The organism is Enterococcus sp. FSL R5-0957 (assembly GCF_038008005.1).
In the GTDB taxonomy this organism is placed as follows: Bacteria; Bacillota; Bacilli; order Lactobacillales; family Enterococcaceae; genus Enterococcus_B; species Enterococcus_B faecium.
In genome coordinates this window covers 605,344-1,066,716 of record NZ_JBBOYG010000001.1, presented here as the reverse complement: position 1 = coordinate 1,066,716, position 461,373 = coordinate 605,344, and the positions used below count along the sequence as shown (strand labels likewise).

Below are 461,373 nucleotides of genomic sequence, written 5' to 3'. Positions count from 1 at the left end.
AGTTTATGTATAAAACTAAAATCTTCATTCAGTTGTCTCCCCGCTTTTTATACGATTGTATTAAAAAACAATAGAAGCCTTTCAAAATTATGTTACTCCAGTAAAGTTGGAATTATAGTTTGACGGAAGAAAAGCAAGTATAGCTTTTAAAAAAAACTGATACATTCGCATCTCCTGCTTCATGTATCAGTTTTTTCTTTGGATTAAACTGCTTCTTCACGCAGTTTTTCCGCAAATTCATTTATTTTGCGAATTCGGTGATTAATTCCCGATTTTGATATTGCACCTGAGGGAATCATTTCCCCTAATTCTTTCAAGCTGACCTCTGGATGTTGAAGCCGAAGTTCTGCGATTTCCTGAAGTTTTTCAGGAAGGGCATGTAGACCGACCTTTGCTTCGATCAATTCGATGTTTTCGATTTGTTTAGAAGCCGCATCAATCGTCTTGTTCAGATTTGCTGTCTCACAATTGACTAGACGATTGACCGAATTTCTCATATCCCGTACGATTCGAACATCTTCAAATCGGAGCATTGAGTTGGTTGCACCAATCAATGTTAAGAAATCAGCAATTTTTTCTGCTCCTTTTAAATAAGAAATATAGCCATTGCGCCGTTCAAGCGTTCGAGCATGTAGACCGTAATAATTTAACATATCGCAAATGTCTTGGTTATGCTGTTCATAAATAGAAAATATTTCCAAATGATAACGGCTCGTTTCCGGATTATTGACTGAACCTGAGGCCATAAAAGCACCACGTAAGTAAGAACGTATTTTTTGCGAATTTCCCATAATCTCGTCCGAAACGTGTCCATTGAACATCATACCATCCATGATATCAAGATCCATCAACACATCTTTTGTGCCTTGCTTCAACCGGACGATATAGACATTGTTCTTTTTTAATTTCATTTTTTTACGAACGAGTAGCTCACTTCGTACCTGATAATGATCTTTCAAAAGAGAATAGATACGTCTGGCAATTGCAGCATTTTCTGTTTGGACGTTCAAAATAAACTGCTGGTTCACAATACCTAAAGAGCCGTTCATTCGCAGCAAAGCAGCTAATTCCGCTTTCGCATGTTCTCGATGAACTTCCAAACCAGTTAGTTCTTTCTTCACATCTGCAGCAAATGACATCCTATTCTCCTCCTTTCTCCAACAATAAATTGCTTAATATTTTGAACCGAAAACTAAACGGAACAATTCTTCTACTACTTTGTCTCCATCGTGGAAGACACCACCATCTTTCAATTCTAAAAAGTCGGTGGAAATCACTCGACATCCTTCATTTCTCAATCCGTTGAAGTCGTGTGCGACTTGTACTAGATACTCATCATAGATCTCTGGGTCCATATAATCTTCAGGCACTTTTTCCGTATTGACCAATACTGTATCGATAAAAGGCTGATTCAAATGCTTGTGTAAAACACGTATATGATCGGCATCTGTGAAATGTTCCGTTTCCCCTTTTTGGGTCATGATATTACAGATATAGACGGTTTCAGCAGTTGTCTTGAGCATTGCTTCGCCGATTTCTGGTATCACTAAATTTGGAAGGATACTGGTGAATAAACTTCCGGGTCCCAAAACGACCATGTCGGCGTTCATAATTGCTGAAACGACTTTTCGAGCCGCTTTGGCTTCACTTTTATCATTTGTGTTGCAGACATACACACGGTCAATAGTTTTACGGTTGATCGCGATTTTAGATTCTCCTACTGCAGTCGTTCCGTCTTTAAAAACAGCATGCAAGGTCAAAGGAGTTTCTGAAGAAGGATAAACATGTCCATCTACATGCATCATTTTTGCTAATAATTGAATCGCCTCATAAGTGCTTCCCCGCATCTCGGAAACTGCGGCAATGATCAGATTACCGATCGTATGATTGGCTAAAAACTGATCTTCCTTTTTGAAACGGTATTGGAAAATATCTTCATAGAATTGTGGCATATCCGATAACGCCACTAAGACATTTCTCAAGTCACCAGGAGGAGCCATAGCGATCGATTCTCTGATTGCACCGCTGCTTCCACCATCATCTGCAACAGTCACTACTGCTGTGATATCTGCTCCTTGATTTCGTAAACTTTTCAGGATAACTGGCAGACCAGTGCCACCGCCGACCACTACGATCTTTGGTTTTCTTATCCGGTAGGTTTTCATTTTCACGACCGGTTCACCGTCTCTTTCCTTTTATCCTTGTCCCGATGTGTCACATTGACTTTATAGTTTTTCCCTAAAGCATTTGCCAAACGTTCAGTCAATGCCACAGAACGGTGTCGACCGCCTGTACAGCCGATTGCAACTGTCAAGCTGCTTTTTCCTTCTTTAATGTATCCAGGCAATACAGTTTCCAGAAGATCCAAAAATTTATGGTAGAATGATTGCGTTTCATCAAAGGACATCACATAATCATAGACTGGCTGATCTTTTCCGGTCAATGGTCTTAGTTCCGGGATATAATGAGGGTTGGGCAAAAAACGCACATCCATCACAATATCCGAATCGATCGGCAACCCGTATTTAAAACCAAATGATACAAATTCGATCCGAAATCCTTGGTCTCCCTTTGATTTGAATGACTCATTGATTTTTTCACGTAATTGTCGTGGTGTCAATGTTGTCGTATCAATGATCACGGAAGCTTGGGCTTTCAAGTCGTCTAGTATCGCCCGTTCTTTACGTATCCCTTCAGTGATCAAACCGTCCATCGCCATTGGATGTGCTCGTCTTGTTTCTTTGTAGCGAGCCACTAGTTCTTCGTCTGAAGCATCTAAAAATAAGATAGAAGTGTCGATGAAGTTCGTATTTTCGATTTCGATCAGCATGTTTTGGATTTCTTCAAAGAAGGAACGAGAACGCAAATCCACTCCTAAAGCCATTTTTGTGACTTTACCTGATTCTTTGATCAATTCCCAGAATTTTGGAATCAATCGAGGCGGCATATTATCGATACAAAAATAGCCCATATCTTCAAAACTTTGGATAGCTACTGTTTTCCCTGCACCACTCATACCTGTTATGATGACTAATTGCAAATTATCTGTCATATTTACGAACCCCTCTCACATTGTGCATAATAAAATTATATCATTCCGGGCGTATCATTACCAGTTTTCTTTTTCTTTTACAAAAAGATTTGGACCAAATATCTTTTAGGATATTTGCCCCAAATCCAATTTTTTTACTTTTCCGATGCTGTATCCAATGCCTCGCTTCTTTCAGCTAATGCACGTTCGATCGTTCGATCCGCTAAAATAGATTGAGCATCGATCACTGGGTAATGATTATCTTCAGCAAATTCATGCATCAAAGATAATTCTGTGCAACCTAGGATGACTTTTTCACAGTTTAGGCGCTCTACCGCTTCCTCTAAGATTTCGTAATAGAGCTCTTGATTCAAATAATCCGATTCCTTGATCTCATGATAGATCAGGTAATTGATTTTTTCTTGAAGCGCAGTATCAGGAATCACTGTTTCGAAACCAAGATTTTTGACTTCGCGTTCATAGATTCCAGCTTTCATACTTCCTTCTGTTCCTAGAATCGCTACTCTCCCTGTCGTATGCTGACGGACAAGTTCATTTGCTGCTTCTCTTGGCATATGCAGGATAGGAATATCCGTTGCCGCTTGTAATTCTTCAAAAAAGTAGTGTGCGGTGTTACAAGTCAACACAATGAAGTTTGGTCGCAATAAATTTTGTTTCTCAATATCATCCAGCAGAAACGGCATTGGATTTTCTTCTGATCGATCTAAAATATAAGCTGTACGATCAGGAACTGTTGCATGATTGAATAAGACATAATTCAAATATTCTTGATCTTTTGTAGCTTTCGTTCGGTGGTTGATCAAGCGAACAAAACTTTCTGTCGCCATCGTGCCCATTCCGCCTAAAATACTGAAAAAATTCTCCATGAACTAGCCTTCTTTCACATGAAAATACTTTTTGAATCTTGGAATATAGTTATGGAACATATATTTCATCAACAACCAGCGCTTGATTGACCGGTCTTTTTCATAAAACACAGTAGTACCGTAACGATTTTCTTTGATCATTTGCTCAGCTAGTTTTTTGTCTTCATTTTCCCTAGCATATTCTAAAAAGATTTTTTTGGGCACACCCATCCATAATCTTGCTTTATCTGATTGATTCGTTCCATAGGTCGTTTCAACAAAGGGTTTGTTGAACACTCGATCTTCTGTGACAAAACGAGCCAGATTCAAGCCGTTCAATGTCACAAAGAAACTGCTACGACCTTGTCTCAAATTGATTTCAAATAATTTATATTCTCCATCTCTAGGATCATACTTCATATCGAAATTGGCAAAGCCTGTATATTCGATTTTTTCCAAAAATGCCTTAATGGTTTGATAGATTTTTTCGTTATAATCTGGCATGATCACAACGTAATTACCAATCGATGCTGGTGTAGGATCTTCTAACAGTGGATGACCAAGACACATCATCCGAACTTGATGATCTTCATCTACATACGCATTTAGCACACGCATATTACTATCATCACCCGGGATAAAATCTTGTACAATCATTTCACTTTTATAACCGGCTTCGTATATCCGGCCTAAAATTAAATCGAACTCTTCTCTAGTCTCTAAAATAAAAGCTTTTTTTCTTCCTTCAAATTGGACAGAAAGATACTCCACACTGTTTGCAGGTTTCAAAGCAACTGGGAATTCAAAAGGCAATTCCTGTTCCAAATGTCCATTTACTAACATTTCTTCTCTGACGATCAATGTTTTAGGATACGGAAGATCATATTCTTCACAAACTTCATAAAAGCTTACTTTATTGATCAGTCTTTCAAATAAAGAATAATCAATATATGGACAGATAAAATATTCTGACAGCTCTTGTTTATGTTGGGAGATCAATTCTGCATATCCATCACCACAAGCAATCAAAAGATATTTTTTACTCTTATCAGAATATCTTTCTTTTGCCAAACGAAGCATCGTCTCGATAAATACAGGGTCTTTATCAAATCCTGGAATAACTTCTACATTGACAATTTTACTGTAGCGGGTAGGGGCTAACTGATCCGAAGCATATGCTTGGCAGATTTTGCCGTATGCTTCATTAAAAGAACGTGCCATACCATAAACGTTCATGTCGCTTCCTAATAATATAGGGATAAATTCTTCATTTTCAATACTGTTCATCATTATCTCTCACTTACTCATAATCTCTTGTTTTTCTTTTCCAACTACACAAGCAATATCATACCATAAAGAAAAAAGCAATCAAAGGAAACTCCTCCGATTGCTCAATTCTTTTTTGAACGGATTGAACTTATAGGAAGTTTTTATCTATACCAATCAGTGTAGAAAGAACTACCATGTAATGATTCTAGAACACTGATATTAATAAAACAAGCAAAAATTCATTTTTTTATGTTTTTTTAACTATCTCAGCTATCTATCCTCTTTATACCATTATTTTTTTCAAATAGTGACCTGTATAACTTTCTTTTACGTTAATGATTTCTTCTGGTGTTCCAGTCGCAAGGATCGTTCCTCCACCTTCTCCACCTTCTGGTCCTAAATCAATGATATAATCTGCTGTTTTGATTACATCTAGATTGTGTTCAATCACTAAAACTGTGTTACCAGCATCTACTAATCTTTGTAATACATGCAACAAGCGGGCGATGTCATCGCTATGAAGTCCTGTCGTTGGTTCATCTAGTATATAGAAATTCTTTCCATTAGAGATTTTGTGCAATTCACTGGCAAGTTTCATCCGTTGTGCCTCACCACCGGACAATGTCGTTGCTGGTTGCCCCATCGTCACATAACCTAAGCCAACATCAACAATCGTTTGCAGTTTGCGATGAATCTTTGGAATGTGCTTGAAGAATTCTACAGCATCTTCTACTGTCATTTCCAAAATATCAGCAATGCTTTTTCCTTTGTAATGCACTTCTAATGTTTCAGAGTTATATCGTTTGCCATGACATACTTCACAAGGAACATAGACATCAGGCAAAAAGTGCATTTCGATCTTAATAATTCCATCCCCGCGACAAGCTTCACAACGACCGCCTTTTACGTTGAAACTAAAACGCCCTTTCTTATAACCCCGCATTTTTGCCTCGTTCGTTTGAGCAAATAACCCACGGATATCATCAAATACACTTGTATAAGTCGCTGGATTACTTCTCGGCGTCCGGCCGATTGGGCTTTGATCGATATCGATGATCTTTTCGATACTTTCGTAGCCGGAAATTGTCTTGAATTTACCTGGCTTAGCAGAATTCTTATTTAATTTTTGCGCTAACGATTTCTTTAAGATACTATTGACCAATGTACTCTTTCCAGAACCAGACACACCTGTGACTGCTACAAATTCTCCTAATGGAAATTCAACACTAATATTTTTCAGATTGTTTTCTGAAGCACCAGTGATCTTGATTGCTTTCCCATTACCTTTGCGGCGTTCTTTTGGTACAGGGATTGATTTTTTCCCTGAAAGATATTTCCCTGTCAAAGAATTTTCATCATTAGCTACTTCTTCAGGAGTGCCTGCAGCCACGATTTGTCCGCCTTGTTCTCCGGCCCCAGGTCCGACGTCAATCAGATAATCTGCTGCCCACATCGTATCTTCATCATGTTCGACTACAACGAGGGTGTTGCCAAGATCACGCATTTTCTTTAATGAGCCAATCAGTCGATCGTTGTCGCGTTGATGCAATCCGATCGATGGTTCATCTAAAATATACAAAACTCCAGAAAGATTCGATCCAATTTGTGTAGCCAATCTGATTCGCTGCGCTTCTCCCCCAGATAATGTTCCGGAAGCGCGACTCAAAGTTAGATAGTCTAGTCCCACATTTTCCAAGAATGAAAGTCTGTCATTTACTTCTTTTAAAATCGGTTTGGCAATTACTTTCTCTTGTTCAGATAACGTTAAGTTTGAGAAGAAATCTACTGCTTTTTGAATAGACAACTCATTTGTTTGCCCGATATTCGTTCCATTGATTTGAACAGATAGAGCTTGGGGATTCAATCGATAACCTTTACATGTCTGACAAGTTAATTCTGTCATATAAAGACGCATTTGCTCACGCGTGAAATCACTGTTCGTATCATGATAACGACGCTCGATATTCTTTAATACCCCTTCGAAAGTCGTTTCTACATCGCGAACGCCACCAAAATCATTTTCATAATGGAAATGGAAAAGATCATCTGTCCCATTCAAGATGATCTCCTGATGCTCTTCCGGTAATTCTTCGAATGGTGTATCTAAATCGATACCGAAACTTTCACAAGCCTGCGCTAACATTTGAGGATAATACTGAGAGCTGATTGGATTCCATGGAACGATAGCACCTTGACTAAGTGTCTTCGTTCTATCTGGAATCACTAAATCTTGATCGACTTCTAATTTGACACCTAAACCATCACAGTCTGGACAAGCTCCAAAAGGCGCATTGAATGAGAACAGTCTTGGTTCTAGTTCGCCAACAGTAAATCCGCAATAAGGACAGGCATAGTGTTCGCTAAACAACATTTCTTCTTCACCGATCACATCAACCAGAGCATAGCCGTCTGCCAATCGCAGGGCCGCCTCTAAAGAATCAAATAGACGAGAACGAATCCCTTCTTTCACAATGATCCGGTCGATGACGATCGCGATATCATGTTTTTTGTTTTTCTCCAGCTCAGGCACTTCACTTAAATCATAGATCTCACCATCGACTCGAACGCGGACGTATCCCTCTTTTTGGATTCGTTCGAATATTTTTTTATGTTGTCCTTTTTTCTTTACCACGATCGGTGCCAACACTTGGATCTTTGTGCGCTCAGGCAAAGCCATTACTTGATCTGCCATTTGATCTACTGATTGACTGGTAATCTCGATATGATCGTTGGGACAAATCGGATGTCCTACACGTGCAAACAACAAGCGTAAATAGTCATTGATTTCCGTCACAGTACCTACTGTCGACCGAGGATTTTTACTTGTTGTTTTCTGATCAATAGAAATCGCCGGACTCAATCCGTCGATGCTATCTACGTCCGGCTTATCCATTTGTCCTAAAAACTGACGAGCATAAGCAGAAAGGCTCTCTACGTATCTCCGCTGCCCTTCAGCGTACAGCGTATCAAATGCTAGGGAACTTTTTCCAGAACCGGACAAACCTGTAACGACCACGAATTTATCTCGTGGAATCGTTACATCTATATTTTTCAAGTTATGGGCACGTGCACCGTGAATCGTAATTTTATCGTTAGCCATGTTGTCCTCCTACTTTGAAGCTTTTAATTCTAAAATCATATCTCGCACATTAGCGGCTGTTTCAAAATCCAATGCTTTCGCCGCATCTTTCATTTCTTTTTCTAATTTCATCAATAACGTATCTTTTTCTTCTTTCGTCATTTCTTCATACGAGACTTGTACCGCTTCTTTTGTATCATCTTCCGATTCTTTCGTAATAGAAATCAAATCTCGGATTTCTTTAATGATCGTTTTTGGAACGATCCCATGTTCTTCATTGTACTTCTGCTGAATCGTACGGCGTCTTGATGTTTCATCCATCGCTATACGCATAGAATCTGTTACTTTGTCTGCGTACATGATTACTTTACCTTCTTCATTCCGAGCAGCTCGTCCAATCGTTTGGACTAAGGAACGTTCACTACGTAAAAAGCCTTCTTTATCCGCATCCAAGATAGCAACAAGGGAAACTTCAGGTACGTCTAATCCTTCACGAAGCAAATTGATTCCAACTAACACATCAAATTCACCTAATCGAAGATCTCGAATGATTTCTGTTCGTTCCAGCGTTTTGATATCACTATGCAAATATTTGACTTTGATCCCTAATTCTTTGAAATAATCTGTAAGGTCTTCTGCCATTTTTTTCGTCAATGTCGTTACAAACACCCGCTGGTCTTTTTCGACTCGTTCATTTATTTCGCCTACTAGATCATCGATTTGTCCCATGATTGGACGAACTTCGATCACTGGGTCAAGCAGCCCTGTCGGACGGATGATTTGTTGGATAACGGTATCTGTTTGTTCATGTTCATATGGTCCTGGCGTCGCAGAGACATAAATGATCTGATTGACATGTTTTTCAAACTCTTCTAACCGAAGTGGCCGATTGTCTAAAGCAGATGGCAAACGGAAACCGTAATCTACTAGCATCTGTTTTCTCGCTCGGTCACCATTATACATTCCTCTGATTTGAGGCATGGTTACGTGCGATTCGTCCGCCACGATCAAAAAATCTTCAGGAAAGAAATCCAATAGCGTATAAGGCGGTTCACCTTCTTTACGTCCATCCATATGCCGAGAATAATTTTCAATTCCCGACGTGTAGCCCATTTCTAACATCATTTCAATATCGTAATTGGTTCGCTGTTCTAAACGTTGAGCTTCCAGAAGTTTGTTTTCATTTCGCAAGACAGTTAAACGCTGTTCTAATTCCGCTTTGATATTCGCTACGGCATGCTCCATATGTTCATCATTCGTCACAAAGTGAGTCGCCGGGAAGATTGCTACGTGTTCCGTTTCTCCTAAAACTTCACCTGTCAGTGCATTGACTTCTCGGATACGTTCGACCTCATCTCCAAAAAACTCCACACGTAAGGCACGTTCATCTCTTGAAGCCGGAAAAATCTCCACGACATCACCGCGCACTCGAAAACGACCGCGCTGAAAATCTATATCATTTCTTTCGAATTGGATACTGACTAAGTCACGAATCAACTGATTGCGATCTAGTTCTGTTCCCTGTCGAATCGAAACTACTTGTTTTTGGTACTCAAAAGGCGAGCCTAATCCAAAAATACATGAAACGGATGCAATGACGATCACATCATTTCTTTCTAATAATGAACTAGTAGCCGAATGTCGTAATTTGTCGATCTCATCATTTACACTTGAATCTTTTTCGATATACGTATCGCTTGAAGGCACATAAGCTTCAGGCTGATAATAATCATAATAAGAAACAAAATATTCAACAGCATTGTTAGGGAAAAATTCCTTGAATTCCCCGTACAGCTGACCAGCCAATGTTTTGTTATGGGCAATAATCAGTGTTGGTTTATTCACTTTCTCAATAAGATTGGAAATCGTATATGTTTTCCCTGTTCCAGTCGCACCTAATAAGATTTGTGCTTTTTTCCCGCCGACTACGCCATCCACTAATTGGTTAATCGCTTCAGGCTGATCACCAGCCGGTTGGTATTTCGAGACAAGCTCAAAGTGTTGGGAGGTATCTCTCTCAATCATTCTTCGTCCTCCTTTTCATTCATTCCTTTTCATTTTACGACCAATAAAAAGAAAAGGAAAGCAAAGGCATTCCTTAATAAAAAATTATACCACACCGAACATACTTTCGCCACTTTTTTATCTTATTATATATGTTACGTTTTATAACATAAAATGTTAGAAACTCGCATTTTTTTCATTTTTTCGAGCTTACAGTCTTGTCAGATTCAGCACTTTTCGCCTATAATAATAAAATATTGGAAATTTAGGAGGTTGATTATGAAAAGAAAGCATTTATTTCACTCATTTGTTTTCTTAATGACAGGACTTGTGACACTTGCGTTTGGTCATGTTGCACAAGCTGACAACACTACAACGGCAGAGTCAAGCACAAGCGAGACAATGCAAAAAATAGAGCCCAAAAAAGACGTATACGTAATTGCCAGTGACTCTGCTTTTGCTCCATTTGAATTTCAAAACGCAAAGGGCGAGTACGAAGGCATCGATGTAAAATTGATGGAAAACATCGCCAAACTGCAAGGATTTAACATCCGAATGGACTACCGTGGTTTCTCTGCTGCTTTGCAAGCTTTGGAATCAGGACAAGCAGACGGAATGATTGCCGGAATGACTGTAACAGATGAACGAAAGAAAAGCTATGATTTTTCTGATTCTTACTTTGATAGCGGGATCCAATTAGCTGTCAAAAAAGGAGATACTTCGATCAAGTCTTATGAAGATTTGAAAGGAAAAACAGTCGGAGCAAAAGTTGGTACCGAAAGTGCTGAATTTTTAAGCGACCATGAATCTGAATATGGCTATTCTATCAAATATTTTGATGCTGCTGATCAATTGTACGACGGGTTAAAAGTTGGCGCAATCGATGCAATGATGGATGATTATCCGGTAATCGGTTATGCGATCAAACAAGGACAAGAATTGGAAACACCGATCAAAAAAGAATCTGGCGGAAAATATGCATTTGCCGTTAAAAAAGGACAAAATCCTGAGCTTCTTAATATGTTCAATGAAGGATTGAAAGAATTAAAAAGAACAGGCGAATACGATAAGATTATTAAAGAATATGTAGCGGATGGTTCAGAAACTTCCAGTGAGTCTTCCACTGCTGATGAATCAACATTTCTTGGACTTATCCAAAACAACTATCAAGCATTGTTGAAAGGACTTTGGAGAACAATTCTCCTAACTTTGATCTCCTTTGCTTTGGCTATAGTAATCGGTGTGATTTTTGGATTATTCAGTGTAGCACCAATACGCGCTCTTCGCACAATTGCTAGTATTTATGTCGATATCATCCGAGGAATTCCAATGATGGTTCTTGCGTTCTTTATTTTCTTTGGGTTGCCTGGTATCGTTGGATTTACGATTCCTGACTTCCTTGCTGGTGTTATCACCTTGACTCTTAACGCAAGTGCTTATATCGCAGAGATTGTTCGAGGCGGGATCAACGCCGTTCCTGTCGGACAAATGGAAGCTTCCAGAAGTTTAGGTCTTTCTTATAATCGGACAATGCAAAAAATCATTTTGCCGCAAGCGATACGCATCATGATCCCATCATTCGTCAATCAGTTCGTTATCTCATTAAAAGACACAACGATCATTTCCGCAATCGGTGTAGTCGAATTGCTGCAAACTGGTAAGATCATTGTTGCACGTACAACACAAAGTACGTATGTTTACTTGATCATTGCGGTCATGTACTTGATTTTGATCACAGCATTGACAAAATTAGCAAAAGTTTTAGAAAAGAAGGTGAAGTAAGATGGCAGAAAAAATCTTAGTTGAGCATTTAGTCAAAAAATACGGCGATAACACAGTATTAAACGACATCAATGTATCCATCAACGAAGGAGATGTCGTCTGTATCATTGGCCCTTCAGGTTCAGGAAAAAGTACATTCTTGCGTTGCTTGAATCGTTTAGAAGAACCTTCTGACGGTGAAATTATTATTGATGGCGCCCACTTGATGGATAAAAGCACAGATATCAACTTGGTGAGACAACATATCGGAATGGTATTCCAACACTTTAACCTATTCCCTCATCTTTCTATTTTGGAAAACATCATTTTAGCACCGATGGACCTGAAGAAAGAATCTAGAGAAGAAGCAGAGAAAAAAGCAATCAAATTACTGCAGACAGTTGGTCTAGAAGATAAAAAAGATATGTATCCTGAAATGCTTTCTGGTGGACAAAAACAGCGTGTGGCTATTGCTCGTGCTCTAGCGATGAACCCTGACATCATGCTTTTTGATGAGCCTACTTCTGCACTCGATCCTGAAATGGTCGGTGATGTCTTGAACGTCATGAAAAAGTTAGCAGAACAAGGTATGACGATGGTTATCGTTACGCACGAAATGGGGTTCGCTAAAGAAGTGGCCAATCGCGTCATGTTCATTGACGACGGAAACTTTTTAGAAGACGGAACGCCTCAACAAATCTTTGAAAATCCGCAAAATGAACGGACAAAAGATTTCTTGAATAAAGTATTAAATATTTAATAAAAACCAAAAATGCACGGTCGCCATGAAGGGACCGTGTATTTTTATCTTCTTATTTTCTCACCTAATCGTATCATCAGCCGCATCGCTTGTTTTCCTGCACAAACAAGCAATCGCTCTACCTGTTCCATCGCATAAGAAAGTACCATCGGTTCATTGATGATATCAAGTACATAGTCGATACCACCCTCACTTAATTGAGCTTGATTTTTCTTCTCCATATTATGTAGTTGTGGGACAACTTTCTGACAATCAGCAATTGTGTCAAGAACGGATCAATCCTTTATTGGAGTTGCTCGAAAGGATCTTCTCTTATTACGGACAGGCTTTGTTCACTGTACATAGACAACAAATCATTATCCTAGTCAATCGGATTTCCAGAGCCTCATTGCTATCATTGCTTGACAAAATCCAGACAAAGTTTAATAAAATTTATCAGTTACAGCTAAACTTTGGAATTGGGTCGCTTTGTTATACAGAGCAAGAGACACCGCAATCTTTCCTTCATGCCCAACACGCTGTGAACGGATAACTTTCCATCAATCTGTGAACGAGATCCGCTTTTTTGAAGATTTAGACCTCGGGATCATTTTACCAGCAATCCCGTCAGATCAACGAACATTATATGTAAAACGTATTTTGAAAAGCCTGACAGAAGAAGAAGTACATTTGTTCAAGAAGACTTTGGCATGCTTCAGTAAAAATAACGGAAGCATCAAAAATTGCTCAGAAGAATTATTTATTCATAAAAACACCTTGCAATATCGATTGAACAAGTTCCATTCTCTCACTGGTTATACCCCTAGAAACTATGACGATTATCATATTCTAAAGCTGGCTTTTTTGTTGGTACAAACATGACAACTACAAAAAAACCAGGCGAACATATGATTGTTCGTCTGGTTTTTAATTATCTTAATTGTCAAATTAAGTTAGACAAATCATCAATACTTACGTAACTCAAAAATACTTCCAAAGGTGTTCGATAATTCAGTGATTTTCTAGGAATATTATTTCGTTTCGATGCGACAGATTGAATAAAAGATTCATCTACTGAATTGAAATCCATAGATTTCAATAAACCATCTCTACGTAACAATCCGTTAGAATTCTCGTTTAGGCCTCTTTGAGACGGCGTTCCTGGATCAGCGAAATAAATGGCAATATCATTGGCATTACTGATCTGTTTCCAATTTGAAAATTCCTTTCCACAATCAAAAGTGATGGATTTGAATAGATTTTTCGGTACAGATTCAAACCAATGATTTAATTTGTTTTCAATATCAATCGCTTGTCTACCACACGGTTTCAATGTGATGATAACTTTTGATAATCGCTCAACTAAGGTAATTACAGCACTTTTATGTTTCAAACCTACGATAGTGTCACCTTCAAGGTGACCAAACTCATTTGAGAATTGGCTATAATCTTTTTCACGTTCATGAATAGAGCGACGGAAAGCTTGTTTTCCACGTCTTTCTTGATGTCCATTTGGTTTACGCTTGCCTTTCATCGGTAAGTCAGAAGGATTAAATAGCCCCTTTTTGAACATACGATAAATGGTACGAGCAGAACAACGAATAGGAAACGCTGCACGACCAACAATCACATCGGGTGTCCATCCTTGAACAACCTTTCTTTGAATATATTCTGATTGTTCCTCAGGTAAAACAAGCGGGCGTCTACCACAGTTTGATTTGTTTTTCTTATACTGTTGATAGTACTCTAAGGCTGATTTTCCTTGCTTGAAGAACAGGTATACTTTATGGATCGTTTGTCTTGAACGATTCAAGCAATGCGCAGTTTTCGCAACAGATTGATTTATTTTGAAATAAGACTCTATCATTACAAGTTCATCCGTTGTAAGATGGGTATAGGTCATTTGTACTCACTCCTTATAATTCTTTGGACGGAACTATTTTGAGTGTAGCACAAATGACTTTTTTAGTTGTCTAGCTTAATTTTACAATCGGCGTTATTAATGACTTAGCGTTTTTACTAGAAAAACTACTTCCGCTTTTTCCCACCAAAAGCATCTTTAAACTTATCGAAGAAACCGTCTTCTTGCTGTTCTTCAACTTTGATGCCGCCAGCTTCAGCGAATGCACGTAATGCTTCTCTTTGTTGTTCATTTAGATTTTTCGGTGTGATCAGTTTTACTTTGACATGTTGGTCGCCTGTTGCACCACCACGTAACTTCGGAGCGCCTTTTCCACGTAAACGGAAGTTCGTACCTGTCTGTGTTCCAGCAGGGATCTTCAATTTCACATCTCCATGGACAGTTGGTACTTGAACTTCATCCCCCAAAGCTGCTTGTACAAAACTTAAAGGCAATTCATAGTAAATTTCAGAACCTTCACGATCAAAGATATCACTTTCTTCTACACGGAAGACCACATACAAATCACCAAATGGTCCGCCGTTTTCTCCAGCTTCTCCTTGACCAGCTAAACGCATTTGTTGTCCTTCTTCTACACCAGCTGGTACATTCACTTTAACTGAATGTGCTTTCTTCTCATGTCCTGAGCCATGACAGGTTGGACAAGGTTCTTTGATTTCTTTCCCTGTGCCATGACAAACATCACAAGTTTGACGGCTCATCACTCGTCCAAGTGGTGTTTGGCGTTCTACATTGATCGTACCTGCACCATGACATTTATGACAAGTAGTTGGTTGTGTGCCTGGTTTTGCACCGTTCCCACCACAAGTATGACAGATTTCTTCCCGATTATACTTGATTTCTTTTTCTACACCAAAAATCGCTTCTTCAAAAGACAAGTCGACCGTATATTGCAAATCAGCACCTTGACGAGGCGCATTTGGATCGACTGACCGACCGCCTCCTCCAAAGAAAGAGTCGAAGATATCTTCAAAACCACCGAAGCCGCCACCAGAGAAGCCGCCGAATCCACCACCAGCTCCACCAGCACCGTAATTTGGATCTGTGCCTGCATGCCCGTATTGGTCATATGCAGCGCGTTTTTGCGGGTCACTTAAAATCTCATATGCTTCTGATACTTCTTTGAATTTTTCTTCCGCATCAGGTTCTTTATTGATGTCAGGATGGTATTTTTTCGAAAGCTTACGATAAGCTTTCTTTATTTCATCTTCTGATGCTCCTTTTGAGAGCCCTAAGACTTCATAATAATCACGTTTTGTTGCCATAGGCTTTCCTCCTATTGGTTCTCATCATTTTCACGTCGCTTGTTATCATATCATATTTTGTTTGAAACAAAAACCGATACTTCAAACTAATTTTCAAAAGAAAAAGCCAAAGTAGCAACTTTGGCCTTCTCTCGAAATTCAGTGAACTGATTATTTATCGTCGCCATCGACTTCTTCAAAATCAGCATCAACGACATCATCTGCTCCGCCTTGAGCTGCTTCTGGGTTTTCTTGAGCTTGTTGTTGTGCCGCTTGTTCGTATAGTTTAACAGTCAAGTTTTGAACGATTTCGTTCAATGCATCGCGTTTAGTTTTCATTTCTTCGATGTTGTTTGCTTCAACAGCGGCTTTCAATTCATCGCGAGCTGTTTCTGCTTTTTTCACTTCTTCTTCGTCCACTTTGCCTTCTAATTCTTTCAATGTTTTGTCCACAGAGAATAGCAATGCATCTACATCATTACGTAGGTCAACTTCCTCTTTACGAGCTTTATCTGCTTCTGCATTTGCTTCTGCATCTTTTACCATACGTTCGATTTCTTCGTCTGTTAGACCTGAAGAAGATTTGATCGTGATTTTTTGTTCTTTTTGTGTACCTAGATCTTTCGCAGATACATTTACAATCCCGTTTTTATCAATATCGAATGTTACTTCGATTTGTGGAATACCACGAGGAGCTGCTGGAATATCTGTCAATTGGAATCTTCCTAGAGTTTTGTTGTCAGCAGCCATTGGGCGTTCACCTTGTAATACATGGATGTCTACTGCTGGTTGATTATCTGCCGCAGTTGAGAATACTTGTGATTTACTTGTTGGAATCGTTGTATTGCGGTCAATCAATTTAGTGAACACTCCACCCATTGTTTCGATACCTAATGACAATGGTGTAACGTCAAGTAAAACAACATCTTTCACATCACCAGTGATCACGCCACCTTGGATAGCAGCACCCATAGCAACTACTTCATCAGGGTTAACTGATTTGTTTGGTTCTTTTCCTGTTTCTTTACGTACTGCTTCTACAACTGCAGGGATACGAGTAGATCCACCGACTAAAATAACTTCGTCGATTTCTGATTGTGATAAACCTGCATCTTTTAGCGCTTGACGTACTGGTACTTTTGTACGTTCTACTAAGTCAGCTGTTAATTCATCAAATTTTGCACGTGTCAATGTCATTTCCAAATGCAATGGTCCAGATTCTCCTGCTGTGATAAATGGCAAGCTGATTTGTGTGCTTGATACGCCAGATAAATCTTTTTTCGCTTTTTCAGCAGCGTCTTTCAAGCGTTGTAAAGCCATTTTGTCTTGAGACAAGTCAATGCTATTTTCTTTTTTGAATTCTGCTACCATGTAGTCGATGATTTTGTTATCAAAGTCGTCCCCACCTAGATGGTTGTCGCCAGCTGTTGACAATACATCAAAGACACCGTCTCCTAGTTCAAGGATAGATACGTCAAAAGTACCGCCACCAAGGTCGAATACTAAGATTTTTTCGTCGCGATCTGTTTTATCTAAACCATAGGCAAGAGCAGCTGCAGTTGGTTCATTGACGATACGTTCTACTTCTAGACCAGCGATCTTACCAGCATCTTTTGTTGCTTGACGTTGTGCATCATTAAAGTAAGCTGGCACAGTGATAACTGCTTTTTCGACTTTTTCACCTAAATAGTCTTCTGCAAATCCTTTGATATATTGAAGGATCATTGCTGAGATTTCTTGTGGTGTATATGATTTACCTTCTACATCTACTTTGTAACCTGCTTCACCGATATGGCGTTTGATTGATGAAATCGTATTTGGGTTTGTCACAGCTTGACGTTTTGCAACTTCCCCTACTTGGATTTCTCCATTTTTGAATGATACAACAGAAGGTGTTGTACGGTTTCCTTCTGGGTTAGCGATGATTTTTGCTTCGTTTCCTTCCAATACTGCTACTGCAGAGTTAGTCGTACCTAAGTCAATACCGATAATTTTACTCATAATTAACGTCTCCTCCTTTAATTGAAAGTGTAAGTTTTATATCCGCACAATTATTGTGCAACAATGACCATAGTTGGTCTTAACACGCGATCATGTAATTTGTAGCCTTCTTGTAGTACTTCTACAATCGTATCGGCTGGTGTATCTTCAGTCGCTGGAACAGTTTGTACTGCTTGATGAAGATTAGGATCAAAGGCTTCTCCTTTAGCAGGGATTTTTTCAATTCCTTCTTCTTCCAGTGCGTTACGCAAACTTTCCAAGACCATTTCCACGCCTTTTTTCAAACCTGCCCCTTGATCATCTGACACTTCTGTGGCTAATGCACGTTCCAGGTTGTCAATTGATGGAAGTAATTTTTTGGCTAAATCTTGTGAACGGTATTTTTGTAATTGCTCACGCTCATTTTTTCCTCGATTTGCCATATTTGCGATTTCAGCACGAGCCCGCAAGTATTTATCTTCCATTTCTTCTAACTCAGCTTTTAATTTCGCTGTTTCGAATTCTTCCGCTTCAGCTTCTGAAATACCCGAATCTTCTGCAGCTTCGACATCGATTTCCGGTTCTGGCTGAGCATCTGTCATTTCTTTATCTAGTTCTTCTTGATTTTCTTTCACGATACAGTCTTCCTTTCATTATTCAGTCAGCTGTTTGATTGCTCTTACTAAGAAAGAGAGAACGATCAGCTGCAAATAGCTTCGTTATTCACATTACGAGTTTGACAAGTCAAGCGAATGGTAGTAATCAGCAAGTTTAGCTGCTAGTTCTCTTCGATAAACATCGACTAGACCGAACATCCGAGAATAAGGCATACTAGTAGGCCCTAACAAGGCTATTGTACCACTTCCATGACCATCTATCTCGTAACTTGCTTGAATCATACTCATATTCTGCAATAAATCATTGCCTAATTCAGCACCAATCTTGATATGAATATTGCTATCCATCGGAGTGATCATTTGTGTAAGTCCGTCTGAGTCTTTCATAAAAGAAAACATCGATTTGAACTGATCAAGATCTTGACGGGGCTCATAATCCAAGAGATTCATTTGTCCACTGACATAAACCTTATCTTCAAAAACATGACCAAGAACGGTGTCAAATAACTGAGACATCCCTTCTGTCGTTTGGAAATATTTATGAAGAATCATCGGAATCTCCGTACGAAGTTTATGGTACACCGTCATCAGAGGATCTCCGACTAGACGGTCGTTTACAATCTGTACCATTTTTTCTAGTTCCTGACTTCCCATATATTCGGGAAGAGTGAACACTTGGCTTTCTACATTCCCCATATCTGTTACGACGATAGCAATAATCTGTCGATTATTCAAGGGTACGATACGAAAGCCAGTCAGTCGGCGGTCTTTTATTTCAGGTCCCAATGAAAAAGTCGTATAGCTTGTCAGCTCAGATAATATCTCAGCAGATTGCTTAATAATCTCATTGATTTCATGAAATTCTCTGCCTAGAGACTGACGAATCAGTAGCAAATCATCTTCTGCTACGCGAGCAGGTTTTAACAAATGATCCACGTAATAACGATAGCCTAAAGCAGATGGAATCCGCCCAGAAGAAGAGTGAGTCTTCAACAGCAATCCTTCATTTTCTAATGCTTTCATATCATTGCGAATCGTTGCTGAGCTGGCCTTGACTCCCTCAGACATCAATGTTTTGGAACCAACGGGCACGCCACTACTCGTATAGTGTTGGATGATCAGACGTAAAATGTCGTTTTGTCGCTTTGTTAACATCTTCCTCACCTATCATTAGCACTCATATATTCTAAGTGCTAATCCACTTATAAATATAGCAAGAAGCCCTTCTCCTGTCAAGAGAAAGACTCCATTTTTTAGCACTCTAAACACAAGAGTGCTAACTCTAAATAATTGATGTAAATCCAGTTATATCAACGTTTCAATAGTCCTTTATTGTATTTTTGAACTTTTTTTATTTAAATTCAGATAAAAAACAAATATTCTTTAAACTATTTTTCAAACAAAAAGCGCTCAAACACATTGTTCCCCAAAAAGGTCCCTCTTGGTGTCAAATAAACACGGTCTTCTTCATTAACAAGTAATCCTTCTTGCTCTAATTCCCTTAGCACATCACCGTACACCGATTCAATTGTTTTTTGATAGCGATCATAGAAATGTTTTTTAGTAATCCCTGTTTTTTTTCTTAGTCCTAAGAACATTTCTTCTTCTATTTGATTTTTTCGTGTCAATTTTTCTTCTTCCAATACCGGGCGTTCATTTGCTCGTAATGGGCGTAAATAGTGTTGGATTGGTCCTTTGTTGCGGTAACGAATATCTCCAAGATAACCGCTAGCACCAGCTCCAAACCCAAAATAGTGGTCATTGTTCCAGTACATGAGGTTATGTTGAGATTCATGTCCGGAGAGCCCAAAGTTACTTATTTCATATTGGTGACGTCCATGCTTTTCCATTGCTTCAATCGTCTCTTCAAACATTCTGGTTTCCGTTTCCTGATCAGGCAGTTCGAGTCTTCCTTGTCGTACCCAGTTCATGAACATTGTTTTGTTTTCGAGGATCAATGAGTACAAAGAATAGTGAGGCAGATCCAAAGCCAAAGCTTTTTCCAAAGTATCCAGATATCCTTCTAGTGTTTGTCCCGGTAATGCATAAATCAAATCGATGCTTACATTGGTAAAATTTTCTGCTTCTAAAAATTGCATAGTTTGATACACATCTTCTGCGGTGTGTTTACGTCCAATTTTTTTCAATAAGCGATTATCAAATGTCTGCACTCCCATGGATAAACGATTGACGCCATAGTTTTTCATTACTTGAAGTTTTTCACGGGTCAAATCACCTGGATTCGCTTCTACAGTAAACTCATTACCATTTTGAAAAGGCAGGATCTCTCTAGCACCTGATAATAGTCGATCAAGTTGTTTAGCAGATAAAGAAGTTGGTGTTCCGCCTCCTACATAAAGTGTTTCCAAACTCGCTGTAGGATGACTTTCCAGCATTAATCTCATTTCATTCAGCAGCATTTCCACATACTCATCTACTGGCTGCCCTTCTAAAAAAACTTTATTAAAGTCACAGTAATAGCAGATATGCTCGCAAAATGGGATATGAATGTACGCAGAAACCTTGTTTTCTGCGGGATTTATTGTTTCTATCATTGAAATTCTTTCTCCTTACGTCGAAAAGTCGTGCCTGTTTTCGACCTTCTTAAAATCGCGTTCAAGCACCAACTCATTGAAATAAGCCGCATATTTAGAATCAAGGAAACCTAGCTCTAAAAATGCTTGCTTATTGTCATCGGAGCTACACGGTGCTTTTACAGCCTCTCGATAAACGGTAATCGCAAAGCTGACCTTCGGCATTAAGTCAAAATCTGCAAAAATATGAAAAGCTATTTTCACAGATTCCTCCTTAAGTGCTCAGACCACAACGCTTTGCTTACAACCTCTCATATACGCATACTAAACGTATTTGGCGAACAAATCCACTAAAAAATCCAAGAATCGACTTCTTGGATGATTTTTTCTTTCATTAAACTGGTTACCTAGTTATATATTTCTAGGGTTGTTTTCATGTCTGAGTGCCCGATATGATTTATTTTTCGTTTCTATAATTACTTTTTGCCTTCCAGTTTCTTTTAATATTGTACTCAAGCAAGTGGGAATTGGTTCTTTTGTCATCCATGTATGCAAAATGTTATAATGCTGGTAAACAAAAATGATTACCTGTCATTTTTATTTAGTTCGTATTTAATTAAGTTGACTGTCTGTATACTCTGTCTAAAACTTAAGAATTGTTGTTTTCGCTGTCGCTACCCAATTTTAATGAATGTCTGTAGGTTAAAACTGTTGTCCTTGTTATAGATAGTAAAGGAGAGCTTGAAAATGAAAACTGCGATTACGTTTCTATTAGAGGAATATGCCGATTGGGAAGGTGCTTATATTACTAGCACACTAAACCAAAATGAGAAATGGCAAAACAAAACTGCTTCTATCCAATCAGAGGTCGCTTCCATTGGAGGATTAAAAACAAAAATCGATTACTTAATCGAACAAATACCTGAAAAAGTTGACCTCTTTATTATGATCGGTGGCAATTCATGGGACATAAAAAATCATCATTTATATCAAATAATCGATAAATTGTTAAAAACAGACGTACCAGTAGCTGCTATTTGTGGGGCAGTTGATTATTTAGCTCAGAGCGGATTATTGCAAGGTTACAAACACACCGGAAATGCGCAATTTCCTTGGTTAGAATCGGAAAATTATCAGAATAAAGAAGATTTTATAGAACAACAAGCTGTGAAAGATCGTAATTTGATTACTGCGAATGGAACGGCTCCTATAGAATTCACAGACTTGATTCTTCAAGCAGTCCATTTTGAAACAGAAGAAATAAGAGAAAAAACGATTCGTCTATACAAACTCGGATTCTATGATTACTATAAAAAGTACGGATATCCTTTCTCCTAATCATTCTCTTCAATTAAATACTCCTTATCAATAGTGTGACAAGTAATTTTACTGATGATTATTTGTCACACTTTTTCTGACATTTATCAAAGAAGATACACTCTATTTATATTCATAGACAAGGTTTTACGGATTCAAAAATTCAGGATTATGCTATACTGGTATTAAAAAAATAATGAGGTATTTTATATGAAAAAGTTAGGTTTTATTTTATTGATGGTCTCTTTATTCCTTGTAGGATGTACGTCTCCTAGTAAAGAAAATAGTGATCCATCTGCGACCACAGACAAAAGTTCAATCAGACAAACCAGTTCAGCTGAAAAATCAAGTACTCAGAAATCAGCTTCTACTGAAACGAATACATCTTCAACAAGCAGTAAAGTCTCAGAGTGGATTTGAGTCAATATCTTGGACACATTTTAGTAGAGACGGTTAAGCCATTTTTTCTTTTGCTAATTCTTCAAATTCCTGTGGGGTTAGATAGTGAATCGAGCTATGGATTCGATTTCGGTTATAAAATCCTTCAATGTAGCTAAATAGCGCTCGATTTGCTTCTTCAAAATCTGAGTAGCTAGTCGTGTAGACTTCTTCTTTTTTCAATGAGGCATGGAAAGATTCGATTCCAGCATTATCATAAGGTGTTCCTTTTCTACTATAAGAATGCCTTATTTTGTTGGTTTTAAGCCATTGTTCCACTTCTCTTGCTGTGTATTGGCTGCCCAAGTCAGTGTGTAGAATCATTCCTTCTGGAATGTGATAATGTATTTTTGCTTTATTCAATGTTTGAATGACACAATCCACAGTCATTCGTTTTGAAAATGTATAACTAATAATTTTTTTCGTGTGTAAATCCATGATTGAAGATAAGTAACACCAACCATTTTTCTTAGTAGGAATGTACGTAATGTCAGCTGCCCATTTCTCACAGATCGTTTCAGTAGAAAAGTCCTGATTTAAGAGATTCTCTTTTGAAATGATCGGTTTATTAGACCTTTGAGGTCTATATTTTTTAACTACAATCGACCTTAAATTTAATTGTTTCATTAGCTTTTGGACATGTTTAAGAGATACTGAAATCCCTTCTTTTAATAAAACTTGATGGATCTTTGTGGCACCATAGCGTTGTTTATTCGTAAAAAAAATTGTTGAAATCTTCTTTTTCAACTTATTATTTCTGATTTCTGTAGCTGTCAACGGTTTATTCTTATAAAAATAATAGACACTTCTAGGGATTTCTAATAACCGACACAACAAAGAAACAGTGTAATCCTTACACCATTTTTCAATAAATTGAACAAGCGAATTTAGGTTTTCCGAGAGAATATGGCTGCGGCTTTTTTTAAGATTTCAAGTTCCTCATTTAAACGAGCATTTTCTTTTCTCAGTTCAGCTACTTCTTTTCCAGTCAGTCCTGTGGACTGATCAGGTAAATATAAATTCTTCCATTTGTAAATCGTTGCTTCAGATAAGCCATATTCTTTCGCTAACCCTCGAACAGAACGTCCAGTTTGATTCAGTTCAACAATCATTTGTTTAAAATTTTCTTCATATCGGGTCATAAAAATTCATCCTCTCGTAGATAAGTTTAATTTATTCTTGTCTCTACGAAAAGCTGTCTAAGATTTGATACTAACACCATTTTGGTTGTAGAGCATCAAAATCGACAAAATCGAGAATCTCAATCAATAATTCTCCTCCCCAAGACGGAAAGATCATTTGGATATTTTCATCTTGTATCATTTGATTGAATTCATCTGCTCGTTTTCTTGCTGGACCTGATTTTTCCTTATCTTGCGTCCAAAGCGTCTTTCCAGTAACTACTTGGAAAGATTTTTCTTCCATTCTCTTTAAAGCTGATTCGAGTAACGAATGGTGTTCCTCTGATACGCCTGAGGATGGTGCAGTAACCCCAATCGTTGCATTTCTTTCTAATAATGGATAACTTATCATGTTGCTTCACCTCCAAGTATGCACTATTTTACTTGGTTAATTGTTTTTTTCGTTTGCCGGCATCAAAAATATCGGCATCTCAAGTAGCTGGATGATTTTGTTTAAGTCAACCGTTTGGATGACCATCGTTTGATCTGGTCTACCTGGTGCAAAAACAAGTTTTTCATTTGATAAGAGCTCTTCATCAATAATAATCGGAATCTGTTTTTCATAACCAAACGGAGAAACAGCGCCCTGCTTTTGTCCCGTTTGTTCTTCCATGCGTTCTGATGAAACAATAGAAAGCCTTTTACCGACGATCTTCCCTAATGCTTTGAAATCCGTTTGTTTCGTAGTAAAAGTCAGATATACGTAGTTATTATCTTTTTTATCTTTTAAGAATAAGCTTTTGGTCTCTGTACCTGTAAATCCTTGTTCTTTCTTTATTACCAAAGCATCTTCATTTGTATAAATGGCTCGATGATGATACAACTCAAAATATATATTTTCGTGTAAGAATTTCTTTGCCAAGTCAATCATTTTTATGTCTCTTTTCTATTTTATTATTTGAGACATCTTATCATATAAATATAGCGGTTACAACATTACTTGTGTTTTGTTCGTTTTTTATACATAACTATTGTTTTTCTGGTAAAATAAATCAAACCACTTAATGGAGGCGTTTTAGAATGGAAAAATTTCAGCCGATCATCAATCAGATCAAAGAAAAAGAACATCAACAAAAGATCAAAGACCTTTTTGCTAAGATAACAGAAACGTATCCCCAGCTAGACACAACTGTAAAATGGAACCAACCTATGTTTACTGACCATGGTACCTTTATTATTGCATTTAGTTTTGCTAAAAATCATTTTTCTATCGCACCGGAAAAAGCAGCGATTCGTGCCCTTGAAAAAATATCCAAGAAGCAGGCTACGTATATACGGATAACGTCATCAAAGTTCCTTGGAAAAGTGTAATCAACTGGGAATTGATTGAACAATTGATTTCATTTAATATTGAAGATAAAAAAGGTCATGATAAATTTTGGCGATAAAGCTTTATACGAATAAACCCTTTACTGGCGAGGAAACTATTCATCACCTTATACAGGTTTTGTTCAATCCTATCCTTTTTATCATCCCTGGTTAAACACTTAATTTACAAAGTATCTGCTATTTTTATAAGGAGTCTTTCTTGTGCTGAAAAAAATCACTGATTGAATGGCTTTGAATTTTCCACTTAGTAAAATTATTTTTTCAGCAATTTTCCTGCAAAACTTTTGAATAAGGAAAAAATACGAGAAAATATCAGCGATCTTTCATAATACTGCCCATTATTTTCAGGTATATTTAAATATAATATCACTTTAGGAGAGAAGGAATTTCTTTAGAGAAAGAAAAGTTAGAATTTTCTGACTTGATTTTTACAATGACCTTAATTAAAATCGTTCTTTCTACATTTCGTGATTAAGCAAATATCAACTAAGTCAGTAGAACCATTCACATAGGAGGGTGAACATTGAAAGATTTTTACTCAGTAAATGAATTAGCCGAACAATTAGGTGTTACTACACGTTCTATCAGAAATTATCTTCATGAAGGAAAACTAAAAGGAACAAAGGTTGGCGGGCAATGGAAATTTTCTGAACGTAATCTTTTTGAGTTCCTTTACGGAGATCAAGCAGAGGAAGCAGCAAAAGAAATGCAGCGATTCATGCTAAATGCACCAATCACGATGCGTTTCAACCTTCAGTATCGTGATTTTACAGCAATCAATCAATTCCGAGAACAATTAGTCCAGTACCATAACGATGTTTACGCAAATAAAAAAGACCGTCTTTTACAATACGATCTTTATAAAGACAATCATGCGGAGATACTAATCGGTGGTAACTTCAATTATGTCGTAAACTTTAGTCAATGGATCAATGAAAAATTATTGATCCAGACAGATATTTCTCTTGTATCTTAAACAATTAAAAAGCGCTAGAAATTCCAGAGATGTTGGAAATTCTAGCGCTATTTTTTTATAAGTACTTACTGTTTGGTTCAAACAAATATTTTTTTAATAAATGAGATTTTACCATCTTTATCCTCAAATAAAGACCGTGACCATGCTTCCTACTACGATCAGCAATAATCCGATAATCGTTAATTTTTTTTCTTTTGGTGTCTTATTTTCATGCAGGATGTACATACCGCCTAATGTAGAGATAACTACGTTTAGCTGTGTAATGATATATGCAGTAGCAACCCCATTTTCATTTGCTGAAAAAATATAAGCCAATGCTGACACACTAAAGATGGCTCCAACGATCGTTGCTTTCCAACTCTTGTCTTCAGAAAATGCGGTTGGTTTACGGAAAATCACATAAATCACTGCCCCTAAAAAGACACCGATCATTTGCGGAAAGAAAATGGAAAGTCCGCTTGCATCAACTAGTTTAGGCAATGCACTGTATACCCAATAACCAATACTTGTTGATGCTAATAGACTAATTCCTTTTGTGATACCGCCTTTTTTTCCAGGATCATCACTGATTGCCGTTAAAGCAGAACCAAATACAAGAAGAATGATTGCTGCTGCTCCAATGATTTTCCCCATACTTCCAGACCATTCTCCAAAAGCGAAGACACCAATCAACGAGGTTCCGACTAACTGTAATGCAGTCGAAATTGGCATCGTTTTAGAAACACCAATCAAGTTGAAAGATGTATACTGTCCTGTTTGTCCAATAACCCAAAATGCACCAGAAAGTAAACTAATCAAAAATGTAGTCACTGAAATACCAGCTGGAGAAGCGAATAATTGAACGAGTAAGCCGACAAGCACCGCTCCAATACCAGTTCCTAATATCTCATTTGTTGGTCTGCCACCAATCTTTTTCAAAATCAGTGGCTGGATCCCCCAGCCAACTGCCGGGATCAATGCAATCAATAAACCCATTTTTATTCACCCTTATCCTTTTCCACCTTGGAAAGAAGGATATAAAGTCATCCCACCATCTGCAAATAGTGTAATACCTGTAACATAACTGGATTCGTCTGAAGCCAACCATGCAGCTGTCGCCGCTATTTCTTTTGGTTCACCTACGCGTCCTAGTGGGATCATACTTTCCAAGAGTTCTTTTTGTTCAGGATCATCAAATTTTGCCGCATTAATAGGTGTACGGATAGCGCCAGGGCCTATACTATTGATTCTGATTCCCTTCGGTGCATACTCCATTGCTACCGTTTCGGTAAATAATTTTACCCCGCCTTTTGAAGCAGCGTAATGAGCAAACGTTGGCCATGGGATCTGTTCATGAACAGAAGACATATTGATGATATTTCCTTTTTTATTATTCTCTGTAAAGTAATTTAAAGCCGCTTTCGTTCCGATAAAAACGCCAGTCAAATTGACTTTTAACACTCTTTCCCAATCTTCAAGGCTAAGTTCATGGGTTGGATGCTGATTTTCCATCCCAGCATTATTAACCCAAACGTCCAGTGTCCCAAAATTTTCTAAAGCCGTATCAAGTAAACGCTGTATTTCTTCTTCAGAACTGACATCTGCTTGTACAGAGACTGCTTTTCCGCCTGCCTCTTCGATTGCTTTGACTGCTTTTTCTGCTCCTTCTTTATCCGAGTTATAGTTGACAACTACATTCATTTTTTCTTTCCCGAATCGTTGAGCAATCGCTGTTCCAATCCCCTTTGAGCCACCAGTTACTACTGCGACTTTGTTTTCTAATTCCTTATACATAGTACCCACTCCTTTTTCATACCTAAACCTGTTATTACGGATAACTTTTATTTCCGTCTTAAAGTGAGTGTACACCAAGATATATAGTCTAAAGCAAATGATACGCTCTAGCAATCGTTTTCATGAATTGCTAGTGTCCTTTTATTTCTATAAAGAAAGAGGTTGTGACAGAAGTGGTCAGCTTCAAGAAATTTCGGCTTATTTCCGAAGAAGCTACTTCTGAAAAACCATTTATTTGGAAAAAAAGGCTGTGACAATGTAGTGACCCCCAAAAGTTAGACTTTTTTGGAGTGGAGAAATCCACTCCTTTTTTCATGCTCTAAAATGATATTTTTACACAACCGTTACGGTTGTTTTACGAAATTGGACGGGACTTTGCCAGTTTAATTTCTGTTTTATCCGTTCATTATTGTAGTAATAGATATAGCTATCGATGGCTGATTTTAATTCCTCGAAACAGTTATAAACTTTCCCGTGAAAAATCTCTTGTTTTAATAAGCCAAAAAAATTCTCCATAAGTGAATTATCTAAGCAGTTCCCTTTCCGAGACATGCTTTGAAAGATTTTGTACTCCTTCAATTTGTTTCTATAAGCTTTCATTTGATACGCCCAACCTTGATCTGAGTGAAACGTACGACGATAGGGACAATCGTTAGTGGTCTGGATAGCTTCCTCCAAACCTTCCATTACCGCTAATGCATTGGGTTTTTCAGAGATACGATAGGATAAAATCTCACTATTGAACATATCCATAAAAGGATCTAGATACAATTTATTTTGACGGATAATGCCTTTGGCATCCACTTCATGGTATTTAAATTCAGTTGTATCCGTCGTGATTTTCTGATGGCAGATACTAGTGTAGAAACGACGATGGATCCGATTTTTGGCTACTGCTCCGACTTGACCTCGATAAGAATTGTAGCGCCGTGATTTACGTGTGTATGCCGTTACTTTTATTCCTAGCTTCTTGATCAGGCGCTGAACTTTCTTTTTATTGATAGAGAAACCGCGGTTTCTTAGTTCATTGGTCATCCGTAAACAGCCATAATCCTTGTGCTTCTCCCGAATTTTAAGCATTTCCGCTTCAATCTCTTGATCTGGATTTTTACGGTCCAATCGTTTTTGCCAGTACATAAAGGTTGCCTTAGGGAACTTTAAAGTTTCTAGAAGCTCAACTAATTTAAACGGTCCTCGGAGGCTTGCGATGATTCGTGCGATTGCTTCATTCGTCGTTGTTGGGCTTCCTGTTTTCGCAGCTTCCTCAATTCTTTTAAAAAGGCATTTTCAATTTGAAGGGAACGGACTCGTTTCTCCAACTCCTCGATGCGTTCACGTTCTTCAGACGTTGCTTTAGTTGTAGATTTTTTCTTATTTTTGGGTTCATTTTTCTTAGACAAGATAGGTGGACATCCTTTCGTTTTTGAGAGTCCATCGATCCCACCCTCACGGAATTGATGCATCCAACTAGCGATCAAATTAGGGTTGTTCATGTTAAGTGTGTTGGCAACTTCACGATAGGACAGCTCACTTGTTAGATATAACTCTATCGCATCCAGCTTAAATTGAACAGAATATTTTTTCTTTTGTCGCTTTCTTACTAGACCCTCTTCACCAAATTCTTGATAGGCATTGATCCAGCGCTTCACTTGTGATGGAGCCTTAATGGAATACTTCTTTGCCAGATAATCACTTCCGCCTTTGCCATCCAAATAATCATGAACGATCTTTAATTTAAGTTCAAAAGTATACTTAGCCATAAAAAATACCGACCTCCAAAAGTTAGATTTTTTGGTCTAACTTTTGGGGGTCGGTACACAAGACTTTTGTCACAGCCCCTTTCCTGGGCTTATTTATCACCCATTTTATTGTAATTGCTAGTTATACATAAACAAGAGATTTTATGCATAATGTTTTATTGCTGAGAAAAATATTCAGCTGTTGCTTGTTCATCCTCTTTGAGTTGTTCAATCAATTCCTCTACACTAGAAAATTTCACTTGATCTCTTAAAAATTGATTCCAGCGTACTGCGACATGTTCACCATAGATATCTTGATTAAAGTCCAAAATATACAACTCTACAGTCAGCTCCCGTCCTTCACCGAATGTATCATTATGTCCAATTGAACCCATGGCGGGATACCAAGTTTCCCCAATTTTTATTTCCGATACATAAACACCTTCTTTAGGCAAATGAACTGTGCTCTTTACTTTGACATTTGCTGTAGGGAATCCTAGTAGTCTGCCTCGTGCATCGCCATGGACAACTACCCCTTCTACCTCATATGTGCAACCTAATAGTTTTGCTGCTTCTTTTACTTGTCCGTTGTCTAGTAATCCTCGAATACGGGTAGAGCTGATTTTTTCACCTTGTTCTTCTTCTTTAGAAACTGTGACGATTTTGAATCTTCCTTTGGCATATTCAGGAAAATGAGCGACATCTGCAATGTCTTTTGGTCCATACGTATAATCAAAACCGGAAACAGCATATTTTGCATGTAACCCTACGATGTATTGATCAACAAATTCCTGCGGTGCTAAATGAGCAAAAGAAGAAGTAAAATCAACTTCATATAAATAATCTATACCCAAAGCGGCCATTTTTTCTTCTTTTTGCTTAAGGCTAGTCAAATATTTCACGCTGCTAGGATCGATCTTTTTAAAGACAATCGATGGATGCTGATTGAAAGTCATCAATGCTAATTTCAATCCTTCTTTTTGTGCAATTTCCATACCTGTCTTTATGACTTTCTGGTGTCCGATATGCACGCCGTCGAAAAATCCCAGCACTAAAACGACATCGTCTTCTGGAATTTGTTCTGATTGGTAAGGATGTCTGATCTTGATGATATTCATTCGTTATTCCTCATTTCTCAATACTTTACTAGGTTTTAATTTGTTTTTTTCTTTCGGGTTTGGCTGATAGATACTGATAACTTTTCCTTTATAAAACAAAGCAATTTCTTCTGACGGCATTTCTGGGAGCGCAAATACAGTATAATTAAGTCTCATACCGTTTTTTACTTTCTGCCATACTTCATCAGTAATATCTACTCGTTTGAACCGTTCCACTCCTTTTTCTATTGGCAGCAAACAATCATCGATTGTCCCATTTTTCACAGCTTGAGCTACTTCTTCTAATGTCAGAGCATCCTTCTGGGACATACCGGCACTTGCTGTTCGGGTCAGATCAGACATGTGCGCAGGGTAACCAAGTTTCTTGCCTGTATCTACAGCTAATGTGCGGACATAGGTTCCTTTCCCGCATTCTACTTCGAAGCGCCAAGAAATAGTTCCTGTCACTTCGTCTCTTGTCAATTCACTTGTCCGGATAAAACGGTAAATCTGAGCCTTTCTAACAGGCCGCTCCACTGTTTCATTATTGCGGGCATATTCATATAACCGCTTACCGTTGACTTTTACCGCTGAGTACATTGGTGGTATCTGGGTGATCTCACCAATAAATGAAGCCATCACTTCATCTATTTTTTTTTCAGATAAAGACATATCTACTGGTTTTGTTTCTACCCGTTCTCCGGATCGATCTTCCGTCGTTGTACTGAAACCTAGAGTTATCTCGCCTACATAGATTTTCCCAGAATCTGTCAAGTATTCGATAACTTTTGTGGCTTTTCCAATACAAATGGGCAACACACCGTCTACGTCTGGGTCAAGCGTACCCCCATGTCCGATTTTTTTCGTATGTAAGATTTTTCTTAATTTGAATACGCAATCATGACTTGTCATTCCGCGTTCTTTCCATAAAGGTAATAACCCGTCCATGTCTTTTCTCCATTTCATTTTTGATTTAACTGAATTATTATAACACATTGCATCAATTACTGACGAATTTGACATCATAATGAACGGTTTTTATTTTTCGGCAATAAAAACGTAACAAAATTCATGCTCACGTAAATAGAAATCATGTTATGCTTTTTTTAAAGGAGGGAATAGAATGGAAGATTTTTTCTTTGCACCATTTGATTGGGTTTATGGGTGGCTTACAGGTAAATAGATTGGTTTTCACTTCCCAAAAACGAAAAAAAAGACTGGCCATTCTTCCAGTCTTTTTTCCGTTTTTTTTATTTATTTTTTCAGTTTCTTAATCAATGTAAAAAATTCTGTTTTGCGGGATCGATTTTATCATTTTATTGGTCAAGATTTTTCCATTTCCAATCCAATACTTCTGGCAGATCAATACCATTTTCACGAATATAGTTTTGATGTTCTTGTAATTTCTGATCCATTTTTTTCGCAAAATCTTCTGCTTGACTTCCTTTGATTTTTAAAGCTGCGTCTTTTGCCAAATGATAACGATCAAGTTCATTTACTACACGCATGTCAAATGGTGTCGTGATATCTCCATTTTCTTTGTAGCCATGAATCATTAAATGATGGTTATGACGATCAAAGAAAATCGTGCGGACCAATGTTTCATAACCGTGGAAAGCAAATAAGATCGGTTTGTCTTTTGTAAAATATTGATCAAATTCTTCATCGCTCAACCCGCGCGGATCTTGACTTGGATGACGTAATTTCAATAAATCTACGACATTGATGAACCGAATTTTTAGTTTTGGGAATTCTTCCAGCAACAAAGTTACAGCTGCTAATGCTTCTAAGTTAGATTCCGTTCCTGCAGCAGCAATGACCAATTCAGGTTCCTCCTCTTTTGCTGTCGAAGCCCAATCAATGATTTTCAAGCCTTCATTCACTAAGACGGCTGCTTCTTCTGCTGAGTAAAATTGAGCACGCGGATGTTTGGAAGAGATGATCAAATTGATTTTTTCTGACGAGAGGAATGCTTTATCCATGACTGCAAGCAATGTATTTGCATCCGCAGGCAGATATTCACGGATGAACTCCGCCTTCTTTTCTGCCAAATGTGTCAATATTCCTGGATCTTGGTGGCTATATCCATTGTGATCTTGCTGGAAGACTGTTGAGCTTGCAATGAGATTTAGCGAAGGATAATCATTTCGCCAAGAAAGGTCATGTGATTTCCGCATCCATTTGAAGTGCTGAGTCAACATAGAATCAACCACTCGCAAGAATGATTCGTAACTTGCAAAAAAACCATGCCGTCCAGTCAGAACGTACCCTTCTAAGAACCCTTCATCTTGGTGTTCCGATAATTGACTGTCGATGACGCGACCAGATGGCGAAAGCCATTCATCATTTTCTGGTTCGATTTTTTCCATCCATTGGCGATTTGTCGTTTTGAAAACTTGATTCAATCGGTTTGATTTTGTTTCATCTGGTCCAAATATACGGAAATTTTCTGGATTTTTCTCAATGATCTCGCGAACGAATTTACCAAGTTCGGTCATATCTTCTGCTTTAATGGAGCCTGGTTTTTCAAATTGCAAAGTATATTTTTTCCAATCTGGCATAATAAGCGGTTTTGGATCGATTCCACCATTGGTGATAGGATTTTTTGCCATTCTTTGGTCACCAGTAGGCGCGATTTCTCTGATTTCTTCTAAAATACGTCCTTGTGCATCAAATAATTTTTCTGGTTCATAGGATTTCAGCCAACGGAGTAAAGCATCTGCATGATCCATATGTTCTTGATCTACAGGAATCGGTACTTGGTGTGCTCGGAAGGTTCCTTCAATTGGTTCCCCGTCCCATTCTTTTGGACCGGTCCATCCTTTTGGTGTGCGTACGATCAATACTGGCCATTTTGGCATTGCGACATCTGTTTCTGTCTTCAGGCGAGCTTCTTTTTGGATGGATTTAATTTTCTCGATTGCTTGATCCATTTTTTCAGCCATAACAGGATTTAATTTTTCTGGATCATTTCCTTCAATAAAGAAAGGTTCCCAGCCAAGTCCGTTAAAGTAATTTGCTAATTCTCCATCTGATTTACGTGCCAAGATCGTTGGGTTGGCTATTTTTGCACCATTTAAATGAAGGATCGGTAAAACAGCTCCATCTATCACTGGATTGATAAAGACATTTGAGAACCAGCTTCCAGCTAAAGGACCGGTTTCTGCTTCACCATCACCAATCACGACAGCAGAGATTACTTCAGGATTGTCTAATACAGCTCCGACTGCATGTGAAAGAGAGTATCCAAGCTCTCCGCCTTCATGGATAGAACCTGGTGTTTCTGGTGCTGCATGAGAAGCAATGCCTCCAGGAAATGAAAATCGTTTGAATAATTTTTGCATTCCTGTCTCATCCTCCGTTACTTCTGGAGAGATCTCTGTGTAACTTCCATCTAAATAAGCATTCGATACCATGACTTGTCCGCCGTGTCCTGGCCCTTCAATATAAAACATGTTCAAATCATATTTATTGATGACTCGGTTCAAATGGACATAAATAAAATTTTGGCCAGGAATCGTTCCCCAATGACCGATTGGATGTTTTTTGACATCTTCTGGTTTCAGTGTACGTCTCAGTAAGGGGTTATCTTTAAGATAAAGTTGCCCAACAGAAAGATAATTAGCAGCACGCCACCAAGCCGTCATTTTATCAAAGTATTCTTTACTAGAATAATCCATACATAACACTCCTTTTCATTATTACTCTTATTCTAGCGCAGATGCTCCTAATTGAAACCTAATAAGCACTTCTGTTCATTTGTTTGGATTTTATATATAGCCAAATGAACAGGTATAAAAAACCACGAAATTTTTCCTTTCGCTGACGTTTTTTACATTGATCCAAAAAACTTATCGTTATCACAATGGCTGTTCCGCAGTTCATTTCGCTCCTCATCATGCGTAATTTGCTGAATGACGCTGGGCCAGTTAACACATTGCTGGAAAACTGGGGCTGGATCGAGCAATTCCTTCTAGCTTCCGTTATCGGTATCTTGATCTTTATCTATATGCAAAAATTTATATACTACTAGAAAAAAGAAAGTCGAATTTTTTACTTTTCTTTTTCTCTTTTTTGGTTAGCTGACACGCTACCAGACTAAAGTCATGGAACTCTTAGGTAATACGTCTTAATGAAAACAAAAAAATCCCGCAACCCCTGATTTCACAGGTTTTGCGGGATTTTTTGATTAGTCTTTGTTCAAGTCGCGAAGCAATTCATCGATATGGTTGCCATAGACAACTGATTCATCAAGTTCAAAGAACAATTCAGGTGTCTTATAAATACTTAGATTGTGCCCTAACTCTCGACGAATCAATCCTGATGCTTTATTCAATCCATCTTGTGCTTTTTTCTTATCTGATGCTAAGTCAGATAAAATGCTGTAATAGATCGTTGCTTGCTGTAAGTCCCCCGTAACTTTCACATCTGTGATCGTTACGTTCTCCACACGAGGGTCACGCACCTTTTTGCGCAAAATATCATTGACTTCTTTTAAGATTTCTTGACCGACTCGGCGATCACGGTAGTTAGCCATAATGATTGGCCTCCTTTTATCAGTTTTTAGTCATTTTTGACTTCTTCCATGATAAATCCTTCAATTACGTCATCTACTTTGATGTCATTGAATTTTTCAATCATTGCACCACATTCATAACCCATTTTGACTTCTTTCACGTCATCTTTGAATCGTTTTAGACTTGCAAGTTGTCCTTCATAGATTACGATTCCGTCACGGATTACACGGACACCGCTATCTCTACGAATATATCCTTCTGTTACATAGGCACCTGCAATCGTACCAACTTTAGAAACTTTGAAGGTTTCACGAACGATCATTTGACCAGTGATTTTTTCTTCAAATTCAGGGTCTAGCATCCCTTTCATCGCAGTTTCGATTTCTTCGATGGCTTTATAGATGATACGGTGAAGACGAATATCGACTTCTTCAGTATCAGCTTGTACTTTTGCCTGCGGTGTAGGACGAACGTTGAAACCGATGATAATAGCGTTGCTGGCTGCTGCTAAGGTTACATCACTTTCATTGATTGCTCCGACAGCTGAATGGACGATTTTTACACGGACACCTTCCACATCAATCTTCTTCAATGATGCAGCCAGTGCTTCTGCTGAACCTTGTACATCTGCTTTGATGATTACGTTAACTTCTTTCAATTCGCCTTCTTTCAGGCTTTCAAATAAGTTGTCCAAAGTCACACGGCTTGTGGCAGCACGGTTTTCCAATAATGCACGTTTTGCGCGTTCTTCACCCGCTGCACGTGCTGTCTTTTCGTCTTCGAAGACTACGAAACGGTCACCTGCTTGAGGTACATCATTCAAGCCAGTGATTTCTACTGGCGTTGCAGGTCCTGCTTCTTTATCGCGACGGCCAAGATCGTTTGTCATTACACGGACACGTCCGTAAGTATTGCCTACAACGATTGGGTCACCAACATGAAGTGTTCCTTCTTGGACAAGTAAGGTTGACACAGGACCTTTACCTTTATCAAGACGTGCTTCGATCACTGTTCCGATTGCGCGTTGTGTTGGATCTGCTTTTAAATCTTCTACTTCTGCGACTAACAGGATCATTTCCAGCAATTCTTCAATGTTTTGGCCGAATTTCGCTGAGATCTCAACAAAGATTGTTTCTCCACCCCATGCTTCAGGAATTAACTCATACTCACTTAATTCTTGCATAACATGTTGAGGGTTTGCACCTGGTTTATCAATTTTATTTACAGCGACGATGATTGGAACGCCTGCAGCTTTGGCATGGTTGATTGCTTCAACTGTTTGTGGCATGACACCATCATCTGCAGCAACAACTAAAATCGTGATATCTGTGATACTTGCTCCACGTGCACGCATACTTGTAAAGGCAGCATGTCCTGGTGTATCCAAGAAAGTGATTGGTTTACCATCAATATCGATCTGGTAGGCACCGATATGCTGCGTGATTCCGCCTGCTTCTCCGCTTGTTACACGTGAATGGCGTAATGTATCCAATAAAGTTGTTTTCCCATGGTCTACGTGTCCCATAATCGTTACTACTGGCGGACGTGAGACTAATTTATCTGGATCGACTTCTTCTGCCTCGAAGAATTTATCGATATCAGCAATGTCAACTTGGACTTTTTCTTGTGGTTCCATGCCATAGTCCGTCGCTAACAGTTCAATCGTATCTTTATCCAGTGCTTGGTTTTGATTGACCATGACACCAAGCATAAATAATTTTTTAATGATTTCTGCTGGCTCACGATGAATTTTTTTCGCAATATCTGCTACGTTCATACCTTCAGTATACTCTAATACATCTGGCAATTCACGGAATTTGCGTGGTGGTACAGCTGGTTTAGTTGATTGTTGCTGTTTGCCTTTTTTACCTTTTTTATTATAACGATTACGGTTATTATTATTAAATTTGCCGCGATTGTTATTGTTTGGTTTGTTGTTATTGTTAGTACGGTTTTGATTGCCGCCTTGGCTCGTTCCTTGACGATTTTGGCTGCTGGTATTTCCCGTATTATTTTGGTTTGTTGTTGGTTTTTTTCCTTGATTCACTTGACCGCTCCCTTGACCGCGATCTTGATAACTGCGGTTATTTTTATTTTTTTGTTGATTGTTCGTTGTTTCTTTTTTACGTTGATCGTTCGGCTGTTGATTGGCTGGTTTTCTGCTTGCTTGTTGTGCAGCTTGTTGTTTCGTGCTTGGGTTTTTGAACGCTTGTTGCAATTTCTTCTCATCACTGCTAGTAATCGCACCCATATGGTTTTTCACATCGATGCCAAGTTGTTGTGCTTTTTCCACGACGTCTTTACTAGATTTTTTGAGTTCTTTTGCTAATTCATAGATTCTTTTGTTGCCCATGCGATCACCTTCCTAACCTTCAATTAGCTCCTTGGTCTTCTTCGCAAATCCGGCATCCATTATTCCGAATACCTTGCGAGGTTTTCCGATCATCTGCGTGATTTCTGCTTCAGAAAATAGCTCAAAGCAAGGAACTTCATAATATGAACTCTTATCTTTTATCTTTTTTCTTGTATTCTCGCTTGCATCGGTTGCCACAAACACCAATTTTGCTTTTTGTTTGCGGATTTCAGCAATGGTCAGTTCTTCACCCGTGATTAGTTTTCCCGCGCGCATCGCTAGACCGATGAGATTCATGGCTTTTTGCCGATTAACTGTATTCATTTTCCAAATAACTCTTTACGTGCTTTTTGGTGAGTGACATAGTCAAGAAGTTCTTGATAAAACTCATCTGTTAATGTTGTTTCGAGTACTCGATCGAGAATTTTTTTATCCCAAGCTTGTTGTACTTCTTCCGGCTCAAGTGAGACATACGCTCCTCGTCCAGGCATTTTTCCAGTTGGATCGATCGATACTTCCCCTTCTTTTGAACGGGTGATTCGGACCATCTCTTTTTTAGGTTTCATTTCACCTGAAACCACGGATTTGCGTAAAGGAATTTTCCTTTGTTTCATCTCTTTGCCTCCTTACTAAAGTTAAGCTTCTGGTTTTTCTTCGACCGTTTCATTGTTGAATGCAATTGTTTCATATTCATCGTCTGTTAAATCTGACTGAACGATTGCTTCATCATGCAGTTCTTCTGTTTCTTTTTGTTGTTCTTGATTTTCATAAAATTCCGTCATGTCAGATTCTGATTTGATATCGATTTTATGGTTAGTCAATTTAGCAGCTAAACGTGCATTTTGTCCGCGTTTACCGATTGCTAGCGATAATTGGTAGTCTGGAACGACAACTGTGCAGGCCTTTGGATTTGTCTCATCGAAGATCACATCCATGACTTGTGCAGGATTCAATGCATTTGCAATGAATACAGCTGGATCTTCATTCCATTCGACGATATCCATGTTTTCGCCTTTTAATTCATTGACGATTGCTTGAACTCGTTGTCCCTTTGGCCCGACACATGTACCGACTGCATCGATATTTGGATCATTTGAGCGAACTGCCACTTTTGAACGATCGCCAGCTTCACGGGCGATGCTGACAATTTCAACGATTCCATCATAGACTTCTGGTACTTCTTGTTCAAATAAGCGACGCAATAGGTCTGGATGGCTGCGGCTAACAAATACTTGCGGACCTTTAGACGTATTTTCTACTCGGGAAACATAAACTTTGATTCGATCATGTGGTTGATAAAATTCATTTGGCATTTGATCTTGTTTAGAAAGAACTGCCTCAATTTTACCAAGATTGACATAAATATAACGTTTATCCTGGCGTTCGACGATTCCTTGCATGATGTCTTTTTCATAAGCACTGAATTCGTTATAAATAATCGTTCTTTCTGCTTCACGTACACGCTGTAAAATAACTTGTTTAGCCGTTTGCGCAGCGATCCGCCCAAAATCTTTTGGTGTTACTTCAAAACGGATCGTATCACCGATCTCATATGCTGGATTGATTAAAAGTGCATCTTTCAATGAGACTTCCAACTGTGAATCCATCACTTCTTCCGTTACTTCTTTTACCGCATAGACATGGATCTTTCCTTTTTTCTGATCAAATTCCACTTCGACGTTTTGTGCTTGGCCATAGTGACGTTTGTATGCAGAAACCAATGCTGCTTCTAAAGCATCGATCACGATTTCTTTTGAGATCCCTTTTTCAGCTTCTAAAGCGTCTAACGCATTTAACATTTCTTTACTCATTTTTTTCTGATTCCTCTCCGTGATTAAAATTGGATAGCTAAGCGAGCTTTTGCAATATTTTTTCGGTCAAAAGTCAATTCTTTTTCTCGTGTTTTTATGCGTATTTTCAATGTAAGCTGTTCAGCATCAAATGATTGAAGAAATCCTTCATATTGTTTTTCGCCATCTACTGGTTGGTATAAGGAGACATGGACATAATCACCAAGTGCCTTTTCATAGTCGCTTTCTTTTTTCAATGGCCGCTCTGCTCCCGGGGAGGATACCTCCAGGAAATAAGCTTGAGGAATCGGATCTGGATCTGCTACATCAAGTTTTTCACTCAGTTTCTCACTGACAAAGGCGCATTCTTCGATATCGATACCGCCTTCTTTGTCAATAAATACTCGTAAGAACCAGCTTTTTCCTTCTTTTACAAATTCGACTTCGACAAGTTCAAAATTTTGTTCATCTAAAATCGGTGTCACCATTTCTGTGACTGTTTCAACGACGCTACTCAAAAGTTTCGCCTCCTTAAAAATTAAGTGCGTAATTCCATTAAAAAGAGTGAGCGAAAAATCCGCTCACTCACAGTTAGTATCATTACCTATAAGAACTATACCATACTCTGCTTAAAATTACAAGCAGACAGGAAAACAGATGCTTATAGCATATCGAATAACGATAATTGGTTTTCATCTGGTAGATCTTTCAATACGCCATTGTCGTTCATATATTCGATCAATGTTTTTGAAACTTTACCGCGGGTGGCAAGATCTTCTTTGGATAAAAATGGACCGTCTTTTCTTGCTTCAACGATTTGTTTTGCCACGTTGGTTCCCAAACTTGGGACAGCTCTAAATGGTGCGATCAACGTATCACCTTCAATAACAAAGTTAACGGCATCCGATTTATACAAATCAATCATTCCAAATTTGAATCCTCGTTCCAGCATTTCATTGGCTAACTCCAGCACTGTCAGTTGATTCTTTTCTTTTACGGAAGCATCTAATCCTTTGTCCGTGATTTCTTTCATTGCTTGTTTCACAGCATCTTTTCCTTTGCACATGGAGACTAGATCAAAGTCGTCTGCACGTACAGAAAAGTATGCACAGTAATACAAAATAGGGAAATAAACCTTGAAATAAGCGACACGAAGAGCCATCAATACGTAAGCTGCAGCATGGGCTTTCGGAAACATATATTTGATTTTTGAACAAGAATCGATATACCAGTCGGGCACCTTATTTTCTTTCATCGCCGATAGATAGGTTTCTCGCAATTCATCAGGGATCTTGTTCCATTGTCCTTTACGAACAGTTTCCATGATTTTAAATGCCATCCCGCTATCTAATCCAGCATGGATCAAATAAACCATAATATCATCACGACAGCCGATTACTTCCGCCAGTGTCGCATCTCCTCGTCGAATCAATTCTTCCGCATTTCCTAACCATACGTCTGTACCATGAGATAGTCCGGAAATTTGCAGTAGTTCTGCAAAAGTTGTAGGATGCGTTTCTTCTAGCATCCCTCGAACAAAACGAGTGCCGAATTCTGGAATACCTAATGTCCCTGTTTTGGAATAAATTTGTTCCTGACTTACTCCAAGTACTTCAGGACCGGCAAATATCCGCATCACTTCCGGGTCATCCGTAGGGATCGTTTGTGGATCGATCCCTGATAAATCTTGAAGCATCCGAATAACAGTTGGGTCATCATGCCCTAGAATATCTAATTTCAATACATTATCGTGAATCGAGTGGAAATCAAAATGAGTCGTTTTCCATTCCGAATTTTGATCGTCTGCTGGATATTGGATCGGCGTAAAATCATAGACATCCATATAATCGGGAATAACGATGATCCCCCCTGGATGCTGGCCGGTTGTCCGTTTGACTCCAGTAGCGCCTTTTGCTAATCTGTCGACTTCTGCACTTCGAAACTGCAGATTATTGTCCCTTTCGTATCCTTTTACATAGCCATATGCTGTTTTGTCGGCGACTGTACCAATCGTTCCGGCACGGTAAACATAGTCTTCGCCAAACAATACTTTCGTATAGTTATGGGCTTCTGCTTGATAATCACCTGAGAAGTTCAAATCAATATCGGGCACTTTGTCTCCATGGAATCCTAAAAATGTCTCAAATGGAATATCATGACCGTCTTTGTTTAAGCGTGCACCACATTTTGGACATTGTTTTTCTGGCATGTCAAATCCAGAACCATACGTACCATCTTCAAAAAACTCGGAATATTGGCACTCTGGACAATAATAATGAGGGGCTAACGGATTAACTTCAGTGATTCCTGTCATCGTCGCAACAAAGCTAGAGCCAACAGAGCCACGTGAACCTACTAGATAGCCATCTTCATTACTTTTATGCACTAGTTTTTGGGCGATCAGATAAATAACCGAGAAGCCATTACCATTAATAGAATTCAACTCTTTTTCTAATCGTTTTTGAATGATCTCAGGTAACGGATCTCCGTACATTTGTTTTGCTTTTGTGTAACTCAATTCTGATATTTCATCTTCTGAACCTGGAATCTTCGGTGTATAAAGTTCATCTTTGACTGGAATCACTTCTTCGCAGATATCTGCGATTTTATTCGTATTTTCTACTACGATCTCTATCGCTGTTTCTTCCCCTAAAAAGTGAAATGCAGTTAGCATCTCATCGGTTGTTCGGAAATGGACATCCGGCAAACTATGACGATTCAACGGATTCGCTCCGCCCATAGAATTGATCAAAATTTTTCGGTAAATGGCATCTTCTTCGTTCAGATAATGTACATTACCTGTTGCAACAACGATTTTATCCAAACTTTTTCCGATTTCTACCAAATTTTGGATAATTTCTTCCAAATCATGTTCATTTTTTACCAATTCTTGCTCGATCAAAGGCGCATAGACCGCTTTTGGCATAACTTCAATATAATCGTAGAATTTTGCTCGGTTTCTTGCCTCTTCTACCCCTTTTTGCATCATGGCTTCGAATATTTCTCCCTTATCACAAGCTGAGCCGATCAATAGATTTTCACGCATCTTTTTCAATTGGGAGCGTGGTATTCGTGGGACGCGTTCGAAGTATTCGACATTCGACATTGAAATCAGTTTGAACAAATCTTTCAGTCCTGCCTGATTTTTTGCTAAAATCGTTACATGGAAAGGTCGGGCTCGTTTGTAAGAATCTCCTTCTCCGATATGCTCATTTAGCTGATCATGATAAAGCATGTTATGATTGTCCATTGCCTCTTTCACAAAGATCCATGCTAAGTGACCAGTTGCTTCAGCATCATAGATTGCTCGGTGATGCTGTTCCAAGCTGACACCAAATTTTTTAGATAACACTCCTAATCCGAAACGTTTGAATTGAGGATACAGATATCTAGCTAACTCCAACGTATCAATGACTGGATTGGCCGCTTCAGGAATACCATACCTTGCGTAGCTAGTATTCAAGAACCCCATATCAAAAGCCGCGTTGTGGGCTACTAAAATTGTATCTTTTGAAAATTCAAGGAACATCCGCAATACTTCTTCTTCCGACTTTGATCCTCGAACCATTTCATCCGTGATACCAGTCAGATCTACCGTTGTTCGTGACAAAGGATGTCCTGGATCGATAAATTCATCAAAGCTTTCGATCACATTTCCTTTATACATTTTGACTGCGGCTAGCTCGATGATCGTGTCATATACTGCAGACAATCCTGTCGTTTCCACGTCAAATACGACATATGTGGCTTCACTCAATGCTTCATGTGCATCATTATAAGCAATTGGGACACCATCATCTACGACATTCGCTTCCACGCCGTATAAGATTTTCACACCTGCTTTTTTTCCAGCACTATGTGCTTCCGGAAAGGCTTGCGCACCACCGTGGTCTGTAATGGCGATAGCTCGGTGTCCCCATTTCCCTGCCTGTGCCACAAGATCAGAGATGCTGTTTGTTGCATCCATCGTACTCATATTGCTATGAACATGAAGCTCTACTCGTTTTTCCCCTTCAGGAGCATAATCTTTGCGAGGTGTATGTTTGACTTCTATGATATCTTGCGCATTCATGACCAAATCACGGACAAACGTATCTTCTTGAATACTTCCCCGTACCTTTAACCAGCTACCGACACTGATCGCATCAAATACTTGTTCATCTTTTTCGCCGTTCGAGAATTTTTTGACGATAAATGATGAAGTATAATCTGTGATTTTCAAAGTCAAGATCTTGCGTTTTGAACGTAGTTCTCTGACTTCTTTGTCGAATACGTACCCCTCAAGTGTGACTCTTCGTTCTTCTTCAACGATACTGATCATTGGTGTCGTTGGTTCATCGGCTGGAATATTTCGTCCTAGCTGGATGGGTCCTTCAAGAGCTGGCGATTGCTCTTTTCTTTCCTTTTTCTTTTGTTCGTGGACAACTAGACTTTCAGCTGCTTGCTTCATAAAGGCTTCTGCCTGTTCTTGTTTGCGTTCTTCAAAAAGTTTCAATACACGTTCCGCTTGCTGCTCATCCACTTCTGGTTCGATACGAAATTTTGGGAATCCGTAACTGACGAACAACTCTTCTACTAATGGCAAGTATTGTTGCTTCAAATAAGAAATAGCTCCTGTACTGTCGATTGGCAAGATGACTTTACGATCTTTTATCACAGGTACCTGCGTTTTCAATACTTGCTGTGCTAGTGGTGTATCGCATTGCTGATTTTCCAAAGCTTGGGCCCAGTAATCTTGCAAGAGCTGTTCATCGAATGTCTGGTCATCTGCTAAGATATTCAGTTTGACTTGTGCAATATCTTTAAAAGCGATAGTCAGATGCTGAGTCAATGACCGATATAGCATAATAGGCAAAATTTTGGAAAAATGCAGCGTAAATTCCCATAAACGCGATTTACGATGGACCACTACACTATCCATTTCACCAGCAGTAAGCAGTGGATGATTTCTTTCTGCTTCCTCTAGTTGGATTTGTTCCAACAGTTTTTCAAATAAATCTCGTTTTTCTGACAAAGATATACGCCCTTTCTGATGAGAAACAATGCAATTGATCGCATCTTATCCTCTTCTTTTTCAGTACCTTTTAGTATACTCGTTTTTTCTGAGTTTTACATTAAAAAATTGGAACTGCGATTTGAATCGCAGTTCCAATTTTAAAAGCGAATCATCAGATTGTCAAAAACAGCTGATTCAGCTATTTTTATTTTCTGTGTTTTAACGCTTATTATTCGCCTTGGTTCAAGAGGATTGGTAAAGTATTCGCCAATTCTTCTTTACGTACTTCAACCATTTCGCCAGTTTTCTTGATTTTCACTTCTACGATTCCATCCACTGCTTTTTTACCGACAGTGATTCTTATTGGACAGCCAATCAAATCAGAATCCGCGAATTTCACTCCTGCGCGTTCATTTCTGTCATCAACCAGTACTTCATAGCCAGCTTTTGTCATCGCTTCTTCTAGTTCATTCGTCAGGTTTGTTTGGTATTCGTCTTTTAGATTCATTTGGACGATATGCAGATCAAATGGCGCAATTCCTTTTGGCCAATTGATTCCTTGTTCATCTGAATGTTGTTCTACGATTGCTGATAATAAACGACTTACACCGATACCATAACAGCCCATAATCACAAATTTTTCTCGTCCATTTTCGTCTAGTACAGTTGCTCCCATAGATTCACTGTAACGAGTGCCGATTTTGAAGATATGTCCGATTTCGATTCCTCGAGTAAAGGCAAGAACACCATTGTTGTCTGGTGAAGGATCTCCTTCTTGTACAAAACGAAGATCTTCATAAGAAAGTACAGTGAAATCGCGTTCTGGATTCACATTTTTATAGTGGAATCCTGTTTCGTTCGCTCCAGTAATGGCATTCGCTAAATCTTGGACATAACGGTCTGCATATACTTTTACGTCATCTGAAACACCGACTGGTCCGACAGAACCAAACTCAGCACCTAGATATTTTTGTGCTTCTTCTTCTGTTGCTTCTTCTAAAAAGTCAGCAGATAAAAAGTTTTTCAGTTTTACGTCATTGACTTCATGGTCTCCACGTACCAAAACAAGGACAGGTTGTTCATCCGCAATGAACAATACAGACTTGATGATTTTTTGAGGTTCAACAGAAAAGAAATCTGCTACTTCGTCAATTGATTTTACGTTAGGTGTAGCTACTTTCTCCAATTCAAGCTGTGTTTCATGCGATTTTTTTGATACATAGTAGCTTGTAGCCATCTCCAAGTTTGCAGCATAATCACTTTCAGTCGAATAACAGATCGTATCCTCCCCAATTTCTGAGATCGCCATGAATTCTTTTGAGTCTTTTCCGCCCATTGCGCCACCGTCTCCGATGATCGAGCGAAATTCTAAGCCACAACGCTTGAATACTTCGGTGTAGGCTTTTTCGTAATCTTTATATGTCTCGTCCAAACTTTCTTCCGTTGCATGGAAAGAATACGCATCTTTCATGATAAACTCTCTTCCGCGAAGCAAACCGAAGCGAGGTCGTTTTTCGTCACGATACTTAGGTTGGATTTGATAAAGATTTAAAGGTAATTTCTTATATGAATTGATTTCATTACGCATCAAATCAGTAAAAGTTTCTTCGTGAGTTGGTCCAAGGATCATTTTTCGATCATTGCGGTCTTTGAAACGATACAAGTTTGGTCCATATGTTTCGTAACGCCCGGATTCTTCCCAAAGTTCTGCTGGCAAGATCGCAGGCATCAGCATTTCTACCGCTCCGATTTTTTCAAATTCTTCCCGCATAATGCGTTTCAGTTTTTCCAATACACGATTTGCTAATGGCAGATATGAATAAATACCCGCTGATACTTGGCGGATATATCCAGCTCTTAGCAAGATTTGATGGCTTAATACTTCTGCATCATTTGGAACTTCGCGTAATGTTGGAATCAACATTTTTGATTGTCTCATTCTATATACTCCTTTATTTCCTCAAAATAGTTATCGTTTGTTATTATACCCTATTTGTCAACTTTTTCTAGAAAAAGAATCGTTGAATATCGTTCCATGTAACTAGCACCATCAACAACATTAAAAATCCAAAGCCAGCTAATGTCAATATTCCTTCTTTTTCTTGACTTAATGGTTTCCCGCGAATCCCTTCAAAAATATTCAAGACTAATTTCCCGCCATCTAAGGCAGGAATCGGAAGCAGATTGACGATTCCGAGATTCATTGAAAGAAGCGCCATCAAACTAATAACAGTTGTTACACCTTGATTTGCTGCTTCTGAAGACAATTGGTACATCATGACAGGCCCGCCTAATTTATCTAAACTGAAACCTGTAAATAGTGATCCTAAGGCTTTGAAAATTTCCAATGAACCGCTGAAAGCTTGACGCGTCCCTCCAATGATCTTATCCACAAAACCTGTATTCATTGGGGCTTTTATACCAAGTTGGCCAACTTTTTCGCCATTTGACTCTACAGATTTCGGTGTCACGTCGACAGATTGCACCTGACCTTCTCGTTCGATCTTAAAGTCTAATGTTTTACCTGGATTTTTCGTAATAACTGTTGTCAGATCATTCCATGAATGGATTTCTTTTCCGTCCACACTGACTACCTCATCATTTTCTTTTAAGCCTGCTTCTGCCGCAGCTCCATTAGGCATGATCTCTCCTACGCGGTTAGTGTTCGTCACTTGAACACCACCTTGCATAAATGCCAGAATGATGAATAACACGATTGCCAAAATAAAGTTATTCATGGGTCCAGCAAAGTTGGTCAGCATACGCTGCCACAATTTAGCCGATTGGAACTGTACGTCTTTTGGCGCAATTCTGATTTCTGTTCCGTCGTTTTCAATAATCGTCGCATCGTGATCAACAGGGTAGGTTACTACTTCTGTTTCGTCTCCATTCACATAACCAGTGATAGTCAGCTCATCTTCTAAATCATAACGGCTCAATTCCATCGGGATAGCATTTGTCAATTGGATTTTCTTACTTAAATTTATCTTCTCTACGATGCCGTCAGAATTTAGTAAAAGAGAAAGAGGCATTCCTGGTGCCATTTCTGTTTCATCATCCCCATTGCCTGCCATTCGAACATAACCGCCAATAGGTAATAGGCGAAGCGTATATGTTGTCCCGTCTTTTGCTTGATGCCCATAAATTTTCGGACCCATACCGATAGCAAATTCGCGAACGAGGATTCCTGATCGTTTCGCAAAGAAGAAATGACCAAACTCATGAACAATCACTAATATACCAAAAACGATGATAAATGTCAGAATCGTTTTCATAGCTTTTTTCTCCTTTACTTGTTTTTTGTGTTTTTTATAAAACAACGATAAAACACTATAATTTTACCATAGTATACCAAAGACACCAATAGTATCAATATAATGAAAAATAAAAACCTGCGTCTTTTATGAAATTCACAAAGAAACGCAGGTATACTTACTAAATAATGCCAAATAAATGCATGATAGGAAATACAAACAGCAAACTGTCGAAACGGTCTAAGATTCCACCATGGCCTGGTAAGATATTTCCCGAGTCTTTCACATCATAATGACGTTTGATTGCAGATTCGACCAAATCACCAAATTGTCCGACTGCTGAAAAAATAATCGTCATCAGAAGCATGACAAACATACCATGATTGAATAGTTCTTTTGCTGGGTATAGCAATAAATAAAGAAATGCGACTACAACAGCACTACCGATACCACCGAGCGCACCTTCAATCGTTTTGTTGGGCGAAATATCAGGACTTAACTTATGCTGACCATAACGTCGACCAACCATATATGCTCCGATATCAGTTGCCCAAACAATAAATAGACCAAATATCAAAACAGCCAAGCTTTCTGTTCGTGCATTGACAAAATTCTGGAAACCTATTCCCACATACAAGCTGACAAGCACAGGAAAACCTGCTTCATCAATCGTATACGTATTTTTAGAAATAACTGATGTTCCTAAAAGAATCATAACTATAAGATAAAATAACATAAATGTACTTACATTCTCTGGAAGAAAGAAAAACCATCTTTCTTTTGGCAAAACAAGTAACACTGCACCAACGGCGGATAAAACTCCTTCAAAACTTAAGAGTGTCAATCCTTTCATCCGGAACAGCTCGTAAACTCCTACTACCGCTAAGATTGCTGCTGTAAGCTCAACCGCTATGCCTCCGATCCATATAATCGGAATAAACAAGACTAGCGCCACAGCTGCTGTGATCACACGTTGTTTCATGACTGATCCCCTTTCTCATCTTCTGTTTTTTTTACACCGCCGAATCGACGGTCTCGATTTTGATAAGAGGCGATTGCTTCTTCAAGATGCGCACCATCAAAATCAGGCCAAAGCGCTTTTGTAAAATACAGCTCACTATATGCGATCTGCCATAACAGAAAATTACTAATTCGCTCTTCTCCACTTGTACGGATCATCAGCTCAGGATCTTGTAACTCTTTAGGCAAGAAACCTGTCATTAAATGCTTAGCAATCAATTCATCATCGATTTCTTCTGCGTGTATTTCTCCTTTTGCTACTTCTTCGGCAATTTCTTGGACAGCAGTCACGATCTCTGCTCTGCTTCCATAATTCAAAGCAAAATTCAATACCATTCCAGTATTGTTTTTTGTTTGCTCAATTGCACGTCTTACAGCATCTTGCGTATGTTCTGGCAATACGTTTTCATAACCCATGACATGAACTTTGACATTTTCTTTAATCAATTCTGGTACGAACGTATCAAAGAAGTCGACAGGTAGTTGCATGAGAAAACTTACTTCATCTTTTGGTCGCTTCCAGTTTTCAGTTGAAAAGGCATAAAGCGTCAACACTTTCACTCCAAGCCTTGATGCTTTTTTTGTGACTTTCTTTACTGTTTCCATGCCTTCTTTATGGCCAGCAACTCGTGGTAAACGACGGTTTTGCGCCCAACGACCATTGCCGTCCATGATGATGGCAATGTGCTGAGGAATTGGTCCATCGGTATTAAATTGAAATTCGCTTTTTTCTTGAATATATTTGTTTTTTTGCGGAAAAAAACGTAACATTCTTTTTCCTCCTATACTTAAAAGATTCCCACTATCTTAAGTATTATAGCAATATCTAACTGTTTTTCCTATGAAATCATTGTTTTTTTTATTTAAAAACTGAATAATTTTTTCTTTTTTTAATTTCGCCGATTGTAAAATTAAGCTAGACAACTAAAAAAGCCATTTGTGCTACACTCAAAATAGTTCTGACCAAAGAATTATAAGGAGTGAGTACAAATGACCTATACCCATCTTACAACGGATGAACTTGTAATGATAGAGTCTTATTTCAAAATAAATCAATCTGTTGCGAAAACTGCGCATTGCTTGAATCGTTCAAGACAAACGATCCATAAAGTATACCTATTCTTCAAGCAAGGAAAATCAGCCTTAGAATACTATCAACAGTATAAGAAAAACAAATCAAACTGTGGTAGACGCCCGCTTGTTTTACCCGAGGAACAATCAGAATATATTCAAAGAAAGGTTGTTCAAGGATGGACACCCGATGTGATTGTTGGTCGTGCAGCGTTTCCTATTCGTTGTTCTGCTCGTACCATTTATCGTATGTTCAAAAAGGGGCTATTTAATCCTTCTGACTTACCGATGAAAGGCAAGCGTAAACCGAATGGACATCAAGAAAGGCGTGGAAAACAAGCTTTCCGCCGCTCTATTCATGAACGTGAAAAAGATTATAGCCAATTCTCAAATGAGTTTGGTCACCTTGAAGGTGACACTATCGTAGGTCTGAAACATAAAAGTGCTGTAATTACCTTAGTTGAACGATTATCAAAAGTTATCATTACATTGAAACCGTGTGGTAGACAAGCGATTGATATTGAAAAAAAATTAAATCATTGGTTTGAATCTGTACCGAAAAATCTATTCAAATCCATCACTTTTGATTGTGGAAAGGAATTTTCAAATTGGAAACAAATCAGTAATGCCAATGATATTGCCATTTATTTCGCTGATCCAGGAACACCGTCTCAAAGAGGCCTAAACGAGAATTCTAACGGATTGTTACGTAGAGATGGTTTATTGAAATCTATGGATTTCAATTCAGTAGATGAATCTTTTATTCAATCTGTCACATCTAAACGAAATAATATTCCTAGAAAATCACTGGATTATCGAACACCTTTGGAAGTATTTTTGAGTTACGTAAGTATTGATGATTTGTCTAACTTAATTTGACAATTAAGATTTTTAAATAAAAGAAATATAAATAAAAACAGAGGAAGCGGAATGATCCGCCCCTCTGTTTTTATAATTTTATTAAACTTCCAATAATTCTTTTTCTTTATCAGCAGCGATCTTATCTACTTCTTTAATGCTGTTATCTGTCAATGTTTGTACGTCTTTTTCTAATCCGCGCAAATCATCTTCAGTAATATCACCATTTTTTTGTTGTTTTTTATATTCATCGATCGCATCACGACGGATGTTACGAATCGCGATTTTTGCATTTTCTGCTTCTTTTTTAACATCTTTAGCTAATTCTTTTCTGCGTTCTTCTGTCAGTTGCGGGATAACTAAGCGAATGACATTTCCATCATTGGTTGGACTGATTCCGATATCACTTGCCATAATAGCTTTTTCAACATCTTGAAGAATGCTCTTGTCAAAAGGTGTGATCATTAAAACACGTGCTTCTGGAATTTGGATTGATGCCATTTGGTTCAATGGTGTTGGCGCACCGTAGTAGTTCACAGTAATACGGTCCAAAAGGCTAGCATTCGCACGGCCTGCGCGGATTTGCCCAAGTTCACGTTGAAGATTTTGTGCTGCTTTTTTCATTTTTTCTTTTGCTTCTGTCATAATTGCATCTGCCATTTTTATTTCCCCCTTACAGTTGTTCCGATATTTTCGCCTAAGATTGCACGGCGAATATTTCCGTGTTCATTTAAATTGAAGACAAGCAGTGGAATATCATTATCCATGCTTAGTGAACTTGCAGTTGAATCCATGACTTGTAATCCTTTGGCAATAACTTCCAGATGAGTCAGTTCTTCAAATTTTACTGCATTTGCATCTACTTTCGGATCAGCAGAATAAACACCGTCTACATTGTTTTTAGCCATCAGGATAACATCTGCGCCGATTTCTGCCGCGCGTAATGCTGCTGTTGTGTCTGTCGAGAAGTACGGGTTGCCGGTACCGCCTGCAAAGATAACGATCCGTCCTTTTTCTAAATGACGTTCTGCTTTACGGCGAATATATGGCTCTGCGATTTGACGCATTTCAATCGAAGTTTGCACGCGTGTCGGTACACCCACGTTTTCCAACGTATCCTGTAAAGCTAAGGCATTCATAACTGTAGCTAACATACCCATGTAATCAGCTTGAGCACGTTCCATGCCCATTTGTGCTCCGATTTGTCCGCGCCAGATATTTCCGCCGCCCACAACGATTGCCATTTCAACGCCCAGCTCGTGAACTTCTTTGATTTCTTGGATGATTTCTTTGATTACTGGTGGTTTGATTCCAAATCCTGCATCCCCAGCTAAAGCTTCTCCACTCAATTTTAAGACTACACGCTGATATTTCGGTGTGACCATGTTCATTCCTCCAATATTTTCTATTGCCATTTTACCATACTTAGATGATTTCGACACTCTAAGACTGGTTTTTCTTGTTTTGCTTAAAAAAAGGGAGCGCACAAACCGTGCGTTCCCGTCTGTTATTCAACAGAATTATTTTTTCACTTGGCTCATAACTTCTTCTACAAAGTTATCTTCGCGTTTTTCGATACCTTCGCCAACTTCGAAACGTACGAATGTTTTAACAGTTGCGCCTTTTGATGCAACGTATTTTTCAACAGTCATATCAGGATCTTTAACGAATGGTTGGTCCACCAAAGCGATTTCTGCTTTGAATTTCTTCAAGCGTCCTTCTACCATTTTTTCAACGATATTCGCTGGTTTGCCTTCGTTCAATGCTTGTTCTGTAAGAACAGTTTTTTCATGTTCTAATTCAGCTTCTGGAATTTGTGATTCGTTTACATAACGAGGATTGATAGCTGCTACGTGCATAGCTACGTCTCTTGCAACTGTTTCGTCAGTTGTTCCATCTAGAACAGTCAATACGGCAATACGTCCGCCCATATGCAAGTATCCACCAAATGCAGCATTGTCGTCTTTTTCTACAACTTCAAAGCGACGGAAGCTGATTTTTTCTCCGATAACTTGAGTTGCTTCGATCAAGTCAGATTCAATTGTACCTTTATCTGTTTTGATTTTCATTGCAGCTTCCATGTCTGCTGGTTTGTTTTCAGCAACAAGTTCTGCAATTTCTTTTACTAAATCTTGGAACATTTCGTTTTTAGAAACAAAGTCTGTTTCTGAGTTTACTTCAACGATTGCTGCAGTGTTACCTTTCACAGCAACTGAAGCCAATCCTTCAGCTGCAATGCGGTCATTTTTCTTCGCAGCCTTTGCCATTCCTTTTTCACGTAAAAGATCAACTGCTTTTTCCATGTCGCCTTCTACTTCAACTAATGCTTTTTTCGCATCCATCATTCCTACGCCAGTCATTTCGCGTAGTTCTTTTACCATTTTAGCTGTAACGTCTGCCATGTTTAACTCCTCCTGTGTGTTTTTCTTTTTAAAAAAAGCTGCTTCAAAGGAGAGTGAGGCTTGTCGCCCAGCCTTTGAAACAGCTCCATCATTCAAAATTATTCTGCTGAAGAATTGTCGCCTTCAACAACATCTACGATTTCTTCGATTGATGTTGCTGTGTTTTCTTCTGTGAAATCTTCTTCAACTACTTGATCTTCACCTTGGTTTCCTTCGATGAAAGCATCAGCCATTTTTGAAGTAATCAATTTAACGGCACGAATTGCATCGTCGTTTGAAGGGATTACTACGTCGATTTCATCTGGATCGCAGTTTGTATCAACCATAGCTACGATTGGGATATTTAATTTGTGTGCTTCTTGAACAGCAATACGTTCTTTACGTGGGTCAACGATGTACATTACATCTGGGATTCTTGGCATATCAGCGATACCGCCTAAGAATTTTTCAAGACGTTCACGTTCTTTGTTCAAACCAGCAACTTCTTTTTTAGGTAGAACTTCAAAAGTTCCATCTTCTTCCATTGCATTGATTTGTTTCAAACGGCTGATACGTTTTTGGATAGTATCCCAGTTTGTCAATGTTCCGCCTAACCAACGATGGTTAACGAAGTATTGTCCTGCACGAGTTGCTTCTTCTTTGATTGCTTCTTGTGCTTGTTTTTTTGTACCTACGAATAATGCTACGCCACCTTCTTCAGCAACGCTCTTCATGTAATCATAAGCTGCATCTACTAATTTAACTGTTTTTTGCAAGTCAATGATGTAGATTCCGTTTCTTTCTGTGAAGATATATTTCTTCATTTTTGGATTCCAGCGACGAGTTTGGTGACCAAAGTGTACGCCGGCTTCTAGTAATTGTTTCATAGAAATTACTGCCATGTTTGTTTCCTCCGATTTGGTTTTATTTTTCCTCTTCTTATCTTCTACCTTGCCGGCAAACTTTTTCAAGCACCTACCGACAATCCAATAAGAATGTGGATTTGCTGATGCATAAAGCACCCTCAGCTATTATACAGACAAAAGATCCGTATCGCAAGAGCAAATATACTTTTCTGCTCAACATTCAATAGTTTACCTGAAAGATAAAAAGAATTCAAGAAAAACAGTAGATTTCTCTTTGTTTCTTTATTATCCTTTTTCCATAAAATAATTTTAGGTATAAAAGACGAATATTATTGGGCAATCCTTCTTTTTTTTGTTATGATACATGTGAAATCTTTCGTAAAGGAGAAAGAAAATGCGCAAAGCTCAAAGACATTTGCTGATTAAACAAGTCATTGAAGAATTCCCGATCCGTACGCAAGAAGAACTATTAAACAAGCTTGGGCATTATGGCGTTACCGCCACGCAGGCAACGATTTCTCGAGATATCCGTGATCTAAAAATCGTGAAGGCACCTGATGAAAATGGCGTTTCCCGCTTCGTATTGTTTCGCGAAAAAGGAACTCCTGAGACTAGGACTGAGGAAGAGGATCGGCTGGTTCAAATGATTGAAGACATTGTATTGAAAGTCGAACGAGTCCACTTTTTGACGATCGTCAATACCTTGCCAGACAATGCTCATTTATTTGCATCTGTTTTAGATGAGATCAAACCTCCCTCTATTGTCAGTACAATTGCTGGATTCGATACGATCATGGTCATCTCGGAAAATGAGGAGGACGCAAAACGAGTAGAAGAATTTCTTCACCATCCAACTGAAGTATCACTTTTTTAATCAGAGCACGTATTCCTAATATGGAATGCGTGTTTTTTTATTTTCAATATTTTCCTTATTAAATAAACCTTTACACTCTTTACAAAAATACATCATTTTTTATTCAAATTTTTCAACACCTTGATTGAATCACAATAATCATCATTTATATTGGATGTTAACAAGAGCAGCTTCTTGCTCTTTGTGTATTTCAAAAAAGAAATGAAAGGAAATCATATGTATAAATTATTAACTCCTGGACCATTGACGACTTCTGAAACAGTGAAAAATGCTATGCTGATCGATCATTGTACTTGGGATCAAGAATACAAAGAAATTACACAATGGATAAGAAAAAAATTACTGGATCTTGCTCAAGTATCGGAAGGAATATACACAACGGTCTTAATGCAAGGTAGCGGCTCCTTCGGGGTAGAATCGGTATTAAGTTCTGTGATCAGGCCAGAAGATACTGTACTGATTTGTTCAAACGGCGCATATGGACAACGAATGATCAACATGTGCGAATGTCTGAAACTGAACTATACCGTTTATGAGGTATCGGAACATCAAATCCTCCAAGCTCATGTGATTACACAGCTGATTGAAGAGAATCCGTCTATCTCCGCACTAGCAATGGTCCATAGCGAGACTACTCCCGGTATTTTGAATAATTTGGAAGAGATTGCTGCTGTCACACAAGAAAGAGATCTTTTGTTTATAGTGGACGCGATGTCAAGCTTTGGTGGGATACCGATTCGTGTAGCCGAACTAGGGATTGATTTTTTGATTTCCAGCTCAAACAAATGTATTCAAGGTGTTCCGGGCTTTTCTTTTGTACTTGCTAATAAAGCGGAACTGGAAAAACGAAAAAATGTTAGCCGAAGTTTGTCACTTGATCTATATGACCAGTACCGCATGATGGAAAACGAGAATGGCAAATGGCGTTTCACTTCCCCTACCCATACGGTTTTGGCTTTTCAACAAGCGCTGAAGGAACTAGAGGCAGAAGGAGGGATCGAAACTCGATATTCACGTTATCTCGCCAATAATCATGTACTACGACAAAAAATGACAGAGATGGGGTTCCAGCCTTTCATTCAAGAATATCAGGGGCCATTCATCACCTCTTTTCTTTACCCTAAGGACTGGCGATTTGATTTTAATCATTTTTATCAGTATTTAAAGCAAAATGGATTTGTGATCTATCCCGGGAAAATCAGCGATCATGAATGTTTTCGTATCGGAAATATTGGCGAGATCTATCCGGAAGATATTTTGGAACTGACAGCAATTATCAAAGACTATAAGGAGAACGTTAATAATTAAAACTGTAATTTTTGATTGGGCAGGAACAACTGTGGACTTTGGCTGTATGGCTCCTGTCCACGCTTTTAGAAATGCTTTTCTAGAAAAAGGAATCCAACTGACTGACAAAGAAATCCGCGAACCGATGGGAAAATTAAAATGGGATCATATCCAACAGCTTCTTTCCCTCCCTTCTGTCAAAAAACAATGGATAGCTATTTATGGACAACTACCTCAGGAAAAAGAGGTGGAGGAATTGTATCAACAATTTGAACATTATCTGTTTAAAGATTTGGTCAAGCATTCTACCTTGAAACCCGACACATTGGAAACGATCGAACGGTTGAGAAACGCTGGGATCAATATTGGTTCCACGACTGGATTTACTGCTCCTATGATGACGATCGTAGCAGAAACCGCAAAAAAAGAAGGGTATTCACCAGACTTCATGGCAACTTCTGAAGACGTCGAAGGGTATGGTCGACCGTTTCCTTATATGATCCATAAAAACATGCAGTACTTCAAAAACAAGTCGGTTGATGAAGTAATCAAAGTCGGAGATACGGTCTCAGATATCCAGGAAGGGAAAAATGCCGGAGTGTTGACAGTAGGTGTAATTGAAGGTAGTTCGCTAATGGGGATTTCTTATGATGAGTACCAAAAATTAGAGATGGGGAAAAAAGATCGTTTAAAACAGTCTGTTGCTCTTAGATTCCAACAAGCTGGCGCTGATATTTGTGTAAACAATTTAAAAGAGTTAACAGAATACATTTTGTACGCTGACAAGAATACAGAATGACTTTTATACAAAATAAGAGGTCGTGAAAAAGCTGTCCTGTATCAAGTAATAAGAACAGCCAAACAAAAATAGCTCCTCATATTTTTCGTTTGGTTAGGCTTATTACCGCAGATGCAAGCTTTTGAACACCGTTTATTCGAAAAAAAAAGGGAGCTGTGACACGACTTTTGTCACAGTCCCCTTTTTTGCAAACAAACAGTGTTTAAGAGACAACCTCTCCACTAAACGGTGTTCATTCAGCTGACTCTCGGTATTTGCTCAAAAAACGATAAAATTTGAAAAGCTATTTTCTCTTTTGTTTCTCTAATACTCGGATCAGAACGCTGATTTCACATTCTCTTTTTCTTACATCTTATCTGGTGCATGAAGTCCTAGCAAACGAAGGTCTTCTTTCAATAATACAGTCACTGCATAAACTAGAGCTAAGCGTGCTTCTTTTTGTTCATCATCAGCTAAAATCTTCGTATGAGCATAGTATTTGTTGAATGCTTGTGCTAATTTGATTGCATGTTTCGCAATCACTGACGGTTCGTATTTTTCCCCAGCAGACAAGACCGTTTCAGGGTATTTTTGAACTAATTTAACCACTTCCCAGCTGGTATCGTCATTCAATGCATAGTCTGCTGTTTCTGAAGGGACAAATACTGCTTTTTCCAACAGGCTGACTGCACGAGCATGTGTATATTGCACATAAGGTCCAGTTTCTCCTTCAAATCGAACAACTTCTTCCAGGTTAAAGTCAAATGTATTCAGTCGATCGTTTTTCAAATCGTGGAAAATGACTGCCCCAACCCCAACTTGTTTAGCTACAGCATCTTTGTTTTCCAAATCAGGGTTTTTCTCGCTGATTTGTTCTTTAGCAGATTGGATTGCTTCATTTAATACTTCTTCTAATAAGACGATCTTTCCTTTACGAGTTGATAATTTTTTACCACCTTGTGTGATCAAACCAAATGGAATATGGTGCATGTCGTCAGACCAGTCAAAGCCCATTTCCTTCAAGACAGCTTTCAACTGTTTAAAATGATAGCTTTGTTCATTCCCTACTACATATAGAGATTGTTTGAAGTCGTAAGTACGTTTACGGTACAATGCAGCAGCTAAGTCACGTGTAATGTATAGTGTCGCACCGTCTGACTTCTTAATCAACGCTGGATTCAGGTCATAAGCAGATAGGTCAACGATCTCTGCACCTTTATCCTCGTTCAGCAAATGTTTTTCTTCTAAAAGTTTGACGATTTCATCCATCTTGTCATTGTAGAAAGCTTCACCGTTCAACGAATCGAAACGTACTTCCAGCAGATCATAGATTTTATTGAATTCTTTCATCGATTCATCACGGAACCATTGCCATAATTGAATAGCCTCTTCATCGCCTTCTTCCAGACGTTTGAACCAAGCACGAGCTTCTTCATTTAATTCTGGTTCTGTTTCAGCTACTTCATGGAATTGGACATATAAACGAAGCAATTCATTGATTGGTTCTGCTTTAACAGCTTCTTCTGTACCCCATTTTTTGTAAGCGACGATCAGTTTTCCAAACTGTGTTCCCCAGTCACCTAAATGGTTGATGCGGATTGGCTGATAACCGATTTTTTCCATAATGAAACCGATCGAATTACCGATAACTGTCGAACGCAAATGTCCCATTGAGATTGGTTTGGCAATATTAGGAGAAGACATGTCGATTGGTACTGTTCCTTGATTCCCGATATTGCTATCCCCATAATGTTCTTTTTCTTTCACTACTGTTTGCAAAACTTTTTTGCTGATAAGTTCTTTATTCATGAAAAAGTTCAAGTAAGGTCCAACCACTTCGATTTTTTCAAAGTTGGCAGAGTCGATTTTTTCTGCTAAATCTGCAGCGATTTGCTGTGGTGCTTTTCGGTAAACTTTTGCTAATGAAAAGGCTGGAAATGCCACATCCCCGTGTTCGGCTGATTTTGGATTTTCTAGTAATTGTTCGACTTGTTCAAGTGTCAAATCGTCTTTGACAACGTCATAGACGGCTTTTGCGACAAGATCTTTATTATTCATCTTTATTCCTCCTAAAATGCTCTCTTATTTGTTCAACAAAAAAATCTCTAATGACGACATACTTAGTATGCCATCATTAGAGACGAGATTTCCCGCGGTACCACTCCAATTGTCCTAAAAAAGGACCAGCTCCATCTGATATCGGTAGACGACCGTCTGTTTAAAACAGAATTCTCCAAGTGCGCTTCGTTGTATCTCCTTCATTCGGCTTCCACCACTTCCGAATTCGCTAGCCAAGAATGATACAAGTACTCTCTTGTTCAACAAATCTTAATCTTATTAAACTTTCTTGAATTATATCAGAAAAAAAAACGAAAGGCTAGTCGTTTCTAATAAAAAAACAATCCAGATGGCCTAAAGGAGAAGAAATACCACCTGGATAGTTATAAATCATTTCGTAAATACGAAAGACTTAACAAATTAATCAGCTACGATAATCGTTCCTTCTTCAGAAGCTAAAAGATTTTCGATATTTTCTAAAGAAGTGATGATTGCCTTAGCGCTCGGTTTTGCTTCAACAAATGCAATAGCTGCTTCTACTTTCGGAAGCATGCTTCCTGGAGCGAACTGTTTTTCATCAATGTATTGTTTCATTTCTGAAACAGTAACAGTTTCTAGTTTCTTTTGATCCGGTTTTTGGTAATTGACATACACATTGTCTACACCTGTCAATACGATCAGCAAATCCGCATCGATGATTTCGGCTAATTTTTCTGAAGCAAAATCTTTATCGATCACGGCTTCTCGTCCTTCTAATCCGGTCGCTGTTTCTACAACGGGAATCCCGCCACCGCCGACGGACACTGTGATAACTCCTTGATCGACCAGCGTTTCGATGACACGTGCTTCTTTAATCGAGATTGGTTTAGGGGAAGCGACTACTTTTCTCCATCCACGTCCAGCGTCTTCTTTGAATGTCACAGTAGAATCAGCATTCATTTGTTCTTTCGCTTCTTCTTCCGTGTAGAACGGGCCGACTGGTTTACTTGGATTTTTGAAGGAAGGATCATTTTCATCCACAATGACTTGAGTGACTAAAGAAACTACATCTTTATCGATTCCTTTTTCCTTCAGTACTTCACCCATCGCGTTTTGGAGCCAGTAGCCGATTGACCCTTCCGTCATTGCGACACATGTATCTAAAGGCATTGCTGGTGTTTTCTCAGAATCAGCAGCTTGCTGCTGAATCAATAGGTTGCCGACTTGCGGACCATTTCCGTGAGAGATGATTAATTCATCTCCTTGTTCGATAAATTTCACTAAATACTTTGCTGTTTCCAATAACGCTTCTTGTTGGGCTTTTGCACTTGCATCCGTAGACAAGATGGCATTGCCTCCTAAAGCGACAACTACTTTTCGTTTGGCCATTTCATTCGTCCTTTCTTCAGTTCTCCTGAATTTTCTAGATAACAAAACGAGCCAGCGTTTTGTGATTTTCCCTCAATGCTGACTCGTTTTTTCGTGAGATGAATGTGGTTATGCTTAAACGCGAGGGATAAACAAGTTACCTAATGTTGCTGCCATGATTGCTTTGATTGAATGCATACGATTTTCTGCTTGGTCAAATTGACGAGCATATTTGCTGCGGAAGACTTCATCTGTTACTTCCATTTCAGTGATGCCAAAGCGTTCTTTCATTTGTTCACCGTAAACAGTGTTTGTATCATGGAAAGCTGGTAAGCAGTGCAAGAAGATCAAACGATCTGTATTATGTGTTTTTTCTACCATTTCCATATTGATTTGGTAAGGTTTCAACAATTTGATCCGTTCTTCAAATTTATCTTCTTCACCCATTGATACCCATACATCAGAATAAAGCACGTCTGCTCCGTCTACACCTTTATCAACATCGTCGGTAATCATCAATTGTGCCCCTGATTTTTCAGCAAAACCTTCTGCCATTTTGACGATTTCTTCTTCAGGTTGTAATTCTTTTGGTGCAACGATACGCATGTTTGCTCCCAAAATTGCACCTGTTACTAATAAAGAGTTAGCCATATTGTTTCGACCATCTCCACAGTATGCAACAGTGATACCTTCTACAGTTCCAAAGTTTTCTTGGATAGTTAAAAAGTCAGCGATCATTTGTGTTGGATGCCATTCGTCAGTCAAGCCATTCCAAACTGGAACGCCAGAGAATTCTGCTAGTTCCTCTACCATTTTTTGACTGAATCCACGGAATTCGATTCCGTCAAACATACGACCTAACACTTTAGCTGTATCTTCTGTTGATTCTTTTTTACCTAATTGGATGTCATTCGCACCTAGGTATTCAGGATGTGCGCCTAGATCGATTGCTGCAGTGGTAAATGCAGAACGAGTACGTGTAGATGTTTTTTCAAATAAAAGCGCAATATTTTTTCCTTCTAGATAGTGATGTGGGATACCACGTTTTTTCAAGTCTTTCAAGTGTTCTGAAAAATCGATCAAATATTGTAATTCTTCTTTTGTAAAGTCTTTTTCTGCTAATAAGCTTCTTCCTTGGAATACTGATTCTTTCATATTAAACATTCTCCTTTAGATTGTTTTTATTTAAGATTAAAGAGGAAATCCCGACGGCAGCTGACAGTAAGACCGCCGTCAGGAAACAAATTACTTCAAGTCTTCACGGACAAGTGGTTGGCTCATGCAGCGTGGACCACCACGGCCTCGTGACAATTCACTTGAATTGATTTCTAACACTTTGATGCCATAGCTACGAAGCAATTCGTTCGATACATAATTTCGGTTATAAGTGACTACAACACCTGGAGCGATTGCCAATGTGTTTGATCCATCATTCCATTGTTCTCGAGGTGCAACGATCTCATCTCCATTACCAGTTGGGATCAGTACAAGATCATCTAATCCAAGAGCAGCTTTCATCGTTTCGTGTAAGTTATCTGAATGAGTAATCTTGATATCATCACCATCTGGTTCGATTGTAAAGACATCCATCTTACCGTCTTTACTTTGAATTGCTGGATGGATAGTGAATTTATCGTGATCTACCATTGTAAATACGGTATCCAAATGCATCATTGCACGGTTGTTTGGAATTTTGATTGCTAACACTTTTTCAAATCCTGCATTTTTTGCGAATAGGTGGCGTGCTAATTTTTCTAAAGCTTTCGCATTAGTTCGTTGAGAAATCCCAACAGCTACTACTTTATCGCTTAAGATCAATTCGTCTCCGCCTTCGATATGATCTGGATTTTCACGATCCAACCATACTTCGATTCCTTTATTTGCAAATCTTGGATGATGTTTCAAAATATATTCTGTAAACATCGATTCACGACGACGTGCTTCAAAAGTCATCTTATTGACTGTCATCCCATTTCCCATTGATGCGGAAGGGTCGCGTGTAAAGTACAAGTTTGGCATTGGGTCCATGTAAAATGGATAGTCATCGTCTGCTGACAGATCGTATAGACTGCTAGAACGTACTTCAATATCTTTTGTACGAACCCCAGCCATGATTTTATCTACCATTTCTTGCGTTTCCATTGATAGAAGGAACTCATGAAGACCCTCTCTTACAGCATTCGATGCAATATGAGATTCATCCAACATTTTATTCAAGAATTGTTCTTTGACATTGCCTGCGTCAATCGCTTCTGCCGCTAATTTTTCCAAGTAAAGAGTCTCGACGCCTTCATTTTGCAATGTCTTTGCAAAGTTGTCATGTTCTTCTTGAGCAATCGGAAGATATGGAATATCATCGAACAACAGACGATCCATAATATCTGGTGTCAAATTTTCCACTTCTTGTCCAGGCCGTTTCAGTAAAACTGTCTTTAATTTCCCTATTTCAGAGAAAACGTGAATAGGTTTATCCATGTTGTGTTGCCTCCTTCTTTTTGATTACATGTATAGGATATCCTCCTTTTGTAATCACTTTCATAATTTTGTCTCATTCAAAATGAGACATTCCTCACATTAATATTCGATAATTAAATAATTAAACGTTTTTCTATTTTTAAGCGTAATTTATTCATTTTTTATTCTGTATACACTTTCAAAAAAATATTTATTCATTGAAAAAATTTTTTTGAATAAATTAAAAAAATAAATTATATTAGCGTTGTTAGCGTTTACTATATGTATTATTGTTGTTTTTTATACACAAATCATTCGCTTCAAAGCAAATTATTCAATACCATTGTATATTTTTTACATAATAACAAATTATATTTGTAAAGTATTAAAACTTGTTTCTAATGTTGGTATGTTAAAACTTTACAAATTCTTTAAAAAAAGTGACAATAAATATAGTGAACAATAAGGAGAGGACTTTTTAATGCGTGTTAATAAAATCGATTTTCACTTTTCAAAACTCAGATATCAACCTGATTTTGAACATTTCTCGGATGAAGAGTTCCAACAGATCAAGGAACATACTGTTCTTCGTTCTTATAAAAAAGGACAGATCCTTTTCGACGATGGTGATCCCAGACAACGGTTGTATATCTTGACCAAAGGACTCGTTCGTTTAGAACGTTATGATGAAAGTGCAACTTATTACTACTATGACTATGTGAATACAAATAACCTTTTTCCTATGTCAGGAATGTTTGGAGAAGAGACCTACACTTATACAGCTCAAGCGATGACTGATATTGAAACATTCTACCTTCCTGTTTCCTACTATGAAAAATTAGCACGAAAAAATCCCGAACAGTTGATCTATATGATACAAAAAATTTCTAAAGTAGTTGAAATACATGAATTGCGTATCCAAATCGGATTGACCTCTAGCGCCTTTGACCGGGTAAAACAAAATTTATTCATTTTGAAAGAAGAATTGGGCGTACCAACAAAAGATGGTCATATCACCATTCCTTATCCGATCACCTTAAAAGAATTAGCAGTGAATAGCGGCACGACACGTGAAACTGCTGGACAAGTAATCAAACAACTACGTGATTCCGGACTGTTAGATTATGACAAAAAGCGTTTTACTTTCTGTAAGACAGCTACTACTCCAGCTATGAGAGAATAACGCGATCAAAAATAAGCAGTGACCCTGATATTTATCAGGGTCACTGCTTATTTTCCTCCCTAAAACTTCTGAAAGATCCGGCAGTTTTAGATCACTGGGCAAGACTCAAAGATTTTCTATGTGTGTTTCAGTTATGTAATATTCACTGTTTGCAAAAAATACTGATAGATTAACTAGAGGAAGCGTCTTATCCTCATCCGACCTAGATTATTCGATATTCCTCGACAATAAACGATTAATCAGTGAGTGCAATCAGAGGAACGGATAATGATGAATAAGCTGTAAAAAATAGGGCTTTGACAAAAGCGTGTCACAGCCCTTATTTCGATTAAACGGTGTGTACCTGTCAACTCTTCGGTCACAAGTCATAATGTTCATAAACATGAGGAGCTGTTTTTTGAAATTGTTCCTTGTGAATCAGAGTTAAACGACAGGCTTACGAACTCTTGATTAAACGGCGTTCAAAAGCTTGCATACGCGGTAACAAGAACAGCCAGGTCAAAAACATGAGAAGCCGTTTTTCCTGGGCTGTTCTTATTACTTGATGCAGGGCAGATTTTTCACAACCTCTTTATTCAGATAAAACCAAGCTTGGATCAGCATTCAACTGATAGCTAGCAAAATTTCTTTTTTGCATTTCCACATGTGCTGCTGCTCCAATCATTGCAGCATTATCTCCACAAAGTCGAAGAGGGGGAATCACTAATTCTACCTCAGGGAGTTTAGTTGCCAAAGCATCCTGCAATCCTTCACGCAACCCTTGATTGGCCGCTACACCTCCAGCTACAATCAGTTGCTTGACTGGATAATTTTGACAAGCTCGAAGTGTTTTAGTAATCAATACATCGATCACACTTGCTTGAAAGCTAGCTGCTAAATCATTTTTGTCTAGATCTTCTCCACGCTGTTGTGCATTATGCACCAAATTGATAAATGCACTTTTTAATCCGCTAAAACTGAAATCATAATTATCTTCATGGATCATCGCTCGTGGAAAATGGTAATTATCTTTTCCCTGATGAGCTAGCTGATCGATTTCTTTTCCGCTTGGGTAAGAAAGACCTAATACTCTTCCAACTTTGTCATAAGCTTCTCCTGCTGCATCATCTCTTGTCTCCCCAATGATTTCATATGATCCATCTTCTTGCATATAGACTAATTCTGTATGTCCTCCGCTAACAAGAAGTGCCATCAATGGAAACTGGAATGGTTTAACCAGACGGGCTGCATAGATATGCCCTGCCATATGGTTTACAGGAATAAGCGGCAATTGATGTGCCCAAGCAAAAGCCTTAGCTGCAGAAATACCAATCAGCAACGAGCCGACAAGTCCTGGTCCATAAGTGACAGCGACTGCCGATAAATCTTCTGCCGACACACCAGCTTCTACCAGTGCATCTTCCAAGCATAAGGTGATTTGTTCAACGTGATGGCGGCTAGCTACTTCAGGAACTACGCCACCAAAACGTTTATGACTGTTTATTTGAGAAGCAACGATGTTAGATAAGATCTCTGTTCCATTTCTAACGACCGCTACACTCGTTTCATCACAACTTGATTCAATCGCCAGAATCAATTCTTCATTCATTTCATCGTCTCCGTTTTTAACTTTCTGCTCATAATGATCGCATCTTCCGTCGGATTGCGATAATATGATTTCCGTTTACCTAATATACGAAACTTTTCTGATTCATAAAGTTTTCTTGCTGCTTCATTAGATAGACGTACTTCTAAAAAAACATGCAGCGAATCTTTTATTTGTTCCGTAATCAGCAATTGTAACAAATGCCGTGCATGCCCTTTTCCTTGTTCTGAAACTGCAACAGCAATATTTGTGATCTCGACTTCATCTATTACTTTCGAGTATCCAATAAAGCCACAGATCTGGTTATCTTCAACTAAAAGCAGATAATCAGAGTGAGGCTGTTGGATGTCTGCCAAAAACTGCATTTTCGTCCAAGGTGAACCATGTGGATAAGCATTTTCGCTAATCACCCATACGCATTCTGCCAAGTACGCTTCATCAAAATCTTTTTTTCTGCAAATCAACTAATCTCACTCATTTTCTAAAAGTTTTATCATATCCAATGCATCTTCTTTTGTTTCAGTGTAATATCTTTTTTTGATCGTCGTTGCTTGAAAACCTAACTTCCGATAAAGTCTTTGTGCATCTTGATTACTCATACGCACTTCTAATGACATCGTCTCACAGCGATTCATTATAGCAAAGTTCTCGATTTCGTCAATAAGCAGCGAACCGATTCGTTTACGCTGATATGCCGGTCGAACGGCAATATTCGTGATATGGCAATCTAAACCGAACGCTCTTGAACCGATAAAACCAATCATTCTTCCATTATCAAAGATACCTAGATATAGATGAGGAAGCGGTGACTTCAATTCTGATATAAAGGCACTTTTTGTCCATGGCAATTCGCCATTATAGACTTCTCGTTCGACATCCAGCAGCTCTTTGATATCTTCTGTAGTCAATTCTCTTAGTACGTAACGACGATCGATTTGTTCGATTGTTTTTTCTGTATAAATCATTTTATCTTGAAAAAAGCTTCTGGCATACGCTCTAAATTTTTTCAACATAACTTTCGTCTCCAGGTGTGTGCGTCTCCAACCATTTTTCTTCTGCTTCTACCCGTTTTAAATAGCGAGGAAGAAAAGCTTGTTTCTCTGCAACTGGTTCAGCTAAAGCACCTAATTGAGCCACAGTTACACCACTTGGAATATCCCATGCTGGAACTGTATTAATCGTCGCACTAGGCAATATTTCCTTTATTTCAGAGAAGAATTTGTGACAATCACTCCCGATGAAACAAATAGCTTCATTCAGCTTTTGTAGTTGTGTGAACAAATCAGAAGCAGAAATATGTACATCTTCAAGTACAGTTTCTAATCTATTTTCTTTCCAGCGGTATGCCCCAGCGTATACATTTTTTCTTCGAGCATCAAACATGGGCACAATAATTTTATTCACACCGATGCAATTAGCCGCGATGGTTTTCAGACTAGATACTCCTACTAGCTCTTTATCTAATGTATAAGCAATCGTTTTTGCTGTCGTTACACCTATACGAAGCCCTGTATAAGAACCGGGACCATCAGAAACCGCGATTCGGTCAATGTCTTTTGGACTTATTTGAAGATCTGAAAACAATTGGTCGATTGCAGGCATCAGTGTTACACTGTGGTTGCGTTTGATATTTGTTTGTATTTGTCCAAGAATTTGTTCGTCTTCTACCACACCGATCGCCAAAGTTTGGTTTGCAGTATCTATTCCTAATGTAATCATATATTTGATCCTTTCTGCTATGACATTCTCGCCTTCCATTGTAGCATACTTTTTTATTCCGAGGATGAAAATACCAAAGGCAAAACTAGTACAATGATACATGATTATCTGCTGGCGGGCAAATTTTGCCCCTTCCTGAAACACAAAAAAGCTGCGGTATCACTCCATTTCCCCACAGCTTTTCCATCTTTTATTTCGTTGATTCTCGAATAATCAACTCTGTTTCCACAATAATCTTTCTTGAAACCGGTGCTTTGGAATTACTTAATTGAAGAATCGTCTCCACTGCTAGCTCTCCCATCCATTCGGTATAAACTTTTACAGTAGAAAGAGAGGGCGTTACATATTTCGCTACACTGACATCATTGAAGCCCATCACAGAAATATCTTCTGGTACCACTAAACCTTTTTCTTGAATCGCTTTCAGTGCGCCAATCGCTAATGCATCATTAGCTGCAAAAAGCGCATCAGGAACATGCGGATTCGTTTTTAAATACTGCTTCACTGCTTGATATCCTGACTCGACAGAAAAATCTGCTTCGATAATTGGACCTTCGTCGTAGCCTTTTTCTGCCAAAACTTGTTGAAATGCCATAATTCTGGGATCTTTTAGCCGCTGATGGTTTTTCTTCGTATATTCTGTTCCAGCAAGCATAGCGATATGTTGCGCTTTATGGGAGACAAAGTGTTCAATGACTTTTTGAACACTTGACTTAAAGTCGACAACTAGAGAGTCGATTCCTTGAGAAGTGCCGTCAGAATCTACCAAAAGCAAGGCATTTTGGGATCCTTTCATTTCTAATAACTGAGCTTCGTCGAATTTTCCTAGTGCGATCGTTCCATCTGCCGGAAGATCACTAATGGAATCCCACGTTTCTTTCAATAAAGTAACGTTTGCTTCTTCTGCCTTTTTTTCGATTCCTAGGCGAATAGATAAATAATAAAGATCTTCAAGCTCTTCCGTATCGTCGTACCACTGGATCAGGCGAAGCGTTTGCTTAGTATTTGCTGCATTTTTACGATGTTTCGTATAATTTAAGCGTTCTGCTGCTTCAAAAATTTTTTGCTTTGTGGCTAAGCCAACGGAAAGATCAGGATCATAGTTGAGAACTCTTGAAACAGTAGCAGGAGAAACTCCTGCCAACTGCGCAATGTCTTTAATTGTTGCCATTTGTCTCTCCTCCTTTTTTACGTTTATAAAATCGCAGTAAATCGTTCAAACGCTGCCTGTCCTTTTTCATCTCGCTTGAATACTCCAGCGTCTTCCAGTACACGTGCAAAAACCTGACCTACAGATTTTTGTACGACATCGGTGACCGTATCTTTCGTCAAATCAGGATGTTCTTTTTTTAATTGTTCTGCCCACGGACGATGATATTCAGCCATCTGGTTTTCTTCTCTTAATAAGAAATGCTCTACTTCTACTAGTTCTGGTTTCAAACGAGGTGGTAAAACAGCAAGCCCCATTACTTCGATCAACCCAATGTTCTCCTTTTTGATATGTTGGACATCTTTATGTGGATGAAAAATCCCATCAGGATGTTCTTCTGAAACATTGTTGTCTCGAAGGACAAGGTCCAACTCAAAGTAATTGTCCCTTCTTCGTGCAATTGGCGTAATCGTATGGTGTGGTGTACCATCTGCTGAAAAAGCTCTGATAGATACTGTTTCATCCGAATATGCTTTCCATTTTTCCAATACTGAGTTAGCTGCTTCAATAAGCAAGTTTTTCTCTGTTGATTGCAAACGGATCACAGACATCGGCCATTTCACGACTCCTGCGATGACTTGCGGATAATCTTCTAGTTTGATAAGTTTTTCTATCGGTGCTTTTGCCATAGGAAATTCATGACGTCCTGCCTGATAATGATCATGAGAAAGAATGGATCCTCCAACAATTGGTAAGTCAGCATTCGAACCAACAAAGTAATGAGGCAAGACTTCAGTAATCCGAAGCAGTCTAGCAAATGTTTCCTTTGTGATTTTCATCGGGCGGTGTTGTTCTGATAAAATGATCGAATGTTCATTGTAATAAGCATAAGGGGAATATTGGAATCCCCAGCTTTCACCGTCTAGATTCATTCGAATAATCCGGTGATTGGTGCGGGCTGGATAGTTCAAGCGACCTCTATATCCTTCGTTTTCCATGCAAAGCATGCAGGTAGGATAGTCTACTTTTACCGCCTCGCGTTCTGCTGCGATTTGTTTTGGATCTTTTTCTGGCTTAGATAAATTGATTGTGATTTCCAGTTCACCATACTCCGACTCTGCCGGAAATTTGATGTTTTTTGCGATGGCTCTTGTTTTGATGTAGTCATTTTTCTTACTTAAATTAAAGAAATACTCAGTTGCTTCCTCTGGGCTTTTCGAATAGTGCTGTGCAAAGAATGCATTGACGACTGAAGGTGGCGGTGTGAGAAAATCCATTAATTGCGCTTCAAAAATCTCTTGTTCTGCTGGCAATTCTGAAAGAACACCATTTTCTCTTGCCTTAGCGACAAGCTGATCCAATAAGTCTACAGATTCTTCCTTAACTGGTCTTACTTCAATGCTTTCTAGAGCATCTTCTCCTACCATCCCTAAAAGACGATTCTGTAAATATAAGCGGTCCATTTCCATCCATCCGCCAGCTTCGATCGCAAGTGTGGCAAAATCACAAATCGTTTGACTGATTGACATATCTCATTCCCCTATTCTTCATAACCATTTGGATGGCTGACATGCCAATCCCATGCTGTTTTGATAATTGCTTTGATATCTGTGTATTCAGGTTTCCAGCCCAGAATCTCTCTCACTTTTTCACTTGAAGCGACTAATCGGCTAGGATCTCCAGCTCTTCTTGGTGCTATTTCTGCTGGAATTTCTTTTCCTGTCACTTCTCTAGCTGCTTCTAGCATTTCCTTGACTGAGTATCCTTTGCTGCTGCCTAAATTGAAGAAGTTGCTTTCATTTCCTTCTTTCAAGTATTCCAAAGCTAAAATATGTGCAGCAATCAAATCTTCTACTTGAACATAATCTCTGATACATGTTCCATCTGGTGTATCATAATCGTCTCCATAAACAGCCAATGCTTTTCTTTGACCAAGAGCTACTTGTAAAATGATTGGGACAAGATGCGTTTCTGGTGTATGATCTTCTCCGATAGATGCATCTGCTTTTGCTCCGGCTACATTGAAGTAGCGCAAAGCGACATAGCGCATGCCATATGCTTGGTCACACCACTTCATCATTTTTTCCATCATCAATTTACTTTCACCATACGGATTTTTAGGATTAGCTGGTGTATCTTCTGTGATTGGAGACTCTTTTGGTTCTCCGTAAGTTGCTGCAGTAGAAGAGAACACGATTTTATTCACATTGAACTCGTGCATGACTTCAAGTAAGATTTGCATACCGTATACGTTGTTGTTGAAATACATCAATGGTTTTTCGACAGATTCTCCTACTAAAGAGCTTGCAGCAAAATGGATTACTCCTTCAATCGGTTCCTTTTCAAATACGGAACGTAGAAATTCTTTATCCCGGATGTCTCCTTCATAAAAATGAGCATCTGGATGTACTGCTTGTTCGTGACCTGTGAGCAAATTATCTACCACAGCTACTTGATACCCCTTTTGAACTAGCTGGTCTACAGCGTGCGAACCGATATAACCGGCTCCGCCTAGTACTAAAATTGTCATAAAAAACACTCCTTTGATTAGTAAAATTGTGTTTGTTGATTCTATATAATTTAAAAAAACGAAGTTTACTTTTATGGTGAAAATAAACAAAGTAAAATTTCGTAAATTCATATGGTAAATTTATAATAAAACATTTAGTAAACATTTTCAAGGATTTTTTGCAAAGGTTTACAAACAAACGTAAAACTAGCCTTTTTTTCTCTTTTGTTCCATAATAGATATAACAAATAATAAATGAGGTGGATTCAATGAAAAAATTTGTATCTGGAATATTAGTAGGAAGTCTGGCAACAGCCGCTGCCGTTGCTGGTTTGGTCGCTTCTGTGAAAAAAACAGTGATCGATCCAATTGACGAAAAAGAAGCAATGATCGAAGAAAACCGTAAAAAAGCAATGCGCAAACGCGTTTCTCGTTAATAATTATTTAAAAATACGCATGAAGACTTTTGAAAGAACAGATAAGTCACTATGCGTATTTTTATTTGTCAGTCAATATAAGTTGTGCTATTTTATCTGCCTGTCTCAGATTCCATGGATCTGTATAAGGTCTAGCTACTGCTGCAGTTAGCCAATCCACACCTTCAACAGGTATTCCATAGCAATAAAAGTCAGACTGGATTTCCCCTGAAGCATCAATCACGCGATTCGTACCTCGCTCAACATCTATAGCTTCTGAATGATAACTTCCTGTATTATCTGAAAATGAAAAAGGGCGAACAAGTTTGTTTTCCTTCAAATTTTTTATGACAGGATTACTTGAACGAGAAAAGCTTGTTTGTGGCAATCGAGCTTCAATCAAATAGCGACTGCTAATTTCTTTATCTTGTAGAGAAATAACATAGCGGTTGTGCTTTTGCTGAATATCAAATGGCGGTTCGATCAAATGAAAAATACCCGCATCTATCAGTGCTGCTAATTCTTTCGTCCGAATGACTGGCGGACCGATCGTTAAAAAGCTATTTAGATGAGTAAACCATCCCCATAGTATTTCTTTGTATTCCTTTGCAGAAAAAACGTGCCATTCAATAGCCTGCCGGATTGGATCACGCCAGTCTTTTAATGCATCAAATGTTGAAGCAAATGCTCCTGTGCAATTGCCTTTTTCCGCTTCTTTTATCTGCCCTTCAATAAATGCTCGGCTAGCTTCTGCAAAGGACTCATCCTGGTAGGTAAGAGGAATTTCTAAATACGACCAATCCCATCTATAAGGGATTAGTGCTGGATGCTTTCCGAGACACTCCTCTGAAGATAGGGAGAGAAAATCATGCTCAAAATTTTTCTTTGGAATCGGCAAATGATATTCTTCGATGATTTTCTTGTAATAAAACAACTCAACGTCTTTTTTCAGATAGTCAAAAAATGTTTCGCCAGTCAAAAATCCCGACTGATGCCATTGCTCCAGGTTTTCTTTTGTTAGTAACCGTGGCCATGCCATTGCTCCGCCTTGCTTTTGGTTTCTTCCTAGAGGGTAATAAGGGAGCCCCCTTCTTGATCCACTGTATACAATCGGTTCCTTGCCTGATGGATGATAGACAAGTTTTCCCTTTTCGTTCTCGAAGCGCCCTCCTCTTGATACTGTAAACAATCCGACATAATCAAAAAAACTTAAGCCTAGACCTCTTAAAAAGACATTTTCTTTAGGCGGTATCTTCGAAAGATCGACATCTGCAGGATTAGAAGGAAGCTGATACAGTAAATCATTTTTCTTTGCGTAGTCTATCCACACTCTTTCTTCTTCTGTCTCATCATTTTCCCAGTGACCGCTTGCTAAAACAAGCTGATCGATAGAATAGCTTTGCTGATCTGTCTGTAAAAGATAACCATCTTTTCTTTTGCTGACTTTTTTTACTAAAGAATAAACAAACTGAATAGAAGCTGGAAATTCTTCTTGCAACTTTGAGAAAAACCAGCGTTGATAGAGTCCGTATAAACATCGAGTAGATTGCTGATCTTTTTCCAGACGATTGATTTCTTCTATAATTAGTTGCTTATTTTTGGTTACCGTCTGTTCGATATAATCTGTAGCAGGTCCTTTACTCCATTGAAACAAGTTGGGTCCCTGTGTTACCAATCCTCCACTGGACAATGTTTCATCTGTAAAAAGCGTCACTTGTTGAGAAACAGAATTCATTAATAACTCCGGTGGCTGATTCAACCGCCAAACTCGACCTCCAGGACCATTGGGATCGAAAAGAAAAAGTTCAAGAGAATGTCTGTCCTGATTATTATGGAGAATCCTTTCTGCTACACTTAATCCTCTAGGTCCGGCACCAATGATCCCTATTTTCATTTGCATGCCTCCATTTCGATAAATTTTTTCAATAAAACAGCATGGTTCTGATGTTCATTTTTTGCACCATAAACAAAAGTAATGACTGGATGTTCTTTCATAAGTTGACTGAGTTTAAAAATAGCTTGCTTCTTTTCTTCTTCGAAAATCAATTCTTGCTGGTATTTCTTTGCAAATGAAGCAAATCGTTCTGGTACATGGTCAAAAGTTTTGCGTGCTTCATTACTAGGTACAATTTCTTTCAACCACAGATCTAACTGCGCTTTTTCTTTTGAAATTCCTCGTGGCCAGAACCTATCCACGAGTATTCTATAGCCATCCTCTTTTTCAGCATCAAGGTAAACACGTTTTAATTTGATCATAGTTGTTTCCTTCTTTCTGCCTTTTCGCTTAGCTTATATATGTAGATAATAGCAAAAAATAAAAAAAATGAACGGCACAACTATCCATTGCGCCGTTCATGTGATCTTGGTCAAAATCTAATGATTGATTCGGTTTTTAAAGCTGTCATACAATCATCTGTTTTATACTTTTTTACTTTTGATTTTTCCAGACCATCCGTCATATCCACCCTTAAGTAAATAAATCTCTTGATAACCTGCTTTACGTAATTTATTTGCTGTACGGATGCTCAAACTTTTCTTTTGATCGTAAATATAGACAGGCTGGTCTTTTCGAATAGATCCTAATGAATCTTTCAAAACAGTGTAAGGGATGTTTCTTGCACCTAAAATATGCCCAGCATCAAACACATCTTTTTCGCGAACATCGATTACTTGTGCTTTTCTCATTCCTTCTCGAAATTCTTCTTCTGTCAAAGTCGTTGCTGAACGCTTGGCCATTACTCGTAGATAGACTTCCCAAAAGATGATTGCAAGCACAATCAATAGCAAAATGATATTAATTACCCATAAAACCATGTAATGCCTCCGTTTTTTTAAGCAAATTTCAAGGCTAATGAGGCAGCGCCAATGACACCAGCTTCATTTCCAAGCTCTGCTAATTTGATTTTTGTTGATTCTCTTACTTGCGGGAAAGTAAATTCTTTAAAATATTTCTCTACATGGCTGCGTAAAAATTCTCCTGCTGCCGATACTCCTCCACCTAACACAATACTTGACGGATTCAATGTATTCCCCAAGTTGGCGCAAGCTAAACCTAAGTAGAAGCATACGCGATCAACAACCATCAATGCAAACGGATCGTCTTCTTGAGCCATTTCAAAGATATCTTTACTTGTTACTTCTTCACCGTTGTCTAACATTGCTTTCAGTTTTGAATCTCCTGCGTATTCTTCTGCCAAGTAACGACCTAGACGTACCACACCAGTAGCGCTAGACACAGTTTCTAAACATCCGCGTTTACCGCAAGTACATTCGAACCCTTCAGGATCCACAGTGATATGGCCGATCTCTCCGCCTGCTCCGCTCACGCCGTGAATCAAATTTCCGCCAGCAACGATACCACCGCCAACACCTGTTCCTAGAGTAACGAATACAACGTCTGGATCATTTTCTCCAGCACCTTTCCATCGTTCACCTAAAGCAGCAACATTCGCATCATTATCGATAGCGAATTTGATTCCTGTTCCTGCCTCGATCAGTTTTTTCACAAATTGAACTTCTGTCCAGTTTAAGTTATACGCACCAATAACCGTTCCAGCTTCGCTGTCCACGCTTCCTGGGGTACCCATGCCGATTCCGATAAAGTCTTCGGCTTTCATATTATATAAATTCAAACGATGGTTGATTGATTCAATGATTTCAGGAACGATATGCTTACCATCATCCAAAATATTGGTATCGATGCTCCATTTTTGTTGAATCTCTCCTTCTGGTGTTAAAATTGCAAATTTTGCTGTTGTTCCACCTAAATCAATCCCAATAATCTTCTTGTCCATTACAAATTTCCTTTCTTTCGGCTTTCTTCAATTCGGTGCTCTCTTTTTAATATGCGCCACGCTGTCATGTATGTATCATGATCAATCAAACGGCTATCATACAGATTACGCAATTCGATAGTCATTAATTCAATGTCATAGATGCGTGCACCCACATAGATAAAGATGCCAAATTTTTTGAACAGCTGCTGTACATCATATAAGCTCTCCATCTTTAAGCACTTCCTTCATATTATACAAGTAAACCATATTTTTTTAAACCCAGTAAAATACATATTACAAAAAGAAATACAAAAACTAGTGTAGAAAGAATCCTTTGGTGTATCGAATAGCTTGTCTGTTGTTTCGGTAGACCCAAAACATTCCCTAACACTAATCCGCCAATTAGCCCACCGACATGTCCCCAAACATCTACAGAGGTATCCAGAAGACCAAAAACAAATGTCAACACAATAAATAAAAGAAAATGTCTGACTAGCTGCTGGATCGCTGGGTTATGTTTAAAATGAAACCCTAAGATAAACAACGCACCGAACAAACCGAATATCGAAGTACTCGCACCACCAGACAGAACATTCGTTTCGTTAAAAGCAAAGCTTGCTGTATTTCCCATTATCCCGCTGAACATATAAATCAAGAAAAAACGCCAATGGCCATAGATTGCCTCGATTTGCTGCCCCATAAAATACAATATCAGTGAGTTCATTACGAAATGCATCAGTCCAAAATGGATGAAGATTGGTGTCACTAAACGCCACCATTCATTGAAGTGAACAAGATAAGGACCATACATTCCGGCATAATAAGGGATCTCAAGTCGCGGAAATAATTCCATCATGAGGAAGACCGCTGTCTGTATCCCTAAAAAAGCATAGGTCCATAACGGTCGTCTTAACCATGCACGCAATTTTATTTGCTGTTGATAATTCATGAAAACCTCCCATTTCATTTTAGTCAATAAACAATTGTTGGATCTTCTGATCAAAGCTCTCCGGTTGCCATTGTTCATTCAATTGTTCACGAAAAACAAGGCTACATGTTTTTTTATGAAAATTATTTAAATACCGGTCGTAATAACCACCGCCAAAACCGATTCGATAACCGGCTCTATTGTAGATAATACCTGGTACAATGAGGAGATCGATCATCTCCGGCAAATAGAGCTTCTCTGATTGTGACTCAAGAACACCAAAACTCGAACGTACAAGAACGGACTGTTCATCCATTTCATAAAACGCCATCTGACGTTTCGGCAAAGTTTTAGGTACAACTATTTTCTTTTGTTCTTTTTCTGCTCGTTGGATAACCGGCTGTGTATCCAGTTCAAATTCATTCGATAAAGTCGTCCCTATCACTTTTGCTGACTTCCAGTACTCGCTGGCGAATAGCTGTTTATAGATTCGCTGTTCTTTTTCCTTTTTCTTGCCACTTTTGGCCAGATTTTTCAGCTTTTCGATTCCTTTCCGGCGTAATCTTACTTTCAATTGGTCCAAAAACTCACCCTTCCTTCTCTCATAAAATGGTATAGGAAAAAAAGAAAAATAGCAATCGAACTTTCAAATAAATGCATAAATAGAATAAAAAGAAGACCTAGAAATGATTGGCCTTTCTTTTTTAATGAATTTCAACTGTTCAGCGCGTGTTTTTGTCTGATAAAAAGTGCATACAGAAAATATGGCGCACCAAAAAGGGCAATCAAAATTCCTGTAGGTACTTCCCCACTTGGTAGAATCACTCTAGCAACCATATCTGCACTAAGCACAAAAATGGAACCGAACAAACCGCTCAGAACAAAGGTCCAGTTATTTTCTTTACGTACGACTAGCTTCGCAGCATGAGGAGCTAGTAGTCCTACAAAAGATAAACTACCTGTCACCGCTACACTACCGCTTGCCAAAGCAACAGCTAACAACAAAAGGATTTTTTGACTTTTAGCCACGTTAAGGCCTAATCCTTGCGCGCGTTCTTGACCAAATGATAGCAATCCAATCCTCTGTGCATAAAGTCCTCCTAGCGGAATTAAGATAACCGCCCATGGAAGCAATGCCCAAACATAAGGCCAGCTCGCACCCCAGATTGATCCCGCTAACCATGCATTCACAAATCCATAATTTTCCTTAGATAATTGGATCGTGCATAGCAATGTTAATGCAGAAAGGCCGGCATTAACGGCAATACCGGACAATAAGATTCGATTCATACCCAAAAAGCCATTTCGATCATAGGCCGCAAGATAGACGCAGCAAGCAGCTAAAACACCACCTAGAAAGGCTACAACTAGCAATAGAAACGGCAGCGAATAGTGTGAAAAGAAACCTAAATAAAGCATCACTAAAAATCCTGCTCCGGCATTAATGCCCAATATACTAGAATCTGCCAATTCATTTCTTGTTACTCCTTGCAAGATATAACCAGAAACGCCAAGACAAGCTCCTGCTAATAAACTGATCAGTAATCGAGGAACTCGAAATTCTCTAACAATCAGCGCCAAAGAAGATGATTCTTTCCCTATGAACGTGGCAAAAAGCTGATCCAGGTAAATAAAAGGCGTACCAATCATCAAACTACCTATAGACAGGATGACAAGTACAAAAAGCAAGAAATAGAACGTCCAATATATTTTTTTCACCGTTGTTCCCTCCTTACTTGTATCAGTAAAAACGGAACGCCAATCAATGCAATGACTAATCCAAAAGGTGTTTCAAAAGGGGGATTGATCATCCTCGCTGTAAAATCCGCCAACATAACCAATCCACCGCCAACTAAAAAAGAGACAGGTAGAACATAACGATAGTCCGTTCCAACCATTCCACGAACAACTGGCGGAACCAACAGTCCAATAAAGGAGACTGGACCGACTAACGAAACTGCTATGGCTGCCAACACTGCGACTAGACAGAAAACAATCAACCGCGTTCGTTTAGGATGACTTCCAAGAGCTAATGCATGTGTTTCACTCAAATGAATCAAAGATATTGCTTTTCCTAATGAAAAAGAAACCAAAACAGCAAGTATATATAAAGGAAACAATACTGCTAATTGTTTCCATGTGATATTGGCAGCTCCGCCTACAAACCAAAAAGCAAGATCCTGCTGCAGATTAAAGAATTGGGTAAGTGCTTGGCTGATAGCAGTAAAAAAAGAACTAATAGCTACGCCAGCTAAAATCAGCTGTAAAGGATTCATGCCCATTTTCGAAAACTGCAAAAAACCAAATACGAGCAAAGTTACAGCAAAAGAACCTGCCAATGACATTAGAAACACAGAAAAATCAGAAGCTTTAGGCCAAAAAGCAAAACTAAGGGCCATTGCCAACGAAGCACCCGCGTTGATTCCTAGTAAGCCTGAATCTGCTAAAGGATTTCTTGTCACTCCTTGCATCAATGCACCGCTCAATGCAAAACAACTCCCTACAAGAAATGCTCCCGCCACACGAGGCAAACGAATATTTCGTATGATTTGGTGACTTTGTTTTGATCTATCAAAATCAAACAACGCCTGCCAAAAATCTGCTTTTCCCACAGTCGCTGCGCCATTTGAAAGAGCAACAAAAAAAATAATCAAAAGAACAAAACAGACCAAAAGCAGGAGTCTATTTTTCTTCATAGTCCTCATAATTGATCCTCCTGCTCTTTTGGCAACAAATCATAGGTTAGAAAAACTGGTTTATTTGTTCTTGGAAGCGTGACAATCGTTGCATCAATCTCAAATATTTTTTTCATACACTCTTTTGTAATCACTTCTTCAGGTGTACCTTCTGTGATCAACTTACCGTTTTTCATTGCTAATAAATAATCTGAAAAACGTGAAGCATGATTAATGTCATGAATCGACATCAAGATCGTTGTTTGTTTCATTTGATTGATTTCAGTCAATAACTGTAGGATCTCTAATTGGTGTGCCGGATCTAAAAATGTTGTCGGTTCATCCAAGATCAAGATATCTGTTTCCTGAGCAAGCGCCATAGCGATCCAGACACGCTGGGTTTGTCCACCAGACAGCGTTGCGATATCCCGCATACGAAATCCAGCTAGACCTGTAGCATCCAACGCCCACTCGATTGCTTCATGATCTTGCGTGTCCATGCCACTGAACAGTTTTTGATAAGGGTATCGTCCGTAAGATACTACTTCTTCTACTGTCATACCTGTAGGGTGTTCACTAGTTTGTGCTAATAATGCAATTTTTTTTGCAAGTTCTTTTGAACTGTATGTAGAGATATCAGAGTTATTGACAATGATCTTTCCTGATTTCACAGGTAGTATACGGGTAAAACTTTTCAATAAAGTAGATTTTCCACTTCCATTTGGCCCAATCAAACTAGTGATTTTCCCTTCAGGAATCGTAACAGACATGTTTTCAATGATTTTTTTGTTTTCGTAGCCGGCTGCAATGTCAGCTGCTCTTAATCTCGTCATTTCACCCATCCTTTCACTGAAAATCATTCTCAATTATGACGCTGTTTCAACATTTCGTCAAGCGCTACTTTCATATCTATAGCCAAATGAAGCGGTTGACAGCGTTCGAAATATCAGGAATAATAACCAATGAGAAAGATTCTCAATTATGTCAGGAGGAAAGAAATGAAATTAAAAACAAAAGTATTCACATTATCTAGCATATTGCTGCTGGCTGGAATACTGAGCGCTTGCTCCCCCTCTTCAGATAAAGAAACAGCTACAGCTGCCAATTCGACGACTTCATCCAATAGTACTCATACAGTCACAGATACACTTGGACATAAAGTAGAGATTCCAAACGCGCCCAAACGGATCATCGGCAGTTACTTAGAAGACTATCTGATTGCACTAGGGGAAAAACCTATCGCCCAGTGGACTGTTGGCAGTGGTTCCATTCAAGATTATCTGCAAGATGATTTAAAGGATGTCCCAACGATTTCTTATGACCTTCCTTATGAGAAAGTGTTAAGCTTTGAACCTGATTTGCTGTTGATTTCTTCTTCCGCTACTGTCGAAGGCGGGAAATACGAACAATATAGCAAAATCGCGCCAACTTATGTTGTAAAAAACGGAACAGATGTCACATGGGAAGAACAACTAAAAGATGTCGGCAAAGCTTTGGCAAAAGAAAAAGAGGCAGAAAAAATCATTTCCGATTATCAAAAATCCATCAAGAAAACTCGAGAAGAACTAGCAGATAAAATCGAGAACAAGACAGCTGCAGTGTTGTGGGTGACCAACAACTCAGCCTTTATGGTCAGCAAAAATCGGTCAAGTGGAAGAATCGTATACGACGATCTGGAATTTGGTGTTCCTGATCTAGTGGAAGAGGTCTCCAAAAAAGCCACTTCTGACTGGTCTGCTGTTTCCTCTGAAAAGCTAGCTGAATTAGATGCTGACTACATCATCCTTGTGAACAGTGACAAAGATGCTGCCATGTTCAATGAACCAAGCTGGAAGAATCTTAAAGCAGTGACAGACAATCATGTACTGCAATTCGGACCTGAATCTAGCTGGCTATATAACGGACCTATTGCCAGTCAGGAAATGGTCAATGATATCAAAGAAAAACTAAATTGATTTTAACTAAAAAAAGCATCTTCACGATTAGTCGTGAGATGCTTTTGTTCTTATTAACAAACTAGACGCATAGATTTTATTCTTCTTTTGAAGCAACCCTATTTTTTACTCTTTCCCATTTTTGAAAACGATGGGCATATAGATTTTCTTGATCCGTTATCCCCTCATACTCCTCTATAAGGGTGAAGTCTGAAAAATCAATATTCCCAATATACGTATCGCCTTCAAACGTGCTATTGATCAATGTTCGCCAGATCCGACCAGTGTAAGGAAGAAGTTCTTGAAAAATCTGACTACCACCCGAAACATAGATATCTTCTGAGATCGTTTGACTATACGACAAAAGTTCATCGATCGAATGCATTACTTCCGCATTTTCTTTCGTACGAAAATTTGGTTGCGTTGTCAACACGATGATATGGCGATAAAGAAGTGAAAGATCCCCCATTCCTTCATAGGTCTTTCTTCCCATCACTAAAATTCGATCCATTGTATGTTCGCGAAAGAAACGCATATCATTTGGCAATCGCCATGGTAACAAACCATTTTTGCCGATCAGACCATTTTTATCTTGTGCCCACATGGAAATAAACATATTATCCGCTCCTTATGATTTTAGATGTTTTGAGATAAAAAAAGTCTCAATTCTTTGACCAGCAAGGAATTGAGAACTTTAAAAACATTATTTTGTTTCACGGTGCAAAGTAACTTTGCGTTCGCGTGGGCAATATTTTTGTTTTTCCAAACGATCAGGATTGTTACGTTTGTTTTTGCTTGTTAGATAGTTACGTTCTTTACAAGAAGTACACTCTAAAGTGATGTTTACGCGCATGATTTTCCCTCCCATTTTTACAAGAATCCTCTAAGATGACTCTCAGACTTGATTATCTTACCATGATTTTTTCCAGATTGCTAGTGTTTTTCACGATTTTGTTAAGTAAAACTACTTGACGATAAATACAACGGTTTTACTTCTCAGACAAAATCTTTTTCTTTTTGTATAAATACCCTTACACTTGTTTATAGAGACTATGTTTTTTTAAATAAAGGGGGATACTAATATGCCATGGAACATGAAGGACTTTCCTGCATCAATGAAAAACTTAGATAAACTGACAAGAAAAAAGGCGATCGACATCGCAAATGCTCTATTAGACGAGGGTTACCCTGATAGCCGTGCGATCCCAATTGCCATTGATCAAGCAAAAGAGTGGTATGAAAATGCTAGTGAATCAGAAAGACGAACATTCGAAAAAGAAAAAAATCCAAGTAAGTCGGATAAACATGATACGAATCCTCGTGCCGGAAAATTGCTTGATTCAGATGTGATCGTAGAATATGCCGAAGAACAATGGATCGTGAAATCTAAAGGAGCAAAAAAGGCTAGCAACCATTTTGATACAAAGAAAGAAGCGATCGAAAAAGGAAAGCAAGTAGCACAAAACAAAGAATCAACTTTGGTCATTTATAAAAAAGATGGGACAAAAGAAAAAGAAATCGATTATTGAACATATGTAAAGGGGTTGTGACGAAAATCGTGTCACAACCCCTTATGTTCGAAACAATGGTGTTCCTCTGCCAACTCCGAACCACAAGTCATAATATCTATAAAACGGGAAGAGCTGTTTTTTTTAATTGTTTCTTATCACTCGGTGTTAAACGGTAGGAGCAAACCTATTTTTTATTGATATTTGATTTTCATCAAACAGTCACATAGTCGATTGCTTCTGCTTGCGGAATCGTTTCATCTACAAAGTAGACTTTATACCATGTCAAGAAACTGAAGATTGTCCAGATTTTTCTTTGCTCTTCTTTACGTCCTTCGTGATGGTCATCTAGCAACTTCATGATTTTTTCTTGATCAAAAAATTCTTTTGCAAAATCTGCTTCGAATAATGCTTTGACTTGTTCGTAGCCGTGTTCTTCTTTCAACCAAGCTTTGATTGGCACAGGGAATCCTAATTTCACACGATTCGACCATTCTTCCGGAAGATGTTTGTTCGCAGCTTGTCTGAAAATATCTTTTGTGTTGTTTTGATTCAATAAGAACTTACTTGGTATTTGTTGAGCCAATTTCATGACTTCGATATCCAATAAAGGTACTCGGACTTCCAAAGAACTTGCCATAGAAAGTTTATCTGCCTTCAACAAGATATCTTTTGGCATCCATTGATGAAGATCGACATATTGCATCTTATTGACTTCATCTTTGATTCCTTCTGTTTTCTCGTAATGAACAGTCATGATTTCATCCACAGATGGTGCTGTTTGATATTTTGGTGTCAACACTTCTGATGCTTCTGATTCTTCGAACACTCGAGCATGACCGATAAAATATTCTTTTGCAGGAGCAAGTGATTCATATAAATGGATCCGTCCATGGAAATTTTTCATTTTTCCGATTTTACGTCCTAAATTATAGCGTGTTCCTTTTGGTAATTTTTTCAATCCTTGAGCAATCACACGGATGAATTTTGAATTCGTATGGAATCCATACGTTTGGTATCCCGCAAACAGTTCATCCGCCCCTTCTCCAGATTGGACTACCCGCACGCTTTGTGAAGCAAGATTTGCTAAAAAGTACAAAGGTACGCAAGAAGGATTTGAATCAGGTTCATCTAAGTGATACTGGATCAAAGGGAATGCTTTGAACGACATGTCTCCGTCGATCACTGCTGCTGTATTATCTAAGTCCAATAGTTCGGTTAGTTTTCTGGCTTCAATCGCTTCATTATAGGTTTTATCATCAAACCCGATTGAGAAAGAATGATCTGGTTTCAATACAGAGGTTACATAACTGGAATCAACCCCGCTGGATAAGAAAGAACCAACTTCTACATCACTGACCGTATGTGCTTCAATAGAAGCTTGAACGGTTTCGTCGATTTTTTCGATCCATTCTTGTCGGGAATGCGTTTCTTTTGTTTCAAAATCTGCATCCCAATATTGCTGAATGTCTAGTTTTCCATCTTTATACGTATAATAATGGCCTTCAGGCAAACGATAGACATCTTTGAAGAATGTTTCGCCGTTTAATGGAGAATATTGGAAAGTCATATAAGGTTTCAACGCTTCTTTGTTCAATTCTTTGTTAAAATCAGGATGAGGCAGAAAACTTTTGATTTCTGAACCAAACATAAATGTTCCGTTCATTTCTGCATAATAATATGGTTTGATCCCAAAGTGGTCTCTTGCACCGAATAACTCATTCTTTTCATTATCCCAAATAGCAAAAGCAAACATTCCGCGGATCTTTTGCAATAATTCTGTTCCCCATTCTTCGTAACCATGCAAAAGGACTTCTGTATCTGCATGTGTTTGAAAAACGTGGCCAGCTGCAATCAATTCTTCTCTCAAAGGCTGGTAATTATAGATTTCGCCATTAAAAATAATGATCTTTGTCCGATCTTCATTGTAAATAGGCTGAGTACCGCCCTCTAAGTCAATAATACTTAATCTTCTGAATCCTAAAGCAACATGTTTATCGATATATTCTCCTGAACTATTAGGTCCACGGTGAACGATCCGATCCATCATTGTATTAATAATTGTTTTTTTGTTGTCCTTGTCGTTAACAAAACCTACAATACCGCACATTTAACTTTCACATCCTAATATAAAATTACTGTTTATTTCATTCATATGCATCTTATCATAGAATAAATAGCGGACGAATATTTTCTCTCTTACAGTTTCGTCACGTGAAAACAAAAGATGAAAGTTTCTGTTTTTACAGAAAATAAAGTCCCAATATCTAATTTACCATGTTTTCTTTTTTGAGGCTATCTTATTCTCTTCGTGTTAAAAAAATATTAGTGGATACCCGTGGTGCTAGTTAATTTTTTCCTAGAGGAAAATGTCTAAACATGTTGGTAAATCAACAAAAAAACGCATATAGTAGTCTCAAAACTCCCAAGAAATGAGGACTACATATGCGTTCATCAAAATATACTGAACATTATACAGATACTTTTATAACATTCAAGGAAATTATGAGAACTGTTTCTAACATATACCACAATTGTGTACCAGATAAGATTAAAAACCGAAGAAATACTGATCAACTGAAGCAACGCGATACAGTGATTATTGCTTGTGTTATATGGGGCATAATTAATGGCTATACTAGCCAAAGAGCCACGTATAGAGCGGTTTGTTCCGTCTTATTTCCTAATGGTGACTTTCCTAGTAGGAGTCGATTCACTCGCTTAAGTTCAAACTTAGCTTACACTATCAAGATTATTCGATACTTTTTCATCAAGAAGCTCACCAAAGGTGAACTAGTCGGAATTATAGATAGTTTTCCTAGTCCATTATGTAAACCAGTTAGAAATAGACAAGCAAAACTATTGAATCAAATAGCCAAAGTTGGCTATAACTCAACAAAAAAATCTTATTTTTATGGTCTTAAAATTCATATGATCGTTACTAAGACTGGCTTTCCGATTACTTACTCAATCACGAATCCAGGTGTCCATGACGTGAAAGTGTTAGAGACTTTATCGGAAGAAGCGAATCTTCCCAATATCCTAGGGGACAAAGGATATATTAGCCATAAAATCCATGAAAAGCTTGCCCTTAAGGGCATTACTATATCCGTTCCGCCACGTAAAAACATGGATAAATCAGAAAAACTAGACCACAGCTTACTTGGAAAACAAAGAAAAACAGTTGAGACTGTTTTTTCTTCCTTAGAAAAATTAGGTTGTCAAAATTTCAACTCACGTTCTGTTAAAGGGCTAGAGAGTAGATTTGAAAGCATATTACTGGCTTACAGTGTTTCTATTAAGTCGAGCACAACGACGTTTTGAAGGAACTTTGAGATATTCTTTAGGATATTAAAATTAACTAGCACCACGGGTTAGTGGATGCTATTTCCAAAAAAACCAGCAAAAAAAGACACGACCTAAAGATCGTGTCTAATTATGACTGTATCAGAAAATATGATACCAAACGGATCTATTCATTAATTAATTGACATAGTTTATCTGTTGCTCTTTTATGACTGGATAACTGACCAATTCATGACGATCCAAGTCTTCTTTATTCATATTTACAGCAGTAATTTGACTGTCTTCATACGTACGATAATAATAAATCCCTTTATCAACGTTACAGCAAGAAGAATAAATCGTATATTCGTATTTTCCTTCTCCAGTATCGCATACTCCTTTTTGTTGCTCGACTGAGCCTAGTATATGAAAAAATTGACTGATACTTTCAGATTCTGAATCACCTGATGCAGCATTCATTTTAGTAAATGTGGCTTTTACAAATCGAGAAACAGAAGAGAGATCTCCAGGTAAGCCCAATCCTCCCATCCCACGACTATAAACATTCAAGCTGATCTGGTTTGAAAAATGATTTTCTGGTGTTCCATTTGATAGCGAGCGATAATTGTTCAGATTAAATAATTGATAATCAAATGGCGGATTATTTGTCAACACACCGACAGGATTATCATATAAATGAAGTCCATCTTTCATACTTTCAATTACTATCGATTTTTCTTTATCAGCTAATAACCAGTGTAAAGGTGACAAGGGTAGTTTTTCACTAAAATCGATATTGACTAGATTGATAGTAGCCAATAATTCTTTAGCTTCGTCTATGGTTGAGCATTGCCCTAGTATCCATGGAATAAACTCAAATGGTGCAACGTTATCTTTTCCTTCTTGTAATTCTTTATAATCAGCATTGCCAGGAAAATTCAGTCCTGCCATACTCAACCCTTTTTCATTTGTAGCCTCATAATAGAGTGGATAGTTGGCTACCCCAGCTGCTATCCCAATCATTGCATAATGTTTATCTAAATTTTTTACCTTTCTAAAATCGAAACGATAATTTCTTGGAGTAATAGTGACTACTTCATTATAAGACATCTCATAATCAAAATTCTTTCCAAAATAATGGTCTTTCGTTGCATAAGTGATTGCGCGGTACACATCGTTTCCCCTCCTAAAACAAATCGTTTTTACACTTTTATCTTACATCTAGTATTTTTTTTTATCAAAAAAAAGGCCAAAGAAGATTAATTTACTAGCATTTATAAAAAATAGTACTCAGGGGGAATCAAAAAATATTGTAGGCTAAAAGTACAACAAAAATAAGGGGCTGTGACAAAAGCATTGTCACAGCCCCTTATTCCGAACAAACGGTGTTCAAAAGCTTGCATCTGCGGTAATAAGCCCAACCAAATGAAAAAATAGGAAGAGCTATTTTTGTTTGGCCGTTCTTATTACTTGATGCAGGACAGTTTCTTCACAACCTCTAATCGTTGATATAAGGAAGGTACAGGATTTGAACCTGCGCGCCGGTATTAGCCGGTTCGCCGGATTTCGAGTCCGGTGCATTACCACTCTGCCAACCTTCCGTAAGTACTATTTTTAAACTTTTTCCACGAAATGTCAAGCCTATTTCTAATAGATAAATAACAGAAATCGCTTTTTTTAGCAAAAAAGTCCATTGACAGTTTGCAGCCAACGGACTTACCGATCAAATTCATACTGATAGAACACTATCTGATTATTTCAGGATTATCTAATGCTAAAATCGAGTCAATTGTCCGTTTGATCAGTGCAATGATTTGTTCTTCTGTTGGATGCATGATATTTGATGACATCAATGACGCTAAGCCAGTCACTGCTACCCACGTACCAGTATGCAGAGCATCGACATATTCATCCGATAATTGATTGTATCTTTCATCTTCTTTAACTATTTCACAGAAATAATTGTATGAAAAATCATGCATTTTCTTTCCGTCCCCATGTTCATCAATGTACAGTGCCATGTAAAGACTATGATTCTTTTTTGCAAAGTAGATATAGTTCAAACCGAGATCAATGATTTTATCACCAGTACGTTCAATAGGGAAAACATCTTCTTTTAGTTGTTCAAAGATAGAATCCAGCAACGTATTTTTTAAATCTTCCATGTTTTTGAATTCCAGATAAATCGGCTGTGTCGAAATCCCCATCTTTTTAGCAATATTTCTCGCAGTAAATCCTTTAAACCCTTCCTTTGCAACAACATCATAAGCAGCTTTTAGAATTTGATCCTTGGTATAGACTTTTCTTCTCATTAAAACTCCCCCACTTCTTTACTGCAGTATATGTTGTTTTATTGTACCCTATTTTTAGCATTTTTTGCAAACATTTTACTCAAAACGTTATATTTTAAATTTTTTTCTCAGTCTTCTTTAACTTTTTTTGCAAAATTAAAAAAATTTGGTTAAATTCAATGGGTTCCCTTACATTTTTAGTTTTGACCTAAATGATAGTTGACCAAATCTTTCATTTCAAGTTATAGTTAAAGAAAATGAAAAAGAAGGTGTGTAATGGAAAACGAAACTGACGTTATTTATATTCATCCTCAAAAACGAATCGTTTCACAGAAAAGAAAGTATTTTTATCTTGGTTTTACAGGTGCTTTTTTTCTTTTTATTGGCTTGCTTTCTGGTACTCCTACTGATAATTGGAGTGGATTGCTAACTATTCTTACCTCGCCAAGCAATCTTTTGACAGATTATTTTGCTTTAGGCGGTTTCGGAAGCGCATTCATAAATGTAGGGATTTTGACCTTACTTTCTGTGCTTTTAGCTTATCGGCACAAGGTGATTTTAAACGGTCCCTTATTTGCTTCGATTCTAACAGTTACCGGTTTCTCTTTTTTTGGCAAAAACCTTTATAATTCTATCTCAATCATTTTAGGTGTGTATCTATACGCTGTATTTGTCAATAAACCTTTTTCTCAGTACATCATGATCGGACTGTTTGGTAGCGCATTATCACCGGTCGTTAGTTATATCACTTTTGGTATGCGTTTTCCTTTACTGATAGGTATTTTATTGGGGAATTTAGCTGGCATAGCAATTGGTCTACTTCTTCCGCCCTTAGCTGCTCAAACTTTAGTTTTCCATCGTGGATTCACACTTTATAATATTGGATTCACCTCTGGGTTGATTGCGATGACTTTTACTGCTGTTTTGAGGTTATTCAGCTATTCAATCGTCGAAAATACATTGGTTTCCAATGAATATCACTTTCTTCTCATTTGGATTATTTTTGGCTTTTTTTCGCTGACAGTCGGAATTGGTTTCTATTATAATTCCTTTCGGCTTTCGGGGATTCGAGAGATTTTCGATTCATCTGGAAAATTGATAACTGATTTCATTGCTAATTCTGGTATTGGTGCTACTTTGATCAACATGGGCTTAGTTGGTCTGATGCTGTCTTCTTATGTTTTACTGGTTGGCGGTCAGTTAAATGGACCTGTCATCGGTGCTATTTTATCTGCGGTTGGTTTCAGTGCTTTTGGTTGTCATTTAAAAAACAGTTTTCCGATACTAGTCGGAATATTTATTGCTTCTTTGTTTGGAACTTTTCATGAGATCACCAGTACTGGCATGCTTGTTGCAGCTGTGTTGGGAACAGGTCTCGCGCCCATAAGCGGTTTTTACGGCAGTTTTTACGGTGTAATAGCTGGTGTGCTACATATTGCTCTTGTCCATAACGTCAGCACTTTACAGGGAGGACTAAATCTAAATAACAGTGGTTTTTCAACTGGTTTCGTTGCAGGTATCCTTGTACCGATACTAGATAACTTTACCGCTGTCAGAAAGGAAAAAAAGACACTTGGAAAAAGAATTATCAAAAAGAATCATCGATGAGCTTCTTACTTATTTATATTCCCATGAAATAACTGAAATACGTATTGGAGTAGAATTTGCTGAGGAAGGACTTTTCATAGAGATACAGGGTACGGCAGAAACTCAGCCAGAAGATTTAGATGTACTTGCTGATTTGCTGAACAATCCTCGGGACCCTAGTATGGAAATCTACTATCAGGAACTATTAGGTAATCCCCGACATGATCGGGAAGATTATCATCTGTTAGGTAGTTTGATTGATGACGTGGAAATCATGTACGCCCAGCCGATTATCAATATTAAGATCTTTCGACGTGCTTCTCCTCGTTCCTATTATTAACCCTATTTTCTATTTATAAAAGACTGAATCAAAAAAGCAGCTCCTGAAAGTTCGATTAAAATCTACTTTCAGGAGCTGTTCAAGCTTGACATTATTGATTTCCCAATCCTTCATACACTTCATCTGTTACAGGTTCTAAAAACTCTGAGTTTCCGGAAGTGATCGCTAAATGTTCAAACCAACTGTCTTTTGTAGCACCATGCCAGTGTTTGATTCCTTTGTGCGTCACCACAACGTCTCCAGCTCTTAATCGTCTTGCTGGCTTTCCTTCTTCCTGGTACCATCCTTCTCCGCCAGTCACAAGTAAGATTTGATATCCATCTGTATGGACATGCCAGTGATTGCGACAACCTGGTTCAAATGTTACATTCCCTACACCAACAGAAACTTCGGGATCATTCACTAACATATTCAGATAGCTTTGCCCAGTAAATACCTGAGCGTAAGCTTCGTTTTTTTCCCCTGCTGGAAAAATCACGCCATTGTGTATTTCTTCGTATTTTGTCATCATTTACGCCTCTTTCTTGTTTACGCTGTTTCCTTCTAGATAGATTTCTTTTGCTAAGTTAAAAGCTGACCAAGCTTTTGGCCATCCTACATAAAAAGCTAAATGGGTAATGATTTCTGCTATTTCTTCACCAGTAATGCCATTTTGTTTGCCAATCTTCAGATGAGCTGGCAATTGTTCAAAATTTCCTCCTGAAATTAATGAAGATATGGTGATGATACTACGCTGATGAGCAGATAATTCTTCTCTGGACCATACTTGTCCAAATAAAACATCATCATTCAATTCTGCAAATTTTGGTGCAAAATCTCCTAATTGATCTCGTCCTGCGGTTTGTTTTTCTGCCATTTCTCTTATTCTCCCTTCACGACTGTTAGGTGATTCAACTATGGTTCTAAGGCAACTTTATTTTCTATTGTTTCTTCGCATTTCATTTTAAATGTAGTCTTCCAGCCTGTCCAATGCTTAGTTTATTCAGTCGATATGCTTTTTAAGCATAGTTGCTAACGCTTTTTTTATTTCGCGAATTGTAAAATTAAGTTAGAAAAATAAAAAGGCATTTATGGTACACTCAAATTGTATTTCCGACGAAAGAAAACAAAGGAGTGTAACCATAAATGACCTACAAACATCTTACCATAGACGAACTGACAATGATAGAATCATATTATCTTCAACATAATAAGCCGGTTGAAATCGCTAACCGAATGGGACGTGCTATACAAACTATTTATAATGTAGTCAATAAGTTCAAGCAAGGTAAGACTGCTCTTGATTATTGGCACCAGTATAAAGAAAATAAGAAAAAATGTGGTAGAAAAGTCATTCAATTACCTGCTCATGAAGTAGATTACATTAAAGAGAAAGTCACTCTTGGTTGGACGCCTGACGTCATTATCGGGCGAAAAGAAAGACCTGTTTCATGCGGTATGAGAACACTTTATCGTTTATTTTCTAAAGGAATATTTGATATTGACACACTACCGATGAAAGGTAAAAGAAAACCCAATGGCCATCAGGAAAAACGGGGAAAACAACAGTATCAGCGCTCAATCCATGATCGACCTGATAATTATCCTGATTTCAATTCTGAGTTTGGTCACCTTGAAGGTGATACGATCGTTGGCATTCATCATAAAAGTGCCGTCATTACTTTAGTTGAAAGATTATCTAAAGTCATTATCACGATTAAACCCAACGGCCGTAAGGCATTAGATATTGAAACTGCCCTTAATCAATGGTTTTCTCGCTTCCCTAAAAACTTCTTTAAATCTATTACGTTTGACTGTGGAAAAGAATTTTCTAACTGGAAAGCCATTAGTAACCAACATGATATTGATATATATTTTGCGGACCCTGGAACACCTTCTCAACGCCCATTAAACGAGAATTCTAACGGGATTCTGCGTCGTAATGGACTGCCGAAATCAATGGATTTTAGAGAAGTGAATCAGACATTTATTTCCAGTGTCAGCAATCAACGTAATCATATTCCAAGAAAATCATTGAATTACAGAACACCAATCGAAATATTTTTGAGCTATGTACAAGAAGCATTTTATTCTAGCTTAATTTGACAAATCATATTTTAAAAAAAACAAGTTATTAAATAAGTCTTTAGTTGGATGTTTTTTTGAGATCAATCTTTTATACTTATGATGAACTTACAAAATTGTTTGTTTTCTGTCATATCAAAAAATGGCGCAGTTAGTTGCTTTTCTAGTAAAGTATAGTTAACAAAGAACCTCTAAGGAGTTGATGAATAATGAATATTGCTGCCTCTCGAAAACTGATAAATTTCATATCCATTATCGGATTAGGCCTATCAATCGCGCTGACGATTTATTTTATTAATTTAGGTGTTTTCAAAGATTTGAATGCGTTAAGAGGATTAGTAGGTGATTCCATCATTTTAGGACCGATTATTTTTGTCTTCATCCAAATCCTGCAAGTAGTTATTCCAATCATTCCTGGAGGGATCAGTACTGCAGCTGGTGTCCTGATATTTGGCCCTTATGCTGGATTTATCTATAACTATATTGGAATCTGCATTGGTTCGATTATCATTTTTCTGCTAGGGCGTCGTTATGGAAAGCCATTCATACTTTCCATGATTAGCGATAAGACATATAACAAATATATTGGCTGGCTGGATAATCAAAACCGCTTTGAGAAGCTGTTTGCTCTAGCTATTTTTCTTCCAGTTGCTCCTGACGATGCGTTATGTTTGATGGCTGGATTGACAAACATGTCAGTGAAACGATATACACTAATCATTTTGATTGCTAAACCACTGTCGATTTTCTTATATAGTATGGCCTTGATTTATGGAGGCCAATATCTAAGTGGTCTTCTTGGATAATATTTATTTTGCAAAATTAGTCATTGATTGACAATGTTAAATCTGGGAAAGGGGCTGCAAAACACACTGCACCCTTTCCTTTTTCATTAGATTTGCGCTACAATGTGAAGAGCAGGTGATAGGATGAATTATTTAAAACGTAGCTTAGGTAATGCTTGGGACTTTTTAAAAGGAACACAAGCTTATTTCCGTGATGTCTTGCTGATGCATGGCTTTATTTTATTTATTTGTTTACCCTTATTGAGCAGTACGACCCGTTTTATTTTACACCGAGGGGCAATTGACTATTTGTCTTATGACAATATTCCTTCAATTTTTTCTCAACATCCTGGAGTTCTACTCTCGTTAATCGTAGTTTTGATGATGATTTTACTGTTAGTTTATTTCGAATTTACTTTTCTTTTGATGAGTGTCTTTTTTATTAAAAAGAAAGAACCAATCTCTTTGAAGCAACTCTTACACTTGACGATACTTCAGCTGAAGAAAGTGAGACCCATTACTTTTTTGTTTTTCCTTGCTTATTTTTTATTGATTCTACCGATCAGCGGATTAAGTTTTAATTCTGATCTACTGTCAAAAATAAAAATCCCCGCTTTCATTATGGATTTTATTTTTGCTAACCGTTGGATCATCGTCAGTTCCTTTTTACTCGTTTATATTTTCCTTGGCTATATTGGGATTCGACTGATTTTTGCTTTACCGGAAATGATTCTACGAGATCGTCCTTTTCGAGCAGCCATTCGGGAAAGCTGGTCATTGACCAAATCGCGTCTTTTGGCCATCACGGGCCAATTTATTGTGATTGGCGGTACGATTTTACTCCTTTCTTCTTTAGGATATATCGTTGTTATTTTGGCACAAAGTATGGTTGAACAATTTTTCCCAGACTATGCATTGATCAGCGCTGTGTTTGCTATGACGCTTTTACAAGGGATTTTATTATTCAATATCGTGATGTCTACCGTAGGGATTTTTTATATCATTGTTGATTTCATGGATGACGAAGGCTTCTTGCCTGAGATCCCTAAGTGGTTTATCCCACAAGCCCCCAACTTGCGTTTCTCTGCGCTGAAAAACACTGGTTTGACTCTTTTTGCAGTTTTTTTCGGTATTGGCGTCTGTCTTTACAATATGGATTATCTGACTTCAGCTGTTCAGACAAAACCAGTGACTGTCTCTCACAGAGGTGTGAGTACCCAAAATGGGGCGCAAAATACTTTAGAAGCACTTGAAAAAACAAGCAGAGACTATCATCCTGATTATGTAGAGATGGATGTTCAGGAAACAAAAGATGGTCATTTCGTAGTGATGCATGATGCAAATCTTCGTCACTTAACAGGGGTAAATGGAACACCACAGGATCTTACATTGAAAGAATTGACAAATCTTACAGTTACTGAAAACGGAGTGCAAGCCCCTGTTTGTTCTTTTGATTCTTATTTGGAAAAAGCACATAAGCTAAACCAAAAATTACTTATTGAGATCAAGACCTCTAAAAAAGATTCGGATGACCTTGTCGAACGATTTGTCCATAAATACCGCAAAGTTATCTTAGAGAACCATCATATTTTGCAAAGTTTGACGTACCAAACCGTTTCAGATTTAAAAGAAGCAGAACCAAACTTTTATGTGGGCTACATCTTACCTTTCAATATTGTTGGGCCCCCTGTGACACCTGCTGATTTTCTGACAATGGAATATAGTACGATCAACCGTAACTTCATTAATTCTGCCCACCAAGACGGAAAAGAAGTATATGTATGGACAATCAACGATTCAGATGCCATGAGTCGCATGATGTTTTATGGTGTGGATGGTATCATAACCGATGAGATGGGACTACTAAATGAAAGTGTGAAACAAACAGATGAAGAAATCACTTATTCAGATAAACTGCTAAATTTTGTTTTGGGAGTCGGCTAATCAAAAATCGTTAATGAAAAAAGTCTTTATACAACAAAAAACGCATATACCTGCGGTGGCAGGTTATGCGTTTTTTGTTTGACGCTCATAATGTGTGCTTAACTTTCTCTTGATTCCTTCATCGCACGAACAATAGCTAAAATAGCAGGAATTGCAGAGATCACTGCAAGAATAATTCCCATTTTCCCTGAACTTTTTCTTTTTGGCATATCTTCTCGCTCCCTTCTGTCTTTATTTATATTATAAGGGAGTTCTTGCGAATTCTCAAAAATACTGTTTAAAAAACCAATTCAGCAGGTGCGCTAATATCACAGAATTTTACGAGCATGCGATACTTGCTTTCATTGATAAGTTGATAGTCTCGTTGGTCATAACTTTCAACATACACGACAGCCGTGTTGATATATGTACGTTCAATACAGCCGATTAGTTCATGAGATACTCCGATCGGTTTGCATATATAAGATCTTCCTACTTCTGCTTTTACCATTTCATTCCCTCTTTTCTTTATTTTTATTTTGTTTTTCTTTATTTTATAATAATAAATTACCTTATATTTGAAAACGTTTTTATTCATTTTTTTATTTTTTATTTTGAGTATCTTTCTGCTTTTTAGATAACTATTTTTTAACACGATCTTAGACGTTGTGACAAAAACGTTTGTTTATATTCCTATGTTGTTCGTGCGTTTTTTTCTTTATATTGCTAAGTTATTTATAAAGAGGTGAGCATATGATTTATATTCAAGCAATAGTATTTGTAACCTTGATGATTGGGCTACTTATCGGATTAAAAGAAAATAGCTAAACCATTTAAGAAAAAATAAATAAGGAAAATGATAAATGCTTTTTAATTGCATCAAAAAACGTACGATGCTAAACTTGGTATAAGTTCGAAAGTTTAAAGGAAACTTTCAAGAACTAAATTACATTACAAAGGAGATGGATTTTATGACGTTTACAAAAACGAATATGCAATACCGCGTAGCTTTTGATACAACTTCTAACCGTTTTATGGCGATTGATGCACAAAACGAAAATAACGTTGCGTTTGGTATTACAATCGAACAAGCAGTCCGAGCATTAAACGAATCTAGATAAGGAGTGAACCATTCCAAATGGCGACTGATGAGATCTCGGAAAATCAATAAAAGACGTTTGTAACGGTAATCCGCGACAAACGTCTTTTTGTATTCATTACATATATTTGGAAATTGTATCTCTTTATCTCTAGATCTAAACAAAAACACAAGTTCTAATATCAACCATCTCGTTTTTTATGACAATTTTGTTAGCTGTTTCGATGATAATATTCCGTTATTATCTGTATAATATTTAATATTCTTAATTGTCAAATTAAGTTGAATAATCAATACCCGTAACTCAAAAATACTTCCAAAAGGTGTTCAGTGATTTTCTAGGAATATTATTTCGTTTCGATGCGACAGATTGAATAAAAGATTCATCTACTGTGAAATCCATAGATTTCAATAAACCATCTCTACGTAACAATCCGTTAATTCTCGTTTAGGCCTCTTTGAGACGGCGTTCCTGGATCAGCGAAATAAATGGCAATATCATTGGCATTACTGATCTGTTTCAATTTGAAAATTCCTTTCCACAATCAAAAGTGATGGATTTGAATAGATTTTTCGTGCAATTCAAACCAATGATTTAATTTGTTTTCAATATCAATCGCTTGTCTACCACACGGTTTCAATGTGATGATAACTTTTGATAATCGCTCAACTAAGGTAATTACAGCACTTTATGTTTCAAACCTACGATAGTGTCACCTTCAAGGTGACCAAACTCATTGAGTGGCTATAATCTTTTTCACGTTCATGAATGAGCATTGAGCTTGTTTTCCACGATCTTTCTTGATGTCCATTTAGTTTGTTGCCTTTCATCGGTAAGTCAGAAGGATTAAATAGCCCCTTTTTGAACATACGATAAATGGTACGAGCAGAACAACGAATAGGAAACGCTGCACGACCAACAAAATCACATCAGGTGTCCATCCTTGAGCAACCTTTCTTTGAATATATTCTGATTGTTCCTCAGGTAAAACAAGCGGGCGTCTACCACAGTTTGATTTGTTTTCTTATACTGTTGATAGTACTCTAAGGCTGATTTTGCTTGAAGAACGAGTATACTTTATGGATCGTTTGTCTTGAACGATTCAAGCAATGCGGATTTTCGCAACAGATTGATTTATTTGAAATAAGACTCTATCATTACAAGTTCATCCGTTGTAAGATGGGTATAGGTCATTTGTACTCCTCCTTATAATTCTTTGGACGGAACTATTTTGAGTGTAGCACAAATGACTTTTTTAGTTGTCTAGCTTAATTTTACAATCGGCGTATAATAAGCGCGAATTGTAAAATTAAGTTAGAAAATAAAAAGAGCATTTATGATACACTCGGTGTATTCCGACGAAGAAAGCAAGAAGTGTAACCATAAATGACCTACGAGCATCTTACCATAATGAAACGACAATTGATAGAATGCATATTATCTTCAACATAATAAGCCAGTTGAAATCGCTAACCGAATGGGACGTGCTGTAACAACTGTTGCGTGTGATCAATAAGTTCAACCAAGGCGGAGCTGCTCTTGTTATTGGCACCGAGTATAAAGAGAAAGTAAGAAAATGGTAGAAAAGTCATTCAATTACCTGCTCGCAAGTAGATACATTAAAGAAAGTCACTCTTGGTTGGACGCCTGACGTCATTATCGGGCGAAAAAAGAGCCTGTTTCATGCGGTATGAGAACACTTTATCGTTTATTTTCTAAAGGAATATTTGATATTGACACACTACCGATGAAAGGTAAAAAAACAATGGCCATCAGGAAAAACGGGGAAAACAGCAGTATCAGCGCTCAATCCATGATCGCGACCTGATATCTGATTTCAATTCTTGGTTTGGTCATGAAAGGTGATACGATCGTTGGCATTCATCATAAAAGTGCCGTCGTACTTTAGTTGAAGAGTTATCTAAAGTCATTATCACGATTAAATAGCGGCCGTAGGCATTGAATATTGAAACTGCCTTAATCGGTTTTTCTCGCTTCCTAAAAATAACGTCTATTACGTTTGACGTGGAAAATTTCTGAAGCCGATAGTAACCAGCATGATATTGATATATATTTTGCGGACGTTTACCTTCTCAACGCCCATTAAACGATTCTAACGAAGTTAAGATCGTAATGGACTGCCGAAATCAATGGATTTGAAATTAGATCAGACATTTATTTCCAGTGTCAGCAATCAACGTAATCATATTCAGAAAATCGTGGATACAGAACGCAAATCGAAATATTTTAGGCTATGTACAAGAAGCATTTTATTCTAGCTTAATTTGACAAATCATAAAAAATAAAAAGGAGATCTTTCATGAAAAAATTTTAGGGTTGATCGTTATCATATTGATTGCTTTTATGGATGGAAGGTTGGACTACTATCAGTCTACTTATGTAGGTAAAGATTATTATGCGGTAGTCAAAGCTCCAATGCCTGCAGAAACTGATATCAAAGCAGATAATGGGAAGTAATTGGAAGAGGTTTTAAATACAACGTAAATTATGAAAACGGTGAAAAGTGATTCGATGTCATTACTTCTGGTGACTCTGCCAATGGTTCTGCTTGCCCCGAAGGAACGATCTTACGGATTGAAAGCGAAGCGAAAGCGGATCATAGAAAAAAGTAATTGCAGCAGTAGGTACCCTCATCTGTAAAAGAAAAATTGTTTATCTTAGTAAGAATATATCGTAAAAGCACTCAGTGAGTGCTTTTTTTGTTGATTTTAGAAAACAAAAAATAGAATGGGTCTTCAAGTCAATATATTCCAGTCCTTATTAGAAGATATCAAAGATTTTTAGGTCATAAAGATATTTCTACTACACAAGTCTATGCCCATATTTCTCCCGAAGTGAAAAAAAGATCAATGAATCAACTAAACTATATAGAAGAGCAAATAAAGCATAAAATTGAGTGCTTTTTTTAAAGTTCGCTATCACTAATTTTATTTAGAAGCGAACATGTTTCTAATACTGATTTTTTAAATTTAGCGAAAAATCCTTATCTTACGAGCGTTCGTTCAATTCTTTAGCAAGATCTTCAAAGCCTGGTTTTGCCTAGAATGCGAACATGTTTCTTGTAAGCTTCTACACCTGGTTGGTCGAATGGGTTGATTCCATTCAAGTAACCTGAAATACCTACAGCAATTTCAAAGAAGTACATTGTATAACCCAATGTATAAGCATCCATTTCTGGAATTTTGACTAGCAAGTTAGGCACGTCACCGTCTGTATGAGCAAGCAATGTTCCTTCAAATGCTTTTGTATTTACGAAGTCCACTTCTTTTCCTTGCAAGTAGCCTAGACCGTCTAAATCTTCTGCTTGTTCAGGAATTGTGATTGATTTACGAGATTTTTCAACCTTCACAACTGTTTCAAAAATATTGCGACGTCCTTCTTGGATGAATTGTCCTAAAGAGTGCAAATCAGTTGAGAAGTTTGCGCTTGAAGGATAGATGCCTTTTTGGTCTTTTCCTTCAGATTCACCATACAATTGTTTCCACCATTCTGAGAAGTATTGCATTCCTGGTTCATAGTTGATCAACAACTCAGTTACTTTGCCTTTACGGTAAAGAATGTTGCGCATTGCTGCGTATTGGTAAGCTTCGTTTTCTTCTAGTTTGTCGCTTGAGTATGCTTTGCTTGCATCAGCGGCACCTTGCATCAATGCATCGATATCTGCACCACTAACAGCGATTGGTAACAAACCAACAGCAGTTAATACAGAGAAACGTCCGCCGATGTCATCAGGAATCACGAAAGTTTCCCAACCTTCTGCATCTGCTTCTACTTTAACTGCACCTTTTGCTTTATCTGTTGTAGCGTAGATACGTTTGTTTGCTTCTTCTTGTCCATATTTCTTAACAAGAAGCTCTTTGAATACACGGAACGCAATCGCTGGTTCAGTAGTTGTTCCAGATTTTGAAATAACGTTTACTGAAAAGTCGCGATCACCGATTACTTCGATCAAGTCAGCAATATATGTTGAGCTGATTGAATTTCCGGCAAAGAAGATTTGTGGTGCTTTTCTTGTGTTGCTATCTAATAAATTGAAGAATGTGTGATTCAAGAAGTCGATCGCTGCACGAGCGCCTAAATAAGAACCACCGATACCGATAACAACTAATACTTCAGAATCAGATTGGATTTTTTTAGCTGCTTCTTTGATACGTGCAAATTCTTCTTTGTCATAGTTCGTTGGTAAATCGATCCAGCCGCGGAAGTCGCTTCCTGCGCCAGTACCTTCCCGTAATTCGTTGTGGGCTGCTGTTACTTGGCTTTGCATGTACCCTAACTCTTGTTCGTTGACAAACGGTGCTACTTTTGAATAGTCAAAATGAATGTGTGCCATTTGTTCTCCTCCTTATAGGTTTACTCTACAGGTAATACTTTACGTTTTTTTTTATTATTTTTCAAGCAAATAAACAAAATGCTGACAATATTTCCAAGAAAGTTTCATTTTTCAAACTAAACCTTCTGCTGCCATTGCTTTGGCAACTTTTTCAAATCCAACAACATTTGCTCCAAGAAGCAGATTTTTTTCGTCGCCGTACTCGGCTGCTGTTTGGCGACACGTATGGTAAATCGTTTCCATGATTTGATCCAGCTGCTCATCCACTTGCTCTCTTTCCCAAGTCAATCGCTGGGCGTTCTGACTCATTTCTAAAGCAGATACTGCCACTCCTCCAGCATTAGCAGCTTTTCCTGGACAATGCCACACGCCTGCTTCATGAAGAACAGAAACAGCTTTTACTGTACATGGCATATTAGCGCCTTCTGCTACGATTTTGATCCCATTTTCTACTAAGATTTCGGCCAAGCTTTCGTCTATTTCATTTTGAGTAGCACATGGCAAAGCGATATCCGCTTTTTCTTTCAATGTCCAAACAGATTCTCCAGCATGATAAATAGCAGAAGGACGTTGGTTTGCGTATTCCGTCAAACGTTGTCTATTGATTTCTTTGACTTCTTTCAATAGTTTCACATCTATTCCTTCTGGATCATAGATGTACCCGCTAGAATCTGAACATGTAACAACTTTCCCGCCTAGCTCTTGCACTTTTTCGATTGCATAAATGGCTACATTCCCGCTTCCGGAAACAAAAACTGTTTTTTGATTAAATGAATCTTTTTCTTCGTTCAATAGATGTTTGACATAATACACTAATCCATAACCAGTAGCTTCCGTACGTATCTTACTTCCCCAAAAATCCAAAGGTTTACCTGTCAACACACCAGTATCATATTTTTTCAATCGTTTATATTCGCCGAACAAATAGCCGATTTCTCTAGCTCCTACACCGATATCTCCCGCAGGAACATCAATCGATGGGCCGATATGTTTTGACAATTCCAGCATGAAACTTTGACAAAAACGCATGATCTCATTATCAGATTTTCCTTTAGGATCGAAGTCACTTCCGCCTTTTCCTCCACCGATTGGCAGACCGGTTAAACTATTCTTGAAAATCTGTTCGAAAGCCAAAAATTTCAAGATACTTAGATTGACACTAGGATGGAAGCGCAATCCACCTTTATAAGGGCCGATAGCTGAGTTGTATTGGATACGGTACCCTCTATTTACTCGCCAGTTTCCTTCATCATCTTGCCAAGGCACTCGAAATTGAATAACTCTTTCTGGTTCCGTTAAAAGTTCTAAGATATTCTTTTCGATATATTCGGGATGAGTGTCCAAAAAGGACATAACCGTGGGCATGAATTCATCGATTGCTTGTAAAAATTCTTCTTGCCCTTGATCCTTTTGATGTAGCTTTTCTTGAATTGCTTGAACATATTCTGTTGCGTTTGTCATCGTTCCACGCTCCTTTGCTTATCTTCCCTCATTTTAGCTCATTTTCTCTTTTGGCTCAAAACATTTTTTTCTGTTTTCTTTCTTCAGATATGCTACACTTTCCTTGAGGTGAGGGAATGGAAAAACTGTATGATGTGATCGTAGTCGGCGCTGGAACAAGCGGGATGATGGCAGCGATCATTGCAGCTGAACAAGGCGCACGCGTACTCTTGATCGAAAAAAACAAAAAAGCAGGAAAAAAACTACTGATGACAGGTGGTGGTCGGTGCAATGTTACGAACAATCGTCCTGTTGATGATTTGATTGCACATATTCCTGGAAATGGAAAGTTTTTATATAGTACGTTTGCGCAATGGAATAATTTCGATATCATGAACTTCTTTGAATCACAAGGCGTACATTTAAAAGAAGAGGATCATGGACGGATGTTTCCTGTAACAAATAAATCAAAAACGATTATCGAAGCATTGCTCAATCGTCTGAAAGAACTAGATGTGACGCTTCTATTCTCTACTCGAGTAGAGAAATTGATCCACAAAGAACATAAAATTTACGGTATACGCACGGAATTCGAAGAGTTCCATGCTCCTGCCGTTATCTTAACAACTGGTGGACGGACTTATCCATCTACTGGTTCTACTGGAGATGGGTACAAGATCGTGAAGCGAGTGGGTCACACGGTGACGCCTCTTTATGCGACAGAGTCCCCCTTGATATCGGATGAACCGTATATTCAGGAGAAAACACTTCAAGGGCTTTCTTTACAAGACATCACTTTACGCGTTTTAAATAAAAAAGGTCGTGTATTGACTGAACATACGATGGATTTACTTTTCACCCATTTCGGTATTTCTGGTCCGGCTGCACTGCGTTGTTCAAGTTTTGTCAATAAAGAATTAGAGAAAACGGGAGAACCAGTGACACTTTCTCTGGATTGTTTCCCTACACAAACCAAACAAGAGCTTATTCATTTATTGACAGAAAAAAGTAAAACCACCAAAAAGAACTTGGTAAATGCCTGGCACGGTTTATTACCTGAGCGATTGTTAGTTTTCTTTCTTGAGCGGCTTGAAATGGATCATCTGACAGGACAACAAGCCTCTCAAAAACAAATTCAAGATTTCGTTCAATTATGCAAAGAGTTTAAGCTATCAATCAACAAGACTTTTCCTATTGAGAAATCATTTGTAACTGGTGGAGGGGTTTCTCTAAAGGAAATTCATCCTAAAACGTTGGAGAGTAAAATCATTGATGGTCTGTATTTTGCGGGAGAATTACTGGATGTCAATGGTTATACTGGCGGCTTTAATATCACAGCGGCTTTCGCTACAGGGCATGTAGCAGGAATGAATGCTGGGCAAAGAGCATAATGTATAAAAAAGAAAGAAGAAGACTGGGCAAACAACATCCCGGCCTCCTTCTTTCTTTTATACGTATGATTTATTGTTTTATATCTGCAAATTGTCCGCTCGTTAATGCACAGATATCTTGAGGTGCTAACTCCATCTGTAGCCCTCTTCTGCCAGCCGAGACAATGATTTGTTCATAGCTTTCTGCAATTTGATCTAAATAAGTAGGAAATAGTTTTTTCATACCTATAGGCGAGCAGCCACCACGTATGTATCCGGTCGTTGCTTCCAAATCTTTTAAATGGAGCATTTCTACTTTTTTATTCCCTGAAACTTTTGCTAATTTTTTTAGATTCAATTCGGCTTCTCCCGGTATCACAGCAACAAGAGGCCCCGTCACATTGCCCCCAGCAACCAGTGTTTTAAATATACGAGATTGGCTTTCTGGAAGCTGTTCAGCGACCGATGACGCACTTAGGTGGTTTTCGTCCCACTCATATTCGTGCTCTGTATAGGGAATCTTTTTTTGTTCGACCATACGGATTGCATTCGTTTTTACTATTTTTTTCTTTGCCAAAAAATATCACCTCAAACTTGTTCTAAAACGGTTCATTTAATAATTGAATAATTTGCTTCAATGCTTTGACCGGTAATTGTCCTGGAGCAGAAGTAGAATCGCTGCTTAAGGAACCAAATGTCATAACGGAACCCGTCGTTCCGCCAGCCAGACGAGAAATTTTACCAAGATTTCCCATGGACATCGTAATAATAGGCATGGAGACAAAAGCATTTGCCCGTCTAGTCAACTCCATCAACCGCAAAACATCTCGTTCATTATTGGGAGTTACTGCCAGTTTTCCGATATCGGCTCCAAAATGTTCCATAACATTCAATCGGTAAAGCAAGACAGGGTCTGCTGGTGTTTCTTTAAAATCATGACTACTGATAATTAAAGGAATGTTTAAAGACTTGATTTCCTCTATCAGTCTTTTTCCTAGACTTTCTACTTTGAACAACTCGATATCGACCATATCTACTAATCCTGTGTGTATCACATGTTCATAAAGGTCGCGATACTGACGGATCGATATGTCTTGTTCTCCGCCTTCAGCTAAGGTACGAAACGTAAATAATAACGGCAGTCCATCAAGCATCTCATGGATAAGAACCAATGTTTCTGCTACTTCATCAAAAGAAAAAACTTCACGATAATGATCGACTCGCCATTCGACTAAATCGGCCCCTGCTTCACGTGCAAGAACTGCTTCACGTAATACTTCCTCTCGGACGGCCCCGATAAGAGGCGCACAAATCTTTGGTCTACCGCTTCCTATATTCAATCCCTTTACCCGAACCATTCTGCATCGCTCCTTCTAATGGTTATTTTTAATTTGATAAACAAACACTTTCAGATAATTGCCTTCTAAAAAGGTATCCGTCGTCTGGAAATCTTTTGGCAGACGATATAAAGCAAGTTGTTCAAAAGAAACATTTTTGGCATGGAATTCCTCTTCAATCATTGTTTGGAATTGTTCTATCGAGACATTCGCAGCATTTGTAGACGCAATAAGTATCCCGTCTTCTGCTAAAATATCCAGACTATCCTTGACCAGTTCCCCATAATCTTTTGCTACGCGAAAGACTTTTTTCTTATTTCTGGCAAAACTTGGTGGATCCAATACAATCATGTCATATAAAAATTGTTTTCTTTTGGCGTATTTGAAATACTCGAATACGTCCATAACAATGATTTTTTGCTGATCGACATCCAAACCATTCACTTCAAACTGTTCCTGTGTTTTTTTTAAACTGCGTTTTGCTAGATCGACACTTGTTGTTTCGATTGCCCCTCCCATTGCGGCAGCAACAGAAAAGGCGCCGGTATAACTAAACATGTTCAAAACTGTTTTCCCAGAAGCGAAACCTTCTGCTAATGATCCCCGTACTTCTTTTTGGTCTAAAAAGATCCCAGTCATTAATCCTTCATTTAAATAAACGGCAAATTTTACTCCGTTTTCTTTTACGATCAAGGGTTCCGGTGCCTCTTTTCCGTAAATGAACTGGCTCTCAGGCAGATTTACTGATTCAAATCGAATTTTCTCATAGCCTCCTATGATTTCCGGGTAGATTTCACGAAAAGCTTGAATCAATAATTCACGATGTGCATATAACGTTTCGTTATACCAAGAAAAAACAGCATAACCTGCATAATAATCAACAATCAGACCGCCGATCCCGTCTCCTTCTCCATTGAATATACGAAAAGCGGTAGTAGAATCATCTGAAAAAAAGAAAGTTCTTTTTTCTTTTGACTTCACAAAAAATTCTTCAAAAAAAGATTGATCAAATGGGATGTTCTGCTGGCTCAATACCCAACCGATTCCCTTATTCTGCTTTCCTAGATATCCTTTTGCGATAAATTGGTTTTGCGAATCAACTAATTCCACCCATTGCGTAGTTTCTTTTTGGGGATGAGCAAGGTCTTCTTTTTGGATCAGTGGATATCCTTTTTTCAATCGATTGCTTGCTCTTTTTTTTACTTGTACTTTCATTCCTTCACCTGCTTTAGCTTTCTCTTCCCAAGTATAACAAAAAACATAGGACTTGTCTTACTGCTCATTTTTTCATGAAGCTTAAAGAAAACCTTAATGAAACAGCATAAACTTCTGGTTTCAATTGACACTATATTGTCATACTAGTAAAATAAATGAGAATAAGTGAGCTGTGTAACATGGTTTCATGACACTTCTGTGATTAAGAAGTGCAGAAAGGAAGATTATCTTGAAATATATAAAAACACCTGCCTTTTTGAATAAGAGGCTCGGATTTTTTTCTTTACTAGTCGTTTTACTTTGGTTGAAAACGATTTTTGCCTATTTAGTTGATTTCCATCTCGGAATCGAAAGTGGCATTCAATACTTTATCTTGTTTATCAACCCTATTGCAACTACATTGTTATTACTTGGAATTGCTCTTTATATCAGACGCCCTAGAGTTGCTTATATCACGATGATGGTCATTTATTTTCTTTTGACATTGCTTGTTTTTTCGAATGTCACTTATTATCGAGAATTCACGGACTTCATTACGATCAACACGATTTTAGGTGCTGGGAAAGTAGCGAGTGGTCTGGGAGAAAGTGCCATTCGACTGTTTCGCCCATATGATGTGATCTATTGGATCGATTTTATTATCTTGACTGTTCTGCTGATTGCAAAAAAAATCAAGTTGGACCCTCGCCCGATCCGAGCAAGAATGGCTTTTGCGATCTCTACATTAGCAGTTATGATTTTCTCAGGAAATCTTTTTATAGCGGAAGCTGATCGTCCAGAATTGCTGACTCGAACATTCTCTCGTGATTATTTGGTCAAATATCTTGGCTTGAATGCTTTCATGGTTTATGACGGTGTTCAAACTTACCAGACAAACCAAGTGCGGGCAGAAGCAAGTCCCAATGATATGAAAGAAGTAGAAAATTATGTAAAAGAACATTATGCAGCACCAAATGACGATTTGTTCGGGCTCGCTAAAGGAAAAAATGTGATTTATATCCATTTAGAAAGCTTCCAGCAATTCCTGATCGATTATAAATTGACAGATGAGAATGGTGTCCAGCATGAAGTTACACCTTTCATCAATAGTCTTTACCACAGCAACAGCACGTTCAGTTTTGACAACTTTTTCCATCAAGTAAAAGCAGGAAAAACAAGCGATGCGGAAACGCTGATGGAAAATTCATTGTTTGGCTTGAATCAAGGCTCCTTGTTCACACAATTAGGCGGAAAAAATACTTTCCAAGCTGCACCTGATATTTTAAGTCAAACACAAGGTTACACTAGTGCGGTATTCCATGGGAACGCTGGTACATTCTGGAATCGAAACGAGACATATAAGAATTTAGGATATGATTATTTCTTTGATTCTTCTTATTATGATGTTAATGATGACAATTCGTTCCAATACGGGTTGCATGATAAACCATTTTTCCAACAATCCGTACAATACTTGGAACGTCTGCAACAACCATTTTATTCAAAATTCATTGCTGTATCTAACCATTATCCTTATTCAAAATTCACCAATGACGAAGCAGGATTCCCGTTAGCCAATACAAATGATGAAACGATCAACGGTTACTTTGCGACAGCCAATTATTTAGATACCGCCGTACAAGAATTCTTCAATTATTTGAAAGAAAGCGGCTTGTATGATAATTCAGTCATCGTCCTTTACGGTGACCATTACGGTGTCTCGAATTCAAGAAATAAAAATCTAGCTGAATTAGTTGGAAAAACAAGTTCTACTTGGACAAACTACGACAATGCACAAATGCAGCGTGTCCCTTATATGATCCATATCCCTGGACAAACACAGGGCGGAATCAATCACACTTACGGCGGACAAGTTGATGCCTTGCCTACATTACTTCACTTACTAGGTGTAGATACAAAAAATTATATTCAGTTAGGACAAGATCTATTCTCGAAAGATCATGAACAGCTTGTTTCTTTCCGTGATGGTGATTTTGTTACACCAAAATATACTTACTACGGTGGTACGATCTATAGTAACGAAACTGGTGAAGCTATTACTGAACCTACTGAGGAAGTACAGAATGAAATTGATTCACTGAAAGAAAAAGTTGATAAACAGTTAGCTGTTTCTGACCAAATCAATAATGGTGATCTTCTTCGGTTCTATACGAATAGTGGATTAGACCCAATTGATACCAGTGATTATGACTACAAGAATGGCTTAGAGAAATTAAAAGAAGCTGAAAAATCTCTTGGTGACAAGTCAACTAGTGTCTTTAGTGAACACAACGGACAATCAACTGTTGATCTTTATAAAACGCAAACGTACCAAGAACTTCACGGAACGACCACAAGTTCTTCCGAATGATAAAATAAATTTAAAAGGAGCAGCGACAAAATTAGGCTCTTTGTCAAATGATGTTGGTAAAGAGAAATCTTAGAATAATTGGAGATCAAGTGGATCAGTTCCTCTTGATCTTTTTTAGTTGAAAATCAATGCGTTGCCATGACGAATCATGATGCGCAATTTGAAATTATAAAAGCTACGAAAGCCATATGCATTTCGTTTTAACACTTTGATATGGTTGTTCAGACATTCAAGTGGGCCATTTGAATAACTTTGTTGTAAAGCATTTTTGATTTGTGGCAGAAATTTCTGGAACGTTCTCAAGGTCGTCTGATAGCCTTCGGGAAGCATGATATTATTGGTAAGTAGTTCTTCAAACGATACGTAGTCTCGTTCCTTTACAGCGTAAAGAAAGTCTTGATATAACTGATAGCCTACACGCAAAGCAGGGCTCCCTTTCAGTAAGCGATCCACAATATCGGTCTCTGTTAAATGAGCTTTGAAGCCAGGTCGCCAAAGGCGTCGAGTATAATCAAGCTTGCGTTCATCTTTTTGAAGAAGTTTCCAGTATCTTTTTAATTGCTTACCTAATTGATAGTGTTTTTGTTCTTTGCTTTTTAATAGTTGGTTCGTTTCTTTGATTCGATGATTGCGAAAGGTACGACCAATATGTTGGACGATGTGAAACCGGTCAATAATCAGCTGTGCTTTTGGAGACAGCTTTTTAACGAGCGATACATAAGGAGCGTACATATCAATCACGATCCATTCGACCGCTTCACGAATTTCTCGTGAAAAATGACTAAAATAACGTTTTAAAAAAGGCAGTTGTCGGTTCTCGACAATGTCCAATAAGCGCTGTGTTTGTCCATCCATCATGATGAAACTCATAGCACCTGAAACACCCCGAACTGATTTGAATTCATCAAAACAAAGTACCTTAGGTAACGGTGTCCGAAAAGGATTCAACGGACGATAAAATCGCTTCATAATACGGTAAACAGAAGAGACCGATAGATTTTTCTGAGCGGCGATCTCTGTCATTGAGGTATTTTTTTTCAGACGAGTCACGACAGACCAGCGGACTTTCTCACTGATGAAACAGTGTTTTTTCGCAACAGAAGTATCTGCGACAAAGGTCCGCTGACAAGCTTTGCATTTGAAGCGTTGCTTTTTCAATTCGAGGTAGGTACGGTATTCAGAAACATCGTTCATTAACAACCGGACGGTTGTTGTACCCCAACGCACAATATCTGAAGCAATCTGGTGTTTACAGTGGATGCATTCTTGGGCTGTATAAATCAAGTTTCCACGATAAATATGACAGATTTGCCCTTTGTATTTTTCTTTTGTGAGACAATTTTCGTTAAAAGTAACTGATAAGTCTAGAATATCTAATGTTTCTTTGATAAGGTGAGTGTAAGACATCTTGATTCCTCCTTTTGGGTTGGTTCGCCAAATTAATTCTAAAGGATTTCAAGGTGTCTTTTCTATATGTTTTGGAAAATAAAAAAGATGCTGGTGTCATCCACCAACATCAAAAAGTATAGAGCCCAAAATTATTGTCGCTGCTCCTTTTTTCGAATAAACAGTGTTCAAAAGCTTGCATCTACGGTAATAGAATAGGGCAGCTTCTTCACAACCTCTTGCTTTTTACAAAATATTTTCTGGTTTTAATTCGTGATTTCACTAAAGGAATTTCATACTTTATTCATATTCATTTTCTATACTTTTTATAGAGGTGAAAAGTATGAAAATAATCCGCTATGCTACTGCTCGATTAATTTATTACAAAAAGCAGACAATACTCTATTGTTTATTTTCAAGCTTTTCTGCTTTTTTATTGATAGCATGCCTGACTCTTTACCATTTGCAATCGGCTTTAGCCAATCAAGTCCAAGATCGGCTTTCATTTATTGGCGCTTCTGCATCTACAGAGCTTCTTCCGGCTTTAGAATTAGCTAGCCGATTTTATATAAAAGGCATATTCAGTTTATTTTTTCTATTTGCCTTCCTTTTTATCTTTTTCTTTTACTATTCAGTCAGGCAAAACAAGCAGGAATTGATCAATTGGCGCCTGACTGGTCTTTCTAAAACCAAATTATTCCTTTTTATTTTCTGGCAGCTGTTCTTTCCTCTCTTTCTTTGTTGTATCTTGGTTTTATTGTGGATCGTCAGCTTCCAGTCAGTTTATGAAGCGCTTCTTCAAAGGATCAATTTTCTTGTCTTAAAGACTACTGAACTGCCAGATATCCGTGATATCTTGACTTCGGTAAGCGGACTTACAATTCCGATGGATCAACAGACTTTTTTTACCATCGATTTCCAAAATGATCTTTTTTTCACAGATATACTTAAGGGATTTGCCCAAACTCTTATTGGGCTCAGTGGATGCTGTCTCATTCTTAGTCTATTACCTTTCACTTTTTTTATCCATCATTTGCAAAGTAGGAGGCCTGGACGTAATGAAACCTGAATATTTGATTCATGCTGAACACTTGACCGTTATTTTGTGTCCTCTCGAAAAACAGCATAAAATATTGGAGCACTTGAAAAAAGAGGTTCTTGTTGCAAAACTGGATAATTTTGCGATCATCCAAAAAAATTGGCCGATGTTTCCTTATCTGAATCTTAAAGACCATGTCCTGTTGGATGTACCCGAAAAAGAAATCAAACAAGATCGTTTTGCCTATCAAGAAAAACTTGATATCTCTCCTTCCTTGCTTAATTGTGCGGCAGCTGAGTTGACGTCTTTTGAAAAAGTAAAGCTGCAATTACTTCATGCCTTGCTTTCCAAGCGAAACAATATTGTTATTGAAGATACATTTGATGAACTTAGTGTATTGGAGATCCAAGAGCTACTCCACTTGCTTTCTTATTTAGCTCATGAAGAAAATCAAGGTATCTTACTCTTTACTCATGATGCTACTATTGCCCAAAGTCCTTATATTGATCGTTTAGAGCCCGCGGGCTAAATCAATCATTTTATAGTAAAAACAAGCGGTATAGAAGATCGATTCATGATCTTTTATACCGCTTGTTTTTTACTCTTCTTTGATTTCTACGTCAGGCAAACGAACAGTGAATTTTGTTCCTTTTCCTAGTTCGCTTTCTACTTCTAATTTTCCTTTATGCAAGCGTACAAGTTGCTGCACGATTGGTAAACCTAATCCTGATTCACCATATTTTGTATTTTTTCTTGAAGGATCTACTTTATAATAACGATCCCAGATACTTTTCATTTGTTGTTCAGACATTCCAATTCCCGTATCTTCAATCGTGATGATCGTTTCAAGATAGCCTTTTTCTAAAGTAATCGTGATTTGGCCGTTTTCAGTAAACTGTATCGCGTTTTGAATAATATTGACCATGATTTGGACAAATCGGTCATAATCAGCGTAAACATCAATATCATCAACGGCTTTCAATGTCAATGTATCTCCTGCTGCTTCTGCTTTAGCTTCTAACTGTGCAACAATATTTTTCAATGTTTCTGTTCCATTGAATTTTTTAATGACCATACTGATTTGATTCGTACGGATTTTTTCATAATCCAAGTTTTCATTCACCAAACGGATCAGACGCTCTGTTTCATTTTTCATCAATTTAATCGCGTTTTCTCGCTGATTTTCAGGGATTGCATTGTATTCTAACCCTTCCAGAAGTCCGTTGATTGTCGTAAGAGGTGTTCTCATCTCGTGAGAAGCATCTGCCATAAATTGTCTTCGACGATTTTCTTGTTCTTCAATTTCTGCTTGAGATTCTTTCAATGAATTCGTCATTTTATTGAAATCATCTGCTAACTCATCAAATTCATCTTTGTCATGTACGGGGAGCTGTACATCAAAATTACCATTCGTCACTTCTTTCGTCGCATTCCTTAACCGATTGATACGCTTAACTTGGAATGCTGCAAAAGCATAGCTGGCAATAACTGCAACGATACTGGAAAAAATAAATCCTTTGAACAGGTTCAGTGTAATTGGACGAACGCTGTCATCGATATTTCGCGCAGGTTGACTAACTACAAGTGCTCCATAGAATTCATGATTCAAATTAAATGGCACAAGTGCGTAAGAGGTCGCCTGTGCTTGTCCTAAAATATTTTTATTCGATGTGAATTTTTCTTGACGTCCATTCCTCAGATTTTTCCATTGATCAGCTGTTAAGGTAAAATTCAGTAAAGCTGTATTAGTCGGATAAATGACACGTTCGTTTTTATCGATAAATATAAAGTTCACATTTTGTTCTGTCAGTACTTGCTCTGTCAGCAGCAATGCATTTTGAAACGCCTGATCTTGACTAAACTGCGGGAGCGTATCGGCATAGGTTTGCGTTGTCTTTTCAACTGATTCAGCATATCCAAACAGTTGCTGGTAATTGTTTTCTTCAATCGTTTGTTTTGTCAGTTGTGTAAAAGAAACTCCAACGATCAATAAGATCAACGCGACCATTCCGCAAAAAGCTAAGAGTTGCTGATACAAATAACGCATTAGGCAACACCAGAATCATCGAATTTGTAGCCGACTCCCCAAACAGTTTGGATGACTTGTGGTCCGACCTTTTCGATTTTTTGTCGTAATTTCTTGATATGAGCGTCCACTGTCCGTTCATCACCAAAGTACTGATAATCCCAGACTAATTCAAGCAGCTGCTCTCGAGAGAATACTTGACGTGGTTTTTTTGCTAAAGTAAACAATAGATCGAACTCTTTAGGCGTTAGTCCTTCAATTGGCCGGTTGTCCAGATACGCTTCTCGTGTTTTCGTATTCATCTTGAAATGACTAGTCTCGATATCAAAATGATCATCTGAAACTGCTGCTTCTTCTCTTGCTTCTGCCAACTCACTACGACGATGCAAAGCTTTCATTCGAGCAATAAGCGTCAGAGGACTGAAAGGTTTTGTGACATAATCATCTGCCCCCATCTCTAAGCCGATCACCTGATCACTTTCAGAATCTCTAGCTGTCAGCATGATAATCGGCACAGTACTTGAAACTTTGCGGATCTCTCTTCCTACTAGCATACCGTCCAGCGTGGGCAAATTCAGGTCTAGTGTAATCATATCCCAATGTTGTGGGTTTTCTAAAAAGGCATCGAGCCCTTCTTTTCCATCATACTTGAAAGTTGCTTCCCAACCTTCATTTAAGAAAAACATCTGCATCATTTCAGAAACAGATTGATTATCTTCAATCATTAAAATATTCATTATCGTTCCCTCCAGTTTCCAGGTCATATTTCTGTAATTTCTTTTCTGTCATAATAAAAATAGGCATAATTGGAAATACTAGCAAAAGCATTTCAATCAGAAAATAATTCGTATGCCCAGATGTCTTTAAATAATAGCCGATCAATGCCATCAGTAAGCCCATAAGAAAAAACCAGTTTCCGCTTGTCTTTTGAGCCAGCCGCCAATGAGCGTCTGTTTTTGCGGCAAGAGGCGAATGGTACCCATAAAAAGGCAGATTTCCTTTTGAGGGCAGAATCCGAAAAAGACTGCCAATTATTAAGAATAAGATACCAATACTGAAAAAAATCATTCTTTCCCTCCTAAATTCTCTTCTTATAGTATACTCTAAATTGTTGACTGAACCAATATGTTCAGGAATTCTTCACGAAAGGTTTGTCTTTTGTTCATTCTTTGTTAAGATAAACTTATTCCAATAAAAAAGGAGTTTTATTTGTGTCAAATTATCGTGCAATCACTTTCTTTGATCTTGATGGAACATTACTAGATGCGAAATCAAAAATCACACCCGAAGTGGCAAAAGCTATGAACGCATTAAAAGAAAACAATGTTCTCCCCGTCATCGCTACAGGACGTACAGAAGCAGAAATCCACTCTATCATGGAAGATGCGGGCATTACTTCTGCGGTCACCATGAATGGTTCTTTCATTCGAGTAGACGGCGAAGAAATCTATTCTCAAACATTTTCTTCAGAAGAATGTCAAAAAATGTATGATCATGTACAGTTGAACGGTCATGAACTTTCTTACTATAACGATCAGAAAATCTGGTGTACCGGTCATAGCCAAACAATGATCAATGCTTACGACTTCATTCATTCAGATGTTCCGGAATTTGATCCTTTAGGCTTTAAAGAAAACACAGTAAATATGTTGCTGATCTTATCTCAATCAGGTGACGAATACTATCACGAACATTTTCCTGAGCTAACTTTTTATCGGAATGGTCCTTACTCGATCGATACAGTGAAGAAAGGAATCTCAAAAGGGGCAGGTGTCAAACGTCTGCAAAAAGAACTTCAGCTGGAAAAAGTTCCTACTTTTGGATTTGGCGATGGTCCGAATGATTTTGCCTTGTTGGAAGCTTGCGACAACAAAATCGCTATGGGCAACGCCTATGACGGATTAAAAGAACTTTCTACCTTTATCACAAAGAAAAATACAGAAGGCGGAATTGTCCACGCATTGAAGTATTTTGATCTGATTTAAGATCTTTTTTTGAAGCTACCTCTTTTCTTAAGAAAATCGCTTATTTTTTCTTAAGAAAGGGGCAGTTATTATATAAATAATGGGATATGATTCGCTTTTTTATTGAATTTATCCCAATATATGCTATACTAATTTTGTATGAAAAATACACGTAACCCTTGTTAGCTAACGGGGACGTTACGGATTCGACAGGCACAGTCGAGCTTGAATTGCGTTTCGTAGGTTACGTCTACGTAAAAACGTTACAGTTAAATATAACTGCTAAAAACGAAAACAACTCTTACGCTTTAGCTGCCTAAAAACAGTTAGCGTAGATCCTCTCGGCATCACCCATGTGCTCGAGTAAGGGTCCTAACTTTAGTGGGATACGTTTCAACTTTCCGTCTGTAAGTTGAAAAAGAGAACATCAGACTAGCGATACAGAATGCCTGTCACTCGGCAAGCTGTAAAGTGAATCCTTAAATGAGTTGACTATGAACGTAGATTTTTAAGTGGCGATGTGTTTGGACGCGGGTTCGACTCCCGCCGTCTCCATATATGTATGTTTGAGACAGATAAACATGTATGAAAAACGTTGTTAAATCAACGTTTTTTTATTTTGGTCAAGGAGAGAAAAGTAGAGAAATACAAAATTTTTTGCATTGATTTTGCATTCAAAAAAACATTCAAACATTTAGAAATCCCCAATACGTATTCAGGAAAATCTATTTTAAGGTTTACAAAAAGAACTTTTGTTCGTACACTCTTTTTGAGGTGAACTTTTATGCTGATGGAAGGAAAAACACAATTATGGTTTAAGCATGTTCCTTCAAATAAGTTTTTTAATTATAAACTCTAGAGAAATTAATTCATCCTAACATAAAATAATTGTTCACTCAAAAGTTTTTCTAGAACAATTAAAACAGCAGGCTTCACATTCGCTATACATTTGTAAGAAGTAATAATTCCTGTACTAAAAGGCATAATTGCTTTAATTATTTTTTGACTTCTCTTCAAACACAAGAAGTAGTTGTGTAATAATTGCAGAAATAAGGATTCCAATAATAGATATAAAATTTGACATGGAAACGTCTATAACATTAAAAGAATAAAGTGTTGAAGAAAGTAAACTGATTGAAATAACCCCTCCGTAAAAAATAGTCTGTGAATATACCCACTTTTTTTCAGAAGACGTACTTCGTTTGGTTCTAAAACCTATCCCTGCATTTCTACTCTTATCAAAAAACCAAATATTTAGAAGTAATAATATTGCTATTATTAAGATAAAATTACTGTAAAAATCCAAAAGCTATCCTCCTAGCAACTATTTAAATACCCAAAAAAATTACCTCTAGATAATATCATACCTACGTTTTCACTTATAAATTTTTTCATAAAAAAAGCGTTTAGAGGCATAATCGTTAATACAGATGGTAACCAATGTATCTGGTTTGAACTGGGATATCACCCTCTCCATATATGTATTACTAAGACTAATAGATACTATAAAAGACTTGATAGTTTTGCATTGATTTTGCCTAATACTGAGCATAGGTGTATGCTAAACGATACTATAAGGAGTGTGTACATAATGAAAAGAATTCTGTTTATCAGTTTATCAAATTTATTGTTACTTACTGCTTGTGGGACTTCTGCATCAAAGAACATACCTTCAGATACGCAAATTTCGAATAGTATCGATTCAACAATTTCTACAAATGAGAAAAATTCTCCGGTAGAAACTTCCGATATAAAAGTTTCTACCTCTGCAAAAAACAGGGTAAAGAAACTGTCAGCACGTCTCCTTTATTTCAAACAAACTCTGAATTAGCTTCTTCATCTTCTTCAGCAAATAATGATGATAGTTTCGCGTTTACTCCTAACTAAATGCAACCTTTACAAATGCTTTACGATAACAAGCCTGAGCTAAATGATCCTGATATCAGTTTTGCATTTTTTGAAATGATTGGATCGGATGATCTTTTTAAAACTACTAGTTTGTCTATCCGAAAATAGGACAGTTCTGGCAGTATAGGTTTTTATCGAGTTTCTCCACCAGGCCTCGTTACAGAGACAGATTCTCTAGGCGAACCTTTTGAATAAATCAAAAATCATGAACAATCACTGCCAACTAAATAAAGTGCCTTCAAAAGCTTGGTCTTCTCGCTTTTGAAGGCACTTTATTTAAATCTTTATGAAACTAAAGTATGTTCATATTTGTTGCTATAGTTATATAGATATTCTGTTGTTTCCAACTCATAAACGTGAGTATATTTTGCCACTACTTTTCCGCATTTTTCTAATATTTCATTGCGATCGACGTCATGATATTCGTCTACGCAGATCACAACACAATTTTCTAATTTACTGATTACTTCTCCAACCACTTTTTGTTTCAAGCCAATAGGTTGGCAAATATATTTTTTCCTAAAATGATAGTTTCGTTATTCATATTTCATCCATCCTTAATGTTTTTTCATTATTTAAAATGATAATACCATTAAAATATGATTATGAAAATCAATAACACTTGTGATTTTATAAAAAAATAAAAAAACCGAAAAACAGAAATGCCCACTGTCTTTCCGGCTCTTTTTATTCTTGATTTCTCTTCTTTTTTGTTTCAATAGACGATTTTAGTTATTAATAAATGAAAAAGCATTTATATTAAAATTTGCTAATAAAAGATCTACATATTTTTCTAGAAATGCTTGATCGATTTCATCATACCCTTTCGTTACTCCGCAATCGATATCTAAAACACCGATTAAATTACCTTCTTTTACCATTGGCACTACGATTTCTGATTGTGCGGCTGAATCGCAGGAAATGTAATTTGCATGGGTTTTGACATCATCAACGATCAATGTTTCTTGTTTTTCAGCTGATTCTCCACAAACTCCTTTTCCCATCTTGATACGTGTGCAAGAAACTCGCCCTTGGAACGGTCCTAAAATCAATTCATTACCATCGAATAAATAATATCCTGCAAAGACAGTCTCAGGCAAAGTCTCATTCAACAATGCAGATGAATTTGCTAAATTTGCTAACCAGTTATCTTCTGCTTCTAATAATCCTTGTTGCTGTAATAATAAAATTTCGTATGCATCTTTTTTCTGTTTTTCTGTCCACATGATAAAAACCGCTCCTTTTTGATCTATGGAGAAGATTATAGCTCAGTTTTTTTGTAAACGCTAGGTTTCCTCCTCAAAAAAACGAGATACGTCAGGTTAATCACCTTGAACGCATCTCGCTGTCTTTTTCTATTCTGCTTGTTGGATTTCTGCTGCTAAATCAGCATAATCAATCGTTTCGTGAACAAAAGTCGGATCATCAACTGGAAAATGCTGTACAAGGGACGAGATGCGGCTAATCTCAACTTTTCCTTCAGCCACTTCAAAATCCATTACATGTCCGCCAAATGTATGTGTATCATCGATAAAATGCAGGTGAAATCCCGCTGCAGCAACTCCTTGGAATAATTCAGGCGTAAAGAACCCGACTAATGTTCCTTGGACATTGCTTTGTTGGAATTCTGGTTGAGACTCTGAAATTTTTGCTAGTCTTCTGTAAGGTTTTTCTTGCTTCGGCATGATACGGATGTGCATATTTTTGAATAATCCAGTTATCTTCACTGCCAAAAATAGGTTTTCCCCGGCTTCTCTTACTAATATGTCTTTTTTCAATTGTTCTCCATCTGCAGTTTTTGAGACAGAAAAACTAGTATCCGGCGTAAAATCTGTAATTGCTGCATAGGGGGTAAGTTCACTTCCATCTAATTGGGCAACTGAGCCATCTGATCTTCCTTGATAAGCTACGCCATCTAAAAAGATGACTTCACCATCAAGCCCATGCAATGTTCCCAATCCCAGAGTTCCTTTTTCTAATATATGAGCAATCGTTTCTGTTCCATCCATCAAGCCGGCCATCAAAGCTCCTAATGTCCCGTGCTGGTATAAGATTTTTTCAGTCATGTCGACACTTCCTTAATAGAATTGATCTGGTAAGATTGTTTCTCCCAATTTCTCATTATCACGGTAATCAATCGGAATATCAATAATTACGGGTCCTTCTGTCGCAAATCCTTCTTCTAAAGCTTTTTCTAATTCCTCTACACTTGTAGCTCGGATTCCTTTAGCGCCAAAAGCTTCTGCATATTTCACAAAATCAACTGGACCAAAGTCTACACCTGACGCCCGCTGATATTTCATTTTTTCTTGGAACTCTACCATATTGTAGTGTCCATCATTCCAAATCAAATGAACGATATTCAATTTTTTACGTACCGCCGTTTCTAAATCCTGGGCAGAGAATAAAAATCCCCCATCGCCGGAAACTGATACGATTTGTGTATTTGGACGCACCAATGCAGCAGAAATCGCCCATGGCAATGCAACACCAAGCGTTTGCATACCATTACTGAATAACAAATGACGAGGTTCATAACTTCTAAAGTGGCGTGCCATCCAAATATAATGACTACCTACATCTACGGTAACAGTCATATCATCTGTTACTTTTGACTGAAGCGTGTTAATAACTTCTAAAGGATGCAAGATACCTGCTTCTCCTTTTGATTGAACAATGTCCCGCTCCGTTAATTTTGCTTGAAGAGATGCTAAATATTCTTTTGCATCTTCTGACACTTGTTGAGGCTCTAATGAACCTGTCAATAAATCAAGAGTGGCTGAGATATCACCGATCAATTCTCTTTCAGGCTGCATAAAAGGATCGATTTCAGCTGGCGCTTCATCGATCACAATGATCCGCGCATCTTTTTCCGCATTCCAGTTTCTTGCTTCATATTCGATTGGATCATAGCCAATTGCAATAACTAGATCACTTCGTTTCAAAAGCATATCTCCTGGTTGGTTTCTAAATAAACCCACACGACCAAAGAAATGCGCTTCTAATTCACGTGAGATCACTCCAGCTGCTTGGAATGTCTCTACAACAGGCAATGCTGTCTTTTCAACTAATTGCCTGATGGCTAACGTTTCTTTTTCACTTGATCCTCGCATACCTACTAATAGTACCGGTAGTTTTGCTTCTCTAATGCGTTCAGCTAGGTAACGGATATCATCTGCAGAAGCAGAACCTAATTTAGGATCGCTCAATGGCTTGATGACATTACCTTGGACAGGTGCATCCACTACATCTTGCGGGATACTGATAAAGCTCGCGCCTTTTTTTGAACTCTTAGCCATACGATAAGCATTGGCAATCACTTCTGAAATTGTTTCTGGATCTTGGATTTCTGCACTGTATTTTGTGATTGGCTGGAACAGTGCTGCATTATCCATGCTTTGATGGGTCAACTTCAATAGATCGCTTCGTTTTACTTGTCCGGCAATTGCTAAAACTGGGTCACCTTCTGCTGTCGCTGTTACCAAACCTGTAGCTAAGTTACTAGCACCAGGACCACTTGTTGCGATAACTACTCCTGGCTCTCCTGTAATACGTCCGATTGCTTGTGCCATAAATGCAGCATTTTGTTCGTGACGAGTCACGATTAATTCAGGACCTTGATCCTCTAATTCATTAAATACACCATCGATTTTTGCACCTGGTATACCGAATACATAATCAACATGATGATTAATCAAACTTTCTACTACAGATTTCGAACCTTGTTTCATTTTTTCAGCCATTGAACATCGTCCTTTTTATGCTTTATTTTTAATTATTAGTTAGAAATAATCACAAATAAGTGATACAGTTTCTAAACCTGTTTCATTCAAAAGTATAGCACGTTTTATTTCATTTGTTTAGCCATATGTTTCAAAAAATGAAAAAGAATGACAGTTTTTACATAAAAAACTGTCATTCTTAATTGAAAGTTTCAATTTATAAAGTCTACAGATCCATAGTTCTCATCAATTTACGATTGTTGAAGTAAATCAAACCAAATACGATAGAAGGACCTAGTAGAATACACCATTGGGGCTTTACGAAAAAGAAGAGAAACAAACTTGTCAATAGTAAAAAATCTAGTAAACTCACATACCATTTTTTCAACGTATAGTAGAACGCTATCCGTAGAACTTGATTTGGTTTCGACGCTGGATTTCTCACCTGAAAATACCAGCAGTTGATGCTAAAGGAAACTGATAAACAAGCAAGTAAAACAAACAACGGAATCAACCATTTTCCATAAGAAAAACGTATAAAAAAGAAACAATCAAAAATCATTATCACACTAACTATCCAAGCAAATAGCCAATAAAAAAATCCCTTTAGCCAAAATTGGCGAAACGTCTTTATGAACAAACGTACTGGTGAAAAACTTTTTTCTTTTGCTAATTCTTCTGTCATACCTATCATCACGATGCAACCTGGACCAATAAAAAGTAAAGAAAAAATAAAGGAAAAGACATTCCTTCCATCTATCGACAAAAGGAACGCAGCTGCTATATACAAGATATTGACACACCAAAAACAAAGGCTACTTGCCAATGATTGATACAACCAATAAAAGAATTCCATATAAATATTTTTGTCAAAACGCTGCTCTTTCATAATCACCTCCTATTCCTTCATTCCTGATGAAGCGATCCCTTCTACAAAATATTTTTGCATCGCTAAAAATATAAAAGCAACAGGAAGAACAGAAACAACTGAGGCAGCCATGATTAATGCGTACTCTGCATCAAATAGCCCAATAAACATTTTCAACCCTAACTGGATTGTTTTATTTTCCGTAGAAGACAAATAAATGAATGGCCCCATATAATCGTTCCATGTATTAACGAATGTGATGATCGTCAAACTGGCAATCGCCGGTTTTGTAAGAGGTAAAATGATCTTGCGATAGATTTCCCACTCTGATAAGCCATCGATCCGCGCACTCTCACATAACGAATCTGGGATACTACTTGTAATATTGCTTCAACAAGAACACACCAAAAGCATTGAACGCTTGTAATAGCACCAACGACCACAACGTATCTGTTAAACCCACTTTTCTCATCACAATGAACTGCGGGATCATATAAGACTGCCAAGGGACAGCAATCGTGCCGATATATGCTAAAAATAAAATATCGCGCCCTTTAAAATTTAGTTTAGAAAACCCGTAAGCAGCAAAACTAGAAGTAAACAACTGAATCAACGTGATCACAACGCTTAAAAAAGCTGTATTCTTAAAAAATGTCACTAAAGGAATACGAGACCAAATAACCAGATAATTCTCTAAATGCCAAGTTTTAGGGATCCATTGAATCGGAATCGTGAACACTTCATTATTTGCTTTGAATGAAGCAGAAACCATCCATAAAAAAGGAATGATCGTCAATAAAGCTAATACAATCAGCAGAATCATACCCAACCATTGAATAAAGGGCATGTTTTTTGAACGAATTTTTGCTTTTTTTCTTTCATTTCGAACACTCTCTTCCATATCACACCTCCTAAGTACGACGCTTATTCCAAGAAAATTGAACAACCGTAACGCCCAAAACAATTACGAACAAAACAAGTGAAATAGCTGAAGCATAACCAAAATCAAATTTTTTGAATGCTTCATTGTAGATTTGGTAAACCAGCACATTTGTCGCTCGACCAGGGCCGCCATCCGTCATCACTTGCACAAGGTCAAACACCTTGAAACAATTGATGACAAGCATGATCGTTACAAAGAAGGTTGTTGGTCTCAACGAAGGTAATGTCACATTCAAAAATTGTTTCCAACGGTTTGCTCCATCTAGCGAAGACGCTTCATATAGTTCTTTTTGGATACTTTGTAGTCCTGCAAGGTATAGAATCATGTAATAACCCATCCCTCGCCAAATACTGACAATTACAATTGCCCAAAGCGCCCAATTTGAACTTGAAGTCCAACCTGGAGGTGTTCAATAAATCGTCTTAAAAAGATATTAATAGGTCCCACTGTTGGATGAAACAACATATTCCAAACAACAGCAATTGCTACTAAGGAAGTAACATACGGAAAGAAAAATATCGTACGAAAAAGCTTCATCCCTCTAATTTTCTGATTTAGTAGTAAAGCTAGCCCTAACGAACAAACAAGTGTGCCAGGCACTACAGCAGCGGTATATAAAAAAGTATTTTTCAAAGAAATCCAAAATGTCTCATCGTTGGCCATTTTACGAAAGTTATCTAGTCCAGCAAATTCTGGCGTTGAAAAAGAATCCCATTTCATAAATGCTAGTACAAGCGAAAACAGGATTGGTATTAATGTAAAAACGAAAAAACCAATGAAATTCGGGGCGATAAACGAATAAGCGATCCACGTTCGTTTTCTACGCAAATGATTTGTAGCTTTCTTATTTATACTATTCTCCATTTCGATGACGAAACCAAGAGTGTTTGATCTCTTGGCTTCTCTCCTTTCATGATTATTCTTTTTCCGCAGCTACACGTTTCTCCATATTTACCGTTCCTTTTTCCGGCGTTTCATCTCCAACCAAAACTAAGTCATGTTCTTCTTGTAAAATCTTATCGATTGCAGGCCCATACGTATCAATCGGAAATTCAAGTTTGATTTCATCAGGAGAAAAAGCTTTTTTAGAAATTTCATCCGTTGGCATTCCAGCGAGATTAAAATAAAGCTGATCAATCTCATCCGTACGATATGAAGGAACTACTCCTACTCCTGCTAATACTTTTGCTCCTTCTTCACTGGCTGCAAATTCAATAAATTCTTGCGCCGCTTTTTGTTTCTTTGAGTTTTTATTGACAGCAAATGCTGTTGGTGAGCCAAACGTCGTGACCGATTCTCCTTTTTTCTTCTGAGGAATAGCTGTAATTCCCCATTCTACTTCTGTCTTACTTGCTTCTTTGTTTGCGAGTATGCCAGCCATATAACAAGTTCCCATGTACATCATTGCTGCTTTTTGTTCTTCAAATTGAGACTGATAGGTTACTTTCGTTGATTTAGCCGTGCCAAAATCCATCTGCGCGCCTTCTTTTTGCATCCTCAATGCTCGATCATAATAATCAGTCATATATTGATAATCTGGTTCAACAAGATTCGCCTCGTTTTGAGCAGCTGCAATAGCTTGGATTGTCGAACGCCAGATATGTTGATATGCTCCGTAAACTTGTCCGTCATTTTTACTAAGTTTTTTTGCTAAATCTTCATATTCGTCCCAAGTTAGATTTTTTGGATATTCGATTCCTGCATCATCAAACATTTTCTTATTGTAATATAGTACCCAAAAGTCCGTTCGATATGGCAATGCATATGTTTTTCCATCGATATCATACATTTCATATGTTTCTTCAGCAGCATCAGTGTCTAATTCTCTAATTCGTTCTGTTTGATCGACTAACTGATCTCGTAAAGCATAATTTGAATACGACAAAAGATTTTTCATCGTCAATACATCTGTCGTGTCTCCAGAAGAAAGCATCGTGGTGAGTTTCGTATCATAATCATCTGAAGCAATATCTACTGCTTTCACTTTGATTCCCGTTTTCTTTTCGAATGCTTCAAAGAGCGCTTTGAATTCAGGTGTTGTTTCATAATTCCATGTCGAAACGGTAATTTCATTTGCTGATTCTTCACTACTGTCTTCTTGATTACCACAAGCACCAAATACGAGTGACATTCCTAAAACTATTGATCCAATCATCATTTTTTTCCATCGCTTCATTATATGAATCCTCCTCTTCTCTTATACATCACCAGTAACAGTACCATGTTTTAGCTAGACGAGTGATCCCTTCTACATAAAAGTAATCGCCCCAGATCACACATTCATCTACACCTTTTAAGCTGTTTTTATCATAAACGGCATGGAGAAGCAGACCGTTTGATCCGTTAACTCGTTTCGTTGTATAGTTTTTCTGTAATTCTTCCAAGATTTTGATTGCTATCTCTTCGTAATCGAAATGACGAGGATCTGAAACAGGCAGTTGTTTGGAAAGTTCTAGCAATCCACATGCCGCTATAGCTGCTGCAGAACTATCTTTTTCCTCTTTGCTATCTTCTTTGAATCTAATTTTAGGAGGTACGTTTTGGTATTTATTCGTACAAATAAAAGAGAATTATCTTTATTCATGTAACGCATCCAATTGATTTTTTCATGTACGCTCCTGGAACGATTTTACTGACGATTGCTTATTTAACTGCGAATCGCTCATTAGCTTTTATCATAGCTATCCATATTTTGAATAACGTTCTTGGCTTTGTATTATAGATACAGATGACAAAAAAAGTTCAAGTATGCGGTGTAGAACCAATATCGCATACTTGAACTTTTTTCAATGAGTATAAATTAAAACTTCTAATTTTCAATTCCCATCATCTGATATGCCCGACCGTCTGAACTTCTTTTGAAAAAGCCAAATGTGATTAGATAACGTCTTTGTTCGACATAATCGCCACTAGAAAATACGTTCAGCAGTATCGAATTAACCTCTGTTTCTGTATAAGTCACTCCATGGTCAAAGCGTTTCAAGACTTCTTTCAATAGGATGTTTTTCTTTTTTGTTGAACTTGGTACTTGTTTTACTTTTCCATCATTCATGAATGTGTCTAAAACTTTCATTTTTTCTTGCTCCGTATAAGTATAAACCATCTTCTTTCTCCTTTTGATTTTAAGAATACTCCATTTATGTTAGAATATTCTGGATTTTTTATTAAAGCGGTTACTCTTAAGAAAGATATTATCATAGTGCTCTTTTTTTACTACTACTTATAGGTAGATTTATTCTAATCCATTATTCTCCCCTACCAATAATTAAAGAAAAAAACTGGATCAGGGTGTTCAAATTACATGCTAAGAAAAAAGAACCCTTGAATACCAAGGGTTCTTTCTCAGTCTGATAACAATGATTAACGACGGATTTCTTTGATACGAGCAGCTTTTCCGTGTAATGCACGTAGGTAGTACAATTTTGCACGACGTACTTTACCGTAGCGAACTACTTCGATTTTTGCAACACGTGGTGTATGCAATGGGAATGTACGTTCAACGCCCACTCCGTTAGAAACTTTACGTACTGTATAAGTTTCGCTGATTCCAGCACCGCGGCGTTTGATAACAACACCTTCAAATAACTGGATACGTTCACGAGTACCTTCAACAACTTTTGCGTGAACACGCACAGTGTCACCAGGGCGGAACGCTGGGATGTCAGAACGTAATTGTTCTTTTGTTAATTCTTCGATTAATGGATTCATGGTTTTCTTCTCCTTATTCCAAATATTCTTATGAGCTTTTCTCACAGCGGAATATCGTAATAGTTAAGTGCTTTTGCACTCACCATAAAATACTAACATATTATCAACCTACTGTAAAGAATATTTTAGAAAAAGTCACTTGGCTTCATCTGCTGTTTTTTCTTGTTCTTCTTTCTTGATTTCTTCTAAAAATTTCGTCATTTGAGGTGTCCATTCAAGTGTTTCCAAAAGATCAGGCCGACGTTGATAGGTCCTTCTTAGTGATTCTTTTAATTGCCATTCTTCAATCAATTTATGATTTCCATTTGTCAATACTTCTGGTACTTTCATCCCTTTATATTCTGCCGGGCGAGTATATTGGGGATGTTCCAATAAACCGGTTGAATAAGAATCCGTTTGAGCTGAAGTCTGATTCCCTAACACATCTGGCAAAAGCCGAACTGTTGCATCGATCATGACCATCGCACCTAATTCTCCCCCAGTAAGGACATAATCTCCTAAGGAAACTTCATCTGTCACTAATGTGCGGATACGTTCATCATATCCCTCATAATGACCACAAATGAATACTAAGTGTTCTTCTTGTGAAAATTCTTCTGCCATTTTCTGATCGAATCGTTTACCAGCTGGGTCAAGAAGAATTACTCTTTTTTTGACATCCGGTGCAGCTTTTTCAATGGCTTGGATGTTATCATAGATGGGCTGGACTTTGAGCAGCATACCTGCTCCACCGCCGTATGGATAATCATCTACTGTCTGATGTTTGTTATCTGAATAATCGCGGAAGTTAGAGATATTGATATCTAATAATCCTTTATCTACAGCCTTACCGATGATGGATTCCCCCATAGGACCTTCAAACATTCTTGGAAATAAAGTCAATACATCAATCTTCATCGTCAATCAGTCCTTCTGGAATTTCTACACAGACCACTCCAGCTTCTAAATCGACTTCTTTGACGACAGAAGCGATATATGGAAGCAATATATCAGCTTTTTTCGGACGTTGAACGACCCAAACATCATTGGCACCTGGTGACAAGATTTCTTTTACTTTACCTAACTCAGTTCCATCTTCTAATACATGCAGACCGATGATCTCATGGTAATAGAATTCATTTTCAGCTAGATCTACAGAGTTGTCTTTTGACACTTTTAATATGCCATCCCGATATTTTTCCACATCATTGATAGAAGGATGTCCTTCAAAACTCAATAAGTCAAAATTTTTATGTTTGCGATGACTTTTGACTGTTAATTCCACAGGTGCTTTTCCGTCTTGGAATAGTGTTAACACCGTTCCTTTTTTGTAACGTTCTTCTGGGAAATCCGTTGTTGAGATAACACGGACTTCGCCTTTGATACCTTGTGTGTTTACGATTTTTCCTACATTCAAGTATTCAGTCAACTTATATCCCCATTTCTTTTTTGTCTGTTTTATTTTAGCATGTGTGAAGAGGCAATTCTAGTTTTCTTTTAAGGTATTAAGCCAAAATTATGCAAAAATGCGGCGTGCTATTTTTGATTACTTCCTGTGACTTGGAGTTAAATGATGGGCTCAGATCAGCGCGCTGATTTCACAACCTCTTCATAGAAACTGCCATCTTCAACGCAGACATAGGATCTTGATGAGTGATCGTATAGGCATTTTTCGGTTCTTGCCAGCTTACTTCTACGGCTCGATTCGTCGTATCTCCCATATCAATAGTTATCTTACCAAATTGTTCAGGTGCTGGCAGCCTGTTTTCTTCCAAGTAGGCTACGATTTCTTTAGCTAACGGTAAGGGTTCTTGACCATCTATATTATTCCCACGGATCCGAATACGCCAATTTCCTTCTTGCCATTCAAGGTAGCTTGAACCTGCTGCTCCTTGCTGATACCCCGTGATTTGATGACCTAAATCCATTTTCTGCCCATTTGTATCGATCTCAAATGGCTGCAAGACTTGTATCGTTTCTTGACTAGAAGCAAACCCATATTGATAGAGATAAGTTGCAATAGGCGTTTCTTGATTCAATTCGTCAGCATTCAACCTGAGGGGACGATCTGATCCGTAATATAAAATAGAATAGCCTTGCTTTGTTTGTGCCGCTGCGACATTGAGATAGCCAGAAGAAATCGGTATATCTAAAGGCATGGGCACGTTTGGTTGTTGTTCTTTCAATTGGTTTAAAGCAGTCTTTTCCTCATTATTTGAGGTAGTCCTTGTTTGTTCAGTAGATGAAGCCGTTTTAGTACTACTTTTTTCTGTACTTGCAACAGTTTCAGATGTACTGCTTGATGGTTGCGTATTGTCTGATTTTCCAGTAATCAAACTGCAGGCGCTTAACAATAAGACAAACGGAATAAATAACATAGTATTTCTCATTATCTGCTCACTCCCTCCTATTATAAGGATACGCTTTCTTGCTTCTTTTGCCAAATAATCATTTCTTCAATTAATAAAAAAACAAAAAAGCTGTACTCGAAAATTCGAGTACAGCACGTTTATTTACTTTTCCTTATCATCGATGATATTCAAACGCACTTTTTTTGGTGCATTGATCCGAACACCGTAAACGATTGTGCGGATTGCTTTAGCAACACGCCCTTGTTTTCCGATGATACGGCCGATATCTTCAGGTGCCACTGTTAGGTTGTACTCGTAAAAATCTTTCGACTCTACGACATCTAACTTGACTTGATCAGGATAAGTGACTAGCGGACGAACGATTGTTAAGACTAAGTCGCTTAAATCTTTCATATCCGGTCACCTTATTTCTTTGAGAATTTAGCTTCGTGGTGTTTTTGCATAACGCCTTCTTTTGAAAGGATGTTACGTACAGTGTCAGAAGGTTGTGCACCTTTTGATAACCAGTCAAGAACTAAGTCTTCTTTTAAAACTACTTCTGCAGGGTCTTTCAAAGGATTGTAAGTACCTACAGTTTCGATGAAACGTCCATCACGAGGAGAACGTGAATCAGCTACGACGATACGGTAAAAAGGACTCTTTTTAGAACCCATACGTTTTAAACGGATTTTAACTGCCATTATTTATTTCCACCTCCATTGTTTTATTCACAAGATGTAGTGTAACAGTTTTTTTTTACCCTGTAAAGCTTTTTTTCTTTACAGCTTGATTAAATTCGATTTTTTTTAGGAAATAGCAGATTTTAGACTTCTTTTTTGTTAAAAACAAGCCACCCAGCTACGATGGATATGACGATAGAACAACACGTCACTGCTAATGACTGAGTATAATCTGTAAGGTGGATTTCTTTCGTAAGATAATTTGAGGAAGAAATCAAATAAGTCGGTACATATTCTGCTACTTTAGAGAACAACCCAGCACCATAACTCAGAATGACCGTTCCCCCACTAGCCAACAGAACCGCATAATTGGAAGAAAGAAAAGCTGAATAAAATAAAATCAATGAATAAAGCCAACAGCCAAAAAAATAATAAGTAAAACTGATAAATAAAGGATGGGAGATAATCGACTGGTCCCAATAATAAATCGTGTATGCTAGCGTAATACTATAACAGCACCAATAGCTGACACTCCAAAATAGTATACCCATGATCCATTTCGACAGAAATATCTTCCATCGCTTCATCCCTTTTGTCAGCAAGTTGATGATTGTTCCGTTTTGGTATTCGCTTGTCAATATCCCGCTGAATAAAAGAAGAAAGAAAATCAACAGCATCGGAATATTTTTATAAAATTGTGTCCATGAAGTCGTTGCATCAACTATGATTTTCTGAACAGAAATCCCTGACTCTGCCAGAGTTGTTGACATAGCTTGCACTAAATAAGGAGTCAATTTAGCTAGCAATGGATTCATTATACCGAAAATCACTGTGAGCGCACTTAGCGTGATGATTTTTCCAGTACGCCAGTTTTCCTTGAGCTCCTTTTTGGCGAAGGCAATGAGTTGTCTCATGATTGAACGACCTCCAAAAAGAGTTTTTCTAGCGTAGGTTCTTCCATCTGGACTGATTGGACTGGCAATTGATATTTGGCTAGCAAATCCATAGCAAAAAGCATTTCTTCTTTACTTTTTTGTGGATAAGCTATACGCAGGTCACTTCGGATCATCCCTCCAGGTAAAAGCTCTTCAAATTGTTCGCGCTCTTTTTTGGAAAAAAATACGATCTCAAACCCACTAGCATTTGTTTGCTTTTTCAATTCGTCCACTGATCCAGACAACACGATTTTTCCATTATCCAAAAAAGCAACTTTGTCACAGATACGCACCACATCAGATAAAATATGAGTAGAAAATAAAATCGTCGTTTGCTCTTTCACAGAGGATAAGATATCTAAGATTTCTTTTCGACCAACAGGATCAAGAGCAGAAGTTGGTTCATCGCAAATGAGTAATTTGGGCTCGTTCAACAATGCTTGAGCAATCCCTAAACGTTGTCGCATCCCTCTGGAAAATTTTTTGATCCGCTTCTTTTCATTCGACAGACCGACAAGTGACAACAGTTCATTGGTTTTTTCCTTTATCCGCTGTTTAGGCATTCCTGTGAGTTCGCCGCAAAAGATCAAATACTCAGAAGCGGTCATATAATCATAAAAAACCGGTACATCAGCTAAATAGCCGATTTCTTGATTGGTCGTTGTTTGTCCGTACCCTACTTCTTTTCCGTTCACTCGGATCGTTCCGCTGTCTTTTTTGATAAGACCTAAGATCAGTTTCATAGTTGTCGTTTTTCCAGCACCGTTTTTACCGATGAAACCAAAAATCGTCTGTTCATCTACAGAAAAAGATAAATCATCCAGCAATTTGTTTGTACCAAAAGACTTTGAGACTTTTTCAAGTGTCAAGATAGCCACTACGCATCCTCCTTGCCAAAAATCAAATAAAGGACAGGACCGATGAACTGCATACCAACAATAACAATAATCACCCATATCATTCGATTTCCATGTTTATATGCAGAATGTGTAAAGATATGATGAAGTACATAAATAAGTAATCCAAACTGTACAATGATTAAAGGAATTAAAAACGGAAGAAATTCTTTGATGTCCATATTACTCGCCTGCCAATCGTTTTTTTAGTTTTACAATTTTTGATTTCTCAATTTGTTGAAAAATCGGATTTTCTAATGCACTCAATGCCCCTTCCCTAATGATTTTCGTGTCTCTTATTTGCTGTACCCCAAGATCTGCTCCTTCAAATATCTCAGTTATCTCATCAAAATACCTATCACCATGAAGGATCCTGCCTTCCTCACTTAAAAGTATAAGTGTCAAATCCACAAACTGTTTTAAACACTTTATTACTTGTTCTTTTTTTTCATGTTTCGCATAAGCACAGGCTGCAGCGTAAGAAAATTGAGCACAACTGTTGGGATGGACCGCCGTCAGGTTGAATGCTTGGATCACAGCATCTATTCTATTGACAGTTTCTTCTATAACTGGTAATTGAATGATTTGAATCAATAGATAATGAGTGGCTGAAGATACGAGATTGATTAAATGAGAAAACATGCTGAATTGAGTATAGCTTACCGCTTTTTTTGTTTGACCAGCGGCTCGGTACGCTTGGATAAGTAAGGTGTCGCTTTGCTGGGCAAAACGATAAGGGTCCGCTTTTTCTTCGATTTCAGATAAAGCTTCTTCTGGTTTGCCTAACTGGAGCATGACCGCTACTTTTAACAAAGAAGCATTATTGCATAGAGATAATTCTGTTGATTCTTCAACGATTTTCGTACATAACGCTTCTGCTTCAGACAGAATTGCTTGTTGTTCCTCCAGATCCTTTGTTAGCATAAAATGATTCAACCACAAAACGACTACTTGTAGAAGAAAAGGATAACATGAGTAATATTGTTTGACCGCTTTTCTACAGTCCTCCATCACATATTCAAAGGGCTCTTTAGAAAAAGCGGTGGTCCACTGCTGATAAAAGTGTCTGATTTGCTCTTTCGTCAATTGAGGATGATAGCCGAGCAGTTCATCAACAGACACATCAAAAAAACTGGCTAATTTAGGCAATATGAGTACATCAGGCATACTTTGGCCTGTCTCCCATTTGGAAACAGAAGCTTTTGTCACACCTATGAATTCGGCTAGAGTTTCTTGAGTCACGCCTTTTTTCTTTCGTAAATTTGCTACATTTTTCGATAATGATAATTCTTCCATCTTATCCCTCCTTTTTCTTCATTATATAGACTTTCTAAGAGGGTTGGCAATGGAGACTAACGATACTTCGCGATCATTTGTCAACTAAAACGAAACTTTTGCCAGTAAGTGTTTTTGTTTGCTCCAATTACTTATTTTTTGTAAGATTATTATAGATAGTTTGAAGGAGGAAAAATCGTATGACAAAAAAAATTGGATTTTTTATTGGTAGTTTAAGAAAAGATTCTTACAACAAAAAAGTAGCAGAAGCTTTTGCGAAATTGCTTCCTGAAGGGTACGAAAGTGTATTTGTAAAATTCGATGATCTGCCATTTTACAATGAGGATCTTGAAACCCCAGAAAAAGCTCCTGCTGAATGGACTCGTTTTCGTGAGGAAGTGAGCGGATTAGACGGTGTCGTTTTCGTTACTCCTGAATACAACCGCTCTGTGCCAGCAGTATTGAAAAATGCTTTAGATGTAGGCTCAAGACCTTATGGACACAGTGTTTGGGATCATAAACCAGGTTTAGTCGTTACTGCATCACCAGGTGGGATCGGCGGCTTTGGCGCAAACCACCATCTACGCCAATCACTTGTCTTTTTGAATGTGCCAACCTTGCAACAACCGGAAGCATATATCGGAAACGTTGCGAATCTAATTGATGAAAACGGCAATATCGTTGAAGGAACATTAAGTTTCTTCCAAACGATTTTAGATGCGTATCTAGATTTTTCTAACAAATTAGCAGAATAAAATCAGAACAATAATAAAAAAAGAGGCTGGGACAGAAGCGTTTAACTCCAAGAAATAAGAAGGAATTCACGAAAATTGCTTTTCAAATTTTTGTGAATTTCAGCTTATTTCTTGGAGTTGCTTCTGCTTCCGCCGTTTATATGTGTTTAGAGCGTGAGACAAAAGTAAAGAACACTTTTGTCTCACGCTTCTTTTGTTTTATTTGCTTCTACTTTCGTACATAATGTAATTCGATAAATTCACCGAATCGTGTCGTATCTAGCAATTCAAAACGTGCTTCATAGGTTCCTTTTTGGAATAAAGGGATTCCGTCCCCTAATAATACAGGGGCAATCTGGATATACCATTCATCAATCATTTGATGTTCTACTAACGGTTTGATCAATCGACCGCCACCCACGACCCATATATCTTTTCCTTCTGTCATTTGTAGATTTTTTAGAAAAGCAACAGGCTCTTCGTGTACGACCTCAGCATCTGGCAATTGTAATTGTGCATTGGTTGAAAAAACGAAATTCTTTTTCTCTGGATAAATTGCTTCGGTTTCCAAATATTTTTTTGCTTCTTGATAAGTTTTCCTGCCCATGATGGTCGTATCGATTGTTTCATAAAAAGCTTCATAAGTGGTTTGCTCACCTGTCGGAGTGTCAAAAAGCCATTGAAGGTCATCCGTTTTCGTTGCCAAATAACCATCTAAACTTACAGCGCCATAAAATATGATTTTTCGCATGCTTTATTCGCCCTTTCTTTATTTTCTGCCGATACGTACGACCTCCTCTTTGCGGAAACAACTGTCAAGGTGATCATTGATGATCCCGACTGCTTCTAAAAAAGCATAGATTGTCGTACTGCCAATAAATTTAAATCCTCTTTTCTTTAGATCTTTTGCTAATTCATCTGAAAGAGGACTTGTTGTTGGGACTTCTTCTTGTGAATGATAAGAAGAATCAACGATTTTTCCATTAGAAAACGACCAAAGATACTCTGAAAAACTGCCGATTTCTTCTTGAATTTTCAAGACTGCTTTGGCGTTTTGGACGGCTGCTTCGATTTTTCTTCGGTTACGAATAATTCCTTTGTTTTCCATTAGTTCACTGATTTTTGTTTCTCCATAATTTGCGACTTTTTTGATATCGAATCGATCATATGCTTCATCGAATGCTTCACTTTTATTTAAAATCGTCTGCCAGCTCAATCCGGCTTGATTAATATCAAGCATCAATTTTCGGAACAGCTTTTGGTCATCATATTCAGGAACACCCCAGACAGTATCATGATATTGCCGCATACTTTCTGTTTGTTCACTCCACGGACATCTCATCTGTGCCACCTCTTCGTTTAGAGTAATTGTATTAGTAAAGAATAAAAATTGCTGATAGAAAAGCTCCGGCAGTAGACATTTTCAGTCTGTACCGAAGCTGTTTTTTTCATCTTATTTCCGTTTTTTCTTTTTCTTCTTATTTTTCTTGATCATTCGATTCATCGCCATTTTGCCTAGTTTCCCTTTGACGCCTGAACCAAACATTTGGTCCATACCTGGGATGTTCATATCCCCTTTGGACATTTGCTGCATCATTTTTCTTGATTCCTTGAATTGTTTGATCATTCGATTCACTTCAACAACACTGTTTCCAGAACCGGCAGCAATTCGGCGACGACGGCTTGGGTTCAACAGATCAGGATTTGCTCTTTCTGCTGGCGTCATAGAATAAACCATCGCTTTTTTGCGTTCAACATCTTTTGGATCTACCTTGACGTTTTCGATTCCAGGGACTTGATTCATTCCTGGGATCATTTTGATTAGATCTTCCAGTGGGCCCATACCCATCACTTGATCAAGCTGTTCAATAAAGTCATTGAAATCGAATGAATTTTCCCGCATTTTCTGTGCAAGTTCTTCCGCTTTTTTCTCGTCATAGTCTTGCTGCGCTTTTTCAATCAATGTCAGCATATCCCCCATACCAAGGATACGGCTAGCCATACGATCTGGGTGGAATACTTCTAAGTCAGTCAATTTTTCACCAGAACCGATGAATTTGATTGGTGCGCCTGTCACTGAGCGGATCGATAGTGCTGCCCCGCCTCGAGTATCCCCATCAAGTTTAGTGATGACGACCCCTGTAATACCTAATTGCTGGTTGAAGCTATCAGCTACGTTGACGGCATCTTGACCAGTCATGGCATCGACAACAAGCAAAATCTCATTTGGTTGCGTCAATTCTTTGATTTGTTTCAACTCATCCATCAATGTTTCATCGATATGCAGACGTCCTGCCGTATCGATCAATACATAGTCGTTTTTCTTTTCTTTTGCTAACTCCATCCCTTGACGGACGATCTCTACCGGGCTGACTTCAGTTCCCATATCAAATACAGGAACGTCTAGCTGTTGACCTAATACTTTCAATTGGTCGATCGCAGCTGGTCGATATACGTCCCCTGCGATTAGGAGCGGACGAGCATTTTCATTTTTCTTTAAATAATTGGCTAATTTACCAGTAAAGGTCGTTTTACCTGCCCCTTGAAGACCAGCCATCATGATAACAGTTGGTATTTTTGGTGATTTATTTAACTCTGCTGTTTCAGAACCAAGTGTGATCGTCAATTCTTCATCAACGATTTTTACGATTTGTTGTGCAGGTGATAAACTTTCCAGCACTTCTGCCCCTACCGCACGTTCGCGTACGCGCTTAGTAAAATCTTTGACTACTTGCAAGTTAACATCGGCTTCTAGTAAGGCAAGGCGGATTTCCCGCATCATTTCTTTTACGTCAGCTTCTGATACTTTTCCTTTTTTTCTTATTTTTCCCATCGCCTGCTGGAGACGTTCAGTTAAGCTTTCAAATGCCATATTTTCTTCATTCCTTTTATTTATTCTTCGATTGCTTGAATTTGCTGTACATATTCAAGTAGTTTTTTATCTTCCGGGTACTTATCTGTAATATATGCAGTCATATTTTCCAATACCTGTTCTCGAACAATATAATTAGAAAAAAGATGGAGTTTTTTTTCATAATCCTCCAAGATCTTGCTTGTCCGCTTGATATTGTCATATACTGCTTGTCGGCTTACTTCGTATTCTTCCGCGATCTCACCTAATGAAAAATCATCTGCATAATATAATTCCATGTAGTTCATTTGTTTTTCTGTCAATAAGGTCGAATAAAATTCAAAGAGCGCGTTCATTCGATTGGTCTTTTCGATTTCCATTCTGCTCACCTCTAGTTTTCAGCCATTCTTCATCAGAGAGCACAGTCATTTTTTGCTGAATAAAATAAGCAGTAGCCACTCCGGCACCATTTTTTTTATTCCGGAAAAACTCCCGTCATAAATCGAATGGGTTCCGCATGAAGGGCTTTTTTCCTTCATGATGACTAGATCAATGTGTTTTTCCTGCAATTTTTGATAGGCTTTGATCGCGCCATTTTTGTACGCTTCCGTTACATCTTCGCCGCTTGTCGTCCATACTTTTGCTTGATCTTTCCACACATCGAATCCATTTCCACCAATGATTTCAGCGGGATCTCTAGGAATTGGTAATCCGCCGATCACTTCTGGACAGACCATGACAGCTTCTCCAGTTTCAACTAGTTCCATCAATTCTGGTACTTCTTTTTTCTGTCCATCATAGCGACAGGCCAGACCGCCTAAACATGCACTGATTCCAATCATTGACTGCTCTTCCTTTCTATTCAGCAAAGTGCCTTCCTATTATACCATTTATTTCTTTTGTAAAATAGCCCTTTGTACTGATTCTATGCTAAAATATAAACAGAATGAAACCTATTTAAAGGAGATTTGAATGAAAAAAATACTAGTTGTTGATGATGAACCTTCTATTGTAACGCTCTTGACGTTCAATTTGGAAAAAGAAGGCTACAAGGTAACCAGTGCCACAGATGGAGGCGAAGGATTAGAATTAGCATTAGAACAATCATTTGATTTCATCATTTTAGATGTGATGCTTCCAACGATGGATGGCATGGAGATCACTCAGCGGCTGCGTCAAGAAAAAAATGAAACACCGATTTTGATGCTGACGGCTAAAGATGACCAAGTGGATCGGATCATTGGCCTAGAAATAGGTGCTGACGACTATTTGACCAAACCATTTAGTCCTCGCGAAGTATTAGCCCGTATGAAAGCAATATTCAGACGGATTGAACCTCGTAAGCAATCAAAAGATGAAGCTGAGCCTGAATATCTATCGATTGGACAAATCACTGCTGATTTGACCAATTATCAAGTGACCGTAGACGACCATCTGATTGAACTAACACCGAAAGAATTTGAATTACTTGTTTATTTCATGAAACGAAAAGACCGTGTGATCGACCGAGACACATTGCTAGACCGCATTTGGAATTTTGACTTCGCAGGACAAAGCCGAATCGTAGATGTACACGTTAGTCATTTACGAGAAAAAATCGAGCGAGATCCAAAACATCCAAAGTACTTGGTGACTATTAGAGGATTTGGCTATAAGTTTCAGGAACCAAAACGATGAAATGGAAAAAAATTTATGAACGTCTCTTCTTTCTTATTCTTTTAGTTAGTTTGTTTTTTGGTGGCTGGCAATTGATTTCCCATTATTTTCAACAGCAGATCGTGGAACAGCAAGAAAGCTACCTGACAAAAAAAGCACAACTGCTGATCCGGCAATTAGATGTCGAAAACCTCCAAGCAGCGCAAAACAAAACTGCTTTGGAAGAATTCGTCCATCAGCCGAACGAACGGATTACTTTAATGGATGCTACTGGAAAGATCTTATTTGACACAAACAATGAAACATTGAATGAACAGCGAAACTCCCGTCCCGAAATCAAAGCCGTATTGAATGGTGGGAACCTAGGTAGCGCTTTGCGCAAAAGTACTACTTTGAATGAGGATCTTTTATATGTCGCATTACCAGTCAAAAAAAGTGGCCAGTTAGAAGCCATTTTACGTATCGCAGAACCGACAAGCGGTTTTTTACCGAGAACTGAGAGTTTTCGCCGTTGGGTCTTTTTCTTCTTTCTGTCTTTCTTCCTTGTTCTTGCAGGAATGATCTATTATCTGATCTATCAAAAAAACCAGCCATTGAAAACCGTGCTGCCCGTACTAAAAAAAATGGTGCAAAATCCTAATCAGGCGGAAGTAATCATGCAAACACCCGATCAATGGGAAGAATTGTATCAGACGATCAATGCGTTGAGCGAACAAATGAGTAAGATGTATCGGGCGTATACTACCACAGAAGAGCAATTATATACGTTACTGAACGAACTGATGATTGGCGTATTCCTGATTGATGATGCTGATTCTCGTTTACTACTGCTTAATCCAAAGATGCAGCTACATTTAAACGTGGTAAGCTATCAACCTGAACAGCGGTACACAGAAGTCATTCAAGAGCCAAAACTCATTCAGCTGATTCATCAAGTGACTCCTGAGCATCCGCTGATCCATCAGGAGATCACCCTTACAGAAGGTCGGCAGACATTAGACTTGAGTTTGCGCTACTTTACTAATTCAGAAGGTACCGGACAGATTCTAGGGGTGGCGTATGACTTAACGAAAGTGCGACGTTTAGAAAAGCTACAAAAGGATTTCGTTGGCAACGTCTCTCACGAATTAAAAACTCCTGTGACTTCACTGATTGGTTTTACCGAGACTTTACTGGATGGTGCAAAAGATGACCCGCAAACTCTGACTTCTTTTCTTGAGATCATGCAAAAAGATGCGATCCGGTTAGATAAACTGATTCGGGAAATCATCCAGCTGTCAAAAGATGGCGAGAATTCTTACGAGATCCAGACAATTTATACAGAACCTTATTTCCAGCAAATCGTTCAAAATTATCAGCCAATCATCGAAAAGAAACGGTTGACGATTCGATTGATTGGAAAGAACGAACCATTTACTACTAAAACAGATATCCTTTATCCAATTTTCAAAAATCTGATTGAAAATGCTGTCCAATATTCAAAAAGCGACAGCGAGATTATTATCCGCTATCAGGCAACAGATGATCTATCGTTTTCTGTCCAAGACTTTGGTATAGGTATCGACATTGAGGATCAGGAACGGATCTTTGAGCGTTTTTACCGCGTAGACAAGGCGCGAAGCCGGCATTCAGGCGGGACCGGATTAGGGTTAGCGATTGTAAAAGACTACGTGCAACTCCTTCATGGTACGATTACTGTAGACAGTCATCTTGGAACAGGTTCGACTTTCACCGTTACCATTCCGAAAATGTAAAAAAGAGCAACTGCTCGTGCGTTTTAAAGTTGGATGACTCATCCTGCTTCGAAAGATACACGAGTGGTTGTTCTTTTTTACTCTTTTTTGAGATACTTTTCGTCAATTTTCTCGTTTAAATATCGATAGAAATTTTTTAACTACGCGACTAAACGGCTTTTGCTCTTTTTCATTTTTACGTTCAAACAAATATTCTACCAATGTGGTCAAATGCCTAAAAATCGAATCTGCCGAGAAAAATAGAATGCTCAACAGCAAAAGTGATACAGCTGAGATACCGGTGATTGAAAACAGCTTATGCAAAAAGATGACCGAAAAAAAGTTACCGCTAGCACAGAAAAGAATGATCTGACTTCTGAATTTATTCAGCGGTGAACAGATTTTATAGAGAACGAGGAACCCTACTGCAATCAAAAGCATGGTAGATGCTGTAGAAACATCTGTTTTATTTAGATTCAAAGTCACCCCGCAGATCACCAACGCACCGACTACGATCATATCTGTTAGTCCACCTGGCACAGCTTTTTCCATCACATTCATGATGAATTTCCCTCTGATTCGCTTTTTGTTTTCTTCTAGAGCAAGCAAGAAAGATGGAAGTCCGATAGTAAACAAACTAATCAATGTGATTTGTGATGGTTCTAAAGGATAGGTCAGAGCAAAGATCACTGAAAACAGTGAGAGCAAAAAGGAGAAAATATTCTTCACTAAAAACAAGCTGGCTGATCGCTCAATATTGTTCACAACGCGCCGTCCTTCTGCAACAACTTCTGGCATGCGTGAAAAGTCAGAATCAAGTAAGACCACTTGTGAGGCCTGCATGGCGGCTTCATTTCCGGAAGCCATCGCTATACTGCAGTCTGCTTCTTTCATGGCTAGAATATCATTCACGCCATCACCTGTCATAGCTACTGTATTGTTACGACGCTTTAGCAATTGAACGAAGATTTTCTTTTGTTCTGGCTTGACGCGTCCAAAAACTGTATATTTTTCGACAGCTGCTTCATATTCTTCTTCTGATAATTTAGATGCATCAACGTACTGATCAGCATGTGAAATCCCTGCTTGGACAGCTACATTGGATACGGTGAGCGGATTATCTCCAGAAATCACTTTGATGGCTACTTGCTGTTTTTTGAAGTAATCAAATGTGGCTCTTGCTTCTTTTCTGATAGGATTAGCAATCAGAATATAGCCTAATGGTGTGACTGCTTCTGTCAATACTGGTTCTTCAAGAATCCCATCGTACACACCAAAGACCAACACGCGATAGCCTTTTTCAGCGAAAGAAATAAACTCTTCCGCATATTCCGGCAATTGATCGCGCAAAACCATTTCGGGCGCTCCTAAAACATACACCTTGTCTGCCAACGCTACACTGCTGAATTTTTGGACAGAAGAAAAAGGAATAACATGGTGATAGGATTGATCAGTGGTTTTTGTAAAATATGCTTTAACAGCTTCCATTGTTGCATTGTCTCCTGCCATCGCTTTTGCATAGTCAGCAATGCATGCTTCCAATTGATCTGACTGACTGATTATTTCTTGTTTTTTAGAGACGATCACTTTTTGAACAGACATTTTATTTTCTGTGATCGTTCCTGTTTTATCTACACAAAGGACATTTACCCTTGCCAATATCTCAATGCTTTTCATATTGTGTAAAAGAACTCTTTGCTTTGCTAGTTTAGTCGCACTTAATGCTAATGCAATCGTCGTCAGCAAGTACAGTCCTTCAGGTATCATACCGATCAATGCTGCTTCCATTGCAACGACACTTTCTTTGATCGTGTTTCCATTAAAAAAGTAACTTTGAGAAAAAAGCAGGATACCGATAGGAATAATGATGATCCCAATCCATTTGATCAATTGATTAAGAGAAGCAATCATCTCCGACTGTTCTCCTTCTCCCATTGTCTTGGCTTTGACTGTCAGCTGGGAAATATACGAATCTGCTCCAACTTTGTCTAATCGGGCGTAAGCTTTTCCGGAAACAATGAAACTGCCGGACATTAATGGATCGCCTATTTCTTTGGTTATTTCATCTGCTTCGCCTGTCAATAAAGCCTCATTAACTTGCAGTTTCCCTTCCACGACCTCTGCATCTGCTGGAATTTGATGTCCAGTCTCTAAAATAACAATGTCATCTATTACAAGGTCTTCTATATCTATTGTTTGTTCTATCCCGTCTCGTATGACATTGACTTTTGCTGTATTTAAAACATTTAGTTCGTCCAAGATCTTTTTGGATCGAATTTCCTGAAAAATGGCGATTCCTGTATTGGCTATGATAACTGGTAAAAAAGTCAAGTTCTTATAGGATTCTACTAAACAAAGCAAAATGGCTAAGATAAGAAAGATCAAATTGAAATACGTAAATATGTTTTCCAATACGATTTGCTGATTTGTTTTGAATGTGGGATCGACTGAATTATTTGCTGCACCTTTTTCTATTCGTTCCTTGACTTGATCTGCCGTTAATCCTTCTTTATACGATGGAAAAAGACGGATGACTTTATCTGATGATCTTTGTGTTACTTTCTTTTTTTTACTTCGATTTATCCATTTATTCTTCATGTGGCTACCTCGATTGATTTCGTTTTCTGGATATTTCCAAACTTCTCCTATCCAGTATAGAACAGATATGGAAAGTGTTCCTCACATTAAGCTTGCAAACACCTTTCATTCCTGTCATATAGCAAAAAAAAGCTACGACAGTTCTATGTCGTAGCTCTTTTTTTCGAATAAACGGTGTTCAATCAGCTGACCCTCGGTATTAGCTCAAAAAACGGCAAAATATGAGGAACTATTTTTCACAATTAAAGGAAAAATGTATATGTGGGGAAACATAGTTGATTTTTCCTTAATAGTAACGACTACCGTGGCATGTTTATCTGCTAGTTATTTGATATTTCCTTCGTGATCACGTTCTACTTCCATCATTGTGATTGGTAAATAGCCCAATTCTTTGACAGGTCCTTCTTGGATTTCTTCTGTCATCATGTAGTCTAAGAATTTTTGGACTTCAGGGGAAGGTTTTCCGTTCGTGTACATATGTTCATATGACCAGATTCCCCAGCTGTTATCTGCTACATTCTCTTCTTTTGGTTCTACACCGTCGATACTTAGTGCTTGTGTGGAATCATCGAGATATGAGAAAGCTAAATAGCTGATTGCTCCTGGTGTTTGACTTACCAGCTGCCGAACTGTTCCTGATGAATCTTGTTCTTGGGACTGCACAGGGGTAGCACCATCCAGTCCCCATTTTTCGAATGTCGCGCGGGTACCGCTGCCGTTTGCACGGTTCACGACGTTGATTTTTTGATCTTTCCCGCCAACTTCCTTCCAGTTAGTGATTTTTCCTGTAAAGATATCAATCAATTCCTGTTTGGTGATATCTTTGACATCTGTATCTTTATTGACGATTGGTGCCATCCCGACCACTGCTACTTTATGATCCACTAATTTTGAAGCATCAACTCCGTCTCTTTCTTCTGCAAATACATCAGAGTTTCCGATAGTAACTGCTCCAGCTTCGACTTGGCTCAAACCAGTTCCGCTTCCTCCTCCTTGTACAGAGATTTGATAATTTGGATTTTCTTGTACAAAGCTTTCTTGTGCTGCATCGACTAACGGCTGTAATGCTGTCGAACCTACCGCAACGATTTTTACTTGTTCATTTGAGTCACTTGAATTATTTTGTGTGGCAGAGCCATCTGTATTTCCTGATCCTGAGCCGCATCCGGCTAAAAGAATTCCCATCATACCTAGAGTAAACAATACTTTTTTCATTTTATTGCTCCTTTCTTAATTACAACTAAAGTTTATCAGTCGACTGTAAATCCCTCGTATGGTTGCTGTAAAAATATAGTTAAGTTATGTAAAAATCATGTAAACGTTTTTCGCATTCTTTACATAATAATAAAAAAAGCATATGAGAAACATGCATTTTACGCAGCTCATATGCTTTTTTACTGATGATCCACCATCAATAGTTATTTTTTATAGATACAGATCGTTCACTTTTTATCCTGATTTCTGTCCAGAAGTAAAAAAATGTTGCAAGAATAAATGAGGCAATTACTAAATAGAACCATGGTTTGATCGTCAAGAAATACATGGAGGAATAAGCTGAATCCTTCAATCCACTCTCGCTCAAACCATTAGGGCCGATAATCAAGCGAGGCAGCAAAGAAAACATAGATGTAAATACTAATAAGCAAGAAAAGTAAAGCAGCTGCCAATTGTAGTGATTGATCAGAGATTTTGGTAATAAGAGACCTACACTTATCACTAAATAGAAAACAGTCAAAGCTGGAAAATTCCTAGAAACCACAAATCCGCTTCCTTGGATCAGGCCTAATATCTCCGCACCTTGTACAACAGCATTTACCCATGTAAAAGGTAGCAAAACGATAGGAAAAAACCAAAAAAATAAATAAAGCCGATCGATTACTGCTTTTCTTCTCATTAACGTTCCCCCAAACTACTTTTTCTCTCATCATACTATACAATTTTCTATCTAAAAAAATTAGGGGGAAAAACTTTTTTTTTAGAGATAATGGCATGAGAGTTTATTCATTTAATCTAGAAATAATGAAAAAGTAATTGATTATTGCAGGATTCAATTTACAATAAAACTAACAAAATAATAACACTTGTTAGGTGGTGATGAAAGATGATAAAAACTTGCTGGAAAAACCTTCCGTTGCTTTTATCTTTTGTTCCTTATGTGCATTTCGCCTTACTTCTTGATTTTCGTTATCATTCCGTAAGCGGGTTCATCACATTGATATTTTTATCTCTTTTTGCTGGATATTATTTTCAAAGGAACAGGCGTATTATATCTTTATTCATTGCCAATATTATATCTACTGTCACTTCCTATTTATTTTGCGCCAATTTTACTGAATGGCGTTACTTCTATCATCCTTTAAAACCGACCCAGCTGATCTTGCTTCTTGCAGGTATTTACTTAGTTCCACAAATCCTTGGGTCGTTATGGGCGGTAGCCTTATCTTATAAAAAAGCTCGGCATCCATAAAAACAAACCATATATGTACAAAGAGAAGCTACTTTCTTCTTTTTATACATATATGGTTTTCTTATAGCTCATGTAGAAAAATTTTCTTGATGATGATTTTATCCATCAATTGAGATTGACTGTTTTGCTCTCCTATGATTTCAGCTATGATTGTCCGATTTTGCGGTTTTCTTCTTAACTGGTAGTTGATTTTCCCAGTTTCCATCAACTCGCTAAGCATATCCACGACTCCGCCAAATCCGGTCTTTTTCGTAATAAAACCTAGTGCTACCATTCGTTCATCTAGATTTTTTGCTGTAATCGTCACACCAGTAATGAGCGAGTGCTGTAATGTTTGGGCCAGCTCTTCCATCCCTTCAGCATTGGATACGACGGAAGCTGTTTTGTTAATAGGTTCTTCGTTTATTTCTTTTGGTTCTTTCCTCTCCACTTTCACTGTTTGACGAAGGACATCTAGTTCTTGCAAGAGCGTTTCGTATTGTTCTTGGGTCAGCATCACGCCAGCTACTTTTTCACGATTAAATATATATACGCCAGTTCCCGCGTCTCGCGCTTGAGCAAATACATCCATCGGCGATCGTTTCACTTCTGTGATCGAAGATGTGGGAACTTCTAATTTCTTTAATTCCAATGGATTTCCTCCTTTACTAATCGCTTTTTATTATAGCACAGACTGACTTGTTTTGATCTTTTTTCCAAAGGTTTTATCGGTTTTTGCCTAACCAGTAATTGATATCGGTAAGAAGTCTTTCGATACCAAATGAAGGATGTTACAGATACGTTTTTTGATCTTCGTTATGGTCTAGTGGAAAAAAATGATCGGTGATCACTAGATCTGCATACCGAGGCGGCTTATTTCGAGTACATACATGTATAGAGATCCGTTTTCGATGTCTTAGCGTTTTGTTCAGTACCCCAGCAAGTCTTCTTGCTTCTTGGTGTTCATAGCGAAAAAAAAAGACGATTTTCACTTCAGGAGGGTGGACATCTAAATACCCTCGTTCCTGGAGTGTTTTCAGTAAAAGCATCCCCCACTCTACTGCGGGGTGTGCAAGTGCTTGTTGGATCGCTAGCCGAAATTGATATAGTTTATCTTTGGAATTGGGAAATTTTTCTAATGTTTCCTGATAATAACGAACTTCTTCTATCAGCCGGTCATGGATACCAATTACGTAACGAAGCCATTCTTGGTAAAGTACTTTTGTCAGCTTTGATTTGCTTTCGCTCTCAAATTCGCTATTCAGCCAAAACAGCGAATCAAGCTTTTCAGTCACAATCGTCAATTTCCGATAGTCTTGTGTCTCTTCTATCCGTTTCCACCGCTTTTCAGTAATCTGGTTACAGCTCAAGCGCAAAATTGCTAGATAATTTTTTTCTTTTATTGGCAAAATCTGCTCCTCTCTAAATAGCAATTCAGGAAACAATTCAAAGAATAGTGTTCGACTGTCTCCTAAAATCTCGATTTCTGCCGGATCCTTTCTTTGCTTCAATAATTGGATGAACATCTCAGAAAAGGACTGCTCTCCATCATCTGCAAAAAAATGCGGAAAATCTTTCAAAAAGCAAAACAGCAGATATCTTACTTTTCTTTCTGAACCAAAGATCTGTGCTTTTTTATAAGAAAAAGAAAGGTGGTACTCGCCAAACCACTTTCTCAATCGCTCTTGCGTAGAACGATCGTACTTCTGCTCTTAAGGTTCATTCAATAGCAGATTTTTCAGTAAACAAAACGGGGGTGATTGGATCAGAAAAACAAACAAGAGATAAGGTTCGCTATATCCTTGATCATAAACTAACTGAACGGTTTTCTTATGAAGAATCAGCTGGATGGGACAATCGCTTTCCGCCAAACGTTTCAGATGCCGATCCACTGTTTTAACATCGATTTTCAGTTCTTCAGCTAAATCAGCTTTTCGCCAGATCAAATCTTTCATTAGATTGATTAGTGAAAATAAATTCTGTGCATTTTTTGATAATAGTTTTTGCCATCTCATCGATCATTTCTCACCTGATTTCTAAACATATTGTTTGATCAAAATGGGTTCACTCCTAAAAAGATAAAAAACTCCCTTTCTATTTATTTAAATACGCAAATTTTCCTCATTATTTTTTATTTTACTCAATTTAATCGTATTCTCATTTCAAAACGAATGTACTTTAAAAAAACATAATAAAATCACTTTGCTTGTAGGATGTATTCCCTTCCATTACAATGAAATAAATAGCAATTTTATGAGAAGGTGATGTGAAAATGGAAGAAAAAATCGAAGAATCCAAACAAAAAATCGATCAGTTGATACAAGAATTAGAAAAAGCGGTCATCGGCAAACGTTCAACTATCCAATTGATGATCGTGGCCCTATTAGCAGGTGGTCATGTCTTATTCGAAGATATTCCCGGTGTAGGTAAAACGTTACTGGTCAAAGCACTAGCAAAAGCTGTACAGGGAACCTTCAGCAGAGTCCAATGTACTCCTGATCTGCTGCCTAGTGATATTCTTGGTTTTTCCGTATACAATTCACAATCAAAAGAGTTTGAATTTCGTCCGGGACCGATCTTTACCACGATCTTGTTGGCAGATGAGATCAATCGCACGACTCCTCGTACTCAGTCAGCACTTTTAGAAGCAATGGCCGAGAATCATGCAACGATCGACAACAATACATACCCTCTAGACAATCATTTTTTTGTCTTAGCTACTCAAAATCCAATCGAGTACGAAGGAACATATCCTTTGCCGGAAGCACAGCTCGATCGTTTTTTATTCCGACTACAAATCGGTTATCCTTCTTTTGATGACGAACTTTTGCTACTTTTAGATAGATTCGAAAAAGTGTTGGATAACTTAAATGAAGTATTGAACAGTTATGACATAGAAGAAATAAAAACAAATGTGGCGAATGTCTTTGTCAGTCCCGAAGTGGCATCTTATGCCTTGCAGTTAGTGTCAGCAACAAGAAGCCATGCTGCCATCCAGCTTGGCATCAGTCCACGAGGAAGCCTTTCCTTTATTCAGGCAGCAAAAGCTTATGCTTTAATCCATGGGAGAAATTACGTCACGCCCAAAGATTTGCAGGATTTAGTTCCTTACGTGTTTTCCCATCGCCTGATTTTTTACGATCGTTCATTGAAGGAAGACGAAAAAAAACAAATCATTCATACTCTTGTTGCACAAATTCCTATTCCTGTGAGGTAGATTGAGGTAGATAATGGAAAAAATCAAAGATTATTTCATTAATTTTGTGTTATTTCTGGTATATTTCATCATTGTGCTTTTTGCTCTTGTATTCAACAATTCTTTAGGCTGGTTCTTGTTGGCCTTTTTTACTCTTTATGTATCATGGAGCTTGATTTCATTAAGCAGCTTTCTAAAGAAACTTTCGGTTACTTGTACATTGCAGCCACTCGTTTATCGCAAAAAAAGTATGCAGGTTATTTTTTCCATAGCAAAAAAGAGAACTTTTTCTTTACCTCTCCCTCGTTTACAAATCGGCTTCCCAGCAATCTTTGCAGAAAAAAACAAGAGATTTTGATTCTTACAAATAAACCGCAAGAAGTCCAATTGCTTTGGCAGCCAAAAGAAAGAGGATGCCATGAAACATTAACTGTCATTTTTACAGCCTATGATAGTCTAGGACTTTTCAGAAAAAGTGCAAAAAGAGAGATCTCTTTTCCTGTGACTGTTCTGCCTGCTTTTTGTAAGATTCAAGCAGAAAAATTACAGAGAGTTCTGGAAAAAAAACAGCAGCTGAACGCGTACCAAAGAGGTCTTGATTTTCGGGAACATCGCGCTTATCGTCCAGGTGATTCTTTCAACCGAATCGATTGGAAATTGTCTGCTCATACTCAAGAGTGGTTATACCGTGAATACGATTATCAAGAAGAAGAATGTTCTCCTCTTTTTTGCTTTTGGGGTTCGCCCAGTCCAAAATTTGAACCTCTGCTAGACTTGTATTTTTCTTTATGGCATTTGAGAAAAGAAAAGCAGCCGGAACTTCTGATATTAGGCAACCGCGCCTTTCATGGCAAAGACCCCGGTCATACCTATTTTGCTTCTTTGGAAGCTGGCGATGAGAAAGCTTTTTTCGCACACTTGAAAAAATATGCAAAAAAACAAATCGTCCTCTTTGTTCCTGAGAATTCTCCTGAAGTCTCAGAAGCTATTGAAACATTGTCAAAAGATCGAACGGTTTATCTTGTTTATTTCGTAGAAAAACAACTCATGGTCCAAGAAAAAGACAAGATATGTTCATTGCCAGGAGGTGAATGGATTGACGATTAAACGGGAAAAATGGCTGCGTGGCGTTTACTCCTTTGTGATACTAAGTGTAGGTGCTCCGATATTTGTAGTAGCTAATCAATTGCAAAACAGCTACCTTCTTATCCTAACTATTGGTGTCCTATGCCTTATTGTCTGCTGTATTCCTAAAAAATGGGTACGTTTGCTGCTTTCTTTGCCAGTAATGATAGGTTGTTTGTTTTTATATTTTCCTTCGAAGACATTTTCCATATTATGGATCTTACAGTTTTTTTCGTCAGTCACAGAGGAATTCTTCCATCTATCCCAAGGTAAACTTTATTATTTGCCAGAAAAGACAGCTTTTTTTCTCATAATGTTGCTGATCTATTTATTTATTACATTGACCGTGGATTACGACTATTGGTACGCACCCTTTCTTTCTTTGATGGCTTACTTCATGATGCTTACCGTTTTTCGGAAAAAAGATTTACTGTACGAAATGATTGCGGTAGTAACTGTTTTGTTCGTGTATCTGGCAGCAAGGCAATTTTTCTCCATCCGGTTGTTGTCGGGAAACACTCGATTCCAGTCATTGACTACAGTTCTGCTTATTTGTTTCTTAACTTTTAGCGCTATCTTGCCTTTATATCTTCCGAAAGTACACCAATCTCTCGAGGAAACGAGTGAACCGATCCGAGAATATCTTAATGATGAAGGGCTTTATGACACACTCCATGAGTATCAATTAACCGGAAGTGCAAGAACAGGCTTCAGTGAGAATGATGAACAGCTTGGTGGACCTTTATATGATAATGGCGAAGTTGTTTTTACAGCGAACCAAAAAGGAAATGGCTATTGGAAGATCGAAAATAAAAATCATTACACCGGTTCTGGATGGATAGAAGATCAGGACGCACCCATCCAACCAATCCAAGAATTCCCTGTTGACATCACGAGCTACCAAACCGTTATAGAAGACAAAGAAAACATTACATTGACCCTAAAAAAACAAGCTTTCTTACCTTATCCTTATGGAAATACTACCTTGACTGATTTTTCATTAGCTAGTGGACAAACGCTTTACTATTTGCCTGAAAGCCAGCGATTCATTCCTGTCCCGAATGAATCGACACGTTCTGCAACTTTACAAACAGAAAGGTTAGTTTTTACGAGAGAAGAATTAAAAAGCAGTCAGTTAAAAGCTGATGATTTAGAAAATCAGCAGACAAATCTTCAATTGCCAAAAAGTTTGCCTAAACGTATTGAGGACTTGGCGGTCGAATTGACCAAAAATGAAGCAACTTTAATTCGTAAAGTCGAAGCTGTCTAACAGTATTTAAAAACAAGCGGAAATTTCCGCTATTCCAAAACGGATACCGGGCATACTCCGAAAGAACACGATTATGTGGATTATTTCCTCTTTGATTCAAAAGTCGGCTATTGTGACAAATTTTCAACTTCTATGGTCGTCCTTCTTCGAACACTTGGTATCCCAGCTCGCTGGACAAAAGGTTTTACAAATGGGCTCAGAACAGGCACAGATAATCAAGGGAATGAGGAATACAGCATTCTCAATAGTCATGCTCATTCTTGGCCAGAGGTATACTTTCCTGGATTTGGCTGGCTTTCATTTGAACCAACCCCTTCATTTGCCAATCCAATGGGTTCACAACCAGTTGCTGAAACAACCGAAACCGTCCAGCCTGCTATCGAACAACCAAATGAAAGCGAAAATATGGCAGAAACTATTTCCAGTGAGAGATCTGAGGTCATTCCATCAGAAGAAACAACACTCACACCAGCTTATAAAATCGTCTTATTCAGCCTTGGAGTGTGTTTATCCGTCTTGTTGTTCTTTCTATTGTTATTCAGAAAATCTCTGCGCTGGACAAGTTATCTTATCTATCTTCATTTTTTTGCTTCTACTAATACGATTGCATATCAAAAACTTCTTAACCCTTTGGAAACATTGGTACCGCGCAAACCCGCAGAATCTTTGCAGGAATATAGCCTGCGAATAGAACAAGAATTCAAGCTAGATCTGCGTTTCATTCGATTAACTACTCAATATGAAGCAGAAATATATGGACGACAAGCAGATCCGGTAAAATTCGATAAAAAAACCTATTTAGAAATAACGCGTATAATAAGAAAAACGGTATACAAAAAAATTCTGACAAAAGGGAGCCGCTTCAAAAAATAAGATAAAATTTCTGGAGAATCTACTTCTGGAATGCCGAGAACCAGCTGATTGAGTATCGATTACTCGAAAAAAAGGTTGTGACACGTTTTTTGTCACAACCTTTTTTCATTATTATTTGATTTTCAATGTCAAAGCATTTAGAGCTACAACTACCGTACTTAACGACATCAAGACAGCACCAACTGCTGGACTTAATATGATACCAATTGGCGCAAGAATTCCGGCTGCTAGCGGAATTGCAAGAATATTGTAACCTGCCCCCCACCAGAGGTTCTGGATCATTTTCTTTCGCGTTTGCTTGGCTAGATCAAGAAAATGCAAAATATCTTTTGGATCGCTGTTTGTCAATACGACATCCGCAGAATCGATTGCGATATCTGTCCCTGCACCGATTGCCATCCCGATTGAAGCACGGGCTAAACTTGGCGCATCATTGATCCCATCACCCACCATGATTACTTTTTTCCCTTGGTCAAGGTATTTCTGGACAACAGCTTCTTTATCATCTGGTAATAAACCGCCATAATATTCTTCGATCCCTAAATAATCTGCTACTGCTTGGGCAGCGTTTTTATTGTCACCAGTAAGCATGACAGGAGTGATTTTTCTTTCTTTCAATGTTCGGATAAATTCTTTTGCTTCTGTTTTTACTACGTCACCTAAAGCAACGATTGCAGCTAGATGATTTTCTAAAATCAGGAAGCTGATGGTATTTCCTTGTTCTTGGTAAGGTTTCAATAATGCTTGTTCTACGTTTAATCCGAGACGCTCAACTTCTTTTTCATTAACTATTTTCACTTGTTGTTTTTTGACTGTTGCCTCTAGCCCGACTCCTGAAAGATTTTTTAGATTTTCAGCTTGATAAGGCTTGATTTCATGTTCTTTCAAATAATTCATAATGCCAACAGCCAATGGATGATTGGCATTCGCTTCCAAGGCTCCTAGATATTGAAGGATTTCATTTTTATTGAACGCATCATCAAGTACTTCGACACCCGTTACAGTAAATTTTCCTTCTGTTAGTGTTCCTGTTTTGTCCAGCATGATCACATCTAGATCATTGGCTTGCTCCAGTGCATTGCGGTTTTTCAAAAGTAATCCGTTTTTAGCTGCTATTGATGTGGAGCGAGCAACAACTAATGGGATAGCTAAACCTAGAGCATGAGGACAGGCGATGATAAAGACTGTTACCATACGTTCTAATGCATTAGGAAGATCTGTCAAGAACAACCAGGCGATGAATGCCAGGATACCCACAATTAATGCGACATAAAACAGCCATTTTGCCACTTTGTCAGATAATGACTCTAGCTTGGATTTTTCTCCTTGTGCTTTTCGCACCATTTCCATAACCTTCGCTAGATAACCATTTTCACCAGTTCCAGTTACTTCGATTTCGATCGTTCCATCCCCATTGATAGAACCGCCAATCACTTTGTCATTGGCTTGTTTTTTGATTCCTCTTGATTCGCCAGTCACAGCTGATTCGTCAACAATTGTTTCACCTTTCAAGATTACACCATCTGTTGGCATTTTATCACCAGACCGGACGATCAAACGATCACCTTCGTTTACTTCTTTCAATGAAACTGTCTCTTCTTTTCCATCTTTCGTCAAGCGTTTCACTGATTCTGGCAGTAATTCTGCTAGTTTTTGTAAAGCATTGCTGGCATTCGACACAGCATTCATTTCAATCCAGTGACCTAGTAGCATAATAACGATCAAAGTAGCCAATTCCCAGAAGAAATCCATGACGTGTGTATGTGGATTGAGCAGATTTGCGATAAACGAATAGACACTATAAATATATGCAACTGTAATCCCCATCGCGATCAGTGTCATCATAGCAGGACTTTTTTGTTTCAATTCCATCTTAGCTCCACTTAAAAATGGCTGACCGCCATAGATAAATAGTATAGTTGCTAAGATCAATACGAGCCAATCAGAACCAGGAAACGTTACTTGAAATGGAAATTCCATTCCCATCATTGGTGAAAAAAGAATGATTGGGATAGCTAGGATAAGCGATAGCCAAAATTTTTGTTTGAAATTTCCCATGTGCATGGAATGATCCATGCCGCCATGATCGTGATCCATGTGCATCGAATGGTCCATTTGTTTGCTGTTTGCTATATCTCCATGGTTATGTCCCATGTGCATGGAATGGTCCATCTGGCTATGGTCATGTTTCATCTCCATCTGTTTTTCATGAGATTCTGTACTTTCTTTGTTTACTACTTCTTTTTTATGTTCATGTTTTTTCTCCATATCGTTCCCATTCATTTTTACTCCATCCCTTCTCTTACTTTTTCATGTGCCGATTTAAGCTCAGGGAGTTCAACAATACACTGACGGAACTAAACGCCATCGCTCCTCCTGCAATGATTGGATTCAAAAAGCCTAGTGCGGCAAAAGGAATACCAATCGTATTATAGACAAAAGCCCAGAAAAGATTTTGTTTGATTTTTCTCAATGTCACCCTAGACAACTCGATTGTTTGTGCAATGGATGCCAAACTGCTACTCATCAGCGTCACATCGGCTGTTTCCATCGCGATATCCGTTCCACTTCCCATTGCCATACCAACATCAGCTAATGCTAAAGCCGGTGCATCATTGATTCCATCGCCTGCCATACCGACTTTTTTTCCATCTTTCTGAAGTTTTTCTACGTAGGCTGCTTTATCCTCTGGAAGTACTTCAGCAAAGATATGCTTTGGATCAATACCAACTTGTTTACCAATCGTTTCGGCTGCCAGTTTGTTGTCTCCTGTCAGCATAAAAACATCTAATCCTTTATTCTGGAGCTGCTTGATTGCTTGTTTGGCTTCTAGTTTGATTTGATCAGCCACGGCAATCAACCCGATCACTTGCTTTTCATCAGCTAAAAACATGACTGTTTTTCCCTGCTGTTCTAATTCTAACGCGTGTTCTTGGTATTCATCAAATGATAGGTTCAATTCAATTAATCGTTTACGTGTACCCGCAAAATAGCGTACTCCGTTAATCGTACCGCTGATTCCAGCACCTGGGTGAGCTGTAAAATCAATCATATCGTATGTTGCTGCTTCTTGCAGTTTTCCGTATTCCACGATTGCTTTACCTAGTGGATGTTCAGAAGCTTGTTCTAAAGTATAAAAAATAGATAGGACTTCTTTAGAACCGACTAGATCTGTAACTTTGGGCTTTCCTTCTGTAATCGTCCCAGTTTTATCCAAAACAATGCTGTCTAAGTGAGCAGCTGCTTCTAATGCTTCTCCGCCTTTAATTAAAATTCCATTTCGTGCACCAACACCCGTTCCTACCATAATAGCTGTTGGAGTCGCTAAACCTAATGCACATGGACACGCAATGACTAATACAGAGACACTATGGATCAATGCGAGTTGCCAATCACCAGTGATCAAACCTGTAGCTATGAGCGTGATAAACGCGATGACTAATACGATCGGAACAAAAATCCCTGAGATCCGATCTGCGATTTTTTGGATTGGGGCTTTGCTCCCTTGAGCATCTTCCACCATTTGAATGATTTGCGCTAATACTGTCTGCTTGCCGACTTGTGTGACTTCCATGTGTAGCAGACCATTCGTATTGATTGTCCCGCCAAAAAGCGTGTCATCCGGATTCTTTTCTACAGGAAGATTTTCACCAGTAAGCATACTTTCATCTATCGCACTGCTTCCTGAAATAATTCGACCATCTGCTGGAATCTGCTCACCAGGACGGATGACTAGTTGATCACCAACGACTACTTCTTCAATCGCTAACGTTTCTTCTTTCCCGTTTCTTATCACTTGGGCGGTTTTTGTTTGAAGAGACATCAATTGTTTGATTGCATTACCTGTTTTCGTTTTTGCTGTATGTTCCAAATATTTGCCGAGCAAAATCAGCGTGATGATCATACTGCTGCTTTCAAAATAAAGATCTTGGGGGTGTCCACGGAAAAATCCGTTGTAAATGCTCAATGCAAAGGCAGCCGATGTTCCAATTGCTACCAATACATCCATATTTGGTGCTTTCGTCTTGATTGCATGGTACGCACCTTTATAAAAACGAGCACCGACATAAAATTGGACAGGAGCAGACAGCACTAACTGGACGATTGGAAAATGAAAAAAGTGAACAATCGCCGCATGGCTTCCTAACATCATAGCAATCATTGACAACATCAACGGCAAAGTCAAAACCGTACTCAATATAAGATCGAATAGCATTTTTTTCAAATACGCTTGCTTTTCTTCTGCAATTTTTTGTTTGTGGGCTTCATCGTACAAAATTGCACCATAACCGATGTTTTCTACGCTTTGAATTAATTTTTCAGTGGTCGTCCCTTCATATTTGACACTTGCTTTTTCAGTGGCCAAGTTGACTGTGGCATTGACCACACCAGGTTGTCCGTTCAGCTCTTTTTCGATCCTAGCAGAACAATTTGCACAAGTCATACCTGTAATGACGAACGTATCCATTTTGGTTTCTGCTGTTGCCATCAAATCACCTCTGCTTTATAACCCAATCCATTGATTGCTTGACAAATCTTTTCGGATTGAACTTTTGTTTCATCAAACTTGACCGTACCGTTTGCTTTTTTCAAATTTACTTTCACTTTTTGCACGCCGTCAAGTGCGCTTACTGTTTCTTCTACTCTTGCTGCACAATGATTGCAGCTCATACCTTCGATTGAAAATTGTTGTTTCATTTTTTCTTCCTCCTATTGATGTTGTTTACATTCACATTGACCTGGGATACAGTTACATTCGATCGTATCTACTGGTTGCTTTTGTTCCAGTTGTTTCAAAATCTCATTGATATCTTCTTGAGTCAAAGTGGCTTCTTCTACTAGATCCGCAATCGTCTCTCCAATCCTTTTTGCACAGATATGGGAAAAAAGATTTTCCGTCGCACTGCGAACTGTTTCCATCTCCGAGACAGCTGGATGATAAATGAATTTTTTTCCTTCTTGTTCTGTCCAGATCACTTCTTTTTTTACCAAACGACCCAGCAAAGTTTTGACCGTTGCTGGTTTCCAATCCATCGAATCAGCTAAGATCTGCGTGATTTCTTGGGCTGTCGTCTGTCCAAGTGTCCAAATAACACGCATGATCTCCCACTCTGAATCACTGATCTTTACTGGCGTTTTGACTTTTTCCATTTATTTCACACCTTTCGTTTACAAATGTAATCATTATCTTATGAATACAGATTACACTTGTAAACAAAAACTGTCAATTATTTTTGCTCTCTATTTTCAATTTAGTTAAAAATTCTTGTTTCTCTCGTCTTGTTTTAAGGATGATCAGTTTATTTCTTGCATTAGCTACTTGGATCAGCTGCTGTATTTTTGGTTCATTGTTTTCTTCAAAATGCCAGATAAAAGATAAAAATTCTAAGTATTCCCTGTTTAGTTTCTCCGAAAATGATTCAGGCATATCTGGCCGAGATTTTTTGTTTATCTTTCTTTTTAGAGAACGCCAAACTACTCGGTAGATGGCGAGATAACGCGGTACTTTAAGCCAAATGATCTTATCTGCTTCTTTAATCCTTTCCTCTAACGTAGAAGTATAATTTCCTTCAACGATCCATGACGGATTAGATACCATAAACGATTGCTGTTCTTGCAAAAACCACTTTTTTGCCTGAATACTGTAGTCTGTTGTATGCCATAAAAGGTCTAGCGGCAGTAGCGGAAAGCCGGTGATTTCTTTGATATTCCTTGCGAGGGTCGATTTTCCCGACCCACTTTGTCCAATCACGATGATCTTCATTCTTCTCCCTCACTTCTCTTTGGAATTTGGTTCGATCATACCACTTATAACGCCGCAAAAAAACAAGGGACTGTGACAAAAGTCGTGTCAAAGTCCCTTGTTTCGAATAAATGGTGTTCAATCAGCTGACCTTCAGCATTAGCTCAAAAAGCGGCAAAATATGAGGAGCTATTTTTCCGTTTGTTTCTCTAATACTCAGGTCAAATCGCTGATTTTACAACCTCTTCCTTAAACGGTGTTCAAAAGCTTGCATCTGCGGTAATAAGCCCAGCCAAACGAAAAATATGAGGGGCTATTTTTGTTTGGCTGTTCTTATTACCGCAGATGCAGGACAGCTTTTTCACAACCTCTGATTCACGGTGTTCCAGAAGTAGCTTCTTCGAAAAACAAGCCGAAACTTCACAAAAATTTGAGAAGCAATTTTCGTAAATTCCTTCTTATTTCTTGAAGCTGACCACTTCTGTCACAACCTCTTGTAACAAGTATTTCTATTTTAAGGCTGAACCACTGTTTCTGGTTCAGTGATTTCTTTGTTTTTGTCTCGACGAGCAATTGCTGGCAAGATCATACCTAATAAGATCAAGACAATTGGTGTGATGATATTCGTGAATAATTGGAACCACCATGCTTTAGGATCAGCAGTATAATCTACTTTTGGCACCATTCCTAGGATACATGCAAACGCAGTGAAGGCAAAGCACCAAGCACCAAAGATAAAACCGATTTTTGGATTTTTAACAAATTTATATTCAGAATTGAATTTCTTATAAGCTTTATTCAACATCATATATGCCAAGAACACCCATAGGTAACGCATTGGCATGACAACTGAGTTCAAGTTCGTCAACCATTTTACTAATTCATTCATATCTTTGATACCAAAGATCGGCAACAAAATAATGATTCCTACTAGTATACCTGTCAGAAGATAACCATTCACCAATGTACCTTTACGATTACGTTTACGTAGCCAGTTTGGTACAAATTCTGGATCCGCATCTGCTAACAAGATTTTTAGTGGTGCATCAATTGAAAAGGCTAATGCGGAGATTTGTCCAATCATGTTTGTCAATGCGTAAATGATCATCAATGAGTTACCGATACCATAGTAATTACCTAAAATTTGAAAAGCACTGTATGCCCCATTTGCCATCAAGTCTTTAGGGATATTATCGCTAGCAAACAGCATACCCATTGCGACTGAGCCTAATACAGCACAAATCCCTACCATTGCTGCTAAGAAGATCATCCCTTTAGGAAATTCCTTTGCAGGATTTCTTGTAGAGTTGACATAAGGGGATATTTTTTCCGCCCCTCCAACTGCAAATACTAGCATCGAAACGGTTGTGAAATAACTGAAATCAAATGTTGGAATATATGCTTTCACTTGATTCATATGTGGTGTGGCAAATTCCATCGTTGGATTGATGAACGGTGCCGTTACAGCTAAAAGAATAAATAAGATCGACATGACGAACATCGCTGTTCCGGCCAGTCCGCCAATCACTTTCAAAGTAGAAAGTCCTTTTGTTGATAAATATAAAAAGGCAAGAAATATAATAAGTGAAATAACTGCTACCATTTGTACTGACATCGTATTTACGATATTTCCATTTCCTTGGACTGCCCAACCACCAGCAATCAGAATTGCTTGAGGCTTTTGTGCCAAATAAGGAATATGGACGACCCAGTAAGTCCAAGCGGCATAGTATGCCAGTCGTTTATTAGATGTCGTATTTTCGACCCATGAACTGACGCCTCCTTTACTATCCTTGAAGGCTGATCCTAATTGTCCAACGATCAATGCGTATGGAATAAAATAAATGGCCAAAATCAATAGCCAAGAGGTGACAACTGATACTCCTTGCTGAGCATAGTTATTAACTACATTCCCCATGCCCCAAACCATGTTAAATGCAATTAACGCAACAGTAAACCAGCGTAATTGTTTGTTGTTCATTCGTTCTCTCCTTTATGATAAAAATTTGTTATCCAGATGTAATCATATTCAATTTTTAACAAACTTACAAGACAGTGTTATTTTATGTGTGTATTCTTTTATTTAATACACATCGTTTTTTCATATTTTTTCCATCAAAAAAATAAGTTATTTTCTTTTATTTCATTGACCTTATTGAATTTAAAGCTATTTTGAATTTTCTGCAAAATTAAAAACATTAGTTATTTTATAATCCTATCTATTTTCTTTACATTTTTCATTAAGAAAAGGATATAAAAAAAAGAGGACGTTCATTCGTCCTCTTCATTGATCAACGTTTATTTTTTACATGCAAGCTTCGCATGGCATTCAAAACAGCTAATACTGTCACCCCAACATCTGCAAATACTGCATCTCCCATTGATGCAAAACCAAAAGCACCTAAGGAAAGTACCAAAATTTTTATCCCAATAGCAAAGACAATGTTCTGTTTGACGATTTTCAATGTTTTCTTTGCTAAATGGATTGCTTCTGCAATCTTCGATGGTTGATCATTCATGATGACTACATCTGCTGCTTCAATTGCAGCATCGCTTCCCAATCCACCCATTGCGATTCCTACATCTGCTCTTGCTAGCACCGGTGCATCGTTGATTCCATCTCCGACAAATGCGGTCTTTTTATTGTTACTTTGTAAGATTTCCTCTAACCGCTGCACTTTATCTTCTGGAAGCAATTCGCTATATATCTTGTCCACGCCTATTTGCTTCCCGATATGATCAGCAATTTTTTTAGAGTCGCCCGTCAACATGACTGTGTTCTTCACACCAGCCTGTTTTAATTGAACCAATGCGTCTACGGCATCTTCTTTCAAGGTATCTGCAATAACAAGATAACCACTGTAACTTTGATCGATCGCTAGATAAAGCAATGTACCGATTTCTTGACTTGAAGGAAAAGAGATTTCAAATCTTTCCATCAATTTGTGATTACCTACTAATACTTGTTTGCCATCAACTTCAGCTAAGATCCCTTCACCTGCAAATTCTTGGATATTAGCTGTTGGTAAAAGCGGACCTGCGTAGCCTTCTAAAACAGATTGAGCAATCGGATGTGTAGAAAACTGTTCTGCACTTGCAACATATTGCATGAATTTCTTTGGATCAATTCCTGTTGGATCGATCGTCTGGATCGAAAAGTCACCTTTCGTTAATGTGCCAGTTTTATCGAATACCACTGTCTCAGTTTGTGCAAGCAACTCCAAGTAATTTGAACCTTTTACTAATACACCGATTTTACTTGCTCCTCCGATACCGCCAAAGAAACTAAGTGGCACGGAAATCACTAATGCACATGGACATGAGATCACTAAAAATGTCAATGCTCGATAGATCCATTCAGAAAACGCCGCTCCAGAAACAACAAGTGGAGGTAAAACAGCTAATAAAACGGCCAATCCTACAACGACTGGTGTGTAATAGCGCGCGAATTTAGTAATGAAATTTTCAGCTGGTGCTTTTTTACTGCTGGCATTTTCTACTAATTCTAATAATTTGCTGATAGTAGAATTTTCATAAGATTTTTCTACTTGAACTAAAAATGGTTTATTTTTATTGATAAATCCGCTTAATACTGTTTCACCAACATATACAGATTTAGGGACTGATTCTCCTGTAAGTGCTGACGTATCGACTAATGATTCTCCTTCGATGATCGTTCCATCTAACGGTACACGTTCACCAGGCTTCACAAGTACAAACTGACCGATCAGCACGTCTTCAGGGTTCACGGTCATCAATCCTTCCGCCGTCTGCACGTGAGCTGTTTCTGGACGGATCGCCATCAATTCGCGAATCGATTTTCTTGAATGACTGACTGCCAATCCTTGGAAATACTCGCCGATTTGATAAAATAGCATCACTGCTACGGCTTCTGGATATTCACCCATCAACATAGCGCCAATCGTAGCAACAGACATGAGGAAATTTTCATCAAAGATTTGTCCTTTGACGATATTCATCACCGCTTTTTTCACTACATCATATCCTATCAGCAGATAAATCAATAAATGCCCTATCAAACGAACTGGTTCATTAAAATCAAATAATAGCAAGACAGCGATACCTGCAAGTGAAAATAAAATCCGGATCAGCGTGTTTCTCTCTTTTTCATTTCCATGTTCAGATACTTTTTCCTTGTCTATTTCTGTTACCTTGACATCTGGTTCTAATTCCCTCACTACTTTTTTTGTTTCCTGTTCAACCGTAGCTAATCGATCTTCCTCTACGTCAATCGTTAGTTTGCCAGAAGTGAAATTTACCGTTGCTTCCTTGACTCCATCGATTTGCTGGACTCCTTTTTCGATTTTCATCGCACAGTTCGCACAGTCTAAACCTTCTAATCTGTAACTTTTCATTTTAATGACCTCCTCGCCTCAACATATGAATATCTCTTCATAACTAATTATAAATGAATGGTTATTCATATGTCAAGGTATCCGAAAGAAAAAATGAAAAACATCTGCATCGGAAAATTTCTTCCATACAGATGTTTTGGCTTATTCTTTCTTTTTCTCTTCGATCATTGCCACTGCTCTTATCCAACCCGCACTTGCCTTCTTGATCTTGACAGGATAGCAACTAAGTTTGAAGCCTGTTGCTGGCAATTTGTCTAAATTCATTAATTTTTCGATAGGACAATATCTTTTTTCAATCCCTGCAAAATGTCCTTCCCAGATATACGAAGCTCCACTACGCTTTCAAAAATATAGAAAGAGTTCTTTAATGAAAATTATTTCAACTTTCCATAAACAGTAACCCCATATAAATAAAAGACGTAAAAGTCACATGGAAGAACTTATACAGGAAAACGCATAGAGTCAGGTGAAATACATGTATCCCACCTGACTCTATGCTTTATCTAACCTTTATTATTCTCTTTTATACAATTTCTGCACCGAATGGCATCAACGCCAATCGAGCAAGTTTGAAAGATTGCTTGGCAAAAGGTATCCCTATGATCGTGATACATAGAAGGATGCCGCTGACGACATGTGCGAGAGCAATTGGTAGGCCTGAAACGATCAACCAGATGATATTAACGATCAATGACATGCCAGACTGGTGATAAATTACTTCTTTGCCAAAAGGCGCAAAAGAAAGGGAGGCGATCTTAAAACATTGCATACCGATTGGGATACCTATGATCGTGATACACCAAAGTATCCCCGCTGCTAACCAGCTAAGACCACCGATTAGTCCGCCGAATATAAACCAGATGACATTTCCTAAACAACTCATTGTATTTCTCCTTCTATTACTGTTTTTGATTAAAACTGGGCAAAAATTGATTTTATTCTTCTTTTTTTAGCTTCCAGCATCAAGTATTCTGCAAATTTTTTTTGGATTTATTCCGTATTTTCTTTTGTTACTAATGTGTGTTGGATTAGTTTTCCTGATGGTCGCTGATCCAATCGTTCTTCTGACTGTTGCACGTCCGCTTGCGCAAATCCGATAATCCGTTTTTCTTTTGTTACAGCAACGAGCAATAGTTTATTCTTATCATTTAGGTCAGCTGCCGTTTTTGCTTTTACGAATGATTCTGGATGATCAGTAATCAGTTGATTGATTTGAGGTAAATCTTCTTTTACTGCCCACCTTATTTCCATCATTTTTCACTTTTCTTTCGCTCATTTTTATCTCCACTAAAAAAATCGACTGCGGCAATTGCATCTATCCAGCTTTGTGCAATGATCTCATGTCCGCCAATCGTTGGGTGGACCCCATCTTCTCTTGTATATTTCGAAAAACCATAAGCAATCCCTAAAGCATTGAATATACCATCTAAAGGAACCAGCAATGCGCCATATTCCTTAGCAAGTTTACGAACAATTTGGATTTTAGGGTCTAAGTCTTTACGCCAGCCATGACGGTCGTCGGTTATAGGAAGTACAAACGGCTCCATCAAGATGATGTTGCAGATTTCCGCTGTTTGAAGTTCATTTAGTAATTTTCGATAAACGGATTCAAATTGCTGAGCAGATTTCTCAGTTCCGAATATAGCCTGATCGCTAGTATTATGCCAGGTATCATTGATTCCGATCAAAATCGATACATAGTCAGGTTGTAAAGCTAAACAATCTTCTTGCCAGCGTACTTGCAGATCTGCAATTTTGTCTCCTCCTATCCCACGGTTCATGCATTCAAATTCCATCGTTGGATATTGGGAGATTAGTTTTCCGGCAATCAAAAGTGGATAACCTTTACCTAGATCAGTTGCTTCTGCTCGGTCTCTTCCTGCGTCTGTAATGCTATCACCGATAAATAATATACGTTTTTTCATTTGTCAAAAACTCCTTTTTGAATAAAACGATGATTTTCTTCCTTATATTATCCCATAAGCCCTATCAAGACGAAAGAGAAAATATATGTATAAAAAATGACACCAGCCTAGTCCCTTCAAACAATTGAATGAACGCTCATCAAGTGTCTAGTTTTTTATGCTATTTTTTTCTTAACGTGCCGGATTCCCCTTGATTCCTTCGTTGTTTGGTCCAGAGAGATCGATCACACCCAAACTTCCGTCAATCAGACCACTGATGACGCCATCGAAACATATATTTATAGGCTCATCTAAGACTTCTAGTAAATGTCCCTTTACTAATATCTCTTCTAGATTGCTTGGGATAGATTGGTCATAACTTTATCTGGTCCGATGATTTCAAGGGTGAATTGAACTTACATATGGATTATTGCATGCTGAAAATACGGACCTACTCCATCTTCGAATGTTACTATTAGTTTGTTTTCAGGTGCTAGATGCTGCTTTATTTCAACAGCAGAAGCATCATCAAATTAGATTTCCATTTGAATTACCTTCTTTGTAAATGTTTGATTGATTGCGATTTCGTTATAGAACCTTGTGAATCAAATAGCAATTTCTTTTGCTTTCTTCTCTTGTCTGCTGGAAACTTTCTTTATCCCGTATTTAAAAAAAAGAACTGCGAGAGTTCGCAGTTCTTTTTTTTAAATAAACGTTGCTCTCCGGCCAATTCCTTGGTCACAAGTCACAATAGTCATCAAACATGAAAAACTGTTTTTTGAAATTACTCCTTGTGACTCGGAGCTGAACGGCAGACGCACAACCTCTTATGGATAAATTCGGTTCAACAAACGTGGGAATGGAATAGCTTCACGTACATGGTCGATACCAGCAATCCAAGTGACTGTTCGTTCAAGGCCTAGACCAAAACCAGAGTGCGGAACAGAACCGTATTTACGTAGATCAAGATACCATGAATATTCTTTTTCATCCAAACCGTGATTACGGATTTGTTCTAGCAAGAAATCATAGTCCGTTGCCCGTTCGCTTCCGCCAATAATTTCACCGTAACCTTCTGGTGCGATCATATCTGCACAAATTACCACGTCTTCTCTTGTTGGATGTGGTTTCATGTAGAATGGCTTGATGGCTTTTGGATAGTTTAGGATAAAGACAGGCTGTTCGAATGAATTCGCAATGAACGTTTCATGAGGTGAACCAAAGTCTTCGCCCCATTCGATGTCATCAAATCCATTTTTCTTCAGTAATTCGATTGCATCATCGTAAGTAATACGAGGGAATGGCAATTTTGTATAAGTTTTTAAGACTTCTTTGTCTCGTCCTAGTACATCTAATGCGTATTCGCAATGATCTAAAACATTTTGTACTAAGAATGCTACATATTGTTCCTGTACTTCTAAACTTTCTTCTTGATGAGTGAAAGCCATTTCTGGTTCGATCATCCAGAATTCGATCAAATGACGTCGTGTTTTTGATTTTTCAGCACGGAAAGTCGGACCGAATGAAAAGACTTTTCCGAAAGCCATAGCAGCAGCTTCCATGTATAATTGGCCACTTTGAGATAAATAAGCTTTTTGATCAAAGTAATTTGTTTCGAATAGATCCGTAGTGCCTTCTGGTGCAGAACCAGTCAAGATCGGCGGATCAATTTTGACAAAATGATGTTGATTAAAGAATTCATACGTTGCACGAATGATTTCATTTCTGATCTGCATAATCGCATGTTGTCTTGAAGAACGCAGCCATAAATGACGATGATCCATCAAGAAGTCTGTTCCGTGTTCTTTTGGTGTGATCGGATAATCGTGGCTCTCGCTTACCACTTCCACATTTGTAATTCCGATTTCATAACCAAATTTTGAACGACTGTCTTCACGGATTTCTCCAGTTACTAACACGGATGTTTCTTGGTGTAGATTTTTAGCTGTTTGGAAAACTTCTTCCGACACTTCGCTTTTTACAACTACACCTTGGAAAAAGGCTGTTCCGTCTCTTAATTGTAAAAATGCGATTTTTCCGCTTGATCGCTTATTTGCGACCCAAGCGCCGATTGTTACTGTTTCTCCCACATGGTTTTTCGAATCGATGATTTGAATTTGTTCCACGTATGACTCTCCTTTTATATTCCTTGAATTTCTTCAGGATTAATTTTGACTTTTACTCTCAATAAATTGCTTGATTCTGCGTACCGCTTCTTCTAACGTAGCGCGATCAGTAGCATAACTCATGCGGACATTTTCTGGTGCCCCAAAGCCTTCGCCAGTCACAAGCGCTACCCCTGTCTCTTCTAAAAGATCTTCTACCCATTGTGTGACATTTTCATATTTACACATGCGTAGCGTTTCTTTTACATTAGGAAAAAGATAAAAAGCTCCTTGCGGCTTTTCAAGAGAAACACCCGGCAGTTCTGCCACAAGCGGATATAACGTATTCAGGCGTTCTTCAAAGGCGTTCCGCATTTCTTCCACTGTATCTTGCTCGCCTTTCAATGCTTCAACAGCTGCATATTGACTGACTGCTGTCGGATTACTGGTTGACTGGGAAGCAACAGCGATCATTCCATTGATGATCATAGGATTTCCCACCGCATAACCAATACGCCAGCCTGTCATCGCATATGTTTTAGACACGCCGTTGATGATGATGGTCTGATTTTTGATTGCTTCTGAAATCGTTGCAATTGGAGTAAACTCATTGCCATTATAAACTAAACGACCATAAATATCATCAGCAACTATCAAAATATCTTTTTTTACTGCCCATTCACCGATTGCCTGAAGTTCATTCTTGCTATAAATCATTCCAGTCGGATTCGATGGAGAATTGATGATTACGGCTTTTGTTTTTTCTGAACGTGCTTGTTCTAGCTGTTCAACAGTAACTTTCCAGCTATTGGATTCTTCCCCTTTCACAAAGACAGGAAGTCCTTCTGCCAGTTTTACTTGCTCACCGTAACTGACCCAGTAAGGCACAGGAATGATGACTTCATCTTGCGGGTCAAGGATCGTTTGGAAAAGGGTATACAAAGCAAATTTCGCTCCGTCTGTTACGACTGTTTGTGAAGGTTCATAGACAAGTCCATAGTTTTTCTTCAGATAATCAACGATTGCCTGTCGAAGCTCTGGGATTCCTGCTGTTGGTGTATAATAGCTAGCTTTCCAATTGCGGATTGCTTCGATTGCTGCTTCTTGGATGTTTTCTGGTGTCGCAAAATCCGGTTCTCCCACAGTCAAACTCAGCACATCTCTGCCTTTTGCTTTTAATGCCTTGGCCTTTGCCGCAGCTGCCAAAGTGACAGACGGTTCTAATCGTTTTGTTCTTTTTGATAACTCCATCCCATTCATTCCTTTACCTTTTAAATTCCCTTGATTGTCTTGACTTCATCTCCAGATTCAAAGCCAATCAGGTAATAATTCAGTTTCCCATTTGTTTCTTTTCCTACTACTTCCCACACAGGCTGATCATCATACATCCCTAAAGCAGCTTTTTCGATTTGGATTTCAGGATGGGCCGCAGCAATTGTCTGTTTTGCTTCGTTTTCAGTCAGTCCCTTTGTTTGATCCAATACTTTTACTTTTTCACCAGATTTAGGAATGATAACGGCGATTTCTTTTCCTTTATCATTTGTACCTGTCAGTGAAAAGTATGTCTTCTTTCGAGTAAACCAATAAAAATGATCGGTTTCCTCAAGATTTGCATATTTCTTTGCGATTTCTACTGCTTCTTTCTTCGCCTGCACCGCCGGACGACTGGAACGCAAGTAAAAAATCGAGCTGATCACGATGACCGCTAATAAAAATACGATCAAGCCAAGTAACACGCAATTAATCGTTTTTTCCTTTGTCTGTTTTTTCTTCAAGGGTCGTCGCTCCTTTATCTTCATTCCTTTTCATTATAGCAGATTTTAATTATGAAAAAAGACAGCTCCTCTAACTTCCTTCTTCATTTTTCTTTAAGAATTCATGGATATCCTGATAGATTTCCTCCATAGCTAGCTCTTTGATCGGTACTTTTTTCGGTAATGCATGGATGATCCGTGCGCCATATTTTGCAGTGACTAGTCTTCGATCCAAAATAAGCAATACGCCACGATCTGTCTCCGTCCTTATCAAGCGACCTAATGCTTGGCGTAACTTCAAAACTGCTTTAGGTACGGATTCCTGGTAAAAAGGATTGATCCCCTCTGATTCTAAATAAGCGTTCCTAGCTTTGACCATCGGGCGAAGCGGATTATCGAAGGGTAAACGTGTGACTACAACGATCTGCAAAGCGTCTCCAGGCAAATCTACACCTTCCCAAAAGCTGTCAGCGCCAAACAATACGCTTTTTTCTGACAAAATGAAGCGTTTCAAAAGCTTCTCCCGGCTTCCACCAAACCCTTGAGCTAGTATTTCTCGTCCTTTTTCTAGCATAGACAGATGCATTTTCTGATAGACCTTCTGCAAAACATCATGAGAAGTGAATAACACAAGTATTGGCCGATCTTCTTGTTCGATCAGACCTGTAAGTGCTGTCTCTAAATAATCGATATATGCTTGATTGCTGACTTGATGGACGGCAGGTGCCTCTTTTGGCACATAGATCCTTGCCTGTTTCTCATAATCATAAGGAGAGGCAATCACTTTAAGAGGTGCTGCTTCAATGCCAAGCCTCTTAGAGAGATAGTGTCGATTAGGGCCGATCTTCAGCGTTCCTCCAATATAAAGAATACGATCATATCGAGGATACCAAACAGTCGACGGCAACATAGCCGCTTGAAAATCATGGAGATGAAAAATCATCTGCTGCGCTGTGTTCCCAGGAACGAACCAATGGATCAAATGATCTCGCCAGTCTTCCAGCCATTGATCCATCAGCAAGTACTGCTTGTCTAATTGATCAAATAGGCTATATAAACTTGCTAAATCGATCCGCATCTGGTTTGTCCAGCTTTCTTGGATAATCTCAAAAGTCAGACGCATTTGTGACTGTAGCTGCTGGATCTCCTGATAAAAAAGCTGCAGGTGATCAATGGCTGTCCCAGATTCCAGTGGCAGCTTATCCAACATCTCTTTTGTCATCATGACTTCTTCTGGATACTGTCCGTTAGGTTGCTTGCCGCTCACTAAACTCATTAATCCTTCTGCCATACAAATCTGTGCTTCGCATAGCGCAGAAAGTTCTTCTCGATAAATCGATAACCAGCGTAAGGCTTCATGTTCTTTCGGTAAATAGCTTTGTATTCGGTCAAACAGCTGATTTGGTCCTTCTAATTGCTGGATTTGTTTATGGAAATAGTTAATACTTAATCGTTTGTCATTTACTTTTTCAGCGATTTCCGGCAAATGATGTACTTCATCGATCAACAAAAATGGACTAGCTGGAAGCAATGGTTCTTTTCGCTGTGTTTCTTGTACTAAAAACGCATGATTGACAATCAAAAAATTACTTTGCCTGATTTTCTTTTGCAAGAAACGAACAAAGTCTTGTTCGTAAAATGACTGATTTCTTGCTAAAAATCCAATACCTCTGTGCGCGATATCTGCAAAGAATGAATGGTTCAAATTTGTTAAATGTAATTCATCCAAATCACCGGTCTTCGTTTGCGTCAGCCAAACTAAGACCGCCATTTGATACAAAGCATATTGTTTTTGTTCTGGCGGTTCCACAAGTGTGCCTTTAAAACGCTGTAAATCAATATAGTGGCGATAGCTTTTGATAATTACAGGTTGTATGGGCTGATCTAGCAATTGATTCAGCAATGGAATGTCTTTTTCTATGATCTGCTGCTGCAAAACTAGCGAAACGGTACTGATGACAGCGGGTTTTTCAGGTGTAGCCAAATAACTCAATGGCAGCAGATAACCGATTGTTTTACCCATTCCTGTAGCTGCTTCGATCATCAAATCTTTTGATTCATCTTTTGTGAAATGGTCGTAGACCGCATTCATCAGTCTGTTCTGTTCTTTTCGATACATCAGTGTTTTACCAAACATTTTTTCTTTTGCTTGTTTTTTTCTTGGATATGTCCGCTCGCCATAATGGACGGATGTGAATAGTTCTACTTCTTTTTTCTGCAAAGCTAGCCCATCGACGATTTCTAATGAGGGATCAAGTGGCTCTGGTTTTTCTTTCATTTCTTCAATCACATGATAAATGAAACGACTCGTATCCATACCTGTGTGTCTACTTAATCGCGCAATCTGCTCTAACGTGATGATTGGCAATTTTCTCATCCGTTCTTCGATCAGCAAAAGAAGTTGACCTGTCACTTCGGCATCACTATCTGCCTGATGAGGATTCTCATGAATAAATCCAAGGCTTTCTGACAAATCAGCTAAGCGAAAGCTTGGTTCCGTCGGCAAGAAAATTTGTGCAAGTTCTACTGTATCGATGCCTGGTGTCTTCAAACTAGGAAGTCCGCATCGCATGAGTTCATGGTTCAAAAAATTATAATCAAAATAAATATTATGCGCGACAAATATGGTGTCTGCCAAAAGATTGTAAATCGTTTGGGCGACATCTTCGAAATAAGGCGCTTTTTGGACGCGTTGATTCGTGATCCCTGTTAAATGCTGGATTTGTTTTGAAATCTTCCGCCCTGGATGAATATCGATCGAAAAACGTGAAGTGATCCGACCTGATTCAATCATGACGCAGCCAAATTGGATGATCCGATCTTCTTTTGGATTCGTCCCAGTCGTTTCGATATCAACGACTGCATAAGTTCTTGGTTTCAAAATATCTTCCTCTTCTCCTGCCTCTAATGTTCTTTTGAAATTATACTACAAAGTGCAGAAAAATACTCTCATCGCTTTTTAAAGAAAATAGACAAAAACGCCCAGACACGCAAATGTCTGGGCGTTTATTTTTTAGTATAGGTTAATTAAGCTTTAGTAACGTTTGTTGCTTGAGGTCCGCGTTGGCCTTCTTCAACATCGAAAGTTACTGCTTGGCCTTCTTCTAAAGTTTTGAATCCGTCGCCTTGGATAGCTGAGAAATGAACGAATACATCGTTTCCGTTTTCTGCAGTGATGAATCCAAATCCTTTTTCTGAGTTAAACCATTTTACTGTACCTGTTTCCATAATAAAAATCCTCCTTGTGTATCAACACATATTTTGCAATTACTTGAATGGTGTATATCTGGAAGATGTTTATTTGAAACAAGCTACCACAGATTACCGAACAAAAACTACTCCTATAGTATATCATACCGTTTACAAAAAAGCTAGAGTTTTTCGACTTTTTTTATTAAAAAAAGTTTTCTCAGCGATTACATAAAGTGAAAAACCGAACTTTTTTTAAAATAAACGACATATTGTTCAGTTGGTGTTTTTTTGCTCTGATGTTCTTCTTTAAACTAAAAAAATTATTCTTTCTGACTACTTATCGGTTCTGTTTCAGCGGTCGAGGCTGGGGAAGATTCTTTAGTAGGTCTGATGTTCTCATGGTATTTCTGATAGCCTATGACAGTGACCAGAAGAACAAGGCAAACCAATACGATCAACGAGATTAGTTTTTCTTTTTTGCCCATATCTATACCTCATAAATAACAGGATGATGTCCATCATATTTCTGAGTATGAGTAAAAGCAAAAGCTGCAGCTGTAGAATGTAAGAAATGCCAGCAACTTTCATAATCACAGGTCGGACAGTACCAAAAGTAACCAAATCTTGGCTGCAAAGACCGTTCTTCTGTTTCAGGAATCGCAGAATCAAGATCTGTTGTCTGTACATAAACATTTTTGTACAGACGTGTGCCTGTAATAGGAGACCGCTGTGTTTCTTCAGCAAAAACTGGCTGACTTGTTAAACTTAGGGATAGAAACAGCAAACACCATAACAGTCTTTTTTTCATAAAGACCTCCTTATCGATAAGTTTTTCCCAATTAAAATCATATCTCAAGAACGCCCGTTATTCACATTTTGTTCATAAATGATGTTTTTTGTATCATAATCGTCAAAAAGAGGTCGTGACCACGTCACAACCTCTTTTTTAAACGGTGTTCAAGAAGTAGATTCTTCGGAAATAAGCCGAAATTTCACAAAAATTTGAGAAATAATTTTTGTAAATCTCTTCTTGTTTCTTGAAGCTGACTACTTCTATCACAACCTCTTCCTTAAACGGTGTTCAAAAGCTTGCATCTGCGGTAATAAGCCCACCAAACAAAAAATATGAAGAGCTATTTTTGCTTGCCGTTCTTATTACTTGATGCAGAACAGCTTTTTCACAACCTCTCATACACGGTGTTTAATCAGCTAACCTTCGGTATTAGCTCAAAAAACGGCAAATTATGTGAAACTATTTTTCCGTTTGTTTCTCTAATACTCAGGTCAAAACACTGATTTCACAACCTCTTTTAATAACGAAGAATCGCTGTCAGACTCTTTTCATCTGGCGCATCTTTTTGATCCAAAATAAACACTTTCCCGCCATTAATGATCACATCATCTGCTAATGCATTCAACACTTGACGCCGATCATATTCTATTTCAGGATCTTCACCGAAACCATCAGCTAAGTTTGACGTAGCGATAAATAGATGCGACACTTTTCCTTCTTTCGCAGCTGGAACGATATCAACTAACTGATCGATGAATTTCTTATCTAAGAGTTTATTGTATTCTTTTGATTCTTGAGCTGCGAGTTCACTTGACAGCTTCTTCGCCCCTTCTTCGATATCTCTAAAGGATAGCTGCGCAGGAGAAGCAGAAATCGCAACGTCTGCACAATAATAGGGATTTTTAGCAATTTTTTTGAACATCGTCTGATTTTCTGGTAATGCAAATAAATAAATCGGCCATTGTTCAGGATTTTCGAAAGAATCCTTCAAGTACGTATCAACTGCTTGGTAATAGTTGACCCAATCGATCTCTACCTCTTCATCTTTTGGATTTACGCCATGGAAAGTTACTCCATCTCGGGCTCCGCCTCCTCCATTAGAAGAGAAGTTCAAACCGCCACCTGTCAGTTCAGATCCCAATGCAGTAACGACATCAACCGGTGCCCCTTCTGGTAGAGATACTTCTTTTACTTGTTTGTTGCTGACCTCATACAATTTCATGGAGTCGCGGTTCAATCCCAATAAATAATAAGAATAGTTGAACTGCCCATTTTTGATAATAGCCAGTAAATAGGGAAGATCACTTACATAGTATTGATCGTCTACCGGGATACTCAAACGATGGATATAGGTTTGGTCAGCAGTTATAATGACCGCTACACTCGTAGTTGCACTACGCCAAAACGAAGGATCTCCTAACAAATTTTCAATTTTTTCTTGGAACGGGGACCAGTCATGTTCGGAATATTTTTTCTCAAAACGTTTCTTTGCTTCTTTCGCAAAATTTTTGAATTTGATCTGATCTTTTTCCACATCTTGATGGGCGACATGCGTATTCAGCATGATCGTGACGAATGGTCCTTTAGCGCCTTCTGAAGTCAATTGTGACAATAATTCTTTATCCTTTTTTGCCATAAACGTACCCCTCCTAAAAAAATCATTCATTTGTTTCTATCTAAAGTCTACCACAACACTATTTTTCCATACAATAAAACGTATCTAAAAAAATAAAACGGTTTCTACGGTTTTAAATTTAGCTATTTTTTAAGTATTATCAGTTTATTTGCTTTCAGCGCTTCCCGCTTATTAGATGCGGAAACACAGCCTATTCCTGTAAAAGTACGTAAAAACGACCGCTAACCTTCCATAACGTGCGTTCTTATCCTAAAGTTTTTTCAGAAACATTGAAACTCTCTCCCCTCTCTGATAAAATTTTAATTTGTAGCGAAACAAATTAATTACAAGGAGATCGGATATGTCCATAAAAAAAACACGTCTAGTCCTATTATTGGCTAGTCTCATTCTTTGCCTTGCTTCTTTTCTACCAGCTGTTGCTGTGCAAGCTGAAGATACGTTCAAAGTAAATTCAAAAGCAGCTTTTGCTGTAGATGCGCAAAGCGGTAAGATTCTTTATGATCAAGATGGAGAAAAAACCATGGGGATCGCTTCAATCACAAAAATCATCGGTCTTTACATCGTTCTTGATCAAGTAAAAGAAGGAAAACTATCATGGGATGATAAAGTTTCGATTTCAGATTATGCAGAAAATTTGAGTATCACCCCAGATTTATCGAATGTTCCTTTGCATAAAGAAAACACCTACACTGTCAAAGAATTATTCGACTCTGCAATCATCCAGTCAGCCAATGCTTCAATGGTGGCCTTGGCAGAAAAAATCTCTGGCAGCGAAGCTAAATTCACTGAACGAATGAAAGAAAAATTGAAAGATTGGGGAATCAAAGATGCAACAATCGTTAATGCATCAGGATTGAACAACTCTTATCTTGGCGAAAACCGACCAGAAGGCACTGGAGAAAACGACGAAAATCAAATGTCTGCTCAAGATGTGGCCATCGTTGCCCGCCATTTGATCTTGGATTTCCCAGAAATACTGGATGTATCAAGTACTACGACCCAAATGTTTGGCGAAAATACGCAATCACCAGTGGAAATGGTCAACTGGAACTGGATGCTCCCAGGATTCGTTAATTACAAGGAAGGCGTGGACGGATTAAAAACTGGTACGACTGAGCTTGCAGGTGCTTGTTTCGTTGGTACGATCACTAAAAACGATCAACGGATCATCACTGTCGTATTGAATGCGGACGGCCATGCGGAAAACCCGAGTGCCCGCTTCAATGAAACAGACCGTTTGATGGACTACTGCTATGACAATTGGTCAGAAAAAGAGCTCGGAAAAGCTAACGCAAGTATTCCTAGTCTAAAAACCATTGATGTAAAAGACGGAAAAGAATCAACAGTTCCTGTTGTGCTTAAAAGCCCTGTAAAAGTATGGGTACGAAACGATATGGATACTGGCAAATTAACGATCACGCCAACACTTGACAAGAAGCAAGTCACTGACAACGAGATCCAAGCACCTATGGATAAAGGTACAAAAATCGGTACCGCTACGATCACCTTGGCAGACGATAAATTAGGCTATTTAGAAGACAACAATGCGCCATCAACAGAGATCATTACGGATAAAACAGTGGAAAAAGCGAATATGTTCGTGATTGGCTGGCGACGCGTCGCAGAATTTTTCGGCAACTTGTTTTAATTGAACAATAAGAAAAACATCTTTCCATCGGAAAGATGTTTTTTTGCTTTTTCTAGTTTAAATAACAGCTTTTTTCATCTATTTTCGTTATACTGTATAAGAAAAAGGAGTTGAATTTATGAATCTAACCAGAGATCTGATCTTTTTAGTTCTCTATCTTATTGGGGTATTCTCTATCGTTTATTGGCGAAAACAGAAGAAGGATCCTTCCTTGTTCTTTTACGGCAGTACGTGGACATTTACGGTAATCTTAACTTATTTTGTCGTGTTGGAAATTTTTTATTCGACCTTTTATTTTTTGATTCCATTGTTGTTCTTTAGTATCTTTGCTTTTTCTTATTTCACAGAAAAACGAAGGCTGCTGAATGGTCTTTTATTCAATGTTTTCCTCATCAGTTTCGGCATCTACTTGTTTGTCTTGCTGTATGAAACGCAAAATATTTTCCTTGGCGGACTGATCGCCTTGATCACGATTCCATTGCTACTTGTCCTTTTATTTGGTATTTATGGATTGATTGTTTTTCTTTTTTGGAACGGGGTCACAGTTTTACGTAGAGAATTGCATTCATTAGCTAATCTTTTAACGTTGATACTAGCCATTTTTCTTACACTGTTTCTTGTTTTTGACTTTTTCTTGTTAAAATATTTGCCGCAATGGATAAATGCTTTGTTTTTCTGCGTTCCCCTGATCTTGATCTATCTATTTATCGTATTCTACAACTTTTTGACTGTCTCATTCTTGTATCAGTTCAACCGGCCTCGATACAATCAAGACTTCATCGTTGTGTTAGGCGCTGGGTTGATCAATGGAGAAACAGTGTCTCCTCTTCTAGCTAAGCGAATCAATAAGGCAATTGCTTTTTATCGGGCTCAAAGCCGTGCTACATTAAATCCCCCCATCTTATTGATGTCTGGTGGGCAAGGAGCAGACGAAAAAGTACCAGAAGCCATTGCGATGAAACAATATGCCATGGAACAAGGAATTCCTGAAAGAGATATTCTTGTCGAAACCAATTCGACAACCACTTTGGAGAATATGCGCTATTCAAAGGAAATCATGGATCAGCAAATGAAAGGTCCTTATCGCGCGATCTTCAGTTCTAACAATTACCACATTTTCAGAGCTGGTCTCTATGCACGACAAGCGAAACTGAAGGCAAATGGTATTGGGGCAAAAACAGCTTTCTACTACTTGCCTAATGCGTTTTTAAGAGAATACATCGCCATCTTGATGATGAACAAAAAAAGACATATGATCATTTGCGGATTGCTTTTCGCAGGCTCCGCATTCTTATCGCTGATTACTTTACTTTTCTAAAAAAACAAGGTGTGACAAAACATATGTCACACCTTGTTTTTTTCTTTCATTCTCTTAACTATTGGCAAAAAGAGTATCCCTTTTTTGACCGCTACTTGCTGAGCAGAATAAATACCGCTGTTGCCTGAACACATAAAGCTGATCAAGCAGATCATAAAGAAGTATACTGCCGCTTGTGAACCGAACAATTCGATCCCCATCACAAAGCAGGCAATCGGTGTATTTGTCGCACCAGAAAATACTCCGATAAAGCCCAATCCTGCAAGAAAAGGAACAGAAACATGGAGCAAAGGCGCTAGTGCTGTACCAAGCGTTGCACCAATTTCAAACAATGGTGTCACTTCTCCCCCTTGATATCCCGCGCCTAAAGACAAAACTGTGAAGAATAACTTCCCAATAAAATCATAGACATGTGCCTGTCCATTAAATGATTCTTGAAGTAACGGAAGACTCAATCCGAGATAACGTTGTGTTTGCAAAATCAATGCTGCTGCCACAACTACAGCTCCACCTATCGTATTTCGCCAAACAGGATGAGGAATCCATTGTGCATATCGCGCTTTTAAAAAGACGATCGAACGGCTGAATACCCAACCAATCAAACCAAAAGCAATCCCAGCAACAAAAACTTTGAAGAACAGCAACATACTCCATTCAGGAATCACACCCATTTGGTAATGTAGATGAGAAACACCATAGCTTTCTGTCATGAAATTTGCAAACAGTGCAGCAAAGAAGCTAGGGAAGATCGCTTCTGTTCGGACTTTCCCGATTGCCAACACTTCTAATCCAAATAATGTTCCAGCTAAAGGTGTGCCAAATACAGAACTAAAACCCGCACTGATTCCACTGATAATCAAGATTTCCCGTTCTGATTTATCCAATCGGAACAAACGTGCTGTATTATCTGCTAACGCTCCCCCCATTTGGACTGCTGTTCCTTCACGGCCAACAGATCCCCCAAATAAATGGGTAGTTATGGTTCCAAACAGCGTAAGTGGAATAAGCCGCAACGGGATTTTTTCTTCTCCACCATTTCCTTGATCGATCACTAAGTTGTTTCCACGACTAGAAAGACCGCCGTGATACGCATAGAGATAAGCAAAAAGCGCACCACTAACTGGTAGTAGATAAAGGAGCCAAGGATGTGATAGTCGGATATCTGTCACAACTGTCAAGCTATTTAAGAAAAAAGCAGACAAGCTCCCCATGAATATACCGAGAATCGCTGTGATCACCAGCCACTTCAGCATGTACACTAAAATGCGTACTGGACTCGGTAATTGTTTTTCCATAAAAAATTCCTCCTCAATAAAAAAACGCCTACTAAAGAAAGGGGCTGTCCCCAGACTTTAGTAGGCGTCATTAGCTATCTTTCGTTAGCATTTAAAGGCGAACACCATCACCTATTCACTTCCATTAAAAGATAGCATATTTTTCTGTAAAAAACAATAAAATTATCGTTCTTTCTTTACACGTTCAGCAAATTCATAGAAAGGAGCCAATTTCGTTAACTGTTGATTACATTGGTCACTATCATGACAAATATAATTCCCCTTTTTCGTATACGTGCCATCAGAACCTGCTTTCGTTGTAGAAAGAAAAAGCGACACATTCGATGTTTTCTGACAGATTGCACAGATTCCCTTATTTATCGTTGGTGATAAAGTACCGCTAATCCCTTTTAATTTTTCATCTTCGTAATAGACCATGAATTTTTTCTGCGTACCTGGATCATTCCAGCCGATGTACGTATGTTCTTGCAAGTCGATTTCATTCCAAGCTGGTTGTTTGAGTTTTTTCACTTTTCGGAATAATTTCTCGATTTGTGGTTTGCTAGGCTGCATAAACGGCTGGACGATTTCGATTTGCTTCAGCTCCTCCAATGCTCTTTCTGCTTGCGCTTTTGTCAGTTTTACGTCTAAAACTGTCGTTAAAAATGTATCGATTTCTGGCAGTTCGTGTTCTAATATGTCTCGAATCTTTTCAGCTGCTAGTGCCTGAACTGTTTGTACCGTTTTTGGATCATTGACAGATGAGTACGCATTTAATAACTGATCTACTTCTCTTTTTATAAAAAAATATTGGTATGGTTTTATTGTTTGTTCCATGATTTTAAAGTCCTTTCTTCTAACCAAAGTGCATACTTTGTAGAAAAAAGTGATCTTCTGCAAAGTATGTGTTACCTGAAGATCCCGGACTCTTTTAAATAAGATACGTTTTGCATCTTATCATCACCCCCTTTAATGCTTATTATTCTATGTACATGATTCATTCGATAAATAAAAGTAAACCGTATCTTGAACAGATAGTCAACTGCAAACAGAAAAAAGGACTGTGACAAAAGTCGTGTCAAAGTCCCTTGTTTCGAATGAATGGTGTTCCAGAAGTAGCTTCTTCGAAAAATAAGCCGAAATTTCACAAAAATTTGAGAAGCAATTTTCGTACATTCCTTCTTATTTCTTGAAGCTGACCACTTCTGTCACAACCTCAATATGGTCTATATTGGTTTTACCTATTAAATCGAGGATTCTTTCCCAAAGTAATGTTGCCATCTCTTACGCATACTTGCAGACATGGGCTGAGCCGCTTCTTTGACTGCGCAGTATTTGTCCACGAATGTCACGATATATCCTTCTTTGTACTTAGGCGGTGCGATCGTTGCGCCCCACATGTGCTTCAAAATGATATCTCGCTCAAGATCAGACAAATCGGTGATTTTTTCTGCATTCTTTACAGCAATTCTTGGATGGATATACGCATGTGTCCCCTCGTCAAATTTCGTCGTACGCCAATCATAGTAGAACAGATCATGCAAAAGTCCAGCACGCGCTGTTGCTTTAGCATTGCCACCCCATTTTTTTGCGAGCAGATAACTATAGTAAGAAACACTGATGGAATGCTCCAATCGAGTGGAATGAACATGCTGTGTGTAATTCGCTAATTTTTTCACTGCTTCTGTTTCTAAAAGATCTTGTACATAAGACATATATTCTTCGTCTTCACGCCATTTTTCTGTCATAATTATCGATCTGCCACCTTTTTGAATTTCATTTTCTTCTGAAATTGATCTAAGTATACCACCAGTGTTCGGATTATTCTAGTTGCTCTAGATAAAATAGCTAAAGCTTAATAGTTCCTTAATCATAAAGAAAAATGATAAAGAACGATCCCTGCTGCGACTCCGACATTCAATGATTCCGCATTTCCTTTCATTGGGATATATACGTTCTGATCACTCAAAGACAAGATTTCCTGACTTACTCCCTGACCTTCGTTTCCCATGATTATAGCGAAATCCTCTGTTTTTTCTACTTTGTCTAATGCATGTGCTTCTTCATTTAATTCTGTACCGTACACCGTAAACCCTTTGCCTTTCATCACAGGGATCACTTCTGCCAAATTTTTTTGTAACACAGGCAAATGATAATTGCTTCCCTGCATGCTTCGCAGCACCTTTGTACTATAAATATCTGCCGTTCCTTTACCTAATAAAACACCAGCCATACCAAACGCATCTGCCGTACGGATCATCGTTCCCACATTTCCAGGATCCTGTACATTATCTAGTAAAAGCCAGCCTCCTGAAAAATCTGGCGTATCTTCAGATGTTAACGTCATCACTGCTAAGATCCCTTGCGGTGTAGGTAGATCTGACATAGCGGTCATGACCTCATCTGAAACTAGAAAAGTAGAAATCTCTTTGTTTACAGCCAGCCAGTCTCCCCATTCTTTCATACCTCTCTGTGTCACAAAAAGTTCTTTTATTTCTGCATTAGACGACGCAGCTTCTTCGATCAGATGGAACCCTTCCAAAAGATATTCTGCCTTTTCTTCTCTGTATTTCTTTTTATGTAGTTTTTTTAATTCTTTGATTCTTGGATTTTTTGCTGATTGGATCTCTTTCACATTCCTCACCTCACCTGATTATATCATGGAATAGGTGCTTGAGCTTGTTTCATCCTAAAAAAATCGGTATCATTGATGTATAAAACAGGAAAGAAAGGTGACGAACATGCGCAAAGTTAAAATGAATGTCCAAGGACGTGTCCAGGGCGTGGGATTTCGCTATATGACCAAGATGGTTGCTGATCAGTTAGGCGTGACCGGAACGGTAAAAAACGAAGACGACGGCTCAGTCACAATCGAAGCAATCGGAAATGACGACATCATCCAAAAATTTATCGAAGAAGTCAAGAAGTCTCCGAGCCCAAGTGGACGAGTGCAGTATGTGGATGTCCAAGAAGATCCGATGATTGAGGAACGAAAGAAATTTGATGTGGTGGGATAAGGTTGTGAAAAAGCTGGTCTGCATCAAGCATTAAGGACTGGTTGTGAAAAATAGCTCTCCATATTTTTCAACAGGCTGGACTTAATGCCGTAGATGCAAGCTTTTGAACACCATCGATAAGGTTGTTTTTGAAGCGCTTTGCCTCGAGTATTAAGGAGAAACATTTTCAAAATAGCTTCTCATATTTTGAAATGTAATGACTTAATACCGAGAGGCAGCTGATAAAACACCGTCAATAAGGTTGCGAAAAAGCTGATCTGCATCAAGCATTAAGGACTGGTTGTGAAAAAGTCACTTAGTTTTGAGTATTAAGGAAAATTTTGTGAAAATGGCTTTCCACATTTTTGCATAAATTTGACTTAATACCGAGAAACTGACTTTTGAACACCGTCGATAAGGTTGTTTTTGAGCGCTTTGCCTCGAGTATTAAAGACAGGGAGTAAAAAAGCTGATCTATCACTTGCAGTGAGTTCATTTGACTCCGCTATTTCGGGCAGAATAAAAAAAGTTTTTAGTTTTTTTAATAAGAAAGAAACACTTGGAATCACTCTTTTCTTTCTAAGTATTTCTTTCTTGATTTTTTGTCTTTTTTCAAAATTTTCCGCTACGAAAAAGAACGAATATTTATATGAAATTTCTATGAAGTTGATTGAATTCCATGCGCTTTTTTAGTATAGTTAAGTTTGTGTAAAAATTATAGAAGAGGAAGTATTCTATGAATAAATGGAAAAACTGGTTATTGGGATCCGGACTTGTCAGTATCCTGCTCTTTTTATCTGGCTGTGTGCGGATGGATTCAAACGGAAACCCTGACACTTCAGGAATCGTTTATCGAGTACTCGTCCATCCTATGGGCCAAGCGATTACATATCTAGTTGAGAATTTCAATTGGTCTTACGGCTGGGCAGTTATTGCAATGACTGTGATCGTTCGTATCATCATCTTGCCACTAGGTATCAGTCAATCGAAAAAAACAATGATCCAATCTGAAAAAATGCAAGCGTTAAAACCACAAGTTGAAGCAGCACAACAAAAGCTAAAAGCTGCAACAACACGTGAAGAACAAATGGCAGCACAAGCAGAAATGCAGCAAGTATATCGCGAAAATGGATTGAGTATGACCGGCGGAATCGGCTGTCTGCCTCTATTGATCCAAATGCCGATCTTCTCTGCCTTGTATTTTACGGCACGCTACACAGAAGGTATCCGGGAATCATCTTTTTACGGCATCGATCTAGGCTCACCAAGTATGGTGCTTGTGGCCATTGCAGGGGTCGCTTATCTGCTTCAAGGATATATTTCAACAATCGGTATTCCTGAAGAACAGAAAAAGACGATGCGTACGATGCTGATCGTCTCTCCTGCTATGATCGTCTTCATGTCAATCAGTGCGCCAGCCGGTGTTACACTTTACTGGGTAGTCGGTGGTGTGTTCAGCTGTCTGCAAACATTCATCACAAACGTTATGATGAAACCACGTTTGAAAGCACAAGTGGCAGAAGAGTTGAAACAAAACCCGCCAAAACAAGTCGTCACTCCAAGAAAAGACGTGACAGAATCAGCAAAGCCAGCTAACAACAAACAAGCAACAAAACAAATCAAACAACCAAAAAACAGTACAAACAACAAAGGCCGCAACGCAGGAAAGCAGCAGAAGCGGAAGTAAATGGATGGATACCCCCCATACAACTATCAATTGATAGTTGTATGGGGGGTTACGCATAGTAAAAAGATATTTTTATTTTTTAGTTCATGGTAATATTTAAACAAAATTCGTTTTAATAAAATATTCTATTTTAAGTTAATATATAAACTAATATCATAAAAGATGTATAGGTATAAATCCTCTACAATAGTGAATGCCAAAAATACAAATGCCGAGAATAATTATTTTTCCAAATGATCGTACTATAAATTTTGTAAAAATGGTCCTTAGTATTTTAAAAGAAATTCTCTCCTCTATTTCTTCGAATAAATTTAGTATAAACAGAGATAATCAATTGAGGAAGTCTACCACACCAAAAATTAAATTTTTTAGTCTAATTTTTGAGGAATACAAAAATATATTTTTTCAATTTTTTTTAATTCTACTTAATATTTTATACATTCTTAATTGTCAAATTAAGTTAGACAAATCATCAATACTTACGTAACTCAAAAATACTTCCAAAGGTGTTCGATAATTCAGTGATTTTCTAGGAATATTATTTCGTTTCGATGCGACAGATTGAATAAAAGATTCATCTACTGAATTGAAATCCATAGATTTCAATAAACCATCTCTACGTAACAATCCGTTAGAATTCTCGTTTAGGCCTCTTTGAGACGGCGTTCCTGGATCAGCGAAATAAATGGCAATATCATTGGCATTACTGATCTGTTTCCAATTTGAAAATTCCTTTCCACAATCAAAAGTGATGGATTTGAATAGATTTTTCGGTACAGATTCAAACCAATGATTTAATTTGTTTTCAATATCAATCGCTTGTCTACCACACGGTTTCAATGTGATGATAACTTTTGATAATCGCTCAACTAAGGTAATTACAGCACTTTTATGTTTCAAACCTACGATAGTGTCACCTTCAAGGTGACCAAACTCATTTGAGAATTGGCTATAATCTTTTTCACGTTCATGAATAGAGCGACGGAAAGCTTGTTTTCCACGTCTTTCTTGATGTCCATTTGGTTTACGCTTGCCTTTCATCGGTAAGTCAGAAGGATTAAATAGCCCCTTTTTGAACATACGATAAATGGTACGAGCAGAACAACGAATAGGAAACGCTGCACGACCAACAATCACATCGGGTGTCCATCCTTGAACAACCTTTCTTTGAATATATTCTGATTGTTCCTCAGGTAAAACAAGCGGGCGTCTACCACAGTTTGATTTGTTTTTCTTATACTGTTGATAGTACTCTAAGGCTGATTTTCCTTGCTTGAAGAACAGGTATACTTTATGGATCGTTTGTCTTGAACGATTCAAGCAATGCGCAGTTTTCGCAACAGATTGATTTATTTTGAAATAAGACTCTATCATTACAAGTTCATCCGTTGTAAGATGGGTATAGGTCATTTGTACTCACTCCTTATAATTCTTTGGACGGAACTATTTTGAGTGTAGCACAAATGACTTTTTTAGTTGTCTAGCTTAATTTTACAATCGGCGCATATAAATTTTTAGGAACAAAAATTCTTTTTTATTATGATAGATCAACCATAAAATAAAATTCGAAATAAAAAAAACAATAATACCAATTATAATAATGGATATTACCTGATGGTTAACTTTAAATATTGCAAATAAAGTTTTTAAAATTAACGAAATAACTATGCCCTGTCCAAAAATAACTGATATTCTTTTAAAATACTGATATAGATATATTTTTACGCTCTTCTTAAAAGTGTATTTGTAAAGAACCAAAGGATCAAACCAAGTCTGTGTTATTAATCTTGAAAATACTGTTCCCCATATTGCTCCTTCAATGCCTAAATATATTACAAGAACAATTGAAATAATAACATTTAAAATTGCCATTGCTAATGGGCGATATTTTCCCTGAATAAATAACCCATTTGCATTTCTATATGCAGCTACGGGGCGTACAAGGTTCACTAAAATATAGTCAACGACAAAACCTATTAAAATCCACTTATTTAGTATAAATTTTTTACCCAACCATACAGATATAAAAGGATCTGTTAAAAAATAAAGCAACAATGCCGTGACAGCTGTGATCCAAAATATCAAAAAATTCAAATTGTCAAAATTTTCTTCTTGCTTTTCTTTATCATTTAACGCTAAATTTCCTAATGTTGGGGTTATAGAACTAGTAATTTGAGCCATAAAAGTATCTACACTTCTTTCGATAAATCTATAGTTAGCGAAGAAGGCAACACTTCCTGTTCCCATAATTGAAGAAATAATTATACTATCAGTTCCACTGACAATAACATTAGAAATCTGATACAATGCCAAAGCGTGGATATCCCCCAAAAGACGCTTTCGCTCGGTTGAAGGAAGATCTGCATTAGACACACTCTTTATTTCTCTAAATTCATTATTTGCGAAAAAGAAGATTATTATATTTTGGAATATAATAAGAAGTATATCGAAAGATAAGTAAAGAAGAAAATTTTCGAATAAAACAATCATTACAACACCTAATGCTGTTCGGACGATACTAAAAATAACCTGTATAAAACTAATAACATAATTTTTCTGGTTAGCCGTTAATAATGCAGATTTATATATTAAAAAATATGAGCTCACCGTATTTATTAAATACAAAAGGTATATTAATGTTATACTTTCTGAAATATTAGGGACATTTTTTACCATAAATGGTAATCCAGGAATTAGTGCCACGCCTATAATAAAGATAAAAGATCCAATAAGCATGTAAGCTTTTTTATAAAAGTTCATTAGCTGTGCTATCTTTTGATAATCTTTATCATTAATAGGTTTATAAAGAGCAAAAGTTATTGCCGAACCAATTCCTAGTTCTGCAAAAGAAAAAATAGTTAATATATCAGTAAACAGACTAGATAAACCTGTATATTCAATTCCCATATAATGTATCATTACTGTTTTCATTATAAATGAAGACAGTAATGTCATTAATCTTACTAACATGTTCATACTTGTATTATAAAGAGCTTTTTTTGAATAAGAACTACTTTTCATTTGCATCCTCAATTAGATTTAGAAATCTTTCCAAGCAATAAATCATCCACTTCTGATCGCCTTTCATATCATTCAATGGAATATCTTTTCTAAATTCTGTTCTAACAGGCCCTTCCCATTTTTCAAACCATTGATCCACAGGTCGTGGCATAGGTAATTTTTTTCTTATCTGTAAATTTGGATATTTTTGCTTGAAAATCTCTCTCAAAATATATTTACTTTCACCTGAGCGCACTCTCTCTAAATCAAGAGGAACATCCAATATCATCCTATTGAACGGAGAAATAAATTCGATATCTGCTAATTTACATGCATTATAATAAGAGTTATTGCTTTCAGAAAAGAAGACAGTATTGAGAAAACCATGTACATCTACTATATTATTCCCATTCATAAATGGTATTATCGGTTCTTTAATCTCCATGGGCTCCTTTAAAACTTTTGATGGATCTACAAACATGAATCGTTCATAAAACTCAGCTAAATTAAAATCTTTTGATAAAAGTCCATCTAAACCACCAAAAACAGCATCAGCAGCTTCTCCAAAAAGTAAAGTTGTATAACCTTCTTTTCTTGCAACATCGGCAGCTTTAAATATTTGTGGTTCAATAGAGTGAACAGGTGCTCCCTTTTGCAACATCAGTTTATCCATTGAATTATCGAAGTCAGTCCAATCATAACTAATAACAGAATGCTCCAATTCATTTATCTCTGCATAGATTTTTGCATACCTCACTTCATCATTAGCACCTTCTACATCAGGTTGGAAAGTGTAGGCTTTTGTACCCTTAGGAACCATTGCTGCTAATATAGCGGAATCAATACCACCACTTAACATCAATGCAACTTTTTTTGTTTTATCAGAAAAAAGACTATCAATTGTTTTCTCTATTTCTTTAACTGTGTCGTCTACGTTTTTAACAGGAACTCTATAAGGCATATCGTAAAAATTTGGTTCGATGTCTTTTGAAAAACTTTTTTCTCTATCCACAATACTTCTATATATTAAATAAGAATTATTGCAATATTTCTTGTTAATTTCCATGTGTATCACTCCTTAAATCTTTTAATGCTTTTGTGATTTTTGTTGACGATACTCCCTTTGTATATGGAAAATAAACTACACGCGTTCCAATTTCCTCTAACTCTTTTTCAAATTTCTGCCATTTTTCAGTACCATACCAGTCATCTCCCACGAAAAGAACATCTGCTTTTAATTTCTGACACATTTCAACTTTATTCATATCATATTGAGGAACCACAGCATCAACCCACTTTATGTTTCTTACAATCTCAGCGCGATCTTCGAATGGAATAACTGCTTTTTTCCCCTTATAAGTTACTAATTCATCTACTGTTACTCCAACAACTAATTTATCGCACATCCCTTTAGCATTTTTTAATAAGTTTAAATGCCCAATATGAAAAAGATCGTATACTCCAGAAGTATACCCGATTATTACTCCATCCTTCATTGATTATTCTCCTTAATATATTCCTTATATGATTTTGAAAAATCTATTATCGCGTTATTATGTTGTACTTGATTTTCCTTTTCTGGAATTATCATATAATCACCAAAATGATTCTTTAAATATCTATCATACCCAATAGGGCACGGCATTATTGTATCTTCAAATTCAAAATCAATAGACCTAGAGAAATCTTCTTTATTTAAAAGAAGCTTGTCTCCTCTAAAAGACCAAGCAAAGCTAGAAAGCTTATTTCTTTCAGAGTCAAAAGAATATAATTTAACAAGTTTTAAGTAAATATTTAAAAAAATATTTTTTGGAAACAGTTTAATAAAAGAATATATAATTCTTTTATTATTTAAGTTAGAATCATTCAACTCTTTTTGAACTCTATTTAATCGCATTAAAGTAATGAGAGTTTTCAAGTGTACTTTTCTTATAATTTTATTGTTTGGTAATCCATCTAAAGGCATAATGTCAATATAAACTCCAGAATAACGATCCTGAAATTGTATCAATTCTTTATGCAATAAAGCTGTATTGATATCGTGTACTTTTATAAAAACATTTTCATTATGAAATGCAAATTTTTCATCTAGCACTTGAAGATCTTTTTCTAGACAAGTAATTGCAATTTTTTTGAATTTTTCATAATCTTTTCTTGGCATAGCAATATCTAAATCATCATCCCATGGAATAAATCCATGATGTCTTATTGCTCCAATACATGTTCCTCCGATTGCAAAATATCTGATATCATTCTCCTCACAAACTTTTTTTACTCCTTTATAGATTTCAAGTATCTTTACCTGTAATTCATTCATTAGTTTGACCTCTTTAAGCTCTACGTTTTAGTTTAAGTAAAAAATATAACATAAAATACTTTTTTTTATCTAATAAGAGAAAAACTATTTTTTCTTTTATTTGGATAGAACAATCTTCTTTCATATATTTTTTTAAAGTAGAAAAAAATATAGTATTCGTTATGATGGCACACATTTTTTTGAATTCATTAAATGTGGACATATAGTAATAAAGAGTTGTCCGTATAATTTTAAGATTAATAGAGATATAGCCTATGGAAAAATGCCTATCAGTCCCATAATATACATATGCTGTACTAGCAATTTCTGACTGATATTCCCACATATTATTTATAGTTATTCGGCTAAGACCATTAGGTGATTCAACAATATTATATAAGGCTTTTGGCAAAAAGAAGACATCTTCTACTTTACTTAAATACTTTAGATTGAAATCCAAATCTTCTCCATATCTTATTTTTTTATTAAACTTTAAATCATTTTCTTTAATTATTGTACTATCATACATTTTACAATATGGGGTATTTAAAAAATTACTTAAATTTCCATAGTTATTGATAGTATCAATGTAAGATAATTTTTGTGGTGTAGGCATAACTTTTTTTTGGTTTTGAATATAGCCTGATATAATAAAATACTCAGAGTATTTAACAAAGCTCTCAACATAGTCTTTTGAAAGATAATCATCAGCATCTACAAATAAGATTTTCTTTCCCTTTGAAATACTTATACCTATATTTCTTGCTTCAGAAACACCATTATTTTTAGTCTTAAGATATTTTATTCTTCTATCATTCCTAGAAAATTCTATGCATATCTGTTCGCTCAAATCTGTCGATCCATCGTTAACTAGGATAATTTCTAAATTTGAATAACTCTGGTTTAAAATTGTTTCTATACATTTACTTAAATAATCTTGTTTATTATAAATAGGTACAATAACTGAAATTAACATCTGTTCTCCTTAGTAAAAAAAATCTAATATTCTATTATATTCAAATATTGGTTTAACAAGATAAGAAAAACCTAAATCTCCAAAAAAAACATAGAAGAACATAAATAGAGAAAATAAAAAACTAATATAAACAATATTTTTTATTAATACACTTTTTGTAAAAATATATCCAACAGACTGAAAATTGGCTACATTAGCATAGAATATAATTAATAAATTACGTACAAATCTAAAAAAAGTCGAATTATAATAATATAATGGAATGAATAATAATGAAAAGAAAATTACTTGAGTAAATAAACCATTATATTTATTAACTCTGCTTCTATTAAAAACAGATTTTTTTTCTTGATTAAACCATAATGTAATAAAAACTAAAATACAATGAAGTACTATAAAGACACCAACCTTAAATATGCCTAATCGATTACTTGAGTCTTCAAGATATAGTGAAATTTTCGACTGAGTAAAAAAAACCATGATATGTGAAAAAAACCAAGGAAATATAAATATAAATACTACATCAAATAGAAGCATGTATTTTTTTATAAACTCAAAGTTAACCCAAGGGAGTATAGCAAGAATAATATAAAATAAAGCAGATTCATGGAAACCAAAAGCAATAACACAAAGAATTAAATACTTGATCGTTTTTGCTATTTCTTTTTCTCTCAGATATTTAATTGCATATATTATAATTGCCATAGCTATAAAATTACGCTTTTGTATCACTAAGTCTGTAAAAGGATAGATAAACAGTAAGGCATGTACAAAATTAATATTTTTTGTATATCTTTTTATTGAGATATGCAATAAAACCAGCGCAAAAAAACTTATTATAGCATTAGCTGACACAAAGTCTAATCTTAACAGGCTAAAAAGAAACATCAAATTTTGATATAGTCCCCCATTCATCAAAGAAAGATCTATACCGCCTTTATTTCCATAAGTTTGATACAGATTTAAATAATCGTTCATATCTGCACCAGCATAATTAAACCCTATAAGGATATACTGCCATAAAAAAATTATTCCTGATAGAAAATAAGATCTTTTGAAATATAGTCCTAATAATATTAATAGAACTGTTATTGTCATTCCAATATATATCATTTCATTAATGCCCTTTTTATTTTTATATATAGATTTTTTGTTCTGAGTTTAAAATAATGAAAATTAGGGTTCCATTTTTTCTCTAAAATAAAACCTTCTTTCTTTGTGACATCTTGGGTTATATCTTCGAAGGCGTTTGGTATTATTTTATAATAATCTCTGTTTCTTCGTTTTACTTGCATTTTTCTACTCTGTAAATGAATATACATAAATTCTTCATTGACAAGCAAACCATCTCTTAAAGAAATGTTCCAAATTTGTCCATCTTTATAAACAAAAATTGTATTTTTCTTACTAAAAATTTCATATCCCTTTTTTTCAAAATTATAGTTTGTTAGTTTAAAGTGAGAAGACTTAGTATATATATTTGCTTCTACCTCAGACATATAAATTCTTCTCTTTTCTTCTAAAAATATATTATTTATACTTTTATTAAATTCTTCATCGAATGAAAAGTTTTTCTCTTGAGAATATACTTTTTTAAATAATATTTCGTCATTTAATTTTTCCATAAACAAACGGTTTAATGTCGGGGTATTTCTGATAAGAGTACAATGTCCTAAAAAAAATATTTTATCATATTTCAATTTTATAGGGTCTTCAACAAATCGATTGATATTGCCAAAAATTATATCTGTATCACAATATCCCCAGTATTGATAATCTTTAGTATATTCTTCGAATAAATATCCGTATGCTGGTTTAAAATCACATAATTTATATGGCTTAGCCAGATCTATTGTGAATTCAAACTTATTTTGAAACATTTTTTTTAAGTCGTCAAAAGTCATATAAATTACTCTTACATTTTGAGGATAATCAAAGCTTCTTCTATCATCAGTAAAAATAATCCAATTTATATCTTTATTTTTTTTACAAGAATCAAGAAATAATTGAAAATAGTTATTAAACCTTCCGAAATAAGGTATTAAAAACACTGCCTTTTTCATTTTTTATCCTCCATAATTTAGTTACAGTTTCTACTAATATAAAAATAGGCTTACTCTTTTTATTTATTAATAAAAAATAAAATACTTTCCATGAGTTTGATATATATTTTATATTACCAGCAAATTTTTCATATTCTTTACTGTTAAATTGATCCTCAACAATATAAGTTATATTTTTTATTTTTTCAGTTCTATTTAAAGTACTGTTACATATCATGTAAATAAAAGGAAAAATAGATAGTATTTTTCTATTTTTTAAAGCCTCCTGATATTTTTTATCAAAATCATTTCTTATTAAAAAGTTTTCAATCTCAGCTATTAATTGCTTTTTTCTTTCATAACTTTGTATATTGAATTTTTTTGTTAAGGATATGTCATTAGTTTTATTATAATGATAATACGTGGAGGAAGTGTATTTTACGCGACGTGCATTTATTAGATTCATAATATTAAAGAGTAAATCTTCTGTTCCAATTTTTTTTGTATCAACAAATTTATTCTCCAGCAAATCTTTTTTGTATAATTTTCCCCATACAGTCGAATAAATATCTATTTCTGAGGGATTTTTTAGTTCCTCTTCCACAGGACCTACTAATCGACGATAAAATTCTTTATACTCGTAATCGCTAAAAGTTAATACATCCTTTGTAAATAACTTTCTTTTATAAGATTTATCTCTATATTCTCTGACATAAGGAAAAATTATCAAATCAGAATTATTTTCTTTTTGTTCTTTTACCAACACTTCGCAACAGTTATCATCTAACCAATCATCTCCATCAACAAACAATACTAAATCCCCTGTAATATGCTGGATTCCTGTATTCCTAGCACCTGACAAACCTTGATTTTTTTGATTAATTAACTTTATTCTGTTATCTTTAGCCGCATAACTTCTACATATAGATGGACTTTTATCCGTAGATCCATCATTTACGATAATTATTTCAATGTTTTTATATGTTTGACTTACTAAACTTTCCAAACATTTTGCTATAAATTTTTCAATATTATATACAGGAATAATAATACTGACGAGAGGACTTATATTCATGTAATCAATGCTTTCTCCTTTTATTAATTCCTTTAACAAGCTTATTTCGGAATATAATTTATTGAGTCTTTATAAATTTTTTTCATTACTTTATTAACATTTTCTTGGCTATATTTATTTGCTAGTATTTTGCAATATGCAGACATCTCATTTTTTTTATCTTGATTTAAATTAATCCACTTATTAATAGCATTTTTAACTGACATAAAATCTACTGGATCTAAAATTGTAAAGCCTGTTTTACCATTCTCTGTATAATCTTTTATTCCACCAACATATGAAGAAATTAGAGGGATCCCTGCTGCCATGGCTTCTAAACCAGCTAAACCAAGCCCTTCTCTTTTGGATAGGAATAAAGAGATATCCGATATTGCAAAATACTTAGATAACTCCGTTGTATATCCTGTAAAAATAACTCGGTTAGCTACGCCAAGTTTTTCTGCTTCATATACTAAACTTCTCTTTAATTCTCCTGAGCCACAAATAATATAATAAACTGATTTATTCAAATGTGCTAAAGCTTTAATTCCAGTAATATGATTTTTTAAATCTCTAAGTTCTCCTACAGAAATCATTACAGTAGAATCTTTCCCAATTCCTAATTCTTGCTTAACTTTATTTTTGTCTAAAGTTATCAAATTAAACTTACTTTTCTGTACACCTACTCCTGGAATTTGTAATGTTTTTTTAGCACTAAATTTTTTAGCAATAGATGTATCTTCATTATTGATGGTTATTAATACATCAGTATATTTTGATAAATATTTTTCAATAGGGTAAAATAGCAACCAATCTCTTATTGGTCCTCCTTTATAAAAATGAAATCCGTGAGCTGTGTAGATTATTTTAGTTTTTGTATTTTTAAAAGCTAGTCGAGTCAAGACCCCTCCAATTGGTGAATGGCAGTGTACTAATGTATAATTATTTTTAGAAAGTGTTTTTAATTTTTTATAGCATTCCCTATCGACTTTAATGCTGCCTACACCTCTTGGAAAATCAACTTGAAAACAATTAACATTTAATTTATTTAGTCTAACTTTTAGCTGACTCAAGGTTTTTTCATCTATTGTCCCAGGGTTTAAAAAATTAGTTGCAACATCTACCTGATATCCTAATTCTTGTAGGATTGAAATATTATTCATATTAAATTGCTCTATCATTGATGCAACTGAAGCAACAATTAAAGCTTTCTTCATTTATATTTCCCCCTACTTTTCCTCTTTCTCATACACTAAATTCCCAAATGCCTTATTTGTCAATCGTCCAACTTTCCCCGGTACATACCCAAGCAAACATATCGCCCAGTTCATCCAAGAAAAGAGGTATATCTTTTTCCCATTAGCTTGTGCAATATCACGAACCATATGGCTTGTACGAACATACTGATCATTCTGTGGAAAAAATACACCACTATCCTGATCATCTATTCGTTCTTTAACGAATTCAGACAGTTTTTCAATATGCAGCATGGAACGTTCATTCTTTACATCTGGGAAGATGGGCAGCTTATTAGCCAACTTCACCAACTGCTGATAATTCCCTTTACTTCCTGGTCCATAGATCATTGGCGGACGTAAGATAGCAATGTGGAAGGTAGCATCATTCAATGGTTGCAAACCAATCTCCGCTTGCAGTTTGCTGTCTCCATAGAAATTAGATGGATTTGGTTTCGTTTCAGGTGTGATGACACGCTTTTTATTGATACTCGTTTCCTCTCCATAGATAATGATCGAACTCATATAAATGAATTGTCCGTTCTTTCCTGATAGATCTTGTTTATATTTTTTTGCTGTCTCAATTGCAAGGTCTCGATTGACCGCATAATAGAGTTGCTTTGTTTCTTCGCTTACTTTCGATACATCTGCGTGCGCGATACCTGCTACATGAAAAACCGTATCATACTCCGAAAAGTCATGTTCTCGCCACACGTCACCTCGTACACTTAGTGTGTCGATTTGATACTCGTCTTGAAATTGTGTCATCCATTTTTTGAAGGATGTACCGATATAGCTGTTTGCACCAGTAATCAGGATCTTTTTCATTTTGCATCCTCCTTTTTCACCGAACCAGTTCCGCCTTCGACAACGCCGTCGATTTTAAAGACGGAGATTATGGTTCCAAAAAAGCATTTTAGATCCATCCATGGCGTGATATTTGCTGTGTACTGTCCATCTAAACGTGCTTTGTAGTCGATCTCTAATTCATCTCGTCCACTGATCTGTGCGAGCCCTGTTAGTCCTGGACGGATATCATTTGCATGGTACTTGTCTCGTTCTTCAATCAAATCATATTGGTTCCATAGTGCTGGACGTGGTCCGATGACTGCCATGTCCCCTTTTAATATATTAAATAATTGCGGTAGTTCATCCAGACTTGTTTTTCTAAGGAATTTTCCTACTCGTGTAATAAAAAAGTCAGGATTTGATAACAAATGAGTTGGTGTCTCTTGAGGCGTATCTACTTTCATCGTTCGGAATTTATAGATATAAAAATGGGATTTGTTTTTTCCTACCCGTTTTTGTTTGAAGATGACTGGACCTTTTGAATCGATTTTGATAGCTATACATAGAATCAAAAGGATCGGTGATAATACGATGATACCAACTAAAGATAATAAAAAATCTATCCCTCTTTTTAAACCGTCTTTATACACTTTACTCCCCCTACTTATTTGAAGCATTTGCAAAAGTGACAATATCTTTAGCCAATTGTTCATCGTCTTGCGGCAGGCTCTTGACAAAATCCATCACTTTTTGTATTGAGTAGCCTTTGATGTTTCCTACAAAGATTTTCTCATAAACTGCTTCATCATTTCTTTCCTTATCCAACAATAGTTCTTCATATAGTTTTTCCCCTGGACGGATACCTGTTTCAATGATTTCGATTTCGTCTTCGCTATACCCGCTCAATCGGATCATGTTTTTCGCTAGGTCTACAATCTTCACTGGTTCACTCATATCTAGAATAAAAATTTCGCCACCTTTTGCTAATGCGCCAGATTGAATAACTAAACGACTAGCTTCAGGAATCGTCATAAAGTATCGAGTCATACGAAAGTCTGTTACAGTGATTGGACCACCTTGAGCAATTTGTTCTCTGAATACTGGAATCACACTACCTCGAGAACCAAGGACATTCCCAAATCTGACAGCTGAGAATTTCGTACAGCCTTCTTCATTCAATCCAGTCACGATCATTTCAGCGATTCGTTTTGTTGAACCCATGACATTTGGAGGATTGTTAGCTTTATCTGTCGATACCATGACGAAGTTTTTCACTTTTGCTGCTTTAGCTGCTTCTGCTACATTTTTTGTACCGAAAATATTGTTTTTGACTGCTTCTTTTGGATTATATTCCATCAGTGGTACATGTTTATGAGCAGCTGCATGGTAGACGATATCTGGATGATATTGTTCCATGATCTCATTGATTTTCTCGCGATCTTGGATATCTGCGATGATCGGTACGATTTCTGTAGGACAATTTTGATGATGCGTGCGTAACTCACGGTCAATCAAGTAGATCGAGTTCTCCCCATGTCCTAAAAGCAATAGCTTTGCAGGATTGAATTGAATGATTTGCCGACAGATTTCTGAACCGATCGATCCTCCTGCGCCGGTGACAAGAATGACTTTGTCTGTGATCTGATCTTTGATGGATTCAATATCCAGCTTTACCTCATCTCTTCCCAGTAAATCCACTACGTCAATTGTTTTTAATTTTGATACGCTAATTTTTCCTGAAGCAAGTTCTTCTATAGAAGGCATCGTGTTGACTTTCACACGAGCGGATTCGACTAACTCGAAGATTCTTCGTAATTTTTTTCTTGATAAGGAAGGGATAGCGATCGTTACCATTTGAATGTCATATTTTTCAATCAATACCGGAATATCTTTTAATGCACCTAATACTTTTTTTCCTGAAAGATACGTATTTCTTTTATTTGGATCATCATCTACAAACCCGACAACGTGGATATCTTGAGCCGTTTTGGATCCAAGAAAGCTGTTGTATAAAATACGCCCGCCTTCGCCAGCACCAACGATCAAGGTATTTTTAGCAGAATCTGCTGATACATATCTCATATTTTTTGTTTCGATGTAGATACGCCAGATCAATCGGCTACCGATGATCAATAAGAGCGAAAGCAGATAAGCAAAGATAACTAACCGTAAACTGTATCGCCGATTAATAAACAGCAGTATGAGGATACTTGAGGCAGCACTTGCAGATAGTGAACTAAAAATTGCAATGATCTCTCTTAAATTTGTATAGCGATTGATCCGAGTGAAAACTTTGAATAAACTACCATAAAATAAATAAAAACCAATCGACAAACCGATAGAGATTAAAATAAGATCCATTGGTATAGATACAAACGGCTTCATGAATTTAGCTGCTGCAATATTTGCAGCGATTAATAACAAGCTGTCCACAACAACCAATGTGGCAATTTTTCTTCTTCTTGTTAATATAAACACTTTTTAACTCCCCCTAAAATAAACCAAACTTCTTCTTTTTTACCTCTTCATAGACTGGATAACTGATTTCATCCCCGTTGATCAGATCCTTTGCGACTTGTTTCATCTGTACTACTTTTTCCTTACCAAAGTCCTTGGCAATCTGCTCATAGCACTCTTTTAAGTAAAAGGTGCGCTTAGAGACTCCGTGTGCATCAGAAGCAGCCATCTGCACGAGATTATGTTTGACCATCGTTTTGGCTGTTTTCTGGATGTCTTTGCCAAATACCCCAACATAACTTGGCGCAGTAAGTTGGGCCAAACACCCCATATCTAGGAACGGAAGCAAATGATTCGGGTCTTCGCGAAAATGCGCGTTGCGTTCTGGATGGACGATCACTGGTGTCTTTCCTAGTTCTAACAACTCAAAAAAAAGCCGTTCTGCATATAACGGCACTTCCAGTGTCGGAAATTCGATCAGAAGATATGTATCATCTAAATCTGTAAATAAAATTTCATCTCGGTGGATGTCTTCGATGAGCGTTCCGGTAATACGTACTTCTTGTCCTTCCAATAACGTCAAAGGCAACTGTCTTTTCTCTAATTCGGCTTGTAACGAAGCGACTAGAGAAATGACTTGTGATTTTTCATTGCTGTATTTTCCATTATTGTGGTGTGGTGTGCATAAAATATGAGTGATGCCTTGCTGAATCGCTTTTTCAGCCATTGCAATACTTGCTTCTAAGTTTTCTGCCCCGTCATCGATTCCTGGTAGGATATGGCAATGTAGATCGATCATTTCTCTTGTCTCCTCTCTTCTTATTCCTTAATTTCCGTAGTAATAACCAGCATCTTTGCTATGTTCTGCTCCGTTGTACACAACACCTAAGACTCGTGCTTGTACCATCTCTAGCAGTTCTTTTGCTTTAGACAAGGATTCTTTACGTGATGTATTTTCACGTACGACCAATAAAGTGCCATCCGTTTTTGAAGACATGATCTGTGCATCTGTTACGGCTACTACTGGTGGCATATCGAATATCACCACGTCTGGATAGGCTACAATTAACTAGACAGAAAAATTAAGGTGTGTAGACTAGAAGAAAACATACCAGGAGGAATTTTTATGTCTAAGAGAACACGAAGAACTTTTTCACAAGAATTCAAGCAACAAATCGTCAATCTTTACTTAGCTGGAAAGCCACGTGTAGAAATCATTCGAGAATATGAACTAACGGCTTCAGCATTTGACAAATGGGTAAAGCAATCTAAAACGAGTGGTTCATTCAAAGAAAAAGATAATCTTACGCCTGAACAAAAAGAATTGTTAGAACTACGTAAAAGAAACCAGCAATTAGAAATGGAAAATGATATTTTAAAGCAAGCAGCGCTGATATTCGGACGAAGAGACAAGTAATCGATGCGAATAAGCATCTTTACCCTATATCAGCGATGTGCAGAATATTAGGTCTATCACGTCAGTCCTATTATTATCAATCAAAACCAAAGAAAGACGAATCAGAACTTGAAGAAGTAGTCGCTGAAGAATTTATCCGCAGCCGAAAGGCCTACGGCTCAAGAAAAATAAAAAAAGCCTTATCAAAACGAGGCATTCAGATCAGCCGACGAAAAATTAGTAGAATCATGAAAAATAGAGGATTAAAATCGAGCTATACTGTTGCTTATTTTAAAGTACATCATTCTACTTGCAATGAAGCCAAAACGACAAACGTATTGAATCGTAAATTCTTAAGAGACAACCCATTAGAAGCGATCGTAACAGACTTGACTTATGTACGAGTCGGGAAAAAATGGAATTATGTCTGTTTCATTTTGGATCTGTTCAATCGAGAAATTCTCGGCTATTCTTGTGGAGAACATAAAGATGCCGTTCTAGTAAAAAAAGCATTTAGCCGTATCAAACAACCTCTGACAGAGGTTGAGATTTTTCATACTGATCGTGGAAAAGAGTTTGATAACCAAGCTATTGATGAATTATTAACAACTTTTGACATCAATCGATCATTGAGTCATAAAGGCTGTCCTTTTGATAATGCCGTAGCTGAATCAACTTATAAGTCGTTGAAAGTAGAATTTGTCTATCAATACACATTTGAAACCTTACAACAATTGGATTTGGAGTTATTTGACTATGTCAATTGGTGGAACCACCTTCGGTTGCACGGTACACTTGGCTACGAGACACCGGTTGGTTACCGTAACCAGAGATTGGCGCAGCGAATCCTTGATAATGAGCTCGGATGTGCTAACGCTAGCGAGGCAGTCTAACTTTAACTGTTAGCTCCTGCCGAAGATCGTCACATCCGAGGAGGCTCATTGTCAAGGACAATCGGAATAGCATACGGAAAGAAGTTCTACACCTTATAAAATTTGTCAAAAAAACTGTTGCCATTCCACGTCAAATAACTGTCTTGCTTCGGCTAGAATCTGATCCATTCTTGGCGAGCTTAACAATTCTGATGGGTTGGGTGGCTTAGGTCCACTAGGCAAAATTGACAAGTTCTCGACTGGCGTTCGTTGGATCACATCTGCTACACTTCCTGATGAACTAAGTGCTGTACTTAATCCACTTGCATTGTTTAGCTGGAATGTTTTATAGACGACAGGTTTACGTAAATCTGCATCGACTAGTAGAACCCGTTGACCGGATTTAGCAAAAACGACTGCAATGTTTGCTGCAGTGGTGGATTTCCCTTCTCCAGGACCTGATGAAGTCACGACAATCGTTTTGATTTGCTGACCAGCTGCGGAGGCAAACTGGATATTCGTCCGGATCGTACGATATTGTTCGGCGATTGGTGAAGATGGGTTTGTTAATGTGATCAAACTGACTGCATGAGTTTGTGTTGCTTTTTGTTTCTGTGTTCGTGCCATTTTTCTTCCTCCTAGACTCTTGAGCGGCTTCTGCGTGATGGGGCTGTTTTATCGTTTGTAGCTTTTGGTCGTGCAGGAGCTGTTCCTTTTTTACGGATACCAGCGTTCAATTCTTTCGCTGACATTTCTGGAACTGTTCCTAAGATTGGGAATCCTAATGTATCCGTCACATATTTTTCATCTTTCACTGTCCGATCAAGTAATTCGAATAAGAATGCCAGACCTACGCCTACCATCATTCCTAACACTAAGCCAATCACTAGATTCAATTTATTATTTGGCGAAACAGGTGTCGTATTGGCAACTGCACCTGAAATAATCGAGATTTTATCGACATTCATCACGTCTTCTGCGTTTTCTTGAAAAACTTGTGAAGTTGTATTAGCGATCTGTTGAGCAGTCACTGCATTCGTGCTTATTGCCTGGATCGAGAACATTTGTGAATTTTCTGACTGATTGACGGAGATCGCATCTTTGATTTGTCCAGCGGTCATTTTCACATTGTCTTCTGTTTCTAAACGATCTTTGACTTCATTTAGCACTAGATCACTAATGATCATATCTTTATACGTATTGATCATTTGCAGGTTCGTATTGACATCATTGACATTTGCTGTGTCTGATTGTGGCAGTGTCACGATCAATTGTGCTTGTGAACTGTATTTTGGTGTCAAGATGAAAAATGTTACGATTCCTGAGATGGCCAAGCCAGCAAACATTGAGATGATGATTGTTACCAAGTGTTTGCGTAATGTTTCAAAAATTTCTTTCAAGCTGATTGTCTCTTCCATTTTTTCTCCACTTTCCTATTTATTCTCTAGATTCATTTGATCTTTTAATTCTTTTTTCACACGATCAAGTTCTTGATCACTGACTTTTTGATAGGAGATATTATCTTGCATGAAGCCCTCTCCTTGCAGCTGATCTTGCTTGATCGTACCAAATGCCTCCCGATAATCTAAAGCGATTTTTTTCATTTCATCAAAGCTCATGTCTGTTTTCATATTCGACTCTAGAGCATTCAAAACGGATTGATAGTTGCTGACACCATTTAGACTCAATACTTTTTTTGCTACGCCTTCTACGATCTTTCTTTGACGCTCTTGTCTACCATAGTCACCATTGGGATCTTCATAACGCATACGAGAATAAGATAATGCCTGATCCCCGTTCAATGTGATTTTACCGATTGGAAAGTCATAGCCATCTTGTGAGAAAGTGAGGTCATTATTGACTTCGATACCACCAACTGCATCAACGAGTTCCTTTAGCCCTTTCATATTGATAGAGACATAGTGATCGATTGGGATGTCTACATATTTTTGTACGGTATCCATCGCCATGGCAGCTCCGCCGAATGCGTAAGCGTGGTTGATCTTGTCTTTTGTGTCACGACCTACGATGTCGACATACGTATCTCGAGGAATGCTGACGATCGTTGTCTGTTTGTCTTCAGGACTGACTGTGGCAACCATCATCGTATCTGATCTTCCTTGATCGACCCGACCTAAATCTCCAGTATCAATCCCCATCAATAGAACAGAGAAAGATTCTTGTTTGTCCAGATCAACTGGTTTCGTTCGTTCTCCTTGGGTTCGTTCCACTGATTCGTAAGTTTTCTCAATAGAATGTGAGAGATCCAGATATAATTTTGCTCCTACTCCTACAATTGCTAATACTAATACGATAAGAACTGCTAAAATAATCAGAAATATTTTTTTCCCTCTTGATTTTCTTCTTCGTCTTGCCATAGTTTCCTCCGTTTGCTAACCTTGCTTGAATCAACGTTTTAACTGTCAATAGCTTATATTGCTATAGCCCATTTGCTCAGCAACAGTTTGTGCTTTTGTTGCGTATGCTGCGCTTATTTTTTCATTCCGGATCTGCTCTATTTGACTGAGCGCCGTCAAATATTGATCGTAAGTAGCGGTGGCAGTCACTTGACCATCCTTTAACATCGTATCGAATAACTGATCTAGTTGCGTGACTTGCGCGATCTGAGTATCAGCGAATCCTAGATATTGCATAACAACCGTTTTCCAAGGACTATCTTTAAAAAAGCTCATATTTTCACGTACACGAGCGACATCTGCACTGGTCACCTTTTCTTTGATGACGACATCGTCTACAGCTTGCTGCCAGTTTGATACATTTTTAGTAAATAAATCGTTGACAGCTGTCTGGATCTTCAGTTTTGATTCTGCACTATCTAACTGTGTCACGATTGCTTTCTTCTCATCTTGGATTGCAACAGCTTCTTTAGGCAATTCTGATTCTTTGATGTCGTAATCATCTGCTGAAAGTTTGACAGAGGATAGCTTATTGGACAAACTTGTGATTGTTTCTTCTGTTATTTCAGGGTTTAAAAAAATTTTTTCTTTTGTACTATACAGCTTGTCTACTTCTTTTGATAAAGAAGTCAAGGTGTCTTTTTGATTGGTGATGGCAGATTCTGCATAATTGATCCGTTGCTGATGTTGCTGCTGATTATTGATGTGGTATCCAAACAAACAGATCGCAATAGCACCTGCACCTACCGCCACAGCAGTCAATGACTTGACGAATGGCTTTTCCATAGATTCACTCCTAAGTATTGATGATAGATAAATTAAGATATAATTCACTTACATAAAAATGACAGCTTTTTATTTAAAAAAACATAATTAAACTAATATATTCACAGAAATATTTGTAAACAAGTTTTCCCTATATAATCATACCACAAACTGTTTTCTTGACTAGGGCAATTTACGATTAAAAAGTAAATAAAACATTAATAAGATAACAATTAATCGATTTCATTTTTATTTCCTTAATTTTCATAGGTATTTTTAAAAGTTACACAAAAAATAAAATAACAAAAAAATTAACATTGAATTAATAATAGTTATTTATATTTATAACAAATAAACCAGAGAAACAGCCTATTTTTTGCCTGTTCTCTGGTTTATTTACATATTAGAAATTATTTTGTGATGATTTGATCCAAACTTGCTAGTGACAAAGCCATGGCAGCAATTTGACTTAATTGCGTTAATCGGTTCTTACGTACTGCTGGTTCTTCTGCCATGACCATCGTCTGATCAAAATAATTTTCGATCAGTGGGCGAAGGCTTACAAGCTGATCATAATTTTCGTTGATCGTTTGGTCAGCAAAGCTTGTTTTCATTGCCTCTACTGCTTTGTGCAGTTCTTTCTCCGCTTCGTTTTCGAACAGTTCAGGGTCTACTTCTGATTGTTTTTCAAGCTCCGCTTTTTTCGCTAAGTTCACGACACGTGTCAAAGCTTCCATCGATGGTTTGAAGTCTTCATCTGCAAGATGCTGCTTGAACAATTGTGCTGCTGCAAATACTTTTGTCAGATCTTTTTGTTCTGCGTTCAAAACAGCTTCGATGACATCATGACGAATATTCTTCGTTGTCAATAATTGGCGCAGACGGCCTTTGATAAAGTCGATCACCTGTTGTTGTCCCGCTGACAAGCCAATGCCAAAACGATCCGCATCTTTACTGATAACTTCACTAATCGTTTCTTGCAGAACAGACAAAGGAAAGGCCCATTTTTTCGATTCGATGATTCGAACGACACCATATGCTTGACGGCGCAAAGCATATGGATCGTTTGAGCCACTTGGGATCATCCCAACTGCAAAGAAAGAAAAGATACTATCTAATTTATCAGCAATCGCTAAAACAGAACCTACTGTAGTCTCAGGTAGATCTCCTTCACTGGATATAGGCATGTAATGTTCACGGATTGCTGTTGCTACGGCTGGTTTCTCGCCTTTAAGCAGAGCATATTTTTCTCCCATGATCCCTTGTAGTTCAGGGAATTCTCCTACCATGTTGGTTACTAGATCAAATTTATAGATTTCAGCAGCGCGTTGCAGATCCATCAATTCTTCCTCAGATAGTCCTACTTGTTCGCCTATGATGCGAGCGATGACTTGTACCCGTTGCATTTTCTCGTAGATGCTACCGATTTTTTCATGGAAAGTAACAGTTTTTAATTTTTCAACGTATTGGTCGATTGAAGCTTTCTTGTCTTCATTATAAAAGAATTCCGCATCTTCTAAACGAGCAGTCAATACTTTTTGATTGCCTCGTACCACATTTTCCAATTTTACCCGATCGCCATTACGAGCAGAAATAAAATGAGGAAGCAACATACCTTGATCGTTCCGTACTTCGAAATAACGTTGATGTTCTTTCATAGAAGTGACTAGTACTTCTTCAGGAACAGAAAGATATTTTTCCTCGAAGTCGCCAGAAAAGACAGTTGGATATTCGACTAGATTGTTGACTTCTTCTAGTAAATCTTCGTCTAGATCAATGATCCAGTGATTTTTTTCTGCTAATTCGTTTGCTTGTGTGATGATCATTTCTTTTCTTTTTTGTGGTGAAGCAATAACAAATTGTTCATTTAATTTTTCTTCGTATTCTTTTGCATGTGTAAATGTCACATCTTCGCCTAAAAAACGATGACCTCTTGAAGCTCTGTCTGTTTTGATATCCAAGATCTCAAACGGGATTACTTCGTCATCTAACAATGCCACGATCCAGTGAATAGGGCGGATATATTCAAAATCGTATTCTGCCCAATGCATCGTTACTGGGAAAGTGAGGCTTTTAATGACATCTGCTAAACCTGTCAATACTTCTTTTGCTTCTTTGCCGTGAGTGTATTTCGTTACATAGACATATTCCACGCCTTTTAATTCTCTAAAAGTGATAGCATCTGTCGTCAGACCTTGTCCGCGGACAAATCCTTCAGCTGCTTTCGTCCAGTTTCCATCTGCGTCCAAAGCAATTTTTTTGGCTGGTCCTTTGACTTCTTCTTCGCTGTCTGCTTGACGTTCTGGAATGTTTGTTACTTTGATTGCTAAGCGGCGCGGTGTAGAAAACGTTTCGATCGTATCATAAGTCAATTGGTTTTCATCTAAAAATTTTGCTGTTTTTTCTTCTAATTGTTTCATGCTTGGTGTGACTACATGAGCAGGCATTTCTTCCAGCCCGATTTCAAGTAATAAGTCTTTTACCATCTTATTCAGCCTCCTTCACGTTTTCTGGATTTGCTGTGTTTTTATTCAATAAAGGGAATCCTAATTTTTCGCGTTCTGCCACAAAGATTTTGGCTACAGCACGAGCCATGTTGCGGATGCGGGAAAGATAACCTGCACGCTCTGTTACGGATACTGCACCTCGGGCATCTAATAAGTTGAATGTATGGCTGCATTTCAAAATATAATCATACGCTGGATGAACAAGATTTTCATCGATACAGCGTTTAGCTTCTTTTTCAAAACGATCAAAGTTACTTAGTAGCAAGTCTTGGTCGCTTACTTCAAAAGAATATTTGGAATGTTCATATTCTGGTTGTTTGAAGATCTCGCCATATTTCACGCCATCAGCCCATTCCAAGTCATAGACACTTTCAACTTCTTGAATATATGAAGCAAGACGTTCTAGTCCATAAGTGATCTCAGAAGTAACTGGTTTACAAGGTAGTCCTCCGACTTGCTGGAAGTACGTGAATTGTGTGATCTCCATCCCATCAAGCCATACTTCCCAACCCACACCGGCACACCCCATCGATGGGTTCTCCCAGTTGTCTTCAACAAAACGAATATCGTGTTCTAATGGATCAATTCCTAAAAGACGCAAGCTTTCTAAATAAAGCTCTTGGATATTTTCAGGTGAAGGTTTCATTACGACTTGAAATTGATGATGCTGATACAAACGGTTTGGGTTTTCTCCATAACGCCCGTCAGCTGGTCGGCGGGATGGCTCTACATAAGCAGCATTCCATGGTTCCGGTCCGATTGCCCGTAAGAATGTATATGGGCTCATCGTACCTGCTCCTTTTTCTGTATCATAAGCTTGCATCAGCATGCAGCCGTTTGATGACCAAAATTTTTGTAATGTTAAAATCATATCTTGGACGGTCAATTTTTTACTCATCTGTTTTGCCCCTTTCAATTTTTAAGCGTTGCTGTCAATAAGAATACAGGAAAGAAAACGACAAAAAGTCCCTATGTCTGATTACAGACATAGGGACGAATAATTTCGCGGTTCCACCCTACTTCCGAATAAAGATTCGGCAGCTTCATTTATCGTACTCGCAAGTGCCTCTTCAAAAATCGTTTGGGTCCGGCTTCCACTCTCCCGAACTCGCTAAACCACGTGTTTTTTACTGATCTTGGTCAATGTACGTATTCATTTTGCAGTTTTCTTGTTTGTATAATAGATCCTCTCAGTGAACGATCTATTTAATCTACGGTTAATAATAGACGGAAGTCCCTGTATTTGTCAAATAGTTTTGATTTTTTTGTTGTATCTTTCATTTATTCTTCTTTTTCAGGTATCTCTTTTTCAGGCATATTTTTCTCTGGCGTCTTTAATACGTGTGCCCAAGACTTCATTTGATCAATGAACTTTTTGCTTTTTAGATGAATACCGACATATTCATCATACAACTGGTCAATGAGGTCACGGATTGCCTGCTTCGTTTCTTCTTTCAAGTGGATTCCACTGATCTTATCATAAGAAATAGCCGAAAACATTCGAACGAAATAAACAGCGCGAGGATCTGCATGATAACGGTGTTCGTCCATTGGCCAGTGTTTCTCGCATATCACACCGCCATATTTGGAAGAATAGTCAAATTTTCCTTTTGTTTCCCCGCATACGACACAGTGCGTCCAAATTGGCGCGATTCCGAAGCGTTGCAGTATTTGAACTTCAAAGATATTCCTGATGATTTCTGCATCATCTCCTTGGTCCATCCGCTGCAGAGCTTGTTGCGTAAATTGGAATAAGTGCGGGTCATATTGATGATCTTCGATTGCTGCATCTACTAGATTTAGCAAATACGTACCATAACCGCTCAAAAAGATATCTTCTTGGATGTTCCGAAACGCATGGACGTCTTTGACACTGCTTAAAAACGACAAACCTTCACTTCGAAAATTACCGATATAGACTGCTTCGGTAAAGGGGAGCAAAGCCGGAGCTAATGGCTGATTTTGCCGATGGATTCCTTTGATATAAAACATCATTTTGCCAGAAGATTCCGTAAAGATTTTGACTAATTTATCTTTTTCTTTGTAATTACGGCTAGATAAAATCAAGCCTTTCGATTCTGCAAGCTGGCTCATATTCTCCCTCCTAAAAAATAAATCTGGAAAAGCAGATTCTGCCGATCCAGATTATTTATGTTTCGATCTTCCGCCGTTTTTCTCAACGTGCGGATTTTTATCCAGTTTATTTCTATACTTAACCTATAAGAAGTTCAGAATATCAGTATTCATCTTTTCGGTAGCCGAAGTCTTGCAGATAGACTTTTTTGTCTCGCCAGTCTTTTTGGACTTTGACCCAAAGTTCTAGAAATACTTTGTCTCCTAAAAGATTTTCGATATCCTTTCTTGCTTTCGTTCCTACTTGCTTCAGCATTTTTCCGCCTTTGCCGATAATGATTCCTTTTTGGCTATCTCTTTCGACGATGATCGTGGCCTGGATATGGATTTTATCATTCTCGTTTCGTTTCATCGAATCAACAACGACTGCGACAGAATGAGGCACTTCGTCTCGTGTTAAAAACAAGACTTTCTCACGGATCAATTCAGAAACGATGAAGTATTCAGGATGATCAGTCACTTGATCATCTGGAAAATATTGTGGGCCCTCTGGCATTTCACTGACTAATACATCCATTAAGCGTTCGACATTGTTTCCTTCTGTAGCAGAGATCGGAATCACTTGTGCAAAAGGCATCTGCGTCGAATAATCTTCGATGATTCCCAGCAACTCGTCTGGATGGATCTTATCGATTTTATTGATAATCAGATAAACAGGAGAATGCACGTTTTTTAGACGTTCAATAATAAAATCGTCTCCCCGGCCGCGTTTTTGATCAGCACTGATCATAAATAAGACTGCATCCACTTCTTTCAACGCACTGTAAGCTGCTTCTACCATAAAATCTCCTAGACGATGCTTTGGTTTATGGATTCCTGGTGTATCGATAAAAATCAGCTGAGCTTCTGGTGTAGTATATACTCCTTGGATTTTATTTCTAGTTGTCTGTGCCTTGTCACTCATAATGGCAATTTTTTGACCCACGATTCGGTTCAATAATGTGGATTTTCCTACATTCGGGCGGCCGACGATTGCGACAAACCCTGATTTATGTTCTGACATATACGTTCTCCTTTTTAATTAAACAACAAATGATATATTTTAGGGACAAATAAAATCAACCCAATGATGACAGCAAAACAAGCGGTCACTAAAACTGCTCCAGCTGCCATATCTTTGATTTTTTTCCCAATCGGATGAAAATGAAAATCCGTAAACATGTCCACTACATTTTCAAAAACAGTATTGATGATCTCTACTATCCAAACGAGAAAAACAGCTAAAAGCAGCCATAACCACTCTATCCGATCAAGCTGGAAAATCACGCCCATAAATAAAGCAAGGATACCGAACGCAACATGTTTCCTCATATTGCGTTCTTCCTCAAAAACAGTTTTGACTCCTTGGACAGCAAATTCCACAGACATCAGGAAATGTTTGTTTTTCTCTACGTTTTTATCTTTTGAGTCCATAGGCATCCAAGATCTCTTTCTGTAAACCAAACATTTCTTTCTCATCTTCTGGTGTCATATGGTCATACCCGTTGATATGCAAGAATCCATGTACCGCTAAAAAGCCAAGTTCCCGATCATATGAATGGCCGTAAGCTTCTGCTTGTTCAGCAGCACGTTCAATAGAGATCATGATGTCTCCTAGTACACGAGGCAATGGATTCTCTCCATCTTCAAAAATCACTGGGATTTCGTCTTCGCCTTCTTCTTCCAGAGCAAAACTGATGACGTCTGTCGGTGCATCTTTTCCACGGTAATCACGATTGATTACTTGGATTGCCGCATTGTCCATGAAAGTAACAGACATTTCTGTTTCCTCTGGCAGCTTTAAATAAGATGCTGCAAATTGCAGCAAGTCATCGATTTCTTTCATTTTCTCTTCTGAGACTTGGTTTGTTTCATCCATAAAGGTAATATCCATTATACATCGCTTCTTTCTATTCTTCTTGTTCTTCCTTTATCTTCTCAACTTCTGTTTTCATTTTAGGATATTTGATCCGAGAATGGAAGGTGCTACTTAAACCGCTGATCAATGATTTTTCCACTTTTCGGATTTCTTTCAAGGTCAGTCCACTATCGTCTAATTGACCATCGGAAATACGCTCTTCGATAAGATTATGGACAAAACTTTCGATTTTTTCGCTCGTCGGATGATCCATTGCCCGTACTGCAGCCTCACAACTGTCAGCAATATTGACGATCCCTGCTTCGCGACTTTGCGGTTTTGGTCCAGGGTAACGGAATTGCTCTTCTGTTACTTCCGGATTGCGTTCTTTCGCTTTGATGTAGAAATAACGCATTAGCGTGGTTCCATGATGCTGTCTGCAAATATCGATCACCATTTGCGGCATATTATAATCTTCCAATATTTTGGCTCCATCTGTCACATGTCCAAAGATAATATGTTTACTGTCTTCTGGCAATAAGAAATTGTGCGGGTTTTCCGCTCCTGAAGGCAAGTTCTCAACGAAAAAGCTAGCATGTTTGATCTTGCCGATATCATGATAATAGCAAGCTACTCGAGTTAGCAAAGAACGTCCGCCGATTTCTGCTACAGCGTTAGCACTTAGATTAGCTACCATCATACTATGATGATAAGTACCTGGCGCTTCTTCCAGCAACTGTTTCAATAAAGGATGATTTGGATTGCTGAGTTCATTTAATACAATTACACTGTCATCATTGACCATCAATTCAATATATGGGTGTAGACCGATCGTCAGCAAGAATGAGAAGAGTGCACCAGTGAACCCGCAGACAAGCATTAACCAAGTCGTTGCATCACCAAAGCTCATTCCTTGATAGACGATCAAAATGACATCCATCATCACAGGAAAAATAATGACCCACATGGCAGCAGATAATCCTTGTTCTGAGATCCGTTTACGTCTGACAATCGTTGCCATGAGCCCAGAGAAAACATAAGACATCAAGATAATCGTTAGAAAGTTCGTGCCAATCGAATCATAAAAAATGAAAAGTGCAGATACTGCTTGGAAAATACCAGCCATGATCCCTGCTCTTCGATTCAAGAAAAAGCTTAAAACAAGTGGTGCAAAAGCAGCGGGATAAAACAGCGGGATATAAGTAGCTTGTTCCGTTTGGAATAATTGGAAAAATTTCATCAGCACTATGCTGACTGACATAGCTGTCACATAGAAAAGCACGTATTTTGTTCTTTCTCCTGCATTTTGGAATTGAAGTGAATTATAAATCAGTACGCCGATTTGAAGCAAAACAGCTAAAACCATGGCAATTAGCGGAAAAATCGAAGTTGTTTGATTAGTCAGTCCTAGTAATTCCAATTTTTTCATAGCTGAAGCATCGATTTGATTACCTTCACGAACAATGATTTCTCCTTGGAAGATCATCACTGGTTGTACAGCTTCTCGTGCGGATTGTTTCAATTCTTCTGTCTTTTTCTCATTCAATACGTCATTCACTACGATACCTTGATCCACTAAGTAGCGAATCATTTGTTGTTGTGCTGGTGTGACATTCAAATATTGGATTTGCTCTTCTGCTTCTTGTTTAAAAGCTTCCAATTCACTTTCACGAACTTGTTTGCTCATCTGTTCGTCAATGAGCTTCAGACTCTCATCCCTCACAGTATGGATCTCAGTTTCAGTCATTTCAAATATCGTCGAATAAAAATTGTTCGGTAGTTTTTGATAAAACGCAACATTTTCTGCATTCACATTTTCAAAATTTTTCTTCAGCGCGGCGATCCGCTCTTCTGTAGTAGGCTTTGGGATATTTTCATCTTCCTTTGCCTTATCAATCTTTTCGTCATAAGATTTGTTGATGGCATCATTCGTCTTATCGATCAATTCAAATAGTTGCTTGATCCGATTGTTCTGGTCATCTGCAAGATCTTTTTGGTAAGTGTATTCTGGAGTGACTGCTTCTGCTGCCAGTTTTCTTTTTTGTTCGGTTTCTTCCGTGTTCTCGATCGTTTTGTTTGCACGGATACTTTCTTCTGCTACTTGGCCTTCTCTGAAATCATTGGCCTTTTGTTTGACACTACTAAATGTAACGCCGCAGATAATGATAAAAAACAAGAACAGCAGGAAAGGCAATGCTGCCTTTCCAAGTTTTTCTTGTAGTTTCTGCAGTGTTTTATTCAACATGTGCTTATCCTCCTAAGCAAAGCTTATTCTTGATGGAGATCTGCCTTTTCATAAGCTTTGATGATTTCGGCAACTACAGGGTGCCGAACAACGTCACTTGCTTCAAAATTAACAAAATCGATTTTCTTGATTTGCTTTAATGTTCGTTCTGCATGAACAAGACCACTTGTTGTCCCTCGAGACAGATCAATCTGACTCGTATCTCCATTGACAATCATTTTTGATTGATAACCAAGACGTGTCAGGAACATTTTCATCTGAGCAACTGTCGTGTTCTGTGCTTCATCCAAAATAACGAATGCATCATCCAATGTCCGCCCCCGCATGTAAGCTAAAGGAGCAATTTCGATCACGCCTCGTTCCATCAATCGGTTCGTATGATCTAATCCAAAAATTTGGTATAAAGCATCATAAACAGGACGCAGATAAGGATCTACTTTTTCTTTTAGATCCCCGGGAAGAAAGCCTAGATTTTCCCCTGCTTCCACAGCAGGCCGCGTCAAAATGATTTTTTGCACTTCACCTTTTTTCAAGGCAGCGATTGCTAATACTACTGCAAGAAAAGTTTTTCCTGTCCCGGCTGGTCCTACGCCAAATACGATATCATGTTTGGCTACCGATTCGACATATTTCTTTTGGCCGCTGTTTTTTACCCGTATAGGTTTTCCATTACGGTCTTTGACGATCTCTTCCTCATACATCTCAACAAAATAATCTAATGTGCCTTTTTGCCCCATTTTCAGTGCCGTCACGACATCTGGTGTACTTACATGGATTCCTCGTTTGATCAATTCCTGCAATGTCCGAATGACTGAGGCAGCCAAGGAAATCTGGGATTGTTCACCAATGATCTGAATGATTTCTCCACGTGTATGGATGGTTGTTTCTGTTGTTTCTTCAATCAGTTTTATATGCTTGTCGTGTGCACCTAAAAGCATGCTGACATCATCAGCAGCCGTCAATCTAATCTCTAAAGAACTAGACTCTTCCGTCAAAAATAGACATCCCCTTTTTTTCGATTCATTCTTTCCTATTTTACCATACTCAGAAGAAACTATATAGCAAATAAGAAAAGGTTCTAAAAGAGTTGCTTAACCATAAGTACTAAGAAACGTTAAAAAATAGCTGCTTCCATTCTCTAAAGGACTCGTTTGAATAAAAAAAGCTGATCATGTAAGCTATGCATAAGATAGAGGACAAGTATTCCGTCTAACTTAGCAAGTATTCTCTGGGTATTTTTCTTGTTTCAAAAAAAGAAAACAAAATATTTGAAATATTCTTGCATTTCAAAAAAAACAGGTGTATTATAACGTCAACAAATAAATATACAGCAAAGCGTCGAGGAAAACAGTAGGCTATTCAGCGATTTATTCCCAGTGAGTCATGTAAGTGAGAAATGACAATAAATCGAATAGACGAACATCATTTCCGAGTCAATGTCGAAAACGTAGATCATTGTGGCTGCCTCCATTATCAGGCTAGCGGATAACTTTATCGAAAAGCGTCCGTGAATGAAGAAGCTTTTTTAAGCGAAAAAAGGTGGTACCGTTCTAGAATCTAGAGCCCTTTTCCCAAGTGGAAAAGGGCTTTTTTTATATTTTAAGGTGGTGGTTTTCATGGAATCTGATATTAGTGGCATTTCTAGTTTCTGCAACGTTTATTTGGTTACTCAAAATGATAATTATTGGAGGAAAAATTTATGGAAGAAACAAAAACTTATTCATGGAAGCAATTATTGATGGTCAGTTCACTTATCTTCGGGATGTTCTTCGGGTCAGGTAATCTGATCTTTCCTGTCCACTTAGGTCAAATGGCTGGATCAAACTGGATCAGCGCTGGTGTAGGATTTGCCATCTCAGGCGCTCTTTTCCCATTATTAGCTATCTTAGCTGTAGTAGTGACAAAAAGTGATGGTCTGTATGACCTAGCTAAACCTGTCGGAAAATGGTATGCTGCCTTGTTCTTGATCCTTGTTCATTTAACGATCGGACCATTCTTTGGTACACCGCGGACAGCAGCAACTGCTTTTGAAATGGCTGCTAAACCCTTTTTGCCTGAAAAATATGATTCATTAGGTATGTTTTTATTCTCTGCTCTTTTCTTTTTACTTGCTTATTTCCTTACTGTACATCCAACACGTTTGGTCAAATATGTCGGAAAGTATTTAAACTCCTTGTTTCTTGCATTATTAGCTATCATTTTTGTCTTTTCTTTATTCCAACCCATGGGGAATCTAAACCAATCTGCTGCAGATTCTTATCAGACGAACGCTTTGACAAATGGCGTTTTAGAAGGATACAACACGGTTGATGCAGTAGCTTTACTTGCTTTAAGTGTCACTTTTGTCCATGCAGTTCGTGATCTTGGTTTTAAAGATAAAAAAGTCACAGAATTAACAGCAAAAGCTGGTAGCCTGAGCGTTGCGTTAGAAGTCATGATTTATTTTGGTCTGGTCCTTCTCGGTGCGATGAGTTTGAATAAGATGTCTTTATCAGAAAATGGTGGAACTGCACTTTCTCAGATCACTAATTTTTATTTAGGTAACTTCGGTGCTAGCTTCTTAGGGGTAATGGTCACATTAGGTGTCTTCACTACCGCTATGGGACTCGTTGTTTCTTTTGCACAAGATTTCCATAAACTGTTCCCTAAAGTCAGTTATATGACATGGCTGCGGTTAACGACTTTTGTCTCTTTTGTCGTTGCGAATGCCGGATTGGATAATATCATCCAATGGTCTTTACCAGTATTGATGCTTTTGTATCCATTGTCACTTGCGTTAATCTTACTTTCCTTAACAGCAAAATTCTTCCAAAAGAGTCCATTTGTCTATCAAGTAACGATGTTTTTTTCTGCCGTTCCAGCCGTATTGGATATGTTGGCAAATTCGCCTGCATTAGTGAGTCAGCAAACTGTCGTAGCAAGCTTACTAGGATTTTATCATCATTATGTTCCTTTTGCTGCATTAGGTCTTGGCTGGGTCGTCCCAACGTTGCTTGGTTACGCTGGCAGCTTGCTCTTTTATTATGTATATCGCGTATCAGGATATAAACAAGAAGCAAGTGAGTTACCAGAAGAATAACCAAATCAAACACAATTTAACATAAGAGATATTAAACAGGAAAAAAACAGCTAGAAGAAAGAATAAGATTCTTTCTTCTAGCTGTTTTTTAGTTCTTTTTTTACGAACACAAAAAACTGCGGACAATCACTGTCCGCAGTTTAAATGATAAAATTAAGATTGTAATAGTTCTTTCACAATCGCATTCACTTGGTTTCCATCTGCTTTTCCTTTGACTTTAGGCATAATTGCACCCATAACTTTGCCAAATTCTTTCATTGATGAAGCACCAGTTTGAGTGATTGCTTCTTGAACAAGTTGTCGAATTTCTTCGTCGGAAAGTTGTTCCGGCATATATTTTTCGACTATTACAATTTCACTTTTTACTTTTTCAGCTAAATCGTCACGTCCTGCTTCTTCAAACTCATGCAAAGAATCACGTCGCTGTTTCATTTCGCGAGACAACACCGTTAGTTCTTCTTCTTCTGTCAAGTCGTGACCTTCTTTAATCTGCTCGTTTTGTATAGATGACTTGATCATTCGGATGACTTGTAAAGATTCCTTATCTTTCGCTTTCATCGCTGCTTTCATGTCATCGTTTAATCTACTTAGTAGTGACACACTACCAACTCCAATTCATCACAGAACTAGAATTTTTTGCGTTTTCTAGCTGCTTCAGATTTTTTCTTGCGTCTTACACTTGGTTTTTCGTAGAATTCACGTTTACGAGATTCTTGTAAAGTACCCGCTTTTGACACGGAACGTTTGAAGCGACGAAGAGCATCGTCAAGTGATTCGTTTTTGCGAACGACTGTTTTTGACATGTTAATTCCCTCCCTCCGAGCTTAAAAAGTAACCGTAATTGTTATTGAAATATATCTCAAAAAACAAGACTGTCCTGTAAATATTATATCTAATGCTGTTTTGACCGTCAAGGAAATCTTGCTTTTTTTTAAAATTATCAAATGTTATTTTATTTAAATCCTTATTGACAATTTTCACATCTTCCGAAAATCTCGAATCTATGCCCTTCGATCGTGCATCCACCTAGCTGTTCTTCGAAATAATTCATCGGACACATATGGATTTCTTTCGTTGTTCCGCACACTGTACAGATAAAATGATGGTGATGGCCGATTTCCCCCTGACAGCAATGAAAACGAAACTTCATTTCTCCATTTAAATCGGTTTCTTCCAGTAAATCGATCTCTGCAAAATCATGGAGATTCCGGTAAATCGTATCATAACTTACCCCTTTGAATTCCTGATTCATATAGTCAAAAACTTCTTTAGCAGATACGTAGCGGTTACGCTTCACTAAATAAGTTAACAATGCTTCTCTTTTTTTAGTATATTTAAAACCGTTATTTTTCAATGTTTCTAATGATTGTTCGATCAATGTCTGTTTTTTCATGACTTATTCCTCCAAATCAAAATGATTACGAAGTACGCATTCTAGAGTATGGTATAATAAACATAAAAAAAATGCAAGTGAGGTTTTATCCATGTCTTCCGATTCTACAGAAATCGTTACTTTTTTTGTCATCTCCGACTCTGCTGGAGAAACTGCGACAAAACTAGCGCAAGCTACTATGGCTCAGTATCCTACCGTTGAGTTCAACCTATTCCGCAGAACGTTCGTGACAGATGAAAAAACATTAAGGCAGGCATTGCAAGATGCATTAGAAGAAAAAGCACTTGTCCTGCATACATTAATCAATCAAGAACTGATCGAGATAACACGTTCTTTTTGTGAAGAACATCAATTATTTAGTTTCGATGTGATGACGCCACCGATATCAGAAATTGAACGTTTAACTGGTATCAAGCCAATTCGGCAACCTGGTGCCCTCCATTTATTGAATGAGAACTATTTCAAACGGATCAAAGCAATGGAATTTGCTGTAAAATACGATGATGGGAAAGATCCTCGTGGTTTTTTAGAAGCAGATGTCGTTTTGCTAGGCGTATCCCGAACTTCCAAAACGCCTTTGAGCTTGTTTTTAGCAAATAAAAATTTAAAAGTTGCCAATTTACCTTTGATTCCCCAAGCACATATTCCCAAACAGCTGTGGGAAATCGATCCTAAAAAAATCGTGGGACTGACGAATAACCCAGATATTTTAAATAATATCCGTAAAGAACGGATGCGCTCTTACGGATTAAACCCTGATACTGCTTATTCCGATATCGAAAAAATTAGAGCTGAACTCGATTTTGCGAATGATCTTTATGAAAAACTAGGATGTGTAGTGATCAATGTGGCATCTTTATCTATTGAAGAAACGGCTTCGCTTATTTTGAATGCTTTAGACCTAGAAGATCATAGTTATTATGGAACTGAAACAACAGAAAAAAGCGATTAATCATTTTTGTCTTTTTCTTCGCCGATTGTAAAATTAAGCTAGACAACTAAAAAAGTCATTTGTGCTACACTCAAAATAGTTCCGTCCAAAGAATTATAAGGAGTGAGTACAAATGACCTATACCCATCTTACAACGGATGAACTTGTAATGATAGAGTCTTATTTCAAAATAAATCAATCTGTTGCGAAAACTGCGCATTGCTTGAATCGTTCAAGACAAACGATCCATAAAGTATACCTGTTCTTCAAGCAAGGAAAATCAGCCTTAGAGTACTATCAACAGTATAAGAAAAACAAATCAAACTGTGGTAGACGCCCGCTTGTTTTACCTGAGGAACAATCAGAATATATTCAAAGAAAGGTTGTTCAAGGATGGACACCCGATGTGATTGTTGGTCGTGCAGCGTTTCCTATTCGTTGTTCTGCTCGTACCATTTATCGTATGTTCAAAAAGGGGCTATTTAATCCTTCTGACTTACCGATGAAAGGCAAGCGTAAACCAAATGGACATCAAGAAAGACGTGGAAAACAAGCTTTCCGTCGCTCTATTCATGAACGTGAAAAAGATTATAGCCAATTCTCAAATGAGTTTGGTCACCTTGAAGGTGACACTATCGTAGGTTTGAAACATAAAAGTGCTGTAATTACCTTAGTTGAGCGATTATCAAAAGTTATCATCACATTGAAACCGTGTGGTAGACAAGCGATTGATATTGAAAACAAATTAAATCATTGGTTTGAATCTGTACCGAAAAATCTATTCAAATCCATCACTTTTGATTGTGGAAAGGAATTTTCAAATTGGAAACAGATCAGTAATGCCAATGATATTGCCATTTATTTCGCTGATCCAGGAACGCCGTCTCAAAGAGGCCTAAACGAGAATTCTAACGGATTGTTACGTAGAGATGGTTTATTGAAATCTATGGATTTCAATTCAGTAGATGAATCTTTTATTCAATCTGTCGCATCGAAACGAAATAATATTCCTAGAAAATCACTGAATTATCGAACACCTTTGGAAGTATTTTTGAGTTACGTAAGTATTGATGATTTGTCTAACTTAATTTGACAATTAAGACTTAAAAAACACTGGAGTGTGACAACGAAATTTCTTCGTTGTCACACTCCAGTGTTTATCTATTTGCACCTATCGTTATTGATGTTCCACATGTTTGAGTGTCTGGTTCAAAATATCCAGTACATGAGAATCATCAAGACTATACAAAATCGCTTTTCCCTCGCGATGAGACTTGACGACATGATTTTCTCTTAATAAACGTAGTTGATGCGATACAGCGGACTGCTCCATTTCCACTGCTTGGGTGATTGCTGTCACATTTTGTTCCCCGTCTTTCAGATATAGCAGAATTTTAAGACGAGTGGGATCACTCAACATTTTGAATAATTGACTGACTTTCTCTACTTTTGATTTTTGCGTGTCTGGCAATCCATTCACCTCCAACTTGAAAAAAGACTGACTTCTAAAGTTTACCACTTTTTCCATCAGTCTCAAGTTTTTTATTCTTCTGTCATCTTTTTGATAATCGCTTCATAAGAGGCTACTTTTTCGGCTGCGTCTTCTGTAGAGCTTCCTTTTACACCAATATAAAACTTGATTTTCGGCTCAGTTCCTGAAGGGCGGATAGCGATCCAGCCATTTTCTTCCAATGTATACTTCAATACGTCGGATGGCGGTGTTGTTAGTTTTTCTACGTTTCCTTCACGGTCTGTTCTCGTCAATTCTTTAAAGTCTTCTGTTTGAATAACTTTTGCTCCGGCAAATTCTGTCGGTGCTTCTTTACGGAATTTTTCCATCAAAGCAGAGATTTTCGCAGAACCTTCTTGTCCGCTCATTGTCACAGAAATCGTTTTTTCTGCGAAATAGCCATAGGTTTCAAAAATCGTTTGCAAGCCGTCATACAACGTTTTGCCTTGTTTTTTATAGTAAGCTGCTACTTCTGCTAATAAAAGCAATGCTTGGATCGCGTCTTTATCGCGAACAAAAGGTTTAACTAAATAACCATAACTTTCTTCGAATCCAAACATAAAAGTATGTGAATGGTCTTCTTCAAATTGTTGGATTTTTTCAGCAATGAATTTAAACCCTGTCAACACATTGAACATGGTAGCACCGTAGTGTTCCGCAATTGCTGTAGGCAATTCGCTGGAAACGATTGATTTCAATACCGCTGCGTTTTCTGGTAAAGTCCCCCGTGATTGATGTGCTTCCAAAATATATTGAGCAAACAATGCTCCGATTTGGTTCCCAGTCAATACTTCATAAGAACCATCTGGCAAACGAACCGCTGCGCCTAAACGGTCTGCATCAGGATCTGTTGCAATCAGCAAGTCAGCTCCTTCTTTTTCTCCAAGTCGTATAGCATATTCAAAAGCTGAATGTTCTTCTGGATTTGGCGATTTGACCGTAGTGAAATCTGGATCTGCCACAGCTTGTTCGGGAACTAGTACGAATTGTTCAAATCCAGCTTGTTTCAACGCACGTTCGCCCAACATTTTCCCTGTTCCATGAAGTGGTGTGTACACAAGTTTCAAATCTTTCCCCATTGTTTCCACCAATTCACGATCAATCGTCACTGCTTTGATTTCTTCTAGATAAGCAGCGTCCACTTCTTCTCCGATGATCGTGATCAACCCGCTATGTTTAGCTTCTTCGTCAGATAATACTTCGACTTTTAGCGGATTGCTGACTTCACGGACATATTTCGTCAATGCATCTGCGTCTGCAGGAGGCATTTGTCCGCCATCTTCTCCGTAGACTTTATATCCATTGTAAGCCGCTGGGTTGTGAGATGCGGTTACCATGATTCCCGCAAACGTCTTCAAATGACGAACTGCAAAAGAAAGCTCTGGTGTTGGACGCAGACTTTCGAATACATAAGACGGGATATTGTGATGTGCCAGTGTTTTGGCTGCTTCCATTGCAAATTCTGGTGACTGATGGCGTGAGTCATAAGCGATAGCGACACCTCGGCGTTTTGTTTCTTCACCTTGTGTATCCATGAAACGTGCTAGTCCTTCTGTTGCTTGTCTTACCGTATAGATGTTCATTCGATTGATCCCAGGTCCTAAGATTCCCCGCATGCCTGCAGTACCGAATTCCAACGGTGCATAAAAAGCATCTTCAAGTTTTTCAGGATCTTCACCCAGATCATTTAATTGTTTTTTTAAGTTTTCTTCTAAATTTTCTTCATGTACCCATTGTTCATACACTTGTTCCCAAGACATGAAAATAACACCTCTTTCTGAAATATAGTTCTTAATAAGTATAGCATTCACTTATTAGATATGAAAGTATGAGGACCAAAAAACGCTTAAATCAAGAAAGGATTCTTTTATCAAAAGGTGTTGGACGTGTTCGCATAAATCAGATTCAGTAAATTTCACGCGAAAAAAAAGAGTAAAAGAACAATTGAACCCGTTCTTTCACTCTTTTTAAACTTATGCTGTTGTTTCTTCTAAAGACTCCAAGTATTTATACACTTGTTGTCCAGCAATACCGCCGTCACCAACAGCTGTAGTGATTTGTCGCAAATCTTTTTCACGAACATCTCCGATGGCAAAAACGCCTGGCATATTCGTTTTCATTTCGTTGTCTGTTGGAATCCAGCCAGCCTCGTTCGTCAAACCTGCTTCTCTAAAAGGTGCAGTTAATGGATCCAGTCCAACATAGATGAATACTCCGTCTGCTGCTAAATCAAATTCATTGCCGGTTTTGACATTACGTGCTTTCACACCTGTCACTACTATTTCGTTTCCAACGATTTCGTCAACGACTGTATCCCACATAAAGGAAATTTTTTCATTTGCAAATGCACGGTCTTGGATGATCTTTTGTGCACGTAATTCATCTCTACGGTGGACGATCACTACTTCAGAAGCAAATTGTGTCAAATAGATGGCTTCTTCTACTGCTGAGTCCCCACCCCCGATGACTACTAGACGTTTGTTACGGAAAAACGCACCATCACAGACTGCACAGTAAGAAACGCCTCGTCCAGCAAATTCTTCCTCGCCAGGTACGCCTAATTTACGGTGGATACATCCTGTTGCGATAATGACTGTTTTTCCTTCGTAACTTTTATCTTCACAGATGACTTCTTTATGGCTGCCGTGATCCTTGATATCTTGAACGATTCCATAAGCATTTTCTGTCCCAAATCTTGAGACACTTTCATACATCTTATAAGCTAGATCGGGGCCCATGATCGAATCGAATCCAGGATAATTTTCGATTTCTGCCGTATTGTTCATTTGGCCGCCAGGGGCACCTTGTTCGATCATCAATACGGATAAGTTTGAACGTGAAGCATATAAAGCAGCAGTCATCCCAGCAGGACCTGCGCCAATAACGATTACATCATACATATGTAGATTCTCCTTTACTTAATCAAGTAAGCATACTTTACAGCCAATGCGAAAAAAAGTCTATTGTTCTGCTTGCGTTTCTCGAATAGCTTTATTATACTCGAAAAATCCGCTGAAAAACAATAGACTTTTATAAATCATTGATCAATCGTTCGAAAGATTTTCTCCATTTGAATCAATTACTTTTTTATACCAGTTGAATGATTTTTTCTTTGAACGGGCTAATGTGCCATTTCCTTGGTTATCACGATCGACATAAATGAATCCGTACCTTTTCTTCATCTCACCGGTACCAGCTGATACTAAATCAATACATCCCCAAGTCGTATAGCCTAATAGATCGACTCCGTCTAGTTCTACTGCATCCTTCATCGCCTGGATATGCGCTGCCAGGTAATCGATTCGGTAATCATCTTCCACATAACCATTTTCATCTGGCGTATCGACTGCACCTAAGCCGTTTTCTACAATAAATAATGGTTTTTGATAACGATCATAAATATCATTCATCGTTATTCTCAAGCCTAATGGATCAATTTGCCACCCCCATTCACTTGCTTGCAGATATGGATTTTTGACAGAAGCAAAGATATTTCCTGCAGTCTGTTCCAAGAGTTCGTTGTCGGTAGTCGAAACTCGGGAAGAATAATAAGAAAAAGAGATAAAATCAACAGTATGTTCTTTCAGCAATGCGGCATCCCCTGGTTCCATTTCGATCTGAATGCCATTTCGCTCCATTTCTTTCAATGCATAAGCGGGATATTCTCCTCGTGACTGGACATCAATGAAGAAATAATTTTCTCGATCTGATTTTCTAGAAGCCCAAACATCTTCAGGATTGCAAGTGTATGGATAATATGCTCCTGCTGCCAGCATACAGCCTACTTTGTTCTCCGGATCTACTTCATGAGCAATCTTCGTTGCGATGGCACTTGCAACCAACTCATGATGTGCCGCTTGATATTTGATTTGTTCTTCATTTTCTCCTTCTTCAAAATACAGCCCTGCGCCCATGAATGGTGCATGAAGGATCATATTGATCTCATTGAATGTCAGCCAATATTTGACAAGTCCTTTATAGCGATTGAAGATGACTCGACACAGATTTTCATAAAAACCAACGAGTTCTCTGGAACGCCACGCACCATATTCTTTGATCAAATGCATTGGACAATCAAAATGCGTAATCGTCACAAGTGGCTCAATTCCGTGCTTTTGGCATTCTTTAAAGACATCCTCATAAAATTTCAAGCCAGCTTCATTCGGCTCTTTCTCATCCCCCATTGGAAAAATACGACTCCAGGCGATAGACATTCGATAAGTCTTGAACCCCATTTCTGCAAACAAAGCAATATCTTCCTTATAACGATGATATATATCGATTGCAATTTTTGCTGGATAAAAATGATCCTCATCAAATTCAAACATTTTTTTCTTTCCGGTGATAACAGGAAAACGGTCTTTTCCGATTGGCACAACATCTACGTTTGCTAGTCCGCGTCCACCTTCATCATAACCGCCCTCACATTGATTGGCTGCTGTAGCACCGCCCCATAAAAAATCTTTTCTGAATCCCATTATACTTCCTCCATTATATGTGTATTACCTGATAATTCTCTTGCCAGTTCATCTTGAACTTCGATTCCTTCTTCTTTTAATCGGCTGATTGTTTCCTTGAATTGCGGTAAATACTGCTGGTGTGCAATAAACAACTCATCCATGATCCGTTTTGCTGTCTTTCCTGATCGTATAAGTGGATTGATCGTAAACGCCTGTAAAGCTGTCCCATAATCACCAGTCACAGCTGCTTCGATCGTCAGCAATTCCATATTCTTCATTACTTGCAACCAGCCTCTTTCAGCAGCAGGAAGAGAACCAAACGCTACATTTCTCGCTCCTTGTGCGCCAACATAGGCAGTGACTTCTACTACACAATCTGCCGGCAGGTCAGGAACAGCTCCATCATTCTTTGTAGATACCACGATCTGTGTTTCTTTATTTCCATAGATTGAAGCAATCGTTTCACAGGCAGCGTCTGAATAATAAGCGCCACCTCGTTTTTGCAATTGTTCAGGTTTATGGTCTAATTCTGGATCTTTGTATAATTCAAATAGCTCTGCTTCTGTTTCTTTCACTTGCTGCGCTCTTGTACCAATCGTTTGATATTCTTCTAAAGCATGTTCCAGCATTTCTTCTTCACGATAGTAATAGCGGTGGTAGCCACAAGGGATCATGTTCATTTGTTTTAATTGTTCTTTGAAAAACGGGATATCAAAAATATTTTTCGGCAATCCATTATCTTCATCGTATAAACGATCAATCAATTCTGCCGTGCGGTCATTTCCTTTATTATCTGCTACTTTGTGCCAATGGAAATGATTTAGACCGGCAAACTTGTAGATCAGCTCTTCTTTTTTCTTGCCAAGCATTGCTGGTTCTGTCATCATCGCCATTACTGGCACATTGCATAATCCAATTACTTTATCCCATTTGCCATATCTGATAACTGCTTCTGTCACCATCCCACTTGGGTTCGCGAAATTGATCAGCCAAGCATTTGGACATAAACGCTTCATGTCTTCAACGATTGCCAAAACGACTGGCACGGTACGAAAAGCTTTGAATATCCCGCCAGCACCATTTGTTTCTTGCCCAATCATCCCATAATAACTAGGGATCCGCTCGTCTTTGATTCGTGCATCTAATTGACCGACACGAAACTGAGTCGTAACAAAATCCGCATCTTTCAATGCTTCTTCCCGATCCAGAGTTGCATAGATTTTGACTTCATACGGAGAAGCATCCCACATACGCTGAGACATCTGACTAACGATCTCAAGCTTTTCTTTTCCTTCTTCTACATCTACGAGCCAGATTTCTCGTATCGGTAATTCCTCATATCTTTTGATAAATCCTTCCATCAACTCGGGGGTGTAACTGCTGCCTCCACCAATCGTAGCGATTTTGATTCCTTTTGCCATGTTCTCACTCCTTTACTTTTTTACACTTTCATTATCTTTTTTGTAAACAAAACAAACAATAGAAATCCGTTTCTTTCCAGTAACATTTACAAAAGTTAGTGTTTTCTAATGGATTTTTGTAAATATCTTGTCAAAAAATGTCTATTTTAAGTTATATAGTATAAATCCGTTTACAAATAATTTTCAAAAAAGTTATAATTTACGTAAAAAAATAAGAAGAAGGTATCTACATGTTATTACGTGAAAAAATCAAAGAAATCTCCTTTTCTCCTTCAGAAAATGAAGTGATCCAGTTTCTCTTAAGCGATTCTCCAGCACTTGGCGAAATGACCATCCAAGCGATTGCTGAGCGATGTTATGTCCACCCGTCCACACTCATCCGTGTAGCAAAAAAAATGGGTTTTGATGGCTGGGTCAGTTTTCGTAATGCTTTTTTAGCTGAAACAGCCTATCTTGAAGGGAATTTTCAAGACATAGATGCGAATCTTCCTTTTTCCACCACAGACGGTATTATGACGATTGCAAATAAAATGGCTTCTTTAGAACAGATGACGATTCAAGATACACTGTCTCTCATTCATCATGACCAACTGCAAAAAGCTAAGTATTTACTGCTCCAGGCAAAAAAAATCGTGATCTTCGCCAGTAACTCGAATACTTTGATTTCTCAAGATTTCATGCTGAAAATGAAGCGCATCAAAATGGATGTCACAATTGTCACCACTTTTGGTGAATCATTCTATGAAGCGTACAATTGCACGAGCGATATGTGCGGGATCCTGATTTCTTATACGGGTGAAAATAAAGTGATTCTTCGTACCGCAGAAATATTGAAACAAAATCATGTTCCAATTTTAGCTTTGACCAGTATCGGTGATTCAACGCTATCTGCAATGAGTACAGCCGCTTTGCGACTTACGACACGCGAGCGACTGTATTCAAAAATTGGTAATTTTACGATCAATACATCAATTTGTTATCTTCTAGACGTGTTATATAGTTGTGTTTTTGCAGAAAATTATCAACAGAATTTAGTCCATCTAATTTCTGTCGGTCAAAAATTCGATAAACGCCCTATCAGCTCAGCCATCATGAAAGAGCCTTTCAATTTTGAAAATAAAGAAGTGGAATAAAAAGAATAGTCAAGCCTAGTCCATTCTTCACCTAACCGTTCAGGTCAGTGCGGTGATAAGTGCATCGTCTGGCCCGACCGTCTCCCCTTGGTTTTCCAAAATATCCAAATAATCCGTGTAATTGGTGACGATCACAGGTGTTTCTAAACTGTATCCTTCCTTTTCGATTTTCTTTTTGTCGAAGCGTAGCAACAGATCGCCTTGTTTCACTCTTTCTCCTTGCTGCACTAAGCTTTCAAAATATTTCCCTTCCAACTACACAGTATCCAATCCGACATGAATCAACAATTCCAGCCCTGTTTCAGAAACCATTCCGATTGCATGTTTCGTCGGGAACAGGGTCATGACTGTTCCGTCAAAAGGGGCACGTACTTCTCCTTTTTCAGGGTAGATCAAGATTCCTCGACCTAGTGTTCCTTGCGCAAAAGCTGCATCCTTCGCTGCATTTAGTGGAGCGATTTGTCCTTGTATCGGTGTTTTTACAATTTCTTTACCTGATTTTTTCTGTATATCATCTGTTTCACCTGCTTCATCCTTCCAAAAGAAAAAAGTCAGCGAAAACCCGATTACCGAAGCAATAGCAATGCCGATAAACGCTTGAAACATACCACTGGCGTCTGTTTCCGTGATGTAGTTTACCACCCCAAAAATCCCTAATCCGCCCATTGTGTAGCTGATTGTTCCAGATGCCATCAAATAGATTCCTGAAACAGCACCACCAATCATCGAGTAAATAAATGGCTTCTTCTTCGGTAAGGTGATTCCATAAATGGCCGGTTCTGTTACGCCGAAGATTCCTGAAATCACAGCTGGCATGCAAAGCGCCTTCATTTTTTGATCCTTGAACTTGAAATACATCGCCAATACCACTGCTGTCTGTGCAAAACTCGCGCCATAAACGCCTACTAACATCTGACTCCACCCATTTTGCGCTAGCTGCATAATCGCAAGAGGGATAATACTCCAATGAAGTCCGAAAATCACCAGTACTTGCCAAAGAAATCCTAGAACTGCACCATACACAGCTGGAGAAAAGTCCATCAATGCTTGGAATCCCGTGCTTAATAGATCTGTCAGTATACTGACAATCGGACCGATAATCAAAAAGCCAGCAGGAAGTGCGATTAATAACACAGAAAAAGGAAGCAAAAAGGTCTGGACGACTGCAGGAATCCATTTTTTTGCAATTTTTTGGACTTGTCCGGCAAATGCGATAATGAAGATAACAGGTACGACGCTACTGGTATAACTGCTGCCCACCCATGGGATACCCAAAAATGTTTCATAAGCCGGAAGACCCAGCAAGCTATAAGGCGCAGGACTGCCATCAGGGAAACCACTTTGTAGTGCTGCTCCTTGTACAGTCGGATAACAAAGTGCTGCACCAATCACGAGCCCCACCATCGGATTCAGATGAAATTTTTTCGCTGCTGTGTACCCTAAGATCACTGGCATGAAATAAAAAATTGCATCCCCTATCCCATTCAGCATGATGTACGTACCCGATCCTTCAGTATAAAATTTGAGAAACAAGAACAAAGCATTTAATCCTTTGACCATTCCCGCTGCAGCCAAAGCACCTAAAAAAGGCTGGAAACAGCCACTTAATATGTCGATTAATCGATTGAACAGATTACTACTTGAAGAAACCTCTTCTTCTGCTTCATCGGAAATCCCGGCTACTGTCAGTACTTCTGCATAGACATCTGGCACATGATTCCCGATTACAACTTGATATTGCCCGCCGCTTTTCATGATGGTGACTATCCCTTCCATCTTTTTCAAAACATCATCCTTTGCTTTATTTTCCTCCTTTAGTTTGAAACGAAGTCGCGTCACACAGTGTGTCAAGCTACGGATATTTTCTTTTCCTCCGATATTCTTTACGATGTTTTCTGCTAATTCCTGGTATTTTCCCATTTCTATTCCCTCCAATTAATTAGTGGAAGGTTTAGCCAACTGAATGTCACTACCCTTATTTTCATACGTTCTTGTTAATTTGTCCTCCTTTTTTATTTATTTACAACGATTCTCATGCACTAAACGCGCAGTATGGATCGTTAAATACATTTTTTCATCCGTGGACATCTGGTAGTCGAAAGCCCCGGTTAAAAAGTCTGCTATTTTCTCAACGCAACCAAACGTATCCTTATATTTTTTTTGAATAACTTGGAACAATTCTTCAGAAACTTCTCCATCTTCTGATTTTGCTCCATCTAGGACACGTGTCAGAAAAAAACGCAGGTGTGTGACGAATCGAAAAAAGTGGACTGAATCTTCATCAAATGTAATCTTATAGTAATAGCGGACGATATTTAAAATATCCTGTATTGTTGTGGTAAACAGGTAGGTATTGTCTTGCTGGCTTTGAATGCCTTGTGCATTGACTAAATGCAATGCGATAAATCCGGCTTCGTCTTCTGATAACTTGATGTGGTATTTATCCGAGATTTTCTTCACTGTTTTTTTCCCAATGGCATACTCTTTAGGAAACAGTTGTTTGATATCATACAGCAATACATTTGGCACAAAGATCCCCATTTTTTGACGTTCGATAGCTGTATACAAGTGATCCGTCAATGAAATATACACAGAATCATTTAAATGGACTTGCAGAGCCTCTTTTGTATATTCAATGATTTCACAAGAAATTTCTAAGTACTCAAGAGGAATCGCTTGTGCCAATTCTTGGAACTGTTGTGAAAGTCCGTCATTTGTCAACTGAAATTTTTTGTCGATGCATGAGTCAAGAATCGGGTCACCCACCTTCTTTTTGAATGCCAATCCTTTTCCCATCACAATCATTTCTCGATCTCTTTCATCCCTTGTTATTACGACGTTGTTATTCAGTACTTTCTCAATCAGCATGTTTTGCTCCTTTCCATGATATATAGGGCTGTATCCAAAACAAAAAGAAAAACCCAAAAAGCCGTCCATGAAACCATGGGAGACTCATCAGGTTTAGCTTGCATTAGGCAATCACTATCCAAGTTGTATCGTTTTCTTTATATTATCGAAAGCAAACGATTTTGTCAACGCTTTCTTAGGGGCTATTAGGCACTTCTGACTAGCTGACGTCGTCTTTTTTAAATCTGGTAACTACGACACTAACTCTCACAGATGAAAAATATGGGAAGCTATGTTTTATTTTCACTCTAGTGCTTAGGTCAAAATGCTACTGTCACAACATCTTTTATATACCACTGCTTTGCAGTTTGTACATATCTGCATACAAACCATTTTGCGCTAGAAGTGTTTCATGATTCCCGTGTTCTACTATATGACCTTTGTCTAAAACTAAAATCAATTCTGCATCTCGAATCGTTGACAGCCGATGGGCAATCGCAATCGTTGTCCGTCCTTGTCGCATTTTCGCCAATCCTTCTTGGATCAATCCTTCTGTTTCAGTATCGATATTTGCTGTTGCTTCATCCAATACTAGAATTTTAGGATCAGTCACGATTGTTCGCGCAAAAGTGATCAGCTGTCGTTGTCCACTAGAATAGCTGGCACCATGTTCGATCACTTTTGAGTGATATCCTTTTGGTAATTCATCGATGAATTTGTTTGCTTGAACAAACTCAGCCGCATGGCGTATCTGTTCGTCTGTGATAGCTGGATTCATCATCCGAATATTTCCTGCGATATCCCCATAAAACAAGAAAGCATCTTGCAAGACCAGCCCCATTTTCTTACGTAACTCTTCCATTGGATATTCTCGAATGTCATGATCATCAATCAATATCTGACCTTCATAAAATTCGTAAAATCGCATCAACACATTGATGATCGAGCTTTTCCCACTTCCGGTGTGTCCCACTAATGCAACGGTCTCTCCCGGATTAGCAACAAAAGAGATATTGTTTAATACATTGTGCTCTCCATCATAAGAAAAGCTTACATTGCGAAACTCAATCTTACCTGAAGTAATCATTTGATCTGCTCCAGGGTTTTGTTGTGGTGCATATTCTTCCGTATCCATAATCTTCAAGATACGACTACCAGCAACCATCCCATCTGTGAAGATGCTCAAAAAGTCCATCATTTGAGACATTGGATTAAAAAATCCCTGGACATAGGTCGTAAATGCATAGATCAGTCCAACTTCTACGGGAGAATGCAACGCATCGATCCCAAACAAAGTCAACACCAACGCAATCGCCAATGCATATAGAAAATTGATGATTGGACTTAACAGAATCGAATTCGTTTTGATCATCGCATAACGCGTGTCTAAATACTCATTGTTCACTTGTTCAAATTCTTTAGCTAAACGAGCTTCTTGGCGAAACTGCTGGATAATACGCATGCCGGAAATCGATTCATTCAATTTCGTATTCAGCTGACTTAATTTTTCTCGCATATTCCGGTAAATACGAGAACTAAATTTCTGGTAATACCAGATGACGATTCCTAAAATTGGCAAGAACACCAAAGTCCACAAGGCAATTTCTCCATTGATTTGAAACATGGCAATGAATGAAGAAACGACTGCAAAGATCCCAGTCAATACCATCAAAAAGACGTACCAAAATTCAAATAGCGTTTCTGTGTCATTCGTCACTCGAGAAACGGTTGATCCTGCCGGTGTCTGATCAAAATAACGCATACCTAGTGTATGCAGCTTTTCAAATAATTTTACCCTAATATACTGATAGGTCTTCAATGAAGCCATGGAATACAAATACCATTGGAAAAACCAAATGATACTTTTTACTATGACTCCAAATAAGTACATACCAGCAAAAAACAAAATAACTTGTGTCGTAGCCGACTGTTTAGCCAGATGATCATCCATAAAAGTTTGGATGATCCTTGGCAATAGGACATTGATCACAGACAGAGCAAACGCAAATAAGATAGCAACGATGAACGTTCTTCTAAAAGGTTTGGCGAACTTCATCAGTCGTGTGATGATCTTTTTCTGTTCTTTAAGTGGAATCGATTTTGTCCATTCCGATTGATAATTTTCATCCATCAGGCCTCGCCTCCTTCTATCTTCGCTTCTAATTGCTGTTTCTCCCACATTTGTTCATACCAGCCCCCTAGTGCAAGCAGCTCATGATGGGTTCCTCGTTCAATGATTTTCCCTTGATCGACAACAATGATTTCTTTTGCATGCATTACGCTACTTAAACGGTGAGCTGAAATGATAGTTGTTTTCTCTTTTCTTATTTCTTTTAAATTATGCAAGATAGCTTCTTCTGTTTTGGCATCTACTGCAGAGAGTGCATCATCTAATATTAATAATTCAGGATTTTTGATCAATGCTCGAGCAATCGAAATCCTTTGTTTCTGTCCGCCAGATAAAGAGACTCCACGTTCTCCAACTAAGGTATCATAACCTTTTGGTAATTCCTTGATTTCATTGTTGATAAATGCTAAAGAAGCCGCATGCTCTACTTCTTCTTCTGAAAGTTTTGGATTAGAAAAACGGATATTATCTCGAATGGTCATCGAAAACAAGAAGTGATCCTGAGGCACATAGCCGATTGATCCTAATAAAGCATTCAATGAATATTCTTTGATCGAACGTCCGCCAAATTGGATTTTCCCTTCATAATCATCGTATTCACGCATCAGTAATTTGATGATCGTCGTTTTTCCCGCACCAGTTTTCCCAACAATACCTAATGTTTCTCCTTCTTGGATTGCAAACTTGATTTGTTCTAATGCTGGTGATTCTTCTTTCGGATAATTAAAAGAGGAAATAGCTACATTCAGCTCGCCTTTTGCCGGGGTCTGCACTGCACCCAGTTGTTCCACGATATGCGTTTTTTCATGCAAAAGTTCATTGACGCGATCATAAGAAGCATTTCCTCTTTCCAATACGTTGAACAATCGACCAATCGCAAACATCGGCCAAACAAGCATACCGATATAACTAATAAATGAGACCATCTGCCCGATCGAGATCGTGCCTTCCAAGACATACTTTCCACCTAAAATAATTGTTGCAACATAAGACAGACCGATAATCAAGGTAATGAATGGATCAAATAAGGAGTCTAAAAAATTGACTCGTTTGTTTTTAATAATTGCATCTTCAATCTTTTCTTCAAAATCCGCTAGATCTTCTTTTTCTTGTCCAAATGTTTTAATGACTTTGATCCCAGTGATACTTTCTTGTGTCTTATCATTGATACTAGAAAAAGCTTCTTGCGAATCACGAAAAGCATCATGGAGTTTCGACCCCAGCACTCGTGAAGTGACGGCCAGCAAAGGCAGAGGAATCAGCGCAATCAGTGTTAAGCGCCAATCAATAAACAAAATCATCGCAATGATCGTTGTTCCGCCCGTAATCACTGAATCTGCAAAGGTCAAGATACCAGCTCCTGCTACATTCTGGATCGCATTCAAATCATTCGTTGCATGAGCCATCAAATCCCCAGTCCGATATTTTTGGTAAAAGAGATTGTCCATTTCTGTAAAATGTTTGAATAACTGCTGCCGAAGTTCTTTCTCCAACCGAGCTGCACTTCCCCAAATATTCGTCCGCCAGATATAACGAAAAAGATATTGTAAAAAAGCAGCGATAATCAATAGGAAGATCCACCCGAAAATGATCTTTACTGATAAATTTTTATCGGCAATCTCATCAATGATGATCCCAATCACTTTTGGAGGAACTAACTGTACCAAGGCCACTGCGAATAGCGAGAAAACCCCAATTAAATAATGTTTCTTTTCCTGACGAAAAAACCAGCCTAACTTTCTAAAAATCGACATTTTACTCCTCCTTTGTCTTTATCAAGAGCCTAGGATTGTTTGTGCTTGTCTTTTTGCTGAATAATCTGAATAGTCTAACAAATTACGAAATAAAAAACGGACTGAAAAAATCAGCCCGTAAAAAGTCGTTGGGTCAGAACCTATTTTTTCCCTTGGTTCTTCATTTGCTGCATCATCTGGCGAATTTTCTTCTCAGATGGTTTTTGCCCCATTGACATCATCATTGATCGCAACATGTCCTCATTAACGGGAGGATTTTTTTCTAAATAGTCTTTCATATATTTACGCGCTAGGAAAAAGCCACCTACTGCGCCGATTAGCAAAGCAATAATAGCAATAAGTACGACAATACCTGTTGATAACATATAAATCTCTCCTTTCTATTTCCGAATTGCTCTCAATGACTTATTTTACTAAAGTTTATTGAAAAAAGAAAGGCGTATTCGTTAGTTTCATGCAAAAAATAGTGGTTTTTTTAGAGGAGAACAAAATTTCTTTCGTCATTCAGCAAGACGCGCCACGAAAATAAATTAGGCATACCGAATCTTTTTCTTTAATTTTTTCTTTTTGAGGTGTAGAATGTAATCGTAGATAAATAGGAAAGGTGGTTTTTTCTTGAATAATCAATCCAACAAACAATTTCATAAGCATCGACTTATTGAACATACAAATGGTTTATCTTTAGCTGAAGTAAATGGAACAGTTGATGTACCAAAAGGGAAAAGTTTTTTTAAAACACTTCTTGCTTACTCTGGACCAGGTGCATTAGTAGCAGTTGGTTATATGGATCCAGGTAACTGGTCCACTTCGATCACTGGTGGACAAAATTTCCAATATTTATTGATGTCAGTTATTTTGATGTCTAGTCTGATTGCTATGCTTTTACAGTATATGGCAGCAAAATTAGGAATCGTGACCCAAATGGATTTGGCACAGGCAATCCGAGCACGCACAAGTAAGACATTGGGTGTCATTTTATGGATCTTGACTGAATTAGCCATTATGGCAACAGACATCGCAGAAGTCATTGGTGCAGCAATCGCCCTCTACTTACTTTTTGATATTCCATTGGTGATTGCCGTCTTTATTACTGTATTAGATGTTTTCGTTCTCTTACTACTGACAAAAGTCGGGTTTCGTAAGATCGAAGCACTGGTTGTCTGCTTAATTTTCGTCATTTTATTCGTTTTTGTCTATCAAGTTGGCTTGTCTAACCCAGATTGGCACAGTTTATTTGCTGGCTTTATCCCTAACAGTCATACATTCTCAGACTCACCGGTCATCGGCGACGAAACTCCGCTGACTGGAGCTTTAGGGATTATTGGTGCAACAGTCATGCCGCATAACTTATATCTTCATTCAGCAGTTTCTCAAACTCGGAAGATTGATCACCAAGACGAAGAAGATGTAGCACAAGCTGTACGTTTTTCTACTTGGGACTCTAATATCCAATTGTCGATGGCTTTTCTAGTCAATGCACTGCTATTGATCATGGGTGTCGCTGTCTTCAAAACCGGTTCTGTCCAAGATCCTTCCTTTTTTGGTCTGTATGAAGCTTTATCTGATCCATCAGCTATGAGCAATGGTATCTTGATTGCTGTAGCAAAATCTGGTATCTTGTCCACTTTATTTGCTGTAGCACTTCTTGCTTCTGGCCAGAACTCTACTATTACTGGTACGTTGACTGGTCAAGTCATCATGGAAGGATTCATCCATATGCGTATCCCGATTTGGCTAAGAAGACTGGTCACACGGTTGCTTTCTGTGATTCCTGTATTGATTTGTGTTTTGTTTACAAGTACAAAAGGAACGATCGAAGAACATACCGCTTTGAATAACTTAATGAATGAATCCCAGGTGTTCTTGGCTTTTGCGTTGCCGTTTTCGATGATCCCTTTACTGATGATGACCAACAGCCAAGCGGAGATGGGGAGCCGATTTAAAAATTCATTCATCGTAAAACTTCTTGGCTGGTTCTCTGTGATTAGTCTAACTTACTTGAACTTACGAGGATTACCAGGACAGATCGAAAGTTTCTTCGGCGAGCAAGCCACTTCAGCTCAACTAGCATTGGCTGATCAAATCGCTTATGTAATCATTGTTCTTGTCCTTCTCCTGTTGGCATGGACGATTGGTGATTTATATAAAGGAAACAAAAAATATGAACAGCGTTTGCAGGAAACGGTAGAAGAAATCGAATAGAAACTGATTTTTCCACACAAAGACCCTTGATAGTTAGGTTAAAAATCTAGCTACCAAGGGTCTTTTTATTTAGAAGATAAAGCTTTTTTCAGATTTAATTTACTGAAAACTAGCATGCTTGTTACTACGATGAATTGCGTTAACGGCACGCCTGCGCCAGTGTAGACACTTAAAAAATAATCCTTTTTTTCTGGCGCATAAGAACAAAACCACGAGACACCGAAAAGAAAAACCAATTGTGTCAGTATTAATCCGGTGACCACAATCAAAGAGGAACTATAATAGGCACGATCAGCTTTTGCAAATACGGTTCCTAGTATCATAAGTAATATCCCTGCTATTGAGGCAATCAGCACGAGAATAGCCAGAACTTGGTAAATTTTTATGATGACATTCGCGACTTTTGCTGATTTTGTTAATTGGAAATTAGGTGTTCTCGGTTCATTACTATCGATCCAATTCTCCATTAGCGGAAGGTTTAATAATTCTTGAGCCTGTTTGACTTGTTCTTGCGTTCCGAAACTATAATTTCCTCCTTGATGGAAATCTTTATATCGCCATGCATAAGCGTATCCTGATTGAAGGAAATCGAATACGATTGGCAGATCACTCATCGTCTTTCCATCTCCTGATCCCATCAGATAGAACTCTTTTTTCTTTTTGATGGTTCCCTTGTGATAGGCTTCTTCTAATTCTTGGTTGACTTTTTTCCAAAAATCATTGGTTTCTTTTGCATTGTTTTGGTAATAACCAGATTCGCTTACCACATCTCGCAATGCCCAAAAGATGATATCTCCGGGTAATTCTTTTACTTTTCCACCTTGAGTCCACGCGTGAGTCGTATATAATTCGTCAATACGGGTAGAAACAGTATGGAATGTAGGAGATGCGGCTAATGCTTTATTTAGTGCAGCATGTGAGACCCATATCTCACTGTTTTCTTTATTCAAGTTCGTTTCATCATCTATTCGGATCAGTTGTTTCATCAAAAGTCCAAATTCTCCACTGGAACGGTCATTGATGGTTGCAATACCGTATGTTGTCTCATTTTTATATTCGATCCACTGATAGACGATGGAAAAGCCAACTATAGGAAGTAAAAACAATGAAAGTTTCAGCCATTCCCGTTTCGAGAGAAGAAAGAGTCGTTTTTTTAACTTCTTTACTTCTTTGAAAGAAAAGTCTTGCCCTAGCAAGATCTGGACGAAACTGATACCCAAAGCTACTACAGTAAAAGGAAGAAGCCAGATAGAATCTTCGCGAATGAACCAAAAGAAAGGAAAAGCGACAGAAAGCCCTAAAAACCATGGCAGCAATTTTCTGCTAGAACCGTATTTGCGGTAATAAGTAGCTAGTAAACAAGCGATAATGATCTCAACAGCCGGAATCACGAGGGCATTACGATACGTTCGAGTGGAATATTCATGTGTAAAACTAATCGGAGAAAACAAAAAATAAAAATAGATACTTAAAAGAAGATACTTGTTCTTCACGACCGGTTTAAACGCGAGTGCAACCAATATACTGGCAAAAATACTGAACATGCCGAACAAAACTGCATAAGAAAGATGCAGTTTATGTGCAAGTACTAAAAATAAGCTGTAGGAGATTCCTTTGGAAAGTGTTGTAGTCGTATACTCCCCTAGCCATTTACCGTCCAAAATATTTTGAGCATAGCGAATCAGCAGCTGGTCATCATAGGTTGCCGACATGTCTGTTCCATAGATTGCTTTACTATATAAATACAAACGAATAATTGTAAATAATAGGGCTATGCCAAGAATAAAGTATGTATGTTTCTTTTTTAGTTGGTTGATCAAGGGTTTTAAAGTGTCCAGCATCTTTTCGTCCTTCCAATCACGTTTTGCCACTTGCTTGTGAAACTTTTCGTTTTTTTACTTTTCTACCAGTATACCCTGTTTGTCTAAATTTAAAAAGAGGGGGGAGAAGATGCATGATGAAAAAGACTGCAAAAAGTACTCCTTTGTTTCTTAAACCAAAAAGGACAAGGCAATGTTGTAGTGACCCCCAAAAGTTAGACTTTTTTGGAGTGGAGAAATCCACTCCTTTTTTCATGCTCTAAAATGATATTTTTACACAACCGTTACGGTTGTTTTACGAAATTGGACGGGACTTTGCCAGTTTAATTTCTGTTTTATCCGTTCATTATTGTAGTAATAGATATAGCTATCGATGGCTGATTTTAATTCCTCGAAACAGTTATAAACTTTCCCGTGAAAAATCTCTTGTTTTAATAATATGATTTGTCAAATTAAGCTAGAATAAAATGCTTCTTGTACATAGCTCAAAAATATTTCGATTGGTGTTCTGTAATTCAATGATTTTCTTGGAATATGATTACGTTGATTGCTGACACTGGAAATAAATGTCTGATTCACTTCTCTAAAATCCATTGATTTCGGCAGTCCATTACGACGCAGAATCCCGTTAGAATTCTCGTTTAATGGGCGTTGAGAAGGTGTTCCAGGGTCCGCAAAATATATATCAATATCATGTTGGTTACTAATGGCTTTCCAGTTAGAAAATTCTTTTCCACAGTCAAACGTAATAGATTTAAAGAAGTTTTTAGGGAAGCGAGAAAACCATTGATTAAGGGCAGTTTCAATATCTAATGCCTTACGGCCGTTGGGTTTAATCGTGATAATGACTTTAGATAATCTTTCAACTAAAGTAATGACGGCACTTTTATGATGAATGCCAACGATCGTATCACCTTCAAGGTGACCAAACTCAGAATTGAAATCAGGATAATTATCAGGTCGATCATGGATTGAGCGCTGATACTGTTGTTTTCCCCGTTTTTCCTGATGGCCATTGGGTTTTCTTTTACCTTTCATCGGTAGTGTGTCAATATCAAATATTCCTTTAGAAAATAAACGATAAAGTGTTCTCATACCGCATGAAACAGGTCTTTCTTTTCGCCCGATAATGACGTCAGGCGTCCAACCAAGAGTGACTTTCTCTTTAATGTAATCTACTTCATGAGCAGGTAATTGAATGACTTTTCTACCACATTTTTTCTTATTTTCTTTATACTGGTGCCAATAATCAAGAGCAGTCTTACCTTGCTTGAACTTATTGACTACATTATAAATAGTTTGTATAGCACGTCCCATTCGGTTAGCGATTTCAACCGGCTTATTATGTTGAAGATAATATGATTCTATCATTGTCAGTTCGTCTATGGTAAGATGTTTGTAGGTCATTTATGGTTACACTCCTTTGTTTTCTTTCGTCGGAAATACAATTTGAGTGTACCATAAATGCCTTTTTATTTTTCTAACTTAATTTTACAATTCGCGTAAGCCAAAAAAATTCTCCATAAGTGAATTATCTAAGCAGTTCCCTTTCCGAGACATGCTTTGAAAGATTTTGTACTCCTTCAATTTGTTTCTATAAGCTTTCATTTGATACGCCCAACCTTGATCTGAGTGAAACGTACGACGATAGGGACAATCGTTAGTGGTCTGGATAGCTTCCTCCAAACCTTCCATTACCGCTAATGCATTGGGTTTTTCAGAGATACGATAGGATAAAATCTCACTATTGAACATATCCATAAAAGGATCTAGATACAATTTATTTTGACGGATAATGCCTTTGGCATCCACTTCATGGTATTTAAATTCAGTTGTATCCGTCGTGATTTTCTGATGGCAGATACTAGTGTAGAAACGACGATGGATCCGATTTTTGGCTACTGCTCCGACTTGACCTCGATAAGAATTGTAGCGCCGTGATTTACGTGTGTATGCCGTTACTTTTATTCCTAGCTTCTTGATCAGGCGCTGAACTTTCTTTTTATTGATAGAGAAACCGCGGTTTCTTAGTTCATTGGTCATCCGTAAACAGCCATAATCCTTGTGCTTCTCCCGAATTTTAAGCATTTCCGCTTCAATCTCTTGATCTGGATTTTTACGGTCCAATCGTTTTTGCCAGTACATAAAGGTTGCCTTAGGGAACTTTAAAGTTTCTAGAAGCTCAACTAATTTAAACGGTCCTCGGAGGCTTGCGATGATTCGTGCGATTGCTTCATTCGTCGTTGTTGGGCTTCCTGTTTTCGCAGCTTCCTCAATTCTTTTAAAAAGGCATTTTCAATTTGAAGGGAACGGACTCGTTTCTCCAACTCCTCGATGCGTTCACGTTCTTCAGACGTTGCTTTAGTTGTAGATTTTTTCTTATTTTTGGGTTCATTTTTCTTAGACAAGATAGGTGGACATCCTTTCGTTTTTGAGAGTCCATCGATCCCACCCTCACGGAATTGATGCATCCAACTAGCGATCAAATTAGGGTTGTTCATGTTAAGTGTGTTGGCAACTTCACGATAGGACAGCTCACTTGTTAGATATAACTCTATCGCATCCAGCTTAAATTGAACAGAATATTTTTTCTTTTGTCGCTTTCTTACTAGACCCTCTTCACCAAATTCTTGATAGGCATTGATCCAGCGCTTCACTTGTGATGGAGCCTTAATGGAATACTTCTTTGCCAGATAATCACTTCCGCCTTTGCCATCCAAATAATCATGAACGATCTTTAATTTAAGTTCAAAAGTATACTTAGCCATAAAAAATACCGACCTCCAAAAGTTAGATTTTTTGGTCTAACTTTTGGGGGTCGGTACATGTGCCTGGTCCTTTTTTGCTGCTGTCAGATAGAAAATCTTAGAGTATCACTTCTTCTGCTAATAACTCAGGAAACACTTCTGGATCAAATGTTTGCGCTTTGAACATGGCGATTTCTTTTGCATATGGTGCGTAAGCTTTCTTTTTATCTTTGCCGACATAGGGAGTTTCCAAGATTTTCGAAATATTGTCAAACATTGGATCATGGACGATCTTATTCAGCGTGTCGAATCCGATTGTTCCAAAACCAATATTGGCGTGCCGGTCTTTATGCGAACCTTGCGGATTTTTAGAATCATTGATATGGAGTACTTTAAGCCGATCTAACCCGATGATCTTATCAAACTCTTCCATTACACTTGAAAAGTCTTCTTTAATATTATAACCGGCATCATTCGTATGACAGGTATCAAAAGTAACGGATAATTTTTCATTCAATTTTACTCCATCGATGATTTGCGCTAATTCCTCAAATGTTCGACCTATTTCCGTACCTTTACCTGCCATTGTCTCCAAAGCGATTTGTGCCGTCTGTTCTTTTGTCAAAACTTCATTCAAGCCTTCAGTAATTCTAGCAATTCCGGCTTCTGTTCCTGCCCCTACATGAGCACCTGGGTGAAGTGTAATTTGAGTAGCGCCTAAAGCTTCCGCACGAACAATCTCTTCTCTCAGAAATTGGACGGCAAAAGGAAACATTTCTGGTTTGATCGTATTCCCCAAATTAATGATATAAGGGGCATGAACGACGATATTTGTTAGACCTTTTTCTGCCATGTACGCTTTTCCGGCATCAATATTCATCTCTTCGATGGCTTTTCTTCTAGTGTTTTGAGGGGCGCCTGTATAGATCATAAAAGTCGAAGATCCATAACTGGCTGCTTCTTCTGCTGCTCCTAACAGCATTTTCTTTCCGCTCATGCTGACATGTGAGCCTAATAACATGGATGGATTCCTCCTTGAAAGGCAATTGTTATTAACAATTCCTATATATTGGTAAGATGATATACAAAGAAAATGATTGATTTTTCTTTGCCCTGTTCTCCATAGTAACTGAAATTTTCTCTAAAGAAAAGCTTAAGAACTCTTTTATAAAAAAGATCATTTTCTCACGTTTTAACTCCTTTAAAAAAGAAATTCCTGCCAAAAACAGCCTTGTCTGTTTTTTTGTTCTATTATTTGCTATAATTAGCGAAATAAAACCATTAGTTGAGGTGACCCTTTTGCCACGCAAAAATACTCGAAAAAAACAGAATAGAAGAAAAAAAGAAAAATGGTTTGTTCCTAAGATTATTTTTAGAGTTTTTCAATCATTGACTGTTTTTATTACTGTTCTTCTTTTGATGTTCGCAGCTCTAGGTATTGGAATAGGCGCTGGCTATTTTGCCTATCTCGTCGAAGACACACAATTGCCGACTAAAAAAGCACTGCAGACAGAACTAGGAAACATTACAGAAACGTCAAAGATTGTTTATGCAGATAATACAGAGATATCAAAAATCCAGACAGATCTGATGCGCACGACTATTTCATCTGATAAAATTTCACCTTTATTGAAAACTGCAATTATCAGCACAGAGGATGAATACTTCGATAAACACCAAGGTTACGTTCCTAAAGCTGTTTTACGAGCATTAGTATCTGAAGCTACTGGTATTGGCTCTTCTGGTGGATCAACTTTGACACAGCAATTAGTCAAACAGCAGATCCTTACAGATGAAACAACATTCAAACGTAAAGCAAACGAGATCATTCTTTCTGCACAAGTAGAAAAATACTTTTCAAAAGATGAGATCATTGCTACGTATTTGAATGTCTCACCATTTGGTCGTAATAATAAGGGACAAAACATTGCTGGAGTCCAGGAAGCTGCAAGAGGAATCTTTGGTGTAGATGCAAAAGATGTGACACTGCCGCAAGCTGCTTACATCGCTGGATTACCCCAAAGCCCGATCACGTATAGTCCATACACGAACACAGGCGCGCTAAAAGAAGATCTTTCTGCCGGCCTTGCCAGAAAAGATTTTGTTTTATTCAGTATGTATCGTGAAGGCCAAATTACGAAAGAACAATACGAAGAAGCAAAAGCCTATGACCTTACAAAAGACTTTCTACCACAACAAATCGCAGAACAGACTGACAGAGAATTCTTGTATTATACTGTGATGAATGAAGCAACAAGAATCATTGCACAACAATTGGCTGAAAAAGACAACGCTGATATGTCTGATTCATCGATCAGTGACGCTTATTATCAAAAGGCACAGCAAACGATCCAAAATAAAGGATATACAATCCATTCGACAATCGATAAAGATGTCTATGCTGCATTGCAAAATGGCGTAGAAAATTATGGATACATGTTAGATGATGGTGCTGGCAGTCAAGTAGAAACCGGAAATGTATTGATGGATAACAGAACTGGCCGCATCTACGGATTCGTTGGCGGACGGAATTACAGTCAGAATCAAAATAACCATGCCTTCGATACAGAACGTCAAGCTGGCTCATCAATCAAACCAGTTCTTATTTACGGACCTGCAATCGACATGGGGCTTATCGGATCAGAATCCCGTGTATCAGATTATGCAACAACTTGGCAAGAAGGAGAAAATGCTGGCGAGAAAATCGTCAATGCTACTAACGAAGGATCGAACACCTTCCAAACCGTCCGTGAGTCACTAGAATGGTCCAACAATATCCCAGCTTATCACTTATATCAAGATGTGTTGAATTCCGGTGGATCGAAACAATATGCTTACGAGCACTACTTGGCAAAGATGAACTACCCGGCAAATGACAATTGGGGCGTTGAATCTGCTCCTTTAGGTACAGTAGATGTCACGACGCTTCAACAGACCAATGGATTTCAGGCTTTAGCAAACGGCGGCGTCTATGAAGAAGGCTATATCATCGATTCCATCACAGATAACGCAGGAAATGTAATTTATAAACACGAAAGCAACTCTGTCCGGATCTATTCGGAAGCAACGGCATCGATCATGAATGACATGATGCGCAGTGTGATCAATGCAAAAATCACTACACCATTCAAAGATGCCATCTCAAGCTTAAACGGAAATCTAGGAAAAGCAGATTGGGTCGGAAAAACTGGTTCTACCAATGAATACCGAGATTCATGGCTAATTGTCTCTACTCCGTCTATTACCATCAGTAGCTGGGCAGGGCACGATGACAATACTGGAATGGACAGCAAAGCAAGGATTCGTTCGGCTAATTATCTTGCCAATCTGATCAATCAAGCTTACCAAGCAAAACCTGACATTTTTGGCACTGATGAGAAATTCGAATTATCATCTGATGTGATGAAGAAAAAAGTATCTGGATTTACTGGTCAAACACCTGGAAAAGTTACTGTCAATAAAAAATCCATCCAAACACCAGGAAAAACAGTTGAATCGCTATGGGCGAAAAATGGACCGAAGAAAAGCGCCTTTAAATTTGGTGTTGGCGGTACCGATGAAAACTATACAGATTACTGGAACACCGCTTCAGCTTATGCAAGAGCGAATCAAGCAACCAAAGAATCAGATGAGAAAGATGATTGATTTAATAGAATACACAGTAATAAGGGATTGTGACAATAGTATTGTCACAGTCCCTTATTTTTTTGATGGTGGTGAATATAATGCAGCATCTATACACGGATTGTTTTATATACGATAAATGTAATTTCAACCACTTTCTCTCTTTTTTAAGACAAAAAAAAGGATTATAACAAAATTTTGTCATAACCCCTTTTCCCGAATAAACGGTGTTCTCCTGCCAACTCCGAATCACGAGTCACAATATTCATCAAACATGAGATGCTGTTTTTTGAAATTGCTCCTTGTAACGTAGAGTTAAACGGCAGGCTCACAACCTCTGAATGGTTGTCCTTTTATTATTTTGTAGATCCTTTTTCTTCGATTCCATAAGGCAAGATAATCGTTTTTTCTTCGACTTCTTCTTTATTCATCATTTTTGTCAATAGGCGCATAGATACCGCCCCTAAATCGTATAATGGTTGTGTGATACTTGTTAAACGAGGACGAGCTACTTCTGTCAGTAGTGAATTGTTACTTGTGATGATTTCGAATTCTTCCGGTACTTTCACGCCACGGTCTAATAAACCATCCAAAATACCGATGGCTAATTCATCATCTGAAACATAGACAGCTGTTGCACCGCTATTATGGATCCGATCGACTAGAGATAGGCCATCTTTGAAGTTGTATTGTGCTTCAAAGATCAATCCTTCGCTATATGGTAGGTTATTTTCGCTTAATGCTTCTTTATAGCCTTTCAGACGATTTTGTCCATTGATAGGATCGATCAACGCACCACTGACAAAAGCGATTTTTTTATTGCCGCTTTTTGCCAATTTGTTTACTGCATCTTTTGTTGCTGATACATAATCAATGTTTACGCTACCTACTTGTTCATCTGGATCAATAGAGCCAGCTAATACAACAGGAGTTTTTGAACGTGAAAATTCTCCACGGATTTCGTCTGTGATATGGTGACCCATGAAGATCACGCCGTCCACTTGCTTAGCCAGTAAGTTATTCAATACATTGACTTCTTTTTGGTCGTTACCATCTGAATTTGCTAAGATAATATTGTATTTGTACATTGTTGCCACATCATCGATACCACGTGCTAAAGAAGCAAAGAACATATTGCTGACATCAGGGATGATTACCCCAACTGTTGTTGTTTTCTTACTTGCCAAGCCACGCGCAACTGCGTTTGGACGATAATCCAAGCGATCGATAACTTCCAAGACTTTTTTTCTTGTTGCTGGTTTGACGTTTGGATTGCCATTTACGACACGTGAAACAGTAGCCATCGAAACATTTGCCTCTCTCGCTACATCATAGATAGTGATTGTTTGCTTTTCCATTTGTGTTCTCCTATTCATATTTTATATGTTTTCTGAAAATACGTCTTACATTTCTAAAATAGAATATCAAATAATCTCAAGAATTGCAACCGTTTTATCTCTGTTTTCATGAAAATTTTTACTTTTTTCAGTTTTTAGAACGTTGGTCTTTTAATAAATCAGTGGTACAATTATTGAATACAAAATTAATTTAGAAAGTAGGTTGCCAAATGAATAACGTAAAAATCAATGAACTACGTCAATGGATGGCACAACACCAAGTCGAATTGGCTTATATCAGCGACCCTGGCCACATCGCTTACTTTTCCGGATACGAAAGTGATCCTCATGAGCGTGTACTAGCTCTTTTTATCCCTCTTGAACAAGATCCTTTCCTTTTCACTCCTGCTTTGGAAGTTGAAGATGCTCAAAACAGTAGTTGGGCGTATGATGTCCGTGGCTATTTAGACAGCGAAAACCCTTGGGAGATCATCGGAAAAGAGCTTCGCGCACGCTATGGGCAACCTGGTAATGTAGGGATTGAAAAGAATGCTCTGACTGTCGATCGCTTCGATGCTATCTCTGATATCTTGACGGGAACGGATTCTTACACTGATCTAACTTCCATCATCCAACGTCTACAACTGATTAAAACTCTAGAGGAAAAAGATAAACTGATCGAAGCTGGTAAATGGGCCGATGTTGCATTTGAGATTGGCTTTAAAGCAGTGAAAGAAGGCGTGACTGAACAAGCGATCATTGCAGAAATTGAATACCAATTGAAAAAACAAGGTGTTTCACAAATGTCTTTCGACACATTAGTCCTTGCAGGAGCAAATGCTGCAAGCCCTCATGGTACACCAGGAAACACGAAGATTTCACCGAATGAACTTGTGTTATTCGATCTTGGCGTTGTTTGGAATGGCTATTGCAGTGATGCTACTCGTACAATTGCTTATCAAAAACCAACCGACTTCCAAGAAAAAATCTACAACATCACTCTTGAAGCACAGCTTGCCGCACAAGAAGCCGTCCGTCCAGGTGTGACAGCAGGTGAACTTGATCAAATCGCACGAAACGTGATCAACAGCTATGGCTACGGCGAATATTTCAATCACCGTTTAGGTCACGGGATCGGAACAACCGTCCACGAATTCCCTTCCCTTGTAGAAGGAAATGACTTAGTAATCGAAGAAGGGATGTGCTTCTCTCTTGAACCAGGAATCTATATTCCTGAAAAAGTAGGGGTACGTATCGAAGACTGTGTATATGTGACAAGCGATGGCTGTGTGCCATTCACGACTACACCAAAAGAATTACTTGTTTTAGAAAAATAAGAGTAAAAAAGGTGAGAGCTAGTCCGCTCCCACCTTTTTATTCTATAAATTTGTGATTTTAGTGATTTGTAGATGAATCTGTCATTGTATCTTTTATTTCTTTTTTAGCTTCTTTCGCATCTTCTTTTGCCATTTTCATCATTTCTTTTGTGTCATCTGCAACTGGTTTTGCTTCTGACATTCCTTCATTGACAGTGTCTCCTGCTTTACCAGCAGCGTCTTTTACATCAATCATGATATCTTCTGAAGTATCTTTAGCAATACTTCCTAATTCATCTGCAGGTTTTTTCATATCTTCTGCCGTTTTTTTGAAACGATTAGATAAGTCAGCTGATTGTTCTTTAAGATTTAACAAGATATCGTCAGATTCACTTCCTGCTTCATCTGCTGATTCACTTACTTTTTGTTTGACACTACCTGCTAGATCACCTGCTTGTTGAGAAAGATCTTGCGCTTTTTCTTTTGCAATACCTGTTAACTCAGTCGATTTTTCTTTCGCCATATCTGTGTAATCTGAAGCCATATCCATCAAATCATCCGCTTGGGCAGCTAATTCATCCCGAAGTTCTTTACCAGATTTTGGTGCTAACAATAACGCGGCGATTGCTGCGGCTGTGCCTCCGACTACTGCACCTAATAAAAATCCACCTTTTTTAGCCATTTTTATTTTCCTCCTGTCGTTTCAGTATGTTTTTTGTTTTTAAAAAATTTCATCGCTGTCCCACCGACTTTTCCGGCAACCGTCGCTTTAGCTGTCGTTTTACCGATTCCGCCGACTTTCGTCGCGATGTTTTTACTAGAATGATTAAGTTCTGATACACTTTCACTTAAATCAGCAACTGCTGTGAACAATGGATCGATCGTTGCGACTTTTCCATTGATATCCAAGAGCAGTTCATTACTTTTGACCAGTAAGCCTTCTACTTGTCTAGACAAAAGATCTACGTCTTTTGTGACGATTTCGATCGTCGTATTTGCTTCTGCTACAGTCTGATCTACTTTTTCTAAAGTTTTAGAAACTTGCAACAACACACGAACGATAAAAACGACAAGTATCGCAAAGGCGATTGCTGCGATCAATCCTGCAATTTCTCCTCCTGACATGATCAAACTCCCTTCTTGTCTCTCTTTTCTATAAGGATAGCATTTTCGTGTTTTTTAAACAAATAAAAACGAGCTTCAACTACTTTTTATTCAATTAGCAGCTGAAGCTCGTTAGAAAAAAGGGTTATTTTTTCTTTTCTTCTTTGATTTCTGTTATTCCTTTTGGATTATGATCGATCTTGCTTCCTTCTGCTTCTAATGTTTTACCTAAAGACAGGATGTACTCACGTAAAGGTGCACCTACTTCTGGATGTGTTAGACCATATTCAATACTTGTTTTCATAAAACCAAATTTGTCACCGACATCGTAACGTTTACCTGTGAATTTACGGGCAAATACACGTTGTGTTTTATTCAATGTATCGATTGCGTCAGTTAGTTGGATTTCATTTCCGGCTCCTGGTTGTTGCTCGGACAATACATCAAAAATTTCTGGAGTCAATAAGTAACGTCCAATAATAGCTAAATCACTTGGTGCTTTGCTTGGATCTGGTTTTTCAACAAAGTTTTTGACATTGTATAACCCATCTTCCAATACTTCTCCTGGATTGATAATTCCGTATTTTGAAGTTTCATCATGAGGAACTTGCATAACGGCGATCGTAGAAGCATGAGTACGTTCGTAATCATCGATTAATTGCTGTGTCAATGGTACTTCGTCTTCCATGATATCATCGCCTAGCATAACGACAAATGGTTCATTTCCAATAAAGGCTCTTGCTTGAAGAACGGCATGTCCTAAACCCTTTGGATGAGATTGACGGATGAAATGCAAATTGACATCTGTCGTTTCTTCTACTAATTTCAATAATTCGGTCTTTCCTTTTTCACTTAGGTTTGTTTCTAATTCAATATTTGAATCAAAGTGATCTTCGATTGGTCGTTTAGCTTTTCCTGTAACGATCAAGATGTCTTCGATTCCTGATTTCAACGCTTCTTCAACGATGAACTGGATTGTTGGTTTATCAACAATTGGCAACATTTCCTTTGCCATAGCTTTTGTTGCTGGTAAAAATCTTGTTCCTAATCCTGCTGCTGGAATAACTGCTTTTTTGACTTTCATATACATTCGCTCCTTCAAAAAATTGTTAATGAGAATTCATTTTCTTTTTTCCCATCACGTAACATGATTTCTTTTGCGGCTGTTTTGATTTCTTTTTGTTCATACAGCACTTCATAGATTGTTTGAGTGATGGGCATTTCGATTTCCATCATTTGGGCTAGTTCCATCGCTGCTTGGGTAGTATTCACACCTTCAACGACCATTCCCATATTGGCTAGCACCTCTTCTAGGGGCTGCCCTTGTCCTAACAAGTTGCCTGCGCGCCAGTTCCTAGAATGAACACTTGTGCAAGTAACGACTAGATCGCCTACTCCGCTTAATCCGATAAAGGTCAGCGGGTTGGCACCCATTGCTACACCTAAACGGCTGATCTCAGCTAATCCGCGCGTCATGATTGCTGCCTTTGCATTATCGCCAAACCCTAAGCCGTGAATAGCGCCAGCACCAATAGCAATAATATTTTTCAAAGCTGCCCCCATCTCTACACCGATCACATCAGGATTGGTATAGATCCGAAAATAGTTATTCATGAACAGCTCTTGTACATATTTTGCTGCTTTTGCATCTGTACTTGCAGCTGTGATCGTAGTGATGTCATGTTTCGCTACTTCTTCTGCATGGCTTGGTCCAGAAAGAACAACAACAGCTTTTCTTTTTTCTGCTGGGATTTCCTCTAACAAGATGTCAGAGATCCTTTTATGTGTTCCCTGTTCTAATCCTTTACTTGCATGGATGATCACTGGCTTTGTATTCAATTTAGGCACTAGTTCTTTTGCAACAGAACGTATTGCTTTCGTTGGAATGACGAATAGCACCGCATCTGCATCTTTTACTGCATCTTCCATATTGGTGAATGCTTGGATGGAATCGGGTAGATAATGATCTGGTAAATAACGTTGATTCGTGTGTTGGGTGTTGATTTCTTCTACTTGTGAAGCACGATGTCCCCAAATCCGAACGTCATGTCCGTTTTCGGCGAGGACTTGTGCCAAAGCAGTACCCCAAGAGCCTGGTCCTAAAACCGCTACTCTATAATTCATTTTACCACTCCTGAAATTTTTTTCATTTTTTACGCTCTAAAAATCAGATAATTTGTTGATTTTTTCCTAATGAGCGGTCATAATCCGGTAAATTTCCTTTTTTTCTGCGCCAAATAAATAGAATCAATGTACCGACAAATAACACAGCAGATAATAATTGAGAAATACGGATCACACCTAAAAAGTAAAGACTGTCTGTACGTAATCCTTCAATAAAGAAACGCCCGAAACTATACCACATTAGATAACATAAAAGGACTTCGCCTTTTTTCAAAAGGTGTGGTTTCTTTCGTAAAAACAAAAGCAAAATAAATCCAATAAAACTCCAAAGTGATTCATAAAGAAATGTTGGTTGACGATAGATCCCTTCGATATACATATTATCAATGATGAATTGCGGTAAATGCAGACTTTCTAAGAAGCTTCGCGTCGTGTCTGGTCCATATGCTTCGTGGTTCATGAAATTTCCCCAACGACCGATTGCCTGTGCTAATAATACACTTGGTGCAGCGATATCTAAAAAAGTCCACAAAGAAATAAAATGATATTTAGTAAAAAAATACAGCGTGATCGCGCCTGCAATCAGTCCGCCATAAATAGCTAAGCCTCCTGAACGGATATTGAATATTTGGATTGGATCAGCTATATACTGGGGAAGATCAAATAAAACATAATATAAGCGAGCGCCAATAATGGAGATAGGCAATCCCCACAACATAAAATCTGTCACATCATCTGCTTTTAATCCTACCCGAACAGCCTCTCTGCTGCTAAGCCACATGGCGATAATGATACCTGATACGATGATCAATGCATACCAGTAGATAGGAATCCCTACAAGCTCAAAAGCAACTCGATTGATTTGTGCTAACATATTGTCACTCCTTGCTAGTCGTTGCCTGAGTTTTCTTCAATCAAGCGACTTAATCTTTCTTCAAATGTTTTCGTTGCGTCAAAGCCCATTGTACGTGCACGGAAATTCATCGCGGCTACTTCAATGATGATTGCAACGTTTCGTCCTGTTTTGACAGGGATTTTTATTTGTGGAATGCCCACTTCCGCGATTTCAACGGTCGTGTCTTCAGAGCCCAGACGGTCGTATTTCTTATCTTTTGCCCATGCTTCCAGATAAACAGCCAACTGGACTTGCATAGAGCCACGTACCGCACTCGCACCAAAAAGATTCATTACATCAATGATCCCTATTCCTCGGATTTCAATCAGATGTTCCAGGATTTTAGGCGGTTCTCCGATCACCGTTAATTCATCTTGCTGATAGACATCTACTCGATCGTCTGCGATCAATCGATGACCGCGTTTGATCAACTCCAACGCTGTTTCACTTTTTCCTATCCCACTATCACCTTGAATCAGTACACCTAATCCGTAAACATCCACTAAAACACCGTGGACACTTGTTCGAGGGGCAAGGCGACCATCTAAATAACTGGATAATTCTCCTAATAAACGAGAAGTTGAGATGGGAGAACGCAGTACAGCTATCCCATTTTCATTTGCTGCCTGGATCATTTCTTCTGGAGCTGGTAATCCTCTTGAAATAATAAATGCGGGCATATCTTCACTACATAATCTTCTCATGATGATCAAACGCTCTTCTGGGATCATCCGTTCCGCAAAACTGATTTCTTTACTGCCAAATAGCTGTAAACGATTATGGGAATAATAATTAAAATAACCAGTCAACTCTAGTCCTGGGCGTGAGATGTCCCCAGTTACGATGACACGGTCTAAGCTTTTCTCGTCGCCTGTCACGATTTCCAAAGATAATTTTTTCACTAATTGGCTAACTTTTACAACTTCTGACATTCATGCTACCTCATTTCTATTAGAGTGTTCTCTATCATTTTATCATTGTCTAGCCAAAAGTACTACCAATTAAAAAAAACGTTTTTATTTAATTACCAATGTAATAGAAAACGCATTCCTGATTCTAAATAAAAAAACTGCGCCGATAGTTCGGCACAGCTTTCTTTTATTTTCTACTGTTATGTTCGCTGACAATTACATTGACAAGCGACATCAAGATAGCTACTAACAACGCTGCACCGAATGAAGAAAAACTAAAATGTTCTGCTCCCACAAAAAAGGAGGTCATTTTAAGAATCGCTGCATTGATAACAAACGTAAACAAACCCAATGTGACTAATGTAAAGGGCAGGGACAGTATCGTCAAAATCGGTTTGACAAACATATTCAACACAGACAATACGAAGCTGGCAAGAACGGCCGTCCAAATACTGCTTACATGGACCATCGCAGGAAAAAGAACAGCCAATGATATGAATGTTAACGTATTAACTAAAATACGTTGAAAGTACGACATTAAAAGTCACTCCATTCGTCATCATCGATTTTTTCCGCTTCTTTGCGTTTTTTTGTTTGTTCACGAGTTTGTTCACGATAATTGTTTTTTTCATAATATGCATTGTTATGTCCATAGTTTGTTCGTGCAGAACGCGCCGATGGGATAATCAAAGCTAATAAAATGTATAAAATGATTGGACTTCCAAAAGCAACTAAGCTCAGGAATACATAAAGCACACGGATAACAGTCGGATCAATCCCGATGTATTCTCCTATTCCTGCTAAAGTCCCTGTCAAAACAACATTTTTATTGGATTTTGTCAACTTTTTTTTCATCATGTCTCACCTCTGTTCTACTATTTTAAATGAAGAAAATCGTTGTGACAACCTTCTTCTTAATCGGTGTCTCTCTGCAAAATTCTCGGTCACAAATTACCATATTCATAAAACGTGACGAGCTTTTTCTGAAATTATTCCTTGTGACTCGGCGATAAGTGGCAAGTTCATAATCTCTTGGTAAACGGTGTTCAAGAGATAGCCTATCGGCAATAAGGCACAATTTTGTAAAATAGGGGAAGCTATTTTACAAAATCGCTTCTTATTGCTCAAGGCTGAACATCTCTTTCACAACCTCTTTATTTATCTGTATCTTTTAAATAGATACTTCCTGTTGTCGTTGAAAGTTGCACTTGCGCGATTTCACCCTCTGAAACACGACGGAATTGCAACATTTGGTTTGTCCGTTCTTTTTTCTCACGAACTACTTCGTAATTGGACAGACGGCTATTGATACTTCCAAGACTTGTTTTAGCATGTCCTTCCAAACCGATGCTATCTGGTAAAGCGACTTTGACATTTCCGTTCACTGAACTTGCTTCTATTTTTTTCAAATTATCTTCTTTAATCGTAAGACGTACATCACCATTTACTAAAGACACAGAAAGATTTTCTGCTGTCGCACCAAATGTCACTGTACCATTTACTGTTTCGATAATAGAATCTAAGATGTTCCCGTTTCGAATATCGATATTGCCGTTTACACCTTCTACTTCCAGCATCGTTGCAGTTAATTGGTCCACGATGATGTTACCATTCGTAGATTTTGTATAAATATCTTTAGCTTCCAATGTTTCAATCATGATGTTGCCATTTAGAAGTTTAATAGCTGCGTGGTCGTATACTCGTTTAGGTAAGTAGAAAACAAGGTCTGCACGCACACGTTTATTTGGAATTTGGAAGGAGATATGATCTTCATTAACCTCAATCTGGCTCCGTTCAGAGAATGCTTCAAATGGTTTAGCACCCATTTTTCCGTAAAGTTTGATCTTAGCTTCAACTTTCACATCGTTGCTGTCCCACGTTTTTAACGTCACGTTTCCGTTTGCTGCCTTGATATCAAGGATACTTGCTGCAGGAGCTTCATAGTAAAATTCATGCTCAAATTTCGTTGTCGCAATCCCAGGGACACGTAAGCTGACATCTTTCCATTCCATGTTGTCATTCACTGTTTCTGAAACAGTTTGGAATGTTTTCTTCAAGAATTTTCCTAACTGTGATCCAGCTTCTGACATTTTTTCGCCTACTTGATTCAGTGTATCTGTTGCTTGATCTTTCCAATCATCTGGCAATTCAAACTTATCAGTAAACGTTTCTCTTTTCTCAGACCATTGATTCTTACGGATATCTTTTAATTCTGCTTCTAATTTCAATTGTTCTTCTAACAGTGTATCGCCACTAGCTTCTAACTCTTTGATTTCTGCTTCTAACGTCTGACGCTGTGCTAATTCTTCTTCTGTCAACTCGCCTAATTCTTCTTTTGTATTCAGCTGCATCAATGCTTCCTGTTTCTCATTGCGTGCTGCCTTATTGTCAGCGAATTGAGCATTTACTTCATCTAGACGCGCCGAAGTTTTATTCACTTCAGTTGCTAGTTCATCTAAGATCTTTTCTAAGTTTTCTTGATCTTGTCTTTCTCTTTCCTTTGGATCAACTGGCTCAGAAATTTCTTCTTCGCCGTTTTCAAGTTTATCGATCAATTGACTTGCCTGATCTTTTTCTTTATGACTAGCAGTTACCTTGTCTGCTTCTTTTTTGATTTGCTTTTCGTCTTTTTCAGTTGCCATGCTTTCTAATAAATCTAAGCCTTCTTCAGTCGAAAGGATTCCTTTTTTCACTAAATCTAAAATACGTTCTCTTTCTTTCATGGAAATTGCCTCCTTAAGCAAAATTGTTTGCAAGCTTTTCCTTACATCCATATTATGCACTGATTCAGTAAAAATGTCATAGGACTTAAGTTGTAACTTTTACTCCATCTTGAGTTGTTCTTTCTTTTTTGTAAAGAGATATGCTGTAGTCATGCAGGTTAAAGGAAGAACAAGTAGTGCGGACAATGTGGTAAGAATAGCCATCGTATATTCTAGAACAAATGATTTTTCATTGATCACTTGCTGAAAAGGAATGTCTAAATCAATAAACCAGAGGATCAACGCTAAAGAACTTCCCATGAATGCAAAAAGAAGTGTCATTACTGTTGACGCCAATATTTTTTTAGCAATAGCGAAACTAGAATGGCGCAATTGGTAAAAAGATAATTGCGGATTTGCCTGATATACTTCGAATGTCCCACTAGAAATTGCTACACTAGCATCTAAAACAGCACCACTAAGACTAATCAGAAGCAACGATCTCGTAAGTAATCTAAAATCAATCGCTAAAGTCTTATCTAAGCCAGATAATTCTTCTAGTTCTACCGATGTAAAACCTTGGATCGCTAAAAAATCAGTGATAGGAAGCAATAGTAGGAAACAAAATAAAAAGATCAGTATACTCACAAAAGCTGCACGCATTTTTAGATTATAACCGTTGATAAAAAATAAGATAACCACAGCAATCAATAAAAATCCTATGACCGACAATGCCAGTATCGGCCACTTCTGATGATAACCGAATAACAACAGGAAAAAGATCCCTAAATTGATGAATAAGCCTAAAATAATATACATACCTTGCGTACCGCCAATAAGTAGCACGCTGATTGCTAAAATCCCAACAAGTATAATAAGTACATTCATCGTTTCAGCCTCCTTACAGTCAGAAAAAAGAGGACCGAGACAGGGATCGATAATACTATTCCTAAGTTGCCAGCAATGACGCGTAAAAATTCCAATGATAAATGCTGTTCTATCGTTTCTTTGAATGACCATTGATTTCCTAAATATAAAAGAAGCGATGGAACTGACCCACTGATATAGACGAACAAAAGGATATTGGTCACCGAGCCAATCACATCTCGACCCACTTGCCTTCCTGAAAGCCATAACTGTTTCGCTGTTATTTCTGGTTGTCGCTTAGTCAATTCTTCTAATGTCGCAATGACTATGATAACGGTATCGAGTGTTCCTCCAGCTGTTCCAATCAGTACGCTAGAAAGAAAAACAGAACGATACGGTCGTGTCAGATAATTCAGTTCCTCATAGCGCAGTCCTTGGCCTTTCCAATGATTCATTGTCAAAAGACAAATAAAAAATGCTAAAAAAACACTCGTAACCGCAGCTGAAATTTTGATTATACTGCTTCTATTCCATCCATCTAAAGCCAATATGCTAATAATCATCCCTATAACGACGAACAGGATAGATATATTTAATAGAGAAATCCCTTCTGTTTTAGTAAAGATGAGCAACAAAAGTAAAAGTAAAACGATATTGATGATGAGACTTCCTAAAGCAAATAGACCCTGTTTTCCGCCAATAAGCAACATGGCGCCAATGAAGATACTTGTGAAGAAGAAAAGCCAGCCATCATTTTTTTTTGCTACTAGCTGCCATTCATCTCCATGCATTTGGACTAGATACATTTGTCTCGCTTTTATATTTGCTGTTTCTATTTGATTTTTTTGATAAGGAACCGATAAATAAATCGATTCTCCTTTTTGATCCGTGTTCATCAGTTTTCCTGTAATCAATTGATGATCCTCTTTTATTCGTACTTTTTCGATCTCGATGACAGGTACTTCATATAAAGCAGCTTGATGCTGAATAACCCATGAAGTAAGCACACAAATAAAAAATATAGTGATGATGCTAATTTTTTTTTGCATTCTTTATCCTTTCTATGAAATGATGAAAAGGGTTTGTGACATGTTTTGTCACAAACCCTTTCCCGAATAAACGGTGTTTAAAAGCTTGCATCTGCGGTAATAAGTCCAGCCAAACGAAAAATAGGAGGAGCTATTTTTTGTTTGACTGTTCTTATTACTTGATGCAGAACAGCTTTTTCACAACCGCTGATTTCACAACCTCTTTTCCTAAACAAACGGCAGAATCACAGCTTCAGTTTAGAAAATCTCATTGTGGTTCGTATTTAACTCAGTGATTTTCCCTGTAGCCAAGTAGACGATCCATTCACAGATGTTTGTCACATAGTCTCCGATCCGTTCTAGATAACTGGCAACATTCAAGTAGTCTGTTCCACTGATGACTGTCTCAGGATTTTCCTGCATATTTTTGATTGTTGCATTATAGATTCGATTGAAATAGTCATTGACTCTTTGATCCATATTGGCGATCGTACGTGCGTCTTTTTCGTCTGTTTTGACATAAGCAACTAGGACGTTGTCCACCATTTTTTTCACATAATCGGACATATCGGAGATCTCTTTTTCGATTTCCGGTATTCTCGTCTGCCCTTTTACGCGAATCGTGGATTTAGCAACAGACACCGCATGATCGGCCATACGTTCTAAATCCGAGCTAGCTTTCATGACCGTAATGATCATACGCAAATCAGTTGTAACTGGCTGTTGCAATGCGATCATTTCAAAACTTTTCTTCTCCAAGCGTGTTTCCATGTTATTGATATTTATATCGTTTTCGATAACTTCTTGGGCTAAGATTTTATCGTGTTTGATGTATGCACGAACTGACTTGTGCACGGCGCTGCTCACCATCATCCCCATTTCGTAGAACTGATTATGGAGATTCAGCAATTCTTCTTCAAATTGTGTACGTAGCATTCCGTTTCCTCCTTATCCAAATCGACCTGAAATATAATCTTCTGTCTCTTGTTTTTCTGGATTCATGAATATCTTCTTCGTATCATTGTATTCGATCAAGTGACCATCTAGAAAGAATGCCGTCTTATCTGAAATACGTGAAGCTTGAGACATATTATGGGTCACGATGATCATCGTATACCGCTCTCTTAATTCTAACAGCATACTTTCGATTTTCCCAGTAGAAACAGGATCAAGCGCACTTGTTGGTTCATCCAATAAGATGATTTCCGGATTAACTGCCAAAACACGTGCGATACATACACGCTGCTGCTGCCCGCCGGATAAAGATAAAGCACTTTTATGCAATTTGTCTTTCACATCATCCCAAACAGACGCTGCCTTCAGGCTTTCTTCAACTACTTGATCAAGGACTTTTTTATCTTTTTCCCCTTTTAATTTCAATCCATAGATGACATTTTCATAGATAGAAAAAGGAAATGGGTTTGGCTGCTGGAATACCATGCCGATTTCTTTTCTTAGTTCAACAACATCTGTTTTTGGACCATAGATGTCTTTGTCTTTATATAAAACACTTCCGGTGATCGTTACATTCGGAATCAGGTCATTCATCCGGTTCAAAGAACGCAGATAAGTGGATTTCCCGCAACCAGAAGGACCGATCATCGCAGTGATTTCCCCTTGATTGAAACTTAGATCGATCCCTTTTAGTGCTTCTTTCTTTCCATAATACAGATGAAGATCTTTAGATGAAATAATTTCTTTTGTCATGTTGAGGCCTCCGTCTTAACCAAAATGACCGGACACATAATCTTCGGTTGCCTGAATTTTTGGTCTGGTAAATATCTTGTTAGTTTTGTCATATTCCATTACTTTTCCTAGATAGAAAAAGGCAGTATAGTCGCTGATACGAGCTGCTTGTTGCATGTTATGCGTCACGATGATGATCGTATAGTCTTCTTTCAAGTTTACAAGTGTTTCTTCAACCGTTCCTGTCGAAATAGGGTCCAAAGCACTTGCCGGCTCGTCTAGCAGCAAGATATCAGGTTTCATCGCGATCGCACGAGCAATACATAAACGTTGCTGTTGCCCACCAGATAAAGCCAAGGCACTTTTGTCCAAGCTGTCTTTTACTTGGTCCCACAAGGCAGCTTGTTTCAAGCTTGTTTCAACGATTTCATCTAATTTCTTTTTGTTTTTTTCGCCGTGCTGTTTCAAAGCAAATGTAATATTGTCATAAATCGACTTGCTGAACGGATTAGGACGTTGAAAAACCATGCCAATCCGTTTGCGCATCTCATAAACATCCACTTGAGGCGCATTAATATCTACGCCTTGATACATGATTTTCCCAGTGATTTTCGTATTAGCGATCCCATCATTCATTCGATTCAACGAACGAAGATACGTAGATTTTCCGCAGCCGGAAGGACCAATCAGTGCAGTGATCTTATTTTTTTCAAATTCCAGATCCACTCCTTTGATTGCTTCATTGTCGCCATACCAGACATGTAGATCATCCGTATATAGTGCTACTTCTTTCTCTTTTGGCATGGTGATGACATTTGTTTCATTCCAGTTATATTTTTTCATTTTGCTTCTTCTCCTTAGGCTGAAGTCATTTTTTGGTATAATCGTTTGCCAATCGCACGAGCGCCGAAGTTGAACAGTAAAACAGCAATGATCAACACGGCAGAAGCGCCAGCCGAAACAGAAACACCATCAGGCATCGTGCCTTCTGTATTGATCTTCCAAATATGGACAGCTAATGTTTCAGCTTGACGGAAAATGCTGATCGGGCTTGAAACACTTAATGGATTCCAGTTCGTAAAATCTAACGCAGGTGCACTTTGTCCAGCCGTATAGATCAATGCAGCTGCTTCACCAAAAATTCTTCCAGAACTTAGGATCACACCAGTCAAAATCCCTGGTGTCGCTTCTGGAATCACCACTTTTATCACTGTTTCCCAGCGTGACAAACCTAAGGCCAATCCTGCTTCTCGTTGTGTGTAATGGACCGCTTGTAAAGACTCCTCAACTGTTCTAGTCAAAAGAGGCAAGTTGAATACAGTCAAAGCCAATGCACCAGAAATAATCGAGAAACCATACTGGAATTGAATAACGAAAACCAAGAAACCGAATAAACCGACAACGACAGAAGGCAATGAGCTCAAGATTTCAATCGACGTGCGAATCACATCTGTTAGCCAGTTTTTTCCAGCATATTCTGAAAGATAGATACCCGCACCTAAAGAAATAGGAAAACTGATGAGCATCGTGATCAAAAGCAAATAAATCGAGTTAAATAGCTGGATCCCGATTCCACCGCCTTCTTGGTAGGCTTTGGAAGGTTCGGTCAAGAAGGACCATGAAATGTGCGGTATTCCCCGAACTAAGATATAAAGTAGTAAAGCTGCTAAAATCAATACGATGATCCCCGAAACTACATATAAAACACCTGTAGCAATTTTATCTGAGCGTTTTGCGTTCATTATTTCAGCTCTCCTTTCTTCCCAATCATACGGATCACGATATTAAAGAATAATGACATCAATAGCAAGATCAGCGCTAATGACCATAACACATTATTTTCAACTGTTCCCATGATTGTATTTCCGATTCCCATTGTTAAGATGGACGTCAATGTAGAAGCAGGAGTAGTAAGTCCTGTTGGCATCAATGCTGCATTACCGATGACCATTTGGATAGCTAAGGCTTCACCAAACGCACGAGCCATACCAAAAACGACTGCTGTTAAAATCCCGGGCACGGCTGCTCGTAGCACGACTTTGTAGATTGTTTGCCATCTTGTGGCACCAAGCGCTAATGAAGCTTCCCGATAGTGCCGTGGTACTGCCTTTAATGCATCAACAGTCATCGTTGTGACAGTCGGCAAGATCATAACGAACAACACAAATGTACCAGCTAAGATACCAAACCCTGTCCCGCCAAAAATACTTCTGACAAAAGGCACGATAACTGATAAACCGATAAAACCGTAAACGACAGAAGGAATACCTACAAGCAGCTCGATGACCGGCTGTAAGATCTTCGTTCCGTTTTTAGGAGAGATCTCCGTCATGAATACTGCTGCACCAATGGCAAATGGCGTGGCAACGATAGCAGATAAAAAGGTCACAATAAACGAACCTGTGATCATAGGCAATGCCCCTACCATTGGTTTCCCATTTGCTCCGATTTGGCTTGGATTCCAATCTGTACCAAACAGAAAATCAAATACATTGATCTTATCAGTAAAAAAGGTGGCCAATCCTTTACTAGCTACAAAATAAAAAATAGATAATACAACCAACACGATCAGCGCGATACATAAAAAACTGATGAATTTTCCACGCTGTTCCATTTTTGAACGTTTTGATTTTGTTAATAATACTTTTTTCACATCTTCCACAGATGACTCCCCCTTAATCAGGTTTAACATACTCACTCAGTGTACAAATTGAACATCAATTTGGTTTTAATAACATGTAAAAGTTTAGCTAAGTTTGTAAATTTTGTGTAAAGATTACTCTTTAACGATATTTCCTTGCCAATCACGTTCGACTTTCATATGAGAAACAGGGATATAACCTAGTTCTCCAACGATGTTATCTTGTACTTCATCAGATAAGATATAGTCTAAAAATTCTTTTGTCAGTTTTTTTGGATGATCTCTTGTGTACATATGCTCATATGCCCAAATCGTCCATTTGTTCGTTGTCACATTTTCATCTGTCGGTTCTACACCGTTAACATTCAACGTATCTACATCATCGGAAACATAAGAAAAAGCAACATAGCTGATTGCACCGGGTGTGTCGGCAACGATCTGGCGCACCATTCCGCTTGAATCTTGTTCTTGTGCCTGAACAGCTGTTTCTCCGTCCAATACCCATTTTTCAAACGTGCTACGGGTTCCGCTTCCTGAAGCGCGGTTCAATATAGCTACTGGCTGATCTTTTCCACCGACTTCACTCCAGTTTTTGATCTCGCCTGTAAATAGTTTTTTCAGGTTTTCCATACTGATGTCTTTTACGCCAATATCCTTGTTCACAATAGGAGTGATCCCAACAACTGCTACTCGATGATCGACTAATGCTGAGGCATCGATCCCCGATTTTTCTTCCGCAAACAAATCAGAGTTTCCGATGTCGACTGCTCCTGACTGTACTTGAGACAAACCAGTTCCGCTTCCGCCCCCTTGTACATTGATGAATTTTCCAGGATTTTCTGTCTGGTAAGTTTCAGCAACTGTTTCTACTAAAGGCTGTAAAGCAGAAGAGCCAACAGCCGTAATGGATTCTCCTCGATCAATCCACTTTGAACAGCCTGATAAAAGAATGGCTAATCCTATTATTGGTAAGAATAATTTAAGTTTTTTCATTAGAAATCTCCTTTAATCCTAAAGTATGTTTATTTTATCATTTTCATTACTTGATGAAAACGGATCAAAATCATTAAATAACAAAATAAATTCTCATAATTGTAAAAAAACTATCTCATTAAAAATTTCTATGCTATACTGGCTTTGAAATGTGTCTCTTTTAATAGCATATATTAGCTTATTTCTTGCTTTCCCCAAAAAACAAGAGATACCCCAAAGTTAATTTCGCTCATGCGAGACGCTTTCTCCATTTCTGACGTACTCTCAGAAATGGCCCCGTTAGAAAAGGACACGAGATCTCCATCTGTTGATGGTTCTCATGTCCTTTTTGTGTTTTAAAGGAGCGGCGAAATCAATCTTGCTAATCCTTCTTTCATCTTGATGATTATTCCTCGGTTTTCATACATTTCTTTTGTGAGATGCGTAGAAATTTTCGAGTCTTCAAAAAAAGCTTTTCTTACACGTGAAGCCATTCGTTCATCATAAATCAGTGTATTGACCTCAAAGTCCAAGCGAAATGAACGAACATCGATATTTGCTGAGCCAACTGAAACAATGCCACCATCGATAATCATCGTCTTTGCATGAATAAATCCATTCTCATATGTTTCGATCCTTGCTCCATACTCGATCAGCTCTGCAGCGAAAGAATACGTTGCCCAGTAAACGAGAAGATGATCTGGTTTGTTAGGTATTTGGATATGAACTTTTACGCCTGAAAGAAGAGCCAACTTCAGTGCTTCATGAATCGATCCATCCGGTATGTAATAAGGCGTTTGGATCAATATCTCCCGTTTGGCTAACGAAATCATTTTCAAATAAGTCATTTTGATTTGTTCATGTTCGGTATCTGGTCCGCTTGTCACGATTTGAACAGCTATATCACCAGTAGTGTGAATGGACGGAAAAAATTTGGGAGAATAGCCTACTTCTTTTGTATGCTGAGAATTCCAGTCCATCAAAAAACGGTTTTGCAAGGTATACACCGCTTCTCCGTAAATACGCAAATGATTGTCTCGCCAATAACCAAATTTCTTTACCAATCCTAGATATTCATTTCCAACATTGAACCCACCTGTATATCCGATTTTCCCATCAATAACTACGATTTTACGATGATTGCGATAATTGATCCGAGGATTAATATACGGAACAAATAGAGGAAAGAAAAATGCGACTTCTCCGCCTGCTTTTTTCAAATTCTGAAAAAAGCTGGAAGAAACTTGTGTGGAACCCCATGCATCAAGAAGGACTCTGACTTTTACCCCTCGTCTTGCCGCCTCTGTCAATGCATCTCGAACTTCTTCACCTAATGCATCACTGCGATAAATATAATACTGGAAGTGGATATGGTCTTCTGCTTGCTTGATATCTTCAATCAGCGCATCGAATTTTTCACGACCATCTGTAAATAAAGTGATTTCATTTTTAGTCGTATAGAGCGTACTTTCAAATACCGTGAGCATATAGATCAATTGTTTCACATCTACTTGTCCAGTAGGCGGATGAGGATAAAGCCCTCGCATCAATGCCTGTTTGTCTTCTTCAATTTCCAGGTTCTTACCGATTTTCCCTTGGATCTTCAAATCAAAGATTTTCTCTTTGGAAATCCCTCTTCCTAAAAAAATATATAAAATAAATCCTACAACTGGAATGAACATCAAAACGAGCAGCCATGCCCATGTTTGAGCAGTTTCCTTTCTTTCTCGAAAAACGATGATAAAGGAAAGCAAAATATTCATAATCAAAAGGATCGTAAAAAAATTGTCAACGATAATTTTCACGGCTTCACCTCTTCTTCTACCAACTTAAGAATACCCAAGTTATTTTTTAAAGTAAAGGAAAAAAAGCCGCTTCCTTCTATTCTCCTAGCCAATAAAAAAAGAAAGCTGGAACGAAACTGTCCAACTTTCTCATTTTATTTATATTGTGGTATTAGAATTTCAAGAAACGTCTCATAGAAATGATCGAGCCAAGTGAACCAATGATCACACCAATGCCGACCATTAAAAGATTGATTTTCCAAACGATATTTTGTGGATGAATCAATGAATAATGGGAACGTAATAATGATGGATTGATCAATTGGAAAAACCATGCATAACCAAATGTGATGATCAAAATCGGAAGAATCGCACCGATCAGACCGATCCAGCCACCTTCAAGGAAAAACGGCCAGCGAATATATCCATTTTTTGCACCGACTAAACGCATGATTTGAATTTCACGCTGTCTAGACAAAATCGTGATCCGAATCGTGTTCGAAATGAGAAACATCGCTACGAACAGCAGCAATGCCGCTGCAACTAATCCCCATGTCCGAACTGCACCAGCGATTTGGAAAATCCGATCTGAGGAAGCTCCACCGTAATCAGAACGAGAAACATTCTTCAAATCTGCTGCTTCTTCTGCTACTTGTTTTGTATAAGAAGGATCAGTAGCACTTACTACATACACATCATATAACGGGTTATTGTCACCTTCAAACAATTTCCAGGAATCACCCATTTCGTTTTGGATTTTTTTCAATTCCTGTTCTTTGCTTGAAAATTCAACTTTTTTAACATGATCTAAGTCATTCAATTCTTTTTCTAGCTTTTTCATCTCTTCGTCTTTTGTACCGATATCTACGAATACAGATACATCAACGTTTCCTTCTATATCCTGAGCTAATTTAGTTGCATTCATGATAACTGCCATGAATACACCGACTAAAGTCAACGTGATCGTTACCGCACTGACTGAAGCAACTGTCATCCAGCCGTTACGTTTCAAACTCTTGATACTTTCTAATAAATGGCGGAAAAAGGTTCTAATCATCGTATCCATATTCCCCTTCCGCTTGATCTCGAATAATGCGGCCGTTTTCGATAGCAATTACTCGGTGCCGAATCGTATTTACGATCGTACTGTTATGTGTAGCCATCACGACAGTAGTTCCTTGGGCATTGATCCGATCTAATAATTTCATGATTTCCCATGAGTTTTCTGGATCCAGATTTCCTGTCGGTTCATCCGCGATAAGTACTTTAGGCGTATTCACGATTGCCCGAGCAATAGAGACACGTTGCTGTTCCCCACCGGATAATTCGCTAGGAAAGACTCGAACTTTGTGTTTCAAACCAACAAGGTCCAGCACTTCCATTACTCGTTTTTTGATATCTCGAGGTTTTCTGCCGATAACTTGCATAGCGTACGCAACATTTTCATATACTGTTTTTCTTGGTAATAATTTATAGTCTTGGAACACCACGCCGATTTCTCTGCGTAGATAAGGAACTTCGCGGTTTTTGATTGCTATTAGATCATGACCTGCGACGTTCAAAGTTCCTTTTGAAGCTTTTTCTTCTCGATACATCAATTTGATGAATGTAGATTTACCGGCTCCAGACGGACCAACCACATAGACAAACTCTCCTTGTTCGATGACAATCGAGAGATTGCGGATAGCGGTCGTACCATTTGAGTACTTCTTCATTACATCCTTCATTTCAATCATGGCGTTCTCTCCATATCTTTTTCAGTCTTTAGCTATTATAGCATGGCAATGTTTCAACATGCTTGCAAAATCTTACAATTTTATTTCAATTTAACAATGGGTTCTTATTGTAGATGCATTTTTAAATAGCCGTCAATAAATAAATCAAGGTCACCGTCCATAACTGCTTGGACATTTCCTGTCTCTACGTTTGTCCGATGGTCTTTTACCATAGAATAGGGATGGAAAACATAAGAACGGATCTGTGAACCCCAGCCGATTTCTTTTTGTTCTCCTCGAAGTGCAGCTGCTTCTTGTTCTTTCTTTTCCACTTCTAATTGATAAAGCTTAGCTTTTAACATCCCCATCGCTTGCTCACGGTTTTTCAATTGTGAGCGTTGTGCCTGACTAGCTACTACTGTTCCTGTAGGCAAGTGAGTGATCCGTACAGCAGATTCTGTTTTATTGATGTGCTGACCACCTGCACCACTTGCTCGGTACGTATCGATTTTCAAATCATCTGGATTGATTTCTATATCGATCGTTTCATCAAGCTCTGGCATCACATCTACCGAACAAAAAGAAGTATGACGTCGTTTCGCTGAGTCAAAAGGCGAAATCCGTACAAGGCGATGAACACCTTTTTCTGATTTTAGATAACCAAAAGCGTTATGTCCTTTAATCAGCAGGGTCACACTCTTGATCCCTGCTTCATCACCTGCTTGATAATCTAGTGTTTCTACTTGATAGCCATGCTGCTCTGCCCAACGTGTATACATACGTAAAAGCATGCTGCCCCAGTCTTGGGACTCCGTTCCGCCAGCCCCTGGATGCAATTCGACGATCGCATTGTTTCGATCATAAGGTCCGTCTAACAGCATAGATAATTCATACGTCTTCATTTTTTCATCTAATGCATTGATACGTGTTTCTGCTTCTTCTTGCATTGCTGCATCAGGTTCTTCTTGCAGCATCTCCACCATCAATTCGATTTCTTCTAGTTCTTCGGCAAGAGAATGGAATTGGTCATAAGTTTCTTTATTAGCGTTATTTTCACTGATCACTTTTTGTGCGGCTTCGCTGTCATCCCAAAAACCAGGTTCAGCCATTTTTGCTTCTGCTTCCGCGATGTCTTCTTCCAGCTGATCTAAGTCAAAGAGACCTCCTGAAACTTGTGACCTTTTCCTGCATTTCTGTCAGGAGATTTCGAATTTCGGATATTTCCATGTTTTTTCCTTCTTTCACTATACTTTTTTCATTATATCTAGTCTAACAGAATCAGCAAATAACAGAAAGAAGGTGAGACGAATTCTTAAAAAAAGAATTTGTCTCACCAATCCTGCTGTCAGAAATTAGTTTGCATTTTTTCCATGACAGTTCTTATATTTTTTCCCGCTTCCACAAGGACAAGGATCATTTCTTCCGACCTTATTCACATGGATTGGCTGTTTTTTCGCGCTAGTATTACTATTTTCTTTGGCATCTCCGTCTTCTGAGTGAGAAGCTGTTCCTTGAGAAACCTGTTCACGCTGTACGTTTTGACGGATCTCAGCTTTCATAAAGATTCGAGTGACTTCATACTCGATGGCGCCTACCATATCTTCAAACATCTTATAGCCTTCTGTTTGATATTCGACTAATGGATTGTTCTGTCCATAAGCACGTAAGCCGATTGACTGACGTAATTGATCCATTGCATCAATATGGTCTGTCCATTTAGAGTCCACAACACGCAAGATCACGACTTTTTCAAATTCCAACAGTTGCTCTGGACCATTTAGTTGAGCCGCTTTGGTATTAAATACTTCTTGTGCTCGTTCGTTTAGATACTCTTTGATCTCCTGAGCTGTTTTTCCTTCGATATCTGCAAGAGTAATGCTATCTTCATGGACAAGAGTACTGCCGGCAAAATCGATGATACTTTCCAAATTCCAATTTTCTTTCTCTAATTGTGTATGCGCATCTACTACACGACTGATTGTCCGTTTGACCATGTTCATTAGTGGCTTGGATAAGCTTTTTTCTTCCATGATTACTTCTTGTCGCTGTTTATAGATTACTTCACGTTGTTCACGCATCACATCATCGTATTGTAAGACGTTTTTACGTGTGTCATAGTTATTTCCTTCTACACGTTTTTGTGCAGATTCTACTTGTTTCGTCAGCATCTTGCTTTGGATAACAGCATCTTCCTCACCGATCTTCATCCGATCTAAGAAAGCTTTGATTCGTTCTGAACCGAATCGTTTCATCAAATCATCTTCCAATGACAAGTAGAACTGTGACATACCAGGGTCTCCTTGACGTCCTGCACGTCCTCGAAGCTGGTTATCGATACGACGAGATTCATGTCGTTCTGTCCCGATAACTGCTAGACCACCAAGTTCTCTTACCCCAAGTCCTAACTTGATATCTGTTCCCCGACCAGCCATGTTGGTAGCAATCGTCACAGCACCTTTTTGACCAGCATTCATGATGATCTCTGCTTCTTTAAAGTGATTTTTCGCATTCAGCACTTCATGAGGAATACGTTCTTGATTCAGCATATCTGATAATAACTCAGATGTTTCAACCGCAACAGTTCCGACTAACACAGGTTGACCTTTGCGGTAGCGATCTTTGATATCTTGCACGACAGCGTGGAACTTGCTTTGTAATGTTGGGTAAAGCAAATCTGGACGATCATCACGGATAACCGGACGATTTGTCGGAATCTGGTATACTTGGATGTTATAAATTTCTCTGAATTCTTCTTCTTCTGTTTTAGCTGTACCAGTCATTCCCGCAAGTTTCTTGTACATACGGAAATAGTTCTGGAAAGTGATCGTCGCCATGGTTTTCGTTTCGTCTTCGATCTCTACGCCTTCTTTAGCTTCGATTGCTTGGTGAAGTCCATCTGAATAACGGCGTCCATCCATGATCCGACCAGTGAACTGGTCAACAATCAGTACTTTTCCGTCTTGGACAACATAATCGATATCTAAAAGCATGATATAGTTGGCTCTCAATGCTTGATCCAAGTGATGGGTCAATGCAGTATTTTCAATGTCGTATAAGTTATCCAAACCGAATGTTTCTTCTGCTTTTTCGATCCCTGCTTCGGTTAAACTGATTGTTTTTGATTGTACATCGATTTTATAATCTTCTTCTTCTTTCAAACGTTTCACGAAGTTGTCTGCTCTTGTATATAAAGCTGTGGATTTTTCTGCTTGCCCTGAAATGATCAGCGGCGTTCTCGCTTCATCAATCAAGATTGAGTCAACTTCATCGACAATGGCATAATTCAGCGGACGTTGTACCATTTGATGGCGGTAAACGACCATATTGTCTCTCAAGTAGTCAAATCCTAATTCATTATTCGTACTATAAGTGATATCACAATTATAAGCCTCGCGTTTTTCATCCGAAGATTTTGAGTTGATATTCAACCCCACTGTTAATCCTAAGAAATTATAAAGTTCGCCCATTTCCGTCGAGTCACGGGTTGCTAAATATTCATTGACGGTAACTACGTGTACCCCTTCGCCAGTCAGAGCATTTAGATATACTGGCATCGTTGCGGTCAAGGTTTTACCTTCACCAGTACGCATTTCAGGGATATTTCCATCGTGAAGCACGATTCCACCCATCAATTGTACGTGGTATGGATATAAACCTAATACACGTTTTGCTGCTTCTCGGACGACTGCAAAAGCTTCCGGAAGTAATTGATCTAATGTTTCTCCTTTTTGGTATCTGCCCTTGAATTCAGCAGTTTTTGCCTGTAATTGTTCATCAGTTAATGCTGCCATTTGGTCAGCGTATGCTTCAACTTTTTTTGCAATGCTATCTAAACGTTTTAGTTCTTTCTTATCGTTTTCGATAAGTGAACGAATCAAATTGGCCATGCGTTGTGTAATCTCCTTTTCCTTCTGTGTATTATCCAGACTATGTAGACTTTACTTTTCATTTTATCATTAGTTATAGATAATTGAAATATCTTAAGCGTATTAAAGTAAGAACTTCATAATTTATTCATATTTCATCTAAAAGAGGAGGAAACTCAAAAAAACTTGCGGCAGCTGTCAGTAGCTGCTGCAAGTTTTCGTTGTTATTTAAGTAAGACTGATCAGTCTGTTTCAATCAGTCCGTATTTTCCATCTTTACGGCGGTAAACGATACTTGTACCATTTGTTTCTGCATCTTCAAAAATAAAGAAGTTATGTCCCAGCATGTTCATTTGTAAGACTGCTTCTTCACTATCCATTGGTTTCAATGAAAGGCGTTTCGTACGTACGATATCTAATTCAGAATCATTTTCGTTTTCGTCCTCTTCATTGAATAAAGCAGCAGCATCTGCAGTATTCATGCCCGTTTCACGGGATTTACGATTAATTTTTGTTTTGAATTTGCGGATTTGGCGTTCCAATTTGTCAACAACCAAATCGATACTTGCGTATAAATCTGGAGAAGTTTCTTCGGCACGTAATACAAGATAAGGTAATGGGATCGTTACTTCCACTTTTGCTGTTTTTTCTGTATAAACTTTTAAGTTCACATGCGCCGTTGCATCGGGTGCGTCACTGAAATAGCGTTCTAGTTTGCCTACTTTTTTCTCAACGTAGTCGCGAATCGCTTCAGTTACTTCGATATTTTCGCCGCGTACATTATATCTAAACATAAAAATTACCCCTTTCGTCTACCACAATCAAGAAGGAGAAGGACCACTCTTTCCCTCTTCTTAATTCTATTATATCGAACTCTAGGTTATTTGCAAATTAAATCGCTATCAAATTTCCACATCTAATTCATCTCGCCAAAGAAATGGTTCGGATGATTTTCGGCTGTGCGACCTGCAAACAATCTGCTGCGTGGAAAAGAGTCTGTCCTGTTGTATAGACATCATCAATAATCAATATTTTTTTATTTTGTATCTTAGAAAAGGTGACTGCAAGTTCAAAAGGTTGAGGCATCTCCAATCTTTCCTTTCGCGTGTTTTTTGCTTGAGCCAGCAGATGCTTCTCTCTTTTGAGTAGCATCTGAAAAGGAATTCTTGCTGCTTTCAACATCTCGCTTACTTGATTGAATCCTCTTTCTGTTCGCCTTTTTTCAGATAAAGGTATTGGACAATAGATGTATGTCGGGTATTCTTTTTTTATCTGCGTCCATTTATATGCAAAGGTGCCTGCTAGTCGGATATCTCCCATAAACTTGTATTGATTGAGCCAGGCCTTCATATTTTCATCGTACACAAAAAAGGCACGGTGCTGAAAATCATAGGTCGGATATTTCTTCTTCCATTCTTGACAGTCACTGCAGTAAACGGGAATAGACTTTACTTTCTTTTTCGTACTCTCTAGATTGAAATGGATTGGTTTTTGACAGCCAGAACAGCCTCTTGTTTCCAATAAATGAAATTGTGCGCGACAAACTGAACAAGTCTGAGGTAATCTGTATTTCGAAACACCAATAATCTCGCTGAATGTTAAATTTTGGACGATATCTTTACTGCAGCAACTGCACCTCACAGCATCTTCTTCCCTTCTTCATTCATTTCTTTGATTTCCTGACAAGCTTTTCGAATAGCTGCAGTTTTTTCTTCATAGAAAAAGTATACTTGACTGTTCGTATAAGGCCCTTTACGATCGGCTCTTCCTGCGATTTGTACCAAAGAAGATTTAGTAAAAACCGGATGATCCGCTCCTAAAACGATAACGGATATTCTTTCAAATGTGACTCCACGTTCAAGGATCATCGTGGTTAACAGTATGTCATATTTTGCTTCTCGCATTTTCTGGACTTTTTCCGCCCGCTGATTGTCTCTTGAAGAAACATCTGTGATCTCATATCTCGGAAGAGCCTCTTGAAGTGTGGCTTTCAAACGATGCATCATCGTGATACTTGGACAAAATAAAAGGATATGGTTTTCTTTAATTAATTGATGAATGATCCGCACCAAAGATTTTATCTTCTTCTTTGTTCTTGCATTTTTGTCGCCAATTATTCATGAAAACCAAGACGGGTTCAGGAAGCAAACGCCGATGAAAGCGTAAAGCAAGTTTGTGGATGTCAAACGTCTGCTTGATTTCCTTTAGCAACTTTTTATCAGGTGTGGCACTTAAGTAGATGAATCGTCCGTCTGGTTTAATCGCTGTTTGCACAGCATGAGCTAATCCTGCATCCCCGTTATAAGGAAACGCATCGATCTCATCGATCACTATTAAATCAAAGGACCGATAAAAACGGTATAGCTGATGAATCGTACAGATAACAAAAGAAGTAAAGGTATAAGCCGTTGCTGTATTCCCATGGAGCAACGTGATTTTTTCTTCTGGAAAAACATAACGATAGCGTAAAAACAATTCATTACAAACATCGACTCGCGGTGTACAAATCGCTACTCTTCCTCCAGCTTTTAAAGTTTCCACTAAAATAGGATAAAGCATCTCTGTTTTCCCTACACCTGTTACAGCCCAAATAAGATGATGTCTTTTTTCTGAATGGCAAAGTATTCTCTTTGCGATTTCCGTTTGTTTTTCAGTAAGCTGTCCTGTCCAAAAAAAGACGACTTCTCGAGGTTTTGCTTCAGGCTGATCAAACAAATATAAATCTTGTTGAGTGTCGCATCGCCCTAAATATAGACAATGTGTACAAAAATAACCGTAATCTGCAAGCTGTCCAACAATGACGGACGTCCTCATTCCACAGCGATGACAAAGAATCCAGTTGCCCAAACGTTCCACTGCTGCGATCTTCTCATAATTTGGTAAATTTACCTCCTCACAGTCTATTGCTTTAATATCTCTCGTCAGAAGCCTTCTACCCCAAAAATGATTCATATTATTCGCCCTAAAAAAATATACGAAAAAACAAGCGATCTATTTTTTGGATCGCTTGTTCGATAGTTATACTGTTCTATTTATTCACCTATGAGCGTGATTGCTTGATCTAACACTTTTTCGCCATTCATCATACCATAATCAGCCATATTGATGACATCTAAAGGAATGCCTTTTGGTTCCAGACGTTTCTCAAAATCAGCTTTCATAAAGCGAACTTGTGGGCCTAATAACAACACATCCACGTCTTTATTTGCAAGATTGTTATCTGCGTCAGAAGCGGACACAGCGAAAATATCAGAGTCGATTCCTTTTGCTTCAGCAGCTTTTTGCATTTTTGTTACTAGTAAACTTGTGCTCATACCAGCCGAACATACAAGCATGATTGTTTTTTTAGCCATACTTTCTCTCCTTTTTAAAACAAACTACGCAAACGTTTTCTTCGCGTCTGTTACTCTATTATATAAAAAGAAAGAAATTTGTCAACGCTTTCTAAACGCGGTTTATTTAATCAAATAGCCAACTAGATTTCACTAATTTATTGAACACGACATATTCTTTGTCCAAATTGATGACAACTACTTCATAGCCTGCATTTATCCAGCCATAGGCACCTTTTTCAGGGTGTTTATAATCATTTGCCCACCAATCTGTACTTTCCCTTGCTGTTTTGGGAAGTCCGTTACTGGGAAACAGCAGTTCGTCAAATTGGGTAAAGGTCAACGTTACTTGAGAGCCGCCATTGTTCTTCAAATAATGCGTAATTGCATCGTACTTTTTCATTCGTTCCTGCATCCCCAGATCCACCTGCCTTTGTCTTTATTATCGCATACTACAGCAATTGCGCAACCGTTACAGTGTTGAAACAACCTAGAACTTTATTTATACTGAATAAAGAAAATGAAAAAAAGAGGTGACAAGATGATCGAGCGCTATCGTACAATAAAAGAAAATGGACAAAGTGAGATTGAGATCAAAAAATCACGCTTTATCTGTTCTCTTAGACGAATAGAATCAGAGGACCAAGCAAAAAGTTTCATTCAAGAAATAAAAAAAGAACATTGGAAAGCGAACCATAACTGCAGCGCCTTCATCATTGGAGAAAAAAATGAAATCCAGCGAAGCAGCGATGATGGAGAACCAAGTGGAACGGCGGGCGTACCGATGTTGGAAGTCCTCAAAAAAAATCAACTGATCAATGTAGCTGCAGTAGTCACTCGATATTTTGGAGGAACGAAACTCGGCACAGGCGGATTAATACGAGCATACACTCATGCTGTCTCTCAAGCATTGCCTGACATTGGAATCGTAGAAGGTACCTTGCAACAGGAGATCTCTGTGATGATCACGTATCCGCAACTAGGAAAATTACAGAATTATCTTGAACTCCAACATTTTTTTATAAAAGAAATCCAATATACTGATCAAGTTAGCGTCATCTGTGCTGTAGATGAAAAAAGTGCTGACCACTTTAAAGAATCCATCATTGAGCTGCTGAACGGACAAGTCCAATTTAAAGAGGGTCCTGTTTCTTATCACGAGCAACTGGTAACTGATCATATATAAAAACAGGTGATTCTGATTCTCTTTTATTTCTAATAAGGAATCAGGGATCACCTGTTTTTTATTTTTCCAAATAAAACTCAAAACGATTTCCTACGTATTGCGTACGCACATACTCAAACGGCGTACCGTCTTCAAAATAAGAAATCTGGCGCAAACGAAGAACTGCATCTCCTCGTTTTACCTCTAAATAGTCAGCAATTTTCTCAGAAGCCAACACAGCAGTAATCGTTTGATTCGCTGGACCGATCTTTTTCCCGCCTTTTTCTTCTAGCGTGCGATACAACGATTCAGTAATCTCTGCTTTGCTGTAGCCATCGATCAGCTTTTGTGGCACACTGGCAACTTCAAAACAAATAGGGACATCATCTGCGAAACGAATACGTTCCATTCGCAAAATCGTGTCATCTTTACTCAAGTTTAGTTTTTCCATTTCACTCGAGCTTGGCGAAGTCAAGAAATAAGAGATTGTCCTACTAGACGGTACTCGATTTTGCGATTCCATAATTTCTGTAAAACTTGTTGCACCAGACATTTTTTCTTGTACTTTTTCTCGCGCAACATATGTACCCGAACCGATCTTTCTTTCTAAGATTCCTTCATCTGCCAAGTTTTTAATTGCTTGTCTCAACGTCATACGGCTGACATTGAATTTCACTGCTAATTCTCTTTCTGAAGGAAGACGGTCTCCGACTTTCCATATACCTTGTTCGATTTCATTTTTTAATTGGTCATGAATCTGTATATATACAGGTAATTGATTCGACATAACGTACACCCGTCCTTTCGTTTCTTCTATTATAACTGGTATATACCTGATTCACAACTGAAAAAGATAAAGGTTTCTATCCATCAACAGAGGATTTAGACACACATCGTTCTCCCTACTCCTATTGTCAGAAACAATTTTTTAGATATGTTCAACCTAGAAAATAACAAAAGACCCTAAAATCGATGAAAATGTCGACTTATGGATCTTTTGTTATTATTAGCGGTTTTTAGCCATCCATTTTTTTGTATGATTCGTTGGGCGTTTTGATTTTACCTGGACCGCTTTTCCGCCTTTTTTCGGAATATTCACTTCAATATTGTATTTTTCTGATTTGACCAAATCATATAACTTTTCAGCTGCTTCGTCTACTTTTTCTTTCCATTTCATGTGGATCCCTCCAATTCTTGTAGTTAACTTAACTCTATCTTAATTCAGCAGAATCTTCAAGGAACAAGGTAGCAAAGCAAAAAAAGAGCTCTCGAACTAACGAGAGCTTACGATTGTGGTATACTGGGGTAGCTGGATTCGAACCAACGCATGAGGGAGTCAAAGTCCCTTGCCTTACCGCTTGGCTATACCCCAATGAAATGGAGGAGAGTGGATTCGAACCACTGAACCCTAAGGAACGGATTTACAGTCCGTCGCGTTTAGCCACTTCGCTACTCCTCCGAAAGGTTTGTATCAACCTGACTTAGTTATAATACCTAATTTTCCAGATTTTTGCAACCCTTTATTGAAAGTTTTTTTGATATTTTTTTATTCGTGCAGATTCCAGTGTCGAATCACTGTTTCTATCGCATTTTCAAGACTTTTTTCTTTTCCAAAATCTTCTTCACCAAAGAAAATTTCATATTCTTTTGGCCCATAGGCTAAGATCTCACCAATCATTTTTTTCCCTATAAATAACTGAGTGACTTCATAATTCTTACCTTTGATATCTTTTTTCACTTCTTCTATACGCACTTCAATATCTTTATTTTTTTTTGACATCATTTTCACCTCTCAGATATTTTATCATACTGCAGCAAATAAAACATTCCTTAGGTAAAAATCTCCTATTCATTTCATTCTCTTCTTTTATGCAAGCTGCACCTTCTCTAAAGCTCTTAATTCTCTCCTTGACGTACAGCGAGATAGTTTGCTGCTGCACCTACAAGATTAGCATCGTTTCTGTACTCACATAATAAAATCTGCGGTTCGAAATCATGCAGATCGAATTGTTCTGTCAGCTTCTTCATTCGGCTTTTGATCTCATCAATGAGCCCTTCTTTTGCAGAAACCCCGCCGCCTAATACGATCACTTCTGGATCAAACGAAAATTGAATACTGAATAATCCCTTTGTAAGATACGTATAAAAACTCTCAACTTCTTCTTTTGCTATTGCATCTCCAGTTTCTGCTAATTCAAAGACATCTTTTCCGGTATAAGCATTTTTATCGAGACCTTTGCGTTCACAATAACGCCAAGCCATCTGTACCGCTGTACCAAGTTTACTGAATGTCTTATCGCCATCTAAGAACATCAACCCAAATTCTCCACCGTAAAGATGTGCCCCTTTATTTATTTGTCCTTTCGTGAACAACGCCCCGCCAATCCCAGTTCCTGCCACAACAAAAGCAACATCTTGATAATCACGGGCAGCACCTTCATAAAATTCAGCCATTCCGGCACAGTTGGCGTCATTTTCAATCGTTACTGGGAGTTGAAACAGAGTTTCCAAATCTCGGAAAATATTAAATCCATGAATATAAGGAATCGCACTGATTCCCTCAATCACCTGTTTCTCATTATTCACTACTCCAGGAGAGCTGATTCCAATTCCTTCGACTTCAAAAGAAACGAGTATTTTTTTATAAACTTGAAATAATTGCGTTTTCATTTCTTCCCAAGATTCAGGCGTTGCAAATTGTCCCTTACCTTTAATCTCTTTGCCATCCCAACAACCATATTTGACAGCCGATCCACCAAAATCAAAAACTAATATTCCCATAAAAATATTCTCCTTTTTGTTTGCTAAAGCTATTGTAATGTATCTATTTAGCATTTGAAAGCATTTTCTCGAATTGAAAGTTTATTAGTTAAAGCTATTTTTAGGTAAGTGAATTGCTAAAATCACTTGATCCCTTAATTGATCTCCATTTTCAAAAATGGGCTCAGAGTAATGATGGATAAAATAGTCTTTGACTCGACCAATCTCCACATAGCCCATTTTTTGATAGAGGTGTAACGCAGCGCTACTAGTAGTGCCAGTACGTATAATGATCCGAGTTTGGCTTGAAGCTAGCTGTGAAAGCTTCTGAAAAGCTGTCTCAAGTAATTTTCCGCCAATCCCCTTTCCTTGATACGTTGGGGTTACTGCTACATTGACGATTTCGTATTCTTTTTTCCTTGCCACATAGATCAGTACACCTATTGTTTTTTCTTTTTCTTTCCATATCCAGCCACTCCCTCTGGAAACATATACTTGAACTTTTTCTTTATCAGGATCTGCATCTAATAACAAGGACCATGGTAAATCTTTCTTGTTTAGTTCTTCGATCATTTTTTGTCCCCCATATAAGTAGTTGCGGAGTTGTTACTTTGACAATAAATTTCCTCTTTTTCTTTATCGCTCAGTGCTACCCGTATTTTTCACAACCTTTTTATAATCTGGTTCTTTTTTATCTTTCTTATTTCGCGTTAATCGGAATGTCAATGGTACATAATCGATACCGCCTTTGACAAAAGGATGACAGCGTAAGATCCGTGCAGTCCCCATTACCGTCCCTTTTAGCGCACCATGGGTTTGAATTGCTTTTATCATATAATTGGAACAGGTTGGGTAATAACGGCAGCTAGGTGGAAATGCAGGCGAAATAAAGCGCTGATATCCTCTAACTAAATAAATCAATATCTTCTTCATCAATTAGATTCCTTCTTTTCTTTTACTAAAAAAAGGGATCGCGACTAACGTCAACGTTCCCTTCTGTTTTCTTTTATCATGTTCTGCTTCATGGCTCACTTCATATCGACTAGAACCACTGTGATTCTTATTTATCAATGAAAAAAGTCTCGAATATGAATCCACAAACTTGGCTGGAATACTTTAAATGGATTGCCGCCACCAATGACACCATATCCGATCATCGTTCCGGCCACAAAAAGAAGGATAAGCAATAAGATCACCACTAAAATCTTTATCAAAGTTAATAAGATATATCGTTGGTTACTCATTCAGCCACTTCCTTAAGCAATCGTTTGTGCTGTTTTTTCAGCAGAAGTTTGATCCATGTCTACACGTTCGACGTCTGCACCTAATTGCTGTAGTTTGATATGGAAATTATAATATCCACGGTCTAGATAATTCAAGTTACGCACACGTGTGATTCCATTTGCTTTCAAGCCAGCTAAAACTAATGCTGCTGCTGCCCGCAAGTCTGTTGCATATACTTCTGCACCTTGCAATTCATGGTTTCCATCCATGATTGCTACATTTCCGTCGATTTTGACATGAGCGTTCATACGGCGCATCTCTTCTAAATGTTGGAAACGATTTTCAAACACTGTTTCAGTCACCACACTTGTACCTTCTGCAACTAATTGGATAGCTGTCATTTGAGCTTGCATATCTGTAGGGAAACCAGGATGAGGCATCGTTTTTACATCTGTAGGTAAGATATGTTTTGGTCCGATGACACGGACTCCGCCTTCTTCTTCAATGATTTCTGCACCCATTTCGATCAATTTAGAAATCAATGGGCGGTTATGTTCAGAGATAGCATCTGCAATCAGCACATTGCCTTGTGTCATTGCAGCAGCAACCATAAAGGTACCTGCTTCGATACGATCTTGTACGATTGAGTGGTTGACTGCATGTAAATGATCCACGCCTTCAATACGCATTGTTTCAGTACCAGCTCCATAGACTTGAGCGCCCATTTTATTCAAAATGTTTGCTAAATCAACGATTTCTGGTTCGCGAGCTACGTTTTCAATGATGGTTGTTCCTTTTGCTTTTACGGCAGCCATCATGATATTTTGAGTAGCACCTACACTAGGGAAATCTAAATAAATCGTGTTACCGATCAATTCATCCGCAATTGCTTCGATATAGCCGTTTTTTTGAATAATTTTTGCTCCTAAAGCTTGAAATCCTTTTAAATGCAAATCGATTGGTCGTTTACCAATCGCACATCCACCAGGCATAGCTACTTTTGCATGTCCATTTCTGGCAAGTAGCGGACCCATCACAACGATTGAAGCACGCATTTGACTAACATACTCATAAGGCGCTTCGATTTCTAATTGTCTTGAAGCGTCGATTGTTACTTGATTCTTTTGTTCATCAAAATCTACATCTACGTTTAAGTGACGAATCACTTGATTCATAGTGAAGACATCAGAAAGAATCGGAACGTTGTCTAATGTCGTAATACCTTCTTCTGCTAACAAACTAGCAGCTAAAATAGGCAAAACAGCATTTTTAGCTCCTTCAATTCTTACTGTTCCATTTAATTGATTGCCACCTCTTACGATGATCTCTTCCATGTTGTTCCCTCCAAAAAATTCCAATGAGCATACACTTACTCAAAATCTTTTCTATTATAACATCCTTGCTTTTAAAATAGTACCTTTTTTTAAAATTTACAGGCTAACGAAAAGATTTCGGCATAAAGCGATAACTTCTAAGAAAAAATTACTTGCAGTGTACCCTAAAAAAATTGAAAAAAGTACGATTGCCATTCTAATTTGCGTATTATGCATTGGTCTGAAAAAAGTTTCAATGCGTAACGAACGTAAAGACCAGAAGGCTAAGTAGATAAACGCCAAATGACTCACGATTCGAAGCACCGCATCAATTCCGTATACTTGCATAATGACGTCCTTTCTAACGATTGTTTTATAATAACTAATAAAATGATAATACCATAAAATGTATAAAAGGAAAAACAAGTATACTTAAAAATATAGGAATCCCCTTACATTTTTTAGGAAATAAATGCTAAAAATATGCAAAAAAAGGGACTGAGACAAAAGTCTTGTCGCAGTCCCTTATTCCAAATAAACGGTGTTCAATCATCTGACCCTCGGTATTAGCTCAAAAAACGGCAAAATATGAGGAACTATTTTCCATTTGTTTCTCTAATACTCAGGACAAAACGCTGATTTCACAACCTCTGATATACGGTGTTCCAGAAGTAGCTTCTTCGAAAAATAAGCTGAGATTTCACAAAAATTTAAGAAGCAATTTTCGTAAATTCCTTCTTATGTCTTGAAGCTGACCACTTCTGTCATAACCTCTTTTTACTGTTCTTAAACACGGATAAACATCCGCATCTCATTTTATGAGTGCTTAGATACTTTGATACGATTGATTGCTCGGTGCAACGCAACAGTTGCCCGTTTCAATTCGTTCGTATCTTGTTTTGCTTTTGCTTCTTCGATTTGGCGTTCTGCGCGTTGTTTTGCACGTTCCGCACGAGATACATCGATATCACGTTCACGTTCCGCACTATCAGCAACGATTGAAACAACATTATCACGAACTTCCATGATTCCGCCATTAACAGCGATCCAATCGACGTGGGTATCTGAATCTGTTCGTTTTACACGAACTTCATCAATCGTCAATGGAACGATGATTGGTGCATGTTTAGGCAAAATCCCAAGCTCACCAGCTGTCGTACGTGCAACGACGATAGCTGCATGGTGATCATAGACCAAACCGGCAGGAGTTACCACATTTACTGTTAAATATTGATCCATGGGGCACCCCTTTCTAGTAGCCTAGTGTTTTCGCTTTTTCTACGACGTCTTCGATTCGGCCAACACTTCGGAAAGCTTCTTCAGGAAGATCATCGTATTTGCCTTCCAAGATTTCGCGGAATCCTTTCACTGTTTCTTCTACAGGGACATATGAACCTGGAAGACCAGTAAATTGTTCAGCCACGTTAAAGTTTTGTGACAAGAAGAATTGGACTCTGCGGGCACGAGAAACTAACACTTTTTCTTGATCGGATAATTCATCCATACCTAAGATAGCAATGATATCTTGTAATTCACGATATCGTTGCAATACGTGTTGGACTTCTGTTGCTACTTTATAATGTTCTTCTCCCACGATTTCAGGTGCTAAAGCACTTGAAGAAGAAGCCAATGGATCTACCGCTGGATAAATCCCTTGTTCTGTTAATTTACGTTCCAAGTTGGTTGTCGCATCCAAATGGGCGAATGCTGTTGCCGGCGCCGGGTCAGTGTAGTCATCGGCTGGCACATAGATTGCTTGGATCGATGTGATCGAACCTTTTTTCGTAGATGTGATACGTTCTTGCAATTGACCCATTTCTGTTGCCAATGTTGGTTGATAACCAACCGCAGAAGGCATCCGTCCTAACAAGGCTGATACTTCAGATCCAGCTTGAGTGAAACGGAAAATGTTGTCGATAAACAACAGTACATCTTGACCTTCTACATCACGGAAATATTCCGCAATCGTCAAACCAGTCAAAGCAACACGCATACGTGCACCTGGTGGTTCGTTCATTTGTCCGAACACCATGGCTGTTTTTTCGATAACTCCTGAATCTTTCATTTCATAATACAAGTCATTACCTTCACGAGTACGTTCACCTACACCGGTAAATACAGAAATACCACCATGTTCTTGGGCGATATTATGGATCAGTTCTTGGATCAGTACGGTTTTACCAACACCGGCACCACCGAATAGTCCGACTTTCCCACCTTTTAAATATGGGGCAAGCAAATCGATAACTTTGATCCCTGTTTCCAAAATTTCTGTACTTGTACTTAATTCGTCAAAGGCTGGTGCTTTTTTATGAATTTCGCTTCTTTCCGCATCTTCTGGGAAAGGTGTTTCTAAATCGATCGTATCTCCTAGTACGTTGAATACGCGACCTAATGTTTCTTTACCTACAGGAACAGAGATTGCTTTGCCTGTATCAATGACTTCCATTCCTCTTTGTAAACCATCTGTTGATTCCATCGCAATGGTCCGGATCACTCCGTCCCCTAATTCTAACGCTGCTTCAAGAACAACTTTTGATTTATTTTCGTCATTTTTATAAACAACTAATGCGTTGTTGATATCTGGTAAGGATTGGTCTAAAGAAAATTCCACGTCGACAACGGGACCGATTACTTGAACAATCTTGCCTGAACTCATCTTTTTTCCTCCAATCTCAATACTATTCTAGTGCCGAAGCTCCGGCAACAATTTCGGTAATTTCTTGGGTAATAGCCCCTTGTCTTGCACGGTTATAAGAAACCGTCAGCTCATCAATGATATTAGCAGCATTATCAGTTGCTGTTTTCATTGCTGTCATACCAGCAGCATGTTCTGCTGTTTTGGCGTCAACGATCGCACCGTAGATCAAACTTTCAGCATACTGAGGCAATAACTGAGACAAGATTTCTTCTTTTGAAGGTTCAAAAATATATTCTTGTTCGAAAGTAGTTGCTTCTTCTGGATCTAAGTCTGAGATTGGCAGCATTTTTTCTACACGAAACTGACTAGTTAGCGAATTGATATGATGGTTATAACATACGTATAATTCATCGAATACTTCGTTTTGGAACATAGTTGTTGCCATATTTACGATTTTGCGGACTTCATCAAAGCTTGGCTGATCAGATAGATTGCGCAGCTCATATGCTAGATTGATACCGCGTGCTTTAAAGAAGTCTGCACCAGTTCCGCCAATTGCGATCATCACGTAATCATCGGGTGATTGGTGGTCTTCTTCTAAAATAGACATCGTTTGTTTCAATATCGAGCTGTTATATCCACCGACTAAACCGCCATCTGCAGTGATGACGATATAACCAGTTTTCTTAACAGGACGGCTGAGCAGCATGCTGTTGTAATTGATATCCCCTCTAGGATTTTCTGAGGCAATATCATTTAACTGAGTAGCAGTCAAATGCGTAACGATTTCTCTTACTTTTGTTGCATAAACCTGAAACTTCTGTGAAGAAGCTTCAGATTTTGTCAACTTAGAAGCAGACACCATCTGCATTGCCCGCGTGATTTGGCTCGTTTTTTTCGTTGAAGCGATACGTGTCTTGATTTCATTTAATGAAGCACCCATTCATCTCACCTCACTATGCATTTTGAATGGATTTCAATTTATCTTCTGTAGAGGAATTACTTCCTTTTGTAGCTAAGAACATGTCTTTATATTCCTGAATCGCACTGTTCAACGCTTCTTCTTCTGGAAGATCTTTTGTTGTATGGATTGTTTCAAAGATATCTGAATGATTGGTATCCAGATATTCGAATAATTCATGTTCGAAGTCTAAAATACTGTCTACAGGGATACTATCTAAGAATCCATGTGTCAAAGCATACAAAATCACTACTTGTTTTTCAACAGCTAGCGGTGCATGCAATTTTTGTTTCAAGATTTCTACTGTACGGCGTCCACGATTTAGTTTTGCTTGTGTTGCTGCATCCAAGTCAGAACCGAATTGTGTAAATGCTTCTAATTCACGGTAACTTGCTAAGTCTAGGCGTAAAGTCCCAGCAACTTTTTTCATTGCTTTGATTTGCGCAGAACCCCCTACACGAGATACAGATAGTCCGGCATCAACCGCTGGACGAGTACCTGCGTAGAACAAGTCGCTTTCTAAGAAGATTTGTCCATCAGTGATCGAAATAACGTTTGTTGGGATATAAGCAGAGATATCTCCAGCTTGTGTTTCAACAAATGGTAAGGCAGTCATTGAACCGCCACCTAAATCATCACTTAATTTTGCTGCACGTTCCAATAAGCGTGAGTGTAAGTAGAAAACATCCCCTGGATAAGCTTCACGACCTGGTGGACGGCGAAGTAGCAAGGAAAGTTCACGATAAGCAACAGCTTGTTTTGAAAGATCATCAAAAATGATCAAGACATGTTTACCGTTGTACATGAACTCTTCACCCATTGCAGTACCAGCATATGGTGCGATATAAAGCAACGGCGCTGGTTGAGACGCACCGGCATTCACAACGATTGTGTAATCCATTGCGCCATATTTTTTCAATGTTTCAACTTGTGTACGAACTGTAGAATCTTTTTGTCCGATTGCTACATAGATACAGATCATATCTTGACCTTTTTGGTTGATGATCGTATCGATCGCAATAGAAGTTTTCCCTGTTTTACGGTCACCGATAACTAATTCACGTTGGCCGCGTCCGATTGGTACAAGAGCGTCGATTGCTTTTAGACCTGTTTGCATTGGTTCGTTAACAGATTTACGTTGCATAACGCCTGGTGCCATTGCTTCTACTGGACGAGCTTTGTCAGTAACGATTTCACCTAGTCCGTCGATTGGCTGACCTAGCGGATTAACTACCCGTCCGATCAAGGCCTCTCCAACTGGAACTTCCATGATCTTTCCTGTTCGTTTTACTTTATCTCCTTCACGAATGGACTCGAAATCGCCAAGGATAATGATACCTACATCATTTGATTCTAAGTTTTGCGCCATTCCGTATGAGCCATTTGAAAATTCAAGCAACTCACCACTCATCGCGTTTTCTAAACCATGTGCACGAGCGATCCCGTCACCTACATAAGTTACGGTACCGATTTCTTCGACTGAAAGCACGTTTTGATAATTTTCAATTTGTTCTTTAATCAAGGCACTAATTTCTTCTGCTTTGATGGCCATTCGATTCACCTACCTCTTTGTACTATCTATTTAATTGATTACGCATATTTTCTAATTGCGTGCGAATGCTTCCGTCGATTACTCGATGGTTAGCTTCAACAATCGCGCCACCAATAATAGAAGAATCAACGATTTGTTTTAATTCGACTGATTGATAGTTCATTGTTTTTGCAACATTCTTTTCTAATTGTATTCGTTGTTCGTCTGAAAGTGGAACTGCTGTTGTGACACTTCCCAACAGCAAACCTTGATGTTCATCATATCGACGTTCATATTCTTCGATCATGAACAAAAGATCATCCATTCGGTTATACGCATAAACAACTTCTAAAAAGTTTTTAACGATTCCATCATAGCCACTAACAAGCTTGTCCATGATTTCTCGTTTTTCATGAGGTTCTAGACGAACATCACTTAACATATTACCTAATCCAGGTACTTGTTCATAGATTTGACGTAAGCTTACGAGATCTTGATAGATTTCTTCTGCTTGATTTGAATCGATCGCCAGTTCAAATAAAGCTTTCCCGTAACGTCTTCCTACTGTATATTTATCTAGTTTCATTTGAAGAACCTAGACCTTCGATATATTGATTGATTAATGATTCGTGCATTTCTGGAGATAATTCTTTGTTCAAGATTTTTTCCGCGATTTGAAGAGATAGTTCTGCAACATCGTCTTTTACAGATTTCAGCGCTGAATCACGTTCTACAGTGATATCAGCTTGGGCTTTACTTTTTAGACGAGCTGCTTCTTCTTGAGCATCCTTCAAAATATTTTGGCGGCTTAATTCTCCACTTTCTTTCGCATTTTTGATGATATCAGCTGCATCAGAACGAGCGGCTAACAATTGTTGTTCGCGTTCTTGTTCCATTTTCGCTGAGTTGATGCGAGATTGTTCTGCAGAATCCAAATCATTGGCGATCTTGTCTTCACGTTTTTTCAAAATATCGCTGATTGGTCCCCAAGCAAAATGCTTCAAGAGAGCCAGTAGTATCAAAAATGAGCCGCTGACAACGATGACATTTCCTAACATCGCATTGCCAACTTCTGCAATTGCCAATTGATTCAGCATAGGCGAGCCTTCCTTTCTTTGAAGTACTTCTAGTTTTCATGTAAAAAAGCAGTAACAAACCAAATTGTTTCTGCCTTAATACTGATTCAATTAAACACCAAAAACTAGAATCAAGGCGACAACTACCCCTAAGATAGGAACAGCTTCGACTAGAGCTACCCCGATAAACATTGTTGTACGGAATTGACCAGACATTTCAGGTTGGCGAGCCATTGATTCGATTGTTTTAGAGATAACTTGACCGTTACCATAACCGGCTCCGATTGCTGCTCCCATGATTGCGATTGCTGCTGCGATATAATTCATAATTGTTTTCCTCCTAAATTAGATAAATAGTAGTTTGTTTTTAAAACGAATATTATTCTTCCACTTCAATCTTATGGCTCATATAAACCATAGATAAAGTAACGAAGACAAATGCTTGGATGCTTCCGATAAACAAGGAGAATGCGATCCAGACCATCTCTAATGGAATTGCTAACGGAAATGAGAACCAGCCTAAGCTTATTACCATTTTTGCAATCAAGGTTAGCAAAACTTCCCCCGCATAAATATTCCCATAAAGACGTAAAGCAAGTGTTAATAAGTTTGTAAATTCTTCAATCAGTTTCATCGGAAACATAAAACTATATGGTTTCAAGAACGAATTTACGAAATATCCTTTGAAGCCTAACTTTTTCACCCCAAATAAGTGAGTAAGTAAGATCATTATAAATGCCAAAGTTAAAGTAACAAACGGGTCTGCTGTCGGGCTTTTCCAAAGTGTTGTTTCGTTAGGTAAAACGATTTTTGTTACTAAACCGATGTTGTTTGCAACAAAAACAAATAAAAACAATGTAAATGCCAACAAATGGAAATTGCTCAATTCTTTTCTAGGCAGATTATCTGTTACGATTCCTCGACTAAAATCAATGACCCATTCTATCGCATTTTGTTTGCCTGTTGGTTTCAACTTAAGATTTCTTGTAAAAAAGTAAGCTAAGAAGAAAACAATCAAACAGGTCAGTAACACCATTATACAAACTGTACCATCAAACCAAATTGGTCCAATGTGGAACGTTAGCGAGCGTTCATCCAATCCATTTCACCTCTTTTCCCCGAAATTCACATAAAATCAATTCATGTGCGTATCTGGTTTTTTCCAATCGGTTTCTAACCACACGGTATCATACCACCATGAAACAGAAAATTCAAAACATTTTCATGAAAATTAGACACTTTTTTATTTCAGTCAAAAACGAAGCGAATTTTTCTTTATACACGGTGCTCCTGATCTAAGAAAAAACCTATGATAATCATGTTTTATCAGATTAAATGCTAACAAATTTTATCATTAAGTAAAAGCAAAAGCACCGAATATGCGAAAAAGGATAATGAAATTATCTAGAGAAATTTTTTAATGTTCGATCAATTTGTCGATCGATATCTTTTCGTTTCAAATCTTCCCGTTTATCATAAGATTTTTTCCCTTTCGCCAGACCAATCAATACCTTGGCATAGCCGTTACGAATATAGACTTTTAAAGGAACAACAGTGATTCCAGTATTTTTCAATTCATTTTCAAGCCGGATGATTTGTTTTTTGTGTAATAATAACTTTCTCGTGCGCAACGGATCATGATTAAAAATATTTCCTTGTTCATAAGGACTGATATGAACATTATGCAAGAAAGCTTCTCCGTTGCGAACGCGAATAAATCCATCTTTTAGATTGATCCGGCTGTTTCGTATCGACTTGATCTCGGTTCCTTGCAAGACCATCCCTGCTTCCATCGTGTCGATGATCGAATAATCATGGCGAGCTTTCTTGTTTTGTGCAATTAATTTTCCCTCGCCTTTTGGCATAGCTGTTTCCTCCAACTCATTTTATTTTTTCTTTTTCTTCTTTTTAACACCTTTGTAAAATGGCTTCTTCCCTTTTTTCTTACCGAACGTTTGCTTACTATCGCTATATCGTTTGTTCTTCTTGCCATTTCTTTCTGGGCGTTTTCCTGCTTGTTTTCCTTCGCGTTTTCCTGATTTTCCATTTCGTGTTTTTGGCCGTTCCAACGCTGTAACCTCTTCTGCGGAAACAAGTTCAAAATCTACTGCTCGTTCATCTGGATCAGCTTTGACTACTTTTACTCGCACTTTCTGTCCGATTTTAAAAGTCAGACCAGTTCTTTCACCTACAAGAGCTAAATGATTTTCAACAAAATGGAAGTAGTCCTGTTTCAATTCATTGATATGGATCAATCCCTCTACTGTATTCGGCAGTTCGATAAACAGGCCGAATTTCACAACAGAGCTGATGATCCCATCGAATTCTTCTCCCACTTTGTCCATCATGAATTCTGCTTTCTTCATGGAATCTACTTCACGTTCTGTTTCTACTGCACGACGTTCCATCTTAGAACTATGATCTGCAATTTCAGGAAGTTCCGCAGCCCACGAACTTTGATTGCTTTCACTTTTATCTTCACTGTAAGAACGGATCAGACGATGGACGATTAGATCGGGATAGCGTCGAATAGGAGATGTAAAGTGTGTGTAGTAATCTGCCGCTAAGCCATAATGCCCAAAATTGTCTTCTGAATAGCGTGCTTGTTGCATGCTTCTTAGCAACATAGTATTGATAACTGCAGCTTCTGGTTTGTCTTCTACTCCTTCGATCACATGCTGTAAATCTTTTGGTGTGATCGTTCCTTTCGTTCCTCGGACCAGAATGCCCAAAGCTGAAGCAAAATCAAAGAAGCGCTGCATTTTTTCTTCTTTTGGCTGTTCATGGATTCGGTAAATAAACGGCAGATTTAATTTATTATAATGTTCAGCTACCGTTTCATTGGCCGCAAGCATGAAAGATTCGATCAAGCGTTCACCAATTCCTCTGCTTCTTAGCTGGATGTCATTTGGGTGTCCTTCAGCATCAACAAGGATTTTCGCTTCGCGATCCTCAAAAGAAATCGCGCCACGTTTGATTCGCATCGTTTCAAGGATTCGATGCAATTCACCCATTTCTTGGAACATAGGTACGAGCTGAGCATAGCGTTGCATCGTTTCTTCGTCTTGATCTTCTAAGATTTGATTGACAGCTGTGTAGGTCATCCGTTCTGTTGTTTGGATCACACTTGGGAAAATATCATGAGAGACTACTTGTCCATTTGGATCAATCTCCATTTCGCAACTCATGGTCAGCCTTGGAACATGGGGATTCAGTGAACAGATACCATTCGATAAACGTTGCGGGATCATCGGAATCACTCGATCAGTCAAATATACACTTGTCCCTCTTTCATATGCTTCTCTGTCCAATTGACTGCCTTGTGTCACATAGTAAGAAACATCTGCAATGTGTACCCCAAGAAAATAATTACCGTTATCTAATTTTTTAACCGTAACTGCATCATCTAGATCTTTTGCATCTTCTCCATCAATCGTAACAATGAGCTGATTTCTTAAATCTCTACGTCCAGTTATATCCTTTTCGCTGATTTGATCTGGAACTTCATCTGCTTCAGACAATACATCATCAGGAAATTTCGTAGGGATACCATTAGCCACGACAATTGAGAGGATATCCATGCCAGGGTCATTCTTATGACCAATCACTTGCTTGATTATCCCTTCTAAACTAGTCGCATACCCTTTTTCAGGGTAATGGGTCAGTTCGATCAGCACAATACTTCCGTCAACTGGACGAACTCCCTCTGCTGCTGCATATACTTTAAATTGGTTGAGCTTTCTATCTTTCGGGATAACAACGCCGTAAAGATCTGTTTCTTGTATTTCTTCTTCTGAATAAGCAACGAATTCCCCTGCTAACTGAGTAGTCGCCCGGTCTCGAATCTCGATTACTTTCCCCTCTGCTCCGCGATCCATATCTGTATTTGCTCGCTTCATGATATCGATTGCTACGGTGTCTCCATCCATTGCAAAACCAGTCGCTTCTTTTGGGATATAGATGTCATCTTCTTCGGGATCAATCGTTACAAATCCAAATCCTCGTTCATTTGCTCGAAATGTTCCTTCGATCAAGATTGGTTTTAAAGGAAGTTTCACTTTTCCTTTTTTATTGAAAACTATACTCTGTTCTCTTTCCATTTGAGCAATCGTTTGTACTAGTAATTTAAAATCATCGCTTTTTTGGAACCCTAAACCTTCAGCGATTTCTTCCATAGAAAAACTGCGTTTGCGACTGCTTTCCATGAAAAAGAGAATTTTCTCTTTTATCGTTTCTTTTGTCATATTTATTCCTCATTCCAAGGTAATTTTTCTAAAAATTCCAAGACGTCTTTTTCTAATTCGCGTCTTGCTGTACCAACTGTAATCACATGACCACTTTCAGGATACCATTGAAGTGTCACTCGCTGACGGATCAACTTGCGTGCAGTTTCAAATACGCCATTAGGGTCGACCATTTCATCTTTCCCAGCTTGAGCTAAAAATATCGGCTGTTGGATATCTGACAACCTACTTTCTACGATTGCTGCCTGAGCTTGTATATCCATTAATTGTTGTTCAGCTAACGAGCGGTAAGCAACTGCTTTTTCATTGATTTCTTTCTCTGATTTACCTGCTGTCTTCAGCACTTGACGTACGTATTTTTCAAAGTTTTCAGGCACGTTTGTTTTTACAGGAGACAAAGGCGAACAGAAAAAACCGCCGCCAATCACTGATTCTTCTTCTAGTGCTCGTACAGCAAAGATGCCGCCCATCGATAATCCTAATACGGCAATATCAGAAAACTGCTCAGACTGTAAAAAATGGATGGCTTTTTTAGTGTCTGCCCACCAGCTTTCTGCTTTTTCTTGCAAGATATCATATGGCTCCATTGTTCCGTGTCCTTTAAAAAGCGGCGCATAAACTGTATAATCTGCTTTTTCCAAAAATCGTGCGAGCATTCGAACATCGTTTGGACTTCCTGAGTAAGCGTGAAGCAGCAAAACCGCTCGCTTTCCATGTTTTGCATAAAGGGGTTTTGGTAATTGTCTCACTCGTCTCACCTCTTTCGCCTCATTTTACCATAGTTTCTTTCATAACTTCTTCTTAAGCGTTCTCTTTGCAATAAAAAAAGCCGCCCGCCGTTTTGCGAGAGGCTTATTCAACTACTTCGAAGATAAATATGCTAGGACAAATAATAAGATCATCCAGATAGCTCCCATAACTGCAGTTGATCGCTGCATGACAGCTTCAAAGCCGCGAGCTTTTTGTTTGCCGAATAGTTGATCCGCACCGCCGGTAAATGCACTCGCTGCACTATTTTGCTTGCTTGGCTGCATCATAATCGCAATGACCATAACAATCGATAAAACGATCACGATTCCCAAAATTAAATTATACATATCGCAGCCTCCTTCCCAAAAGATATCGTCTCTTTAACTTTATCATAGATAAAAGTCCGTGACAACTCTATATAAATGGAATAACAGCTGAAAGTTCAAAACTTTCAGCTGTTATTCTTATGACTGACGTAAGACGTCTTGATATTCTGGTTTCTTTTCAAACTCTTTTTTTACATAAGGGCATAAAGGAATGATCTTTTTCCCGTCTCGTCTTGCTAATTCTACTCCAGTATACACTAGCTTTTCAGCTAACTTTTGACCACGATATGCTGGATCTACAAATGTATGGTCAATGATCATGATGTCTGGGCCCGCATCTGACCATGTCATTTCTCCAATCTCTTGTTGCTCATCATTGAATAAAGCAAGACGATTTTTTTCTTCTTTGATTTCCATATGCCGCACTCCTCAAATAACTGATATTTTTTTATTCCTACCTTATTTTAGCAGTCTCCTGATCTATAAACAATTATTTATCCTCAAATTACTTACAAAAAAGAAGAGAAAATTAATTCATCGTTATTATTTGTTCAATAAACGAAAAAATCACTGTCCAATAGGTTTTCGGATCTTTCATCGATGCTTCCAAGTGTTCTGCTTCTGGAACAAGCAGCAGTGCTTTATCCCCTGCCGTAGCACTTTGAATCGTGTACGCTGCTTCTGTAGGGACAAAATGATCTCTTTCACCATGGATGACTAATAAAGGCAGATGATTGCTGCCAAGCTGTCTCGTAGCTGATGCTTGCTTTAAGGAGTAACCGGCGTATTTCTGGGCATAATGATTCGCATATCTCATGACCATTTTTTTAGGAAAGACAGTGATTTTACTTAACATATATCGGAATTCTGCATAAACAGAAACATATCCGCTGTCTAAAATAAATCCTTTGACCGCTGATGGAAGTTTTTCACCACTTGCCATCATGATCGTAGAAGCTCCCATTGATCCGCCGTGTAAAATAATGGACGCATTCGGCTGTTCATCTAAGATGAGTTGGATCCAGGCAATTAAATCTAGCCGATCTAGCCATCCCATTCCGATGATTTCTCCTTCACTTTCTCCGTGCGCACGTAAATCAGGTACAAGAACGTTGAATCCTTTCTCTGCATATCTTTTACCTATATGAGACATGTCTCTTTTCCCTGTGCTTCGGTAATCATGTACGCAAATGACCCATTTATTCTGCTTATTTGGATGGATGAACATCTGACCAGCTAGTTTCAACCCGTCATAACTTTTGATTGTTTTGGGTGTTCCCTGCTCCCAAAAGCTTTCACACTCTTCTTCTAATTTTTGTCGTTTTTTTTCTACTGACGTGACTGCAGCAGGGTCCATCAAACGATGACCAGTGTCTTCATACCAGTCATATCCTCTCTGTACTCCCGCTCTTACTAATTTCTTTGCATAAAAATAAGAAAGAAAATGGTAACTGATCCCTATAATTATCAGAATAAGAATGAAATAAAAAATAACCATTGTACACCCGCCGCTTTCTGCCAAACTATAATCTATCTATTATCCAATGTACCGATCCATAGGATTCTCTATTTTCGGCACACGTAAATTCCATTTCTTTTTCATTGTATCATTTACTTAAAGTTCTCCTCAATAGATTTACTTGTAAGAGAGCATTTACATTCGCAATAAAAGCCAGTATACTAATTTCGTGCATTATAATCAAGACGCTCGTCTTGGACTGGTTCGGAAACTTCCCAGAATAAAAAACTAAGTATCTCTAAAGAAAGGAGATTGGAAATAATGCGAAAAGTAATTATTGATTGCGATCCAGGGATCGACGACACTTTAGCTTTATCATTAGCTGTCAAATCCCCTGATATCGAAGTAGTTGCTATTACCGTAGTTTGTGGGAATGTCCCTGCAGATATAGGTACGCAGAATGTGCTGAAATGCCTGGAACGCTGTGATCGTTTAGACATTCCTGTTTATCAAGGAATGGAAAAACCTTTGAAGCAACCTTTCATCAGTGCACAAGACACTCATGGTATGGATGGTTTAGGGGAAACAAATTTCCCGATGATCTTGAGAAAACAGGCAGAACCTCTCCATGCCGTTGATTTTTTGGCTGATTATTTCAAAGAAAAGACAAATACATCAGTCATTGCTTTGGGTCCTTTGACCAATATCGCTTTTGCTTTGAAAGTCAACCCAAATATTGGGAAACATATAGATCGTTTTGTCTCGATGGGTGGAACTTACAAAAGCCATGGTAACTGTTCGCCAGTTGCTGAATACAATTACTGGTGTGATCCTGAAGCAGCTTCTTATGTATTCGAGAATCTCAAACAAACGATAGAAATGGTTGGGTTAGATGTGACAAGAGAAATCGTCTTGACACCGACTATCCTCGAATACTGCTGTCAAATGAATCCTGAAGAGGGAGAGTATCTAAAAGCGATCACTCGTTTTTATTTTGACTTCCACTGGAAACAAGAAAGAATTTTAGGATGTGTCATCAATGATCCGTTAGCTGTTGCTTATTTTATCGAGGAGGCCATCTGTGAAGGTTTCGAAAGCTTCACTGCTGTGGAAACTCAAGGAATAAGTCGTGGACAAACATTGGTTGATCGTTATGAATTTTGGCAGAAACCTGCTAACAGTAAAATTATGACAAAAGTAGATACTCGTCTTTTTTTCCGAAAGTTTTTAACCGTTCTTTTAAATGCACAAGAAGAAACGATTATGAAAGATTTGGAAAGGTTAAAGATGGGCTAACAAAATGAATAAAAACAAAATGGCAACTCGCGTACTTACAGTGATGGCTTTGTGTATTGGGATCAATTATATTGGAGGAACGATTGCTTTATGGCTTCGTTTGCCAATCTATCTCGATTCTATCGGAACGATTTTTGCTGGTGCATTGCTTGGGCCTGTACCTGGAATGCTGACAGGATTGTCCAGCGGTATTTTAAGTGGAGTGACTACAGATATTTTTTCTCTGTATTATTCGCCAATCCAAATTCTCACAGGCTTGCTTGCTGGATTGATTTTGCCAAGATATCTCGGCAAAGATAAAAACAGCTTGAAACTGTTATTACTCGCTTTGATTTTGTCGGTACCTGGAACGATCGTTTCTTCGATCATTACCGTTCAGTTATTTGGCGGGATCACCTCCTCAGGATCCAGTATGATCGTTCAGCTATTACATGGGTTAGGTTTAAGTCAGACAACAAGTGTGATCTTGGTACAGGCAGGTACAGACTACCTTGATCGTTTGTTGTCTATCGTCGTTGTTTCATTAGTTATCACTATGTTGCCACAACGCTTGATATATTCAAAAAGAAAAATAGGCTGAATAAACAGAGCTGGATTAGCAAAATAATGCTAATCTGGCTCTGTTTTTTCATTTATTAAAAAAATCTTACGCTAAGTAGGATAAAATAATTCCTTGATATTTTTCGATCATATCCAAATAATTATCGATTTCAACATACTCATCTACTTGATGAGGCAAAGTAACGACACCAGGCCCAAAGACGACAAAGTCGAAGGAATGGTTAGCTTTCGTAAATTCGGCTGCATCCGTTGTTGCTGCCGCTCCAACTAAAGGTAATGGCTGGCTGAATTGTTGCTGAATGCAATGAATCAAAGGAGAATCTGGATCAGCTTTGACAGGTATTTTGTTGTAATCGATCATCAATTCCAAATGATAGTCTGTCTCTTGATTCAATTCATTGACGATTGATTGCAGCAATGCAATGATTTTATCATTTGGGTATTCTGGAATCGATCGAATGTTCCCTTGGAGCTGCGCATGGCTTGGGATGCTGTTGACTTGATTCCCGCCACTGATCAATGTAACATTATGGATTGTTTTTCCTAGGACAGGATTCTCGATTGTTTCAGCGAGGTGATTCATTTCAGCATTTGCTTTCGTAATGAATTCATTTAGGTGATTGATTGCATTATAACCTTGGTCTGGCATAGAGCTATGCGCTTCTTTTCCGTGCGAGGTGACTGTATAGTTGATTGATCCCATGTGCGTATACATCAAACTGTAATTGGTTGGCTCTCCGATGATCAAGGCATCTAAGTCATCTACATAGCCTGCTTTCGTGAGCTGTTCCCCACCTAGTTCACCCACTTCTTCTCCGACAGTGGCTAATAATTTGACTGTTCCGTTAAATGGTTTTCCTGACTCTTTCAATTCGATCATGGCAATCACCATTGCTGCCAAGCCACTCTTCATATCTGTAGCACCACGTCCGTACAAACGGTTCCCATGGATTTCTGCTGCAAAGGGTGCATAGGTCCAAGACGATTCATCACCAGCCGCCACGACATCCATATGCCCAGATAGGCCTAACACTTTTCCTGATTGGCCCTTTTGGTAACGAGCAATCAAATTATCTCTACCATCTCTGTAAGAAACAATCTCTCCTGTTATGTCATGCTTTGCCAAAAGCTTATTCAAATAGGCTGCTACTTCACCTTCGTTTCCATTCACTTATTTAATTCGGATGTTCTCTTGTAAAATCGCGATTTTTTCTTCTTTTTTCATCTAATCCTCTCCCTTGCCATTTCTTTTTATTGTATTTGAGTGTGCTCGAATTTTCAAATAGGAGCAACCAAAGTAAAAATGAAGAAAGAGAGCCACTTTATGAAAAATATGCTGCTACTTCCCTCCTATTTTATTTATACGAGAGGACTTGCTCATAGATTCCTATTCTACTGTTCTATCCTTAAAAGCTCTTATATGATGCTAGTTATTGTTAGCTTTCCTTTTTCAAGGATGATCTTTTCTTGTACCATTCTTTGTAAACATCATATACAGAAGCTAGTTGCAAAAAAACTCTCTACCTGCTGATATTTCAGCAAGTAGAGAGTTCGATTACTTAACTAAGTGATCATACTCGACTATCTTTCAATAGTCGATCATGTATCTTCATTAGAAAAGAATTATTTGTTTTTTAAGTTGTAGAAAGATTTCAAACCTTTGTATTCTGCAACTTCACCAAGTTGGTCTTCGATACGTAGTAATTGGTTGTATTTAGCAATACGGTCAGTACGTGATAGAGAACCAGTTTTGATTTGGCCAGCGTTTGTTGCAACAGCGATATCAGAGATTGTTGAATCTTCTGTTTCACCAGAACGGTGAGATACAACTGCTGTGTAGCCAGCTTCTTTAGCCATTTCGATAGCTTCGAAAGTTTCTGTTAATGTACCGATTTGGTTCACTTTGATAAGGATTGAGTTAGCAATTCCTTTTTCGATACCTTCAGATAATTTTTGAGTGTTTGTTACGAACAAGTCGTCACCAACTAATTGAACTTTGTCGCCTAATACGTCAGTTAATTTCTTGAATCCGTCCCAGTCGTTTTCGTCTAATCCGTCTTCGATTGAGATGATTGGATATTTAGAAACTAATTCTTCGTAGAATTTGATCATTTCGTCAGTTGTTTTTTCGCCTTCGCCTGAATCAGCTAGTACGTAAACACCTTTTTCTTTGTCGTAGAATTCTGAAGAAGCAGCATCCATAGCAAGAACAACGTCTTTACCAGGTACATAGCCAGCTTTTTCGATTGCTTCGATGATTACTTCAAAACCTTCTTCGTTTGAACCAAGGTTTGGAGCAAATCCACCTTCGTCACCAACAGAAGTTGCTAATCCGCGAGCTTTCAAGATTGAAGCTAATGCGTGGAATACTTCAGCACCCATACGTAGAGCTTCTTTGAATGTTGGAGCGCCAACAGGCATGATCATGAATTCTTGGAAGTCGATTGAGTTATCAGCATGTGATCCGCCGTTGATGATGTTCATCATTGGTGTTGGCAATACTTTTGTGTTGAATCCGCCTAGGTAGTGGTATAAAGGTACTTCTAGGTAGTCAGCAGCTGCACGTGCAACAGCGATAGAAACACCTAAAATAGCGTTCGCACCTAATTTACCTTTGTTAGGAGTTCCGTCTAAAGCGATCATAGCTTTGTCGATAGCCATTTGGTCACGAACATCGTAGCCAATGATTGCTTCAGCAATGATGTTGTTTACGTTGTCGACAGCTTTAGTTACACCTTTACCGCCATAACGAGCTTTGTCTCCGTCACGTAATTCAACTGCTTCGTATTCACCAGTTGAAGCACCTGAAGGAACCATTCCGCGGCCAAAAGCTCCGCTTTCTGTGTATACTTCTACTTCGATTGTTGGGTTACCACGTGAGTCTAAGATCTCGCGAGCGTAAACATCAGTAATAATTGACATGTTTTGTCTCTCCTTTGAGTTTGTTTTTTCCTAAGGGATTTCCCTCATATACGATTTTAGTTAATTTTGCTCATTAGTGCAAACATTTCTTGCATTTTTCGCAAATTTTCAACAATTATTTTACAGCGTCTAACAATGACAAGAATGAATCTGCTTGCAAGCTTGCGCCACCGACTAAAGCACCGTCAACATTTTCTTTTGCCATGTATTCAGCAATATTTTCTGGTTTTACAGAACCGCCGTATTGGATACGAACTGCTTCTGATACTTCTTTTCCATAAAGTTTTTCAACTGTTTGACGTACAACTCCACAAATTTCGTCAGCGATTTGTGCGTCAGCTGATTTACCAGTACCGATTGCCCAGATTGGTTCATAAGCAATAACCATGTTTGACACTTGTTCAGCTGAAAGATCAGCTAAACCAGCTGTAATTTGTCCTTCGATCCATTCAGCAGTTTTGCCTGCTTCATAGGTTTCTAAAGATTCGCCGCAGCATAGGATTGGTGTCATACCATTTGCAAAGATAGCTTTCGCTTTTTTATTGATGTCTTCGTCTGTTTCATGGAAATATTCACGACGTTCTGAATGTCCGATGATCACATAATGAACACCTAGATCAGCAAGAGCTGCTGGTGAAGTTTCACCAGTGAACGCACCTGAGTTTTCCCAGTAGCAGTTTTGTGCTGAGATTTTTAGTTCTGTACCTTCAGCTGATGTCATTAATTCTTGTAAGAATAATGCAGGAGATCCGATGACTGAATCAACTTTGTCATTTGAAGGGATTTTGTTTTTTACTGCTTCAGCAAATTCTTTTGCTTCTGATGCAGTTTTGTTCATTTTCCAGTTACCTGCGATAATAGGTTTACGCATTGAGGAACACACTCCTTAATTTATTGAAAAATGGCTAGGGAGTCATGAAAACTCCCTTCACCTTTTGATCGATTACTCGTCAGAATTGAGCAAACTTGGTCGTTTATTTATCGTTGATTGCTGCTAGTCCTGGTAATTCTTTACCTTCAAGCAATTCCAAGCTTGCGCCGCCACCTGTTGAGATGTGTGTGAATTTGTCAGCAAATCCTAATTGTTCTGCTGCTGCAGCTGAGTCTCCGCCACCGATGATTGTTGTTGCGCCTTCTAAGTTAGCGATTGCTTCACAAACACCGATTGTACCTTTAGCAAAGTTACTCATTTCAAATACACCCATAGGTCCGTTCCAAACAACTGTTTTTGCACCTTGTAATGTATCAGCAAATAATTTTACTGATGCTGGGCCGATGTCTAAAGCCATCAAACCATCAGGAATGTCTCCTTCGATTACTTGTGTTTCAACATCATTTGAAAATTCTGGTGCACAGACATTGTCGATTGGCAAGACAAGTTTGTCGCCTGCTTTTTCGATTAATTCTTTTGCTAGTTCTACTTTATCAGCTTCTACTAGAGAGTTACCGATCTTGATTCCTTTTGCTTCGTAGAATGTGTAAGTCATTCCGCCACCGATCAAGATTTTATCTGCTTTAGGAATCAAGTTTTCGATTACGCCGATTTTATCAGAAACTTTTGCGCCACCAAGGATTGCAATCATTGGGCGTTTTGGTTCTTCTACTGCTTCACCGATGAACTTGATTTCTTTTTCCATCAAGAATCCAGCAACTGTTGGGATACCAGTTGAAGCGATACCTACGTTAGAAGCATGCGCACGGTGAGCTGTACCGAAAGCATCGTTAACAAATACATCGCCTAATGAAGCCCAGTATTTACCTAGTTCTGCATCATTTTTGCTTTCTTTTTTACCGTCAATATCTTCAAAACGTGTATTTTCGAATACGACAACGTCGCCGTCATTCATGTTGCGGATTGCTTCTTCTAATTGTTCTCCGCGAGTTTCAGGTACGAATGTTACTTCTTTACCTAATAATTCGCCTAGACGTTTTGCAACTGGAGCTAAAGATTTTCCTTCTTTATCTTCTTCTGTTTTTACACGTCCAAGGTGAGAGAAAAGGATTGCTTTTCCGCCTTGTTCTAGAACGTAGTTGATTGTTGGCAATGCTGCTTTGATACGAGTGTCGTCAGTGATCACGCCATCTTTCAAAGGAACGTTGAAGTCAACACGGACAAGAACTTTTTTGTCTTTTAAATCGATATCTTTCACTGTTTTCTTAGCCATTTTATTTCCTCCTGAATAAACTTATTATCAAAAAAAGCGGAAGAAGCGCGATTGCTTCCCCGCTTTTAAATGTACATGTCTATAATTTACACTTGTACGTTTGTCTATCTTATAAGTTAGCGAAGTATTCTAAAGTACGTACTAATTGTGCAGTGTATGACATTTCGTTGTCGTACCAAGCAACAGTTTTAACTAATTGTTTGTCGCCAACTGTCATTACTTTAGTTTGTGTAGCATCAAATAATGAACCGTAAGTCATACCAACGATATCTGAAGAAACGATTTCGTCTGTGTTGTATCCGTAAGATTCGTTTGAAGCTTCTTTCATTGCTGCATTGATTTCGTCAACAGTTACTTCTTTTTCAAGAACTGTTACTAATTCTGTTAATGAACCTGTTGGTACAGGAACACGTTGAGCAGCTCCGTCTAATTTACCGTTCAATTCAGGAATTACTAAACCGATAGCTTTAGCAGCACCTGTTGAGTTAGGAACGATGTTTGCAGCAGCAGCGCGTGCACGGCGGAAGTCACCTTTAGGATGAGGTCCGTCTAGAGTCATTTGGTCACCTGTGTAAGCGTGGATAGTTGTCATTAATCCTTCAACAACACCAAATTTGTCGTTCAATGTTTTAGCCATAGGAGCTAAACAGTTAGTAGTACATGAAGCACCTGAGATAACTGTTTCTTTACCAGTTAATGTTTCGTGGTTTGTGTTATAAACGATTGTTGGAACATCGTTTCCGCCAGGAGCAGAGATAACAACGCGTTTAGCACCAGCTGTTAAATGTTTTTCAGCTGCTGATTTAGAAGTGAAGAAACCAGTACATTCTAGAACGATATCTACGCCTAGTTCGCCCCATGGTAATTCTTCTGGGTTGCGGTTAGCTAATACTTTAACTTCTTTTCCGTTTACGTTGAATGAACCTTCATGAACTTCAACTGTTCCGTTGAAACGTCCTTGAGTTGTGTCGTATTTTAACAAGTGTGCCAACATTTTAGCATCTGTCAAGTCGTTGATTGCTACTACTTCGATTCCATCTACATCTTGGATACGACGGAATGCTAGACGTCCAATACGTCCAAAACCATTAATACCTACTTTAACTGTCATTTAAGATTTCCTCCTTATGAAAATCAAAAAAATATTTATTTTAAAGGGTTACCCCTTTTAAAATCTCATTTGCAGCAGCTTCATCAGTGATGAGCCACGTTTGTTTTGGTGCATTTTTCATATAAGCTCGAATTGCTTTGGCTTTTGATTTTCCGCCCGCGATTGCCATGATGATCGGGACTTTTTCCAAATCTTGCAATTCTATGCCGATTCTAGGGACCTTATAAACGACTTCACCTTTTTCATTGAAAAAATAGCCAAAAGATTCCGCAACAGCATTTGCTTGTTTCAGCATGACTAATTCTTTTTCAGTCATCTTACGACGTGCTGCCATGTGTAATGCACGCCCAATACTATGAATAACACAATTCGCTTCACTAATCAAGTTTAAGACTTCTTGGATAGATGGCTCATTGAGTAAAGAATTGTAAGTTGCCAGACTTAATTGTTCCGGAACATAAAGTGCACGGTGGTTACCGTTTGCTTTAGCAGCCATTCTTGCACTGACAGAATTTGCCTGTACAGTTATCGCTTCACCAATCCCGCCTCTTGCAGGGACAAACAGGTTATGCCGTTTCTTATTTTCCAGATTAGACAATTGTTCGGCTACTACAGCCATAGTAGTTCCTCCCATCACAGCGATTATATTCTCGCCTTCTGGAAGTAGTCGGTCTAGGGCTTCGCTCAGCGCTTCGCCGAATGCATCAGCCACTTTGGTCTGCTCTTCGCTGTTTCCTGAAACAACGATACAGCGTTGGTTACCAAAATATTCTGCCAACTGTTGTTCGGTTTGATGCGTACCTAAAAGCTGATCCATGAAGTTTTCAAGGCTTTGATAAACTTCTTCGCCCTTAGTTGTCAGCGTCATACCGCTTTTTGAGGTGTCGATCAAATTCAGATTTTTCAAAAGGTCTGTTTCTGTTCGTAATACTCGTTCTGTGATCCCCATACTTTCCGATAAACTTCGACGTCCAATCGGCTGCATCCAATAGATATTTCGTAAAATTTTATAGCGTTCTTGTAACACTTCGATAATATCTGGTGCAACAGATTCAATCATTTTTATTTCATCCAGCATAGCGATCTCCTTAGTTGGACACTTTACGTCCAATGTAGACTTAAAACGACCCATATACGATAAAAAAAGAAATTAACTATTCAAATTTCACATCAATAAAGGGAAATCTCAACCTCACGACTGTAAGTCTAACAGTTTTTCTCTCGTTTTTCAACTAAAAAGACTAGAAAAAGTGAAATACTTTTTCTAGTCTTTTGACTGATTAGTTATCATAACGTTTTCTTTTTGATGAACTCGGGATTCCTAATAAATCACGATATTTTGCTACTGTTCTTCTTGAGATTACTATCTCGTCTTTTTTCAGCAATTCAACCAATTTCTGGTCAGACAACGGCTTGTTTTTGTCTTCTTGATTGACTAATTCCTGCAACTTTTTCTTCGCTGTATCTGCTGAAAGGTCTTCTGTCTGTTCTGTACTATTCGTAGGAATTCGTGTAGTGAAAAATTTTTTTAATTCAAATACACCGAAATCTGTTTCCAAATATTTCCCGTTGACTGCACGACTGACCGTGGATTCATGCACATCTATCTCAGTTGCAACTTCCTTTAACGTAAGAGGCTTGATTGGACGTTCCTTGTCGATAAAGAAAGCTTTTTGCCGGGAAACAATGACTTGAGCAACCCGCAAAATTGTATCCCCACGTTGTAGGATCGTTTTCTTCAACCATTCGAATTCCTGTTTCCGTTCTTTTAAATAATTTTCAGTTTCTTTATCTGCTTGTTGTGACATTTGTTTGAAGTAACTCTCTTGAAAGCGTATATTTGGCTGATTTTTTCGGTTTGAGATAACTTGTACATTTTTATCGTCGTCCACTAATACCCGGACATCAGGAATAATGTACAATTCGCTGCTACGGTCGAAAATCCGGCCAGGGCTTGGACTCAACGTTTGTAAATAGTCGAATATCTGCTGAACAGCATGTAGATCAACAGAAAAACGTTGTGCGATTTCTTTCCATTTTCGCTCCACCAGTTCCTCAAAACATTCTTCCAACACGATATAAGCTAATTCCGGCGCATAATCATCTCGTTCTGTTTGAAGCATGAGACATTCTTGCAAACTACGTGCACCTACTCCAGCTGGTTCTAATTGCTGAATCAGAGTCAACGCATCGAGCATTTGGATAGGCGTAGCTCCAATCTCTTTTCCGGCTTCTTCTAAACTAATCGTCAAAAATCCGTTCAAATCGATGTATTCTACAAGATAAAGAACGATTTTCCTCAAAAAAGTATCTCGGTAATTCAAATGGACTTGTTCGATCAATGAATCAAATAAAGACCCTTTTGTATCAGGAATCTGATTTAGGTAATTTGTCTCTTCTCCTTCATAAGAAGATGAAGAAGCTTTTATGTAATCTGGCTGCCATTCCGGCTCAACAACTTCCACCAATGGATTTTCCATTGCTTGATTCTCAACGAATGCCAACAGCTCCTCACTGTTATATTGTAAAACTTGGATGGACTGTTGCAACTGTTGCGTCATGGCTAGTTTCTGTGTCTGCTGCTGTTTTTGTGAAAAATTTTGATCAAATTTCATTTTTTTGTCCAATCCCCTTGTAATTTTTTATCTGTTTAGTTACAATTATCCCAGTGCTTGCGTCCTTAGTGTAGTGGATATCACGTAAGATTCCGGTTCTTGAGACGGGGGTTCGATTCCCTCAGGACGCGTTCTACTGCTATTTTAGCATAATTTACGAATAGTTGCTTCTTTATTTTTAAGTGAAAACTGTCCGCCAAAGAAAATTGGTGGACAGTTTTTTGTTGTATCTGTATAGATATTGTTAAGCCTTTGCAAGTAAGGTAGTTATGTGTTCAACTACTTATTAAAATGTGTTATTTATTAAAGATACTTGTCTCACTTACTGAACTGGCCGATGATCGTTTCTGCCATAATAGTTCTCGACAGCCGTTGGATGCCCTAATAAATCGCCAACTGTCGTGATGCGATAGCCTTGCTCTTTCAGATAATCGATCACTTGAGGAACGGAACGAATCGTTTCAGGATAGATATCATGGAATAAAATAATTGCCCCATCGTATACTGTCGCTTGGATCTTCTGCAAAATCAAATCAGGATTTCTTGTCTTCCAATCTTCTGAATCAACAGACCATTCGATGATCGGTCGCTGGATGATCGTTGCCCCTACATTCGTGACAGAACCATAGGGCGAACGAACAAAAGCGGGGGTTTTGCCAGTGACTTTTTTGATCTCAGTGTCTGCTTTCGTCACTTCCTCCGTCATCGACTGGGCAGAAAGAGTGGCCAGATTCTGATGATCGTATGTGTGATTGCCAATCTCGTGCCCTGCTTCAGCTGTCTGCTTCACGATTTCAGGATGCTGCGCCGTATTTTCTCCTAAGACGAAAAAAGTGACATGCACGTTTTTTTCTTTTAAGATTCGCAGAAGCTGCGGCATTGTGGTCGCTCCTGGTCCATCATCAAAGCTGATTGCGACGCTTTTGACAGTCGGGTCTTGGATTGCTTCTGTACTGTCTTGTGTTGATTGTGATGACTGACTTTGTACCTTTTCCGCTGATTCTTGAATGGCTTCTTTGACGTTAGCTGTTTCAGTTGATTGGCTTTTAATGGTTGATTGTTCTGATTGTTTGAAAGATTGTGACGAATGCTCCGAAGAGTGTGTTTGTCCTTTTACTTCGGTGATCAAGGAGGCCACCGAAGTAATTTCGAAAAACAAAAGCACGGATAAAGCAATAATACTGATAACTAAATAATTTCTTTTCACTATATCTCTTCTTTCTCTTTTTCTCTTCTTATTATTTACTTGTACTTACTTGAAAATTGAAACTGCTAGTCGCAACTACTTCTCGTCTAATGATCCAAATAATCTTCCGATGCCAAAATCGTTTTTGTCACGGACTTAGGAATGACAAATTCTGGTGTACCCATATAACCAGGAGCAATTTCGTATTGAGAAAAAGTCAAAACTAATTGATGCTCTTTGTTCAAATAAAAACTTCGTGTAGGCGTAACAAGTGTTGGTTTTTCTATCGTCCCTTCTTGAATATCTTGCTCAGTCCAATAGTACTTAGATGGATCTTCCTTGACTTGTTCGGCCATCTGCCGTTTGACTTCTTTTGTCAAAACAGATAGATAGGTGTCATCTTTGAATAAAAGTGGAAGTGAGAGCTGGACACTGTTTTTCTTGTCGATTGTGTCGTATCTTTTTTCAACATGGCTATCTGCTGCTGTTTGGGTGATCTGCCTTTCAATCACGAGAAACCGGTTATCGTCTACGATTTTCTGATAATCTCCCAAAACTTGGTAATGATCCGTTTCAAAATTTCCATATTCTTTTTCAGCTTTTTCAAAATCTGCTTGTCCTTCGCGAAAGTATTTTTGATTTAATCCATGAATCGTTTTATTTTCTTTCTCATTTTGTGTATTGATCTTCGGTACCTGAATATCGATTTTTTCAGATCGATCAGTAAAGCGTTCGCCTAAGATCAATTCAATGACTGATCCTAAGATGGGTAAATCTTCTGCAAAGCTTCGAACTTGACTATTAAAAAGAAGGCTACTTGTTGTAATCATTACGATAGCCAAAGATACTCCGAACCCTTGGAGACGTCTCTTTCTCCGCCTTGCTTTTATAAATGATTGCTCTTCGATAATAAAACGCTGGCGGATCTCCTCTTTAAGCCCTTTGGGAATTGCTTGTTCTTTATAAGTTTTCTTTAGTTTTTTTAAATTTTCTTTTTGGGAATACATGGCACTCTTCTCTCCTTCATTCTAGGATTTGACGTAAAGCATTCAATGAGCGGTACATTTTCGTTTTAACTGTGTTTTCATTCATATCCAAGATAGTTGCAATTTCTTTCAAACGAAATCCTTCAAAAAAGTAGAGGATCAGAATCTCTTTTTCCGGACTGTCTATTTTATCTAAAATCATATGGAGCTCTGCAACGGAAATTTCTAAAGGTAACTGTTGGGGGATATCTTGAATTTCAAATAAGTCCACAGGCGTCCTTTTTTGTCTGCGCCAACTATCTAATGCCGTGCGGATCAATATCCGATAAAACCATGCACTAAAATGCTCGATCTCTTTTTCTTTTTCAAAATAGTTCAGGGCTTTATGAAAACTATCTTGCATCACATCTAAGGCCTCTTCTTTATCATGTACGTAATTCATCGTGATACGGAACATTTTTTGATAATCAGTTTCGATGAGTCCATTCAGCAGGTGACGGTATTTTTCTATCTGCCGTTTTTTCTTATATCCAGTAAAAATCATTCTCCACTCCTTTCTGCCTCACTTAATATGACGTACAAGGTGCGCTAAAAGTTTCAATTTTTTTATTTTTTATGTATTTACTTGGGATTTTTATATACCGCCGATTGTAAAATTAAGCTAGACAACTAAAAAAGTCATTTGTGCTACACTCAAAATAGTTCCGTCCAAAGAATTATAAGGAGTGAGTACAAATGACCTATACCCATCTTACAACGGATGAACTTGTAATGATAGAGTCTTATTTCAAAATAAATCAATCTGTTGCGAAAACTGCGCATTGCTTGAATCGTTCAAGACAAACGATCCATAAAGTATACCTGTTCTTCAAGCAAGGAAAATCAGCCTTAGAGTACTATCAACAGTATAAGAAAAACAAATCAAACTGTGGTAGACGCCCGCTTGTTTTACCTGAGGAACAATCAGAATATATTCAAAGAAAGGTTGTTCAAGGATGGACACCCGATGTGATTGTTGGTCGTGCAGCGTTTCCTATTCGTTGTTCTGCTCGTACCATTTATCGTATGTTCAAAAAGGGGCTATTTAATCCTTCTGACTTACCGATGAAAGGCAAGCGTAAACCAAATGGACATCAAGAAAGACGTGGAAAACAAGCTTTCCGTCGCTCTATTCATGAACGTGAAAAAGATTATAGCCAATTCTCAAATGAGTTTGGTCACCTTGAAGGTGACACTATCGTAGGTTTGAAACATAAAAGTGCTGTAATTACCTTAGTTGAGCGATTATCAAAAGTTATCATCACATTGAAACCGTGTGGTAGACAAGCGATTGATATTGAAAACAAATTAAATCATTGGTTTGAATCTGTACCGAAAAATCTATTCAAATCCATCACTTTTGATTGTGGAAAGGAATTTTCAAATTGGAAACAGATCAGTAATGCCAATGATATTGCCATTTATTTCGCTGATCCAGGAACGCCGTCTCAAAGAGGCCTAAACGAGAATTCTAACGGATTGTTACGTAGAGATGGTTTATTGAAATCTATGGATTTCAATTCAGTAGATGAATCTTTTATTCAATCTGTCGCATCGAAACGAAATAATATTCCTAGAAAATCACTGAATTATCGAACACCTTTGGAAGTATTTTTGAGTTACGTAAGTATTGATGATTTGTCTAACTTAATTTGACAATTAAGATACAAAAAAGAAGGTGTGACAAAAATAGTGTCACACCTCCTTATTCTGATAGGCTGATCGTCTCTGTCACAACCGCTCGTAAGAAAATAATGTTTATTCTTTTTCAGAGTCAGAAAATTCTTCCTCTTCATAATCTTCATCATCATCGTCTTCGTCTATGATACTTAAATCTTCTTCGATATTTCCTGGCAAGTCTTCTTCATCATCTGTCGGGTCATCTGCTCCGATTTCTTGCAAGTCAGAATTATAAGCAGCGATTTCTTCATCTTCATCATCATCGTCATCAAACAGATCATCGTCATCTTCTTCTGTCAGATCTGTATCTTCTGGGTCATCGTCATTGTAATCGATCGCGTCTTCATCATCATTGATAAAGGCGTTGACTTTCTTGCGTTTACGGCGACGTGGAGTATCTTCATCCTCTTCGTCCATTCCATGGTTTACTTCTTCATCGATCGAATCGATAGCATACCATGAACGCAAGCCCCAACGATTATCCCCTAATGAGATAAAGCTGCCGTCAATATTCAAGTCAGTATAAAATTGTGCGAGTGAATCACGAATTTCACTGTCTGATTTCCCAAGATAGTTTTGGATCTGGTTAGCTAAATCAGAAAAATCCATGACATCGCCACGTTGTTCTAAGATCGCGTGTGCTACTTCGATCATTGATAATTCGCTTTTGTTTGCACCTTCAAATACACTAATTTCCAATCAGGACACGTCCTTTCACAGTCTACTCCTTATCATACAAAATCAGACACAAAAAATCAAACTTTTCTTTTATATTTACGCTGTAAAATCCAAGTTCAAATAATATTCGCCGATTTTTTCCGGTCCCATGAACAGATCATAATCGATTCGAACCTTCCCTGCTGTGGGACGGTCTTTCAAACTAACATGCAGTTCTTTCGTAAAAATAGCAATCTGGATCATACCGTATGGTGTTCGATAGGATGTTTCTAACCGTTCTTTATAGCCAAATTTCAAACGCATCCGCATTTCTCCTGCACGGATCAGCTGTACATGACCATCTGGAACTAATTTGATCGTTACAGGAATCTCATCGCCCGTCTCCTCCTGAATCTCTTTATAACGTATGTACAGCGTATCGCCAATTGTCACCATTTGCCCTTTCAAATCAAAATAAAAATCTTGCACTTCCCCTTGCTGTTTTACTTTTGTACGCAATTTGATTGAAATCGGTGTTCCTTGTGATAATTCCATTATTCATTCTCCTTTACTTCTCATAGCTACATTGTTCCTAGTTTCTTTTGTTTTGTCAACCAACTTGTCCATTTTTACAGAAAACCTTTTTTCCAAAACAACTCTTTGATTTTAGAGTATAATATTGTAGAAAATATGAATTTATACAAAGGAGCCGGTTGAATGAACCCTGCGATTCGACTAGATCAGCACATTTATCAAAAAAACGACTTTTCCCCTTTTGCATTAACAGATATATTAACGGAATATTCTAAAGAACACCAGCAAATCTTTTTACATTTCTGGCAATATGACTGCACAGTCATCTTAGGTATGAAGGATGTTCGAACTCCTTTTCTAAGTGACGGGATCCAAACACTGAAAGATGCAGGTTACGCTCCAGTGATCAGAAATTCAGGTGGATTAGGGATCGTATCAGATGAAGGAATTTTGAATATTTCTTTGATTTTCCCCCAAAGTGACACAAAAAAAATAACCATAGATGACGCTTACGAGCAAATGCTCCTATTGACTAAATACGCTTTTCCAAAGGCACCGATACAAGCATTCGAAATCACCCATTCTTATTGTCCTGGAACTTATGATTTAAGCATCCATGGCAAAAAATTTGCCGGTATCGCTCAGCGTCGGATCAAAAATGGGATTTCTGTTATGATGTACTTAAGTGTCAACGGTAATCAGGAAAAACGCGGGCAAGTCATGAAGCGATTTTATCAATCTGCTTTAAAAGAAGACTTTGGTACAAATGGCTATCCTGCAGTGGATCCTGCTACAATGGCAACACTTGAAGAACTGCTTGACCAACCCCTTTTTGTAAAAGAAGTCAAAGAAGCATTTGCAAAAGCTTTTGAAAAGCTATATTCTGCAAGTGATTTACAGGATTCTACCGACTGGCTAAAAAAAGAAATCCAGCTGGAGCAATGGAACAACCAAATCCAGAGAATGGAACAACGTAATAACATAAAGGAGCTACATTATGACAACCCCTTATAAATATCAAATGCTGCCTATGGAAAAAGTTTTTCGTGATCCAGTCCATAACTATATCCATGTCCAGCATCAAGTAATCTTAGATTTGATCAATTCGAAAGAAGTCCAACGTCTACGACGCATTAAACAATTAGGCACTTCTTCTTTCACTTTTCACGGAGCAGAACATAGCCGTTTTACTCATTCATTAGGCGTTTATGAGATTTCAAGACGAATCTGCGATATCTTTTCTCGAAATTTTTCAAAAGAAAAAATAGGCAACGGAGGCTGGGATGATCAGGAACGGCTGGTGACTTTATGTGCGGCACTGTTGCATGATGTCGGTCATGGTCCTTACTCTCATACATTTGAACATATCTTCCATACGAATCATGAAGCCATCACTGTAGAGATCATCACTTCTCCAGAAACAGAAGTGTATCAGATTCTTAACCGAGTAGAAGAAGGTTTTCCTGAAAAGGTAGCTAGTGTGATCCAAAAAACTTACCCCAACCCACAAGTTGTCCAAATGATTTCTAGTCAGATCGATGCGGATCGAATGGACTATTTGCTTCGGGATGCTTATTTCACTGGAACAGAATATGGAACATTTGATCTTACCCGAATATTACGTGTGATTCGTCCTTATGAAGGCGGGATCGCTTTTTCCATGAGTGGCATGCATGCAGTGGAAGATTATATCGTTAGCCGATATCAAATGTATGTGCAAGTGTACTTCCATCCTGTTTCCCGCGGTATGGAAGTGATTTTGGAGCATCTGCTTCATCGCGCACACGAGTTGTATCAAGAAGATGCCAGCAGTTTTGAACTCCATTCTCAATTACTTCTGCCATTTCTTGACGGAAGCTTTACTTTAGAAGAATACCTCAAACTTGATGATGGGGTCTTGGGCACTTACTTTACTCAATGGTCTGAATCTGCTGATCCTATTTTAAATGATTTAGCTAAACGTTTTTTGAATCGTAAACCACTGAAATCTGCTACTTTTTCTGGCAACCGGGATTCAAAATTAGTCCAAGAACTCACTTTGTTAGTAGAAAAGGTCGGATATAATCCTGTTTATTACACTGCTGTGAATTCTAGCTACGATCTACCTTATGATTTTTATCGCCCAGAACAAGGCAGACATCGCACACAAATCGAGATTTTGCGAAATGACGGAACTTTGATAGAATTATCACAGGTTAGTCAGCTTGTTGCTGCATTAGCGGGACAAGAACAAGGAGATGAGCGATTTTTCTTTCCAAAAGAAATGGTTGATCCGTCCTTGCGTGATCATTATGATTTATTTGACGAAACTTATCAAGAATTTGCCAGCCATATCCGTAATGGCGCATTGATTGAAATAAATTAAAATATATTGGAGGAAATTATGTCTATCAAACTAGTCGCTATCGACATCGATGGTACTTTATTAAATGAGAAAAGAGAAGTAACAAAAGAAGTAAAAGAAGCGATTGCCGCTGCTGTTGCAAAAGGTGTTTCGATCGTTTTATGCACTGGCCGTCCCTTACCAGGTGTCCAGGAACAGTTAAACGAGTTGAACCTTTTTCAAGATAATGATTACGTTATTACTTATAACGGGGCACTCGTACAACAAACGAAATCAGGTAAAATCATCGCCCGTCACGGACTGACTCATGAAGATTTCCTAGAGATCGAAGTGATGGCACGCCGTGTCGGCAGTCATCTCCATTCGATCGATGACAAAGCGATCTACACGCCTAATCGAGATATCAGCGCTTATACGATCCACGAAGCAAGTTTAGTCAAGATGCCGCTAAAATATCGAACACCTGAAGAAATGACACCAGACATGAACATCGTCAAAATGATGATGATCGACGAACCAGAAATTTTAGATGCAGCAATTGCGCGTTTACCGCAAACTTTCCGTGATAAATACACAACGGTCAAAAGTGCGCCCTATTACTTCGAAGTACTAAATAAAGAAGCAAGTAAAGGTGCGGCAGTTGCGAATCTCGCACAGCACCTTGGTATTGATCAAGATGAAATCATGGCTATCGGAGATAACGAGAACGACTTATCCATGATTGAATATGCTGGTCTAGGAGTAGCAATGGGAAATGCCGTTTCTCTTGTCAAAGAAGCAGCAAATGTCATCACTTCATCAAACGACGAGCACGGTGTAGCTGAAGCAATCAAAAAATATGTACTGTAATAAATAAAAAAACTGAGAGAAAGCTGATCTACTCGCTTTCTTTCAGTTTTTATTTTTTTCGATCCATCTCTCGACTGCCCATCGGTGGCTACCACGTTTCAATTTCACAAGCGCTTCTTGAGGGCTCACCCACCAAATTTTATTGGTCTTTTCAGTTGGTTCTCCTATACGCTTCCAAGAATCAGCAACAAAGAAATATCCTGGATTATAATAATAAGTTGCACGATAATTCGAGTAAAAATACTCATCAGCTTCTCCCAGATAAGAAGAAATTTCTGCCACAATTCCCATTTCTTCTATCAGCTCACGGACAATCGCTTCTTCTTTCGTCTCTTCTCCTTCAATTTCCCCTCCAGGAAGAAAAAAAGCACCATTTGGAGCCTCGATTACTGCAATCTGCTGATCTCTTTCTATGACAATATATGCTGCATAACGGGTTTGATAATCAGCAAATTGCTTTTTTTCACCAAAAATTGGTTTATCCATGAATAGTTTCCACCTTAACAGTTTTATTTTCTATCCATTTTACATGAGAAATTTCTCATGAACAAGCACAAATCAACTATTTCCTTACTTCTTTTTGTTATGATTGAGTAAAAGGAAAAGGAGAGATGAATCTATGAAAATGGCTCACACATGTGTTCGAGTGAAAGATCTTGAAGCATCAATCGAATTTTATCAAAAGGCATTTGGTTTTGAAGAAAGCCGCCGCCGTGATTTTCCAGAAAACAAATTTACACTTGTTTATTTGACACTTCCTGGGGATGACTATGAATTAGAGTTGACTTACAACTATGATCATGGTGCGTATGATCTAGGAGACGGCTATGGTCATATCGCTATTGCAGCTGATGATCTAGAAAAATTACACGAGCAACATAAAGCTGCTGGTCTTGAGATTACTGACTTAAAAGGATTACCTGGCACTGCGCCTTCTTACTACTTTGTCATTGACCCTGATGGTTATAAAATCGAAGTCATCCGAGGATAGTTAGTATGGGGCATTTTACTCTTAATTGAATAAAAAACAAACACCAATAATTAAAATGAGACGCAAACTTTTCATTAAATTGAAAAAGTTTGCGTCTTTTTTTAACAACCATTGTAGCTATAAGGCTGCCACTCTCCACCAATTTATTTTTAATTCATTTGAAAGAAATCAAATAAACGAGGTACCTTTAGAAAACAAAACTGCTTTTCCTCCTATTATCACACGATCTTCTTTTAATTCACATTCTAGATCCCCGCCCCTTGATGACATTTGATAAGCTGACAATTTTGTTTTATTCATTCTTTCTGCCCAATAAGGAATAAGATTAGAATGTGCTGATCCACATACTGGATCTTCATTGATTGTTAATTTTGGAAAGAAGGTTCTAGAAACAAAGTCTTTTTGCACACTTTCTGCTGTCACGATGACTCCTATTCCTAATTCAAAATTTTTGATAGCTGTAAAATCTGGCTGCAATTTAGCCACCGTTTTTTCATCTTCTAATACGAAAAATAAATCACGTGCTAAGTAGGCTTCTTTAATCTTAGCCGCAATTGCTTCTTCATATTCAGTCAATATCGGCACTTTTTTCGGCATAATACTAGGAAAATCCATGTAATAATAATCTTTAATTCTTGTCACAAATAGATTACCGCTTTGAGTAGAAAATTTAATCGTTTCATCAGGTATTTTGTAATAGTTAAATAAAACAAATGCTGTTGCTAATGTAGCGTGACCGCAAAGATCGATTTCTCGATCTGGCGTAAACCATCTAAGCTCAAATCCTTGATTTTTCTTCACTGTAAATGCTGTTTCAGATAAATTGTTTTCAATGGCAATTTTTTGCATCGTACCTTCTGGCAGCTATTCTTCTAGCACATAAACCGCTGCTGGATTTCCTTTGAACACCTCATCTGCAAATGCATCAACTACGTAATAATCTAAGTTCATTTTAAAGCCCCTTTCTCTAATTTGTTATAAATATATTCTGCACAACAAAGATCTTCAATAGCTAGACCAACTGCGTCGAAAATCGTCGGCCTCGATTCTCCTTTATAAAATGTTTTTTTCTCAGAAACTAATTCGCCTAATGTACCAACAATACAAGATTCCTCTAAATCTCCTTCTGCCATGGCTATAAGCAGGTCCCCGTTTTCTGTTAAGGCAGCTGAGTAATCATCTACATAGATTTGAGAAGTTTCCATCAACGATGTACTTATCTCTCTTGTATCAGGAGTAAATGTGCCCACAGCATTGATATGTGCGTCTTCCCTTACCCACTCTTTTTGAAGAAATGCCTCTTTACTAGAGGTCAACGTACAAATGATTTCCGCTGGACGTACTGCATCTTCTACTGATATTGCATTTATAAACGTTATTTTAGGATACTGTTTTTTAGCTTTAGCGATAAAAGTATTTCGTCTTTCTTCTAAAATATCGTAAACAAACACTGTAGTGATGGGACGAATGGTAGAAATCGCAGTCAAATGCGACAATGCTTGTTGACCAGCTCCAATTAAAGCAAGTGTTTCTGCATGCGGATTTGCTAAGTAATCTGTTGCCAGCGCAGATACAGCAGCTGTTCGAATCCAGGTGACTGCATTTGCGTTTATCAATGCTTTGGGTAGTCCGTTTTGAGCATCAAACAAGAAAATCTCTCCTAAATGAGAAGGTAAATGATACTGATGATTATCCGGAAAAGCGGTAATAACTTTTGTTCCAAAATATCTGTTCTCCCCCAAATAAGCAGGCATCATCGCAAACATATTTTTGTCTTTTCCGTCAGGTAAAATTTCCATCAATCGAGGATTTTGGCTGATTTTACCACTTTCATAATCAAAAAAACATTTTTTCATTACTTGAATCGCTTCTTCAAAACTAAAAGAAGCTACTACTTCATCAAAATTAATAATTTTCATAGACAATTCCCTCCTCACAAAAGATTAACTTCTAAAATCAATACAATCAATGGTAAAATTGTATGGTATACAATTTTAAGGAGTGGAGAAAATGCCTATTAATTCTTATGACAATTACCCGTTAACTTGGCGACCAGACAAACAAAAATTGAAGCGTCCTTATTATCGATCGTTGATTCAACAATTAGAACAAGATATTTTAAAGAATAAATTACAGAAAAACACTCAGTTACCCTCCCAAAGAGAGCTAGCTGATTATTTAGATTTAAATTTTACTACCGTTGGCAAGGCTTATAAATATGGAATTGAGAAAGGTTTGCTGTATACGAATATTGGAAGTGGCACATTTATTTCTCCCAATGTCTTTGAGTCCATCACCATCTCTAGCAATGAAGTAACCGAACATATCATTGATTTTGGTCTGGTTAGTTCTTTTGAAGAATGTAATAAATTCGTTGTCCCGTTTATTCAATCAACTAGTAATAACCCAAATCTTGTTGGTTTGCTTAATTACCAAGATCCCAAAGGCACAAATTTTCAATTGACTACTGCAGCAAATTGGTTAAAAACTCAAGGAGTCATTCCGTCCTTAGAATCTCTATCTATTGTTTCCGGTGTTCAAAATGGATTGGCTATCACACTTTCTGCACTTTTCTCTCCAGGTGATAGAATAGCAACAGACCGATATACATACGCTAATTTCATTGAATTGGCTCAGTTATATCATTTAGAGATCGTTCCAATTGATTTTGACGAGCAAGGAATGCGACCTGATATATTGATTCAGGAATGTAGAAAAAAGAAGATTCATGGTGTCTTTCTTATGCCTTCTTGTAATAATCCTATAGGGTTTCAAATCTCTCACAAAAGACGAGAGCAATTAGCCGAAGTGATTGAAAAAGAAGGTCTATGGGTTATTGAAGATGATATACATTCATTTTTAACAACTTACTATCAACATACGATCATTCCTCCTTTCCAAAAATTATTACCTAACCAAACAATCTACTTAGCTGGAATGACAAAATTTATTTGTTCTGGATTGCGAGTTGCTTATCTTGTAGTTCCAGTACATGTCCAAAGCAAGATAGAACAAGCAATTTTTAATATAAATGTGAAAACTTCTGGATTAGATGTGGAAGTCATCACTCAAATCCTCCATTCAAATGAAGCAAATAGGATCTTAGAAACTAAATTAAGTCTTACGAAAAGAGCCAATCAGCTTTTTGATTCTCTTTTCAAAGTAGAAAAACCAACGAATCGTGTCCCTTACTATCGAATTCTTCCAGTTGATCCTGAGATTGACCCTAAGATAATTGAGAATGACTTTCTTGCTAACGGTATCCGACTTTATCATTCCAGACGCTTTACTACACGTGCGCAACCAGATGCATTCGTTCGAATTTCCCTATCCTCTAATAACCTTGAAATTTTAGCTTCTGGACTAAGTATCGTAAAAGAAAAAATAAAAAAATATGAATTATAACCTATTGATAAATAAAGGAATCAAATCTTATTGATTCCTTTCAATAAAAAAGAGGCACTACCCGAGGTTCAACAACGGGTAGTGCCTCAAAAAATAAACGAACATTTTGCACTTAAAGTATCCAAGAAGCAAGAAAAATTATTTTATTTTCTTATTTTACTAAATCACTAGGTTTCTGTCAGAAGATGAAATTATCCAATCATGACACTTTCTTCTGGATATTTGTATTTTGATTGTGTTCTTTGTGCTTTTGTCATCAGAGAGAAGACCACAGTCAATACACCAACTCGTCCAATGTACATAAGCGCTATAATGATCAATTTCCCTATTGCAGTCAAGTCTGGCGTCAATCCCATCGTAAGACCTACTGTACCAAATGCAGAGAAGACCTCAAAAGCAATATATTCGATGCCAGAAGTTTTAGGTATCGTTTCAGTCACCGATAAAATCATGATGGCGACTACACACAACGTCAACGTAACAAAAAATAAAGTAAGTGCCCGCAACACTGCGCCTTGTCGGATGGTACGGCCAAATGCTTCTGCTCTCGTACGTCCTTTAAGCATCGAACGCATCTGGATCAGCAACACACCTAACGTAGTTGTTTTCAATCCGCCGGCCGTCGACCCAGATGTTCCGCCGATGTACATCAAAAACATCGTTAAAATCAGACCTGCATGGCTCATATGGAGGTAATCAACTGAATAATATCCAGCCGTTCTAGGTGTCACACTCATAAAAAAGGTGTTTGCCAATCGTTGAAACATATTCCCTTCCACTAGCGTTGCCCCATTGCGCTCTGTGAAAAAGAACACAACGAATCCGCCTAATAAAAGGGTACCTGTAACGGTTAATGCGATTTTTGAATGAATCGTCATCTTCTTTTTCTGATGATATTCCAGTAAATCACGCCATACGATGAAGCCTAACCCACCAGAAATGATCAAAGCAGATACCACCATGATCAAATAAACATTTTGCTGGTGATTGGCTAAACTGTCTCCTAACAAATCAAACCCTGCATTACAAAAACTAGAGATTGCATGGAACAAACTGTACCAGATACCTTTCAACCAGCCAAATTCAGGCACAAATACAAAAGATAAAGCAACCGTACCAATCAATTGGATCACAAAGGCCAATTTTAGGATGTAAAGCATGAGCTTCATCACACCTGATACTTCTTCTAGATTCAGCGCTTCTTTTAATATAATACGTGTGCTGAGACTGACTTTCTTCTTTATCAATGCAAAGCATAGAATCGGAACCATCATAAAACCAAGACCGCCGATCTCAATCAAAAGCATGATCAAAAATTGACCAGCACTGTTCCAATGCTCTGCTGTATTCAATGTTGTCAATCCCGTTACACAGACAGCAGAAGTTGCAGTGAAAAGCGCATCGATAAAATTTGTCCCATGCCCACTATTACTAAAAAATGGTAGGGTAAGTAGGCCGCCGCCAACTAAAATCAGGAGAAAAAATCCTAATGCGAGAAGCTGAACAGCCGGCAAGCGTTTCTTTATTTGTTTGCTTTGTTTAATCATCGTTTTCCTCTTTTAAAAAAGGATACCACTTAGTCAGGGGTACCCATATTTTTTACTTTGATCAACCTTGTTACTTCTGCGCGCTCGTTTTCTTCCAGCTTCATACGAATATAATAGATCGTTTCTTCTAATTGAGGGATCGTCATATATTCTAATGCATTGACTCGCCGACGTGTCTTTTCGATTTCACTCGCCATCAGTTGACAAGTTTTTTCGATTTCTGTCAGTTCCAAAAGTTTTGGAAGCAGGGTAGTAAACCGATCGATTGACCGATCCAGTTCGGCACTGGAATTCAAATACCCGTATTCCAAAGGTGTGTCTGTCAGCTGTTCATCATATTCAAAATTCATCACAGGTACTTTTACACTCATGATATTTTTGTCTACGATAGACAAATCAACGTTTTCCGCCGGCAAAACAAATAATTCTTCGATGAAAGGCTCCGTGATCGAAGCATTTGCCAATACAAAATCAGACATTGCTTCTGTCATAGACTCTTCCATTTCTTGACGCAGCTGGTTGTTCTTTCGAATCAACAGGATGAATTGACGCATCAGTTCATCTTGCTTATCTTTTAATAATTTATGCCCTCTTGTGGCAGTTGTCAACTGTTTTTTCAATCGAGTCAATTCCATGCGGGTCGGATTCACATTCAATCGTGCCATCAGAACTCACTTCCCTTCTGGCAGATATTTGTCCAGCATGTCGTCTTTGATTCGTTTTAATTCGGTTCTTGGCAACATCGATAGCAGTTCCCACCCTAGATCAAGTGTTTCAGTAATCGAACGGTTCGTGTAGAATCCTTGATTGACATATTCTTTTTCAAACCGCTCAGCAAACTTCGCATAGATCTTGTCTACATCAGATAAAGCAGATTCACCTAAAACTACGGCTAATTCTTTTGCCTGTTTTCCTTGTGCATAGGCTGCAAAAAGCTGATTCATCGTAGCTGCATGGTCTTCTCTTGTCTTTCCGGGTCCAGTTCCCTTATCTTTTAACCGCGAAAGAGACGGGAGTACATCAATTGGTGGCTGAATCCCACTCTTGTAAAGCTCTCTAGTCAAGATGATCTGTCCTTCTGTAATATAACCAGTCAAGTCAGGGATTGGATGAGTTTTATCGTCTTCTGGCATTGTTAGAATCGGAATTTGAGTAACCGATCCTTTTAGTCCGCGGATTCTTCCTGCTCGTTCGAATAAAGTAGCTAAGTTCGTGTAAAGATACCCAGGATATCCTCTTCTTCCTGGAACTTCTCGCCGTGCTGCAGAAATCTCTCGCAATGCCTCTGCATAGTTGGTCATGTCTGTCATGATAACCAAAACATGCATTCCCTTTTCATAAGCAAGATATTCTGCAGCAGTCAAAGCCATACGAGGAGTAGCGATACGTTCGATTGCAGGGTCGTTTGCTAAATTCATAAACATGACAGAACGGTCGATTGCGCCCGTTTGACGAAAATCTTCCATGAAAAATTCAGCTTCTTCAAAAGTGATTCCAATAGCAGCAAAGACTACGGCGAAATCATCTGATGAATCGAGTACCGTTGCTTGTCGCGCGATCTGAGCAGCTAATTCTTTATGAGGAAGACCAGAGCCAGAAAATACTGGTAATTTTTGCCCACGAACTAATGTATTCAAATGATCGATTGCAGAGATACCTGTTTGGATAAACTCATCTGGATAATCCCGAGCTACTGGATTGATTACTTCTCCGTTAATATCCAAATGCTTTTCAGGTAGGATCTCTGGTCCGTTATCTTTCGGTCGTCCCAAACCATCGAATACTCGACCGATCATGTCTTCCGATACACCTAGTTCTAAAGGATGGCCTAAAAATCGTACAGAAGAGTCACGTAAATTGATACCACTTGTTCCTTCGAATATTTGGACCATTGCTTTATCTTCTTGGACTTCCAATACTTGTCCACGACGAATCTCGCCATTTTGCATACGGACTTCGATTAATTCTTCATATTTGACACCAGCAACTTTTTCAACCGCCATCAATGGACCGACGACTTCACCGATCGTACGATATTCTTTAATCATTGCTCATGCCTCCTTCTGAAACGATCGTTTGCATCGTTTGCTTGATTTCACCAATAATTTGATCTAGTTTTTCTAATTCTGTTTCCGGGATATATTTGCTTCGTCCGATCCTTTCACGAATCGATACGGTACCGTCCATGATCTCACTTAAATAAGCACCTAACGACAACGCACGGCGTCCTTCTTCACCAAAGGTCAAGATCATCTTCAACATTTTGAACTGTTTCTCTCTTGAGGTGAATGTATCGACATCATCGAAAGCATTTTGCTGCAAATAATCTTCACGAATGGATTTTGCCACTTCTAATGTCAGACGGTCATTATCTGAAAGGGAATCAATCCCTACCAAACGCACGATTTCATTCAGCTGCTGTTCTTCCTGCAAAATACGCATGCCCTCGGTGACCATGGTTGCCCAGTCAGCTTGAAGGATATGATCCATATACTTCCCTACTTCTGTTGAATAAAGAGAATAGCTTTGTATCCAATCGATCGAAGGAAAATGTCTTTTTTGGGCTAAACTGGAATCAAGACCCCAGAATACTTTTACGACCCGCAATGTATTTTGTGTGACTGGTTCCGAAATATCCCCTCCAGACGGCGATACAGCACTGATTGCGGTTATACTTCCTTCGCGACCTTCTGATCCTAATGCAATGACTCTTCCAGATCGTTCATAGTATTCCGCAAGCCGTGAACCAAGATAAGCTGGATAACCTTCATCACCAGGCATTTCTTCCAAACGTCCGCTCATCTCACGAAGTGCTTCTGCCCATCGTGAAGTGGAGTCTGCCATGATAGCAACGTCATAACCCATGTCACGGAAATATTCCGCAATTGTGATTCCCGTATAGATAGAAGCTTCTCGAGCTGCTACTGGCATGTTTGATGTATTAGCAATCAATACCGTACGTTCCATCAACGATTCTCCTGTATTAGGGTCAATCAATTCAGGGAATTCATTTAAAACATCCGTCATCTCATTTCCACGCTCGCCACATCCCACATAGACAACCATGTCCACATCGGCCCATTTTGCAATTTGATGCTGAACGACTGTTTTCCCTGCACCAAAAGGACCAGGTACAGCTGCTGCTCCTCCTTTTGTCACTGGGAAGAATGTATCAATCACTCGCTGTCCAGTGATCATGGGTGCATCCGGGTTTAATTTTTCTTTGATTGGCCGACTACGTCTTACTGGCCATTTTTGAAGCATCGTCAAATTTTTGTCACCATTTTCGGTTTCAATGACACATACTGTTTCATCAATAGTGAATGAACCTTTTTCGATTGTTTTGATCGTACCTTTTATCCCATTTGGCACCATGATTTTATGTTTTATAACTTTTGTTTCTTCTACGATCCCGATAACATCTCCAGCACTCACCGTTTCTCCGGCTTCTACTGTTGGTTCGAACCACCATTTTTTCTCATGGTCCAATGCGGGCAATTGAACTCCGCGCCCTAAGAAATTACTTTGTGTGATTTCCATAAAGGTATCTAATGGCCGTTGGATTCCGTCAAACATTTGTGAAATGATCCCTGGTCCTAATTCAACAGATAAAGCTTCACCAGTAGAGCGAACCGGTTCGCCTGGACCAATTCCAGAAGTCTCTTCATATACTTGAATAGACGCCACATCGCCACGCATCTCGATGATTTCTCCGATAACTCCTAGATCTCCCACTAGACACATGTCTTGGATACTGGCATCAGACATGTTCTCAGCCATTACAAGAGGTCCGGAGACTTTTATGATTTTTCCAATTTGCAAAATTTCTATCTCCTTTTCATACTATAAGATATTTTGACCTACTGCTTTTTCTACGTTTTTTTGAATTTCTTCCAGCCCTATTCCTAATGATCCTTGATGATTGGGAATCAATACGATAGCAGGTATCATTTGTTCCTTGTAACGTTCGATCGTTTCTGGGCTCAATGCTGCACATTGCTCTGTGACATAAATCACGCCATACTCATTCTTTGCCATTTCTTCAATTGCCTGACGAACGGTTTGCTTGGTTGTACCATAACGAACATCAAAGCCAAACAATTTGAATGGCAAAACAGAATCTTTGTCGCCAACTACACCAATCTTATGCGTCATAGACTTGTCTCACCCGCTTTCTGATTGTTTCTGATTCGAAATGGCTTCTTTTGCCGATAACCAGTAAACGAAGGTTTTTGCTTTCTACCTCTTTTGCGTTCAAAAAGGATAGTAGTGGCAGTGGTCCGAAAGCCTGGGTTTGTGCTTCTTGATACAATGAACTTAGATAATCATCTTTCAACTGTTCAAGCTTTACGAGATCAATATTTCCCTCACGGATGACAGGGCGCAGAAAATCAGCATAATCTGTCTCTAATAGAAAATTCGTGTAATCTTCCATATCTTTATCTACAAAGTTCAAAAATACTTCTTTTTCGATACTTCCCGAGCTGGAAAGTACCGTCGTCATGAACCCATATGTTCTTTTCTGCAATATTCCTCGAGCCATCGTTGTGATATTGGTCAAGTCAATAAAAGCAATGACTTCTGTCAGCAATTCTTGATATCCTAGCTTATCGGCAAGCCGTCGCTGCTCTGTCAAAAACTGTCGATCATAAATCACGTCAATTCCCTGAAGAATGGTAGACTCTTCAAAATAATCACGTACTTCTCGTATACTGTCCATAATGCTTTCAGGAAGTTCATTTGAAACTTGCGTATGAATGGCATCCTTCAAGGTTTCTAATGAATAAAATCCATCGTCGATATGCAAATGGTCCAGATTTTGATTTGTCATCTCAGCTTTTGTCAAAACCTTCAGATTATGGAAAGTATAACGCATCGTATAGATCCAAACGATTTCAGGCTCCGGTGCTGATTCCTTTAACCAGCGAAATAGACGGCTCTGCTCCTTTAAAAGATTCTGTTCGAAGTCATATTCATATCCGTCATAAATATATGGATTGTAAATCGTGGATTTCAATATTTCACCAAGTGCTTCGACAGAATTTGTTTGAATCATCCGTTCAAATGTCTCATTGGACAAAAGTTCAAGCTCTCTTCCGCGAATCAAGGGATTTAGTTCGTGGTATTCCATACACTGATCCCTCCTTATTCGAATAATTGATTGGCAATCTCAAAACTCATCGTTCCTTGGATATCTTGTACAAGGCTGCTGAAAAGAAAATTATACTGAACTCCTTGATCGTTTATCAGAAAACCCGCTTGATCAGCAACAGTTTCATCACTTAAAACCATCATAAAGGGAAGTTCATTGTTCCATTCATCCAACAACGTCTGAGAAAGATAGGCTGCTGATTTTTCTCCAGCAATGAATGCTACTTTTCCTGTCAAAGGTAATGAATACAATGCATTTTTGATAAACTGGATTTGTTCAGATTCATCCCAATTTTCCATTTCAGTTACCGCATCTGCAAACAATCGTCTTAAAAATTCCTGCTTCGCATTCAAATTTTCTTGTCGTACTTCTACTTGCTGGCGATTCCTTAGCTGACGGTATTTTTTTTCGAGTAATTCGATTTGTTTTTCTTTTTGTTTTTGATGTTCTGTTTCAACTTGCGTACGTTTTTGTTCAAAGTTTTGATCGATCTTCATTCGCTCTTCTTGTTCTAACGCCGCTCTTTCCTGCTCTGCTGCTTCGTTCATCTGAGAGATGATTTTTTCAATGGCATTCATCTGCTTTTCCTCCTTTATGCTTAGGCATTCAACACTAATAGGAAGGAAATAACGAAACCTAAAATCGCGTATGTTTCAACCATCGCAGCAAAAATGATTCCTTTTGTAGCATGTTCAGGTTTTTTCGCTAAAATTTGAATACCTGCTGCTGCGACTTTTCCTTGGGCGATACCTGAAAACAAGCCTGTAAAAGCAATCGGCAGAGAAGCGCCTAGAAAGTTCAGTCCTTGTACAACTGACATATCATTTCCTAAGTTGATAAAAATCAAAAAGGCAATAACGAATCCATACAAACCTTGCGTACCTGGAAGCAATTGCAGAATCAGAGCCTGCCCGAATTTTTCGGGTTGACTTGTTGTCAATGCTGCTGCTGCCTCACCTGTCATTCCAACACCTTTAGCTGAACCGATCCCTGAAAAAATCGTCGCTGTTGCCATCGCTAATACCGCAAACACCATTCCACCATTTTGACTAATTAAGTAATCCATCATTATATAAAAATCCTCCAATTATTTATTGTTTTTTTTCTTGTGATTGATGTTGACGTATTTTTCCGCCGTTTTCAGCGGATCAAAGGCACGTCCGCCTCCTGTATAAAACTTCCCAAAAAATTCGACATACTGCAATCGTGCGCCATGGACATAGGCACTTAGCAGTGTCAAAACCATATTCAGTGCGTGTAAAGCGATGATCAAAAGGATCCCTACACTGAATCGAGCAGCTGGCGGCATGAAAGCAACTAGCATATTGAATGCCGCTCCAATACTTCCGCCTGAAATACCCAATGCCATCAAACGTGTATAACTGACTAAATCACCGATATAGCCGGTCAGTCCGTAAAGATTATACGCACCTTTGGCAGCACCTTTGACTTTAGACGGCGTTTGGATAATCGGAACGATCAAGATACATAAGGCAGCAATGATCGATAGCCCAGCGCCAAGGTAAACAAATGCTGTATTTTTTATCAACATGGCACCAACCAACGCAATAACGATCCCAATTAGGATCCCTTGCCAGGCAAATCCATCACTGACAGCACTCAAGTAATCTTTTCTCCTGATATTTTCCTTTGCTGCCACAAATAATCCAACCAAAATCTGTATCAGACCGAAAATCACGGATAAAATCAAAATCGTATTGACGTCATCCGTCGTAGATAGGATTGGGAAAGGCAAGCGGATGCCAAACAGTTCTTTTGGTAATGCCTGTCCGAAAAATGAACTGTAGATCAATCCCCAGATGATCGATGGTATCGAGAGAATCTCAAAGAATTTTACGAAACGTTTCATCCCGCGTGGTAGAACAAGTAGTTTTTGAGCTAGTATTGTCCCAATGAGCATCAGCAATCCGTAACCAACATCTGCGACCATCATCCCGAAGAAGACAAGATAAAATGGTGTCATCCAAGGTGTTGGATCTACTTCTTCATATTTTGGCAGACTGTACATTTCAGTCAGCAATTCAAAAGGTTCGACAAGCGGATGGTTTTTCAATTTAGTAGGGACTTCCTGCTGAATCTCTTCTGAGTTTGGTGTTTCGAAACTGACGTATATATCTTCTTCTGATACGGTTTCGTTTAACAAATGCAGCAAATTCTGTTTTTCTTCTGCATCTACCCAACCTTGCAAAACGATCAGATAAGTCGCATGGATAAACCGTTCTTTTATTTTTTCTCGTTCTGCAACGGCAAGTGTGACTTCTTCTACCCATTCAAATTCTTGGATATAGCCACTGCACTGACCTAACGCTGTCGTTATCTTCTTTTGCTGCTCGTGAACAATGGATAATTGCTGCTTGGTCTCTTGCAGTTTTTCTTTAGGATTTTGTTCATAAGGATACGTTTCTTTATTGAACCCGTATTTCCCAGCAATTTCTTCTATAACAGCAACTGATTTTTTTAAAGCAACATACGAAAGATAAACTTGTTTTGGCGTATAATCTATTTCTTCCATATAAACGTCATCAAGCTTACTCAGTTCTTCCTTGAAACTTTCAAAATTTGCTGCACTCACAGTCCCCATCTCAAAAATGGTCGTCTTACTTGCATACATACTTGGAGCAATATCCAGCTGTTGCCAATGAAGAAGCCATTCTTCCTCTTCTTCTAAACGATCACGTTCTTCAGTTAGTTGTTCCCACTTTTCTTTTAAATCAAGGACTTCTTTCAATTTATTTATGAAATTTTCTTCGGAATAATTGGCTTCCAAATCTTGTAAGGAAAGTTCTTGACGTTTCAAATGGAGTTTCTTTTGACGGCTATCGCCGTGGTGTTGTATGAATTGGATAGCTTCTTGGATGTCTTTCAACCGATTACCTAAAGCGCTTAATTTTGCTTCTTTATCAATAATCGTGGTATCTGGAAAATACTTCTCCACCCACTGGTTGTTTGTTCTATTTTGATACAGATCCCGGATTTCAACGTTTTGGATTCCTTGTACTGCTTGTAAAATCCTCTCCTGATTTCTTTTATCTGAAATGAGGGTCATTTTTTCCATCTTAGTGACGGCCATAAGTTTCTTTCACCCTTTCAATGATCGCACCGATCGCTTGACTCTGATGCTTTTGATATTGATCTTTCAAAGTTGCTTGCACCTTGTCTGCTTCTGCTTTCAATTTCATTTTTTCTTTTTCTAATTCTTGTATTTCGAATTGTTCTTTTTCTTCCACCAACTGTTTTAGTTGTTGTCGATAGTTTGTTTGGATCGTTTCCAATTCCTGCTCTTTTTCTGTTGCATAGATCTTCAGCTGCTGCCGCAGTGTTTGAGCACGCTTTTCATTTTCTTCTTCTGCTTTTCGGATTTGTTCCAAAGCTTCTAACACTTGCTTCACTTCCTTTCGATTTAAAAAAGAGGTACATGCTTTCTTTTTTCATTGAAAGTATGTACCTCTATAGATAACTTAGTATAGGCAGGTCCCTTCAATAAAATGTCCTTCTCACCCCTTGAAGAACTAGATCCTTGAAGCTTACGCCCAACCTTTTTATTTCTGCTTACTTTTTATTATAACAAATTAAGCAATATTTTCAACTATCGTCATGAATTTCACACGAAATTTCTCTTTACAGATAGTAACACAGCAAGAACAGATAAGTATAGGGGCAAGTCTTACATAGTTTAATTTTTTTTAAATCCTTGTTACAATAAGTCTACTTTAGGGGGAATACAAATGAAACCAATCATCGGCATTGCCGGAAATCAACTGATTCGAGCAACAGATACTTTCCAAGGAAATCAAGTGAGCTATACACCGCAAGGATTCGTGGATGCAGTTTTAGATGCTCAAGGATTGCCTCTTATTCTGCCAGTCATGTCTCCAGATTCAGCTCCTCAACTGATTGGACAAATCGACAAACTTATTCTTGCAGGTGGTCAAGATGTCAGTCCACAACTTTACATGGAAGATCCTCATCCAAAGCTAACGGAAACAAATATTCAACGAGACCAATTTGAACAGGCACTGATCTTGGAAGCATTGAAACAAAGAAAACCAATTTTTGCAGTCTGCCGGGGACTCCAACTATTGAATGTCGTTTTGGAAGGTACACTTTATCAAGATCTTTCATTATATCCAAAGTGGTCAGTAAAACATGAACAACAGCCCACTGCCCCGCAATTTACGACTCACGAAGTCAAGATTGTTTCAGACAGTTTATTAAGCAACCTTCTCCCCGATCCATATTTTGTGAATTCTTACCATCATCAGGCAGTCAAAGATCTTTCACCTTTATTAAAAGCCATCGCTTTTTCTAACGATGGACTCGTTGAAGCGGTTCAAAGCAAAGATTATATGCATAAAATCCTCGGTGTTCAATGGCATCCGGAACTTACCCACCGTGTACATCCATCTGAACAGCGCTTATTCGATTTCTTTGTGAATGAATTTTAATAGACTTTCTGAGGGGTTGTGAAAAAGCTGTTTAGTTTCGAGTATTAAGAAAAATTTTGTGAAAATGGCTTTTCACATTTTTGCATAAACTTGGCTTAATACCGAGAAACTGGCTTTTGAACACCGTTTAAGGAAGAGGTTGTGAGATCAGTGCCTTGACCTAAGTATTAGAGAAACAAAACGGAAAAATAGCTTCTCATATTTTACCGTTTTTTGAGCTAATATCGAGGGTCAGCTGATTGAACACCGTTTATACCAAGAGGTCGTGAGCCTGCCGTTCAACTCTGAGTCACAAGGAGCAATTTCAAAAAACAGCTTCTCATGTTTGTTTGATATTATGACTTGTGACCGAGGAGTTGGCAGAAGAACACCGTTTATCTGGAAAAAGAGACTGCAACACGACTTTTGTCTCAGTCTCCAGTCTATGGAACAATGTTCACTGGAATTCTTCTCAATCGTCCTTTCGATAGTCCAACAGCCTTTTGAGCTGGGTAATCTGCTGTTGCAGTTCCATACCTTTTGTTGTATCACGATTGAGTTTGCGTGGTAGTTGCTGTTCGATTACTTTTTTCACATTTGTTTGGTCGGATTTTTTTGCAAATTGTTGTTCAATAGGCAAAAACGGATAATGTGTCACGATTTGGAAACCATAAGAATTGCATAATAGTGAATAACCGGCAATTCCTGTCGTTTTTTGATAAGCTTTGGATAAACCTCCGTCAATGACAAATACTTTTCCATTTGCTTTGATCGGTGACTCCCCTTTTTTTACTTTTACTGGCGTGTGCCCATTAATGATTGCTGACCCTTCTTCTTTTGTGTCGAATTCTGCTAAAATTTTTTCACTGAACCACTCTTCATCTCGCAAGTGATAATAAGGATTGCTTTTCTCGATGTGCGTATGAGGCTCTGTGAGAAAATAACGTTCAAAAGTCGCCATTTTACTCTTACCGAATAAAGGCGAAAATGCCCCACTCCACGCATACCAAATCAAATCGGTTGCTAAATCTTCTTTTGCGGTCAGATCTTTTGCGCTTTCAGTTATCTGTTTTTCAAAAAAGCCCAGCAGTTCTTTTCCGCGATAAGATTCGTCTAATTCAAATGCTAAGAGCTGTCCCTTCTCGTCTACAGGTATACAGCCATGAAACAGCACATGCTGATTGTTCGTGAGATACATTCCCCCTTTTTCGATCAAAAACGTCATATGTTTTTGCATTCTCAAAGAGTGCTGGAATGAATACATCAAACTATCAATCACTTTTTGTTCCTCTTCCAAGAATTTTTTTGGATCATCTGGCTGGATCGTTTGAAAACAAGTTCCTTTCAACTCATAGAGCTGACCTTCTAAATCAACCGTTGATGCTTCATAGTCGATTTTTTCCAGCAATTTACGATCGTCCATTTTAAATTCAGGTCGACGATCCAATAACTGATGTTCTGATTTGAATTGAAGGATAGAAAGTGCCTGATGGATCTTTTCTAATTCTTCTTGCTCTCTTTCGGATAGATCTTTACTGTTTTTAGGCGCAAATACTGGATTCTTCTGATAAGTTTGATGAGCAAAAGAAAACAATGGACGTAAATTCAACCCATATTCTTTCTCTAATTCAAATAAATAATTATAGCGTGCTGCAATCCGTAAAAGTGTCAGTAAACATGCCTCAGAGCCGCAATACGCACCAATCCACAAAATATCATGATTTCCCCATTGGATATCTACAGAAGAAAAATCCATGATTCGATCCATCACTTTTGCTGCTTGAGTTCCTCGGTCAAAAATATCTCCAACGATATGCAAATGATCGATGACAGATTTTTGGATCGTCTGTGCAAGTTTCGTTAAAAATTTTTCTTCTTCCTTCATCAAAACAAGTTGTTCAATGATTTTTTTTACATAGTCTTTTTTTCCATTGATACGGTCATCGATATACAAGAGTTCCTCAATGATATAGCTATATTCTTTCGGCAATCCTTTTCGAACTTTTGACCGGGTATATTTGACTGTCGTAAACCGTAAAAGATCGATCAAATGATGGATCAGCTGCGATTTATCTTGTTCTTTGTACCAATCAGTCGTTAATGCATATTCTGGATAAGCCGTAAAAATAGTGAATTGGCTGATATCCGTTTCCGTCATTTGTTCAGAAAAAAGGTCTTTGATCTTTTCTTTAAGATTTCCTGAACCGATACGCAGAATATGATCAAAAGCAGGAAATTCGCCATGTATATCACTCAAAAATAACTCTGTTCCTTTTGGAAGCTGCAAAATTGCTTCGAGATTGATGATTTCCGTGATGACATCTTCCGTTGAGGGGAATTTTTCTGAAAGTAAATCTAAATAACGGTCCATTAAAACGCCTCCAAAAATTGGTATACTCAATATTATAAAGTTGTTATACACTATTTTCAATGAATATATATCCAATATAGTAAAATAAATAAAATAGGTCTATACAAAAAGAAGCTGGGAACAATAGATGTCCAGCTTCCTTCTGTATTTTAGGATTGTTTTATGCTTTTTTTCGTTCATTCCTCATAATTGAAATCGATTGTTTTAATGAACTCCATAATCCGCCTTCGCTATAAACGAGTACATTCGATTTGTACATGTTTGCAGACAAGATCATCAATAAGAATGTTACGGCTACAAGTACCAACAAGGAAATCAATGCTCCACCCATACCGACTGTCTCATTTGCTAAGCGAACCGGCATAATATATGAAGATAAGAATGGAATATACGAAGTGATCCGAATAACGATATTGTTTGGATCTGAAGCTCCTAGTATCAATCCAAGCATATATCCGCCTAGAGATAGATAAGTCACTGGCAAAATTGCTTTTGCTGTATCTTCTGCTTTGTTGACCAAAGAGCCACATAAAGCTGCTAAAACAGAAAAAATCAAAATGCCAAAGATCATGAATAGAAGAGAATACCACAAGAATGGTCCAATCAAGTTATCCAATGAGATACCGTCTAATATATTTTTGACCATTTCCATATCTTTGAATTGACTGTATCCTATACCAAAAATAATACCGTATAATGCCATTTGCGTTAATGCAACAAGTAAAACACCTGTTAGTTTTCCGTAAAAATGCTTTTGTGCAGTCGTACTGGACAGGATCACTTCCATGATCCGCGTGCCTTTTTCAGAAGCGATCTCTTGTGCAATGATCTGCGCATACGTCAAAATAATAATGAACAAGACAATCGTTGCTACATAACTTACGACATATTGGACTGTCGAGTTATCTTCTCCGACTGTCATTTTTCCTTTTGAATCAAAATTGACTTTTTGTCGAGTCAAACTTGCTTGTTGGCTCAAGCTAGCTACTTCTTCTGGTGAAATGCCTAATTGACTTGCTCGAAGCATCGATTGCAAGCCAGTCAGTTGTTGTTGTATCAGTAGTTGTGTACTTTGTCCTAATGAATTTTCGCTATAAAGCATCCCATTTATCTTATCATTCTCAGTTGAGACTACTAAATACGCATCGATTTTTTCTTCCGAAAGCTCTCTTTGTGCTTTTTCTTCAGAATCAACTGCTTTGAACTCAAAATCATCTGTTTTGACTTGGCTCATTTGCTGACTGATTTGCTCATTATCAGCCAATACGCCGATTTTATTGACATCACTATTTTGTTGAGCAAAGTTTCCTACTACATAAATGATACCCAGCATGATAAAAGGGACTAATATCATGATCAAGAAAGAAATCGACTTAACATTTTTTAAATAGACATCTTTGGTAATAATCCAAAACTTACGCATCGATTTCACCTGCTTTCAATTTGAAAATCTCTTCCAAAGTTGGCGGTTGCTGGTTAAACATAGGAATGTAGCCGAACTGAGTCGCACGAGTAAAGATTTCTTTCCCAGCTTCAGGATCTTCTAAGGTAATCTCTAACGTATTGTCTTCATGAAGGATCACTTTTTTCACGCCTTCGATTTCTTCTACTTCCTGTTGGCTTAAACCAGATTCCAAGAATAACTTCGTACGGCCAAATGATTCACGAATCTCATGTACTTTTCCATTCAAAACCATTTTTCCGTTTCGCAACATGATCAAATGATCGCAGATTTTTTCTACATTATCCATATTGTGGCTAGAAAAAATGACACATGAACCATGTTTTTTCAATTCCAATATTCCATCTTTTAGCAATTCAGCATTTACCGGATCTAACCCGCTGAATGGCTCATCCAAAATGATCAATTTAGGTTCATGGATTAACGTGGCGATCAGCTGGACTTTTTGCTGATTTCCTTTAGACAAAGATTTTACTTTATCCGTCTTTTTCCCTTTTACCTGAAATTTTTCCATCCAAAAATCGATTTTTGGTTCAATCTCTTTTCTTGATTTCCCTCTAAGTTCTGCAAAATAAAGCAGTTGGTCTTGAATCGTTACTTTCGGATAAAGTCCCCGTTCCTCCGGAAGATAACCGATGACATCATAATCTTTCTCCCCAAGATGATGGCCATTCCATAACACTTCTCCTTGGTCTTGTGTCAAAAAATCCAAGATCAAACGAAAAGTCGTTGTCTTCCCAGCCCCGTTTTGGCCAATTAGCCCCATGATTTTTCCATCGGGGATTTGGAAAGAGACATGATCGACAGCTGTGTAGTTCCCAAAAGTTTTAACAAGATCCTTGACTTCTAACATTTCTTCACTCCTTCTTCAAGAAATCACATATATCCTTAGACACCAGACGTAAGCGATTTATTATTCACCAACAAAACGTAAACGCTCTTTTTGTTGTACATAAAATGATAGGACACTTTACTTTCTTTGTAAAGTGCCCTTTCCTCATTCCTGATGTAATTTATCAAATACGTTTTGTGCGACATTTTTCGGCAGTCCGATTTCTTGTAATTCTTCTGTCGTGGCTGCTGTGATATTTTTCAACGATTTGAACTCTTTAAGCAGCATTTTTTTTCGTTTTGGTCCTAACCCTTCAATTTCATCTAATCGGGAAGCAAAACTGTTTTTACTGCGTAGCTGCCGATGGAAAGTGATTGCGAATCGATGGACTTCATCTTGGATTCGCTGGAGTAAGAAAAACTCTGGTGAATTTCGCTCAAGCGGTACTACAGCCAAATCTGTACCGAATAGCAACTCATTTGTTTTATGTTTATCGTTTTTTGCCATGCCAGCAATAGGAATATCGATTCCTAATTGATTTTCTAAGACATCTTTTGCCACATCTACTTGTCCTTTTCCTCCATCGATCAAGATCAAATCAGGTAAAGGCAACCCTTCGCGAATCACTCGTGAATATCTGCGATAGATGACTTCTCTCATTGATGCATAATCATCCGGTCCGTTGACTGTTTTTATTTTATATTTCCGATATTCTTTTCTTGCCGGTTTTCCATCAATGAATACGACCATCGCAGCCACAGGATTCGTCCCCATGATATTAGAGTTATCAAAAGACTCGATACGTATTGGGGTCGGGATATTCATCGCGTTTCCTAAACGTTCAACTGCTCCGATCGTCCGTTCCTGTTTTCTGGCAATCAGATCAAACCGTTCATTCAAAGCAACTGAGGCATTCTTATTCGCCAATTCAACTAATTTTTTCTTTTCTCCTCGTTTTGGTTGCAGCACTTTCGTAGCTAACAAAGCTTCTACACTAGGCTTGTCGATCGTATCAGGAATCAAGACTTCTTTAGGAATGAAATGCTCATTTTCCTGATAAAACTGACCGAGGTAAGTCAAGAAATCTTCTTCTGCTTCGTTATAGAAAGGAAACATTGAAACATCTCGTTCAATTAGCTTTCCTTGTCTTACGAAAAACACTTGGACACACATCCATCCTTTGTCAATCGCATAACCAAATACATCTCGATCCAGTAAATCAGTATTTGTCATTTTTTGGCGAGTCATGATTGTCTCAATGGCACGGATCTGGTCTCGGTATTCTGCAGCTTTTTCAAACTCCATGTTTTCAGCAGCTTTTTCCATTTTCTGATGGATCTCTGACTCGATTTTTTCGTGTCCTCCGTTTAAAAAGTTTTTCACTTCATCAACGATTTTCGCATAGACTTTCGGATCTACGTCGAAATAATAAGGACACAGACATTGTCCCAAATGATAGTAAAGACAAGGCTCCTTCGTCTGACTAGGTTTGCATTTTCTCAGAGGAAATAATCGATCGAGGATCTTCTTTGTCTCATTCGCCGCACCGACATCGGGATATGGTCCAAAATACAGTGCTTTGTCTTTTAGTACCTTACGAGTAATCACCAAACGGGGATATTTTTCATTCGTTATCTTAAGGAAAGGATAGGTTTTATCATCCTTTAACATAATGTTGTATTTAGGATCATTTTTCTTTATCAGATTGATCTCTAAGAGCAATGCTTCGATATTCGATTCTGTAACGATGTATTCAAAGTCTTCGATTTCACTAACAAGCCGTTCCGTTTTCGTATTATGGCTGCCAGTAAAATATGAGCGGACACGATTTTTTAATATTTTGGCTTTGCCGACATAAATGATCGTTCCATTTTTATCTTTCATCAAGTAACAGCCGGGCTGATCAGGAAGTAAAGCTAATTTGTTTTTGATTCGTTCGTTCATCTGGTACTCCCCTTCATATTCAATTAAAGTTATTATAGCATGTCTGTCAAAAAAACAATCCAGCCTGACAACGTAATTATACTCAAAAAATATTAATTTGAATAACCTTAACTCAACCGCAAAAAAACCGAGGACGGAACTGGATTCAGTCCCACCCTCAGCTTATTTTTGCTGTAAGTTTTTATAAATATTGATCGATCATTTGACGTAGTTGTTCTTTTGAATGAACACCAACAACTTTTTCTACTACTTGACCATCTTTTTTCAACATTAATGTTGGAATGCTCATGATACCGAATTGTTGAGGAGTTTCTGGATTTTCATCCACATCCATTTTAGCAATTCTGAATTCTTCTTCATCATATTCTTGTTCCAACTGATCCAAAATCGGTGCTTGCATACGACATGGACCACACCAAGTTGCCCAAAAATCAATCAATACAAGTCCTTTATCTGTTTCTTCATTAAATGTCTTATCTGTAATTACTTGTGACATATCAAAGACCTCCATTTTTAAAATCTATGACTAGTATAGCATTTCTATACTTGGATAGCGAACCATCTGCTTACCTTTAGTAAGATTTACTTAAATTTAACAATTGTCGCACCATTTCCGCCTTGGTTTGCCGGTGCAAACTCAAAGCTTTTGACGCTCCGATGGTTTTTAAGATAATCAGTAATTCCCTTGCGAAGTGCGCCTGTTCCTTTTCCGTGGACAATAGTCACTTGAGGATAACCAGCTAGAATGGCAGAATCCAAATATTGATCTACCTCACTTAGCGCTTCTTCGTATCGTTTTCCTCGAAGGTCCAATTGATTCGGCACGTGACTACTAGATTCAGATCGTACAGCATGGATAACTCGTTGTGTTGGCTCTTTTTGAGGAGCAACAGGCGTCAGCTCGTCTTCGGATACATTCATTTTTAATATACCGATTTCTACTTGCCACTGATTCCCGTTTTTACGTAAAAGCGTCCCTCTTTGGCCGTAAGTCGTAACCAACACTTCGTCTCCCGGTTTCAACGTTTTTTGTTCTTTCGCCTTCTTCAATACTTTATTTTTCTTCAAAGTTTCTTCTTGATGTAGATTTGCTAATTGGGTCTTTGCATCGATCAACTGATGCTCTTTCACATTTCCTTGCCCAATCTGCTGTTGCATTTTACGAATATCAGCAATGATTTTTTCTGCTTTTTCTTCCGCCTCTGACACGACTTCGTTTGCTTTTTTCTTTGCTTTTTCCATTTCTTTTTCACGTTCTTCAAAGAAATAGCTGTAAGCTTCTTTCAAATCATCGTGAAGTTCTTGTGCCTCAGAAACAAAATGACGCATTTCCAGATATTCGGTCTCTGCCATTTTCCGGCGATTCTCTAAATCTGTGATCATTTCGTTTAAATCTTGGCTCTCATCATTCATCAACTGCTTCGCTTCATCAATAACTTCTGTATCAAGACCTAATCGGCTAGAGATTTCAAACGCATTGCTTCGTCCAGGAAAGCCAATCAGCAAACGATACGTTGGACTTAGTGTATCCACATCGAACTCCATGCTGGCATTAATCGTATTTGCCCGATTGTATCCATAAACTTTCAATTCAGGATAATGCGTTGTTGCCATCACATAAGCAGACTTTTTACCAAGATCATCTAAGATTGCGATTGCTAGAGCAGCACCTTCTTGCGGATCTGTTCCTGCACCGAGCTCGTCAAATAATACCAGACTTTTTTCATTGACTTTTGATAAAATATCTACAGTGTTCGTCATATGAGAAGAAAAGGTCGATAGACTTTGCTCAATCGACTGTTCGTCTCCTATATCCGCAAATACTTCCTCAAAAATACCGATTTGACTTTCTTCACCTGCAGGAATCGGTAATCCTGCTTGCCCCATCAGTTGTAACAGACCTAAAGTCTTCAACGTGATCGTTTTCCCACCTGTGTTAGGTCCTGTAATGACGATGGCTTGATAGTCTTTTCCGATTGTGATGTCATTAGAAACTACTTTTTCCTGATCGATCAGTGGATGTCTTGCTTGTTTCAATACGACATGATTGTCTTCACTGATTCCCGGCACGATGGCTTTTACTTCTTTACCAAATCGTGCTTTTGCATTCATCAGATCCATTTTACCAATCACATAAGCATTGTGGATGATTTCTTGACGATGGGGAACAAGTTCAGCAGAAAGTTCACTTAAAATACGTTGAATCTCATTTCGTTCAGCGATTTGGTATTGACGCAAACGATTATTCAAATCCACCACTTGTTTTGGTTCAATAAATAAAGTCTGTCCTGAAGCACTTTGATCGTGGACTACACCGCCAAATACACCGCGGTATTCTTGTTTGACTGGGATAACGTAGCGGTCATTTCGCATGGTGATGATCGCATCACTTAAATACTTTGCATTTTTCCCACGGACGATCCCATCTAACTGTTCACGAACAGCTTGTTCACTTCGCCGAATGTTCTGTCTTATGCTCTTTAACTCAGGAGAAGCGTCATCAGTCACGCGTCCGTCTTCATCGATTGCTTCCTTTAAACGGCGGCTCAAAACAGGGATCGTGACTAACTGATCTGCCCACATATACAAACGTGCAAATTCGATTTCACTGTCAGAAAGATCATTAATGAAACGATTCAATTCGCTTGTCGTAGACAATACTCTGGAAACTTGTGCAAGCTCCACTCCATTCAAGTCTGCTCCGATCTCAATCCGTTTCATATGGGGACGGATATTTTCAAGTTTAGGTATAGGGATCCCGCCTCGCAGACGTTGCACTTTCAATCCATCCTCAGTTTCTTGAAGCCAGTTTGTGATCGTTTGTTTCTCACTCACTGGTACCAATTCTGCCAGTTCTTCTTTTCCTTGTGCAGTCACTACAAATTGTCTGACCATCTGTTTGACTTTTTCAAATTCCAATGTTTCAAGGATTCGGTTATTCATTTTATCACCTTATCTTTCACTATGAAAAAAGAGCTGTGCCGGACATACGCTACGCAGCCTTCTTAAATAAACTACTCTGTACAAAAAACGAAATATTTTCCAGCACTATTTTCCTTAATTCAAAATATTCGTTACCCAAAGCTCATACATCTTGTTGGTAAGAAATGGCGTTCTCTCAACGATAAAACGAGCGAAACTATGCTCGCCGAATTGATTTTGGACCACATCTAATGGAACAAAGGCAAGTAACTGCAAAATCAAAAATATAGTAACGTAAGCCATGATTAGTGACAGGATGCCTCCTGCAATCCAGTCTACCTGTCTCAAGATCGGCACATACGTCAATCCATGGACAAAAACCCCCACAAATCGGGTAAGCAGCCAGCCAATTAGCAAAATAATCAGAAAAGCAGTTCCTGCATAAAAAGCTTCATCTAGATGAAAGGCAAATACCTGATCAAAAAATGCTAACTTTGATGTTGGGGTGACAGCTGGGTATGGAATGTATAATTCCAAATGACTTGCTAATGGTTTGTAAAAATGCTGGGCAGCAATAAATGACAATACATATCCAATCGCGAATATGATTTGCAAAGCAAACCCGCGACGTGCTCCAGAAAAAAACGCAATTAGCAATAAAAATAAAATCAGCAAACTCAGCATGCTACGTTCCTTTCTCTTCTAACTTTTTTAAATTTTTCTTATTTTGATAAAAGGATCTTAATTAGAAGATTTTTGTTTAATTTGTCCTTTTCGTTTCTCGTTTAAAATCTGTTGTGCTTCCACATGATTTTTAATGGTATGATCTGCTTGACCATTTTCTTTCAATACTTCCCGAGCTTCGTTCTCGATTGCTTCAATGCGTTTCACACGATTTTCAAGCTCTGTAAATTTGATCATTTTTTTCTTTAATTCTGCTGTTTCTTCTTCCAGCTCCAAGATTCTTTCTTGTTTCTTCAATTGATCCGAAAGCGCATTGACAGCCATCAAGATTGCTGCTTGTTCATTATCCATTTGTGGTGATAATTGTTTCAATTCTGCTAACTGTTCATTGATCAGCTTCGTTACGATATCCATATGATGCTTGGTTTCCCGTCCGATAATAGTATATGTTTGGTTGGCAATCACTGCTTTGTAGCGTGTTTTTTCGTGCGCCATACGAATCATTTCCTCCTATTTGATGAAAGTTTTATTTAGTGTACCATGAAGTTGGTTCTTTCACCGTTCTCCACAAATATTTTTCACATACTTAACTATTATATGATAAACTTTAAAAAAATGCTATGTCTCGCAATCTCTTAGAAAACGAAAAGTCGTGAGTTGCGGTATAGTTTTATGTATAAAAACGAGGAGAATTTTATGAGCAACGTCATTATCAAAGCAACAAACGACCAACTTAGTCAAATGAAAGCATACTATCGCTCTTATTTGTTAAATAAACAGATTCCTTATACTAGCTTTGCTGCAAAAAAAGACGGGACGACCATTACCGCTTATACATCCGGAAAAGTGATGTTTCAAGGTGCGAATGCAGCAATAGAAGCTGATAAATGGGGGGGGGCACAGGATAAACAAGCCAAGCCAGCAAAAACAGCCTCTTCTTTGCCAAAAAATATCAGTCAATTATCCGTTTTAGGTAGTGATGAGGTCGGAAATGGCAGCTATTTCGGTCCGCTAACAGTATGTGCTGCTTATGTGAAACGTGATCAGCTTGCAGAATTACGTAAACTTGGTGTTAGAGATTCAAAAGAGTTAAAAGATAGCCAAATCATCCAGCTTGCTGACATCTTAAAAAAAACCATCCCCTATAAACTGCTTGTCTTATCTCCAGAAAAATACAATGAGATCCAGCCAAAATACAATGCCGTTCGGATGAAAGTCGCTTTGCACAATCAAGCGATCCATCTATTGTTAAAAAAAATCGCACCAGAAAAACCAGAAGCGATTTTGATCGATCAGTTTACGCCAGAAGCAAATTTTAAAAAATATGCGCGTTTAGAAAAAAATCAATTACAAGAAAAACTGTACTTCGTTACTAAAGGAGAACAATATCATTTAGCTGTTGCTGCTGCTTCTATCATCAGTCGTGCCAGCTTTTTGGAAGAGTTAGACAAAGCATCAGCTGAAGCTGGAATCACCCTTCCGTCAGGAGCTGGAACGAAATCTGACCAAGTAGCGGCAAAACTATTGGAGAAAGGCGGCATGCCTATGCTTGAAAAATATGCCAAACTTCATTTTGCCAATACAGAAAAAGCTTTGAAGCTACTAAAAAAATAATGGAACTGTGACAAAAGTCATGTCACAGTCCCTTGTTCCGAATAAACGGTGTTCAATCATCTGATCCTCGGTATTAGCTCAAAAAACGGCAAAATATGAGGAACTATTTTTCCGTTTGTTTCTCTAATACTCAGAACAAAACGTTGATTTCACAACCTTTTTCTTAAACGGTGTTCTCATGCCAACTCCTCGGTCACAAGTCACAATAGTCATCAAACATGAGAAGCTGTTTTTTGAAATTGCTCCTTGTGACGCGGAGTTAAACGGCAGGCTCACAACCTCTTCCTTAAACGGTGTTCAAAAGCTTGCATCTGCGATAATAAGCCCGGCCAAACGAAAAATATGAAGAGCTATTTTTGTTTGGCTGGGCTTATTTATTACTGAAAATAAGTGGTCAATGCTTGTGTCAAACTTGCAGCAATCTGCTGCTGATAACTGTCTGTTACTAATTCCTTTAAATCACTATCATTATTCATATAACCCATCTCGATTAAAATAGAAGGTTGAAGATTTTCTCGAAGAACTTGATAGTTCCCAGTGGAGATTCCTCTTGAATCCAGAGGCAGATCAGTGAAGGAGTCTGCGTGTAAACTGATAAAGACATCTGCCTTTTTTTCTTCACTGTAGTCGCATATATCTCCAAGCTGTACTAATTCATCTGTAATATGGGTCAAATAAACCGTTGCTCCAGCATCCTCTAGCGCCTTTTTTACTTTTATGGCTGTACTTAATGTTATATCTTTTTCTTCTGTTTGTTCATCATTGCTTAATGCCCCAGTATCATTTCCGCCATGCCCAGGATCTAATACAATCACTGCATCAGATAGCTCTTCCGGTTTTGTTTGTATATTCTTTGTGACTTTGGTTCCATCTTCGAGGGCTAAATATCCAGTATAGCCATCATTTGTCTTGATCTGATAAGCATTTTTTGTTTCAGAAAGAAACTCCGCCAGCTCTCCGCCGTTTATAGTTGCAAGTGGGGTAGTTAGCGAGTCATCTGTATATAGTGTACGGTCATTTTTTCCGATTTTGATTAATGTCTCTTGTTCTGTGTCATCAAATGATTCCTTTGTCTTTGTAACCGTACTGTTCGTACTGCTGACCGTTTGTCCAACTATCTTTTTTTGACCAAAAACATCTATTTGAAAACAGATAATAATGATAATGATTGCAAATACAAAAGCTCCAATTATTTTTTTCATTCTTGACTCTCACCTCGTAGATCCAGACTAAGGGTCAAAACTTAAAATCAGCTTAAGTACGCAAAAAAGGGGCTGTAAAAGATATAACCGTAGAAAATAATATTACTGCTAAAATGATTTTTTTCATTTTTGGCATATCCTGAAATCTCCTTTGACTATTCGTGGTGATTCATCTACCCAATAAATAGTTTCCTTCATTCTACAAACAATTAATTTCTTCGTTATTAAATTAAAACACTTCCTGGAACACCGACGTAATAAATAAAAATATACCCTGATAATCATGAGAGAATAACAAATTTGTATTTATGAAAAACTACCTATATAAAAAAAACAAGATATAACGATCTTCGTCATATCTTGCTTCTTCACCTAACTATTTTTCTCCCTATATAACAGCTTTACGCTTCTCCTAATACACCATTCAAATATAAATCGATCAATTGCGCCACATTTAGCGGTTCTTCCACAGGTCTTTTCGACCGAGTGATGTAAGGTGCTAACACTAAGAAAAAATGCCTTGCTGCGATTTCTTTTGAAATCCCATTTCTTAGCACAGATTGGTTTGCTGAAAAGATTTCTTCAAAAGGTTCACGATAATTTTTCTTCCATAGAAAGAAAAGATGATCTCTTGTTTCCTTTGAAAGATTGCTTTCAAGATCGTGAAGCATCAGAAACAAATCGACCAGATGTGTCTCAATCAAAAACTGCGCCATTTTTGTCAAGGTTACTTGAAATCCCGTTTCGCTTGTTTGAACGATTTCTCTCAAAGCTTTTCCAACATCTTTTAAGTGGTTTTCTAAAACTGCCGTATATAGTTTTTCTTTATCACCGAAATAATGATAGAGATTGGGCTGGGTGATCCCAACTTTTTGTGCGATCTCTCTTGTTGAAGTGCCGAGATATCCCTTGGACATAAACAAGTCAGTCGCTTCTTTCAAAATTTTTTGCTGTGTATCTTTGTTGTATCGATGGATCATTTTTCCACCTGCTTTTTGGTTATTCTTTTTCTTTCAATACACCATCTTCCATCATAAATATTCTATCGCATTTGTCAATCAGCCGTGTATCGTGAGTAACCATGATCGTTGCTTTATTTTTGTCTTTTGATTCTTTTGCCAAGATATCGACTACTTCTCGTGCCTTTTCTGAATCCAAACTAGCAGTTGGTTCATCTGCTAGAATAATGGACGGATCATTGTACAATGCACGAGCGATTGCGACCCTTTGCCGTTCTCCACCAGATAGTTCTTCTGGATACTTGTTGATCAACTTATCCACGCCAAGCTGCTCAAATAATTCGTTTGCTTCTTTTTGACGATGTTCATGTTTGATCTTATCTACTAATAATAACTGCTTTTTTACTGTCAGAAAAGGAACCAGATTGGAAGCTTGCAAAATAAAGCCAATTTCTTTAAAACGTAGTTTAACGCGTTCACTTTCTTTTTGATTACTGAATTCTTGACCATTGATAAATACAGAGCCACTGCTAGGCGTCTGCAATCCGCCTGCCAAAGTCAAAAAAGTACTTTTACCTGAACCAGAAGGACCGATGATTGCAACAAATTTCCCTTTATCGATACTCATGGTTGTTTCTTTCAATGCTTTAACTACTTGGTCGCCATCTTGGAAACTTTTTTCTACTTCTTTAAATTCTATTGCTTTCATGCTCTTCCTCCTTCTTATCCAATTGCCTTCAACGGATCGATTTTTACGATTGTCCGAACAGAAAATAGTGCGCCTAACACAGCTACTACCAGCATCAACAAGCTAATGACGCCAAAAAACAGCCAATTGCTTTGGAATGGAACCGCATCAGGTAGAACAAGGGATGTTCCCACTGTTCCTAATAGACCAAGAAGAATACCAACAAATGATAAAATAAATGTTTGTGCCACTACAGAACGCGCAATAAATCCTCCTGTGATCCCTTGTGCTTTCATTACACCAAAGATATTAATCTTTTGCATCGTCAGTACATAAATGAAAATCCCGATCACAATAGCCGCAATAACGATCAAAAATCCGATCATAAATCCAAAAGTCAATACTTGCGCATTATATCCAGGTAATTCATTGATGAATTTAGAAATTTTGATCTGTTCTAAATCTTCAGGTAAATTACTGATTTTACCTCTGACAACTATTGCGTTAATCCGTGCATTTTCACTTGTATCTTCTTTTTCGAAGCGGATCTCTTGGTAAGCATTGATGGTTGTATAGAGAACTGGTGAGACATTGAATTTGGCATGATCCGTAAAGCTAGTTAGTTTAAACGTCTTGTCACTACCAGATAACTTAACTGTATCTCCTACGGCTAGACCATATTCTTCTTTCAAACTAATATCGCCTACTGCCTCATCATCGTTATCAAAAGCTTTTCCTTCAACAAGATTGGGCATGATGAATTGATTTTTATCGATACCGAAGAAGCTAACATTGATTTTTCCTTCTTCTGTACTGTCTTTACTAGTCACGACTCCAGGTGTCTGGGCAAGATACGCCACTTTCCCACCTTCGACTTCTTCTGCTATCTTCTTAGTAATCATGGACATCCCTAGATTTGAATTTGCATCTTTCGAAAGCACAATCGAATCTGCCTCCCACTTGTCGACTGCTGTTCGATTATCTTGAGCTAAGCCATAAGCTAACCCAGTCAAAAAAAATACCAGGTAGGCAATCAAAAACATCACCCCTGCAACTAACGCATAACGTAACTTTGAATGCATAATTTCATTTAATGCTAAAAACATTTAACTCCTCCTCCTGAAATAATCATTTTATACAACAATTTTATCACTTGATAAATTTTTGGCGAATATTATGCTCAAAAAATTCTTCCGCTATTTCATTATATGAATTTTTTATTCTCGATTGATTAATATTTATTATATCCCCACACAATAAAAGACCGTGATATTTCTCACAGTCTTTTATCTACTCTATTGCTATTTGCTCTTTTAGCTAGTACTTTAAAAGCTAACTCATTGAGGTAGTGAAAACGAGGGGTATATTTAGACAGAAATCCAAAATCCTCAACTGCTAGCTGTGGAATCGTAGTTTTGTGTTTCACGATATCCGCAAGCAGGTTCAAATCTGATAATAAGAATTCTTGGCTTATCAGCTGTCCGCCAATTATTTCTAATGTATCCGGATGGTAGATCAGCTTTGCATTTACTGTTTTATTTTCTTCATCGTATTGTGGAAATAGATCAAATTCTCCTGAACACGAACCGGTATTTTGTTCCAAGAATGGCGCTTCATCTTCTGTCAGCCCTACAGTTCCTAAAAAGTAGTCTATAATGACTGCTGCTGTTATCTTTTGTCTGAGGTCGTAAGCGGTTGGCTGACCACTCAAAGTTAGCGCTACTGCTCTTGCCATATGTACAGCTCGAGTAACTAAAGGTAAAAAGAGATGCCGTTTATTTTTGTCAAAACTGACTGGGACGATATCTCCAATCGCATAGATGTCCGGATCACTTGTCTGCAGATATTCATTGACTATCACAGTCTCATCCTCATACAAAGCCACTTTTTCTTTTAACAATGTCGTATTAGGACGAGTTTGGGCAGAAAAAATGACCATATCTGCCTTTATTGTTTGAGACAGAAGTTGTACGGATACTACTTTCTCTTCTGATTTTTTCCAATCGATCAAGAATTCATTTGGATAAAAATTTATTTGCTTAGTTTGCAGCTGATTTTGAAAACTGTTGATCATATCCTTATCAAAATATCTTGATAAAACATTCGGCATATAATCAACTAGATGAATAATGTATCCTTTATTTCTCAAAGTATCTGCTAATTCCAATCCAATGTAACCAGCACCGAAGATCACTACTTCTTTTGCTTCTTTTAAAGCGGCAAGTACTTGCTTAGATTGCACTAGATTTTTATAGGTGTAGACATTTTCAGCTTCAATTTGTTTATACAAGGTGACAGGAGAGGAATCTGTCGCTACGATTAATTTATCATAGGTTATGGTCTCGTTTTTTCCTTCTTTGGATGCGAGGATGAGCTGATGTTTGTCTGGATCAAGTTCAGTTACTCTCCATTCGGTGATCAGTTTTGCCCCACTTTCTTGAAGAGTCCGCATGTTATGGGCAACTTCAGCTAAACTACGTATCTTTCCTTTTAAATAAAGGTTGATTCCATTTGAAACATAGCCTAGTCCATCTTTATGATCTTCATCGATCAGTAAAACTTCTGCTTTCGGTTGAAGTTTTCTTAGATTTAGGGCAGCTGTGATGCCTGCATGGGAAGCACCAATGATTACGATTTTCATGTTTTATTCATCCTTAAATTCAATTTTTCTAAATAACATTCTTTTAAAAATTGGTTCAAATAGGGGAAATCATAATTATATTCGTTGCTAGTGAATACAAAAACTTTAGCGGACTTCTGTGACGGGTACTCTTTCAATTGGCTAGTCAAAATGATATCATACTGCTTTTCTTTCTCGTATTCGACTAAATCATATTTGATCGTATTCAGCAATTGTTCCTGGATGATTTCTTTCACGATATCCGCCATTAGCCTTTCATAAGGAAGATCATAAGCAATTTGCAGACGTAATTCTAACTGCTTGATCAGCGTCCGTAAAATAGATGCATAGCGAGCAAATAATTCAAAGCGGGCATTCTCCTCGTCTACTTCAGTAAAATCAACAATAGCAAAAGTTTGTCTGACCAATCTTTCACATAAAACCAGGAATTGTTTATCTTCTACTTCAGTTAACCGCTGTTTTAATCCTTCTTGGTCAAAAATATTCATCCATCCTCTAAAATAGGCAAAATGAGCGTGGTTTTGCATCACTGTCAACGCAATCTTTTGCGAAATCTCTTCTGAAAAAACATAAAAAGAGAAATATTCTTCTATCGATTGTTTAAACGTTCGATTCAATTGAGCTACTACGTCGTCTTTGTATTTTTCGCTTATCAAAAACTCCTGGACATGCGAGTTATGTGTATCTAATGTAAAGTTACTGATCATGAAAAGATAAAAAACCAACGTTTCATTTTGATTCCAAGGAAAGGCATATTGAAAGAAGTAACGGGTCAAAAATGTATGGAGGTCCAATAAAAATTGTGTCGTTTGAAACAATCCAACAGGAAGATTGCTATAATCTGGTTTGGATTTTTTCGTACAGCGCATTCGCTTCTTCATAATGGAAAGCCATATTTCAAATTTCAATCGTCCTTCTTCTGTAATAGCAAAACTAAACTCTTTTAGCTGTTCCATCACTCTCATAAATCAACGTGTTTTGACCTTGCTGAATCAATTGCTTTGATCCAGAATGATTGAAGTATAATTTTGTTCCGCTTAATTCTTGACCTTGATCATTCTTAAATAAAGAAGTCAATGTACCTGTCAGTTGCCAAGGAGACGTGCTTGGAAGCCGAGTATCCCGCACATCAAAAGAAAAATCGCCTTTTGCTTCATAATAACTTGTCTTCAACGGTTTGGGGAGATCGTTACCAAATGTAAAATCATCTGGTACATTAACTAATGTTAATTCTTGTTTGGGGACAAGAATTGTTTTAGCAGATGTTTGGACAACTGGGTTAGGAAGCTTAGCACCATCTGCTAATGTAATATTGCTGGAAAGTACAGCTGCCTTTGTCAGTATGCTGACGGATTGTACAGAAGTATCTACAGTATTTAATTGATAGTTGTAAGTAAGATGAATGGTATCTCCTATTTTGCTCAATAGATCTGCTGGGACAGAAACTCCTTGTTGAATGCCGGTATCTGCGATAGTTGTACCATTTAATTTTAAGGAACCATTGATATAAGTAGTATTTTCAGGAAGTGAGATCGTGATTTTTTTGTCGGTTATCGCATCCCCAGATTTTGTTAACGTGAATGTCACATTTTCTTGAATCGTATCTCCTGATAGAGCAGACAGGGGATCTCCTGTCTTAGGTTGTCTGCTAAGGTTTTTTAGCTGACTATCTGCACTCACAGATGGAAAATTAGCCACTGTTATTTGAGGAAGAGTGGTGATTCCAGCTTGTTCAGACTGCCATTTGTACGCAAAAGACGGATACATGTTAGTAAGTACATCGTCCACCAAGCGATAATCAAAATAATATTGCCCTGAAGCCAATGCAGGTAGTGTAGAAGTAGCTGTATTTACACCCCCGTTATTTGATTGGATCGTTTGGAAAAGTTGATCTGTCCATCCTGTCGCTAATTTTTGGGTTCCTTTCGAATAAAGCCTGTAATGGATCGAACCCTTTTTTAGTTCAGTTGCTGACCAATTGGCCGTGACTTGGTTCGATGCAGAAGAAAGGAGCTTTCCCCACTGACTATCGGCTGTTAAGTTTGTTGGTAAAACCGTTCCGTCTAGCTTGTACTGCTCCAATACCTTTAAAGCAACAGGAGAAAGCAATCCGCCTTGCGCATCTTTCCCACTGTACACGATATTGGCTGTCTGATTCAATCCACTTGTGCTTGCTGGAGTATGAGTCAGTATTGCTCCTTGTGTAACGTTTTTTCCTGTAAAATAGTTGACTACGCGATCAAAGCGACTAAATGGCAACTGATCAAAACGTCCTTCAGTCAGCCCCATCGTCAATGTCCGACTATTGGTAGAGCCTGGAAGGTTCTGGTTATTTCCATCCACGTATTCTGTGGTATCAGCAAATGTATTATATTTTCCTGTTGAATCACTTGGTGAGATGTAACTATTTCACGTATTTATCTCTGCACTTGCAGAAAATGCATATGCTCCTGGATTCAAGTTTCCGCCAGTTAATTTAGGATAAAATCTACCTGCAGCTGGAGCTAAAATCGAATTGAACATACGATCTTGGATAATATTATTCGAATCATAAAAATCAACAGAAAAAACGGCCTTTTTAGACATAGAAGGTTGTAATTTACCCTTGGTCAAAATTTTGTTTGGACTCGTATCATATTTATCTCCGTTTTCTGTCATCTTCGCGACATTAGCTGTAATATCAAATTGAAGCGGAACATCGTCAACATTGAACTCGCCTCGCGTAATAATAGCGATGATATCTGCCAACAGAGTATTTGTATCCCACGAACCCATCCCGAAACGCAAGGTATGGCTTCCTGCTGATAATAAACTTCCGCTAGTAACCTTGATGGGGGCACCGGCAATATACAAGTAGGCGTTGTTCCAGTCAATTGCTTTTAATACATCACTGCTTGATACATGTTCCGGCAAATTGATGATCGCCACAAATGCAAATCCTTGTGCAGTGATATTCACCAAATCAAGTACATTTGTTAGTTTCACATGGCTTTCCCAATGAAAACGGACCGTGCCACCTTTCCAAGGATCATTTGAACCATCGTTCAAATAAGTAGCAGTCAATTTAGGCAATTGGTTAGCCCCAGTTAGTTGGACAAGCTTCCCGCCATTGACTGCACTACGTCCACCATTTGGAGGTACGATATTTTCATACGTGTATGGATCATAAGAAATGGCAGGAGGCGTTGCTCCAACAGCTTCTGCCGAAGGTGAAAAGATAAATATACTTAAAACAAAAAGCGAAGTAAAAAAGAAGGAGCGAAAAAATGAAAATTTATTTTGTAGCAACATGTTCATCCTCCTTTTCCTTTCTTCTCCATAACAACAACCACGCAAGAAGCCATAATTCTATACCAATGATCAAATAAAGAAAACGGATCTTTTGTTCATTCGTCTCCGGGAATACGCCATGTTGATTAGATTCTTTATAAATCGGTAGCTGTGTCTGCTGTTTTGATGCGCCATTGACTGAACCACTTGGATGCGGAACTGGACTTAGATCATAAAATGTAATCGTACCTGAACTTTTGGTATCTGCTTGGACTGGCTCTTGCCAGCTGAAGAACATCAAACTTGCAATAATCCCTCCCAATAAGATCGATGTTTTCAACGAAATCACCTCATCATGTTGTTTCTCCTTTTTTCTTTTTCTTGTGGACCCACAAAAACAGCAAAATCAACCATAACACTAGAACTGCAGCAACCAATCCTGCATAAAGCCATGGGAAAGATTGTTCTTGTACTGCAAAAACGGAATTTTCATTTACTTTTTGTGCTTTTTCTTTTTTGATCGTAAAGTTTTGTGTAAATCGCCATTCATTACTGTCGCCTGATTTTGCTATGATTTCTGCGCGGTAATCGCCGGCTTTTGCTTTATCACCAGCTAAATCAAGATTCAAGTGAAAATTCGAATTTGGTGCAACTAAAAATGCATTAGACGTATTTTCAATATAAAGCTGATTTTCATAAAAGATCTTGCTCGTAAATATCAAATTGCTGATAATCCTAGGCTGAGGATTTTGGAAACGAAGCTGAACAGTTGGCTTTGCGTTGACCTCGTCCAAATCTCCTGATAAAAGTTTCAGATCCGTTTCTATCGTCTCTTGACTTTCTTGTAAAACGACTGCGAGATTATAAGCAATACGATTTTTGATTTGTGCTCCTTCTGTAGCATTTTCTATTTCAGCTTCTTCTTTAGGTGAAACATGAATACCCGCTAATACACGTCCCTTAAAGCTTTTTGCTGGGATTTTCACTTCTATAGGTACAGTTGTTTCTGCATGTGCTGATACATTGATTTCCTTTTTCGCAATGAGCAAAACGTCACGGACATCAAACGGCAATGTCTCATCTAACGTTGGGTTTTTTTGACTATAATCGATCGTTCCACCATCACTCGTTACCGCCGGATTGACAGAGACCTCAAATGTTCGTTCTTCATCTGAAGAATTGCTGATAATTACTTCTAGTGTCTGATTTTGTTCCGGTGCCACTAATAAATCAAAATAACCGATTGCTTTATCTATTTGGTTCTCTGGAAATACCGGTTTGATTCCAAAGTCTCCTGCTGAATCCTTTGCTTGGCTGATTGACGGAAAAATGAAAAATAGACTTAAAATAGAAAAAAACGAAACAAACAGTCGTTTACTTTGATTCATTGTCCACCACATCCTTTCAACAACAACTGCGGTAAAAAATCCTTCACCTATAGTATTTTCACCGCAGTTTGTTGAATTTATTTCATACTCTATGCTACTGGGCCAGCCACGAGGTTCCAAGTCAAATCAGCCGTGAATGTTCCAGCTGCTGCTTTCGGCACTTTCAGTGTGATATTTGCTGGATCATAAACAGAAAGCCATGTTCCCAGACCTTGATCTTTTGCTGCTGTAAATATTGGTGTCGCTGCACTTGCTTTACTCAACCCAGTTACAGTTTGACTAGTTGGTCCAGTGGATTCGTTATCTGACGTACTTTTAACAATGGATGTTCCAAAATCTAATTCAGCGCCTTGCAAAACTTGTGAACCGTTTACAAAATCTGAAACCGAAACTGTCACGTTCCACCCTTGTGCTTGGCCATCTGCACCTACACCTCGACGATCTGATACTTGGAGATAAGGTGTATCGTTTTTTGAAGCGTCTACTTGATACGTTTTTGTTCCGCTTTCAATCTCGTGTGTACCAAATGGCAATTCGGGAACTACATCCAGTGTTAAAGGACCTGTCTGGCCAGTTGCTGGATTTTCCGGATCTGCTGGCTCTACTGGTTTTGAAGGGTCAGTAGGGTTAAGAGGCTCCACGGTATTTGTTGGTTCAGTAAAGGTAATGTCTCCTTTTGAAGTCGCTTGACCCTCAGCAAAAGCTGGTGTTGCCAAGCCGCCTAGAAGAAGTGTTGAAAGTAATAATGTCCCAATCATGTTCTTTTTCATAATAAATCACTCCTTTTTCTTAGTGACCTAAGTATAGTAGAGACAGTATGCAAAAAATCCTCATGAATTCATCCGCTTACTTGAAATTATGACCCTTTTTGTATAAAAGAGAAAAAAACAATAAAATCGTTTACATGAATATTCTTCCTTTTTTATTAAGTATGAAAAAATATTTCAATTTTATTTTTTCGTTTCAAATTATTCTATTAGTGACATCCTTGAACTATAAAAATAGGAGTACGGCATCATCTGCCGCACTCCTATTTGTTTTCGTCATTTGTTTCTTAAATAAAACGATTCTCACGCAATTTTATTTTTTTGATATCTTCTACTGTTTGTGTTCCAGCTAATTGCATGACCATTTCCAATTCTGTTTTAAAGAAATCAAACACTTGATGGACTCCTGTACTTCCTCCTAAAGACAATCCATAAATAACGGGTCTGCCAATAGCAACAAGATCGGCACCTGATGCGATTGCTTTGAAAACATGTTGTCCACGTCGTACACCGCTGTCAAACACGATTGGTACACGTTTATCTACTGCTTCTGCCACATATTGCAACGAATCAAACGCAGCAGGACCCCCATCTAATTGACGGCCACCATGGTTAGATACCCAAATTCCACCAGCACCAGATTCTAATGATCGATAGACATCTTCTTCTGATTGAACACCTTTCACGTAGACTGGCAAATCAGAATGAGCAGCGATAAATTCTACATCTTTTGGACTAAGTTTTTGTTTGGAAGATTTATATACAGCATCCATCGTTTGGCCTACTCCTGATTGATAAGCCTGAACGATCGGCATTGGCAGCGGGAAGGTAAACCCATTTCTGCGATCTGTTTCACGGTTTCCGCCAACTGTTGCATCCGCTGTCAATACGATTGCTTTTGCTCCATTACGCTTGGCCACTTCAAGAATATCCAAATTGATTCCATTATCTTTGCTCATATAAAATTGAAACCATTGCGGTGCTTTCTCCCCGCCTGCTTCTCTTATCTCTTCTAAAGTACAAGAAGCGTAAGAACTTGCTGTATAGATCGTCCCAAAATCTGCTACACCTTTTGCAGAAGCTTTCTCCGCCTTCACATGAACTAATCCATGAGCAGCAACTGGTGCCATGATGATTGGTGCAGTCAGCATTTCTTCGTCAAAATGTGTAGTTGTATCGGGTAATTCTACATCTCTTAATACATGAGGAATAATCAAACGATGATTGAATGCCCGTTCATTTTCTTGATAAGTAAATAAGTCGCCAGCACCACTGCTGATGTAACCATAACCACCAGCTGGAATCACTTGTGAAGCCGCGATTTCTAAATCTTCCATATTGATAAAATCTACTATTCCTTCATTTGTACCTGCTTGATATGTTTTTTCCATCTCAATGCCTTCTCTCTATAAAATTTGAATGACGAACAATATGATAGCGTTTACACTTTTTATATTACTCTTCGACATTGATACAGGCAAATAATCTGTTTACATTTCAGCCATTCCAGATGTCACTACTCTGGAAGAAATGATTGTAATAAAAATAGATAAAAAACCGATGGGACTTTGACAAAATTCGTGTCAAAGTCCCTTTTTTTGAATAAACGGTGTTCAAAAACTTGCATCTGCGGTAATAAGCCCAACCAAACGAAAAATAGGAGGAGCTATTTTTTTTTGGCTGTTCATATTACTTGATGCAGGGCAGCTTTTTCACGACCTCTGATTCACGGTGTTTCTTTTTCATCAACATTTTTACGAAATACTGTGGAAGACTATTGAAATAAGTGTGGATTGTTTCTTTGTGTTTCAATCGTTTCTTGCCATTCTTCATTTAATTTTGGATTACCGTTTTCTTCCTTGAACTCATAAGGTCCTAATTCAAAAAGCCCAGACAGTATTTGATTCACGATTTCATATAGTTCAGTGTGATCAGACACATGATTCTTGAAGATCATCTCATTATCACCACGTTTGAACCTCACATTCGGGCTCTCATGATGAACCTCTATGCATTTTTCTCCTTTTTTTAACTGACGGACTCTGAAAACATCTCATAAATATCTTCTCCAGTAAAACCTTCAGCAAGCGCCAGACTGTCCACAAGACCGCCTACTGTCAGTTCAGAGATTATTGCTTGATTGGAATCTAATTTTAATGTATAGCTTGTCGCTTCTACTACGCCACATGCATTGCAACCGCCTTCTGATAGTTCGCTTTTTCTGATCAATTGAACTTCTTGCATTTTCTGTTCCTCCTCTTAATTTTCTACTTATGTATTTTTATCACCTGACATAGGTGACTCCTATCAACGCTATCATGTGCTTTTTTCCTCAGAAATCCTATTTATCCATTCCATCTATCCCTTATTCTTCTACTTTTCTTTCTCTAGCATATAAGAGATACGCATAGTATTCAAGCAAGGATTGTCGATATAAAAAGAACAAATACTGCTATTTTGATTTCTTTTGGCTATATTACATATAAATAAAATTTATCATACCTGCTCTTTTTGACTATATCATCATCTGACTTCTATACTTCGTTTGTATTAAAACTTAGGAGGAATCATTCATGCTTACAGGGTTAAACTTATTAAATAATCCTTTTCTAAATAAAGGAACAGCTTTTACAAAAGAAGAACGGGCAAAATATGGAATCACTGGTATGCTTCCAAGTACTGTCCAAACACTGGAACAACAATCTGTTCAAGCTTATGGTCAATACTTAAGCAAACAAACAGATTTGGAAAAACGTATCTTCTTAATGAATCTATTCAATACGAATCGGACATTGTTTTATAAATTGATGGGCGAACATTTAGTTGAATTCATGCCTGTCGTTTATGATCCTGTCGTTGCGGATTCAATCGAACAATACAACGAAATTTTCTTGAAACCGCAAGATGCTGCATTTCTTTCAATCGACGAACCAGAAAACATCAAAGCAAGTTTGAAGAACGCGGCAGATGGACGAGACATTCGTTTGATTGTTGTGACTGATGCAGAAGGAATCTTAGGTATGGGCGACTGGGGTGTGAACGGTGTTGACATCGCTATCGGCAAATTGATGGTCTATACTGCTGCTGCTGGTATTAATCCAGCACAAGTTTTGCCTGTATCGATCGACGCTGGTACTAATAATGAAGAATTATTGAATAATCCCTTATACTTAGGCAATCGTCATGCTCGTGTAGAAGGCGAAACTTACTATGAATTCATCGATCAATTCGTTCAATCAGCTACCGAATTATTCCCAGAATTGTTATTGCATTGGGAAGATTTTGGACGAGGAAATGCTGCAGCGATCTTAGAAAAATACGAAGATCAAATCACTACTTTCAACGACGATATCCAAGGTACAGGAATTGTTGTCCTAGCAGGTGTATTAGGCGGATTGAATATATCCGGTGAACAATTGAAAGATCAAATAATTTTGACATTTGGTGCTGGTACTGCTGGTGTGGGTATCGCAAACATCCTTTTAGATGAGATGATCCGTCAAGGTGTACCTGAAGAAGAAGCACGCCAACATTTCTATCAAGTAGATAAACAAGGTTTATTGTTTGAAGATACAGAAGGATTGACTCCTGGTCAAATCCCATTCGCTCGCAAACGCTCAGAATTCACTAATGCTGATGAATTGACAAACTTAGAAGCAGTTGTAAAAGCGATCCATCCGACAATCATGATTGGTACTTCTACCCAACCTGGAGCATTCACTGAAGAAATCGTGAAAGAAATGGCTGCTCATACACCACGTCCGATCATCATGCCTTTGTCTAATCCAACAAAATTGGCAGAAGCAAAAGCAAAAGATTTAATAGAATGGACGGACGGAAAAGCATTAGTTGGAACAGGTATCCCTGCTGCTGATGTTGAATATAATGGTGTAACTTACCAAATCGGTCAAGCAAATAATGCGTTGATGTACCCAGGTTTAGGACTTGGTTTGATTGCTTCAACAGCTACACGAGTAAATGCTGAAATCATTTCTCAAGCTAGTCGAGCATTAGGCGGAATCGTTGATGTAACAAAACCAGGAGCAGCTATCTTGCCTCCAGTAGCAAAAATCACTGAATTTTCTCAAACGATTGCTGAAACTGTCGCAAAATCAGTTGTCGCACAAAACTTGAATCGTGAAGAAATCACGGATATCAAAGAAGCAGTTGAATCTGCTAAATGGGTTCCTGAATATAAATCTTTAGAAGATTAAGATCGTTATAGTAAAAGAACATACAGAAACTTTGTATGACGTCTAAAAAGAAAAAAGCGACTGCGGCAAAACAGCGGCCAGCCAACTCCTGCTCTTTTGCCGCTTTTCTTTGGCTTTTTTCATATGATACAGAATAAGAAAGGATCTGTAAAAATGGCACAAAAAACAACAACTGCAACTGCAGTTGAGGAAAAGAAAAAAGAAGGTTTTTGGTCCACAAAAATCACCGGCGTAAGTTTGCCACTTTATTTGATCATGGTCCTTGTCCTGATCATTGCAATGGCTTTAGGGAAATTACCGACGAATATGATTGGACCAATCGCAGTTTTGGTTATTTTCGGTAATTTATTTCATTTTATCGGGACAAAAATCCCTATCGTCAAAAGTTATTTGGGTGGTGGTTCCGTTTTTGCGATCTTCTCTTCTGCTGCGATTGCTACATTTGGGATCTTACCTGAATATGTAGTGAAATCCACAGAAAACTTTGTCAGCAATATGGGCTTTTTGGACTTTTATATTGCTGCCTTGATTACTGGTAGCATCCTTGGTATGAACCGTAATCTATTGATGAAAGCTTCTGTTCGTTTTATTCCCGTTGCACTTATTTCAATGGTCGCCTCCTTTTTTGCCGTAGGACTCGTGGGCATGCTTATCGGAAATGGTTTTGCAAATTCCGTTTTATACATCTCATTACCTGCGATGGCTGGTGGTGTTGGAGCCGGAGCCGTTCCTTTATCAACGATTTATGCAAATGTTTTAGGTACGGATGCTTCTTCTATCATTTCCCGCCTGATTCCTGCTACAGCAATGACAAATGTCTTAGCTATCATCGGTGCAGCATTAGTTGCTCGTGCTGGACAATCAATGCCAAAATTCAACGGCAATGGTAAATTAATGGAAAAAGGCGATCTTGGCGATGGAAAACCTCGAACTGTGAAACCTTCCATTCCACAGTTAGGTGTTGGTTTGATGGTATCATTGACTTTCTTCATCTTAGGACAAATTGGTAACTATTTTGTTCCTAAAGTCCATGCATACGCATTTATGATTATTATCGTTGTCATCTGTAAAATCGCCAACCTATTACCAGAATATTATGAAGATGCAGCTATCATGTTCAATAACTTGATTGTCAAAAACTTGACAGCAGCTGTTCTTGCCGGTATCGGTATTGCGTTGCTGAATCTGAATGTATTAGCTTCTGCTTTGACATGGCAATTTGTTGTCTTATGTCTGACAAGTGTTATCGCGATTTCAGTTGTTTCAGGATTTGTCGGTCGTTTGTTTGGTTTATATCCAATTGAATCAACTATTACTGCTGGCTTATGCAACAACTCGATGGGCGGAACAGGAAATGTAGCCGTCTTATCTGCAGCTAATCGGATGGAACTTATTGCTTTTGCTCAAATGGGCAATCGACTTGGTGGTGCCATCGTTTTGATCATCTCTGGTTTCTTGATGCAATTACTTTCTTAGTCAAAAAAACAAAAATACCTGATCATCAAGTATCGGCTTGATGATCGGGTATTTTTTTGATAAAGATTTACAGGATTTTCAAAAATCTTTTTTGCATTTTATCGGAATGATAACCGATGTGTTCATAAAATTGGTGTGCTTCTACTCTGTATTCTGCAGAATTAAGCCTTATTGCCGTTATTCCTCGTTTTTTCGCTTCTTCTTCTACGCCAGTCATCAAAGCCTTTCCGATGCCTCTTTTTTCAGCATATTTAGACACAGCAAGTGCCATAATATTGAACATTGGATCGCTAAAAATCGATTCATAGGACTCCGCTTGTACATAGCCAGCTGCTTTTTTAGAAGTAGGATCTTCATAAACCAAGAAAAAATTTTTCTCTGGCTCCTTCAGCAGTTTCTTCATTTGTCTCACCGTAACGGTTAATGGTATATCATACCCTAATTGATCCGCATTGATTTCACGTAGTGCTTCTGCATCTTCTAAACGCATTTCCCGTAACATCCAAATCACCAGCCAATTTCTGATTTTTTAAAATGAATTTTTTTATCATAGTATACTCTTTTTTTCATTTAAAACAATATGCTTCAGTGATTTTGACTTGCGTTAGTCTAGATTCTCCTAATGTTTGTAAGATGACAAAGGCATTGTAACAATTGACCAAAAGAACCACGAGGACAATTACTTGAAAAATAAAGGTCACTTTTTTTGGAGACAAAATCCTGCTAAATTTTGCTCCCCACAAACCTCCAATAACAGCAGCGGGGATAATATAAAACAACATAGATAAATCAAAGCGCATAAAGCCACTTGTTAAAGCAATCGTTACTAATTTAGCCAGTTGAGAAAAGAAAATCGTAGATAGAGAATACAGCGTTGCTTCTTTTATTGGCAAGGCAAACATCAGCATCAGCAATGAAACATTGATGGGCCCACCACCGATACCTAAAAAGCTAGCTAAAAAGCCCAAGATCACCCCACATATAAGATACCAAATTCATGACGTTAGATGAAATTTTGGCTGATGATGCTTGGTGTAGAAGAACGCAAAAACCAAGGTCAATACCGTCAAGAAAATTTGGATCAGCTGCACATGCTTTTCATTTTCAAACAACCGTAAAAAAACTTCGAATACAATGTTACCGGCTATTCCTCCAACTACAGCTCCACCAGATACCCAACCGACAATCTGCCAATTCAGCGATTTCCCACTTGATACTTGTCGCACTGTCGAAACAATAGACATCGTGAATACCGCAACCGTTGAGTAAAAAGAAATACCTGCAACAGAATGGGCACCGATAAGATCAAGAATCGGTTTGATCAACACGCCTCCGCCCATGCCGGAAATAGCGCCAACTGTATTTGCCAGAACGATCACCACAAAATAAAACAGACCAATCATATCATCTTGTATATCCTTTCTCTTATTTATATCTTTTAGCGATTTTTACTCTTTGCTTATATTATACAGTAAAAGAAACGAACGAGGCTTCGAAAGCTTTTCTACTTTTTAAGGAAATGTAGTGCTAAACAAAAAAACCGGGCTCTCCTTTTCAGAGAGTCCAGCTTTTTTGCACCATATCAATTCTTTTGTTCTATTCTTCTTCTTCCGCCATGAATGTATTGAATACTTCTTCGATCATATCCCATTCTGCGTCTGTTTCGATTTGTTCTAACTCGCCTTCTGTTCCATCTTCGTTTTCGATGTATGCATAAGCTTGTAATTCTACATCTTCATCTTCTGAAACACCAGCAGGATATAAAAGAACATAGTTACGTCCAAATTCTTCTTGTCCGTCAACTGTTAGTAGGATTTCATATAATGTTTCATTTCCTTGGTCATCCACCAATGTGATGTGTTCGTGTCCTTCATGGTCGTGGGAATGGTTATGTTCTGTCATAAGATTACCTCTTTTCTTTTATTATTAAAATAATTGCTTACCTGAGCCGTCTAAATAATTTTGTAAGATCATCACAGCTGCTAATTTATCGATGACTTTTTTTCGTTTGGCTCTTGAAGTATTTGCCTGCTCTACTAGCATACGTTCTGCCTGAACAGTGGTTAATCGTTCATCTTGATAATCAACTGGCAAGGAGAATAGTTCTTTGATCTTTTCTCCGTATGACATGGAAGCTTCTGCCCTTGGTCCGATGGAATTGTTCATATTTTTAGGTAATCCAACTACAAACCGGTCTACTTCATATTGTGCTACTAATTCCTTCAACCGATCAAAGCCAAACTCTTCTTCTGCTTCATTGATCCGAATGATCTCTACTCCTTGAGCTGTCCAGCCAAAGGGATCACTGATAGCAACACCTACTGTCTTAGAACCGACATCCAAGCCCATTACTCTCATAAATTCACTCCATGATTTGAGAGGTAGTCCTTGACAATTACTTCCATGATCTCATCGCGTTCGTGACGGCGAATCAAATTTCGAGCATCACGATAACGAGGAATGTAGGCCGGGTCTCCAGAAAGCAAGTAGCCGACAATCTGATTGATTGGATTGTAGCCTTTTTCTTCCAAAGCCCGATAAACAATCGCTAATGTTTCGCTCACTTCTTTTTTGCGACTATCGTCAAAACCAAAACGTACGGTTTCATCTGTAAAACCCATGATTCTACACCTCTTTCCCGCAAGGTAATTCCAGCTTACCTTCTACAACCTTATTTTACTCGAAGAAAGGGAAAACTACAAACAAATATTCCAAACTTCCGAATAAATTAAGAAACACTATTTGTATGTTTTTTTCCTTTTTTCTGTAGCTTTATCAAAAGTGCTCTTTTCATAAAGTATACGCTATATTTCTTTGAATGTATGTTTTTACACAATTTTTTCATAATATTCATAAAAAATTCGAATAGCTGCTACTAATTTTTTGTTTTTGTTGCTTGTCCTGTCTCATAATTGATCGTGTAGCCATCTTGAACATTGTAGATAAAGACATTAAATTCAATTTTTTTGTCTTCAATGCTTTCTGCTTCCAATTGCACTCCCCTGGCTACCAGTTCATCCCCCTCAAAATGAGGGGTGACACGGTAGCGTACATGATGATTTGTTTCTTTGATATATGCCGTAATATCATTTTCGTGAGCAAGCATGTATGGAGCATTCAACGAACGTGTCCCTGTCATCAAGTTTTTAATGTTGTTATTTTGACCAGTCAGCTGGAAGCCAATTAAATGGCTGCGATTATATAACCATTGCCCGTCACTTAATTTCTTTTGTTTCCAACCTGTCGGGTCAATATACAAAGGCTCTCTCTTTTCAGTAGGGAACAAATCTTTTCCAAGCATAGCATTGGCTTGTCCTACTCTGTTCAATTTATCAATATTTGAATAGCTTTCCCATGTTCCTTTGGAAAGGCTAAGATCCTCTTTTGTAAATTCCGGCTGATTCCCATTGATTTCTATTTCTTGATGTTTTCCATCATATTCTGGCACATCCGCTACTTGAGAAGCTTGTGGTGTGGAATCAAAAATAGTTGTAATCTGCTGAAAAATATCTGAATCTTTTTGTGTGGTGGAAACACCGAATGCCCCTGCAATCACAGCAGCGACGATCCCCACGATCGCCTTGGTTGTTTTTTTGCTCATTTCTTTACTCCTTTACTAACAGTTCCCTAAATCTTAACATATGTTCCCCTATAAATAAATACTGGAAAAAAATAGAAACAGTAAAAAAATAAAACCAGTTTTTAGACGGCTTAAGAATACAAAAAAAGAGACGGATTCATCGTCTCTACTCAATCACAAAACACTATTTACAAGGTATTTATTATCATTCAAAAAATTTTTCTTAATACTCAAAACTAAACGGCTTCTGTACGACCTCTTGGTAAACAGTGTTCAAAAGCTTGCATCTGCGGTAATAAGTCCATCCAAGTAAAAATTGTTTTTGCTTGGATGGACTTATTACTTGTTGCAGAGCAGCTTTTTCACAGCCTCTTTTAAGCGGGTGACGGGAATCGAACCCGCGACATCAGCTTGGGAAGCTGGGATTTTACCACTAAACTACACCCGCGATACAAAAACAGTATACGCCTCTTTCACTCCTTCCTCAAGTTTTTTTATTCTTTACGCTTCCGATATGTTTTGTAGTAAAATAAAACTAATCAATCAATTATTGGAGAAGATGCTATGACGGGAAAAGAATTAGATCTGCTGCTAGACACTTGTCTACTCGCTGGGAAAATCATGATGGAAAGCAATGCAGAGATGTATCGGGTAGAAGATACGATGAGTCGAATTGCTTTAGCTTCTGGAAATTTCCGTTTGGTCAGCTATGTCACGCAGACTGGTCTCTTTATTGGTCTTGATCGTACCTCGACCATTCGAATGGAACAAATCACCAACCGTTCGATTAATTTAGAAAAAGTAGTAAAAGTAAATGATCTTTCACGTAAATATGTTGCTTCAGAGCTAACATTAGAAGAACTTTACTGCGAACTGCAAGCAATCGACCGAGACCGTTCGTTCTTTCCTGTCTGGTTGCAGATCGTTAGTGCGGCAGTTATCAGTGGAACGATCATGGTGTTATTCGGCGGAAAGATGACCGATTTGCCTGTGACTTTAATTATTGGTGGATGGGGATACGCAGTTTATCTGTATAGTTTGAAATTTTTTAGAATCAAATTTTTATCGGAATTTTTATCTTCTTTATTGATTGGCATAGCTGCTATCTACAGTGTTCGTTTTGGCTTAGGAAGCAATCAGGATTTAATTATTATCGGATGTGTGATGCCTTTGGTTCCTGGGGTTCAAATTACGAATGCTATCCGTGATTTGCTAGCTGGTCATTATGTGTCAGGGGTTTCTCGCGGAACAGAAGCGATGATGACTGCTACGATGATTGGTTTTGCGATTGCTTTTATTTTCCAGCTTTTTTATTAAGAAAGGAGCACGAGTATGGGCACGATATTTATTCAATTTTCTTTTAGTTTTTTAGCGACTGCGGCATTTGCCATTGTTACAAATGTCCCTAGGCGTTCATTGATTTGTTGTGGTCTTTCTGGTGCTTTCGGCTGGATGATCTACTGGATCTGTGTTCAAATGGGCGGATCTGCTGCTTTCGGGTCATTGCTTGGCTCTTTAGGAGTCGCATTCATCAGTGATCTTTTCTCTAAGCGTTTGAGAATGCCTGTAACGATTTTCAATATTCCTGGGATGGTTCCTTTAGTTCCGGGTGGTTTGGCTTATCAAGCGGTTCGGAATCTCGTTACTGAATCCTATCAAGAAGCAGCTCACTATGCGGTCCAAGCAATCATGATAGCTGGAGCAATTGCTTTAGGTCTCGTATTATCGGAAGTCTTTAACCATAACATCCGCAACTTCAAAGTAAAGCGTGATGCCATCATGTTGAAACGAAAAAAACGGCTTTTTAAATAAACGAAGTGTAACAAAGAAAAGGTTGTGACAGAAGTGATTAGCTTCACGAAATAAGACAGGATTCACGAAAATGGTTTCTTAAATTTTTGTGAATCCTATCTTATTTTTCGAAGAAACTACTTCTGGAACACTGTTTAGTAGAAGGGGTGAGATCAGCATCTTGGTCCGAGTATTAGAGAAACAAAATGGAAGAAGGAACTTGCATGATTAACTTAAGTCTGTTTACTAAAAAGTGAGATATGATCCTTTATTTTTAATTTCGCCGATTGTAAAATTAAGCTAGACAACTAAAAAAGTCATTTGTGCTACACTCAAAATAGTTCCGTCCAAAGAATTATAAGGAGTGAGTACAAATGACCTATACCCATCTTACAACGGATGAACTTGTAATGATAGAGTCTTATTTCAAAATAAATCAATCTGTTGCGAAAACTGCGCATTGCTTGAATCGTTCAAGACAAACGATCCATAAAGTATACCTGTTCTTCAAGCAAGGAAAATCAGCCTTAGAGTACTATCAACAGTATAAGAAAAACAAATCAAACTGTGGTAGACGCCCGCTTGTTTTACCTGAGGAACAATCAGAATATATTCAAAGAAAGGTTGTTCAAGGATGGACACCCGATGTGATTGTTGGTCGTGCAGCGTTTCCTATTCGTTGTTCTGCTCGTACCATTTATCGTATGTTCAAAAAGGGGCTATTTAATCCTTCTGACTTACCGATGAAAGGCAAGCGTAAACCAAATGGACATCAAGAAAGACGTGGAAAACAAGCTTTCCGTCGCTCTATTCATGAACGTGAAAAAGATTATAGCCAATTCTCAAATGAGTTTGGTCACCTTGAAGGTGACACTATCGTAGGTTTGAAACATAAAAGTGCTGTAATTACCTTAGTTGAGCGATTATCAAAAGTTATCATCACATTGAAACCGTGTGGTAGACAAGCGATTGATATTGAAAACAAATTAAATCATTGGTTTGAATCTGTACCGAAAAATCTATTCAAATCCATCACTTTTGATTGTGGAAAGGAATTTTCAAATTGGAAACAGATCAGTAATGCCAATGATATTGCCATTTATTTCGCTGATCCAGGAACGCCGTCTCAAAGAGGCCTAAACGAGAATTCTAACGGATTGTTACGTAGAGATGGTTTATTGAAATCTATGGATTTCAATTCAGTAGATGAATCTTTTATTCAATCTGTCGCATCGAAACGAAATAATATTCCTAGAAAATCACTGAATTATCGAACACCTTTGGAAGTATTTTTGAGTTACGTAAGTATTGATGATTTGTCTAACTTAATTTGACAATTAAGATTTTTTAAAATGATTCATTCCTTATCTTTTCTTGAATAAATTTCTTTAGTTTATCAATACTTCTCTTACCCATCTCTAGTTGTTCTCCATTCGTAAACGTTACTACTTCATTTACTCGGCTAATAGATGTAATGTTTTCAGTATTAATGATGTAGACTTTTAAATCTTTACATAAATACTCATATTCCAGTGTTTTTTTATATTTTTTTATTGTGCCGTTTATGAGTGTCTCTTCGTCTTTCAATACCAAGCCTATCTTATTTTTATAGCCTGGCATGCTCATTAGATAAAGAATCTCATCGTAATGGATATAATGATCGCTATTGCCATAACGAACAGACGTCCACTTTTTTTTGTTCGCTTGTTGAACAGGCTCGTTCTCTTTTTCTTTCAATAAGTAACTTTGGATGTTTTTTTTATTTTTTTCATAAGTGAATTCTTTTATCAAATACCCGCTAGGCGTAATATTTCGGTTAATAACAGCTATTGCTTTATTCGGATGAGAGGTCAAATAAACAATTTTACACTTCGCGTTCTTTTCTCTAAGCATTTCTCCTAGTTCAATCCCGCTGTAATAAGCGTTCAAATCGATATCAAGAAAAAAATATCCGATGAACGAATATCATTGTTTTTGACAAATTCAACAAACTGCATGACGTTCAATCCCTTGATTATCTCGAAATTCCAAGGAATCAGTAAATTTCTGGATTCTTCCAAAATATCTTCTATCATTTTTTCAAAAACCAAACTGTCATCCAAAATAAATATACGTGTTATCATACAAAGTACCTCCACTCGATATTTTACTATCAAAATCATTTCATACAACTTTTCAACATACATGTTAGGAATAAATTGTAATTCTCTTCACAATCTTTTCCAACACCTTTGAAACCGCTATTAACTACATTCAGCATGCAACTTCTAAAATAAATATCATTTTACAAAACATATCAAATAGCCAAATATCTCATACAAAAAAAGCCAGACAACCGACGTCCTTACACGTCAACTGTCTGAGCTATGTTCATTTATTTTTTTCTTTTAAAAAGAACGATACACATACTGATTTTTCGGAGCAGCGACTTTCTCTGCGTTTGTCACAACTACAGATGGAATTTCACGCTTGAATGGTTGATAATAGTCCGATTGGATGGTTCCTTCTATTTTATACCACTCATCATTTTTAACCGTTACTCCTTCAGGCATATGTGTTAACAAGCCAAAGACTCCTGAATCTGCCACACAATGGATAATACCGAAGCGGAACAAGAAGACATCTGCATTGCTATCGTTCGGTGTTTGGTAAACAAATCCTTCATAGCTGATTTTTTTGCCAATGAATTCGCTAGGGTAATTATAGATCAGCTCCATGACTTCTAAATAATTTTCATCTGTGATCTCGATACTCTGCTTATCCCCATACTTCTCTTTCAGTTCACTCATTTGGTCTAAGTAGTCTGACTTGTTGAAATAAATACTTGTATCTGGCTTTAGGTATTGTGTCTGCATTTCCGGATCACCTACCGATTCTTTGCTTACCGGAAAATTAAATCCTTTGGCTTCTACGATTGTAGTGTCCAGACTAACTGTTGGAAACAACGTACCAACGATCACTGGCAAAGCAAGCAGTACATAGGCGATTCCACGTTGATAAGGTTTCGATAACCCATGGTCGTGATCATGATCATGCTCGTGCGTCTCTTCCTCTGCTTTTCCGTTTTTGACCCACAAATACAGCTGAACTAAAGCCAAAAGAGCGGATAAAATCATCGAAAGAATAGCTAAATAACGATAGTGGACATTGATATATTGATCAAGTTTGCCAGAGACTTGCAAATACATCATCAATTCGAAATAGCCAGATAAAATCAAAAACCGCAGCATATTTTTCCTCCTAAATAAATAATGTGAATCCAACAACGCTAAGGGCAATCAGTCCGATCAGCGATAGAATAAAACGTCCTGTAAAATATCGTTTCATCATCAATAGATTTTTGATATCGACCATTGGACCAAAGACCAAAAAGGCAGCTACAGGTGCTGTGCCGAACAAACTTAACAATGAAGACCCGATAAACGCATCTGCTTCTGAACAAAGAGACATCGTAAAAGCTAATAACAGCATGATAATGATGGCTAAAATCTTTGTTGAGCCGAGCGTTAGCATCATTCTAGTTGGTAAATAAGTCTGCATCGCAGCTGCGATTAACCCACCAATAATCAAATAACGACCTGTATCAAAAAATTCATCGATTGAATGTGTCAACACATGCCCCGTTTGATGGAACAGCCGATTTTTTGGCTCATTCTTATCACTGTGTTCTTCTTCATGGGCATGATGATGGTGATCTTCGGCTACTTTAGAGGAGATTTTTTCTTTCAGTACAGCGTCTTTTTGAAAATAGGCAAGCCAGACACCAATCACAAGTGCAACAAAAAAGCTGCCTATCACTCGCCAGCTTGCCATCTGCCAAGAATTGCCAAATGCGATAAACGTGGAAAAAATCACGATGGGATTAATGATTGGCGCTGTCAGCATAAAAGCAAATGCTGTGTGAACCGGCACGCCTTTTTTTACAAACTGATGAACGATAGGTACGATGCCGCATTCACATGAAGGAAAGAAAAATCCTAAGATCGAACCAGTAAAAATAGAGAATATACGATTTTCAGGAAGCCATCGCTTCACACGTTCTGGGGTCAAAAATACTTGTAAGGCGCCTGAGATAAGACAACCTAATAGTACAAAGGGCAATGCTTCGATAACGATCGATAAGAAAATCGTACTCATCTGCAAAACCGAATTGGGAATAAAAGAAAACATGAGTTTCCTCCTTTTCATTTCTAGTTCATTCGCTTTGCAAATATACGCTTTTATTCAAAAAAAAACAAGTTGCTCTGTCAATTTTTACACAACTCTTATTTTTTATCGAAGCACTTCAATTGACTTTTTCTATTATTCCCATTAAATTAAGGTCTCGTACATATCACTTCTATCACAAAAGGGAGAATGAAAATGAAACAAACCACTAATTTGTCTGAAGTTCAAGACATACTGCAACAATCATCCGTTGCCATCGTTTATCTTTCGATGCCTAATTGCAGTGTTTGTCACGCTGTTCGTCCACGATTGGAGGAGCTGCTCACCCATTATGATATTCCGGCACTTCATTTGGATGCATTCGAAACGCCAGAAGTAGCTAGCAGATTTGAAGTATTGACTGCGCCAGTTGTTCTGGTTTTTCATCATGGAAAAGAGATCTCTCGGCAAGCGCGGTTCATCGACTTTAAAAAAATCCGGCATTTACTAGATGAACTGACAGCAGAAGATGATTCTCTTTCTTATGAAGAACTCTTTCGAACAGAATAAACATTATCCAAACAGAAAAAAGCGATTGAACAAGTGAAAGTTTTGCCTTCATTTGTTCAATCGCTTTTTATTTTTATTCTGCTGTATTTTCGGAATGCGCATTTGCGTCAGAATGCAAGAAATAGATCAAGGTTTGCAATTCATTCGTCAAATCAACATTTTGGATCAATACATCTGACGGAGCATTCAATCGAGCAGCGGTAAAGTTCAAGATTCCTTTGATTCCTGCTTCCGTTAACTGATTGACTACTTCTTGTGCTCTTTCAGCGGGAATCGTTAAAATCGCTACTTCGATTTGCTGGATCTTGATTTGTTCCGACATATCTTCCATTGGATAAACGGGGATACCGTCTACGATGCGTCCAACGATTTCTTCATTCACATCAAAAGCACAACTGATACGTATGCTATTACTTTGATGGAATTTATATTTTAGTAAAGCACTTCCCAAGTTCCCTACACCAATCAGCGCAACATTTGTCAATTGATCATCATTTAATGTCTTCGCAAAAAAGTGCATAAGATCTTCTACATCATACCCATACCCACGTTTTCCTAATTCGCCAAAATAAGAAAAATCTCGACGGATCGTTGCACTATCTACTTGAACGGCTTCACTTAATTCAGTTGAAGACACTTTTTTCTTTCCAGCATTATTTAAAATCCTTAAATAACGATAATACAAAGGCAGTCTTTTAGCTGTCGCCTTTGGAATAATATGATCTTTCACGAAATGACCTCCACGTATTGTCTAATTACATCTTTGATTTCTCCATCATAGCAGTATTTATAGGAAAAAATCAATTCCATTGCTCAGATATTGTGAAATTTTATTCTTTATTCATTTATTTATCATTTCTGCAAATCTCGCAGTATGATGGAATTTATGGTAGACTACTAATTGAAAAATAGTTTTTTATTTGAGGAGAATTCACAAAGTAGAAAAGAGGATTCCATGATATTATTACAAGCCAATCAGATTGCTCGCCATTTTGGTGCAGACGTCTTATTTGAAAACATACATTTAGAAATCAGTACAGGCGCTCGTGTCGCTTTAGTTGGCAGAAATGGCGCTGGAAAATCGACTTTATTGAAGATCATTGCTGGAATTGAAGCACCAGATGATGGAAAGATTGCTAAAAATAAAACAGCGACTCTCGGATACCTCGCTCAGGACACAGGACTTGATTCCAATGAAACAGTGTGGAACGAGATGCTGAAAGCTTTTGAACAAGTTAGACAAATGGAACAGCGGATGCGTGAACTAGAGATTTTCATTAGCGAAGGTACGCCAGATACACCCGCTTATACTTCTTATTTAAAAGAATATGATCGGCTGCAACACGATTTTTCGGATCGAAACGGCTATGGTTATGAAAATGAAATTCGTTCCGTATTGCATGGTTTTAAATTCGATTCTTCCTTTTATGACCAGAAAATCGATACTTTATCAGGTGGACAGCGTACACGTTTAGCTTTAGCTCGCATGCTTTTGCAACACCCTGACATTTTGATTCTAGACGAACCCACGAACCATTTAGATATCGAGACGCTTTCCTGGCTTGAAAATTATCTGCAAAGCTATACCGGTGCATTACTGATTGTTTCACATGACCGTTATTTCTTAGACAAAGTAGTCAATGAAGTTTATGAACTAAGCAGAAGAAAAATGCGCCATTACAAAGGCAACTACTCGAAGTATCTAGACTTGAAAGCAGAACAGCTGACAAGTGAATGGAAGGCTTATGAAAAGCAGCAGACAGAGATCCACAAATTAGAAGACTTCGTTGCTCGGAATCTTGTTCGTGCCTCTACCACTAAACGGGCGCAAAGTCGCAGAAAGACATTAGAAAAAATGGAACGTCTGGATCGTCCTCAAGGGGATGAGAAACAAGCAAACTTTCTTTTCAGTATAGAAAAACCTTCTGGAAATGTTGTCTTGCAAATCGAAGATGCCGCTATCGGATATGATGATGTCACCTTATCTGAACCAATCAATTTGGATATCCGCCGACAAGAAGCGATTGCTCTAGTAGGTCCGAATGGTATCGGAAAATCGACGTTGCTGAAATCAATCATCCACCAGATCCCTTTTATCCGTGGCAAAGAAACGCTAGGGACAAATGTCACCATCGGCTATTATGATCAAGGGCAAGCTGATCTGCATACAAACAAGACGATTCTAGCAGAATTGTGGGATGAGCATCCTACCACTCCTGAAAAAGACATTCGAAGTGCTTTAGGTGCTTTCTTATTTTCTGGCGAAGATGTAGAAAAACCAATTCCTCTGTTAAGCGGCGGTGAAAAAGCACGGGTTGCTTTAGCCAAGCTAGCGATGAACAAAGAAAATTTTTTGATCTTGGACGAACCAACAAACCATTTAGATATTGACAACAAAGAAGTATTAGAAAATGCATTGATCGATTACGATGGCACACTGCTTTTTGTTTCCCATGACCGATATTTCATCAATCGGATCGCGACAAAAGTCGTCGAACTCTCTGAAAATGGCAGTAAAGTCTATCTTGGAGACTATGATTATTATTTAGAGAAAAAACAAGAAGAAGAAGAAATCGCCGAATTATTGGCACAAGATGAGCCAGAATCCGCTCCTGCTCCTACGAATAAATCCGATTATTATCAGAGCAAAGAACAGCAAAAGCTTATCCGTAGCCTTCAACGAAAAATTACTCAGGTTGAAGAAGAAATGGCGCGGATCGATGAATGGATCGATCAGTTGGAACAAGAAATGGTCGCGCCAGAAAACCTGGAAGATCACGTAAAACTCAATGAGCTGAACCAAGATTTAGAAGCTGCTAGACAAGATCAAGAAACAAAATTGACGGAATGGGAAGAACTAAGCTTGGAATTAGAAGAATACGAGAATTAAAAGCCAATGGAAAGAGGTTGTGACAGCACTGTTGTCATAGCCTCTTTCTTTTTTATGCAGAAACATAGCGAAACCGTTCTCTTTTTTCTTACTATTTTTCTCTACTGACAAAATAAACAATAATTTTCCGGCACAATTATTTGCTGTTTTTTGCCATAACATAGTACGATCAACATAGAAAAGGAGATGTTTTTATGAAAGTTGTTGTCATTGGCGGTGTAGCTGGCGGTCCTTCATTTGCCACTCGTTTCCGTCGATTGAATGAAGCACACGAAATCATTATCTATGAACGCGGAGAGAATATTTCTTACGCAAGTTGTGCTTTGCCTTATTATTTAGGTGGTGTGATCACGGACCGTGACTCGCTGATCGAACGTACACCAGAAATATTGAAAACAAAAAACAACATCGACGTATTTACTAAACACGAAGTAACAGCAATCGATCCTTCTACTAAGCGATTAACAGTTAAAGACCTATCCACAAATGAAGAAACAAAAACAGATTACGATAAGTTGATCATCTCTTCTGGTGCTAGACCAGATTATCCGGATATTCCCGGAGTTTTTGAAGCAGAAAACGGCTTTGTCCTCCGTAGTGTGACGGATGCGGATCGAATCAAATCGTTCCTTGAAGAAAAAAATCCACAACATGTCGTCATTCTTGGTGCAGGTGTTATGGGTCTGGAATTAGCTGAGAATTTCAAGCATCGCGGCTTAGACGTGACTTTAATCGATCAATTGCCACAAGTCGCTTTCCCTTATGATCCAGAAATTGCTGATTTAGTTTATGACAAATTGCTGAAAGAAGGATTAGCCGTTCATTTAGAAACAAGAGTTACTGAGATCCGTGATAAAGGTCGAGAAATAATATTATCAGATGGCTCCGTCCTTTCTGCTGATATGCTAATTTTTGCTGTTGGTGTTTCTCCGAATAATGAAGTGGTGAAAGCAGCCGGCATAAAATTATCTGATACAGGACAGATCATTGTCGATGACCAGTTACAAACCAATCTTCCGGACATCTATGCGATTGGCGATATTATCGAAACAACTAGTGTAGTGACTGGTCAGCCGATCCAAAGTATGCTTTCCAGTGCGGCCAATCGTCAAGGACACATGTTGGCAGATATTTTAAATGGTACGCCTATGCGCTATCGCGGATATATTGGTGCAGGTGTCGCAAAAATCTTTGATCATACAGCAAGTTATGCTGGAATGACAGAACATGCACTAAAAGCATCAGGCATAACAAATTATAAAACTGTTTTTATCACTCCTTTTGACCATGCCTATTTCTATCCAGGAGCTACAAGATTAAATCTAAAGCTGATTTTTGATGCAGATAGCGGTCGTATTTTAGGTGGACAAGCATTTGGAGAAAAAGGTGTCGATAAACGGATGGGAGAACTTTCTGTAGCGATCACCGGAAACTTGACAGTCTTTGATTTGCCCGATTTGGAGTTGCCTTACTCTCCACCGTATTCTACTACCCGTGATCCGTTGAATATAGCTGGTTATGTCGCAATCAATCAAATGACGAATATCGTAGAAACGATCAAAGCAAGTGATATACCCGAAAACGATTTGAAAGAAGCGTTCTTTTTAGATATACGTGAACCTAATAAAGCACCTTCTGGCAGTATCTCGGCAACAAAAAATATTCCAATGAATGAGTTACGAGATCGAATCAATGAAATCCCAAAAGATAAAAAAATTTATATTACTTTCAGAAGAGGATTGAATACTTATACTTCTGCCCGAATCTTGGCAGGTTTGGGTATCAAAGCGATTTTGATTGAAGAATAAAAAAACGACCGCGGTGGGTAGCCGCGGTCTAGGAGTTATTTTTACTTGAGGAGTAAAAATGAAAAAGTATATAGGGTTGTTGGTTGGTATGTATATAGAATAGAAGATAAATGTGAAGAAATTGTGCATTATTTCTTCACATTTATTAGGTTATAGTTTAAGAAAGTTTAAACATTGCGCAATTTAATTATTTTAGCTGTTTCTTTTCATAAAAAAACATGTTGTGACTCTGAGACAAATCATAGTCCATAGTGATGTCTCTAGAGTAACTACGCCTAATATTACGAGGCATCATATTAATCTATCAGCACTAGTACCTAAACTAGCATCCCTTTCGAATATTTTTTCTTATATAATAAAGTTTGCTTTCACTCCTCTAATCTCACCAAATCGACTGGCTTGCGTTGTGTGATACTAGGAACTGATTTGTTTAGAACGGCTTTTCTATTGTAATCATATTTTTCGCCATCCTCGTTGTCTTCTAATCCTTCAATGAATGATCCCTAATGTGTGTACTAAGTAATTTAATTTTTTTGTTCCTATTTATTTAACAAATAAATAATATAAAAGGTAAATAAAAAAGAGTGGATTTCTCCACTCCATGAAAAGCCGACTTTTTGGGACGCTTTTTTTGCCAAGCCTCACATTTTTATAGCCAAACTTCTTTTGCGACTTGCTGCAATAATTGGATTTTCTTCCATTGTTCTTCTTCTGTTAAATGGTTTCCTTCTTCTGTTGAAGCAAACCCACATTGAGGACTGATACTTAGATTTTCCAATGGTACAAATTGTTGTGCTTCTTTTATTCGTTCTTTTATTTTCTCCGTATCTTCCAAATCTGGAAACTTAGAAGTAACTAATCCTAAAACAACTTTACTTTCTTTGTTACTCCAATGTCTTAAAGGAGTAAAATCTCCTGCTCGGTCAGAATCGTATTCCAAAAAGAAACCATCATAATTTGTTGAAAACAACTCTTCTGCAATGGGTTCATATCCACCGGAAAACAGCCAAGAAGAAGCGTGATTCCCGCGGCAGATATGTGTTGTGATCGTCAAATCTTCTGGTTTGTCTTCCAGTGCGTTATTGATAATCTCTGTACAAATATGGGCCATTTCTTTCGGATCAATTCCTTTTTGAAGAAGTGCTTCTCTTTTAGTTTGATCAGCTAGAAACGCCCAATTTGTATCATCGAATTGCAGGTAACGGCAACCTTTTTCATAAAAAGCATGAATCGCTGCTTTGTAAGTAGAGGACAAGTCCTCATAAAAATCAGATAGATCAGGATAAATCTCCTTGATTTTTGAAGAACCATCATTAGATAGGATCTCTTGTCGTAAAATCATCGTGGGACTAGGGATCGTTGCTTTTGCAACAAAAGTATCATCTGTTTCCACTACTTCTTTCAGAAAAGCAAAATCTTTTAAAAATGGGTGATTTGGATTGAAAGATAATTTATCTACTACCCGAATATTATAAGCTGGTGCTGCTTTTCCGTGGAATGTTTGATTATATCCAGTTTCTGGAACATAGCCTTCGATACCATTTAGTTCTTCTAAAAAATCAAGATGCCAAAACCCACGCCGAAATTCACCATCTGTAATTCCTTTGATGCCGACTGCTTTTTGGTCTTCCACTAATTTTTTTATTTCCTGGTCTTCGATTGCACGAAGTTCTTCTTTTGAAAGTAAGCCTTCTTGAACTTCTTTTCTTGCTTCTTTGATCGATTGCGGGCGTAAGAAACTTCCGACATGATCTACTGTAAATGGTCTATTTTTGCTCATTTCACTCACTCTTTTCTTTGTTTTTTGTAAAAAAAAATCCTTTTACTAGCAAATACTAGTAAAAGGACGATTATACTCGTGGTACCACCTTTTTTCAGAAAAAACATTCTTTCTCTCAGCCTGACAATAAAATCAGTGGTCTTGGTAACGAAAGACTGTTCGTTTTTGCCTACCTTTCGACAAAAAATCCTCTAAGGCCATTTTCGACAGTCAACTTCTAGCTTTTTACACCAACCAAAGCCTCTCTTGAACCATTTTCTGTCTACTTTCCTTCTCATCGGATACTATTAGAATAAAATTAGAATAGCATGTTTGAAAGAAAAGTCAATAGGGAATAAGAACAAACAAAAACTAATTTGTTATTCTTAGTAATTTGTTTGTGGAATACAATAAAGCTTTTCTAATATGATAATTGTTCAGTCGTCCTTTCATCTTAGATCACTTCCTTAAAATGATCATACCCGTTTCAACCACATAAAAAAGGACTTAATTTTGAAAAATTTCCCATCAAAACTAAGTCCTTTTTATTATAGTTATGCAAATTTGCTTATTTTCTCGCTATTTCCGATACATCTTGTTTAACAAACAATCTATAATTGATCTTGATTTAATAAGAATTTCAGTAACTATGGTAGAAATTTGGAAAATTAGTATATTTAATTATTATTAACTTTTTACATATATAACTTGTTTATATATATTGATTGTCAAAAAAGTTAAATCGGTGTCAATATTATATAGGAAATTGTGTTTGCAAATAAATAAAATCTTTTTCTAACAAATAATTTTCAAGTATATTTAGTAACCTTTTTATACCATCAATCATATTTTTTTGACTTAGTCGGGTAAGAATAATAAACATACTCTCTATAAAATTTTGACTCATAACAATATAATTTTTCCGCAATAAAATCTGAATCACATTAATAAGTATATCAAATTGCCATTCACGATATTCATCCATTTGGTGAATATAAGAGAACTCATATTCACCTAACCTTATTCCATCGCTAGTTATTGCTTCTTCAAGAAAATCGATAAATCTTGAAGCAATTTCATTTTCACTACTTCCTAAGTTAAGTAATAAAAATGAAGTCGCTGTTTTTACAAATATATCCTTTTTAAGAAAATATTTAATCCAATTTTCTATTTCACTATTTTTATCACAGTCTTCATTTTCAAATAAAATATCCAAAAATCTATAAAGAATTTTTTCTTTATACTCTATATTTTTATTTAGTGTAATTCTTGTGTCCTGTGGGTTTATTTTGTATATTAACATAATCAAAATATTATTTTGGCAAAATTCATCTGAAAATGCGTTATCTTCAAGTAGTGAAATAGCTATTTCTTCAAAAAAATCCATTTTCTCATCTTTTCTCAAATTATATCTATGGCAGAATCCTATAAACATATTTCTTGTCGGTGTTTCTATATTAAACTCAATATGATAAACATTTCGTCCAATTAAATATTCTTTATATGGATTTTTCAAAGAATTTATTCCCTCTTTAATAGACTTTGAATAAAATTTAAATACATCCTCATCAATTTTCTCAACAATACTATAATACCTTCCTAAATCTGTATTAATAAAATCATCTAATTCTACAAAATCTGTTTTTTCTTTATTTAAGAAAATACTTTCCGTACTTAATAAATTAGGTTTAATGTCTTCAAACAATACACGGAAGACTGTATCATTAGTACTCTTATTATTTTTAGTCAAAACTTTTATAATTTTTTCCTGTTCGTAAGAAATATTAGTTATATCTTTAAAATTCATTTTTTCTAAAAAGGAGTCCGCTGTTTTTGTACTAATGTAATTGTTTTCTATTCCGGTCTCCAGCATTTTTGCTATAGAAGGAGTTAAATTAGTATACAATATCGGTTGGTTTATGACTTTTTCTAGAAAAATTTCATTAAATTGTTTATTTTCTTCCCAATTTGTTATTGGATTTAAAACTCTAATTATTTCTTCATTCTGTCCTTGTTTGCTTCGCTCGTTTAAAAAATTATCGTTAGATACCTGTGTTTCCCAATCAGGACATTTATTCAATAAATCTACTAACACATCTACTTGAGATAAATTGGTTAATGGAGAAACTGGAATAAATGGATGAGTTTTTACCCATCCTCCTGTAACTGGTCCGATACCATCTATAAATTTTTGTTCTATATCTATGTTATGTTTCTTTACATAATCATTCATTTCTTTTCCATAAAGGTTATAATCCCAATCTATTAATTCATTTGTTTTTTTTATTAAACATTCAGGTATATCTTTTTCATCTAAATCAATATTTATAATTATTCTTTGAATAATCGTGATTTTCAAAAAATCATCAGGGTACCGGGTCTCTCCATTAATCTTCAAAGATTGATCCTCAATAATTTTTGTTAGTAGCCCTACCGAAGTATGCTCTAACAAAAATGAAAAGTTATAAAATTTCCATGTTTCGCTTTGCTCTTTAATTATATTAATAAGTATCTTAAAAGTTTCTTGTGTATAATCAAAAGTTAAAGTCTGTCTTTTGTCAAAAAATGGTGACTTTTCTTTTGAGATTATCTCAAGTAAAAACGCACAATTAAAGAATCTATCTTTAATTCTATGATTAATATGTTGTGTATTCATAAATTTTTTCAAATAAGCACGATATTTTTGTATTTTTTCAACATCATCCATATTTTCAGTCATTTTGTTAATAATTGAAATAATCTCAATTTCTGTGCTAGAATTCCAAAAACTAATTTCTTTTATTTTTTCAAAAATTTTATTTCTTATCCTAATTTCTATGTCTTCAAATCTAAAGTTCAATATATGCCATAAATTACAGAATTTAATTGTGTTGCAAATATAATTATCTATAAATAATTGTGATTTGGTCAAATAGTCAAGTACAGTATTTAAATTTTTAACATTATATGTCCCATATTCTGAAAAAAATGAATCCAAAATATAAAAATCTCCGCGCTTTAAAGCTCTATTTACTTCGGTAATAAAAGTATCTTCATTGATCATTTATGGTTAACACCCTTCTTAATCTTTCTGGATCGCTTATAGAATTTTTTCTCTTATCTTTAAATTTTATTACGAATTTTTCTATAAATTTTGCTAATTCTTCAAACTCTTTTCCAAACCATAGAATATCAACATTATGTTCATCCAAGTAGTAACTTTCTATAATCTTTTTCTTTCTATCATTTGCAACAGGAATAGAATGAATATCCTCTAACCTCATAAGAGCATAGGCTTTTAAACCTCCAACTCTAGATTCTTTTATTTTTTTCAACAACGCCAGTATTTCATCTTCCTCCATACTACAACCTACAAAAAGAAACACTGGAGATTCTTTTCCATCAAGTATTTCTAAAATTTTTTCTTGCTTATCACCTAGAAAATATATACCAGCGTATGATCGAGCAGAACTAACAAAATAATCTGGATTACATCCGGCATCAGGTACTCCATGAATATGTATTACAGTATTAGATTCAACAGCACCCTCAATTTCCTCGATACTATTTATTTTTTTTGGCTTTTTTGAAGTAGAACGTTCATAACTGTTTTCTATTTGATTATCATAATTAGTAGTAATAAAAATTGGTTCCAACTTAACTAATTCATCTAAAATGTCATTTTTAATTAATATAGGTTGGGTTTCAGTAAATATTTTTCTTTCAAAATCAAGAACATGTTCTTGGTATAATTCTAATGTTTTTTCACTTTCGCCAGTTTCACAATATTCTTTTAATAAAAAATTTACTAAATCAACTTTTCGTTTATTGGACGCGGGCATGCTGTGTAAAGATTCTAAAAATAACATATCACTCATCTCAACATTATCTTTAACTGTTTCTTCTTTACTTGTTAGTACATCTAAATGGCCCTTCCAATAATCTATAAGTTGGTTTACATACTGATTCCAATTTGGATATCCTTGCGATATTGAGACTCCCGCTCCAATAAAGCAAATAAGAGAATTTTCATTTTTTGCCTCAACTAATCTATCTATGAAAAATTGTTCTTTTTGAGCTGTGTTATATTGTGATATACTTATATTTTCTTCCATTTGCTTCTCCATATTTTTTATTTACATGTTATTCAATAATTTAATAATACTCTATAGACTAGCAAAAGTGAACTGTTTTCTATTAAAAAACTAGTTTTATAAATATAAAATATTGTTATTTTGCATCTAAAATCGTAACTATTAAATTAAACCTTTTGCACATGATCAATAAGATTGACCACTTTTTCATCAGATTTAGCATACAAATGTCCGTATGTTCCTAAAGTAATTTGAATGGTAGCATGTCCCAGTCTTTCTTGAATAATTAATGGTTGGATATTTTGTTCAATTAAAAAAGCTACATGCGAATGTCTTAACGCATGTAGTTTTATAGGTTTTACATTAGCTTCTTTTGCATAAGATTTTAACCAATTAGCAAATGAATAACTCGGTGTAAATGTTCCGTCCAACTGACAAACAAAATCAAATTTTCCAATGTCCATTTGTAACTTCTGCCATTTTTTTAATTTTTCAGCAAGTTCTGCTCCTATTCCAATCGTGCGATAAGCATTTCTGGTTTTGGGCGTAGACAAGTACCAATCATTTTTGGAATTGTACACGAGTGTCTTATCAATTGTAATTGTATTTTTATCAAAATTAACATTAGACCATGTTAAAGCTTGTAATTCACCTATTCGCGTACCAGTAAAGAAAAGTAATTCATAAACAATTCTCCTATGGTGAAATTGTACTTTATTATCTGGAATCAAACTCATTACCTTCTGAAATTCTTTTAATTCCCAAAACTCTACCTTATGATTTTGGATTGGGATTTTAGAAACATTATCAATAGGATTTACCTGTATTAATCCTTCTTTTAATGCTCGGTCTAACACAATTTTTAGGTGTCCTCTGATTCTGTTGATATACGAGTTAGACAAAGTTCGGTTAGAATCTACTACCCTCGCATTTTTTGTTATCGTTTTACTCAATTCAAACATCCAGTCCTCTATATCTTGCATTGTAATATCTTTTAAAGGAATATGATAAAAATATTTAAGCTTTTTCTCGAAAATGTACTGAGCATTTTCATAAGTTTGACTTTTTACCTGTTTCTCATACCACTTAACAAACCGAGTTTTGTAAAACTCTTCAAACGTCATTTTATTATTATTTGATATCATTTCTGTAAGCGGACGATTAAATGCATGCGTAACCATAAATCGATCATATGCAATTTTTGCTTCTTTTTGTGTCTTAAATCCACGTCTCGTCTTTTGAATTTTTTTCCCATTTTCATCGAATCCTAAATAAGCTCGAAAAAACCATGTTTTAGTATTTTGGTCTTTATAAATATTTTTCTCTTTTGCCCCACAATCTTAAACCTTCATATAAAATTACTCAGAAACGCTTGTTTGAAAACTATGTAAAACATATTTTAATAACGTGCCACTAAAGCTTATTAAAAAGAATCAAATTTATGAATTTCAACAGTCCTTAAAGAATTAAAAACCAGCAAGAAAAGACCACCTATCGCCCCATAATGCATGTCCAAATAGACATAGAGAAAAAATTCAAGATTACCTCTTTTTTATCTAAACCAATAATATCATATGCACCTATTTAAAATTAGTTACAAAAATATCATAAAGTATAGTTTTATAGTTACATAAAAATTATCAACCGTTCAAATTTACATCAAATATTTTCTTTAGTTTCCTCCTCATTTTTAACTATATCCTGTAATATCTTTCTTTTTACGATAGTATATAATCCTTATTATATCAGTATTTTATTTAATTTTACTCTGGTAGAAAATCACTGGTAGAAAAGATAAAATAACACAAAAAAAGCGCCTAAAAAGGCGCTTTTGGTAGAAAATTGGAAAACTGAGCTTTCAGAAGTACGTAAACAATGGTTTTTGACCCCCGAGTTTTCCCCAGTTTTATTGAGTTTTACCATTATTTCCGATACATCTTGAATTCTAAGAATAGGTCATTATAGATGCCTAGGTATTTCGATCCTAGATCTTCGTAGACTTCAAGATGGGAGATCGTGTCATCAGATGGATAGAATTGTTCATCCGACGAAATGTCTTTTGGCAATAACGCTTTTGCTTTTTCATTTGGTGTAGAATAACCAATATACTCTGCATTTTGTGCCGCATTTTCCGGTTCTAGCATAAAGTTGATGAAATCATAGGCACCTTCTTTATTTTTCACGGTTTTTGGCATAACGATATTATCAAACCAAAGATTGGAACCTTCTGGTGGGATTACGTAATGTAAATGTTCATTTTCCCACATCATATCGGCAGCTTCGCCAGAAAATGTCACTGCCACGGAGGCTTCTTCATTGATCATATACATTTTGATCTCATCTGCCACGATTGCTTTGACATTTGGCGTTAAATGATTCAATTTATTTGCTGCTTCTGTCAGCTGTGCCATATTCTTACTATTCAAAGAATAGCCTAAACTATTCAAAGAAAGCCCCATAACTTCTCGTGCACCGTCAATCAGCATCAAACTGTCTTTCAATTCCGGTTTCCACAAATCATCCCAATGCTGGATTTGATCTGCATCAAAGAATTTATCATTATATACGATCCCTAAAGTTCCCCAAAAATATGGAATCGAATACTGATTAGCTGGATCAAAATCCAAATTTAAAAATCGTGGATCGATATTATTTAACCCTTTGATCTTTGAATGATCTAAGGGTAGCACTAGTTTTTCTTTGATCATTTTTTGGATCATATATTCACTTGGAATAGCGATATCGTAGTTTGTTCCACCTTGTTGGATCTTTGTGAACATCGCTTCATTAGAATCAAATGTTTCATAATTTACTTTGTATCCATATTTTTTTTCAAATTTCGTGATCAAACTAGGATCGATATAATCCCCCCAGTTATAGATCGTCAGTACCTTTGCTCCACTCATGCCACTTGTTTTTTCAAGTTGACGAACACCAAGCAGCAGCACCGCAATAATGATGAGAATACCTAAAAACAGAGATTGTAATTTTTTCATCGTAGCCGTGCCACCCCCTCGCGTACCCTTCTGTTTTTCTTCAACCGTTTTGGACGGTTCTCTTTACTAATGAAGTAGTAACCAATGACCAATATCATGGAGAACAAGAAAACTAATGCACTTAGCGCATTGATTTCTAAACTGATTCCTTGTCTTGCACGAGAATAAATCTCTACTGAGAGCGTCGTAAAGCCATTTCCTGTGACGAAAAACGTAACCGCAAAATCATCAAGAGAATAGGTAAATGCCATAAAATACCCAGCTATGATCCCTGGAGAAAGATAAGGCAAAATGATATTTTTGACTACTTGCAAATTATTCGCACCAAGATCTCTAGCCGCATCAACCATTGAATCGTTCATTTCTTGCAATTTTGGCAAGACCATCAAGACGACGATTGGAATGCTGAAAGCAATATGAGAAAGCAATACACTCTGAAAACCTAATCCGAACCCTAGTAGTGTAAAGAAAATCAAGAAACTAGCACCGATAATAACATCAGGAGAGACTAATAAGATGTTATTCATGCTCAACAACGCTGTCCGTGCACGTCGTTTCTTCGTGTAATAGATCCCCATAGCCCCAAATGTCCCGATGATCGTGGCGATCAATGCAGATAAGAAAGCCAACATGAACGTATTCAATACGATAATGATCAAACGAGTATCTTCAAAAACAGCTTCATAATTTTCCCAAGTGAACCCTGTAAAGCTGTTCATCGTTCCTCCTTCATTGAAGGAATAAAAAATCAGATAGAAGATCGGTGCATATAAGAATAAAAAGACGATCCCTAAATAAAGATACGACCATTTAATTTTTTTCATTTATGAGCGACCTCCTTTTTTCTTCTCGCCTGTCAGGAGCATCACGATAAACATAGCAATGATTAAAATCACACCGATTGTAGAACCCATCCCCCAGTTTTGTGTAACCAAGAAATGCTGTTCGATAGCCGTTCCTAAAGTGATCACCCGATTTCCGCCAATCAGACGAGTCAGCATGAATAAAGAAAGAGAAGGAATAAAGACTGCTTGGACGCCGCTTTTCACACCATTTAATGATAATGGAAAAATCACTCGTCGGAAGGTCTCAAAGCTATTCGCTCCTAAATCTCTGCTAGCACTGATCAAAGAAGGATTCATCTCTTCCAATGCATTGAAAATCGGCATAATCATAAATGGAATCTCGATATACGTTGCGACGAACAAGAAACTGAAGTCTGTGAACAATATCTGTTTCGGTCCGATCCCGATAAAATCAAAGAAATGATTCACGCTGCCGTGCACACTGAAAATCCCAATAAATGCGTAAGCTTTAAGCAGCAGATTCACCCATGTAGGCAAAATAATCAGCATCAGCCATAATTGCTTGTGCTTCAGTTTTGTTAAAAAATAAGCAGTCGGGTAACTGATGATCAGCGTGAAAAACGTGATCAAAAATGCATACCATACAGAATTGATCGTCATAGAAAGCGATGTCCCCGACGTAAAATAAGATAGATAATTATTCAGCGTGAATTGCCCATTCATATCAAAAAAAGATTGATAAATGATCATTAATACAGGCGCGATCACGAATAAACCGAGCCACAAAATATAAGGGACGGAATAGATCCTGCGCATTGTTTTCATTCTTGTCCCCCCTATTCTTCGTAGCTGTCAAGACGTGCATCGAATTCTTCTTCAGACTCGTTGAAACGCATGACATGGATATCTTCTGGCTCAAAGGCCAATCCTACTTTGCTTCCTTCTTTAGCTTTTTTCGTTGAATGGACCATCCATTCATTTTGCTGTTCATCATAACAGATGATTTCATAATGGACACCACGAAACAGCTGAGTATCGACCGTTACGACTAGTTTTCCTTTATCTGGTGTCGTGATCGTCAAATCCTCTGGGCGTAAAACAACTTCAACTGGTTCATTTAGACGCATCCCGCCATCGACACATTCAAATTGCTTACCAACAAACTCAACTAGATTATCTTCGATCATCACACCGTCCACGATATTGCTTTCCCCAACAAAATCAGCAACGAAATGATTGATTGGCTCATCATAAATATCTACGGGTGTACCACTTTGGACGATTTTCCCTTTATTCATGACAAAAATCTCATCACTCATTGCCAACGCTTCTTCTTGGTCATGAGTAACAAAAATAAACGTGATTCCTAATCGTTGTTGCAGATCCCGCAGTTCATACTGCATATCTGTACGTAGTTTCAAATCAAGCGCCGATAACGGTTCATCTAGTAGCAATACTTTGGGTTCGTTCACGATTGCTCGTGCAATCGCTACACGCTGTCTTTGACCACCAGACATTTCACTGATCTCCCGTTTTTCGTATCCAGGAAGCTGGACCATACGCAAAGCATCTTTTACCTTCTTTTCGATATCTGATTTGGACATTTTCTTGATCTTCAATCCAAAAGCAACGTTATCAAAAACATTCATATGAGGAAAAAGTGCATAATCTTGGAAGACTGTATTTACTTGTCGCTTATTAGCTGGCAAATCATTCAACCGTTTCCCTTCAAAATAGATGTCCCCTTCTGTAGCTTCGGTGAATCCAGCTATAATACGTAGGATCGTTGTTTTGCCACAGCCGGAAGGACCAAGCAGTGTATAAAATTTTCCTTGTTCGATCTCAAAACTTACTTTTTTTAATACTGTTTCATCATCATAGCGTTTCACTACTTGATCAAATGAAATGATTGGTTTCCCCACGTTTTTACCCCCTATATTACAAATATGATTGCGTTGCAACAATCAATACTTTTGTTCGTTTTTTGAGATGATTCCTTAATTGATGTTGTTTTGTCGCTTGATAATAGATCGACTGTCCTGCTTTTGCCACATAGACCGTCTCTCCTAAGCTTAACTCTAATTCCCCTTCTAATACAAAAATAAACGTTTCAGATAATGAAGGTTCAAACGTCTTATATTCTCCTGCACCTTCAAAAGTCAGCAAGACAGGTTCCATTTCTTTTTCATTCGAATCAGCCACGAGCCATTCCAATTCATACCCGTTTTCTTCATCGAAATAAACCGTATGATCTTCTTTTGAATAAACCACTTGCAGATTCGCTGCTTCTTGATGAAAAAATTCTTCTGGAGTCACACCTAAGACTTCAAGAATAGAAAAGAATGTTTCCATTGATGGTGAACTTAAATCTCGTTCCAACTGGGAAATATACCCTTTTGACAAATCTGTGCGTTCGCCTAGTTCTTCTTGTGTCAAATTCTTTTGGATGCGCAAATTTCTTAACTTCTCACCAATTTCCATAATTTCCTCCGAATCGAAGTTTTCTAATAGTAAACTTCCTGTTTACTACCACTCGTATTAGTATACGAAATTTATTGAAAAAGGCAACCCTTTGTAAAATTTTTTTTGCTGAATATTTCTTTATCTTTTGGAATAAATTCTAGTTGTTTGATTCTTTATTTTTCACCTAATTTTTGTCTAAATTTACGGAAGAACAAGAATAAAAGAGTAGGCTTTATGGTATGATAAAAGAAAATTTTAAAAGGAGTGTCTCACGAATGAACGCTTTTCGATCTTTTCAGGTAATAAAGGAACCTGTTTTTCATACAGCAATCAGTGATCTGCCATTTACTGAATTGGCTGAAAATGAAGTCTTGGTAAAAATTGCCTATTCTGATGTCAATTATAAAGATGCATTGGCAATGAGCGAGTCTGGTCAGGTGATACGAACCTATCCGATGACTCCAGGGATTGATTTATCCGGAACTGTCGTCCAAAGTAACAATCCACGTTTTTCAAAAGAAGATCTTGTACTTGCTACTGGTTTTGGGCTTGGCGTCACCCATCCAGGCGGTTATAGCCAATATCAAAAAGTACCAGGAGACTGGTTAGTTCCTCTACCAAAAAATATGACGCTGCGTCAAGCGATGATCCTTGGTACAGCAGGCTTTACTGCTATGTTATGTGTGAACGCTTTAATCCGTCAAGGTATGACCTCCGATAAAAAAGTTGTCGTTACTGGTGCTTCTGGCGGTGTAGGCAGTACAGCGATAGCTCTGTTACATACACTAGGATTCCAGTCAATCATTGCCTTTTCCAGAAAAGAAGAGTCTGTCACATGGCTAAAAAGTCTAGGTGCTTCTCAAGTCGTACGACCTGATGAATTTCTGCCAGAGACAACAAAAGCTTTAGGAAAACAGCAAATCGACTATGTCATCGACACAGTAGGTGGCGAGCAGCTAAGTAGTTTTCTTCCATTGATCTCTTATAACGGTGCAGTAGCTTTATGTGGCAATGCTGGGGGAATCAAACTAAACGCGACTGTCTTGCCTTTTATTCTGCGAAACATCCAGTTGATTGGAATTGATTCTGTCAATGTACCAATAGATCAACGTCTTTCTTTATGGCAACAGATGGCGGATTTGCAGATTGCAGATGAACTGGTCGTCCAAGAGATTACTCTGGATCAATTGCCTGAAACAGCATCTAAACTACTTGCTGGAACACACCAAGGAAGAACACTGGTAAATGTAGGTGACCATAAATGAAGATTCTAATCACTGCTGGAGGAACGACTGAAAAAATCGATCAAGTACGTACTATTACAAATCATTCGACAGGACGATTAGGGCAAGCATTAGCTGATTATTTAGCTGCCAATCCGGATACCACAATCGATTACGTGACTACGAAACAAGCACTGAAACCGAAAAGACACTCCAATATAACGATTTATACGATCGAATCTGCACTGGACTTATTTTTACAATTAGAAGCACTAACGAAAAAAGAACACTACGATGCGATTATCCACAGTATGGCAGTCAGTGATTTTACTCCTGCTTTTAGTTTTTCAGAAGAACAGCTGGCAAAAAACCTACCCACTTCTTCAACGCAAGAAGAACTGGACAATTGGTTTGCGGAAAATGAACAGACAGATACCACTGTTTCAAAGATCTCTTCTGACACCGAGCATCTTGTGCTCGTTTTGAAGAAAACACCAAAAATCATTTCTTATCTACGTGAATGGCAGCCAAAAGCAAAAATCATTGGTTTCAAACTATTAGTAGATGTACCAAAGGAATCTCTTCTGGCAGTCGCAAAAAATAGTCTGATAAATAACAAAACTGATTTTATTTTCGCAAATGATTTGACGGAAATCCATGGCGAGACACACCACGGCTATCTCTTATCTAAAGATGGAACAGTGGAAGAAGCTCAAAGTAAATCTGAGATTGCTGCATTGATTACTGAGAAAATTAGACTGGAGGAATCAAAATGAAAAAGATCTTACTAGGCGTTACTGGAAGTATTTCTGCTTACAAAAGCGCTGATCTTACAAGTCAATTCGTCAAATTAGGTGCCCAGGTAGATGTGATTATGTCTAAAAGCAGCACACATTTTATCACGCCATTAACCTTGCAATCTCTGTCGAAGCGCGCAGTCCATACAGACGTCATGCAAGAATCAAATCCGCAGGTAATCAATCATATCGAACTAGCAAAACAAGCTGACTTGTTTCTCATCGCGCCTGCTACAGCAAACATTATCGGCAAGCTAGCAAATGGCATTGCAGACGATCTTCTTTCAACAGTCGCAATGGCGCTTCCAGTGGGAACACCAAAATTGATTGCCCCTGCCATGAACACGAATATGTATCAAAACCCGATCACTCAGCGTAATCTGGAAACATTGAGATCTGTCGGCTATCAGGAAATTGAACCAAGAGAATCTCTTTTAGCTTGTGGAGATTTTGGAAAAGGTGCCTTAGCTGATATTCAGACGATCATCGAACAGGTCATGCTGACTCTTAATGAAAGAAATGCTTAGAAAAAAGGAGTACTTATGAAAAATACAAAAAACTTTACATTAACTGCGATGTTTTTAGCTATTTTGATTTTATTAGCTGTTACGCCTTTAGGTTTTATCCCTATCGGTCCAATCAATGCAACAACCATGCATATTCCTGTAATCATTGCTTCGATCGTTTTAGGACCAAGACTAGGTGCTTTTCTTGGCGGTACATTTGGACTGATCAGCATGATCCGTAGCACAGTTATCCAAACACCTTTGTCTTTTGTCTTTTCTCCGTTTATCCCAGTCATCGGAACAGAACATGGAAGCTGGAAAGCCTTGCTGATCGCGTTTATTCCTCGTATCTTGATTGGGGTGGTTCCTTATTTCGTTTATAAAGGTCTGCGCAAACTAATGAAACAAAAAGCAGATTCCGTTTCTTTATTCTTAGCTGGACTTTCCGGTTCATTGACCAATACGATTTTAGTGATGAATATGATCTACTTTTTATTCCAGCAAGATTATGCCAAAGTCATCGGAACAAATTTAAATGCTGTTTATTCAGCTATTCTAGCGGTTATTTTTACAAGTGGTTTACCTGAAGGAATCGTCGCAGGTCTTGCAACTGCAGCAGTATGCAATGTCTTGTTAAGATACTTCAAGCACCCTTCTCTTACTAACTGATAGTCATCGTAGCCGATCTCTGATTTTTTTCTCTTTTGGTGTTACTATTGAATGGAAAGATTTGACGTTGAAAGGATGATCCAAATGAAAATTTTTGTTGTAGGTGCAAACGGACAAATTGGCCGATACCTGATAAAAGATTTAGCTCCAAGTTCCCATGAAATTTTTGCAGGGGTGAGAGATGTCGCTTCCCAAACATTAGTAAAAAAAGAGAATGTTTCGTATGTCTCTTTTGATTTAACTTGGTCCGTGGAAAAAATGACCGAAGCATTCAAAGGCATCGATGTATTGATTTTTGCTGCCGGCTCTCAAGGAAAGAATCTTCTGCAAGTAGACTTGGATGGCGCAATCAAAACAGTGATCGCAGCTGAAAATGCGCATGTCTCTCGCTATCTGATGGTCAGTGCTGTTTATGCAGATGAACCAGCAAAATGGCCTGAGTCCATGACAGATTATTATATTACTAAACATTATGCAGATGAATGGCTGAAACGAACTAACTTAGATTTTGTCATTCTTCAACCAGTCACATTGACTAACGATGAAGAAGTTACTTCCATTCAATTAACTAAGCCTAATGAGAAGGCATCAAAAACGATCACTCGCTCTACAGTTGCTGCTGTACTTGCCGCTCTAGTGGAAGAAACGGATATTTCCCGTACTACTCTTGTACTTTCCGAAGGTAGCAAAGAGTTGGATGCAGCATTCCAAGAATGGGCAAAGGAGGAATAGATCCATGCGTGCCATTTCAATCAAGCATCCTGGTTCTGTAGATGTATTAGAACAAATTGAAGTGCCTGTTCCTAAACCAAAACAAGGCGAATTACTGATCAAAGTCCATACAGCAGCTGTCAATCGAACAGATATTATGAAAAGAGAATCAGTCTCTTTGAAACCTCCCTACCCTATTTTGGGAGTCGAAGTAGCTGGAGAGGTAGTTGAGAATAAAAGTGATATCTCCACTTTTACTCCTGGGACAAAAGTATACGGATTAGTCAATCTAGGTGGTTATGCCGAATATGCTGTGATGCCTGCCGATCGTGCAATCCTTCTCCCTGATACGCTAGACTATGTTTCTGCTGCTGGAATCTCAGAAGTTTTTTTGACTGCTTATCAAACACTTTACTGGCTTGGAAAATTACAAGAAGGCGAAACTGTCTTGATCCATGCAGGAGCAAGTGGTGTGGGAACAGCAGCGATCCAATTAGCTAGACAGCTTTCTCACGCGAAAATCATCGTTACTGCAGGATCAGAAGAAAAACTCGCCTTTTGTAAAGAACTTGGTGCAGATGAATTGATCAACTATAAAAAACAAGACTTTCAAGAAGAGGTACGAAAAATCACTGAAGGTCGGGGAGTCGATGTTATTTTGGATTTCATCGGCGCTTCTTACTGGGAAAAGAATTTAGCTTCTATAGCCGTTGATGGACGTTGGGTCTTGATTGGTATGCTAGGTGGGACCATCGTGCCTGAGATAGACCTTGGTGTATTGATTGGGAAACGTGTCCAACTGCTTGGTACATTATTGACACCTAGAAGTGATCAGTATAAAGCAGAGCTCGCACAAACTTTTATGCAAAAAGCTGGGCCTTTTCTAGAAAATGGCAAGATTCGGCCAATTATTGACCGTACATTCCAATTCAGCGCAGTCAAACAAGCGCATGAATATATGGAAGCAAACAAAAACATCGGAAAAATCATTTTGAAGATAACTGAATAAAATCATGCTGATCAAAAAAGAGGCTGGGACAGAAGTGTTTAACTCCAAGAAATAAGAAGAAATTCACGAAAATTGCTTTTCAAATTTTTGTGAATTTCAGCTTATTTCCGAAGGAGTTTCTTCTGCTTCCGTCGTTTATACGTGTTTAGAGCGTGAGACAAAAGTGTTCTTTACTTTTGTCCCACGCTCTTTTTCCGAATAAACGGTGTTCAATCAGCTGACCCTCGGTATTAGCTCAAAAAACGGCAAAATATGAGGAACTATTTTGCCGTTTGTTTCTCTAATACTCAGGTCAAAACGCTGATTTCACAACCTCTTTTTATTTACGTTCTATTTCATTCATTTTCCGAAGCAAATCGAGCTGCTTGTATGCCCGCTTGTCGCCCAAAAATAATGATCTCCGCAACTGAATTTCCACCGATCCGGTTGTTTCCATGTAAGCCACCTGTGACTTCACCAGCAGCATATAACCCCCTAATTGGCTGGTTTTCTTTATCTAATACTTCAGTGTTCGTATTGATTTTCACACCGCCCATCGTGTAATGGATTCCTGGTGCGATTTTGATCGCATAATAATTCGGAGACGATAAGTCATGTTCCATGGCTGTGGCACGGTTGAATTGAGCATCTTTTTTCTCCGCAACATCCGTATTCCATCCATCAACTGTTTTTGCTAGTGTTTCTTTTGGTAAATCGATTTTTTCTGCTAATTCTTCCATTGTCTTTCCAGTTGTGACATATCCTTTTTGGTCATAAAATTCAATAGCTGTGGCACGATCACGCACGCCTTGGTCAAAAATCAAATAAGCTGATTTTTCAGGCAATGCTGTAATTGCTGCAGATACTTTATCCCTTGTATCCATTTCATTGACAAATCTTTTCCCCTCTTGATCGACCAAGATTGCTCCTTCTCCGCGAACAACCTCACCAATCAAGACCCCCTCATCCTGCTGCACAGTTGGATGAATTTGTATTTTATCCATATCAACGGTTTGTCCACCTAATTTTTCAATCATGGTGATACCATCTCCAGTTGATCCTTCTTGATTTGTCGTAATATAATCAGCTAAATCGGGACGATATTTTTCAATAAATTCTTTGCTGGCACCAAAACCGCCTGTGGTAACTACGATTGCTTTTCCGGTGACCTCTTTTGGTTCTTCTCCTTGAACATGTACAGTCACTTCATTGACCGTTTCCCCATTTTTCTTAATGTCTGTCACATCTGCGTTGACAAAAATAGGGATTTCCCGCTCATGGACGTTATTCAATAACCCCTCCACTAAGTATCCACCAATAGCCGAGCCATCAGACGGACGATGTGTCCTCTTTTCACTCATCCCTCCAGTGATCGTTAAGTTGTCCAGTTTGATACCGTTTTGATCTAGCCAATCGACCGCATCAGCAGAGTGATCGACAAAGTATCGAAGCATTTCTTTATCATTCGTTCCTCCACCACCTTTTAGCGTTTCTTCATAGAAGGCATCATTCGAGTCTTTGATTCCTTCTTCTTTTTGAAATTTTGTTTCTGAAGCATTCATACCGCTTGATGATTTAGATGTGTTTCCTCCGGCAACAGGCATCTTTTCCAAAATTACTGGATTCAACCCAGCATCTTTTGCTTCGATAGCTGCTGCCATCCCTGCACCACCAGCTCCAATAATCACGACATCATAAGATTCTTTCATTTCTTTTGGATCTGTATATACTTGTTCAGAAGCGCCTGATGATACTTCGGCAGATTCCTTCGTACTAGAACTTGTCTGCGCTGTATTTTTCTGATCTGCGCCGCATGCGCTCATAGCAAGAAGTGCAACGGCTGTTAATAAACCAGCAACTAATTTTTTCATTTGTATCCCCCTTTTCTCCTTATACTATATTAAGTGATTTTTTTCACAATATCAACTCTGTTTTTCTTTAAGTCATATAGCTTTGGTAAACACACGCTTCTTAGTATAATTAAGGATATACATGAAGGAGTTATTTTATGAATCATTTGAAAACCTTTTTTACGAACAGTACAAAAACTGCAGGTAGAATCACAAACGGAATCTATATTTTATTACGTATCATCGTCGTTATTATGCTAGTGGATCAGGTCTGGAACCAACACTGGGGAAATACAATGCTTTTATTACTGACACTAATTTTATTTGAAATCCCTTATTTTCTGGAAAAGATATTAAAGATACAGATTCCAAATATGCTAGAAATCATTTTGTTATCTTTTATTTTTAGTTCAACAGTTTTAGGTGAGTTAAGTGATTTTTATGGCTATTTTTCAATGTGGGATACTTTTCTACATGCATTCAGCGGATTCTTAGCTGGGGGTGTCGGCTTTTCCCTTGTTTATTTGCTCAATAAAAATACAAAAACCATGAACTTGACTCCTTTATTACTAGCAGTTGTTTCCTTCTGTTTTTCGATGACAGTTGGTGTTATGTGGGAGTTTGTGGAATTTTCAGCAGATAAATTACTGCAATTCGATATGCAAAAAGATACGATCATCCAGCAAATCAATAGTGTGGAGTTAAGTAAAGACGGAAACACTGTCTATCATGTTCCAGATATCACTCGGACAATCATTGAAAGTCAAAATGCAGATGGTAAAACAGATAAAACAATCATCCAAAATGGTTACTTAGACGTGGGAATCATGGATACTATGAAGGATTTATTTGTTAATTTTATTGGAGCAGTTGTTTTCAGTGTATTTGGTTACCTCTATAGTCGAAACGATTACCAAAAATTTACGTTCATCAAGAATTTTATTCCTAAAAAAATCAAACGATAAAACATGCTAAAAAACAAGAGAAGGGGCAGTGACAATACTTTTGTCACTGCCCCTTCTTTTTTGAATGTATGGCATGCCATTAGTTATCCGATAGTATTAACTCAAAAAAGTAAGATATGAGGAATGACTATTTCGTTTTTTATCCCAATACTGAGGACTTATTTCACCATTTCGTTATTTATCTAATTTACTTAAAACCTGCATAACTTTTTCATAATCTGGATTAGGTGTGCCGTCTAGATTTTCAGCAATAAAAGTAAAACCCATTTTTTTATAAAGAGCAATCGCCTGATGGCTCCATGTCTGTGTGTGAAGATAGATTGGTCCGTCCGTATGGAGGGTAGGAAATTCTTGCAAGACTCTGGCAGTCAATGCTTTTGCGAGCCCTTTTCCTTGGTAATCTGGTTTCACTGCTAACCAATGAAAAACCGGATACACTTGCTCTCTTGATTTTTTTCGCCAAGCGGTACAGGTTGCTACTTTTTCTCCTTTTTTTGTCTCTACAAAAAACATCCTTCTTTCAAGTTCTTCAGGATAAGGAGCAAAGTTTTGTTGAAAATACTCAAGTGCTTCATCTGTCGTTTGAAATTCCCCAACGGAAGTCTCAATCTCCGCCCAAGCAGATTCATCTTCTTTTTGATAAAATCGAAATTCAAAACCTTCCGCTAAAGGCGTGATTGGAACATTTTGTTGAAGTGGTCTTGTCATCCAGATTTCTGCGTAAGGTAACGTTTTATCTAACATTTTTCTATCCCTCCTCGTCTCCATTATGCCAAATAACATATGACTCAGCTACTTATTTGACTATAACAGATAGAGATATAAATCAGAACCAGTCATCTGCGTCAAATTCATTTCGATTAGCGTATACCCATGTTCCTGCGATACCTCGCATGAAATCTCCTAAAGCAGAAGAAGAAGGAATACCTCCACCAGGTGCGGGTGTTCCCGGACTAGGAAGTGGTACTTGCGGCTGCAGATGCTCATCGGTGGAATCAATAGTTGACAAGCGTTTTTTCTTCGTTTCCTTGTGGTCATCTGATTCATTCTGATCTTCCGACTGTTTAGCAACAAATTCTTTTTCTGATTGTTGTTTTATTTTAGGCTCTAAAATTTCATTTTCCAATCCAGAAACTTGTGAGGCCAAATGAGCTTCTTGCCTTATCGTTTTATTAGATTCTGAGATTTTTCTAGATATTCTTGCTAACTCTAGGCTTCTTGTTTGTTTTACTTTCCCTGTTGGAGAAACTGCATGAGCCATTTGTTGTTTTTTTTCTGACAAGCTTTCTTCTTGTTTTTTTGTTCTTTTTGTCTTATCTGTTTTTTTAATGTCTTAATTGTCAAATTAAGTTAGACAAATCATCAATACTTACGTAACTCAAAAATACTTCCAAAGGTGTTCGATAATTCAGTGATTTTCTAGGAATATTATTTCGTTTCGATGCGACAGATTGAATAAAAGATTCATCTACTGAATTGAAATCCATAGATTTCAATAAACCATCTCTACGTAACAATCCGTTAGAATTCTCGTTTAGGCCTCTTTGAGACGGCGTTCCTGGATCAGCGAAATAAATGGCAATATCATTGGCATTACTGATCTGTTTCCAATTTGAAAATTCCTTTCCACAATCAAAAGTGATGGATTTGAATAGATTTTTCGGTACAGATTCAAACCAATGATTTAATTTGTTTTCAATATCAATCGCTTGTCTACCACACGGTTTCAATGTGATGATAACTTTTGATAATCGCTCAACTAAGGTAATTACAGCACTTTTATGTTTCAAACCTACGATAGTGTCACCTTCAAGGTGACCAAACTCATTTGAGAATTGGCTATAATCTTTTTCACGTTCATGAATAGAGCGACGGAAAGCTTGTTTTCCACGTCTTTCTTGATGTCCATTTGGTTTACGCTTGCCTTTCATCGGTAAGTCAGAAGGATTAAATAGCCCCTTTTTGAACATACGATAAATGGTACGAGCAGAACAACGAATAGGAAACGCTGCACGACCAACAATCACATCGGGTGTCCATCCTTGAACAACCTTTCTTTGAATATATTCTGATTGTTCCTCAGGTAAAACAAGCGGGCGTCTACCACAGTTTGATTTGTTTTTCTTATACTGTTGATAGTACTCTAAGGCTGATTTTCCTTGCTTGAAGAACAGGTATACTTTATGGATCGTTTGTCTTGAACGATTCAAGCAATGCGCAGTTTTCGCAACAGATTGATTTATTTTGAAATAAGACTCTATCATTACAAGTTCATCCGTTGTAAGATGGGTATAGGTCATTTGTACTCACTCCTTATAATTCTTTGGACGGAACTATTTTGAGTGTAGCACAAATGACTTTTTTAGTTGTCTAGCTTAATTTTACAATCGGCGATGGTAAAACGTGTAAAAGCGACTGAGTGTTGCGTTCTTGGAGTGAATACGGGTCATGATAACTATACATAATCGTAAAATCACCTGTCTGTTTGGTCAAATAACCATCCTCCAATGGTTCTCCGTTGATTGTAACCGATACATCCTTTAACGGTACGGGTTTACCTAAGGAATTTGTTGCTGATTGGATCAACTCTTCTTTGTTTATTTTTTCGTTTGGATGAACAATAAGATCATGACCTTCTAATGAACGATTGTCTGGTATATAAACATAAGTAAAGGTAATTTCCCCTCCTGATTGCTTCCTATTATTCATCAGTTCTGAGTGAAGTACTTCAAGGATCTCCGACCAGTGACTTTTTTTGTCTAATCCGTTTGCTTGCATCCAATCAGAAATAGAAGTGACTTTCCCATTTTGTTCATAAGTCGATAAATCTATATTTGGCACTCGATCAGAAAATTCAGCAGGTAGGCGCAAATCAGGAATACGATTTACACTACTCATATGTGTTTCTGCTCGAAGTTCTTTATTTGTTTGACTATCTATAAAATGAGTGATGACAGTCGATGAAGCAGCAGATGCTTCTACATAAACTACAGCTGTTGTTTCTGCCACATTTGATGTTTTCGAGTCTATATAAGTTAATACAACGGGATATTCTCCCGGAGTTGTAGTATCTACTGTCCCGTTCATTTTGATTTCTTCTTTATTTCCTGAAGTTCCATCGCTTTTTGTTACATATTCAACAAGATCTTTAGGGGCGTAACTCTCTCCTGTTCTTAAGTGAAGATCTTTTCCTTTGATAGCTGTTTGATCAGCACGAACATGGATCACAGCAGATGCAGTCATTGTTTTTAAAGCAATTGGATCAAAATAGGACAAGGAAATAGTAGATGTTCCTGTATTAGTCGTATCCACGATATTCCCATTGTTTGAAATTACTTTGGACATATCTCCTTGTGTTCCATCTGCGTTCTTCAGCCTTTCTACCAGATCAGATATCGAAACTTTTGTCCCTGCCAGAACATCGATTTTCTTTCCTTCAAACTGTGAATAATCTTTTTCATATACATAAGAAACTTGTGCGCTTCCACCGTCCTTTATATCTGTCAAAGCATGATTCAAAATATCAGTGATCTGTTTTAACTGATCACCTTTTGTAGGATCAGTCATATCGGAAAAGATAGAAAGCGGCACACTGCTTCCGGTTTCCGATGTCCATAATGTTTTGTTAGGAATTAACCAGTAGTGGTTTATCGTTGGAGGATAACTGACTTTATTATAGGAAGTCAATGCAGGAAGTAGCTGTTTTCCATTTGCATCAGTGAAAGTATGAGTAATAGTGATAGGGGAATCAGTGGTCTCAGAAGCAGAGGTACGTACGACCTTGATGGTTTGTGTCGTTGCCTGAACGGGTACATGCATATAGACACCTACAGATAAACTGATCAGCATCGTGCGCATCATAAACTTAACGTAGTGTTTTTCAGAACACGACCGTTCCTTATCTAAACGACAAGCGTGTTTATTTAGTTGTTTTGAACGTCTTTTTGAACACATTTATTCTTAGTCCTCCCTACTCTTGTCTAAACATGAAGTAGTAATTTTCATAAGATGATTTCATTATATAAATAAAATCAAAAGAAGATGGACTATTAGGAGAGTATTTTTTTTTGATTTTTTATTGTATGATTTGTCAAATTAAGCTAGAATAAAATGCTTCTTGTACATAGCTCAAAAATATTTCGATTGGTGTTCTGTAATTCAATGATTTTCTTGGAATATGATTACGTTGATTGCTGACACTGGAAATAAATGTCTGATTCACTTCTCTAAAATCCATTGATTTCGGCAGTCCATTACGACGCAGAATCCCGTTAGAATTCTCGTTTAATGGGCGTTGAGAAGGTGTTCCAGGGTCCGCAAAATATATATCAATATCATGTTGGTTACTAATGGCTTTCCAGTTAGAAAATTCTTTTCCACAGTCAAACGTAATAGATTTAAAGAAGTTTTTAGGGAAGCGAGAAAACCATTGATTAAGGGCAGTTTCAATATCTAATGCCTTACGGCCGTTGGGTTTAATCGTGATAATGACTTTAGATAATCTTTCAACTAAAGTAATGACGGCACTTTTATGATGAATGCCAACGATCGTATCACCTTCAAGGTGACCAAACTCAGAATTGAAATCAGGATAATTATCAGGTCGATCATGGATTGAGCGCTGATACTGTTGTTTTCCCCGTTTTTCCTGATGGCCATTGGGTTTTCTTTTACCTTTCATCGGTAGTGTGTCAATATCAAATATTCCTTTAGAAAATAAACGATAAAGGGTTCTCATACCGCATGAAACAGGTCTTTCTTTTCGCCCGATAATGACGTCAGGCGTCCAACCAAGAGTGACTTTCTCTTTAATGTAATCTACTTCATGAGCAGGTAATTGAATGACTTTTCTACCACATTTTTTCTTATTTTCTTTATACTGGTGCCAATAATCAAGAGCAGTCTTACCTTGCTTGAACTTATTGACTACATTATAAATAGTTTGTATAGCACGTCCCATTCGGTTAGCGATTTCAACCGGCTTATTATGTTGAAGATAATATGATTCTATCATTGTCAGTTCGTCTATGGTAAGATGTTTGTAGGTCATTTATGGTTACACTCCTTTGTTTTCTTTCGTCGGAAATACAATTTGAGTGTACCATAAATGCCTTTTTATTTTTCTAACTTAATTTTACAATTCGCGTTGTTTCAAGAAAATCGGAATAATAACTTATGTACTTTTTAATTTTGTTAAGTAATATATCTAGTTATATCTAGTTATATCTAGTTACCTTTTCTTTGAAAAAAACATAAATCAGCTAATAAATATGTGAGACAAAGCTGCCATCCATAAATACTAGCTGATTTTTTCAGTTAAATGTCTATTTTTTTCTCTGATGATGGTATTTCCAAAATATTCCCAGTCATCTGGAGTCGGTGGATTTTTCCAAATTATCTGTTCTTTATTAAATTTTTCAAGTAAACAATCAGATAAATAAATATTCGTACGAGAAGTGATTCGACTCTCAATCACAATATTGTAATTTTTAAATCCTTTCACTTGAGAAATAATGTAATCGGTATAAGCAGATCCTTGCGAAAAATCAATACAGACATGAATCGGTGCTTCAAAATATGATACCGGACAAATACCGACCAATAAAAAGAGATAATCATAAAATAAGCGAATCATGAAACGTTCATCTTTTCCCAAGAAATAGCGTTTATTCTCTTGTATGACCTTTTGGATTGCTGTACTGAATATTGGATACGTCTCGAAGAAAAACTGTAGCTGCTTTTTAGACGTAAAGCTAGTCATCTCAAAGTCGAATATCCAATTTTTTCGATTGACATGCATCATACCCATACGAAGTTCTTTTCGTATATATAGTCTTTCTTCTTCAGAGATTTCAATCGAAAATGGTAATTGATCAATCAATTCCACTGACATTTTTTGACTAATCATGTGGATATCATGAAAATGAGCTTCCGCAAGTCCAAATGCGCCATCTAATTCAAATTCTTCTTCCGTGATCAAAAACAACATGATATAAGAAATCTCATCAATGATCTGCTCTTTAGGGATATGAAGAAAAGAAATATGTGATAAATCCTTGATGATCTTCATTCCTTCTGAGCTCTTAAAGTATTCATCTGAAAAGAAACGTTTTCCGATTGGTTGATTCCCATAGGCCCTCAACAAACTAATAGTGGTTAGCAAATTGAATTTGATTCGTTTTGTTGCAGACAGTTTTAAATTGAACAGATATTCAAAATATTGCACGATACTCTTTGCTTCATTCATGACGCTTTCTCTAAATGGCATAGAAAAACCATTAAAGACCCCGAAATATACCCCAAATAATACGTTCCGTATGTTTATTTCTTCCCCAACTAATATGTTTTTCTTTAACTTTATTTGATGCTGTTCAAGAAAAGAGACTAATTCTCTTCTTTTTACATAGGCTCTTGATATGCTTAAAAAATGATTCTCTGCAAATTTTTCGATCGTTACTTTTGAATCCACGATCTCCGTTAACAGTCGAGCAATTTTTGATCGTTGAAAGTAGATTCTTCTTAAATTTTTGATATCCGTCAAATTCAGACGTTCGACATGGATCTCTGCTTCTTCTGAAATTTGGATCTCTGGCTTTGTTTTGAATTCAGTAAATTCTTTATTTAATTCTATGATATAATTTCTTGTTTTAAATTTAGACAAACCTAATGTTTCATATAACTTAGGCAGCACTACATAATTCTTTTTCTCAAATTCTAAATATCTAGCTAGCAGCAGTTTTTCTCTATCTTCCTCTTCTATAAGGTAATCCAACTTCATATCCTACACCTCAAAAAATGCCTCATACCAATTACTTGATATGCAGATGAAAGTTCATCTTTTCACCTATACTGATTTTATGATGGATTATGCTTGTTTTTTCATCAGTTATTCTCATTTTTTATCTTTTTTTTGAGAATATTGCAAAAAATGGAAAAATTTATGAGGAAATATTCTATATTTTTTGTTTTATTGTGTTAAACTGTACAAGATTTGCGCCATTTGCGTAAACAACCACAAAAAAGAGCAGGGCGGCCACCGTCCTGCTCTTTTACTTATTTTAAGTTCCATTACTTATTAATTGGCTAAACTTCTGCTTGTTTCTGATATTGCTTGTTTTTCTCCAATGATCCGCACTTCTGTTTCTAAAGACACATCAAATTTTTCTTTGATTACTTCTTGGATGTGCGCAATCAATTCAATATAATCTGTCGCTGTCGCATGATCGATATTGACGATGAATCCAGCATGTTTTTCAGAGACTTGTGCACCGCCCCATTTCAGGCCTTGCAATCCTGCTTGTTGGATCAGCTGACCTGTATAGTGTCCTACTGGGCGCTTAAAGACACTTCCGCATGAAGGGTATTCTAATGGCTGTTTTGATTGACGCAATTCGGTCAACTCATCCATTCTTGCTTTGATTGCTTCATAATCCCCTGTTTGCAAACTGAATCGAGCTTCCAATACGATAGCACGTAATTCTTGGACTTTACTGTGACGATAAGAAAATACCATTTCGTCTTTTGTCAAAGTTTTCAATGTTCCATCTTCAAGCAAAAGATCCACTTCAGCAAAAACATCTTTGATCTCTCCGCCATACGCACCTGCATTCATATAAACCGCTCCACCGACACTTCCCGGGATGCCGCAAGCAAATTCAAATCCAGTCAATGATTCTGCCAAAGCTGCATAAGTCGTATCAATCAGTGAGGCACCTGCTTCCGCAATGACCATCGTTCCTTTGACATGAATCTGTTTCATTTCAGTCAGCATGATGACTACACCGCGAATCCCGCCATCTTGAACGATCAGATTGCTTGCATTTCCTAATACCATCCAAGGTATATCATGGATTCGGCAATAATCGATGATTTGCTTTACTTCTTCTTGCTTTTTCGGGAATGCAAGGACATCAGCTGGTCCGCCTGTTTTCGTAAACGTATAGTTCATCAATGGTTCATCAAACAATAAAGTAATCGTGGCTAAGCTTTCAACTATTTCTTCTTTATTCACTGAGGATTTTCCTTTCTTTTCTCAAACGTCCTCATTATTCTATCACGCTTAATACAATCTTGCCAGTCTTGTTCAAAGTTGATGACGGTAGTGATCTTTAAGCACTTCCTCACATAATTCATGACTTCTTACAACTTCTTTTTGTTTAAGCATTTCTGTTTCCGATTTACCTAAACGGATCTGAGAAAAGAAGGCCTCTACCATTGGCTCAAACCCGCGTTTGACTAGCGTGTTTGTCCAGTCGCCAAATTCTTTCACTTTTTTTCCATCAGCATCTTGAATGACAAGCTGGGTCAGATCGTTTACTTCATAAGTACCATTTTTACTTGTTACTTGATATTTTTCTATATTAGCGCCACTTGCTAAATCCATCGTTAAAATAGCCGTTTGATTTTGTGTTTCTAATTGTAAAATGGCATATTCCAAAAATTCCTTTGTTTCTCTTATCTGGTATTTTGTTCTCAAAATGGGTTCATCTAATAAATACACAGCTGTATCAATAAGATGTAAAAACAAATCATAAAGGACGAACTCTGTCGTTCCTTTTGCCGCTATTCGATTTTTTTGCAGGTGGATCAACCGCTTATCTGGGATACGTTTCACTTCTTCTACCATAGGAGCAAAGCGCCGGTTGAAACCGATCATCAAAATTTTTTGGTTCTTATCAGCTAATTCTTGCAATTCACGAACTTCATTTAGATGGACACTCAGTGGTTTGTCAATATAAACATGGATACCATTTTCTAGACATTTTTTGGCTAATTCATAATGTACTTTTGTTGCTGCGTGGATCATACATGCTTCGATTTTTTCTTCTAAAAGCTCATCGATCGTTTCATATAGATGTTGGAACCCGTACTCTTTTTGAATTCTTTCTTTTGTTTCTTTATTTCTTGTTGCAAAATAAAAATCAAGTGTTCCTTGTTTTTTCGCATAAGTTGGTAAATATGCTTTTTCTGCGATATCCCCTACACCGATTACACCAATCTTCATCGACTTTCCTCCTGGATCATTTAGTTACTTTCATCTTACACCATTTTTTACTAAAATGAGGTACAATAGTATCGCAAAGGTAAGGAAATTAATTCGAAGGAGTGTGCTTTTATTGAAATTTATCTCTTGGAACGTAAACGGGCTTCGTGCCATCGTAAATAAAAATTTTTTAGAAGTTTTTCATGAGTTAGACGCCGATTTTTTCTGTCTGCAGGAAACGAAACTCCAAGCAGGACAAATTGATTTAGATCTTCCAGGTTATTATCAATATTGGAATTACGCGGAACGAAAAGGCTATTCCGGCACAGCGATTTTTGCTAAAAAACCAGCATTGAATGCCACTTACGGAATGGGTATCGATATCCATGATACAGAAGGCCGTCTGATTACTTTGGAATATTCCGATTTCTTTCTTGTAACCTGTTACACGCCAAATTCTCAAAGCGAATTAAAACGTTTAGATTACCGATTAGAATGGGAAGAAGCCTTTTATAATTATTTGGAAAATCTAAAAAAACAAAAACCAGTCATCGTGTGTGGGGATCTAAATGTCGCTCATCAAAAGATTGATTTGAAAAACTGGAAAACGAATCAAAAAAATGCTGGATTCACTCAAGAAGAAAGAGCGGCTCTTTCTCGACTGTTGGATAACGGGTTTATCGATACATTCCGTTATTTTTATCCAACCCAGGAAGGTGTCTACTCTTGGTGGAACTACCGATTCAATTCAAGAAAAAACAATGCTGGTTGGCGGATCGATTACTTTTTGACGAGCAAAGATTTAGAGCCAAGACTAGCTGATGCAAAGATCCATACGGACATTATGGGCAGTGATCATTGTCCAGTAGAATTAGATTTGAAATAAAGAGGTTGTGAAATCAGCGTTCTGACCTGAGTATTAGAGAAACAAATGGAAAAATAGTTCCTCATATTTTGCCATTTTTTGAGCTAATACCGAGGGCCAGCTGATTGAACACCGTTTAGTGGAGAGGTCGTAAAATCAGCGTTCTGACCTGAGTATTAGAGAAACAAATGGAAAAATAGTTCCTCATATTTTGCCATTTTTTGAGCTAATACCGAGAGTCAGCTGATTGAACACCGTTTAGTGGAGAGGTTGTGAAAAAGTCGTTTAGTCTCGAGTATTAAAAAAAACTTTGTGAAAATGGCTTTCCACATTTTTGCATAAATTTGACTTAATACCGAGAAGTCATGATCCCTATCTAACTCCAAATCACAAGGAATAAGTTCAAAAACTAGCTTTTTTCAACAAATATTACATAAAAAATTCTATGTTTTTTGTTAAATTTATTTGCTTTTTTCAAAAGTATGTTACAGTAATTTCCCAAGGAGGTTTTACAGAAATGAATTTTGTTGCCATGGATTTTGAAACTGCCAATCATCAGCCTTATAGTGCTTGTTCTCTTGCGCTAGTCATGGTAAAAAACAGCCAGATCGTTGATGAATTCTATACATTGATACAGCCTGAGACTCCTTTTTTCTGGCGAAATGTCCAAATTCACGGAATCCATCAAGAAGACGTACGCAATGCGCCGAAATTCCCAGAAGTCTGGCAAACTATCCAACCATATTTTCAAAAAAATCGTTTAGTCGTTGCACATAATGCTGCTTTTGATACAAAGGTCTTAGCGGGATGCTTAGATTATTATCATCTTGAACATCCTAATTATCTTTCTTTATGTACAGTGAAAAGTAGCCGTCGCTTGTTTCCTGAATTTCCAAATCATCGATTGAACACTGTGTGCGAAAATTTGAACATCCAATTAGATCATCACCATGATGCATTGGAAGATAGTCGTGCATGTGCGGAAATCCTGCTTTATCAAGAAAAAAAATTCGGGACAGATCCATTGAAAAAACTTGTGACTATAAAGTAAAAGAATACTTATGAAACACACAAAGAGGTCGTGAGTCTGCCGTTTCACTCCGAGTCACAAGGAGCAATTTCAAAAAATAGCTCCTCATGTTTATTAAATATTGTGACTGGTGACCGAGGAGCTGGCAGGAGAACACCGTATAAGGAAGAGGTTGTGAAAAAGCTGTTCTGCATCAAGTAATAAGAACAGCCAAACAAAAATAGCTTCTGATATTTTTCATTTGGTTGGACTTATTACCGCAGATGCAAGCTTTTGAACACCGTTTATTCAGAAAAAGGGACTGTGACACTGTAGTGACCCCCAAAAGTTAGACTTTTTTGGAGTGGAGAAATCCACTCCTTTTTTCATGCTCTAAAATGATATTTTTACACAACCGTTGCGGTTGTTTTACGAAATTGGACGGGACTTTGCCAGTTTAATTTCTGTTTTATCCGTTCATTATTGTAGTAATAGATATAGCTATCGATGGCTGATTTTAATTCCTCGAAACAGTTATAAACTTTCCCGTGAAAAATCTCTTGTTTTAATAAGCCAAAAAAATTCTCCATAAGTGAATTATCTAAGCAGTTCCCTTTCCGAGACATGCTTTGAAAGATTTTGTACTCCTTCAATTTGTTTCTATAAGCTTTCATTTGATACGCCCAACCTTGATCTGAGTGAAACGTACGACGATAGGGACAATCGTTAGTGGTCTGGATAGCTTCCTCCAAACCTTCCATTACCGCTAATGCATTGGGCTTTTCAGAGATACGATAGGATAAAATCTCACTATTGAACATATCCATAAAAGGATCTAGATACAATTTCTTTTGACGGATAATGCCTTTGGCATCCACTTCATGGTATTTAAATTCAGTTGTATCCGTCGTGATTTTCTGATGGCAGATACTGGTGTAGAAACGACGATGGATCCGATTTTTGGCTACTGCTCCGACTTGTCCTCGATAAGAATTGTAGCGCCGCGATTTACGTGTGTATGTCGTTACTTTTATTCCTAGCTTCTTGATCAGGCGCTGAACTTTCTTTTTATTGATAGAGAAACCGCGGTTTCTTAGTTCATTGGTCATCCGTAAACAGCCATAATCCTTGTGCTTCTCCCGAATTTTAAGCATTTCCGCTTCAATCTCTTGATCTGGATTTTTACGGTCCAATCGTTTTTGCCAGTACATAAAGGTTGCCTTAGGGAACTTTAAAGTTTCTAGAAGCTCAACTAATTTAAACGGTCCTCGGAGGCTTGCGATGATTCGTGCGATTGCTTCATTCGTCGTTGTTGGGCTTCCTGTTTTCGCAGCTTCCTCAATTCTTTTAAAAAGGCATTTTCAATTTGAAGGGAACGGACTCGTTTCTCCAACTCCTCGATGCGTTCACGTTCTTCAGACGTTGCTTTAGTTGTAGATTTTTTCTTATTTTTGGGTTCATTTTTCTTAGACAAGATAGGTGGACATCCTTTCGTTTTTGAGAGTCCATCGATCCCACCCTCACGGAATTGATGCATCCAACTAGCGATCAAATTAGGGTTGTTCATGTTAAGTGTGTTGGCAACTTCACGATAGGACAGCTCACTTGTTAGATATAACTCTATCGCATCCAGCTTAAATTGAACAGAATATTTTTTCTTTTGTCGCTTTCTTACTAGACCCTCTTCACCAAATTCTTGATAGGCATTGATCCAGCGCTTCACTTGTGATGGAGCCTTAATGGAATACTTCTTTGCCAGATAATCACTTCCGCCTTTGCCATCCAAATAATCATGAACGATCTTTAATTTAAGTTCAAAAGTATACTTAGCCATAAAAAATACCGACCTCCAAAAGTTAGATTTTTTGGTCTAACTTTTGGGGGTCGGTACACACGACTTTTGTCACAGTCCCTTCGTGTGTTTTTCTGCCTTCTCAAAAGGATGACAGTTTCTCACTCTTTTCCTATTTCTTCTATTCAATCAAATAACTCATTTTATATACATCTAAAAATTCACCTAGATCTGTTCTTGCCCCTCTAGGCATGACCGCTTCGATTTGGAAGCCCATTTTTCGGTAAAGGTGTACGGCTCTTTCATTACGAACTTGAACGTCAAGCTCCAATCGAAAAAGTACACCCATTTCCTTCGCCCAACTGATGATTTCTTCTAGCATAAGAGTGCCTAGTCCCATTCCCCAATATTCCTGCAGAATACTGATACCGACTTCTCCCACGTGAGACAAACGAAATTGACTGTCTGCCTTGACAGATGCTGTTCCAATAATCGTCCCTTCATAGATTGCAAGCAGCAATAAATTATTATTGCTTTCGTATATATAATCCAACTCTTCTTCTAAGGTTTCTGGTGGTAACAGGAGTTCTGCTTCATCCAAAACTAAAAATTCTGTCTCCTTATTGACTTGTCCCATCATCAAAAGAATGTCTTTTGCATCTCCTGGCACTGCTTCCCGCAAGATGATCCCAACTTCTTCACTCATGATTTTCAGCCCATTTTTCTAGAATTCGCTGTTTGAAGGTTTCACTTTGCTCCCCGTATGAGATTAGTTTCACATACCGCTTTTCTAAATCTGTATCACTTTTTTCTAAAATCAGTTCCAAATAATCCTCCGGCAGTGCTTCTTCTAATAGATTTCCCCATTCGACAACGGAAAGCCCATCACCTTCAAAATATTCATCTAACCCTAAATCTGCTCCGCTAGCTGCTACCCGATAAATATCCATATGATACAACGGAATCCGACCTTGACTATATTCTCTAATAATCGTGTATGTCGGACTTTTGATCATTTGCGTTATCCCTAATCCTTGGGCAATTCCTTTCGTCAACGTTGTTTTACCCGCACCTAGATCACCAGTCAATATCAGATTGTCACCTGGCATTGCGGAATGACCAATTGCCTCTGCGAATTGTTCTGTCATTGTTAATCCTGATAGTTCGATCATTTTTCATCTTCTCCCGCTCTTCTTTCTTTTTGCCAGTATATCGCGTAATGAAGTTTTTTTAAAGAAAAAATGAACTAGTCAAGAACAGCAGCTGCTGTTTTTGGCTAGTTCATGTGTATTTGTTAATCAATCAATGTTTGTGCTGCTGTGATAATCGATAATTTATATACATCTTCTTCATTTGCTCCACGAGACAAATCAGAAACCGGTTTGTTCAAGCCTTGTAGAATTGGTCCGATTGCTTCAAAGTTACCGAAACGCTGAGCAATTTTATAGCCGATATTTCCTGACTGCAATTCTGGAAATACAAAGACTGTTGCTTGACCAGCTACTTCTGAATCTGGCGCTTTCAGTTGTGCAACTGAAGGAACATAAGAAGCATCAAATTGCAATTCGCCGTCGATCATGTATTGTGGCGCTAGTTTTTTAGCGATTTTAGTTGCTTCAACTACTTTGTCTACTTCTGGCGATTTCGCTGAGCCTTTTGTCGAGAAGCTCATCATTGCTACTTTTGGTTCGATATCGAACAATTCTGCTGTTTTTGCAGAATCTACGGCGATTTCAGCCAATTCTTGCGCAGTTGGATTCACGTTGATCGCACAATCCGAAAAGACATATTTTTCTTGATCTCTTCCACGTACCATGATCATCGCTCCGCTTGTCCGACTGATGCCAGGCTTTGTTTTGATGATCTGAAGTGCTGGGCGAACAGTGTCGCCAGTCGAATGGATCGCTCCAGAGACCATTCCGTCTGCAATCCCCATATACGTAAGCATCGTACCAAAGTAATTCACATCTTTTAAAATCTTTTCTGCTTGTTCTTTGGATGCCTTTCCATTTCTGCGTTCAACAAAAGCATCCACCATTTCATCCCACTTATCGTAATTATCAGGGCTGATGATCGTAAAGCTAGATGTTTTGATTCCTCTGGCATGCGCTGCATTTCTTATTTCTTCTTCGTTCCCTACTAAAATGGGTTCCACAAGTTCTTCTGCTTTCAACCGGGCAGCTGCGCCTAAAATACGAGCATCAGTAGCTTCCGGGAAAACGATTTTGATCCCACGGCGAACAATCTTAAATCTTAAACTATCAAACAATTCCACAAGATGACCTCCAGACGTTTTTATATGTATTATCATACACTATTCCAGAAAAAAAGAACAGTTTATTTTATCTGTATCAGTCGAAAATGCTGGAAAAATTAAGTTTTTCACATACATAGCGAACTGCGCTATAACAGGAAAGCGCTGTTTTATTACACTGTTTCAGGCAGTTGCCAATCAATCGGTTCTTCTCCTAACGCAAGGAGCGCATCATTCGTTTTCGAGAAGGGTTTGGAACCAAAAAAGCCACGACTTGCAGATAACGGACTGGGATGTGGAGATGTTATGATGATATGGCGACTCTTATCGATTATTTTGATTTTTTCTTGTGCCGGTTTTCCCCACAAGATAAACACGATTGGTTTTTCCCGTTCATTTAATTTTTCAATGATCGTGTCTGTTAATCTTTCCCAACCTTTCCCGCGATGAGAATACGCTTGCCCTTCCCGAACGGTAAGAACGGTGTTGAGTAAAAGGACTCCCTGTTTAGCCCATGACACTAGATTTCCATGTTGAACAGGTGCGATTCCAAGATCATCATTAAGCTCTTTATAGATATTTCTTAACGATGGCGGGATCTTTACGCCGGGTTGCACAGAAAAAGATAAGCCATGAGCTTGATTTTCTCCATGATAAGGATCTTGTCCTAAAATCACCACTTTAACTTCTTCATAAGGAGTCAATTCCAATGCTTCATAGATATGATACATATCTGGATGGATCTTTTGGGACGCATATTCTTTTTTTAAAAATTCTCTTAGATGCAGATAATAATCTTTTGAAAATTCTGAGGACAAAACTTCTTGCCAACTGTTATGAATGATTTCTTTCAAAACCTCCACCTCCTAATAAAAAGAATAACTCACATTTTCTTCAATCACAAGGGACAATCTTCACCCTCAGCACTTGATTAATATGGTAAACTAGGAACAAGAAGCAGAAAGGAACGATAATCATTATGATCAAATTAATTGCATCAGATATGGACGGCACATTATTAGATGCCCATATGAGTGTTTCTCCTGAAAATGCCGAGGCGATACGTTTTGCAAATGATGCCGGTGTTGAGTTCATGGTCGCTACTGGTCGAAACTATCAAGAAGCTCGCGCAGCTTTAGATGAGGTAGGAATCGATTGTGCGATGATCACTTTGAACGGGGCACAGGTATTTGATAAAGAAGGAAATTCACTGTTTACCGTATCGATTCCAAATAATCAAGCAATCTCTGTTTTAGATATTCTAGATGCTAACGGTATTTACTATGAAGTAGCAACCAACGATGGTCTTTATTCTGAAAATCAAGCGAAACGAATCGAAAGTTTTGCTTCCATAGTGGCTACCCATTTACCTCACCTTACGTATAAAATGGCGATTGCCATGGCCTCAGCTAAGCTGGAATTATTGCACATCACATACGTGGACAGTATTCGTGCTATCTTGGAAGAAAAGAATCTGGAAGTTTTAAAAATTATTTGTTTTCATACAGAAGGGCCAGCTGTATTAGGTCCAGTTGGAAAGCAGATTTCTCTTTTAGGCGATCTAGCAGTTACTTCCTCTGGTCAAAACAATATCGAAGTGAACCATAAAAACGCTCAAAAAGGAATTGCTGTTGCCCATGTCGCTCACGAGCGTGGGATTTCTTTAGAAGAAGTCATGACGATTGGCGATAACTTCAATGATGTCAGCATGCTGCAAGTAGCAGGAGTCAGTTTCGCAATGGGAAATGCAGAAATCGAAGTAAAAGATTATGCCAAATATACAACGGACACAAACCTTGAATCTGGCGTAGGAAAAGCCATATTGCGCGCGATTGCAGAAGACTTGTAGTTTTATCTAGAAAAGAGGGATATAGATGTCAGAATTTTTCATTCAGGAAAAACAGCTTGGACGTGCAACTCGGACAATTGTCAAAAACGAAAAAGGACATTCCCTGTTTTTGATGGTTGGTCGCTGGGGAACAAAGGGCGATGCATTGTCTCTTTATGCCATGAATGGCGATCTCGTTGCTCACATCAAGCAGATAAGCCTGACATTCGGTACGCGTTTTGAGCTGTATAAAGAGTTCGAAAAGGTGGGAACCATGCAGAAAATATTCAATTGGCCCGGTGATTTTTATTATATTCGTAGACTTCACTGGACAGTCCAAGGTGATATCTATAATCATCAATATCAAATCCATCATTTCAATCAGCAAATCATGAAAATGGATAAAGCAACACTTTTCTCAGGAGATTACTATGTATTGGATGTCTCAAATGATGAAGATGCTCCAGTTTGTATTTGTATTGCTGCGGTTTTAGATTACTGGCTCTACCGTAAAGACAAAAGCAAAGAAAAGCCTTTATCCTATCGATTTGATGTGAACTAGAAAAAATGAAAGCAAGCTAACAATAAACAATCTCAAACTCTAAGTCAAAATTAAGAATCTACGATATTGGGAGTCGTTACTTGATCGAGTAACGACTCCCAATATTTCTTATCAAAAATAGGAAATACCAAAATTCCCTTCGAGACGGAGGTATTCAAACACTCTTGATGATGAACTAAAAAAGTGCTGTTTTATCCTTCTATATTCTCATAACACATATTAAGACTTTAATCGTCCGATAGGACATCCTCCATTCGATCTGACTGTTCCTCTATATATCCCTACATACCAAAATCTTCCTGTAGCAAAATCTTTTTCGTAAGACCAAGTTTGTAAATATAATTGCCCACAATAAATACCATCATTATATATAATTGTATTTGTTAGACCGCTTAAAGTAGCCGATCGTCTTGTGTGGTAGATAACTTTACTACCTCTGCTATTGATAGTACCCATTACTTGCTAAGCACTTAAATCATTTGTATCAGCATGGATTTTTTGTGAAAAAGCGGTTAATCCCCATATAGCCATTATTAAAATAAATAAGTTCTTAAATTTTTTCACTTATATTATCTCCTTCCTGATATTTATTTTTGAAGGAATCGGTAAAGGTAAGGAATGGTGATAAAAATATCCCTCATAATAACCTCGAGTTCCATTTGAAAGGGGCATTTCCCTATATTTTCCAAGCCAACCTCGATAGGCTCCAGATTGGAAGAATGCAACAGCTGGGGCAGGATTTCCAGTCGTTGTCCATCCGCTTGTCCAATAACGAGTCAATATAGCTTGTGGGGAAATAATGATAAACTTCATTTGATCAAAATCAAAAATAGTAGTTTCTACAATGTGAGAAGGAGCATCCTCACCATAGCTAAAATCTTTTTCTTCAGCATGGACACAGTTATTACTTTCTTAATTGTCAAATTAAGTTAGACAAATCATCAATACTTACGTAACTCAAAAATACTTCCAAAGGTGTTCGATAATCCAGTGATTTTCTAGGAATATTATTTCGTTTAGATGTGACAGATTGAATAAAAGATTCATCTACTGAATTGAAATCCATAGATTTCAATAAACCATCTCTACGTAACAATCCGTTAGAATTCTCGTTTAGGCCTCTTTGAGACGGTGTTCCTGGATCAGCGAAATAAATGGCAATATCATTGGCATTACTGATTTGTTTCCAATTTGAAAATTCCTTTCCACAATCAAAAGTGATGGATTTGAATAGATTTTTCGGTACAGATTCAAACCAATGATTTAATTTTTTTTCAATATCAATCGCTTGTCTACCACACGGTTTCAATGTAATGATAACTTTTGATAATCGTTCAACTAAGGTAATTACAGCACTTTTATGTTTCAGACCTACGATAGTGTCACCTTCAAGGTGACCAAACTCATTTGAGAATTGGCTATAATCTTTTTCACGTTCATGAATAGAGCGGCGGAAAGCTTGTTTTCCACGCCTTTCTTGATGTCCATTCGGTTTACGCTTGCCTTTCATCGGTAAGTCAGAAGGATTAAATAGCCCCTTTTTGAACATACGATAAATGGTACGAGCAGAACAACGAATAGGAAACGCTGCACGACCAACAATCACATCGGGTGTCCATCCTTGAACAACCTTTCTTTGAATATATTCTGATTGTTCCTCGGGTAAAACAAGCGGGCGTCTACCACAGTTTGATTTGTTTTTCTTATACTGTTGATAGTATTCTAAGGCTGATTTTCCTTGCTTGAAGAATAGGTATACTTTATGGATCGTTTGTCTTGAACGATTCAAGCAATGCGCAGTTTTCGCAACAGATTGATTTATTTTGAAATAAGACTCTATCATTACAAGTTCATCCGTTGTAAGATGGGTATAGGTCATTTGTACTCACTCCTTATAATTCTTTGGTCAGAACTATTTTGAGTGTAGCACAAATGGCTTTTTTAGTTGTCTAGCTTAATTTTACAATCGGCGCTTAATAAAACAGCAACGGACAGCAAAAAACAGCTATATAAAAAAAACATTTTTAATCATAAAAAAACTCCATTTATATTTTTATATCCTGATTATATATTGAATTTTTATGCACACCAAACAAAACTTTAATTATATTACTATTTTTTCGCAAATATGGTAAAATATCAGAAAAAATATGGTAAAGGAGAGGGACATATGAAAAAAAGTTATTAAAAAGAACTATTTATACATCGCATTTGTTATTATTATTCATAATCAGCGGTTGCAATTCGAATTACAATAAAATAACTCATGTCACAATAGAACAAATTACAGCTAATGGAACCTTACAAACTAGAGGAACTTATATTTTAGATAATGGGTATTTAGAAATCAGTAAAGAATTTAAACAAAATATAAATTTAAATACCTCTCCAACAAAATTGTTAAGCGAAACCGCTCGACTGTTACTAGCTGAAATGATTAAAGAAGACTTTCCTTCCGAAACTATTTCTACTGAAAATCCAGAATTTTCTGCAAAGTTTCAACAGGAAAGTCAAAAATGGAAGAGTGGAAATCGATTCTGATAATAAAAAAACTTATCTAATCGGAAAAGATTCAAAAAGGAATTTACATGGGTAGCTGATAACCAAACAAGATTGAAAGATTCATTCGGAGTCGAATACAGTTTTACAACGGATAGCAAATAGGACTGTGACAAAAATCGTGTCACAGTCCTTTATTTCGAATAAACGGTGTTCAAAAGCCAGTTTCTCGGTATTAAGCCCAACCAAACGAAAAATAGGAGGAGCTATTTTTATTTGGCTGTTCTTATTACTTGATGCAGGGCAGCTTTTTCACAACCTCTGATTCACGGTGTTCCAGAAGTAGCTTCTTCGAAAAATAAGCCGAAATTTTACAAAAATTTGAGAAGCAATTTTCGTAAATTCCTTCTTATTTCTTGAAGCTGACCACTTCTGTCACAACCTTATTAAAACCTATTCAATTTTTAGTAACGTTCATTCTTCTTTACACCATTATTATTTTTTCACTATTTGACAATTTAAATCAATTTAATTTCTTTTGCATATGATCATAAAGATGACCACTGATCATCCGCTGACCGACAACTTTGAAGTCATGGCGTTCGTATAATTTTTTAGCCTTTGGATTTTTTTCATCCACACTTAGACCGATGACGGAGCGATTAGCTTTCTTCGCCAATTTAGGTAATGCTTCTAATAACCGTGAACCGATGCCTTGCCCTCTAAAATCTTCTGATACGCTGATAGAGTCCAAATACCATTCATCGGGAAACGTTTCTTTATCAATAAACAAACGTGTAGACGCATCTAGCTGATATTTCTCTAAGATAGGTACCAGTGGCTGATCGATGATTGATTCTTCTTCATCTGTATAACCGTAAGCAACTCCTGCAACTTTACCGTCTATTTCTTCTACGATACCTCGTGAATAACTGTAACGATAATTTGGATCAGTGATTGCTTCTTCTAAAATCTCTAAAGTCTTTTGTTCCCCTGTCTGCTTCAAAAATGGCAATTCCATGTCTTTTAGAATCACTAAGATCAATGGGGCGATTTCTGGAGCATCTTCTTTTCTCGCAAAACGAATCATAGTTTCCTCTCCTTTTCTCCATTCTAACATGCAGAAAAAGAAATCGCAAAATCGTTATTTTAAAAAATCTTCAATCTTTTCAGTAATGAAATAACCATGAGTAACGATTCTTGCCGCTTCAGTTCGGCAATAAGGGCAGACGACTGGCATTTCTTTATCATTATGTTCGACTACATTATTGACTTCTTCGTATGCAAATTTTTTTCCGCAATTAGGGCATTTCATTTTTTCCATGTTATCTCAACTTCCTTTCATCTTTACTCTCTTAGCTTACTCTTATATTGAAAAAAAGAGAAGCAATATCCTTCTTCTATGCAGATATCCATACCTGACGGTCCTGTTCTCCATCTATTAATCGGACTTTATAATAAGGACGTTCATCTTTGACTAGAAGTGTCCACTCTTTCACTTTTGCTTTTTTCCCGTAGTAGCTGACTGCTTCCTTCATCGCTGCTTGCGGTTGTTTGAACTCTTCCGCTTTTTCTATATCAAAAAGATGTTCTGCGGCCTTTTTCGTGTCATTTCGTACGGTTGTTTTCCCAGTGGATGGATTGACTGCTATGACTTGTCCTTCACAAAAAAACTGGTATTCATATGTTGCATTCGTAGGATTATCCAAGTCTTTTTCAACTGCAAAATGAATAGCAGATATGTTATGTTCTTTTGTTTCGTTTTTTACAATTGCTGCTGCTTTTTTCAATGAGATCCGATATTCCTGGTCACTAATATCATCCATGTGAAAAGCGGCATTGAGCAGTCCCGTCATACCGGTAATCCCTATTACGATGAGGGCAGCAACACCAAACATCATTTTTTTCATTCTTCATTCTCCTGTTTCTTTTTTTTAAAGAATATCAAGAAATGAACGAATGAAAAATCGAATGAAACGAAAAAAAAGTGACAATTTTGTTATCTTTATTCGTGCAATTCTAATGGCAATCCGTCTGGATCAAAGAAAAACGTCATTTTTTTTCCTGTAAAGGTATCTTCTCTAATCGGTTCTGATTCGATCCCTAAGGACTGCAATTCTGCAATTGTTTCTTCAATATCGTCTACTTTGAAAGCAAGATGACGCAAGCCACAAGCTTCTGGATAGTTTGGTCGTTGTGGTGCATTAGCAATTCCAAAAATCTCCAATTCAGCACTTCCTAGTTTCAGATCTAATTTATAGTCATCTCGTTCTTTGCGGTAATTTTCTCTGATTACTTCAAATCCTAATTTATTAACATAAAAATCACGTGATTTCTGATAATCTGAAACAATGATGGCTATATGATGGATCGTTGTAAGGTTCATATGAGCACTCCTATTCTTCGTTTAAGCTCGGATCTATATTAATCTCCAGTTCCATTGTAAATGTGTCAGATTGAAAAAAATAGCTGTTTTTCCTTTTTATTAAGAAAAAAGGCAAAAAAAAACAGAAAGTAGGTCCTCCAAGACACTCTTCCTGTTCCCAATATAATAAATGAAAGTAAGAAATTATATTTTCAAGAAAACAAACAGAAAATTATCATAACACAAATTATTTATAATTGAAAGACTAGTTTTTTTTTAAGAAAGGCATACAATAGATTGTGTTAGTAAATACAGAACACACTACATTTAGTGTCTTAAGGAGTCCTCATACATGAAGTCATATTTTCAGTTTTTAGCTCATCAGCTAAAAGGCTGGCCGCAACAAAATTATTATCTTTTCTTTTTCAGTCTTGGCTGTCAGGTCATGACTCTTGTCAATAGTCCCATCACTTGGCTGGCCGTTATTACATTTATCGGTACCACGCTTGGTGTATTGTGTATTTTATCCATCAATGCGGCAAAATCAGTCAACGGTATTTTAGGTATTTTGTCTGCGATTTGTTTTATTATCGTTGGATTCTCAGCAAAGAACTATTTAAGTATCGGTGAACAGATTGCTTATATGATCACATTGGATATCCCCGTATTGTTAAGTAAAGAATGGAATCATAATATGGCTTCAAAAATCCGAAAATTCACTGGAAAAAGCTGGTTTATCGCAATCATCAGTACTTTCCTTGTCTATCTTGTTTCAGGATTCCTGATTGGTCGTTATACAGATGATCCTCGGCCGTGGGTAGATGCCATTGCTTTTTCTATTAGCTTGACTGCTGGTATCATCAGTTTCTTGCGTTACAACAACCAATATTACTGGTGGTTAGCTTCAGGGCTTGCTCAAATGGTCCTTTGGTATATTTCATTTACGCATGGATCTGCAAGTTTGGCGATGTTCGTGAACAGCTCTGTTTACTTGCTGAATGATGTCCTTGCATTTACCGTTTCACCTTGGTATAACCAAAAAGAACGTGAACGTATGCAAAAAATGGAAGAAGAATACTACAACGCACAACAACACGCATAAAAAAACTGAGCGTGGGACAAAAGTAAAGAACACTTTTGTCTCACGCTCTAAACACGTATAAACGGCGGAAGCAGAAGCAACTCCTTCGGAAATAAGCTGAAATTCACAAAAATTCGAAAAGCAATTTTCGTGAATTCCTTCTTATTTCTTGGAGTTAAACGCTTCTGTCCCAGCCTCTATTTTTTATAGTAATTCCTTCAGATACTTTCTTGCCTCATCATTGAAACGCAGTGATTCTTCTAACTTCTGATAATATTCCAACGCTTGTTTCTGAGCTTCAGTAAAACGATAATGTTTTCCTTTCCATTTGTCGATTGTCTCTTGCACATTTCCAGATTGGATATCTTTCACTACTAGTTGCCATTTTTCTTTTGAGACTGTACGGTCTTTCTTATCAGCAGATTGTATAGCTTCTCGTTCTTTACGCAATACTTTTAAAAAACCATTTCTGACTATCCGAGGAATGCTGTCGAAGAACCCTTCTGTAAAACCATAGCGACAATATTGCTTCCAAATAAATAGATAGATTTTTGGTTGGATGAATCGTTGGTTTTTCGCAAAATATTCCATCTGAGCAGTGACTTCTGGTGTTCGTTGACGTTTTGTCTTTCTCAACACAGAAATAAATGTTTCAAAATAAGCATTAGGATGTACTGGCACTTCTTCATATACGATGGATTGCCAATCTTTACGTAAAAATGCGCGATAGTTGATCAAGAATTCTTCTACATCCTTTACTAATTCTTCTGCAAAGTCGTCAAATAGTTCTTTTTTTATCTGTCGCTTTTTTGGCTGCCCATTGATGTGTTCACTTATTTTCTTGATTTCATTTTCCAATGCTTGATAATCCGCTATGTAAATCGGCATTTCTACTTGGCGAAATTCTGCGAGCCGCTGAGCTAATTTTATATCCGGTAAATATGGCTGTTTCATCCGACGATTTTGGTACAAGACAAAACAGTATTTTTGCCATAGTCCTTCAGGAAAATCGATATTCTTCTGCTTAAGCCATAATAATTCGTCTAAGGCCAGATCAACTTTTGTCATTCCCTGATGGATCGAAGCTGCCACTGTCGGAGAGACATGCAGGTGATCGGCAAAGTGGTTGATGACTAGTTTTAGGATCTTTCCGGTTTTTGGCGATTTAACGATGTATTGCACTTTTAATTCTCTACCACACTCACAATACAATTTTTGCTGGCTTCGTTTTGTTCGAAAAAACGGATTGATCTTGAAGTCAGAAAACACCCAATCTGTTGCAGCTAAATAATGTTCTTCCATAAAACGAGAGCTGATTAGATATCGGCGGTGCTTATCGACTAGTTCCCGCTGTTTTTTCGTTAATTTTGCATAGATCTCCCAACGTTGACTGCTTGTGTATTGTTTAGAAATTTTGATGGGATAGCTTTTGCTGATTTCTTTTGGAAACCATTCTTCAAAGACGGATTGCCATTCTTCCACGGCTGTTTCTTTCCTTTCTAATTACAAAAAGCTGGCTACTAACATAACGTTAGCAACCAGCCAGTGTTTCTTGCTAAATTAATGAGTTGTTCCGGCATTTCCGGAAATATCTTCTTTATTTTCTACTGCTGCTTCAACTGCATAAGTCAAAGAAGAAGCAATGTCTTCTAAAGACATAGAAGGCGTACCCACTGGACGATCGATCACTTGATCGGGTGAGAATGGCACGTGGATGAACCCACCTCGAATTGCCGGGAATTGTGTTTCGATCAAATGAAGCAAACGATACATGATATCATTGCAGACAAATGTTCCTGCTGTATAAGAGATGTACGCTGGTAGACCATGATCTTGTACATTTTTTGTCATTGCTTTGATTGGCAATGAGGTAAAGTAAGCGGCTGGACCGTTTTCTTCTAAAGCCGTATCGAATGGCTGATTTCCTTCATTATCAGGGATTCTTGCTTCTGCTAGATTGATTGCGACACGTTCGAACGAGACTGCTGACCGCCCACCTGCTTGTCCGACACAGATCACGACATCTGGTTGGTGCTGTTGGATGGCTTCTTTGACTACTTGACTGCTTTTTTCGAATACGGTCGGTACTTCCACTTTGATGATTTCAGCACCGCTGATTTCATCTGGCATTTTTTTTACTGCTTCATAGGCTGGATTCACTTTGTCCCCACCAAATGGATCAAAACCTGTTACTAGTACTTTCATCTGTTGTTCCTCCGTCCGATTGATTTAACATATGGTTATCTTTTATCATACCATTTTCCTTGAACAGCGTAAATAAAGGAAACAATAGTTTAAATAACATAACAGATCAAACTTAATATATTCTTATAAAAAATAGTGTTCCACTACAATGTTAGAAGAGGTTGCGACAATTATTCTGTCACAACCCTTCTCTTCTATTATTTAAATAGAATCATATAAGCAATTTGGAAAACTAGCATAAATAACGCAATAAACAACTGGTTTTTGATCACTCCGTATTTGTCTTTCATCTCCAGCATCGCTACAGGCACGATATTGAAGTTAGCAGCCATCGGTGTCAGCAGGGTCCCACAAAAACCGCAAGTCAATGCAACCATTCCTATTAACGCTGGATTCGCTCCATGACTAAATACGAATGGTGCACCGATCCCAACCGTCATCACGGTGATGGCTGCAAATGCATTCCCCATGATTACCGTAAATATCACCATGCCAAGAGCGTAAATGATGATGCCGATGTTCACATTTCCTTCTGGAACGATCGTACCTACTGCATTGGAAATCACTGTCCCAACTCCAGCGCTTGTAAATACCGCACCTAGAGAAGCTAAAAGCATTGGCAACATGCTTAACGGCCCTACTGTGCCCAGCATATCTGCTGCATCATCTAAAAATGTACTTGGTCGATTATCTCGAGAAAAGAACATCAAGATTAGCATGGCTGCAAAAACACCGACGCCCACGCCGACTAAAGCACCTAAATTGGTAAATAGAGCAAACAAGATCGCAAAGATACCGATACTCAAAGCTGGAATAAAGATTTTCATTCCTAGTTTGTCTGACATTTTTTCCATATATTCTTTTGATGGAAGCCGGCTTTCTCCTTTGCTGACTTTCTTAGCAATTGCTGGTATGGTCATCGCAAAGATCAAGCCACCGTTCACGATTGCCGGAAGCCATCTTCCTCCTGCAATAACTACCCCTAAAACCGTCCAGAAAAAGGCTGAGCCGTAACGATGAGGATTGGTTTTATCTGTTAAGTTTCTTACTCCAGTGTAAATCAACACAAGTCCCATCACGATATAAAGGATCTCCAATAATTTATCACCTAACAAAATATCAGGATTTGTAAAAAAGTCCATCTTATTGCCCCTTTCCTGGATAATATTTCTTCGCTAATTTCTTTTCTTTAAGATAGAAGTAGACACTTGCCACAACTAAAGCCGTGATAGCCACTGGAACTTCCACTAAAGCAAGCTGTCCCAATGTTACGTCATATCCTAGATCTTTCAGTGTTGATTGGACTAGCAACGCCCCTGCTCCTCCGATGAATAGTACTTGGCCAAAGAACCAGCAGACATTTTCCATAGCCGAAGCCATACCTTTTAGTTCTTCTTCATGCTTAGGATGGACTTCTAATCCTTTTGATTCGATGGTCCCCAATGCCATCGGTAAAATGATTGGACGAACAAATCCAGCAACTCCACCAAAACTCACGTTAAAAGCCGCAAAGATCATTCGAAAGATCCCATAAATATCTACAATCATACCAGCAGATACTTTCTTGAATCGCTTGATCAAGGAAGCCGCTGATTCTTTCAGACCATTTCTTTCAAGCGTTCCTGTTGCCAACATAATGATGATAAAAATCGCCATCCCGCGATTGTTTACAAAACTTGTACCTAAAAGTTCTAACATTCCTTGAATGCCAAGACCGCCAGTCAAAGCTGTAACAACTAAAGCAACCATTACGATCAATATCGAGTCTAATTTAAATGCAAACCCGAGAATAACAATCAAGACGCCTAAAAGGCTAAGATAATTTTCCATATATTTTCCTCCATAAAATGACAATATTTTTTTAATTTCTTAATTGTCAAATTAAGTTAGACAAATCATCAATACTTACGTAACTCAAAAATACTTCCAAAGGTGTTCGATAATTCAGTGATTTTCTAGGAATATTATTTCGTTTCGATGCGACAGATTGAATAAAAGATTCATCTACTGAATTGAAATCCATAGATTTCAATAAACCATCTCTACGTAACAATCCGTTAGAATTCTCGTTTAGGCCTCTTTGAGACGGCGTTCCTGGATCAGCGAAATAAATGGCAATATCATTGGCATTACTGATCTGTTTCCAATTTGAAAATTCCTTTCCACAATCAAAAGTGATGGATTTGAATAGATTTTTCGGTACAGATTCAAACCAATGATTTAATTTGTTTTCAATATCAATCGCTTGTCTACCACACGGTTTCAATGTGATGATAACTTTTGATAATCGCTCAACTAAGGTAATTACAGCACTTTTATGTTTCAAACCTACGATAGTGTCACCTTCAAGGTGACCAAACTCATTTGAGAATTGGCTATAATCTTTTTCACGTTCATGAATAGAGCGACGGAAAGCTTGTTTTCCACGTCTTTCTTGATGTCCATTTGGTTTACGCTTGCCTTTCATCGGTAAGTCAGAAGGATTAAATAGCCCCTTTTTGAACATACGATAAATGGTACGAGCAGAACAACGAATAGGAAACGCTGCACGACCAACAATCACATCGGGTGTCCATCCTTGAACAACCTTTCTTTGAATATATTCTGATTGTTCCTCAGGTAAAACAAGCGGGCGTCTACCACAGTTTGATTTGTTTTTCTTATACTGTTGATAGTACTCTAAGGCTGATTTTCCTTGCTTGAAGAACAGGTATACTTTATGGATCGTTTGTCTTGAACGATTCAAGCAATGCGCAGTTTTCGCAACAGATTGATTTATTTTGAAATAAGACTCTATCATTACAAGTTCATCCGTTGTAAGATGGGTATAGGTCATTTGTACTCACTCCTTATAATTCTTTGGACGGAACTATTTTGAGTGTAGCACAAATGACTTTTTTAGTTGTCTAGCTTAATTTTACAATCGGCGATTATAAAGCAAAACACATAAAAAATATAGTTGTTTTCTCACGAAATAGACACTATTTTTAAATATTTTTCGTTATTTTTTTATCACAAAAATTATCTTACTTATTGTAAGGTAAAGCTTTTTTTAATTTATTGCCCGCTAATATATAGAAATAAGGTCTAGTTACTGTTTTTTTTAAATGATTAATAAATAACAACTCCTTTCTGTGAAATTGCAAAGCATTCATCTTCTTTTCTGCTAACGATATATTCGTCAATGCTTGGTACACTTTACTAAAAAGTATGAGATTGCCGATATCTGGATAGGTGTGCTATACTACAGAAAAAGATATACGATCTGCCACCGGGTAGTAAAAAAGAGGATGATCATTCCATTAGGTCTTTGAAGGGATGATTCTCCTCTTTTTGTGTATTTTTTATATTGAAGGAGGAACGTATGTATGGCATGGATGGAATTAATCATAGCAGGAATTTTGGAAGTATTCTGGTCAACGATGATGAAATGGAGTGATGGTTTTTCTAAAATCAATTATTCTTTTTACACAGTGATTGGAATGATTGCTAGTTTTTACTTTTTATCAAAGGCAATCAAAAGTTTGCCGATGAGTCTCTCTTATACTATCTGGACAGGGATTGGCGCAGTTGGTTCGGTCATAATTGGTGTGGTCTTGTTTCATGATAAGCTGAATCTTTCCACTTGGTTCTTTGTGGGGATGCTACTCATCAGTATCATTGGCATCAAGATTACTAGCGGCCACTAGACACTTGGAATAAGTACTGATCAGAAAAAATAAGCCTTTTTATTTAATATTCAATTTTTTTATGAAAAAATAAGAAATAAGTCCAATGACCTAGCGACTTCTCCACACATCAGGTGTATGCTTGTACTATCTATAGAAAAGGAGTGAATATTTTTGAAAAGTCTTTCGGTCCAAGAATTATCCAAGAACTTTGGTCACAAACAAGCCCTCAGCGATGTCAGTTTTAACTTATCTCCTGGCAAAATCGTTGGATTAGTAGGTCCTAATGGCGCTGGAAAAACAACGATCATGAAAGCTATTTTAGGACTGATCCATTACTCAGATGGAACAATCCGTATTGGTGAAAATGAGATTTCTCCCTCTAGTCATAAAGGGTTGGAACAAGTAGGAGCATTGATCGAATATCCGGGTATCTACCCATTCTTAACAGGCTATGATCATCTGAAGTTATTCTCTGAAACAAACGATGTATCTGCTATCGATACTATCGTGAATCAGCTCAAGATGGAAAAGTACATTCACAAAAAAGCGAAATCTTACTCGTTGGGAATGAAACAAAAGCTAGGGATTGCTCTTGCCTTACTGAACCATCCTTCTATCGTTATTTTAGATGAACCGATGAACGGGTTGGATCCACAAGCAACAAGAGATGTGCGAAAAATCATTACCGACTTGGCTACTCAAGGCACCTCTTTCTTGATCTCCAGTCACTTACTCAGTGAGCTTGAAAAAATGGTGGATGAGCTGATCCTGATCAATCAAGGAAAGATCATCAAGCAATGTACAATGGCTGAATTGAACCAAGCAGCGCAAGATTTCATCATTATCTCTACAACGAATGATCTAGCTGCTCGAACGATCTTGACAGAAGCTGGATATACTTTGGAAGATTCTGATAAAATCAAGCTTTTAAAAGAAAACGAAGAATTATTAGGAACCGTGATCCAGTTATTGTCTGCACAAAATATCCATGTGACAGACGTCCAGCATCTGACGAATGATTTGGAATCTTCTCTATTGGAAATTCTGGATTCAGTAAAGGGGGAAGAAGAAAAATGACATTGCTTGTAAAACAAGAATTATTTAAATTGATCAAGAAAAAGTCAACTGCTGTTTTATCTGTTCTATTAGTTGTTTTGCTCATAGGAACAGCACTTCTAGCCAAAAAATACACGACGATCATTGATCCAGTTGAAATGACTGCTCAGCTTTTTAGTGCCACATCTTGGATTGTCTTTATCATGATTGCAGCTGCAAGCACGATCATTTCGATGGAAGCACAATATGGTACATTGAAAAATCTCCTTTATCGAAAGTATTCTCGAGGAGAAATATTAGTAAGCAAATGGATCACATTAGTTATTTATTCTGTTTATTTATACCTTTTAGCTATTATTGTCACTGTGTTGATGAAACTGATTCTTTTCCCTTCGATTTCCTTCACGGAGAAGGTTTCTACTGGTCAAACACTGATCCAAAGCTTGTTCACTTATACTTTGGGTAGTTATATCGGTTTATGGCTGATTTTAAGTTTAGTGTTGATGATTGCTTGCTTTATCAATAGTTCCGGTGCATCCATCTCAGCAGGAATCGTCTTTTATTTTGCTTCGTCAATCATATCTGGTATCCTTATCGCACTCATCCAAAAATGGGAGTGGATCAAATGGAATCCGATCAGTATGTTGAATCTGCAAAACCAAATTGGAAACGAAGAGATCATGAAGCAATTGACTCATCTTTCTACTAATCAAATGCTGTTCGGTAATTTAGCTTACATCGTTTTGTTCTTAGCATTAGGATATCTCGTATTTAAGCGAAAAAATGTATGATGACTCATCAAAAAAGAGGTTGTGAAAGAGCCGTTCAGCCTTATTGCCGATTGGCTGTCTCTTAAACACCGTTTATTCTGAAAAAGGAGCTGTGACAACATTTTTGTCACAGCTCCTTTCCTAGTATGTTTTTGAATAAACGACAGGCTCACAACCTCTCTTTATACTTCTTTTATACTTCTATACGTGAAGCATCCCAGTGGCAAATAAAACCATTGCAATCACTCCGACCATCGTCACACCTATAAGTAAAATCTTATCTAAGTGGATATGTTGTACAGGCTCGTTTTGCTCCTTACGTGCTTTGAGATAAAAATAAATGCCTGGCAAGAAAAGAACAAGAACAAGCATTACTTCATTAAAGGCTACGACTAGCATAGCCCATACTTGAAAGGCACTTGCTAAAAGCCCTACTAAAAATTGGACCCATTCTTTCCGCTGATAAGAAAGTTTCATTTGGTACAATCCTAAGAAAAGCCACGTGAAGAAAATAGCTGCTGTACCAAGTGTGTAAGCAAAGTTATAAGCACTGTCAGTGAATAATAATGAAAGTAAAAAGACATTCGTACATAACGTCGTCAATACGATAGCATAAGTTGGTGCCCCATTTTTGTTGAGTTTTCCCCATGCTTTAGGCAAAAGTCCGTCTTCAGCCATGTTTCCCATTGTTTCAATCGGTAAGATCGTCCATGAGAGCCAAACACCAACTAAAGAAATGATCAAACCGCCGTTGATCACGACTGCTCCCCATTTACCAACCATCATTTCAAACACATAGCCCATAGCAGGCTGCGCCTTGATCGTTTGCAGCTGATTCATCGTCATTGTCCCATATGGAAGCATGGAAACCAAGACGTAAATAATAATCAAGCCGAATATCCCTAGAATCGTTGCTTTCCCAACATCTGATTGTTTTTTTGCTCGTGAACCTACGACAGAGGCTCCTTCAATACCAACAAATACCCAAAGCATCACCATGATGCAACTCAATACTTGACTGGAAAACGGGATCGGCTGTCCATTCGCATTCAATATAATGTCGCTAGAAAAGTTATCAATGAATTGTTGGATCGAAAACGTGCTGATAGCTACTACAATAAATAAAAATAATGGCACTAATTTACAGAATGTGACGATAGCATTGACGAAACTAGCATTTTCGACTCCCCGATTCACTAGCCATGCATATCCCCATAAAAAGACTGTACTCATCACGATCGATGCCAGATTTTGCCCACCTTCAAATACTGGGAAGAAATATCCTAATGCGCTCATCAACAATGTTGCAAAAGCTACGTTGCCTAACCAGCATGTGAGCCAGTAACCCCAACCGCTGATAAAACCAGCGAAACGGCCAAAACCTTCTTCTGCGTAACTAAAGATCCCGCCTTTTAAATCTGGACGTTTTTTATTGATATTATTGATCGATAAGGAGAGCATCAACATTGCTGTTCCTACGAGTACCCAACTGAAAATAGCTGGGCCGCCAGCCGATCCGGAGATGTCCGTCATAATACCAAATACGCCACCTCCAATCGCTGAACCAATTACTAAGGCAGCAAGTGGAATTAAACCAATTCCTTTTTTCTGTTGCTCTGTATCCATGTAAGCATCCTCCAAAATAAAACCGCTTTTATCAAAAAGTATAACAAACCTTTTTTATTTTTACTTAATTAACGCGAATTGTAAAATTAAGTTAGAAAAATAAAAAGGCATTTATGGTACACTCAAATTGTATTTCCGACGAAAGAAAACAAAGGAGTGTAACCATAAATGACCTACAAACATCTTACCATAGACGAACTGACAATGATAGAATCATATTATCTTCAACATAATAAGCCGGTTGAAATCGCTAACCGAATGGGACGTGCTATACAAACTATTTATAGTGTAGTCAATAAGTTCAACCAAGGCAAGACTGCTCTTGATTATTGGCACCAGTATAAAGAAAATAAGAAAAAATGTGGGAGAAAAGTCATTCAATTACCTGCTCATGAAGTAGATTACATTAAAGAGAAAGTCACTCTTGGTTGGACGCCTGACGTCATTATCGGGCGAAAAGAAAGGCCTGTTTCATGCGGTATGAGAACACTTTATCGTTTATTTTCTAAAGGAATATTTGATATTGACACACTACCGATGAAAGGTAAAAGAAAACCCAATGGCCATCAGGAAAAACGGGGAAAACAACAGTATCAGCGCTCAATCCATGATCGACCTGATAATTATCCTGATTTCAATTCTGAGTTTGGTCACCTTGAAGGTGATACGATCGTTGGCATTCATCATAAAAGTGCCGTCATTACTTTAGTTGAAAGATTATCTAAAGTCATTATCACGATTAAACCCAACGGCCGTAAGGCATTAGATATTGAAACTGCCCTTAATCAATGGTTTTCTCGCTTCCCTAAAAACTTCTTTAAATCTATTACGTTTGACTGTGGAAAAGAATTTTCTAACTGGAAAGCCATTAGTAACCAACATGATATTGATATATATTTTGCGGACCCTGGAACACCTTCTCAACGCCCATTAAACGAGAATTCTAACGGGATTCTGCGTCGTAATGGACTGCCGAAATCAATGGATTTTAGAGAAGTGAATCAGACATTTATTTCCAGTGTCAGCAATCAACGTAATCATATTCCAAGAAAATCATTGAATTACAGAACACCAATCGAAATATTTTTGAGCTATGTACAAGAAGCATTTTATTCTAGCTTAATTTGACAAATCATATAATAAAAACTTTAATAGAAATATAATTCTACCGGCTTTTTTCTCATTATACAAGCAAAGCGCCTAGTCCCTTTCCAAATTACACCACCAAAAAACTTAAAAAAGATGCTATACTAAAAGGAAAGAATTGGGGGATGATCCATGAACATTTTATATATATCGATTTCAGGAAATACGCGTGCCTTTGCCAAACATCTAGCAGAATATGCTGAAAAAATGCATGCAGAAGATCCTGTCAATCCTGAAGTTACTTTAAAAGAAATCCATGAAAATAGTGATTTTACGAAAGAAACAGAACCATTTTTTACTTTCGTTCCTACTTATTTAGACGGCGGAAATGGTTTAGATAACGGTGATACAGAAATCTTGACCGAAACGATGCGTGAATATCTGGAACATGAACACAATCATAAACTTTGTCTTGGTGTAGTCGGTAGCGGGAATAAAAACTTCAATAATCAGTATTGTCTAACAGCCAAACAATATGCACAAACATTTGGCTTTCCTTTCTTGGCAGATTATGAATTACGGGGAACACCATCTGATGTGACACGAATTTATCAGATTTTAGCAGAAAACAATAAATAATAAAAAAGAAGAAGCTGAAAAATAGATTTCAGCTTCTTCTTTCGTTTCTATTGTTTCTATCATATTAAGCTTTGACATCCATCACATGTGCTTTTGCTTTTGCTTTACCTGTTTTTTCCAAGACAAAGTTTTTTACACGATCCATATTGGTTACCAAGACGATCATGGATGTTTCTTTGCCTGCTGCTTTGATCGCTTCTAAGTCAGCTTCTGCTACAAGCGTATCAGGTGTCACTTGCTGCCCTTCTGTTACTTTCACATCAAATGGCGTACCGCCTAAGTCAACTGTGTTGATTCCCATATGAAGCAAGATTTCTAAACCATTTGGCGTTGTGATCCCAATAGCGTGTTTCGTTGGGAAGACAGAACTGACTACCCCAGTAACTGGAGAATAGATATGTCCGTTTTCTGGTTCTACAAAGTAGCCTTCACCCATCATCTTTTGTGCAAAAACTGGATCACTTGCTTTATCTAAAGAAACAACTGTTCCGTCAGCAACTGATGAGAGGATAGTCACACTTTCAGCTGAAGTTTGAGGTACTGCTTTTTCAGGCACTTCATTTACTGTGGCTGTTTCAGTCGCTAATTCTTCTTTTTCTAAACGGTCTTTAGGAATACCGAAGAAGAATGTAGCAACGAAGCCACCAGCATAAGCTGCCAATAATCCAAGGATGTAGCCTAACCATTTACCGTCAGAGATCAATGGGATCAAAGCGGCTCCTGAAGGTCCAATAGCGATAGCCCCGACATTTCCGATCATTCCGATCACTGCCCCGCCGATACCTCCACCGATACAAGCAGTAATAAATGGGCGTCCTAGAGGTAATGTTACTCCGTAAATCAATGGTTCGCCGATTCCTAGGATCCCGACTGGTAAAGCTCCTTTGATCATTTCTGTTAATTCTTTATCTTTTTTGCAGCGAATCCATAATGCCAATGCTGCACCCACTTGTCCTGCACCAGCCATCGCAAGAATTGGAAGCAATAGCGTACGACCAGTTTCATCAATCATTTGCACATGGATTGGAGTCAAAATTTGATGCAGTCCGAACATAACCATCGGCAAGAATAATGTGCCTAGAACGAAGCCGGCAAATGCTCCACCAACGCCAAGTACCCAGTTGATCCCACCGACCATGCCATCAGAAATGAAACCTGCTAAAGGCATGATGAAGAAAATTTCAATCAGACCGATGGCAATCAATGAAAGAGTTGGTGTAACGATGATATCTACCGCATCAGGTACTACTTTATGCAGTTTTTTCTCAACGATTGACAATAGCCAAACAGCAAAGATGACACCTAAGATCCCACCTTGTCCAGCTGCAAGAGCTTCACCAGTAAATAAGTTTTTCAGTGGTGCTTCCGGATTCATCCCTGTCAGCATCACAACGGCCCCGATAACTCCACCAAGAGTTGGTGTTGCACCAAAAACTTGTGCAGCATTGATACCTGTATAGATAACTAGGTAGCTAAACATCCCGTTTTTCAAGATGTTCATCACATCGATATATTGTTGCCATGTTGCTGCATCAAGTGTTCCGGCTGTGACTAAGTTTGCTAAAACTGCGGCAATCCCTGCCACGATCCCAGTACCGACAAATGCAGGAATCATTGGCACAAAGATATTAGAAATGTCTTTTAATACCGATTTGATTTTAGATGGTTTTTGTTTCGATTTTTGTGCCGCTTTCATTTCTTGTGCCCGTTCGTTTACACGGTCTTTTCCAGACGCTGATGAATTTGCTGTAGCTGCACTTACAGAAGGAAGTTTTTCTCCTAATTTCACGCCTGCCAAATCAACCATTTGCTGTGCTACTTTGTTCACTTTCCCAGGTCCGATGATGACTTGAAGCTGTTCATCTTCTACTACACCAAGCACTCCTGGAATCGCTTTTAATTCAGAGACATTTACAAGATCATCATTGATGATCTTCATACGCACACGAGTCATGCAGTGGACAATGCTTTCTACATTGCCCATACCGCCTGCCCCTTTATAAATTTGTTTTGCCAGTTCTTCCAAAGTCAGTTCGTTTTTTGCCATGGTCTTTTCCCCCTCATAAGGTCCCTTTTACAAATCCGTTTGCTTCAGCTAATTTTGCTTGAGCTTCCTCTTTATCACTATTTGTCAAAATCATGACGATAGCCAGCTTAACATTTTGATCTGCTTCTTCAAAGTACTTTTCAGCTGTTTCGTAATCAGCTTCTGTCGCTTGCATGATGATTCGTTTTGAGCGTTCGATTAGTTTTTCATTTGTTGGTTTGACATCGACCATCAAGTTATTGAATACTTTACCTATACCAATCATACTGATAGTAGAAATCATATTCAAGATCAGTTTTTGTGCTGTTCCTGACTTCAATCGAGTAGAGCCTGTCAAAAATTCTGGACCTGCATCGACTTCGATTGGGAAATCCGCGTGTTTACTGATTTCGGCTTGTTTATTGCAAGAAATCGTTCCTGTGACAGCACCGATCGATTTTGCGTAATCTAATCCACCGATCACATATGGTGTACGACCGCTAGCTGCGATACCAATAACTATATCATTTTTTGTCAAATTCAGCTTGATTAGATCTTCTTGCCCTAGCTCATAAGAATCCTCGGCACCTTCGACAGCTACAGTCATTGCTTCTTCTCCACCAGCAATTAGACCTATGACCATTTCCGGTTCTACACCGAATGTCGGTACGCATTCAGCAGCATCTAACACACCTAGTCTTCCACTTGTTCCGGCTCCCATATAAATCAGACGTCCACCTTTTTTAAAGGATTCAATCGTGTTAGCAATCACTGGTTCGATACTTGTCAGTTCTTTTTCAACCGCAGCGGCCACTTTCTGATCTTCTTTGTTCATTAGTTGAACGGCTTGAGAAATACTCATCTCATCTAATCCAAAAGTTTCTTGGTTTCTGCGTTCCGTTGTTAGGTTCTCTAAATTGATTTTGCTCATTTTTATCTTCCTTCTTTTCTTATAAATTGATAGTTCATACCAGCTTTGATTTGGTTGATCAATGGTAGCTCTTCTTTGATAACTTTGGCTACTACATTCACTTTTTCATCCGCTGGCAAATCATATTTAGTTAATTGGATCTCACCCATATAGCGCAAATACTTTTCGTTATCTAAAGTAATAGACCCTTTCATACGCGTAGCTGTATTTCTTGCTGGGATAGACGGAATCTCTCGAAAACGTGCATCTGCGCTTCGTATGACATCTCTTGCATCGTCTTGCCGATTCGTATGCTTCCCTAATATATATTCGTAAAATTCTTCATCTACAGGTTCCGTATGGAGCAAGACTGTCTGTTCTTTTTGGAAAGAAGCAAATTGCTCCTGAACGTTTTCTGACAGACCTGCATCTCCGATGTAAACAATATCCGTGTTACTTGCTAATAGATCTAGAGCGCCTGCAAGAGGATGGACCCCGCGATGTTCTTCCAAAGTCGGCAATCCTTGATATAGTGGGCCTCTCAACTCTGTGTCTCCTGGTACAAAACCTTGGACAAGGAGACCTTGAATTTTGAGCCATTGATTTTTTTTCTGATACCATTCTTTGTCCAGCCCTGTTTCGGGACGTGGATAATAATTATGCCAAGCTTCAATCTGTGAGAAATCAGCTTCTGCTTCTTTCAATTCATCGATATCTTTAGGCGTGATCGTGCTAGCATTCAAACTGATTTTCAATTGATGTGACCAGTCGGCAATCTGCTGATTGGAAATATGATAATCCATTCTTAAACCTGTTACACCAATTGCTTTCAAAGGCGTTAGATCTTCTAATGAAAAACCCGCTCGTTCCAATGCCTCTCCTGAAATATCGACCATCAATTCTAGTTTATTCTTTTTCGCTTCGCTTCCTAGTTCGATCAATCGCTTTTGATATGCCGAAACATCATCTTCTGGTATATGCATGGAAGTGAAAATACCGACAAAGCCATTGGATGCCATTTGGCGGATATACTGTTTCTTCTCTTCTGACAAAGAATCGTTCATAAATATTGAAAAGCCAAACATATTATCCCTCTTTTTCTGTATCCGTCTTCATTTCTATGACTAGAGTATATATCTAAAGAAACAAAATTTCAATACTTTTATTAAAATAATTAAATTTCATTTCTGAAAGTTGAGTTTATATTACCAAAAGAATTGTCATAACCTAAAAAAAGGCACTGCTAAGCAAAAGCAGTGCCTTGAAATATTTTATTTAAATAACACAAAAACATAATTACTCATAAGAAACCAATTCTGTATTATCTACCATGAATGTAAAGAACCCCTCATTAGGCATCGGATGAAAATAAGCATTGATCACTCTTATCAAGGCATTATGGCAAACTAACAGATAGACATTTTCTTCGTCTTCGATGCATTCTTTCAATAAAGGAACGATCCGTGCATACACATCTAAGACTGACTCCCCATTTGGGAATCGTACAGCGAACGCTAAACGTGCTTTTTGAAAGTTCTCATCTTTGCTTGGCAGTCCATCATAATCCCCAAAATCCATTTCTACCAATCGTTCATCAACCGTCAGCGGCAAGCTGAGACGATCAGCAACTGCTTGTGCTGTATCTCTTGCTCGTTGAAGAGGGGAATGGATGATTTTCGTGATTGGAACAGGCAAATCTACTACCTTTTCTGCTAGTTTCTGTGCCTGCATCTGTCCTTTTTCAGTCAGCGGCACATCTGCCCGTCCGCAAACTAATCCTTGTGCGTTCCAAGTTGTTTCTCCGTGTCTCGTTACATAAAGCATGTGATTCTCTCCTTCGTTGGCAAAGTTCCCCTTAACCATACCTTGTTGTTCTTGAGATTACAAGGGTTAGATTTTCTCAAGAGAAATAATCTCAGTAGATACTTTATCCAGGAAGGTTTGATCATGTTCCACTAGTAATATGGCAGGTTTCACGTTCAAGATCAGTTGTTCTAATTGTTCTTGATTGAAGACATCCAAATAATTCAATGGTTCATCCCATATATATATATATATAGTTCAGCTGGCTGTGATAAAGATTTAGCCAATTCCACTTTTTTCCGTTGGCCCATACTCATCTGCTCGATCTTGTTATGAAAAACATCTCTTTCCATCCCAAGCTTTCGGAGGTTGTTCAAAAATGCTTGGTAGTCTACTTGGTTTTTCTCTGCAAATTCCGCCAACGTTCCTCGATTGTCTTCATAATTTTGGCGTACATAACTAATGCTCAGATGTTTTGGCTGGGATTTTTCTCCTATAACCTTGCCGTTGAATGCCCCCAGAAGATAATGGATAATGGATGACTTTCCTGCACCGTTAGGACCTGAAATCGCCACCCGCTGATGAGGCTCGATTGTAAAATGAATTGGCTCGAATAACAGATTTTCATACCCTAATTGAAGATCTTCTACGCTTAAAAGTCGCTTATGGTGAGACGCTTGGCTATTCATCGTCAAAGAATCGATATATTCGATATCTTTTAATAGTTTTTCTTTCTCGCTGATCTGGGTCTCCATCCGATTCACGATTGCTTTGGATCGTTTCATCGTCCGTGCAGCATCAGCACCCACTGCTCCTTTATTCACTCGTCTAGATTCAGTATCGATGAATCCGACTTGTTTCTTTGTTTTATCTCCTTCTCGGGAACGAGACCATTCGGCTTTTTCAGCTGCTGTTTTCTTTAGCCTACTGACTTCTTTTTTCAATTTTTCATTTTGAGCCATTTCAAATTCATCACGAAGTTTTTTCTGTTCTTCATAGATAGAGAAATTCCCTTGATAAAGTTCCAGTTGACTTTTTTCGATTGCTAAAACATGGTCCACTACTTCATCGATAAATCCCCGGTCATGGCTGACCACGATGAAGCCTTGTTTTTTCTTTTTCAAATAAGCCGCTACTTGTTTTCTACCAGAGATATCCAAATGATTCGTTGGTTCATCGATTAACGGGAAATGAGTGTCATCCACAAATAAAAGTGCCAGTAGGACTTTTGTCTTCTCGCCCCCGATAGTGTGCTGAATTCTCTCCATAAGATTTCAGGATCTGTTTGCATCAATTGGAGCTCTCTTTCGATTTCCCATATCTCAAAATCCGTAATATCATTTAACACGTAATAGGTTAAACGTTCTTTATCTTTTGTCTGTTGCGGGAAATAGACAAATTCTTGCTGATGGATTACTTGCCCTTGATAAGGTAGTTTGTTTTGTAGAATATTCAGTAAAGTTGTCTTTCCTCGACCGTTTCGTCCGATAAGTCCTAGTTACCATTGTGTGTCAAAATTTAGATTTGCTTGTTCAAATAATAATGTGCCTTGGCTGTCGTAGCCGAATGTCAGATTTTTTATTTCGATTTTAGACATTTTCCATCACCTCGTAAAAAAAGACCAGTCCTATTTTCAGAACTGGCTAAAGAGGATGCAAGGGTTGGATACACACAAAAAGACCCATACATCGAAAAAACCAAGCCAATCCCGAAAATCTGCACACTGCTTCCTTGTCTCCACAAGGTACAGTCTGAATGCAGCTTTCATCAATCGACTTAATTTTTCAATGCACGGATCCCTCACTTTGTCCTATATTTGAAATTACGATAGCATAAAGAAAATGATTTTGTCAACTACTTCGGGAGGATGGTGAAAAATCTGCTAAGTGTCTGTCCTAAGATTTTTGTTTTTTCTAATGTTTGCCTGTGTTCCATTGCTTCTTCTAAACCTATTGGACCCAAATGAATACTTAAGACAATTGGGAGAAAATCAGAAAGTCCTTCTAGCTCTTGGTCTCTACTTCCGCAAATAGCGATTATTGGTTTTCGATATTTTTTTGCAAGCACTGCTACACCGTATGGAACTTTTCCGTGGATCGTTTGCTGATCGATCCGCCCTTCTCCTGTAATGATGACATCTGCTTGTTCGATCTTTTTTTCCAATCCAGTGATTTGGCTGACTAAATCGAAACCAGAAACCATCTTCGCTCCCAACAAAAAAAGGGCTCCACCAATACCGCCTGCTGCTCCACTTCCTGGAATATCATCTAAATCCACCTCCCAGAAATCTTTTATTTGCTGAGCAATCTTTCCTGCTTGTTTATCTAAGAAAGCTAGCGTCGTATCTATTCCTCCTTTTTGTCTTCCAAATTGCCAAGCAGCTCCTTGTTGACCTGTATATGGATTGGTAACATCTGCAGCGATAATCAATTTTACTTTAGAAACAAGAACGTTTCTTCGATCAAAATGAAGTTTTTTAGTAGATAATAAAGGATTTCCTTCTGTGTACCCTTCTAAAGAAGCACCCAAGGATTGGAGTAATCCTAGACCACCATCGCTACACCCGCTTCCTCCTAAAGTGACAATAATTTGTTCTACTTCTTGAAGCAGTGCATCTTTGATAAGTTCTCCTAAGGCATAACTGGAAGCAAGTCGGATAGTTTGATCCGTTGGTTTATCAAGTAGATCTAACCCCAATGCTTGTGCAGATTCGATGACTGCGGTATTTTTTCCTTGCCAAGTTGTCAATAAATAGCTGATTTTTCGCTGACGGAATAAGAGATCCATCCCATCAATGGTACGCCATGTTCCCCTGAGCGCGTAATAGATTGCTTCTGCAGTATTTTCTCCGCCATCTGCAATCGGCACATTGATTTTTCTTCCTTTACGATCTTCCCAGCCATTTAGAACTGCCTGATTTAGTTCAAATGAAGAAGCACTTCCTTTAAATGAATCAATTGCCGCCAAAATATCCATCTGTATCCCTCACTTTCTTCTTAAGTAAGACACTTTTTTTCATTTTTTTCAAACAAAACAATGCTATTTTCTTCCATTTTTCTATATACTAAAAGGGAACTCATTGAATAAAGGAGAGAAAAAACATGAAAATCGCAATAGCTGGGGCCGGAGCAATGGGCAGCCGAATCGGATTGATGCTACATCAAAGCGGAAATGAGGTCCTCTTGATCGATCGTTGGCCTGCTCACATTGAAGCCATTCGTACAAATGGGTTGATTGCTGACTTTAACGGTAAAGAAGTGGTCGCAAAACTGCCAATCTATTCACCAGAAGAAATCATCGAAAGCAACGAACACGTGGACTTGATCGTAGCATTAACAAAAGCCAATCAATTAGATGATATGTTTTGTTCGATCCAATCCATTATTACTGACAATACTTATGTTTTGTGTTTACTAAATGGATTAGGTCATGAAGATGTACTGGAAAAATATGTGCCAAAGAAAAATATCTTATTTGGGATCACGATGTGGACAGCTGGTCTAGCTGGTCCCGGAAAAGTCACATTGTTAGGTGATGGAGAAATCGAACTAGAGAACTTGGAACCAGAAGGCGAAGCATTTACAAAAAAAGTTGTAGAAGTCTTTCAAGAAGCAAATTTAAATCCGATCTATAGCCATAACGTTCGTTATTCCATTTGGCGAAAAGCTTGTGTAAATGGAACATTGAATGGTTTATGCACGATTTTGGATTGTAATATTGCTGAACTAGGCGCGCAAAAAGCGGCAGAGAGCATGGTTCGAACAATCGTATCTGAATTTGCTTCTATCGCAGCAAAAGAAGGAATCATACTAGATCAAGAAGAAGTGTACCAACATATTGCTTCTACTTATGATCCTGACAACATCGGGTTGCATTACCCATCTATGTACCAAGACCTGATCAAAAACCATCGTTTGACTGAAATCGACTACATCAATGGTGCCATTTGGCGAAAAGGACAAAAATATGATATTGCTACACCATATTGTGCCTTTTTGACCCAATTAGTCCATGCAAAAGAAGGAATCCTTGGCGCAGAATAAAAGGCTCTCTGATGAGAATCAGCTGGATCAGCAGCTGGTTCTCTTTTTTTAAGCCCAATGAAAGATCAAAAAGAAAACACAACTCTCATGATGCCATAAGAATTGTGCTTGTTTGTTTCAGTACATAATCTCTTCAAAATATAGGTTTTTTATTTATTTTCAACAGAGGAGAGGTCATATTCGTATTGCTCATAAATAGTGGAATCGTTAGTGATAAATCGTTTTGCCCAATTTTCTGCATCATAAAATTCCAATAGCTCTGATGGGATTGGCTTAAAAGGTGTATGCAGAAATTCCGGTAATTCATCTAAATCACGTTCTCGAAGCAAAAAAATATTTTCAGGACGATAAAAATGATAATGAGCAATCGCTTGATTATCCGTCACTAGTTTCTTTTGAAAATACATAGATTCAAATGTCCGCAAAGTCACTCCTTGCTGACCCTCCCGCAACAGTTCCAGAATCCCGCGCGATTCCCCTGTTTTTTTCAGGTACTCTTCATAAGTAAGATATCCAGGTTGTTCATTCCCTCGATGTGGAAGAATGAAATAGTTGGTCGTAACATCTCTTTTTATAAATTCCTGCTTATAGCTTTCTGCTCGTTCTTTTCTCCCATTATTCGTTGCACCAAAAAATAGATCCGTCTTTGGTTCGCTAGAAGAAAAATCCATATGTTTCGAATAAAATGAACTATTATGTTTCAGCCCAAGTTCTTTTGCTTCCAAAAAATCAAAATGATAAATCTCATCGATTGCCGGTTCATCTTGTGCCTGCTTCAGCATCGCCTCGTGTTCTGCTTTGAAGTGATTCCAAAAAAATAACACAATTTTTGCATTGGTAAATGGGCGCACGCGTCGAGCCATCTCCATATCAAATCCATAATCTAAAAAAACGATCAGCTGATAATTTGCCAACTGTTGTCTAGCTGATTTAATGAATTCCGACTGTAGTAAATCTTTTCCGGACCAAACATCTAAAGAGCGGATGGAAGGCAAAAAATAAAGTGATTTATTTTTTGCAACTAGCAGTACGTCATTTTTGTTCATCTTTTCCGCCTCACTTTCTCTGTCACTTTTTCCTATGATAGCCTGTTTAAATAGTAAAAAGCCAGTAAAACGCTTCCTATATTTGTATGAAAATTTAACATTTGTATGAAAATATGATGAAATAAATCATTCTTCTATTAAAATTCGCCTAAAAGTTTTCTGAATAGTTGTAATTGTCTGAAAATTTGTTATCATTAGTCATTGTTAAATATTGCTATTTATTCTTAATATAAATTTTGATTGTGAATTTAAAAGAAAGAGGTCATTTATGGAAGATAAAAAATTGAAAAAACAACTTAGCTCCAGACATATCACCATGTTAGCTTTAGGTGGAGCAATCGGTGCAGGTCTATTTAAAGGAAGTGGCGAAGCGATTGGGATCGCCGGCCCTTCTGTATTGATTGCTTTTTTGATTGGTGGACTGATTTTATATATCGTGATGAAAGGTCTGGGAAAAATCGTTTTAAGCGGTGGCGACACGCATCACGGATTATCCGGTTTGATACGCCCTTATCTAGGTGCTCATTCTGCTGATTTTACTGATTGGGTCTACTGGTCTATGTGGATTATCAATATCATCGCTGAAGCTGTTGCAGCTGCTTCCTTTTTGCAGTTGTGGTTCCCACACATTCCAGCCTGGGTATTTGTTTTTATGTTGGCTGTTTTGACTACGATCATCAATCTTTATTCGGTACGGTTATTCGCAGAAACAGAATATTGGCTGGCTTTTGCTAAAATCAGTGTCATTATCTTACTGATCATTTTTGCTACTTATCTTGTCGGTCAGCAAATGTTGGGCACAGGCGTTTTCCCTACCCTTCAGCAATTGACTGACCATGGTGGGTTTACTCCTCATGGTATGAAGGGAATCATCAGTTCTTTGCTTGTAGTTATCTATTCTTACGGCGGTTCTGAACTGATTGCTATCACGGTAAGCGAAGCAGATGATCCTAAACGTGCGATTCCTAAAGCAATCAAAGGTGTCATGGGAAGAATCATTTCCTTTTACATCATTCCTTTGTTTTTGCTTTTGATTCTTTTTCCTTGGAATACTTTAGCAGGTACGAATGTCAGTCCTTTTGTGATGGTATTTGAAAAAATGAATATCCCATTTGCAGCGGATATCGTCAATTTTGTGATTGTCCTTGCTTTGTTCTCATCTATCAATTCGGGTGTGTATGCATCTTCGAGAATTTTGTTCTTTCGTTTGAAGGATCGAAAAGGTTCCTCTAGAAAACTAGCTGTTTTAAACAAGCATCAAGTACCGCAACGTGCTGTTTTATTTTGTACCAGTGTTCTTTATCTTGGCGTAGCTCTTTCTTATTTTGTCGGTGACAAATTATTTGGCTATCTGGCAGGTTCCCTTTCGTATACAGTATTATTGATCTGGATCATTATCAGCGCGGCATCCTTTGTACTGGCACTAAGAAAAGGAACATTATGGGATAAAGGAATCAGCTTTTTTGCATTAGCTGTCTTAGGATTGATTTTCCTTGGTATCCTGTTCACGAACTCCATTGGGGTAACTGTATTGACTGGCCTGCTTTACCTGTTCATTTATTTCAGTTATCAAAAAAAGAATGATGCGTTCGTCTTGACGAATGAATGAAACCAATAGAGAGTTTTATTCTATTTATATTGAATAGCTAGAGCTATTGAAAAAAGGAGCTGCGACAAAAATTGTTGCAGTTCCTTTTTCCGAATAAACAGTCTCACGACCTCTTGGTAAACGGTGTTCAAAAACCCTCTGTGCAAAATAATTGATTGTTCTCCATGCTCATGACATGATAGAAGAAAGGAATGAAAAAAAGGAGTTTGTTTTAAATGAAAAAGTATTGGAAGTTTTTGTTGATGATCGGTGTTTCAACGGTAGTTATGTTTGGTATGATGTACTTGAATGTCTATGCGCTCGATCATATCTTCTTCAGTCGTACACGAGTATTCATGGCGTTGATGATGGGTGCAGTCATGGCAGTCATCATGCTGTTGTTCATGTGGAAAATGTATGAAAACAAAAAGATAAATGTTATGATCTTAGCCGCTAGTCTTCTTGTTTTTGCCGGTTCCTTGTTTATGGTACGAAGCCAAACTACTGTCAACGACACAGCTTGGATGAAGGCCATGATTCCTCATCATTCTATCGCTATCCTGACAAGTAAACGAGCTGATTTAAAAGATCCTGAAGTAAAAAAATTAGCGGAAGAAATCATCCAGGCACAAGAAGAAGAGATCGACAAAATGAAAAAAATGATCAAAGAAATGGAATGACCATTATCCGTCCAAATAAAAAAAGAGGGTGTTCCAGAAGTGATCAGCTTCAAGAAATAAGAAGAAGCTACTTCTGGAACACCGTGAATAAGGGGTTGTGAAAAAGCTGCCCTGCATCAAGTAATAAGAACAGCCAAACAAAAATAGCTTCTCCTATTTTTCGTTTGGTTAGGCTTATTACCGCAGATGCAAGCTTTTGAACACCGTTTATTAAGAGGTTGTAAAATCAGCGTTCTGACCTGAGTATTAGAGAGACAAATGGCAAAATAGTTCCTCATATTTTGCCATTTTTTGAGCTAATACTCAGGTCAGCTGATTGAACACCGTTTATTCATAAAAAGGGATTGTGACAAAAGTCTTGTCACAATCCCTTTTTATGTTTTTATTGTTCTAATTGCGCTGTCTTGCTTACTGCTTCTTGCGGTTTCACAAATTTTTTTGAGATTCCCCAACCTGTGAAGGCACTGACCATCGAAAACACAGGAGAAAGCAAACTGAAAAATACGAATGGCAAGTAAGTGAGTGTAGGAATACCAAATGTACTTGCTACGAAACTTCCGGCAATTCCCCAAGGCACTAAGTAGTTGATTACTGTTCCACCATCTTCTAGCGTTCTACCTAATACAGTTGGATCAAATCCTGCTTTTTCATAAGTTTCTTTAAATGCATTACCAGGCAGAATAACAGATAGGAATTGTTCACCAATAAAAATATTTACTCCGATACTTGTCATCAATGTTGTAAAAATCAATTTTGGTGTGTTCGTCATCTTTCTTGATACTCGTTCCATCACGGTTGAGATCAAGCCAAATTCGATCAACAATCCACCTAATGACAAAGTTAGAATAATTAATGACACAGTAGGCATCATACTTTCGATTCCTCCGCGGCTAAGCAGTGAATCGATTTGTTGGTTTCCAGTATTTGAAACAAACCCTGATTCGATGACCCCAGCCAACTTCGTTAAGGAAGTTTGTGGGTTTTGAATAAAAATCATTCCTACTGCTACAGCGATATTCAACAAAATCGTCAAAATTGCCGGCACCTTTTTCCATGCACACAGTAACATTAAAAATAAAGGAATCAGTGACCAGATTGAAATAGTAAAGTTTGCTTCTAGAACATCAGTCACTTCACGAATAGATGAAAGACTTGCGGCTTTACTTGTGTGTCCTAAAATCATGAATAAAAAGAAAGAAACAACAAATGCCGGAACAGTTGACCACATCATATGCTTGATGTGTTTGAACAAATCGGCATCAACAATAGCTGCTGCTAGATTTGTTGATTCGGATAATGGAGACATCTTATCTCCAAAAACGGCACCTGAAACAATAGCTCCAACAACCAGCGCTGGATTTAGGCCTAGTGTTGTCCCAATACCGAAAAATGCAATCCCAATCGTTGACATAACAGTAAAGGCACTCCCTACAGCGCTACCTACGATTGCACACACAACAAATACAGAAGGGACAAACCACTGGACACTGATCAATTTGAACCCAATGACCATTAGAGTTGGAATGATCCCTGCTTGTATCCATACAGCAATCAATGAACCGACTAAAATAAAAATAAAGATTGGGATGATTCCTGGTTTGATGCCATTGATGATTCCTTCGTGCAGCCAATCTGTCGGGTATCTTTTTATCACTGCATACAACATAACCATTCCGATCGCTGCTAAGATCGTGATATTAGGTGAGACCTTTAATCCGACAACGCCAATCGCAATGCCTAAAACAATAACCATTAATACAAGTGTTGCTTCTAAAAAACTTGGTGTTCCTTTTTTTCCCATGATAATCTCTCCTTTTTTAGTTGTTCTTATGTTCTAAAAAAGTTAAGATATCGGATTACTCCGCCGCAATTCATCCGCGATTCCTCCTTTACAAAAATAAAAAGACCTGTTTTAAACTAAGGACGAATGACTCCGCGGTACCACCTTAATTAAAAACAGATCTGTTTTTCACTTTCAAACTTTTATTCAAATGTATGGACTTTCCATGTAATTCGTCAATTAGGCTTGATCGGTTCACAGCGACCACCGACTTTCTGAACAAAACACCTAACCGCTACTGCGTGAAAAGTTGACTTGTATGAAGTTTACCTTCCATAAGATCATTTGTCAATGAAAAAGAAAATATTTTTTCATTTTTCTGAAAATTATTTTTATAACTTTCACACACAAGTTTATTTTTTACTAGAAAGTAGCACCCTCTTGTTTTTTTCTTGCTACTATTTCTTGATGTTCTTGCTTGATTCTTTCTAATAGCTTTGGCTCTTTCAACAGATCAAGAGCTGTATTGGCGAGTAGTTCTGCTGCAATCGCAATAGAAGCAAGGCCTTTGTCACTTTTAGCAGCAGCTTTGAATTCTTCTGTGTGTCCGGCAATATATGTCTCAGAGATTGCTACCGTAGGCTGGATTGTTGGTATGACTTGGCTGACATTTCCTACATCAGAAGAACCGAGACTTGTTCTTTGTTCCGTTTCTATTTCTTCATCTGGAACACCTGCTTCTTTTGCATGCTGGAAGAATAAGTCATCAAAAGAAGGAGTAACGATGACATCATCAACTGCATTTTGGAACAATCCAAACTCAAAAGTCGTGCCCGTACTTATCGCAGCACCTCGTACGATATTTTCCACTTTTTCATATACTTTATCTAATGTTTGCCGATTTCCTGCACGTAAATAGAAACGTCCAGCAGCGTAATCTGGAATGACGTTGGCAGCTACTCCTCCGTCTGTAATGATCCCATGGATATTGACATCTTTTGGCAATTGCAAGCGTAGAGCGTTGATTCCATTAAACACTTGGATCAATGCTTCCAAAGCATTTACTCCTTTTTCAGGTGCTGCTGCTGCATGGGAAGCGACACCGTAAAATTTGATGTCGACTGGATCATTCGCTAAAGATTCTGTCGTTTTCCCATAACGAAAAGCTGGATGGACGCATAACGCTACATCGACATCCTCAAAAAAACCTTCTCGAACAAAGCTGCCTTTAGCTGATCCGTTCTCGCCCCCTTCTTCCCCTGGGGTGCCATATACACGGATTTCTCCACCAGTTTCATCAATAAATTGCTTCACTATGCTGGCGGCTAATACGGAGTAAGTACCAAACAAATTATGCCCGCATGCATGACCAATACCTGGTAAAGCATCGAATTCTGCCAAAAAGGCAATTGTGGGACCGGGTTTATTGGAAATATAACGTGCATCAAAGGCTGTTCGGTGTCCAGCTACTTCTTTTTCTACCCAAAACCCTTCTTTTTCTAATTGTTTAATCAACGCTGCTGAGGAATAAAACTCATAGTTACTTACTTCAGGATGTTCGTGGATATCTAGAGCAAGTGCTTGATATTCTGGTAAACGATATTGGATTAGATCCTTCAATTGGTTTGTTGAGATTGTTGTTGTCATAAAAAATTCCTCCTATGCTAGTCATTTTTCTTATTTTCTCCCGAATGTTTCCCATGCAGGCACGCTTGATCCTTTTGATGTTTTCTCGATTACTTTGACTGTGTCTTCTGTTTGATAAGCGTCTACTATTTTTTGATACGTTTTATTTTTTTCATCTTCTTTTCTTGCAACGATGATATTCACATAAGGACGTGCATGGTCATCCACTGGTTCTAAGAAGATGGCATCAGAAGCAGGATTAAATCCAGCATCTACAGCTACACCGCTATTGATCACTGAAATGTCTACATCTGACAAAGCACGTGCTGTTTGGGAAGCATCTAATTCAGAAATGTCTAGATTTTTTCTATTCTCGGTAATATCAGAAACAGTGGGCGCTTGTCCTTTTGCCTTATCCACTTTGATCAATCCAGCAGTTTGCAATAACAGAAGAGCTCTGCCGCCATTTGTAACATCATTAGGGATTGCTACTTTTGCTCCGTCTTTGATATCAGCTACATCCTTCAAAGTGTTAGAATAAATTCCCAGCGGTGCATTGACAGTATTTCCGATCGATACTAAATCAGTTCCGTGTTCTTTATTGTAATTGTCTAAAAAGAATTGATGTTGGAAAGAATTCAAATCAATCGATCCATCTGCTAAAGCCGCATTTGGTTGATTGTAATCTGTAAATTTCACGTATTCCAAATTAATGTTCTCCTTTTTCAAACGGTCTTTCACGTTGTCCCATACATCTGTATCTTCTCCAATAATCCCTAGTTTTACGGTAGTTTCTTTTTTGTCAGTTGTATCTGCTTTTCCTTGGCTACACCCTGCCAACCAAATAATTGCTACAAATGTAATGACTACAAAACGAATAATTTTTTTCATTTTTTCTCCTCCACTTTCAATGTGTAATTTTTTTAATCAGTTGATTACTGATAAATTGACTTAAAAAAACTAAGATTAGAATCAATAATGTAGCCACAATCGTTACATCTGTTTGGAATCGATTATACCCTCTCGATATAGCAAGATTCCCTAATCCGCCTGCACCTACTGCTCCAGCCATGGTAGTCAGTCCGATCACGTTGATGATAGTCAACGCCGAGACCCGAATGATACCAGGCAAACCTTCTAACAAATACACACGTAAAATAATACCGATTGGACTGGTTCCCATCGCTTCTGCCGCTTCGATCACCCCAGGATCAACTTCTAGCAGTGCGTTCTCGATTTGACGAGCAAAAAACGGAACAACTCCAAAAATCAATGGCACTAAAGCTGCTTTCGCACCAATCGTCGTTCCAACTAAGAAACGAGTAGTCAATGCTAAAAGAGAAAGCAAGATAATGAAAGGGATGGAACGAATGATATTGATCAGCTTATCAAGTATTTCAAATAGCAGACGGTTAGCTAGTAATCCATTAGGGCGTGTCACTACTAACGTCACACCTAAGATGATTCCGATCATCCCGCCAATGAATGCTGTCCAAAAAGACATATATAGTGTTTGCTTCGTCGCTTCGACAAATTCATCCGGAATCAAATAAACATTGGGTAAATATGTTTTAAAGAAATCAGTCATTTTATCTTCCTCCTTCGATCACTTTGATACGACTATCTAATTCGTTTTTTTGTAAAATATTTATTTTTACACCAGATTTGATCAAATAATCCAATGCTTTTTGCCGCTGTTTGGTTTCTCCAGCTAAAGTAACGATCAAACTCCCTAACGGCGTTTCTTGTAATAACTCTACATTGCCATATAAAATATTCGCTGTTACTTGATATTTGCTGTACAGATGAGCGATTAGAGGTTCGTTCGTCTGATTTCCAATATAACTTAATTCCACCAGCCATTTATTGGCGATCTGATCGGCAAAAGCAGAATGGGCAATGATCGTTTCTAATGCTTGGTCAAGATGAGTAGCTGTTCGAATAAAATCTTTGGTCAATTCTTCTTCAGGATTGCTGAAGATCTGGATGCTGCTACCTTTTTCAATGATTCTTCCATCTTCCATAACCGCTACCTTGTTGCAGATTTCTTTGACAACTTGCATCTCATGAGTGATCAGGACGATTGTTAAACCTAACTGGCGATTCAATTTTTTTAACAATGCAAGGATCTGAAGGGTCGTTTTCGGATCAAGTGCACTGGTTGCTTCATCACATAATAATACCTTAGGTTCATTCGCCAAAGCTCGTGCGATTGCTACTCGTTGTTTTTGCCCCCCCGACAGTTGTTTAGGATAAGCAGATGCTTTTTCTTCCAAACCGACAAGTTCCAGTAGTTCATTCACTTTTTGACGACGTTCCTGTTTCGATTTTCCAGAATACTTTAAAGAAAAATCAACGTTGTCAAAAATAGTTCGGCTTTCCATTAGATTGAAATGCTGAAAGATCATACCGATGGCCTTTCTTTCTTTTCGCAATTCTTTGGGAGAGAGCTGACTCAAATTCGTCTGATTGACAATGACTTCTCCTGCTGTTGGTTTCTGCAGCAAATTCATCACACGAACTAACGTACTTTTCCCTGCACCTGAGTAACCAACGATTCCATAAACATCGCCTTTTTCAATCGTTAAATCTACAGAATCTACTGCCTGGATCTCTTTTTCTTTTTGTTTGAAACATACAGAAACATCTCGCAATTCAATCATTAAAATTCCTCCTTATCTAAAAAAAAAGCGTCCTCAAGAAAATGACAATGTCATTTTCTTGAGGACGCTTTTTTGCGTGTTACCACCTCATGTTCAAGCTGTGTTCACACACAACTCCTCTTCAAGTACGATCATACTCTAGCAAGATATCGGTCGCAGCCGTCATCGCCTTACATCTATGCTCGGGATGAATTGCTCGATGGCCATTTTCCAATAGTCGTTCCTTGCTTCTTCTCAGCTACCGAAGCTCTCTGTCAAAGGTTCTTCTATCGTACTTACCATTTCAATGCAAATAATATTCAAAAAAAAAATCCTTTTACTAACATAAACTATGTCAGTAAAAGGACGACGTATCGCGGTACCACCTTTTTTCGGAAGTTTCCTTCCCTCAAGCCCAACATCTCAAAAAGAGAGATTGGCGTTCGTTTTAACGGTCGAACAGTTCCGAATTTGCCTACTTATCGACAAATTATTCTCCAAGGCCATTTTCAGCTTTTCTTACTTGACTCTTCTCACCAGCCAGAGCCTCTCTGCAAAGTTTCCAAACTTACTTTCCTTTTCAACGAAATCGATATTTTGTTGTTGGGATTAATCTACATGAGGAAAACTGAAAAGTCAAGCACGAAATTCAAATTATTTTTTCTATATTTATTTTTCTGTTTTTTTATCTAACATTTCAATAACAGTTCGAAGATCTTTTCCTTCCGCAAGAAGTTTCAATTTTTTCTTTTCTTCGACGGTATAATTTCGGACAAAACTGGAATCAGGTATCAAAACAACGCCTAATCCTGCTCGTGAAGCAGCTGTTGCTCCTACTAAAGAATCTTCCACTGCACAGGCTGAACTAGCTTTTAATCCTGTTCGTTCCAAAGCTGTCAGATAAAGAATCGGTGAAGGCTTGTTCTCCGACACTTCGTCTCCGAATGTAAACGTGTCAAAGTAATCAGCTAATTTAAAGTGATCCAAGATATCTGTTGCTCTTTTCGTAACAGTGGTCGTAGCAATGCCTAGTTTCATATGACGTTCTTTTAAGTCTGCCAATATTTCTTTTGCATATGGTTTTAAGTGGATGGCTCCGCTGGTCAGCTGTTGATAAAAATATTCTTCACGCTTCGCTCGGACTTCCTGTACTTTTTCAGGGCTACCTGCTGCTTTCACTAAAATATCAAAACTTTGTTTCCAGTTTTTTCCGCCCCAAGCGTCAACGATTTCTTTTGGGATATGGATATCAAATTGCTGAAATCCCCAAAGCCAGCCATCACGATACGTTTTTTCTGTGTCAACTAACAAACCATCTAAATCAAATATTGCACCTTTCATCTATACATTAATCCTTTCCAAAACAATACACATAGTTTAGCACGACTGGTCCAAAAAGAACAGAAGCAAAGAACCAGCCTTCTCGTTTATAAGAGTTCTTGGAATCGACGGATATAGATTTTCTTCACAGCTGTCACAAGCGCCAGATAAGCGATGACTGTAGCAAATAACCATAACCAGTAATTGCCAGGAAGTGGCATCAAGCCTAATTCAGCACCAAAACTTGTAAAAGGAAGGACAGAACCGACAATAATTCCTAATGTAGTGATAACAAACATGGCAAATGTTGCGTTGCTTTGGATAAATGGTACTTTCGGTGTACGCAGTGCATGGAGCACTAAGGTTTGTGTCCATAGTGATTCGACAAACCATCCTGCATGGAATAATGCGATGAAAATCACTTGCTGTGAACTATCCAATGTATGGAAACTTCCGCCAACTACAGCAGGACAAATAACAAAATACATCAACAAGTAAGTAGTAATATCAAATATCGAACTTGTTGGACCAAAGTAAACCATGAATTTCCCAATACTAGATGCATTCCATTTTTTGGGCTCGTCCAAATATTCTTTATCCATCCGATCCCATGGCAAGGAAATGCAGGAAACATCATAGATCAGATTCAAAAACAGAAGTTGTAAAGGCAGCATTGGTAAAAATGGCAGGAACGTACTTGCAATCAGCACGGAAAACATATTGCCAAAGTTAGAACTTGCTGTAGCCTTGATATATTTCATGATATTTCCAAAAGTTTCTCGTCCAGAAAGAAGGCCTCTTTCCAAAATCGTCAAATCTTTTTCTAAAAGGATCACGTCTGCAGATTCTTTCGCAATATCCACAGCTGTATCTACAGAAATACCGATATCAGCCACTTTCATTGCAGGAGCGTCATTGATACCATCTCCTAAAAATCCGACAGTATGACCATTTTTACGTAAAGCTGTCGTCAAACGTGCTTTTTGCTGAGGATTCAATTTTACGAATACTTCATGGTCTTCAGCTACTTGTGCTAATTCATGATCACTCATTTCCGAGATTTTCTCACCGGTAACCAATTCATTGATCTCTAGACCTACTTGACGGCACACTGAACGTGTAACTAATTCGTTGTCCCCAGTCAGAACTTTTACAGCTACACCATGTTCTTTCAGAGCTTTCAACGCTTGTTTCGTTGTTTCTTTTGGTGGATCAAGGAAAGCAAGATAACCAATCAGAACCATGTCTGACTCATCTTTGACTGAAAATTCTCCAACGACGCTTGGATTGGTCTTTTGTGCGACACCAATCACTCGTAAGCCATCTTCATTAAGTGACTGTACTTTTGCAAGTACGGCTTCTTTTCGTTCTTTTGTTAATGGTGTAACAGTACCGCCAAGATCAATAAATTTAGAAATGTTCAGCATTTCTTCAATCGCGCCTTTTGTGATCATTTGTGTTTTACCAGCTGGATCAGCAACCACAACACTCATACGGCGACGTTCAAAATCAAAAGGAATTTCATCCACTTTTTGATAATTGATCTTATCTGTATCTAAAGTTTCTGTTGCTTCATCAATGATAGCCACATCTAACAAATTTTTCAGCCCTGTTTGATAGTAGCTATTTAGATACGCATGGCGCAAAACACGATCATCTTCATTTCCTTCACAATCCATATGATATTCAAGAATGATTTTATCTTGTGTCAATGTCCCCGTTTTATCCGTACATAACACATCGATTGCACCAAAGTTCTGGATGGCATTCAAATTTTTGATCACTGTTCCTTTTTTGGCCATCACACTTGCTCCTTTGACCAAATTCGTCGTAACGATCATTGGAAGCATTTCAGGTGTTAGACCAACTGCTACAGATAGTCCAAAAAGAAAAGCTTCTAGCCAATCCCCTTTTGTAAGCCCATTGATGACGATAACTGCTGGAGCCATCAATGACATAAATTTGATCAGTAGCATGGATGTTTTATGGATGCCTAATTCAAAGCTTGATTGAATTGGTTTTTCAGATAGCGTTTCTGCTACATGACCAAATAGTGTTTCATTTCCAACAGAAACAATGATTCCTTCCGCACTTCCACTGATGACATTACTTCCCATAAAGACAAGATTTTCGTAACTTGTTTCGCTTTGCTGATCGTCTTCACATACTTTCGCATGCTTTTCTACTGGATAGCTTTCCCCTGTCAATGCTGCTTGGGAAATGAATAAATCCTTTGCGGACAATAAACGCATATCCGCTGGTATCATATCCCCTGCTGAAAGCCGAACAAGATCTCCACAGACGATTTCTTCCATAGGAATCTCTGTGTACTTTCCATTACGTTTTACAGCTGCCGTTACTTTCACAAGTGATTTCAGTTTTTCAGCCGCTTGATTGGAACGTACGGACTGAATCAACGTCATTGTCCCGCTGACGATAACCATAGTGAAGATAATGGCTACACCGAAAAGATCTTTATCCCCAGGAGCTGCTAATACATATTCCGTGATGAATGAAATAATTCCTAATGCGATCAACACTAATGTAAATGGCGTGATGTATGCTTTCAATATTTCTACGATGAATGGTGTTTTTTTGCCATATGAAATCGCATTTTCACCGTAATTTTCTCTTGAACGTTCGATTTGTTCTTCTGTCAATCCATTTGCTGATGCATGGAATAGTTCAAATAATTCTTGTTTCGTTTTTCCAGCAAAAGCTGCATAGATTTTTTGTGTATCTTTCTTTTTTTCCATCTCAATCTCTCCTTTGTGTCCAAAAGACAGCTGTTCTCGCTGCTTTTGGTCTTTAGCTATTCATCGGATCGATAGAGAAAAAACTGAAAGGGGCTGAGAACAGATAGATAATAGCCCTGGCCTTTCCTCTAGATCCTTGTTTTTCGAATGACTGTCATCCATTTGTTCTCATCTCCTTTACTAAGTAATTTTAATTCATGACTTCCAATCATTTTTCGAATAGTTATTTTCCCAATTAGACCACCTCCTTTTTATTTTTCACCGATGGGGATTTGCGGCAACAAAAAAACCTCTCGCCAAATACTCAGCGAAAGGTTTGAAAAAGCATATTAAAAAAAGCTTCTCAGATCTCATCGTTGAGTTTTGACACTGTACAACGTAAAAAGCAGATACCTGCTTTTAGCTACCTTATGAAAAGCCTTATCTCGACAATTCCTGTTCTACCCATTGGCGTCTCTCGACGTTTTTGGGCAGTAGCCTATGTTTGTATAGGAGCCTCACCTAACAAATCTTATTCGGTTTTCCTTCGTTAATATAACAACTAAAAAAGAGGATGTCAAATCAATTTTCCATGTTTTTCATACTTTTTTTAAAATACACACGTTATATTCCTGTCTCACGCGGTTTTATTTGTCTCATTTTCCACCTCCCGCTATAATAGAAATATAGTAGGAAACGAGGTGCTGTTATGGAAAGAACACTTGTTATTATCAAGCCAGACGGCGTGAGACGCCATTTAGTCGGAAGCATCATCCAACGTTTTGAAGCAAAGGGACTGGCCATTGCTGAAATGAAGTTTGAAACTATGACTCCTGAATTAGCAAAAGAACATTATCAGCACTTGACTGAGCGCAGTTTTTTTGATGAACTGATCGATTACATGACTTCCGGTCCTGTCGTTTATCTTGTGCTGGTCGGCGAGGAAGTGATCGATATCGTCCGTAAGATGGTTGGAGCAACAAAAGCTGCCGATGCTGTTCCAGGTACGATCCGAGGAGACTACGCGCTGCCGGGGACTGAAAACATCATTCACGCTTCTGATTCCCGTGATGCTGCGGTAAAAGAGATCGCCCGCTTTTTCCCGCCATTCGATATAAACAAACCGTCTGAAAAAGCGGCGAAGTGATACAAATTCTAAACTGCTGGTCTAGTTGCTGGGTTCAGCAATGGCCAGCAGTTTTTTCTCTAAGGACCTCCGTTGATTCTTTCCTAACATATATTCGAGCACTGTGAAGAATTCTTGGTAGTCTTTCGTCTTTTCTTCCCCTAAAGCAGCAGAAATCAATCTTTGATAATAATCTGCCATCAATGTTTCATAGATCACTGTACTTCTTTCTTTATGTGCTAAGCTCCGTTTCATATCTTCATTCACACTACGTGCCTTTTTCAACCGACCATTTTCTATATAAAACGAAGTCAGGTTTATTAAAAAAGTAAAGAGATACTGCTCATGATTGTTCAACTGTGCTAATCGTCGCATTCTTTTTTTGATTTTCAAATAATTGTTCTCAATGAACCGATCACTGAATATCCAAGGAAAATCAGCTAGAATAGATAGTTCAAATTGACCATAGTCTGGTATCTGCATCAAGTATTCTTCAATGATTCGGCATTCATAACGTAAAAATTCAAATTCTGTCTCAGATACTTCTGTTTTTTCGACCATGTGAAGATTCAAAACCAAATAATACAGATCTTCTGTTTTCTTAAAATGCCTACGGTTATTGCTGATCTCTTTATAAGGATCAAAGCTGTCTTCTTGTACCCGATCTAGCATTCGTCTTTTTTTCTTTAACTTTATTGGTTCATCCAGCTGGTTTCGCATCCATTCATATTCTGCAAGTGTCATGTTCATTCGCTCTAAAAATGATCTCAATGTTACAAATGACATTTTTTTCACTGAATTTGTCTTAATCCCGACTAGAGAAGTCTTAGAACAGATTCCTTCCGCTAATTGGGACTGTGTCAACTTCTTGTTGACTCGAAGTTTCTTGATCAATTCACCATCATACATAATAGTTCTCCTTTTTAATTTAAATTTTTCCACATTCAATAAATAGATACGTTAAAAAGGAAAAATACACGAAAAAAATAAAAAAATGTTTTTTTCATAAAAAATACCAACCTTCAAGCATTAGAATGTTGTTTAACTACTGAAGGTTGGTTTGATTGTTTATTGATTATCTTTTTGCTGTTCAACGTCTGTTCTTGTTACTGGATATAAGTTGGTTGTTGTTTTATTGCCATTTTTTGAAAAGACACTTGTCGAATGTTCGCCTTTTTGCTTTTCGATGGCTATGTTACGTTCTGCTTCATTTTTATAGTCATATTTTTTCGGATCGATCGTTTCAAATCCGTTTGGCACATAAAAACGCAAGAGATTTTCTTGATTCAGCTTATCTGAAAGACTTAAAGCAGACTTGACTTTTTCCTGATCTTTGGAAATTTCCTCGTCGATTCCTGCTGCTTTCGTATCGATGATTTCTCCTGTTTGGTTATTGTAAGCTTTTCCTCCTAAGATGGTGTATTTAGGTGTCACGAAGTTCCCATTTCGAAAAGCCACTACTTGATCATGCTGAGGAGATAATAAATCCGTACCAAAATGGAGATAGTCTTTATCATCGATTCCCAAGAGATGAAGTAATGTCGGCAAAACATCGATTTCTCCACCGTATTCGTGATTGACTAACCCTTTAGTATAACCAGGCATATGGATCATCAATGGCACTCGTTGCATCTGTGCGTTGTCAAATTCATCCCATGTATCTGGATCTTTACCAAGAGCGCTTGCTAAATCTTTATTATCTGTATTCGAGATCCCAAAATGATCCCCGTAAATCACAAAGATTGAATTTTGGTAAATACCAGATTTTTTCAAATACGTAAAAAATTGTTCCAATGATTGATCCAGATAATGTGCCGTTCGAACATAATTATCTACTGTGCTATTGCCAGTATTCAAAGATGGAAAGTCGAAATTCTTGTCATCCGTATAATAAGGCGTGTGGTTGGTTACGGAAAGAAATTTCGTGTAAAACGGCTGTTGTAGATGCTCAAGATATTGGGCAGATTCTCTGAATAAATCTTTATCTAATATCCCATAACCTAACGTTTCGTCGGATTCATCAAAATAAGATCGATCAAAGAAATTGTCATAACCTAAGTTTTTATATACATGATCTCTATTCCAAAAACTAGCTACATTCCCATGGAAAACAGCGCTTGTATAGCCTTGCTTTTGTCCAAGGATCGCTGGTGCGGCTTGAAAGACATTGTCTGACCCAAGCTCTGTGAATAATGAGCCTTGAGGTAAACCAAATGTGCCAGTTTCCAACATATTTTCAGCATCACTTGTCTTTCCCTGTCCTACTTCATGAAAGAAATTGTCAAAGCTGATCGTTGCTTGATTCTGGAAAATACTATTTAAAAACGGTGTGACTTCTTGTCCGTCTACCTTTATATTAATCAAAAACTGCTGGAAACTTTCTAAATGGAGAACGATCACATTTTTCCCTTTAGCGATCCCAAATGTTTCGGGATTTGGCTCTGCATAATGTTTCTTTGTATAATCTAAAACTTCATCAATCCCATTACTGCTTGCATGCGCGCGAACACTGCTAGTCATTCCTGTTTTGATTCCGTCATAAATAGTATACGCATCGATTCCTAGATATTTGACAATATATGAACGGTCAAATGTTCGCTGCAGCAATTGTGGACGGTTGGCTTCGCTCAGCGCTAGATTTCCTGAAAAAATAAGCCCTGAAAGACAGGTAACAGCGATAGCCATCGGTTTGCCGACAGGGTTGCTTTTGATAGGTATTTTCTTGACCTTCAACCAAACCAGTAGCCCAATGAACACAGCGATATCCAGCCAGTAGATGACATCATGGGGCTTCATCAAAGAAAAGGAGCTTCCTGACAATCCTTGCGACACTTTCGAAAAGCCTAATACAGATTTGACTGTAATGAAATCTGTGAATTCCCGATAAAAAATAATATTCAAGTACAACAAAAGCGTATTTAAAATATCAATGATCAAAAGAACAGCTAACGCTGGCTTTGGCTTTTTAATATACAAAGAAAGGCCAAAAAACAATAAGGTAGTCGCAATTGGGTTGATCCACAAGATAAAGTACTGGATCGTACCTTCCACACCTAATGAAAAATCTGCATAGTAGGCAATGATCGTCTTCAGCCAGAAAAAGAAAACAGCTGTCAAAACGATTGCTAAACGATTTTGGCACAATTTTTTAAGTTGTGTCACGTATATCACTTCTCTCTATTCACATTTTTTCTTATTTTGCTCCTGAAAAATGAAAATTTCCTAAAAAAGTTGTTATCTTAAGATTTTTTTATTCTTTCTAAAGATTATTCCGTCCACTTTTCACAGCATAAAACCGCTGCGATGTAAGCGATTAAACTAATGAAGAGATAAAAGTCTTGTGGTGACCGCTTCACTCCACGGTATTCAAAAGCCAGTTTCTCGGTATTCGTACAAAAAAAGAGGCTGTGACAAAATTCTTGTCGCAGCTCCTTATTTCTTGATGCAGGACAGCTTTTTCGGAAATAAGCCGAAATTTTACAAAAACTTGAGAAGCACTTTTCGTAAATTTCTTCTTATTTCTTGAAGCTGACCACTTCTGTCACAACCTCTGTTTTTCATTGCCCATAAGTTTGATATTGTCCTTCTGATGACTCATTCGTAATGATTGAGGCTTGATTTTCTTCATTTCCCGTTATCGTTTGCCCACTGCCAGAATCTGAAGGGCTTGTTCCTGTCAATTCGTTTTTTTGAGAAGAATCTGTTGTTTTCTTGACTTGTTCATTGGTCTTTTTCCATTCCGCTAATCGATCGGCCACCACTTTTTTGTCCACTTTTTCAGAATAAGCTGTGACCACTTTTCCATTTTTCAAACGAGCTACCTTGTCGCCATCATGAGTCAAAAGCAAAACGGTCAAATGTTTGTCTTTGAATTGATATTGTCTGAGAGAAATCGCACTAAGTACGTCATCGATATTGATAAATTGATTTTCTTCTTTTCCTTTCGGCAAATAGATATCCAATTCACCTTTTTCGTAATTGGCAGTTAATTTATATTCCGCCCACCAATAAGTTGAGAATTCTTTTTTGAAATTATCTACTGATTCTTTGCTTGCTACGATTTTTTCTGTTTCTTTCTGAGCAAGATCTGCTGTCATTTTTCCTGAAAATGCTGCGGATAAAATAAGCAGTAAGAAAAAACCGAATAACCAAAAGAGAAGAAACGGTCTTTTTTTCCTCATGCTTTCCTCCACTCCTATTTAATTTTGACTATTCTATTATATACAAAAAATGAAATAGAAAGACAAAAAAGTTGAAAAAGATCGTAAATAATTGAACTTCTTTTTCACAAAATGGTAAGAATGGAGAATTTCACGCATTTGCTCTCAACTATTCTTTCTTAAGCCTCAAATCCGTTTTTATCTGATACGTCTTTGAACCAATGACCCGATTTTTTGATTGTTCTTTTTCCATCTTGTGCTAAGTCTACTGAAATAAAGCCATATCGATTCTTATATGAATTGGTCCACGACCAGTTATCCATACATGTCCACATATGATAGCCTAAACAATTGGCATCTTCTTGAATGGCTTGATGGACATATTTCAGATGAGATTGGACAAATTCGATCCGATAATCATCGTGGATCATGCCATCTTCTTTGATAAATCGTGCTTCGTTTTCTACACCCATACCGTTTTCAGAAATAAAGCAGTCGATATTTCCATAATGATCTCGTACATTGATCAAAATATCATAGATTCCTTGTTCATAGATCTCCCATCCGCGATAAGGATTCATTTTACGACCAGGCATTTCATAATTGTCGAAATAATCCTCAGGCATTGGACCGTTTTCAGTATCGATTGGTGTTTCTTTTGCTTTTACCCGGCGTGGCTGGTAATAATTGATACCTAAAAGATCTACTGTATTTTCTTTGATAACCGTCAAATCCTCTGCATGGATCACAGGCATGAGATCAAGTTCTTTTACTATCTCAATCAATTCACTTGGAAACTCGCCTTTTACAGCTGGATCAAGGAATGAACGATTGAAGAACGCATCTGCTATTTGCGCTGCTTTAACATCTTCAGGGTTTGATTCGTCTCTTGGATAGCTTGGTGTCAGATTCAAGATGATACCAATAACACCACCTTGCTCCATTTCATGGTAAGATTTGATGGCTAACGCTGAAGCCAACGCTTAATGATAGCCAACTTGGATCGCTTTTTTCATATCTGACTCTTCTGGATAATGCCATCGATATAAATAACCTGCTTCGACTGGAACGATTGGTTCATTATGAGTAAACCATTTTTTTACTTTCGAACCAAACAATTCAAAACAACTTTTGGCATATTTTTCATAGGCTTCAACCGTTTCTAGGTTCAACCATCCGCCTTTTTCTTGCAGATACATCGGCATATCGAAATGATACAGATTCACAAAGGGTTCGATACCGTTTTCAATCAACTCATCAAAATAACGATGATAGAAACGAACGGCTTCTTCGTTGATTGTTCCAGATTCATCAGGTATCAAACGGCTCCATTGGATAGATGTTCGAAATGAATTATGCCCAGTCTGTTTCATCAACTGTACATCCTCTTGATACTTCGTATAAACTTGTGAAGTTTTTTCAGGTCCTACTTGGTCAAAGAACTTTTGCGGTTCTTTTTTGTACCAATAATCAAAAATGTTCTCTCCTTTTCCATCACCTGAAATCCTTCCTTCTGTTTGTGGGCCACTTGCTGCAGAACCCCACCAAAAATTTGCTGGAAATTGATATTTTTTCATCAAAGCACCTCTTTTTCTTTTTTAGTTCGTTTTAGTTGATTCCATGTATGATATTTTCCATCACAATCACTTTTTCATTTTCTTCCTCTTCTTTTTTGATTCGTTTTAACAGCTGTTCTGCTGCTCGTTCACCGATTTTATCTGTTGGTGGCGTGATCGTGATTTTCGGAAGGATACTCAGATCGTTTTTATCTAAATAATCATAGTGACTGAACGCAATATCATTCCCGAGTCTGACACCTTCTTGATTGAAACATTCGATGGCACCAATCGACATATTGTAATTGCTGACAAAAATAGCAGTTGCCCCTTTTTCTAATAATGCTTTTGCCCCGTAATAGCCGCTTTTTCTAGAATAGTCTCCTGTAAAGATCTCTAAATGGATAGACGGATCCTTTTGTACCGCTTCTTTAGCTCCAGCTAAACGTTCTCTTGCTACGTAATCTGTTTGAGCGGCAGCAATAAATCCTATTGTTTTATGTCCTTGTTCGCCATGATGAGCAATCACTTTTGCTACACTTTCTCGATCATTCACTACTATTGTATCAATACCTGCTGGCCCATCCGGACAATTCAATGCGACAACTGGGATACTCATTTTTGTCAGCATTTCAAATCCAGACCACTCTTCTTCTGATAAGAAGACGATCAACCCATCGATTGCATGCTTCATCAGGTATTCGATTTTTTGTTCGATTTTTTCTGGCTGATCGGCAAACCCGCTTAATAATAAGCTATATCCATTTTCTTCAGCTACTCTTTCGATCCCTGAAACAACCTCCGAACCAAAACGGCTAGATATCCCGTTTATCAAAAGTCCAATAGAGAAGCTTCGATTATTCTTCAACCCTTTAGCAATGATGTTTTCTTTATAGTCCAACGCTGAAATCGCTTCTGCTATTTTTTTCATGTTCTTTTCCTTCAGTTGCTGACCATTCAAGTAACGGGAAACTGTTCCCACTGAAACACCAGCCATCTTAGCCACGTCACGGATCGATGCCATACATTCTCACTCCTGCCAGTTACATTTGATTTCTCTTTCTTGTTGTTCGATTATGATGACCGCATTCTTTGCATAGTGTTGCTTGTCATCAATATCCATATAACTAAAGTCTTCAGTAGAGCAACTTCCTCTCACTATTAATTATACTTAAACAAGTATTTGAACCGGTTCATTTTTAATATAGCATTTTTTTAAAAGATTGCAACACTTTTTTAAAACGCTTTCTGAAAGTGGCGGATTTTTTGCCTTTTTAAAATTTTATTCTAAAATTTACTCTATTTGTGGGTGTTTTGTGCGTTTTTCTCTTCCATCTGTTTGAAGTTTTACATTCCAATGGTATAATTTCTTTATCCTATCAAATGGGGGAAGTATTTTGAAGAAATTAATCGTACTATTTATTTTGTCTGCGGGACTTTTGACATTGACTGGCTGTGATTTGTTTGGCGGCTCTGACCAATCCTCGGACGAAACAACCGATTCTTCTGTCTTAAAAGCGGAAAAAGCAGATATCACCAACAGTGTATATACGCTAAAAGTACGTAAAGATATGGATTTATCCGCGGGACAGTTGACATTTACAGATAAAAAAATGGAATGGACACGCACGTATCAGACACAAGGAACTGATTCTTCTGAATCATCTGAAGAAAAAACGGTGCTGACAGACATCAAGATTACTACCAAAGATGACGAATATATTATTTCAGGAAAAGAAAATAAAAAAGAAGCAACCATCACATTTACCAAAATCGGTAATTACCGTTTGAAGGATGAGGATGGCAACATCTACAGTCTATAGTGCCGTCTGTTGGATCTTCTTTTGTTTCTCCCCTTCTTTTCTGCTATAGTAAAGAAGCAAGATGATTGTAAAGGAGACGAAATGGATGATCGATAGTCCTGATTATTGTACATGTAATAACAACAAAAATATCCATACAGAATTTAATGACCAAGGAAGCTTGAGCATATGCGACAACTGTCACAAACTAGTCAAAGATTCATTTAAAACATTTGAATCTTATCCTGTTCAAAATTATGTAAAAAGTAGAAGAAGATAAACAAATCCAAGCAAAACTCACTATGGCTGATTTTTATGAACTTCAAACTCAGCTTCTTCCTTTGATCAAGCTTCATCAGTAAAACAAACAGTGGATCATTTCAGTTTACAAATCAAAGAGTAAAGATTTATTTATTTCAAATATTTGAATATAAAATAACCAAACGATAGAAAGGCTTATTCTACATCACGTAGTAATTTTTCTTTCCCGTCGTTTGGTTTTTTATTTTTAGCCTAATTCTTGACCTTTTGCATGCTGGTTATCCGTAAAATATTTTCCAACAGGCTTTCCTTCCAATTCAGCTAATTTTTCTTGGATCTGACGGATCACCTTTTTTGCATCTTCTGGATTTTCTACAAAATCGAATGTATCCCCATCCACTTGTATTTTAGGACATACATCAAAATCTTCATACCATTGATTATAGCGGGTGTTCAACGTTTCGTAATAGGTATATAACGTTTCATCGCTTTCTAGCTGTTCATAATCACGCCCACGTTTTTTGATACGTTCTAGCATCGTGTCCAAAGAAACTTTGATATGGACCATCAAATCAGGCCGTTTTTTTGGAGCAACATCATCTAACTCGTTTAGCATCGTATCTAATAAGCTATCGTACTGCTGTACTTCGATATCCGTTACCCGACCTAAATCAGCGTTTAGATGGAACAACAGGCTATCTTCATAGATGGATCGGTCTAGCACATTGTCATCGTTCACTAAAGCATTTTTCATTGCTAAAAATCGCTTGTTCAAAAAGAAGATTTGCAATAAAAATGCGTACTGCTCAGGATTTGAATAAAAGAGCGGCAATACTTCGTTATCTTCGACATTTTCATAAAATGGTTTAGAATCAATCTCTTTTGCAAGCATATCCGTCAAACTGCTCTTACCTGCACCAATCGTTCCTGAAATCAAAATCACTGACATACAACCCTTCCTCTTCTATAAGTACTCGCCTACGTAAGTTTCAACAGGCAATGTTTCAAAATCATATTCACGTACAGCTTGGTCTGATTTTAAATACGTATGGAGACTTTGTGTAATCATCAAGTTTGTAGGTACCGTCTCTTCTTGTACAATGATCATCGGTTTTTTCAACATAGTTGCCACACCTAATTCGTAAGCCGTTCCTGGATCGATTGTTTGATGCTCAAAGTCAAGGATAGCAACAACAAATTCTGCATTTGTCAGTTCTTCCATATCTTTTTCGTATACTTCCTGCGCCCATCCAGCGCTGAATAGTTCATAATTGCTTTCTTGGTGATGACGTGGAGAGTAGAAACTTGTGACTGTTTTGTTTTCCTCCAACGCTTTTTCGATACGACTTACTCGATCGATTTGCTCCTCTGAAAAAAATGGTCCTGCTAAATATATTTGACTCATTATTTTGCCTCCTTCAATAATAACTGATTTTTAATAGATACTGCTCGTAATTCATTGACCAGTTCCAATGGATTGTTGGAAAAGATTACTTGATCCAACCATTTTTTATCCATAAAATCCTCTTTTGCAAAAGTTTCTAATAATTGTTGCAAGCCGCTGTAATAACCGCCAATATTCAATATTCCGATTGGCTTGTCAGGCGTCAGACCGATTGCTATCCAAGAAAGAAGTTGTGAGAATTCCTCCAATGTACCTAGACCTCCAGGGAAAACGAGGACAGCATCTCCCTTTTCAAATAATAATACCTTTCTTTCATCGATCGTTTCTGTAGGAATAAATGTAGTAACATCTTTTCCAGGCAATTCAGTTTCAAAAAGCCCATTCGGATAGATACCTGTGACTTTTCCGTTATTTTCCAGTACTGTTTTACTAATCACTCCCATAATCCCGGAGTATGAACCACCGTAAACCAGTTCGATTTCTTCTTGTGCCATGTATTTTCCTAACGTTTGCGCAATAAATTTGTAACTTTCTTTATTACCAAAACGGGAACCGCAAAAAACAGTAAGTTTCATAAAAAAACACTCCCTAACTCAAAAGTCTATCTTCATTCTACACGTGTTTTTTTAAAATAAAAGACTAGATTTTGTAGTTTTTTAGTGGTATATAGGATAGACACCACTATATATAGTATTTAGGAAAAAATCATTTTTCAGCTATTTTATAGATAAAACAAAAATAAATAACGTGTTTTCATCGATATGAAATGACTTACTTATAGAAGATACTGGGATTTCGTCCTATATGCCAATAACGTGTATTATTTTAAACAACAAATACTTGTTTCTTTTATGAACGAAAAAATCATTTTGTTCTCGTGTTATGTTTCACTGATAAATGATGTTTCTCTAAATAAAAAAGCCGACGAACTAAACGATCAAAATTTGATCATTTTTGTTCATCAGCTTCTCCTAAAAATCTTTTTGTTAACGATAAATAGCTGGATTTGTAAAAATATCACTTGAATCGTCACTGCTGGAAGAAAATTCAGTGATAACCGCACCTGTTGCGCCTGCCTGGAACTAGTGTTTGATATTGGGCTCGATCGTGTACTGATCTCTAGCATGAAGAATAATTTCTTTTTTTACTGTATAATAACTTTCTTTCCTTTTTGGAATAGTACAGGAAAGTTTTTTTGTTTCCTTTCCTTCGACATAAGGTATACCAGACCTTTTCGACAACGAAAGGTTCTCATTTTTCCTTCATCGTCATTTCAAGGAGGGTGCCGATGCTCTGGACAGTTTCGATCGCTCCTAAACCAAAATCTGTATATTCGATTCTTTCTAACTCTGATTCTTTCATACCATTCCTGCCTCAAGGTACATCTATTGTACTTTTTTCTTGTAATCCATTCTGCCTCTCCTAACTAATTGTCAAATCATCCCAAGATATGTCTTCTTCCTCTTTTTCTTCTTGGATGATTTCTGCATTCGGATCTACTGGTTTTTTCAATAATAAAATGGTTATTCCTGTGACAAAAGAACCAGCTAACAATGCACCAATAATGCACCAATGAATGCCCATGGTCTGGTCATCGTAGCGACTGCAAACATTCCCGATGCCGGAATACGGCTATCTGCGCCCCAAAACATGCTTAATCCGCCACCTACTGCCCCACCGACTCCCGTTGCTATGACATTGCGTGCCAAGTCGTTCAATACGATAGGGAAACATCCCTCTGTGATCTGACAGATCCCCATAGGAAAAGCGGTCTTCAATGTATCGATTTCTTGACGATTGAATATATTTTTACGAATGATTTTCCCTAAGAAATAAGCGATCGTCAAGCCGAATGGGGTTACCATCGAAGCTAAAATCAATACAGTGATTGGTTCATAGATTCCTTCTGAAAATCGTGCCACACCCCCTTATCCAGAATAAATGGTAATCCAGAAACAGCCGTGTATCTGCGGTAATAAGCCTAACCAAACGAAAAATATGAGAAACTATTTTTGTTTGGCTGTTCTTATTACTTGATGCAGGGCAGCTTTTTCACAACCTCTTTTTTTATTTATGTTTCATAATCAATATGGTAAGGATGCAGATCCGTATGGTAGACCGCCTCCGAATATTCAATCATTCCCCCAATTTGCGTAGACGATTTCCGTATCCGTTTGATGCCGATCTGTGCGTCTGTTTTCAGAATTCCTTGTTCTTCTTCTGTTAAAAATACTGCAGAGAAATCATCAGAAAATGAGTCAATAGTATATCCTTTTTTCGTCAGCAAACAATACAAAGATTCTTTGCCAAATTCTTCTCTGCTGAATTGCATCATTTCTTGTGGAAGATAATGAACAAAATAAATATAAGGCTGATTGTTCAAATAATATAAGCGCTTAAAACAAACAGCTTGCTCACCGAAAAAGGAAAACAAAGGATCTTCCTTCTTTATATGGACCAATTGCAAATCCAGCGTTTCTTTCCGGACTTCATATCGGGAGTTCTCCAAGATTTGCGTAAAGCTTGCCGCTTTGGATAATCGATTGTAAGGACGATTGCTTAGAACCGTCGTCCCACGACCACTTTTCTTTTCGACATATTCATCTGATGCCAGCAGTTCGATTGCCTTTCGGACAGTGATTTTGCTGACTTGAAACAGTTCTTCTAATTCACTTTCTGTCGGCAACATCGAACCGACTGGATATTTTCCTGAGAAAATATCTTCTTTAATTTTATCTGCGACTTCCAAGTATAGTACACGTGTCCTTTTCATAACGTCACCCTTTGCTTTACTATTACTAAAAGAATAGCACATAAAAAATAAAAAAAGAACACAAATCACATGTGAGAAGTGTGTTCTTTTTCATTCAGCTGCTTTAATTACAAGTTTACGCCATTTGAGGCAATTACTTCTTTATACCAATCAAAAGATTTTTTCTTTGATCGATTCAGTGTCCCATTTCCTTCATCGTCTAGATCCACATAGATAAAGCCGTAACGTTTACTCATTTCTCCTGTTGATGCACTGACAAGATCGATACATCCCCAAGGCGTATAGCCCATCAAATCTACACCGTCTGCTACTGCATTAGCCATCGCTTCGATATGACGACGTAAATAATCGATCCGATAATCATCAATAATCGTGCCATCCTCTTCCATATGATCAATGGCTCCAAGACCGTTTTCAACAATGAATAATGGTTTCTGGTAACGATTGTATAATTCATTCAATGCGATTCTCAGCCCTTCTGGATCGATCTGCCAGCCCCATTCACTTGCCTCAAGAAACGGATTTTTTACTCCTCCCAGCAAGTTCCCTTCTGAAGTTGCTGCTTGTGGATCAGTCTCATTGATTGCCGTAGACATATAATAACTAAATCCGATGTAGTCCACTGGATATTCTTTTAGCAACTGGAAGTCTTCCTCCGTTTGCTCTAATTTTTCCGGATCGACTCCATATTTTTTATGGGTACGCGCTGTGTATGCAGGGTATTCTCCACGTACTTGGACATCCGTGCAGAAAAAATTGAATTCTTGGTTTTGGATCATTGTTGCTGCCTGATTGACTGGATTGGCATCGATGCTGTAAGTTGTTGCATAGATAATCATGCAGCCGATTTGGATATCCGAACGCAATTCGTGGCCGATTTTTACGGCTTTACTACTTGCAACGAATTGATTATGCCATGCTTGGAAAATATTTTGGTACTCTCCTGCTCCATTGCTTTTTACTAATCCTTGACTTAAAGCTGGAAAGTGAAAGGCCGAATTAATTTCATTGAAAGTCATCCAATATTTGACTTTACTGCTGTATCTCTCTAATACTGTCTGAGCAAATCGTTCATAGAAGTCGATCAGTTTCCGATTTTTCCAGCCACCGTATTCTTTTGCTAAATGAAGAGGCATTTCGTAATGAGAAATCGTGATCACAGGTTCAATATCATATTTTAAGCACTCATCAATCAGCTGATCATAAAATTCTAATCCCGCTTCGTTAGGAGTACCTTCGTCTCCATTTGGAAAAATTCGTGTCCAGGCAATCGAAAAACGATAACATTTGAATCCCATTTCCGCAAACAAGGCAAGATCTTCTTTGAAACGATCGTAATGATCGATTCCTCGATGATTCGGGTAAATATATTTTTCTTGATCAATCGTCCAGTCAAATTCTTCACTGCCGATAATCGCAAAGCGCTGCTTACCTCCAGGCATAGCATCTGCAACGGATAGCCCCTTTCCGTCTCGATCATAAGCCCCTTCTAATTGATTGGCAGCAGTTGCTCCACCCCATAAAAATTTTTCTGAAAAACGTGATTGCATCCTGATTTCCTCCTTATTTTACAATTGCTAGAACATCTTCGTTTGCAATAATCTCTTTTTGGTCTAATTCAAGTATATCGGCAAATGCATCAGTATTCGTAATGACAACTGGAGTGATTACGCTATAGCCAGCTGCTCTAATTGCTTCGATGTCAAAACGAATCAATAAATCTCCTGCTTTGACGAGATCCCCTTGTTTGACTAAGATCTCAAAGCCATTCCCATTTAATTCTACTGTATCCATCCCGATATGAATCAAAATTTCCGCTCCGTCAGTCGTTGTGATCCCTACAGCATGTCCAGTTGGGAAAATAGTCGTTATCTCTCCGTCTGCAGGTGCAACTAGTTCTCCTAATTCTGGATCAATAGCGATACCTTTTCCCATCACGCCAGAAGAAAAAACTTGGTCTGGTACTTCACTCAATGGCAGTACTTTACCCGTTAAAGGACTTTTTAAGGTATGCCGTGCTGAAGTAATCGGTTCTCCTGCATTCGCATGTTTGTTTTCTAATTGATTGTCTTGTGTTTGTTCGTCAAATCCTAAAATCAATGTACCTACGAATGCAAGAACAAAAGCAATTCCTGTAGCTATTACTGCTACTGTCACATTTGACTCTACACCATCCACCGTACTAATGAAAGTCGGAATCGTCAATAAGCTGACCAAACTGCTGGAGAAAGCTTTTACTCCGGAAAATCCGATAATAGCTCCACCAATACCTCCAGAAATACAAGCGGCAATGAATGGTTTCTTCAACGGTAATGTCACACCATACACAGTTGGTTCAGTGATTCCAAATAACGAAGTCACTGTAGAAGAAATCCCTAATGCTCGAAGTTTCGTATCTTTTGTTCGCAATGCTACAGCTAAAGCAGCCCCACCTTGTGCCAAGATGGCTGGAAGAAGCATTGGCATCAATACATCAAACCCATATTGTTCGATATTCAAAAACATGATCGGTACGAATCCCCAATGCATGCCGAACATCACGAATACTTGCCATAAACTTCCCATGATTAGACCTGCTACGATTGGACTAAATCCATAAATCGAGTTGAAGAGACCGCCTAAAGCATTACCGGCAACCGTCCCGATTGGTCCTAAAGCAAGAAATGTTAATGGAACCATCACTACTAAAACGACAAGCGGAACTAAAATCATTTGCAGAAATTGCGGAATCACTTTTTTTACGAATGGCTCTAATTTACTTTGAACCCATACGGCTAGAATGATTGGTATGACAGAAGAAGTATAACCAGATGGTGAAAGAATCACTGGGATCCCAAAGAAACTGATAGCTTCTCCCGCACCAGCAACTGCTGTGATAGCTGGATACACAAGTGCCATAGCAATTGCTACTGCTAAAAACTGGTTGGCTTTGAACTTTTTAGCTGCTGTAAAAGCAAGCATGACAGGTAAGAAGGTAAAGACACCATCTGCTGCAGCAAACAATATTTGATAAGTACCGCTATCAGCTGTCAGCCAGCCCATCACCGTTGCCAATGACAAGAATCCTTTCAATACCCCGGCGGCTGCCATCGCCCCTAGAAAAGGTGTAAATATACTAGAAATGATATCAATTAGACGATTCAAAATATTTTTGGACTCTTCTTTTCCATCCTCCGAAACTGCAAGACCTTCCTCATCCACGATCGATTGATAAACATCTGCTACATTACTGCCAATCACTACTTGATACTGACCGCCACTTTGTACGACTTGGATCACGTCCGGGTCTTCTTTTAACTTTTGCGTATCTGCTAAAGATTCATCTTTTAATCTGAATCGCAACCGCGTAGCACAATGTACTAAACTTTTGACATTCTTTTGTCCTCCTACCGCTTCCCATACACGACGACCAACTGCTTGATTATCCATTGTTTTTTCCTTCTTTCTTTTTTATTTAAAAAATAAAAACCCAGATTGAAAAAAACAGTCACAAACATTCGTGAACCTATTTTTTCAATCCAGGTTTTGCCTGCCATACAGTAACAATCCTTATGATTGGATGCTTTTTTCTCACTTACTACTCTTTGAATATGAATCGTTAAATAAATCTGCTCTGCTATTCCCATTTCCTGTTTTTGCGTTTGTCGAAGGTACTCATTGATCCGTTCGACACAATGAAACGCTTTTGGATATTTTCCTTGAACTAATGCGTAGAGAAACTCATCTTGTTCGTCAGATCCTTCCCCTTTGAGATAACGCTGGGCAAAAAACTGCAGATGAGTAATGATACGCTGATAATTCAAAGATTCTTCATCGAACACGATGCCGAAGAATTTACTGATGATACTCAGTATATCTCTTACCATTGTGGTAGCGGTCATCGTCACTTGCATGTCTTCGTTTCCTTGCTGGCTATTCACAAAATGAAAGGCAATAAAACCGGCTTCATCCTCAGAAAGTTCCACACCAGTCTTTTGTTTCACAAACAAAAGAGCCTCTTTCGCTGCTTGATATTCTTTCGGATAAAATTTTTTTGTTTCAAATAATAATGGATTAGGCAGTTGGATATTTTCTTTTGCTCGTGTGATCGCATAATGAAGATGATCGGTCAACGTCAGATAAATATTAGGCGAAAATTCAACTTTTAGTTTATCTTCAGCTTGTTCTACTACTTGCTTGACCCATTCGATCTCCTCTGCCGGAATATCAGCCATCAGCTGTTGGAATTGGTTTTTAGCAAAAGAATCTCTTAAAACAAATTCTTTTTGGACCGCTTCTGGCGAAATCTCGTCCCCAATCTTTTTTTGAAAAGCTAGTCCTTTTCCCATACAAACGACTTCTTCCCCGAATCCATTTTTCGAAATGACGACGTTGTTATTCAAAATTTTATCAATTTTCATTTTGCTTCGCCCTCTCAAGAAAAATAAAAAAACCTAGAATTCGCCTACTGTTTCTTAGCTGAATTCTGGTTTTGCCTGCCGTACAGTAACAATCCATTTCTTATTCAAAATCATCATACCATCGAATTTTTATTTATGCAAGCCTTTTCATATAAAAAATAGAAAAACTGGAACACAAGTCTATCTAGAAAACAACCAAATCAGAGATGCACCTCTTTGCGTTCCTCTTTTTTTCAGCAAATTGGTTTTTCCTTATCGATTCATATCCTTTGGCTGTTTTTGATCTGTAACGACTTATGTCCCAGTATCCTAAAACGTTTTTGTCTCTAGATTGAAAGCAGTTCTCATATCATCTGTCGCATCTTTTATCGGTGTAACACTTTCCAGTTCGCCTTGTACAACTAGTCGCGTGACTGCATCCATGTCGCCACAAGTAATTAGTGTGACGATTTCTTTTCCCTCGACTTCATTCAGTAATTGGGTATCTGTAGGAGCAACTTTTTCTTTAAAAAATGTTTTGTATGTATACACATTTTCTAAATCTGTCAAATAGATCTTGGCACCCATCTCTAAATTTTCCAGCGGTGTAAACAACAATTCAGGGTTCGTTGCACGATGGCTTGCTAAGGCATAATTTCCTTTTCCCATTTCTTGATCTGGAGATAATGTTCCTGCTCCGTAAAGTAGTGACGTATTATCCAAGCCTTTGAAAATCGGTAAATTGATTGAAACTGAAGGGACTGCGATACTAGCAATCACTGGTAGATCTGTTCCTCTCATCTGCGACCTCATGACCCCTTCTGTCGTCATTGGTTCTACCGCATCAAAGTCAAAACTGACATCTTTATCGTTATTCTTTTTCAGATCTTCTTTTGTTACATTCGCTATAGCATATTTATCTCCTGTCTCTCTGACAAGATAATCCTTGATCTGTTCATTGAAAATCAAAGCTAGTCCTACTAATAACAAGAGGAACAAGAGGATATTGACTAGCCATCTTTTTGCTTTTCCTTTTTTTTTCATTTTCTCTCCCTCCAGACTCATTTTACTGTTTTTCTTTTGCTCTTTCCAACAGCCGAATGACACATTTCTACAACTCTGTGTATTTTTTTCGTACACCTGCGCTTTTTTCTACAGGATATTTCAAATTATTTTTGATCAATTTTTCTTCAATGATCTCATCTAGATCCAGCTGAAGGTTGTCTGCCATCATGTATGAATAGATCAATACATCCGCCAGTTCTTCTTTGATTCGTTCTAATTGTGTTTCTTTTACTTCTTCCGGCGTTTTCCATTGAAAAAGTTCTAACAATTCAGATGCTTCCAAAGAAATAGAAATAGCCAAATCTTTTTCGTTATGAAATTGTCGCCAATTACGTTCATCTCTAAACTGGTTGACTTTTTCCATGCTATTCATTTGCTTGCCTTCTTCCAATCATTTCTTACTTGATTAATCATACCATTTTTTTACATAAAAAATAGATGATGCTTTTAAAAAAACTCATGTTTTCTTTTATTTAAAATAAATGTCATAGAAATCAGTAATTTAGGTAGCCACCATGTGTATGCAGTAATGTGACTTCTTCCCCTGAGGCTTTTTGTTTTTCGATACGTTTTTCTCCCCAAACAGACATCGCTACTAGAATCTCTCTTAATGATTTTCCTTCTTTGGTGAGCGAGTACTCTACTTTAGGCGGGACTTGGTTATAGACTTTTCGATGGACAATGCCATCTTGTTCTAACTCTCTTAACTGCTGGGTCAGCATTTTTTGTGTGATCGTAGGGATTTTCTTGCTTCTCCACGCCTAAAATAAGCGATATTGCTCTTCCCTTTATCTGGTGTAAGCAAAGCAGTTAGCATTTTGACGATCGTGGATTCCGCTTTTCACTTCTTATCTACTTAGTATCACGAAGTATACTTTCGTACTAATACTAAGTAGCGGAAGTGTCAACTACTTTGTTTAACTACATAGCAAAAGAAACAGAAGGGTGACAACGGTCATCACGCTTCTGTTTCTTTTGAATATGCTGTGTTGTTGTCTCTATCTCCGTGTAGACTTTCCTCAAGCTTATCCTTTGACAGTAAGTCAGTAGGCTGATTTGCTCTTTCTAGATGCCAGATACATTTCTACAAAGAAACAGTGATTCTGCTTTGAAAAATCGATTTTTAGTTCTGCATTTTCGTAAACATCCAGCATTTTTTTCGCACTGTATAGACCTAACCCGCCATTTTTTTTAGAGGTTTTTCCTCTTTTGACCATCTCCGATAGCGTCAAATTCGTTGGATTTGCCTTGTTCGCTATACTAAAACGTGATCCCTCTTTTTCTTCCAGCAGATTGATCGTAATCGGACTCTGATCGGCTACACGATGATCGAATGCGTTAGAAATAAAAATAGATAAACAGCGAATAAAAACAACCAGATCAATCGGGATTGTTTTCACTTCGACAGGAATAACTACTTGGATCGGGATTTTCTCCGATTCTGCTTTTTCTAGAAATTTTAAAAAGACACCCCTGACAGCTGGGGATACAATATTTGTTAGCTGTTGTATTTGCGGTTTTTCAAAAATAGCTGCAGAATGATCTTCTAATATTTCTAAAAATTCCAACGTTTCTTTTTTATTTTCCTGAAGAGTAATTTTTAATGAAAACAGTAGACTTTTATAATCATGTTTGAATTCCTCTAGATGATGGTAATATTCTTCATTTATTTGATACAGTTGAAGCGATTCCTGATGTTGTCTTTCTTTTACTTGGAAACTGATCAACATAATGAAAAAAAACAAAGAAAAAAAACTGATGACTATCGACAAAAGAGATAGAAGCAGATAATTAGATGAGCGGAAGTGAACACTTCCCAATACCAAGTAAATCAC

Annotated in this window: 405 protein-coding genes, 5 tRNA genes, 1 other RNA gene, 37 pseudogenes, 3 riboswitches and 5 other annotated features (1 of these 456 only partly in view); of the genes and pseudogenes, 95 read left to right on the top strand and 353 right to left on the bottom strand. The window is 37.9% G+C overall.

Features of this window, described 5'->3' with window-relative positions; genetic code table 11:
* Positions 1-203: 203 nt before the first annotated feature.
* The 7 genes from whiA to uvrB form a co-directional block, all read right to left on the bottom strand.
* Positions 204-1,139: a DNA-binding protein WhiA gene (gene whiA, locus MKX69_RS05115; RefSeq protein ID WP_156248970.1), complete on the bottom strand. Its 936-nt coding sequence runs from the start codon at positions 1,137-1,139 to the stop codon at positions 204-206.
* A gap of 33 nt (positions 1,140-1,172) precedes the next feature.
* Positions 1,173-2,171 carry a gluconeogenesis factor YvcK family protein gene (locus MKX69_RS05110; RefSeq protein WP_341009115.1) on the bottom strand — a complete coding sequence of 333 codons (999 nt, stop codon included), beginning with the start codon at positions 2,169-2,171 and terminating at the stop codon, positions 1,173-1,175.
* Positions 2,168-3,052, bottom strand: a complete 885-nt coding sequence (rapZ, locus tag MKX69_RS05105; RefSeq protein ID WP_341009113.1) for an RNase adapter RapZ — start codon at positions 3,050-3,052, stop codon at positions 2,168-2,170. Before rapZ ends, MKX69_RS05110 begins: the two co-directional genes overlap by 4 nt.
* Before the next feature lie 134 nt (positions 3,053-3,186).
* On the bottom strand, positions 3,187-3,918 hold the full coding sequence (locus MKX69_RS05100; protein WP_002296517.1) for an aspartate racemase: 732 nt from the start codon (positions 3,916-3,918) through the stop codon (positions 3,187-3,189).
* Positions 3,919-3,921: 3 nt separating this feature from the next.
* Complete coding sequence (locus MKX69_RS05095; RefSeq protein WP_002294441.1) at positions 3,922-5,187, bottom strand: D-aspartate ligase; 1,266 nt, start codon at positions 5,185-5,187, stop codon at positions 3,922-3,924.
* Between the two features lie 262 nt (positions 5,188-5,449).
* Positions 5,450-8,266 carry an excinuclease ABC subunit UvrA gene (uvrA, locus tag MKX69_RS05090; RefSeq protein ID WP_002296519.1) on the bottom strand — a complete coding sequence of 939 codons (2,817 nt, stop codon included), beginning with the start codon at positions 8,264-8,266 and terminating at the stop codon, positions 5,450-5,452.
* A 9-nt stretch (positions 8,267-8,275) separates the two neighbouring features.
* Positions 8,276-10,270: an excinuclease ABC subunit UvrB gene (uvrB, locus tag MKX69_RS05085; RefSeq protein WP_341009109.1), complete on the bottom strand. Its 1,995-nt coding sequence runs from the start codon at positions 10,268-10,270 to the stop codon at positions 8,276-8,278.
* A 258-nt stretch (positions 10,271-10,528) separates the two neighbouring features.
* Here uvrB and MKX69_RS05080 point away from each other — a divergent pair, with 258 nt between their 5' ends.
* Positions 10,529-12,031, top strand: a complete 1,503-nt coding sequence (locus MKX69_RS05080; RefSeq protein ID WP_341009107.1) for an amino acid ABC transporter substrate-binding protein/permease — start codon at positions 10,529-10,531, stop codon at positions 12,029-12,031.
* A gap of 1 nt (position 12,032) precedes the next feature.
* A complete protein-coding gene (locus tag MKX69_RS05075; RefSeq protein WP_002292113.1) occupies positions 12,033-12,770 on the top strand; it encodes an amino acid ABC transporter ATP-binding protein in 738 nt (245 codons plus the stop codon).
* A 44-nt stretch (positions 12,771-12,814) separates the two neighbouring features.
* Here the strand turns inward: MKX69_RS05075 and MKX69_RS05070 are convergent, their stop codons facing one another.
* Positions 12,815-12,991: a hypothetical protein gene (locus MKX69_RS05070; protein WP_002299633.1), complete on the bottom strand. Its 177-nt coding sequence runs from the start codon at positions 12,989-12,991 to the stop codon at positions 12,815-12,817.
* Positions 12,992-13,002: 11 nt separating this feature from the next.
* Here MKX69_RS05070 and MKX69_RS05065 point away from each other — a divergent pair.
* Positions 13,003-13,631, top strand: a pseudogene (locus MKX69_RS05065) (PucR family transcriptional regulator).
* Between the two features lie 61 nt (positions 13,632-13,692).
* Here MKX69_RS05065 and MKX69_RS05060 read toward each other — a convergent pair.
* From MKX69_RS05060 to MKX69_RS05030, 7 genes are all read right to left on the bottom strand, one after another.
* Positions 13,693-14,652 carry an IS30 family transposase gene (locus tag MKX69_RS05060; RefSeq protein ID WP_000222573.1) on the bottom strand — a complete coding sequence of 320 codons (960 nt, stop codon included), beginning with the start codon at positions 14,650-14,652 and terminating at the stop codon, positions 13,693-13,695.
* Between the two features lie 125 nt (positions 14,653-14,777).
* Positions 14,778-15,935 carry a molecular chaperone DnaJ gene (dnaJ, locus tag MKX69_RS05055; RefSeq protein ID WP_341009104.1) on the bottom strand — a complete coding sequence of 386 codons (1,158 nt, stop codon included), beginning with the start codon at positions 15,933-15,935 and terminating at the stop codon, positions 14,778-14,780.
* A 150-nt stretch (positions 15,936-16,085) separates the two neighbouring features.
* Complete coding sequence (gene dnaK / locus MKX69_RS05050) at positions 16,086-17,915, bottom strand: molecular chaperone DnaK (RefSeq protein WP_002292134.1); 1,830 nt, start codon at positions 17,913-17,915, stop codon at positions 16,086-16,088.
* A gap of 50 nt (positions 17,916-17,965) precedes the next feature.
* A complete protein-coding gene (grpE, locus tag MKX69_RS05045; protein WP_002296525.1) occupies positions 17,966-18,529 on the bottom strand; it encodes a nucleotide exchange factor GrpE in 564 nt (187 codons plus the stop codon).
* Between the two features lie 93 nt (positions 18,530-18,622).
* On the bottom strand, positions 18,623-19,666 hold the full coding sequence (gene hrcA / locus MKX69_RS05040) for a heat-inducible transcriptional repressor HrcA (protein ID WP_341009102.1): 1,044 nt from the start codon (positions 19,664-19,666) through the stop codon (positions 18,623-18,625).
* Between the two features lie 233 nt (positions 19,667-19,899).
* Complete coding sequence (gene hemW / locus MKX69_RS05035; protein ID WP_341009101.1) at positions 19,900-21,066, bottom strand: radical SAM family heme chaperone HemW; 1,167 nt, start codon at positions 21,064-21,066, stop codon at positions 19,900-19,902.
* Positions 21,067-21,081: 15 nt separating this feature from the next.
* Positions 21,082-21,309, bottom strand: a complete 228-nt coding sequence (locus MKX69_RS05030) for an adenosine deaminase (RefSeq protein ID WP_002300943.1) — start codon at positions 21,307-21,309, stop codon at positions 21,082-21,084.
* A gap of 483 nt (positions 21,310-21,792) precedes the next feature.
* Here MKX69_RS05030 and MKX69_RS05025 point away from each other — a divergent pair, with 483 nt between their 5' ends.
* Together MKX69_RS05025 and MKX69_RS05020 are read left to right on the top strand one after the other, a co-directional pair.
* Positions 21,793-22,383, top strand: coding sequence for a type 1 glutamine amidotransferase family protein (locus MKX69_RS05025; protein WP_131774480.1), 591 nt, complete (start codon positions 21,793-21,795; stop codon positions 22,381-22,383).
* A gap of 189 nt (positions 22,384-22,572) precedes the next feature.
* Positions 22,573-22,773: pseudogene (locus MKX69_RS05020) on the top strand (hypothetical protein); the annotation flags it as partial.
* Between the two features lie 42 nt (positions 22,774-22,815).
* Here MKX69_RS05020 and MKX69_RS05015 read toward each other — a convergent pair.
* The 3 genes and pseudogenes from MKX69_RS05015 to MKX69_RS05005 form a co-directional block, all read right to left on the bottom strand.
* Positions 22,816-23,942 (bottom strand): IS3 family transposase gene (locus MKX69_RS05015; protein WP_094850654.1). Its coding sequence is split into 2 segments (ribosomal slippage): positions 22,816-23,714 and positions 23,714-23,942, totalling 1,128 coding nucleotides; the frame shifts between segments, so codons are not numbered across the junction.
* Positions 23,943-24,018: 76 nt separating this feature from the next.
* Positions 24,019-24,333 (bottom strand): annotated as a pseudogene (locus tag MKX69_RS05010) (LD-carboxypeptidase); the annotation flags it as partial.
* Positions 24,334-24,369: 36 nt separating this feature from the next.
* Positions 24,370-24,852 (bottom strand): YbaK/EbsC family protein, encoded by a 483-nt coding sequence (locus tag MKX69_RS05005; RefSeq protein ID WP_002294466.1) that lies wholly within the window; start codon positions 24,850-24,852, stop codon positions 24,370-24,372.
* A 149-nt stretch (positions 24,853-25,001) separates the two neighbouring features.
* On the opposite strand from MKX69_RS05005, the pseudogene MKX69_RS05000 reads away from it, so the two are divergent.
* Both MKX69_RS05000 and MKX69_RS04995 read left to right on the top strand, forming a co-directional pair.
* Positions 25,002-25,369, top strand: a pseudogene (locus MKX69_RS05000) (iron chaperone).
* 464 nt (positions 25,370-25,833) lie between these two features.
* Entirely contained in the window at positions 25,834-26,286 is a 453-nt protein-coding gene (locus MKX69_RS04995; protein WP_002296526.1) for a helix-turn-helix domain-containing protein, read from the top strand.
* 123 nt (positions 26,287-26,409) lie between these two features.
* Here MKX69_RS04995 and MKX69_RS04990 read toward each other — a convergent pair whose 3' ends face one another.
* The 18 genes from MKX69_RS04990 to MKX69_RS04910 form a co-directional block, all read right to left on the bottom strand.
* The gene (locus MKX69_RS04990; protein ID WP_002288523.1) at positions 26,410-27,261 is read right to left on the bottom strand and encodes a GRP family sugar transporter; all 852 of its coding nucleotides are present in this window, start codon (positions 27,259-27,261) and stop codon (positions 26,410-26,412) included.
* Positions 27,262-27,273: 12 nt separating this feature from the next.
* Positions 27,274-28,059, bottom strand: a complete 786-nt coding sequence (locus MKX69_RS04985; RefSeq protein ID WP_341009096.1) for a glucose-1-dehydrogenase — start codon at positions 28,057-28,059, stop codon at positions 27,274-27,276.
* Between the two features lie 333 nt (positions 28,060-28,392).
* Positions 28,393-29,268, bottom strand: a complete 876-nt coding sequence (locus MKX69_RS14075; RefSeq protein WP_445666854.1) for an IS3 family transposase — start codon at positions 29,266-29,268, stop codon at positions 28,393-28,395.
* Positions 29,238-29,819, bottom strand: coding sequence for a transposase (locus MKX69_RS14070; protein ID WP_341008892.1), 582 nt, complete (start codon positions 29,817-29,819; stop codon positions 29,238-29,240). Before MKX69_RS14070 ends, MKX69_RS14075 begins: the two co-directional genes overlap by 31 nt.
* A 155-nt stretch (positions 29,820-29,974) precedes the next feature.
* The gene (gene ribF, locus MKX69_RS04975; RefSeq protein ID WP_341009095.1) at positions 29,975-30,916 is read right to left on the bottom strand and encodes a riboflavin biosynthesis protein RibF; all 942 of its coding nucleotides are present in this window, start codon (positions 30,914-30,916) and stop codon (positions 29,975-29,977) included.
* Between the two features lie 3 nt (positions 30,917-30,919).
* Positions 30,920-31,843 (bottom strand): tRNA pseudouridine(55) synthase TruB, encoded by a 924-nt coding sequence (gene truB / locus MKX69_RS04970; RefSeq protein ID WP_341009093.1) that lies wholly within the window; start codon positions 31,841-31,843, stop codon positions 30,920-30,922.
* A 368-nt stretch (positions 31,844-32,211) separates the two neighbouring features.
* Entirely contained in the window at positions 32,212-34,575 is a 2,364-nt protein-coding gene (locus MKX69_RS04965) for a phosphoketolase family protein (RefSeq protein WP_341009091.1), read from the bottom strand.
* Positions 34,576-35,084: 509 nt separating this feature from the next.
* The gene (gene rbfA, locus MKX69_RS04960) at positions 35,085-35,432 is read right to left on the bottom strand and encodes a 30S ribosome-binding factor RbfA (protein ID WP_002294142.1); all 348 of its coding nucleotides are present in this window, start codon (positions 35,430-35,432) and stop codon (positions 35,085-35,087) included.
* A gap of 26 nt (positions 35,433-35,458) precedes the next feature.
* A complete protein-coding gene (gene infB, locus MKX69_RS04955; protein ID WP_002294141.1) occupies positions 35,459-37,765 on the bottom strand; it encodes a translation initiation factor IF-2 in 2,307 nt (768 codons plus the stop codon).
* 12 nt (positions 37,766-37,777) lie between these two features.
* On the bottom strand, positions 37,778-38,089 hold the full coding sequence (locus tag MKX69_RS04950; protein ID WP_002288509.1) for a YlxQ-related RNA-binding protein: 312 nt from the start codon (positions 38,087-38,089) through the stop codon (positions 37,778-37,780).
* Entirely contained in the window at positions 38,086-38,379 is a 294-nt protein-coding gene (rnpM, locus tag MKX69_RS04945; protein ID WP_002288501.1) for an RNase P modulator RnpM, read from the bottom strand. The genes MKX69_RS04950 and rnpM overlap by 4 nt, the downstream gene beginning before the upstream one ends.
* 21 nt (positions 38,380-38,400) lie before the next feature.
* On the bottom strand, positions 38,401-39,576 hold the full coding sequence (gene nusA / locus MKX69_RS04940) for a transcription termination factor NusA (RefSeq protein ID WP_002288500.1): 1,176 nt from the start codon (positions 39,574-39,576) through the stop codon (positions 38,401-38,403).
* 23 nt (positions 39,577-39,599) lie between these two features.
* Positions 39,600-40,073 carry a ribosome maturation factor RimP gene (rimP, locus tag MKX69_RS04935; protein ID WP_341009087.1) on the bottom strand — a complete coding sequence of 158 codons (474 nt, stop codon included), beginning with the start codon at positions 40,071-40,073 and terminating at the stop codon, positions 39,600-39,602.
* Positions 40,074-40,216: 143 nt separating this feature from the next.
* Positions 40,217-44,569, bottom strand: coding sequence for a PolC-type DNA polymerase III (locus MKX69_RS04930; protein WP_341009085.1), 4,353 nt, complete (start codon positions 44,567-44,569; stop codon positions 40,217-40,219).
* A 211-nt stretch (positions 44,570-44,780) separates the two neighbouring features.
* Positions 44,781-46,490, bottom strand: coding sequence for a proline--tRNA ligase (locus MKX69_RS04925; protein WP_002297401.1), 1,710 nt, complete (start codon positions 46,488-46,490; stop codon positions 44,781-44,783).
* A gap of 67 nt (positions 46,491-46,557) precedes the next feature.
* Positions 46,558-47,826: an RIP metalloprotease RseP gene (gene rseP / locus MKX69_RS04920; RefSeq protein WP_341009082.1), complete on the bottom strand. Its 1,269-nt coding sequence runs from the start codon at positions 47,824-47,826 to the stop codon at positions 46,558-46,560.
* A gap of 160 nt (positions 47,827-47,986) precedes the next feature.
* On the bottom strand, positions 47,987-48,787 hold the full coding sequence (locus tag MKX69_RS04915; RefSeq protein ID WP_002294135.1) for a phosphatidate cytidylyltransferase: 801 nt from the start codon (positions 48,785-48,787) through the stop codon (positions 47,987-47,989).
* Positions 48,784-49,596, bottom strand: a complete 813-nt coding sequence (locus tag MKX69_RS04910; RefSeq protein WP_002294134.1) for an isoprenyl transferase — start codon at positions 49,594-49,596, stop codon at positions 48,784-48,786. The genes MKX69_RS04915 and MKX69_RS04910 overlap by 4 nt, the downstream gene beginning before the upstream one ends.
* Positions 49,597-49,815: 219 nt before the next feature.
* Here MKX69_RS04910 and MKX69_RS04905 point away from each other — a divergent pair, with 219 nt between their 5' ends.
* Positions 49,816-50,775: an IS30 family transposase gene (locus MKX69_RS04905; protein WP_002330482.1), complete on the top strand. Its 960-nt coding sequence runs from the start codon at positions 49,816-49,818 to the stop codon at positions 50,773-50,775.
* A gap of 81 nt (positions 50,776-50,856) precedes the next feature.
* Here MKX69_RS04905 and frr read toward each other — a convergent pair whose 3' ends face one another.
* The 4 genes from frr to rpsB form a co-directional block, all read right to left on the bottom strand.
* Positions 50,857-51,414: a ribosome recycling factor gene (gene frr / locus MKX69_RS04900; protein WP_002293875.1), complete on the bottom strand. Its 558-nt coding sequence runs from the start codon at positions 51,412-51,414 to the stop codon at positions 50,857-50,859.
* Positions 51,415-51,416: 2 nt separating this feature from the next.
* Positions 51,417-52,139 carry a UMP kinase gene (pyrH, locus tag MKX69_RS04895; RefSeq protein WP_002293877.1) on the bottom strand — a complete coding sequence of 241 codons (723 nt, stop codon included), beginning with the start codon at positions 52,137-52,139 and terminating at the stop codon, positions 51,417-51,419.
* Between the two features lie 135 nt (positions 52,140-52,274).
* On the bottom strand, positions 52,275-53,156 hold the full coding sequence (tsf, locus tag MKX69_RS04890; RefSeq protein WP_002293878.1) for a translation elongation factor Ts: 882 nt from the start codon (positions 53,154-53,156) through the stop codon (positions 52,275-52,277).
* A gap of 98 nt (positions 53,157-53,254) precedes the next feature.
* Positions 53,255-54,037, bottom strand: coding sequence for a 30S ribosomal protein S2 (gene rpsB / locus MKX69_RS04885; RefSeq protein WP_002293880.1), 783 nt, complete (start codon positions 54,035-54,037; stop codon positions 53,255-53,257).
* Between the two features lie 358 nt (positions 54,038-54,395).
* Between rpsB and MKX69_RS04880 the strand changes: the two genes are divergently transcribed.
* The 3 genes from MKX69_RS04880 (at position 54,396) to phnX (ending at position 56,961) form a co-directional block, all read left to right on the top strand.
* A complete protein-coding gene (locus MKX69_RS04880; protein WP_002293881.1) occupies positions 54,396-54,875 on the top strand; it encodes an arginine repressor in 480 nt (159 codons plus the stop codon).
* A gap of 216 nt (positions 54,876-55,091) precedes the next feature.
* A complete protein-coding gene (phnW, locus tag MKX69_RS04875) occupies positions 55,092-56,183 on the top strand; it encodes a 2-aminoethylphosphonate--pyruvate transaminase (RefSeq protein WP_341009075.1) in 1,092 nt (363 codons plus the stop codon).
* On the top strand, positions 56,176-56,961 hold the full coding sequence (gene phnX / locus MKX69_RS04870; RefSeq protein WP_341010495.1) for a phosphonoacetaldehyde hydrolase: 786 nt from the start codon (positions 56,176-56,178) through the stop codon (positions 56,959-56,961). The genes phnW and phnX overlap by 8 nt, the downstream gene beginning before the upstream one ends.
* 345 nt (positions 56,962-57,306) lie before the next feature.
* Here phnX and argS read toward each other — a convergent pair whose 3' ends face one another.
* The 4 genes from argS to arcA form a co-directional block, all read right to left on the bottom strand.
* Positions 57,307-58,998 (bottom strand): arginine--tRNA ligase, encoded by a 1,692-nt coding sequence (argS, locus tag MKX69_RS04865; protein ID WP_341009073.1) that lies wholly within the window; start codon positions 58,996-58,998, stop codon positions 57,307-57,309.
* A 75-nt stretch (positions 58,999-59,073) separates the two neighbouring features.
* Positions 59,074-59,271, bottom strand: a binding site (T-box leader).
* A 147-nt stretch (positions 59,272-59,418) separates the two neighbouring features.
* Entirely contained in the window at positions 59,419-60,366 is a 948-nt protein-coding gene (gene arcC / locus MKX69_RS04860; RefSeq protein WP_341009071.1) for a carbamate kinase, read from the bottom strand.
* Between the two features lie 114 nt (positions 60,367-60,480).
* A complete protein-coding gene (gene argF / locus MKX69_RS04855; RefSeq protein WP_002288437.1) occupies positions 60,481-61,500 on the bottom strand; it encodes an ornithine carbamoyltransferase in 1,020 nt (339 codons plus the stop codon).
* Positions 61,501-61,590: 90 nt separating this feature from the next.
* A complete protein-coding gene (gene arcA / locus MKX69_RS04850) occupies positions 61,591-62,820 on the bottom strand; it encodes an arginine deiminase (RefSeq protein ID WP_341009068.1) in 1,230 nt (409 codons plus the stop codon).
* Between the two features lie 460 nt (positions 62,821-63,280).
* Between arcA and MKX69_RS04845 the strand changes: the two genes are divergently transcribed.
* Complete coding sequence (locus MKX69_RS04845) at positions 63,281-63,982, top strand: Crp/Fnr family transcriptional regulator (RefSeq protein WP_002288442.1); 702 nt, start codon at positions 63,281-63,283, stop codon at positions 63,980-63,982.
* Between the two features lie 571 nt (positions 63,983-64,553).
* Here the strand turns inward: MKX69_RS04845 and tsaD are convergent.
* The 7 genes from tsaD to galE form a co-directional block, all read right to left on the bottom strand.
* The gene (gene tsaD / locus MKX69_RS04840) at positions 64,554-65,570 is read right to left on the bottom strand and encodes a tRNA (adenosine(37)-N6)-threonylcarbamoyltransferase complex transferase subunit TsaD (protein ID WP_002293887.1); all 1,017 of its coding nucleotides are present in this window, start codon (positions 65,568-65,570) and stop codon (positions 64,554-64,556) included.
* Positions 65,567-66,031, bottom strand: coding sequence for a ribosomal protein S18-alanine N-acetyltransferase (rimI, locus tag MKX69_RS04835; RefSeq protein ID WP_002306425.1), 465 nt, complete (start codon positions 66,029-66,031; stop codon positions 65,567-65,569). Before rimI (MKX69_RS04835) ends, tsaD begins: the two co-directional genes overlap by 4 nt.
* A gap of 6 nt (positions 66,032-66,037) precedes the next feature.
* Positions 66,038-66,580 (bottom strand): ribosomal protein S18-alanine N-acetyltransferase, encoded by a 543-nt coding sequence (gene rimI, locus MKX69_RS04830; RefSeq protein ID WP_002293890.1) that lies wholly within the window; start codon positions 66,578-66,580, stop codon positions 66,038-66,040.
* The gene (gene tsaB / locus MKX69_RS04825; RefSeq protein ID WP_341010493.1) at positions 66,564-67,286 is read right to left on the bottom strand and encodes a tRNA (adenosine(37)-N6)-threonylcarbamoyltransferase complex dimerization subunit type 1 TsaB; all 723 of its coding nucleotides are present in this window, start codon (positions 67,284-67,286) and stop codon (positions 66,564-66,566) included. Before tsaB ends, rimI (MKX69_RS04830) begins: the two co-directional genes overlap by 17 nt.
* Before the next feature lie 190 nt (positions 67,287-67,476).
* Positions 67,477-68,457, bottom strand: a complete 981-nt coding sequence (locus MKX69_RS04820; protein ID WP_002288449.1) for a LacI family DNA-binding transcriptional regulator — start codon at positions 68,455-68,457, stop codon at positions 67,477-67,479.
* Between the two features lie 23 nt (positions 68,458-68,480).
* The gene (gene galT / locus MKX69_RS04815; RefSeq protein ID WP_341009063.1) at positions 68,481-69,965 is read right to left on the bottom strand and encodes a UDP-glucose--hexose-1-phosphate uridylyltransferase; all 1,485 of its coding nucleotides are present in this window, start codon (positions 69,963-69,965) and stop codon (positions 68,481-68,483) included.
* Between the two features lie 11 nt (positions 69,966-69,976).
* Complete coding sequence (gene galE / locus MKX69_RS04810; protein WP_341009061.1) at positions 69,977-70,966, bottom strand: UDP-glucose 4-epimerase GalE; 990 nt, start codon at positions 70,964-70,966, stop codon at positions 69,977-69,979.
* A gap of 248 nt (positions 70,967-71,214) precedes the next feature.
* On the opposite strand from galE, the gene MKX69_RS04805 reads away from it, so the two are divergent.
* Entirely contained in the window at positions 71,215-71,382 is a 168-nt protein-coding gene (locus MKX69_RS04805) for a DUF3042 family protein (protein WP_002288457.1), read from the top strand.
* A 61-nt stretch (positions 71,383-71,443) separates the two neighbouring features.
* Here MKX69_RS04805 and MKX69_RS04800 read toward each other — a convergent pair whose 3' ends face one another.
* From MKX69_RS04800 to MKX69_RS04755, 10 genes are all read right to left on the bottom strand, one after another.
* A complete protein-coding gene (locus MKX69_RS04800; protein WP_341009058.1) occupies positions 71,444-73,255 on the bottom strand; it encodes an FAD/NAD(P)-binding protein in 1,812 nt (603 codons plus the stop codon).
* Positions 73,252-73,617, bottom strand: coding sequence for a DUF488 domain-containing protein (locus MKX69_RS04795; protein WP_010727584.1), 366 nt, complete (start codon positions 73,615-73,617; stop codon positions 73,252-73,254). Before MKX69_RS04795 ends, MKX69_RS04800 begins: the two co-directional genes overlap by 4 nt.
* Positions 73,618-73,779: 162 nt before the next feature.
* Positions 73,780-74,175, bottom strand: coding sequence for a rhodanese-like domain-containing protein (locus MKX69_RS04790; RefSeq protein WP_002293900.1), 396 nt, complete (start codon positions 74,173-74,175; stop codon positions 73,780-73,782).
* 17 nt (positions 74,176-74,192) lie between these two features.
* Positions 74,193-75,155 (bottom strand): ROK family glucokinase, encoded by a 963-nt coding sequence (locus MKX69_RS04785; RefSeq protein WP_341009055.1) that lies wholly within the window; start codon positions 75,153-75,155, stop codon positions 74,193-74,195.
* Positions 75,155-75,367, bottom strand: a complete 213-nt coding sequence (locus MKX69_RS04780; protein WP_002293902.1) for a YqgQ family protein — start codon at positions 75,365-75,367, stop codon at positions 75,155-75,157. The genes MKX69_RS04785 and MKX69_RS04780 overlap by 1 nt, the downstream gene beginning before the upstream one ends.
* Positions 75,368-75,387: 20 nt before the next feature.
* Positions 75,388-76,086, bottom strand: coding sequence for a rhomboid family intramembrane serine protease (locus tag MKX69_RS04775; protein WP_341009052.1), 699 nt, complete (start codon positions 76,084-76,086; stop codon positions 75,388-75,390).
* Between the two features lie 19 nt (positions 76,087-76,105).
* Entirely contained in the window at positions 76,106-76,648 is a 543-nt protein-coding gene (locus MKX69_RS04770) for a 5-formyltetrahydrofolate cyclo-ligase (protein WP_341009051.1), read from the bottom strand.
* Positions 76,649-76,779: 131 nt separating this feature from the next.
* A complete protein-coding gene (locus MKX69_RS04765) occupies positions 76,780-77,784 on the bottom strand; it encodes a FecCD family ABC transporter permease (protein WP_002293903.1) in 1,005 nt (334 codons plus the stop codon).
* Positions 77,781-78,770, bottom strand: coding sequence for a FecCD family ABC transporter permease (locus MKX69_RS04760; RefSeq protein ID WP_002293904.1), 990 nt, complete (start codon positions 78,768-78,770; stop codon positions 77,781-77,783). The genes MKX69_RS04765 and MKX69_RS04760 overlap by 4 nt, the downstream gene beginning before the upstream one ends.
* Complete coding sequence (locus MKX69_RS04755; RefSeq protein WP_002293905.1) at positions 78,767-79,573, bottom strand: ABC transporter ATP-binding protein; 807 nt, start codon at positions 79,571-79,573, stop codon at positions 78,767-78,769. The genes MKX69_RS04760 and MKX69_RS04755 overlap by 4 nt, the downstream gene beginning before the upstream one ends.
* 165 nt (positions 79,574-79,738) lie before the next feature.
* On the opposite strand from MKX69_RS04755, the gene MKX69_RS04750 reads away from it, so the two are divergent.
* Positions 79,739-80,695: an ABC transporter substrate-binding protein gene (locus MKX69_RS04750; protein WP_341009047.1), complete on the top strand. Its 957-nt coding sequence runs from the start codon at positions 79,739-79,741 to the stop codon at positions 80,693-80,695.
* A gap of 76 nt (positions 80,696-80,771) precedes the next feature.
* On the opposite strand, the gene MKX69_RS04745 is transcribed toward MKX69_RS04750, so the two are convergent.
* Complete coding sequence (locus tag MKX69_RS04745; RefSeq protein ID WP_341009045.1) at positions 80,772-81,290, bottom strand: dihydrofolate reductase; 519 nt, start codon at positions 81,288-81,290, stop codon at positions 80,772-80,774.
* A gap of 87 nt (positions 81,291-81,377) precedes the next feature.
* Positions 81,378-81,542, bottom strand: a complete 165-nt coding sequence (rpmG, locus tag MKX69_RS04740; protein ID WP_002293909.1) for a 50S ribosomal protein L33 — start codon at positions 81,540-81,542, stop codon at positions 81,378-81,380.
* Positions 81,543-81,756: 214 nt separating this feature from the next.
* On the opposite strand from rpmG, the gene MKX69_RS04735 reads away from it, so the two are divergent.
* Positions 81,757-82,203, top strand: coding sequence for a DUF2188 domain-containing protein (locus MKX69_RS04735; protein ID WP_002293914.1), 447 nt, complete (start codon positions 81,757-81,759; stop codon positions 82,201-82,203).
* Between the two features lie 193 nt (positions 82,204-82,396).
* Here MKX69_RS04735 and asnB read toward each other — a convergent pair whose 3' ends face one another.
* Positions 82,397-84,292 (bottom strand): asparagine synthase (glutamine-hydrolyzing), encoded by a 1,896-nt coding sequence (gene asnB / locus MKX69_RS04730; protein WP_002293915.1) that lies wholly within the window; start codon positions 84,290-84,292, stop codon positions 82,397-82,399.
* Positions 84,293-84,627: 335 nt separating this feature from the next.
* Between asnB and MKX69_RS04725 the strand changes: the two genes are divergently transcribed.
* Positions 84,628-85,537 (top strand): IS982-like element ISEfm1 family transposase gene (locus tag MKX69_RS04725; protein WP_002295743.1). Its coding sequence is split into 2 segments (ribosomal slippage): positions 84,628-85,476 and positions 85,478-85,537, totalling 909 coding nucleotides; the frame shifts between segments, so codons are not numbered across the junction.
* Between the two features lie 128 nt (positions 85,538-85,665).
* Here the strand turns inward: MKX69_RS04725 and bsh are convergent.
* From bsh to MKX69_RS04710, 3 genes are all read right to left on the bottom strand, one after another.
* Positions 85,666-86,640: a choloylglycine hydrolase gene (gene bsh / locus MKX69_RS04720; protein ID WP_341009042.1), complete on the bottom strand. Its 975-nt coding sequence runs from the start codon at positions 86,638-86,640 to the stop codon at positions 85,666-85,668.
* A gap of 340 nt (positions 86,641-86,980) precedes the next feature.
* Positions 86,981-87,068 (bottom strand) — tRNA-Ser (locus MKX69_RS04715).
* A gap of 144 nt (positions 87,069-87,212) precedes the next feature.
* Positions 87,213-87,779 carry a TetR/AcrR family transcriptional regulator gene (locus MKX69_RS04710; protein WP_156248949.1) on the bottom strand — a complete coding sequence of 189 codons (567 nt, stop codon included), beginning with the start codon at positions 87,777-87,779 and terminating at the stop codon, positions 87,213-87,215.
* A gap of 255 nt (positions 87,780-88,034) precedes the next feature.
* Here MKX69_RS04710 and MKX69_RS04705 point away from each other — a divergent pair, with 255 nt between their 5' ends.
* Both MKX69_RS04705 and MKX69_RS04700 read left to right on the top strand, forming a co-directional pair.
* Complete coding sequence (locus MKX69_RS04705; protein ID WP_341009036.1) at positions 88,035-89,366, top strand: DUF1576 domain-containing protein; 1,332 nt, start codon at positions 88,035-88,037, stop codon at positions 89,364-89,366.
* On the top strand, positions 89,332-89,685 hold the full coding sequence (locus MKX69_RS04700) for a hypothetical protein (RefSeq protein WP_002293923.1): 354 nt from the start codon (positions 89,332-89,334) through the stop codon (positions 89,683-89,685). Before MKX69_RS04705 ends, MKX69_RS04700 begins: the two co-directional genes overlap by 35 nt.
* 91 nt (positions 89,686-89,776) lie before the next feature.
* On the opposite strand, the gene MKX69_RS04695 is transcribed toward MKX69_RS04700, so the two are convergent.
* Positions 89,777-90,196, bottom strand: coding sequence for a cupin domain-containing protein (locus MKX69_RS04695; protein ID WP_341009033.1), 420 nt, complete (start codon positions 90,194-90,196; stop codon positions 89,777-89,779).
* The gene (locus MKX69_RS04690; RefSeq protein WP_002293927.1) at positions 90,197-90,541 is read right to left on the bottom strand and encodes a carboxymuconolactone decarboxylase family protein; all 345 of its coding nucleotides are present in this window, start codon (positions 90,539-90,541) and stop codon (positions 90,197-90,199) included.
* A 269-nt stretch (positions 90,542-90,810) separates the two neighbouring features.
* Here MKX69_RS04690 and MKX69_RS04685 point away from each other — a divergent pair, with 269 nt between their 5' ends.
* From MKX69_RS04685 to MKX69_RS04675, 3 genes are all read left to right on the top strand, one after another.
* Positions 90,811-91,770, top strand: coding sequence for an IS30-like element IS6770 family transposase (locus tag MKX69_RS04685; RefSeq protein WP_002293280.1), 960 nt, complete (start codon positions 90,811-90,813; stop codon positions 91,768-91,770).
* 188 nt (positions 91,771-91,958) lie between these two features.
* Positions 91,959-92,555, top strand: a complete 597-nt coding sequence (locus tag MKX69_RS04680; protein WP_002287776.1) for a TVP38/TMEM64 family protein — start codon at positions 91,959-91,961, stop codon at positions 92,553-92,555.
* A gap of 123 nt (positions 92,556-92,678) precedes the next feature.
* Positions 92,679-94,478 carry a glycerophosphoryl diester phosphodiesterase membrane domain-containing protein gene (locus tag MKX69_RS04675; protein WP_002293929.1) on the top strand — a complete coding sequence of 600 codons (1,800 nt, stop codon included), beginning with the start codon at positions 92,679-92,681 and terminating at the stop codon, positions 94,476-94,478.
* A gap of 277 nt (positions 94,479-94,755) precedes the next feature.
* On the opposite strand, the gene MKX69_RS04670 is transcribed toward MKX69_RS04675, so the two are convergent.
* Complete coding sequence (locus tag MKX69_RS04670) at positions 94,756-94,968, bottom strand: hypothetical protein (protein ID WP_341009030.1); 213 nt, start codon at positions 94,966-94,968, stop codon at positions 94,756-94,758.
* Positions 94,969-95,428: 460 nt separating this feature from the next.
* On the opposite strand from MKX69_RS04670, the gene MKX69_RS04665 reads away from it, so the two are divergent.
* Positions 95,429-95,578 (top strand): hypothetical protein, encoded by a 150-nt coding sequence (locus MKX69_RS04665; RefSeq protein WP_002293931.1) that lies wholly within the window; start codon positions 95,429-95,431, stop codon positions 95,576-95,578.
* A gap of 268 nt (positions 95,579-95,846) precedes the next feature.
* On the opposite strand, the pseudogene MKX69_RS04660 reads toward MKX69_RS04665, so the two are convergent.
* Positions 95,847-96,751: pseudogene (locus MKX69_RS04660) on the bottom strand (IS30 family transposase).
* Positions 96,752-96,943: 192 nt separating this feature from the next.
* Here MKX69_RS04660 and MKX69_RS04655 point away from each other — a divergent pair.
* Positions 96,944-97,846: pseudogene (locus MKX69_RS04655) on the top strand (IS30 family transposase).
* A gap of 75 nt (positions 97,847-97,921) precedes the next feature.
* A pseudogene (locus MKX69_RS04650) lies at positions 97,922-98,268 on the top strand (YxeA family protein).
* A gap of 298 nt (positions 98,269-98,566) precedes the next feature.
* Here MKX69_RS04650 and MKX69_RS04645 read toward each other — a convergent pair.
* Together MKX69_RS04645 and gdhA are read right to left on the bottom strand one after the other, a co-directional pair.
* Positions 98,567-99,911: pseudogene (locus MKX69_RS04645) on the bottom strand (glucose-6-phosphate isomerase).
* Positions 99,912-100,022: 111 nt separating this feature from the next.
* Positions 100,023-101,372, bottom strand: a complete 1,350-nt coding sequence (gene gdhA, locus MKX69_RS04640; protein ID WP_341009028.1) for an NADP-specific glutamate dehydrogenase — start codon at positions 101,370-101,372, stop codon at positions 100,023-100,025.
* Between the two features lie 116 nt (positions 101,373-101,488).
* Between gdhA and MKX69_RS04635 the strand changes: the two genes are divergently transcribed.
* Positions 101,489-102,742, top strand: a complete 1,254-nt coding sequence (locus tag MKX69_RS04635) for a BaiN/RdsA family NAD(P)/FAD-dependent oxidoreductase (protein ID WP_341009027.1) — start codon at positions 101,489-101,491, stop codon at positions 102,740-102,742.
* 70 nt (positions 102,743-102,812) lie between these two features.
* Here the strand turns inward: MKX69_RS04635 and ybaK are convergent, their stop codons facing one another.
* Genes ybaK through MKX69_RS04620 form a run of 3 tightly spaced genes read right to left on the bottom strand, consistent with a single transcriptional unit; the run spans position 102,813 to position 105,273 of the window.
* Positions 102,813-103,298, bottom strand: coding sequence for a Cys-tRNA(Pro) deacylase (ybaK, locus tag MKX69_RS04630; RefSeq protein WP_341009024.1), 486 nt, complete (start codon positions 103,296-103,298; stop codon positions 102,813-102,815).
* A 22-nt stretch (positions 103,299-103,320) separates the two neighbouring features.
* The gene (gene aroD / locus MKX69_RS04625) at positions 103,321-104,079 is read right to left on the bottom strand and encodes a type I 3-dehydroquinate dehydratase (RefSeq protein WP_341009022.1); all 759 of its coding nucleotides are present in this window, start codon (positions 104,077-104,079) and stop codon (positions 103,321-103,323) included.
* Positions 104,080-104,094: 15 nt separating this feature from the next.
* The gene (locus MKX69_RS04620; RefSeq protein WP_002319070.1) at positions 104,095-105,273 is read right to left on the bottom strand and encodes a class I SAM-dependent rRNA methyltransferase; all 1,179 of its coding nucleotides are present in this window, start codon (positions 105,271-105,273) and stop codon (positions 104,095-104,097) included.
* 229 nt (positions 105,274-105,502) lie between these two features.
* Between MKX69_RS04620 and MKX69_RS04615 the strand changes: the two genes are divergently transcribed.
* Positions 105,503-107,623 carry an LTA synthase family protein gene (locus MKX69_RS04615; protein ID WP_341009019.1) on the top strand — a complete coding sequence of 707 codons (2,121 nt, stop codon included), beginning with the start codon at positions 105,503-105,505 and terminating at the stop codon, positions 107,621-107,623.
* 114 nt (positions 107,624-107,737) lie between these two features.
* On the opposite strand, the gene MKX69_RS04610 is transcribed toward MKX69_RS04615, so the two are convergent.
* On the bottom strand, positions 107,738-109,030 hold the full coding sequence (locus MKX69_RS04610) for an ISL3-like element IS1251 family transposase (protein WP_341009017.1): 1,293 nt from the start codon (positions 109,028-109,030) through the stop codon (positions 107,738-107,740).
* A gap of 322 nt (positions 109,031-109,352) precedes the next feature.
* On the opposite strand from MKX69_RS04610, the gene MKX69_RS04605 reads away from it, so the two are divergent.
* On the top strand, positions 109,353-110,078 hold the full coding sequence (locus MKX69_RS04605; protein ID WP_341009015.1) for a hypothetical protein: 726 nt from the start codon (positions 109,353-109,355) through the stop codon (positions 110,076-110,078).
* On the top strand, positions 110,068-110,577 hold the full coding sequence (locus tag MKX69_RS04600) for a hypothetical protein (RefSeq protein ID WP_341009013.1): 510 nt from the start codon (positions 110,068-110,070) through the stop codon (positions 110,575-110,577). Before MKX69_RS04605 ends, MKX69_RS04600 begins: the two co-directional genes overlap by 11 nt.
* Before the next feature lie 69 nt (positions 110,578-110,646).
* Here MKX69_RS04600 and MKX69_RS04595 read toward each other — a convergent pair whose 3' ends face one another.
* Genes MKX69_RS04595 through MKX69_RS04585 form a run of 3 tightly spaced genes read right to left on the bottom strand, consistent with a single transcriptional unit; the run spans position 110,647 to position 113,142 of the window.
* Positions 110,647-112,095: a HAMP domain-containing sensor histidine kinase gene (locus MKX69_RS04595; RefSeq protein ID WP_341009011.1), complete on the bottom strand. Its 1,449-nt coding sequence runs from the start codon at positions 112,093-112,095 to the stop codon at positions 110,647-110,649.
* Positions 112,095-112,811: a response regulator transcription factor gene (locus MKX69_RS04590; protein ID WP_002293942.1), complete on the bottom strand. Its 717-nt coding sequence runs from the start codon at positions 112,809-112,811 to the stop codon at positions 112,095-112,097. Before MKX69_RS04590 ends, MKX69_RS04595 begins: the two co-directional genes overlap by 1 nt.
* Positions 112,792-113,142 (bottom strand): SdpI family protein, encoded by a 351-nt coding sequence (locus MKX69_RS04585; protein ID WP_002288595.1) that lies wholly within the window; start codon positions 113,140-113,142, stop codon positions 112,792-112,794. Before MKX69_RS04585 ends, MKX69_RS04590 begins: the two co-directional genes overlap by 20 nt.
* A 143-nt stretch (positions 113,143-113,285) precedes the next feature.
* Here MKX69_RS04585 and MKX69_RS04580 point away from each other — a divergent pair, with 143 nt between their 5' ends.
* Both MKX69_RS04580 and ssrA read left to right on the top strand, forming a co-directional pair.
* On the top strand, positions 113,286-114,059 hold the full coding sequence (locus tag MKX69_RS04580; RefSeq protein WP_341009008.1) for a Cof-type HAD-IIB family hydrolase: 774 nt from the start codon (positions 113,286-113,288) through the stop codon (positions 114,057-114,059).
* A 170-nt stretch (positions 114,060-114,229) separates the two neighbouring features.
* Positions 114,230-114,596, top strand: a transfer-messenger RNA (tmRNA) gene (ssrA, locus tag MKX69_RS04575).
* 433 nt (positions 114,597-115,029) lie between these two features.
* Here the strand turns inward: ssrA and MKX69_RS04570 are convergent.
* Complete coding sequence (locus tag MKX69_RS04570) at positions 115,030-115,344, bottom strand: hypothetical protein (RefSeq protein ID WP_002323892.1); 315 nt, start codon at positions 115,342-115,344, stop codon at positions 115,030-115,032.
* A gap of 285 nt (positions 115,345-115,629) precedes the next feature.
* Between MKX69_RS04570 and MKX69_RS04565 the strand changes: the two genes are divergently transcribed.
* Complete coding sequence (locus MKX69_RS04565; protein WP_002321266.1) at positions 115,630-115,869, top strand: hypothetical protein; 240 nt, start codon at positions 115,630-115,632, stop codon at positions 115,867-115,869.
* A 361-nt stretch (positions 115,870-116,230) separates the two neighbouring features.
* Here MKX69_RS04565 and MKX69_RS04560 read toward each other — a convergent pair.
* The 10 genes and pseudogenes from MKX69_RS04560 to MKX69_RS04510 form a co-directional block, all read right to left on the bottom strand.
* Positions 116,231-116,490: pseudogene (locus MKX69_RS04560) on the bottom strand (hypothetical protein).
* Between the two features lie 184 nt (positions 116,491-116,674).
* Positions 116,675-117,172 (bottom strand): GAF domain-containing protein, encoded by a 498-nt coding sequence (locus MKX69_RS04555; RefSeq protein WP_002289618.1) that lies wholly within the window; start codon positions 117,170-117,172, stop codon positions 116,675-116,677.
* A gap of 129 nt (positions 117,173-117,301) precedes the next feature.
* Positions 117,302-118,012 (bottom strand): acetolactate decarboxylase, encoded by a 711-nt coding sequence (gene budA, locus MKX69_RS04550; RefSeq protein ID WP_002289619.1) that lies wholly within the window; start codon positions 118,010-118,012, stop codon positions 117,302-117,304.
* Between the two features lie 12 nt (positions 118,013-118,024).
* Positions 118,025-119,689 carry an acetolactate synthase AlsS gene (gene alsS, locus MKX69_RS04545; RefSeq protein WP_002297645.1) on the bottom strand — a complete coding sequence of 555 codons (1,665 nt, stop codon included), beginning with the start codon at positions 119,687-119,689 and terminating at the stop codon, positions 118,025-118,027.
* Between the two features lie 205 nt (positions 119,690-119,894).
* Positions 119,895-120,557: a DUF624 domain-containing protein gene (locus MKX69_RS04540; RefSeq protein ID WP_341009003.1), complete on the bottom strand. Its 663-nt coding sequence runs from the start codon at positions 120,555-120,557 to the stop codon at positions 119,895-119,897.
* Between the two features lie 9 nt (positions 120,558-120,566).
* Positions 120,567-121,383 (bottom strand): annotated as a pseudogene (locus MKX69_RS04535) (carbohydrate ABC transporter permease).
* 64 nt (positions 121,384-121,447) lie between these two features.
* Positions 121,448-122,343, bottom strand: a pseudogene (locus tag MKX69_RS04530) (carbohydrate ABC transporter permease).
* Positions 122,344-122,395: 52 nt separating this feature from the next.
* The gene (locus MKX69_RS04525) at positions 122,396-123,655 is read right to left on the bottom strand and encodes an ABC transporter substrate-binding protein (protein ID WP_341009001.1); all 1,260 of its coding nucleotides are present in this window, start codon (positions 123,653-123,655) and stop codon (positions 122,396-122,398) included.
* Between the two features lie 28 nt (positions 123,656-123,683).
* Positions 123,684-123,998, bottom strand: a pseudogene (locus tag MKX69_RS04520) (glycoside hydrolase family 88 protein); the annotation flags it as partial.
* Between the two features lie 290 nt (positions 123,999-124,288).
* Positions 124,289-124,582, bottom strand: a complete 294-nt coding sequence (locus MKX69_RS04510; protein WP_002326900.1) for a DUF2087 domain-containing protein — start codon at positions 124,580-124,582, stop codon at positions 124,289-124,291.
* A gap of 36 nt (positions 124,583-124,618) precedes the next feature.
* Here MKX69_RS04510 and MKX69_RS04505 point away from each other — a divergent pair.
* Positions 124,619-124,804, top strand: a pseudogene (locus tag MKX69_RS04505) (hypothetical protein).
* A 35-nt stretch (positions 124,805-124,839) separates the two neighbouring features.
* On the opposite strand, the gene rplS reads toward MKX69_RS04505, so the two are convergent.
* The 10 genes from rplS to MKX69_RS04455 form a co-directional block, all read right to left on the bottom strand.
* Positions 124,840-125,187 (bottom strand): 50S ribosomal protein L19, encoded by a 348-nt coding sequence (gene rplS, locus MKX69_RS04500; RefSeq protein WP_002286913.1) that lies wholly within the window; start codon positions 125,185-125,187, stop codon positions 124,840-124,842.
* A gap of 135 nt (positions 125,188-125,322) precedes the next feature.
* Positions 125,323-126,084: a tRNA (guanosine(37)-N1)-methyltransferase TrmD gene (gene trmD, locus MKX69_RS04495; protein WP_002293717.1), complete on the bottom strand. Its 762-nt coding sequence runs from the start codon at positions 126,082-126,084 to the stop codon at positions 125,323-125,325.
* Entirely contained in the window at positions 126,074-126,595 is a 522-nt protein-coding gene (gene rimM, locus MKX69_RS04490; RefSeq protein ID WP_341008996.1) for a ribosome maturation factor RimM, read from the bottom strand. The genes trmD and rimM overlap by 11 nt, the downstream gene beginning before the upstream one ends.
* Positions 126,596-126,764: 169 nt before the next feature.
* Positions 126,765-127,556 (bottom strand): hypothetical protein, encoded by a 792-nt coding sequence (locus MKX69_RS04485; RefSeq protein ID WP_341008994.1) that lies wholly within the window; start codon positions 127,554-127,556, stop codon positions 126,765-126,767.
* A gap of 123 nt (positions 127,557-127,679) precedes the next feature.
* Positions 127,680-127,931: a KH domain-containing protein gene (locus MKX69_RS04480; protein ID WP_002290277.1), complete on the bottom strand. Its 252-nt coding sequence runs from the start codon at positions 127,929-127,931 to the stop codon at positions 127,680-127,682.
* An 11-nt stretch (positions 127,932-127,942) separates the two neighbouring features.
* Positions 127,943-128,218: a 30S ribosomal protein S16 gene (rpsP, locus tag MKX69_RS04475; RefSeq protein WP_002290274.1), complete on the bottom strand. Its 276-nt coding sequence runs from the start codon at positions 128,216-128,218 to the stop codon at positions 127,943-127,945.
* Between the two features lie 122 nt (positions 128,219-128,340).
* Positions 128,341-129,111 (bottom strand): ABC transporter permease subunit, encoded by a 771-nt coding sequence (locus tag MKX69_RS04470; RefSeq protein ID WP_104807741.1) that lies wholly within the window; start codon positions 129,109-129,111, stop codon positions 128,341-128,343.
* Positions 129,108-130,010: an ABC transporter ATP-binding protein gene (locus tag MKX69_RS04465; RefSeq protein WP_202765412.1), complete on the bottom strand. Its 903-nt coding sequence runs from the start codon at positions 130,008-130,010 to the stop codon at positions 129,108-129,110. Before MKX69_RS04465 ends, MKX69_RS04470 begins: the two co-directional genes overlap by 4 nt.
* Positions 130,010-130,210, bottom strand: coding sequence for a PLDc N-terminal domain-containing protein (locus MKX69_RS04460; RefSeq protein ID WP_081185936.1), 201 nt, complete (start codon positions 130,208-130,210; stop codon positions 130,010-130,012). The genes MKX69_RS04465 and MKX69_RS04460 overlap by 1 nt, the downstream gene beginning before the upstream one ends.
* Position 130,211: 1 nt before the next feature.
* A complete protein-coding gene (locus tag MKX69_RS04455; protein WP_202779506.1) occupies positions 130,212-131,324 on the bottom strand; it encodes a helix-turn-helix domain-containing protein in 1,113 nt (370 codons plus the stop codon).
* A gap of 179 nt (positions 131,325-131,503) precedes the next feature.
* Between MKX69_RS04455 and MKX69_RS04450 the strand changes: the two genes are divergently transcribed.
* Positions 131,504-132,058: an NADPH-dependent FMN reductase gene (locus tag MKX69_RS04450; protein WP_002290264.1), complete on the top strand. Its 555-nt coding sequence runs from the start codon at positions 131,504-131,506 to the stop codon at positions 132,056-132,058.
* 208 nt (positions 132,059-132,266) lie between these two features.
* On the opposite strand, the gene MKX69_RS04445 is transcribed toward MKX69_RS04450, so the two are convergent.
* From MKX69_RS04445 to MKX69_RS04425, 5 genes and pseudogenes are all read right to left on the bottom strand, one after another.
* Positions 132,267-132,788, bottom strand: a complete 522-nt coding sequence (locus MKX69_RS04445) for a dihydrofolate reductase family protein (protein ID WP_002348529.1) — start codon at positions 132,786-132,788, stop codon at positions 132,267-132,269.
* A gap of 18 nt (positions 132,789-132,806) precedes the next feature.
* A complete protein-coding gene (locus MKX69_RS04440; RefSeq protein WP_341008984.1) occupies positions 132,807-133,379 on the bottom strand; it encodes a DNA-3-methyladenine glycosylase I in 573 nt (190 codons plus the stop codon).
* 111 nt (positions 133,380-133,490) lie between these two features.
* Entirely contained in the window at positions 133,491-134,909 is a 1,419-nt protein-coding gene (gene ffh / locus MKX69_RS04435) for a signal recognition particle protein (protein WP_002293709.1), read from the bottom strand.
* A gap of 20 nt (positions 134,910-134,929) precedes the next feature.
* Entirely contained in the window at positions 134,930-135,268 is a 339-nt protein-coding gene (locus MKX69_RS04430; protein ID WP_002293708.1) for a putative DNA-binding protein, read from the bottom strand.
* Positions 135,228-135,730: pseudogene (locus tag MKX69_RS04425) on the bottom strand (DUF523 domain-containing protein). Before MKX69_RS04425 ends, MKX69_RS04430 begins: the two are co-directional and overlap by 41 nt.
* A 130-nt stretch (positions 135,731-135,860) precedes the next feature.
* On the opposite strand from MKX69_RS04425, the gene MKX69_RS04420 reads away from it, so the two are divergent.
* Positions 135,861-136,565, top strand: a complete 705-nt coding sequence (locus tag MKX69_RS04420; protein ID WP_002293705.1) for a response regulator transcription factor — start codon at positions 135,861-135,863, stop codon at positions 136,563-136,565.
* Positions 136,562-138,298, top strand: a complete 1,737-nt coding sequence (locus tag MKX69_RS04415; RefSeq protein WP_341008980.1) for an ATP-binding protein — start codon at positions 136,562-136,564, stop codon at positions 138,296-138,298. The genes MKX69_RS04420 and MKX69_RS04415 overlap by 4 nt, the downstream gene beginning before the upstream one ends.
* 102 nt (positions 138,299-138,400) lie before the next feature.
* Here MKX69_RS04415 and MKX69_RS04410 read toward each other — a convergent pair whose 3' ends face one another.
* From MKX69_RS04410 to MKX69_RS04400, 3 genes are all read right to left on the bottom strand, one after another.
* Positions 138,401-140,875, bottom strand: a complete 2,475-nt coding sequence (locus tag MKX69_RS04410; protein ID WP_341008978.1) for a cation-translocating P-type ATPase — start codon at positions 140,873-140,875, stop codon at positions 138,401-138,403.
* A 324-nt stretch (positions 140,876-141,199) separates the two neighbouring features.
* The gene (locus MKX69_RS04405) at positions 141,200-142,090 is read right to left on the bottom strand and encodes a phosphate ABC transporter substrate-binding protein PstS family protein (RefSeq protein WP_002289807.1); all 891 of its coding nucleotides are present in this window, start codon (positions 142,088-142,090) and stop codon (positions 141,200-141,202) included.
* A gap of 196 nt (positions 142,091-142,286) precedes the next feature.
* Positions 142,287-142,769, bottom strand: coding sequence for a hypothetical protein (locus MKX69_RS04400; RefSeq protein WP_002305696.1), 483 nt, complete (start codon positions 142,767-142,769; stop codon positions 142,287-142,289).
* A gap of 207 nt (positions 142,770-142,976) precedes the next feature.
* On the opposite strand from MKX69_RS04400, the gene MKX69_RS04395 reads away from it, so the two are divergent.
* Complete coding sequence (locus MKX69_RS04395) at positions 142,977-143,342, top strand: hypothetical protein (protein ID WP_002289810.1); 366 nt, start codon at positions 142,977-142,979, stop codon at positions 143,340-143,342.
* A gap of 61 nt (positions 143,343-143,403) precedes the next feature.
* Here the strand turns inward: MKX69_RS04395 and MKX69_RS04390 are convergent, their stop codons facing one another.
* Both MKX69_RS04390 and MKX69_RS04385 read right to left on the bottom strand, forming a co-directional pair.
* Positions 143,404-143,973, bottom strand: coding sequence for a prevent-host-death protein (locus tag MKX69_RS04390; protein WP_002294835.1), 570 nt, complete (start codon positions 143,971-143,973; stop codon positions 143,404-143,406).
* Positions 143,974-144,046: 73 nt separating this feature from the next.
* A pseudogene (locus MKX69_RS04385) lies at positions 144,047-145,336 on the bottom strand (hypothetical protein).
* 257 nt (positions 145,337-145,593) lie between these two features.
* On the opposite strand from MKX69_RS04385, the gene MKX69_RS04380 reads away from it, so the two are divergent.
* The 4 genes and pseudogenes from MKX69_RS04380 (at position 145,594) to MKX69_RS04365 (ending at position 149,785) form a co-directional block, all read left to right on the top strand.
* A complete protein-coding gene (locus tag MKX69_RS04380; RefSeq protein ID WP_341008974.1) occupies positions 145,594-146,538 on the top strand; it encodes an AAA family ATPase in 945 nt (314 codons plus the stop codon).
* Between the two features lie 13 nt (positions 146,539-146,551).
* Positions 146,552-146,875 carry a hypothetical protein gene (locus tag MKX69_RS04375; RefSeq protein ID WP_002299544.1) on the top strand — a complete coding sequence of 108 codons (324 nt, stop codon included), beginning with the start codon at positions 146,552-146,554 and terminating at the stop codon, positions 146,873-146,875.
* The gene (locus MKX69_RS04370; RefSeq protein ID WP_002294845.1) at positions 146,872-147,624 is read left to right on the top strand and encodes a DUF58 domain-containing protein; all 753 of its coding nucleotides are present in this window, start codon (positions 146,872-146,874) and stop codon (positions 147,622-147,624) included. Before MKX69_RS04375 ends, MKX69_RS04370 begins: the two co-directional genes overlap by 4 nt.
* Positions 147,614-149,785: pseudogene (locus tag MKX69_RS04365) on the top strand (transglutaminase domain-containing protein). Before MKX69_RS04370 ends, MKX69_RS04365 begins: the two are co-directional and overlap by 11 nt.
* Positions 149,786-149,896: 111 nt before the next feature.
* On the opposite strand, the gene copB reads toward MKX69_RS04365, so the two are convergent.
* The 17 genes and pseudogenes from copB to MKX69_RS04280 all read right to left on the bottom strand — a co-directional run bounded on the left by copB (position 149,897) and on the right by MKX69_RS04280 (position 171,288).
* Positions 149,897-152,068 carry a copper/silver-translocating P-type ATPase CopB gene (gene copB, locus MKX69_RS04360; protein WP_002327341.1) on the bottom strand — a complete coding sequence of 724 codons (2,172 nt, stop codon included), beginning with the start codon at positions 152,066-152,068 and terminating at the stop codon, positions 149,897-149,899.
* 19 nt (positions 152,069-152,087) lie between these two features.
* A complete protein-coding gene (locus MKX69_RS04355; protein WP_061605153.1) occupies positions 152,088-154,274 on the bottom strand; it encodes a heavy metal translocating P-type ATPase in 2,187 nt (728 codons plus the stop codon).
* The gene (gene copZ, locus MKX69_RS04350; RefSeq protein ID WP_002289040.1) at positions 154,274-154,483 is read right to left on the bottom strand and encodes a copper chaperone CopZ; all 210 of its coding nucleotides are present in this window, start codon (positions 154,481-154,483) and stop codon (positions 154,274-154,276) included. Before copZ ends, MKX69_RS04355 begins: the two co-directional genes overlap by 1 nt.
* A gap of 12 nt (positions 154,484-154,495) precedes the next feature.
* A complete protein-coding gene (locus tag MKX69_RS04345) occupies positions 154,496-154,936 on the bottom strand; it encodes a CopY/TcrY family copper transport repressor (protein WP_341008968.1) in 441 nt (146 codons plus the stop codon).
* Positions 154,937-155,009: 73 nt separating this feature from the next.
* A complete protein-coding gene (locus MKX69_RS04340) occupies positions 155,010-155,549 on the bottom strand; it encodes a hypothetical protein (protein WP_002303087.1) in 540 nt (179 codons plus the stop codon).
* Between the two features lie 493 nt (positions 155,550-156,042).
* Entirely contained in the window at positions 156,043-157,509 is a 1,467-nt protein-coding gene (locus tag MKX69_RS04335) for an APC family permease (protein WP_341008965.1), read from the bottom strand.
* A gap of 310 nt (positions 157,510-157,819) precedes the next feature.
* Positions 157,820-159,904, bottom strand: a complete 2,085-nt coding sequence (locus tag MKX69_RS04330) for a heavy metal translocating P-type ATPase (protein WP_341008962.1) — start codon at positions 159,902-159,904, stop codon at positions 157,820-157,822.
* A 523-nt stretch (positions 159,905-160,427) separates the two neighbouring features.
* Positions 160,428-160,787, bottom strand: a complete 360-nt coding sequence (locus MKX69_RS04325; RefSeq protein ID WP_002288776.1) for a YccF domain-containing protein — start codon at positions 160,785-160,787, stop codon at positions 160,428-160,430.
* Between the two features lie 29 nt (positions 160,788-160,816).
* Positions 160,817-161,158, bottom strand: a pseudogene (locus MKX69_RS04320) (hypothetical protein).
* On the bottom strand, positions 161,155-161,829 hold the full coding sequence (locus MKX69_RS04315; RefSeq protein WP_002301946.1) for an SGNH/GDSL hydrolase family protein: 675 nt from the start codon (positions 161,827-161,829) through the stop codon (positions 161,155-161,157). The pseudogene MKX69_RS04320 and the gene MKX69_RS04315 overlap by 4 nt, the downstream one beginning before the upstream one ends.
* An 806-nt stretch (positions 161,830-162,635) precedes the next feature.
* Positions 162,636-163,934 (bottom strand): asparagine--tRNA ligase, encoded by a 1,299-nt coding sequence (gene asnS / locus MKX69_RS04310; protein WP_002288767.1) that lies wholly within the window; start codon positions 163,932-163,934, stop codon positions 162,636-162,638.
* Between the two features lie 39 nt (positions 163,935-163,973).
* Positions 163,974-165,164 carry a pyridoxal phosphate-dependent aminotransferase gene (locus tag MKX69_RS04305; RefSeq protein WP_341008959.1) on the bottom strand — a complete coding sequence of 397 codons (1,191 nt, stop codon included), beginning with the start codon at positions 165,162-165,164 and terminating at the stop codon, positions 163,974-163,976.
* Positions 165,165-165,184: 20 nt separating this feature from the next.
* Complete coding sequence (locus MKX69_RS04300; protein WP_341008956.1) at positions 165,185-165,712, bottom strand: cell wall elongation regulator TseB-like domain-containing protein; 528 nt, start codon at positions 165,710-165,712, stop codon at positions 165,185-165,187.
* 46 nt (positions 165,713-165,758) lie between these two features.
* Complete coding sequence (locus MKX69_RS04295) at positions 165,759-168,548, bottom strand: helicase C-terminal domain-containing protein (RefSeq protein WP_341008954.1); 2,790 nt, start codon at positions 168,546-168,548, stop codon at positions 165,759-165,761.
* Positions 168,549-168,694: 146 nt separating this feature from the next.
* The gene (locus tag MKX69_RS04290) at positions 168,695-168,895 is read right to left on the bottom strand and encodes a cold-shock protein (protein ID WP_002288762.1); all 201 of its coding nucleotides are present in this window, start codon (positions 168,893-168,895) and stop codon (positions 168,695-168,697) included.
* A gap of 451 nt (positions 168,896-169,346) precedes the next feature.
* On the bottom strand, positions 169,347-169,667 hold the full coding sequence (locus tag MKX69_RS04285; RefSeq protein WP_002323868.1) for a hypothetical protein: 321 nt from the start codon (positions 169,665-169,667) through the stop codon (positions 169,347-169,349).
* 502 nt (positions 169,668-170,169) lie between these two features.
* The gene (locus tag MKX69_RS04280; RefSeq protein WP_002299523.1) at positions 170,170-171,288 is read right to left on the bottom strand and encodes a baeRF6 domain-containing protein; all 1,119 of its coding nucleotides are present in this window, start codon (positions 171,286-171,288) and stop codon (positions 170,170-170,172) included.
* A 340-nt stretch (positions 171,289-171,628) separates the two neighbouring features.
* On the opposite strand from MKX69_RS04280, the gene MKX69_RS04275 reads away from it, so the two are divergent.
* Positions 171,629-172,936 carry a serine hydrolase gene (locus MKX69_RS04275; RefSeq protein ID WP_341008951.1) on the top strand — a complete coding sequence of 436 codons (1,308 nt, stop codon included), beginning with the start codon at positions 171,629-171,631 and terminating at the stop codon, positions 172,934-172,936.
* 118 nt (positions 172,937-173,054) lie between these two features.
* Positions 173,055-174,254, top strand: coding sequence for a YdcF family protein (locus tag MKX69_RS04270; protein ID WP_341008949.1), 1,200 nt, complete (start codon positions 173,055-173,057; stop codon positions 174,252-174,254).
* A 26-nt stretch (positions 174,255-174,280) separates the two neighbouring features.
* On the opposite strand, the gene MKX69_RS04265 is transcribed toward MKX69_RS04270, so the two are convergent.
* From MKX69_RS04265 to MKX69_RS04250, 4 genes are all read right to left on the bottom strand, one after another.
* Positions 174,281-175,549, bottom strand: a complete 1,269-nt coding sequence (locus MKX69_RS04265) for a voltage-gated chloride channel family protein (protein ID WP_341008947.1) — start codon at positions 175,547-175,549, stop codon at positions 174,281-174,283.
* A 54-nt stretch (positions 175,550-175,603) separates the two neighbouring features.
* Positions 175,604-175,670, bottom strand: a riboswitch (Fluoride riboswitch).
* Positions 175,671-175,711: 41 nt separating this feature from the next.
* A complete protein-coding gene (locus MKX69_RS04260; protein WP_341008946.1) occupies positions 175,712-176,365 on the bottom strand; it encodes a FusB/FusC family EF-G-binding protein in 654 nt (217 codons plus the stop codon).
* Between the two features lie 407 nt (positions 176,366-176,772).
* Positions 176,773-177,276 carry an HD domain-containing protein gene (locus MKX69_RS04255; protein ID WP_341008945.1) on the bottom strand — a complete coding sequence of 168 codons (504 nt, stop codon included), beginning with the start codon at positions 177,274-177,276 and terminating at the stop codon, positions 176,773-176,775.
* A 122-nt stretch (positions 177,277-177,398) separates the two neighbouring features.
* Positions 177,399-178,163, bottom strand: a complete 765-nt coding sequence (locus MKX69_RS04250) for a TrmH family RNA methyltransferase (protein WP_077940640.1) — start codon at positions 178,161-178,163, stop codon at positions 177,399-177,401.
* A gap of 106 nt (positions 178,164-178,269) precedes the next feature.
* Here MKX69_RS04250 and MKX69_RS04245 point away from each other — a divergent pair, with 106 nt between their 5' ends.
* Complete coding sequence (locus MKX69_RS04245) at positions 178,270-178,545, top strand: acylphosphatase (RefSeq protein WP_002289551.1); 276 nt, start codon at positions 178,270-178,272, stop codon at positions 178,543-178,545.
* Between the two features lie 715 nt (positions 178,546-179,260).
* A complete protein-coding gene (yidC, locus tag MKX69_RS04240; RefSeq protein WP_002302193.1) occupies positions 179,261-180,211 on the top strand; it encodes a membrane protein insertase YidC in 951 nt (316 codons plus the stop codon).
* 450 nt (positions 180,212-180,661) lie between these two features.
* Here yidC and MKX69_RS04235 read toward each other — a convergent pair whose 3' ends face one another.
* The 15 genes and pseudogenes from MKX69_RS04235 to MKX69_RS04165 form a co-directional block, all read right to left on the bottom strand.
* A complete protein-coding gene (locus MKX69_RS04235; protein WP_000222573.1) occupies positions 180,662-181,621 on the bottom strand; it encodes an IS30 family transposase in 960 nt (319 codons plus the stop codon).
* Between the two features lie 81 nt (positions 181,622-181,702).
* Positions 181,703-183,232 (bottom strand): lipopolysaccharide biosynthesis protein, encoded by a 1,530-nt coding sequence (locus MKX69_RS04230; RefSeq protein WP_341008942.1) that lies wholly within the window; start codon positions 183,230-183,232, stop codon positions 181,703-181,705.
* Entirely contained in the window at positions 183,222-184,277 is a 1,056-nt protein-coding gene (locus MKX69_RS04225) for an asparagine synthase-related protein (RefSeq protein ID WP_341008941.1), read from the bottom strand. Before MKX69_RS04225 ends, MKX69_RS04230 begins: the two co-directional genes overlap by 11 nt.
* Entirely contained in the window at positions 184,267-184,707 is a 441-nt protein-coding gene (locus tag MKX69_RS04220; protein WP_104674925.1) for an adenylyltransferase/cytidyltransferase family protein, read from the bottom strand. The genes MKX69_RS04225 and MKX69_RS04220 overlap by 11 nt, the downstream gene beginning before the upstream one ends.
* Positions 184,704-185,528, bottom strand: a complete 825-nt coding sequence (locus MKX69_RS04215; RefSeq protein WP_341008940.1) for a LicD family protein — start codon at positions 185,526-185,528, stop codon at positions 184,704-184,706. Before MKX69_RS04215 ends, MKX69_RS04220 begins: the two co-directional genes overlap by 4 nt.
* 13 nt (positions 185,529-185,541) lie before the next feature.
* Entirely contained in the window at positions 185,542-186,483 is a 942-nt protein-coding gene (locus MKX69_RS04210; protein WP_104674927.1) for a glycosyltransferase family 2 protein, read from the bottom strand.
* A gap of 9 nt (positions 186,484-186,492) precedes the next feature.
* Positions 186,493-187,581, bottom strand: a complete 1,089-nt coding sequence (locus MKX69_RS04205) for an EpsG family protein (RefSeq protein ID WP_341010491.1) — start codon at positions 187,579-187,581, stop codon at positions 186,493-186,495.
* An 11-nt stretch (positions 187,582-187,592) separates the two neighbouring features.
* A complete protein-coding gene (locus MKX69_RS04200; protein WP_341008938.1) occupies positions 187,593-188,546 on the bottom strand; it encodes a DUF6625 family protein in 954 nt (317 codons plus the stop codon).
* Complete coding sequence (locus MKX69_RS04195; protein ID WP_104832708.1) at positions 188,503-189,600, bottom strand: glycosyltransferase family 2 protein; 1,098 nt, start codon at positions 189,598-189,600, stop codon at positions 188,503-188,505. Before MKX69_RS04195 ends, MKX69_RS04200 begins: the two co-directional genes overlap by 44 nt.
* Before the next feature lie 41 nt (positions 189,601-189,641).
* Complete coding sequence (locus MKX69_RS04190) at positions 189,642-190,796, bottom strand: glycosyltransferase (RefSeq protein ID WP_341008934.1); 1,155 nt, start codon at positions 190,794-190,796, stop codon at positions 189,642-189,644.
* A gap of 12 nt (positions 190,797-190,808) precedes the next feature.
* Complete coding sequence (locus MKX69_RS04185; RefSeq protein WP_077940721.1) at positions 190,809-191,642, bottom strand: NAD-dependent epimerase/dehydratase family protein; 834 nt, start codon at positions 191,640-191,642, stop codon at positions 190,809-190,811.
* Positions 191,639-192,253, bottom strand: coding sequence for a sugar transferase (locus MKX69_RS04180; RefSeq protein WP_341008929.1), 615 nt, complete (start codon positions 192,251-192,253; stop codon positions 191,639-191,641). The genes MKX69_RS04185 and MKX69_RS04180 overlap by 4 nt, the downstream gene beginning before the upstream one ends.
* Before the next feature lie 10 nt (positions 192,254-192,263).
* Complete coding sequence (locus tag MKX69_RS04175) at positions 192,264-194,081, bottom strand: polysaccharide biosynthesis protein (protein WP_105222654.1); 1,818 nt, start codon at positions 194,079-194,081, stop codon at positions 192,264-192,266.
* A gap of 13 nt (positions 194,082-194,094) precedes the next feature.
* Positions 194,095-194,859, bottom strand: coding sequence for a tyrosine-protein phosphatase (locus MKX69_RS04170; RefSeq protein ID WP_008264442.1), 765 nt, complete (start codon positions 194,857-194,859; stop codon positions 194,095-194,097).
* Positions 194,860-194,886: 27 nt separating this feature from the next.
* Positions 194,887-195,111 (bottom strand): annotated as a pseudogene (locus MKX69_RS04165) (tyrosine-protein kinase family protein); the annotation flags it as partial.
* Positions 195,112-195,186: 75 nt separating this feature from the next.
* Between MKX69_RS04165 and MKX69_RS04160 the strand changes: the two are divergent.
* A protein-coding gene (locus MKX69_RS04160) for an IS3 family transposase (protein ID WP_086956687.1) occupies positions 195,187-196,349 on the top strand; the annotation gives its coding sequence in 2 pieces (ribosomal slippage) (positions 195,187-195,463 and positions 195,463-196,349; 1,164 coding nt in all).
* Between the two features lie 126 nt (positions 196,350-196,475).
* Here the strand turns inward: MKX69_RS04160 and MKX69_RS04155 are convergent.
* From MKX69_RS04155 to MKX69_RS04100, 12 genes and pseudogenes are all read right to left on the bottom strand, one after another.
* Positions 196,476-196,955: pseudogene (locus MKX69_RS04155) on the bottom strand (CpsD/CapB family tyrosine-protein kinase); the annotation flags it as partial.
* Between the two features lie 11 nt (positions 196,956-196,966).
* Positions 196,967-197,746: a YveK family protein gene (locus MKX69_RS04150; protein ID WP_341008925.1), complete on the bottom strand. Its 780-nt coding sequence runs from the start codon at positions 197,744-197,746 to the stop codon at positions 196,967-196,969.
* 15 nt (positions 197,747-197,761) lie between these two features.
* Positions 197,762-198,706, bottom strand: a complete 945-nt coding sequence (locus MKX69_RS04145) for an LCP family glycopolymer transferase (RefSeq protein ID WP_047928404.1) — start codon at positions 198,704-198,706, stop codon at positions 197,762-197,764.
* Positions 198,707-198,751: 45 nt separating this feature from the next.
* The gene (locus MKX69_RS04140; protein WP_341008922.1) at positions 198,752-199,531 is read right to left on the bottom strand and encodes a hypothetical protein; all 780 of its coding nucleotides are present in this window, start codon (positions 199,529-199,531) and stop codon (positions 198,752-198,754) included.
* A 389-nt stretch (positions 199,532-199,920) separates the two neighbouring features.
* Complete coding sequence (glyS, locus tag MKX69_RS04135) at positions 199,921-201,996, bottom strand: glycine--tRNA ligase subunit beta (RefSeq protein ID WP_341008920.1); 2,076 nt, start codon at positions 201,994-201,996, stop codon at positions 199,921-199,923.
* 1 nt (position 201,997) lies between these two features.
* Positions 201,998-202,915, bottom strand: a complete 918-nt coding sequence (gene glyQ / locus MKX69_RS04130; protein ID WP_002291706.1) for a glycine--tRNA ligase subunit alpha — start codon at positions 202,913-202,915, stop codon at positions 201,998-202,000.
* 383 nt (positions 202,916-203,298) lie between these two features.
* Positions 203,299-204,111 (bottom strand): DNA repair protein RecO, encoded by an 813-nt coding sequence (gene recO, locus MKX69_RS04125; protein ID WP_341008918.1) that lies wholly within the window; start codon positions 204,109-204,111, stop codon positions 203,299-203,301.
* Between the two features lie 142 nt (positions 204,112-204,253).
* Complete coding sequence (era, locus tag MKX69_RS04120; protein ID WP_010723209.1) at positions 204,254-205,153, bottom strand: GTPase Era; 900 nt, start codon at positions 205,151-205,153, stop codon at positions 204,254-204,256.
* A gap of 14 nt (positions 205,154-205,167) precedes the next feature.
* Entirely contained in the window at positions 205,168-205,563 is a 396-nt protein-coding gene (locus MKX69_RS04115; RefSeq protein WP_002301250.1) for a diacylglycerol kinase family protein, read from the bottom strand.
* Positions 205,547-206,023, bottom strand: coding sequence for an rRNA maturation RNase YbeY (ybeY, locus tag MKX69_RS04110; RefSeq protein ID WP_002288749.1), 477 nt, complete (start codon positions 206,021-206,023; stop codon positions 205,547-205,549). The genes MKX69_RS04115 and ybeY overlap by 17 nt, the downstream gene beginning before the upstream one ends.
* A 16-nt stretch (positions 206,024-206,039) precedes the next feature.
* Positions 206,040-208,232, bottom strand: coding sequence for an HD family phosphohydrolase (locus MKX69_RS04105; protein ID WP_002306228.1), 2,193 nt, complete (start codon positions 208,230-208,232; stop codon positions 206,040-206,042).
* Positions 208,233-208,255: 23 nt separating this feature from the next.
* Positions 208,256-209,227, bottom strand: coding sequence for a PhoH family protein (locus MKX69_RS04100; RefSeq protein ID WP_305040208.1), 972 nt, complete (start codon positions 209,225-209,227; stop codon positions 208,256-208,258).
* 704 nt (positions 209,228-209,931) lie between these two features.
* Here MKX69_RS04100 and brnQ point away from each other — a divergent pair.
* On the top strand, positions 209,932-211,311 hold the full coding sequence (brnQ, locus tag MKX69_RS04095; protein ID WP_341008912.1) for a branched-chain amino acid transport system II carrier protein: 1,380 nt from the start codon (positions 209,932-209,934) through the stop codon (positions 211,309-211,311).
* 153 nt (positions 211,312-211,464) lie between these two features.
* On the opposite strand, the gene MKX69_RS04090 is transcribed toward brnQ, so the two are convergent.
* The 3 genes from MKX69_RS04090 to MKX69_RS04080 all read right to left on the bottom strand — a co-directional run bounded on the left by MKX69_RS04090 (position 211,465) and on the right by MKX69_RS04080 (position 212,704).
* Entirely contained in the window at positions 211,465-211,911 is a 447-nt protein-coding gene (locus MKX69_RS04090) for a GatB/YqeY domain-containing protein (RefSeq protein ID WP_002287318.1), read from the bottom strand.
* A gap of 26 nt (positions 211,912-211,937) precedes the next feature.
* Positions 211,938-212,114: a 30S ribosomal protein S21 gene (gene rpsU / locus MKX69_RS04085; protein WP_002287321.1), complete on the bottom strand. Its 177-nt coding sequence runs from the start codon at positions 212,112-212,114 to the stop codon at positions 211,938-211,940.
* A gap of 161 nt (positions 212,115-212,275) precedes the next feature.
* Positions 212,276-212,704 (bottom strand): Fur family transcriptional regulator, encoded by a 429-nt coding sequence (locus MKX69_RS04080; protein ID WP_002287322.1) that lies wholly within the window; start codon positions 212,702-212,704, stop codon positions 212,276-212,278.
* 91 nt (positions 212,705-212,795) lie between these two features.
* Here MKX69_RS04080 and MKX69_RS04075 point away from each other — a divergent pair, with 91 nt between their 5' ends.
* The gene (locus MKX69_RS04075) at positions 212,796-213,656 is read left to right on the top strand and encodes a pyruvate, water dikinase regulatory protein (protein WP_002296156.1); all 861 of its coding nucleotides are present in this window, start codon (positions 212,796-212,798) and stop codon (positions 213,654-213,656) included.
* 112 nt (positions 213,657-213,768) lie between these two features.
* Positions 213,769-214,728, top strand: coding sequence for an IS30 family transposase (locus tag MKX69_RS04070; protein WP_000222573.1), 960 nt, complete (start codon positions 213,769-213,771; stop codon positions 214,726-214,728).
* Positions 214,729-214,812: 84 nt separating this feature from the next.
* On the opposite strand, the gene MKX69_RS04065 is transcribed toward MKX69_RS04070, so the two are convergent.
* From MKX69_RS04065 to MKX69_RS04045, 5 genes are all read right to left on the bottom strand, one after another.
* Positions 214,813-215,163, bottom strand: a complete 351-nt coding sequence (locus MKX69_RS04065; protein ID WP_002321425.1) for an ArsR/SmtB family transcription factor — start codon at positions 215,161-215,163, stop codon at positions 214,813-214,815.
* A 14-nt stretch (positions 215,164-215,177) separates the two neighbouring features.
* The gene (locus MKX69_RS04060; RefSeq protein ID WP_002296152.1) at positions 215,178-216,905 is read right to left on the bottom strand and encodes a phospho-sugar mutase; all 1,728 of its coding nucleotides are present in this window, start codon (positions 216,903-216,905) and stop codon (positions 215,178-215,180) included.
* Positions 216,906-217,118: 213 nt separating this feature from the next.
* Positions 217,119-218,045: a thioredoxin-disulfide reductase gene (gene trxB, locus MKX69_RS04055; RefSeq protein WP_341008905.1), complete on the bottom strand. Its 927-nt coding sequence runs from the start codon at positions 218,043-218,045 to the stop codon at positions 217,119-217,121.
* 144 nt (positions 218,046-218,189) lie between these two features.
* Positions 218,190-219,623, bottom strand: a complete 1,434-nt coding sequence (locus tag MKX69_RS04050; protein ID WP_341008904.1) for a 6-phospho-beta-glucosidase — start codon at positions 219,621-219,623, stop codon at positions 218,190-218,192.
* Positions 219,623-221,026, bottom strand: a complete 1,404-nt coding sequence (locus MKX69_RS04045) for a 6-phospho-beta-glucosidase (RefSeq protein ID WP_002289176.1) — start codon at positions 221,024-221,026, stop codon at positions 219,623-219,625. Before MKX69_RS04045 ends, MKX69_RS04050 begins: the two co-directional genes overlap by 1 nt.
* 230 nt (positions 221,027-221,256) lie before the next feature.
* On the opposite strand from MKX69_RS04045, the gene MKX69_RS04040 reads away from it, so the two are divergent.
* Positions 221,257-222,159 carry a MurR/RpiR family transcriptional regulator gene (locus MKX69_RS04040; protein WP_086318950.1) on the top strand — a complete coding sequence of 301 codons (903 nt, stop codon included), beginning with the start codon at positions 221,257-221,259 and terminating at the stop codon, positions 222,157-222,159.
* A gap of 39 nt (positions 222,160-222,198) precedes the next feature.
* Here the strand turns inward: MKX69_RS04040 and MKX69_RS04035 are convergent.
* The 5 genes and pseudogenes from MKX69_RS04035 to MKX69_RS04015 all read right to left on the bottom strand — a co-directional run bounded on the left by MKX69_RS04035 (position 222,199) and on the right by MKX69_RS04015 (position 229,253).
* Positions 222,199-224,079: pseudogene (locus tag MKX69_RS04035) on the bottom strand (beta-glucoside-specific PTS transporter subunit IIABC).
* Between the two features lie 96 nt (positions 224,080-224,175).
* On the bottom strand, positions 224,176-225,027 hold the full coding sequence (gene licT / locus MKX69_RS04030; protein WP_002327764.1) for a BglG family transcription antiterminator LicT: 852 nt from the start codon (positions 225,025-225,027) through the stop codon (positions 224,176-224,178).
* 325 nt (positions 225,028-225,352) lie between these two features.
* On the bottom strand, positions 225,353-227,137 hold the full coding sequence (locus MKX69_RS04025; protein ID WP_077828671.1) for an ABC transporter ATP-binding protein: 1,785 nt from the start codon (positions 227,135-227,137) through the stop codon (positions 225,353-225,355).
* Entirely contained in the window at positions 227,137-228,888 is a 1,752-nt protein-coding gene (locus MKX69_RS04020; protein WP_341008899.1) for an ABC transporter ATP-binding protein, read from the bottom strand. The genes MKX69_RS04025 and MKX69_RS04020 overlap by 1 nt, the downstream gene beginning before the upstream one ends.
* Before the next feature lie 140 nt (positions 228,889-229,028).
* Positions 229,029-229,253, bottom strand: coding sequence for a YneF family protein (locus tag MKX69_RS04015; RefSeq protein ID WP_002294955.1), 225 nt, complete (start codon positions 229,251-229,253; stop codon positions 229,029-229,031).
* A 250-nt stretch (positions 229,254-229,503) separates the two neighbouring features.
* Between MKX69_RS04015 and MKX69_RS04010 the strand changes: the two genes are divergently transcribed.
* Positions 229,504-231,090 carry an Nramp family divalent metal transporter gene (locus tag MKX69_RS04010; RefSeq protein ID WP_341008896.1) on the top strand — a complete coding sequence of 529 codons (1,587 nt, stop codon included), beginning with the start codon at positions 229,504-229,506 and terminating at the stop codon, positions 231,088-231,090.
* A gap of 65 nt (positions 231,091-231,155) precedes the next feature.
* Here MKX69_RS04010 and MKX69_RS04005 read toward each other — a convergent pair whose 3' ends face one another.
* The 6 genes and pseudogenes from MKX69_RS04005 to MKX69_RS03980 all read right to left on the bottom strand — a co-directional run bounded on the left by MKX69_RS04005 (position 231,156) and on the right by MKX69_RS03980 (position 236,678).
* Complete coding sequence (locus MKX69_RS04005) at positions 231,156-232,931, bottom strand: glucosyltransferase (protein ID WP_341008894.1); 1,776 nt, start codon at positions 232,929-232,931, stop codon at positions 231,156-231,158.
* 252 nt (positions 232,932-233,183) lie between these two features.
* Positions 233,184-233,348 (bottom strand): annotated as a pseudogene (locus MKX69_RS04000) (IS3 family transposase); the annotation flags it as partial.
* A gap of 9 nt (positions 233,349-233,357) precedes the next feature.
* Positions 233,358-234,317, bottom strand: coding sequence for an IS30-like element IS6770 family transposase (locus MKX69_RS03995; protein ID WP_002293280.1), 960 nt, complete (start codon positions 234,315-234,317; stop codon positions 233,358-233,360).
* Positions 234,318-234,401: 84 nt separating this feature from the next.
* Positions 234,402-235,127 (bottom strand): IS3 family transposase, encoded by a 726-nt coding sequence (locus MKX69_RS03990; protein ID WP_341010488.1) that lies wholly within the window; start codon positions 235,125-235,127, stop codon positions 234,402-234,404.
* Positions 235,097-235,678: a transposase gene (locus tag MKX69_RS03985; RefSeq protein WP_341008892.1), complete on the bottom strand. Its 582-nt coding sequence runs from the start codon at positions 235,676-235,678 to the stop codon at positions 235,097-235,099. Before MKX69_RS03985 ends, MKX69_RS03990 begins: the two co-directional genes overlap by 31 nt.
* 97 nt (positions 235,679-235,775) lie before the next feature.
* Positions 235,776-236,678, bottom strand: coding sequence for a deoxyribonuclease IV (locus MKX69_RS03980; RefSeq protein ID WP_341008891.1), 903 nt, complete (start codon positions 236,676-236,678; stop codon positions 235,776-235,778).
* Positions 236,679-236,956: 278 nt separating this feature from the next.
* Here MKX69_RS03980 and MKX69_RS03975 point away from each other — a divergent pair, with 278 nt between their 5' ends.
* The gene (locus tag MKX69_RS03975) at positions 236,957-239,302 is read left to right on the top strand and encodes a transglycosylase domain-containing protein (RefSeq protein WP_341008889.1); all 2,346 of its coding nucleotides are present in this window, start codon (positions 236,957-236,959) and stop codon (positions 239,300-239,302) included.
* A 335-nt stretch (positions 239,303-239,637) separates the two neighbouring features.
* On the opposite strand, the gene ccpA is transcribed toward MKX69_RS03975, so the two are convergent.
* On the bottom strand, positions 239,638-240,639 hold the full coding sequence (gene ccpA, locus MKX69_RS03970) for a catabolite control protein A (protein ID WP_002291653.1): 1,002 nt from the start codon (positions 240,637-240,639) through the stop codon (positions 239,638-239,640).
* Positions 240,640-240,848: 209 nt separating this feature from the next.
* Between ccpA and MKX69_RS03965 the strand changes: the two genes are divergently transcribed.
* Positions 240,849-241,955 (top strand): aminopeptidase P family protein, encoded by a 1,107-nt coding sequence (locus tag MKX69_RS03965; protein ID WP_341008887.1) that lies wholly within the window; start codon positions 240,849-240,851, stop codon positions 241,953-241,955.
* Between the two features lie 58 nt (positions 241,956-242,013).
* Here MKX69_RS03965 and MKX69_RS03960 read toward each other — a convergent pair whose 3' ends face one another.
* The 27 genes and pseudogenes from MKX69_RS03960 to MKX69_RS03830 form a co-directional block, all read right to left on the bottom strand.
* Positions 242,014-242,616 (bottom strand): YtxH domain-containing protein, encoded by a 603-nt coding sequence (locus MKX69_RS03960; protein WP_002294968.1) that lies wholly within the window; start codon positions 242,614-242,616, stop codon positions 242,014-242,016.
* Positions 242,617-242,618: 2 nt separating this feature from the next.
* A complete protein-coding gene (locus MKX69_RS03955; RefSeq protein ID WP_002289575.1) occupies positions 242,619-243,059 on the bottom strand; it encodes a DUF948 domain-containing protein in 441 nt (146 codons plus the stop codon).
* Between the two features lie 124 nt (positions 243,060-243,183).
* Positions 243,184-244,122, bottom strand: coding sequence for a UTP--glucose-1-phosphate uridylyltransferase GalU (gene galU / locus MKX69_RS03950; RefSeq protein ID WP_002289574.1), 939 nt, complete (start codon positions 244,120-244,122; stop codon positions 243,184-243,186).
* Positions 244,123-244,136: 14 nt separating this feature from the next.
* Entirely contained in the window at positions 244,137-245,162 is a 1,026-nt protein-coding gene (locus tag MKX69_RS03945) for an NAD(P)H-dependent glycerol-3-phosphate dehydrogenase (protein ID WP_002325060.1), read from the bottom strand.
* Positions 245,163-245,205: 43 nt separating this feature from the next.
* On the bottom strand, positions 245,206-246,036 hold the full coding sequence (gene lgt / locus MKX69_RS03940; RefSeq protein ID WP_113841081.1) for a prolipoprotein diacylglyceryl transferase: 831 nt from the start codon (positions 246,034-246,036) through the stop codon (positions 245,206-245,208).
* 14 nt (positions 246,037-246,050) lie between these two features.
* Entirely contained in the window at positions 246,051-246,989 is a 939-nt protein-coding gene (hprK, locus tag MKX69_RS03935; RefSeq protein WP_002289568.1) for an HPr(Ser) kinase/phosphatase, read from the bottom strand.
* Between the two features lie 166 nt (positions 246,990-247,155).
* Entirely contained in the window at positions 247,156-247,506 is a 351-nt protein-coding gene (locus MKX69_RS03930) for a phage holin family protein (protein WP_002289566.1), read from the bottom strand.
* Positions 247,506-247,826 (bottom strand): PspC domain-containing protein, encoded by a 321-nt coding sequence (locus tag MKX69_RS03925; RefSeq protein WP_002294972.1) that lies wholly within the window; start codon positions 247,824-247,826, stop codon positions 247,506-247,508. The genes MKX69_RS03930 and MKX69_RS03925 overlap by 1 nt, the downstream gene beginning before the upstream one ends.
* Before the next feature lie 296 nt (positions 247,827-248,122).
* Positions 248,123-249,691, bottom strand: a complete 1,569-nt coding sequence (gene liaX / locus MKX69_RS03920) for a daptomycin-sensing surface protein LiaX (RefSeq protein ID WP_341008880.1) — start codon at positions 249,689-249,691, stop codon at positions 248,123-248,125.
* Between the two features lie 99 nt (positions 249,692-249,790).
* Positions 249,791-250,558: a YibE/F family protein gene (locus MKX69_RS03915; RefSeq protein WP_341008878.1), complete on the bottom strand. Its 768-nt coding sequence runs from the start codon at positions 250,556-250,558 to the stop codon at positions 249,791-249,793.
* Positions 250,555-251,586 carry a YibE/F family protein gene (locus MKX69_RS03910; protein ID WP_445666850.1) on the bottom strand — a complete coding sequence of 344 codons (1,032 nt, stop codon included), beginning with the start codon at positions 251,584-251,586 and terminating at the stop codon, positions 250,555-250,557. The genes MKX69_RS03915 and MKX69_RS03910 overlap by 4 nt, the downstream gene beginning before the upstream one ends.
* Positions 251,587-251,823: 237 nt before the next feature.
* On the bottom strand, positions 251,824-252,501 hold the full coding sequence (gene phoU / locus MKX69_RS03905; RefSeq protein ID WP_002289490.1) for a phosphate signaling complex protein PhoU: 678 nt from the start codon (positions 252,499-252,501) through the stop codon (positions 251,824-251,826).
* 12 nt (positions 252,502-252,513) lie between these two features.
* Complete coding sequence (gene pstB, locus MKX69_RS03900; RefSeq protein WP_002289489.1) at positions 252,514-253,272, bottom strand: phosphate ABC transporter ATP-binding protein PstB; 759 nt, start codon at positions 253,270-253,272, stop codon at positions 252,514-252,516.
* 15 nt (positions 253,273-253,287) lie between these two features.
* The gene (gene pstB, locus MKX69_RS03895) at positions 253,288-254,094 is read right to left on the bottom strand and encodes a phosphate ABC transporter ATP-binding protein PstB (RefSeq protein ID WP_002289486.1); all 807 of its coding nucleotides are present in this window, start codon (positions 254,092-254,094) and stop codon (positions 253,288-253,290) included.
* A 14-nt stretch (positions 254,095-254,108) separates the two neighbouring features.
* On the bottom strand, positions 254,109-254,993 hold the full coding sequence (gene pstA / locus MKX69_RS03890; protein WP_341008874.1) for a phosphate ABC transporter permease PstA: 885 nt from the start codon (positions 254,991-254,993) through the stop codon (positions 254,109-254,111).
* Positions 254,993-255,913 (bottom strand): phosphate ABC transporter permease subunit PstC, encoded by a 921-nt coding sequence (gene pstC, locus MKX69_RS03885; protein ID WP_002292761.1) that lies wholly within the window; start codon positions 255,911-255,913, stop codon positions 254,993-254,995. Before pstC ends, pstA begins: the two co-directional genes overlap by 1 nt.
* Before the next feature lie 114 nt (positions 255,914-256,027).
* Entirely contained in the window at positions 256,028-256,885 is an 858-nt protein-coding gene (locus MKX69_RS03880; protein ID WP_341008872.1) for a phosphate ABC transporter substrate-binding protein PstS, read from the bottom strand.
* Positions 256,886-257,220: 335 nt separating this feature from the next.
* Positions 257,221-258,669 carry a cardiolipin synthase gene (gene cls, locus MKX69_RS03875; RefSeq protein ID WP_002327364.1) on the bottom strand — a complete coding sequence of 483 codons (1,449 nt, stop codon included), beginning with the start codon at positions 258,667-258,669 and terminating at the stop codon, positions 257,221-257,223.
* A 151-nt stretch (positions 258,670-258,820) separates the two neighbouring features.
* Positions 258,821-259,705: a permease-like cell division protein FtsX gene (gene ftsX, locus MKX69_RS03870; protein WP_002294981.1), complete on the bottom strand. Its 885-nt coding sequence runs from the start codon at positions 259,703-259,705 to the stop codon at positions 258,821-258,823.
* Positions 259,698-260,384, bottom strand: coding sequence for a cell division ATP-binding protein FtsE (gene ftsE, locus MKX69_RS03865; protein ID WP_002292768.1), 687 nt, complete (start codon positions 260,382-260,384; stop codon positions 259,698-259,700). Before ftsE ends, ftsX begins: the two co-directional genes overlap by 8 nt.
* Before the next feature lie 104 nt (positions 260,385-260,488).
* Positions 260,489-261,590 (bottom strand): peptide chain release factor 2 gene (gene prfB / locus MKX69_RS03860; RefSeq protein WP_096948712.1). Its coding sequence is split into 2 segments (ribosomal slippage): positions 260,489-261,517 and positions 261,519-261,590, totalling 1,101 coding nucleotides; the frame shifts between segments, so codons are not numbered across the junction.
* A gap of 125 nt (positions 261,591-261,715) precedes the next feature.
* The gene (gene secA / locus MKX69_RS03855) at positions 261,716-264,250 is read right to left on the bottom strand and encodes a preprotein translocase subunit SecA (protein WP_002289770.1); all 2,535 of its coding nucleotides are present in this window, start codon (positions 264,248-264,250) and stop codon (positions 261,716-261,718) included.
* Positions 264,251-264,471: 221 nt separating this feature from the next.
* Complete coding sequence (hpf, locus tag MKX69_RS03850) at positions 264,472-265,023, bottom strand: ribosome hibernation-promoting factor, HPF/YfiA family (protein ID WP_002294985.1); 552 nt, start codon at positions 265,021-265,023, stop codon at positions 264,472-264,474.
* A gap of 127 nt (positions 265,024-265,150) precedes the next feature.
* Positions 265,151-265,870 carry a ComF family protein gene (locus MKX69_RS03845; RefSeq protein WP_002299428.1) on the bottom strand — a complete coding sequence of 240 codons (720 nt, stop codon included), beginning with the start codon at positions 265,868-265,870 and terminating at the stop codon, positions 265,151-265,153.
* A pseudogene (locus MKX69_RS03840) lies at positions 265,867-267,181 on the bottom strand (DEAD/DEAH box helicase family protein). The gene MKX69_RS03845 and the pseudogene MKX69_RS03840 overlap by 4 nt, the downstream one beginning before the upstream one ends.
* Positions 267,182-267,261: 80 nt before the next feature.
* Complete coding sequence (locus MKX69_RS03835) at positions 267,262-267,582, bottom strand: PTS sugar transporter subunit IIB (protein WP_002292778.1); 321 nt, start codon at positions 267,580-267,582, stop codon at positions 267,262-267,264.
* Positions 267,583-267,688: 106 nt separating this feature from the next.
* Positions 267,689-267,976, bottom strand: a complete 288-nt coding sequence (locus tag MKX69_RS03830; protein ID WP_002294988.1) for a DUF7662 domain-containing protein — start codon at positions 267,974-267,976, stop codon at positions 267,689-267,691.
* Positions 267,977-268,102: 126 nt separating this feature from the next.
* On the opposite strand from MKX69_RS03830, the gene MKX69_RS03825 reads away from it, so the two are divergent.
* Entirely contained in the window at positions 268,103-268,747 is a 645-nt protein-coding gene (locus MKX69_RS03825; RefSeq protein ID WP_341008865.1) for a YigZ family protein, read from the top strand.
* Between the two features lie 58 nt (positions 268,748-268,805).
* Here MKX69_RS03825 and MKX69_RS03820 read toward each other — a convergent pair whose 3' ends face one another.
* The 25 genes from MKX69_RS03820 to MKX69_RS03700 all read right to left on the bottom strand — a co-directional run bounded on the left by MKX69_RS03820 (position 268,806) and on the right by MKX69_RS03700 (position 287,050).
* A complete protein-coding gene (locus MKX69_RS03820) occupies positions 268,806-269,513 on the bottom strand; it encodes a GntR family transcriptional regulator (protein ID WP_341008864.1) in 708 nt (235 codons plus the stop codon).
* Positions 269,514-269,732: 219 nt separating this feature from the next.
* Positions 269,733-269,903, bottom strand: coding sequence for a hypothetical protein (locus MKX69_RS03815; RefSeq protein WP_002294990.1), 171 nt, complete (start codon positions 269,901-269,903; stop codon positions 269,733-269,735).
* 123 nt (positions 269,904-270,026) lie between these two features.
* A tRNA-Gln gene (locus tag MKX69_RS03810) sits at positions 270,027-270,098 on the bottom strand.
* Positions 270,099-270,104: 6 nt separating this feature from the next.
* Positions 270,105-270,185: transfer RNA gene (locus MKX69_RS03805), tRNA-Tyr, on the bottom strand.
* A gap of 87 nt (positions 270,186-270,272) precedes the next feature.
* Complete coding sequence (locus MKX69_RS03800; protein ID WP_002316425.1) at positions 270,273-270,509, bottom strand: DUF2969 domain-containing protein; 237 nt, start codon at positions 270,507-270,509, stop codon at positions 270,273-270,275.
* A gap of 113 nt (positions 270,510-270,622) precedes the next feature.
* The gene (locus MKX69_RS03795) at positions 270,623-271,507 is read right to left on the bottom strand and encodes an ROK family protein (protein ID WP_002302918.1); all 885 of its coding nucleotides are present in this window, start codon (positions 271,505-271,507) and stop codon (positions 270,623-270,625) included.
* Between the two features lie 84 nt (positions 271,508-271,591).
* Positions 271,592-272,059 (bottom strand): GNAT family N-acetyltransferase, encoded by a 468-nt coding sequence (locus MKX69_RS03790; protein ID WP_341008861.1) that lies wholly within the window; start codon positions 272,057-272,059, stop codon positions 271,592-271,594.
* Between the two features lie 63 nt (positions 272,060-272,122).
* The gene (yidD, locus tag MKX69_RS03785) at positions 272,123-272,419 is read right to left on the bottom strand and encodes a membrane protein insertion efficiency factor YidD (RefSeq protein ID WP_002289000.1); all 297 of its coding nucleotides are present in this window, start codon (positions 272,417-272,419) and stop codon (positions 272,123-272,125) included.
* A gap of 134 nt (positions 272,420-272,553) precedes the next feature.
* Positions 272,554-272,730 carry a DNA-directed RNA polymerase subunit beta gene (locus tag MKX69_RS03780; RefSeq protein WP_002292789.1) on the bottom strand — a complete coding sequence of 59 codons (177 nt, stop codon included), beginning with the start codon at positions 272,728-272,730 and terminating at the stop codon, positions 272,554-272,556.
* A gap of 12 nt (positions 272,731-272,742) precedes the next feature.
* The gene (gene murA / locus MKX69_RS03775) at positions 272,743-274,044 is read right to left on the bottom strand and encodes a UDP-N-acetylglucosamine 1-carboxyvinyltransferase (RefSeq protein ID WP_002289003.1); all 1,302 of its coding nucleotides are present in this window, start codon (positions 274,042-274,044) and stop codon (positions 272,743-272,745) included.
* A 96-nt stretch (positions 274,045-274,140) separates the two neighbouring features.
* Positions 274,141-274,371, bottom strand: a complete 231-nt coding sequence (locus MKX69_RS03770; protein WP_002289004.1) for a DUF1146 family protein — start codon at positions 274,369-274,371, stop codon at positions 274,141-274,143.
* 468 nt (positions 274,372-274,839) lie between these two features.
* Positions 274,840-275,262: a F0F1 ATP synthase subunit epsilon gene (locus MKX69_RS03765; protein ID WP_002289005.1), complete on the bottom strand. Its 423-nt coding sequence runs from the start codon at positions 275,260-275,262 to the stop codon at positions 274,840-274,842.
* Positions 275,263-275,275: 13 nt separating this feature from the next.
* The gene (atpD, locus tag MKX69_RS03760) at positions 275,276-276,682 is read right to left on the bottom strand and encodes a F0F1 ATP synthase subunit beta (RefSeq protein ID WP_002289006.1); all 1,407 of its coding nucleotides are present in this window, start codon (positions 276,680-276,682) and stop codon (positions 275,276-275,278) included.
* A gap of 22 nt (positions 276,683-276,704) precedes the next feature.
* A complete protein-coding gene (locus MKX69_RS03755) occupies positions 276,705-277,607 on the bottom strand; it encodes a F0F1 ATP synthase subunit gamma (protein ID WP_002317883.1) in 903 nt (300 codons plus the stop codon).
* Between the two features lie 13 nt (positions 277,608-277,620).
* The gene (gene atpA / locus MKX69_RS03750; RefSeq protein ID WP_341008855.1) at positions 277,621-279,177 is read right to left on the bottom strand and encodes a F0F1 ATP synthase subunit alpha; all 1,557 of its coding nucleotides are present in this window, start codon (positions 279,175-279,177) and stop codon (positions 277,621-277,623) included.
* Positions 279,178-279,199: 22 nt separating this feature from the next.
* Entirely contained in the window at positions 279,200-279,742 is a 543-nt protein-coding gene (locus tag MKX69_RS03745; protein WP_002289009.1) for a F0F1 ATP synthase subunit delta, read from the bottom strand.
* Complete coding sequence (atpF, locus tag MKX69_RS03740) at positions 279,729-280,253, bottom strand: F0F1 ATP synthase subunit B (protein WP_341008852.1); 525 nt, start codon at positions 280,251-280,253, stop codon at positions 279,729-279,731. The genes MKX69_RS03745 and atpF overlap by 14 nt, the downstream gene beginning before the upstream one ends.
* 90 nt (positions 280,254-280,343) lie before the next feature.
* On the bottom strand, positions 280,344-280,559 hold the full coding sequence (gene atpE / locus MKX69_RS03735; RefSeq protein ID WP_002289011.1) for an ATP synthase F0 subunit C: 216 nt from the start codon (positions 280,557-280,559) through the stop codon (positions 280,344-280,346).
* Between the two features lie 52 nt (positions 280,560-280,611).
* Positions 280,612-281,331, bottom strand: a complete 720-nt coding sequence (gene atpB / locus MKX69_RS03730) for a F0F1 ATP synthase subunit A (protein WP_212481347.1) — start codon at positions 281,329-281,331, stop codon at positions 280,612-280,614.
* 301 nt (positions 281,332-281,632) lie between these two features.
* Entirely contained in the window at positions 281,633-282,097 is a 465-nt protein-coding gene (gene smpB, locus MKX69_RS03725; protein ID WP_002289013.1) for an SsrA-binding protein SmpB, read from the bottom strand.
* 21 nt (positions 282,098-282,118) lie between these two features.
* Entirely contained in the window at positions 282,119-284,476 is a 2,358-nt protein-coding gene (gene rnr / locus MKX69_RS03720) for a ribonuclease R (protein WP_258430300.1), read from the bottom strand.
* Between the two features lie 2 nt (positions 284,477-284,478).
* Positions 284,479-285,234 (bottom strand): alpha/beta hydrolase, encoded by a 756-nt coding sequence (locus MKX69_RS03715; protein ID WP_258430301.1) that lies wholly within the window; start codon positions 285,232-285,234, stop codon positions 284,479-284,481.
* 102 nt (positions 285,235-285,336) lie between these two features.
* Positions 285,337-285,573, bottom strand: coding sequence for a preprotein translocase subunit SecG (gene secG, locus MKX69_RS03710; protein WP_002289017.1), 237 nt, complete (start codon positions 285,571-285,573; stop codon positions 285,337-285,339).
* A 117-nt stretch (positions 285,574-285,690) separates the two neighbouring features.
* Complete coding sequence (locus tag MKX69_RS03705) at positions 285,691-285,969, bottom strand: GNAT family N-acetyltransferase (RefSeq protein WP_341008844.1); 279 nt, start codon at positions 285,967-285,969, stop codon at positions 285,691-285,693.
* A 112-nt stretch (positions 285,970-286,081) separates the two neighbouring features.
* On the bottom strand, positions 286,082-287,050 hold the full coding sequence (locus MKX69_RS03700; protein WP_195193498.1) for an alpha/beta hydrolase: 969 nt from the start codon (positions 287,048-287,050) through the stop codon (positions 286,082-286,084).
* 214 nt (positions 287,051-287,264) lie between these two features.
* A riboswitch (PreQ1 riboswitch) is annotated at positions 287,265-287,309 on the top strand.
* Positions 287,310-287,332: 23 nt separating this feature from the next.
* Here MKX69_RS03700 and MKX69_RS03695 point away from each other — a divergent pair.
* Both MKX69_RS03695 and MKX69_RS03690 read left to right on the top strand, forming a co-directional pair.
* Positions 287,333-288,307 carry a nucleoside hydrolase gene (locus MKX69_RS03695; protein ID WP_195193499.1) on the top strand — a complete coding sequence of 325 codons (975 nt, stop codon included), beginning with the start codon at positions 287,333-287,335 and terminating at the stop codon, positions 288,305-288,307.
* Positions 288,308-288,311: 4 nt separating this feature from the next.
* Positions 288,312-288,887 (top strand): ECF transporter S component, encoded by a 576-nt coding sequence (locus tag MKX69_RS03690; RefSeq protein WP_002289479.1) that lies wholly within the window; start codon positions 288,312-288,314, stop codon positions 288,885-288,887.
* Positions 288,888-288,953: 66 nt separating this feature from the next.
* Here MKX69_RS03690 and MKX69_RS03685 read toward each other — a convergent pair whose 3' ends face one another.
* From MKX69_RS03685 to rpoN, 7 genes are all read right to left on the bottom strand, one after another.
* Entirely contained in the window at positions 288,954-290,039 is a 1,086-nt protein-coding gene (locus MKX69_RS03685; RefSeq protein ID WP_341008840.1) for an ArgE/DapE family deacylase, read from the bottom strand.
* A gap of 452 nt (positions 290,040-290,491) precedes the next feature.
* A complete protein-coding gene (gene eno, locus MKX69_RS03680; protein WP_002292812.1) occupies positions 290,492-291,790 on the bottom strand; it encodes a phosphopyruvate hydratase in 1,299 nt (432 codons plus the stop codon).
* 115 nt (positions 291,791-291,905) lie between these two features.
* Entirely contained in the window at positions 291,906-292,661 is a 756-nt protein-coding gene (gene tpiA / locus MKX69_RS03675; protein WP_002292815.1) for a triose-phosphate isomerase, read from the bottom strand.
* A gap of 103 nt (positions 292,662-292,764) precedes the next feature.
* A complete protein-coding gene (locus tag MKX69_RS03670) occupies positions 292,765-293,955 on the bottom strand; it encodes a phosphoglycerate kinase (RefSeq protein WP_002319589.1) in 1,191 nt (396 codons plus the stop codon).
* 109 nt (positions 293,956-294,064) lie between these two features.
* The gene (gap, locus tag MKX69_RS03665; protein ID WP_002292818.1) at positions 294,065-295,066 is read right to left on the bottom strand and encodes a type I glyceraldehyde-3-phosphate dehydrogenase; all 1,002 of its coding nucleotides are present in this window, start codon (positions 295,064-295,066) and stop codon (positions 294,065-294,067) included.
* A gap of 40 nt (positions 295,067-295,106) precedes the next feature.
* Positions 295,107-296,198: a sugar-binding transcriptional regulator gene (locus tag MKX69_RS03660; protein ID WP_002321448.1), complete on the bottom strand. Its 1,092-nt coding sequence runs from the start codon at positions 296,196-296,198 to the stop codon at positions 295,107-295,109.
* Between the two features lie 148 nt (positions 296,199-296,346).
* Positions 296,347-297,681 carry an RNA polymerase factor sigma-54 gene (gene rpoN, locus MKX69_RS03655; RefSeq protein WP_002338995.1) on the bottom strand — a complete coding sequence of 445 codons (1,335 nt, stop codon included), beginning with the start codon at positions 297,679-297,681 and terminating at the stop codon, positions 296,347-296,349.
* Between the two features lie 59 nt (positions 297,682-297,740).
* On the opposite strand from rpoN, the gene MKX69_RS03650 reads away from it, so the two are divergent.
* Positions 297,741-297,812: transfer RNA gene (locus tag MKX69_RS03650), tRNA-Arg, on the top strand.
* A gap of 191 nt (positions 297,813-298,003) precedes the next feature.
* On the opposite strand, the gene MKX69_RS03645 is transcribed toward MKX69_RS03650, so the two are convergent.
* From MKX69_RS03645 to MKX69_RS03635, 3 genes are all read right to left on the bottom strand, one after another.
* Positions 298,004-298,888 carry a polysaccharide deacetylase family protein gene (locus tag MKX69_RS03645; RefSeq protein WP_258430328.1) on the bottom strand — a complete coding sequence of 295 codons (885 nt, stop codon included), beginning with the start codon at positions 298,886-298,888 and terminating at the stop codon, positions 298,004-298,006.
* 86 nt (positions 298,889-298,974) lie between these two features.
* Complete coding sequence (locus MKX69_RS03640; protein WP_002304565.1) at positions 298,975-299,874, bottom strand: RsiV family protein; 900 nt, start codon at positions 299,872-299,874, stop codon at positions 298,975-298,977.
* 16 nt (positions 299,875-299,890) lie between these two features.
* Positions 299,891-300,397, bottom strand: coding sequence for an RNA polymerase sigma factor (locus tag MKX69_RS03635; RefSeq protein ID WP_002338997.1), 507 nt, complete (start codon positions 300,395-300,397; stop codon positions 299,891-299,893).
* Positions 300,398-300,588: 191 nt separating this feature from the next.
* Between MKX69_RS03635 and MKX69_RS03630 the strand changes: the two genes are divergently transcribed.
* Positions 300,589-301,548, top strand: coding sequence for an IS30 family transposase (locus MKX69_RS03630; protein ID WP_000222573.1), 960 nt, complete (start codon positions 300,589-300,591; stop codon positions 301,546-301,548).
* 102 nt (positions 301,549-301,650) lie between these two features.
* Here the strand turns inward: MKX69_RS03630 and rpoE are convergent, their stop codons facing one another.
* A complete protein-coding gene (rpoE, locus tag MKX69_RS03625) occupies positions 301,651-302,271 on the bottom strand; it encodes a DNA-directed RNA polymerase subunit delta (protein ID WP_002292825.1) in 621 nt (206 codons plus the stop codon).
* A 75-nt stretch (positions 302,272-302,346) separates the two neighbouring features.
* Entirely contained in the window at positions 302,347-302,784 is a 438-nt protein-coding gene (locus MKX69_RS03620) for a DUF1934 domain-containing protein (protein ID WP_002338998.1), read from the bottom strand.
* Positions 302,785-302,946: 162 nt separating this feature from the next.
* Here MKX69_RS03620 and MKX69_RS03615 point away from each other — a divergent pair, with 162 nt between their 5' ends.
* From MKX69_RS03615 to yidA, 3 genes are read left to right on the top strand one after another with little or no spacing between them, the layout of a single operon-like run.
* Entirely contained in the window at positions 302,947-303,777 is an 831-nt protein-coding gene (locus MKX69_RS03615; protein ID WP_002295123.1) for a lipoate--protein ligase family protein, read from the top strand.
* Positions 303,761-305,128 carry an HD domain-containing protein gene (locus MKX69_RS03610; protein WP_002295121.1) on the top strand — a complete coding sequence of 456 codons (1,368 nt, stop codon included), beginning with the start codon at positions 303,761-303,763 and terminating at the stop codon, positions 305,126-305,128. The genes MKX69_RS03615 and MKX69_RS03610 overlap by 17 nt, the downstream gene beginning before the upstream one ends.
* A gap of 18 nt (positions 305,129-305,146) precedes the next feature.
* A complete protein-coding gene (yidA, locus tag MKX69_RS03605; RefSeq protein WP_002295119.1) occupies positions 305,147-305,956 on the top strand; it encodes a sugar-phosphatase in 810 nt (269 codons plus the stop codon).
* Between the two features lie 42 nt (positions 305,957-305,998).
* Here the strand turns inward: yidA and MKX69_RS03600 are convergent, their stop codons facing one another.
* The gene (locus MKX69_RS03600) at positions 305,999-306,442 is read right to left on the bottom strand and encodes an NUDIX domain-containing protein (protein ID WP_002295117.1); all 444 of its coding nucleotides are present in this window, start codon (positions 306,440-306,442) and stop codon (positions 305,999-306,001) included.
* A gap of 133 nt (positions 306,443-306,575) precedes the next feature.
* Between MKX69_RS03600 and gloA the strand changes: the two genes are divergently transcribed.
* Entirely contained in the window at positions 306,576-306,947 is a 372-nt protein-coding gene (gene gloA, locus MKX69_RS03595; RefSeq protein ID WP_002295115.1) for a lactoylglutathione lyase, read from the top strand.
* Between the two features lie 168 nt (positions 306,948-307,115).
* Here the strand turns inward: gloA and MKX69_RS03590 are convergent.
* A pseudogene (locus MKX69_RS03590) lies at positions 307,116-307,898 on the bottom strand (PhzF family phenazine biosynthesis protein).
* A complete protein-coding gene (locus MKX69_RS03585) occupies positions 307,895-308,866 on the bottom strand; it encodes an ornithine cyclodeaminase family protein (protein WP_341008828.1) in 972 nt (323 codons plus the stop codon). The pseudogene MKX69_RS03590 and the gene MKX69_RS03585 overlap by 4 nt, the downstream one beginning before the upstream one ends.
* A 91-nt stretch (positions 308,867-308,957) precedes the next feature.
* Here MKX69_RS03585 and MKX69_RS03580 point away from each other — a divergent pair, with 91 nt between their 5' ends.
* The gene (locus MKX69_RS03580) at positions 308,958-310,352 is read left to right on the top strand and encodes an aminotransferase-like domain-containing protein (protein ID WP_002319821.1); all 1,395 of its coding nucleotides are present in this window, start codon (positions 308,958-308,960) and stop codon (positions 310,350-310,352) included.
* 191 nt (positions 310,353-310,543) lie between these two features.
* On the opposite strand, the gene MKX69_RS03575 is transcribed toward MKX69_RS03580, so the two are convergent.
* The 10 genes from MKX69_RS03575 to MKX69_RS03530 are packed head-to-tail and all read right to left on the bottom strand — an operon-like array spanning position 310,544 to position 320,461.
* Positions 310,544-311,899 (bottom strand): TrkH family potassium uptake protein, encoded by a 1,356-nt coding sequence (locus tag MKX69_RS03575; protein ID WP_002295106.1) that lies wholly within the window; start codon positions 311,897-311,899, stop codon positions 310,544-310,546.
* A 29-nt stretch (positions 311,900-311,928) separates the two neighbouring features.
* The gene (locus MKX69_RS03570; RefSeq protein ID WP_341008822.1) at positions 311,929-312,564 is read right to left on the bottom strand and encodes a V-type ATP synthase subunit D; all 636 of its coding nucleotides are present in this window, start codon (positions 312,562-312,564) and stop codon (positions 311,929-311,931) included.
* A gap of 6 nt (positions 312,565-312,570) precedes the next feature.
* Positions 312,571-313,947 carry a V-type ATP synthase subunit B gene (locus MKX69_RS03565; RefSeq protein ID WP_002292842.1) on the bottom strand — a complete coding sequence of 459 codons (1,377 nt, stop codon included), beginning with the start codon at positions 313,945-313,947 and terminating at the stop codon, positions 312,571-312,573.
* On the bottom strand, positions 313,940-315,721 hold the full coding sequence (locus MKX69_RS03560) for a V-type ATP synthase subunit A (protein WP_341008820.1): 1,782 nt from the start codon (positions 315,719-315,721) through the stop codon (positions 313,940-313,942). Before MKX69_RS03560 ends, MKX69_RS03565 begins: the two co-directional genes overlap by 8 nt.
* 21 nt (positions 315,722-315,742) lie before the next feature.
* A complete protein-coding gene (locus tag MKX69_RS03555) occupies positions 315,743-316,054 on the bottom strand; it encodes a V-type ATP synthase subunit F (protein ID WP_002292844.1) in 312 nt (103 codons plus the stop codon).
* A complete protein-coding gene (locus MKX69_RS03550; RefSeq protein WP_341008819.1) occupies positions 316,044-317,030 on the bottom strand; it encodes a V-type ATPase subunit in 987 nt (328 codons plus the stop codon). The genes MKX69_RS03555 and MKX69_RS03550 overlap by 11 nt, the downstream gene beginning before the upstream one ends.
* A 14-nt stretch (positions 317,031-317,044) precedes the next feature.
* The gene (locus MKX69_RS03545) at positions 317,045-317,629 is read right to left on the bottom strand and encodes a V-type sodium ATP synthase subunit E (RefSeq protein ID WP_002295097.1); all 585 of its coding nucleotides are present in this window, start codon (positions 317,627-317,629) and stop codon (positions 317,045-317,047) included.
* Positions 317,630-317,649: 20 nt separating this feature from the next.
* The gene (locus MKX69_RS03540) at positions 317,650-318,120 is read right to left on the bottom strand and encodes a V-type ATP synthase subunit K (RefSeq protein ID WP_002292848.1); all 471 of its coding nucleotides are present in this window, start codon (positions 318,118-318,120) and stop codon (positions 317,650-317,652) included.
* An 18-nt stretch (positions 318,121-318,138) separates the two neighbouring features.
* Entirely contained in the window at positions 318,139-320,142 is a 2,004-nt protein-coding gene (locus tag MKX69_RS03535) for a V-type ATP synthase subunit I (protein WP_341008818.1), read from the bottom strand.
* The gene (locus tag MKX69_RS03530) at positions 320,129-320,461 is read right to left on the bottom strand and encodes a hypothetical protein (RefSeq protein WP_002349065.1); all 333 of its coding nucleotides are present in this window, start codon (positions 320,459-320,461) and stop codon (positions 320,129-320,131) included. Before MKX69_RS03530 ends, MKX69_RS03535 begins: the two co-directional genes overlap by 14 nt.
* Positions 320,462-320,560: 99 nt before the next feature.
* Positions 320,561-320,608, bottom strand: a sequence feature (sodium ion sensor (DUF1646 type); this cis-regulatory element may regulate processes involved in with the transportation of sodium ions).
* A 189-nt stretch (positions 320,609-320,797) separates the two neighbouring features.
* Between MKX69_RS03530 and MKX69_RS03525 the strand changes: the two genes are divergently transcribed.
* Positions 320,798-321,517 carry a gamma-glutamyl-gamma-aminobutyrate hydrolase family protein gene (locus MKX69_RS03525; protein ID WP_341008817.1) on the top strand — a complete coding sequence of 240 codons (720 nt, stop codon included), beginning with the start codon at positions 320,798-320,800 and terminating at the stop codon, positions 321,515-321,517.
* A 451-nt stretch (positions 321,518-321,968) separates the two neighbouring features.
* On the opposite strand, the gene MKX69_RS03520 is transcribed toward MKX69_RS03525, so the two are convergent.
* The 8 genes from MKX69_RS03520 to zapA form a co-directional block, all read right to left on the bottom strand.
* Positions 321,969-323,867, bottom strand: a complete 1,899-nt coding sequence (locus MKX69_RS03520) for a fructose-1,6-bisphosphatase (protein ID WP_341008816.1) — start codon at positions 323,865-323,867, stop codon at positions 321,969-321,971.
* A gap of 160 nt (positions 323,868-324,027) precedes the next feature.
* Positions 324,028-325,290, bottom strand: coding sequence for an ABC transporter permease (locus MKX69_RS03515; RefSeq protein ID WP_341008813.1), 1,263 nt, complete (start codon positions 325,288-325,290; stop codon positions 324,028-324,030).
* On the bottom strand, positions 325,283-326,182 hold the full coding sequence (locus MKX69_RS03510; RefSeq protein WP_002295091.1) for an ABC transporter ATP-binding protein: 900 nt from the start codon (positions 326,180-326,182) through the stop codon (positions 325,283-325,285). The genes MKX69_RS03515 and MKX69_RS03510 overlap by 8 nt, the downstream gene beginning before the upstream one ends.
* Before the next feature lie 144 nt (positions 326,183-326,326).
* Positions 326,327-328,105, bottom strand: coding sequence for an excinuclease ABC subunit UvrC (gene uvrC, locus MKX69_RS03505; protein WP_002317903.1), 1,779 nt, complete (start codon positions 328,103-328,105; stop codon positions 326,327-326,329).
* Positions 328,106-328,286: 181 nt separating this feature from the next.
* Positions 328,287-328,601: a thioredoxin gene (trxA, locus tag MKX69_RS03500; protein ID WP_341008809.1), complete on the bottom strand. Its 315-nt coding sequence runs from the start codon at positions 328,599-328,601 to the stop codon at positions 328,287-328,289.
* Between the two features lie 86 nt (positions 328,602-328,687).
* Entirely contained in the window at positions 328,688-331,048 is a 2,361-nt protein-coding gene (locus MKX69_RS03495; RefSeq protein WP_341008807.1) for an endonuclease MutS2, read from the bottom strand.
* 114 nt (positions 331,049-331,162) lie between these two features.
* Positions 331,163-331,711, bottom strand: coding sequence for a CvpA family protein (locus MKX69_RS03490; RefSeq protein ID WP_002295088.1), 549 nt, complete (start codon positions 331,709-331,711; stop codon positions 331,163-331,165).
* Between the two features lie 57 nt (positions 331,712-331,768).
* Positions 331,769-332,206, bottom strand: coding sequence for a cell division protein ZapA (gene zapA, locus MKX69_RS03485; protein WP_002295087.1), 438 nt, complete (start codon positions 332,204-332,206; stop codon positions 331,769-331,771).
* Between the two features lie 201 nt (positions 332,207-332,407).
* On the opposite strand from zapA, the gene rnhC reads away from it, so the two are divergent.
* On the top strand, positions 332,408-333,325 hold the full coding sequence (rnhC, locus tag MKX69_RS03480; RefSeq protein ID WP_341008803.1) for a ribonuclease HIII: 918 nt from the start codon (positions 332,408-332,410) through the stop codon (positions 333,323-333,325).
* 377 nt (positions 333,326-333,702) lie between these two features.
* Here rnhC and MKX69_RS03475 read toward each other — a convergent pair whose 3' ends face one another.
* From MKX69_RS03475 to MKX69_RS03420, 12 genes and pseudogenes are all read right to left on the bottom strand, one after another.
* Positions 333,703-334,527, bottom strand: a complete 825-nt coding sequence (locus MKX69_RS03475; protein WP_341008801.1) for an N-acetylmuramoyl-L-alanine amidase family protein — start codon at positions 334,525-334,527, stop codon at positions 333,703-333,705.
* A gap of 401 nt (positions 334,528-334,928) precedes the next feature.
* Positions 334,929-335,507: a TetR/AcrR family transcriptional regulator gene (locus tag MKX69_RS03470; protein ID WP_002306167.1), complete on the bottom strand. Its 579-nt coding sequence runs from the start codon at positions 335,505-335,507 to the stop codon at positions 334,929-334,931.
* Between the two features lie 19 nt (positions 335,508-335,526).
* On the bottom strand, positions 335,527-336,195 hold the full coding sequence (locus tag MKX69_RS03465; protein ID WP_002318574.1) for an ABC transporter ATP-binding protein: 669 nt from the start codon (positions 336,193-336,195) through the stop codon (positions 335,527-335,529).
* A 14-nt stretch (positions 336,196-336,209) separates the two neighbouring features.
* A complete protein-coding gene (locus MKX69_RS03460) occupies positions 336,210-337,280 on the bottom strand; it encodes an ABC transporter permease (RefSeq protein WP_341008799.1) in 1,071 nt (356 codons plus the stop codon).
* Between the two features lie 170 nt (positions 337,281-337,450).
* A complete protein-coding gene (locus tag MKX69_RS03455) occupies positions 337,451-338,815 on the bottom strand; it encodes an NAD(P)/FAD-dependent oxidoreductase (RefSeq protein ID WP_341008797.1) in 1,365 nt (454 codons plus the stop codon).
* A pseudogene (locus tag MKX69_RS03450) lies at positions 338,812-339,759 on the bottom strand (helix-turn-helix domain-containing protein); the annotation flags it as partial. The pseudogene MKX69_RS03450 and the gene MKX69_RS03455, both read right to left, overlap by 4 nt.
* Positions 339,758-342,106 (bottom strand): annotated as a pseudogene (locus MKX69_RS03445) (hypothetical protein); the annotation flags it as partial. The pseudogenes MKX69_RS03445 and MKX69_RS03450, both read right to left, overlap by 2 nt.
* On the bottom strand, positions 342,090-342,425 hold the full coding sequence (locus MKX69_RS03440; RefSeq protein WP_341008795.1) for a hypothetical protein: 336 nt from the start codon (positions 342,423-342,425) through the stop codon (positions 342,090-342,092). The pseudogene MKX69_RS03445 and the gene MKX69_RS03440, both read right to left, overlap by 17 nt.
* A 13-nt stretch (positions 342,426-342,438) precedes the next feature.
* Positions 342,439-343,473, bottom strand: a complete 1,035-nt coding sequence (locus MKX69_RS03435) for a DUF916 and DUF3324 domain-containing protein (RefSeq protein ID WP_341008793.1) — start codon at positions 343,471-343,473, stop codon at positions 342,439-342,441.
* Between the two features lie 89 nt (positions 343,474-343,562).
* Positions 343,563-344,243, bottom strand: a complete 681-nt coding sequence (locus tag MKX69_RS03430; protein ID WP_002334105.1) for a WxL domain-containing protein — start codon at positions 344,241-344,243, stop codon at positions 343,563-343,565.
* A gap of 284 nt (positions 344,244-344,527) precedes the next feature.
* Complete coding sequence (locus MKX69_RS03425) at positions 344,528-345,631, bottom strand: alpha-hydroxy-acid oxidizing protein (protein WP_341008791.1); 1,104 nt, start codon at positions 345,629-345,631, stop codon at positions 344,528-344,530.
* A gap of 383 nt (positions 345,632-346,014) precedes the next feature.
* Positions 346,015-346,484 (bottom strand): annotated as a pseudogene (locus tag MKX69_RS03420) (DUF4809 family protein).
* Positions 346,485-346,813: 329 nt separating this feature from the next.
* Between MKX69_RS03420 and MKX69_RS03415 the strand changes: the two are divergent.
* Positions 346,814-348,454, top strand: coding sequence for a malolactic enzyme (locus MKX69_RS03415; RefSeq protein ID WP_002306156.1), 1,641 nt, complete (start codon positions 346,814-346,816; stop codon positions 348,452-348,454).
* Between the two features lie 153 nt (positions 348,455-348,607).
* Positions 348,608-349,930: a 2-hydroxycarboxylate transporter family protein gene (locus MKX69_RS03410; RefSeq protein ID WP_341008787.1), complete on the top strand. Its 1,323-nt coding sequence runs from the start codon at positions 348,608-348,610 to the stop codon at positions 349,928-349,930.
* Between the two features lie 67 nt (positions 349,931-349,997).
* Here MKX69_RS03410 and MKX69_RS03405 read toward each other — a convergent pair whose 3' ends face one another.
* The 7 genes and pseudogenes from MKX69_RS03405 to MKX69_RS03375 all read right to left on the bottom strand — a co-directional run bounded on the left by MKX69_RS03405 (position 349,998) and on the right by MKX69_RS03375 (position 353,958).
* Positions 349,998-350,432 carry a GNAT family N-acetyltransferase gene (locus MKX69_RS03405; RefSeq protein WP_002306155.1) on the bottom strand — a complete coding sequence of 145 codons (435 nt, stop codon included), beginning with the start codon at positions 350,430-350,432 and terminating at the stop codon, positions 349,998-350,000.
* A gap of 64 nt (positions 350,433-350,496) precedes the next feature.
* A pseudogene (locus MKX69_RS03400) lies at positions 350,497-351,333 on the bottom strand (sulfite exporter TauE/SafE family protein).
* 193 nt (positions 351,334-351,526) lie between these two features.
* The gene (locus MKX69_RS03395) at positions 351,527-351,832 is read right to left on the bottom strand and encodes a DUF1292 domain-containing protein (protein WP_002290887.1); all 306 of its coding nucleotides are present in this window, start codon (positions 351,830-351,832) and stop codon (positions 351,527-351,529) included.
* A gap of 24 nt (positions 351,833-351,856) precedes the next feature.
* Complete coding sequence (gene ruvX, locus MKX69_RS03390) at positions 351,857-352,288, bottom strand: Holliday junction resolvase RuvX (RefSeq protein ID WP_002296503.1); 432 nt, start codon at positions 352,286-352,288, stop codon at positions 351,857-351,859.
* Positions 352,285-352,551 carry an IreB family regulatory phosphoprotein gene (locus tag MKX69_RS03385; RefSeq protein ID WP_002290885.1) on the bottom strand — a complete coding sequence of 89 codons (267 nt, stop codon included), beginning with the start codon at positions 352,549-352,551 and terminating at the stop codon, positions 352,285-352,287. Before MKX69_RS03385 ends, ruvX begins: the two co-directional genes overlap by 4 nt.
* 254 nt (positions 352,552-352,805) lie before the next feature.
* Positions 352,806-353,531, bottom strand: a complete 726-nt coding sequence (locus MKX69_RS03380) for a DNA/RNA non-specific endonuclease (RefSeq protein WP_341008783.1) — start codon at positions 353,529-353,531, stop codon at positions 352,806-352,808.
* Positions 353,532-353,887: 356 nt separating this feature from the next.
* Positions 353,888-353,958 (bottom strand) — tRNA-Gly (locus MKX69_RS03375).
* Between the two features lie 116 nt (positions 353,959-354,074).
* Between MKX69_RS03375 and MKX69_RS03370 the strand changes: the two genes are divergently transcribed.
* From MKX69_RS03370 to MKX69_RS03360, 3 genes are all read left to right on the top strand, one after another.
* Positions 354,075-354,827 (top strand): threonine/serine exporter family protein, encoded by a 753-nt coding sequence (locus MKX69_RS03370; protein ID WP_341008781.1) that lies wholly within the window; start codon positions 354,075-354,077, stop codon positions 354,825-354,827.
* A 15-nt stretch (positions 354,828-354,842) separates the two neighbouring features.
* The gene (locus MKX69_RS03365) at positions 354,843-355,322 is read left to right on the top strand and encodes a threonine/serine exporter family protein (protein ID WP_002290881.1); all 480 of its coding nucleotides are present in this window, start codon (positions 354,843-354,845) and stop codon (positions 355,320-355,322) included.
* A 353-nt stretch (positions 355,323-355,675) separates the two neighbouring features.
* On the top strand, positions 355,676-356,635 hold the full coding sequence (locus tag MKX69_RS03360; RefSeq protein WP_000222573.1) for an IS30 family transposase: 960 nt from the start codon (positions 355,676-355,678) through the stop codon (positions 356,633-356,635).
* 13 nt (positions 356,636-356,648) lie between these two features.
* On the opposite strand, the pseudogene MKX69_RS03355 reads toward MKX69_RS03360, so the two are convergent.
* The 3 genes and pseudogenes from MKX69_RS03355 to MKX69_RS03345 form a co-directional block, all read right to left on the bottom strand.
* Positions 356,649-357,424 (bottom strand): annotated as a pseudogene (locus MKX69_RS03355) (LytR/AlgR family response regulator transcription factor).
* 264 nt (positions 357,425-357,688) lie between these two features.
* Positions 357,689-358,531, bottom strand: a complete 843-nt coding sequence (locus tag MKX69_RS03350) for a TIGR03943 family putative permease subunit (protein ID WP_341008780.1) — start codon at positions 358,529-358,531, stop codon at positions 357,689-357,691.
* Between the two features lie 10 nt (positions 358,532-358,541).
* Entirely contained in the window at positions 358,542-359,471 is a 930-nt protein-coding gene (locus MKX69_RS03345; RefSeq protein WP_002290877.1) for a permease, read from the bottom strand.
* 192 nt (positions 359,472-359,663) lie between these two features.
* On the opposite strand from MKX69_RS03345, the gene MKX69_RS03340 reads away from it, so the two are divergent.
* The gene (locus MKX69_RS03340) at positions 359,664-360,017 is read left to right on the top strand and encodes a thioredoxin family protein (RefSeq protein WP_002290876.1); all 354 of its coding nucleotides are present in this window, start codon (positions 359,664-359,666) and stop codon (positions 360,015-360,017) included.
* A 73-nt stretch (positions 360,018-360,090) separates the two neighbouring features.
* Here MKX69_RS03340 and MKX69_RS03335 read toward each other — a convergent pair whose 3' ends face one another.
* The gene (locus tag MKX69_RS03335; RefSeq protein ID WP_002287746.1) at positions 360,091-360,747 is read right to left on the bottom strand and encodes a redox-sensing transcriptional repressor Rex; all 657 of its coding nucleotides are present in this window, start codon (positions 360,745-360,747) and stop codon (positions 360,091-360,093) included.
* Between the two features lie 225 nt (positions 360,748-360,972).
* Between MKX69_RS03335 and MKX69_RS03330 the strand changes: the two genes are divergently transcribed.
* Together MKX69_RS03330 and MKX69_RS03325 are read left to right on the top strand one after the other, a co-directional pair.
* A complete protein-coding gene (locus MKX69_RS03330; protein ID WP_341008778.1) occupies positions 360,973-362,907 on the top strand; it encodes an ABC-F family ATP-binding cassette domain-containing protein in 1,935 nt (644 codons plus the stop codon).
* Positions 362,908-363,101: 194 nt separating this feature from the next.
* Positions 363,102-364,715 carry an FAD-dependent oxidoreductase gene (locus tag MKX69_RS03325; RefSeq protein ID WP_029485850.1) on the top strand — a complete coding sequence of 538 codons (1,614 nt, stop codon included), beginning with the start codon at positions 363,102-363,104 and terminating at the stop codon, positions 364,713-364,715.
* 649 nt (positions 364,716-365,364) lie between these two features.
* On the opposite strand, the gene MKX69_RS03320 is transcribed toward MKX69_RS03325, so the two are convergent.
* The 9 genes from MKX69_RS03320 to MKX69_RS03280 all read right to left on the bottom strand — a co-directional run bounded on the left by MKX69_RS03320 (position 365,365) and on the right by MKX69_RS03280 (position 376,830).
* Positions 365,365-366,495, bottom strand: a complete 1,131-nt coding sequence (locus MKX69_RS03320) for a 5-methyltetrahydropteroyltriglutamate--homocysteine S-methyltransferase (RefSeq protein WP_341008775.1) — start codon at positions 366,493-366,495, stop codon at positions 365,365-365,367.
* A gap of 59 nt (positions 366,496-366,554) precedes the next feature.
* Positions 366,555-366,782 (bottom strand) — a binding site (T-box leader).
* 446 nt (positions 366,783-367,228) lie between these two features.
* Positions 367,229-369,517, bottom strand: coding sequence for a hypothetical protein (locus MKX69_RS03315; RefSeq protein ID WP_104760460.1), 2,289 nt, complete (start codon positions 369,515-369,517; stop codon positions 367,229-367,231).
* Positions 369,507-370,568, bottom strand: a complete 1,062-nt coding sequence (locus MKX69_RS03310) for an SIR2 family protein (protein ID WP_341008773.1) — start codon at positions 370,566-370,568, stop codon at positions 369,507-369,509. The genes MKX69_RS03315 and MKX69_RS03310 overlap by 11 nt, the downstream gene beginning before the upstream one ends.
* A gap of 146 nt (positions 370,569-370,714) precedes the next feature.
* A complete protein-coding gene (locus tag MKX69_RS03305; protein WP_249489229.1) occupies positions 370,715-371,863 on the bottom strand; it encodes a site-specific integrase in 1,149 nt (382 codons plus the stop codon).
* Positions 371,864-372,469: 606 nt separating this feature from the next.
* Positions 372,470-373,543 carry an ABC transporter substrate-binding protein gene (locus MKX69_RS03300; RefSeq protein WP_002340920.1) on the bottom strand — a complete coding sequence of 358 codons (1,074 nt, stop codon included), beginning with the start codon at positions 373,541-373,543 and terminating at the stop codon, positions 372,470-372,472.
* Complete coding sequence (locus tag MKX69_RS03295) at positions 373,540-374,367, bottom strand: ABC transporter permease (RefSeq protein ID WP_029485849.1); 828 nt, start codon at positions 374,365-374,367, stop codon at positions 373,540-373,542. Before MKX69_RS03295 ends, MKX69_RS03300 begins: the two co-directional genes overlap by 4 nt.
* A complete protein-coding gene (locus MKX69_RS03290; protein ID WP_002287038.1) occupies positions 374,368-375,174 on the bottom strand; it encodes an ABC transporter permease in 807 nt (268 codons plus the stop codon).
* 11 nt (positions 375,175-375,185) lie between these two features.
* On the bottom strand, positions 375,186-376,271 hold the full coding sequence (locus MKX69_RS03285; RefSeq protein WP_002287039.1) for an ABC transporter ATP-binding protein: 1,086 nt from the start codon (positions 376,269-376,271) through the stop codon (positions 375,186-375,188).
* A gap of 16 nt (positions 376,272-376,287) precedes the next feature.
* Positions 376,288-376,830, bottom strand: coding sequence for a helix-turn-helix domain-containing protein (locus tag MKX69_RS03280; protein WP_002287040.1), 543 nt, complete (start codon positions 376,828-376,830; stop codon positions 376,288-376,290).
* A gap of 257 nt (positions 376,831-377,087) precedes the next feature.
* On the opposite strand from MKX69_RS03280, the gene MKX69_RS03275 reads away from it, so the two are divergent.
* The 6 genes from MKX69_RS03275 to MKX69_RS03250 all read left to right on the top strand — a co-directional run bounded on the left by MKX69_RS03275 (position 377,088) and on the right by MKX69_RS03250 (position 381,727).
* The gene (locus MKX69_RS03275; RefSeq protein ID WP_341008768.1) at positions 377,088-378,077 is read left to right on the top strand and encodes an oxidoreductase; all 990 of its coding nucleotides are present in this window, start codon (positions 377,088-377,090) and stop codon (positions 378,075-378,077) included.
* A complete protein-coding gene (locus MKX69_RS03270) occupies positions 378,074-378,811 on the top strand; it encodes a phosphopantothenate--cysteine ligase (RefSeq protein WP_010724382.1) in 738 nt (245 codons plus the stop codon). The genes MKX69_RS03275 and MKX69_RS03270 overlap by 4 nt, the downstream gene beginning before the upstream one ends.
* Positions 378,808-379,359 (top strand): phosphopantothenoylcysteine decarboxylase, encoded by a 552-nt coding sequence (gene coaC / locus MKX69_RS03265; protein ID WP_002287045.1) that lies wholly within the window; start codon positions 378,808-378,810, stop codon positions 379,357-379,359. Before MKX69_RS03270 ends, coaC begins: the two co-directional genes overlap by 4 nt.
* 15 nt (positions 379,360-379,374) lie before the next feature.
* Positions 379,375-380,007: an ECF transporter S component gene (locus tag MKX69_RS03260; protein ID WP_010724383.1), complete on the top strand. Its 633-nt coding sequence runs from the start codon at positions 379,375-379,377 to the stop codon at positions 380,005-380,007.
* Between the two features lie 84 nt (positions 380,008-380,091).
* Positions 380,092-380,739, top strand: coding sequence for an NAD(P)-binding oxidoreductase (locus tag MKX69_RS03255; RefSeq protein ID WP_002319004.1), 648 nt, complete (start codon positions 380,092-380,094; stop codon positions 380,737-380,739).
* A 4-nt stretch (positions 380,740-380,743) separates the two neighbouring features.
* Positions 380,744-381,727: an NAD(P)H-quinone oxidoreductase gene (locus MKX69_RS03250; protein ID WP_002287048.1), complete on the top strand. Its 984-nt coding sequence runs from the start codon at positions 380,744-380,746 to the stop codon at positions 381,725-381,727.
* 335 nt (positions 381,728-382,062) lie between these two features.
* On the opposite strand, the gene MKX69_RS03245 is transcribed toward MKX69_RS03250, so the two are convergent.
* Positions 382,063-383,577: a flavocytochrome c gene (locus MKX69_RS03245; RefSeq protein WP_002287050.1), complete on the bottom strand. Its 1,515-nt coding sequence runs from the start codon at positions 383,575-383,577 to the stop codon at positions 382,063-382,065.
* Between the two features lie 137 nt (positions 383,578-383,714).
* Between MKX69_RS03245 and MKX69_RS03240 the strand changes: the two genes are divergently transcribed.
* The gene (locus MKX69_RS03240) at positions 383,715-384,521 is read left to right on the top strand and encodes a hypothetical protein (RefSeq protein WP_002287053.1); all 807 of its coding nucleotides are present in this window, start codon (positions 383,715-383,717) and stop codon (positions 384,519-384,521) included.
* Positions 384,522-384,695: 174 nt separating this feature from the next.
* Here MKX69_RS03240 and MKX69_RS03235 read toward each other — a convergent pair whose 3' ends face one another.
* The 8 genes and pseudogenes from MKX69_RS03235 to MKX69_RS03200 form a co-directional block, all read right to left on the bottom strand.
* Entirely contained in the window at positions 384,696-385,265 is a 570-nt protein-coding gene (locus tag MKX69_RS03235) for a GNAT family N-acetyltransferase (protein ID WP_002287055.1), read from the bottom strand.
* An 82-nt stretch (positions 385,266-385,347) separates the two neighbouring features.
* Positions 385,348-385,850: pseudogene (locus MKX69_RS03230) on the bottom strand (bacterial Ig-like domain-containing protein); the annotation flags it as partial.
* An 11-nt stretch (positions 385,851-385,861) separates the two neighbouring features.
* Positions 385,862-386,821: an IS30 family transposase gene (locus MKX69_RS03225; protein WP_000222573.1), complete on the bottom strand. Its 960-nt coding sequence runs from the start codon at positions 386,819-386,821 to the stop codon at positions 385,862-385,864.
* Between the two features lie 94 nt (positions 386,822-386,915).
* A pseudogene (locus MKX69_RS03220) lies at positions 386,916-388,475 on the bottom strand (bacterial Ig-like domain-containing protein); the annotation flags it as partial.
* A 136-nt stretch (positions 388,476-388,611) separates the two neighbouring features.
* The gene (locus MKX69_RS03215; protein WP_002293280.1) at positions 388,612-389,571 is read right to left on the bottom strand and encodes an IS30-like element IS6770 family transposase; all 960 of its coding nucleotides are present in this window, start codon (positions 389,569-389,571) and stop codon (positions 388,612-388,614) included.
* Positions 389,572-389,820: 249 nt separating this feature from the next.
* On the bottom strand, positions 389,821-391,299 hold the full coding sequence (locus MKX69_RS03210) for a helix-turn-helix domain-containing protein (RefSeq protein WP_002287057.1): 1,479 nt from the start codon (positions 391,297-391,299) through the stop codon (positions 389,821-389,823).
* A gap of 297 nt (positions 391,300-391,596) precedes the next feature.
* Positions 391,597-392,532: a UDP-N-acetylmuramate dehydrogenase gene (gene murB / locus MKX69_RS03205; protein WP_002317944.1), complete on the bottom strand. Its 936-nt coding sequence runs from the start codon at positions 392,530-392,532 to the stop codon at positions 391,597-391,599.
* A gap of 72 nt (positions 392,533-392,604) precedes the next feature.
* Complete coding sequence (locus MKX69_RS03200; RefSeq protein WP_341008761.1) at positions 392,605-393,525, bottom strand: Gfo/Idh/MocA family protein; 921 nt, start codon at positions 393,523-393,525, stop codon at positions 392,605-392,607.
* Between the two features lie 112 nt (positions 393,526-393,637).
* Here MKX69_RS03200 and MKX69_RS03195 point away from each other — a divergent pair, with 112 nt between their 5' ends.
* Both MKX69_RS03195 and MKX69_RS03190 read left to right on the top strand, forming a co-directional pair.
* Entirely contained in the window at positions 393,638-394,390 is a 753-nt protein-coding gene (locus MKX69_RS03195) for an exodeoxyribonuclease III (RefSeq protein ID WP_202765440.1), read from the top strand.
* A 496-nt stretch (positions 394,391-394,886) separates the two neighbouring features.
* Positions 394,887-395,420, top strand: coding sequence for a 3'-5' exonuclease (locus MKX69_RS03190; RefSeq protein ID WP_131774575.1), 534 nt, complete (start codon positions 394,887-394,889; stop codon positions 395,418-395,420).
* Between the two features lie 365 nt (positions 395,421-395,785).
* Here MKX69_RS03190 and MKX69_RS03185 read toward each other — a convergent pair.
* The 5 genes and pseudogenes from MKX69_RS03185 to MKX69_RS03165 form a co-directional block, all read right to left on the bottom strand.
* A pseudogene (locus tag MKX69_RS03185) lies at positions 395,786-397,212 on the bottom strand (IS3 family transposase).
* A 139-nt stretch (positions 397,213-397,351) separates the two neighbouring features.
* Positions 397,352-397,876: a GNAT family N-acetyltransferase gene (locus tag MKX69_RS03180; RefSeq protein ID WP_002287063.1), complete on the bottom strand. Its 525-nt coding sequence runs from the start codon at positions 397,874-397,876 to the stop codon at positions 397,352-397,354.
* Entirely contained in the window at positions 397,869-398,342 is a 474-nt protein-coding gene (gene tsaE / locus MKX69_RS03175) for a tRNA (adenosine(37)-N6)-threonylcarbamoyltransferase complex ATPase subunit type 1 TsaE (protein ID WP_002287066.1), read from the bottom strand. Before tsaE ends, MKX69_RS03180 begins: the two co-directional genes overlap by 8 nt.
* Before the next feature lie 122 nt (positions 398,343-398,464).
* On the bottom strand, positions 398,465-399,445 hold the full coding sequence (gene pta / locus MKX69_RS03170) for a phosphate acetyltransferase (protein ID WP_002291445.1): 981 nt from the start codon (positions 399,443-399,445) through the stop codon (positions 398,465-398,467).
* A gap of 152 nt (positions 399,446-399,597) precedes the next feature.
* On the bottom strand, positions 399,598-400,278 hold the full coding sequence (locus tag MKX69_RS03165; RefSeq protein ID WP_002299915.1) for a uracil-DNA glycosylase: 681 nt from the start codon (positions 400,276-400,278) through the stop codon (positions 399,598-399,600).
* 125 nt (positions 400,279-400,403) lie between these two features.
* Between MKX69_RS03165 and MKX69_RS03160 the strand changes: the two genes are divergently transcribed.
* Both MKX69_RS03160 and MKX69_RS03155 read left to right on the top strand, forming a co-directional pair.
* On the top strand, positions 400,404-401,273 hold the full coding sequence (locus tag MKX69_RS03160; protein WP_283652009.1) for a Cof-type HAD-IIB family hydrolase: 870 nt from the start codon (positions 400,404-400,406) through the stop codon (positions 401,271-401,273).
* Between the two features lie 25 nt (positions 401,274-401,298).
* Positions 401,299-401,814, top strand: a complete 516-nt coding sequence (locus MKX69_RS03155) for an LURP-one-related/scramblase family protein (protein ID WP_002291449.1) — start codon at positions 401,299-401,301, stop codon at positions 401,812-401,814.
* 564 nt (positions 401,815-402,378) lie between these two features.
* Here the strand turns inward: MKX69_RS03155 and MKX69_RS03150 are convergent.
* The 6 genes and pseudogenes from MKX69_RS03150 to gloA2 form a co-directional block, all read right to left on the bottom strand.
* Positions 402,379-402,723: pseudogene (locus MKX69_RS03150) on the bottom strand (hypothetical protein); the annotation flags it as partial.
* A 10-nt stretch (positions 402,724-402,733) separates the two neighbouring features.
* Positions 402,734-403,693, bottom strand: a complete 960-nt coding sequence (locus MKX69_RS03145) for an IS30 family transposase (RefSeq protein ID WP_002330482.1) — start codon at positions 403,691-403,693, stop codon at positions 402,734-402,736.
* Positions 403,694-404,836: 1,143 nt separating this feature from the next.
* Complete coding sequence (locus MKX69_RS03140) at positions 404,837-405,403, bottom strand: GNAT family N-acetyltransferase (protein WP_002299952.1); 567 nt, start codon at positions 405,401-405,403, stop codon at positions 404,837-404,839.
* Between the two features lie 54 nt (positions 405,404-405,457).
* A complete protein-coding gene (locus MKX69_RS03135; RefSeq protein ID WP_002291570.1) occupies positions 405,458-405,637 on the bottom strand; it encodes a hypothetical protein in 180 nt (59 codons plus the stop codon).
* A gap of 76 nt (positions 405,638-405,713) precedes the next feature.
* On the bottom strand, positions 405,714-406,223 hold the full coding sequence (locus MKX69_RS03130; protein ID WP_002291572.1) for a hypothetical protein: 510 nt from the start codon (positions 406,221-406,223) through the stop codon (positions 405,714-405,716).
* A 95-nt stretch (positions 406,224-406,318) separates the two neighbouring features.
* Positions 406,319-406,699 (bottom strand): SMU1112c/YaeR family gloxylase I-like metalloprotein, encoded by a 381-nt coding sequence (gloA2, locus tag MKX69_RS03125; RefSeq protein WP_002287076.1) that lies wholly within the window; start codon positions 406,697-406,699, stop codon positions 406,319-406,321.
* 331 nt (positions 406,700-407,030) lie between these two features.
* Here gloA2 and pnuC point away from each other — a divergent pair, with 331 nt between their 5' ends.
* Positions 407,031-407,780, top strand: coding sequence for a nicotinamide riboside transporter PnuC (gene pnuC, locus MKX69_RS03120; RefSeq protein ID WP_002299958.1), 750 nt, complete (start codon positions 407,031-407,033; stop codon positions 407,778-407,780).
* Positions 407,781-407,963: 183 nt separating this feature from the next.
* Here the strand turns inward: pnuC and MKX69_RS03115 are convergent, their stop codons facing one another.
* From MKX69_RS03115 to MKX69_RS03095, 5 genes are all read right to left on the bottom strand, one after another.
* On the bottom strand, positions 407,964-409,241 hold the full coding sequence (locus tag MKX69_RS03115; protein WP_341008749.1) for a hypothetical protein: 1,278 nt from the start codon (positions 409,239-409,241) through the stop codon (positions 407,964-407,966).
* A gap of 78 nt (positions 409,242-409,319) precedes the next feature.
* A complete protein-coding gene (pcp, locus tag MKX69_RS03110) occupies positions 409,320-409,964 on the bottom strand; it encodes a pyroglutamyl-peptidase I (protein WP_002287081.1) in 645 nt (214 codons plus the stop codon).
* Positions 409,965-410,161: 197 nt separating this feature from the next.
* Complete coding sequence (locus MKX69_RS03105) at positions 410,162-411,106, bottom strand: DUF979 domain-containing protein (protein ID WP_341008748.1); 945 nt, start codon at positions 411,104-411,106, stop codon at positions 410,162-410,164.
* A gap of 1 nt (position 411,107) precedes the next feature.
* Positions 411,108-411,794, bottom strand: coding sequence for a DUF969 domain-containing protein (locus MKX69_RS03100; RefSeq protein ID WP_002287083.1), 687 nt, complete (start codon positions 411,792-411,794; stop codon positions 411,108-411,110).
* Between the two features lie 46 nt (positions 411,795-411,840).
* Entirely contained in the window at positions 411,841-412,800 is a 960-nt protein-coding gene (locus MKX69_RS03095; RefSeq protein WP_000222573.1) for an IS30 family transposase, read from the bottom strand.
* A 532-nt stretch (positions 412,801-413,332) separates the two neighbouring features.
* Here MKX69_RS03095 and MKX69_RS03090 point away from each other — a divergent pair.
* From MKX69_RS03090 to MKX69_RS03080, 3 genes are all read left to right on the top strand, one after another.
* Positions 413,333-413,653, top strand: a complete 321-nt coding sequence (locus MKX69_RS03090) for a DMT family transporter (protein ID WP_341008745.1) — start codon at positions 413,333-413,335, stop codon at positions 413,651-413,653.
* 153 nt (positions 413,654-413,806) lie between these two features.
* Positions 413,807-414,712, top strand: a complete 906-nt coding sequence (locus MKX69_RS03085; RefSeq protein WP_002323718.1) for an ABC transporter ATP-binding protein — start codon at positions 413,807-413,809, stop codon at positions 414,710-414,712.
* Positions 414,709-415,482 carry an ABC transporter permease subunit gene (locus MKX69_RS03080; RefSeq protein WP_002287088.1) on the top strand — a complete coding sequence of 258 codons (774 nt, stop codon included), beginning with the start codon at positions 414,709-414,711 and terminating at the stop codon, positions 415,480-415,482. Before MKX69_RS03085 ends, MKX69_RS03080 begins: the two co-directional genes overlap by 4 nt.
* Positions 415,483-415,662: 180 nt before the next feature.
* On the opposite strand, the gene MKX69_RS03075 is transcribed toward MKX69_RS03080, so the two are convergent.
* Positions 415,663-417,087, bottom strand: a complete 1,425-nt coding sequence (locus tag MKX69_RS03075) for a basic amino acid/polyamine antiporter (protein ID WP_002287090.1) — start codon at positions 417,085-417,087, stop codon at positions 415,663-415,665.
* 168 nt (positions 417,088-417,255) lie between these two features.
* On the opposite strand from MKX69_RS03075, the gene MKX69_RS03070 reads away from it, so the two are divergent.
* Both MKX69_RS03070 and nrdI read left to right on the top strand, forming a co-directional pair.
* Positions 417,256-418,215, top strand: coding sequence for an IS30-like element IS6770 family transposase (locus MKX69_RS03070; RefSeq protein ID WP_002362389.1), 960 nt, complete (start codon positions 417,256-417,258; stop codon positions 418,213-418,215).
* A gap of 150 nt (positions 418,216-418,365) precedes the next feature.
* Entirely contained in the window at positions 418,366-418,812 is a 447-nt protein-coding gene (gene nrdI / locus MKX69_RS03065; protein ID WP_002299965.1) for a class Ib ribonucleoside-diphosphate reductase assembly flavoprotein NrdI, read from the top strand.
* A gap of 64 nt (positions 418,813-418,876) precedes the next feature.
* Here the strand turns inward: nrdI and MKX69_RS03060 are convergent, their stop codons facing one another.
* The 6 genes and pseudogenes from MKX69_RS03060 to MKX69_RS03035 form a co-directional block, all read right to left on the bottom strand.
* Entirely contained in the window at positions 418,877-420,859 is a 1,983-nt protein-coding gene (locus MKX69_RS03060) for a glucose PTS transporter subunit IIA (RefSeq protein ID WP_341008737.1), read from the bottom strand.
* Positions 420,860-420,872: 13 nt separating this feature from the next.
* Complete coding sequence (gene murQ / locus MKX69_RS03055; protein ID WP_002287094.1) at positions 420,873-421,769, bottom strand: N-acetylmuramic acid 6-phosphate etherase; 897 nt, start codon at positions 421,767-421,769, stop codon at positions 420,873-420,875.
* Between the two features lie 2 nt (positions 421,770-421,771).
* The gene (locus MKX69_RS03050) at positions 421,772-422,833 is read right to left on the bottom strand and encodes a DUF871 domain-containing protein (protein WP_002299967.1); all 1,062 of its coding nucleotides are present in this window, start codon (positions 422,831-422,833) and stop codon (positions 421,772-421,774) included.
* Positions 422,834-423,044: 211 nt separating this feature from the next.
* Positions 423,045-423,572 (bottom strand): histidine phosphatase family protein, encoded by a 528-nt coding sequence (locus MKX69_RS03045; protein WP_002296174.1) that lies wholly within the window; start codon positions 423,570-423,572, stop codon positions 423,045-423,047.
* A gap of 66 nt (positions 423,573-423,638) precedes the next feature.
* Positions 423,639-425,148: pseudogene (gene eat(A), locus MKX69_RS03040) on the bottom strand (ABC-F type ribosomal protection-like protein Eat(A)).
* Between the two features lie 257 nt (positions 425,149-425,405).
* On the bottom strand, positions 425,406-426,527 hold the full coding sequence (locus MKX69_RS03035) for a glycerate kinase family protein (RefSeq protein ID WP_002289891.1): 1,122 nt from the start codon (positions 426,525-426,527) through the stop codon (positions 425,406-425,408).
* Positions 426,528-426,652: 125 nt separating this feature from the next.
* Between MKX69_RS03035 and MKX69_RS03030 the strand changes: the two genes are divergently transcribed.
* The gene (locus tag MKX69_RS03030) at positions 426,653-427,594 is read left to right on the top strand and encodes a 2-dehydropantoate 2-reductase (protein ID WP_002296177.1); all 942 of its coding nucleotides are present in this window, start codon (positions 426,653-426,655) and stop codon (positions 427,592-427,594) included.
* Between the two features lie 149 nt (positions 427,595-427,743).
* Here MKX69_RS03030 and MKX69_RS03025 read toward each other — a convergent pair whose 3' ends face one another.
* The gene (locus tag MKX69_RS03025) at positions 427,744-428,640 is read right to left on the bottom strand and encodes a hypothetical protein (protein WP_002323722.1); all 897 of its coding nucleotides are present in this window, start codon (positions 428,638-428,640) and stop codon (positions 427,744-427,746) included.
* 268 nt (positions 428,641-428,908) lie between these two features.
* On the opposite strand from MKX69_RS03025, the gene MKX69_RS03020 reads away from it, so the two are divergent.
* Positions 428,909-430,249, top strand: a complete 1,341-nt coding sequence (locus MKX69_RS03020) for an amino acid permease (protein WP_002296179.1) — start codon at positions 428,909-428,911, stop codon at positions 430,247-430,249.
* Positions 430,250-430,464: 215 nt separating this feature from the next.
* Positions 430,465-430,908 (top strand): DUF305 domain-containing protein, encoded by a 444-nt coding sequence (locus MKX69_RS03015; RefSeq protein ID WP_002299975.1) that lies wholly within the window; start codon positions 430,465-430,467, stop codon positions 430,906-430,908.
* A gap of 382 nt (positions 430,909-431,290) precedes the next feature.
* On the opposite strand, the gene nhaC is transcribed toward MKX69_RS03015, so the two are convergent.
* The 7 genes from nhaC to mgtA form a co-directional block, all read right to left on the bottom strand.
* Complete coding sequence (gene nhaC, locus MKX69_RS03010) at positions 431,291-432,709, bottom strand: Na+/H+ antiporter NhaC (protein WP_002293307.1); 1,419 nt, start codon at positions 432,707-432,709, stop codon at positions 431,291-431,293.
* Between the two features lie 402 nt (positions 432,710-433,111).
* Complete coding sequence (locus MKX69_RS03005) at positions 433,112-434,335, bottom strand: M20 family metallopeptidase (protein WP_002306090.1); 1,224 nt, start codon at positions 434,333-434,335, stop codon at positions 433,112-433,114.
* Positions 434,336-434,365: 30 nt separating this feature from the next.
* The gene (locus MKX69_RS03000; RefSeq protein ID WP_002319047.1) at positions 434,366-435,205 is read right to left on the bottom strand and encodes a MetQ/NlpA family ABC transporter substrate-binding protein; all 840 of its coding nucleotides are present in this window, start codon (positions 435,203-435,205) and stop codon (positions 434,366-434,368) included.
* Between the two features lie 16 nt (positions 435,206-435,221).
* Positions 435,222-435,902: a methionine ABC transporter permease gene (locus MKX69_RS02995; protein WP_002293786.1), complete on the bottom strand. Its 681-nt coding sequence runs from the start codon at positions 435,900-435,902 to the stop codon at positions 435,222-435,224.
* Between the two features lies 1 nt (position 435,903).
* Entirely contained in the window at positions 435,904-436,977 is a 1,074-nt protein-coding gene (locus MKX69_RS02990) for a methionine ABC transporter ATP-binding protein (RefSeq protein ID WP_002293318.1), read from the bottom strand.
* 57 nt (positions 436,978-437,034) lie between these two features.
* Positions 437,035-437,273: a binding site (T-box leader), on the bottom strand.
* A gap of 42 nt (positions 437,274-437,315) precedes the next feature.
* Positions 437,316-437,549, bottom strand: a binding site (T-box leader).
* Between the two features lie 76 nt (positions 437,550-437,625).
* The gene (locus MKX69_RS02985; RefSeq protein ID WP_341008729.1) at positions 437,626-438,297 is read right to left on the bottom strand and encodes an HAD family hydrolase; all 672 of its coding nucleotides are present in this window, start codon (positions 438,295-438,297) and stop codon (positions 437,626-437,628) included.
* An 86-nt stretch (positions 438,298-438,383) separates the two neighbouring features.
* The gene (mgtA, locus tag MKX69_RS02980; protein WP_002329529.1) at positions 438,384-441,032 is read right to left on the bottom strand and encodes a magnesium-translocating P-type ATPase; all 2,649 of its coding nucleotides are present in this window, start codon (positions 441,030-441,032) and stop codon (positions 438,384-438,386) included.
* Between the two features lie 341 nt (positions 441,033-441,373).
* Positions 441,374-441,548, bottom strand: a riboswitch (M-box (ykoK) riboswitch).
* Positions 441,549-441,720: 172 nt separating this feature from the next.
* Between mgtA and ndk the strand changes: the two genes are divergently transcribed.
* Positions 441,721-442,158, top strand: coding sequence for a nucleoside-diphosphate kinase (ndk, locus tag MKX69_RS02975; RefSeq protein WP_002293327.1), 438 nt, complete (start codon positions 441,721-441,723; stop codon positions 442,156-442,158).
* A 21-nt stretch (positions 442,159-442,179) separates the two neighbouring features.
* Here ndk and MKX69_RS02970 read toward each other — a convergent pair whose 3' ends face one another.
* From MKX69_RS02970 to MKX69_RS02950, 5 genes and pseudogenes are all read right to left on the bottom strand, one after another.
* A complete protein-coding gene (locus tag MKX69_RS02970) occupies positions 442,180-443,046 on the bottom strand; it encodes an Rgg/GadR/MutR family transcriptional regulator (protein WP_341008725.1) in 867 nt (288 codons plus the stop codon).
* A gap of 159 nt (positions 443,047-443,205) precedes the next feature.
* Positions 443,206-445,299, bottom strand: a complete 2,094-nt coding sequence (locus tag MKX69_RS02965; protein WP_341008724.1) for an LTA synthase family protein — start codon at positions 445,297-445,299, stop codon at positions 443,206-443,208.
* A gap of 395 nt (positions 445,300-445,694) precedes the next feature.
* A complete protein-coding gene (locus MKX69_RS02960) occupies positions 445,695-446,318 on the bottom strand; it encodes a hypothetical protein (protein WP_341008722.1) in 624 nt (207 codons plus the stop codon).
* 158 nt (positions 446,319-446,476) lie between these two features.
* Positions 446,477-447,874 (bottom strand): annotated as a pseudogene (locus tag MKX69_RS02955) (glycoside hydrolase family 1 protein).
* A gap of 31 nt (positions 447,875-447,905) precedes the next feature.
* A complete protein-coding gene (locus tag MKX69_RS02950) occupies positions 447,906-448,877 on the bottom strand; it encodes a LacI family DNA-binding transcriptional regulator (RefSeq protein ID WP_341008720.1) in 972 nt (323 codons plus the stop codon).
* A gap of 373 nt (positions 448,878-449,250) precedes the next feature.
* On the opposite strand from MKX69_RS02950, the gene MKX69_RS02945 reads away from it, so the two are divergent.
* Positions 449,251-449,676, top strand: a complete 426-nt coding sequence (locus tag MKX69_RS02945; protein ID WP_002339054.1) for a hypothetical protein — start codon at positions 449,251-449,253, stop codon at positions 449,674-449,676.
* 487 nt (positions 449,677-450,163) lie between these two features.
* Here the strand turns inward: MKX69_RS02945 and MKX69_RS02940 are convergent, their stop codons facing one another.
* From MKX69_RS02940 to MKX69_RS02930, 3 genes are read right to left on the bottom strand one after another with little or no spacing between them, the layout of a single operon-like run.
* Positions 450,164-450,865, bottom strand: coding sequence for a deoxynucleoside kinase (locus tag MKX69_RS02940; protein WP_341008718.1), 702 nt, complete (start codon positions 450,863-450,865; stop codon positions 450,164-450,166).
* Between the two features lie 15 nt (positions 450,866-450,880).
* Positions 450,881-451,321 carry a nucleoside 2-deoxyribosyltransferase gene (locus tag MKX69_RS02935; protein WP_002293607.1) on the bottom strand — a complete coding sequence of 147 codons (441 nt, stop codon included), beginning with the start codon at positions 451,319-451,321 and terminating at the stop codon, positions 450,881-450,883.
* A complete protein-coding gene (locus tag MKX69_RS02930; RefSeq protein ID WP_002293608.1) occupies positions 451,321-451,896 on the bottom strand; it encodes an LOG family protein in 576 nt (191 codons plus the stop codon). Before MKX69_RS02930 ends, MKX69_RS02935 begins: the two co-directional genes overlap by 1 nt.
* 240 nt (positions 451,897-452,136) lie before the next feature.
* On the opposite strand from MKX69_RS02930, the gene MKX69_RS02925 reads away from it, so the two are divergent.
* Positions 452,137-452,346, top strand: coding sequence for a hypothetical protein (locus MKX69_RS02925; protein ID WP_016628075.1), 210 nt, complete (start codon positions 452,137-452,139; stop codon positions 452,344-452,346).
* A 397-nt stretch (positions 452,347-452,743) separates the two neighbouring features.
* Here the strand turns inward: MKX69_RS02925 and MKX69_RS02920 are convergent.
* The 9 genes and pseudogenes from MKX69_RS02920 to MKX69_RS02880 all read right to left on the bottom strand — a co-directional run.
* Positions 452,744-453,231, bottom strand: a pseudogene (locus MKX69_RS02920) (PTS fructose transporter subunit IIC); the annotation flags it as partial.
* 161 nt (positions 453,232-453,392) lie between these two features.
* Entirely contained in the window at positions 453,393-454,094 is a 702-nt protein-coding gene (locus tag MKX69_RS02915; protein WP_341008714.1) for a GntR family transcriptional regulator, read from the bottom strand.
* A gap of 107 nt (positions 454,095-454,201) precedes the next feature.
* Positions 454,202-455,644, bottom strand: a complete 1,443-nt coding sequence (locus tag MKX69_RS02910) for a glycoside hydrolase family 1 protein (protein ID WP_002291139.1) — start codon at positions 455,642-455,644, stop codon at positions 454,202-454,204.
* Between the two features lie 13 nt (positions 455,645-455,657).
* A complete protein-coding gene (locus MKX69_RS02905) occupies positions 455,658-457,523 on the bottom strand; it encodes a beta-glucoside-specific PTS transporter subunit IIABC (protein ID WP_002333802.1) in 1,866 nt (621 codons plus the stop codon).
* 131 nt (positions 457,524-457,654) lie between these two features.
* Positions 457,655-458,494: pseudogene (gene licT / locus MKX69_RS02900) on the bottom strand (BglG family transcription antiterminator LicT); the annotation flags it as partial.
* 309 nt (positions 458,495-458,803) lie between these two features.
* Entirely contained in the window at positions 458,804-459,517 is a 714-nt protein-coding gene (locus MKX69_RS02895; protein WP_002317959.1) for a class A sortase, read from the bottom strand.
* A gap of 67 nt (positions 459,518-459,584) precedes the next feature.
* A complete protein-coding gene (locus MKX69_RS02890) occupies positions 459,585-459,911 on the bottom strand; it encodes a nucleotide pyrophosphohydrolase (protein WP_002291148.1) in 327 nt (108 codons plus the stop codon).
* Between the two features lie 121 nt (positions 459,912-460,032).
* Positions 460,033-460,287 (bottom strand): annotated as a pseudogene (locus tag MKX69_RS02885) (winged helix-turn-helix transcriptional regulator); the annotation flags it as partial.
* Between the two features lie 294 nt (positions 460,288-460,581).
* On the bottom strand, positions 460,582-461,373 hold the 3' portion of the coding sequence (locus tag MKX69_RS02880) for a GHKL domain-containing protein (RefSeq protein WP_341008712.1). It continues 462 nt past the right edge of the window; 792 of the gene's 1,254 nt are visible here — the last part of the coding sequence; its start codon lies beyond the right edge, outside the window; the stop codon is at positions 460,582-460,584.

Excerpts from the sequence above, each read along its gene's own strand:
- whiA (WP_156248970.1), bottom strand. The coding sequence starts at position 1,139 with ATGTCATTTGCTGCAGATGTGAAGAAAGAACTAACTGGTTTGGAAGTT.
- rapZ (WP_341009113.1), bottom strand. The coding sequence starts at position 3,052 with ATGACAGATAATTTGCAATTAGTCATCATAACAGGTATGAGTGGTGCA.
- MKX69_RS05100 (WP_002296517.1), bottom strand. The coding sequence starts at position 3,918 with ATGGAGAATTTTTTCAGTATTTTAGGCGGAATGGGCACGATGGCGACA.
- MKX69_RS05095 (WP_002294441.1), bottom strand. The coding sequence starts at position 5,187 with ATGATGAACAGTATTGAAAATGAAGAATTTATCCCTATATTATTAGGA.
- uvrA (WP_002296519.1), bottom strand. The coding sequence starts at position 8,266 with ATGGCTAACGATAAAATTACGATTCACGGTGCACGTGCCCATAACTTG.
- uvrB (WP_341009109.1), bottom strand. The coding sequence starts at position 10,270 with ATGATTGAGAGAGATACCTCCCAACACTTTGAGCTTGTCTCGAAATAC.
- MKX69_RS05080 (WP_341009107.1), top strand. The coding sequence starts at position 10,529 with ATGAAAAGAAAGCATTTATTTCACTCATTTGTTTTCTTAATGACAGGA.
- MKX69_RS05075 (WP_002292113.1), top strand. The coding sequence starts at position 12,033 with ATGGCAGAAAAAATCTTAGTTGAGCATTTAGTCAAAAAATACGGCGAT.
- MKX69_RS05070 (WP_002299633.1), bottom strand. The coding sequence starts at position 12,991 with ATGGAGAAGAAAAATCAAGCTCAATTAAGTGAGGGTGGTATCGACTAT.
- MKX69_RS05060 (WP_000222573.1), bottom strand. The coding sequence starts at position 14,652 with ATGACCTATACCCATCTTACAACGGATGAACTTGTAATGATAGAGTCT.
- dnaJ (WP_341009104.1), bottom strand. The coding sequence starts at position 15,935 with ATGGCAACAAAACGTGATTATTATGAAGTCTTAGGGCTCTCAAAAGGA.
- dnaK (WP_002292134.1), bottom strand. The coding sequence starts at position 17,915 with ATGAGTAAAATTATCGGTATTGACTTAGGTACGACTAACTCTGCAGTA.
- hrcA (WP_341009102.1), bottom strand. The coding sequence starts at position 19,666 with ATGTTAACAAAGCGACAAAACGACATTTTACGTCTGATCATCCAACAC.
- hemW (WP_341009101.1), bottom strand. The coding sequence starts at position 21,066 with ATGATAGAAACAATAAATCCCGCAGAAAACAAGGTTTCTGCGTACATT.
- MKX69_RS05025 (WP_131774480.1), top strand. The coding sequence starts at position 21,793 with ATGAAAACTGCGATTACGTTTCTATTAGAGGAATATGCCGATTGGGAA.
- MKX69_RS05005 (WP_002294466.1), bottom strand. The coding sequence starts at position 24,852 with ATGATTGACTTGGCAAAGAAATTCTTACACGAAAATATATATTTTGAG.
- MKX69_RS04990 (WP_002288523.1), bottom strand. The coding sequence starts at position 27,261 with ATGGGTTTATTGATTGCATTGATCCCGGCAGTTGGCTGGGGGATCCAG.
- MKX69_RS04985 (WP_341009096.1), bottom strand. The coding sequence starts at position 28,059 with ATGTATAAGGAATTAGAAAACAAAGTCGCAGTAGTAACTGGTGGCTCA.
- MKX69_RS14070 (WP_341008892.1), bottom strand. The coding sequence starts at position 29,819 with ATGGCTAAGTATACTTTTGAACTTAAATTAAAGATCGTTCATGATTAT.
- ribF (WP_341009095.1), bottom strand. The coding sequence starts at position 30,916 with ATGAATATCATCAAGATCAGACATCCTTACCAATCAGAACAAATTCCA.
- truB (WP_341009093.1), bottom strand. The coding sequence starts at position 31,843 with ATGGACGGGTTATTACCTTTATGGAAAGAACGCGGAATGACAAGTCAT.
- MKX69_RS04965 (WP_341009091.1), bottom strand. The coding sequence starts at position 34,575 with ATGGATTATTCTAGTAAAGAATACTTTGATAAAATGACGGCTTGGTGG.
- rbfA (WP_002294142.1), bottom strand. The coding sequence starts at position 35,432 with ATGGCTAACTACCGTGATCGCCGAGTCGGTCAAGAAATCTTAAAAGAA.
- infB (WP_002294141.1), bottom strand. The coding sequence starts at position 37,765 with ATGGGCAACAAAAGAATCTATGAATTAGCAAAAGAACTCAAAAAATCT.
- MKX69_RS04950 (WP_002288509.1), bottom strand. The coding sequence starts at position 38,089 with ATGAATACAGTTAATCGGCAAAAAGCCATGAATCTCATCGGTCTAGCG.
- rnpM (WP_002288501.1), bottom strand. The coding sequence starts at position 38,379 with ATGAAACAAAGGAAAATTCCTTTACGCAAATCCGTGGTTTCAGGTGAA.
- nusA (WP_002288500.1), bottom strand. The coding sequence starts at position 39,576 with ATGAGTAAAGAAATGTTAAATGCGTTAGACGCTTTAGAAGCTGAAAAA.
- MKX69_RS04925 (WP_002297401.1), bottom strand. The coding sequence starts at position 46,490 with ATGAGACAATCAAAAATGTTGATTCCAACATTACGCGAAGTTCCAAAT.
- rseP (WP_341009082.1), bottom strand. The coding sequence starts at position 47,826 with ATGAAAACGATTCTGACATTTATCATCGTTTTTGGTATATTAGTGATT.
- MKX69_RS04915 (WP_002294135.1), bottom strand. The coding sequence starts at position 48,787 with ATGAAACAACGTGTGATCACAGCAGCTGTGGCGCTAGTCTTGTTTATT.
- MKX69_RS04910 (WP_002294134.1), bottom strand. The coding sequence starts at position 49,596 with ATGTTACGTTTTTTTCCGCAAAAAAACAAATATATTCAAGAAAAAAGC.
- MKX69_RS04905 (WP_002330482.1), top strand. The coding sequence starts at position 49,816 with ATGACCTATACCCATCTTACAACGGATGAACTTGTAATGATAGAGTCT.
- frr (WP_002293875.1), bottom strand. The coding sequence starts at position 51,414 with ATGGCAGATGCAATTATGACAGAAGCAAAAGAAAAAATGAAAAAAGCA.
- pyrH (WP_002293877.1), bottom strand. The coding sequence starts at position 52,139 with ATGGTCACACCGAAATATCAGCGTGTAGTCTTAAAATTGAGTGGAGAA.
- tsf (WP_002293878.1), bottom strand. The coding sequence starts at position 53,156 with ATGGCAGACGTTACAGCTAAAATGGTAAAAGAACTACGCGAAATGACT.
- rpsB (WP_002293880.1), bottom strand. The coding sequence starts at position 54,037 with ATGGCAGTAATTTCTATGAAACAATTACTAGAAGCCGGCGTACACTTT.
- MKX69_RS04880 (WP_002293881.1), top strand. The coding sequence starts at position 54,396 with ATGCGCAAAGCTCAAAGACATTTGCTGATTAAACAAGTCATTGAAGAA.
- phnW (WP_341009075.1), top strand. The coding sequence starts at position 55,092 with ATGTATAAATTATTAACTCCTGGACCATTGACGACTTCTGAAACAGTG.
- argS (WP_341009073.1), bottom strand. The coding sequence starts at position 58,998 with ATGAATAATAAAGATCTTGTCGCAAAAGCCGTCTATGACGTTGTCAAA.
- arcC (WP_341009071.1), bottom strand. The coding sequence starts at position 60,366 with ATGGCCAAACGAAAAGTAGTTGTCGCTTTAGGAGGCAATGCCATCTTG.
- argF (WP_002288437.1), bottom strand. The coding sequence starts at position 61,500 with ATGAAAGAATCAGTATTCCAAGGAAGAAGCTTATTAGCAGAAAAAGAC.
- arcA (WP_341009068.1), bottom strand. The coding sequence starts at position 62,820 with ATGGATAAACCTATTCACGTTTTCTCTGAAATAGGGAAATTAAAGACA.
- MKX69_RS04845 (WP_002288442.1), top strand. The coding sequence starts at position 63,281 with ATGCGTGTTAATAAAATCGATTTTCACTTTTCAAAACTCAGATATCAA.
- tsaD (WP_002293887.1), bottom strand. The coding sequence starts at position 65,570 with ATGAATGAAGAATTGATTCTGGCGATTGAATCAAGTTGTGATGAAACG.
- rimI (WP_002293890.1), bottom strand. The coding sequence starts at position 66,580 with ATGTTGAAAAAATTTAGAGCGTATGCCAGAAGCTTTTTTCAAGATAAA.
- tsaB (WP_341010493.1), bottom strand. The coding sequence starts at position 67,286 with ATGATTACATTAGGAATAGATACTGCAAACCAAACTTTGGCGATCGGT.
- MKX69_RS04820 (WP_002288449.1), bottom strand. The coding sequence starts at position 68,457 with ATGGCAACAATTAAAGACATTGCGCAGTTGGCAGGAGTTTCTCCTGCT.
- galT (WP_341009063.1), bottom strand. The coding sequence starts at position 69,965 with ATGTCAATCAGTCAAACGATTTGTGATTTTGCCACACTTGCGATCGAA.
- galE (WP_341009061.1), bottom strand. The coding sequence starts at position 70,966 with ATGACAATTTTAGTACTAGGCGGAGCCGGTTATATCGGTTCGCACGCT.
- MKX69_RS04805 (WP_002288457.1), top strand. The coding sequence starts at position 71,215 with ATGAAAAAATTTGTATCTGGAATATTAGTAGGAAGTCTGGCAACAGCC.
- MKX69_RS04800 (WP_341009058.1), bottom strand. The coding sequence starts at position 73,255 with ATGAAAATAGGGATCATTGGTGCCGGACCTAGAGGATTAAGTGTAGCA.
- MKX69_RS04795 (WP_010727584.1), bottom strand. The coding sequence starts at position 73,617 with ATGATCAAATTAAAACGTGTTTACCTTGATGCTGAAAAAGAGGATGGC.
- MKX69_RS04790 (WP_002293900.1), bottom strand. The coding sequence starts at position 74,175 with ATGGTTTTATGGGTAATTAATATCATTTTGCTATTGATTGTGCTTGCA.
- MKX69_RS04785 (WP_341009055.1), bottom strand. The coding sequence starts at position 75,155 with ATGGACAAGAAGATTATTGGGATTGATTTAGGTGGAACAACAGCAAAA.
- MKX69_RS04780 (WP_002293902.1), bottom strand. The coding sequence starts at position 75,367 with ATGGAGAGCTTATATGATGTACAGCAGCTGTTCAAAAAATTTGGCATC.
- MKX69_RS04775 (WP_341009052.1), bottom strand. The coding sequence starts at position 76,086 with ATGAATTATCAACAGCAAATAAAATTGCGTGCATGGTTAAGACGACCG.
- MKX69_RS04760 (WP_002293904.1), bottom strand. The coding sequence starts at position 78,770 with ATGAGGACTATGAAGAAAAATAGACTCCTGCTTTTGGTCTGTTTTGTT.
- MKX69_RS04755 (WP_002293905.1), bottom strand. The coding sequence starts at position 79,573 with ATGACGAGATTAAGAGCAGCTGACATTGCAGCCGGCTACGAAAACAAA.
- MKX69_RS04750 (WP_341009047.1), top strand. The coding sequence starts at position 79,739 with ATGAAATTAAAAACAAAAGTATTCACATTATCTAGCATATTGCTGCTG.
- MKX69_RS04745 (WP_341009045.1), bottom strand. The coding sequence starts at position 81,290 with ATGTTTATTTCCATGTGGGCACAAGATAAAAATGGTCTGATCGGCAAA.
- rpmG (WP_002293909.1), bottom strand. The coding sequence starts at position 81,542 with ATGGGAGGGAAAATCATGCGCGTAAACATCACTTTAGAGTGTACTTCT.
- MKX69_RS04735 (WP_002293914.1), top strand. The coding sequence starts at position 81,757 with ATGCCATGGAACATGAAGGACTTTCCTGCATCAATGAAAAACTTAGAT.
- asnB (WP_002293915.1), bottom strand. The coding sequence starts at position 84,292 with ATGTGCGGTATTGTAGGTTTTGTTAACGACAAGGACAACAAAAAAACA.
- MKX69_RS04710 (WP_156248949.1), bottom strand. The coding sequence starts at position 87,779 with ATGAGAAGAAAAGTCTATACCAAGGATCAAATTCTAAAAGCTGCTTAT.
- MKX69_RS04705 (WP_341009036.1), top strand. The coding sequence starts at position 88,035 with ATGGAAAACGAAACTGACGTTATTTATATTCATCCTCAAAAACGAATC.
- MKX69_RS04695 (WP_341009033.1), bottom strand. The coding sequence starts at position 90,196 with ATGATGACAAAATACGAAGAAATACACAATGGCGTGATTTTTCCAGCA.
- MKX69_RS04690 (WP_002293927.1), bottom strand. The coding sequence starts at position 90,541 with ATGGCAGAAAAACAAACCGCAGGACGAGATCAATTAGGAGATTTTGCA.
- MKX69_RS04685 (WP_002293280.1), top strand. The coding sequence starts at position 90,811 with ATGACCTACAAACATCTTACCATAGACGAACTGACAATGATAGAATCA.
- MKX69_RS04680 (WP_002287776.1), top strand. The coding sequence starts at position 91,959 with ATGAATATTGCTGCCTCTCGAAAACTGATAAATTTCATATCCATTATC.
- MKX69_RS04675 (WP_002293929.1), top strand. The coding sequence starts at position 92,679 with ATGAATTATTTAAAACGTAGCTTAGGTAATGCTTGGGACTTTTTAAAA.
- MKX69_RS04670 (WP_341009030.1), bottom strand. The coding sequence starts at position 94,968 with ATGGTAAAAGCAGAAGTAGGAAGATCTTATATATGCAAACCGATCGGA.
- MKX69_RS04665 (WP_002293931.1), top strand. The coding sequence starts at position 95,429 with ATGACGTTTACAAAAACGAATATGCAATACCGCGTAGCTTTTGATACA.
- gdhA (WP_341009028.1), bottom strand. The coding sequence starts at position 101,372 with ATGACAAACGCAACAGAATATGTTCAAGCAATTCAAGAAAAGCTACAT.
- MKX69_RS04635 (WP_341009027.1), top strand. The coding sequence starts at position 101,489 with ATGGAAAAACTGTATGATGTGATCGTAGTCGGCGCTGGAACAAGCGGG.
- aroD (WP_341009022.1), bottom strand. The coding sequence starts at position 104,079 with ATGGTTCGGGTAAAGGGATTGAATATAGGAAGCGGTAGACCAAAGATT.
- MKX69_RS04620 (WP_002319070.1), bottom strand. The coding sequence starts at position 105,273 with ATGAAAGTACAAGTAAAAAAAAGAGCAAGCAATCGATTGAAAAAAGGA.
- MKX69_RS04610 (WP_341009017.1), bottom strand. The coding sequence starts at position 109,030 with ATGTCTTACACTCACCTTATCAAAGAAACATTAGATATTCTAGACTTA.
- MKX69_RS04605 (WP_341009015.1), top strand. The coding sequence starts at position 109,353 with ATGAAAATAATCCGCTATGCTACTGCTCGATTAATTTATTACAAAAAG.
- MKX69_RS04600 (WP_341009013.1), top strand. The coding sequence starts at position 110,068 with ATGAAACCTGAATATTTGATTCATGCTGAACACTTGACCGTTATTTTG.
- MKX69_RS04595 (WP_341009011.1), bottom strand. The coding sequence starts at position 112,095 with ATGCGTTATTTGTATCAGCAACTCTTAGCTTTTTGCGGAATGGTCGCG.
- MKX69_RS04590 (WP_002293942.1), bottom strand. The coding sequence starts at position 112,811 with ATGAATATTTTAATGATTGAAGATAATCAATCTGTTTCTGAAATGATG.
- MKX69_RS04585 (WP_002288595.1), bottom strand. The coding sequence starts at position 113,142 with ATGATTTTTTTCAGTATTGGTATCTTATTCTTAATAATTGGCAGTCTT.
- MKX69_RS04565 (WP_002321266.1), top strand. The coding sequence starts at position 115,630 with ATGAAAAGAATTCTGTTTATCAGTTTATCAAATTTATTGTTACTTACT.
- MKX69_RS04555 (WP_002289618.1), bottom strand. The coding sequence starts at position 117,172 with ATGTGGACAGAAAAACAGAAAAAAGATGCATACGAAATTTTATTATTA.
- budA (WP_002289619.1), bottom strand. The coding sequence starts at position 118,012 with ATGACTGAAAAAATCTTATACCAGCACGGGACATTAGGAGCTTTGATG.
- alsS (WP_002297645.1), bottom strand. The coding sequence starts at position 119,689 with ATGGCTGAAAAAATGAAACAAGGTTCGAAATCTGTAGTAGAAAGTTTG.
- MKX69_RS04540 (WP_341009003.1), bottom strand. The coding sequence starts at position 120,557 with ATGAAAGAGCAGCGTTTTGACAAAAATATTTATATGGAATTCTTTTAT.
- MKX69_RS04525 (WP_341009001.1), bottom strand. The coding sequence starts at position 123,655 with ATGAAGCGATGGAAAAAAATGATGATTGGATCAATAGTTTTAGGAATG.
- MKX69_RS04510 (WP_002326900.1), bottom strand. The coding sequence starts at position 124,582 with ATGGTTTATACTTATACGGAGCAAGAAAAAATGAAAGTTTTAGACACA.
- rplS (WP_002286913.1), bottom strand. The coding sequence starts at position 125,187 with ATGAATCCATTAATCGAAGAATTAACAAAAGAACAATTACGTTCTGAC.
- trmD (WP_002293717.1), bottom strand. The coding sequence starts at position 126,084 with ATGAAGATTGATGTATTGACTTTATTTCCAAGAATGTTTGAAGGTCCT.
- MKX69_RS04485 (WP_341008994.1), bottom strand. The coding sequence starts at position 127,556 with ATGAGAAATACTATGTTATTTATTCCGTTTGTCTTATTGTTAAGCGCC.
- MKX69_RS04480 (WP_002290277.1), bottom strand. The coding sequence starts at position 127,931 with ATGAAAGATTTAAGCGACTTAGTCTTAACAATCGTTCGTCCGCTAGTC.
- rpsP (WP_002290274.1), bottom strand. The coding sequence starts at position 128,218 with ATGGCAGTTAAAATCCGTTTAAAACGTATGGGTTCTAAAAAGAGTCCT.
- MKX69_RS04470 (WP_104807741.1), bottom strand. The coding sequence starts at position 129,111 with ATGAGACAACTCATTGCCTTCGCCAAAAAGGAGCTCAAGGAAAACTGG.
- MKX69_RS04460 (WP_081185936.1), bottom strand. The coding sequence starts at position 130,210 with ATGGACATCAAAGAATTTCTTCCGTTTTTAATTCCTTTAATCATTGTA.
- MKX69_RS04455 (WP_202779506.1), bottom strand. The coding sequence starts at position 131,324 with ATGGAAGAATTATCATTATCGAAAAATGTAGCAAATTTACGAAAGAAA.
- MKX69_RS04450 (WP_002290264.1), top strand. The coding sequence starts at position 131,504 with ATGACAAAAAAAATTGGATTTTTTATTGGTAGTTTAAGAAAAGATTCT.
- MKX69_RS04445 (WP_002348529.1), bottom strand. The coding sequence starts at position 132,788 with ATGCGAAAAATCATATTTTATGGCGCTGTAAGTTTAGATGGTTATTTG.
- MKX69_RS04440 (WP_341008984.1), bottom strand. The coding sequence starts at position 133,379 with ATGAGATGTCCGTGGAGTGAACAAACAGAAAGTATGCGGCAATATCAT.
- ffh (WP_002293709.1), bottom strand. The coding sequence starts at position 134,909 with ATGGCATTTGAAAGCTTAACTGAACGTCTCCAGCAGGCGATGGGAAAA.
- MKX69_RS04430 (WP_002293708.1), bottom strand. The coding sequence starts at position 135,268 with ATGGAAATCGAAAAGACCAATCGAATGAACGCGCTCTTTGAATTTTAT.
- MKX69_RS04420 (WP_002293705.1), top strand. The coding sequence starts at position 135,861 with ATGAAAAAAATACTAGTTGTTGATGATGAACCTTCTATTGTAACGCTC.
- MKX69_RS04415 (WP_341008980.1), top strand. The coding sequence starts at position 136,562 with ATGAAATGGAAAAAAATTTATGAACGTCTCTTCTTTCTTATTCTTTTA.
- MKX69_RS04410 (WP_341008978.1), bottom strand. The coding sequence starts at position 140,875 with ATGAAGAATAAATGGATAAATCGAAGTAAAAAAAAGAAAGTAACACAA.
- MKX69_RS04405 (WP_002289807.1), bottom strand. The coding sequence starts at position 142,090 with ATGAAAAAAGTATTGTTTACTCTAGGTATGATGGGAATTCTTTTAGCC.
- MKX69_RS04400 (WP_002305696.1), bottom strand. The coding sequence starts at position 142,769 with ATGAGAAGAAAAGCAGTAATCGATCGGCTTTATTTATTTTTTTGGTTT.
- MKX69_RS04395 (WP_002289810.1), top strand. The coding sequence starts at position 142,977 with ATGATAAAAACTTGCTGGAAAAACCTTCCGTTGCTTTTATCTTTTGTT.
- MKX69_RS04380 (WP_341008974.1), top strand. The coding sequence starts at position 145,594 with ATGGAAGAAAAAATCGAAGAATCCAAACAAAAAATCGATCAGTTGATA.
- MKX69_RS04375 (WP_002299544.1), top strand. The coding sequence starts at position 146,552 with ATGGAAAAAATCAAAGATTATTTCATTAATTTTGTGTTATTTCTGGTA.
- copB (WP_002327341.1), bottom strand. The coding sequence starts at position 152,068 with ATGAATGGGAACGATATGGAGAAAAAACATGAACATAAAAAAGAAGTA.
- MKX69_RS04355 (WP_061605153.1), bottom strand. The coding sequence starts at position 154,274 with ATGGCAACAGCAGAAACCAAAATGGATACGTTCGTCATTACAGGTATG.
- copZ (WP_002289040.1), bottom strand. The coding sequence starts at position 154,483 with ATGAAACAACAATTTTCAATCGAAGGTATGAGCTGCAATCATTGTGCA.
- MKX69_RS04345 (WP_341008968.1), bottom strand. The coding sequence starts at position 154,936 with ATGGAAAAAGTCAAAACGCCAGTAAAGATCAGTGATTCAGAGTGGGAG.
- MKX69_RS04340 (WP_002303087.1), bottom strand. The coding sequence starts at position 155,549 with ATGAAGATCATCGTGATTGGACAAAGTGGGTCGGGAAAATCGACCCTC.
- MKX69_RS04335 (WP_341008965.1), bottom strand. The coding sequence starts at position 157,509 with ATGAACAACAAACAATTACGCTGGTTTACTGTTGCGTTAATTGCATTT.
- MKX69_RS04330 (WP_341008962.1), bottom strand. The coding sequence starts at position 159,904 with ATGAAAAGTTACAGATTAGAAGGTTTAGACTGTGCGAACTGTGCGATG.
- MKX69_RS04325 (WP_002288776.1), bottom strand. The coding sequence starts at position 160,787 with ATGAGTTGTTTAGGAAATGTCATCTGGTTTATATTCGGCGGACTAATC.
- MKX69_RS04315 (WP_002301946.1), bottom strand. The coding sequence starts at position 161,829 with ATGAAAAAACGTATATTATTTATCGGTGATAGCATTACAGACGCAGGA.
- MKX69_RS04305 (WP_341008959.1), bottom strand. The coding sequence starts at position 165,164 with ATGGAGTTATCAAAAAGAACAAAACGATTAGAACCGTCTGTCACTTTG.
- MKX69_RS04300 (WP_341008956.1), bottom strand. The coding sequence starts at position 165,712 with ATGAAGATAAAGGAGCGACGACCCTTGAAGAAAAAACAGACAAAGGAA.
- MKX69_RS04290 (WP_002288762.1), bottom strand. The coding sequence starts at position 168,895 with ATGGAAACAGGTACAGTAAAATGGTTTAACTCAGAAAAAGGATTTGGA.
- MKX69_RS04285 (WP_002323868.1), bottom strand. The coding sequence starts at position 169,667 with ATGAAAAAAAGACTGTTATGGTGTTTGCTGTTTCTATCCCTAAGTTTA.
- MKX69_RS04280 (WP_002299523.1), bottom strand. The coding sequence starts at position 171,288 with ATGGCAAAAAAGGATAAAGAATTATTGTCACAATTGACTTCAGAAGGC.
- MKX69_RS04275 (WP_341008951.1), top strand. The coding sequence starts at position 171,629 with ATGTCCATAAAAAAAACACGTCTAGTCCTATTATTGGCTAGTCTCATT.
- MKX69_RS04270 (WP_341008949.1), top strand. The coding sequence starts at position 173,055 with ATGAATCTAACCAGAGATCTGATCTTTTTAGTTCTCTATCTTATTGGG.
- MKX69_RS04265 (WP_341008947.1), bottom strand. The coding sequence starts at position 175,549 with ATGGAAAAACAATTACCGAGTCCAGTACGCATTTTAGTGTACATGCTG.
- MKX69_RS04260 (WP_341008946.1), bottom strand. The coding sequence starts at position 176,365 with ATGGAACAAACAATAAAACCATACCAATATTTTTTTATAAAAAGAGAA.
- MKX69_RS04255 (WP_341008945.1), bottom strand. The coding sequence starts at position 177,276 with ATGACAGAAAAATGGCGTGAAGACGAAGAATATATGTCTTATGTACAA.
- MKX69_RS04245 (WP_002289551.1), top strand. The coding sequence starts at position 178,270 with ATGCGCAAAGTTAAAATGAATGTCCAAGGACGTGTCCAGGGCGTGGGA.
- yidC (WP_002302193.1), top strand. The coding sequence starts at position 179,261 with ATGAATAAATGGAAAAACTGGTTATTGGGATCCGGACTTGTCAGTATC.
- MKX69_RS04235 (WP_000222573.1), bottom strand. The coding sequence starts at position 181,621 with ATGACCTATACCCATCTTACAACGGATGAACTTGTAATGATAGAGTCT.
- MKX69_RS04230 (WP_341008942.1), bottom strand. The coding sequence starts at position 183,232 with ATGAAAAGTAGTTCTTATTCAAAAAAAGCTCTTTATAATACAAGTATG.
- MKX69_RS04225 (WP_341008941.1), bottom strand. The coding sequence starts at position 184,277 with ATGGAAATTAACAAGAAATATTGCAATAATTCTTATTTAATATATAGA.
- MKX69_RS04220 (WP_104674925.1), bottom strand. The coding sequence starts at position 184,707 with ATGAAGGATGGAGTAATAATCGGGTATACTTCTGGAGTATACGATCTT.
- MKX69_RS04215 (WP_341008940.1), bottom strand. The coding sequence starts at position 185,528 with ATGAATGAATTACAGGTAAAGATACTTGAAATCTATAAAGGAGTAAAA.
- MKX69_RS04210 (WP_104674927.1), bottom strand. The coding sequence starts at position 186,483 with ATGTTAATTTCAGTTATTGTACCTATTTATAATAAACAAGATTATTTA.
- MKX69_RS04205 (WP_341010491.1), bottom strand. The coding sequence starts at position 187,581 with ATGACAATAACAGTTCTATTAATATTATTAGGACTATATTTCAAAAGA.
- MKX69_RS04200 (WP_341008938.1), bottom strand. The coding sequence starts at position 188,546 with ATGAAAAAGGCAGTGTTTTTAATACCTTATTTCGGAAGGTTTAATAAC.
- MKX69_RS04195 (WP_104832708.1), bottom strand. The coding sequence starts at position 189,600 with ATGAATATAAGTCCTCTCGTCAGTATTATTATTCCTGTATATAATATT.
- MKX69_RS04190 (WP_341008934.1), bottom strand. The coding sequence starts at position 190,796 with ATGAAGAAAGCTTTAATTGTTGCTTCAGTTGCATCAATGATAGAGCAA.
- MKX69_RS04185 (WP_077940721.1), bottom strand. The coding sequence starts at position 191,642 with ATGAAAAAGATCCTGATTACTGGTGCAAACAGCTATATCGGTACATCC.
- MKX69_RS04170 (WP_008264442.1), bottom strand. The coding sequence starts at position 194,859 with ATGATCGATCTACATTGCCATATCCTACCAGGAATCGATGACGGGGCA.
- MKX69_RS04150 (WP_341008925.1), bottom strand. The coding sequence starts at position 197,746 with ATGGAAGAGACAATCAGCTTGAAAGAAATTTTTGAAACATTACGCAAA.
- MKX69_RS04145 (WP_047928404.1), bottom strand. The coding sequence starts at position 198,706 with ATGGCAAGACGAAGAAGAAAATCAAGAGGGAAAAAAATATTTCTGATT.
- MKX69_RS04140 (WP_341008922.1), bottom strand. The coding sequence starts at position 199,531 with ATGGAAAAGCCATTCGTCAAGTCATTGACTGCTGTGGCGGTAGGTGCA.
- glyS (WP_341008920.1), bottom strand. The coding sequence starts at position 201,996 with ATGGTAAAAGACTTATTACTTGAAATCGGGCTGGAAGAAATGCCTGCT.
- glyQ (WP_002291706.1), bottom strand. The coding sequence starts at position 202,915 with ATGAGTAAAAAATTGACCGTCCAAGATATGATTTTAACATTACAAAAA.
- recO (WP_341008918.1), bottom strand. The coding sequence starts at position 204,111 with ATGAGCCAGCTTGCAGAATCGAAAGGCTTGATTTTATCTAGCCGTAAT.
- era (WP_010723209.1), bottom strand. The coding sequence starts at position 205,153 with ATGTCAGAACATAAATCAGGGTTTGTCGCAATCGTCGGCCGCCCGAAT.
- MKX69_RS04115 (WP_002301250.1), bottom strand. The coding sequence starts at position 205,563 with ATGGACTCAAAAGATAAAAACGTAGAGAAAAACAAACATTTCCTGATG.
- ybeY (WP_002288749.1), bottom strand. The coding sequence starts at position 206,023 with ATGGATATTACCTTTATGGATGAAACAAACCAAGTCTCAGAAGAGAAA.
- MKX69_RS04105 (WP_002306228.1), bottom strand. The coding sequence starts at position 208,232 with ATGTTGAATAAAACACTGCAGAAACTACAAGAAAAACTTGGAAAGGCA.
- brnQ (WP_341008912.1), top strand. The coding sequence starts at position 209,932 with ATGGAAGAAACAAAAACTTATTCATGGAAGCAATTATTGATGGTCAGT.
- rpsU (WP_002287321.1), bottom strand. The coding sequence starts at position 212,114 with ATGTCAAAAACAGTCGTTCGCAAAAACGAATCACTTGACGATGCTCTT.
- MKX69_RS04080 (WP_002287322.1), bottom strand. The coding sequence starts at position 212,704 with ATGAAAAAACAGACATTGATCGAACAATCATTAGAAACATTGAAAAAT.
- MKX69_RS04075 (WP_002296156.1), top strand. The coding sequence starts at position 212,796 with ATGTCTTCCGATTCTACAGAAATCGTTACTTTTTTTGTCATCTCCGAC.
- MKX69_RS04070 (WP_000222573.1), top strand. The coding sequence starts at position 213,769 with ATGACCTATACCCATCTTACAACGGATGAACTTGTAATGATAGAGTCT.
- MKX69_RS04065 (WP_002321425.1), bottom strand. The coding sequence starts at position 215,163 with ATGGAAAAAGTGGTAAACTTTAGAAGTCAGTCTTTTTTCAAGTTGGAG.
- MKX69_RS04060 (WP_002296152.1), bottom strand. The coding sequence starts at position 216,905 with ATGTCTTGGGAACAAGTGTATGAACAATGGGTACATGAAGAAAATTTA.
- trxB (WP_341008905.1), bottom strand. The coding sequence starts at position 218,045 with ATGTATGATGTAATCGTTATTGGCGCAGGTCCTGCTGGGATGACTGCT.
- MKX69_RS04050 (WP_341008904.1), bottom strand. The coding sequence starts at position 219,623 with ATGGGATTCAGAAAAGATTTTTTATGGGGCGGTGCTACAGCAGCCAAT.
- MKX69_RS04045 (WP_002289176.1), bottom strand. The coding sequence starts at position 221,026 with ATGGCAAAAGGAATCAAAATCGCTACGATTGGTGGAGGCAGCAGTTAC.
- MKX69_RS04040 (WP_086318950.1), top strand. The coding sequence starts at position 221,257 with ATGTTATTACGTGAAAAAATCAAAGAAATCTCCTTTTCTCCTTCAGAA.
- licT (WP_002327764.1), bottom strand. The coding sequence starts at position 225,027 with ATGCTGATTGAGAAAGTACTGAATAACAACGTCGTAATAACAAGGGAT.
- MKX69_RS04025 (WP_077828671.1), bottom strand. The coding sequence starts at position 227,137 with ATGGATGAAAATTATCAATCGGAATGGACAAAATCGATTCCACTTAAA.
- MKX69_RS04020 (WP_341008899.1), bottom strand. The coding sequence starts at position 228,888 with ATGTCGATTTTTAGAAAGTTAGGCTGGTTTTTTCGTCAGGAAAAGAAA.
- MKX69_RS04015 (WP_002294955.1), bottom strand. The coding sequence starts at position 229,253 with ATGTTATCAACAGGTATTGTCGTACTTATTGCTATTATTGCTTTGCTA.
- MKX69_RS04005 (WP_341008894.1), bottom strand. The coding sequence starts at position 232,931 with ATGCTGGACACTTTAAAACCCTTGATCAACCAACTAAAAAAGAAACAT.
- MKX69_RS03995 (WP_002293280.1), bottom strand. The coding sequence starts at position 234,317 with ATGACCTACAAACATCTTACCATAGACGAACTGACAATGATAGAATCA.
- MKX69_RS03985 (WP_341008892.1), bottom strand. The coding sequence starts at position 235,678 with ATGGCTAAGTATACTTTTGAACTTAAATTAAAGATCGTTCATGATTAT.
- MKX69_RS03980 (WP_341008891.1), bottom strand. The coding sequence starts at position 236,678 with ATGTTATTAGGCTCACATGTCAGCATGAGCGGAAAGAAAATGCTGTTA.
- ccpA (WP_002291653.1), bottom strand. The coding sequence starts at position 240,639 with ATGGAAAAGCAAACAATCACTATCTATGATGTAGCGAGAGAGGCAAAT.
- MKX69_RS03965 (WP_341008887.1), top strand. The coding sequence starts at position 240,849 with ATGAATAACGTAAAAATCAATGAACTACGTCAATGGATGGCACAACAC.
- MKX69_RS03960 (WP_002294968.1), bottom strand. The coding sequence starts at position 242,616 with ATGGCTAAAAAAGGTGGATTTTTATTAGGTGCAGTAGTCGGAGGCACA.
- MKX69_RS03955 (WP_002289575.1), bottom strand. The coding sequence starts at position 243,059 with ATGTCAGGAGGAGAAATTGCAGGATTGATCGCAGCAATCGCCTTTGCG.
- galU (WP_002289574.1), bottom strand. The coding sequence starts at position 244,122 with ATGAAAGTCAAAAAAGCAGTTATTCCAGCAGCAGGATTAGGAACAAGA.
- MKX69_RS03945 (WP_002325060.1), bottom strand. The coding sequence starts at position 245,162 with ATGAATTATAGAGTAGCGGTTTTAGGACCAGGCTCTTGGGGTACTGCT.
- lgt (WP_113841081.1), bottom strand. The coding sequence starts at position 246,036 with ATGTTAGCACAAATCAATCGAGTTGCTTTTGAGCTTGTAGGGATTCCT.
- hprK (WP_002289568.1), bottom strand. The coding sequence starts at position 246,989 with ATGTCAGAAGTTGTAAAAGTTAGCCAATTAGTGAAAAAATTATCTTTG.
- MKX69_RS03930 (WP_002289566.1), bottom strand. The coding sequence starts at position 247,506 with ATGTCGTACTTTCAACGTATTTTAGTTAATACGTTAACATTCATATCA.
- MKX69_RS03925 (WP_002294972.1), bottom strand. The coding sequence starts at position 247,826 with ATGATGAAAAAAAAGTTGACAAAATCCAATAAAAATGTTGTTTTGACA.
- liaX (WP_341008880.1), bottom strand. The coding sequence starts at position 249,691 with ATGAAAGAAAGAGAACGTATTTTAGATTTAGTGAAAAAAGGAATCCTT.
- MKX69_RS03915 (WP_341008878.1), bottom strand. The coding sequence starts at position 250,558 with ATGAATGTACTTATTATACTTGTTGGGATTTTAGCAATCAGCGTGCTA.
- MKX69_RS03910 (WP_445666850.1), bottom strand. The coding sequence starts at position 251,586 with ATGCAAAAAAAAATTAGCATCATCACTATATTTTTTATTTGTGTGCTT.
- phoU (WP_002289490.1), bottom strand. The coding sequence starts at position 252,501 with ATGCTACGTACACAATTTGAAGAAGAATTGCTGAATCTCCATAATCAG.
- pstB (WP_002289489.1), bottom strand. The coding sequence starts at position 253,272 with ATGACAAAAGAAATTATTTCATCTAAAGATCTTCATCTGTATTATGGA.
- pstB (WP_002289486.1), bottom strand. The coding sequence starts at position 254,094 with ATGAAAAAATATAACTGGAATGAAACAAATGTCATCACCATGCCAAAA.
- pstA (WP_341008874.1), bottom strand. The coding sequence starts at position 254,993 with ATGAACGCAAAACGCTCAGATAAAATTGCTACAGGTGTTTTATATGTA.
- MKX69_RS03880 (WP_341008872.1), bottom strand. The coding sequence starts at position 256,885 with ATGAAAAAACTTAAATTATTCTTACCAATAATAGGATTAGCCATTCTT.
- ftsX (WP_002294981.1), bottom strand. The coding sequence starts at position 259,705 with ATGATTAGAACCTTTTTCCGCCATTTATTAGAAAGTATCAAGAGTTTG.
- ftsE (WP_002292768.1), bottom strand. The coding sequence starts at position 260,384 with ATGATTGAAATGAAGGATGTAATGAAGAAGTACTCAAATGGTACGACC.
- secA (WP_002289770.1), bottom strand. The coding sequence starts at position 264,250 with ATGGCCAATTTGATTCGTTCACTTATCGAAAACGATAAGAAAGAACTA.
- hpf (WP_002294985.1), bottom strand. The coding sequence starts at position 265,023 with ATGTTTAGATATAATGTACGCGGCGAAAATATCGAAGTAACTGAAGCG.
- MKX69_RS03835 (WP_002292778.1), bottom strand. The coding sequence starts at position 267,582 with ATGGCTAAAAAAACAATCATGCTTGTATGTTCGGCTGGTATGAGCACA.
- MKX69_RS03830 (WP_002294988.1), bottom strand. The coding sequence starts at position 267,976 with ATGCAGGAACGAATGAAAAAGTACGATGCAATTACGCATTATTTGAAG.
- MKX69_RS03825 (WP_341008865.1), top strand. The coding sequence starts at position 268,103 with ATGATCGAGCGCTATCGTACAATAAAAGAAAATGGACAAAGTGAGATT.
- MKX69_RS03820 (WP_341008864.1), bottom strand. The coding sequence starts at position 269,513 with ATGTCGAATCAATTACCTGTATATATACAGATTCATGACCAATTAAAA.
- MKX69_RS03815 (WP_002294990.1), bottom strand. The coding sequence starts at position 269,903 with ATGAAATGGAAAGAAAAAGTAGACGAAGCAGCTGAAAAGTTATATGAT.
- MKX69_RS03800 (WP_002316425.1), bottom strand. The coding sequence starts at position 270,509 with ATGATGTCAAAAAAAAATAAAGATATTGAAGTGCGTATAGAAGAAGTG.
- MKX69_RS03795 (WP_002302918.1), bottom strand. The coding sequence starts at position 271,507 with ATGGGAATATTAGTTTTTGATTTTGGTGGATCGGCTGTCAAATATGGT.
- MKX69_RS03790 (WP_341008861.1), bottom strand. The coding sequence starts at position 272,059 with ATGATCGAAGAACTAAACAAGAAAGATTTACCATGGTCCTTGTTATTA.
- yidD (WP_002289000.1), bottom strand. The coding sequence starts at position 272,419 with ATGAAGAAGATATTGATTTATTTAGTTAGAGGATATCAGCGCTTTATT.
- MKX69_RS03780 (WP_002292789.1), bottom strand. The coding sequence starts at position 272,730 with ATGAGTAACCAACGATATATCTTATTAACTTTGATAAAGATTTTAGTG.
- murA (WP_002289003.1), bottom strand. The coding sequence starts at position 274,044 with ATGGAAGAGATCATCGTAAGAGGTGGCAATCAATTAAATGGAACAGTA.
- MKX69_RS03770 (WP_002289004.1), bottom strand. The coding sequence starts at position 274,371 with ATGCAAGTATACGGAATTGATGCGGTGCTTCGAATCGTGAGTCATTTG.
- MKX69_RS03765 (WP_002289005.1), bottom strand. The coding sequence starts at position 275,262 with ATGGATCAATATTTAACAGTAAATGTGGTAACTCCTGCCGGTTTGGTC.
- atpD (WP_002289006.1), bottom strand. The coding sequence starts at position 276,682 with ATGAGTTCAGGCAAGATTGTTCAAGTAATCGGTCCCGTTGTCGACGTG.
- MKX69_RS03755 (WP_002317883.1), bottom strand. The coding sequence starts at position 277,607 with ATGGGTGCTTCATTAAATGAAATCAAGACACGTATCGCTTCAACGAAA.
- atpA (WP_341008855.1), bottom strand. The coding sequence starts at position 279,177 with ATGGCCATCAAAGCAGAAGAAATTAGTGCCTTGATTAAAGAACAAATT.
- MKX69_RS03745 (WP_002289009.1), bottom strand. The coding sequence starts at position 279,742 with ATGAAACTAGATAAATATACAGTAGGAAGACGTTACGGGAAAGCTTTA.
- atpF (WP_341008852.1), bottom strand. The coding sequence starts at position 280,253 with ATGCTGAATCAATTGGCAATTGCAGAAGTTGGCAATGCGATGTTAGGA.
- atpE (WP_002289011.1), bottom strand. The coding sequence starts at position 280,559 with ATGAATTATATCGCAGCAGCAATCGCAATCATGGGAGCAGCAATCGGA.
- smpB (WP_002289013.1), bottom strand. The coding sequence starts at position 282,097 with ATGCCAAAAGGCGAGGGAAAATTAATTGCACAAAACAAGAAAGCTCGC.
- rnr (WP_258430300.1), bottom strand. The coding sequence starts at position 284,476 with ATGACAAAAGAAACGATAAAAGAGAAAATTCTCTTTTTCATGGAAAGC.
- secG (WP_002289017.1), bottom strand. The coding sequence starts at position 285,573 with ATGTATAATTTAATTTTGGGAATCGTGATCGTTTTATCGATTGTTATG.
- MKX69_RS03705 (WP_341008844.1), bottom strand. The coding sequence starts at position 285,969 with ATGGAAATCAAAGAAGAAAAAAATCGTCTTGCTTTATTCAATGATGAG.
- MKX69_RS03700 (WP_195193498.1), bottom strand. The coding sequence starts at position 287,050 with ATGGTTATTTTTTATTTCATTCTTATTCTGATAATTATAGGGATCAGT.
- MKX69_RS03695 (WP_195193499.1), top strand. The coding sequence starts at position 287,333 with ATGCGAAAAGTAATTATTGATTGCGATCCAGGGATCGACGACACTTTA.
- MKX69_RS03690 (WP_002289479.1), top strand. The coding sequence starts at position 288,312 with ATGAATAAAAACAAAATGGCAACTCGCGTACTTACAGTGATGGCTTTG.
- eno (WP_002292812.1), bottom strand. The coding sequence starts at position 291,790 with ATGTCAATTATTACTGATGTTTACGCTCGCGAGATCTTAGACTCACGT.
- tpiA (WP_002292815.1), bottom strand. The coding sequence starts at position 292,661 with ATGCGTAAACCTATTATCGCAGGTAACTGGAAAATGAACAAAACTGCA.
- MKX69_RS03670 (WP_002319589.1), bottom strand. The coding sequence starts at position 293,955 with ATGGCTAAGAAAACAGTGAAAGATATCGATTTAAAAGACAAAAAAGTT.
- gap (WP_002292818.1), bottom strand. The coding sequence starts at position 295,066 with ATGACAGTTAAAGTAGGTATTAATGGTTTTGGACGTATTGGACGTCTA.
- MKX69_RS03660 (WP_002321448.1), bottom strand. The coding sequence starts at position 296,198 with ATGGGTCGTTTTAAGTCTACATTGGACGTAAAGTGTCCAACTAAGGAG.
- rpoN (WP_002338995.1), bottom strand. The coding sequence starts at position 297,681 with ATGAAATTTGATCAAAATTTTTCACAAAAACAGCAGCAGACACAGAAA.
- MKX69_RS03640 (WP_002304565.1), bottom strand. The coding sequence starts at position 299,874 with ATGTATTCCCAAAAAGAAAATTTAAAAAAACTAAAGAAAACTTATAAA.
- MKX69_RS03635 (WP_002338997.1), bottom strand. The coding sequence starts at position 300,397 with ATGATTTTTACTGGATATAAGAAAAAACGGCAGATAGAAAAATACCGT.
- MKX69_RS03630 (WP_000222573.1), top strand. The coding sequence starts at position 300,589 with ATGACCTATACCCATCTTACAACGGATGAACTTGTAATGATAGAGTCT.
- MKX69_RS03620 (WP_002338998.1), bottom strand. The coding sequence starts at position 302,784 with ATGGAATTATCACAAGGAACACCGATTTCAATCAAATTGCGTACAAAA.
- MKX69_RS03615 (WP_002295123.1), top strand. The coding sequence starts at position 302,947 with ATGAACCCTGCGATTCGACTAGATCAGCACATTTATCAAAAAAACGAC.
- MKX69_RS03610 (WP_002295121.1), top strand. The coding sequence starts at position 303,761 with ATGACAACCCCTTATAAATATCAAATGCTGCCTATGGAAAAAGTTTTT.
- yidA (WP_002295119.1), top strand. The coding sequence starts at position 305,147 with ATGTCTATCAAACTAGTCGCTATCGACATCGATGGTACTTTATTAAAT.
- MKX69_RS03600 (WP_002295117.1), bottom strand. The coding sequence starts at position 306,442 with ATGGATAAACCAATTTTTGGTGAAAAAAAGCAATTTGCTGATTATCAA.
- gloA (WP_002295115.1), top strand. The coding sequence starts at position 306,576 with ATGAAAATGGCTCACACATGTGTTCGAGTGAAAGATCTTGAAGCATCA.
- MKX69_RS03585 (WP_341008828.1), bottom strand. The coding sequence starts at position 308,866 with ATGAAAATTATTAATTTTGATGAAGTAGTAGCTTCTTTTAGTTTTGAA.
- MKX69_RS03580 (WP_002319821.1), top strand. The coding sequence starts at position 308,958 with ATGCCTATTAATTCTTATGACAATTACCCGTTAACTTGGCGACCAGAC.
- MKX69_RS03575 (WP_002295106.1), bottom strand. The coding sequence starts at position 311,899 with ATGATTAAACAAAGCAAACAAATAAAGAAACGCTTGCCGGCTGTTCAG.
- MKX69_RS03570 (WP_341008822.1), bottom strand. The coding sequence starts at position 312,564 with ATGGCACGATTGAATGTGAATCCGACCCGCATGGAATTGACTCGATTG.
- MKX69_RS03565 (WP_002292842.1), bottom strand. The coding sequence starts at position 313,947 with ATGATTAAAGAATATCGTACGATCGGTGAAGTCGTCGGTCCATTGATG.
- MKX69_RS03555 (WP_002292844.1), bottom strand. The coding sequence starts at position 316,054 with ATGACGCATAAGATTGGTGTAGTTGGCGACAAAGATTCTGTTTTGCCA.
- MKX69_RS03550 (WP_341008819.1), bottom strand. The coding sequence starts at position 317,030 with ATGGAATACCACGAACTAAATCCCTTGATTCGCGGAAGAGAGCTTGAA.
- MKX69_RS03545 (WP_002295097.1), bottom strand. The coding sequence starts at position 317,629 with ATGAATGCCATTGAAAAAATCATCTCTCAGATGAACGAAGCAGCAGAG.
- MKX69_RS03540 (WP_002292848.1), bottom strand. The coding sequence starts at position 318,120 with ATGATGGATTACTTAATTAGTCAAAATGGTGGAATGGTGTTTGCGGTA.
- MKX69_RS03535 (WP_341008818.1), bottom strand. The coding sequence starts at position 320,142 with ATGGCCGTCACTAAGATGGAAAAAATGACCCTCATTTCAGATAAAAGA.
- MKX69_RS03525 (WP_341008817.1), top strand. The coding sequence starts at position 320,798 with ATGAAACCAATCATCGGCATTGCCGGAAATCAACTGATTCGAGCAACA.
- MKX69_RS03520 (WP_341008816.1), bottom strand. The coding sequence starts at position 323,867 with ATGGACCGTTATTTAGATTTACTTTCAGAAAAATTCCCCTCAACGGAA.
- MKX69_RS03515 (WP_341008813.1), bottom strand. The coding sequence starts at position 325,290 with ATGCGTAAGTTTTGGATTATTACCAAAGATGTCTATTTAAAAAATGTT.
- MKX69_RS03510 (WP_002295091.1), bottom strand. The coding sequence starts at position 326,182 with ATGTTAGAAGTCAAGGATCTTGTTAAAACTTTTGGGAACTACACAGCT.
- uvrC (WP_002317903.1), bottom strand. The coding sequence starts at position 328,105 with ATGAACGAACGAATCAAAAACAAATTAGCTTTACTTCCTGATCAGCCC.
- trxA (WP_341008809.1), bottom strand. The coding sequence starts at position 328,601 with ATGTCACAAGTAATTACAGATAAGACATTTAATGAAGAAACAGATAAA.
- MKX69_RS03495 (WP_341008807.1), bottom strand. The coding sequence starts at position 331,048 with ATGAATAACCGAATCCTTGAAACATTGGAATTTGAAAAAGTCAAACAG.
- MKX69_RS03490 (WP_002295088.1), bottom strand. The coding sequence starts at position 331,711 with ATGCTGAGTTTGCTGATTTTATTTTTATTGCTAATTGCGTTTTTTTCT.
- zapA (WP_002295087.1), bottom strand. The coding sequence starts at position 332,206 with ATGGCGCACGAAAAAACACGCTACAAAGCAGTGATTGCCAACCAAACA.
- rnhC (WP_341008803.1), top strand. The coding sequence starts at position 332,408 with ATGAGCAACGTCATTATCAAAGCAACAAACGACCAACTTAGTCAAATG.
- MKX69_RS03475 (WP_341008801.1), bottom strand. The coding sequence starts at position 334,527 with ATGAAAAAAATAATTGGAGCTTTTGTATTTGCAATCATTATCATTATT.
- MKX69_RS03470 (WP_002306167.1), bottom strand. The coding sequence starts at position 335,507 with ATGATCCATCGATACAACAAAGATACACAGCAAAAAATTTTGAAAGAA.
- MKX69_RS03465 (WP_002318574.1), bottom strand. The coding sequence starts at position 336,195 with ATGAAAGCAATAGAATTTAAAGAAGTAGAAAAAAGTTTCCAAGATGGC.
- MKX69_RS03460 (WP_341008799.1), bottom strand. The coding sequence starts at position 337,280 with ATGTTTTTAGCATTAAATGAAATTATGCATTCAAAGTTACGTTATGCG.
- MKX69_RS03455 (WP_341008797.1), bottom strand. The coding sequence starts at position 338,815 with ATGAAAATCGTAATCATTGGTGCTTCCCATGCAGGCATCACAGCTGCC.
- MKX69_RS03435 (WP_341008793.1), bottom strand. The coding sequence starts at position 343,473 with ATGAATCAAAGTAAACGACTGTTTGTTTCGTTTTTTTCTATTTTAAGT.
- MKX69_RS03430 (WP_002334105.1), bottom strand. The coding sequence starts at position 344,243 with ATGAAAAAGAACATGATTGGGACATTATTACTTTCAACACTTCTTCTA.
- MKX69_RS03425 (WP_341008791.1), bottom strand. The coding sequence starts at position 345,631 with ATGGAAAAAACATATCAAGCAGGTACAAATGAAGGAATAGTAGATTTT.
- MKX69_RS03415 (WP_002306156.1), top strand. The coding sequence starts at position 346,814 with ATGCTTACAGGGTTAAACTTATTAAATAATCCTTTTCTAAATAAAGGA.
- MKX69_RS03410 (WP_341008787.1), top strand. The coding sequence starts at position 348,608 with ATGGCACAAAAAACAACAACTGCAACTGCAGTTGAGGAAAAGAAAAAA.
- MKX69_RS03405 (WP_002306155.1), bottom strand. The coding sequence starts at position 350,432 with ATGTTACGGGAAATGCGTTTAGAAGATGCAGAAGCACTACGTGAAATC.
- MKX69_RS03395 (WP_002290887.1), bottom strand. The coding sequence starts at position 351,832 with ATGACAGAACATAACCATTCCCACGACCATGAAGGACACGAACACATC.
- ruvX (WP_002296503.1), bottom strand. The coding sequence starts at position 352,288 with ATGAGAGTAATGGGCTTGGATGTCGGTTCTAAGACAGTAGGTGTTGCT.
- MKX69_RS03385 (WP_002290885.1), bottom strand. The coding sequence starts at position 352,551 with ATGGGTTTTACAGATGAAACCGTACGTTTTGGTTTTGACGATAGTCGC.
- MKX69_RS03380 (WP_341008783.1), bottom strand. The coding sequence starts at position 353,531 with ATGAGCAAAAAAACAACCAAGGCGATCGTGGGGATCGTCGCTGCTGTG.
- MKX69_RS03370 (WP_341008781.1), top strand. The coding sequence starts at position 354,075 with ATGACGGGAAAAGAATTAGATCTGCTGCTAGACACTTGTCTACTCGCT.
- MKX69_RS03365 (WP_002290881.1), top strand. The coding sequence starts at position 354,843 with ATGGGCACGATATTTATTCAATTTTCTTTTAGTTTTTTAGCGACTGCG.
- MKX69_RS03360 (WP_000222573.1), top strand. The coding sequence starts at position 355,676 with ATGACCTATACCCATCTTACAACGGATGAACTTGTAATGATAGAGTCT.
- MKX69_RS03350 (WP_341008780.1), bottom strand. The coding sequence starts at position 358,531 with ATGCTGCGGTTTTTGATTTTATCTGGCTATTTCGAATTGATGATGTAT.
- MKX69_RS03345 (WP_002290877.1), bottom strand. The coding sequence starts at position 359,471 with ATGTTTTCTTTTATTCCCAATTCGGTTTTGCAGATGAGTACGATTTTC.
- MKX69_RS03340 (WP_002290876.1), top strand. The coding sequence starts at position 359,664 with ATGAAACAAACCACTAATTTGTCTGAAGTTCAAGACATACTGCAACAA.
- MKX69_RS03330 (WP_341008778.1), top strand. The coding sequence starts at position 360,973 with ATGATATTATTACAAGCCAATCAGATTGCTCGCCATTTTGGTGCAGAC.
- MKX69_RS03325 (WP_029485850.1), top strand. The coding sequence starts at position 363,102 with ATGAAAGTTGTTGTCATTGGCGGTGTAGCTGGCGGTCCTTCATTTGCC.
- MKX69_RS03320 (WP_341008775.1), bottom strand. The coding sequence starts at position 366,495 with ATGAGCAAAAATAGACCATTTACAGTAGATCATGTCGGAAGTTTCTTA.
- MKX69_RS03315 (WP_104760460.1), bottom strand. The coding sequence starts at position 369,517 with ATGATCAATGAAGATACTTTTATTACCGAAGTAAATAGAGCTTTAAAG.
- MKX69_RS03310 (WP_341008773.1), bottom strand. The coding sequence starts at position 370,568 with ATGGAAGAAAATATAAGTATATCACAATATAACACAGCTCAAAAAGAA.
- MKX69_RS03300 (WP_002340920.1), bottom strand. The coding sequence starts at position 373,543 with ATGAAAAAATTACAATCTCTGTTTTTAGGTATTCTCATCATTATTGCG.
- MKX69_RS03295 (WP_029485849.1), bottom strand. The coding sequence starts at position 374,367 with ATGAAAAAAATTAAATGGTCGTATCTTTATTTAGGGATCGTCTTTTTA.
- MKX69_RS03290 (WP_002287038.1), bottom strand. The coding sequence starts at position 375,174 with ATGAAAACAATGCGCAGGATCTATTCCGTCCCTTATATTTTGTGGCTC.
- MKX69_RS03280 (WP_002287040.1), bottom strand. The coding sequence starts at position 376,830 with ATGGAAATTGGTGAGAAGTTAAGAAATTTGCGCATCCAAAAGAATTTG.
- MKX69_RS03275 (WP_341008768.1), top strand. The coding sequence starts at position 377,088 with ATGAACGCTTTTCGATCTTTTCAGGTAATAAAGGAACCTGTTTTTCAT.
- MKX69_RS03270 (WP_010724382.1), top strand. The coding sequence starts at position 378,074 with ATGAAGATTCTAATCACTGCTGGAGGAACGACTGAAAAAATCGATCAA.
- coaC (WP_002287045.1), top strand. The coding sequence starts at position 378,808 with ATGAAAAAGATCTTACTAGGCGTTACTGGAAGTATTTCTGCTTACAAA.
- MKX69_RS03260 (WP_010724383.1), top strand. The coding sequence starts at position 379,375 with ATGAAAAATACAAAAAACTTTACATTAACTGCGATGTTTTTAGCTATT.
- MKX69_RS03255 (WP_002319004.1), top strand. The coding sequence starts at position 380,092 with ATGAAAATTTTTGTTGTAGGTGCAAACGGACAAATTGGCCGATACCTG.
- MKX69_RS03250 (WP_002287048.1), top strand. The coding sequence starts at position 380,744 with ATGCGTGCCATTTCAATCAAGCATCCTGGTTCTGTAGATGTATTAGAA.
- MKX69_RS03245 (WP_002287050.1), bottom strand. The coding sequence starts at position 383,577 with ATGAAAAAATTAGTTGCTGGTTTATTAACAGCCGTTGCACTTCTTGCT.
- MKX69_RS03240 (WP_002287053.1), top strand. The coding sequence starts at position 383,715 with ATGAATCATTTGAAAACCTTTTTTACGAACAGTACAAAAACTGCAGGT.
- MKX69_RS03235 (WP_002287055.1), bottom strand. The coding sequence starts at position 385,265 with ATGTTAGATAAAACGTTACCTTACGCAGAAATCTGGATGACAAGACCA.
- MKX69_RS03225 (WP_000222573.1), bottom strand. The coding sequence starts at position 386,821 with ATGACCTATACCCATCTTACAACGGATGAACTTGTAATGATAGAGTCT.
- MKX69_RS03215 (WP_002293280.1), bottom strand. The coding sequence starts at position 389,571 with ATGACCTACAAACATCTTACCATAGACGAACTGACAATGATAGAATCA.
- MKX69_RS03210 (WP_002287057.1), bottom strand. The coding sequence starts at position 391,299 with ATGAAGTTGGATTACCTTATAGAAGAGGAAGATAGAGAAAAACTGCTG.
- MKX69_RS03200 (WP_341008761.1), bottom strand. The coding sequence starts at position 393,525 with ATGAAGATTGGTGTAATCGGTGTAGGGGATATCGCAGAAAAAGCATAT.
- MKX69_RS03190 (WP_131774575.1), top strand. The coding sequence starts at position 394,887 with ATGAATTTTGTTGCCATGGATTTTGAAACTGCCAATCATCAGCCTTAT.
- MKX69_RS03180 (WP_002287063.1), bottom strand. The coding sequence starts at position 397,876 with ATGAGTGAAGAAGTTGGGATCATCTTGCGGGAAGCAGTGCCAGGAGAT.
- tsaE (WP_002287066.1), bottom strand. The coding sequence starts at position 398,342 with ATGATCGAACTATCAGGATTAACAATGACAGAACAATTCGCAGAGGCA.
- MKX69_RS03160 (WP_283652009.1), top strand. The coding sequence starts at position 400,404 with ATGATCAAATTAATTGCATCAGATATGGACGGCACATTATTAGATGCC.
- MKX69_RS03155 (WP_002291449.1), top strand. The coding sequence starts at position 401,299 with ATGTCAGAATTTTTCATTCAGGAAAAACAGCTTGGACGTGCAACTCGG.
- MKX69_RS03145 (WP_002330482.1), bottom strand. The coding sequence starts at position 403,693 with ATGACCTATACCCATCTTACAACGGATGAACTTGTAATGATAGAGTCT.
- MKX69_RS03140 (WP_002299952.1), bottom strand. The coding sequence starts at position 405,403 with ATGATTCGTTTTGCGAGAAAAGAAGATGCTCCAGAAATCGCCCCATTG.
- MKX69_RS03135 (WP_002291570.1), bottom strand. The coding sequence starts at position 405,637 with ATGGAAAAAATGAAATGCCCTAATTGCGGAAAAAAATTTGCATACGAA.
- MKX69_RS03130 (WP_002291572.1), bottom strand. The coding sequence starts at position 406,223 with ATGAAAAAAATGATGTTTGGTGTTGCTGCCCTCATCGTAATAGGGATT.
- gloA2 (WP_002287076.1), bottom strand. The coding sequence starts at position 406,699 with ATGAACCTTACAACGATCCATCATATAGCCATCATTGTTTCAGATTAT.
- pnuC (WP_002299958.1), top strand. The coding sequence starts at position 407,031 with ATGAAGTCATATTTTCAGTTTTTAGCTCATCAGCTAAAAGGCTGGCCG.
- pcp (WP_002287081.1), bottom strand. The coding sequence starts at position 409,964 with ATGAAAGTACTAGTAACAGGTTTTGATCCATTTGGTGGGGACAAAGTG.
- MKX69_RS03105 (WP_341008748.1), bottom strand. The coding sequence starts at position 411,106 with ATGGACTTTTTTACAAATCCTGATATTTTGTTAGGTGATAAATTATTG.
- MKX69_RS03100 (WP_002287083.1), bottom strand. The coding sequence starts at position 411,794 with ATGGAAAATTATCTTAGCCTTTTAGGCGTCTTGATTGTTATTCTCGGG.
- MKX69_RS03095 (WP_000222573.1), bottom strand. The coding sequence starts at position 412,800 with ATGACCTATACCCATCTTACAACGGATGAACTTGTAATGATAGAGTCT.
- MKX69_RS03090 (WP_341008745.1), top strand. The coding sequence starts at position 413,333 with ATGGCATGGATGGAATTAATCATAGCAGGAATTTTGGAAGTATTCTGG.
- MKX69_RS03080 (WP_002287088.1), top strand. The coding sequence starts at position 414,709 with ATGACATTGCTTGTAAAACAAGAATTATTTAAATTGATCAAGAAAAAG.
- MKX69_RS03075 (WP_002287090.1), bottom strand. The coding sequence starts at position 417,087 with ATGGATACAGAGCAACAGAAAAAAGGAATTGGTTTAATTCCACTTGCT.
- MKX69_RS03070 (WP_002362389.1), top strand. The coding sequence starts at position 417,256 with ATGACCTACAAACATCTTACCATAGACGAACTGACAATGATAGAATCA.
- nrdI (WP_002299965.1), top strand. The coding sequence starts at position 418,366 with ATGAACATTTTATATATATCGATTTCAGGAAATACGCGTGCCTTTGCC.
- MKX69_RS03060 (WP_341008737.1), bottom strand. The coding sequence starts at position 420,859 with ATGGCAAAAAACGAACTGACTTTGGAAGAACTGGCAAAACAAATTTAT.
- murQ (WP_002287094.1), bottom strand. The coding sequence starts at position 421,769 with ATGAGCAAAATCAATTTAGAGAACCTAACAACGGAACGCAGAAACCAA.
- MKX69_RS03050 (WP_002299967.1), bottom strand. The coding sequence starts at position 422,833 with ATGTTTGGCTTTTCAATATTTATGAACGATTCTTTGTCAGAAGAGAAG.
- MKX69_RS03045 (WP_002296174.1), bottom strand. The coding sequence starts at position 423,572 with ATGCTTTATGTAACGAGACACGGAGAAACAACTTGGAACGCACAAGGA.
- MKX69_RS03035 (WP_002289891.1), bottom strand. The coding sequence starts at position 426,527 with ATGGATATTTTGGCGGCAATTGATTCATTTAAAGGAAGTGCTTCTTCA.
- MKX69_RS03030 (WP_002296177.1), top strand. The coding sequence starts at position 426,653 with ATGAAAATCGCAATAGCTGGGGCCGGAGCAATGGGCAGCCGAATCGGA.
- MKX69_RS03025 (WP_002323722.1), bottom strand. The coding sequence starts at position 428,640 with ATGAACAAAAATGACGTACTGCTAGTTGCAAAAAATAAATCACTTTAT.
- MKX69_RS03020 (WP_002296179.1), top strand. The coding sequence starts at position 428,909 with ATGGAAGATAAAAAATTGAAAAAACAACTTAGCTCCAGACATATCACC.
- MKX69_RS03015 (WP_002299975.1), top strand. The coding sequence starts at position 430,465 with ATGAAAAAGTATTGGAAGTTTTTGTTGATGATCGGTGTTTCAACGGTA.
- nhaC (WP_002293307.1), bottom strand. The coding sequence starts at position 432,709 with ATGGGAAAAAAAGGAACACCAAGTTTTTTAGAAGCAACACTTGTATTA.
- MKX69_RS03005 (WP_002306090.1), bottom strand. The coding sequence starts at position 434,335 with ATGACAACAACAATCTCAACAAACCAATTGAAGGATCTAATCCAATAT.
- MKX69_RS03000 (WP_002319047.1), bottom strand. The coding sequence starts at position 435,205 with ATGAAAAAAATTATTCGTTTTGTAGTCATTACATTTGTAGCAATTATT.
- MKX69_RS02995 (WP_002293786.1), bottom strand. The coding sequence starts at position 435,902 with ATGACTGATTTCTTTAAAACATATTTACCCAATGTTTATTTGATTCCG.
- MKX69_RS02990 (WP_002293318.1), bottom strand. The coding sequence starts at position 436,977 with ATGATTGAATTGCGAGATGTTTCTGTATGTTTCAAACAAAAAGAAAAA.
- MKX69_RS02985 (WP_341008729.1), bottom strand. The coding sequence starts at position 438,297 with ATGAAAGGTGCAATATTTGATTTAGATGGTTTGTTAGTTGACACAGAA.
- mgtA (WP_002329529.1), bottom strand. The coding sequence starts at position 441,032 with ATGGAAAAAAAGAAAGATACACAAAAAATCTATGCAGCTTTTGCTGGA.
- ndk (WP_002293327.1), top strand. The coding sequence starts at position 441,721 with ATGGAAAGAACACTTGTTATTATCAAGCCAGACGGCGTGAGACGCCAT.
- MKX69_RS02970 (WP_341008725.1), bottom strand. The coding sequence starts at position 443,046 with ATGTATGATGGTGAATTGATCAAGAAACTTCGAGTCAACAAGAAGTTG.
- MKX69_RS02960 (WP_341008722.1), bottom strand. The coding sequence starts at position 446,318 with ATGAGGAAAAAAAGACCGTTTCTTCTCTTTTGGTTATTCGGTTTTTTC.
- MKX69_RS02950 (WP_341008720.1), bottom strand. The coding sequence starts at position 448,877 with ATGGCATCGATCCGTGACGTGGCTAAGATGGCTGGTGTTTCAGTGGGA.
- MKX69_RS02940 (WP_341008718.1), bottom strand. The coding sequence starts at position 450,865 with ATGTCAGTGATTTTGATTTCAGGAACGATTGGTGCAGGTAAGAGCAGT.
- MKX69_RS02935 (WP_002293607.1), bottom strand. The coding sequence starts at position 451,321 with ATGAGTCAAATATATTTAGCAGGACCATTTTTTTCAGAGGAGCAAATC.
- MKX69_RS02930 (WP_002293608.1), bottom strand. The coding sequence starts at position 451,896 with ATGAAACTTACTGTTTTTTGCGGTTCCCGTTTTGGTAATAAAGAAAGT.
- MKX69_RS02915 (WP_341008714.1), bottom strand. The coding sequence starts at position 454,094 with ATGAAAAGGACACGTGTACTATACTTGGAAGTCGCAGATAAAATTAAA.
- MKX69_RS02910 (WP_002291139.1), bottom strand. The coding sequence starts at position 455,644 with ATGCAATCACGTTTTTCAGAAAAATTTTTATGGGGTGGAGCAACTGCT.
- MKX69_RS02905 (WP_002333802.1), bottom strand. The coding sequence starts at position 457,523 with ATGGATAATCAAGCAGTTGGTCGTCGTGTATGGGAAGCGGTAGGAGGA.
- MKX69_RS02895 (WP_002317959.1), bottom strand. The coding sequence starts at position 459,517 with ATGAAAAAAAAAGGAAAAGCAAAAAGATGGCTAGTCAATATCCTCTTG.
- MKX69_RS02890 (WP_002291148.1), bottom strand. The coding sequence starts at position 459,911 with ATGAATAGCATGGAAAAAGTCAACCAGTTTAGAGATGAACGTAATTGG.